General features: G+C 73.4%; 418 protein-coding genes, 2 tRNA genes, 3 rRNA genes, 1 pseudogene and 1 riboswitch. Of the genes and pseudogenes, 147 read left to right on the top strand and 277 right to left on the bottom strand.

What is annotated here, in order from left to right:
* Nucleotides 1-151: 151 nt before the first annotated feature.
* From BUE29_RS14645 to BUE29_RS23185, 3 genes are read right to left on the bottom strand one after another with little or no spacing between them, the layout of a single operon-like run.
* The gene (locus BUE29_RS14645; protein WP_084181055.1) at nt 152-1,510 is read right to left on the bottom strand and encodes an SPFH domain-containing protein; all 1,359 of its coding nucleotides are present in this window, start codon (nt 1,508-1,510) and stop codon (nt 152-154) included.
* Nucleotides 1,511-1,535: 25 nt separating this feature from the next.
* Entirely contained in the window at nt 1,536-2,000 is a 465-nt protein-coding gene (locus BUE29_RS14640; RefSeq protein WP_073391021.1) for an NfeD family protein, read from the bottom strand.
* 22 nt (nt 2,001-2,022) lie between these two features.
* A complete protein-coding gene (locus BUE29_RS23185; protein ID WP_073391018.1) occupies nt 2,023-2,859 on the bottom strand; it encodes a DUF3097 domain-containing protein in 837 nt (278 codons plus the stop codon).
* A 64-nt stretch (nt 2,860-2,923) separates the two neighbouring features.
* Between BUE29_RS23185 and BUE29_RS23180 the strand changes: the two genes are divergently transcribed.
* Together BUE29_RS23180 and BUE29_RS14625 are read left to right on the top strand one after the other, a co-directional pair.
* Complete coding sequence (locus BUE29_RS23180) at nt 2,924-3,679, top strand: hypothetical protein (protein WP_073391015.1); 756 nt, start codon at nt 2,924-2,926, stop codon at nt 3,677-3,679.
* A 69-nt stretch (nt 3,680-3,748) separates the two neighbouring features.
* Nucleotides 3,749-4,759, top strand: a complete 1,011-nt coding sequence (locus tag BUE29_RS14625) for an alpha/beta fold hydrolase (RefSeq protein ID WP_073391012.1) — start codon at nt 3,749-3,751, stop codon at nt 4,757-4,759.
* Nucleotides 4,760-4,775: 16 nt separating this feature from the next.
* On the opposite strand, the gene BUE29_RS14620 is transcribed toward BUE29_RS14625, so the two are convergent.
* Nucleotides 4,776-5,192: a hypothetical protein gene (locus BUE29_RS14620; RefSeq protein WP_073391009.1), complete on the bottom strand. Its 417-nt coding sequence runs from the start codon at nt 5,190-5,192 to the stop codon at nt 4,776-4,778.
* A 42-nt stretch (nt 5,193-5,234) separates the two neighbouring features.
* Nucleotides 5,235-5,699, bottom strand: a complete 465-nt coding sequence (locus BUE29_RS14615; RefSeq protein ID WP_234971468.1) for a ChaB family protein — start codon at nt 5,697-5,699, stop codon at nt 5,235-5,237.
* A gap of 160 nt (nt 5,700-5,859) precedes the next feature.
* On the opposite strand from BUE29_RS14615, the gene BUE29_RS14610 reads away from it, so the two are divergent.
* The gene (locus BUE29_RS14610) at nt 5,860-6,750 is read left to right on the top strand and encodes a methylenetetrahydrofolate reductase (RefSeq protein ID WP_073391006.1); all 891 of its coding nucleotides are present in this window, start codon (nt 5,860-5,862) and stop codon (nt 6,748-6,750) included.
* On the opposite strand, the gene BUE29_RS14605 is transcribed toward BUE29_RS14610, so the two are convergent.
* From BUE29_RS14605 to BUE29_RS14585, 5 genes are read right to left on the bottom strand one after another with little or no spacing between them, the layout of a single operon-like run.
* Nucleotides 6,743-7,321 (bottom strand): DUF1638 domain-containing protein, encoded by a 579-nt coding sequence (locus BUE29_RS14605; RefSeq protein WP_200800194.1) that lies wholly within the window; start codon nt 7,319-7,321, stop codon nt 6,743-6,745. The two genes, BUE29_RS14610 and BUE29_RS14605, sit on opposite strands and share 8 nt — an antisense overlap.
* A gap of 10 nt (nt 7,322-7,331) precedes the next feature.
* Nucleotides 7,332-9,260, bottom strand: a complete 1,929-nt coding sequence (locus BUE29_RS14600) for an ASKHA domain-containing protein (RefSeq protein ID WP_200800193.1) — start codon at nt 9,258-9,260, stop codon at nt 7,332-7,334.
* A complete protein-coding gene (locus BUE29_RS14595; protein ID WP_073391003.1) occupies nt 9,257-10,138 on the bottom strand; it encodes a dihydropteroate synthase in 882 nt (293 codons plus the stop codon). Before BUE29_RS14595 ends, BUE29_RS14600 begins: the two co-directional genes overlap by 4 nt.
* Before the next feature lie 5 nt (nt 10,139-10,143).
* On the bottom strand, nt 10,144-10,809 hold the full coding sequence (locus BUE29_RS14590; protein WP_073391000.1) for a corrinoid protein: 666 nt from the start codon (nt 10,807-10,809) through the stop codon (nt 10,144-10,146).
* Complete coding sequence (locus tag BUE29_RS14585) at nt 10,809-11,573, bottom strand: IclR family transcriptional regulator (RefSeq protein WP_073390997.1); 765 nt, start codon at nt 11,571-11,573, stop codon at nt 10,809-10,811. The genes BUE29_RS14590 and BUE29_RS14585 overlap by 1 nt, the downstream gene beginning before the upstream one ends.
* 58 nt (nt 11,574-11,631) lie before the next feature.
* On the opposite strand from BUE29_RS14585, the gene BUE29_RS14580 reads away from it, so the two are divergent.
* Complete coding sequence (locus BUE29_RS14580; protein WP_200800192.1) at nt 11,632-13,110, top strand: trimethylamine methyltransferase family protein; 1,479 nt, start codon at nt 11,632-11,634, stop codon at nt 13,108-13,110.
* A 53-nt stretch (nt 13,111-13,163) separates the two neighbouring features.
* Here the strand turns inward: BUE29_RS14580 and BUE29_RS14575 are convergent, their stop codons facing one another.
* Both BUE29_RS14575 and purU read right to left on the bottom strand, forming a co-directional pair.
* On the bottom strand, nt 13,164-13,412 hold the full coding sequence (locus BUE29_RS14575; protein ID WP_073390992.1) for a DUF3253 domain-containing protein: 249 nt from the start codon (nt 13,410-13,412) through the stop codon (nt 13,164-13,166).
* 75 nt (nt 13,413-13,487) lie between these two features.
* Nucleotides 13,488-14,363, bottom strand: a complete 876-nt coding sequence (gene purU / locus BUE29_RS14570; RefSeq protein ID WP_073390989.1) for a formyltetrahydrofolate deformylase — start codon at nt 14,361-14,363, stop codon at nt 13,488-13,490.
* A gap of 73 nt (nt 14,364-14,436) precedes the next feature.
* Here purU and BUE29_RS14565 point away from each other — a divergent pair, with 73 nt between their 5' ends.
* The 4 genes from BUE29_RS14565 to BUE29_RS14550 all read left to right on the top strand — a co-directional run bounded on the left by BUE29_RS14565 (nt 14,437) and on the right by BUE29_RS14550 (nt 19,552).
* Entirely contained in the window at nt 14,437-15,201 is a 765-nt protein-coding gene (locus tag BUE29_RS14565; protein WP_073390987.1) for an IclR family transcriptional regulator, read from the top strand.
* Nucleotides 15,202-15,285: 84 nt separating this feature from the next.
* Nucleotides 15,286-17,802 carry a GcvT family protein gene (locus tag BUE29_RS14560; protein WP_073391201.1) on the top strand — a complete coding sequence of 839 codons (2,517 nt, stop codon included), beginning with the start codon at nt 15,286-15,288 and terminating at the stop codon, nt 17,800-17,802.
* A gap of 2 nt (nt 17,803-17,804) precedes the next feature.
* On the top strand, nt 17,805-18,581 hold the full coding sequence (locus BUE29_RS14555) for an electron transfer flavoprotein subunit beta/FixA family protein (protein WP_073390984.1): 777 nt from the start codon (nt 17,805-17,807) through the stop codon (nt 18,579-18,581).
* Nucleotides 18,578-19,552 (top strand): electron transfer flavoprotein subunit alpha/FixB family protein, encoded by a 975-nt coding sequence (locus BUE29_RS14550; protein WP_073390983.1) that lies wholly within the window; start codon nt 18,578-18,580, stop codon nt 19,550-19,552. The genes BUE29_RS14555 and BUE29_RS14550 overlap by 4 nt, the downstream gene beginning before the upstream one ends.
* A 69-nt stretch (nt 19,553-19,621) precedes the next feature.
* Here BUE29_RS14550 and BUE29_RS14545 read toward each other — a convergent pair whose 3' ends face one another.
* The 4 genes from BUE29_RS14545 to fabG all read right to left on the bottom strand — a co-directional run bounded on the left by BUE29_RS14545 (nt 19,622) and on the right by fabG (nt 22,979).
* Nucleotides 19,622-20,449: an aminoglycoside phosphotransferase/kinase family protein gene (locus BUE29_RS14545; RefSeq protein ID WP_073390982.1), complete on the bottom strand. Its 828-nt coding sequence runs from the start codon at nt 20,447-20,449 to the stop codon at nt 19,622-19,624.
* Nucleotides 20,446-21,423: a ferrochelatase gene (locus BUE29_RS14540; RefSeq protein WP_407657332.1), complete on the bottom strand. Its 978-nt coding sequence runs from the start codon at nt 21,421-21,423 to the stop codon at nt 20,446-20,448. The genes BUE29_RS14545 and BUE29_RS14540 overlap by 4 nt, the downstream gene beginning before the upstream one ends.
* Nucleotides 21,424-21,493: 70 nt before the next feature.
* Nucleotides 21,494-22,261 carry an enoyl-ACP reductase FabI gene (gene fabI, locus BUE29_RS14535; RefSeq protein WP_073390980.1) on the bottom strand — a complete coding sequence of 256 codons (768 nt, stop codon included), beginning with the start codon at nt 22,259-22,261 and terminating at the stop codon, nt 21,494-21,496.
* 10 nt (nt 22,262-22,271) lie between these two features.
* Entirely contained in the window at nt 22,272-22,979 is a 708-nt protein-coding gene (gene fabG / locus BUE29_RS14530) for a 3-oxoacyl-ACP reductase FabG (RefSeq protein WP_073390979.1), read from the bottom strand.
* 85 nt (nt 22,980-23,064) lie between these two features.
* Between fabG and BUE29_RS14525 the strand changes: the two genes are divergently transcribed.
* Nucleotides 23,065-24,018, top strand: a complete 954-nt coding sequence (locus BUE29_RS14525) for a quinone oxidoreductase family protein (protein WP_073390978.1) — start codon at nt 23,065-23,067, stop codon at nt 24,016-24,018.
* Between the two features lie 40 nt (nt 24,019-24,058).
* Here the strand turns inward: BUE29_RS14525 and BUE29_RS14520 are convergent, their stop codons facing one another.
* The 3 genes from BUE29_RS14520 to BUE29_RS14510 are packed head-to-tail and all read right to left on the bottom strand — an operon-like array spanning nt 24,059 to nt 27,104.
* Nucleotides 24,059-25,012 carry a VWA domain-containing protein gene (locus tag BUE29_RS14520; RefSeq protein ID WP_073390977.1) on the bottom strand — a complete coding sequence of 318 codons (954 nt, stop codon included), beginning with the start codon at nt 25,010-25,012 and terminating at the stop codon, nt 24,059-24,061.
* Nucleotides 25,012-26,022, bottom strand: coding sequence for a DUF58 domain-containing protein (locus BUE29_RS14515; protein ID WP_073390976.1), 1,011 nt, complete (start codon nt 26,020-26,022; stop codon nt 25,012-25,014). The genes BUE29_RS14520 and BUE29_RS14515 overlap by 1 nt, the downstream gene beginning before the upstream one ends.
* A complete protein-coding gene (locus BUE29_RS14510; protein WP_084181051.1) occupies nt 26,019-27,104 on the bottom strand; it encodes an AAA family ATPase in 1,086 nt (361 codons plus the stop codon). Before BUE29_RS14510 ends, BUE29_RS14515 begins: the two co-directional genes overlap by 4 nt.
* Before the next feature lie 130 nt (nt 27,105-27,234).
* On the opposite strand from BUE29_RS14510, the gene BUE29_RS14505 reads away from it, so the two are divergent.
* Nucleotides 27,235-27,486, top strand: a complete 252-nt coding sequence (locus BUE29_RS14505; RefSeq protein ID WP_073391200.1) for a hypothetical protein — start codon at nt 27,235-27,237, stop codon at nt 27,484-27,486.
* A gap of 41 nt (nt 27,487-27,527) precedes the next feature.
* Here BUE29_RS14505 and BUE29_RS14500 read toward each other — a convergent pair whose 3' ends face one another.
* From BUE29_RS14500 to BUE29_RS14485, 4 genes are all read right to left on the bottom strand, one after another.
* Nucleotides 27,528-28,952, bottom strand: coding sequence for a hypothetical protein (locus BUE29_RS14500; protein ID WP_143168180.1), 1,425 nt, complete (start codon nt 28,950-28,952; stop codon nt 27,528-27,530).
* Between the two features lie 141 nt (nt 28,953-29,093).
* On the bottom strand, nt 29,094-30,134 hold the full coding sequence (gene moaA, locus BUE29_RS14495) for a GTP 3',8-cyclase MoaA (RefSeq protein ID WP_234971465.1): 1,041 nt from the start codon (nt 30,132-30,134) through the stop codon (nt 29,094-29,096).
* 57 nt (nt 30,135-30,191) lie between these two features.
* On the bottom strand, nt 30,192-31,613 hold the full coding sequence (locus BUE29_RS14490; RefSeq protein WP_073390974.1) for a C40 family peptidase: 1,422 nt from the start codon (nt 31,611-31,613) through the stop codon (nt 30,192-30,194).
* A 184-nt stretch (nt 31,614-31,797) separates the two neighbouring features.
* Nucleotides 31,798-32,682 carry a phosphatase PAP2 family protein gene (locus BUE29_RS14485; protein WP_159440877.1) on the bottom strand — a complete coding sequence of 295 codons (885 nt, stop codon included), beginning with the start codon at nt 32,680-32,682 and terminating at the stop codon, nt 31,798-31,800.
* 135 nt (nt 32,683-32,817) lie between these two features.
* On the opposite strand from BUE29_RS14485, the gene acnA reads away from it, so the two are divergent.
* The 7 genes from acnA (at nt 32,818) to BUE29_RS14450 (ending at nt 43,003) form a co-directional block, all read left to right on the top strand.
* Nucleotides 32,818-35,601, top strand: coding sequence for an aconitate hydratase AcnA (gene acnA / locus BUE29_RS14480; RefSeq protein ID WP_073390972.1), 2,784 nt, complete (start codon nt 32,818-32,820; stop codon nt 35,599-35,601).
* A 165-nt stretch (nt 35,602-35,766) separates the two neighbouring features.
* Entirely contained in the window at nt 35,767-36,687 is a 921-nt protein-coding gene (locus BUE29_RS22050; RefSeq protein WP_073390971.1) for a type IV toxin-antitoxin system AbiEi family antitoxin domain-containing protein, read from the top strand.
* 261 nt (nt 36,688-36,948) lie between these two features.
* Complete coding sequence (gene xylA, locus BUE29_RS14470; RefSeq protein ID WP_073390970.1) at nt 36,949-38,136, top strand: xylose isomerase; 1,188 nt, start codon at nt 36,949-36,951, stop codon at nt 38,134-38,136.
* Between the two features lie 158 nt (nt 38,137-38,294).
* Nucleotides 38,295-39,437, top strand: a complete 1,143-nt coding sequence (locus BUE29_RS14465; RefSeq protein ID WP_073390969.1) for a sugar ABC transporter substrate-binding protein — start codon at nt 38,295-38,297, stop codon at nt 39,435-39,437.
* Between the two features lie 110 nt (nt 39,438-39,547).
* Nucleotides 39,548-40,324, top strand: a complete 777-nt coding sequence (locus tag BUE29_RS14460; protein WP_073390968.1) for an ATP-binding cassette domain-containing protein — start codon at nt 39,548-39,550, stop codon at nt 40,322-40,324.
* Between the two features lie 11 nt (nt 40,325-40,335).
* Entirely contained in the window at nt 40,336-41,802 is a 1,467-nt protein-coding gene (locus BUE29_RS14455; protein ID WP_073390967.1) for a sugar ABC transporter permease, read from the top strand.
* A 7-nt stretch (nt 41,803-41,809) separates the two neighbouring features.
* Nucleotides 41,810-43,003 carry an ROK family transcriptional regulator gene (locus BUE29_RS14450; RefSeq protein WP_073390966.1) on the top strand — a complete coding sequence of 398 codons (1,194 nt, stop codon included), beginning with the start codon at nt 41,810-41,812 and terminating at the stop codon, nt 43,001-43,003.
* 49 nt (nt 43,004-43,052) lie between these two features.
* Here BUE29_RS14450 and BUE29_RS14445 read toward each other — a convergent pair whose 3' ends face one another.
* From BUE29_RS14445 to BUE29_RS14435, 3 genes are all read right to left on the bottom strand, one after another.
* Entirely contained in the window at nt 43,053-44,498 is a 1,446-nt protein-coding gene (locus BUE29_RS14445) for a CHAP domain-containing protein (protein ID WP_143168178.1), read from the bottom strand.
* A 5-nt stretch (nt 44,499-44,503) separates the two neighbouring features.
* On the bottom strand, nt 44,504-44,779 hold the full coding sequence (locus BUE29_RS14440) for a hypothetical protein (RefSeq protein ID WP_073390964.1): 276 nt from the start codon (nt 44,777-44,779) through the stop codon (nt 44,504-44,506).
* A 111-nt stretch (nt 44,780-44,890) separates the two neighbouring features.
* Complete coding sequence (locus BUE29_RS14435) at nt 44,891-47,650, bottom strand: PASTA domain-containing protein (RefSeq protein WP_143168177.1); 2,760 nt, start codon at nt 47,648-47,650, stop codon at nt 44,891-44,893.
* Nucleotides 47,651-47,837: 187 nt separating this feature from the next.
* Here BUE29_RS14435 and BUE29_RS14430 point away from each other — a divergent pair, with 187 nt between their 5' ends.
* The 7 genes from BUE29_RS14430 (at nt 47,838) to BUE29_RS14400 (ending at nt 60,320) form a co-directional block, all read left to right on the top strand.
* Complete coding sequence (locus BUE29_RS14430; protein WP_073390962.1) at nt 47,838-48,560, top strand: hypothetical protein; 723 nt, start codon at nt 47,838-47,840, stop codon at nt 48,558-48,560.
* A 108-nt stretch (nt 48,561-48,668) separates the two neighbouring features.
* Nucleotides 48,669-48,926, top strand: coding sequence for a WXG100 family type VII secretion target (locus tag BUE29_RS14425; protein WP_073390961.1), 258 nt, complete (start codon nt 48,669-48,671; stop codon nt 48,924-48,926).
* Between the two features lie 46 nt (nt 48,927-48,972).
* Nucleotides 48,973-53,424: a type VII secretion EssC family protein gene (locus BUE29_RS14420; protein ID WP_073390960.1), complete on the top strand. Its 4,452-nt coding sequence runs from the start codon at nt 48,973-48,975 to the stop codon at nt 53,422-53,424.
* Nucleotides 53,425-53,499: 75 nt separating this feature from the next.
* Complete coding sequence (locus BUE29_RS14415; RefSeq protein ID WP_073390959.1) at nt 53,500-55,980, top strand: protein kinase domain-containing protein; 2,481 nt, start codon at nt 53,500-53,502, stop codon at nt 55,978-55,980.
* Complete coding sequence (locus BUE29_RS14410; RefSeq protein ID WP_084181047.1) at nt 55,977-56,978, top strand: AAA family ATPase; 1,002 nt, start codon at nt 55,977-55,979, stop codon at nt 56,976-56,978. The genes BUE29_RS14415 and BUE29_RS14410 overlap by 4 nt, the downstream gene beginning before the upstream one ends.
* Before the next feature lie 10 nt (nt 56,979-56,988).
* Nucleotides 56,989-58,176, top strand: coding sequence for a DUF58 domain-containing protein (locus BUE29_RS14405; RefSeq protein WP_200800191.1), 1,188 nt, complete (start codon nt 56,989-56,991; stop codon nt 58,174-58,176).
* On the top strand, nt 58,173-60,320 hold the full coding sequence (locus BUE29_RS14400) for a transglutaminaseTgpA domain-containing protein (RefSeq protein WP_143168176.1): 2,148 nt from the start codon (nt 58,173-58,175) through the stop codon (nt 60,318-60,320). Before BUE29_RS14405 ends, BUE29_RS14400 begins: the two co-directional genes overlap by 4 nt.
* Nucleotides 60,321-60,465: 145 nt before the next feature.
* Here BUE29_RS14400 and BUE29_RS14395 read toward each other — a convergent pair whose 3' ends face one another.
* The 3 genes from BUE29_RS14395 to BUE29_RS14385 all read right to left on the bottom strand — a co-directional run bounded on the left by BUE29_RS14395 (nt 60,466) and on the right by BUE29_RS14385 (nt 63,448).
* Complete coding sequence (locus BUE29_RS14395) at nt 60,466-61,284, bottom strand: enoyl-CoA hydratase/isomerase family protein (protein ID WP_084181046.1); 819 nt, start codon at nt 61,282-61,284, stop codon at nt 60,466-60,468.
* Between the two features lie 54 nt (nt 61,285-61,338).
* Nucleotides 61,339-61,578, bottom strand: coding sequence for a helix-turn-helix domain-containing protein (locus tag BUE29_RS14390; protein ID WP_073390956.1), 240 nt, complete (start codon nt 61,576-61,578; stop codon nt 61,339-61,341).
* 250 nt (nt 61,579-61,828) lie between these two features.
* A complete protein-coding gene (locus BUE29_RS14385) occupies nt 61,829-63,448 on the bottom strand; it encodes an ABC-F family ATP-binding cassette domain-containing protein (protein WP_073390955.1) in 1,620 nt (539 codons plus the stop codon).
* Between the two features lie 95 nt (nt 63,449-63,543).
* Here BUE29_RS14385 and ypfJ point away from each other — a divergent pair, with 95 nt between their 5' ends.
* Nucleotides 63,544-64,464 (top strand): KPN_02809 family neutral zinc metallopeptidase, encoded by a 921-nt coding sequence (ypfJ, locus tag BUE29_RS14380; RefSeq protein ID WP_073390954.1) that lies wholly within the window; start codon nt 63,544-63,546, stop codon nt 64,462-64,464.
* On the opposite strand, the gene BUE29_RS14375 is transcribed toward ypfJ, so the two are convergent.
* Complete coding sequence (locus BUE29_RS14375) at nt 64,407-65,444, bottom strand: GlxA family transcriptional regulator (RefSeq protein ID WP_073390953.1); 1,038 nt, start codon at nt 65,442-65,444, stop codon at nt 64,407-64,409. The two genes, ypfJ and BUE29_RS14375, sit on opposite strands and share 58 nt — an antisense overlap.
* 71 nt (nt 65,445-65,515) lie before the next feature.
* Here BUE29_RS14375 and BUE29_RS14370 point away from each other — a divergent pair, with 71 nt between their 5' ends.
* Nucleotides 65,516-66,865, top strand: coding sequence for an MFS transporter (locus BUE29_RS14370; protein WP_084181045.1), 1,350 nt, complete (start codon nt 65,516-65,518; stop codon nt 66,863-66,865).
* On the opposite strand, the gene BUE29_RS14365 is transcribed toward BUE29_RS14370, so the two are convergent.
* The 9 genes from BUE29_RS14365 to BUE29_RS14325 form a co-directional block, all read right to left on the bottom strand.
* Entirely contained in the window at nt 66,813-67,199 is a 387-nt protein-coding gene (locus BUE29_RS14365) for a DUF3817 domain-containing protein (RefSeq protein WP_084181044.1), read from the bottom strand. The two genes, BUE29_RS14370 and BUE29_RS14365, sit on opposite strands and share 53 nt — an antisense overlap.
* The gene (locus tag BUE29_RS14360; protein ID WP_073390952.1) at nt 67,196-68,392 is read right to left on the bottom strand and encodes an acyl-CoA dehydrogenase family protein; all 1,197 of its coding nucleotides are present in this window, start codon (nt 68,390-68,392) and stop codon (nt 67,196-67,198) included. The genes BUE29_RS14365 and BUE29_RS14360 overlap by 4 nt, the downstream gene beginning before the upstream one ends.
* A gap of 10 nt (nt 68,393-68,402) precedes the next feature.
* Nucleotides 68,403-68,750 carry a metal-sulfur cluster assembly factor gene (locus BUE29_RS14355; protein WP_073390951.1) on the bottom strand — a complete coding sequence of 116 codons (348 nt, stop codon included), beginning with the start codon at nt 68,748-68,750 and terminating at the stop codon, nt 68,403-68,405.
* Complete coding sequence (gene sufU, locus BUE29_RS14350; RefSeq protein WP_073391194.1) at nt 68,747-69,211, bottom strand: Fe-S cluster assembly sulfur transfer protein SufU; 465 nt, start codon at nt 69,209-69,211, stop codon at nt 68,747-68,749. The genes BUE29_RS14355 and sufU overlap by 4 nt, the downstream gene beginning before the upstream one ends.
* A 17-nt stretch (nt 69,212-69,228) precedes the next feature.
* Nucleotides 69,229-70,479 (bottom strand): cysteine desulfurase, encoded by a 1,251-nt coding sequence (locus BUE29_RS14345; protein WP_073390950.1) that lies wholly within the window; start codon nt 70,477-70,479, stop codon nt 69,229-69,231.
* Between the two features lie 73 nt (nt 70,480-70,552).
* Nucleotides 70,553-71,311 carry a Fe-S cluster assembly ATPase SufC gene (gene sufC, locus BUE29_RS14340; protein ID WP_073390949.1) on the bottom strand — a complete coding sequence of 253 codons (759 nt, stop codon included), beginning with the start codon at nt 71,309-71,311 and terminating at the stop codon, nt 70,553-70,555.
* Nucleotides 71,304-72,461 (bottom strand): Fe-S cluster assembly protein SufD, encoded by a 1,158-nt coding sequence (sufD, locus tag BUE29_RS14335; protein ID WP_073390948.1) that lies wholly within the window; start codon nt 72,459-72,461, stop codon nt 71,304-71,306. Before sufD ends, sufC begins: the two co-directional genes overlap by 8 nt.
* 1 nt (nt 72,462) lies before the next feature.
* On the bottom strand, nt 72,463-73,902 hold the full coding sequence (sufB, locus tag BUE29_RS14330) for a Fe-S cluster assembly protein SufB (protein WP_073390947.1): 1,440 nt from the start codon (nt 73,900-73,902) through the stop codon (nt 72,463-72,465).
* Entirely contained in the window at nt 73,899-74,645 is a 747-nt protein-coding gene (locus BUE29_RS14325; protein WP_234971462.1) for a helix-turn-helix transcriptional regulator, read from the bottom strand. Before BUE29_RS14325 ends, sufB begins: the two co-directional genes overlap by 4 nt.
* Before the next feature lie 105 nt (nt 74,646-74,750).
* Between BUE29_RS14325 and BUE29_RS14320 the strand changes: the two genes are divergently transcribed.
* From BUE29_RS14320 to BUE29_RS14305, 4 genes are all read left to right on the top strand, one after another.
* Complete coding sequence (locus BUE29_RS14320; RefSeq protein ID WP_073390945.1) at nt 74,751-75,422, top strand: lysophospholipid acyltransferase family protein; 672 nt, start codon at nt 74,751-74,753, stop codon at nt 75,420-75,422.
* Nucleotides 75,423-75,554: 132 nt separating this feature from the next.
* Nucleotides 75,555-76,478 (top strand): ABC transporter ATP-binding protein, encoded by a 924-nt coding sequence (locus tag BUE29_RS14315; protein WP_073390944.1) that lies wholly within the window; start codon nt 75,555-75,557, stop codon nt 76,476-76,478.
* A gap of 53 nt (nt 76,479-76,531) precedes the next feature.
* Nucleotides 76,532-77,248, top strand: coding sequence for an ABC transporter permease (locus BUE29_RS14310; protein WP_084181147.1), 717 nt, complete (start codon nt 76,532-76,534; stop codon nt 77,246-77,248).
* Entirely contained in the window at nt 77,239-78,216 is a 978-nt protein-coding gene (locus BUE29_RS14305; protein WP_200800190.1) for a COX15/CtaA family protein, read from the top strand. Before BUE29_RS14310 ends, BUE29_RS14305 begins: the two co-directional genes overlap by 10 nt.
* On the opposite strand, the gene BUE29_RS14300 is transcribed toward BUE29_RS14305, so the two are convergent.
* Both BUE29_RS14300 and BUE29_RS14295 read right to left on the bottom strand, forming a co-directional pair.
* Entirely contained in the window at nt 78,200-79,507 is a 1,308-nt protein-coding gene (locus BUE29_RS14300; RefSeq protein ID WP_084181043.1) for a DUF445 domain-containing protein, read from the bottom strand. The two genes, BUE29_RS14305 and BUE29_RS14300, sit on opposite strands and share 17 nt — an antisense overlap.
* Nucleotides 79,504-80,364, bottom strand: a complete 861-nt coding sequence (locus BUE29_RS14295; protein ID WP_073390941.1) for an ATP-grasp domain-containing protein — start codon at nt 80,362-80,364, stop codon at nt 79,504-79,506. Before BUE29_RS14295 ends, BUE29_RS14300 begins: the two co-directional genes overlap by 4 nt.
* Before the next feature lie 100 nt (nt 80,365-80,464).
* Here BUE29_RS14295 and BUE29_RS14290 point away from each other — a divergent pair, with 100 nt between their 5' ends.
* A complete protein-coding gene (locus tag BUE29_RS14290) occupies nt 80,465-82,189 on the top strand; it encodes a DUF2510 domain-containing protein (RefSeq protein WP_073390940.1) in 1,725 nt (574 codons plus the stop codon).
* A gap of 62 nt (nt 82,190-82,251) precedes the next feature.
* Here the strand turns inward: BUE29_RS14290 and BUE29_RS14285 are convergent, their stop codons facing one another.
* Nucleotides 82,252-83,214 (bottom strand): heme o synthase, encoded by a 963-nt coding sequence (locus tag BUE29_RS14285; RefSeq protein WP_234971461.1) that lies wholly within the window; start codon nt 83,212-83,214, stop codon nt 82,252-82,254.
* 165 nt (nt 83,215-83,379) lie between these two features.
* Here BUE29_RS14285 and tkt point away from each other — a divergent pair, with 165 nt between their 5' ends.
* The 5 genes from tkt to pgl are packed head-to-tail and all read left to right on the top strand — an operon-like array spanning nt 83,380 to nt 90,181.
* Nucleotides 83,380-85,488, top strand: coding sequence for a transketolase (gene tkt, locus BUE29_RS14280; protein WP_143168175.1), 2,109 nt, complete (start codon nt 83,380-83,382; stop codon nt 85,486-85,488).
* Between the two features lie 20 nt (nt 85,489-85,508).
* Complete coding sequence (gene tal / locus BUE29_RS14275) at nt 85,509-86,618, top strand: transaldolase (protein WP_073390938.1); 1,110 nt, start codon at nt 85,509-85,511, stop codon at nt 86,616-86,618.
* Between the two features lie 28 nt (nt 86,619-86,646).
* Complete coding sequence (gene zwf, locus BUE29_RS14270) at nt 86,647-88,404, top strand: glucose-6-phosphate dehydrogenase (protein ID WP_084181041.1); 1,758 nt, start codon at nt 86,647-86,649, stop codon at nt 88,402-88,404.
* A 2-nt stretch (nt 88,405-88,406) separates the two neighbouring features.
* Nucleotides 88,407-89,414 (top strand): glucose-6-phosphate dehydrogenase assembly protein OpcA, encoded by a 1,008-nt coding sequence (locus BUE29_RS14265; protein ID WP_073390937.1) that lies wholly within the window; start codon nt 88,407-88,409, stop codon nt 89,412-89,414.
* On the top strand, nt 89,411-90,181 hold the full coding sequence (gene pgl / locus BUE29_RS14260; RefSeq protein ID WP_073390936.1) for a 6-phosphogluconolactonase: 771 nt from the start codon (nt 89,411-89,413) through the stop codon (nt 90,179-90,181). Before BUE29_RS14265 ends, pgl begins: the two co-directional genes overlap by 4 nt.
* A 162-nt stretch (nt 90,182-90,343) precedes the next feature.
* Here pgl and BUE29_RS14255 read toward each other — a convergent pair whose 3' ends face one another.
* From BUE29_RS14255 to uvrA, 20 genes are all read right to left on the bottom strand, one after another.
* Nucleotides 90,344-91,558: an MFS transporter gene (locus tag BUE29_RS14255; protein WP_268766584.1), complete on the bottom strand. Its 1,215-nt coding sequence runs from the start codon at nt 91,556-91,558 to the stop codon at nt 90,344-90,346.
* A gap of 81 nt (nt 91,559-91,639) precedes the next feature.
* Nucleotides 91,640-91,981: an RNA polymerase-binding protein RbpA gene (locus BUE29_RS14250; RefSeq protein ID WP_073390934.1), complete on the bottom strand. Its 342-nt coding sequence runs from the start codon at nt 91,979-91,981 to the stop codon at nt 91,640-91,642.
* Between the two features lie 15 nt (nt 91,982-91,996).
* On the bottom strand, nt 91,997-92,233 hold the full coding sequence (gene secG / locus BUE29_RS14245; RefSeq protein ID WP_073391190.1) for a preprotein translocase subunit SecG: 237 nt from the start codon (nt 92,231-92,233) through the stop codon (nt 91,997-91,999).
* 63 nt (nt 92,234-92,296) lie between these two features.
* On the bottom strand, nt 92,297-93,145 hold the full coding sequence (gene tpiA, locus BUE29_RS14240; protein ID WP_073390933.1) for a triose-phosphate isomerase: 849 nt from the start codon (nt 93,143-93,145) through the stop codon (nt 92,297-92,299).
* A gap of 4 nt (nt 93,146-93,149) precedes the next feature.
* A complete protein-coding gene (locus tag BUE29_RS14235) occupies nt 93,150-94,370 on the bottom strand; it encodes a phosphoglycerate kinase (protein ID WP_073390932.1) in 1,221 nt (406 codons plus the stop codon).
* A 5-nt stretch (nt 94,371-94,375) separates the two neighbouring features.
* The gene (gene gap / locus BUE29_RS14230; RefSeq protein WP_073390931.1) at nt 94,376-95,380 is read right to left on the bottom strand and encodes a type I glyceraldehyde-3-phosphate dehydrogenase; all 1,005 of its coding nucleotides are present in this window, start codon (nt 95,378-95,380) and stop codon (nt 94,376-94,378) included.
* Between the two features lie 113 nt (nt 95,381-95,493).
* Entirely contained in the window at nt 95,494-95,817 is a 324-nt protein-coding gene (locus tag BUE29_RS14225; protein WP_073390930.1) for a hypothetical protein, read from the bottom strand.
* Between the two features lie 193 nt (nt 95,818-96,010).
* Nucleotides 96,011-96,631: a response regulator gene (locus BUE29_RS14220; RefSeq protein WP_234971459.1), complete on the bottom strand. Its 621-nt coding sequence runs from the start codon at nt 96,629-96,631 to the stop codon at nt 96,011-96,013.
* Nucleotides 96,632-96,639: 8 nt separating this feature from the next.
* Entirely contained in the window at nt 96,640-98,115 is a 1,476-nt protein-coding gene (locus tag BUE29_RS14215) for a sensor histidine kinase (RefSeq protein WP_073390929.1), read from the bottom strand.
* A gap of 3 nt (nt 98,116-98,118) precedes the next feature.
* Nucleotides 98,119-98,625, bottom strand: coding sequence for a hypothetical protein (locus BUE29_RS14210; protein ID WP_073390928.1), 507 nt, complete (start codon nt 98,623-98,625; stop codon nt 98,119-98,121).
* A gap of 145 nt (nt 98,626-98,770) precedes the next feature.
* On the bottom strand, nt 98,771-99,751 hold the full coding sequence (gene whiA / locus BUE29_RS14205) for a DNA-binding protein WhiA (protein WP_073390927.1): 981 nt from the start codon (nt 99,749-99,751) through the stop codon (nt 98,771-98,773).
* Nucleotides 99,742-100,725 carry a gluconeogenesis factor YvcK family protein gene (locus BUE29_RS14200; RefSeq protein ID WP_073390926.1) on the bottom strand — a complete coding sequence of 328 codons (984 nt, stop codon included), beginning with the start codon at nt 100,723-100,725 and terminating at the stop codon, nt 99,742-99,744. Before BUE29_RS14200 ends, whiA begins: the two co-directional genes overlap by 10 nt.
* Before the next feature lie 49 nt (nt 100,726-100,774).
* On the bottom strand, nt 100,775-101,695 hold the full coding sequence (gene rapZ / locus BUE29_RS14195; RefSeq protein WP_073390925.1) for an RNase adapter RapZ: 921 nt from the start codon (nt 101,693-101,695) through the stop codon (nt 100,775-100,777).
* Nucleotides 101,692-103,716 carry an excinuclease ABC subunit UvrC gene (gene uvrC / locus BUE29_RS14190; RefSeq protein WP_073390924.1) on the bottom strand — a complete coding sequence of 675 codons (2,025 nt, stop codon included), beginning with the start codon at nt 103,714-103,716 and terminating at the stop codon, nt 101,692-101,694. Before uvrC ends, rapZ begins: the two co-directional genes overlap by 4 nt.
* A gap of 158 nt (nt 103,717-103,874) precedes the next feature.
* A complete protein-coding gene (locus BUE29_RS14180; RefSeq protein WP_073390923.1) occupies nt 103,875-105,554 on the bottom strand; it encodes an IPT/TIG domain-containing protein in 1,680 nt (559 codons plus the stop codon).
* A gap of 79 nt (nt 105,555-105,633) precedes the next feature.
* Nucleotides 105,634-106,686, bottom strand: a complete 1,053-nt coding sequence (locus BUE29_RS14175) for an adenosine deaminase (RefSeq protein WP_073390922.1) — start codon at nt 106,684-106,686, stop codon at nt 105,634-105,636.
* 38 nt (nt 106,687-106,724) lie between these two features.
* Nucleotides 106,725-107,957 carry an MFS transporter gene (locus BUE29_RS14170; protein ID WP_073390921.1) on the bottom strand — a complete coding sequence of 411 codons (1,233 nt, stop codon included), beginning with the start codon at nt 107,955-107,957 and terminating at the stop codon, nt 106,725-106,727.
* A gap of 146 nt (nt 107,958-108,103) precedes the next feature.
* Nucleotides 108,104-108,733 (bottom strand): TetR/AcrR family transcriptional regulator, encoded by a 630-nt coding sequence (locus BUE29_RS14165; RefSeq protein WP_073390920.1) that lies wholly within the window; start codon nt 108,731-108,733, stop codon nt 108,104-108,106.
* The gene (locus BUE29_RS22540) at nt 108,730-109,353 is read right to left on the bottom strand and encodes a hypothetical protein (RefSeq protein WP_073390919.1); all 624 of its coding nucleotides are present in this window, start codon (nt 109,351-109,353) and stop codon (nt 108,730-108,732) included. The genes BUE29_RS14165 and BUE29_RS22540 overlap by 4 nt, the downstream gene beginning before the upstream one ends.
* 101 nt (nt 109,354-109,454) lie before the next feature.
* Nucleotides 109,455-112,391 carry an excinuclease ABC subunit UvrA gene (uvrA, locus tag BUE29_RS14155; RefSeq protein WP_073390918.1) on the bottom strand — a complete coding sequence of 979 codons (2,937 nt, stop codon included), beginning with the start codon at nt 112,389-112,391 and terminating at the stop codon, nt 109,455-109,457.
* A gap of 146 nt (nt 112,392-112,537) precedes the next feature.
* Between uvrA and BUE29_RS14150 the strand changes: the two genes are divergently transcribed.
* Nucleotides 112,538-113,002 (top strand): PPOX class F420-dependent oxidoreductase, encoded by a 465-nt coding sequence (locus tag BUE29_RS14150; protein ID WP_073390917.1) that lies wholly within the window; start codon nt 112,538-112,540, stop codon nt 113,000-113,002.
* 79 nt (nt 113,003-113,081) lie between these two features.
* Here BUE29_RS14150 and BUE29_RS14145 read toward each other — a convergent pair whose 3' ends face one another.
* From BUE29_RS14145 to BUE29_RS14130, 4 genes are read right to left on the bottom strand one after another with little or no spacing between them, the layout of a single operon-like run.
* Nucleotides 113,082-113,759 (bottom strand): uracil-DNA glycosylase, encoded by a 678-nt coding sequence (locus BUE29_RS14145; protein ID WP_073390916.1) that lies wholly within the window; start codon nt 113,757-113,759, stop codon nt 113,082-113,084.
* A gap of 21 nt (nt 113,760-113,780) precedes the next feature.
* Nucleotides 113,781-114,605, bottom strand: a complete 825-nt coding sequence (locus BUE29_RS14140) for an alpha/beta fold hydrolase (RefSeq protein WP_234971458.1) — start codon at nt 114,603-114,605, stop codon at nt 113,781-113,783.
* A complete protein-coding gene (locus BUE29_RS14135; protein WP_073390915.1) occupies nt 114,602-116,572 on the bottom strand; it encodes a S9 family peptidase in 1,971 nt (656 codons plus the stop codon). Before BUE29_RS14135 ends, BUE29_RS14140 begins: the two co-directional genes overlap by 4 nt.
* Nucleotides 116,569-118,302, bottom strand: a complete 1,734-nt coding sequence (locus tag BUE29_RS14130) for a proline--tRNA ligase (protein ID WP_073390914.1) — start codon at nt 118,300-118,302, stop codon at nt 116,569-116,571. The genes BUE29_RS14135 and BUE29_RS14130 overlap by 4 nt, the downstream gene beginning before the upstream one ends.
* Nucleotides 118,303-118,584: 282 nt before the next feature.
* On the opposite strand from BUE29_RS14130, the gene BUE29_RS14125 reads away from it, so the two are divergent.
* The 4 genes from BUE29_RS14125 to BUE29_RS14110 are packed head-to-tail and all read left to right on the top strand — an operon-like array spanning nt 118,585 to nt 122,766.
* Nucleotides 118,585-119,409, top strand: coding sequence for a serine protein kinase RIO (locus BUE29_RS14125; protein ID WP_073390913.1), 825 nt, complete (start codon nt 118,585-118,587; stop codon nt 119,407-119,409).
* A 19-nt stretch (nt 119,410-119,428) separates the two neighbouring features.
* A complete protein-coding gene (locus tag BUE29_RS14120; protein WP_073390912.1) occupies nt 119,429-120,790 on the top strand; it encodes a mycothione reductase in 1,362 nt (453 codons plus the stop codon).
* A 42-nt stretch (nt 120,791-120,832) separates the two neighbouring features.
* Nucleotides 120,833-122,089, top strand: coding sequence for a DUF4032 domain-containing protein (locus tag BUE29_RS14115; protein ID WP_073390911.1), 1,257 nt, complete (start codon nt 120,833-120,835; stop codon nt 122,087-122,089).
* An 11-nt stretch (nt 122,090-122,100) separates the two neighbouring features.
* Nucleotides 122,101-122,766: an MBL fold metallo-hydrolase gene (locus tag BUE29_RS14110; protein WP_073390910.1), complete on the top strand. Its 666-nt coding sequence runs from the start codon at nt 122,101-122,103 to the stop codon at nt 122,764-122,766.
* A 46-nt stretch (nt 122,767-122,812) separates the two neighbouring features.
* Here the strand turns inward: BUE29_RS14110 and BUE29_RS14105 are convergent, their stop codons facing one another.
* Together BUE29_RS14105 and BUE29_RS14100 are read right to left on the bottom strand one after the other, a co-directional pair.
* Complete coding sequence (locus tag BUE29_RS14105; RefSeq protein WP_073390909.1) at nt 122,813-125,086, bottom strand: FUSC family protein; 2,274 nt, start codon at nt 125,084-125,086, stop codon at nt 122,813-122,815.
* A 53-nt stretch (nt 125,087-125,139) separates the two neighbouring features.
* Complete coding sequence (locus BUE29_RS14100; RefSeq protein ID WP_073391187.1) at nt 125,140-125,526, bottom strand: DUF2237 family protein; 387 nt, start codon at nt 125,524-125,526, stop codon at nt 125,140-125,142.
* Nucleotides 125,527-125,615: 89 nt separating this feature from the next.
* Between BUE29_RS14100 and BUE29_RS14095 the strand changes: the two genes are divergently transcribed.
* Both BUE29_RS14095 and BUE29_RS14090 read left to right on the top strand, forming a co-directional pair.
* The gene (locus BUE29_RS14095; RefSeq protein WP_073390908.1) at nt 125,616-126,362 is read left to right on the top strand and encodes a hypothetical protein; all 747 of its coding nucleotides are present in this window, start codon (nt 125,616-125,618) and stop codon (nt 126,360-126,362) included.
* Nucleotides 126,363-126,400: 38 nt separating this feature from the next.
* A complete protein-coding gene (locus tag BUE29_RS14090) occupies nt 126,401-127,207 on the top strand; it encodes a thymidine kinase (protein ID WP_200800189.1) in 807 nt (268 codons plus the stop codon).
* Here the strand turns inward: BUE29_RS14090 and BUE29_RS14085 are convergent.
* Nucleotides 127,183-127,536, bottom strand: a complete 354-nt coding sequence (locus BUE29_RS14085) for a hypothetical protein (RefSeq protein ID WP_073390907.1) — start codon at nt 127,534-127,536, stop codon at nt 127,183-127,185. The genes BUE29_RS14090 and BUE29_RS14085 overlap by 25 nt on opposite strands.
* A 344-nt stretch (nt 127,537-127,880) precedes the next feature.
* Here BUE29_RS14085 and BUE29_RS14080 point away from each other — a divergent pair, with 344 nt between their 5' ends.
* Nucleotides 127,881-128,228, top strand: coding sequence for an RNA polymerase-binding protein RbpA (locus tag BUE29_RS14080; protein WP_073390906.1), 348 nt, complete (start codon nt 127,881-127,883; stop codon nt 128,226-128,228).
* 66 nt (nt 128,229-128,294) lie between these two features.
* Here BUE29_RS14080 and BUE29_RS14075 read toward each other — a convergent pair whose 3' ends face one another.
* From BUE29_RS14075 to BUE29_RS14060, 4 genes are read right to left on the bottom strand one after another with little or no spacing between them, the layout of a single operon-like run.
* Nucleotides 128,295-129,326 carry a 5'-3' exonuclease gene (locus BUE29_RS14075; RefSeq protein ID WP_073390905.1) on the bottom strand — a complete coding sequence of 344 codons (1,032 nt, stop codon included), beginning with the start codon at nt 129,324-129,326 and terminating at the stop codon, nt 128,295-128,297.
* Nucleotides 129,323-130,078, bottom strand: a complete 756-nt coding sequence (locus tag BUE29_RS14070) for a polyprenol monophosphomannose synthase (RefSeq protein WP_073390904.1) — start codon at nt 130,076-130,078, stop codon at nt 129,323-129,325. The genes BUE29_RS14075 and BUE29_RS14070 overlap by 4 nt, the downstream gene beginning before the upstream one ends.
* A complete protein-coding gene (gene lnt, locus BUE29_RS14065) occupies nt 130,075-131,718 on the bottom strand; it encodes an apolipoprotein N-acyltransferase (protein WP_407657326.1) in 1,644 nt (547 codons plus the stop codon). Before lnt ends, BUE29_RS14070 begins: the two co-directional genes overlap by 4 nt.
* Entirely contained in the window at nt 131,715-133,271 is a 1,557-nt protein-coding gene (locus BUE29_RS14060) for an amidohydrolase (protein ID WP_234971456.1), read from the bottom strand. Before BUE29_RS14060 ends, lnt begins: the two co-directional genes overlap by 4 nt.
* 55 nt (nt 133,272-133,326) lie before the next feature.
* Between BUE29_RS14060 and BUE29_RS14055 the strand changes: the two genes are divergently transcribed.
* Both BUE29_RS14055 and BUE29_RS14050 read left to right on the top strand, forming a co-directional pair.
* Nucleotides 133,327-134,400, top strand: coding sequence for a LacI family DNA-binding transcriptional regulator (locus tag BUE29_RS14055; protein WP_200800188.1), 1,074 nt, complete (start codon nt 133,327-133,329; stop codon nt 134,398-134,400).
* Between the two features lie 5 nt (nt 134,401-134,405).
* Nucleotides 134,406-135,299 carry a 5'-3' exonuclease gene (locus tag BUE29_RS14050; protein ID WP_073391185.1) on the top strand — a complete coding sequence of 298 codons (894 nt, stop codon included), beginning with the start codon at nt 134,406-134,408 and terminating at the stop codon, nt 135,297-135,299.
* 11 nt (nt 135,300-135,310) lie between these two features.
* Here BUE29_RS14050 and BUE29_RS14045 read toward each other — a convergent pair whose 3' ends face one another.
* The 7 genes from BUE29_RS14045 to pafA form a co-directional block, all read right to left on the bottom strand.
* Nucleotides 135,311-136,327, bottom strand: coding sequence for a DUF4333 domain-containing protein (locus BUE29_RS14045; protein ID WP_143168173.1), 1,017 nt, complete (start codon nt 136,325-136,327; stop codon nt 135,311-135,313).
* A gap of 79 nt (nt 136,328-136,406) precedes the next feature.
* Nucleotides 136,407-139,139 (bottom strand): DEAD/DEAH box helicase, encoded by a 2,733-nt coding sequence (locus BUE29_RS14040; protein ID WP_073390900.1) that lies wholly within the window; start codon nt 139,137-139,139, stop codon nt 136,407-136,409.
* A 44-nt stretch (nt 139,140-139,183) separates the two neighbouring features.
* A complete protein-coding gene (gene tatC / locus BUE29_RS14035) occupies nt 139,184-140,053 on the bottom strand; it encodes a twin-arginine translocase subunit TatC (protein WP_073390899.1) in 870 nt (289 codons plus the stop codon).
* A 97-nt stretch (nt 140,054-140,150) separates the two neighbouring features.
* On the bottom strand, nt 140,151-140,369 hold the full coding sequence (locus BUE29_RS14030; RefSeq protein ID WP_073390898.1) for a hypothetical protein: 219 nt from the start codon (nt 140,367-140,369) through the stop codon (nt 140,151-140,153).
* Between the two features lie 9 nt (nt 140,370-140,378).
* A complete protein-coding gene (locus tag BUE29_RS14025; RefSeq protein ID WP_073390897.1) occupies nt 140,379-141,359 on the bottom strand; it encodes a helix-turn-helix transcriptional regulator in 981 nt (326 codons plus the stop codon).
* Nucleotides 141,359-142,312, bottom strand: coding sequence for a helix-turn-helix transcriptional regulator (locus BUE29_RS14020; protein WP_073390896.1), 954 nt, complete (start codon nt 142,310-142,312; stop codon nt 141,359-141,361). Before BUE29_RS14020 ends, BUE29_RS14025 begins: the two co-directional genes overlap by 1 nt.
* Before the next feature lie 116 nt (nt 142,313-142,428).
* The gene (pafA, locus tag BUE29_RS14015) at nt 142,429-143,796 is read right to left on the bottom strand and encodes a Pup--protein ligase (protein ID WP_073390895.1); all 1,368 of its coding nucleotides are present in this window, start codon (nt 143,794-143,796) and stop codon (nt 142,429-142,431) included.
* 165 nt (nt 143,797-143,961) lie between these two features.
* Here pafA and BUE29_RS14010 point away from each other — a divergent pair, with 165 nt between their 5' ends.
* The 4 genes from BUE29_RS14010 (at nt 143,962) to BUE29_RS14000 (ending at nt 148,345) form a co-directional block, all read left to right on the top strand.
* Entirely contained in the window at nt 143,962-146,298 is a 2,337-nt protein-coding gene (locus BUE29_RS14010; RefSeq protein ID WP_084181038.1) for a glycoside hydrolase family 3 N-terminal domain-containing protein, read from the top strand.
* A gap of 65 nt (nt 146,299-146,363) precedes the next feature.
* A complete protein-coding gene (locus tag BUE29_RS14005; RefSeq protein WP_234971455.1) occupies nt 146,364-147,575 on the top strand; it encodes an alkane 1-monooxygenase in 1,212 nt (403 codons plus the stop codon).
* 12 nt (nt 147,576-147,587) lie between these two features.
* Nucleotides 147,588-147,755, top strand: a complete 168-nt coding sequence (locus BUE29_RS23175; protein ID WP_234971454.1) for a rubredoxin — start codon at nt 147,588-147,590, stop codon at nt 147,753-147,755.
* On the top strand, nt 147,752-148,345 hold the full coding sequence (locus BUE29_RS14000) for a TetR/AcrR family transcriptional regulator (RefSeq protein ID WP_084181037.1): 594 nt from the start codon (nt 147,752-147,754) through the stop codon (nt 148,343-148,345). The genes BUE29_RS23175 and BUE29_RS14000 overlap by 4 nt, the downstream gene beginning before the upstream one ends.
* 21 nt (nt 148,346-148,366) lie before the next feature.
* On the opposite strand, the gene BUE29_RS13995 is transcribed toward BUE29_RS14000, so the two are convergent.
* Nucleotides 148,367-149,077: a zf-HC2 domain-containing protein gene (locus BUE29_RS13995; RefSeq protein ID WP_073390894.1), complete on the bottom strand. Its 711-nt coding sequence runs from the start codon at nt 149,075-149,077 to the stop codon at nt 148,367-148,369.
* Entirely contained in the window at nt 149,074-149,619 is a 546-nt protein-coding gene (locus BUE29_RS13990) for a sigma-70 family RNA polymerase sigma factor (protein ID WP_073390893.1), read from the bottom strand. Before BUE29_RS13990 ends, BUE29_RS13995 begins: the two co-directional genes overlap by 4 nt.
* A gap of 126 nt (nt 149,620-149,745) precedes the next feature.
* Here BUE29_RS13990 and BUE29_RS13985 point away from each other — a divergent pair, with 126 nt between their 5' ends.
* Entirely contained in the window at nt 149,746-150,258 is a 513-nt protein-coding gene (locus BUE29_RS13985; protein WP_234971452.1) for a QcrA and Rieske domain-containing protein, read from the top strand.
* A gap of 208 nt (nt 150,259-150,466) precedes the next feature.
* Here BUE29_RS13985 and prcA read toward each other — a convergent pair whose 3' ends face one another.
* The 3 genes from prcA to BUE29_RS13970 all read right to left on the bottom strand — a co-directional run bounded on the left by prcA (nt 150,467) and on the right by BUE29_RS13970 (nt 152,418).
* The gene (gene prcA / locus BUE29_RS13980; protein ID WP_073390891.1) at nt 150,467-151,249 is read right to left on the bottom strand and encodes a proteasome subunit alpha; all 783 of its coding nucleotides are present in this window, start codon (nt 151,247-151,249) and stop codon (nt 150,467-150,469) included.
* A 14-nt stretch (nt 151,250-151,263) separates the two neighbouring features.
* On the bottom strand, nt 151,264-152,058 hold the full coding sequence (gene prcB, locus BUE29_RS13975; RefSeq protein WP_073391181.1) for a proteasome subunit beta: 795 nt from the start codon (nt 152,056-152,058) through the stop codon (nt 151,264-151,266).
* 153 nt (nt 152,059-152,211) lie between these two features.
* On the bottom strand, nt 152,212-152,418 hold the full coding sequence (locus tag BUE29_RS13970) for a ubiquitin-like protein Pup (protein ID WP_073390890.1): 207 nt from the start codon (nt 152,416-152,418) through the stop codon (nt 152,212-152,214).
* 126 nt (nt 152,419-152,544) lie between these two features.
* Here BUE29_RS13970 and BUE29_RS13965 point away from each other — a divergent pair, with 126 nt between their 5' ends.
* On the top strand, nt 152,545-154,221 hold the full coding sequence (locus BUE29_RS13965) for an alkaline phosphatase D family protein (RefSeq protein WP_073390889.1): 1,677 nt from the start codon (nt 152,545-152,547) through the stop codon (nt 154,219-154,221).
* Nucleotides 154,222-154,234: 13 nt separating this feature from the next.
* Here the strand turns inward: BUE29_RS13965 and BUE29_RS13960 are convergent, their stop codons facing one another.
* The 32 genes from BUE29_RS13960 to BUE29_RS22535 all read right to left on the bottom strand — a co-directional run bounded on the left by BUE29_RS13960 (nt 154,235) and on the right by BUE29_RS22535 (nt 183,299).
* Nucleotides 154,235-155,698, bottom strand: coding sequence for a VWA domain-containing protein (locus tag BUE29_RS13960; RefSeq protein ID WP_234971450.1), 1,464 nt, complete (start codon nt 155,696-155,698; stop codon nt 154,235-154,237).
* The gene (locus tag BUE29_RS13955) at nt 155,695-156,564 is read right to left on the bottom strand and encodes an AAA family ATPase (RefSeq protein WP_073391179.1); all 870 of its coding nucleotides are present in this window, start codon (nt 156,562-156,564) and stop codon (nt 155,695-155,697) included. Before BUE29_RS13955 ends, BUE29_RS13960 begins: the two co-directional genes overlap by 4 nt.
* Nucleotides 156,565-156,605: 41 nt before the next feature.
* Complete coding sequence (locus BUE29_RS13950; protein ID WP_073390888.1) at nt 156,606-157,094, bottom strand: hypothetical protein; 489 nt, start codon at nt 157,092-157,094, stop codon at nt 156,606-156,608.
* Nucleotides 157,095-157,257: 163 nt separating this feature from the next.
* Nucleotides 157,258-157,605, bottom strand: coding sequence for a metallopeptidase family protein (locus tag BUE29_RS13945; RefSeq protein ID WP_073391178.1), 348 nt, complete (start codon nt 157,603-157,605; stop codon nt 157,258-157,260).
* A 15-nt stretch (nt 157,606-157,620) separates the two neighbouring features.
* Complete coding sequence (locus tag BUE29_RS13940; protein ID WP_073390887.1) at nt 157,621-158,028, bottom strand: Fur family transcriptional regulator; 408 nt, start codon at nt 158,026-158,028, stop codon at nt 157,621-157,623.
* A 45-nt stretch (nt 158,029-158,073) separates the two neighbouring features.
* Nucleotides 158,074-160,944: an aminomethyl-transferring glycine dehydrogenase gene (gene gcvP / locus BUE29_RS13935; protein ID WP_073390886.1), complete on the bottom strand. Its 2,871-nt coding sequence runs from the start codon at nt 160,942-160,944 to the stop codon at nt 158,074-158,076.
* A gap of 81 nt (nt 160,945-161,025) precedes the next feature.
* Nucleotides 161,026-161,121, bottom strand: a riboswitch (glycine riboswitch).
* A 61-nt stretch (nt 161,122-161,182) separates the two neighbouring features.
* The gene (locus BUE29_RS13930; RefSeq protein ID WP_073390885.1) at nt 161,183-161,758 is read right to left on the bottom strand and encodes a MerR family transcriptional regulator; all 576 of its coding nucleotides are present in this window, start codon (nt 161,756-161,758) and stop codon (nt 161,183-161,185) included.
* 196 nt (nt 161,759-161,954) lie between these two features.
* Nucleotides 161,955-162,425: a bifunctional nuclease family protein gene (locus BUE29_RS13925; protein WP_143168172.1), complete on the bottom strand. Its 471-nt coding sequence runs from the start codon at nt 162,423-162,425 to the stop codon at nt 161,955-161,957.
* Between the two features lie 129 nt (nt 162,426-162,554).
* Complete coding sequence (gene ftsR / locus BUE29_RS13920; protein ID WP_200800187.1) at nt 162,555-163,325, bottom strand: transcriptional regulator FtsR; 771 nt, start codon at nt 163,323-163,325, stop codon at nt 162,555-162,557.
* Nucleotides 163,322-163,843: an oxoglutarate dehydrogenase inhibitor Odhl gene (gene odhI / locus BUE29_RS13915; protein WP_073390883.1), complete on the bottom strand. Its 522-nt coding sequence runs from the start codon at nt 163,841-163,843 to the stop codon at nt 163,322-163,324. Before odhI ends, ftsR begins: the two co-directional genes overlap by 4 nt.
* A 253-nt stretch (nt 163,844-164,096) precedes the next feature.
* Nucleotides 164,097-164,483 (bottom strand): glycine cleavage system protein GcvH, encoded by a 387-nt coding sequence (gene gcvH, locus BUE29_RS13910; protein WP_073390882.1) that lies wholly within the window; start codon nt 164,481-164,483, stop codon nt 164,097-164,099.
* Between the two features lie 134 nt (nt 164,484-164,617).
* Complete coding sequence (locus tag BUE29_RS13905; RefSeq protein ID WP_073390881.1) at nt 164,618-165,418, bottom strand: DUF881 domain-containing protein; 801 nt, start codon at nt 165,416-165,418, stop codon at nt 164,618-164,620.
* Nucleotides 165,415-165,747 (bottom strand): small basic family protein, encoded by a 333-nt coding sequence (locus tag BUE29_RS13900; RefSeq protein ID WP_073390880.1) that lies wholly within the window; start codon nt 165,745-165,747, stop codon nt 165,415-165,417. The genes BUE29_RS13905 and BUE29_RS13900 overlap by 4 nt, the downstream gene beginning before the upstream one ends.
* Nucleotides 165,744-166,649, bottom strand: a complete 906-nt coding sequence (locus BUE29_RS13895) for a DUF881 domain-containing protein (RefSeq protein ID WP_073390879.1) — start codon at nt 166,647-166,649, stop codon at nt 165,744-165,746. The genes BUE29_RS13900 and BUE29_RS13895 overlap by 4 nt, the downstream gene beginning before the upstream one ends.
* Nucleotides 166,646-167,254 (bottom strand): cardiolipin synthase ClsA, encoded by a 609-nt coding sequence (locus tag BUE29_RS13890; RefSeq protein WP_073390878.1) that lies wholly within the window; start codon nt 167,252-167,254, stop codon nt 166,646-166,648. Before BUE29_RS13890 ends, BUE29_RS13895 begins: the two co-directional genes overlap by 4 nt.
* A 31-nt stretch (nt 167,255-167,285) precedes the next feature.
* Nucleotides 167,286-167,359, bottom strand: a tRNA-Pro gene (locus tag BUE29_RS13885).
* A gap of 36 nt (nt 167,360-167,395) precedes the next feature.
* Complete coding sequence (der, locus tag BUE29_RS13880) at nt 167,396-168,775, bottom strand: ribosome biogenesis GTPase Der (protein WP_073391176.1); 1,380 nt, start codon at nt 168,773-168,775, stop codon at nt 167,396-167,398.
* A 35-nt stretch (nt 168,776-168,810) separates the two neighbouring features.
* On the bottom strand, nt 168,811-169,491 hold the full coding sequence (gene cmk, locus BUE29_RS13875; RefSeq protein ID WP_073390877.1) for a (d)CMP kinase: 681 nt from the start codon (nt 169,489-169,491) through the stop codon (nt 168,811-168,813).
* Complete coding sequence (locus tag BUE29_RS13870; protein ID WP_073390876.1) at nt 169,484-170,287, bottom strand: pseudouridine synthase; 804 nt, start codon at nt 170,285-170,287, stop codon at nt 169,484-169,486. The genes cmk and BUE29_RS13870 overlap by 8 nt, the downstream gene beginning before the upstream one ends.
* A complete protein-coding gene (scpB, locus tag BUE29_RS13865; protein WP_073390875.1) occupies nt 170,277-171,170 on the bottom strand; it encodes an SMC-Scp complex subunit ScpB in 894 nt (297 codons plus the stop codon). The genes BUE29_RS13870 and scpB overlap by 11 nt, the downstream gene beginning before the upstream one ends.
* Nucleotides 171,167-172,135 (bottom strand): segregation and condensation protein A, encoded by a 969-nt coding sequence (locus BUE29_RS13860; RefSeq protein WP_073390874.1) that lies wholly within the window; start codon nt 172,133-172,135, stop codon nt 171,167-171,169. The genes scpB and BUE29_RS13860 overlap by 4 nt, the downstream gene beginning before the upstream one ends.
* Complete coding sequence (locus tag BUE29_RS13855; RefSeq protein ID WP_407657331.1) at nt 172,132-172,989, bottom strand: ParA family protein; 858 nt, start codon at nt 172,987-172,989, stop codon at nt 172,132-172,134. Before BUE29_RS13855 ends, BUE29_RS13860 begins: the two co-directional genes overlap by 4 nt.
* Before the next feature lie 126 nt (nt 172,990-173,115).
* Nucleotides 173,116-174,072, bottom strand: coding sequence for a site-specific tyrosine recombinase XerD (locus BUE29_RS13850; RefSeq protein WP_073391175.1), 957 nt, complete (start codon nt 174,070-174,072; stop codon nt 173,116-173,118).
* A complete protein-coding gene (locus BUE29_RS13845; RefSeq protein ID WP_073390873.1) occupies nt 174,072-174,686 on the bottom strand; it encodes an NUDIX domain-containing protein in 615 nt (204 codons plus the stop codon). The genes BUE29_RS13850 and BUE29_RS13845 overlap by 1 nt, the downstream gene beginning before the upstream one ends.
* Before the next feature lie 4 nt (nt 174,687-174,690).
* On the bottom strand, nt 174,691-176,400 hold the full coding sequence (locus BUE29_RS13840; RefSeq protein WP_073390872.1) for a CTP synthase: 1,710 nt from the start codon (nt 176,398-176,400) through the stop codon (nt 174,691-174,693).
* Between the two features lie 104 nt (nt 176,401-176,504).
* Complete coding sequence (locus BUE29_RS13835) at nt 176,505-176,900, bottom strand: hypothetical protein (RefSeq protein ID WP_073390871.1); 396 nt, start codon at nt 176,898-176,900, stop codon at nt 176,505-176,507.
* 17 nt (nt 176,901-176,917) lie between these two features.
* Nucleotides 176,918-177,835, bottom strand: coding sequence for a copper transporter (locus BUE29_RS13830; RefSeq protein ID WP_073390870.1), 918 nt, complete (start codon nt 177,833-177,835; stop codon nt 176,918-176,920).
* A gap of 19 nt (nt 177,836-177,854) precedes the next feature.
* Nucleotides 177,855-179,033, bottom strand: a complete 1,179-nt coding sequence (gene steA, locus BUE29_RS13825; protein ID WP_073390869.1) for a putative cytokinetic ring protein SteA — start codon at nt 179,031-179,033, stop codon at nt 177,855-177,857.
* Nucleotides 179,034-179,156: 123 nt separating this feature from the next.
* Entirely contained in the window at nt 179,157-181,091 is a 1,935-nt protein-coding gene (locus tag BUE29_RS13820) for a DNA repair protein RecN (protein WP_073391174.1), read from the bottom strand.
* Nucleotides 181,092-181,372: 281 nt separating this feature from the next.
* Nucleotides 181,373-182,275 carry an NAD kinase gene (locus tag BUE29_RS13815; protein ID WP_073390868.1) on the bottom strand — a complete coding sequence of 301 codons (903 nt, stop codon included), beginning with the start codon at nt 182,273-182,275 and terminating at the stop codon, nt 181,373-181,375.
* Nucleotides 182,272-183,084 carry a TlyA family RNA methyltransferase gene (locus BUE29_RS13810; RefSeq protein ID WP_073390867.1) on the bottom strand — a complete coding sequence of 271 codons (813 nt, stop codon included), beginning with the start codon at nt 183,082-183,084 and terminating at the stop codon, nt 182,272-182,274. The genes BUE29_RS13815 and BUE29_RS13810 overlap by 4 nt, the downstream gene beginning before the upstream one ends.
* A gap of 44 nt (nt 183,085-183,128) precedes the next feature.
* Nucleotides 183,129-183,299, bottom strand: coding sequence for a hypothetical protein (locus tag BUE29_RS22535; protein WP_159440876.1), 171 nt, complete (start codon nt 183,297-183,299; stop codon nt 183,129-183,131).
* A 266-nt stretch (nt 183,300-183,565) separates the two neighbouring features.
* Between BUE29_RS22535 and BUE29_RS13805 the strand changes: the two genes are divergently transcribed.
* Nucleotides 183,566-183,904 carry an SCP2 sterol-binding domain-containing protein gene (locus BUE29_RS13805; RefSeq protein ID WP_073390866.1) on the top strand — a complete coding sequence of 113 codons (339 nt, stop codon included), beginning with the start codon at nt 183,566-183,568 and terminating at the stop codon, nt 183,902-183,904.
* 43 nt (nt 183,905-183,947) lie between these two features.
* On the opposite strand, the gene BUE29_RS13800 is transcribed toward BUE29_RS13805, so the two are convergent.
* A complete protein-coding gene (locus BUE29_RS13800) occupies nt 183,948-185,069 on the bottom strand; it encodes an HAD-IIA family hydrolase (protein WP_073391173.1) in 1,122 nt (373 codons plus the stop codon).
* A 37-nt stretch (nt 185,070-185,106) separates the two neighbouring features.
* Here BUE29_RS13800 and BUE29_RS13795 point away from each other — a divergent pair, with 37 nt between their 5' ends.
* Nucleotides 185,107-186,384, top strand: coding sequence for a DUF1015 family protein (locus BUE29_RS13795; protein ID WP_073390865.1), 1,278 nt, complete (start codon nt 185,107-185,109; stop codon nt 186,382-186,384).
* On the opposite strand, the gene BUE29_RS13790 is transcribed toward BUE29_RS13795, so the two are convergent.
* From BUE29_RS13790 to argC, 15 genes are all read right to left on the bottom strand, one after another.
* A complete protein-coding gene (locus BUE29_RS13790) occupies nt 186,329-186,700 on the bottom strand; it encodes a single-stranded DNA-binding protein (protein WP_073390864.1) in 372 nt (123 codons plus the stop codon). The genes BUE29_RS13795 and BUE29_RS13790 overlap by 56 nt on opposite strands.
* A gap of 135 nt (nt 186,701-186,835) precedes the next feature.
* A complete protein-coding gene (locus BUE29_RS13785) occupies nt 186,836-187,459 on the bottom strand; it encodes a tetratricopeptide repeat protein (RefSeq protein ID WP_200800185.1) in 624 nt (207 codons plus the stop codon).
* 666 nt (nt 187,460-188,125) lie between these two features.
* Nucleotides 188,126-188,242: ribosomal RNA gene (gene rrf, locus BUE29_RS13780) — 5S ribosomal RNA — on the bottom strand.
* A 110-nt stretch (nt 188,243-188,352) separates the two neighbouring features.
* A 23S ribosomal RNA gene (locus tag BUE29_RS13775) occupies nt 188,353-191,473 on the bottom strand.
* 360 nt (nt 191,474-191,833) lie between these two features.
* A 16S ribosomal RNA gene (locus tag BUE29_RS13770) occupies nt 191,834-193,354 on the bottom strand.
* The 16S, 23S and 5S rRNA genes sit together here, the layout of an rRNA operon.
* A 609-nt stretch (nt 193,355-193,963) precedes the next feature.
* A complete protein-coding gene (tyrS, locus tag BUE29_RS13765) occupies nt 193,964-195,208 on the bottom strand; it encodes a tyrosine--tRNA ligase (protein WP_200800184.1) in 1,245 nt (414 codons plus the stop codon).
* Nucleotides 195,201-195,866 (bottom strand): DNA-3-methyladenine glycosylase, encoded by a 666-nt coding sequence (locus BUE29_RS13760; RefSeq protein WP_234971447.1) that lies wholly within the window; start codon nt 195,864-195,866, stop codon nt 195,201-195,203. Before BUE29_RS13760 ends, tyrS begins: the two co-directional genes overlap by 8 nt.
* Nucleotides 195,833-197,272, bottom strand: coding sequence for an argininosuccinate lyase (gene argH / locus BUE29_RS13755; RefSeq protein ID WP_073390863.1), 1,440 nt, complete (start codon nt 197,270-197,272; stop codon nt 195,833-195,835). Before argH ends, BUE29_RS13760 begins: the two co-directional genes overlap by 34 nt.
* Nucleotides 197,265-198,710 (bottom strand): argininosuccinate synthase, encoded by a 1,446-nt coding sequence (argG, locus tag BUE29_RS13750; RefSeq protein ID WP_073390862.1) that lies wholly within the window; start codon nt 198,708-198,710, stop codon nt 197,265-197,267. The genes argH and argG overlap by 8 nt, the downstream gene beginning before the upstream one ends.
* Before the next feature lie 14 nt (nt 198,711-198,724).
* Nucleotides 198,725-199,237: an arginine repressor gene (locus BUE29_RS13745; protein ID WP_073390861.1), complete on the bottom strand. Its 513-nt coding sequence runs from the start codon at nt 199,235-199,237 to the stop codon at nt 198,725-198,727.
* Complete coding sequence (gene argF / locus BUE29_RS13740; protein ID WP_073390860.1) at nt 199,237-200,160, bottom strand: ornithine carbamoyltransferase; 924 nt, start codon at nt 200,158-200,160, stop codon at nt 199,237-199,239. The genes BUE29_RS13745 and argF overlap by 1 nt, the downstream gene beginning before the upstream one ends.
* Nucleotides 200,153-201,379 (bottom strand): acetylornithine transaminase, encoded by a 1,227-nt coding sequence (locus BUE29_RS13735; protein WP_073390859.1) that lies wholly within the window; start codon nt 201,377-201,379, stop codon nt 200,153-200,155. The genes argF and BUE29_RS13735 overlap by 8 nt, the downstream gene beginning before the upstream one ends.
* On the bottom strand, nt 201,376-202,290 hold the full coding sequence (gene argB / locus BUE29_RS13730) for an acetylglutamate kinase (protein WP_073390858.1): 915 nt from the start codon (nt 202,288-202,290) through the stop codon (nt 201,376-201,378). Before argB ends, BUE29_RS13735 begins: the two co-directional genes overlap by 4 nt.
* On the bottom strand, nt 202,287-203,438 hold the full coding sequence (gene argJ / locus BUE29_RS13725; protein ID WP_073390857.1) for a bifunctional glutamate N-acetyltransferase/amino-acid acetyltransferase ArgJ: 1,152 nt from the start codon (nt 203,436-203,438) through the stop codon (nt 202,287-202,289). Before argJ ends, argB begins: the two co-directional genes overlap by 4 nt.
* A complete protein-coding gene (argC, locus tag BUE29_RS13720) occupies nt 203,435-204,448 on the bottom strand; it encodes an N-acetyl-gamma-glutamyl-phosphate reductase (RefSeq protein ID WP_073390856.1) in 1,014 nt (337 codons plus the stop codon). Before argC ends, argJ begins: the two co-directional genes overlap by 4 nt.
* Nucleotides 204,449-204,508: 60 nt before the next feature.
* On the opposite strand from argC, the gene BUE29_RS13715 reads away from it, so the two are divergent.
* From BUE29_RS13715 to BUE29_RS13705, 3 genes are all read left to right on the top strand, one after another.
* Entirely contained in the window at nt 204,509-205,510 is a 1,002-nt protein-coding gene (locus tag BUE29_RS13715; protein ID WP_200800183.1) for an alpha-hydroxy acid oxidase, read from the top strand.
* 79 nt (nt 205,511-205,589) lie between these two features.
* On the top strand, nt 205,590-206,714 hold the full coding sequence (locus BUE29_RS13710; protein ID WP_073390855.1) for an esterase-like activity of phytase family protein: 1,125 nt from the start codon (nt 205,590-205,592) through the stop codon (nt 206,712-206,714).
* 13 nt (nt 206,715-206,727) lie between these two features.
* Nucleotides 206,728-207,417 (top strand): DNA alkylation repair protein, encoded by a 690-nt coding sequence (locus BUE29_RS13705; RefSeq protein WP_073391169.1) that lies wholly within the window; start codon nt 206,728-206,730, stop codon nt 207,415-207,417.
* 7 nt (nt 207,418-207,424) lie between these two features.
* Here the strand turns inward: BUE29_RS13705 and pheT are convergent, their stop codons facing one another.
* From pheT to BUE29_RS13690, 3 genes are all read right to left on the bottom strand, one after another.
* On the bottom strand, nt 207,425-209,902 hold the full coding sequence (gene pheT / locus BUE29_RS13700; protein WP_073390854.1) for a phenylalanine--tRNA ligase subunit beta: 2,478 nt from the start codon (nt 209,900-209,902) through the stop codon (nt 207,425-207,427).
* Nucleotides 209,899-211,002 (bottom strand): phenylalanine--tRNA ligase subunit alpha, encoded by a 1,104-nt coding sequence (pheS, locus tag BUE29_RS13695; RefSeq protein WP_073390853.1) that lies wholly within the window; start codon nt 211,000-211,002, stop codon nt 209,899-209,901. The genes pheT and pheS overlap by 4 nt, the downstream gene beginning before the upstream one ends.
* Nucleotides 211,003-211,135: 133 nt before the next feature.
* A complete protein-coding gene (locus tag BUE29_RS13690; protein WP_073390852.1) occupies nt 211,136-212,962 on the bottom strand; it encodes an ABC transporter ATP-binding protein in 1,827 nt (608 codons plus the stop codon).
* An 89-nt stretch (nt 212,963-213,051) separates the two neighbouring features.
* On the opposite strand from BUE29_RS13690, the gene BUE29_RS23425 reads away from it, so the two are divergent.
* Nucleotides 213,052-213,474, top strand: a complete 423-nt coding sequence (locus tag BUE29_RS23425) for a MarR family winged helix-turn-helix transcriptional regulator (protein WP_073390851.1) — start codon at nt 213,052-213,054, stop codon at nt 213,472-213,474.
* Here BUE29_RS23425 and BUE29_RS13680 read toward each other — a convergent pair.
* The 5 genes from BUE29_RS13680 to infC form a co-directional block, all read right to left on the bottom strand.
* Nucleotides 213,419-214,108 (bottom strand): MOSC domain-containing protein, encoded by a 690-nt coding sequence (locus BUE29_RS13680; RefSeq protein WP_073390850.1) that lies wholly within the window; start codon nt 214,106-214,108, stop codon nt 213,419-213,421. The two genes, BUE29_RS23425 and BUE29_RS13680, sit on opposite strands and share 56 nt — an antisense overlap.
* Nucleotides 214,109-214,117: 9 nt before the next feature.
* Entirely contained in the window at nt 214,118-214,873 is a 756-nt protein-coding gene (locus BUE29_RS13675; RefSeq protein ID WP_073390849.1) for a TrmH family RNA methyltransferase, read from the bottom strand.
* A 7-nt stretch (nt 214,874-214,880) separates the two neighbouring features.
* Entirely contained in the window at nt 214,881-215,279 is a 399-nt protein-coding gene (rplT, locus tag BUE29_RS13670) for a 50S ribosomal protein L20 (RefSeq protein ID WP_073390848.1), read from the bottom strand.
* A 78-nt stretch (nt 215,280-215,357) separates the two neighbouring features.
* Nucleotides 215,358-215,552: a 50S ribosomal protein L35 gene (gene rpmI / locus BUE29_RS13665; protein ID WP_073390847.1), complete on the bottom strand. Its 195-nt coding sequence runs from the start codon at nt 215,550-215,552 to the stop codon at nt 215,358-215,360.
* A gap of 86 nt (nt 215,553-215,638) precedes the next feature.
* Complete coding sequence (gene infC, locus BUE29_RS13660; protein ID WP_073390846.1) at nt 215,639-216,220, bottom strand: translation initiation factor IF-3; 582 nt, start codon at nt 216,218-216,220, stop codon at nt 215,639-215,641.
* 407 nt (nt 216,221-216,627) lie between these two features.
* Here infC and BUE29_RS13655 point away from each other — a divergent pair, with 407 nt between their 5' ends.
* Together BUE29_RS13655 and BUE29_RS13650 are read left to right on the top strand one after the other, a co-directional pair.
* Complete coding sequence (locus BUE29_RS13655) at nt 216,628-221,184, top strand: ATP-dependent helicase (protein WP_073390845.1); 4,557 nt, start codon at nt 216,628-216,630, stop codon at nt 221,182-221,184.
* Nucleotides 221,185-221,187: 3 nt separating this feature from the next.
* Nucleotides 221,188-222,009: a DNA-formamidopyrimidine glycosylase family protein gene (locus BUE29_RS13650; RefSeq protein WP_073390844.1), complete on the top strand. Its 822-nt coding sequence runs from the start codon at nt 221,188-221,190 to the stop codon at nt 222,007-222,009.
* A 6-nt stretch (nt 222,010-222,015) separates the two neighbouring features.
* On the opposite strand, the gene BUE29_RS13645 is transcribed toward BUE29_RS13650, so the two are convergent.
* The 5 genes from BUE29_RS13645 to rimO form a co-directional block, all read right to left on the bottom strand.
* Entirely contained in the window at nt 222,016-222,525 is a 510-nt protein-coding gene (locus BUE29_RS13645; protein WP_073390843.1) for a hypothetical protein, read from the bottom strand.
* Nucleotides 222,526-222,528: 3 nt separating this feature from the next.
* On the bottom strand, nt 222,529-223,269 hold the full coding sequence (locus BUE29_RS22840; RefSeq protein WP_073390842.1) for a TetR/AcrR family transcriptional regulator: 741 nt from the start codon (nt 223,267-223,269) through the stop codon (nt 222,529-222,531).
* 204 nt (nt 223,270-223,473) lie between these two features.
* On the bottom strand, nt 223,474-223,890 hold the full coding sequence (locus BUE29_RS23510; RefSeq protein WP_084181027.1) for a helix-turn-helix domain-containing protein: 417 nt from the start codon (nt 223,888-223,890) through the stop codon (nt 223,474-223,476).
* Between the two features lie 133 nt (nt 223,891-224,023).
* Nucleotides 224,024-224,632 carry a CDP-diacylglycerol--glycerol-3-phosphate 3-phosphatidyltransferase gene (pgsA, locus tag BUE29_RS13630; RefSeq protein WP_073391168.1) on the bottom strand — a complete coding sequence of 203 codons (609 nt, stop codon included), beginning with the start codon at nt 224,630-224,632 and terminating at the stop codon, nt 224,024-224,026.
* 176 nt (nt 224,633-224,808) lie between these two features.
* Entirely contained in the window at nt 224,809-226,233 is a 1,425-nt protein-coding gene (gene rimO, locus BUE29_RS13625; RefSeq protein WP_073390841.1) for a 30S ribosomal protein S12 methylthiotransferase RimO, read from the bottom strand.
* Nucleotides 226,234-226,343: 110 nt separating this feature from the next.
* Here rimO and BUE29_RS13620 point away from each other — a divergent pair, with 110 nt between their 5' ends.
* Entirely contained in the window at nt 226,344-226,862 is a 519-nt protein-coding gene (locus tag BUE29_RS13620) for an amino-acid N-acetyltransferase (RefSeq protein ID WP_073391167.1), read from the top strand.
* 101 nt (nt 226,863-226,963) lie between these two features.
* Nucleotides 226,964-227,128 carry a hypothetical protein gene (locus BUE29_RS22530; RefSeq protein WP_159440875.1) on the top strand — a complete coding sequence of 55 codons (165 nt, stop codon included), beginning with the start codon at nt 226,964-226,966 and terminating at the stop codon, nt 227,126-227,128.
* A 58-nt stretch (nt 227,129-227,186) separates the two neighbouring features.
* On the opposite strand, the gene BUE29_RS13615 is transcribed toward BUE29_RS22530, so the two are convergent.
* The 4 genes from BUE29_RS13615 to BUE29_RS13600 all read right to left on the bottom strand — a co-directional run bounded on the left by BUE29_RS13615 (nt 227,187) and on the right by BUE29_RS13600 (nt 232,884).
* Nucleotides 227,187-229,784, bottom strand: coding sequence for a DNA translocase FtsK (locus tag BUE29_RS13615; protein ID WP_234971443.1), 2,598 nt, complete (start codon nt 229,782-229,784; stop codon nt 227,187-227,189).
* A gap of 124 nt (nt 229,785-229,908) precedes the next feature.
* Entirely contained in the window at nt 229,909-230,808 is a 900-nt protein-coding gene (gene dapA / locus BUE29_RS13610; RefSeq protein ID WP_073390839.1) for a 4-hydroxy-tetrahydrodipicolinate synthase, read from the bottom strand.
* A 31-nt stretch (nt 230,809-230,839) separates the two neighbouring features.
* Complete coding sequence (gene thyX / locus BUE29_RS13605; RefSeq protein ID WP_073390838.1) at nt 230,840-231,592, bottom strand: FAD-dependent thymidylate synthase; 753 nt, start codon at nt 231,590-231,592, stop codon at nt 230,840-230,842.
* A 44-nt stretch (nt 231,593-231,636) separates the two neighbouring features.
* On the bottom strand, nt 231,637-232,884 hold the full coding sequence (locus BUE29_RS13600) for a winged helix-turn-helix domain-containing protein (protein WP_073390837.1): 1,248 nt from the start codon (nt 232,882-232,884) through the stop codon (nt 231,637-231,639).
* A 77-nt stretch (nt 232,885-232,961) separates the two neighbouring features.
* Here BUE29_RS13600 and BUE29_RS13595 point away from each other — a divergent pair, with 77 nt between their 5' ends.
* Complete coding sequence (locus tag BUE29_RS13595; protein WP_073390836.1) at nt 232,962-233,525, top strand: GNAT family N-acetyltransferase; 564 nt, start codon at nt 232,962-232,964, stop codon at nt 233,523-233,525.
* Nucleotides 233,522-234,151, top strand: a complete 630-nt coding sequence (locus tag BUE29_RS13590) for a DUF2461 domain-containing protein (protein ID WP_200800182.1) — start codon at nt 233,522-233,524, stop codon at nt 234,149-234,151. The genes BUE29_RS13595 and BUE29_RS13590 overlap by 4 nt, the downstream gene beginning before the upstream one ends.
* Before the next feature lie 198 nt (nt 234,152-234,349).
* On the opposite strand, the gene BUE29_RS13585 is transcribed toward BUE29_RS13590, so the two are convergent.
* The 9 genes from BUE29_RS13585 to BUE29_RS13545 all read right to left on the bottom strand — a co-directional run bounded on the left by BUE29_RS13585 (nt 234,350) and on the right by BUE29_RS13545 (nt 242,761).
* Entirely contained in the window at nt 234,350-234,853 is a 504-nt protein-coding gene (locus BUE29_RS13585) for a mismatch-specific DNA-glycosylase (protein WP_073390834.1), read from the bottom strand.
* 3 nt (nt 234,854-234,856) lie between these two features.
* Nucleotides 234,857-235,591, bottom strand: coding sequence for a 4-hydroxy-tetrahydrodipicolinate reductase (dapB, locus tag BUE29_RS13580; RefSeq protein ID WP_073391165.1), 735 nt, complete (start codon nt 235,589-235,591; stop codon nt 234,857-234,859).
* Nucleotides 235,592-235,621: 30 nt separating this feature from the next.
* Nucleotides 235,622-236,971, bottom strand: a complete 1,350-nt coding sequence (locus BUE29_RS13575) for a M16 family metallopeptidase (RefSeq protein ID WP_084181026.1) — start codon at nt 236,969-236,971, stop codon at nt 235,622-235,624.
* A gap of 48 nt (nt 236,972-237,019) precedes the next feature.
* Nucleotides 237,020-237,475: an RrF2 family transcriptional regulator gene (locus BUE29_RS13570; protein ID WP_073390833.1), complete on the bottom strand. Its 456-nt coding sequence runs from the start codon at nt 237,473-237,475 to the stop codon at nt 237,020-237,022.
* A gap of 65 nt (nt 237,476-237,540) precedes the next feature.
* Entirely contained in the window at nt 237,541-238,509 is a 969-nt protein-coding gene (locus BUE29_RS13565) for a sulfate/molybdate ABC transporter ATP-binding protein (RefSeq protein WP_073390832.1), read from the bottom strand.
* A 19-nt stretch (nt 238,510-238,528) separates the two neighbouring features.
* Complete coding sequence (locus BUE29_RS13560; protein WP_200800181.1) at nt 238,529-239,398, bottom strand: sulfate ABC transporter permease subunit; 870 nt, start codon at nt 239,396-239,398, stop codon at nt 238,529-238,531.
* Entirely contained in the window at nt 239,391-240,284 is an 894-nt protein-coding gene (locus tag BUE29_RS13555) for an ABC transporter permease (protein ID WP_234971440.1), read from the bottom strand. The genes BUE29_RS13560 and BUE29_RS13555 overlap by 8 nt, the downstream gene beginning before the upstream one ends.
* Entirely contained in the window at nt 240,281-241,294 is a 1,014-nt protein-coding gene (locus BUE29_RS13550) for a sulfate ABC transporter substrate-binding protein (RefSeq protein ID WP_073390831.1), read from the bottom strand. Before BUE29_RS13550 ends, BUE29_RS13555 begins: the two co-directional genes overlap by 4 nt.
* Nucleotides 241,295-241,534: 240 nt before the next feature.
* The gene (locus tag BUE29_RS13545) at nt 241,535-242,761 is read right to left on the bottom strand and encodes an MFS transporter (protein ID WP_073390830.1); all 1,227 of its coding nucleotides are present in this window, start codon (nt 242,759-242,761) and stop codon (nt 241,535-241,537) included.
* 41 nt (nt 242,762-242,802) lie between these two features.
* Here BUE29_RS13545 and BUE29_RS13540 point away from each other — a divergent pair, with 41 nt between their 5' ends.
* Both BUE29_RS13540 and BUE29_RS22835 read left to right on the top strand, forming a co-directional pair.
* Nucleotides 242,803-243,963: an RtcB family protein gene (locus tag BUE29_RS13540; RefSeq protein ID WP_073390829.1), complete on the top strand. Its 1,161-nt coding sequence runs from the start codon at nt 242,803-242,805 to the stop codon at nt 243,961-243,963.
* Nucleotides 243,964-244,049: 86 nt separating this feature from the next.
* Complete coding sequence (locus BUE29_RS22835; protein WP_200800179.1) at nt 244,050-244,640, top strand: hypothetical protein; 591 nt, start codon at nt 244,050-244,052, stop codon at nt 244,638-244,640.
* A gap of 144 nt (nt 244,641-244,784) precedes the next feature.
* On the opposite strand, the gene BUE29_RS13530 is transcribed toward BUE29_RS22835, so the two are convergent.
* Entirely contained in the window at nt 244,785-247,013 is a 2,229-nt protein-coding gene (locus BUE29_RS13530) for a polyribonucleotide nucleotidyltransferase (RefSeq protein ID WP_073390828.1), read from the bottom strand.
* A 264-nt stretch (nt 247,014-247,277) separates the two neighbouring features.
* Nucleotides 247,278-247,547 carry a 30S ribosomal protein S15 gene (rpsO, locus tag BUE29_RS13525; RefSeq protein WP_073390827.1) on the bottom strand — a complete coding sequence of 90 codons (270 nt, stop codon included), beginning with the start codon at nt 247,545-247,547 and terminating at the stop codon, nt 247,278-247,280.
* A gap of 163 nt (nt 247,548-247,710) precedes the next feature.
* On the opposite strand from rpsO, the gene BUE29_RS13520 reads away from it, so the two are divergent.
* A complete protein-coding gene (locus BUE29_RS13520; RefSeq protein WP_073390826.1) occupies nt 247,711-248,151 on the top strand; it encodes an SRPBCC family protein in 441 nt (146 codons plus the stop codon).
* On the opposite strand, the gene BUE29_RS13515 is transcribed toward BUE29_RS13520, so the two are convergent.
* Nucleotides 248,129-248,500, bottom strand: coding sequence for a hypothetical protein (locus BUE29_RS13515; RefSeq protein WP_073390825.1), 372 nt, complete (start codon nt 248,498-248,500; stop codon nt 248,129-248,131). The two genes, BUE29_RS13520 and BUE29_RS13515, sit on opposite strands and share 23 nt — an antisense overlap.
* Between BUE29_RS13515 and BUE29_RS13510 the strand changes: the two genes are divergently transcribed.
* On the top strand, nt 248,499-249,032 hold the full coding sequence (locus BUE29_RS13510; protein ID WP_073390824.1) for a TetR/AcrR family transcriptional regulator: 534 nt from the start codon (nt 248,499-248,501) through the stop codon (nt 249,030-249,032). The two genes, BUE29_RS13515 and BUE29_RS13510, sit on opposite strands and share 2 nt — an antisense overlap.
* Here BUE29_RS13510 and BUE29_RS13505 read toward each other — a convergent pair.
* The gene (locus BUE29_RS13505) at nt 249,029-249,997 is read right to left on the bottom strand and encodes a bifunctional riboflavin kinase/FAD synthetase (RefSeq protein ID WP_073390823.1); all 969 of its coding nucleotides are present in this window, start codon (nt 249,995-249,997) and stop codon (nt 249,029-249,031) included. The genes BUE29_RS13510 and BUE29_RS13505 overlap by 4 nt on opposite strands.
* 61 nt (nt 249,998-250,058) lie before the next feature.
* On the opposite strand from BUE29_RS13505, the gene BUE29_RS13500 reads away from it, so the two are divergent.
* On the top strand, nt 250,059-250,820 hold the full coding sequence (locus BUE29_RS13500) for an MBL fold metallo-hydrolase (protein WP_073390822.1): 762 nt from the start codon (nt 250,059-250,061) through the stop codon (nt 250,818-250,820).
* Here BUE29_RS13500 and BUE29_RS13495 read toward each other — a convergent pair.
* The 10 genes from BUE29_RS13495 to rimP all read right to left on the bottom strand — a co-directional run bounded on the left by BUE29_RS13495 (nt 250,757) and on the right by rimP (nt 261,314).
* On the bottom strand, nt 250,757-251,851 hold the full coding sequence (locus tag BUE29_RS13495) for a hypothetical protein (protein ID WP_073390821.1): 1,095 nt from the start codon (nt 251,849-251,851) through the stop codon (nt 250,757-250,759). The genes BUE29_RS13500 and BUE29_RS13495 overlap by 64 nt on opposite strands.
* A 21-nt stretch (nt 251,852-251,872) precedes the next feature.
* Nucleotides 251,873-253,081, bottom strand: a complete 1,209-nt coding sequence (locus BUE29_RS22525; protein ID WP_073390820.1) for a hypothetical protein — start codon at nt 253,079-253,081, stop codon at nt 251,873-251,875.
* Nucleotides 253,082-253,111: 30 nt separating this feature from the next.
* Nucleotides 253,112-254,020 (bottom strand): tRNA pseudouridine(55) synthase TruB, encoded by a 909-nt coding sequence (truB, locus tag BUE29_RS13485; protein ID WP_073390819.1) that lies wholly within the window; start codon nt 254,018-254,020, stop codon nt 253,112-253,114.
* Between the two features lie 9 nt (nt 254,021-254,029).
* A complete protein-coding gene (locus BUE29_RS13480) occupies nt 254,030-255,361 on the bottom strand; it encodes an MATE family efflux transporter (RefSeq protein WP_073390818.1) in 1,332 nt (443 codons plus the stop codon).
* Nucleotides 255,358-255,807 carry a 30S ribosome-binding factor RbfA gene (rbfA, locus tag BUE29_RS13475; RefSeq protein ID WP_073390817.1) on the bottom strand — a complete coding sequence of 150 codons (450 nt, stop codon included), beginning with the start codon at nt 255,805-255,807 and terminating at the stop codon, nt 255,358-255,360. Before rbfA ends, BUE29_RS13480 begins: the two co-directional genes overlap by 4 nt.
* A 40-nt stretch (nt 255,808-255,847) precedes the next feature.
* The gene (locus BUE29_RS13470; protein WP_073390816.1) at nt 255,848-256,147 is read right to left on the bottom strand and encodes a DUF503 domain-containing protein; all 300 of its coding nucleotides are present in this window, start codon (nt 256,145-256,147) and stop codon (nt 255,848-255,850) included.
* 142 nt (nt 256,148-256,289) lie between these two features.
* Nucleotides 256,290-259,172 carry a translation initiation factor IF-2 gene (gene infB, locus BUE29_RS23415; RefSeq protein WP_073390815.1) on the bottom strand — a complete coding sequence of 961 codons (2,883 nt, stop codon included), beginning with the start codon at nt 259,170-259,172 and terminating at the stop codon, nt 256,290-256,292.
* Nucleotides 259,173-259,267: 95 nt separating this feature from the next.
* Nucleotides 259,268-259,618, bottom strand: a complete 351-nt coding sequence (locus tag BUE29_RS23675) for a YlxR family protein (RefSeq protein WP_073390814.1) — start codon at nt 259,616-259,618, stop codon at nt 259,268-259,270.
* Nucleotides 259,619-259,676: 58 nt separating this feature from the next.
* On the bottom strand, nt 259,677-260,711 hold the full coding sequence (nusA, locus tag BUE29_RS13455) for a transcription termination factor NusA (RefSeq protein ID WP_073390813.1): 1,035 nt from the start codon (nt 260,709-260,711) through the stop codon (nt 259,677-259,679).
* A 78-nt stretch (nt 260,712-260,789) separates the two neighbouring features.
* Entirely contained in the window at nt 260,790-261,314 is a 525-nt protein-coding gene (gene rimP, locus BUE29_RS13450) for a ribosome maturation factor RimP (RefSeq protein WP_073390812.1), read from the bottom strand.
* A gap of 119 nt (nt 261,315-261,433) precedes the next feature.
* On the opposite strand from rimP, the gene BUE29_RS13445 reads away from it, so the two are divergent.
* Together BUE29_RS13445 and BUE29_RS13440 are read left to right on the top strand one after the other, a co-directional pair.
* Complete coding sequence (locus BUE29_RS13445; RefSeq protein WP_073390811.1) at nt 261,434-262,078, top strand: hypothetical protein; 645 nt, start codon at nt 261,434-261,436, stop codon at nt 262,076-262,078.
* Nucleotides 262,075-262,542: a DUF4439 domain-containing protein gene (locus BUE29_RS13440; RefSeq protein ID WP_084181024.1), complete on the top strand. Its 468-nt coding sequence runs from the start codon at nt 262,075-262,077 to the stop codon at nt 262,540-262,542. Before BUE29_RS13445 ends, BUE29_RS13440 begins: the two co-directional genes overlap by 4 nt.
* Nucleotides 262,543-262,554: 12 nt before the next feature.
* Here BUE29_RS13440 and BUE29_RS13435 read toward each other — a convergent pair whose 3' ends face one another.
* The 10 genes from BUE29_RS13435 to efeU all read right to left on the bottom strand — a co-directional run bounded on the left by BUE29_RS13435 (nt 262,555) and on the right by efeU (nt 273,231).
* Nucleotides 262,555-263,244: an HAD family hydrolase gene (locus BUE29_RS13435; protein WP_073390810.1), complete on the bottom strand. Its 690-nt coding sequence runs from the start codon at nt 263,242-263,244 to the stop codon at nt 262,555-262,557.
* Between the two features lie 52 nt (nt 263,245-263,296).
* Nucleotides 263,297-264,253 carry a GNAT family N-acetyltransferase gene (locus BUE29_RS13430; RefSeq protein WP_200800177.1) on the bottom strand — a complete coding sequence of 319 codons (957 nt, stop codon included), beginning with the start codon at nt 264,251-264,253 and terminating at the stop codon, nt 263,297-263,299.
* Between the two features lie 33 nt (nt 264,254-264,286).
* Nucleotides 264,287-264,508 (bottom strand): DUF3072 domain-containing protein, encoded by a 222-nt coding sequence (locus BUE29_RS13425; RefSeq protein ID WP_073390809.1) that lies wholly within the window; start codon nt 264,506-264,508, stop codon nt 264,287-264,289.
* Nucleotides 264,509-264,572: 64 nt separating this feature from the next.
* A complete protein-coding gene (gene ispG, locus BUE29_RS13420) occupies nt 264,573-265,727 on the bottom strand; it encodes a flavodoxin-dependent (E)-4-hydroxy-3-methylbut-2-enyl-diphosphate synthase (RefSeq protein ID WP_073390808.1) in 1,155 nt (384 codons plus the stop codon).
* A 25-nt stretch (nt 265,728-265,752) separates the two neighbouring features.
* The gene (locus BUE29_RS13415) at nt 265,753-267,123 is read right to left on the bottom strand and encodes a M50 family metallopeptidase (RefSeq protein ID WP_073390807.1); all 1,371 of its coding nucleotides are present in this window, start codon (nt 267,121-267,123) and stop codon (nt 265,753-265,755) included.
* A gap of 34 nt (nt 267,124-267,157) precedes the next feature.
* Entirely contained in the window at nt 267,158-268,360 is a 1,203-nt protein-coding gene (dxr, locus tag BUE29_RS13410; RefSeq protein ID WP_073390806.1) for a 1-deoxy-D-xylulose-5-phosphate reductoisomerase, read from the bottom strand.
* Nucleotides 268,357-268,947, bottom strand: a complete 591-nt coding sequence (locus BUE29_RS13405; RefSeq protein WP_159440874.1) for a DUF998 domain-containing protein — start codon at nt 268,945-268,947, stop codon at nt 268,357-268,359. The genes dxr and BUE29_RS13405 overlap by 4 nt, the downstream gene beginning before the upstream one ends.
* 26 nt (nt 268,948-268,973) lie before the next feature.
* The gene (gene efeB, locus BUE29_RS13400) at nt 268,974-270,260 is read right to left on the bottom strand and encodes an iron uptake transporter deferrochelatase/peroxidase subunit (RefSeq protein WP_073390805.1); all 1,287 of its coding nucleotides are present in this window, start codon (nt 270,258-270,260) and stop codon (nt 268,974-268,976) included.
* Between the two features lie 58 nt (nt 270,261-270,318).
* Nucleotides 270,319-271,557 carry an iron uptake system protein EfeO gene (gene efeO / locus BUE29_RS13395; RefSeq protein ID WP_073390804.1) on the bottom strand — a complete coding sequence of 413 codons (1,239 nt, stop codon included), beginning with the start codon at nt 271,555-271,557 and terminating at the stop codon, nt 270,319-270,321.
* Nucleotides 271,558-271,629: 72 nt separating this feature from the next.
* The gene (gene efeU, locus BUE29_RS23150; protein ID WP_073390803.1) at nt 271,630-273,231 is read right to left on the bottom strand and encodes an iron uptake transporter permease EfeU; all 1,602 of its coding nucleotides are present in this window, start codon (nt 273,229-273,231) and stop codon (nt 271,630-271,632) included.
* Between the two features lie 97 nt (nt 273,232-273,328).
* On the opposite strand from efeU, the gene BUE29_RS13385 reads away from it, so the two are divergent.
* From BUE29_RS13385 to BUE29_RS13375, 3 genes are read left to right on the top strand one after another with little or no spacing between them, the layout of a single operon-like run.
* Nucleotides 273,329-274,102: a LamB/YcsF family protein gene (locus BUE29_RS13385; protein ID WP_073390802.1), complete on the top strand. Its 774-nt coding sequence runs from the start codon at nt 273,329-273,331 to the stop codon at nt 274,100-274,102.
* 16 nt (nt 274,103-274,118) lie between these two features.
* The gene (locus BUE29_RS13380; RefSeq protein WP_073390801.1) at nt 274,119-274,730 is read left to right on the top strand and encodes a 5-oxoprolinase subunit B family protein; all 612 of its coding nucleotides are present in this window, start codon (nt 274,119-274,121) and stop codon (nt 274,728-274,730) included.
* Nucleotides 274,727-275,584 carry a 5-oxoprolinase subunit C family protein gene (locus BUE29_RS13375; protein ID WP_073390800.1) on the top strand — a complete coding sequence of 286 codons (858 nt, stop codon included), beginning with the start codon at nt 274,727-274,729 and terminating at the stop codon, nt 275,582-275,584. Before BUE29_RS13380 ends, BUE29_RS13375 begins: the two co-directional genes overlap by 4 nt.
* Here the strand turns inward: BUE29_RS13375 and BUE29_RS13370 are convergent.
* From BUE29_RS13370 to BUE29_RS13355, 4 genes are all read right to left on the bottom strand, one after another.
* Complete coding sequence (locus tag BUE29_RS13370) at nt 275,577-276,575, bottom strand: inorganic phosphate transporter (protein WP_073390799.1); 999 nt, start codon at nt 276,573-276,575, stop codon at nt 275,577-275,579. The two genes, BUE29_RS13375 and BUE29_RS13370, sit on opposite strands and share 8 nt — an antisense overlap.
* Before the next feature lie 6 nt (nt 276,576-276,581).
* On the bottom strand, nt 276,582-277,199 hold the full coding sequence (locus BUE29_RS13365; protein ID WP_073390798.1) for a DUF47 domain-containing protein: 618 nt from the start codon (nt 277,197-277,199) through the stop codon (nt 276,582-276,584).
* A 104-nt stretch (nt 277,200-277,303) separates the two neighbouring features.
* On the bottom strand, nt 277,304-277,531 hold the full coding sequence (locus tag BUE29_RS13360) for a DUF3618 domain-containing protein (RefSeq protein WP_073390797.1): 228 nt from the start codon (nt 277,529-277,531) through the stop codon (nt 277,304-277,306).
* Nucleotides 277,532-277,593: 62 nt separating this feature from the next.
* The gene (locus tag BUE29_RS13355) at nt 277,594-277,998 is read right to left on the bottom strand and encodes a hypothetical protein (RefSeq protein WP_073390796.1); all 405 of its coding nucleotides are present in this window, start codon (nt 277,996-277,998) and stop codon (nt 277,594-277,596) included.
* A 104-nt stretch (nt 277,999-278,102) separates the two neighbouring features.
* Here BUE29_RS13355 and bcp point away from each other — a divergent pair, with 104 nt between their 5' ends.
* Complete coding sequence (gene bcp / locus BUE29_RS13350) at nt 278,103-278,576, top strand: thioredoxin-dependent thiol peroxidase (RefSeq protein ID WP_073390795.1); 474 nt, start codon at nt 278,103-278,105, stop codon at nt 278,574-278,576.
* The gene (locus BUE29_RS13345) at nt 278,557-278,892 is read left to right on the top strand and encodes a TraR/DksA family transcriptional regulator (protein ID WP_200800176.1); all 336 of its coding nucleotides are present in this window, start codon (nt 278,557-278,559) and stop codon (nt 278,890-278,892) included. Before bcp ends, BUE29_RS13345 begins: the two co-directional genes overlap by 20 nt.
* 19 nt (nt 278,893-278,911) lie before the next feature.
* On the opposite strand, the gene BUE29_RS13340 is transcribed toward BUE29_RS13345, so the two are convergent.
* The 3 genes from BUE29_RS13340 to BUE29_RS13330 all read right to left on the bottom strand — a co-directional run bounded on the left by BUE29_RS13340 (nt 278,912) and on the right by BUE29_RS13330 (nt 282,787).
* Nucleotides 278,912-280,117 carry a phosphodiester glycosidase family protein gene (locus tag BUE29_RS13340; protein WP_084181022.1) on the bottom strand — a complete coding sequence of 402 codons (1,206 nt, stop codon included), beginning with the start codon at nt 280,115-280,117 and terminating at the stop codon, nt 278,912-278,914.
* A gap of 113 nt (nt 280,118-280,230) precedes the next feature.
* Nucleotides 280,231-280,307: transfer RNA gene (locus BUE29_RS13335), tRNA-Leu, on the bottom strand.
* An 827-nt stretch (nt 280,308-281,134) separates the two neighbouring features.
* Nucleotides 281,135-282,787 (bottom strand): Rieske 2Fe-2S domain-containing protein, encoded by a 1,653-nt coding sequence (locus BUE29_RS13330; protein ID WP_073390793.1) that lies wholly within the window; start codon nt 282,785-282,787, stop codon nt 281,135-281,137.
* Nucleotides 282,788-282,887: 100 nt separating this feature from the next.
* On the opposite strand from BUE29_RS13330, the gene BUE29_RS13325 reads away from it, so the two are divergent.
* The gene (locus tag BUE29_RS13325; protein WP_084181021.1) at nt 282,888-283,166 is read left to right on the top strand and encodes a DUF2631 domain-containing protein; all 279 of its coding nucleotides are present in this window, start codon (nt 282,888-282,890) and stop codon (nt 283,164-283,166) included.
* On the opposite strand, the gene BUE29_RS13320 is transcribed toward BUE29_RS13325, so the two are convergent.
* Entirely contained in the window at nt 283,117-284,109 is a 993-nt protein-coding gene (locus BUE29_RS13320) for an acyl-ACP desaturase (protein ID WP_073391156.1), read from the bottom strand. The two genes, BUE29_RS13325 and BUE29_RS13320, sit on opposite strands and share 50 nt — an antisense overlap.
* 73 nt (nt 284,110-284,182) lie before the next feature.
* Nucleotides 284,183-285,397 (bottom strand): saccharopine dehydrogenase family protein, encoded by a 1,215-nt coding sequence (locus tag BUE29_RS13315; RefSeq protein WP_073390792.1) that lies wholly within the window; start codon nt 285,395-285,397, stop codon nt 284,183-284,185.
* Nucleotides 285,398-285,531: 134 nt separating this feature from the next.
* Between BUE29_RS13315 and BUE29_RS13310 the strand changes: the two genes are divergently transcribed.
* From BUE29_RS13310 to BUE29_RS13300, 3 genes are read left to right on the top strand one after another with little or no spacing between them, the layout of a single operon-like run.
* Nucleotides 285,532-287,133, top strand: coding sequence for an APC family permease (locus BUE29_RS13310; RefSeq protein WP_073390791.1), 1,602 nt, complete (start codon nt 285,532-285,534; stop codon nt 287,131-287,133).
* A 44-nt stretch (nt 287,134-287,177) separates the two neighbouring features.
* A complete protein-coding gene (locus tag BUE29_RS13305; protein ID WP_073390790.1) occupies nt 287,178-287,642 on the top strand; it encodes an Lrp/AsnC family transcriptional regulator in 465 nt (154 codons plus the stop codon).
* Complete coding sequence (locus BUE29_RS13300) at nt 287,642-289,042, top strand: aspartate aminotransferase family protein (RefSeq protein ID WP_073390789.1); 1,401 nt, start codon at nt 287,642-287,644, stop codon at nt 289,040-289,042. The genes BUE29_RS13305 and BUE29_RS13300 overlap by 1 nt, the downstream gene beginning before the upstream one ends.
* Here BUE29_RS13300 and BUE29_RS13295 read toward each other — a convergent pair.
* Together BUE29_RS13295 and BUE29_RS13290 are read right to left on the bottom strand one after the other, a co-directional pair.
* Nucleotides 289,017-289,571, bottom strand: coding sequence for an SRPBCC family protein (locus BUE29_RS13295; protein ID WP_073390788.1), 555 nt, complete (start codon nt 289,569-289,571; stop codon nt 289,017-289,019). The two genes, BUE29_RS13300 and BUE29_RS13295, sit on opposite strands and share 26 nt — an antisense overlap.
* Nucleotides 289,568-290,035 (bottom strand): DUF3592 domain-containing protein, encoded by a 468-nt coding sequence (locus tag BUE29_RS13290; RefSeq protein ID WP_073390787.1) that lies wholly within the window; start codon nt 290,033-290,035, stop codon nt 289,568-289,570. The genes BUE29_RS13295 and BUE29_RS13290 overlap by 4 nt, the downstream gene beginning before the upstream one ends.
* A gap of 70 nt (nt 290,036-290,105) precedes the next feature.
* Here BUE29_RS13290 and BUE29_RS13285 point away from each other — a divergent pair, with 70 nt between their 5' ends.
* Entirely contained in the window at nt 290,106-291,032 is a 927-nt protein-coding gene (locus BUE29_RS13285) for an NAD(P)/FAD-dependent oxidoreductase (RefSeq protein ID WP_234971435.1), read from the top strand.
* A gap of 14 nt (nt 291,033-291,046) precedes the next feature.
* Here the strand turns inward: BUE29_RS13285 and BUE29_RS13280 are convergent, their stop codons facing one another.
* Both BUE29_RS13280 and BUE29_RS13275 read right to left on the bottom strand, forming a co-directional pair.
* The gene (locus tag BUE29_RS13280) at nt 291,047-292,657 is read right to left on the bottom strand and encodes an esterase-like activity of phytase family protein (protein ID WP_073390786.1); all 1,611 of its coding nucleotides are present in this window, start codon (nt 292,655-292,657) and stop codon (nt 291,047-291,049) included.
* Nucleotides 292,658-292,820: 163 nt separating this feature from the next.
* Nucleotides 292,821-293,399, bottom strand: a complete 579-nt coding sequence (locus BUE29_RS13275) for a DUF2231 domain-containing protein (RefSeq protein WP_073390785.1) — start codon at nt 293,397-293,399, stop codon at nt 292,821-292,823.
* A gap of 56 nt (nt 293,400-293,455) precedes the next feature.
* On the opposite strand from BUE29_RS13275, the gene BUE29_RS13270 reads away from it, so the two are divergent.
* Complete coding sequence (locus BUE29_RS13270) at nt 293,456-294,325, top strand: SCO6745 family protein (protein ID WP_143168168.1); 870 nt, start codon at nt 293,456-293,458, stop codon at nt 294,323-294,325.
* Between the two features lie 20 nt (nt 294,326-294,345).
* On the opposite strand, the gene BUE29_RS13265 is transcribed toward BUE29_RS13270, so the two are convergent.
* The gene (locus BUE29_RS13265; RefSeq protein ID WP_407657330.1) at nt 294,346-294,834 is read right to left on the bottom strand and encodes an Lrp/AsnC family transcriptional regulator; all 489 of its coding nucleotides are present in this window, start codon (nt 294,832-294,834) and stop codon (nt 294,346-294,348) included.
* A 122-nt stretch (nt 294,835-294,956) separates the two neighbouring features.
* On the opposite strand from BUE29_RS13265, the gene ald reads away from it, so the two are divergent.
* Nucleotides 294,957-296,081: an alanine dehydrogenase gene (ald, locus tag BUE29_RS13260; RefSeq protein ID WP_073390782.1), complete on the top strand. Its 1,125-nt coding sequence runs from the start codon at nt 294,957-294,959 to the stop codon at nt 296,079-296,081.
* Nucleotides 296,082-296,163: 82 nt separating this feature from the next.
* Nucleotides 296,164-296,355 carry a hypothetical protein gene (locus tag BUE29_RS13255; protein WP_073390781.1) on the top strand — a complete coding sequence of 64 codons (192 nt, stop codon included), beginning with the start codon at nt 296,164-296,166 and terminating at the stop codon, nt 296,353-296,355.
* Nucleotides 296,356-296,419: 64 nt separating this feature from the next.
* On the opposite strand, the gene ligD is transcribed toward BUE29_RS13255, so the two are convergent.
* The 8 genes from ligD to hpnC all read right to left on the bottom strand — a co-directional run bounded on the left by ligD (nt 296,420) and on the right by hpnC (nt 306,253).
* A complete protein-coding gene (gene ligD / locus BUE29_RS13250; protein WP_084181018.1) occupies nt 296,420-297,439 on the bottom strand; it encodes a non-homologous end-joining DNA ligase in 1,020 nt (339 codons plus the stop codon).
* Between the two features lie 67 nt (nt 297,440-297,506).
* Nucleotides 297,507-298,523 carry an adenosyl-hopene transferase HpnH gene (gene hpnH, locus BUE29_RS13245; RefSeq protein ID WP_073390780.1) on the bottom strand — a complete coding sequence of 339 codons (1,017 nt, stop codon included), beginning with the start codon at nt 298,521-298,523 and terminating at the stop codon, nt 297,507-297,509.
* Nucleotides 298,523-300,070 (bottom strand): 4-hydroxy-3-methylbut-2-enyl diphosphate reductase, encoded by a 1,548-nt coding sequence (gene ispH / locus BUE29_RS13240; protein WP_073390779.1) that lies wholly within the window; start codon nt 300,068-300,070, stop codon nt 298,523-298,525. Before ispH ends, hpnH begins: the two co-directional genes overlap by 1 nt.
* The gene (gene shc, locus BUE29_RS13235) at nt 300,067-302,004 is read right to left on the bottom strand and encodes a squalene--hopene cyclase (RefSeq protein ID WP_234971434.1); all 1,938 of its coding nucleotides are present in this window, start codon (nt 302,002-302,004) and stop codon (nt 300,067-300,069) included. The genes ispH and shc overlap by 4 nt, the downstream gene beginning before the upstream one ends.
* Before the next feature lie 44 nt (nt 302,005-302,048).
* The gene (locus tag BUE29_RS13230) at nt 302,049-303,119 is read right to left on the bottom strand and encodes a polyprenyl synthetase family protein (protein ID WP_073390778.1); all 1,071 of its coding nucleotides are present in this window, start codon (nt 303,117-303,119) and stop codon (nt 302,049-302,051) included.
* Nucleotides 303,116-304,525 carry a hydroxysqualene dehydroxylase HpnE gene (gene hpnE, locus BUE29_RS13225; protein WP_073390777.1) on the bottom strand — a complete coding sequence of 470 codons (1,410 nt, stop codon included), beginning with the start codon at nt 304,523-304,525 and terminating at the stop codon, nt 303,116-303,118. The genes BUE29_RS13230 and hpnE overlap by 4 nt, the downstream gene beginning before the upstream one ends.
* Complete coding sequence (locus BUE29_RS13220; RefSeq protein WP_073390776.1) at nt 304,512-305,408, bottom strand: squalene/phytoene synthase family protein; 897 nt, start codon at nt 305,406-305,408, stop codon at nt 304,512-304,514. The genes hpnE and BUE29_RS13220 overlap by 14 nt, the downstream gene beginning before the upstream one ends.
* Nucleotides 305,405-306,253 carry a squalene synthase HpnC gene (gene hpnC / locus BUE29_RS13215; protein WP_073390775.1) on the bottom strand — a complete coding sequence of 283 codons (849 nt, stop codon included), beginning with the start codon at nt 306,251-306,253 and terminating at the stop codon, nt 305,405-305,407. Before hpnC ends, BUE29_RS13220 begins: the two co-directional genes overlap by 4 nt.
* A gap of 283 nt (nt 306,254-306,536) precedes the next feature.
* On the opposite strand from hpnC, the gene BUE29_RS13210 reads away from it, so the two are divergent.
* Genes BUE29_RS13210 through BUE29_RS13190 form a run of 5 tightly spaced genes read left to right on the top strand, consistent with a single transcriptional unit; the run spans nt 306,537 to nt 311,155 of the window.
* Nucleotides 306,537-307,934, top strand: a complete 1,398-nt coding sequence (locus BUE29_RS13210) for an aspartate aminotransferase family protein (protein WP_073391153.1) — start codon at nt 306,537-306,539, stop codon at nt 307,932-307,934.
* A complete protein-coding gene (locus BUE29_RS13205; protein WP_073390774.1) occupies nt 307,931-308,839 on the top strand; it encodes a DMT family transporter in 909 nt (302 codons plus the stop codon). The genes BUE29_RS13210 and BUE29_RS13205 overlap by 4 nt, the downstream gene beginning before the upstream one ends.
* A gap of 26 nt (nt 308,840-308,865) precedes the next feature.
* Nucleotides 308,866-309,120 carry a hypothetical protein gene (locus BUE29_RS13200; RefSeq protein WP_073390773.1) on the top strand — a complete coding sequence of 85 codons (255 nt, stop codon included), beginning with the start codon at nt 308,866-308,868 and terminating at the stop codon, nt 309,118-309,120.
* Between the two features lie 21 nt (nt 309,121-309,141).
* Nucleotides 309,142-309,585 (top strand): peptide-methionine (R)-S-oxide reductase MsrB, encoded by a 444-nt coding sequence (gene msrB / locus BUE29_RS13195; RefSeq protein ID WP_073390772.1) that lies wholly within the window; start codon nt 309,142-309,144, stop codon nt 309,583-309,585.
* A 55-nt stretch (nt 309,586-309,640) separates the two neighbouring features.
* On the top strand, nt 309,641-311,155 hold the full coding sequence (locus BUE29_RS13190) for a serine/threonine-protein kinase (RefSeq protein ID WP_073390771.1): 1,515 nt from the start codon (nt 309,641-309,643) through the stop codon (nt 311,153-311,155).
* A 15-nt stretch (nt 311,156-311,170) separates the two neighbouring features.
* Here BUE29_RS13190 and hemQ read toward each other — a convergent pair whose 3' ends face one another.
* The 3 genes from hemQ to hemE are packed head-to-tail and all read right to left on the bottom strand — an operon-like array spanning nt 311,171 to nt 314,486.
* Nucleotides 311,171-311,935: a hydrogen peroxide-dependent heme synthase gene (gene hemQ / locus BUE29_RS13185; RefSeq protein WP_073390770.1), complete on the bottom strand. Its 765-nt coding sequence runs from the start codon at nt 311,933-311,935 to the stop codon at nt 311,171-311,173.
* Nucleotides 311,932-313,371 (bottom strand): protoporphyrinogen oxidase, encoded by a 1,440-nt coding sequence (hemG, locus tag BUE29_RS13180; RefSeq protein WP_073390769.1) that lies wholly within the window; start codon nt 313,369-313,371, stop codon nt 311,932-311,934. Before hemG ends, hemQ begins: the two co-directional genes overlap by 4 nt.
* A complete protein-coding gene (gene hemE / locus BUE29_RS13175) occupies nt 313,368-314,486 on the bottom strand; it encodes a uroporphyrinogen decarboxylase (protein WP_084181016.1) in 1,119 nt (372 codons plus the stop codon). Before hemE ends, hemG begins: the two co-directional genes overlap by 4 nt.
* A gap of 152 nt (nt 314,487-314,638) precedes the next feature.
* On the opposite strand from hemE, the gene BUE29_RS13170 reads away from it, so the two are divergent.
* The 4 genes from BUE29_RS13170 (at nt 314,639) to BUE29_RS13155 (ending at nt 317,782) form a co-directional block, all read left to right on the top strand.
* Nucleotides 314,639-314,860, top strand: a complete 222-nt coding sequence (locus BUE29_RS13170; protein WP_073390768.1) for a hypothetical protein — start codon at nt 314,639-314,641, stop codon at nt 314,858-314,860.
* 54 nt (nt 314,861-314,914) lie between these two features.
* On the top strand, nt 314,915-315,496 hold the full coding sequence (locus BUE29_RS13165; RefSeq protein ID WP_073391151.1) for a DUF3000 domain-containing protein: 582 nt from the start codon (nt 314,915-314,917) through the stop codon (nt 315,494-315,496).
* 31 nt (nt 315,497-315,527) lie between these two features.
* Nucleotides 315,528-316,772 carry an HRDC domain-containing protein gene (locus tag BUE29_RS13160; protein ID WP_073390767.1) on the top strand — a complete coding sequence of 415 codons (1,245 nt, stop codon included), beginning with the start codon at nt 315,528-315,530 and terminating at the stop codon, nt 316,770-316,772.
* A 158-nt stretch (nt 316,773-316,930) separates the two neighbouring features.
* Nucleotides 316,931-317,782: an HAD family acid phosphatase gene (locus BUE29_RS13155; protein ID WP_073391150.1), complete on the top strand. Its 852-nt coding sequence runs from the start codon at nt 316,931-316,933 to the stop codon at nt 317,780-317,782.
* Nucleotides 317,783-317,837: 55 nt separating this feature from the next.
* Here BUE29_RS13155 and BUE29_RS13150 read toward each other — a convergent pair whose 3' ends face one another.
* From BUE29_RS13150 to BUE29_RS13130, 5 genes are read right to left on the bottom strand one after another with little or no spacing between them, the layout of a single operon-like run.
* Entirely contained in the window at nt 317,838-319,034 is a 1,197-nt protein-coding gene (locus BUE29_RS13150) for a sensor histidine kinase (RefSeq protein ID WP_200800171.1), read from the bottom strand.
* On the bottom strand, nt 319,031-319,732 hold the full coding sequence (locus tag BUE29_RS13145) for a response regulator transcription factor (RefSeq protein ID WP_073390765.1): 702 nt from the start codon (nt 319,730-319,732) through the stop codon (nt 319,031-319,033). Before BUE29_RS13145 ends, BUE29_RS13150 begins: the two co-directional genes overlap by 4 nt.
* Nucleotides 319,733-319,749: 17 nt before the next feature.
* The gene (gene dxs / locus BUE29_RS13140; protein WP_073390764.1) at nt 319,750-321,714 is read right to left on the bottom strand and encodes a 1-deoxy-D-xylulose-5-phosphate synthase; all 1,965 of its coding nucleotides are present in this window, start codon (nt 321,712-321,714) and stop codon (nt 319,750-319,752) included.
* A 27-nt stretch (nt 321,715-321,741) separates the two neighbouring features.
* Entirely contained in the window at nt 321,742-323,028 is a 1,287-nt protein-coding gene (locus tag BUE29_RS13135) for a class I SAM-dependent RNA methyltransferase (RefSeq protein ID WP_084181015.1), read from the bottom strand.
* Complete coding sequence (locus BUE29_RS13130; protein WP_143168195.1) at nt 323,021-325,066, bottom strand: APC family permease; 2,046 nt, start codon at nt 325,064-325,066, stop codon at nt 323,021-323,023. The genes BUE29_RS13135 and BUE29_RS13130 overlap by 8 nt, the downstream gene beginning before the upstream one ends.
* Nucleotides 325,067-325,211: 145 nt before the next feature.
* Between BUE29_RS13130 and BUE29_RS13125 the strand changes: the two genes are divergently transcribed.
* Both BUE29_RS13125 and BUE29_RS13120 read left to right on the top strand, forming a co-directional pair.
* On the top strand, nt 325,212-325,877 hold the full coding sequence (locus BUE29_RS13125; protein WP_073390762.1) for a potassium channel family protein: 666 nt from the start codon (nt 325,212-325,214) through the stop codon (nt 325,875-325,877).
* Nucleotides 325,877-326,536, top strand: coding sequence for a potassium channel family protein (locus BUE29_RS13120; RefSeq protein ID WP_073390761.1), 660 nt, complete (start codon nt 325,877-325,879; stop codon nt 326,534-326,536). Before BUE29_RS13125 ends, BUE29_RS13120 begins: the two co-directional genes overlap by 1 nt.
* A gap of 35 nt (nt 326,537-326,571) precedes the next feature.
* On the opposite strand, the gene BUE29_RS13115 is transcribed toward BUE29_RS13120, so the two are convergent.
* Genes BUE29_RS13115 through dut form a run of 4 tightly spaced genes read right to left on the bottom strand, consistent with a single transcriptional unit; the run spans nt 326,572 to nt 328,855 of the window.
* On the bottom strand, nt 326,572-327,279 hold the full coding sequence (locus BUE29_RS13115; protein ID WP_073390760.1) for a DUF3159 domain-containing protein: 708 nt from the start codon (nt 327,277-327,279) through the stop codon (nt 326,572-326,574).
* Nucleotides 327,276-327,659, bottom strand: coding sequence for an OB-fold nucleic acid binding domain-containing protein (locus BUE29_RS13110; protein ID WP_200800170.1), 384 nt, complete (start codon nt 327,657-327,659; stop codon nt 327,276-327,278). Before BUE29_RS13110 ends, BUE29_RS13115 begins: the two co-directional genes overlap by 4 nt.
* Nucleotides 327,660-327,707: 48 nt before the next feature.
* On the bottom strand, nt 327,708-328,343 hold the full coding sequence (locus BUE29_RS13105; RefSeq protein ID WP_073390758.1) for a DUF3710 domain-containing protein: 636 nt from the start codon (nt 328,341-328,343) through the stop codon (nt 327,708-327,710).
* Nucleotides 328,343-328,855 (bottom strand): dUTP diphosphatase, encoded by a 513-nt coding sequence (gene dut, locus BUE29_RS13100; protein ID WP_073390757.1) that lies wholly within the window; start codon nt 328,853-328,855, stop codon nt 328,343-328,345. The genes BUE29_RS13105 and dut overlap by 1 nt, the downstream gene beginning before the upstream one ends.
* Nucleotides 328,856-328,880: 25 nt before the next feature.
* Here dut and BUE29_RS13095 point away from each other — a divergent pair, with 25 nt between their 5' ends.
* Entirely contained in the window at nt 328,881-329,375 is a 495-nt protein-coding gene (locus tag BUE29_RS13095) for a DUF3093 domain-containing protein (protein WP_073390756.1), read from the top strand.
* Nucleotides 329,376-329,410: 35 nt separating this feature from the next.
* The gene (locus tag BUE29_RS13090; protein WP_073390755.1) at nt 329,411-330,202 is read left to right on the top strand and encodes an SDR family oxidoreductase; all 792 of its coding nucleotides are present in this window, start codon (nt 329,411-329,413) and stop codon (nt 330,200-330,202) included.
* 168 nt (nt 330,203-330,370) lie between these two features.
* Here the strand turns inward: BUE29_RS13090 and BUE29_RS13085 are convergent, their stop codons facing one another.
* The gene (locus BUE29_RS13085) at nt 330,371-330,679 is read right to left on the bottom strand and encodes a DUF4193 domain-containing protein (RefSeq protein WP_073390754.1); all 309 of its coding nucleotides are present in this window, start codon (nt 330,677-330,679) and stop codon (nt 330,371-330,373) included.
* 325 nt (nt 330,680-331,004) lie between these two features.
* Between BUE29_RS13085 and BUE29_RS13080 the strand changes: the two genes are divergently transcribed.
* Complete coding sequence (locus BUE29_RS13080; protein WP_073390753.1) at nt 331,005-331,664, top strand: LytR C-terminal domain-containing protein; 660 nt, start codon at nt 331,005-331,007, stop codon at nt 331,662-331,664.
* Here BUE29_RS13080 and BUE29_RS13075 read toward each other — a convergent pair.
* A complete protein-coding gene (locus tag BUE29_RS13075; protein WP_073390752.1) occupies nt 331,654-332,475 on the bottom strand; it encodes an inositol monophosphatase family protein in 822 nt (273 codons plus the stop codon). The genes BUE29_RS13080 and BUE29_RS13075 overlap by 11 nt on opposite strands.
* 115 nt (nt 332,476-332,590) lie before the next feature.
* Between BUE29_RS13075 and ppgK the strand changes: the two genes are divergently transcribed.
* Both ppgK and BUE29_RS13065 read left to right on the top strand, forming a co-directional pair.
* Nucleotides 332,591-333,406: a polyphosphate--glucose phosphotransferase gene (ppgK, locus tag BUE29_RS13070; RefSeq protein WP_073390751.1), complete on the top strand. Its 816-nt coding sequence runs from the start codon at nt 332,591-332,593 to the stop codon at nt 333,404-333,406.
* Nucleotides 333,407-333,687: 281 nt separating this feature from the next.
* On the top strand, nt 333,688-334,965 hold the full coding sequence (locus BUE29_RS13065) for an RNA polymerase sigma factor (protein WP_073390750.1): 1,278 nt from the start codon (nt 333,688-333,690) through the stop codon (nt 334,963-334,965).
* Between the two features lie 176 nt (nt 334,966-335,141).
* Here the strand turns inward: BUE29_RS13065 and BUE29_RS13060 are convergent, their stop codons facing one another.
* On the bottom strand, nt 335,142-335,369 hold the full coding sequence (locus BUE29_RS13060) for a DUF7455 domain-containing protein (protein WP_073390749.1): 228 nt from the start codon (nt 335,367-335,369) through the stop codon (nt 335,142-335,144).
* A gap of 292 nt (nt 335,370-335,661) precedes the next feature.
* Nucleotides 335,662-337,380, bottom strand: coding sequence for a DEAD/DEAH box helicase (locus BUE29_RS13055; protein WP_073390748.1), 1,719 nt, complete (start codon nt 337,378-337,380; stop codon nt 335,662-335,664).
* Between the two features lie 275 nt (nt 337,381-337,655).
* On the opposite strand from BUE29_RS13055, the gene BUE29_RS13050 reads away from it, so the two are divergent.
* Nucleotides 337,656-338,771 carry a YihY/virulence factor BrkB family protein gene (locus BUE29_RS13050; protein ID WP_073390747.1) on the top strand — a complete coding sequence of 372 codons (1,116 nt, stop codon included), beginning with the start codon at nt 337,656-337,658 and terminating at the stop codon, nt 338,769-338,771.
* Here BUE29_RS13050 and BUE29_RS13045 read toward each other — a convergent pair.
* Entirely contained in the window at nt 338,750-338,971 is a 222-nt protein-coding gene (locus tag BUE29_RS13045; RefSeq protein WP_073390746.1) for a DUF3039 domain-containing protein, read from the bottom strand. The genes BUE29_RS13050 and BUE29_RS13045 overlap by 22 nt on opposite strands.
* A gap of 90 nt (nt 338,972-339,061) precedes the next feature.
* The gene (locus BUE29_RS13040; protein WP_073390745.1) at nt 339,062-339,388 is read right to left on the bottom strand and encodes a DUF3099 domain-containing protein; all 327 of its coding nucleotides are present in this window, start codon (nt 339,386-339,388) and stop codon (nt 339,062-339,064) included.
* 154 nt (nt 339,389-339,542) lie between these two features.
* Between BUE29_RS13040 and BUE29_RS13035 the strand changes: the two genes are divergently transcribed.
* The 4 genes from BUE29_RS13035 to BUE29_RS13020 all read left to right on the top strand — a co-directional run bounded on the left by BUE29_RS13035 (nt 339,543) and on the right by BUE29_RS13020 (nt 343,916).
* Entirely contained in the window at nt 339,543-341,222 is a 1,680-nt protein-coding gene (locus BUE29_RS13035; protein WP_073390744.1) for a N5-glutamine methyltransferase family protein, read from the top strand.
* A gap of 10 nt (nt 341,223-341,232) precedes the next feature.
* Nucleotides 341,233-341,673: a D-aminoacyl-tRNA deacylase gene (dtd, locus tag BUE29_RS13030; RefSeq protein WP_073390743.1), complete on the top strand. Its 441-nt coding sequence runs from the start codon at nt 341,233-341,235 to the stop codon at nt 341,671-341,673.
* 155 nt (nt 341,674-341,828) lie between these two features.
* Nucleotides 341,829-343,133 carry an RNA polymerase sigma factor SigB gene (gene sigB / locus BUE29_RS13025; RefSeq protein ID WP_327077577.1) on the top strand — a complete coding sequence of 435 codons (1,305 nt, stop codon included), beginning with the start codon at nt 341,829-341,831 and terminating at the stop codon, nt 343,131-343,133.
* Nucleotides 343,134-343,223: 90 nt separating this feature from the next.
* Nucleotides 343,224-343,916 carry an iron-dependent transcriptional repressor DtxR gene (locus BUE29_RS13020; protein WP_073390742.1) on the top strand — a complete coding sequence of 231 codons (693 nt, stop codon included), beginning with the start codon at nt 343,224-343,226 and terminating at the stop codon, nt 343,914-343,916.
* A gap of 62 nt (nt 343,917-343,978) precedes the next feature.
* On the opposite strand, the gene BUE29_RS13015 is transcribed toward BUE29_RS13020, so the two are convergent.
* Together BUE29_RS13015 and BUE29_RS13010 are read right to left on the bottom strand one after the other, a co-directional pair.
* The gene (locus BUE29_RS13015) at nt 343,979-345,079 is read right to left on the bottom strand and encodes a DUF4192 domain-containing protein (protein ID WP_159440873.1); all 1,101 of its coding nucleotides are present in this window, start codon (nt 345,077-345,079) and stop codon (nt 343,979-343,981) included.
* A 187-nt stretch (nt 345,080-345,266) separates the two neighbouring features.
* Entirely contained in the window at nt 345,267-345,941 is a 675-nt protein-coding gene (locus tag BUE29_RS13010; protein ID WP_143168167.1) for a hypothetical protein, read from the bottom strand.
* Nucleotides 345,942-346,173: 232 nt separating this feature from the next.
* Here BUE29_RS13010 and BUE29_RS13005 point away from each other — a divergent pair, with 232 nt between their 5' ends.
* From BUE29_RS13005 to BUE29_RS12980, 6 genes are all read left to right on the top strand, one after another.
* On the top strand, nt 346,174-346,650 hold the full coding sequence (locus BUE29_RS13005) for an NUDIX hydrolase (RefSeq protein WP_073390740.1): 477 nt from the start codon (nt 346,174-346,176) through the stop codon (nt 346,648-346,650).
* A 21-nt stretch (nt 346,651-346,671) separates the two neighbouring features.
* The gene (yaaA, locus tag BUE29_RS13000) at nt 346,672-347,445 is read left to right on the top strand and encodes a peroxide stress protein YaaA (protein WP_073390739.1); all 774 of its coding nucleotides are present in this window, start codon (nt 346,672-346,674) and stop codon (nt 347,443-347,445) included.
* A gap of 99 nt (nt 347,446-347,544) precedes the next feature.
* Nucleotides 347,545-348,186: a VOC family protein gene (locus BUE29_RS12995; protein WP_073391146.1), complete on the top strand. Its 642-nt coding sequence runs from the start codon at nt 347,545-347,547 to the stop codon at nt 348,184-348,186.
* A 37-nt stretch (nt 348,187-348,223) separates the two neighbouring features.
* On the top strand, nt 348,224-349,075 hold the full coding sequence (locus BUE29_RS12990) for a phosphatase PAP2 family protein (RefSeq protein ID WP_073390738.1): 852 nt from the start codon (nt 348,224-348,226) through the stop codon (nt 349,073-349,075).
* A gap of 70 nt (nt 349,076-349,145) precedes the next feature.
* On the top strand, nt 349,146-349,910 hold the full coding sequence (locus BUE29_RS12985) for an SDR family NAD(P)-dependent oxidoreductase (RefSeq protein ID WP_073390737.1): 765 nt from the start codon (nt 349,146-349,148) through the stop codon (nt 349,908-349,910).
* Nucleotides 349,907-350,536 (top strand): flavin reductase family protein, encoded by a 630-nt coding sequence (locus tag BUE29_RS12980; protein WP_073390736.1) that lies wholly within the window; start codon nt 349,907-349,909, stop codon nt 350,534-350,536. Before BUE29_RS12985 ends, BUE29_RS12980 begins: the two co-directional genes overlap by 4 nt.
* Before the next feature lie 18 nt (nt 350,537-350,554).
* Here BUE29_RS12980 and BUE29_RS12975 read toward each other — a convergent pair whose 3' ends face one another.
* The 5 genes from BUE29_RS12975 to BUE29_RS12955 all read right to left on the bottom strand — a co-directional run bounded on the left by BUE29_RS12975 (nt 350,555) and on the right by BUE29_RS12955 (nt 355,390).
* The gene (locus tag BUE29_RS12975; RefSeq protein WP_143168166.1) at nt 350,555-351,748 is read right to left on the bottom strand and encodes an Abi-alpha family protein; all 1,194 of its coding nucleotides are present in this window, start codon (nt 351,746-351,748) and stop codon (nt 350,555-350,557) included.
* Nucleotides 351,749-351,775: 27 nt separating this feature from the next.
* Complete coding sequence (locus BUE29_RS12970) at nt 351,776-353,050, bottom strand: hypothetical protein (RefSeq protein ID WP_073390735.1); 1,275 nt, start codon at nt 353,048-353,050, stop codon at nt 351,776-351,778.
* 124 nt (nt 353,051-353,174) lie between these two features.
* Nucleotides 353,175-353,735 (bottom strand): TetR/AcrR family transcriptional regulator, encoded by a 561-nt coding sequence (locus tag BUE29_RS12965; RefSeq protein ID WP_073390734.1) that lies wholly within the window; start codon nt 353,733-353,735, stop codon nt 353,175-353,177.
* A gap of 32 nt (nt 353,736-353,767) precedes the next feature.
* Nucleotides 353,768-355,006, bottom strand: a complete 1,239-nt coding sequence (locus tag BUE29_RS12960) for an MFS transporter (protein ID WP_073390733.1) — start codon at nt 355,004-355,006, stop codon at nt 353,768-353,770.
* A gap of 33 nt (nt 355,007-355,039) precedes the next feature.
* Nucleotides 355,040-355,390, bottom strand: a complete 351-nt coding sequence (locus tag BUE29_RS12955; RefSeq protein ID WP_073390732.1) for a VOC family protein — start codon at nt 355,388-355,390, stop codon at nt 355,040-355,042.
* Between the two features lie 36 nt (nt 355,391-355,426).
* On the opposite strand from BUE29_RS12955, the gene BUE29_RS12950 reads away from it, so the two are divergent.
* The gene (locus tag BUE29_RS12950) at nt 355,427-356,803 is read left to right on the top strand and encodes an NAD(P)/FAD-dependent oxidoreductase (RefSeq protein WP_073390731.1); all 1,377 of its coding nucleotides are present in this window, start codon (nt 355,427-355,429) and stop codon (nt 356,801-356,803) included.
* Between the two features lie 3 nt (nt 356,804-356,806).
* Here the strand turns inward: BUE29_RS12950 and BUE29_RS12945 are convergent, their stop codons facing one another.
* Nucleotides 356,807-357,817 carry an ABC transporter permease gene (locus BUE29_RS12945; protein WP_073390730.1) on the bottom strand — a complete coding sequence of 337 codons (1,011 nt, stop codon included), beginning with the start codon at nt 357,815-357,817 and terminating at the stop codon, nt 356,807-356,809.
* Between the two features lie 87 nt (nt 357,818-357,904).
* Between BUE29_RS12945 and BUE29_RS12940 the strand changes: the two genes are divergently transcribed.
* The 4 genes and pseudogenes from BUE29_RS12940 to BUE29_RS12925 all read left to right on the top strand — a co-directional run bounded on the left by BUE29_RS12940 (nt 357,905) and on the right by BUE29_RS12925 (nt 361,179).
* On the top strand, nt 357,905-358,573 hold the full coding sequence (locus BUE29_RS12940; RefSeq protein ID WP_073390729.1) for a TetR/AcrR family transcriptional regulator: 669 nt from the start codon (nt 357,905-357,907) through the stop codon (nt 358,571-358,573).
* 66 nt (nt 358,574-358,639) lie between these two features.
* Nucleotides 358,640-359,740, top strand: a pseudogene (locus tag BUE29_RS12935) (LLM class flavin-dependent oxidoreductase).
* Nucleotides 359,737-360,378, top strand: coding sequence for an FMN reductase (locus BUE29_RS12930; protein WP_073390728.1), 642 nt, complete (start codon nt 359,737-359,739; stop codon nt 360,376-360,378). The pseudogene BUE29_RS12935 and the gene BUE29_RS12930 overlap by 4 nt, the downstream one beginning before the upstream one ends.
* A gap of 78 nt (nt 360,379-360,456) precedes the next feature.
* Nucleotides 360,457-361,179, top strand: a complete 723-nt coding sequence (locus tag BUE29_RS12925) for an ANTAR domain-containing protein (protein WP_143168164.1) — start codon at nt 360,457-360,459, stop codon at nt 361,177-361,179.
* Between the two features lie 43 nt (nt 361,180-361,222).
* Here BUE29_RS12925 and BUE29_RS12920 read toward each other — a convergent pair whose 3' ends face one another.
* Genes BUE29_RS12920 through BUE29_RS12900 form a run of 5 tightly spaced genes read right to left on the bottom strand, consistent with a single transcriptional unit; the run spans nt 361,223 to nt 366,354 of the window.
* Nucleotides 361,223-362,632, bottom strand: coding sequence for an MmgE/PrpD family protein (locus tag BUE29_RS12920; RefSeq protein ID WP_073390726.1), 1,410 nt, complete (start codon nt 362,630-362,632; stop codon nt 361,223-361,225).
* Nucleotides 362,629-363,438, bottom strand: coding sequence for a cyclase family protein (locus tag BUE29_RS12915; RefSeq protein ID WP_073390725.1), 810 nt, complete (start codon nt 363,436-363,438; stop codon nt 362,629-362,631). Before BUE29_RS12915 ends, BUE29_RS12920 begins: the two co-directional genes overlap by 4 nt.
* A complete protein-coding gene (locus BUE29_RS12910) occupies nt 363,435-364,331 on the bottom strand; it encodes an HpcH/HpaI aldolase/citrate lyase family protein (RefSeq protein WP_073390724.1) in 897 nt (298 codons plus the stop codon). Before BUE29_RS12910 ends, BUE29_RS12915 begins: the two co-directional genes overlap by 4 nt.
* Nucleotides 364,328-365,542, bottom strand: a complete 1,215-nt coding sequence (locus BUE29_RS12905) for a CaiB/BaiF CoA transferase family protein (protein WP_073390723.1) — start codon at nt 365,540-365,542, stop codon at nt 364,328-364,330. The genes BUE29_RS12910 and BUE29_RS12905 overlap by 4 nt, the downstream gene beginning before the upstream one ends.
* Nucleotides 365,539-366,354, bottom strand: coding sequence for an IclR family transcriptional regulator (locus BUE29_RS12900; RefSeq protein WP_073390722.1), 816 nt, complete (start codon nt 366,352-366,354; stop codon nt 365,539-365,541). The genes BUE29_RS12905 and BUE29_RS12900 overlap by 4 nt, the downstream gene beginning before the upstream one ends.
* Nucleotides 366,355-366,599: 245 nt before the next feature.
* Here BUE29_RS12900 and BUE29_RS12895 point away from each other — a divergent pair, with 245 nt between their 5' ends.
* Genes BUE29_RS12895 through BUE29_RS12825 form a run of 15 tightly spaced genes read left to right on the top strand, consistent with a single transcriptional unit; the run spans nt 366,600 to nt 381,446 of the window.
* Nucleotides 366,600-367,877: an ABC transporter substrate-binding protein gene (locus tag BUE29_RS12895; RefSeq protein ID WP_073390721.1), complete on the top strand. Its 1,278-nt coding sequence runs from the start codon at nt 366,600-366,602 to the stop codon at nt 367,875-367,877.
* Between the two features lie 8 nt (nt 367,878-367,885).
* Entirely contained in the window at nt 367,886-368,824 is a 939-nt protein-coding gene (locus tag BUE29_RS12890; protein WP_084181117.1) for a branched-chain amino acid ABC transporter permease, read from the top strand.
* On the top strand, nt 368,821-369,879 hold the full coding sequence (locus tag BUE29_RS12885; RefSeq protein WP_084181010.1) for a branched-chain amino acid ABC transporter permease: 1,059 nt from the start codon (nt 368,821-368,823) through the stop codon (nt 369,877-369,879). The genes BUE29_RS12890 and BUE29_RS12885 overlap by 4 nt, the downstream gene beginning before the upstream one ends.
* The gene (locus BUE29_RS12880; protein ID WP_073390720.1) at nt 369,876-370,610 is read left to right on the top strand and encodes an ABC transporter ATP-binding protein; all 735 of its coding nucleotides are present in this window, start codon (nt 369,876-369,878) and stop codon (nt 370,608-370,610) included. The genes BUE29_RS12885 and BUE29_RS12880 overlap by 4 nt, the downstream gene beginning before the upstream one ends.
* Nucleotides 370,597-371,298, top strand: coding sequence for an ABC transporter ATP-binding protein (locus BUE29_RS12875; RefSeq protein WP_073390719.1), 702 nt, complete (start codon nt 370,597-370,599; stop codon nt 371,296-371,298). The genes BUE29_RS12880 and BUE29_RS12875 overlap by 14 nt, the downstream gene beginning before the upstream one ends.
* Nucleotides 371,295-372,650 carry an MmgE/PrpD family protein gene (locus tag BUE29_RS12870; protein WP_073390718.1) on the top strand — a complete coding sequence of 452 codons (1,356 nt, stop codon included), beginning with the start codon at nt 371,295-371,297 and terminating at the stop codon, nt 372,648-372,650. Before BUE29_RS12875 ends, BUE29_RS12870 begins: the two co-directional genes overlap by 4 nt.
* Nucleotides 372,651-372,670: 20 nt before the next feature.
* Nucleotides 372,671-373,309 carry an aspartate/glutamate racemase family protein gene (locus BUE29_RS12865; RefSeq protein WP_073390717.1) on the top strand — a complete coding sequence of 213 codons (639 nt, stop codon included), beginning with the start codon at nt 372,671-372,673 and terminating at the stop codon, nt 373,307-373,309.
* Nucleotides 373,306-374,691 (top strand): FAD-dependent oxidoreductase, encoded by a 1,386-nt coding sequence (locus tag BUE29_RS12860; RefSeq protein WP_073390716.1) that lies wholly within the window; start codon nt 373,306-373,308, stop codon nt 374,689-374,691. Before BUE29_RS12865 ends, BUE29_RS12860 begins: the two co-directional genes overlap by 4 nt.
* On the top strand, nt 374,688-375,224 hold the full coding sequence (locus BUE29_RS12855; RefSeq protein WP_073390715.1) for a pyridoxamine 5'-phosphate oxidase family protein: 537 nt from the start codon (nt 374,688-374,690) through the stop codon (nt 375,222-375,224). The genes BUE29_RS12860 and BUE29_RS12855 overlap by 4 nt, the downstream gene beginning before the upstream one ends.
* Nucleotides 375,221-375,616 carry an EthD domain-containing protein gene (locus tag BUE29_RS12850; protein ID WP_073390714.1) on the top strand — a complete coding sequence of 132 codons (396 nt, stop codon included), beginning with the start codon at nt 375,221-375,223 and terminating at the stop codon, nt 375,614-375,616. The genes BUE29_RS12855 and BUE29_RS12850 overlap by 4 nt, the downstream gene beginning before the upstream one ends.
* Complete coding sequence (locus BUE29_RS12845; protein WP_073390713.1) at nt 375,613-377,085, top strand: dihydroorotase; 1,473 nt, start codon at nt 375,613-375,615, stop codon at nt 377,083-377,085. The genes BUE29_RS12850 and BUE29_RS12845 overlap by 4 nt, the downstream gene beginning before the upstream one ends.
* 29 nt (nt 377,086-377,114) lie before the next feature.
* A complete protein-coding gene (locus BUE29_RS12840; RefSeq protein WP_143168163.1) occupies nt 377,115-377,789 on the top strand; it encodes a hypothetical protein in 675 nt (224 codons plus the stop codon).
* Nucleotides 377,786-378,721: a hypothetical protein gene (locus BUE29_RS12835; RefSeq protein ID WP_073390711.1), complete on the top strand. Its 936-nt coding sequence runs from the start codon at nt 377,786-377,788 to the stop codon at nt 378,719-378,721. Before BUE29_RS12840 ends, BUE29_RS12835 begins: the two co-directional genes overlap by 4 nt.
* Nucleotides 378,718-380,061 carry an MmgE/PrpD family protein gene (locus tag BUE29_RS12830; protein WP_073390710.1) on the top strand — a complete coding sequence of 448 codons (1,344 nt, stop codon included), beginning with the start codon at nt 378,718-378,720 and terminating at the stop codon, nt 380,059-380,061. Before BUE29_RS12835 ends, BUE29_RS12830 begins: the two co-directional genes overlap by 4 nt.
* The gene (locus BUE29_RS12825; RefSeq protein ID WP_159440872.1) at nt 380,058-381,446 is read left to right on the top strand and encodes an MmgE/PrpD family protein; all 1,389 of its coding nucleotides are present in this window, start codon (nt 380,058-380,060) and stop codon (nt 381,444-381,446) included. Before BUE29_RS12830 ends, BUE29_RS12825 begins: the two co-directional genes overlap by 4 nt.
* Here BUE29_RS12825 and BUE29_RS12820 read toward each other — a convergent pair.
* From BUE29_RS12820 to BUE29_RS12795, 6 genes are all read right to left on the bottom strand, one after another.
* Nucleotides 381,413-383,287, bottom strand: a complete 1,875-nt coding sequence (locus BUE29_RS12820) for a family 43 glycosylhydrolase (RefSeq protein ID WP_073390708.1) — start codon at nt 383,285-383,287, stop codon at nt 381,413-381,415. The genes BUE29_RS12825 and BUE29_RS12820 overlap by 34 nt on opposite strands.
* 173 nt (nt 383,288-383,460) lie before the next feature.
* On the bottom strand, nt 383,461-383,889 hold the full coding sequence (locus tag BUE29_RS12815) for a PNPOx family protein (RefSeq protein ID WP_073390707.1): 429 nt from the start codon (nt 383,887-383,889) through the stop codon (nt 383,461-383,463).
* Between the two features lie 35 nt (nt 383,890-383,924).
* Nucleotides 383,925-385,316: a condensation domain-containing protein gene (locus BUE29_RS12810; RefSeq protein ID WP_073390706.1), complete on the bottom strand. Its 1,392-nt coding sequence runs from the start codon at nt 385,314-385,316 to the stop codon at nt 383,925-383,927.
* A gap of 282 nt (nt 385,317-385,598) precedes the next feature.
* Entirely contained in the window at nt 385,599-388,508 is a 2,910-nt protein-coding gene (locus tag BUE29_RS12805) for a vitamin B12-dependent ribonucleotide reductase (protein ID WP_084181007.1), read from the bottom strand.
* Between the two features lie 119 nt (nt 388,509-388,627).
* Nucleotides 388,628-389,113 carry a transcriptional regulator NrdR gene (nrdR, locus tag BUE29_RS12800; RefSeq protein ID WP_073391141.1) on the bottom strand — a complete coding sequence of 162 codons (486 nt, stop codon included), beginning with the start codon at nt 389,111-389,113 and terminating at the stop codon, nt 388,628-388,630.
* 322 nt (nt 389,114-389,435) lie between these two features.
* Nucleotides 389,436-389,939, bottom strand: a complete 504-nt coding sequence (locus BUE29_RS12795; protein WP_084181006.1) for a LysM peptidoglycan-binding domain-containing protein — start codon at nt 389,937-389,939, stop codon at nt 389,436-389,438.
* Nucleotides 389,940-390,211: 272 nt separating this feature from the next.
* Here BUE29_RS12795 and lexA point away from each other — a divergent pair, with 272 nt between their 5' ends.
* A complete protein-coding gene (lexA, locus tag BUE29_RS12790) occupies nt 390,212-391,066 on the top strand; it encodes a transcriptional repressor LexA (protein ID WP_084181005.1) in 855 nt (284 codons plus the stop codon).
* A gap of 43 nt (nt 391,067-391,109) precedes the next feature.
* Here lexA and eccCa read toward each other — a convergent pair whose 3' ends face one another.
* On the bottom strand, nt 391,110-395,168 hold the full coding sequence (eccCa, locus tag BUE29_RS12785; RefSeq protein WP_073390705.1) for a type VII secretion protein EccCa: 4,059 nt from the start codon (nt 395,166-395,168) through the stop codon (nt 391,110-391,112).
* Between the two features lie 132 nt (nt 395,169-395,300).
* Between eccCa and eccD the strand changes: the two genes are divergently transcribed.
* Nucleotides 395,301-396,695, top strand: coding sequence for a type VII secretion integral membrane protein EccD (gene eccD, locus BUE29_RS12780; protein ID WP_084181004.1), 1,395 nt, complete (start codon nt 395,301-395,303; stop codon nt 396,693-396,695).
* Nucleotides 396,696-396,725: 30 nt separating this feature from the next.
* Here the strand turns inward: eccD and BUE29_RS12775 are convergent, their stop codons facing one another.
* Both BUE29_RS12775 and BUE29_RS12770 read right to left on the bottom strand, forming a co-directional pair.
* Nucleotides 396,726-397,388: a hypothetical protein gene (locus tag BUE29_RS12775; protein WP_073390703.1), complete on the bottom strand. Its 663-nt coding sequence runs from the start codon at nt 397,386-397,388 to the stop codon at nt 396,726-396,728.
* Nucleotides 397,385-398,488 carry a type VII secretion protein EccE gene (locus tag BUE29_RS12770; protein ID WP_143168161.1) on the bottom strand — a complete coding sequence of 368 codons (1,104 nt, stop codon included), beginning with the start codon at nt 398,486-398,488 and terminating at the stop codon, nt 397,385-397,387. The genes BUE29_RS12775 and BUE29_RS12770 overlap by 4 nt, the downstream gene beginning before the upstream one ends.
* Before the next feature lie 135 nt (nt 398,489-398,623).
* Between BUE29_RS12770 and eccB the strand changes: the two genes are divergently transcribed.
* The 8 genes from eccB to BUE29_RS12730 all read left to right on the top strand — a co-directional run bounded on the left by eccB (nt 398,624) and on the right by BUE29_RS12730 (nt 405,680).
* On the top strand, nt 398,624-400,036 hold the full coding sequence (gene eccB, locus BUE29_RS12765) for a type VII secretion protein EccB (RefSeq protein ID WP_073390701.1): 1,413 nt from the start codon (nt 398,624-398,626) through the stop codon (nt 400,034-400,036).
* Nucleotides 400,037-400,210: 174 nt separating this feature from the next.
* On the top strand, nt 400,211-400,522 hold the full coding sequence (locus BUE29_RS12760) for a WXG100 family type VII secretion target (RefSeq protein WP_143168160.1): 312 nt from the start codon (nt 400,211-400,213) through the stop codon (nt 400,520-400,522).
* A gap of 32 nt (nt 400,523-400,554) precedes the next feature.
* Nucleotides 400,555-400,842, top strand: a complete 288-nt coding sequence (locus BUE29_RS12755; protein WP_073390699.1) for a WXG100 family type VII secretion target — start codon at nt 400,555-400,557, stop codon at nt 400,840-400,842.
* A 144-nt stretch (nt 400,843-400,986) separates the two neighbouring features.
* Nucleotides 400,987-401,460, top strand: coding sequence for a hypothetical protein (locus tag BUE29_RS12750; protein ID WP_073390698.1), 474 nt, complete (start codon nt 400,987-400,989; stop codon nt 401,458-401,460).
* Between the two features lie 9 nt (nt 401,461-401,469).
* Nucleotides 401,470-402,663: a hypothetical protein gene (locus BUE29_RS12745; RefSeq protein ID WP_073390697.1), complete on the top strand. Its 1,194-nt coding sequence runs from the start codon at nt 401,470-401,472 to the stop codon at nt 402,661-402,663.
* Nucleotides 402,664-402,746: 83 nt separating this feature from the next.
* Nucleotides 402,747-404,105, top strand: coding sequence for a S8 family serine peptidase (locus tag BUE29_RS12740; protein WP_073390696.1), 1,359 nt, complete (start codon nt 402,747-402,749; stop codon nt 404,103-404,105).
* On the top strand, nt 404,102-404,941 hold the full coding sequence (locus BUE29_RS12735) for a 2OG-Fe(II) oxygenase (protein ID WP_200800168.1): 840 nt from the start codon (nt 404,102-404,104) through the stop codon (nt 404,939-404,941). The genes BUE29_RS12740 and BUE29_RS12735 overlap by 4 nt, the downstream gene beginning before the upstream one ends.
* A complete protein-coding gene (locus tag BUE29_RS12730) occupies nt 404,928-405,680 on the top strand; it encodes an SDR family NAD(P)-dependent oxidoreductase (protein WP_200800167.1) in 753 nt (250 codons plus the stop codon). Before BUE29_RS12735 ends, BUE29_RS12730 begins: the two co-directional genes overlap by 14 nt.
* 20 nt (nt 405,681-405,700) lie before the next feature.
* On the opposite strand, the gene BUE29_RS12725 is transcribed toward BUE29_RS12730, so the two are convergent.
* The 6 genes from BUE29_RS12725 to BUE29_RS12700 form a co-directional block, all read right to left on the bottom strand.
* Nucleotides 405,701-406,888 carry a S8 family serine peptidase gene (locus tag BUE29_RS12725; RefSeq protein ID WP_073390695.1) on the bottom strand — a complete coding sequence of 396 codons (1,188 nt, stop codon included), beginning with the start codon at nt 406,886-406,888 and terminating at the stop codon, nt 405,701-405,703.
* A complete protein-coding gene (gene tatA / locus BUE29_RS12720; RefSeq protein WP_073390694.1) occupies nt 406,885-407,229 on the bottom strand; it encodes a Sec-independent protein translocase subunit TatA in 345 nt (114 codons plus the stop codon). Before tatA ends, BUE29_RS12725 begins: the two co-directional genes overlap by 4 nt.
* A gap of 115 nt (nt 407,230-407,344) precedes the next feature.
* Nucleotides 407,345-408,790 (bottom strand): GTPase HflX, encoded by a 1,446-nt coding sequence (gene hflX / locus BUE29_RS12715; RefSeq protein WP_084181002.1) that lies wholly within the window; start codon nt 408,788-408,790, stop codon nt 407,345-407,347.
* Nucleotides 408,787-409,683 (bottom strand): diaminopimelate epimerase, encoded by an 897-nt coding sequence (dapF, locus tag BUE29_RS12710; RefSeq protein ID WP_073390692.1) that lies wholly within the window; start codon nt 409,681-409,683, stop codon nt 408,787-408,789. The genes hflX and dapF overlap by 4 nt, the downstream gene beginning before the upstream one ends.
* A complete protein-coding gene (miaA, locus tag BUE29_RS12705) occupies nt 409,680-410,642 on the bottom strand; it encodes a tRNA (adenosine(37)-N6)-dimethylallyltransferase MiaA (protein WP_073390691.1) in 963 nt (320 codons plus the stop codon). Before miaA ends, dapF begins: the two co-directional genes overlap by 4 nt.
* Nucleotides 410,599-411,159, bottom strand: a complete 561-nt coding sequence (locus tag BUE29_RS12700; protein WP_073390690.1) for a class III extradiol ring-cleavage dioxygenase family protein — start codon at nt 411,157-411,159, stop codon at nt 410,599-410,601. The genes miaA and BUE29_RS12700 overlap by 44 nt, the downstream gene beginning before the upstream one ends.
* Before the next feature lie 57 nt (nt 411,160-411,216).
* Here BUE29_RS12700 and BUE29_RS12695 point away from each other — a divergent pair, with 57 nt between their 5' ends.
* Nucleotides 411,217-412,410: a DUF349 domain-containing protein gene (locus BUE29_RS12695; protein WP_073390689.1), complete on the top strand. Its 1,194-nt coding sequence runs from the start codon at nt 411,217-411,219 to the stop codon at nt 412,408-412,410.
* Nucleotides 412,411-412,452: 42 nt separating this feature from the next.
* Here BUE29_RS12695 and miaB read toward each other — a convergent pair whose 3' ends face one another.
* Nucleotides 412,453-413,862, bottom strand: coding sequence for a tRNA (N6-isopentenyl adenosine(37)-C2)-methylthiotransferase MiaB (gene miaB / locus BUE29_RS12690; protein ID WP_073390688.1), 1,410 nt, complete (start codon nt 413,860-413,862; stop codon nt 412,453-412,455).
* A 49-nt stretch (nt 413,863-413,911) separates the two neighbouring features.
* Here miaB and BUE29_RS12685 point away from each other — a divergent pair, with 49 nt between their 5' ends.
* Complete coding sequence (locus BUE29_RS12685) at nt 413,912-414,931, top strand: serine hydrolase domain-containing protein (RefSeq protein ID WP_200800166.1); 1,020 nt, start codon at nt 413,912-413,914, stop codon at nt 414,929-414,931.
* Here BUE29_RS12685 and BUE29_RS12680 read toward each other — a convergent pair.
* The 5 genes from BUE29_RS12680 to BUE29_RS12660 form a co-directional block, all read right to left on the bottom strand.
* Complete coding sequence (locus BUE29_RS12680; protein WP_073390687.1) at nt 414,900-415,682, bottom strand: metallophosphoesterase family protein; 783 nt, start codon at nt 415,680-415,682, stop codon at nt 414,900-414,902. The genes BUE29_RS12685 and BUE29_RS12680 overlap by 32 nt on opposite strands.
* Nucleotides 415,683-415,743: 61 nt before the next feature.
* Nucleotides 415,744-417,456, bottom strand: a complete 1,713-nt coding sequence (gene rny / locus BUE29_RS12675) for a ribonuclease Y (protein WP_073390686.1) — start codon at nt 417,454-417,456, stop codon at nt 415,744-415,746.
* A gap of 286 nt (nt 417,457-417,742) precedes the next feature.
* A complete protein-coding gene (locus BUE29_RS12670; RefSeq protein WP_073390685.1) occupies nt 417,743-418,351 on the bottom strand; it encodes a regulatory protein RecX in 609 nt (202 codons plus the stop codon).
* Nucleotides 418,352-418,353: 2 nt separating this feature from the next.
* Complete coding sequence (gene recA / locus BUE29_RS12665) at nt 418,354-419,403, bottom strand: recombinase RecA (protein ID WP_073390684.1); 1,050 nt, start codon at nt 419,401-419,403, stop codon at nt 418,354-418,356.
* Nucleotides 419,404-419,628: 225 nt separating this feature from the next.
* Entirely contained in the window at nt 419,629-419,820 is a 192-nt protein-coding gene (locus BUE29_RS12660; protein ID WP_073391135.1) for a DUF3046 domain-containing protein, read from the bottom strand.
* Nucleotides 419,821-419,843: 23 nt separating this feature from the next.
* On the opposite strand from BUE29_RS12660, the gene BUE29_RS12655 reads away from it, so the two are divergent.
* Entirely contained in the window at nt 419,844-420,467 is a 624-nt protein-coding gene (locus BUE29_RS12655; RefSeq protein ID WP_073390683.1) for a GNAT family N-acetyltransferase, read from the top strand.
* An 11-nt stretch (nt 420,468-420,478) separates the two neighbouring features.
* On the top strand, nt 420,479-421,132 hold the full coding sequence (locus BUE29_RS12650; protein ID WP_073390682.1) for a DUF429 domain-containing protein: 654 nt from the start codon (nt 420,479-420,481) through the stop codon (nt 421,130-421,132).
* A 173-nt stretch (nt 421,133-421,305) separates the two neighbouring features.
* Here the strand turns inward: BUE29_RS12650 and acs are convergent, their stop codons facing one another.
* From acs to def, 14 genes are all read right to left on the bottom strand, one after another.
* Entirely contained in the window at nt 421,306-423,273 is a 1,968-nt protein-coding gene (gene acs / locus BUE29_RS12645; RefSeq protein ID WP_073390681.1) for an acetate--CoA ligase, read from the bottom strand.
* A gap of 128 nt (nt 423,274-423,401) precedes the next feature.
* Complete coding sequence (locus tag BUE29_RS12640) at nt 423,402-423,857, bottom strand: PH domain-containing protein (RefSeq protein ID WP_159440871.1); 456 nt, start codon at nt 423,855-423,857, stop codon at nt 423,402-423,404.
* An 18-nt stretch (nt 423,858-423,875) separates the two neighbouring features.
* Entirely contained in the window at nt 423,876-424,724 is an 849-nt protein-coding gene (gene hisG, locus BUE29_RS12635) for an ATP phosphoribosyltransferase (RefSeq protein ID WP_073390679.1), read from the bottom strand.
* 64 nt (nt 424,725-424,788) lie between these two features.
* A complete protein-coding gene (locus tag BUE29_RS12630) occupies nt 424,789-425,052 on the bottom strand; it encodes a phosphoribosyl-ATP diphosphatase (RefSeq protein ID WP_073390678.1) in 264 nt (87 codons plus the stop codon).
* 22 nt (nt 425,053-425,074) lie between these two features.
* The gene (locus tag BUE29_RS12625; RefSeq protein ID WP_073390677.1) at nt 425,075-426,154 is read right to left on the bottom strand and encodes an adenylate/guanylate cyclase domain-containing protein; all 1,080 of its coding nucleotides are present in this window, start codon (nt 426,152-426,154) and stop codon (nt 425,075-425,077) included.
* Nucleotides 426,155-426,164: 10 nt separating this feature from the next.
* Nucleotides 426,165-426,608, bottom strand: a complete 444-nt coding sequence (locus BUE29_RS12620; protein WP_073390676.1) for a universal stress protein — start codon at nt 426,606-426,608, stop codon at nt 426,165-426,167.
* Between the two features lie 83 nt (nt 426,609-426,691).
* On the bottom strand, nt 426,692-427,186 hold the full coding sequence (gene ribH, locus BUE29_RS12615; protein WP_073390675.1) for a 6,7-dimethyl-8-ribityllumazine synthase: 495 nt from the start codon (nt 427,184-427,186) through the stop codon (nt 426,692-426,694).
* Nucleotides 427,183-428,421, bottom strand: coding sequence for a bifunctional 3,4-dihydroxy-2-butanone-4-phosphate synthase/GTP cyclohydrolase II (locus tag BUE29_RS12610; RefSeq protein WP_073390674.1), 1,239 nt, complete (start codon nt 428,419-428,421; stop codon nt 427,183-427,185). The genes ribH and BUE29_RS12610 overlap by 4 nt, the downstream gene beginning before the upstream one ends.
* Entirely contained in the window at nt 428,418-429,029 is a 612-nt protein-coding gene (locus BUE29_RS12605; RefSeq protein WP_073390673.1) for a riboflavin synthase, read from the bottom strand. The genes BUE29_RS12610 and BUE29_RS12605 overlap by 4 nt, the downstream gene beginning before the upstream one ends.
* Nucleotides 429,030-429,032: 3 nt before the next feature.
* Nucleotides 429,033-430,079 (bottom strand): bifunctional diaminohydroxyphosphoribosylaminopyrimidine deaminase/5-amino-6-(5-phosphoribosylamino)uracil reductase RibD, encoded by a 1,047-nt coding sequence (gene ribD, locus BUE29_RS12600; protein ID WP_200800165.1) that lies wholly within the window; start codon nt 430,077-430,079, stop codon nt 429,033-429,035.
* 7 nt (nt 430,080-430,086) lie between these two features.
* On the bottom strand, nt 430,087-430,773 hold the full coding sequence (gene rpe, locus BUE29_RS12595; protein ID WP_073390672.1) for a ribulose-phosphate 3-epimerase: 687 nt from the start codon (nt 430,771-430,773) through the stop codon (nt 430,087-430,089).
* Between the two features lie 9 nt (nt 430,774-430,782).
* Nucleotides 430,783-432,219 (bottom strand): RsmB/NOP family class I SAM-dependent RNA methyltransferase, encoded by a 1,437-nt coding sequence (locus BUE29_RS12590; RefSeq protein ID WP_073390671.1) that lies wholly within the window; start codon nt 432,217-432,219, stop codon nt 430,783-430,785.
* Nucleotides 432,212-433,138 (bottom strand): methionyl-tRNA formyltransferase, encoded by a 927-nt coding sequence (fmt, locus tag BUE29_RS12585; protein WP_073390670.1) that lies wholly within the window; start codon nt 433,136-433,138, stop codon nt 432,212-432,214. Before fmt ends, BUE29_RS12590 begins: the two co-directional genes overlap by 8 nt.
* 4 nt (nt 433,139-433,142) lie before the next feature.
* On the bottom strand, nt 433,143-433,697 hold the full coding sequence (gene def / locus BUE29_RS12580) for a peptide deformylase (RefSeq protein WP_073390669.1): 555 nt from the start codon (nt 433,695-433,697) through the stop codon (nt 433,143-433,145).
* 80 nt (nt 433,698-433,777) lie between these two features.
* Between def and BUE29_RS12575 the strand changes: the two genes are divergently transcribed.
* Entirely contained in the window at nt 433,778-435,628 is a 1,851-nt protein-coding gene (locus tag BUE29_RS12575; RefSeq protein ID WP_073390668.1) for an MFS transporter, read from the top strand.
* A gap of 6 nt (nt 435,629-435,634) precedes the next feature.
* On the opposite strand, the gene BUE29_RS12570 is transcribed toward BUE29_RS12575, so the two are convergent.
* Nucleotides 435,635-436,570, bottom strand: a complete 936-nt coding sequence (locus tag BUE29_RS12570) for a TIGR03564 family F420-dependent LLM class oxidoreductase (protein ID WP_073390667.1) — start codon at nt 436,568-436,570, stop codon at nt 435,635-435,637.
* Between the two features lie 72 nt (nt 436,571-436,642).
* Nucleotides 436,643-438,550 (bottom strand): primosomal protein N', encoded by a 1,908-nt coding sequence (locus BUE29_RS12565; RefSeq protein ID WP_234971431.1) that lies wholly within the window; start codon nt 438,548-438,550, stop codon nt 436,643-436,645.
* A 146-nt stretch (nt 438,551-438,696) separates the two neighbouring features.
* On the opposite strand from BUE29_RS12565, the gene BUE29_RS12560 reads away from it, so the two are divergent.
* Nucleotides 438,697-439,107, top strand: coding sequence for a hypothetical protein (locus tag BUE29_RS12560; RefSeq protein WP_143168159.1), 411 nt, complete (start codon nt 438,697-438,699; stop codon nt 439,105-439,107).
* Here BUE29_RS12560 and BUE29_RS22520 read toward each other — a convergent pair.
* The 4 genes from BUE29_RS22520 to coaBC all read right to left on the bottom strand — a co-directional run bounded on the left by BUE29_RS22520 (nt 439,068) and on the right by coaBC (nt 442,758).
* Nucleotides 439,068-439,241 carry a hypothetical protein gene (locus tag BUE29_RS22520; protein ID WP_159440870.1) on the bottom strand — a complete coding sequence of 58 codons (174 nt, stop codon included), beginning with the start codon at nt 439,239-439,241 and terminating at the stop codon, nt 439,068-439,070. The two genes, BUE29_RS12560 and BUE29_RS22520, sit on opposite strands and share 40 nt — an antisense overlap.
* A 33-nt stretch (nt 439,242-439,274) precedes the next feature.
* Complete coding sequence (locus tag BUE29_RS12555; RefSeq protein ID WP_073390665.1) at nt 439,275-440,078, bottom strand: GAF domain-containing protein; 804 nt, start codon at nt 440,076-440,078, stop codon at nt 439,275-439,277.
* 165 nt (nt 440,079-440,243) lie between these two features.
* Nucleotides 440,244-441,437, bottom strand: a complete 1,194-nt coding sequence (gene metK / locus BUE29_RS12550; RefSeq protein WP_073390664.1) for a methionine adenosyltransferase — start codon at nt 441,435-441,437, stop codon at nt 440,244-440,246.
* Between the two features lie 70 nt (nt 441,438-441,507).
* Nucleotides 441,508-442,758, bottom strand: coding sequence for a bifunctional phosphopantothenoylcysteine decarboxylase/phosphopantothenate--cysteine ligase CoaBC (coaBC, locus tag BUE29_RS12545; protein WP_073390663.1), 1,251 nt, complete (start codon nt 442,756-442,758; stop codon nt 441,508-441,510).
* Between the last annotated feature and the right edge of the window lie 25 nt (nt 442,759-442,783).

Genomic DNA, 442,783 nt, shown 5'->3' with positions numbered 1-442,783 from the left:
GACCCACTACAACACTCGACGCGGCCACTCCGCCCTCGGCGGCCGACCACCCATCAGCCGGCTCGCCGCCTGACACAACCTGTCAGGTCACGACAGCTAGCCGTCGCGCTGACGACGGCAAGCGGATGTGGATCACGGCAGCGGCGGGACCTCAGCCAGTGCCGGGACCGTACTGCGTGGGCGGCGGGTAGCCCTCGGCGGACTCGTCGGCGGCGTGCGACCCGGGCGCGCCGGCGGCAGGCGCGGCATGAGAGCCGAAGGCGGGCTCGGCCCCCAAGCCGGGCCCGGCCCCGGGCGGCGGCCCGCCGGCGGGCTCGGCCGGGAAGACGACGGTGGCGCCGGCGGCGAACGCGCCGTCGCTGCCCGGCTCGGGGGCGTCCTCGGGCTGGGTCGGCAGGCCGGCCCGCGCCGCGATGGACGCCGGATCGGCGTCGGACGCGCGCAGGTTCTGCGCCTCGGGCTGCTCGGCGGCCGGCGGCAGGTTCGAGTCGAACCAGCTCGCGGTGTCCAGCTCGTCGGAGCGCTCGACGGCGGCGCCGGAGCCCTCCTGTGCGAGCCACGACGGGGCGGACGCGTCATCGCCGCCGGTCATCTTCGCCAGTCCGTCCAAGGCCTTGCTGAACTCGCTCGGCACCACCCACATCTTGTTGGCGTCGCCCTGCGCGATCTTGGGCAGGGTCTGCAGGTACTGGTAGGCGAGCAGCGCGGGATCGGGCTTGGCGTGGTGGATGGCGCCGAAGGTCGTCTCGATGGCCTTGGCCTCGCCCTGGGCCGCGAGGTACTTCGCCGCGCGCTCGCCCTCGGCGGTGAGGATGCGCGACTGCCGGTCGGCCTCGGCGGCGAGGATGGCCGCCTGCTTGCGACCCTCGGCGTCGAGGATCGCGGCGGCCTTCTGCCCCTCGGCGGTCTTGATCGCCGACTCGCGCTGCCCCTCGGCGGTGAGGATGAGCGCGCGCTTGTTGCGGTCGGCGCGCATCTGCTGCTCCATGGCGTCCTGGATCGACGGCGGCGGGTCGATCGCCTTGATCTCGACGCGGGCGACGCGGATGCCCCACGGCCCGGTCGCCTCGTCCAGCACTCCGCGCAGCTGGCCGTTGATGGAGTCGCGGCTGGTCAGCGCCTGCTCCAGGTTGAGCGAGCCGATGACGTTGCGCAGCGTGGTGACGGTGAGCTGCTCGACGGCCTGGATGTAGTTGGCGATCTCGTACGTCGCCGCGCGCGGGTCGGTGACCTGGTAGTAGATGACGGTGTCGACGCCGACGGTCAGGTTGTCCGACGTGATGACCGGCTGCGGCGGGAAGCTCACGGTCTGCTCCCGCATGTCGATCAGCGGCCGCATCCGGTCGACGAACGGCACGAGCATGGTCAACCCGGCCTGCTGCGTGCGGGTGTAGCGACCCAGCCGTTCGATGACCCCCGCGCGCGCCTGCGGCACGATCCGCACCGAGCGGGTGACGACGAACAGCACCACCACGAGCGCGACGAGCAGTGCGATCACTCCACCGGACATCGTTGTCTCCCTCCGACCTGTCGGTTCACAGCGTGCCCGCAGCCGGCAGCTCGCCGGCCGCGGTGTCTTCCTCGGCGATCACCAGCGCCGTGGCGCCGCTGATCCGTACCACGCGCACCGCGGCGCCGGCCGGGATCGGCCGGTCGTCGAACGGCCGCGCCGTCCACTCCGCCCCGTTGAGCCGCACCCGGCCCGAGTGGGGGTCGACGGGGTCCAGCGTGAGGGCCGGCATGCCGACGAGCGCGTCGGTGCCGGTCGCGCTCTCCCCCGGCGTCAGGTGCCGCTTCGCCACCGGCCGCAGGGCCCCGACGCCGATGCCCGTGACGACGAGCGCCACGACGATCTGCAGGGCGAGCGGCCCGCCGAGCGCCGCGGTGATCGCGCCCGCGCCTGCCCCGGCCGCGAGCATGATCAGCACGAAGTCGACCGAGAGCGTCTCGGCGACGGCGAGGACGCCGGCTGCGATCAGCCAGACCAACCATGCGGGCACGCCCTCATCCTGACACCCGCGATCAAGCGGTGACGGTGACGAAGTCGATGAGCTCCTCGACGGCGCGCAGCAGCGGCACCTCGACGTCGGCGAAGGTGTCGACGCTCGCCAGCACCCGACGCCACATCTCGCGAGGCTCGGCCACCCCGAGGGCGGCGCAGATGCCGGTCTTCCAGTCCGTGCCGCGCGGCACCGTCGGCCACTCGCGGATGCCGAGCGCCGTCGGTTTCACCGCCTGCCACACGTCCACGTACGGGTGACCGGTGACGAGCACGTTCGGGTCGCGCACGGCGGACACGATGCGCGTCTCCTTGCTGCCGGCCACGAGGTGGTCGACCAGGACGCCGACGCGCCGCTGTGGGCCGGGGCCGAAGTCGCGCAGGTGAGCGGCCAGGTCGTCGATGCCGCCGAGCGGCTCGACCACGATGCCCTCGATGCGCAGGTCGTCGCCCCAGATGCGTTCCACCAGTGCCGCGTCGTGCACGCCCTCGACCCAGATGCGGCTGGCGCGGGCGGTCCGGGCGCTCGTCCCCGCCACGGCGTACGAGCCGGACGCGGTCCGCCTGCGCGCGGCGGGCGCGGCGGCACCCGGCGCCGGCCGTACGAGCGTCACGGGGGCACCGTCGAGCAGGAACGCGGCGGGCAGCATCGCGAACGTGCGGCGCGCACCGCGGCGGTCCTCCAGCGTGACGACGTCGCGCTTCTCGCCGGCGTCGACGGCACGCCCGACGCCCACCACGGCGCCGCAGAAGCGGCCGTCGGCGGTCTCGACGACGAGATCGGCCTCGGCCGCCACCTCGGGAACCTGGCGGCGGCGGGACGGCGGGGTGGCGAGGACGTCGCGGTAACGGTCGGGCACGAGGTGCGACGCTACGGCGGCCGCGGGTCGAGATGGCGCAAGCGCGGCCGTAGGCTGGGTACTCGTGCCCGAACTGCGATCCGGCCCGTTCGCGGCCTGGACCCGTGCCTGGCTCGCCGGGCAGGCCAGCCCCGACGACGTCCTCGCCGCCGTCACCGGCGACGACGCGCCCCACCGCGTCGAGAGCGCCGACGGCGATCCGCGCGTCACCGGGCTCGGGACCCTGCTCGACCTGCTCGCCGCGTGCCGGCGCGAGGACGCGCCGCCCCGACTCGTGCTCCCCGCCGCCGGCGACGTGCGTGGCGTGCCCGGGCCCGCGCCGTTCCGGGCGGCGGCGCTCGAGGCGGGCGAGGCGGTCGTGTGCGGCCGGTTGGGTGCCGTCCCCGACGTCGTCGAGTACCACCCGTCCAGCGCGCCGGCGACGGTCACCTGGCTCGTCCACGTCGTCGAGGCGCTGCCCCCCGACCACCAGTCCGTGCCCGACGCGCAGTACGAGCTGACCACCGCGATCCGGGAGTCGGCGAGCGTCCTCGCCGCGGCCGACGTCGGTCGCTGGCGCGACGAGATCGCCGACCTGCTCCACGACGCCCGTCGGGCCGGCGAACGTCTGGTGCTCCCCCGCGGGTACCCGGCGCGTGCCGTCGCGCTGCTCGCCCAGGCCGAGCGCATGCATGCGGTGCTGGAGCTGGCGGCCGGTGATCCGGTCGGCGGTGCGGTCGACCAGCACGGGATCGGCATCCGGGCCGGCGCGCTCCGGCCCCTCGCGACGGCCGTCCGGCGCGCCCGGGTCACCGCGTACAACGCCACCGCCGCCGACTGAGCACGCCGCGACCCCGGCCGGCAACGGCGTGGAAACGGCACCGTCGCACGCGTCCGGGAGCATGCCGCCATGACGCGGCTGCGACAGGTCGACGGCGTCGGGCGCACCCCCGTCGTCCGCATCGAGTCGCGCGTCGTGCACGGTTACCGGCGGGCGTTCCGCATCGCCGGGGACGGTCCGCCGCTGTTGCTCGTCCACGGCATCGGGGACAGCTCGGCGGCGTGGCGCACCGTGATCCCCGACCTCGCCCGCACCCACACCGTGATCGCGCCGGACCTGCTCGGGCACGGGCACTCGGCCCGGCCGCGCGCCGACTACTCGGTCGCGGCGTACGCGAACGGCATGCGCGATCTGCTCGGCGTGCTCGGTGTGGACGAGGTGACGCTCGTGGGGCACTCGCTCGGCGGCGGGGTCGCGATGCAGTTCGCCTACCAGTTCCCCGAGAAGACGCAGCGGCTCGTCCTCGTCGCCAGCGGCGGCGCCGGCACGGGCGTGTCACCCCTCCTGCGCGGCGCGACCCTCCCCGGCGCCCAGGCCCTGCTCGCGGCGCTGCGGCTGCCGATGGCCCGGCTGACGGTGAACGCCGTGATCGGCCTGCTCGCGCGGCTGGACACCGTCGTCGGGCTCGACGCCGTCGACCTGCGCCGCGTCGTCTCCGCGCTGCCCGACGCCACGGCCCGGGCCGCGTTCATCCGCACGCTGCGGGCCGTCGTCGACTGGCGGGGCCAGGTCGTCACGATGCTCGACCGGTGCTACCTGGCGCGGGCCGTCCCGACGCTGCTCGTCTGGGGGACGCGCGACAGCGTGCTGCCGATCGGGCACGCCTACCAGGCGCACGCCGCGATGCCGGGCAGCCGGCTCGAGATCTTCGAAGGCGCGGGTCACTTCCCGTTCCGCACCGATCCCCGGCGCTTCGTCGCCGTGCTCGAGGACTTCCTCGCCACGACGACACCCGGGCGCTTCGGCGTCGAGGACTGGCGGGTGCTGCTGCGCGAGGGGCGTCCCGCCGCGGTCCGGCGCACCGAGGCGCCCGGGTACCGCGACCAGCTGCGGCTGGCGAGCGAGCGTTCGGCCACCTGAACGTCCGCAGCGGTGGTCACCCGCTCGTGGCGTGCACGGCCGCCGCGGCCACGGCGAGGAGGGCGAGGACCAGGCGCGCGGTGTCGACGGCCAGCAGCCGGGCGTGGGCCGCCGGCACGAACCCGTCCCCGAGCCGGCGGTGCTGGGGGACGGCGGCGAGTCCGGTGACGAGCACGATGCCGGCCACGCAGACGGCCGCGACGCCGGTCGCCCAGCCCGGGCCGGCCACGAACGCCGCGACCGCGGCGCCGCCGGCGAACAGGAACAGCGGGCCGACGGCGACCGTCACGCGGCGCTGGTGCGCGGCCTCGTAGGCGTGGAACGCCTCGCGCGGCACAGCAGTGAACTGCGGGTAGACGACGACCCGGATCGTCCACTGGAACCCGGCGTACAGCGAGGTGGCGACGAGCAGGAGCACGGCGGTGATCGGCACGTGTGCGAGTGTCGCGCCCGGGCCGGGCGGCCACGGCGGCGCTCACCCCTCCTTGCGCTGCAGCGCCTTCGCCAGCTCGGCCTTGTTCATCGACGAGTAGCCGCGCACGCCGGCCTGCTTCGCGCGCTCCGTCAGGTCGGCCTTGGAGTTCTGCTCGACGTCGATGCCGCCGTATGTCTCGCCCCTGCCCTCGCGCTTGGCCTGCGCCGGCTGCTTCGAGCGCGGATCGGACGGCCCCGTCTCGTCCTTGAGCTCCCAGTGGTCGCCGCGCTTCTCGGCGAGGTTCTTGACCGCGCTCCACGCGGTGCGGTGGGCGCGCTCCTCGTCGCCGTCGTACTGGTCCTCCGCGCTGTCGAGCGTCTTCTCGTACGTTCGCCGGACCTTTTTCGGCGAGCGTTCGAGCGTGCTCGGCAGGTCTTCCTCGTCGCTGGGCACCATGTCCTCCCGGGATGGACAGCTGGGCAGCGGGCACGGGTCGGCCCCTGTCGTCGCCTCGCCGTCAGCCATACCCGCCCCTGTCGCGAGACTCCCACCGCCGGCCCCGCGGCCCGCCCTGCGCACCGACGGCGACACGCCACGACGACCGGCACGGCGCACCCTTGTCGACGCCGCGCGCCGGTCGTATCGTGACGCCACCGTCGATGCGTATACCGAGACGAGTTGCCTCATGCGCAACAAGACCGGGGTCGAGACCCTGCGCCGCCTGCTGACCCACGCCCGCTACGAGGTGCTGCCGACACCGGCCTGCGAGGAGGAGGTCCGCGAGCACGTCCCGCCGGACATCCCGATCACCGTCACCGCCTCGCCGTCCAAGGGCCTGTCGGCGACCCTGGAGCTCACCGAGCGGCTCGCCGGCGCGGGGTACCGCGTCGTGCCACACCTCGCCGCGCGCATGGTGTCGGGACGGTCCGAGCTCGCCGACATCGCCGCGCGGCTGCGGGAGCTCGGCGTCGACACCGTCTTCGTGCCCGCCGGCGACGCCGATCCGCCGGCCGGCGACTACCACGCCTCGCTCGACCTGCTGCGTGACCTGCCCGCGGTCGGGACCCCGTTCGCCCACGTCGGGATCACCGGTTACCCCGAGTCCCATCCGTCGATCGTCGACGACGTCGTCGTGCAGGCGATGTGGGACAAGCGCGCGCACGCCGACCACGTCGTCAGCAACCTGACGTTCGACCCCGCCCTGGTGCAGCGGTGGCTGCGCCGGGTGCGGCAGCGCGGCATCACGATGCCGCTCCTGGTCGGCGTGCCCGGACCGGTCGACCGGGCGAAGCTGCTGCTGATGGCGACGAAGATCGGGGTGGGTGAGTCGACCAAGTTCCTCGCCAAGCATCGCCGCACGCTGACCCGGTTGGCGGCGCCGGGCGGCTTCACCGGTCAGCAGTTCCTGGAACGCTCCGCCACCGCGTTCGGCGCGGTCGACGCGAACGTCGCCGGGCTGCATGTCTTCACCTTCAACCAGGTCGCGGCCACCGAGGCCTGGCGCCGCGAGTGGCTGGAGCGACTGGCCGCCGGAGCCGCATCCCGACGTGGGCCGCGGACGCGCGTGCTCAGCTGACCGTGGCCAGCAGTGCGTCGAGCTCGCGCTCCAGGCCTGCGTGACCGGTGGGCACGATCCGCAACGGCAACGCCAACCGCGCCGCCGCCGCATCGGCGAGCGCGCGCAGCTCGGCGTCCGGTCGCTGCGTCAACCAGACCACCTGTGTGTACGTGCCGAAGTAGTCGTCGCGCAGCTCCGGGTAGCGGTCGAGCCCCAGCTCGCGGACGACGGTGCGCTCGAAGGAGCGGACCAGGAAGTCGGTGAGCACGTACGTGCCCGGCGTCCGCTCGAACAGGTCACGCATCCGCTCCGGCCCGGCGAGGACGTCGTAGCAGTGCAGCCCGCCCAGCCGGCGCAGCCCCAGCCGGCTGCAGACGTCGTCCAGCGCGCCGTACGTCCCGCAGTCGGCATAGCCGACCGCGATTCGCGCGAATTCGCGTTTAAGCTGCTCCGCGAGGCGCTCGACCTCCCCCGCGATCAGCTGTGGTTGGTTGTGCAGCAGCGGCGGCAACGGGAACACCGCGACGGGCCAGCCCCGGCGGGCCGCGATCTCCTGGGCAGGCTGCGCCAGCGCACCGCACGCGATCAACGCCGTGCCGTCACTGCGGGAACGCGAGCTGGTCGACGAACTTGTCGTTGAAGTCGGCTCGGTCGGAGAGTTCGAGATAGCGCACCTCCTCCCGCAGCGCGAGCGCACCCTCGCGCTCGCGTCGGCTCAGCAGCGCCATCTTGGCGCCCTCCCCCGCGACGTTGCCGGCCGAGACGATCCGCAGCACCGGCAGCTTCGGCACCAGCCCGATGCGGATCGCGGCGGCGGGTGAGAGGTAGCTGCCGAACGACCCGGCGAGCAGCACCTGCGCGACGTCACCCGGCGCCGCCCCGAACTCCTCGAGCAGCAGCGACCACCCGGTCGCGATGGCGGCCTTGGCGAACTGCAGCTCGCGGACGTCACGCTGGGACAGGTAGACGGTCTCGGACAGCATGAACACGCGCTCGTCGCCGATCTTCGTCAGGCGCTCGGCCAGCCGGGGCGTCGCCGCCGCGGCGGCCTCGTCGGTGACGAAGCGGCCCGAGGCGTCCAGCAGACCCGCCTTGACCAGCTCCGCGACCGCGTCGACGAGACCGGAGCCGCACAGCCCGGCGGCCGCGACGTCGCCGATGACCCCGAGCGTCACGGCTCCCTCGGCGGGGTCGACGCGGACCGTCTCGATCGCGCCGTCGGCGGCGCGCATGCCACAGCGGATCGCACCGCCCTCGAAGGCGGGGCCGGCCGGCGCCGCGGTCGACACGATCCGCTCGCCGTCGCCGAGCACGATCTCGCAGTTGGTGCCGACGTCGACGAAGAGGCGCAGCCGCTTGTCGCGGTCCATGCCGGTCGCCAGGACCCCCGCCACGATGTCACCGCCCACGTAGGCACCGAGGGCCGGGAAGATGGTCACCCGCGCGCCCGGGTGCAGTGCCAGCCCGAGCTCCGCGGCCGGGACGACCGGCGGCACGGCGCACGACATGACGAAGGGCGCCACGCCGAGTGGCTCGGGGTCCACGCCCAGCGCGAGCGCGGTCATGGTCGCGTTGCCGGCGAGGGCGACCTCGTACACCTCCCGCGGGTCGACGCCGGCCTCGGCGCACACCTCGGCGGCCAGTTCGGCGAGCGTCTCGTGCGCGGCGCTCGTGAGCCGGCCGAGCGCGGCCGGGTCGAGCATGGTGGCGCTGATACGGGTGATGACGTCGCCGCCGAAGGGCTGCTGCTTGTTCAGCTGCGAGGCCACCGCGGCCGGTGTGCCGGTGCCGAGGTCGAGCAGCGTCGCGACCACGGTCGTGGTGCCCAGGTCGTAGGCGATGCCGAAGAGGCGTTCCCGGGTGTCCCCCGGTTCGACGTCGACGAGGGTCTCGTCCACGACGACGGCGGTGACGCGGTAGTCCGATTCGCGCAGCACCCTGGGCAGCCGCCGGATCGCGTACAGGTCCGCGGTCAGGTCGAGATCGTCGACGGCCGCGAGCACGCGGTCCAGATCGGTGCGCTGGTCGGCCAGCGTGGGCTCGTCCAGCTCCACGTAGCGCTTCTGGACCGCGGGACGCAGGATGACCTGCCGGCCGACGCCGACGGTCGCCGCCTTGGGACGCGTCAGCAGCGGCGGCACGTCGACGGTGAGGTCGCCGGTGGCCTGCGCGAGGCACGCCAGCCGCCAGCCGTCGCGCAGCTGCTCCGCGGTGAAGGCCCGGGCGTCCAGCCGGGAGACGGGCACCGAGCCGGACGTGATCCGCACCTTGCACTTCTTGCAGGTGCCGTGCCCTCCGCACGTCGAGTCGATCGCGACGCCGTTCCAGCTCGCGCCGTCGAAGACCGTGACGCCGGGCGGCACCCGAACCGTCCGCTCCGCGGGCAGCAGGGTCAGCGCGACCCGGCCGCTGCCGTCGTGCGCCGCGCCGGCGTCGCGCTCGGCACCGGCCGGCGGGACGAGCAGACCCTCGCGGCCGTAGCGCCCGAGCAGCCGGTCGGGGTCCGGCGCGGACGTCGGCTCGCTCACGCCTGCGCCGCGGCCTGCTTCGCGCGGTGGGCGGCGATCCAGCTCATTCCCCATTCGTCGTGGTCGAGGACGAGGTCGGCCGCCTTCACCGCCTCGACGATCTGCGGCGTGCGGACGTCCATAATCGCGCTGGTCAGCCCCGCCGACATCGCGATCGGCAGGAACGTCGCTGCGATGGTGTGCCGGCCCGGCATGCCGAACGAGACGTTCGACCCGCCGCACGTCATGTTCAGACCGTGGGTGTCGCGGATGCGCCGCATCGTCTCCAGCGTCGCCAACGCGGTGCTCGTGTCGGCGCCGATCGGCATGGCGAGCGGGTCGATGACGATGTCGTTCAGTGCGATTCCGTACTCGGTCGTCGCGACCTCGACGATCTTGCCGACGAGCTCCATGCGTTTGTCCGGCTCCATCGGGATCTCGTCGGAGTCGTTGGGCAGCGCGATGACCGCGGCGTCGTACTTCTTGACCAGCGGCAGGATCTCGGCCATCCGCTCGTCCTCGGCGGTGATCGAGTTGACCAGCGCGCGCCCCTCGTACGCCGCGAGCCCGGCCTCCAGGGCCTCGACGACCGACGAGTCGATGCAGATCGGCAGGTCGGTGAGGCTCTGCACCATGCGGATCGCCCGTGCGAGCAGCTCGGCCTCGTCGGTGAGGGGCACGCCCATGTTGATGTCGAGGACGTTCGCACCACCCGCCACCTGGGCGGCGACGTCGCGTTCGATCGCGGACATGTCGCCGTTGCGCAGCTGTTCCTGGAAGACCTTGCGGCCGGTGGGGTTGATGCGCTCGCCGATGAGGCAGAACGGCCGACGATGGCCGATCACGACCTCCTTGGTCGCGGACCGGAGGGTCGTCTCGAGCAGCTGCGTCGTCGTCATCGGCGTCAGGCCGTGACCAGGTCGCGGCGGCGCTGGATGAGCTCCTTCGCCTTCTTCACCGTGGCCGACGCGTCGGCGGCGTACCCGTCGGCGCCGACGGCGTCCGCGTACTCCTGCGTGACCGGCGCGCCACCCACCATGACGATCACCTCGTCGCGGATGCCCGCCTTCTGCAGCGCGTTCATGTTCGCCTTGAACATCGGCATCGTCGTGGTCAGGAACGCCGACATGCCGACGATGTCGGGCTGGTGCTCCTCGATGGCCGCGACGAACTTCTCCGGCGGCACCTGCACGCCCAGGTCGATCACCTCGAAGCCGGCACCCTCGAGCATGATGTTGACGAGGTTCTTGCCGATGTCGTGGACGTCGCCCTTCACCGTCCCCATGAGGAACTTGCCGATCGTCTGCACGCCGGTGTCGGCGAGCAGCGGGCGCAGCACCTCCATCGCCCCGGCCATCGCCCGGCCGGCGATCAGCATCTCGGGGACGAAGAAGTCACCGCGTTCGAAGCGTGCACCCACCTCCTCCAGCGAGGGGATCAGTGCGTCGAACAGCAGGGTCTGCGGCTCCATGCCCTGTTGCAGCGCGTCGTTGGTCAGGCCGAGCACGGCCGGACCGTTGCCGACGAGGGTCTCGTCGTAGAGGCCTCGCAGGATCTCGTCTGGGGTCATCACGCCACGCCTTTCCTTCGTTCCTTGGGACGGAGCAGTTCCGACACCGACGTCGCATGCTCGATCAGTTGTCGTCCAATGTCGTCCAGCCGCCCGTCGAGGCGCGCGCTCGGCCCCGACACGCCGAGAGCGGCGACGACGTCACCGCCCGGGCCGCGGACGGGTGCGGCGACCGCGTCCAGACCGATCTCGAGCTCGCCACGGGTGACGGCGTAGCCCTTGCGCCGCACGCTCGCGAGCTGCTTGTCGAGCTCGTCGGCGCTGGTGAGCGAGCGATCGGTCCACGCGTCGAGCGCGCCGGTCGGCAGCGGCAGCGCCTCGTGCGCGAAGAACACCTTGCCGAGCGCGGAGACGTGCGGCGGAACGTCGATCTGCGACCAGTCGCGCGCGCTCAGCACGTAGGCGGAGTCGGCCTGCGCGACCTGGACGACGGTGCCGCCGCGCGGGATCGCGAGGTTGACCGTCTCGCCGACCGCCGTGACGACGGCGTCGAGGATCGGGTCGGCGAGGCGCGCCACCTGTGACCACGGGTCGTGCCGCGCCGCGAACATCGCGAACAGCGCACCGGAGCGATAGCCGCCACCGCCGTTGCGTTCGAGCAGGTGGTTGGCCTCGAGCGCGGAGAGCAGTCGGGAGACCGTCGAGCGCGCGAGGCCGGACTCCTCGACCAGCTCGGTGAAGCTGATCGGGGCGTCCGCCTCGACGACGACCCGCAGCAGTTGCGCTGCCCGGTCGACGGCCTGCGTCCCGGTACTCGCGGTCATGGTCTCCGATCCGAAAGTTCCATGATGTGAAACTCAACTTCCACGATGCGGCCCTAGGATGCGTGACGTACCGCACCCGGTCAAGGAGGCAGGCCCCATGTTCCGCAACGTGATGCCGCGATACGAAGTGCTCTCGCAGGATGCGATGGCGACGCTGGATGCGGGATGGCGCCGGCTGCTGACCGAGGTCGGGGTGCAGTTCGCGTCCCCGCGGGCGCTCGAGCTCTTCCGCGCCGCGGGCCAGCGCGTCGAGGACGAGACGGTCTTCCTCGACCCCGACTTCGTGCTGGAGCAGGTGGCCAAGGCGCCGCGCGAGTTCGACGTCGCGGCGCGCAACCCGGCGAACTCGATCCACATCGGCGGCGACGCAATGGCCTTCGGCGCGGTCTACGGGCCGCCGTTCGTGCGCGAGGGCGACGTCCGCCGCGACGCCACCATGGCCGACTTCCGGGCGTTCGCGAAACTCGCGCAGAGCTTTCCCGTGCTCGACTCGGCCGGCGGGGTCGTCTGCGAGCCGAACGACACCCCGCTGGATTCCCGCCACCTCGACATGACGCTCGCGCTGCAGACGCTGACCGACAAGATCTACATGGGCAACGTGGTCTCGGGAGTGAACGCCCGCGACACCATCGAGATGAGCTCGATCCTCTTCGGCGGCCGTGACCTCATCGAGCGGGCGCCGGCCACCATCTCGCTCATCAACTGCAACTCCCCCCTGCGCTGGGACGACCGCATGCTGGAGTCGCTCATCGAGTACTGCGAGGCCGCACAGCCGGTCGTGCTCACCCCGTTCATCCTGATGGGCGCGATGTCGCCGGTGACGATCCCGGCCGCGCTCGTCCAGCAGATCACCGAGGCGCTGAGCGGCATCGCGCTCGCGCAGCTCGTCCGTCCCGGCTGTCCGGTGATCTTCGGGTCGTTCCTGTCCAACATCGACATGCAGTCCGGCTCGCCCACCTTCGGCACGCCCGAATCGGGCATCGGGCTGCTGTGCACCGGGCAGATCGCCCGTCACTTCGGCCTGCCGTTCCGCTCCGGCGGGGCCATGACGTCCTCGCAGGTCCCCGACGCGCAGGCCGGCTACGAGGCGTTGATGACGCTCATGCCGACCTTCCTGGCCGGCGCGAACTGGGTGATGCACTCGGCCGGCTGGCTGGAGGGCGGCCTGGTCGCGGGGTACGAGAAGTTCGTCGTGGACGTCGAGCTGGTGCAGATGCTGCGCGAGGAGTTCACGCCGCTGGAGATCGACGAGGCATCCCTGGCCTTCGACGCGCACGTCGAGGTCGGCCACGGCGGCCACTTCCTCGGTGCGATGCACACGATGGAACGGTTCCGAACCTGCTTCTACCGCCCGCTGCTGTCGTCCTCGGAGAACTACGAGCGCTGGATGCGCGGCGGCGGCGCCGACGCGGCGACCCGCGCCACCCGGATCTACCAGCAGAAGCTGGCCGACTACGAGGCCCCGCCCCTGGACGACGCGATCCGCGAGGAGCTCGAGGCGTTCGTGACCCGCCGCCGCGCCGAGCTCGGGGACTGAACCCCGCTTTTGGCGGCTGAGCGCAGCATGCTGCGCTCAGCCGCCAAAAGCGGTCAGGGGCGGTGCCTGCGGATCCGGATCGGGCCGTGCAGGTCGGACGGGTCGACGACCTCGCCGCCCTGCGTGATGTCGACCTCGCCCGCGGCGACGAGGCGCCGGGCGGCCGCGCGTGTCGGCTCCATGAGCTCGCGCCAGTCGTCCCCGCCGAGGTCCCGGGCGACGTCGGACGGGCAGATGGTGCCCGTCCGCGCGTCCAGCAACCGGCGGATGCCGTCCTCGAGCGCGCGGTCGTCGACGTCCACCCCCACTCCCTACCCGCTTTTGGCGGTTGAGCGCAGCATGCTGCGCTCAACCGCCAAAAGCGGGGGTGGGCGGGGTCAGCGGAAGACGACGGTGCGGTTGCCGTTGCGCAGGACACGGGTCTCGGCGTGCCAGCGGACGGCGCGCGAGAGCACCTGACACTCCACGTCGCGCCCCGCCGCGACGAGTTGGCGCGCGGTGAGCGAGTGATCGACGCGGGTCACGTCCTGCTCGATGATCGGCCCCTCGTCGAGGTCGGCGGTCACGTAGTGCGCGGTCGCGCCGACGAGCTTCACGCCGCGGTCGAAGGCCTGCTGGTAGGGCTTCGCGCCCTTGAAGCTCGGCAGGAACGAGTGGTGGATGTTGATCGCCCGCCCGCCGAGCGCGCGGCACAGGTCGTCCGAGAGCACCTGCATGTAGCGGGCGAGCACCACGAGGTCCACCCGCAGCGACTCGACCAGCGAGAGCAGCTCCGCCTCCGCGGCCGGCTTGGTGTCGGCGGTGACGGGCACGTGGTGGAACGGGATGTCGTAGGACGTCGCGAGATGCTCCAGCGCGGTGTGGTTCGACACCACCGCCGGGATCTCGATGGGGAGCGCGCCGATGCTCTGCCGGTACAGCAGGTCGTTGAGGCAGTGCCCTTCCTTGGACACCAGGATCAGCGTCCGGTAGCGCGCGTCAGCGGCCCACAGCTGCCACTCCATCGCCGAGGCCTGCGCGACCGGTGCGAACGCGGCGCGCAGCCGCTCGACGGTGACGGCCGGATCCAGCACCTGGAAGTGCACCCGCATGAAGAAGCGGTCCTCGAGGCGGTCGTCGAACTGCTGGCTCTCCAGGATGTTGCCGGAGTTGTGCACGAGGAAGCTCGCGACGGTGAACACGATGCCCGGCCGGTCCGGGCAGACGATGGTCAGGACGTACTCGGGCGGCCGGCCGCTCGTGGTCTCGGTCATCGCCGTCTCCCCTCGTTGCGTCCTGCAGCTCGAAGTGTGCAATACGCAACAGCCGGGCGCTACCATCTCGCGGGTGACGAAGAGCGAGTCGGCCGCCGGGGTCCAGTCGGTCGAGCGGGCGCTCGTCATCCTGGACATCCTCGCCCGCTCCGGCGAGGCCGGGGTGACGACGATCGCGCAGGAGCTCGGGGTGCACAAGAGCACCGCGCAGCGACTCGTGTCCACGCTGGAGCAGGGCGGGCTGGTCGAGCAGACCACCGACCGCGGCAAGTACCGCCTCGGTGTCGGCGTGCTGCGCCTCGCCGGGGCGACCGCGGCGCGGCTCGACGTCGTGGCAGAGGCGCGCCCCATCTGCCGCCGCCTCGCCGCCGATACCGGGGAGACGGTGAACGTCGCCGTGCTGTCCGAGGGGGCGGCGCTCTACGTGGACCAGATCGCCGGCTCCTCGACCCTGCAGCCGCACAACTGGGTCGGCCAGCGCATCCCGCTGCACGCGACGTCCAACGGCAAGATCCTGCTCAGCGAGCTCGCCGACGACGACGTCGAGCGCACCGTGCGCGACCTGCGCGCCTACACGCCGTTCACGCTGACCGACCGTGGCGCGCTGCGCGACGAGCTGGCCGCCGTCCGTCGCGACGGGTGGGCAAGTGCGGTCGACGAGCTCGAGGTCGGCCTGACCGCCGTCGGTGCGCCCGTCCGCAACGCACACGGCGACGTCGTGGCCTCGATGAGCGTGTCCGGACCGACCTTCCGCCTCGACGCAGCCCGGGTCGACGAGGTGCGCCCGCTCCTGCTCGCGGCGGCGGCGGAGGCGTCACACCGGCTCGGCTGGGGCTGACACGGCGGCACCCGCGAGCCGACTCTGTTGCATATTGCGCGTCGGATTGTAGTATCCGCAACACCGGAGAGAAGGGTGTCCGCCATGGCAACCGTCCCCAGCAGCGCTCGCGCCGTCGTGATCGGCGCCGGGATCGTCGGCAACAGCCTCGTCTACCACCTGGCCCGGCTGGGATGGCGCGACATCGTGCAGCTCGACAAGGGGCCGCTGCCGAACCCGGGCGGCTCGACCGGCCACGCGTCGAACTTCATCTTCCCGGTGGACCACAGCCGCGAGATCACCGATCTGACGCTGGACTCCATGGCGCAGTACAAGGAGATGGACGTCTTCACCGAGTCCGGCGGCATCGAGGTCGCGCGCAGCGAGGAGCGGATGCAGGAACTGCGCCGGCGCATCTCGAGCGCCAAGGCGTGGGGCATCCCGTCGGAGCTGCTGACGCCGGCCGAGGTCGCCGAGAAGGTGCCGTTCCTGGACCCCTCGGTCATCGTCGGCGGCTTCTTCACGCCGAGTGTCGGCGTGGTCGACTCCCTGCGGGCCGGGACGATCATGCGCGAGCGCGCGCAGGAGCTCGACGCGCTCACCATCGCCGCCAACGTCGAGGTCACCGACATCACGGTCGAGCACGGTCGGGTGACCAGCGTCCGCACCTCGGCCGGCGACATCACGACCGACACCGTGGTCATCGCCTGCGGCGTGTGGAGCCCGAAGCTCGCCCGGATGGCCGGCGCGCACATCCCGCTGACCCCGGCCGTCCACCAGATGATCAGCGTCGGGCCGATCCCGCAGCTGGCCGAGAAGCCGGGCGAGATCTCGTTCCCCATCGTCCGCGACATGGACACCTTCTGCTACGAGCGCCAGCACGGCAGCGACATGGAGGTCGGCTCCTATGCGCACCGCGCGATCCTCATGGACGCCGAGGAGATCCCGTCCATCGAGCAGGCCAAGCTCTCCCCCACCGAGATGCCCTTCACCGAGGAGGACTTCGACCCGCAACTGGAGCAGGCGCTCGAGCTCATGCCCGAGATCCTCGGCAACGAGGACGCCGAGATCCGCTACGCGATCAACGGCCTGCTCTCGCTGACGCCGGACGGCGCCCCGGTGCTCGGCGAGACCCCCGAGGTGAAGGGGCTGTGGTCCGCCGCGGCGGTGTGGATCAAGGAAGGGCCGGGGGTCGGCCGGGCGGTGGCCGAGTGGATGACCGACGGCAACCCCGAGATCGACCTGCACGGTGCCGACATCGCGCGCTTCTACCCGCACCAGCGCAGCAAGCACCACATCCGGTCGCGCACCAGCGAGTCGTTCATCAAGACCTACGGCATCGTGCACCCGAGCGAGCAGTGGGAGGGCGAGCGCAACGTCCGGCTGTCGCCGATGAACGCCTCGCAGCGCGAGCTCGGCGCCGTCTTCTACGAGACCGTCGGCTGGGAACGGCCGCACTGGTACGCGTCGAACGAGGGTCTGCTCGGCGAGTACGGCGACGCGGTCATGCGGCGCGAATCCGAGTGGGACGCCCGCTGGTGGTCGCCGATCGTCAACGCGGAGCACCTGGCGCTGCGCGAGCGGGCCGGCTACGTCGACCTGTCCGCCTTCGTCGTCTTCGACGTCGTCGGTCCGGGCGCGCTCGACGCCGTGCAGCGCATCGCCGTGGGACAACTCGACGTCGCGCCGGGCCGGGTCGTCTACACCCCGATCCTCGACTCGCGCGGCGGCTACCGAGCCGACCTGACGATCATGCGACTGCGCGACGACCACTTCCGCGTCGTCACCGGCGGGGCGCACGGCCAGGTCGATCGCAAGTGGTTCGCCGACCGCATGCCCGCGGACGGGTCGGCGCACGTGCACGACCGGACGTCCGCGTTCACCACCGTCGGCCTGTGGGGGCCGCGGGCGCGCGACATCCTCGGCGCGCTCACCGACGCCGACGTCTCGAACGAGGCGTTCCGGTTCAGCACGTGCCAGGAGATCGAGGTGGCGTCGCTGGACGTGCTGGCCTCGCGCATCTCCTACGTCGGCGAGCTCGGCTGGGAGCTCTACGTGCCGATGGAGCAGGGCGCCAAGCTGTGGGAGCTCGTGCAGGAGGCCGGTCGGCCGCACGGCGCCGTCCCGGTCGGCATCGGCGTGTACGGCACCACCGGTCGGCTCGAGAAGGGCTACCGGGCCTACGGCGCCGAGCTCGACAGCGAGCGGACGATCGTCGAGGCCGGGATGCAGCGGCCGAAGGTGAAGGACGCCGACTTCGTCGGCCGCGAGGCCTACCTCAAGCAGCGCGACAACGCGCCCGACACCGTGCTCTGCACGCTGACCGTCGACGACCACACCTCGGCCGACGGCACGAAGCGCTACATGCTCGGCGGCGAGCCGATCGTGACCCGTGACGGCGAGCAGCTCACCGACGGCCACGGCCACCACCCCTACGTGACGTCGGCGGGGTCCGCGCCGTCGTTGGGCAGGCACGTGCTGATGGCCTACCTGCCGCCGGACGTGGCCGCGGTGGGCACGGAGCTCGCGGTCGAGTACCTCGGCGAGCAGTACCCGGTGACGGTCGGCTCGGCCGACGCGACGTCGCTGTTCGATCCGGCCAACGAGCGGATCAAGGCCTAGTCATGGCAACGGACGTTCTCGTCTGCATCAAGCGTGTGCCGGACGTCTCCGGCGAGGTGCTGCTCGCCGACGACGAGCAGTCCCTCGACGCCCGGCACGTCGGCTTCACCGTCAGCCCCCACGAGGAGTGCGCGGTCGAGCTGGCCACGCAGCTCGCCGAGGCTGACGGCGGCAGCGTCACCGTCCTGACCGTCGGGTCGGCCGACGCCGTCGAGCAGCTGCGCGGCGCCCTCGCGGTCGGCTGCACCGACGGCGTCCTCGTCGAGGCCGACACGGCGACCTGGGGGCCGGTCGACGTCGCGGCCGCGATCGCCGACGTCGTGCGGTCCCGGGCCGAGGCGGGCCGTTCCTACGACCTCGTGCTGCTCGGCAACGACGCCGCCGACACCGGCGACTTCCAGGTGCCGATCCGGCTCGCCCACGCGCTCGACCGGCCCGTCGTCACCGGCATCTCGAAGGTCGAGATCGACGGCGGCACCGCGGTCGCGCACGGTGACGGACCCGACGGCACCGAGGTGTACGAGCTGCCGCTGCCCGCCGTCGTGGCGGTCATGGAGGGTGGGGTCAGTCCGCGCTACCCCTCGATCCCCGGGCGGATGAAGGCCAAGCGCGCACCGGTCGAGACCGTGACACCGCAGGACGAGCCGCGCGGTTCCGGGCGGGTGCGGCTCACCCTGCCGCCCCGGCGCGCCAGCACCGTGCAGGTGCTCGGTCGCGGCCCGGAGGCCGCGCCCGCCGTCGTCGACCTCCTCGTCGAGATCGGGGTGGTGGCGAGATGATCGTCGTGTTCGTGGAGACCGACGCGAAGGGCGTCGTCGGGGTCTCGCAGGAGGTCCTGACCTTCGCCCGCGACCTCGGCACCCGCTCGGCCGACGCCGTGCAGGCCGTCGTCGTCGGCGAGGTCACCGAACAGGTCCGCGGCCAGCTCGGCGAGCAGGGCGTGGCCGTGGCGCACCACCCCGACGACCCACGGCTCGACCGCTACGCCGGCGCGGCGTGGGCCGCGGCCGTCGTGCAGGCCGTCGAGACGGCGGGGGCGGACGTCCTGCTCGCCGCGGGCACGCCACGCGGGATGGAGGTGCTCGCACACGCCGCCACCCGTCTCGACGTCGCGCTGGCGGCCAACGTGGTGCAGGTCGACACGCCGGACCCGTTCGTGGTGACCCGGCAGGTGGTGGGCGGCGCGGCGCTCGAGCAGATGCGCCTGACCGACCGCGTCCGCGTCGTCGCGGTGGCGGGGCACGCCTGCGACCCGGTGCCGGCGGTCGCGCCGGCCGACACCGAGGTCGTGACGTTCGCCCCGGAGCTCACCGACCGCGACCTCGTCGCCCAGGTGCGCCGGGTCGAGGCCACCGAGGCCGACGACACCGGTGCCCTCACCAGCGCCCGCGTGGTGGTGGGCGCCGGCCGCGGCGCCGGCGGGGCGGAGGGCTTCACCGACCTGCTCGAGCTCACCGAGCTGCTCGGCGGCGCCCTCGGCGTCTCCCGGGTCGTCACCAGCCTGGGCTGGCGGCCGCACAGCGAGCAGGTCGGCCAGACCGGCTCGCGCATCGCGCCCGAGGTGTACATCCCGTGCGGCATCAGCGGCGCGATCCAGCACTGGGCCGGCTGCCAGTCGGCGAAGACCATCCTCGCCATCAACACCGACCCCGAGGCGCCGATGGTGACCAAGGCGCACTACGCGGTGATCGGCGACCTGCACGAGATCGTCCCCGCCATCAACGCCGAACTCCGCCAGCGGCGCGGCTGACCATCTTCCTCGGCGAGTTGGTCGTGCGAACCCCCTCCCGAGCAACCAACTCGCCGAGGAAGGCGGGGATCAGCGCAGGGCGCGGCGCAGGTCCTCGCGGACGGTCGCGAACCACGCGATGCGGCGCTCGATGACGCCGCCCAGGCCGGCGTCCCACATGCGCGCCCAGCCCCCGCCGAGATGCTCGGCGTTCCATCGCATCACCGCGGCCGAGCCGGCGAAGCGCAGCCGGGCCGCGTCGAGCAGCAGCTCGACGTCGACGACGTCACGGCCGTAGGCGTCGTACAACCCGCGGAGCCGACGGCCGGGGTCCGTCCCGGCGTACACCGGGGCACGGTCGGCCGGGTCGCTCAGCGGCACCCAGTGCATCGCGGTGTTCACCAGGTCCGTCGCCCGCGTCGTCCACCCCAGCAGATCGAAGTCGACGAGACCCCAGGCCGCGCCGGTACGGAACACGGTGTTCTGCGGGGTGACGTCGCGCTGCGACACGATGAGCGGTGCGCCGTCGGGGAAGCGCGGCGTCGGCCGGCCCGGCACGGGTTCGACGGCGGGCAGGACGAACCCCTCGCTCGCGTCGTGCAGCCGCCGCAGCAGGCGGCCGACACCGGGGAGCACGTCGTCGGCGGCGGCCCAGGGTTCGACCGGGTCGCCGGGGACGTCGCCGGCCAGGTAGGTGAGCACGTCGCGGCCGGCGTCGTCGCGGCCGAGGTAGCGCGGCACGCCGGACATGCCGGCCGCGGCGAGGTGTGCGAGGTAGGCGGCCACCGCGCCGCTCGTCGGCTGGTGCGGACGGCGCACGGTGTCCCCGATGCGCACGACGCCCTCGGTGACGTCACCGCGGGGCAGCTCGACCTCCGGACCGTCGGGGAAGCCGTCCCCCGGCCCGCTGGCGGTCACGCCGGCGCGCGCCGCCGCGGCGCCGGGCAGCAGCCGATCGGGCAGTCGACGCCGCAGACGCCCAGGTCACCGAGCACCGCCGGCTCCACGTCGCGCACCCGCTCCTCGACCAGGTCGACCACGGCGTTCACGAACGCCGGGTGGGTGCCGGCGGTGTACGCGCGGCCGAAGTGCACGCCGACCTCCGCCGCCGTCTCGGCCGCCTCGTTGTCGAGGTCCCACCGCACCTCGACGTGGTCGGACACGAAGCCGGTCGGCGCCACGACGACGGCCTGCACGCCGTCGGCGGCGAGCGCGCGCAGATGGTCGTTGACGTCGGGCTCGAGCCACGGCACCTGCGGCGGTCCGGAGCGTGACTGCCACACGAGGTCGAAGTCCGCGCCCGGTCCGCGCAGCTGCTCGGTCACCAGCCGGGCCGTCTCGCGGTGCTGCTTGACGTAGAGCCCGTCGGCCTCGGGGCCGGATGCGTCGTTCATCGACTCCGGGATCGAGTGCGCGGTGAAGACGAGCCGGGCCGTCGCCCGGTGCTCGGCGGGCAGCGTCTCCAGCGCCGCCCGGACGCCCGCGGCGTTGGCCGCCACGAAGCCCGGGTGGTCGAAGTAGTGACGCAGCTTGACGAGCACCGGCGCGCCCTCGCCGCTGACGCGCCGGGCCTGGTCCAGGTCGTCGCGGTACTGCCGGCAACCGGAGTAGGACGTCGTGGCGCTCGTGGCGAAGACGAGCGCGCGATGCACGCCGTCGTCGCGCATCTGGCGCACCGCGTCGGCGACGTAGGGCTTCCAGTTGCGGTTGCCCCAGTAGATCGGCATGTCGAGGCCGCGCTCGGCGAGCGCCGGGCCGAGCGCGTCGATCAGCGCACGGTTCTGGGCGTTGATGGGCGACACGCCGTGGAAGTGCTGGTAGTGCTCGGCGACCTCGGCGAGTCGCTCGTCGGGGATCCCCCGGCCACGCGTGACGTTGCGCAGGAACGGCATGACGTCGTCGGGGCCCTCGGGGCCACCGAAGGACAACAACAGCAGTGCGTCGTACTCGGGCACGGGGCCCTCACACCCCCATGGCGTGGAAGCCGCCGTCGACGTGGACGATCTCGCCGGTCGTCGCCGGGAACCAGTCCGACAGCAGGGCGAGCGAGCTGCGTGCGACCGGTTCGGTGTCGGTGTTGTCCCAGCCGAGCGGCGCTCGGCCGTTCCAGGCGTCCTCGAAGGTCGCGAAGCCCGGGATGCTCTTCGCGGCCATGGTGCGCAGGGGGCCCGCCGACACCAGGTTGACCCGGATGTTGCGCGGGCCGAGCTCGCGGGCGAGGTAACGCGATGCCGACTCCAGACCGGCCTTCGCCACCCCCATCCAGTTGTAGGCGGGCCAGGCCACGGTGGCGTCGAAGGTCATGCCGAGCACCGAGCCGCCCTGCTCGCCGAACAACGGCAGGCAGGCGACGGCCAGGGACTTGAGCGAGAACGTGGAGACCTGAATCGCCGTGGCGACGTCCTCCCACGGGGTGCCCAGGAAGTCCTCGCCCAGACAGGACGCCGGCGCGAACCCGACCGCATGCACGACGCCGTCCAGGCCGTCGACGTACTCGCCGACCCGCTCGGCCAGGCTGTCGAGCTGCCCGGCGTCGGCGACGTCGAGCTCCACGACCGGTGGCGGGTCCGGCAGCTTCTTGGCAACTCGCTGCACCAGCGACATCCGGCCGTAGCCGGTGAGGACGACCGTCGCGCCCTCCTGCTGTGCGAGCCGCGCCACCGCGAACGCGATGGACGCGTCGGTGATGACGCCGGTGACCAGCAGTCGCTTGCCCTCGAGCAGACCCATCGAGCTCCTCCTACAGACCCATGCCGACGCCGCCGTCGATCGGCAGCACCGCCCCGGTGACGTACCCCGCGGCGTCCGAGGCCAGGTACACCGCCGCGGCGGCCACCTCGTCCGCGGCGCCGTAACGCTGCAACGGGATGCCGGCCAGCACCTCGGCGCGGCGTGCGTCGGTCATCGCCGCCGTCATGTCCGTCTCGATGAAACCGGGCGCGATCACGTTGGCCGTGATGCCGCGGCTGCCGATCTCGCGGGCGATCGAGCGCGCCAGGCCGATCAGACCGGCCTTGCTCGCCGCGTAGTTGGCCTGCCCCGGCGAGCCGACGAGGGCGACCACCGACGACACGAAGATCAGCCGGCCGCGGCGGGCGCGCAGCATCTTCTGCGTGGCGCGCTTCGCGACGCGGTACGCGCCGGCAAGGTTCGCGTCCACGACCCGGTCGAAGGACTCCTCGCTCATGCGCAGCAGCAGCGAGTCGTCAGTGATGCCGGCGTTCGCCACGAGCACCTCGACCGGCCCGAGCTCGGCCTCCACGGTCGCGAAGGCGGCCTCGACCTGCTCGGCGGAGGTCACGTCGCACTCCACGCCGAACAGCCCGTCGGGCGCGCCGCTGCCGCGGTGCGTGACCGCGACGCGGTCGCCCTCGGCGGCGAAGGCGCGGGCGATCGCCAGGCCGATACCGCGGTTTCCCCCGGTGACGAGCACCGTCCGTCCAGTCACGATCCCCGACGCTAGCGGATGACCGCGGTCGCACCGACAACCCGGCGTCGTCCGGCGCCCGCTACCCCTCGGTACGGTCGCAGTCATGCGTGCCGTGCAGCTCACCGAGTTCGGTGGACCCGAGACCCTCGTCGTCCGCGACCTGCCCGACCCGGAGGCGGATCCGGGCCAGCGGGTGCTCGACGTCCTCGCGTCCGGCGTCAACTACGCCGACACCCACCAGACCGAGGACTCCTACCTCGCAAAGCAGACCCTGCCGCTGATCCCGGGCTCGGAGGTCGTGGTCCGCGACGACGCCGGGCGCCGCCTCGTCGGCATGGTGAGCGGTGGCGGCTATGCCCAGCGGATCGCGGTCGACACCGCGCAGCTGTTCCCGGTGCCCGACGGCGTGACCGACGCGCAGGCCCTCACGACACTCGTGCAGGGTGCGACGGCGTGGCACCTGCTGCGCACCAGCACCCACCTGCAGCAGGGCGAGTCGGTCGTCGTGCACGCCGGCGCCGGCGGGGTCGGCACGATCGCGATCCAGCTCGCGAAGCGCTGGGGTGCCGGCCGCGTCATCGCGACGGCGTCGAGCGAGGAGAAGCGGGCACTCACCCGCGAGCTCGGCGCCGACGTGGCCGTCGACTCGCGCGCCGAGGACCTCACCGCCGCCCTGCGCGAGGCCAACGACGGCAAGCGGGTGGACGTCGTGCTGGAGATGACCGGCGGTTCGGTGTTCGACCAGAGCCTCGCCGCCCTGGCGCCGCTCGGCCGGCTGGCCGTGTTCGGCATGGCGGGACGGACGTCGCCCGCTCCGGTCGACCCGGGGCGGTTGATGGGGCGCAGCGCCGCTGTCATCGGCTTCTGGCTCGTGCACGTCGTCCAGCGCCCCGAGCTGTTCGCCGCGGCCGTCACCGACCTGCTCGATCTCGTGGCCCAGGGCGCGATCACCCCGGTGGTGGGTGAGACCTACCCGTTGGCCGAGGCGGCCGTCGCGCACCGCTCGCTGCTGGACCGCTCGTCGGTGGGCAAGCTGGTGCTCGACCCGCAGGCCTGAGCGACGACGCGCCCGCGCGCCCCGGCACGCAGCGGTCGGATCAGACCAGCCGGCCGGACCACAGCATCGCCGTGCCCCCGGCCGCGAACAGGAAGAGCACGCCGGTGAGCAGGAAGCTCCAGCTGATGTCACGCTTCTCGGTGGTGTAACCGATCTGCGAGCCGATGTCGGAGTAGACGTCGCGCAGCTCCTGCTCCGACGCCGCGGTGTGGAACGAGCCGCCGGTCTCCCGCGCGATGCGTGCGAGCGTGGCGTTGTCGGCCGGGACGAGCACGGTCTGCCCGCGATCGGTGACCGTGCCGTTCGGGGTGCCGAAGGCGATCGTGGACACCTGCACGTTGTCCTTCTTCGCCGCGGCGATGGCATCGGTGACGCTGCGACCCACCGTGCTCGTGCCGTCGCTGAGCAGGACGATGCGGCGCGGCGGCGGCTTGGAACCCTTGGCCGTCGTCGTCTTGGTGTAGACGTCGATCGCCTGCAGCGAGCCGAAGATGGCCTCGCCGATGGCGGTGTAGTTCTGCAGCTGCAGCGAGTCGACGCCCTTCTTCACCTGCTCGCGGTTCACGGTGGGGGCGACGACGACGCTCGCCGAACGGGCGAAGCTCACGAGGCCGAGGTTGATCTTGGCCGGCAGCACGTCGGCGAACTGCTTGCCGGCGGTCTTGGCGACCTGGAAGCGGGACGGGAGCACGTCGGTCGCCTTCATCGACAGCGACACGTCGATGTCGAGCATGACGGTCGCGTTCTCGCGCGGGACCTTCACCGCCCGCGACGGCTTGGCGACCCCGACCGACAGCACCGCGAGCGACACGAGCAGCAGCCCGAAGGTGAGATGACGGCGCCAGCCGGGGCGGCGCGGGGCCACGCTGCCGAGCAGGTCGACGTTGCTGAACCGGGCGACGAAGCGCGTGCGGCGCAGTTGCAGCCCGGCGTAGACCACGGCGAGCGCGGCGACGAGCAGCAACAGCAGCAACCAGACAGGGTCGAGGAACATCAGCGGACTCCGGCTCCGACGGCACCGACGACGAAGTGGCGCTGGGCGACGACGAAGCGCACCACGTCGGCGATCCAGTCCCGGTCGGTGCGCAACTGCAGGTGGGCGGCGCCGGCATGACGCAGCCCGGCGGCGATGCGGGCGCGCTGGGCGGCAGCGGCCTCGGCGTACTGGGCGCGGACCTTCACATCCGACGTCTGCACCTCGAGCTCGCGGCCGGACTCGGTGTCGACGAAGGTGACAAGGCCCGCGGCGGGCAGCTCGAGCTCCCGCGGGTCGAGGATCTCGACGGCGAGCAGCTGATGATGCCCCGAGAGCGCGCGCAGCGCCCGTTCCCACGGCGGCGGCTCGCCGCTCGCGGCGCCCTGGTCGCGCAGGGCACCGTCCATGAAGTCCGACACGACGGCGACGAGGCCGCGGCGACGCTGCGGTCGGCGCAGCTGTTCGAGCATGCGGGTGAGGTCGTTGGCGCCCCCGGTGGCGGCACGAGGCGTCTGCGCGATGCGGCGCAGCAGGTGCCGGGCGTGCGCGCGGCCGCCCAGGGCCGGGATGACCTCGCTGCGCTCGCCGGTGCCGACCACGGCGCCGACGCGGTTGCCGCCGCGGACCGTCAGGTGGACGACCGCCGTCAGCGCGGCCAGCACGAGCTCACGCTTCTCGCTGCGGCCGGTGCCGAAGTCCATGCTCGGTGACAGGTCGACGACGAGCCACGTCTCGAGCTCCCGGTCGGCGACGGTCTGCCGGATGTGGGGCGTCGTCGTCCGCGCGGTGACCGGCCAGTCCATGCGCCGGACGTCGTCGCCGATGACGTAGGGCCGCGACTCCCCCGGCTCGCTGCCCGGCCCCGGCACGAGGCCCTGGTAGTTGCCCTGCAGCAGACCGTCGAGGCGGTTGCGGACCGCCAGCTCGAGACGGCGCAGCAGGGCGTCGGCCCCCTGCACGTCGAGCGTCGGGCCGTGGTCGGTCGCGACCGGTCCCGCGGCCGGCCCGTCGGGGTTGCGCGGATTCACGCCGAGCGCTCACCCCACGGCGACTGCTGCTGCGGCGCCGACTGGCCGTAGACCAGTTGCCCCTGCTGCTGTCCCTGCGGCGGCGGGCCGGCCTGACCGGCGCGCTGCCGCGACGCGACCTGCGGCAGCGGCACCGCCTGCAGGATCCGGCGCACCGCGTGCGCCGCCGGCACGCCGTCGGCGATGGCGTCGTAGCTGAGCACCAGGCGGTGGGCGAGCACGTCGACGGCGATGTCGAGGACGTCCTGCGGCAGGACGTAGTCCCGGCCGCGGGTGAGCGCGATCGCCCGGCCGGCGGCGATGAGACCGAGGCTCGCGCGGGGGCTCGCCCCGTAGGAGACCCATTGGTTGACGTCGCTCAGGCCGAGCTGCTGCGGCGCGCGGGTGGCGAGCACCAGCCGCACCACGTAGTCGACGATCGCGTGATGGACGAAGACGCGCTTGGCCGTGGCCTGCAGCCGCTGCAGGTCGGCGATGCCCAGCACCGGATTCGCCTCCGGCGGTTGCGAGCCCATCCGGTAGATGATCTCGCGCTCCTCGGCCGCGGTCGGGTAGTCGACGACGACCTTCATGAGGAAGCGGTCGCGCTGGGCCTCCGGCAGCGGGTACACGCCCTCGGACTCGATCGGGTTCTGCGTCGCGAGCACGAGGAACGGGCTCGGCACGTCGAAGCGCTGGCCGCCGATCGTCACGTGCCGTTCGGCCATGACCTCGAGCATCGCCGACTGCACCTTCGCCGGGGCGCGGTTGATCTCGTCGGCGAGCACGAAGTTGGCCATGATCGGGCCGAGCTCGGTGTCGAAGCGCTCGGCGCCGGGCCGGTAGATGCGGGTGCCCACGATGTCGGACGGCACGAGGTCGGGCGTGAACTGCAACCGGGAGAAGGTGCCGGTCACCGTCTTGGCCAGCGTCTCGACGGCGAGGGTCTTGGCCACCCCCGGCACACCCTCGAGCAGGCAGTGCCCCTGCGCCAGCAGGCTGACGACCAGCCGCTCGACGAGCCGCTCCTGACCCACGATCACCCGCTTGACCTCGAACATGACCCGTTCGAGTGCCTGGGCGTCGGCAGCGGGCGTGGCCATGCCGTGGGTCGGGTTGTCGGGCTCGCTCACGTGGTCTCCCAGCGACGTCGGTGGTGCGTCGTGCGGTCGCCCGATCGTCGACCGGACCTCGACCAACGGTACGGGAGCCGCGCTGTACCGTGCCCGAGTGATGCTGGGTAGTGGTCGTGAGTCCGACCCCGGCCCGGGCGACGATGCGGCCGGCGAGCGCCCGCGCTGCTCGGCGAAGGGCTGCCGTGCCGCGGCGACCACCGACCTGAGCTGGCGCAACCCGACGCTGCACGCCGCCGGTCGCGTCAAGCACTGGCTGGCGTGCGACGAGCACGACGAGCACCTCGCCGACTTCCTGGCCCGGCGCGGGTTCCTGCTCGACCGCGGCCCGCTGGCGGCCGGCGGCGACTGACGTCGCCGACCGGGTCGCCGGCGCGACCGCGGTCGAGGTGGTCACGGCGTGACCACGGCCGAGTTCGGCCCGTAGTTGTAGCGGCCGCTGCCGCGCAGGACGCCGCCCCGGAAACCGAGGTGCAGCTTCGCCCCGCAGCGCGCGCTCGTCGTCCATACGGCCTCGTGCCCGGTGGCCGCGTACACGCGTGCCGTGCGCGACCCCGAGACGTCGAGGACCATCCGATGCCGTGACGTGTTGACCAGCGGCGTCCAACTGCCGCCGGCGCCGGGCTGCGCCAGACCGATCGTCACCGTGGCGCGGGTGCAGTTCGCGGCCAGTGTGACCCCCACCGCGGGCGCCGGCGGGCAGTCGACGACGAAGGTGCCCCCGGCCGCCACCGCCCGCGACCAGTGCCGCCCGACGCGGTACTGCCACGTCGCGCCCACCCGGTCCCCGTCGGCGCTCGTCACCGTCGTGGACACGCACCGCCGGCGACCGGACGCCGCGAACGGCACCACGACCCGGCGGCCGCCCACCCGGTAGACGAGCCGGCTGGCGACGCGCGCGGCCGGGGCACAGGCACGCAGCACCGTCACCGGCCGGCCGTCGCACTCGGAGGTGCAGCCGTAGCGGTGGGAGAAGCCCGACGCCGCGGCCCGGAACGACGAGGACGCGCGCGCAGCCGTCGTCGGTGCCCAGCTCACCATGCGCTGCTGGCCGGCGTGCGGGTGGCTCACCCGCACCGCGGTCGGCGGCAACGCGCTGGCCCGCGCACCGAACCGGACCTCGCCGACGTCGGTCACCGCGTACCGGAATCGCGCGCTGCCACCACGTCCGGTGCGCACGACGCCGCGCACGGCCGCGTTGCGCGACGCCGTGAGGCGCACCCGCACCCCGCTCACGGGACGCCCCGCGGCGGATCGGACGAGTACCGAGCCGGTGGCACGGCCGCCGGGCAGGACGGCGCGCGGCGTGCTGAGGCGGACGGTGTACGGGCCGCGCTGCGCGCGCGCCCGGCTCACGTGCGCCGCGACGTCCCGCCGCAGCGACGCCGGGAGGTGGCGGTTGCGGCGTCGCACGTCGGTGCCGTTGCCGGCGAGCGTGTTGAGCACCTGGCTCTCGACCGCCGCGGCGCGCGGTGATCGCGCGTCGCCCCAGATGCGCACGGCGTAGGCGAGGGCGGCACTGCTCGCCCGACCCAGGCCGGGGTAGCGGGAGACGGTGTGCAGCGACACCGAGGACGGCGCGGCCCGCCGAGGGCTCAGGCAGTAGACCTTGGTGCCGTCGCGGGTCAGGTAGTAGCCGACGAACTCGCCGGCGGGGCGGTAGCCGAGCCCCGGCCGCAGCGAATTGGCGACGGCCGACGCGGCGCCCCCGGACGTGACGACGGCGAGGCCGGCGAGCAGTGCGGCGGCGGTACAGAGGAGCGCGAGGGACCGGCGGGGCCAGCGACGGCGCCACCGTGTCGGATGCAGGGAGATCATGCGCAGACCGTGCCGCGCGCCGGTTCGGCGTGGGCGCCGATCGACCGGCCTGTGGACGGCCACGCGCCCTGTGGACGACGGCGCGACCGCCGTGCGGCGGCACCGCTACTCTCGTCGGCCCCACGCCCTCGCTGGGGCCGGTCAGCCGCCGATGGCCGACATCGTGCGCCGCGGTTGCACGAAGTCGACGGCGCCGATCCCGTGGCCCGCCTGCTTGCCGGCGACCGCGGCGCGGATCAGCTCGGCGAGCTCGTCGTCGGACGCCCCGGCCCGGAGCGGCGCCCGCAGATCGGTCTCGTCCTGGGCGAACAGGCAGCTGCGCAGCTGGCCGTCGGCAGTGAGTCGCAGCCGGTCGCAGTCGCGGCAGAACGGCCGGGTCACCGACGCGATGACGCCGAGCGAGCCCACCGGCGTCGCCCACTCGTCGTGCCGGGGTCCCGCCGTCACCGCGAACTCCTCCGCGGGGGCGTTGCCCCGCGTCGGCGCGGGGGTCAGTGCGAAGCCCGCGTGCCGCAGCAGGTCGAGGATCTCCTCGGCCGTCACCATGTCCTCGCGCGACCAGGTGTGATCGGCATCCAGCGGCATGTGCTCGATGAAGCGCAACCGGTGCCCGTGCCGCAGCGCCCACGTCAGCAGCTGCGGCGCCTCGTGCAGGTTGCTGCCGCGCATCAGCACCGAGTTGACCTTGAGCGGGAACAGGCCGGCGTCGGCCGCCGCGGCGATGCCGCCGAGCACGTCGTCGAAGCGGTCGCGTCGCGTCAGCTGGGCGAAGCGTTCGCGGTCCAGGGTGTCCAGCGAGACGTTGACCCGTTCCAGGCCTGCGTCGGCGAGCTTGCGCGCGTGCCGGTCGAGGGCGACGCCGTTCGTCGTGAGCGACAGCTCCGGACGTGGCTCGAGCGCGGCGAGGCGGTACACGAGATCGGACAGCGTCGGATGGACGAGCGGCTCGCCGCCGGTGAGCCGGATGCTGGTCACGCCGAGATCGACGAAGACCGCGGCCAGTCGGACGAACTCGTCGTCGGTGAGCCGCTGCGCTTTGGTCAGCCAGTCCAGCCCCGCCGCGGGCATGCAGTACGTGCAGCGCAGCGAGCAGAGGTCGGTGAGCGAGATCCGCAGATCGGACGCGGTCCGGCCGAACGTGTCACGCAGCGCGCCGCGTGCCGGTTCGTCCGTGATGGTCACCGCGTCCACGCTACGCGTCGCACCGCCGCGCCACGCCCGGCGGCGGAGCGCTCCCCGTCACGTCAGCGGGCGCGTCGCACCGTAGTAGTCGGAGTAGTTGTCCAGCCGGTTGTACTGCACCACACCGCCGGAGTACGGCGCCTCGATGATCCGGCCGCCGCCCAGGTACATCGCCACGTGATGCAGGTCCGACCCGCCGCCGCGGTAGCCGAAGAACACGAGGTCGCCCGGCCGGAGCCGGTCCCGGCTGGGGTGGTAGCTGCCGGCCTGGTTGTACTGGGTGTCGGCGTAGTGCGCCCAGTTCTTGCCCCAGGCGTACATCACCAGACCCGAGCAGTCGTAGCCGCGGATGTAGCAGTCGTTCGGCGCGCCGGCGCTCGGGACGCACGCGCCGTAGCTCGGTCCGCCGACACCGCCACCGGCCCAGGCGTAGGGCGTGCCCAGGGTCGACTCCGCCCGGGCGATCGCCGCGCGGGCCTTCGACCTCGACCAGCTTCCCCCGGAGGGCGCGGGCGGGCTGTACGTCTGCACATCGGCCGACCGGCCGCTGTGGTGGCCGCCGTGCTTGCGATTCTTGCGGGCCTGCTCCTTGAGCCGCTCGGCCTCCTCGCGCAACCGCTGCTGTCGCAGCCGCTCCTGGCGCCTGGCCTCGGCGATGCGCTTCTGCTCGGCGACGTACGCCCGGTACTCGCGCAGTTCGCGGACGTACTCGGTGAACGTCGCGCGGTTGTTGAGCAGCTGCACCTGCTTCTGCTTGGCCACGGTCAGCTGCTGCTGCTTCTGCGCCTGCGTGGCCTCGAGACCGGCCTGCTCGCTGCGCTGGTCGGCGACCGCCTCGGCGGCCGCCTGCTGGGCCTTCTCCGCCGCGACCTTGGCCTTGGCCGCCTTCAGGCGGGCGCGCTCGGCCTTGGCCCGCGCGTTGGAGCTGGCGACCGAGAGCCGCTGCATCTCGCCGATCACGCCGGCGTTCTGGTCGACCTCGAACTGCTGGTAGTTCGTCTGCTGCAGCAGGGAGGACGGGTCGTTCGCCGTGAGCAACGTGCCGGTCATCCCGTTGGGGCGGCCGTCCACGTAGATCGTCTGCATGTACTGCGCGAACCGGACCTGCGCCTGCTTGACCCGGTTGGCCGCGGTCACCGACGCCGTCTGCGCTCGCTGCGACTCGGTCTGGGCCGTGCGGTACTGCGTGATGGCGTACGCCACCCGCTGCTCGGCGAGCTCGGCCTGCTGCTGCAGTCGGCGCAGCCGGTCCTGGGCCGCCGCGATCTGGCCGCTCAGCTGGCCCACGGTCGTGGCCAGGACGTCGCGCTGCGCCGCGGCGTCACGCAGCTGCTGGTCCGTCGGGTTCGTCGTCGGCGGCTTGGGCGGTGCGGTCGGGGCGGCCGACGCGTCGTGGACGCCGAGGAACATCCCGGCGGCGATCGTCGTGGCGGCGACCCAGGCGGTGACCCGACGGCCTCCGATACGGCAAACCTGCACAGCGTCTCTCTTCGTCGCAGTTCGTCGGACGTGCCCCCGCACACGAAAGCTCAGCGGCCTCAGAGTGCCATCTACGCCTCATCAGCGCCAGTGGCAACACTGGGAACGTAACGTATCAGCGGCAACATCAGTCACATCGGTAACACGACGGCGGGCTTGAGCCCGACGCCGCACCGGCGAGGGACTACGCGGCGGCGAGGACCCGGCCGCGACGCTGCTCCCACCGGCACAGCGCGGCATGCACCGCGAGCGCGTAGGCCGCTCCGGCGAGCAGGTCGAGGACGTAGTGCTCGCCGGTGTAGACGAGCGTGAAACCCATCGCGAGCGGATAGAGCAGTGCGAGCCACCGCCACCGCGAGCGGAGCCGGGTGACGGCCATGACGGCGACGAGCACCGCGAACGCGGTGTGCAACGAGGGCATCGCCGCGACCGGGTTGGCGCCCTCGCGCTGCGCGTGCTCCAGGGTCTGCGACACGTCGCCCAGGTGCAGTGGGATCCAGCCACGGGCCGACAGCCGCGCGATCGGCTCGGTGAGCCCGCTGCGGGCGGCGTACCAGGGTGGCGCCTGCGGGAAGAGGCAGTAGGTGACGAGCCCCGCGGCCGACAGCGCGACCACCCGGGAGATGTAGCGCAGCCAGGTGGCGCGCTCGCGGAGCCACAGCGCAGCCGCGAGCACCGGCGTCACCAGGAAGTGCGACGAGTAGACGAGCGTGCACCCCACGTCGTACCAGTGCACGACCGCGGGATCGTAGAGGTGCTGCTGCAGCCACAGGGTCGGCTCCGTGCCGCCGAACAGCGCCCGCTCGACGTCGAGCACGTCCTGCTCGTGCAGCGGCAGGCCCAGGGCGTCGGCGAGGGCACGGGTGCGGTCGTAGAGCACCAGCACGGCGGTGAAGGGCAGCCAGTCGACGACGACGCGGCCGAGTTCCCGCCACCCCGCCCCGATGCGGGTGAGCAGCAGACCGCCGACGATGAGGCCCGCGATGACGAGCCGGTCGGTGGGTACTCCGTCGGTGATGAGGAACCAGGCCAGCCCGGCCGCGTACAGCGCGTACGCGAGCAGGCGCACGCGCGCCCACCCTGCCGTCACGGTCGGTGAGCCTACGGGCCCGGTCCCCCTCCCCCCGACGTCCGCGCGTCGCGCGTCGCCGTCGTCCGCAGTGGTATCTTGACGTCAAGATATCTCGACGAACAGGAGTCAGCCGTGGCCGCAGCCGCCCCAGAGAGCAAGAACAGCTTCGGATCCCGCGCGTCGCTGTCGGTGGGCGACAGCTCGCTGGACTACTTCCGCATCGACGCCGTCGACGGGTACGAGAAGCTTCCGTTCAGCCTCAAGGTGCTGCTCGAGAACCTGCTGCGCACCGAGGACGGCAAGAACGTCACCGCGGAGCAGATCCGGGCGCTCGGCGGCTGGCGACCCGACGCCGAGCCCGACACCGAGATCCAGTTCACGCCCGCGCGGGTGGTGATGCAGGACTTCACCGGCGTCCCCGCGGTGGTCGACCTCGCCACCATGCGCGAGGCCGTGGTCGAGCTCGGCGGCGACGCGACGAGGATCAACCCGCTGGCGCCGGCCGAGCTCGTCATCGACCACTCGGTCATCGCGGATCTCTTCGGGACGCCGGACAGCTTCCAGCGCAACGTCGAGCTCGAGTACGAGCGCAACATCGAGCGCTACCAGTTCCTGCGCTGGGGGCAGGGCGCGTTCAACGAGTTCAAGGTGGTGCCCCCGGGCACCGGCATCGTGCACCAGGTCAACATCGAGTACCTCGCCCGCGTCGTCTTCGCCCGCAACGGTCTCGCCTACCCCGACACGCTGGTCGGCACCGATTCGCACACCACCATGGTCAACGGCCTCGGCGTGCTCGGCTGGGGCGTCGGCGGCATCGAGGCCGAGGCCGCGATGCTGGGCCAGCCGGTGAGCATGCTCATCCCGCGCGTCGTCGGCTTCAAGCTGACCGGCGAGCTGCCCGAGGGATCGACCGCGACCGACCTCGTCCTGACGATCACCGAGATGCTCCGCAAGCAGGGTGTCGTCGGCAAGTTCGTCGAGTTCTACGGCAGCGGCGTCTCCGCGGTCCCGCTCGCGAACCGCGCCACGATCGGCAACATGAGCCCCGAGTACGGCTCGACCTGCGCGATCTTCCCGATCGACGACGAGACGCTGCGCTACCTGCGTTTCACCGGTCGCAAGGACGACCAGATCCAGCTCGTCGAGAGCTACGCCAAGACCAACGGCCTCTGGCACGACCCGTCGGTCGAGCCGTCGTTCTCCGAGACGCTCGAGCTGGACCTGTCGACCGTCGAGCCGTCCCTGGCCGGACCGAAGCGCCCGCAGGACCGCGTCCCGCTCGCGTCGGCCAAGCCGATGTTCCGCGAGGCGCTGACCTCCTACGTCGACGGCGACTCCGTGCAGGACGCGCAGGACGAGGCGGTGGCCGAGACGTTCCCGGCCTCCGACCCCGCCAGCCCGAGCGAGCAGGCGGCCCCGGCGCGGACCTCCGCGGTCGGCAACCCGCAGGGCCGCGCCTCGAAGCCGACGACGGTAACCCTGGCCGACGGCGCCGAGTGCGAGCTCGACCACGGCGCGGTCGCGATCGCGGCCATCACCTCGTGCACCAACACGTCCAACCCGTCGGTGATGATCGGCGCGGCGCTGCTGGCGAAGAAGGCGGTGGAGAAGGGCCTGTCGCGCAAGCCGTGGGTCAAGACCACGCTCGCTCCCGGCTCCAAGGTCGTCACCGACTACTACGAGCGCGCCGGCCTCACGCCTTACCTCGACAAGCTCGGCTTCAACCTCGTCGGCTACGGCTGCACCACCTGCATCGGGAACTCCGGCCCCCTGCCCGAGGAGATCTCGGCCGCGGTCAACGACTCCGACCTCGCGGTGGTGAGCGTGCTGTCGGGCAACCGCAACTTCGAGGGCCGCATCAACCCCGATGTGAAGATGAACTACCTGGCGTCGCCGCCGCTGGTCGTGGCCTACGCCCTCGCCGGCTCGATGGACGTCGACATCACGACCGAGGCGCTGGGCCAGGACGAGCAGGGCGAGGACGTCTTCCTCCACGACATCTGGCCCTCGCCGGCCGAGGTGCAGCAGGTGATCGACGAGGCGATCGCGTCCGAGATGTACACGACGGACTACGCCGACGTCTTCGCCGGCGACGAGAAGTGGCAGGGTCTGCCCACCCCCGAGGGCGACACCTTCGAGTGGGACGGCGAGTCGACCTACGTCCGCAAGCCGCCGTACTTCGAGGGCATGCAGACCGAGCCGCAACCGGTCACCGACATCGACGGCGCCCGGGTGCTCGCCAAGCTCGGCGACTCGGTGACGACCGACCACATCAGCCCGGCCGGCGCGATCAAGGCCGACTCCCCCGCCGGGACGTACCTCGCCGAGCACGGCGTCGAGCGGCGCGACTTCAACTCCTACGGTTCGCGCCGCGGCAACCACGAGGTGATGATCCGCGGCACGTTCGCCAACATCCGGCTGCGCAACCAGCTCGCGCCGGGCACCGAGGGCGGCTTCACGCGCGACTTCACGCAGGGCGACGGCCCGGTGTCGACGATCTACGACGCCTCGGTGAACTACGCCGAGGCCGGGACGCCGCTGGTGATCCTCGCCGGCAAGGAGTACGGCTCGGGCTCGTCGCGCGACTGGGCGGCCAAGGGCACGGCCCTGCTCGGCGTGCGGGCCGTGGTCGCCGAGTCCTACGAGCGCATCCACCGCTCGAACCTGATCGGCATGGGCGTGCTGCCGCTGCAGTTCCCCGACGGCGAGACGGCCGAGTCGCTCGGGCTCACCGGCGAGGAGACGTTCACGATCACCGGCGTCACCGCGCTCAACGAGGGCTCGGTGCCGCGCACCGTGAAGGTCGTGGCGGGCGACACCGAGTTCGACGCCCGCGTGCGCATCGACACCCCCGGCGAGGCGGACTACTACCGCCACGGCGGCATCATGCAGTACGTCCTGCGCTCGCTGCTCTGACCGCCTTTCCCCGCTGGTGGTCGGTCCGGCCCGTCCGAGCCGAGCACCAGCGGGGAGAAACCCTCGAGTCATCGCTGAAGGGCCGGCCGTCCACAGGCGCGTCGGGTCGTCCACAGGGCATGCGACGGCGCCCCACGCGCGCTGTGTGGGAGCTCGAATGGCCTGGTGCGAGCGCTGCCGACCGCGACCGTCTTCTCCCGCGCCGACGCCCGTGCCGCCGGGTGGTCCGACCCGGCCCTGACCCGCGCCGTCCGCAGTGGACGCGTGCTGCGGCTACGGCGTGACCAGTTCACGGTGGCAGCCGGTCCGGTCGTCGCGGCGGTCGCGGCGGCACGGGGCTGTTCGGGCTCGGTGGTCAGCCATCGTTCCGCCGCCCTCGTCCACGGTCTGCCCCTGGTCGGGCCGCCGCCGCCGGTGCCCGAGGTGACCGTCGCCCCGAACGGCACGGGCGACCTGCACAGGGCCCACCTGTACCGCGCCACGCTGCGCGATGTGGACGTCGTCGAGGTCGACGGTCTGGCCGTGACGTCCGTCGCGCGCACGCTCGCCGATCTGGGCCGGCACCATCCGACGACGACGGCGGTTGCCGCGGCCGACCACGCACTGCATCACGAGCTGACGACGCCGGCTGCGATCGCCGATGCCGTGCAGTTCTGCACGCGCTGGCCGGGTGGCGCGCGCGCCGTCCGGTCGCTCGCGTCGACCGACGCGAGGTCGGAGTCGCCCCTCGAGTCGATCAGCCGCATCGTGATCCGCCGGCTCGGCCTGCCGTCACCCGTGTTGCAACAGCGCATCCGCGACCCGCGCGGGATCGTGATCGCCCGGCTCGACTTCTACTGGGACGAGTTCGGCGTCGCGGGCGAGGCCGACGGGCGTGCGAAGTTCGCTCGGGACGCCGACGTCGGCCGCGCGTGGGATCGGCACGTCGACCTCGACGACCTCGGGCTGCAGCTCGTGCGGTGGGGCTGGGCCACGGTCACGCGAACACCCCGGTTGCTCGAGACCAGGATCCGAGAGGCCTTCCGGCGCGGGCTGCGTCGCGATGCCCTCGGTCTCCCTCGCCGGTGGGGGCTGGCGGACTCGTGATCCCGACGGGCGCCTGACGCCGCGACCGCCGTCTCCCCGCCGGTGCTCGCTTGTCGACCTCGCGAGCGAGCTCCAGCGGGGAGACGACAGCGGCGCTCGTGGGAGTCTCCCCGCCGGTGCTCGCTTGTCGACCTCGCGAGCGAGCACCAGCGGGGAAAGGGCGGCGGGACGAGGTTCGGGGGTCGTGCGTGGCCCGCCTCGCCGCGCCGTGGTTAGGGTGCAGCTATTGGTTCGCACAGAGAACAAATCGGAGGTACGCCGGTGGCAGCGCAGCCGACCCGCGAGGACAAGTTCAGCTTCGGCCTGTGGACGGTGGGCTGGCGCGCCAACGACCAGTTCGGCGAGCCCACCCGGCCGTGGCTCGACCCGGTCGAGTCGGTGCACCGGCTCAGCGAGCGCGGCGCCTACGGCGTGACGTTCCACGACGACGACGTCGTCCCCTTCGGGGCCACGGCCGGTGAGCGGGACACGATCCTCGCCCGGTTCCGCGACGCGCTCGCCGAGACCGGCATGCAGGTGCCGATGATGACGACGAACCTGTTCAGCCACCCCGTCTTCAAGGACGGCGGCTTCACCAGCAACGACCGCGCGGTGCGCCGGTTCGCACTGCGCAAGGTCGTGCGCAACATCGACCTCGCCGCCGAGCTCGGTGCGCGCACCTACGTGTTCTGGGGCGGCCGCGAGGGGTCGGAGTACGACGGTGTGAAGGACGTCCGCGCCGCGCTCGACCGCTACCGCGAGGCGATCGACCTGCTGGCGGCCTACGTGAAGGAGCAGGGGTACGACCTCCGCTTCGCCATCGAGCCCAAGCCGAACGAGCCGCGCGGCGACATCCTGCTGCCGACCGTCGGCCACGCACTCGCCTTCATCGCCGGTCTCGAGCACGGCGACATCGTCGGCGTGAACCCCGAGGTAGGTCACGAGCAGATGGCGGGGCTGAACTTCGCGGCCGGCATCGCGCAGGCCCTGTGGGCCGGCAAGCTCTTCCACATCGACCTCAACGGCCAGCGCAGCATCAAGTTCGACCAGGACCTCGTCTTCGGCCACGGCGACCTGCTCAACGCCTTCCACACCGTCGACCTGCTCGAGCACGGCTCGCCGTCGGGCGGCCCGGCCTACGACGGGCCCCGGCACTTCGACTACAAGCCGTCGCGTACCGAGGACATCGCCGGCGTCTGGGCGAGCGCCGAGGCCAACATGCGTATGTACCTGCTGCTGCGCGAGCGGGCCCGGGCGTACCGCGCCGACCCCGAGGTGCAGGAGGCGCTCGCGCAGGCCGGGGTCGCCGACCTGCGCAACCCCACGCTGGCCGACGGTGAGACGCTGCGCGAGCTGCGCGAGGACCGCTCGGCGTTCGAGGATTTCGACGCCGACGTCGCCGGCGCGCGCGGCTACGGTTTCGTCCGCCTGAACCAGCTGGCGATCGAGCACGTCCTCGGCGCCCGCTGAGCCGACGCCGGGCACGAGCAGGACCTTTTACCTTCCTTTGATCTGCAGGTAACAGGGTGGTCACTTTCCCTCGTGATCTGCTTCACCCTGATATATGTTCGCGCACACAACATTCGACCCGACCGATGACGGCGGCCCGACGAAAGGCGCTTCGACGTATGCGCAAGTCCATCCTCACGATTGCGGCGATCGGCACCGCCGCCGCTTTCGCCCTGACGGCCTGTGGCTCCGACTCCGACAGCAGCGGTAGCAGCGGCGGCAAGACGGGCGCGACCACCGGGGGCAAGTCCGCCAGCAGCGGCAAGACCCAGGTCGGCGTGATCCTGCCGGACACGACGTCGTCCACCCGGTACACCGAGTTCGACACCCCGCTGCTCACGAAGGCCTTCAAGGCAGCCGGCATCAAGGTCGACATCCAGAACGCGGGCGGTGACAAGACCAAGTTCGCCTCGCTCGCCCAGAACATGATCAGCGAGGGCGTCAGCGTCCTGATCATCGACTCGATCGACGCCCCGTCGGGTGCCGCCGTCGAGGCGCAGGCCAAGACCGCCGGCGTCAAGGTCATCGACTACGACCGCGTCAACCTCGGTGGCAGCGCCGACTACTACGTCTCGTTCGACAACGAGAAGATCGGCCAGCTGCAGGGCCAGAGCCTGGTGCAGTGCCTCAAGACCGCCAAGGCGCCGAACCCCGCCCAGGTCATCCAGATGGACGGCGGCACCGACGTCGACAACAACGCCGTGCTGTTCAAGTCCGGTGCCGAGAAGGTGCTCAAGGCCGACAGCTCGGTCAAGGTCGTCGCCGACTCCGTCGTCAAGGGCTGGACCGTCAGCAACGCGGCCCCGGCGTTCACCCAGGCGCTCGCTGCGAACAGCAACAAGGTCGACGGCGTCTACGCGGCCAACGACGACATCGCCAACGCCGTCATCGGCGTGCTGAAGAGCAAGGGCCTCAACGGCAAGGTCCCGGTCACCGGCCAGGACGCCGGCGTCGAGGGTCTGCAGAACATCCTGCGCGGCGACCAGTGCGCGACGATCTACAAGTCGTACGCCAAGGAGGCCGACGCGGCCTCGAAGCTCGCGATCGCGCTGGTCAAGGGCCAGGACGTCGCCTCGGCGGGTGTCACGCTGACCAAGTTCAACGACCCGAAGGGCAAGCGCGACCTGCAGGCGTTCCTGCTGCCCGCGCAGATCGTCACGAAGTCGAACGTGAAGGTCGTCGTCGACTCGGGTCAGGTCAAGGCCGCGGACCTCTGCAAGGGCCTCACCAGCCAGTGCAAGACCGCCGGTATCAGCTCCTGACGTAGGTTTGCCGCGGCGGTGGTCGGGTTGCGGCCCGGCCACCGCCGCTCCATGTCCGCCGGAGCCCTGCCCCGACGCGCCCGCCGGCGCCCGTAGAGAAGAAGGATTCAGTGCCCGACCCGATCCTGTCGATCCAAGGTCTGAACAAGAGCTTCGGCCCGGTTCACGTCCTGCACGACGTCGACTTCAACGTCTACCCCGGTGAGGTCACCGCCCTCGTCGGTGACAACGGCGCCGGCAAGTCCACGCTGGTGAAGTGCATCGCCGGCATCAACTCCATCGACACCGGAACCGTGCTGTGGCAGGGCGAGCCGGTCACGATCAACGACCCGCGCGTCGCCGCCGGCCTCGGCATCGAGTTCGTCTACCAGGACCTCGCGCTGGCCGACAACCTCGACATCACCCAGAACATGTTCCTGGGCCGCGAGATCCACCGCTTCGGCTTCCTCAACGACGGCGAGATGGAGCGCAAGGCCCGCGAGGTGCTCGCGAGCCTGTCGGTGCGCACCGTGTCCTCGGTACGGCAGGTCGTCGCCAGCCTCTCCGGCGGACAGCGACAGACCGTCGCGATCGCCAAGGCCGTGCTCTGGAACAGCAAGGTCGTGTTCCTCGACGAACCCACCGCCGCCCTCGGTGTCGCGCAGACCCGCCAGGTCCTCGACCTCGTGCGCCGGCTCGCCGACCAGGGCCTCGGCGTCGTGCTCATCTCGCACAACATGAACGACGTCATGGAGGTCGCGGACCGCGTGGCCGCCCTCTACCTCGGCCGGATCGCCGCCGAGGTCTTCACCAAGGACAGCAGCACCACGCAGATCGTGGAGCTCATCACCGCCGGTCGCAGCGGCAGCCTCGGGCTCGCGTCGCAGACCGCTGACCAGAACATCTGAGGCCGCCTGCGATGACAACGCCCGATCCCGGTTCCCGCCCCAGCCTGGCCAAGACGAGCAGCGCCGCCACCGACGACGACAGCTCGCGCCTCGGTCGCGCCGGCAGCTTCTCCCTCGATGTCGAGCGCCGCAACATCGGCCTCGGCCTGCGCGGCTACGTCAACAAGATCCGCGGCGGCGACCCCGGCGCGCTGCCGTCGGTCCTGGGCCTGATCGTCCTCGGCCTGATCTTCAGCCAGGTCAGTGACCGCTTCCTGAGCAAGGGCAACATCGGCGCGCTGCCGGGCCAGGGCGCCTACATCGCGCTCATCGCCCTCGGCCTGGTCTTCGTCCTGCTGCTCGGCGAGATCGACCTGTCCGCCGGCACCCTCGGCGGCATCTGCGCCTCGTTCGCGGCGCAGGCCATCGTGTCGGACGGCCTGCGCGGCGGCATCCCGGGCCAGACGCTGCTCTTCCCGATCATGCTGATCCTGATGCTGGTGGCACTGGCCCTCGGCGTCTGGCAGCGGACGTGGATCGGCGTCGGCATGGTCGTGCTCGGGCTGCTGCTCGTGCTGGTCGGGCTGGACAAGCACGTCGTGCTCGCACTGCTCTTCTCGATCTGCGTCGGCGCCGCGGTCGGCATCATCACCGGCTTCCTCGTCGCCAAGGTCGGCATCCCGAGCTTCATCGTCACCCTCGCGCTGTTCCTTGCCTGGCAGGGCGTCGTGCTCTTCGCGCTCAACGGCAATCCGATCGGCACCAACAACTACCCGTTCTGGTACGGCCTGACGCACAACAACATGTCGGTGTTCTGGAGCTGGGTCTTCGCCGTCGTCGTGGGCGGCGGCTACCTGGTGTACACGGTCTTCCGCTCCTTCCGGGCGCAGCAGCGGGGTCTCGCCGCCGACACCTACGGGCTCGTGTTCCTGCGAGGCGGGCTGATCCTGCTGGCGGCCCTGGTGCTGACGTTCCTCGCGGTGCAGAACCGCAACCCGAACCCCAACTTCGTCATCCAGGGCATCCCGTGGGCGGCGTCCATCCCGATCGCGTTGATGATCGTCTGCTCCATCGCGCTCACCAAGACGACGTGGGGCCGCCACCTGTTCGCCACCGGTGGCAACACCGAGGCGGCGCGCCGGGCGGGCATCGACGTGACGCGCATCAAGATCAGCGCGTTCATCGCGTCGTCCTCGTTCGCCGCCGTGGGCGGTGCGTTCCTGGCCTCGTACCAGGGCAGCGCGTCGCTGGACCTCGGCGCCGGCAACATCCTGCTGTTCTCGGTCGCCGCGGCGGTCATCGGCGGCACGTCGCTGTTCGGTGGCCGCGGCAAGGCGCGCGACGCCGTCATCGGCGCGCTCGTGATCGTGATCATCCCCAACGGCATCCTGCTGCGGCCGAGCCTGCCGGCGCAGTACCAGAACGTCATCACCGGCGTGGTCCTGCTCATCGCTGCCGCGGTCGACGCCCTGTCGCGGCGCCGCGCCCGCACCCGGTGAGTCGGGTGTGGTCGCGTCGCCCGCGGCACGTCCGGATGCGATCCGGCGTCACAACCTCGCTCTCGTCCTCGGCCACATCCATCGCGACGGTGCGCTGACCCGGGCCGAGCTGACCCAGCGGCTGCGGGTGAGCCGGTCCACGATGGGAGCGCTGGTCGCCGACCTGCTCGAGCTCGGCCTGGTCGGCGAGGTCGTGCCGAACGGCGGGTCGAGCGTGGGCCGGCCGTCGCACGTCGTCGGTCCGCACGACCGCGGTCCGTACGTGGTGGCCGTCGACATCGACGTCACCCACGTCGTCACGGCGGCGATCGGGCTCGGCGGTGACGTGCTGGCCCGCCAGCTCGTCCCGACCGGGCCGGCGGCGAGCGAGCCGGAGACCGCCGCGCGCATCGTGGTCGAGTCCGTGGAGCGCGTCTCGCGGGCGACCGGGCGGTCGGCTCCCCCGCTCACGGTGGGCGTCAGCGTGCCCGGGACGGTCGACCTCGAGAGCGGTCACATCGCGGTCGCCCCGAACCTGGAGTGGCACGACATCGCGTTCGGCGCGCTGCTCACCGACGCGCTGCCCGAGCACACGCGGGTGCGGATCGGCAACGACGCCGACCTCGCGGTCTTCGCCGAACACCTGCGTGGTGCCGCCCGCGGCTTCGACGACGTCGTCTACCTGCTCGGCCGCACCGGCGTCGGCGCCGGCATCGTGGTCGACGGTCGGCCGCTACGCGGGTACGACGGCTACGCCGGGGAGATCGGGCACAACGTCATCGACTCGTCCGGCCCACCGTGCCACTGCGGCAAGCACGGCTGCACCGAGACCTACATCGGCGAGGGGGCACTGCTCGCGCGCGCCGGCCGCCCGCTGCCGCCGACGGACGAGGCGGTGTCCCGGTTCTTCACCGACGCGCGCAGTGGTGACGCCAGCGCGGTCGGCGCCGTCCGCGACGTCGCCGAGCCGCTCGGCCGCACCATCGGGACGCTGGTGAACACGCTCAACCCGCAGCGCGTGCTGCTCGGTGGCACGCTCTCGCACATGCTCGACCTCGCGCGGCCGGAGATCGAGGCGGCGGTCAGCCACTACGCCGTCGAGACGCCGGGCCGCAGCGTGGAGCTGATCCAGCCCGCCTTCGGGACGGACTCGCCGCTGCTCGGGGCCGCCGAGCTCGCCTTCGCCGACCTGCTCAGCGACCCGCTCATCGCCGGCGGCTGAGCTGGGGAGCCACGCGACGCGGGCGGCGCGGGCGGCGCGGGCGGCGCGGTCACCGGATCGCGGTCCAGAACCAGTACAGCCCGTCGTGGGTGTTGCGGGTGCCGTGGTAGACGCGGTCGGTCTGCGGGCCGGCGTTGCCCTCGATGGTGTCGAAGGTCCCGTCGGCGTGGACCTTGCTCACGATGCCGGTGTGCTGGCCGTCGCGGCGCAGGAAGACGTCGCCGACCTTCGGCGTGCTGTGCAGCTGATGGCGTGCCTGCAGGTACGTGATCGCCCGCGGGCAGGACTGGAAGCCCTTCGGGCTGTCGATCGCCGGCAGCCGGTTCCCGGAGTGCGCGAAGACGTAGGACACGAACTGGGCACACCACGCGTCACCGTTGTTGCCGTACCACGCGCCGTACTTCGTCCTGTTGTCGTGGTTGTGCTCGACCGCGTGCTGCGCGCGGGCGACGGCGAGCATCGAGTCGACCTGCTGCTGGCGACCGCTCCCCCCGTCGCCCGAACCGCCACCCTTGCTCGCGCCACCCTTGCTCGCGCCGCCCCTGCTCGTGCCGCCGTTCGTGCCGCGGGCGGCGTCGGCCGAGCCGGCTCCCTTGGGCGAGCGACGGACGATGGTGCCGCCGGCGAGCGCCGCCATCACGGCGTCGAGGGCGGCGCCCTGCTCGCCCTGGTGCTTCGCGGCGAACGCCATCGCCTCGCCCCGTCCCCAGCTGCCGTTGTGGTTGCCGTCGGCCTCGGTCGCGAGCCGGTGGATCTCGCCGGTGAGCTGGGACAGCGCGTCGTGCTGGCGGGCGTCGTCCTCGAAGCCGCCGCCGGGCTCCAGCAGCCAGTCGAAGGTCGCCTTGATGACGGTCGCCAGCCCCTGGTCGGGCAGGGCCACGCGCGCGGGTTCGATCGCGGCGGCGATGTCGGCCACCACGCGGCGGTGCCGCAGGATCTCGTCGCTCGCGCCGCAGTAGGTGCGGCTGAGCCGGTCGAGCTCGTGCAGGTCGAGGACGATCTTCGTGCCGGCGCCCTTCCCGTGCGCGGGTCCGTGGCCCTGCCCGCCGTGCTTGCCGTCGTGCTTGCCGTCGTGCTTGCCGCCCTTCGCCAGGCCGTCGTGCGTGCCGACCGTGGCCCGGGCGCGGGTCAGGGCGGGGCCGCTCGCGACGCCGTGCCAGGTGCCCCAGGGCGACGCGGCGACCGCCGCGGCGGTGGTCGCCGGCGCGGCGCTCGTCGCGAGGCTGTGGCGCACCTTGGCGTAGCTGTCGAGCCGCAGGGTCGCGACGGTCTCACGCATGCCGACCTCGTAGCTCGGGTAGGTCGCGACGCCGGCCGAGTTCATCGAGCCGTAGCGGCCGTGCGCCATGGTCGTGTTGAGCGGGTTGAACCGGGCGCCGTTGTGGAAGTGACCGCCCTCGGCGTACTCCCACGCGACGATCGCGGTGACGTTGTTCTGGTTGACCTCGTAGCCCATGCGGGTGAGGAGGTCCTTGGCCCACGAGTACTCGCTCATGCCGGTCATGACCGGGCCGCCGGCTTCGACGCGGGGACCTTGACCTCGGCGGCCTGCTGGATCAGCGTCAGCAGGTGCCGGAGGACGTCGTTGTGCTGGTGCAGCGCGTCGTGGTGGGCACGGGCCTGCGCGCGGAACCGGTCCGCGGCGGGCCCCTGCCAGGTGAGGTGGTCGCGCGCCTGGTCGACGGCGACACCGGTGTCGTGCACGGCGGCGATGCGGTATCGCAGGCTGTGCTCGGCGTGCTCCCATACCGCGGCGTACGGATTCTTGGCGACCATCGTCGTCCTCCCGCCCTGTCGCGCGACCGGGGTGGTCGCTGCCCTCTCCGAACGAGTCTCGTCATCGCGCCGCCGGCGCGGAATCGGAAGGGCTACCCAAGGCCGGACGCCTCATTGCGGCGGGTAGACGCACCCCAGCGGTTCGTCGTAGGAGGTGCCGGGGACGTCGCTCTTCTTCGTGGTGCCCCGCACGATGTCGAACTGGATCGTGTCGTTGTCGATCTTGTTGCTGATGCGGAACAGCCAGACCGTGCCCCAGCTGCAGGTGTCGCCGTCGGGCGGCAGCACGTCGCCGGCGTTGCGCGTGTTGGCCTGGGACATGCAGCCGGCGGGTGCGCCGTGGGAGTACAGGATGTTGTTCTGGTAACCCGAGCAGGTGCCGGTGTTGGTGAACTCCTTCAGCGGCCAGTCGGGGCTGTAGCTGCCGGCCCGGTACACCGAGCCGACCGGCCCGTCCAGGGCGTAGTTCGGCGGCACCGGATCGCCCTCGGCGACCAGGATGCGCACGACGCCCGTCCCGGAACCCGTGGTGCGGTGGTACTTGTTCAGCACGACCGTCGGCTTGTCGGACTGGTAGAGCGTCACCGTCGTGTTGATGCCGGCGGTCGCGCCGCCCTGCGGGCTCTGCCCGTTGACCTGCGCCACGCGGTTGGGCTGGTACTCGAGCCTGCACTCGAAGCCCGCGCTCTGCACCGCCTGGCAACCCTGGCTCGGCTGCTGACCCACCACGTTCGGCACCTGGGCCTGGTCGCCGTAGGCCACGATCACGACGGTCGTGGCGTCGCCCACCTGGTAGCGGCCGGGCTGGCGGTCGTTGCCGTTGCCGTCCTGCATCGCGGCCACCTTGCCGACCCAGTCCGGGTGCGCGCCACCGTCGACCGCCGGGACCCGCTGGTCGGACAGGACGCAGCGGAAGCGCTGGGCGCACTCCTCGACGGCGGTCTGGGCGTCGTTCGGGTAACCGCCGCGCCGGAGCGTGTAGTCCGCGAGGTCGGCGTCGGCGGTGTGGACGGTCAGCGAGACGCGGTGCCCCGAGCCCGGGGTGAACGTCGCGTTCCCGGCCGGCTTCTGCTCGTACACCTCGTTCGCCGCGTCGGGCTCGGACTTCGGCGCCGGGTCCCCGTCCTTCGTGGTGCACTCGACGGTGACCGGCTGCCGGTCGGGCAGCTGCAGCGAGAGTTCGCGCAACCGGTCGCACGCCTTCGTGCCCTTGGTGCCCGAGAAGTCCGGCATGCGGAAGGAGCCGCGGTAGCGGACGGCGACGGTCGAGTTCGTGGCCACCTGCTGCCCGCTCGGCGGGTCGGTGCCGGTCACGGCACCGAAGTCCTCGATCTGCTCGGCAGGCGTATCGGCCGTGGTGCGGCACCGCAGGCCGGCCAGCTCGATCGCGTGGCAGGCGTCGGCAGGGGTGTCGTTCGCGACGTCGGGCACCGCGGGCTTGCCGACGTAGATGACGGTGACCGTCGAGCCCTCGGCGACCTTGGCGCCGGCCCGCGGTGAGGTCTCGACGACGGTGTCGCTGTCCTTAACGGTGACCTCGCGGCTCACCGCGGAGCAACGCAGGCCGAGGTCCGCCAGCTGCGAGCAGGCGACGTCGCGGTAGACGCCGTCGGGGAAGTGCGGCACCTGCACGTATCGGGGAGCCGTGCTGCCACCGCCCCGCGACGGCGGGTTCGTCCGGTCCTTGCCCCGGCGCCCCTCCCCGCCGCGGTCCCGGGTCGGGCTGCTCGAGCCGCCGGAGCGGCTCGGCGGCGTGCCGGCCGGCGGCGTCGTGCTGGTGGGCGACTGCGGCGATCTGGTCGGCGGCGGCTTGCGGGTGTCGTCCTGGACGCCGTTGCCGGGTCCCTTGTCGACGCGGTGCTGACCGGTGTCGTCGAGTTGGACGAGCCGCTGCGCGTACTGGTCGTTCGCCCAGAGCTTGCCGCCGGCCACGAACAGGTCGAACGTCGGCTGCGTCCCGGGCACCGTGAGCTGCGTGCGCTCGACCCGCTTGGTCGCGACGTCGACGACGACGAGCTTGTGGGCGGCGTAGTCGGGGACGTAGACCTTGCCGCGGTACTCGACCGGTCGGCCGAGGCGGTGGTCGGCGGTGGGGAGGGTGACGAGGTCGCCGACGCCACCGGTGCGCGGGTCGACGATGGCGAGCAGCCGCGAGGAGACGACGAGGACGTGCTCCCCGGAGCCCTGCGAGGAGCCCACCAGGACGTGACCGTCGCTCCCGGGCGCCGCGCCCTGCACCGCCGCCACCCGGCGTCCGGACGTCCCGTCCAGCGCGACGACGTCACCGACGGTCGTCACGAGGTAGGCCTGCGAGCCCGCGACGGTGAGCGATCCGTTGCGCGCGTTGTCGACGTCGACGCGGTGCACGCTGCGGTCGCGGTCGACGCGCACCAGCGTGCCCTCGCGGGTGAGGACGAACAGCGAGCCGGCCGGGCCGGGCGCGGCGTCGTCGGGCCGGCCCGCCACGGCGACCGGAGCGCGGGCGACGCCCTGCTCGAGCGGTCGGACGGCCGAGCCGTCGTAGTCGACGAGCCACGCGCCCTTGCCCGACGAGACGACGTCGGACGGTTCGGTGACGGTGGCGCGCTTCGGCCGGACCGTCGCGGTCGGGGTCATGGTGCCGCCGTCGACGGTGGTCACGACCCCGGTCTTCTGGTTCACCGCGACGACCTTGTCGCCGGGCACCGCGCGGACGCGCAGGGCCTCGCCCGACGTGGCGAGCGCGGCGCGCGAGGTGGCGTCGAGCGTGCGCGACTCGCCGTTGACGTGGGAGACGGTGGAGCCCTTGGTGACGTAGGCCGAGCCGTCCTGCAGCGCCGCGTGGGCCACGGTGTAACCCGCGCCCAGGGAGGCCGCGAGACCCGCACTCACGGCCGCGACGGTCACCAGGACACCGGCTGCCCGTCCTGATCGGCGGGTCCGCACGCGAGCCAGTCGCACCGGCCTCGACCTCCCACCCACCTGTACCCGACCGCGGGGAACCGCGATCCTGCGGTTAAACGACCGCCACAGTAGACAGTGACCCACAGACCGCACGGAATAGGGAACCCTCCCCACCATGACCGACGAGCTCCCCGGCCAGGCCGAGCCCGACGAGGCCGAACCGATCACCGTCCGTATCGACTCGACTACGCACCGTGTGCAACCCGGTGTGGAGTTCACCTTCGGCCGCGCCGCCGGCTGCACGGTGTGCCTCGACGAGACCGATCTGGCGGTCTCCCGCCTGGCCGGGCGCGTCGAGCGCGACAGCGGGCTGTGGTGGGTCGTCAACGCCAGCGCGTCCCGCTCGCTCGGGATCGTGGACGAGTACGGACTGCGCAGCGTCCTGCCGCCCGGCCGGCGGCGCGCGGCGGAGGGACCGATCCGGGTCCTCGTCGACGGGCAGGAACGCAGCTACGAGCTGTTCGTGGAGGTGTCACCGCCCGCCGACGTCCCCGGGGTCGACGACGGGACGCCCGCCGCGGGACAGCCGACGACGATCGGCGAGGAGGTCGTCGTGAACCCGGCCGACCGCGCCGCCCTCATCGCGCTGTTCGCCGGCTACCTGGAGGAGGGCACCCGCTACGACCCCAACCCCAAGTCCTACGCCGCCGCGGCCGCCCGGCTGGGGTGGCCCCGCACGACGTTGGTCAAGCGCATCGAATACCTGCGGGCGCGGCTGTCCAACGCCGGCGTGCCCAACCTGACCGGGCCCTTCGCGTTGAACAACCTCGCCGAGTACGCGCTCACCACCGGCCTCGTGACGCGAGAGGACCTCCCGCTGCTGCGCGGGCAGGGTTGACGGCCACGCTCGCCGCTGGGGAGGGTTTCCGATTCCGGGCCGGCCGCGGCCTCCCTAGCGTCGGAGCGGCACGGCGGGAACGGCCCGCCCGCAGTCGAGGAGCACCTCATGATCAAGGCAGACCTTCCCCAGCTCGAGAGCCTCTCCCGCCGTCTCGGCGTCTGCAGCGGCGACGTCAGCGACCTCAAGGCCAACCTCTCGGCGCTCATCAACGGCACCGACTGGGAGGGCGGCGCCGCCTCCCGCTTCCGCGAGGCGTGGGAGTCGCAGTTCCGCCCGGCGCTCGACCAGATGTCCGCGGCGCTCACCGACGCGGGCCAGGAGGTCAACGCCCGCAAGCTGGCCCTGGACCGCGCCGGCAACTGAGTCCGACCGTCCGGCCGGGCCGGAGCGACGTGGGGAGCGCAGAACCGTGGAGCTGGAGTTGACCGTCGTCGCGGCCGACGAGCGCCGCGACGTCACCGTGCGGCTGGGCGACGCCACCACCGTCGCCCAGCTGCGGGCCGCACTCGCCCCGGCCGCCCCACCCGGCGGGTCGGGCGGCCTGTGGCTCGGCCACCACCTCGTCCCGGACGCCGAACCGGTCTCGACGGCGGTCGCGGCGGGCCTGCGCAGCGGCGCCGTCGTCGGGCTGGACGGGCCGGTGGGCGCACCCCCCGCCGCCGAGGGTCCCGTCGTCGTCGCGGCCGTCGGCGGGCTCGCCGCCGGGACGAGCAGCGCGCTCGGCCCCGACCGGGTGCTCGAGGCCGGCCGCTCCCCCGCCTGCGGCCTGCGGCTGCGCGACCCCGAGGTCAGTCGCCGGCACGCCGCGTTCCGCCTGGGTCACGGCGTGCCCCGCCTGGAGCTGCGCGACCTCGGCTCGCGCAACGGGGTCGGGCACCACGGCAGCCGGCTGCCTGAGTTCGCCGACGTCGACCTCGGCGAGCCGCTGCGGCTCGGCGAGACCGTGGTCGAGGCCCGCCCGGTTCGCGCCGTGGCCGCGGATCTCACCGACGACCCGGTGTCGGCCACCCGGGCGTTCAACCGACCGCCGCACCTGGAGACGCCCCGCCGGCCCGTCACCCTGGTCGAGCCCGCCGAGCCGAAGAAGCCCGGCGGGTTCCGCATGCCCTGGATCGCTGCCCTGGCCCCGCTCGTGCTGGGCGGCGTGATCTTCGCGATCTTCCCCCAGTACGGGGCGTACCTGGTCATCATGATGCTGCTCTCGCCGATCATGCTCGTCGCCAACGCCGTGTCCGAACGTCGTGGCGGCAAGAAGAGCTACGCGGCGCAGCTGCGCGACTTCCGGACCGACACCGCGCGCTATCGCGAGGAGCTCGCGGCCGCCGTGCGCGGCGACGAGCGCGAGAGCCGGGCGGCCGCCCCCGATCCGGCCGAGCTGATCCGCCGCGGCGTCACGCCGGACGCCGCGCTGTGGCAGCGCCGCCGTCGCGGCGAGCGCTTCCTCTCGCTGCGGGTGGGACTGACGGACCGGGCCGCCGCCGTGACGTTGCAGCGGGCCGGGAGCGACGCCCCGGAACCGGTCGTGCCCGTCGTCCACGACGTCCCCGTCGAGATCGGCCTGCGGGAGGCCGGCGTGCTCGGCGTCGCCGGCCCGCGCGACGCACTGCTCGCCGCCGCCCGCGCGCTGGTGACGCAGACCGCGGTCCTGCACTCCCCCGGGGACGTGGGGCTGGTCGTGGTCACCGGCTCGGACACTCGCACCGACTGGGAGTGGACCGGCTGGCTGCCGCACACGCGCCCGACGTCGGACGCCTTCGCGTGTCGTCGGCTGGTGGCCGTCGACGGCGACCAGGCCGCCGCGCGGATGGCCGAGCTGCTCCGCCTCGTCGACGAGCGCACCGCCGAGCAGCGCGCGCGGCTGTCCGGCGGCCCACCGCCGCGGCGGGCGGTGGTGGTCGTGCTCGACGGCGCGCGCCGCATGCGCGCGGTACCCGGCATCGCCCGGCTGCTCGCCCACGGCCCGGCCGTCGGGGTCTACGCGATCTGCCTGGACGCCGACGAGACGGCGTTGCCCGACGAGTGCGGGGCGACCGTCGTCGCCGCGACGCCGACGGGCAGCCGCGCGACCGTGCGGGTCAGCGGCCGGGCGCCGGTCGAGGACGTCCTCGTCGACGGCTGCGGACACGCCGACGCCGAGCGCGTGGCCCGCTCGCTCACCCCGATCCACGCCCTCGGCGACGGTGACGCCGAACGCGAGCTGCCCGACCGGGTCCGCTTCACCGAGCTCGCCGGACTCGACGTGGTGGGCACGAGCGACGCGGGCGGCACGGGCGGCGCGGTCGCGGCCGACGCGGTGGCGCGGCGGTGGGCCACCGCACCCGGCGGCCGCTCGTCGCGCGCGCTGCTGGGCATGGCGGCGGGTGAGCCGGTCGTCGTCGACCTCGTCAAGGACGGCCCGCACGGACTGGTGGCCGGTACCTCCGGCTCGGGCAAGTCCGAGCTGCTGCAGACGTTCGTCGCCTCGCTCGCGCTCGCCAACCGGCCGGACGCGCTCAACTTCGTGCTCGTCGACTACAAGGGTGGGTCGGCGTTCGCCGCGTGCTCGGAGCTGCCGCACTGTGCCGGCCTCATCACCGACCTCGACGGCCATCTCGTGACGCGCGCGCTCGACTCCCTGTCCGCCGAGCTCAAGCGGCGCGAGACGCTGCTCGCGGAGGCCGGCGCCAAGGACATCGCCGACTACTGGGCCCGCACCGGCGCCCGGCTGCCGCGGCTGGTGATCGTGGTGGACGAGTTCGCCTCGCTGGTCGAGGAGGTGCCCGACTTCGTGCCCGGTGTCGTCGGCATCGGCATGCGGGGCCGATCGCTCGGCGTGCACGTCGTGCTGGCCACCCAGCGGCCGGGCGGGGTCGTGTCGGCCGACATGCGGGCGAACCTGAACCTGCGCATCTCGCTGCGGGTCACCTCCGACGCCGAGTCGACCGACGTCATCGAGACCCCCGCCGCGGCGCGCATCCTGGCCAAGCAGCCCGGCCGCGGGTACGTCCGCACCGGGCACGGCGAGCTGACCGCGTTCCAGGCCGCGCGGGTCGGCTGGCCACTGCCGGCCGACGACGCTCCACCCGACGACGCCGTCGACACGACCCCGACCGTCACGCCCCGCCCCTTCGACCTGCTCGGGCAGGCGCCCGAGCAGATCGTGACGACGGACGTCGACACCCACGGCCGGACCGACCTGACCGAGATCGTGCGCGCGATCCGGCGGGCCTCCGCGGCCGCCGACGTCGAGCTGCCCCGCCGCCCCTGGCTGCCGCCGCTGCCGGCCGAGGTGCCGGTCGACCTGCTGCCCGCCGTGCCGCGGGTGACGACGAGCGCCGTCCTGGGCCTCGTCGACCGGCCGGCCGCCCAGGCGCAGGACCCGTTCGCCCTCGACCTCGACCGCACCGGCCCGGTCGTCGTCGGCGGCGCGGTCCGCTCGGGGCGTTCCACCGCGCTGCGCACGCTCGCGGGCTCGCTGGCCGACGCGGCCTCGCCCGCCGACGTGCACCTCTACGTCCTCGACTGCGGCAACCACGCCCTCGCCGCCGTCGCCGGCTTCCCGCACACCGGCGCGGTCGTCGACGGGGCGGACGAGGCGCGCACCGAACGGCTGTTCGCGATGCTGGCCGAGGAGGTCGCCCGGCGGCAGCGCATCTTCGCCGGCGGCGGCCACGGCTCGCTCACCGAGCAGCGCGCGGCGGTGGCGGTCGAGGACCGGCTGCCGCATGTCGTGCTGCTGCTCGACCGGCTCGAGTCGTTCGTCAACCGCTACGAGGAGCTGAACAACGGGGTGCTGCTGGACCGGCTGGAGACCCTGCTGCGCACCGGACCCGCCGTCGGCGTCACCTGCGTGCTCGCGTCCGACCGCACCGGTCTGACCCACCGGCTCGGCTCGGCCGTCGCCGCCCGCCTCGTCCTCGCGCAGGCGACGCCCGAGGACCTCGTCTACTTCGGCGTCGACGCGCGCGCCGTGCCGAGCAGCATGCCGCCCGGCCGGGCGATCTGGACGCCGACGGGCGAGGAGGTGCAGGTCGCCGTCCTCGGTGCCGACCCGTCCGGCACGGCGCAGCTCGCCCGGCTGCGCGAGCTCGGCGCGGAGCTGACGCGTCGGTGGGACGGGTTGCCCGCCGCCACGCGGCCGCAGCGCCTGGACCCCCTGCCCGTGGAGATCGGCACCACCGAGCTCGAGTCGCTGCGAAGCGTCGCGCGTCCCGGCGGTCCCGCCGTCGTCACCGTCGGCGTCGGCGGCGACCACCTCGGCCCCGTCGACGTCGACGTGGCCGAGCTCGGCGGCAGCTTCGTGGTGTGTGGACCGGCCCGGTCGGGCCGCTCGACCGCGCTGCTGGCGATGGTGCGCTCGCTCGACGGCACCGTGCCGGTGCTGGTCGCCGCCCCCCGGCCGTCACCGCTGCGGGAGCTGGCCGGGCCGCACGTCACCGTCCTCGTCACCGACGTCGCCGCCCGGCTCGCGGCGGCCCTCGACGGGGGCGACGGGGCCGACGGGGCCGACGGGGCCGACGGCGGACCACGCGTCGTCGTGGTCGACGACGCGGAGCTGCTCGACGACCACGCCCTGCAGCCCGTCCTGGAACGCTTCGTCCGCGGCAGCCGGGACACCGGCTCGGTGCTGCTGGCGGCCGGCACGACCGACGACATCCTGCTCAACCGCTACCGGGGATGGCTCGCGACCGCCCGGCGTGAGCGGTGCGGGCTCATCCTCAACCCGGCCAGCCACGTCGACGGCGAGGTGTTCGAGGTCAAGCTCCCCCGCTCGACGGCGGGAGGCTGGCCCACCGGGCGGGCGCTGCTCGTCCGGTCCGGCGCCACCAGCATCGTCCAGGTGGCGGTACCGGACGCCGCCGCCCGCGAGGCGCGGAGCTGAGCGGACATGCCGCGGATCCTGGGTACTCTGACGCGCAATCCGACCGGGTCGGCCCCGGACGGCGACGGGAGGGTCGTGGACGCAGCCACCGGAGAGCAGGCCCAGGTGCCGCTCCCGATCGGCTGGGCCGCAGTCGGCCCCGCGCCGGACGACTCGCCGCGAACCGGCGTCGTGACGGTGCGTGTCGTCGGCGTCGACGGGGCGTCCGGCTGGCTCGTCACCACCACCGGCGACGTCGGCAACGCCGTCCGGCGCCGGCTGCGCGGCGAGCAGCCCGCCCTGGACGACGTGGTGCGGGTGGCCGCGGGACGCCCCGGCGGGGCGGCGCTGCTGCCGTGGCTCGAGTACGGCGACCCGAGGGCGGTGCGGCCGTACCTGGTGTCGGGCCGGCCGGGCGCCACGCTCGCCGACGAGCTGGGTCGCGGTCCGCTGCCGGCGGCGCAGGTCGTCACCGACGCCCTCACCTGCATCGACGCGCTGCGCGTCCTGCACGAGCTGGGTCGTCCGCACGGCGGGATCGCGCCGCAGACCCTCCACCGCGACGGGACGACGGTGCGGGTGTCGAGCCCGCTGCCGCCGGCGCTGGCCGAGATCCGGGCGCTCGCGGGCGGCACCGGCCACGAGCCCCCCGAGGTGTTGCGCGGCGGCGTGCCCGATGTCGCGGCCGACGTCTTCGCCCTCGCCTCCACCTGTTGGACGTTGCTGGCCGGCCGCCCTCCGTTCGGCCCGGCGAACGACCAGCTCGCCCGGCTCACCGCGGCCGAGCCACCGCCGCTCGCGCGCCCCGACGTGCCCGCGGCCGTGCAGGACGCGCTGCGCACCGCCCTGTCGCCCGAGCCCGCCCGCCGCCCCGACCTCGCGACGCTCGCGCAGGCGCTGCGGATCGCCGCTGCGCCCGCTGCGCCCGCTGCGCCCGCGGCGCCCGCGGCGACGTCGACGGCCGTGCCGGCCGCCGGGTCCGCTCGGACCGACAGCGCGAGCACCCACAGCGCGAGCACCCACAGCGGGAGCAGCCACAGCGCGAAGATCGACGGCGTCGGACGCGACGAGCGGCAGGACACCCTGGCCCCGACCCGGCCCGTCGCCGACACCGGCCGCCCGCTCGGCAGCCGCTACCTGCTCGACGCGCTGATCGGGCGCGGCGCCACCGGGCACGTGTGGCGCGGTCACGTCCGCGACGGCGGCGGCGCGGTCGCGGTCAAGCTGCTGCGTTCCGAGCTCGCCGAGGACCCCGAGGTCGTGACCCGGTTCATGCGCGAACGGTCGGCGCTGATGCAGATCTCGCATCCGTTCCTCGTCGCGGTGCACGACCTGGTCGCCGAGGGCGGCGCCCTCGCGATCGTCATGGACCTCGTCGACGGCCGCGACCTGCGCTCCGTGCTCGCCGGCGGAGCGCTGCCGCAACCGCAGGCGGCGCGGCTGCTCGCCCAGACGGCGGCGGCGCTGGCCGCGGTACACGCCGCGGGGTTCGTCCACCGCGACCTCAAGCCGGAGAACGTGATCGTCGAGGGCAGCGGCGCCGGGTCCCGCGCCCGACTCACCGACTTCGGCCTGGCGCGCGCGGTCGAGCCGTCGGTGCTGACGCGGGCGACGCAGCTCGTGGGAACCCCCGCCTACGTCGCGCCCGAGGTCGTCGCCGGCCGCGACCCGTCCCCGGCCGTGGACGTCTACGCGCTGGGCATCACCGCCTACGAGCTGCTGGCCGGCCGGCGCCCGTTCGCCGGATCGTCCACCGCCGCGCTGCTGCGCGCGCACCTCGACGAGGACCCGACCCGCCCGGACGGCCTGACCGACGAGATCTGGCAGCTGGTGGCGAGCTGCCTGGGCAAGGAGCCGGCGAGCCGGCCGGCCGCCGCCGCGCTCGCCGCGGCGTGGGAGCGCGTCGCGCGTGGCGAGGCGCCCGGCGTCGTCGCGCCGGCGACCGGTGCTCCCCCCACTCCCGTCACTCCCGCGGTGCCCGGGGTGATCGAGACGCCGCTGCGCACGACGTCGCCCGCCACCGGGGCCGGACACGTGGAGCCGGACCCCGCGCCGGCGGCGCTGTGGAGCTCGACCGGGGTGCAGCAGACGAGCACCGCGGCCCGCCCGTTGGGCGCGCGCCACGTCGACCCCGAGCCCGACCGTCGCCGCCGCACCACGCTGTGGTGGGCCCTGGCGGCGGTGGTCGTCCTGGGCTTCGGCGGCGGTTTCGCCCTGTTCGCCCTCCAGCGCGACGACCCGGCCGTTACCCCGGAGTACGAGCCGTACCCCCTCGCCGCGTCCGTGCGCTACGAGAACGCGGTGCCGAGCGTGCACTGGACGCTGCCGGCCCGCGTGGCCGGCGACCGTTCCGAGGTGATCATCACCGTCTTCGGCAAGGCCGGCGCGCGGCAGCTCACCCCGCGGGGCCTGCCCCCCGGGCAAGGGGTCTTCCGCAGCGCCAACCTCGGGAGAGGCGACTGCGTCGTCGCCTACGTCTACCGGCCGGTCACGGCACCGCCGAAGGGCGCGACGGCCACCCGAGCGTGCCTGCGCGCCGCCGCCACGTCCACCCCCTCCGGAAGCGAGAGCCCGTGAGCACACCGTCGTCCCCGTCGTCGCCGCCCTCCCTCGGCAGCGAGAACGTCGACTACATCGCGGAGTTCGCCGCGCGCGTCGGCGCCGGTGTCGAGACCGTCCTGCAGGGCAAGCGCGAGACGGTGCGGTTGGCCCTGGTGTGTCTGCTGGCCGGCGGCCACCTGCTCGTCGAGGACGTCCCGGGGACGGGCAAGACCTCGCTGGCCCGCGCGCTGGCGCAGAGCGTGAGCGGTACGAGCCACCGCATCCAGTTCACGCCCGACCTGCTGCCCACCGACATCACCGGCACGTCGGTGTGGGACCAGCGCACGGCGACCTTCGAGTTCCACGAGGGCCCGATCTTCGCCAACGTCGTCGTCGCCGACGAGATCAACCGGGCCTCACCCAAGACGCAGTCCGCGTTGCTGGAGGTCATGGAGGAGTCGCGCGTGACCGTGGACGGGACCGGATATCCGGTGCCGTCGCCGTTCCTGGTCGTCGCCACCCAGAACCCGATCGACCTCGAGGGCACCTACCGGTTGCCTGAGGCGCAGCTCGACCGCTTCCTCATGCGCATCTCGGTCGGCTACCCCGCGCAGGACGTCGAGGAGCAGCTGCTGCTGCAGCGCGCGGCGGGCCCGACCAAGCCGGTGCCGGCGATCGCGTCCCTCGACCAGGTCCGGTGGATCCAGGAGGCCGTGGCCCGGGTGCACGTCGCCGCGCCCATCGCCGGGTACATCACCCGGCTCGCCGCCGCGACGCGGCAGGCGCCGGGCCTGCGACTCGGCGTCAGCACACGCGGCTCCCTCGCCCTGCTGCGCGCGGCCCAGGCCTACGCGGCGTGCGAGGGCCGGCACTACGTCGTGCCGGACGACGTCCGGATCGTCCTGCCGCACGTGGTCACGCACCGGCTGGTGCTGACGGCGCAGGCCGAGGTGCGGGGCACGACCGCCGACGGCGTGCTGGCCGAGACCATGGCCGCCGTGCCCGTCCCGGACGCCCCCGCGGCGAGCCGGTGAGCACGCTCCGGTGAGCGGCGCGACCCGGGGGGCCGGTCGACGCGGCGGCCGCCGTCGGGCGCCGCTGACCGGTGCCGGGTGGACGGTGCTGGCGACCGCCCTCGCACTCTACGCACTCGCGGCGGTCTTCGGCTACCGCCTGCTCGCCGTCTGCGCGGTCGGTCTCGCGGTCGTGCTCGTGCTGGCGGTGGCGTGGATCGTGGTGGGGCCCCGGGTCGACCTCACCCGCGGTGTCGACCCCGACCGGGTCTCGGTGGGCGAGCCGGCGCTCGGCCGGATCGACGTGCGGAACCGGTCGCGGCTGCCGTCGGTCCCGTTCGTCGCCGTCGACCGGGTGGGGCCGGACACCGTCGAGCTGCCGGTCGGGGTCCTGCCCGGCGGCGCGGCGCGGCCGGTCTACTACCCGATCCCGACGGTGCGTCGCGGCCGCGTCGAGCTCGGACCGCTCACCGTCGAGCGGCGGGACCCCCTCGGCCTGCTGCGCGCCGCGCGGCGCGTCGCCGCGCCGGCGCTGCTGTGGGTGCACCCGCGGGTGCACCCGGCCGCGACGCTGCCGGTGGGGGTCGTCCTCGACTTCGAGGCCCGTACGACCGCGAACGCCCGGCTCGGGACGCTCACCTTCTCCTCCCTGCGCGACTACGTCCCCGGCGACGACCCGCGCCGCATCCACTGGCGCACCACGGCCCGGGTCGGGCACCTCGTGGTCAAGGAGCACATCGACACCACCGAGCCCACCACGACGGTGCTGCTGGACAACGTGTCGCTCGCCGACGGCGTCACCTTCGAGCACGCCGTCGAGGTCGCCGCGTCGGTGTACCGCGCCGTCGAGCTCGAGGGGCGGCCCGTGCGGGTGCACCTCGTGCACGAGGAGAGCGTCCCCGACGCCGTGGACTCGCTCGACCTGCTCGCCGCCGTCGGCGTGCACCGGGACTCGCGCAGCGGGGTGCTCGAGCGCATCCAGCGGCTGCCCGGCGGCGGCGTCCTCGTCGTGGTGACCTCCGGTGACCCCGCGCTGCTCCCGCGGCTGGCCGACCAGCGGCGTCGGTTCAACCCTGTCGTCGTCGTCCAGCTCACCGGCGACCGCGACGCCACCCCCGAGGGCATGCACCGGCGGCCGGGCATGACGGTGATCTCCGCCCGGCACGCGCAGGACGCGGTCACCCGGTGGAACCACCTGGCCGGCGGGCAGTCCGAATGAGGGGCGCGGGGCCGTCCGGGGTGGTCCGTGGGTCGGTCCGGCTCGCCGTGCTCGGCCTGCTCGCGGCGGCGGCGGGGCTCGCGTTCGCGCCGGCCTTCGGCGGGCGCCTCGACCTCGGCGGCGGCGGCGGCGACATGGCCCCGGGGCTGCTCGTCGCGGCCGTGCTGGCCGGTGCGCTCGCCCCGGCCCTGGTCGTCGGCGCCGCCCGGGGGGTGGGGGCGAGCGCCGTCCTCGCCGCCGCGGCCGGGCTGCTCGTGGCGATCGGCGCGGTTGTGGCCGTGGCACGACCGGGCACGGCGGTGCTCGCCGGGCCCTTCCGGCTGCTCACGTCCGCGCTGCCCGCCGACCCCACCGGCCCCACGACGGCCGGGGTGGGGTTGCTCGTCGGCTTCGCCTCGTTGACCGCGTCGCTGCTCGCCGCGTACTCCCGGCACCGCGCGCTCGCCGTCCTGCCGGCCCTCGGCTGCCTGCTCGCCGCGCTGGCGGTGGACGCCGGGGTCGGCGCGCCCCCGACGTGGTACGCGGCGCCCGTGATCGTGCTCGTCGGCGCGACCCTCGCCGCGAGCCGCGGGCCGCTGCGGCCGGGGCGCGTCCTCGCCGCCGCCGTGGTGGTGGCCGCCGGCGCCCTCGTCGCGAGCGCGTTCGCCCCACACCTTCCCGCCGTGGACGCCCGCTCGGCCGACGCCCGCAACCTCGTCGCCCCGCCGCTGCGCCCGCGCAACGCGACCGACCCGATGCAGCAGTACCCGGCGTTCGCCCGCGGCGTCGAGACGGTGCGGCTGCAGGGGACGTCGTCGCGGCGGGTGCCGCGGTTGACGCTGGTCACGCTTCCCGACTTCACCGGACGCACCTGGACCGGCGACGCCCGTTTCCGGCGGGCCGGCCGGGTGCTGCAGGCGACGCCGCCACGGCATCCGGTGACCGTCGACGTCACCGCGACGAACCCGCGGGCGCTGAGCTGGCTGGTGCGTCCGGACCGGCCGACCGCACTCGACCGCGGCGACCTCGGCGTCGACGAGACGACGGGCGACATCGTGGTGCCGGGGGGCGTGGCCTATCCGACGCGCTACCGGATCAGCGGTGGCACCGAGACCACACCCACGCCGGTCCTGGCCGCCGATCATGCGGTACGACGCAGCGGACCGGTGTCGAGCGCGAGCGGCGTCGCGGTGCCGGCCGCGGTCACCGCCTTCGCGCGCCGCAGCGGGCGCGGCCCCGACTCGGTGCGGCTGCAGGGACTGCAGAACCTGTTGCGCACGGACGACTTCTTCGTGGACGACACCGACCGGGCCCCGAGCGGGAGCGGCTACTTCCAGATCCAGACGCTGCTGCAGGCCAAGGGCAGGCACCTCGGTACGAGCGAGCAGTACGCGAGCGCCTTCGCGGTGATGGCGCGTGCTCTCGGTTACGAGTCACGCCTCGTCCTCGGATTTGCGCCGCGTTACGCAAAATCAGGCCGGCAGTTCACCATCTCCGGCGCCGACGTGCAGGCATGGCCCCAGGTCCGCTTCGCCCGCGCGGGCTGGGTCTCCTTCGATCCCACCCCCACCCGCCCCGCGAGCGCCGCGAACCGCCGCCCCGCGCCCGCCGGTGCGAACCCGTCGGCGAGCCCGTCGACCACCCCGACCCCGAGCGTGCCGCCGACCACCCCGGCACCGCCGACACCCCGGCCGGACGCCGACCGCACGCGACCCGGCTCGGGCAGCACGCTCACCGTCGCCGGCGGCGCGGCGCTCGTGCTGGTGCTGCTGCTGGCCACGCCGCCCGGGGTCAAGGCCGGTCGCCGACGGCGACGTCGGCGCGCACCCGTGCCCGCCCACGCGATCCACGGCGCGTGGCGCGAGGCGGTGGACCGGCTCACCGAGGCGGGCCGGCACCCGCCGCGCGGCCGCACCACGAGCGAGGTCGCCGCGAGCGCGCCCCGGCCGGTGCGCGACGACGTGCGCGCCCTCGGCCGGCTCCTCGACCACGCGGGGTACGCCCCGGAGGCAGCGGGTCCGCAGGAAGCGGCGTCGGCCTGGCGTCTCGCCGACACGGTCGGCCGGCGGGTGCGTGCGGACCTCCCCGCGTGGCGGCGCGTGCGGGCTGCCCTCGACCCGCGACCGCTGCGCCGGCACGGTGGCCGACGCGGTCGCCGAACCTAGCCCAGGCGACGATCCGACGGTGTCACACGGCCCGTGTGCGGGCTGCACACGGCCCGTATACGGCCCGTACACGGCCTGCATACGGCCCGTCGGACAAATCCCGCGGAGCCGCCGCCGCGCTCGACGCCCGGGACGTCCGGACGCGCTAGGCGCCGCCGGGGCCGTCCTCGCCGAGCAGCCCGGCGAGGGCCCGCAACCGGCGGTACTGGGCCTCGCGCTCGGCTGCCTGCTGCTCGTCCTGCGTGCGGGAGGCGGCGGCACGGAGCAGCGCCTTCGTCTCGGCCGAGGCGTCGCGGCCGATGGCGAGCAGCGCCGTGACCGTCTGCTCGACCGCGGCGTCGAGCTCCGCGACCGGCACGCTGGCCGAAGCGAGGCCGACGCGCAGCGCCTCCTCGGCACCGACGCGCCGCCCGGTCAGGCACAGCTCCGCGGCGCGCGAGTAGCCGATCAGGTCGACCAGGCGCTTGGTGCCACCGAGGTCGGGCACGATGCCGAGCATCGGCTCGGCCATGCAGAACTGCACGTCGTCGGCCACGATGCGGATGTCGGCGCCGAGGGCGAGCTGGAAGCCGCCGCCGATGGCATGCCCCTGCACCGCGGCGACGCTGACGAGATCGGGCCGGGAGGTCCAGTCGAAGGCACGCTGCCAACCCTCGATGAGGCCGGTGGCCTCCTCGCGCGGCAGGCGCGGGATGCGCAGCAACCCCTGCGGGTGATCCGGCGAGACCAGCTCGCGGTCGAGCCCGGCCGAGAACGCGCGCCCCTCCCCGCGGAGGACGACGACTCGGACGGTCGCCGGCAGCTGGGTGCGCACGCGCGTCAGCTCGTCCCACATGACCGGTGACTGGCAGTTGAGCCGGTCGGGTCGCGCGAGGGTGATCGTCGCGCGGTCGGTGGTGTGCTCGACCCGCAGCCCGGCGGCGGGGTCGACCTCGAACGTCGTGGTGGTGTCGGTGGTGTCGATGCCCGAGAGCCTAGCGGGACACCACGGCCGCGGCCGGGACCGGCCGCCGGCACCTCATGAGGACTTGGTGACGCGCGCCTTGCCGTTCTTGCTCTTGCTGCGGGTGGCGCCGCCCCGGCCGCGCAGCGTCGTGCCCGACTCGGAGAGCACCCGGTGGACGAAGCCATACGAGCGACCATGGGTGTCCGCGAGCTCGCGGATGCTCTTGCCCTTGTCGTAGGCCTTGCGCAGGTCACTCGCGAGCTTGGTCCGCTCGGAGCCGGTGATGCGAGCGCCCTTCTTCAGCGCGGTCATGGCGTCCCCTTCGTGCGTGTCGTGAGAGCGCCAGTACTACTACCCCGCGCGCGGGGGCGACAAGATCATGCGGACGCGATCAGCACGGGTCGACGACGACGCCGGACCCAATGTCCCGATTGCCCCACGGGCCGATCGGGCAACCGGCTATTTCGTGCCAGTGGCGGGTGTCATCGATCAGCGCTTCGATCACACCGACCGACGGTAGCGGCTCACGGCGGGCGGGCGGACGGGCGAGCGCCGGGAGCGATCAGGCGAGCGTGATGAGATCGGTGAGCTCGGCGCTCCACTGGTCCTCGACGCCGTCGGGCAGCATGATCACCTTCTCGGGGGCCAGTGCCTCGACCGCGCCCTCGTCGTGCGTGACGAGCACGATCGCGCCGGCGAACGTGTGCAACGCGTCGAGCACCTGCTCCCGGCTGACCGGGTCGAGGTTGTTCGTCGGCTCGTCGAGCAGCAGCACGTTGGCCGCGCCGGTGACGAGCATCGCCAGTGCGAGCCGGGTCTTCTCGCCGCCCGAGAGCACCCCGGCCGGCTTGTCGACGTCGTCACCGCTGAACAGGAAGGCGCCCAGGATCTTGCGCAGCTCGGTGTCGTTGAGGTCGGCGCGCCCCACGCTGGACGCCGACGTGCGCATGTTCTCCAGGATGGTGCGGTCGTGGTCCAGCGTCTCGTGCTCCTGGGCGTAGTAGCCGAGCCGCAGCCCGTGCCCGGGCACGACCGCGCCGGTGTCGGGCGGTTCCAGGCCCGACAGCAGCCGCAGCAGCGTGGTCTTGCCGGCGCCGTTGAGACCCAGCACGACGACGCGGGCGCCGCGGTCGATGGCGAGGTCGACGCCGGCGAACACCTCCAGCGAGCCGTAGGACTTGGACAGCCCCTCGGCGGTGAGCGGCGTCTTCCCGCACGCCGCGGGCGCCGGGAAGCGCAGCCGGGCGACCTTGTCGTGCTGGCGCACCTCGGCGAGCCCGGCGGACAGCGCGGCGGCGCGGCGGTCCATCTGGTGCGCAGCGCGGGCCTTCGTCGCCTTCGCCCGCATCTTGTCCGCCTGCCGGGTGAGCGTCTCGATCTTGCGCTCGGCGTTGGCCCGCTCCCGCACCCGACGCTTCTCGTCGGCCTCGCGCTGTTTGAGATAGGTCTTCCAGTCGACGTTGTAGGCGTCGACCGCCGAGCGGTTGGCGTCGAGGTACCAGACCTTGTTGACGACGGCGTCGAGCAGCTCGACGTCGTGGCTGATGAGGATCAGCCCGCCGGTGTGCTGCTTGAGGAAGTCGCGCAGCCAGGTGATGGAGTCGGCGTCCAGGTGGTTCGTCGGCTCGTCCAGCAGGAGGGTGGTCGGCTCGGCCCCGGAGTCGGCGAACAGGATCCGGGCGAGCTCGACGCGGCGGCGCTGGCCGCCCGAGAGCGTCGACAGCGGCTGCGCGAGCACCCGGTCGGGCAGGCCGAGGTTCGCGCAGATGCGCGCCGCCTCGCTCTCGGCCGCGTACCCACCCAGCGCGGTGAAGCGCTCCTCCAACGACCCGTAGCGGCGCAGCAGCGCGTCGTCGTCCGGACGTTCGGCCAGGGCGACCTGTGCCTTGGCGATGTCGGTGACGAGCGTGTCGAGGCCGCGGGCGGACAGCACGCGGTCGCGGGCCAGCACGGCGAGATCGCCGTCGCGGGGGTCCTGCGGCAGGTAGCCGACCGGACTCGTCACCTCGAGCCGGCCACCGTGGGGCAGCGTCTCGCCGGCGAGCACCCGCAGGCTCGTCGTCTTGCCGGCCCCGTTACGACCGACGAGGCCGATGCGGTCACCGGCCTGGACGCGCAGCGTCGTCGGCTCGAGCAGGATGCGGGCGCCGGCACGCAGTTCGAGGTCGTGGGCAGTGATCATGGTGGGGCTCCAGGCACGAGGGGGCGGCGGGCGATACGGACGGCGCGCGCGTCACCTCTCGGTCAGGATCACGGCATCGAGGATACCGTCACCGGGTGAAGTACAACGACTCCGCAGACCTCGACACGTCCGAGGTGTCCGACACCCGAGGCGGCGGCATACCCGGCGGCCGCGGCACCATCGCCGGCGGCGGCCTCGGTGTCGTGGGCGTGGTGGTCTACCTGCTCGTCTCGCTCCTCGGCGGGGGCGGCGACGCGTCGCAGGCGACGAGCGTCCTCGGCGGCCTCGGCAGCGACGGGCAGCCGGCGACGGCCGACAACCGAGACGTCCAGCGCGAGTGCCGCACCGGCGCCGACGCCAACCGCACGCTCGAATGCGCCGTCGTCGCCGACATCAACTCGATCCAGGACTACTGGACCGCGGCGTTGCCGGCCCTGGGCGCGCGCTACCAGGAGGCCGACACGGTGTGGTTCACCGGCGGCGTGTCGACCGGCTGCGGCACCGCCGACAGCGGCGCCGGCCCGTTCTACTGCCCCTCGGACGATCTGGTGTACATCGACCTGGACTTCTACGACCAGCTCAGGACGGACTTCGGCGCTGCGGGCGGGCCGTTCGTCAACGCCTACGTGCTCGCCCACGAGTACGGCCACCACGTGCAGGACCTGCTCGGCACCGAGGCCAAGGTGCGCACCCGCTCGGGCCCGAAGTCGGACTCGGTCCGCCTCGAGCTGCAGGCCGACTGCTACGCCGGCGTGTGGGCGAAGCACGCCACCGAGCCGACCGCGTCGGGGCCCGCGCTCATCACCGACATCAGCGACGAGGATCTCGCCAACGCGCTCGACGCCGCGAAGCGGATCGGCGACGACTTCATCCAGCGCAACCTCGGCGGCGGGAAGGTCGACACCTCCAGCTTCACCCACGGCACCTCGGCGCAGCGCGAGAAGTGGTTGCTGACCGGCTACCGCACCGGCGCGCCGTCGCGCTGCGACACCTTCGGCAGCGACGACCTCGGCTGACCGGATCCGTCGCCGGTGGGCGTGCCGCGGAACCGCCGGCGGTAGGCCGTCGGCGACAGCCCGACCGCGTCGCGCATACGCAGTCGCAACGCTGCCCCGGTGCCGAGGCCGGCGCGGCGGGCCACGTCGTCCACGGCCAGGTCGGTGCCCTCGAGCAGCCGGCGGGCGTGCTCCAGACGCTGCTCGGCGAGCCAGGTTCCCGGCGGCCGTCCCGTCTCGGCGCGGAACCGGCGGTTGAACGTCCGCACGCTCATGCGCGCCTCGGCGGCGAGCCGCGCGACGTCGATCGCCTCGCCGAGGTGGCCGAGCGCCCAGTCCCGGGCCGCTGCGGTGGAGTCCTGCGCGGGCCCGGGCAGCGGTCGTTCGATGAACTGCGCCTGTCCCCCGTCGCGCCAGGGCGGCACCACGCACTGCCGCGCGGCCCGGTTCGCGACCACGGTGCCGTGGTCGCGACGGATGAGGTGCAGGCACAGGTCGACGCCCGCCGCCACGCCGGCGGAGGTGAGCACGTCGCCGTCGTCCACGAACAGCAGGTCGGCGTCGAGGCGCACCTCGGGGTAGAGCGTGCGCAGTGCGTCGCCGTAGGCCCAGTGCGTGGTGGCGGGGCGGCCGTCGAGCAGACCCGCCGCGGCGAGGACGAACGCACCGGTGCAGATCGAGACGAGCCGGGTTCCGGGGCGGACGAGACGCAGCGCCGCGGCCAGCTCGGCCGGCACGATGCCCTCGTAGCGCGGCCCGTGGTAGCGGGTGCCGGGCACGAGCACGGTGTCGGCGGTGGCGAGTGCGCCGGCGTCGGCCGACGGCACGATGGCGTACCCCGACTCGGTGACGACCGGGTCGGTGGTGAGCCCGGCGGTGACCACGTCGTAGAGCGGCGCGCCCTCGTCGGTGACCGCGGCCCCGAACAGCTGCGGCGGGATGGTCGCGTCGAAGCCCACCACGGGCGGCAGCAGGAGCACGACGACCCGGTGCACGGACATGGCATGATTCTTTCACATAACGGCATTCCTGCCACTAGTTCGGGTCGGCCTGCGGCGGTGAGACTGACGCCATGAGCGCCCCCGGCCCCGCCGTGCAGCCGCCCGGCCTGCACGACCTCGACGTCCCCACGCCCGCCGCGGGTGACGGTGCCCGACGCGGCGTGCACCGGGGTTTCGTCGTCGCCGCGGTCACCTTCGTGACCCTGCTCGGGGCGGCGGGGTTCCGCTCCGTCCCGGGCGTCATGCTCGACCCGTTGCACCAGGAGTTCGGCTGGTCGCACGGCACCATCGGCGCCGCGATGTCGATCAACATGACGCTCTACGGCCTGATGTCGCCCTTCGCGGCGGCGCTGATGGAGCGGTTCGGCATCCGTCCGGTGGCGTGCGCGGCGCTCGTCCTCGTCGCGGCGGGGGCCGGCTCGACGGTGTGGATGACCGCGGCCTGGCAGCTGCTGCTGCTCTGGGGGCTGTGCGTCGGGGTCGGCACCGGGTCGATGTCGATGGCGCTCGTCGCGATCGTCACGGGCCGCTGGTTCGTGGCCCGCCGCGGCCTGGTCAGCGGGGTGCTGACCGCCGCGGGCGCGACCGGCCAGTTGATCTTCCTGCCGTTGGTCGCGGCGCTCACCGAGCACCACGGCTGGCGGCCGGCGTCGGTGACGGTCGCGCTCGCGGCGCTGGCCGTCGTCCCCCTCGTCGCGGTGCTGCTGCGCGACCACCCGCACGACCTCGGGCTGCGCGCCTACGGGGCGACCAACGCCGAGCCGGGCCCGCCGCCGCCCACCCGTTCGGGCAACAGCGCGGTGCTCGCGCTGACCGCACTGCGCGACGCGGCGCGCGTCCCGGCCTTCTGGCTGCTCGCCGGCTCCTTCGCGATCTGCGGAGCCACCACCAACGGGCTGATCGGCACCCACTTCATCCCGGCCGCCCACGACCACGGCATGCCGGCGACGGTTGCGGCCTCGCTGCTCGCGCTCATCGGCGTCTTCGACGTCGCCGGGACCATCGCGTCCGGCTGGCTGACCGACCGCGTCGACCCGCGGCTGCTGCTCGTCGGCTACTACGCCGGCCGTGGGGTGTCGTTGCTGCTGCTGCCGTCGCTGCTCGGACCCGACACCGCGCCCGGCACCTGGGTCTTCATCCTCTTCTACGGCCTGGACTGGGTGGCGACGGTGCCGCCGACGGTGGCGCTGTGCCGGGAGTTCTTCGGCGCGCGGGCGCCGATCGTGTTCGGCTGGGTCTTCGCGTCGCACCAGCTCGGCGCCGCCCTCGCCGCCTCGGGTGCGGGGCTGATCCGCGACCTGCGCGGCAGCTACGACCTCGCGTTCTACGTCGCCGCCGGCCTCTGCGCCGCCGCGGTGCTGCTGTGCCTCAGCGCGGTGCGCCCCGCTCGACCGGCGCTGCCGGCTCGCGGGCCGGCGTGACCCGCAGGTCGGCGCGTCGCGCGACGACGAACCCGCCGAACGGGATCACCGAGTCGGCGAGCACGACCAGCGTGGTGCGCGCGTCCCAGGGAACACGGCGGCGCACCTCGAACAGCGCCAGCGCGACATAGCAGAGGAACAGCACGCCGTGGACGGGGCCCATCACCTTCACGCCACCGGCCTGCTGCGGGTCGGTGCTGTACTTGACGATCGTCGCGACGATGAGCACGAGCCACGACAACGCCTCGACGGCGGCCACGATCCGGAAGGCCGTGAGGATCGTGCGGCCGGTGTTGCCGGTGGTTCCGGCACCGACGCGCTCGCTGCTGGTCATGTGAAGGCACTCTCCCCCGTGATCGACCGGCCCACGATCAGCGTGTTGATCTCGCGGGTGCCCTCGTAGGAGTAGAGAGCCTCGGCGTCCATGAAGGGCCGGGCGACGCCGTAGTCGAGGATGATGCCGTTGCCACCCATGAGCTCCCGGGCCCACCCCACGTTCTCGCGCAGCCGGGTGGTGCAGAACGACTTCGCGAGCGCGCCCTGCTCGTCGCGGAAGATGCCGTCGTCCTGCAGCTGCGCGCCGCGCGCGGCCATCCCCAGCGAGGCGGTGAGGTTGCCCAGCTGACGCGCCAGCAGATCCTGGATGAGCTGGAACCCGCCGATCGGACGTCCGAACTGCACGCGGTCGCGGGCGTACTGGGCGCTCACCTCGTACACGCCGGTCATCACGCCCACGGCGCTCCACGCGACCGACCCGCGGGTGTTGCGCAGCACCTTGTTGGTGTCGGCGAACGAGTTCGCCTCCTGCAGCCGGTTCGCCTCGGGCACGCGGACGCCGGAGAAGGTCAGGTCGGCGTTCTGCGTGATGCGCAGCGCCAACTTGTTCTCCATCTTGGCCGCCGCGAAGCCGGGCATGTCCTTCTCGACGACGAAGCCCTTCACCTGCTCGTCCGCGACGTCCTTGGCCCACACGACGATCAGGTCGGCGAAGGTGCCGTTGCCGATCCAGCGCTTCGCGCCGTCGATCACCCATTCGTCGCCCTCACGGCGCGCGGTGGTCTCCAACCCGCCGGCGACGTCGGACCCGCCGTGCGGCTCGGTGAGCCCGAAGGCCCCGATCTTCTCGAGCCGGCGCATCGGCGGCAGCCAGCGTTCCTGCTGCTCGGGCGAGCCGCAGGCGGCGATGCTGCCCATGGCCAGGCCGGAGTGCACGCCGTGGAAGGACGCGAAGGACGAGTCGATGCGCGACAGCTCGAGGCTGACGAAGCCCGACAGCAACCGGCGTCGCGCCGGCCGGTCGGTCATGTCGATGGACAGCCCCATGAGATCGAGCTCGGCCAGCAGCGGGATCAGCTCGTGCGGGAACTCGGCGCGCGCCCAGTGGTCGTTGACGACGGGCTCGAGGTTCTTCTCCAGCCAGTCCCGCAATCGCGCGAGCAGTTCGCGCTCGTCGTCGTCGAGCAGGCTGCGGTAGTCGAACAGGTCGGTGTCGACGTCGGCGCGGGCGCCGGGCACGGGTTCGGCCATCGGGCGTGCGTCAGACGTTGAAGCCGAGGGCGCGCAGCTGCTCGCGACCGTCGTCGGTGATCTTGTCCGGGCCCCACGGCGGCATCCAGACCCAGTTGATCTTCACCTCGGACGCGAGCGGCCGCGGGCCGCCGGTCAGCGCCGAGTGCGCCTGATCCTCGATGACGTCGGTCAGCGGGCACGCCGCCGAGGTGAGCGTCATGTCGATGGTGATCGTCGTGCCGCCCTCGGCGGTCGCGACGTCGACGTCGTAGACCAGGCCGAGGTCCACGACGTTGATGCCGAGCTCGGGGTCCACGACGTCGCGCATGGCCTCGTCGACCTCGTCACGGGACGGAACCGCGGGTGCCTGGGTCATGACGTCTCCTTGTCCGGTGTCGCGGTCGTGCCGGCCCAGCCGGCCTCGGCCACGGCGCTCTTCATCGCCATCCAGCCCAGCAGCGCGCACTTGACGCGCGCCGGGTACTTCGACACGCCCTCGAACGCCACGGCGTCCTCGAGCTCGTCCTCGTCGGCGTCGTCCAGCTCGGCGGCGCCGCGCGACTGCATCAGCTGCAGGAAGCGCTCCTCGAGCGCGAGCGCGTCCGGCACCTGCTTGCCGGCGACGAGCCCGCTCATCACCGACGTCGACGCCTGGCTGATCGAGCAGCCCTCGCCCTCCCAGCCGAGGTCGGCGATGCGGCCGTCGGCGACCTTGACGCGCAGGGTGACCTCGTCGCCGCAGGTCGGGTTGACGTGGTGCACCTCGGCGTCGAAGTCCGCCGGCAGCCCGCGGTGCTGCGGATTCTTGTAGTGATCGAGGATGATCTCGCGGTACATCGACTCGAGCGGGACGCTCACGGTCCGAACATCTCCTTGACCTTCTCGATGCCGGCGACCAGCGCGTCGACCTCGTCGGTGGTGCTGTACACGCCGAACGAGGCGCGGGTGGTCGCGGGGATGCCGTAGCGCACGCACACCGGACGCGCGCAGTGGTGCCCGGCTCGGACCGCGATGCCGTCCTCGTCGAGCAGCTGCGCGACATCGTGCGGGTGGACGCCGGCGACGGTGAACGCGATCGTCGCGCCGCGGGACTCCGGGGTGTTCGGCCCGACGACCGTGACGCCCTCGACGGTGGCCAGCCGCTCCAGCGCGTACGTGACGAGCTCGTGCTCGTGCGCGGCGATGTCGGCCATGCCGATGTCGGTGACCCAGTCGATCGCCGCACCCAGCCCGATCGCCTCGGCGATCATCGGCGTGCCCGCCTCGAAGCGGTGCGGCGGGGCGGCGTAGGTCGTGCCGGTCATGTCGACGGTCTCGATCATCTCGCCCCCGCCCAGGAACGGCGGCAGTTCGGCGAGCAGCTCGTACCGGCCCCAGAGCACCCCGACGCCCGTCGGCCCGTAGAGCTTGTGACCGGTGAAGGCGAGGAAGTCGACGTCCAGCGCCTGCACGTCGACGGGCAGGTGCGGCACGGACTGCGAGGCGTCCAGCACGGTGAGCGCGCCGACCTCGCGGGCCCGGGCCACCACGCGCTCGACGTCGTTGATCGTGCCCAGCGCGTTGGACTGGTGCACGAACGCGACGACGCGGGCACGTTCGGTGATCGCCGACTCGATGTCGGCGAGCCGTCCCTCGTCGTCGATGCGGATCCACCGGAAGGTGGCGCCGGTGCGCTGCGCGAGCAGCTGCCACGGCACGAGGTTGCTGTGGTGCTCCATCTCGGTCACGACGATCTCGTCGCCCGGGCCGAGGCGGAAGCGGTCGGCACCGGGGAACGTCGTCGCGTTCGAGAAGGAGTACGCGAGCAGGTTCAATGCCTCGGAGGAGTTCTTCGTGAACACGACCTCGTCGCGGTTCGGCGCGTTCAGGAAGCGGGCGACCTTGTCCCGGGCGTCCTCGAAGGCGGTCGTGGCCTCCGAGCCCAGGGTGTGCACCGCACGCGCCACGTTGGCGTTGTGGCGGGCGTAGTGCTCGGTCATCGCGTCCAGCACCTGCTGCGGCTTCTGCGCGGTGTTGGCGCTGTCGAGGTACACCAGCGGCTTGCCGTGCACCTCGCGCGCGAGGATCGGGAAGTCCTTGCGGACCGCCTCGACGTCCAGACTCATCGTTGTCCTTCCACTTTTGGCGGCTCAGCGCAGCATGCTGCGTCAGGCCGCCAAAACCGGCGGGGTGGGGGTGTCAGGCGCTCGCCGTCTCGTTGACGCCGAAGCGGTGGTAGCCCTCGTTCTCCAGGCGGTCGGCGAGCTCCGGGCCGCCGGACTCGACGATCCGGCCGTCGAAGAACACGTGGACGAAGTCGGGCGCGATGTAGCGCAGGATGCGCGTGTAGTGCGTGATGAGCAGCGTGCCGATCCCCGTGTCGCGGACCCGGTTGACGCCCTCGCTGACGACCCGCAGCGCGTCGACGTCGAGGCCGGAGTCGGTCTCGTCGAGGATCGCGACCTTGGGCTTGAGGAGCTCCATCTGCAGGATCTCGTGACGCTTCTTCTCGCCGCCGGAGAAGCCCTCGTTCACGCTGCGGTCGGCGAAGGCCTTGTCCATCTCCAGCGCACCCATGGTGGCCGAGACCTCCTTGACCCACGTACGCAGCTTCGGGGCCTCGCCGCGGGTGGCGGTGGCCGCGGTGCGCAGGAAGTTCGACACCGAGACGCCGGGGACCTCGACCGGGTACTGCATGGCGAGGAAGAGGCCGGCCCGGGCCCGCTCGTCGACGGTCATGGCGAGCACGTCGTCGCCGTCGAGAGTCACCGAACCACCGGTGACGGTGTACTTCGGGTGCCCGGCGATCGAGTAGGCGAGCGTGGACTTGCCCGACCCGTTCGGGCCCATGATGGCGTGGGTCTCCCCCGACCGGACGGTCAGGTCGACGCCCTTGAGGATCTCGGTGCCGTCGGCCGACACGGCCACGGTGAGGTCCTTGATGACGAGTTCACTCATTGTCGTTGCTCTCGCTCTCCAGCTCTGGGGTGAATCCGAGGCGCGCCTCGATCGAGGTCATCAGCTGCCGCTGCAGGTCGGGCACGCCGATGCGGTCGATCACGTCGGCGAAGAACCCGCGCACGACGAGCCGGCGTGCCTCGTCCTCGGGGATGCCGCGAGACTGCAGGTAGAACAGCTGCAGGTCGTCGAAGCGTCCCGTCGCGCTCGCGTGACCGGCGCCGGCGATGTCGCCGGTCTCGATCTCGAGGTTGGGGACGGAGTCGGCCCGCGCGCCGTCGGACAGCAGCAGGTTGCGGTTCATCTCGTAGGTGTCGGTGCCGGTCGCGCTCGGCCGGATGCGGACGTCGCCGATCCACACCGTGCGCGCGGACTCGCCGAGCAGCGCGTTCTTGTACAGCACGTCGGAGGTGCAGTTGGGCTGCGCGTGGTCGACGAACAGCCGGGTCTCGAAGTGCTGGCCGTCGCCGGCGAAGGAGACGCCGAGCAGCTCCGCGTGACCGCCCGGGCCGGCGTAGCGCACCGTCGGCACGACGCGGACGACGGAGCCGCCGAGCGTCACGTTGACCATGCGGTACGTGGCGTCGCGGCCGACCAGCGCGGCGTAGGCCGACAGCTGGATCGAGCCCTCGTCGGCGTCGTTGACGCTGACGACGTCGAGCTGCGCGCCGTCGCCGACGATGAACTCGATGTTCGCCGCCACCTGGATCAGGCCGCGGTGGTCGAGCACGACGGTGGCCTTGGCGTGGGCGCCGATCTCGACGACGTGGTGCGTGTAGGACTTGCCGCGCACGCCCGTCCGCGTCAGGACGATGGGGGCGGCGAGCTCGGCCTCCTTGTCGACCGTGACGTGCAGGCCGCGGGAGGCGTGCGCCATCGCCAGCGCGCTCGGCCGGTCGACCGGCTCGAGGGCCGTTCCGAACGCCGTGAGCGTGCGCGGGTCGACGACCTCGACGTGGGCGCCCTCGGGCACCCGCTCGTCACCGACGATCTCGCCGTCGGGCTCGAAGGGCTCGAAGAACTCCCGCAGCTTCGCCAGCGGCGAGAAGCGCCAGTCCTCCTGCGCCGTGCTCGGGTCCGGGAAGTCCTGCGGGTCGCGCGAGGTGAACCGCTCCGCCGGGGACCCGGTGGGCTTCAGCAGTGCGGTCAACTCAGCCCACCGCTCCTTCCATCTGCAGCTCGATGAGCCGGTTGAGCTCGAGCGCGTACTCCATCGGCAGCTCCCGGGCGATGGGCTCGACGAAGCCACGCACCACCATCGCCATGGCCTCGTCCTCGGACAGCCCGCGGCTCATCAGGTAGAACAGCTGGTCCTCGCTCACCTTCGAGACGGTGGCCTCGTGGCCCATCGACACGTCGTCCTCGCGGACGTCGACGTAGGGGTAGGTGTCGGAGCGGCTGATGTCGTCGACGAGCAGCGCGTCGCACTTGACGGTCGACGCGCTGTGGTGCGCGCCCTTGTTGACCTGCACGAGGCCGCGGTAGCTGGTGCGACCACCGCCGCGCGCCACCGACTTGGAGATGATCGTCGAGGACGTGTGCGGCGCGAGGTGCAGCATCTTGGCGCCGGCGTCCTGGTGCTGGCCCTCGCCGGCGAAGGCGATCGAGAGCACCTCGCCCTTGGCGTGCTCGCCGGTCATCCACACGGCCGGGTACTTCATCGTGACCTTGGAGCCGATGTTGCCGTCGACCCACTCCATGGTGGCGCCGGCCTCGGCCTTGGCCCGCTTGGTGACCAGGTTGTAGACGTTGTTCGACCAGTTCTGGATCGTCGTGTAGCGGCAGCGGCCGCCCTTCTTCACCACGATCTCGACGACGGCCGAGTGCAGCGAGTCGGACTTGTAGATCGGCGCGGTGCAGCCCTCGACGTAGTGCACGTAGGCGTCCTCGTCGACGATGATCAGCGTCCGCTCGAACTGGCCCATGTTCTCGGTGTTGATGCGGAAGTAGGCCTGCAGCGGGATCTCGACGTGCACGCCCTTCGGCACGTAGATGAACGAGCCGCCCGACCACACCGCGGTGTTGAGCGCCGCGAACTTGTTGTCACCGGACGGGATGACGGTGCCGAAGTACTCCTCGAACAGCTCCGGGTGCTCCTTGAGCGCGGTGTCGGTGTCCATGAAGACGACACCCTGCTTCTCGAGCTCCTCGTTGATCTGGTGGTAGACCACCTCGGACTCGTACTGCGCCGCGACACCGGCCACCAGCCGCTGCTTCTCGGCCTCGGGGATGCCGAGCTTGTCGTAGGTGTTCTTGATGTCGGCCGGCAGGTCGTCCCAGGTCGCCGCCTGCTTCTCGGTCGACCGCACGAAGTACTTGATGTTGTCGAAGTCGATGTCGGAGAGGTCCGAACCCCAGTTGGGCATGGGCTTCTTGTCGAAGACCGACAGCGCCTTCACCCGGCGCTGCAGCATCCACTCGGGCTCGCTCTTCTTGGCCGAGATGTCGCGGACGACCGCCTCGGACAGCCCTCGCTGCGCGCTCGCTCCGGCGACGTCGCTGTCGGCCCAGCCGTAGCCGTAGCGGCCGAGCGCGTCGATCTGCTCGTCCTGGGTGAGCGGGATGCTCGCGGCCGTAGGGGTCGTGGTCATATGTCGAACCTCTCGGATCGGGTGGTGGAGCCGTCACCCACGCGGCCGGCAGGGCTCTCGCTCACCGGTACGTGGGTCGTGCAGACGCCGTCGCCGTGGGCGATGGTCGCCAATCTCTGGACGTAGGTGCCGAGCACCTGTTCGAACGCGCGGGTCTCGGCCTCGCACAGCTGCGGGAACTCGGCGGCCACGTGGGCCACCGGGCAGTGGTGCTGGCACAGCTGCACGCCGGTGACGGCGGCCCCCGACGCGGGGTCGGTGGTGCCGACGGCCTGCGTGGTCGAAGCGTAACCGTGGGCGGTGAGCGCCTTGGCCAGGGCGTGCGCCCGGTCGTCGACCGGCGCGTGGGTGTCGACCTCGCCGGCGATGCGCTCGGCCAGCGTGCGGGCCCGGTGCTCGGCGAAGGCGTTGAGCGCCTGCTCGCCGCCGGTCTCGCTCAGGTAGCGCAGCGCGGTGTTGGCGAGATCGTCGTAGCCGTGCGGGCACGCTGCGCGGCCGGCGTCGGTCAGGGCGTAGGAGCGGGCCGGGCGGCCGCGGCCGCGGCGTGCGGACGGCCGGGGCTCGCGCTCGACCAGCAGGCCGTCGGCGACGAGGGCGTCGAGATGCCGGCGGATCGCGGCGGGCGACAGGCCGAGCTGCTCGGCGAGGTCGGCCGCGGTCTGCGGGCCCTGCTCGCGGATAGCCCGGGTGACGGCGTCGCGGGTGCCGTCGACCCGCAGCTGTCCGTCCACCCCGATTTTCACAACACAAGTATGTCGTATTTGCTCGACCGCTGCACACGAGGTCGCCGGCCGTGGCCGGGGTCACGCCGACGGACCCCGTCGCCACGGCGAGTAGTTTCTGCCACCGTGCTCTACCGGACCCTCGAACTCACCGTCGCGCCGGCCCTGCGCGCCGTGTACCGGCCGCGGGTGACCGGCCTGGAGCACGTGCCGCGCACCGGTGGCGTCATCGTCGCGGGGAACCACATCTCCTTCGCCGACGAGATCTTCACGCCGCTCGCCGCCCGCCGGCAGGTGGCCTACCTCGCCAAGGCCGAGTACTTCACCTCGCCCGGACTGCGCGGCTGGGCGATGAAGCAGTTCTTCGGCGGACTCGGGCTGGTGCCGGTCGACCGCACGGCGACGCGGGCCGCGGCGGCGTCGGTGGACGTGTGCGTCGACGTGCTGCGGCAGGGCCGGGCATTCGGCATCTACCCCGAGGGCACCCGCTCCCCCGACGGCCGGCTGTACCGCTTCCGCACCGGCATCGCCCGCATCGCGCTGCGCAGCGGCGCACCGGTGGTGCCGGTCGGCATCGTCGGGACGCGCGAGGTGCAGCCCCCCGGGGACCGGCGCTGGCACCGCGCCCCGGTCGAGATCCACTTCGGGCCACCCCTGCACTTCGGCCACCTCGCCGAGCGCGAACGCAGCGCCCGGGTGCTGCGCGAGGTCGCCGACGAGGTGCGGGTGGCCGTCCAGAAGCTGTCCGGACAGGACTACGTCGACCTCTACGGCTCGAACGTCAAGACCGCGGAATAGGCAGCACCGCTCCCCCGCTTCCTCGGCGAGTTGGTTGATCAACAGGCCTGTTGATCAACCAACTCGCCGAGGAAGCGGGGGATGGAGCGGTCCGCGGCACGGGGCCCCCGCCGCCCTTCCTAGACTGACCAGGTGACTGCCGCCGTCGAGATCACCGATCTCGTCAAGAGCTACGGCGGCACGCGCGCGGTCGACGGCCTGACACTGGCCGTCCCGCCCGGCGAGGTCCTCGCGCTGCTCGGCCCCAACGGCGCCGGCAAGACGACGACCATCGAGATCTGCGAGGGCTTCCGGCGCGCCGACAGCGGCAGCGTGCGGGTGCTCGGGCTCGATCCGGTCACGGACGCCGGGCGCCTGCGGCCTCGCGTCGGGGTGATGCTGCAGGACGGCGTCGGTGGATACACCGGCGCCACCGCCCTGGAGCTCGTGCGGCTCTTCGCCTCCTACGCCGCCCACCCGCACGACGCCGGCGAGCTGCTGCGCGTCGTCGGGCTGACCGACGCCGCCGGCACGGCCGTGAAGCGGCTCTCCGGCGGCCAGCAGCAGCGGTTGTCGCTCGCCCTCGCGCTGGTCGCCCGCCCCGAGCTCGTCTTCCTCGACGAGCCCACCGCCGGCATGGACCCGCAGTCGCGGCGCGGCACGTGGGACCTCGTCCGCACGCTGCGGGGCGACGGGGTCAGCGTGGTGCTGACGACGCACTTCCTCGACGAGGCGGAGCAGCTGGCCGACACCGTCGTGGTCATGGACGCCGGGCGCATCGTCGCGCAGGGCACGCCGGCCGAGCTCACCCGCTCCGGTGCCGAGGGCCAGATCCGCTTCCGCGCCGTCCCCGCCCTGGCCCTCGACTCGCTCGTCGCGGCGCTGCCGCCCGGCTGCGCCGCGACCGAGGACGCGCCCGGCCACTACCTCGTCACCGGCGAGGTCACCCCGCAGCTGCTCGCCACCCTCACCGCCTGGTGCGCGTCGCAGCAGGTCATGGCCGACGACCTGCACGTCGAGAAACGGACCCTCGAGGACGTCTTCCTCGACCTGACCGGACGCGAGCTGCGCACGTGAACCCCGCCATCACCACCTACGCCCCCGCGCCGGGCGCCGCGTCGCGCGGCCGCATGCTGGCTGCCCAGACGGCGATGGAGTTCAAGCTCCTGCTCCGCAACGGCGAGCAGGTGGGGCTCACGCTGCTCATCCCAGTGCTGCTGCTGTTCTTCTTCAACCTGCCGCTGCTGTACTCGCTCGGCGTCTCGCGTCGCATCGACTTTGTCGTGCCCAGCATCATCGCCCTCGCCGTCATGTCGGCCGCGTTCACCGGCCTGGCGATCGGCACCGGCTTCGAGCGCAAGTACGCCGTCCTCAAGCGCCTCGGCGCGACCGCGCTGCCGCGCTCGGTGCTGCTCGGCGGCAAGACGCTGTCGGTGCTGCTCCTCGAGTTCGTCCAGGTGGTGCTGATCTGCGGCATCGGCTTCGCGCTGGCGTGGCACCCGCACGGCGACCCGCTGTTCGCGGCCGCACTGGTCGTCATGGGGACGCTGGCCTTCGGCGGGCTCGGCCTGCTCGTCGCCGGCACGGTGAAGGCCGAGGTCACGCTGGCCGCCGCCAACCTCGTCTGGCTGATCCTGCTCTTCGCCGGCGGCATCGCGATCCCGCTCGACCGCTTCGGCAGCGTGGCCCAGGACGTGCTGCAGTTCCTGCCGTCCGCGGCGCTGTCCAACGGCCTGCACCAGGTCTTCGAGGGCGGCCACGGCTACCCGCTGCGCGACGTGGTGACGCTGACCGTGTGGGCCGCGGCCACGCTGCCTGCCGCGGCCCGGTGGTTCCGGTGGGAGTGACGACCGGGCCGGCGTTCGCCGCGGCCGACCGACGTGCCGGCAGGCAGGTGCGGTGGCTGCCCGCCTGGCTGCAGACCGCCGTGGCGCTGCGTGGCCTCGCCGTGGCGTCGGTCGTCGCCAACACCGTCATCGTGGTCACCGGCGGCGCCGTCCGTCTCACCGACTCCGGGCTGGGCTGCCCCACGTGGCCGCGCTGCACCGAGAACTCGCTGACCCCGACGTCGCAGTCGGCCGCCCACGGCATCATCGAGTTCGCGAACCGGCAGCTCACCTTCGTACTCGTGGTCGTCGCCGTCGCCACCTGGGTGGTGGCGATGGTGCGCCGCACCGAGCGGCCGCTCGCCACCGTCGCCGCGCTGGGTATCCCGGCCCAGGCCGTCCTCGGCGGGTTCACCGTCCTCACGCACCTCAACCCGTGGCTCGTCGCGCTGCACTTCCTGCTCTCCGCGGCCATGCTCGCGGTCACGATGCTGCTGTGGTGGCGGGTGCGCGATCCCCTCGCCGTCGCCCCCGTCGAGCCACGGGCGCGCCTGCTCGCGCGGTTGACCGCGCTCGCGGCGGCCGCGACGCTCGTGATCGGCACCGTCGTCACCGGCAGCGGCCCGCACGCCGGCGACCTGACCGACGGGCGGGTCCGGCGTACCGGCCTGAACCCGGCGTCGATGTCGCAGCTGCACGCCGACGCCGTCATGATCCTGGTGGGCCTCACCGTCGGCCTCGTCATCCTCGCGCACGTGCTGGCGACGTCGCCGGCGTTCCGTCGCGCCGCGTGGGTGCTGCTCGCCGTCGAGCTCGCCCAGGGCGTCGTCGGGTACACCCAGTACTTCCTGCACCTGCCCGAGCTGCTCGTCGGCGTGCACATGCTCGGCGCCTGCCTCGTCTGGCTCGCCGCGCTGCAGGCGCAGCTGCTCACCGAACCGGCGGCCCGTCGCGCGAGGGCCGTCCGCGGCCTCAGAACAGCTGGGTGAGCGTGTAGATCGCCAGGCCCGCGAGCGCGCCCACCACGGTGCCGTTGATCCGGATGAACTGCAGGTCGCGGCCGACCTGCAGCTCCAGCCGCCGGCTGGTCTCCTCGGTGTCCCACCGGGCGATGGTCGAGGAGATGACGTCGGTGAGGTCGTCGGCGTAGTGGGTGGCCACGTGGCCGCTCAACCGGCGCAGGGCGTCGTTCACGCGGTCGCGTACCTGCGGGTCGTCGCGCAGCACCTCGCCGGCCCGCACGGTGAGCGACTCCGCCGAGCGGCGCAGGTCGGAGTCCGGGTCCCCGGTCTCGTTGAGCAGCAGCGTCTTCATCGAGTCCCAGAGATCGTTGAGGTACTCGTGGATGCGCGGGTGGTCGAGCAGCTGGTCCCGCGCCGCCTCGACCTTCGCGATGCGCGTCGGGTCGGTCCGCAGCTGCTCGGCGAGCTCGCGCAGCTGGGTGTCGAAGCCCTTGCGCAGGCCGTGCGTGTCGTCGTCGATGACGTCGGTCAGGAACGACTGCAGCAGGCTGAAGCCCTTGTTGAAGACCCGCTCGTCGAGCCAGTCGGGCACCCATTCCGGCGACTCCATCGCCACCCGCTGGCGGAATTCCGACCGGTTCGAGTCGAGGAACTTGCGGGCGCCGCGCAGGAACGTCGACAGCGCGGCCTGGTGCTGCCCCGCGTCGCACACGGCGTCGACGAGACGGGCGAGCAGCGGCGCGATGTCGAGCTGCCGCAGCCGCTTGTCGGCGAAGGCCGCCACGGACGTGCGGATCTGCTCGTCGCGCATGACGTTGGCCATGCCGCTGATCGCGCTGCTGAGCTCCTCGGACAGTCGCTGCGCGTGGACGGGGTCGGCGAGCCACTCGCCGACCCGTTCGGGCACCCGGGCCGCCACCACCCGCTCGCCCAGCACCTCGGTCGTCAGGAAGTACTCGCGGACGAAGGTGGCCAGGCCCTCGCCGATCTGGTCCTTCTTGTTCGGGATGATCGCGGTGTGCGGGATGGGCAGCCGCAGCGGGTGCCGGAACAGCGCGGTGACGGCGAACCAGTCGGCGAGGCCGCCCACCATCGACGCCTCGGCGGTGGCCTGCACGTACCCCCACGCGCCCTCGCCGTCACCGACGACGCGACACAGGACGTAGACGGCGGCGGCGAACAGCAGCAGCCCGACGGCCAGCCGCTTCATCCGTCGCAGCGCGTCGACGCGCTCCTGCTTGACCTCCGGCATGCGGACGGTGCCGGGCGGCGCCTCGGCCGTCGGGCCGACCGCGCGCGGGGTCGGTCCGCTCGTCACGCGCGGGCCGCGACGGCGGCCGCGAACCGCGCGGGCGCGGCGTCGTCGTGGCCGAGGAAGGCGGAGGGCTCGGTGAGCTCGAGCTCGGTGACGAGCGGGCCGTCCGGGGTGGGGAGAAGGTCGACCCGCGCGTACAGCGGCCGGCCGCCGAAGCGGTCCTGCATCGCGGCCAGCGCGGCCTCGCCGACGGCGAGCTCGGCCGGCTCGGGCGTCCGTGCGGTGATGTTCTCCTCGACGTAGAGCGAGGGTCCGTCGACCGGATGGACGAAGTCGGGCCGCAGCATCGGGCCCTTGCGGATGGCGTGGCTGAACGCGCCGTCGAAGTAGAGCAGCGCGGTCTCCCCCGTGGTGTCGACCCCGGCCAGGAAGGGCTGCACCACCACGGTGCGCCCGGCCGCCTGCAGCTCGGCGGCGTGGGCCAGCGCCTGCTCGCCCGCGGCCCGGGCGAAGCGTCCGGCGCCACGCGACCCCGCGCCCACCGACGGTTTGACGACGATCTCGTCGGCGTCGGGCAGGGCCGGCTCGTCCCCCGGCGCGGCGAAGCTCGACGGGACGGTCGGGACGCCGGCGGCGGCCAGATCGCGCAGGTAGGTCTTGTCGGTGTTCCAGCGCACCACGTCCGCGGCGTTGTGCAGGCGTGGCACCGAGTCCACCCAGCGCAGGAAGTCGTCGCGCTTCGCGTGGTAGTCCCACGTCGAGCGGAGCACGACGAGCGCGGCGTCCCAGGTCACCTCGGGGTCGCTCCACACCGCCCACCGCGCGTCGAGGCCGGCGTCGGCGAGGGCCGCGGTGAGCGCCGGTGCGTCCTCATCGCCGGCGGGCAGGTCGGCGCAGGTGGCGAGGAGCACGGGGAGCATCCCTCGATCCTAGGGAAGCACTCCCCGGACGCCGTGCGCGCATTTCGTCGCGCGACGTGTGACCATCTCTAACCGAGCACACGCACCTGGGAGGTACGCGATGGCCGAGGCGGGCTGGTATCCGGACGCGCACGACGCGAACATGCAGCACTACTTCGACGGCAACGACTGGACGGGGCAGCGCCGGCCCAACCCCGCCGCGCCGGCCGACCAGACCGTCCGGCGCGGCGACCTCCCCCGCGCGGCCGAGCAGCCGCCGTCCGGGTACGACCAGCCGTCCGGACCGGGTCAGGCCCAGGGGCGGTACCAATCTCCCGGTCAGCAGCAGCCCTGGGAGCACGGGCAGCAGCAGGGCCAGCAGCACAACCAGCAGTACGGCCCGCAGCAGGGGCAGCAGTACGGCCAGCAGCAGCCCTACGGCCAGCAGCAGCCCTACGGTCCGCAGTACGGGACACCGCAGGGTGAGCCCGCCCCGCGCCGGCGGCGCCGCGCGCCGCTGGTGATCGCAGGTGTCGCGGTCCTCGCGGTGGTGGCCGGCCTCGTCACCTGGATCGCGTGGCCCGGCGACGACGCGCCCGCGATCACCTATCAGGGCAAGGAGGTCGCCGCGGCGGCCGACACCCTGACCAAGGCCGAGCGCAGCGTCGCGACCGCGGTGCGCGAGCGGCACGGCGCCAAGAACGCCGACACCCGGTGCTACTTCAGCCGGCCGAAGAAGCCGGCGGCCGGCGCCAAGGGCAGCGACGTCGAGAACGTCCTGCAGTGCGGGCCGGTCCTGTTCGTGGACGGCCAGGCCGGCGCCACCTACCTGCGCGTCCCGCTGACCGACGCCGCCGAGGGCGGCAAGGTCACCCTGTCGCCGGCCGACGACGTCCGCGAGCAGCAGCCGGCGGCGCGCGACAGCGGCGTCGATCTCGTCCGGCCCGACGGCGAGGAGGCTCCGACGGGCAGCGGCGGGCTGAAGGTGCCCGCGCCGCCCGCCGCCGCGAAGGACGTCCTCACCACGGCCGCGCTCGGCACCGCCGGCGGGTCGCCGAAGACCGTCGACACCACCATCGCCGGGAAGACGCAGCGCGTGACGTTGACCAAGCTGGGCAGCATCGAGCGCTACGGCGTGGGGGACGACGCGCGCTCCGCGCCGGCCGGGCAGCGGCTGGTCGCCTTCTCCCTCGAGTACGGGACCGGCGACGTGGACTCCTCCCGGCGCGACCCGGCGCAGCTCGTCGTCGCCGGCGGCACGCCCCGCGACATCCCCCAACCCACCGGCGACAACTACGTGATCGCCGCCGTCCCGGCGAGCGGCACGGCCGCCATCGTGCTCGACGAGAGCGGGTACAAGCAGTCGATCTCGCTGCCCGCGGGCAAGGCCGGCAGCAACAGCATCGCCGTGCTGCAGCGCACTCACCGCACGGGGTACGTCGGCAAGACCGCCAACGTGCCGATCCGGCTCAGCCGCGGCAGCGTCAAGGTGCCGGCGACCTTCCGCGCGACCGCGGGCCTCGTCGCCCTCGACTTCTGGGCGCCCGGGAACACCGCCGTCCACCCGAGCAGCCCGAAGAAGGCGATCCTGTCGGTGCGGCTGAACTACCGCTACAAGGGCGGCACCTACGGCTTCTCGCCGGCCCTCGTCCGGCTCAAGGTGGGCAGCGGCTACGTGAAGGCGCGCAACATCGCCACGAGCAAGAACAAGATCCTCAACGTGTTCGAGGTCCCCGGCACCTTCACCTCCGGCCGGCTGCAGATCACCGGCTCGACCAAGGACGACGGCGTCACCGTCTCGGTCCGCAAGACGGTGTCGTTCGTGGTCCGGGTCGCGAAGGGCTGAGTTCGCGGGACGCGGGAGCCGCGGGAGGATCCGCCCGCCGCCGCGGGCCGAGCGGCCCCGCGTCAGCGCACGAAGGTGTCGACCGCGACAGCGACGAAGACGAAGGCCAGGTAGCTGTTGGACAGGTGGAACAGCTGCATCGCGGCCTTGGCGTTGGCGCCGCGCCGGGTGCCGGCCTGCAGCCGGTGCGCCCCGGCCAGGAGGGCGAGGCCGGCCCCGCCGGCCAGGACGCCGTAGACCCAGCCGGTCGCGAGCGGCCACAGCAGCAGCGAGACCGCGACGGTGACGTAGGAGTAGACGACGATCTCCCGCGCCACCCGCTGCGGCGCGGCCACGACGGGCAGCATCGGCACGCCGGCCCGCGCGTAGTCCTCGCGGTAACGGATCGCGAGGGCCCAGAAGTGCGGGGGCGTCCAGAAGAACACCACGCCGAACAGCACGACGGGCGCCCAGGCGAGCGAGCCGGTCACCGCCGACCAACCGATGAGCACGGGCATGCACCCGGCCGCGCCGCCCCAGACGATGTTCTGGGCGGTGCGGCGCTTGAGGACCATCGTGTAGACGACGACGTAGAAGGCGATCGCCGCAGCGGTGAGGCCGGCGGCGAGCCAGTTCGTCACGACGCCCATGACCCCGACGGCGAGGACGCCGAGCACGATGCCGAACACGAGTGCGCCCCGCGGCGACACCTCGTGGCGGGCCAGCGGCCGGTGGCCCGTGCGGCGCATCAGGGCGTCGATGTCGCGGTCGACGTAGCAGTTCAGCGCGTTCGCGCTGCCGGCGGCGGCGGTGCCGCCGAGCATGGTGGCCACGACGACCCACCACTCCGGGAGCCCGCCGGCGGCCAGCACCATGGCGGGCAGCGTCGTGACGAGCAGCAGCTCGATGATCCGCGGCTTGGTGAGCGCGACGTACGCGGCGACCGTGCTGCGGCGCGGCGCGACGCGGCGAATTCGCCCGCCGGACAGGGATTCCGACGCCTCCTCGTCACCCGGACGTGCCGGTGCCACGGGAGTCTGCGTCACGGGCTTCAGGGTAACCGCCGCGATCGTCGTGGCCGCACCCAGCCTCAGCGTGCCGCGAGCCCGGGGGCACCTCCCGATGTGGCTACGCTGACAGGTGGGTAGGACGAGATCAGGAACCGGCCTGAACCGCGACCGGAAACGCATTCGAAGGGACAACGATCCGCCGTGACCGACACCGACGAGGCCGTCGTCAACGCCGTGCACCCCGACTGGTGGAGCGACCTCGACACCAAGGCGGTCGACACCGCCCGGCTGCTGGCCGCCGACGCCGTGCAGAAGGCCGGCGACGGCCATCCCGGTACCGCCATGAGCCTGGCGCCGCTGGCCTACCTGCTCTACCAGCGGGTGATGCGCCTCGACCCCAACGATCCGCAGTGGGTGGGCCGAGACCGCTTCATCCTGTCGAACGGACACGCCTCGCTGACCCAGTACTGCCAGCTCTTCCTCTCCGGCTACGGCCTCGAGCTGAGCGATCTCAAGGCGCTGCGTATGTGGGAGTCCCGCACCCCGGGTCACCCCGAGTACCACCACACCGCCGGCGTCGAGATCACCACCGGCCCGCTCGGCCAGGGCCTGGCCAACGGTGTCGGCATGGCCATGGCCGCCCGCCGCGAGCGCGGCCTCTTCGATCCGGACGCGGCGCCGGGCGAGTCGCCGTTCGACCACCACATCTACGTGATCGCCGGCGACGGCTGCATGGAGGAGGGCGTCACCGCCGAGGCCTCCTCGCTCGCCGGGCACCAGCAGCTCGGCAACCTGACCGTCTTCTACGACGACAACCACATCTCCATCGAGGACGACACCGCGGTCGCGTTCAGCGAGGACGTCGCGAAGCGCTACGAGGCCTACGGCTGGCACGTGCAGTACGTCGAGTCCGGCGAGGACGTCGTCGCCCTGGAGAACGCGATCGAGGCGGCCAACGCCGTCACCGACAAGCCGTCGCTGATCGTCGTGCGCACCATCATCGGCTGGCCGGCCCCGACACTGCAGAACACCGGCAAGGCCCACGGCTCCGCGTTGGGCACCGACGAGATCGCCAAGACCAAGGAGATCCTCGGCTTCCCGACCGACGTGACCTTCCACGTCCCCGACGACGTGCTCGACCACGCCCGCAAGGTGATCGAGCGCGGCCGCGACACGCACGAGCGGTGGCAGCAGGCCTACGACGAGTGGGCGGCCGGCAACCCGGCGGGCGCGGAGCTGCACGACCGCCTGCAGACGCACACGCTCCCCAGCGGCTGGACCGACTCGCTCGTCTCGTTCCCGGTGGAGAAGGACGGCAAGCCCAACTCGATCTCGACCCGCAAGGCGTCCGGCGACGTCCTCACCGGTCTGGCCGACGTGCTGCCCGAGCTCTGGGGCGGTTCGGCCGACCTCGCCGGCAGCAACAACACGACGATGGAGGGCGAGCCCAGCTTCGTCCCGGCCCAGCACCAGACCAAGATGTGGCCCGGCGGACCGTACGGCCGCACGCTGCACTTCGGCATCCGCGAACACGCGATGGGCGCGATCATCAACGGCATCGCGGTGCATGGGGGCACCCGCCCGTACGGCGGCACCTTCCTCGTCTTCAGCGACTACATGCGCCCGCCGGTTCGCCTCGCGGCGCTGATGAAGCTGCCCTCCACCTTCGTCTGGACACACGACTCCATCGGGGTGGGCGGCGACGGCCCGACCCACCAGCCGATCGAGCACCTGGCGTCCCTGCGCGCGATCCCGGGGCTGGACGTCGTCCGGCCGGCCGACGCCAACGAGACGGCCGTCTGCTGGCGCCAGGTCCTGGAGAACTACGACCGGCCGGCGGCGTTCGCGTTGTCCCGGCAGAACCTCCCGGTGCTGGACCCGGCCAAGACCGGCGACGCGAGCCGGGGTGCCTACGTGCTCGCGGACGCCACCGTGGGGCGCGCCGAGGTCATCCTCATCGCCACCGGCTCCGAGGTGGCGCTGGCGCTGGCGGCCAGGGAGGCGCTCGAGGACGGCGGCACCCCCACCCGGGTCGTGTCCATGCCGTGCGTCGAGTGGTTCGAGGCCGAGCCGTCGTCCTACCGGCAGCAGGTCCTGCCCCCCGAGATCAAGGCGCGGGTCAGCATCGAGGCTGCGGTCAAGCTGGGCTGGCGGGAGTGGATCGGTGACGCCGGCGTGGCGCTCTCGGTCGAGCACTTCGGCGCGAGCGCGCCCGGCGACGTCGTGTACGAGCAGCTCGGTTTCACGCCCGACCGCGTCGTCGCGGCGGCGCACACGGCCATTCAGAACGCCAGCGACCTCGCCGGCTGAACGAGCAAAGGAGAACTGTCATGAGCGATGCGCTCAAGGACCTTTCCGACCAGGACGTCTCGATCTGGTTGGACGACATCAGCCGCGAGCGGCTGCGCAGTGGCAACCTGCAGCAGCTCGTCGACACGAAGAACGTCGTCGGCGTGACCAGCAACCCGACCATCTTCCAGAAGGCCCTCGAGAAGGGCGACGCCTACGACGAGCAGGCGCGTGACCTCGCGCTGCGCAAGACCGACGTCGACGAGGCCGTTCGCTACCTGATGGCCTTCGACATCCGCTGGGCGTGCGACGTCCTCAAGCCGGTGTTCGACAAGACCGGCGGCAAGGACGGCCGGGTGTCGATCGAGGTCGACCCCCGTCTCGCCCACGACACCGAGCGCACGACGGCCGAGGCCAAGGCGCTGTGGTGGCTCGTCGACCGGCCGAACGTGATGATCAAGATCCCCGCCACCGAGGAGGGGCTGCCCTCGATCACGGCCGCCACCGCCGCGGGCATCAGCGTCAACGTCACGCTCATCTTCGGCCTCGACCGCTACGACGCGGTCATGGCCGCCTACCTCGACGGCCTCGAGCAGGCCCGCGGCAACGGCGTCGACCTGCAGACGATCCGCTCGGTCGCCTCGTTCTTCGTCTCCCGCGTGGACACCGAGATCGACAAGCAGCTGGACAAGATCGGGTCGGACGAGGCGAAGGCCCTGCGTGGCAAGGCGGCGCTCGCCAACGCGCGACTGGCCTACGAGCGCTACGAGAAGGTGTTCACCTCCGAGCGCTGGAAAGACCTCGAGAGCGCCGGCGCGAACGTGCAGCGGCCGCTGTGGGCCTCGACCGGCGTCAAGGACCCGGCCTACGACGACACGATGTACGTCGTCGACCTCGTGGCCCAGAACACCGTGAACACGATGCCCGAGGCCACGCTCGACGCCGTCGCCGACCACGGCAAGATCGGCGGCGACACCATCACCGGTACCTATGACGAGGCCCGCACGGTCATCGACGACCTCAACGCGCTGGGCGTGAGCTACGACGAGGTCATTCACACCCTCGAGGACGAGGGCGTGCAGAAGTTCGAGGATTCCTACGCGCAGCTGGCCGACAGCGTCAAGGGCCAGCTGGAGGCCGCGGCCAAGTGAGTGCGGCGTCGGCGACGGAGGGGCGGCGATGAGCGACGCGACGCAGTCGCAGGAGCGGGCCGAGGAGCACACCGAGGACGAGTCGCCGCCGGCCGCGGCGGCGCCCGACGAGAACCCGACGCCGGACGCCGACGTGGCCGACGCGCCCACCACCCGGTCGAAGAGCAACCCAGGCCCCGGCGACGGCCCGACGGCCAACGAGGACGCCGACGGGCAGCCCGCCGTGCCGGCCGCGGTGGGCGAGGACGACGCCGAGTCCGGCGACGGCGGCAACCCGCTGCGCGACCCCGCCGACCGGCGGCTGCCGCGGGTGCCGGCGCCGTGCGCCCTGGTCGTGTTCGGCATCGGCGGGGACCTCTCGCGCAAGAAGCTCATCCCGGCGGTCTACGACCTGGCGAACCGCGGGCTGCTGCCCACCGACTTCGTCCTCGTCGGCTTCTCCAAGACCGACTGGCCCGGCGGCGGCAGCTTCGAGTCGCTCGCGCGCAAGAGCGCCAAGGACGGTGCCCGCACCGCGTGGAACGAGGAGGTCTGGCGCCGGCTCGCCAGCAACACCGTCTTCGTCGAGGGCTCCTTCGACGACGACGCGGCGTTCGACACCCTGGCCGAGACGCTGGCCGACTCGCAGCGATCGCACGGCATCCAGGGCAACGCGGCGTTCTACCTCTCCATCCCGCCCAAGCTCTTCCCCACCGTCCTGCAGCAGATGGAGCGCACCGGCCTCGCCGACTCCGACGCCGCGGACGGCTGGCGACGGGTCGTCGTCGAGAAGCCGTTCGGTCACGACCTGCCGAGCGCCCTGGATCTCAACCACCTCGTCGACCGCGTGTTCTCGGCGCGCGACGTCTACCGGATCGATCACTACCTGGGCAAGGAGACGGTGCAGAACCTGCTGGCGCTGCGCTTCGCCAACCAGCTGTTCGAACCGGTCTGGAACGGCAACTTCGTCGACTCGGTGCAGATCACGATGGCCGAGGACGTCGGCATCGGTGGTCGGGCCGCGTTCTACCAGGCCACCGGCGCCGCCCGCGACGTGCTGCAGAACCACCTGCTGCAGCTCCTCGCGCTGACCGCGATGGAGGAGCCGGTCGAGTTCTCGCCCGAGGCCGTGCGCATCGAGAAGATCAAGGCGCTGCGCGCGATCTCGCTGCCCACCGATCTCGGCCCCTACGCCGTGCGCGGGCAGTACGACCAGGGCTGGCTCGCCGGCACCCGCGCCTGCGCGTTCACCGCCGAGGACGGCATCCCCGAAGACTCCACCACCGAGACCTACGCCGCGGTCCGGCTCGGCGTGGAGACCCGGCGCTGGGCCGGCGTGCCGTTCTACCTGCGCACCGGCAAGCGGTTGCCGAAGCGGGTCACCGAGATCTCGGTGCTGTTCAAGAAGGCGCCGCACCTGCCCTTCAGCCGCACCGACACCCAGGAGCTCGGCCACAACCAGCTCGTCATCCGGGTGCAGCCCGACGAGGGCGTCACGCTCAAGTTCGGCTCCAAGGTGCCGGGCAGCGCGATGGAGGTCCGCGACGTCGCCATGGACTTCCTCTACGGCGAGGCGTTCACCGAGTCCTCGCCGGAGGCGTACGAGCGGCTGATCCTCGACGTCCTCGTCGGCGACGCGACGCTGTTCCCGCGCAGCGAGGAGGTCGAGGCGTCCTGGCGCGTCATCGACCCGCTGGAGAACTTCTGGGCGGGTCAGGAGCCGCAGCTCTACCGGGCCGGCGAATGGGGCCCGAAGGCCGCGGACGAGATGCTGGCCCGTGACGGCCGGCAGTGGCGGAGGCCGTAGTCATGACCACTCTCTGGGACACCACCGGCACCCACGTCGTCCGCGCGCTCGCGGCCGAGCGACGCACCGGCGGCGCCGTGACCTCCGGCCTCGCGCTGACCCTCGTCGTCGTCACCGACCACCAGGACATCGAGGAGGCCGAGGAGGCCGCCGCGCTCGCCGCCAGCATGCATCCGATGCGGATGCTCATGGTCGTCCGGCAGCAGATCGACGCGCCCGTGCCGCGGCTGGACGCCGAGGTGACCATCGGCGGCCGGCTCGGGCCGGGCGAGTCGGTGGTGCTGCGCATGTACGGCCGGCTGGCGCTGCACGCCGAGTCGGTGACGCTGCCGCTGCTCGCGCCGGACGCGCCCGTCGTCACGTGGTGGTTCGGCCAGCCGCCGGACAAGATCGCCTACGACCCGCTCGGCGTGTTCGCCGAGCGGCGCATCACCGACGTGCTGCGCTCGGAGGACCCGAGCGCGGCGCTGCAGCAGCGGGCGGTCGACTTCGCCCCGGGCGACACCGATCTCGCCTGGACGCGGCTCACCCCGTGGCGCGCGGCGCTCGCGTCCGCGTTCGACGGCCGGCGGCGGCACGCCCCGACCGGGGCCACGGTGCGCGGCGGCAGCAACGAGCCCTCGGCCCGGTTGCTGGCCGGGTGGCTGGCCTCGCGCCTCGATCTGGACGTGTCGGTCGACGGCACCGACGACGAGCCGATCAGCGGCGTCGAGATCGAGTTCGCCAACGGCAAGACGACGCGGGCCACGCTCGAGGGCAGCAGCCTGGTGCTGCGCCGCGAGGGACAGCAGGACTCCTACCAGCCCTTCGGCGAGCGCCCGCTCGGCGAGCTGCTGGCCGAGGAGCTGCGCCGCCTCGACGCCGACCACATCTACGCGGCCGCGCTGTCGGAGGTCACCGGCGTCGAGGGTCTCGAGGAGCGCTCGTCGACGCGCCAGCACATCTGGTGGGATCCCGCCACCGGCAAGGAGGGACCGCAGCAGCCCGAGCCCGAGGAGGCCGCATCGTGAGCGACGACGCAACGACGGGCGCCGCCGGCGCGGCGCCCGAGGTCGTCGTGCAGCCGTCGGCCGACGAGCTGGCGCAGAGCACCGCCGACCGCACCACCGCCGCGCTCGCCGCGGCGATCACCGCGCGCGGGGTCGCGCACCTGGTCGTCACCGGCGGCGGCATCCTCGAGCAGGTGCTCGCGGCGCTGGCGCCCCGCGCCGAGGCCCTCGACTGGAGTGCCGTCCACGTCTGGTGGGGCGACGAGCGCTGGGTGCCGGCCGACTCGGAGGATCGCAACGATCGCCCCGCCCGGGCGAAGCTCTTCGACCGCGTGCCCGTCGACCCGGCCAAGCTGCACCCGATGCCGGCCGCCGACGCCGGCTTCGACGACGCCGAGGCCGCCGCCCAGGCGTACGCCGCAGCATTGGCCGAGGCCGCCGACGGAGCCGACACCCCGGCCTTCGACGTGGTGCTGCTCGGCATCGGGCCGGACGGCCACTGCGCCTCACTCTTCCCCGGACACCCCGGTACGGCCGTCCTCGACCGGTCCGTCATCGCGGTCCACGACTCCCCCAAGCCGCCGCCGGACCGGCTCTCGTTGACCTTCCCGGCGCTGGACGCCGCCCGCGAGATCTGGTTCGTGGCGTCCGGGAGCGGCAAGGCCGAGGCGGTGGCGAGGGCCGTCGCCGGGGCCGATCGCACCGAGGTGCCGTCGGCGGGACCGCGGGGCCGCGAGCGGACCCTGTGGCTGGTCGACGAGGACGCCGCGGCCGGACTCGAGAGCTGACCCGGCCGCGCCGCTGCGCGGCCGACGCCTCACCCGCACCGGTGTGCCGCGCGTTGTCCCACGGCCCGTGTGCAGCCCGTATACGCGCTGCACACGGGCTGTAGGACAACCCGGCGGGAAGCAGGGGGCGGCGACGCCCGTCGCGCGCCGCTGGTTCCCGGCTCAACCCGAGCCGACGCGCCCCGTCAGCAGGCTCGCCACCGCGGCGGCCGCCGCCGCGCCGAGCACGACGGCGGCGACGGCGACGTCCGCGGTGAACCGGTCGGTGACGACGCCGGCCACCGACGCGGCGCCGGCCGCCCCGAGCCCGAAGGCAGTGGCGACCCAGGCGTTGGCCTCGGTCAGCAGGGCGGGCGGACAGAGCCGCTGCACGGTGCTGAAGACGGCGGTGAGCACGACCGGCAGCGCGAGCCCGGACAACGCGGCCAGCGGCAACCAGGCGACGGGCGGCAGCGGCAGCGCGAGCGGGACGTACCCGCCGGCGAGCGCGGCCGCGGCCAGGGCGAGACGCGGCGGCTCGGCCTCGCTGTGCGCCGCGCCGTAGAGCCCCGCGACCAGCGCACCGGCCGCATTGGCGGCCAGCGCCCACCCCGTGAGCACCGTGCTGTGCCGCCCCCCGGCGTAGGCCGCGGCCACCACGGCCAGCGCACCGACCGGGACGCCGCACGCGAGCGTGGCGACGAACAGCCGGACGAGCACGGGATGACGCAGCGGCGTGCCGCGGCGTCCCTCGTGCGGCGTCGGGCGCCAGTCGCGCGGCGCGCGCAGCGCCACGAAGGCGAGCGTGCCCGCCGCGCCGAAGAGCACGCAGGCGAGCACGCCGCCGGCGTCGCCGAGCAGCGCGACGCCGGCCGTCGCGAGCAGCGGACCGACCACGTAGACGACCTCTTGGGCGCCCACGTCGAGGCTGAACGCGGCCTGCAAGCGCGGGCCGGTGCCGACGACGTCGGGCCAGAGGGCCCGCAGGCAGGGCTCGAGCGGCGGCGTTCCGAGCCCGGCGACGGCGGCCGCGACGGCGGAGACGCCGACGTGGCCGACCCCGGCGAGCGCGAGCACGACGAAGGCGACGGAGCTGACCAGCGCGGCGAGGACGAGCACCGCCGGTTGGCCACGACGGTCGACGACCCGCGCGAGCAACGGCTGGCCGACCGCCGTCCCGGCGGTCAGCAGGGCCGCGAGACCGCCGGCGAGGGTGTAGGTGCCGCCCTGCCCGCGGACGAGCAGCAGCACGGCCAACGCCGACATCGCCGTCGGCAGCCGACCGACGAGCGCGAAGGCGAGCAGGTGCGGGACCTGCGGGGTGGACAGGACGGCGCGCAACTGCGCCATGGTTGCTCCCGGGGATCGGACGGACGCGGACGGCGGTCCGGTCCGGATCTAGGGAGCGAGGTCGCCGCGCTCCGGATCGCTGCCGTACAACGGCAGGACCACGGTGGGCGGCAGGGTCACCTCGGCGCGCTACTCGCCGCGCCGGGCACGGAGGCGGGCCAGCGCCTCCTCGAGGATGGCCTCGCCGTCCTCGTCGGAGCGACGCTCCTTCACGTACGCGAGATGCGTCTTGTACGGCTCGTTGCGCGGCGCGCTCGGCGGCGCGTCCGCGGCCCGGCCGGCCGGGAACCCGCACCGCGGGCAGTCCCACGTATCGGGCAGGGGCGCATCGGTCGAGAACGCGGGCCGGACCTCGTGGCCGTTCGCGCAGAAGAAGGAGACGACCTGGCGCGGCGCGGACTCACCGCGCTCGTTCTCGCCCATCGGCCCCGCCCCGACCCGGCTGCCCCGAATCGCACTGCCACCAGCCACGTACGTTGTCCCTTCTCAGCCCTGGTTCTTGTACAGCAGGCACAACCCGACGATGGAGATCGTCCAGACGGCACCGGCGACGACGGTGAGCCGGTCGAGGTTGCGTTCGACCACCGACGAGCCGGAGAGGCTCGAGTTGAACGATCCGCCCAGCATCGAGGACAGGCCGCCACCCTTGCCGCGGTGCAGCAGCACCAGCACGATCAGCAGCAGGCTGGCCACGACCATCACGATCGACAGCGCCAGAATCATGGACATACCTCGGTCGGCTCGGTGCGCGGGCGCACGTCGTGCGCGCGCGAGATCGTCACGACATTACCCAACGCCGGTCGCGGCCGCGCCGGCCGGTGTGCCCGCCGCGATGCAGATCTTGGCGAACTCCTCGGCATCCAGGCTCGCGCCACCGACGAGGGCGCCGTCGACGTCGGGCCGGCCGACGATCTCGGCGGCGTTGGCCGCCTTGACCGAACCGCCGTAGAGGATGCGCACGGTGCCGGCCAGCTCGGTCGAGTAGAGCTGCGCGAGCGTGGCCCGCAGCGCGGCGCAGACCTCCTGCGCGTCGTCGGGTGTGGCGACCTTGCCGGTGCCGATCGCCCACACCGGTTCGTAGGCCACGACGAGCGTCTCGGCCTGCTCGGCGGTGACGCCGCGCAGCGCGGCGGTCAGTTGCGCGGTCGTGTGCTCGATGTGCCCGCCGGCCTCGCGGACGTCCAGCGTCTCCCCCACGCACAGGATCGGGGTGACCCCGTTGCGGTAGGCGGCGACCACCTTGGTGTTCACGACGTCGTCGCCCTCGGCGTGGTACTCGCGGCGCTCGGAGTGCCCGACGACCACGAAGCGGCAGCCGAGCTTGGCGAGCATCGGGCCGCTGACGTCACCGGTGTAGGCGCCCGAGTCGTGCGGCGAGAGATCCTGCGCGCCGAACGCGATCGGCACCTGGTCGCCGTCGATCACCGTCTGCACGCTGCGCAGGTCGACGAACGGCGGGAGCACCGCGACCTCGACCCGGTGCGTCTGCTCCTCGTCGAGGCTGAAGATCAGCTTCTGCAGCAGCCCGATGGCCTCGAGGTGGTTGTAGTTCATCTTCCAGTTGCCGGCGATCAGCGGGCGGCGGCCCTCGATCGGCGGCAGCGGCTTCGTCGTGCCCTTGCTGGCCGGTGCCATCCCGCTAGCTCGCCTCAAGAACCGAAACACCGGGCAGCTCCTTGCCCTCGAGGAACTCCAACGAGGCGCCGCCGCCGGTGGAGATGTGGCCGAACGAGGACTCGTCGAGGCCGAGCGCCCGCACGGCGGCGGCGGAGTCGCCACCCCCGACGACCGACAGCCCGGGCGTGCCGGCGACGGCCTCGGCGACCCCCTTCGTGCCGGCCGCGAACGGCGCGAGCTCGAAGACGCCCATCGGGCCGTTCCAGAACACCGTCCGCGCGCCGTCGAGGCGGGCGGCGAACTCGCGGACGGAGTCCGGACCGATGTCGAGCCCCTTCTGTCCCGCCGGGATCGCGTCGGCGGGGACGGTGCGTGTCCCGGCGTCGGCGGCGACCTCGGCGGCCACCACGACGTCGGTCGGCAGCACGATCTTGTCGCCGGCCTCGTCGAGGAAGCGGCGGCAGTTGTCGATCTGGTCCTGCTCCAGCAACGAGTCACCGACCTCGTGGCCTCGTGCCGCGAGGAACGTGAAGCACATGCCACCGCCGACGAGCAGCGTGTCGACCTTGGGCAGCAGCGATTCGATGACGGCGAGCTTGTCGCTGACCTTGGAGCCGCCGAGCACCACCGCGTAGGGCCGTTCTGGCTCGCCGGTCAGCCGCCGCAGGACCGTCAGCTCGTCGCGCACGAGGTCGCCGCAGTAGTGCGGCAGCAGCCCGGCGACGTCGTAGACCGACGCGTGCTTGCGGTGCACGGCGCCGAACGCGTCGTCGACGTAGGCGCCGGCGGGCTCGGTGTCGGTGCCCTCACCGCCGGTCAGCCCGGCGAGCTCGCGGGCGAACGCCGCGCGTTCGGCGTCGTCCTTGCTCGTCTCGCCCGCGTTGAAGCGGACGTTCTCGAGCAGCAGCAGCTCGCCGTCGGCCAGGCCCTCGGCCAGCAGCCGCGCGCTCTCGCCCACGGTGTCGGTGGCGAACTCGACCGGCCGGCCGAGCAGCTGGGCGAGCCGATCGGCCACCGGCCGCAGCGAGTACTTCTCGTCCGGCGCGCCCTTGGGCCGACCGAGGTGCGCGGTGACGATGACCCGCGCGCCGTGGTCGAGCAGCTTGGTGAGCACCGGCAGCGACGCGCGGATGCGACCGTCGTCGCCGACCGCCCCGTCCTGCAGCGGCACGTTGAGGTCGGAGCGGACGAGCACGCGGCGGCCCGTCACCCCGACCCCGAGCAGGTCGTCGAGCGTGCGCATGCGACTCAGAGCGAGGAGCCGACGAGCGCGGCCAGGTCGACCAGGCGGTTGGAGTAGCCCCACTCGTTGTCGTACCAGCCGACGACCTTCACCTGGTTGCCGGTGACGAGCGTCAGCGGCGCGTCGACGATGCACGACGAGGGGTCGGTGACGATGTCGCTGCTGACGATCGGGTCCTCGGTGTAGGTGAGGTAGCCCTTGAGCGGGCCCTCGGCCGCGGCCTTGTAGGCGGCCTTGATCTCCTCGACCGAGGCCTCCTTGGCGAGGTTGACGGTGAGGTCGGTGGCCGAGCCGGTCGGGATCGGCACGCGCATCGCGTAGCCGGTCAGCTTGCCGTTGAGCTCGGGCAGCACGAGCCCGATCGCCTTCGCGGCGCCGCTGGAGGCCGGGACGATGTTGAGGGCGGCGGCGCGGGCGCGTCGCAGGTCCTTGTGCGGGCCGTCCTGCAGGTTCTGGTCCTGCGTGTAGGCGTGGATCGTGGTCATCAGCCCACGCTCGATGCCCCAGTTGTCGTGCAGCACCTTGGCCAGCGGGGCCAGGCAGTTCGTGGTGCACGAGGCGTTGGAGATGACGGTGTGCTCGGCCGGGTCGTAGTCGCCGTCGTTGACGCCCATGACGACGGTGACGTCCTCGTTCTTGGCCGGCGCCGAGATGATGACCTTCTTGGCCCCGCCGTCGACGTGCACCTTGGCCTTGGTGGCGTCGGTGAAGATGCCGGTCGACTCGATCACGACGTCGGCGCCGAGGTCGCCCCACGGCAGCGCGGCCGGGTCACGCTCGGCGAACGCCTTGAACGCCTTGCCGTCGACGGCGATCTCGTCCTCGGTCGAGGTGACCTCGCCGGGGAAGCGGCCCAGGATCGAGTCGTACTTGAGCAGGTGCGCCAGGGCGGCGTTGTCGGTCAGGTCGTTGACGCCGACGACCTCGATGTCGGCGCCGGCCGCCACCGCGGCGCGGAAGAAGTTGCGGCCGATCCGGCCGAAGCCGTTGATGCCCACACGTACGGTCACTGCGTTGCTCCTCGAGACGGTCGACGGACGGGTTCGTCACACGATGCGCGAACCCCGACCCTATCGGGTGGGCCGGGGCGGCCTCGCGCGCCGAGGTGACCGGGCGGTACGGGTCAGCGGGGGCCGGGCGAGGGACGCGTGGACGGCCCGTCGGGCCCCGCCTCGCCGGGCTGCTGGGGGTTCGCGTCGCCGCCGCCCTTGTGGCCGTACCCCTCCCCGAAGCCCTTCGCGGTGTCCTTCGCCTTGTCGCGCAGCTGACCGAACAGGCTGCCCGCCTTCGCCGCGGCCTTCTCCGCGCGGGGGGCGGCCTGCGCCTGGGCCTTGGCGATCTTCGGGGCGGCGGCGGCCTTGGCGCGGGCAAAGGCGTCGCGGGCCTTGGCCGCGGCGCCGTCGGAGGCGCCGGCGCCGCCGGGCGTAGTGTCCTCGGGGTTGGTCATGATGGGCTCCTCGCTGTCGGCGTCCCGTGGCCGGCCGGCGCGCGGTCGTGCTCCGCGCCGGGCCCGGTCCCCCACCGTAACGCGGCCGGGGCGGTGGTCAGCCGGCCAGGAACGGACCCGCCCAGTCCGGCCAGACGGGCCGGCCGGCCGACGCGGCCACCGCGCCGAGACCGGCGAGCGCGGTCGCGGGACCTCACTCGGCGGGCAGGTGCTCGCGGGCCCACAGCGCGGCCGAGGTGCGGTCGGTGACGCCGATGCGCCGGAAGACGTTGCCGAGATGCACCTTGACGGTGCGTTCGGAGATGCCGAGCGACCGGCCGATCTGCTTGTTGGCGAGACCCTGGGCGGCGAGACGCAGCACCTCGGTCTCGCGCTCGCTGAGGGTGTCGGCGGGGTCGGGTCCGCCGCGCGCGGGCAGCAGGGCGCCCGCCACCCGCGGGTCGAGCGGGGTGTGCCCGGCGGCGGCGGCACGGATCGCGGTGAGCAGCTCCTCGGGCGTGCAGTCCTTGAGCACGTAGCCGACCGCGCCGGCGGCCACCGCGTCGCGGACCTGCTTGCGGTCGGCGAACGACGAGAGCACCACCACGCGGACGTCCGGGCGCGCGGCCTGCAGCGCCCGCGTCGCGCCGACGCCGTCGAGCACCGGCATGGAGAGGTCCATGAGCACGACGTCGGCGGCCAGCGGGTCGCCGCCGGTGAGCAGCTCGACCGCGTGGGCACCGTTCTCGGCCTCCCCCACGACCGCGACGTCGGCCGCGGAACCCAGCACGGACGCCAGGCCCACCCGCACCAGCCGGTGGTCGTCGACGACCACGACCCGGATCATGCGGACCCCGCCGGCACGACCGCCCGCCGCTGCGCGGGCAGCCGCAGCCGCCACGCCGTCCCCGCGCCCGGTGCGGTACGCAGCGCCAGCTCGCCGCCCTGCTCGCGGGCGACGTCGTCCATGAGCGACAGCCCGAAGTGCCCCGCCGGCCGGGTCGCCGGGTCGAAGCCCGTCCCGTCGTCGGCAACCTCGAGGACGACGAACCCGGCGCCGTCCGCGCCGTCCCCGTCGCCCGAGCCCTCCTGCTCGCGGTGCACGCTCACGTCGACGCGTGTCGCGCGGGCGTGGGTGGCGACGTTGCGCAACGCCTCCTGGGCGGTGCGGAAGACCGCCTCGGTGCCGGCGGGGTCGAGGCGGTCGCAGGCCGCCTCGTCGATGGCGACGTCGACGACCAGCTCGGCGTCCAACCGCAGGCCGGTGACGAGGTCGCGGAGCGCAGCCGGCAGTCCCGCGTCGTGCAGGTTCGGCGGGTAGATGTCGACGAGCAGCGAGCGCATGCCGCCGATGCTGGAGCGGACGGTGTCGCGGGCGTCGCGCAGCTGCCCGCCGAGGGTGTCGTTGCCGCGGGCGTCGGCGTCCTGCGCGCCGGCGGCGATGGCGAAGGAGGCGGCGACGAGGTCCTGCACGACACCGTCGTGCAGGGTCGCGGCGATGCGGCGCCGCTCGTCGAGCGAGGCGTCCATGGCGCGGCGCAGCATGTCCTCGCGCTGCTGCTGCGCGCGGCGGGCACGGGACAGCAGCGTCCAGCCGAGCGGGACGAGCAGCAGCACGAGCGCACCGATGCTGCCGAGCGTGATGCCGGCGAAGCCACGCCAGATCGAGTGGGCGCGGTCGGCGACCTGGTCGTAGCGGAAGTAGGTCTCGAGCAGCAGCGGGTGACCGGCGGGCGTCCAGACCGCGCGGTGGACCTCGAGCAGCGTGCCCCGGCCGCGCTCGTAGCGGTTCTCGGGCTCGTCGAGATCGCTGATGTCGGCGCTCACCTGCTGGTCGGTGAGCGCCTCGCGGGCGTCGCCCTCGAGCTCGAAGCGTTGCCCGACGAGACGCGGCTCGTCCGACCACAGGATGCGGCCCTGCGGGCTCCACAGCTTGACCCGCACGATGGCCGCGCGCGACAGCAGCTGGGCGCGCACCACCGGAGCGATCCCGGCCGCCGCGGTGGTGCTGGTGGCCATCGGATCGGTCAGCGCGGGTTGCACCGCGGTGTCGGCGAGGACGTTGGTGAGCTCGGCCGCGTCACGCACCGACTCGCTCTCGGCGGCGCGCCGGCTGACGAGCAGGCCCACCACCGCCACCGCGGCGATCACGACGACGGCCGCCGCGCCGACCTGGAGCAGGACGGTGCGCAGCCGCGGCAACCGGCCGGGACGGCGTGCGCCCGCGGGCCGGACCACGACCCAGTCGGCGACGGCAGCGGCACGACCCGCGTCCGTGTCGGGACGCGGGTCGGTGTCGGTGGGGGCGGGTCGGCTCATCGGCTACCGGTCTCGATCGTCGCCGCCGCCGTGGCGGCCGTGGTCGTCGCCGGCCTCGCTGCTGCGGCGACCGCGATCGTCCCCGGGCTCGCTGCTGCGGCGACCGCGATCGTCCCCGGGCTCGCTGCTGTGGCGGCCGCGATCGTCGCCGGGCTCGCTGCGGCGACCGTGGTCGTCCCCGGGCTCGCGACTGCGGCCGTGGTCGTCGCCGGCCTCGCTGCCGCGGCCGTGGTGCCGCCCGTGCGTCGAGGCGGCGCTCGACGCGGCGGCGGCCGAGGCGGTGGGCCGGGCGCTCGTCGCGCCGGTGGTCGGGGTGGCCGTCGGCGAGGCGCTGCCGCGTGACTCGACGGCGCGGCCGTGGTCGTCGAAAAAGACAACGGCGGCCTGCGACGGCGTGCGCACCGGCACCCGCTCGTTGAACGAGGGGGCGCCGGCGAGCGCGAAGGCGGTGGGGACGGCGATGGCGAGGGCGCCGACGGCGGTGGCGCCGGCGATGACGAGTCGATTCACGGTCTACTCCCGGTCAGGCTTCGGTGTGCACCGTCGAATCTGCTGCAGCTCGGGTTCACCGCACCATCGGACGATGGCACTAGTACTTGACCGACAGGGGAAACGCAGCGGCGGCCGGAAGGGTTCGATCCGCGCGGCGGGTCGGTCAGGGAGCGAGCATCTCGGGGGTGACGGCCGACTCGGTGTCGGGGATGCCGAGGTCGCTGGCCCGCTTGTCGGCCATCGCCAGCAGCCGGCGGATGCGGCCGGCGACCGCGTCCTTGGTCATGACCGGTTCCGAGAGCGCGCCCAGCTCCTCGAGCGAGGCCTGCTTGTGCTCCAGGCGCAGCCGACCCGCCTGCAGCAGGTGGTCGGGGGCGTCGTCGCCGAGGATCTCCAGCGCCCGCGCGACCCGCGCGCCCGCGGCGACGGCGGCCCGCGCCGACCGGCGCAGGTTCGCGTCGTCGAAGTTCGCGAGCCTGTTGGCGGTCGCGCGCACCTCGCGGCGCATGCGCCGCTCCTCCCACGCCATCACCGAGTCGTGGGCGCCGATGCGCGTGAGCAGCGCGCCGATGGCGTCGCCGTCGCGGACGAGGACGCGGTCGCCGCCGCGCACCTCGCGCGCCTTGGCCGAGACGCCGAGGCGCCGGCCGACGCCGACCAGGGCGAGAGCCGCCTCGGCCGACGGGCAGGAGATCTCCAACGAGCACGCGCGGCCGGGCTCGGTGAGCGAGCCGTGGGCGAGGAACGCGCCACGCCAGGCCGCTTCGGCGTCGGCGACGCCGCCGGCCACGACGAGGTGCGGCAGCCCCTTGACCGGCCGGCCCCGCAGGTCGACGAGTCCCGCCTGCCGGGCGAGCCGCTCGCCGTCCTTGGTGACCCGCACGAGGTAGCGACTGGTCCGACGCAGGCCGGCGGCGGCGACGATCTGGACCTCCGAGCCGTGCCCGAAGATCTCGGCGATCTCCTTGCGCAGCCGCCGCGCCACCGAGCCCGTGTCGAGCTCGGCCTCGATGACGATGTGGCCGCCGACCAGGTGCAGCGCACCGGCGAAGCGGAGCATCGTGGCGAGCTCGCTCTTGCGCGCCGACATACGGCTGACCGGCACTCGGCTGAGCTCGTCCTTCACCGCGGCGGTCATTGCCATGCGCTGGCTCCTCCCCCGGCGAGTCCGTGTGCGGCCCCGTCCAGTACGTCCTGCAGAGCTCGACTCAGCCGGAGCGGGTCGTGGCGCTCCGCGCTGTCGTCGGCAGCGAGTCTAGACACACGCAGTTGCGCACCGATCCGGGAGACGTAACCGGCGAGATCGGTGAGGTCGAGAACGGAATCCTCGTCGGCCAGCACGGTGTCGATGGGCAGCCCCCCGAACGGCTCGGCGTGCGTCTGCAGCAGGGCGAGCAGCTCGTGAGGTTCGTAGGCGTCGGTCTCGCCGAGCTGGGGCACCAGGTTGAGGACGACGACGAGTCGAGCGGTGGTGTTGGCGAGGGTCTTGCCGAGCTCGCGCAGCAGCAGGTGCGGGATGACGCTGGTGAACCAGGACCCGGGGCCGAGCAGCACGAGATCGGCCTCGCGCACGGCGTCGACCGCGTCGGCGCAGGCCGGCGCGCCGGGGGGCAGCAACGAGATCGAGCGCACCCGGCCCGGCGTGGTGGCGATGGAGACCTGACCGCGGATCTTGCGGGTGCGCGACGGGTCGTCGGGGTCGAAGTGGTCGGCCTCGCCGACGAGATCGAGCGGGACCGGGCTCATCGGCAGCACCCGGCCCACCGCGCCGACCAGCGCGCCGAGACGCGCGAGCGCGGCCACCGGGTCGGGCTCGCGTTCCAGCAGCCCGGTGAGCACGAGGTTGCCGACGGGGTGGCCGGCGAGCACGCCGTGACCGCCCAGCCGGTGCTGCAGCAGCTCGGCCCACGCCGTCGCCTCCGGGTCGGCGCCGGCGAGGGCGGCGAGCGCCATGCGCAGGTCACCGGGCGGCAGCACCTTGAGCTCGCGCCGGATGCGCCCGGACGAGCCGCCGTCGTCGGCCACCGTGACGATCGCGGTGAGGTCGTCGGTGAGCAGGCGCAGCGCCGACAGCGACGCGTGCAGACCGTGCCCGCCGCCCAGCGCCACCGCCTTCACCGGCCGGCCCGTCGCGCGTGGCGCTCCCGATGCTCCCGACGCCGCCGCGTCACTCACGACCGAGGTCCCGGTGCACGACGTGGGTCCGCACCCCCATGGCATCGAGCCGGGCCGCGAGCTGCCGGCTCATCGCCACCGAGCGGTGCTTGCCGCCGGTGCAGCCGACGGCGAGGGTGAGGAATCGCTTGCTCTCGCGCCGGTAGCCCGCCCCGACGATGCGCAGCAGGTCGGTGTAGCTGTCCAGGAACTCGGTGGCGCCCTCCTGGCCCAGCACGTAGTCGCTGACCTCCTCGTCCTGGCCGGTGAGGTCGCGCAGCTCCGGGATCCAGTGCGGGTTGGGCAGGAACCGGACGTCGACGACCATGTCGGCATCGACCGGCAGGCCGTACTTGAACCCGAAGGACAGCACGGTGGCGCGCAGCGCGAGGGCGTCGTCGGAGGCCGGGCCGGTGAACGCCGACTCGATGGCGCGGCGCAGGTCGTGCACCGACCGGTTACTGGTGTCGATGACGAGGTCGGCGTCGTCGCGCAGGCCGGCGAGCAGTTCCCGCTCGGCGTTGATGCCGTCGACGAGGCGGCCGCCGCCCTGCAACGGGTGGGCGCGGCGCACGCTCTCGAAGCGGCGCACGAGGACGTCCGAGCCGGCCTCCAGGAACAGCACCCGCGGCCGCAACGTCCGCGGCATGCCGCGGATGGTGCCGCGCAGGTCCTTCGAGAACGCCCGACCGCGGACGTCCATGACGACGGCGAGCCGGGTGACCGCGCCCTGGCTGCGGCTGCCGAGGTCGACGAGGGTGCCGATGAGCTCGGGCGGGAGGTTGTCGACGACGAAGAAGCCGAGGTCCTCGAAGCATTTGGCCGCCGTGCTGCGCCCCGCTCCGGACAGCCCGGTGATGATCACCGTCTCCAGCGCGCCGGCGGGAGCGGCGTCGGCGGGGACGGCGCCGGTCGTGGTGTCGCGTTCGTTCACAGCACTTCCCCGGTGGTGACGTTGACGGCGGGCGCGGCCGCGCCCTCAGCGGCGAGGGCGGCGACGATGGCCGCCGCGGTCCGCCGGCCGATGCCGGGCACCTCGACGATCTCGGTGACGTCGGCGGCCCGCAACCGCTTGAGCGAGCCGAACCGCTTCATCAGCGCCTTGCGGCGGGTCTCGCCGAGGCCGGGGATGCCGTCGAGGGCGGAGGTCGTCATGGCCTTGGACCGCTTCTGCCGGTGGTAGGTGATGGCGAAGCGGTGTGCCTCGTCCCGGACCCGCTGCAGCAGGTAGAGCCCCTCGGAGGTCCGCGGCAGGATCGCCGGGTACGGCTGGCCCGGCAGCCAGACCTCCTCCAGTCGCTTGGCGAGGCCGACGAGCGCCACGTCGTCGATGCCGAGGTCGGCCAGCACCGCCGCGGCCGCCGCCACCTGCGGCGCGCCCCCGTCGACGACGAGCAGGTTGGGCGGGTACGCGAACTTCTTGGGACGTCCGGTCGCCGGGTCGATCCCCGACGGCACGGCCGGGGGTGCGTCGCCCACCCCGGGTTCGCCGGCGGACTCCACCGCCTCGGCGCCGGGATCGCTGTCGGCGTCGGCGCCCTCGTCGAGCTGGTCGTTCAGGTAGCGCGCGAAGCGGCGGCGGGTGACCTCGGCGATCCACTGGACGTCGCCGGTGCCCTCGGAGGTGTCGCGCAGCGCGAAGCGTCGGTACTCGCTCTTGCGGGGCAGGCCGTCCTCGAACACCACCATGCTCGCCACGACGTTCGTGCCCTGCACGTGGCTGATGTCGAAGCACTCGATGCGCAGCGGCGCCGACGGCAGCTCCAGGCTCTCCTGCAGCTCGTCCAGGGCGCGCGAGCGGGCGGTGAGGTCCGAGGCGCGCTTGAGCTTGTGCTGGTTCAGCGACTGGGCCGCGTTCCGTGCGACCGTCTCGGCCAGCGCCCGCTTGTCGCCGCGCTGCGGCACCCGCACCGAGACCCGGCGCCCCCGCCGCTCGCCCAGCCATTCCTCGAGCACGGTGGCGTCGTCGGGCAGCACCGGCACCAGCACCTCGCGCGGGATGTCCTCGCCGCCGTCGGTGAACAGGCCGTAGAACTGGGTGAGGAACTGCTCGACGAGGTCGCCGGTCGACATCTCGTCCAACCGGTCGACGACCCACCCGCGCTGCCCGCGCACGCGACCGCCCCGGACGTGGAACACCTGCACCGCCGCCTCGAGCTCGTCCTCGGCGAAGGCGACGACGTCGGCGTCGGTGCCGTCACCGAACACGACGGCCTGCTTCTCCAGCGCCCGGTTCAGCGCACCGAGGTCGTCGCGCAGCCGGGCGGCCCGCTCGAACTCGAGGTTCCCGCTCGCCTCGACCATCTCGCGTTCGAGGCGACGCGCCATGGTGTCGGTCTTGCCGGCCATGAAGTCGCAGAACTCGTCGACGATGTCGCGGTGCTCGTCGGCGCTCACCCGGCCCACGCACGGCGCGCTGCACTTGCCGATGTAGCCGAGCAGGCACGGCCGGCCGACCTGGCCGGCGCGCTTGAAGACGCCGGCCGAGCAGGTGCGGGCCGGAAACACCCGGGTGAGCAGGTCGAGCGTCTCGCGGATCGCCCACGCGTGCGAGTAGGGGCCGAAGTAGCGCACGCCCTTGCGCTTGGGGCCGCGCATCACCTGCAGCCGCGGGTACTCCTCGTACAGTGTCACGGCCAGCGACGGGTAGGACTTGTCGTCGCGGTAGCGGACGTTGAAGCGCGGGTCGAACTCCTTGATCCAGTTGTACTCGAGCTGCAGCGCCTCGACCTCGGTGCGCACGACGGTCCACTCGACGCTCGCGGCCGTGGTGACCATCTGCCGGGTGCGCTGGTGCAGTCCGGCGATGTCGGCGAAGTAGGAGTTCAGCCGCTGCCGCAGGCTTTTTGCCTTGCCGACGTAGATGACGCGGCCGCGCTCGTCGCGGAACTTGTAGACGCCCGGCTCCAGCGGGATCGTCCCGGGAGCGGGGCGATACGTGGACGGGTCGGGCACGTCCTCCAGGTTAGTAGCCGGGGGCGACGCTTCCGGGCGCTGGGCTTACGGGCGCTGGGCTTACGGGCGCTGGGCTTCCGGGCGCTGGGCTTACGGGCGCTGGGCTTCCGGGCGCTGGCTCCCCCTCGCCGCACGGTGCAGCCCCGGCGCCGATCGGGTCAGCGAGGGGTGATGTCCAGGATCACCGGCCTCGACTTCTCGAGGGGTTCACCCTCCCCCGCGTCGGGGTCGTGGTCGTAGTTGTAGTCCCCGACCGCGGTGCACCGCCCGACCGCGGCGCAGTCGACGGCGGTGAACTCGTAGCCCGAGTACCTCGGACGTCCCTTCGGGCTCGGCGCGGCCACCGGCGTCCACACGCCGTCGGCGTAGGTCTCGACGATCGCGTCGCCGCGGACGTCGTTCGCGTCGCCGTCGCCGCGTGATCCCACGGCGACGCACGCACTCGGGTTCGCGCAGGCCAGGTCGGACAGTGCGAACCACCCCGTCCTCGACGTCGCAGGACGGGGCATGGGGAAGACGCGTGCCGTCGTGCCGTCGTGCAGGCGCAGCGCGACCGGTTGGAGTCCCCGCCGGCCGGACAGCCCGCGGACCGAGTAGGCGGCCAGCGCCCAGCAGGTGCCGGTCGTCGGGCAGCGCAGCGACGCGTCGCCCTCGACGGCCACGGCCCACGCGGTGGCCGACCTCGCGTCGGCCGGCACCGGCACCGCGGTCCAGTGCACGGCGCCGCCGTGCAGCGTCGCGAACGACAGCGGCGCGGCGCCGCCACCGGCGAGCCCGCCGGCCAGCAGGGTGCACCGGTCCCGGTGCGCGCAGTCGAGACCGTCGACGTCGGGGTTGAACTTCTGTTTCCAGTGCGGCGGATTCGGCAGGAACCGCGACGTCCAGGTGGTCCCCGCCCGGACCGCGACGATGTTCCGGCTCGTCGTCGCGGTGTCGGCGGAGCCGGTGACCGTGCACCACCCGGCGACCGGGCAGGAGACGTGGTCGAGGACGACGTGACGCGAGCCGGCGGGCACGGGCGCCGCGGTGACCTGCCACGTGCCGCCGTCCAGGGTGTAGACGTGCTGCTGGTCGAACGCGACGCAGTGCCCCGGGCCGCCGCACGCCACGTGGAGCAGGGCGCCCACGGCCCCGTTGTCGCCCTCGGGCGGGACGGGCGCCGTCACCGAGGTCCAGGCGCGGCCGTCCCAGGTGCTGATCAGGCTCGCGCTGTCGGCGTTGTAGCCGCCGACGGCCACGCAGTAGGTCGCGGTGGGGCACGCGAGGTCGGCGAGATCGGCGGTGCCGTCACCGTCGGAGTCGGCCGGGACCGGGACCCGCTGCGTGATCGTCCGGCCGTTCGTCGTGACCCGGGCGACGGGGCCGGCACCGCTGAAGTCGGAGCCGAGGCTGATGCAGGTGCCGACGGCGGGACACCGGGTCGCCGAGTACTCGAGGTCGGCGGCCTTCCCGCCGGGTGCGGCCTCGGCGGCGACGGCGCGCAGGGTGCCGGGCTGGCGGGCGTGCCGGAACTCGTAGCGCGCCGTGTTCGACGTCCCGGCCTTCGTCCGGACGACGACCGGGAAGCGGGTGCCGTGGCGGTGGCCGGCCGGAAAGGCGGTGATGACCTCGGCGTCGATCACCGTGGCGTCCGTGCGGCGGCCGGCGACGGTCACCGTGCCGCCGGTGAGGTGACGGCCGTGGATGATCAGGTGGGCGTAGCCGACGCTCGAGCCGTAGGCGGCCTCGACCGACGTGATGACCGGCCGCGGGGCGCGCGCCTCGGCCGACACCCCGGCCGCGGCGAGCACTCCGCCACCGACGAGCACGACGACGAACAGGAACCGGACGAACCGCACGAGCTGCCCCCTCCACTCAGGTGGGGTAAACCTGCCCTGCCCGCGGGCGTGAGGTCAACGCGTGCTCGCTGCCGATCTCTCAGCCGGCCGTGTCGCGGTAGTCGTCGATCTCGGCGAGCAGCAACGCCTTCCCGGGCTCGTCCAGGAACGAGGCGCGGACGGCTGCGCGGGCCAGCTCGGCGACACCGTGCTCGGTGAGGCCGAGCAGCTGCGCGGCGACCGCGTACTCCTGGTTGAGGGTCGTCGAGAACATCGGCGGGTCGTCGGAGTTGATCGTCACCGGCACCCCTGCGGCGACCAGCGCCGGCAGCGGGTGCTCGGCCAGGCTCGGCACCGAGCGGGTACGGACGTTCGAGGTCGGGCACACCTCGAGCGGGATGCCCTGCTCCGCGAGATGCGCGAGCAGCCTGGGATCGGCCGCCGCGGCGATGCCGTGCCCGATGCGTTCGGCGCCCAGGTGGTCGAGCGCGTCCCAGACGGTCTCCGGTCCGGTGGACTCCCCCGCGTGCGGGACGCTGTGCAGCCCCTCGGCGATCGCGGCCCGGAAGTGGGGCGCGAACTGCGCACGCGGGACGCCGATCTCGGGACCGCCCAGCCCGAAGCTGACCAGGCCGTCGGGGCGGTAGCGGGTGGCGATCTCCAGGGTCGTGTCCGCGGCCGGGAGCCCGGCCTCACCCGGGATGTCGAAGCACCACGACAGCGCCACGCCGAAGTCCTCGCGGGCGCGCCGGCGGGCGTCCTCGACCGCCTCGCAGTACGCCGCGGCCGGCACCCCGCGCACCACCGACGAGTACGGCGTGAGCGTCAGCTCGGCGTAGCGCACGTTCTGGTCGGCGAGGTCGCGGGCGATGCCGTGGGTCAGCGTCCACACGTCCTCCGCGTCGCGGATCAGGTCGACCACCGAGAGGTAGACGGTGATGAAGTGCGCGAAGTCCGTGAAGCGGAAGTAGTCGGCCAGCAGCGCCGGGTCGGCGGGCACCGGCGACGCACCCTCGTGACGGGCGGCGAGCTCGGCCACGACCTGCGGGGACGCCGACCCGACATGATGGACGTGCAGCTCGGCCTTGGGCAGCCCGGCGACGAAGCGTCGGAGCGTCGGGTCGATCGCGGGCAGGTCGGCAGCGGGGTCCATGGCGTCCGATTCTGCTGCACCGACCGGCGCCGGCCCGCTCAGGTCTCCACGAGCGGACGCCGGGCGGTGGTCGTCGCCGTCCGCTCCACCCCACGGCGCGACGCCGCCCACCCGAACGCCGCGGCCAGCAGACCGAGCAGCGCGGGCAGCACGAATCCGCCGCGCCACCCCACGTGGTCGATCGCGATCCCCGCGAGCGGCGCGCCCACGCCCGAGCCCAGCGTCAGCGCCGAGCCGTGCCACCCGAGCGCCTCGCCCCGGACGCGCTCGGGCACGAAGCGCGTCAGCTCGTCGACCGACGCGGTGACGGTCGGGGCGCACCAGAACCCCGTGACGAACAGCAGCGCCGCGAGCAGCAGCGGCTCCCCGCCGAGGGCCACCGGCAGCGCCGTCGCCGCCAGCAGCGCCAGCAGCGCCGCGACCGGGATCGTGCGCCGCAGCGCGCCGTACACGAGACCGCCCACCGCCGACCCAGCGCCCCAGACCGCGAGCTCCCAGCCGATCCAGGTCTGGTGGTCCATGTCGCGCAACGCGGCGACCACGCCCACGTCGGTGCCGGTGAGCACCATGGTGGCCGCGGCGCTCATGACGAGCAGTGCGCCGACGCGCAGGTCGAGCCAGTCGCGCACCGCGGGCGGACGGTGACCGGTGGGCGCGGCCGGCGCCGGGTCGGCGGGCGCGGCCGGCGCCGGGGTGCCCCGCAGCGGCGGGTCGGCGAGCCAGATCGCGACGCCGCCGGCGACCGACGCGAACTGGCACGCGAACAGCGCCCACGAGGTCGGCAGGTAGGTGGCGAGCACGACGCCCAGCGCGGGGCCGATCATGAACGACACCTCGACGGCCACCGAGTCGATCGACAGCGCCGTGGTGCGCTGCCCCTCGGGGACGGCGCGCAGCAGCACCTGCCGCACGATGGAGAACGACGGCACCTCGAACAGGCCCGCCACGGCGGCCAAGACGAGCAGCGGCCAGTATCCGACGAACGGGGCGACCGACCAGCAGCCGGCGAGGACCACCAGCGACGGTGCGACGGCCGCGCGCAGCCCGTCGCGGTCGAGCCGCCGCCCACGCCACGGCGCGCTCACGCTCAGCGCCACCGTGGCGACCGCCGCGAGCAGGCCGGCGGCGGCATAGGACCGGTCGAGCGTGGTGACGACGTGCAGGGTGAGGATCACGTTCGCCGCCCACAGCGGGACCCGCACGATCGTGCCGAGCAGCAGGACCCGTCGTACGTCGCCGTGGCGCAGCACGGCGCGGTACGACTCGATCACCGCCTCAGCGTCGCACGGGGTAGCGACAGGTTTCGGGCGCGATGCGATGCGCGCCCCGATCAGGTGATCCACACCCGGTTACCGCCGCCAGGACGACGGGAACCGGATGTGGATCACCGGCCTCGGTCGGCTCCGCGCTCGCGCCGTCAGGGCCGGCCGAGGCGACGCACCTTCGCCCGGAGCGCCCGGCGCGCCACCGGCCCGAGGTCGTCGACGACCTCCACGAGGGCGCCCAGCCGCTCCAACGCGTCGAGCGCGGCGGTGGCCCCGGCGGCGTCCACCCCCTCGTAGAGCTCCAGGCCGAGGAAGCCCGCGCTGATCGCCGCCGCCGTGCCCGCCGGGTCCGCGATCTCGGCCAGCGGGCTGCCGGCGAGCACGCGACGCACGACCGCCTCGATCTCGGCGTTCCACCGGGTCATCGCGTGGCGTGCCGCCCCGGCGAGCACGGGATCACGCTGGGCCCCGGCCAGCAGCTGCGCCATCATCGCCACGTTCCCGAGCGAGCGCTCCCGCTCGTGCAGCTCGCGGCCGACCCGCAGCAGCTCGACGAGCGAGCCGACCGCCGCGAACCGCGCGCGGTAGGACGCCACACTGTCCTCGACCGACGTCCGCACCGCGGCGTCGACCAGCCCCGGCAGGGTCTTGTAGTGGTAGAAGATCAACGCCTGGTTGACCTCGGCCCGCGCGGCGACCGTGCGGGCCGACAGCCCCGCGATGCCCTCGTCGCGCAGTGTCGCGGCCGCCGCGGCCAACAGCCGCGCCCGGGTGTCGCTCACCGTCGCGGCGCCGTGGTCGCGCGGCCGGACCGCGGCGCGCGGTGCCGTCGCTCCCGGCCGAGCATGACGAGGGTGACGACCGCTGCGCCGTGCAGACCCACCACCGCGCCGGCGAGCAGGCCCTCGACGGCCGCGAACCACGCCGCCGACCGGTCCACCCGCATGCCGATCAGGGCGCCGGTCACCGTGCCGATCACCGTCGCCACCGTGACGACGACGGCCGCGACGCGCGCGATCGGGGAGGTGAACGGCACATTCGCCGCCTGCGGTCGGACGGCTCGCCGGGTGAGGGCGGCGCCGACGCCGGCGGCCAGCACGAGCAGACCCACGAGCGACCGACCCGTGACGTCGGCGACCCCGTGGGCGAACGCCGCCATCCCGGCCGCGGCCGTCGCCGCCCCCGCGGCCCGCAGCACCCCCAGACCCGCGCCCGCGGCCGCCAGCGGGACGAGCACCGCGGACTCCACGAGGCCGAGGACGAGGCCGACGACCACGCCGTAACCCGCCCCACACACCGTCCCGAACAGCGGGAAGACCATCGTCCCGACGGCGGCGCCGCTCACCAAGCCGGCGACCGCACCGATCCCGCAGCACCGCGCCACCGCGTCCGCCGTCGTCATGGTCCCCCTCCGTTGAGCGATCGCTCAAACAGGAGCCTAGCAGCGAATTGAGCAACCGCTCAAGACCGCGACGCCGACCTCCGGGGTCGCCGGCCGACGGGCTACGCGGACTTGGCTGCGGCGCGCTTGGCGCCGGGGCGCTTGGCCGCCGCGGCGGCGCGCCTGCGCGGCCGGGCGGGGGCGGCGGGGATGTCGGCGGCGTCGAGCATGGGCCGCAGGAACGCACCGGTGTGCGACTCGGCGACGGCGGCGATGTGCTCCGGGGTTCCCTCGGCCACGACCGTGCCGCCGCCCGAGCCGCCCTCCGGACCCATGTCGACGAGCCAGTCGGCCGTCTTGATGACGTCGAGGTTGTGCTCGATGACGATGACGGAGTTGCCCTTGTCGACCAGCGAGTGCAGCACCCCCAGCAGCTTGTGGACGTCCTCGAAGTGCAGGCCGGTCGTCGGCTCGTCGAGGACGTAGACGGTGCGCCCGGTCGAGCGCTTCTGCAGCTCGGAGGCAAGCTTCACGCGCTGCGCCTCACCGCCGGAGAGCGTCGGTGCGGGCTGGCCCAGCCGCACGTAACCCAGCCCGACGTCCACCAACGTCCGCAGGTGCCGGGCGATGCGCTCGATGGGCGCGAAGAACTCCGCGGCCTCCTCGATCGGCATCTCAAGGACCTCGCTGATCGTCTTGCCCTTGTAGTGCACGTCGAGCGTCTCGCGGTTGTAGCGCGCGCCCTTGCACACCTCGCACGGCACGTAGACGTCGGGCAGGAAGTTCATCTCGATCTTGATCGTGCCGTCGCCCGCGCAGTTCTCGCAGCGACCGCCCTTGACGTTGAAGGAGAACCGCCCCTGCTGGTAGCCGCGGACCTTGGCCTCGGTCGTCTCGCTGAACAGCTTGCGGATGTGGTCGAACACCCCGGTGTAGGTGGCGGGGTTCGACCGCGGGGTGCGGCCGATGGGCGACTGGTCGACGCCGACCACCTTGTCGAGCTGGTCGATGCCGCGCACCCGCTTGTGCCGCCCCGGCGGCAACTTCGCGCCGTTGATCTTGTTGGCCAGCGAGGCGTAGAGGATGTCGTTGACGAGGCTGGACTTGCCCGAGCCGCTCACCCCGGTGACGGCGACGAAGCAGCCCAACGGGAAGGCGACGTCGACGTTCTTCAGGTTGTGCTCCCGGGCGCCCTCGACGACGAGCTCCCGGCCCTTCTGCCGCGGTCGGCGGATGGCCGGCACGTCGATGGTGCGCCGGCCGGACAGATAGGCGCCGGTGATCGACTCCTCGGACGTGCGCAGGTCGTCGACGGTCCCGCTGACGACGATGCGACCACCGTGCTCGCCGGCGAGGGGGCCGATGTCGACCACCCAGTCGGCGGTGCGGATGGTGTCCTCGTCGTGCTCGACGACGATGAGCGTGTTGCCGAGGTCGCGCAACCGGACCAGCGTCTCGATCAGCCGGTGGTTGTCGCGCTGGTGCAGCCCGATGGACGGTTCGTCGAGGACGTACAGGACGCCGACGAGACCGGAGCCGATCTGGGTCGCCAGCCGGATGCGCTGGGCCTCCCCGCCGGCGAGCGTGGCGGCCGCGCGATCGAGCGACAGGTAGTGCAGGCCGACGTCGACGAGGAAGCCGAGCCGGGCGTTGATCTCCTTGAGGACGCGCTCGCCGATCAGCTTCTCGCGCTGCGTGAGGTCGAGCTCGACCAGCCACCGGGCCGCGTCGCCGATCGAGAGCGCGGCGACGTCGGCGATGGACCGGCCGTGCACGGTGACGTTGAGGATCTCGGGCTTGAGCCGCGACCCGCCGCACGCCGGGCACGGGACCTCGCGCATGAAGCCCTCGTACTTCTCGCGGGACCAGTCGCTCTCGGTCTCGGTGTAGCGCCGCTCGATCCACGGCACCACGCCCTCGTAGCTGGCGTAGTACGAGCGGTTGCGGCCGTAGCGGTTGCGGTAGCTGACGTGCACCTGGTCGTCGGTGCCGTGCAGCACCGCCTTCTGCGCGCGGGCCGGCAGTCGCTCCCACGCGGTGTCGAGGTCGAAGCCGTTCGCGTCGGCGAGTCCTTGCAGCAACCGCAGGAAGTACTCGCCGGACTGGCCGCCGGACCACGGCGCGACCGCACCCTCGTTGAGGGTCGCCTCGGGGTCGGGCACGACCAGCTCGGGGTCGACCTCCTTGCGGGTGCCGAGCCCGGTGCACTCGCCACAGGCGCCGAAGGGCGAGTTGAACGAGAACGAGCGCGGCTCGAGCTCGTCGATCGCGAGCGGGTGGTCGTTCGGGCAGGCGAGCCGCTCGGAGTAGCGGCGTTCCCGGTGCGGGTCGTCGTCGTCGAGGTCGACGAAGTCGAGGATCACGACCCCGCCGGCGAGGCCGAGACCGGTCTCGACGGAGTCGGTGATGCGCTGCTTGCTCGACGGTTTGGCCGACAGCCGGTCGACCACCGCCTCGATGGTGTGCTTCTCCTGCTTCTTCAGCTTGGGCGGGTCGGTGAGCGAGTGGACGGTGCCGTCGATGCGGACGCGCGCGTAGCCCTTGACCTGCAGGTCGGCCAGCAGGTCGACGTACTCGCCCTTGCGCTCGCGCACGACCGGGGCGAGCACCTGAAACCGGGTGCCCTCGGGCATCTCGAGGATGCGGTCGACGATCTGTTGCGGCGTCTGCTTGGAGATCGGCTCGCCGCACACCGGGCAGTGCGGCTTGCCGATGCGCGCCCAGAGCAGCCGCAGGTAGTCATAGACCTCGGTGATCGTGCCGACCGTCGAGCGCGGGTTCTTCGACGTGGACTTCTGGTCGATCGAGACCGCCGGCGACAGCCCCTCGATGAAGTCGACGTCGGGCTTGTCCATCTGCCCCAGGAACTGCCGCGCGTAGGCCGAGAGCGACTCGACGTAGCGGCGCTGACCCTCGGCGAAGATGGTGTCGAAGGCCAGGCTGGACTTGCCGGACCCGGACAGCCCGGTGAAGACGATCATGGCGTCACGGGGCAGGTCGAGGCTGACGTCCTTGAGATTGTGCTCGCGGGCGCCACGGACGATCAGACGGTCGTTCACGCGGATCTCTCTTGTCGAGTGCGCAGGTCGGTCCCGAGAGTAATGACGTCGACCGACAACGGGATTCCGCGGGGCGGCGCCGGTGGCCCACCGCCACCCCGCGACGCCGGCGGTTGAGTCGTGGACGGGGCGGGCATGACTCCTGCGTGCCCCGTTCCGTCGCCACCAACACCCGCGTCGACCTCGCCGGACTGCTCGACTTCGTCCGTCCGCGGCACCGGATGATCCTCGTCACCCGGCGCCGCGACGGCAGCCCGCAGCTCTCGCCCGTCACCGGCGGGGTGGACGGCGAGGGCCGCATCGTGATCTCCACCTACCCGGAGCGCGCGAAGGTCGCGAACCTGCGCCGCAGCCCCGAGTGCGCCGTCATGGTGATCTCCGACGAATGGAACGACCCGTGGGTCCAGGTCGACGGGACGGCCGAGGTGCTCGACCTGCCCGACTCGATCGAGCCGCTGGTCGACTACTTCCGCAGCATCAGCGGCGAGCACCCCGACTGGGACGAGTACCGCCAGGCCATGAGCGACCAGGGCAAGTCGCTGATCCGCGTGACGCCCACCCGGTGGGGCCCGGTCGCCACCGGCGGATTCCCCGCCCGCCTCGCCGACTAGCCACGGACAGCCGCGACCTTCCTGCACCGCGAGCGTCCGCACGCACCCCGTGCAGGAAGATCCACGAGCCGACGGGGTGCTACGTCAGCGACCAGTCGACCGGCTGGCCGCCCTGGGCGACGAGGGCGGCGTTGGCCCTGCCGAAGGGCCGCGAACCGAAGAAGCCGCCGGAGGCCGACAGCGGGCTCGGGTGCGCGGACTCGATGACCGGGACGTCGCCGAGCAGCGGCTTCAGGTTGCGCGCGTCGCGGCCCCAGAGGATGGCGACGAGCGGGCCGCCGCGGGCGGCGAGTGCACGGATCGCCTGCTCGGTGATCGGCTCCCACCCCTTGTCGCGATGCGAGGCGGGCTTCCCGGGCGCGACGGTCAGCGCGCGGTTGAGCAGCAGCACCCCGTGGTCGGCCCAGGCGGTGAGGTCGCCGTGCTCGGGTGGCGTGACACCGAGATCGGCCTGCAGCTCCTTGTAGATGTTGCGCAGCGACGGCGGCAGCGGCCGGACGTCCCGGTCGACGGCGAACGACAGCCCGATCGGATGGCCGGGGGTCGGGTACGGGTCCTGCCCCACGATCAGCACCCGGACGTCGGCGAACGGGCGGGTGAACGCGCGCAGGATGTGCTCGGCGGCGGGGAGATACGTCCGGCCCGCCGCGACCTCGGCCCGCAGGAACTCCCCCATCGCCGTCACCTGCTCCGCCACCGGGGCGAGCGCGTCGGCCCAGCCCGTCTCGACGACGTCGGTCAGCGGTGGCGCGGGCACCGGCCGACCGTAGCGAACGACTCAGCCGCTCCGCGCGGCCAGCCAGGACAGCACGTCGGGCAGGGCCGTCAGCACCGACACGTGACCGTCGTCGGGACGCGCCCACAGCTCGGCCTGGGGCAGCGCGGCCGCGAGCCAGTCGCCGTGCGTCGCGGGCACCACCCGGTCGCGGCCGCCCCGCACGACCAGCGCCGGCGCCCGCACCGCGTCGAGCGCGAACCCCCACGGCGACACGAACTCGACGTCGTCGTCGACCAGCCCGTCGGGGCCGGCGGCGCCGGCGGCGCCGGCGTCGGCACCGAGCGCCCGCCACTCGCCGGCGAGCGCCGCCCAGTCCGCGTCGACGAAGCTGGCCTCGTCGAACTCCTCGGTCTCGACGAAGCGGGCCCGGGCGTCGCGGCCGGCCTCGGCGGCGCGGAGTCCGTCGGGGGCGACCATGCCGGCGTACCAGTCGATCGCGGCGTCGCGGGGCGCGATGCCGGCCAGGGAGGCCACCGCGGTCACCCGTTCCGGGGTGAGCGCGGCGCAGGCCAGCGCGTGCGGGCCGCCGCCGGACGCGCCGACCACCGCGTAGCGCTCGATCCCGAGCGCGTCCGCCACCGCCGCGACGTCGGCCGCGGCCGACGCGACGGCCCGGCCGGGCCGGGGGGACGACCCGCCGTAGGACGGCCGTGCGTACGACACCACCCGCAGGCCGCGGGCCCGGGCAGCCTCGACCACGGGCGCGAGCAGCGCGCCGGTCTGCGGCGAGCCGTGATGCCAGACCGCGACGGGGCCGTCCCCGCCACCGTCGTGGGCGACCAGCGTCCGGCCGTCCACCTCGATCGCGTGCCGCCGGCCGATCACGGCCGCGTCAGCTCCAGAGCCGGCACGTCCGGGGGCTCGAAGCCGAAGACCTGGCCGTAGAACGACAGCGCGGACTCGCGAGCGTCGACGATCGTCTCGCGACGACGGAAGCCGTGGGACTCGCCCTCGTACGCGCGGTACGCGTGCGGCAGGCCCTTGGCGATCATCGCGTCCCGGAAGCGCTCCGCCTGCGACGGCGGGACGATGGGGTCGTCGAGTCCCTGCAGCAGCAGCACCGGGCACGACAGGCCCTCGACGTTGTTCACCGGGGCCCGCTGGTCGTAGAGCTCGCGGGCCTCGGGCAGCGGGCCGACGAGGCCGTCCAGGTAGCGCGACTCGAAGTCGTGGGTCTCCTGCGCGAACCGCACCAGCTCGGCCACACCGAAGTGGGAGACGCCGCAGGCGAACACGTCGGTCGTGGTCAGCGCGCTCAGCACCGTCCAGCCGCCGGCCGAGCCGCCCTCGATGCCCAGCCGCGCGCCGTCGGCGATGCCCGCGTCGGCGAGCCCCCGCACCGCGCTGACGGTGTCCTCGACGTCGACGACGCCCCACTGCCCGCGCAGCTGCTCGCGGTAGGCCCGGCCGTACCCGGTGGATCCGCCGTAGTTGACGTCGACGACGCCGATGCCGCGGCTGGTGTAGTACGCGACGGACGGCGACAGCATCGGCGTGACGTGGGCGGTGGGGCCGCCGTGCACGAACGCGACGAACGGCGGCCGCTCCCCCGCCGGCGCCTCGTACCCGGCGTTGCGCGGCCGGTAGACGACGGCGTGCACCTCGCGTCCCGCCTCGCCCGCGAACGTGTGCTGCTCGGCGAGCGGCAGGTACGCGTCGTCGGGCACCTCGTCGACGGCGAGCCGGACGTCGGTCGTCACGCCGTCGGTGAGGTCGGTGAGGTCGGTGAGGTCGAAGCGACGGATGCCCGACGGCGTGCGGGCACCGTGGGTGGTCAGCAGCACCGTCCCATCGCGGTACGGGCCGAGCTGCACGGTGGTGTGGTCGCCGAGGTCGACGTCGGCGTAGGTGCCCGCGCCGGGATCGAGCACGGCCAGCGTGTCGGTGCCGACGGTGCGCACGACCAGCAGGCGGTCGTCGGGGAGCACCGCGTACCACCGCGCCCCCAGTTGCCACAGCGGCCCGCCGATGTCGGCCGCGACGGGCGCGACCGGGACCGGCGCGGCGTCGCCGTCCACCCCGACGACGTGGAGGTTCCAGAAGCCGGTGCGGTCGGTGAGCGCGTACAGCGACGACGTGTCGCGCCACTCCGGCTGCAGCACCGACTCGGTCGTCGAGCCCAGCAGCGTCCGGGCTTCGCCGGCGACGCCGTCGGCGCCGAGCTCGGCGACGCGGAGCTCCGTGCCGTCCCACGGGAGCTGCGGGTGCTCCCAGGCGATCCAGGCGAGCCGGCGGCCGTCCGGCGAGATGCGCGGGGCGGCCAGGAAGCGCGACCCGGCGACGACGCTGCGGACGCGGCTGTCGTCCGCAGCCGCCGAACCGTCGACGGGCACGGCGGCGATGTCGCGGGTGATCGTGCCGTCGGCGGCGTGCCGCTCGCGCACGCACCACACCTCGCCGACGCGCAGGAACGCGAGCTCGCCGTAGCGCCAGGCGCCCGGTTCGGGCGGCTCGGGGGTGAGCGGGACCGGGGTGCCGCCGGGCTCGTCCAGACGGTAGAGCCGCTGGTCGCCGAACTCGGCGAACACGACGATGCCGTCGGGCGTCGCCGTCCACGCGCCGCCGCCGTACTCGTGGACGCGGGTGCGGGCGTTCCACGGCGCCGGCAGGACGTCCTCGACGCCGTGCTGCCCGTGCCGCCTGATCGCGTAGCGACCCGACTCCTCGGGACGCGCCTCGAGCCACCACACGTCCTCGCCGACGAAACGCGCGCCGCCGACCGCGTGACCGCCCGTCGCCAGCGACGTCGCGCTGATCGGCGAGCGCCAACTGCCGTACGGCGCGACGGTCACCGGCCGACCGCCCGTCGCACCTCGGCGGCCGCGTCGGCCACCGGCACGTCGCGTCGCTCGTCGGTGCGACGATCGCGGAGCTCGACGGTGCCGTCGACGAGGCCCTTGCCCACGATCAGCACGGTCGGGACGCCCAGCAGCTCGGCGTCCTTGAACTTCACGCCGGGCGAGACCTGGCGCCGGTCGTCGTAGAGCACCTCGACGCCCGCCGTCCCGAGGTCGCGGGCGATCTCCTCGGCGGCGGAGAAGACCGTGTCGTCCTTGCCGGTCGCGACCACGTGGACGTCCGCGGGCGCGACGGAGCGCGGCCAGCACAGCCCCTTGTCGTCGTAGGTCTGCTCGGCGATGGCCGCCACGGCGCGCGTCACGCCGACGCCGTAGGAGCCCATGGTGATGGTCTGCGGCTTGCCGTTCTGGTCGAGCGCCTGCAGCCCGAAGGTCTCGGCGTACTTGCGGCCGAGCGCGAAGACGTGCCCCATCTCGATGCCGCGGGCGATCTCCAGCGTGGAACCGCAGCGGGCGCAGCGGTCGCCGTCACGGATCTCGACGGCGCCGATCTCGCCGTCGGGCACGAAGTCGCGGCCGCGCACCACGTGGGCGGCGTGCTCGTTCGCCACGTTGGCGCCGGTGATCCACTCGCTGCCCTCGACCACGAGCGGGTCGACGAGGTAGCGGATCTCGAGGTCGGCGAGCACCTGCGGGCCGATGTAGCCCTTGACCAGGCCGGGGTGCTTGGCGAGGTCCTCGGGCCCGGCCTGCTCCACCAGCGTCGGCTCGAGCTGACCGCCGAGCCGTTTGAGGTCGACCTCGCGGTCGCCCGGCACGCCGACGACGAGCAGCTCCCACTCGTCGGCTCCCGGCGCGAGCGTGCGCAGCACGACGTTCTTCAGCGTGTCGGCGGCCGTGGCGACGATGCCCAGCTCGTTGACCTTCGTCACCAGCGTGTCGATCGTCGGGGTGTCCGGGGTGTCGAGCACCTGCAGCGGCGCGTGCGCCGACGGGTCGACCGGCTCCGGCGCGGCGATGACGACGGCCTCGGTGTTGGCCGCGTAGTCGCAGTTCGTGCACTGGACGAAGGTGTCCTCGCCGGACGCCGCGGGGACGAGGAACTCTTCCGACGCCGAGCCGCCCATAGCGCCCGAGACCGCGAAGACGATCTTGTAGGTCATGCCCATGCGGGTGAAGATCCGCTCGTAGGCGTCGCGGTGCGCGCGGTACGACGTCTCCAGCCCCTCGTCGGTGAGGTCGAAGGAGTACGAGTCCTTCATGACGAACTCGCGGCCGCGCAGGATGCCGGCGCGGGGCCGCGCCTCGTCGCGGTACTTGGTCTGGATCTGGTACAGCGCGAGCGGGAAGTCCTTGTAGGACGAGTACTCGCCCTTGACGAGCAGCGTGAAGAGCTCCTCGTGGGTCGGCGCGAGCAGGTAGTCGGCGTCCTTGCGGTCCTGCAGCCGGAACAGCGTGTCGCCGTAGTCGTTCCAGCGGCCGCTCTGCTCGAAGATCTCGCGGGGCACGAGCGCCGGGAAGTGCACCTCCTGCGACCCGATCGCCGCCATCTCCTCGCGGATGATGGCCTCGACCCTGCGCAGCACGGCCATGCCCAGCGGCAGCCACGAGTAGATGCCGGGCGCCACCCGGCGCACGTACCCGGCGCGGACGAGCAGCTTGTGGCTCGGCACCTCGGCGTCGGCCGGGTCGTCGCGCAGGGTCCGCAGGAACAGGGTCGACATTCGCAGCACGGGACAAGGCTAGTGGCGCCACCCGCGGGTTTCCCCGCCAGTGCTCGCCTCGGACGCCGCCACCCGAGCACCAGCGGGGAAACCGGGTTGCGGCACGCGGGAGGATCGAGCAGTCGACGTCCCCACCGCGCGGGCGTCCGCGAGGGAGATCGGAGGTGCCGCGTGTCCACCGCCGCCCGGGCGACCGCCGTCGCCCCCCTCCCGCCCACGCACTGACCCGGTCACCTGCCGATCCGGCCCCGGGCAGCGCGTCCTGCCCTCCCGGAGCCCGCAGTGCCCTACGACCCGTCCCTCTACGACCGCGATCGCGGCAGTTCCGACGACGCGTACGTCCAGCTTCCGTACTCCACCTACGCGCAGGCCACCCACGGCCCCGACCCGGTCCCGGACTGGGTGATCACCGACCACAACGCGCTCGACACCGAGCTCGGCGTCCTGAAGACCGGCAAGGAGGCCGACGTCCACCTCGTGCGCCGCGCGCTGGGCGACGTCGAGTCGCTGCTCGCGGCCAAGCGCTACCGCAGCACCGACCACCGCCTCTTCCACCGCGACGCCGGCTACCAGGAGGGCCGCCGCAGCCGCCGCTCGCGCGACCAGCGCGCCGTGGCCCGCGGCACCGGGTACGGCCGTGAGGTCGCCGCCGGCACGTGGGCGGCCGCCGAGTTCCGCGCCCTCGCCGAACTGTGGGGCGACGGCGTACCCGTCCCCTACCCGGTCCAGCTGCTCGGCACCGAGCTCCTGCTCGAGTTCGTCGGCGAGGACGACGGCACCGCCGCGCCGCGGCTGGCGCAGTGCCGCCCCGAGCCCACCGAGCTCGCCGACCTCTTCGACCAGTGCGTGCAGGCGATGCACGGGCTGGCCCGTGCCGGTTACGCGCACGGCGACCTCTCGGCGTACAACCTGCTCGTCCACCGCGGCCGGCTCGTGCTGATCGACCTGCCCCAGGTCGTCGACCTGGTGATCAACCCGCAGGGGGCGAGCTATCTGGAGCGCGACTGCCGCAACGTCTGCACGTGGTTCGCCGCCCGTGGGCTCGACGGTCCCGACCTCGACCACCTCTTCGGCGACCTCATGGCGACGGCGGTGGCGCGCTGGTAGCGCGGGTACCGTCTGGCACGTGACGCACTACGACCTGGTGATCGTCGGCTCCGGATCGGGCAACTCGCTCGTCACCCCGGATTTCGACGACCTGAGCATCGCGATCGTCGAGGAGGGCGTCTTCGGCGGCACCTGCCTGAACGTGGGCTGCATCCCGACGAAGATGTACGTCTACCCGGCCGACACCGCGGCCAAGGCCGCGCACGCCGGCCGGCTCGGGCTGCAGCCCGCGTCGCTGCGCGCCGACTGGACGGCGATCCGCGACCGCGTCTTCGGTCGCATCGACCCGATCTCGGCCGGCGGCCGCGAGTACCGGGCCAGCGGGTCGCCGAACGTCACCCTGTACGAGGCGCACGCCGAGTTCACCGAGCCCCGCACGCTGCGGCTGTCCACCGGCGAGACGATCACCGGCGACCGGATCGTGCTCGCGACCGGGTCCCGGCCGCTGATCCCGCCGCCGATCGCGGACGCCGACGTCCCGTTCCACACGTCCGACACCGTCATGCGGATCCCGGACCTGCCGGAGCGGCTCGTGATCGTGGGGGCCGGCTACATAGCCGCCGAGTTCGCGCACGTCTTCACCGCGTTCGGCACGAAGGTCACGGTGGTGTCCCGTTCGCGACTGCTGCGAGCCATGGACGAGGACATCACCACCCGGCTCACCGACCTCGTGCGCGACGACTGGGACCTCCGCCTCGGCGTCGACGTCACCGGCATCTCGGGCACCACCGGCGACCTCACCGTCGAGCTCTCCGACGGCTCGCAGGTGCGCGCCGACGACATCCTCGTCGCGGCGGGGCGCGTCCCGAACTCCGACCGGCTCGGGCTCGACAAGGCCGGCGTCGACGTCCACGACGACGGGCGCATCGTCGTCGACGAGTACCAGCGCACCACCGCCGACGGCGTCTGGGCACTCGGCGACGTGTCGACCGAGCACCAGCTCAAGCACGTCGCCAACCAGGAGGCCCGGGTCGTCGCGCACAACCTCGCACACCCGGACGACCTGCAGCGCTCGCGCCACGACGTCGTGCCGGCGGCCGTCTTCACGTACCCGCAGCTGGCGTCGGTCGGTCTCACCGAGGAGCAGGCGCAGGCGTCGGGCCGCCGCTACGTCACGGTCGTGCAGGACTACGCGTCGGTGGCCTACGGCTGGGCGATGGTCGACGAGACCTCCGTCTGCAAGCTCATCGCCGACCCCTCCACCGGTCAGCTGCTGGGGGCGCACATCATGGGCGAGCAGGCGTCCACGCTCGTGCAGCCGATCGTGCAGGCGATGAGCTTCGGCCTCGGCGTGCGCGAGATGGCCCGGGACCAGTACTGGATCCATCCGGCGCTCACCGAGGTCGTCGAGAACGCGCTGCTGGCCCTGGAACTCGACTGAGAACGCTGCCCCGGTAGAGCGCGACGCCCTACGCTCGTCCTCGTGGGCAACTACCGCCTGACCACGCTCGGGACGAACACCGCCCTGCTCGACCTGCCCTTCGAGCTGCCGCTGGCGCAGTGGCCGCGCGAGCGGCTGGTGTTCGTGCCACGCGGCATCTCCCGCCACGTCGTCCGGTTCGTGGAGCTCTCCGGCGAGGTCTTCGCCATCAAGGAGGCCACCGACCGATACGTGCTGCGCGAGCACCGGCTGCTGCGCTCGCTGGCCGAGGCCTCCGTCCCGGTCGTGGAGGCCTACGGCACGGTCACCGAACGGGTCGACCACGCCGGCGAGGAGCTCGGCGCGCTGCTCGTCACCCGCCACCTGCAGTTCTCGCAGCCGTATCGGGCATTGTTCACCGGACGCAGCCTGCCGCACCTGCGCACCCGGCTGCTCGACGGTCTCGCCGCGCTGTTCGTCCAGCTGCATCTCGCCGGCTTCTACTGGGGTGACTGCTCGCTATCGAACACGCTGTTCCGTCGCGACGCGGGCGCCCTGGCCGCCTACCTCGTCGACGCCGAGACCGGCGAGATGCACGAGACGCTCTCCCCCGGCCAGCGTGACTCGGATCTGCAGATCGCCACCATGAACATCGCCGGCGAGCTGTTCGACCTGCAGGCCGCCGGCTTGATGAGCACCGACGTGGACGCGGCCGAGACCGCGCTGAGCCTGCGCCCGCGCTACGACTCGCTGTGGGAGGAGCTCACCAGCGACCTCATCGTGCCGTCGGGCGAGAACTTCCGGATCAACGCGCAGCTGCGCCGGCTCAACGAGCTGGGTTTCGACGTCAGCGAGCTGGCGATCAAGACGGTGCCGGACGGCCTGCGGGTGCGCTTCGGCACGCACGTCGTCGAGGCCGGCCACCACCAGCGCCGGCTCTTCGAACTCACCGGGCTGCGGGTGCAGGAGAACCAGGCCCGCGCGCTGCTCGGCGACCTCAGCCGGTTCCGGGCCAAGTGGGAGTCGGGCACCAACCAGACCATCCCCGAGGACCTCGCAGCCCGGCGCTGGCTGGACGAGAAGTTCTACGGGACGGTCGGGCTGGTCCCGCCGCAGCTGCGGGTCAAGCTGCCCGACGCCGAGCTGTTCCACGAGATCAGCGAGCACCGCTGGCTGCTGTCGGAGAAGAACGGCCAGGACGTCGGTCGCGCCGCGGCCGTGGCGTCGTACGTCGGCACGGTGCTGGCCGACCTGCCCGACACCCGCGTCGACCTCTCCCAGGGGCCACCGACCGAGGAGTTCGCGCCGATCTTCGACTAGCGTCCTGCGGTGTGAGCGATACCTACACCGGCCACGTCGAGGTCGGCGGCACCAAGGACGTCCGACGGCTGCCCGGGCTGACGATCGCCAAGCTCGCGGTCGGGCCGATGAACAACAACGCCTACCTGCTGCGCTGCACGCAGACCGACGAGGGCCTGCTCGTCGACGCGGCCAACGAGGCGGACCGGCTGCGCGAGCTGGTGGAGTTCGAGGGCCCCCCGGTGTCGGCCGTCCTCACCACCCACCGCCACCAGGACCACTGGGAGGCGCTGGCCGAGACCGCCGACTTCGCGGGGGCCGCGGTGTACGCGGGCGCCGACGACGCCGACGAGCTCCCCGTCGCCGTCGACGAGCGGCTGCAGCACGGCGACACCGTCACCGTGGGCGACGCGACGCTCGAGGTGATCCACCTGCGCGGGCACACCCCCGGCTCGGTCGCGCTCGTCTACCGCGATCCCGAGGGCGTCGCCCACCTGTTCACCGGTGACTCGCTCTTCCCCGGCGGCGTCGGCAAGACGTGGTCACCCACCGACTTCACCTCGCTGCTCGACGACGTCGAGCAGCGGGTGTTCGCGACGCTCCCGGACGACACCTGGTTCTACCCGGGCCACGGCGACGACTCGACCCTCGGCGCGGAGCGCCCCCACCTCGCGGAGTGGCGCGAGCGCGGCTGGTGATCCACATCCGCTTCCCGTCGCCGGGACGGCGGTAAGCGGATGTCGATCACGGGGAGGGGGCGCCGTGGCCGCCGCCGCCTCCGCCGCCGAGCAGGTCGGACGTGTCGTGGTCGCGCACCTGCATATCGAGCGCGGCGGCGAACCGCGCCAGCGCGCCGTCGAGCAGCGTGAGGTCGCGCAGGGCCAGGTGCGCGAGCTCGGCGTCCGCGGGCAGCTCGCGGGCCGCGCGCTCGACCAGCGCCGCGGCCCGCACGTACGTACCGTGCGTGCCGCTCTCCAGCCGGGTGTCGATCGCCGCCACCGAGCCGCGCAGGTCGCGCGCCGCCGGGCGCAGCGCCGGAAGGTGGGGGTCGGCGAGCTCGGCCACGGCGTCGCCGAGCGAGCGGGCGTAGAACCGCGCGGCCGAGCTGACGGCGCGGATCTCGGCGAGCTGGGTCGAGTTGCGCCCGAAGGTCGCGCGCCGCAGCGGTTCGGCCGCCGCCTCGAGCGCCGCCCAGGACGCGTCGAGGGCGCGGATGTCCGAGCGCAGCGGCCGCGTTTCGCCGCCGAGCAGCCGGTCCAGCGAGTGGTCCAGCAGCGTCGCCAGCGCACGGAACCACAGCAGCACACCCGCGGCGATCACCCGCTGTGGCCGCAGCGGGAACACCACCAGCACGGTCAGCACGACGGCCCCGACGCCGACGGCCGTCTCGGCGAGCCGCAGCACGAGCAGGTCCCAGCTGAACTCGCCCAGCTGGTAGTAGAGCAAGGACAGCATCATCGTCACGCCGACGACCATGAACGTGTAGTTGGTGCGGATGAGGTAGATGCCGAGGAACAGCACCACCAGCACGACCGGCAAGGCGGCCGCCACGTTCCCACCGGTCGCGTGCACGAGCACGTCGCCGACGACGATCCCGATCGCCGTCCCCGCGACACGGAACAGCGCCTTGCGCACCTGCTCACCGGTGTTCGTCGTCGCCATGAACGCGAGGAACGCGGCCAGCACCGCCCAGTAGAGCCGGAAGCCGTCCACGAGGTCACCGACGACCACCGCGACGGTCGCAGCCACCGCGATCTGCAGCGACGAGCGCACGTAGGGCGGCATCACCGTCCGCTCGAACCGCCCCCGCCCCGGCGTGGTCGACGCCTGGGCACTGACCGGCACCGACCCGGGCAGGAAGCCGCTGGCCAGCTCGACGGCCGGCTGGAAGGTCGCGACGGTGACGCCCCGGCGACGCTCCTCGATCGCGTGGTGCAGCCGCTCGCGCGAGGCCGCGTACTGCTCCAGGGAGAGCGCGAGCCGCCGGACGAGCGTCGTCGCCCGCTCGGTCGAGCCGGGGTGTTCGCGCAGCCCTGCCGCCCGGTCCCGCACCAGCGGCCACTGCTCGTCGCGGGCCGCGCGGACCGCCGCGTCCGCGCCGGCCCGCAGGGCCGCGTCCGCCGGCGTGAGCACGTGCGGCAGCGCCGCGCAGAACCGCGCGCAGTTGGTCAGCGACAGCTCCGCGCCGAACAGCTCCTGGGCCTCCACCCTGGCCGACGTCGGCGACGTCAGCACGAGCTGCGCCTCGATGATCAGCGTCGACTCGTTGAGCCGGACGACCTGACGGCGCAGCTGCCCGTCGTGCGGGTGCCGGTGCAGCGCGTCCACGCCGTCGCGGCTGCGGTGGCGGGGCCCGGACGCCGCCACGGTCTCGGCGCCGAGGTCGAGCAGGCGACGGGCCCGCTGCTGCCAGGAACGCCGCATCCGCTCCAGCGCGCGCTCCGGGTCGTCGCGCAGGACCACGAAGCGCACGAACGACGCGGCGACGACGCCCAGCCCGACGTCCGCGGCCAGCCACCCGAGGTCGCCGAGGGAGAGCTGCCGGTGCAGGAAGAAGCCGAGGAAGCCGCCGTTGAACGCGACCAGCCCCGCCGCGAAGCCGCGCGGGCCCCAGCGGCGCACGTAAACCGCCAGGGTCATCAGCACGACCAGCCACGCCAGCGAGGCCACCCGGTACGGCCCGAGCAGCAGCCCGACGGCGATCGCGGCGAGCATGGGTGCGGGCAGCAACAGCGTCGACACCAACTGCTGGCGCGGCGACGGGTCGTTGACCACGAAGCCGGCCATCATCGCGAGGATGCCGCCGACGAGCATCGAGACGATCAGCAGGGCGTGGTTCGTGGCCGTGACGACGGCGGGCGGCCCGGCGGCGGCGGGCAGCTGCAGCGCCCCGGTGAGTCGCACGAACCCGTAGACCAGGCCCACCGCGACGACGATGCCGAGGATCGCCTGGGTGGCGGTGCGCAGCTGCGTCAGCCCCGGGTCGGCGCCGGCCAGCCGGTCGACGCCGTCGCGCACCCACCGGCGCAGGGAGCGCTCGGGCCGTCCCTGCGTCAGCGCGTCGTCGGTGATCAGCCCAGCACCCCGGGATCGTCGGGTACGTCGACGGCGTACTGCCGCAGGACGGCGAGGTCCACGACCGCGAGCGCCCGCCGGTTGGTGGCCGCGAGCACGACCGGCGGGGCCACGCCGTCCTCGTGCGCCTGCAGCCACCGCAGCGCGACGACGCACCACCGGTCGCCGGGCTGCAGCCCCGGGAAGCGGAACTGCGGACGCGGCGTCGACAGGTCGTTGCCGACTGACTGCTGGTGGGCCAGGAACTCGGCGGTCACCACGGCACAGACGGTGTGGTTGCCGACGTCCTCGACCCCGCTCGTGCAGTGGCCGTCGCGGTGGAAGCCGGTCACGGGCGCCGTTCCGCACTCCGCGAGCACGCCGCCCAGGACGTTGCGACTCATGCTCGACCGTGCGGCTGTGGCGGGATCCTCGGTCACGTCCGCGAGTGTGGCAGAGCGACGGACCGCGGGGCACGGCACAATGGCCGACCATGAGCGAGCAGGGCCACGGCGGCGACCCGTACGGCAACCAGCACCCCGGGCCGTACGGCGAGCCGCGCTACCCCTACGGGGGCCAGTACGACGGGGGCCAGTACGACGGTCAGTACGGCGGGGGGCAGTACGGCGGCCAGTACGGGGGGCAGTACGGCGGCGGGTACGGCGCGCCGCAGCAGCCGCCCTACGGCGGTGGCGGCCACGGCGGTGACGGCACCCGGCGCTGGCTGTTCGTCGCGCTGGGCGCGGTCATCGTCGCGGGGCTGGTGGTCATCGTGCTGGCGGCCACCGGCGTGTTCTCCGGCGGTTCGGGCGATCCCGTCGCCTCGTCCACCGGCGCCACCGCCACCGGCTCCGGCGGACCCGACTTCCCCACCGGCTCACCGACGCCGAGCACGTCGGACGACTCGAGCACGGCGGGCGAGACGTCCGGCAGCACGGCCAGCACCTTCAGCATCTGCGCCAGCACGAAGGACGCCGAGAGCACGGCCCGGCTCTTCGTCAGCTTCATCACGCTCAGCTCCGCCGACCAGGCGCAGGGCTGCGTGTACGAGGACCGCGTCAGCTCCTCGGAGGTCGCTGGGCTCATCGGCCCGGACAAGATCTACTCACCGACCCAGGCGTCGGGGCAGTCCGGGCCGACCTACACGTTCAAATCCTCCGACGGCGAGACCACGCTGAAGGTCACGGTCGAGAAGGAGTCCGACGGCAAGTACTACGTCGTGGACGTGGACGAGAGCTGAGCCCATCGCTCGGGGGCGCCCTCGGTAGCGTGTGCCGCGTGCTCGAACCGGTGCCCGTGATCCGCGAGGCCCGCGATCCCCGCGAGGACCGTGGCGCGCTCTCCTCCGTTCCCGCCGCCGGCAACCGCCGCGCCACGCCGATGCCGGCGCAGCTGAAGTTCTTCCACGGCCCGATGGACTGCGGGAAGTCCACCCTCGCCCTGCAGATCGACCACAACCACGCCCGGCAGGGTCGGCACGGCATGCTGCTGGTGCGCTACGACCGCTCCGGGGGCGCCGCGATCACCACCCGGGTCGGGCTCGCGCGGGCCGCGATCGAGCTCGGCGACGACACCGACATCCGGCTGCTGGTGCGCGAGCACTGGGCGGCCGGGCGCGCCGTCGACTACCTGATCGTGGACGAGGCCGGGTTCCTCACCGCCGCTCACGTCGACCAGCTCGCCGAGCTCGCCGACGACTCGCACGTCGACGTGTACTGCTTCGGGCTCGCGACCGACTTCCGGACCGAGCTGCTGCCGGGCGCCAAGCGGTTGTTCGAGCTGGCCGACGAGACCGTCCCCGTCCACGTCGAGGTGCTGTGCTGGTGCGGGCGGCCCGGGCGGCTCAACGCACGCGTCGTGGACGGTCGCGTCGTCCGTGAGGGCGACACCGTCGTCGTCGCCGACACGCTCGCCGCCGACCACGGCACCGCCGGCGGCACCGGCGCTGGCGGTGGTGACGATGCCGCGTCGGCGACCGGCGTCGAACCCGAGGTGCACTACCAGGTCCTCTGCCGCACGCACCACCGCCGCGGCGACCTCGGCACCGCCGCGGGACGAGGTCAGCTGGCCCTCGAGCTGCCCTGAGCGAGGGCGGCGACGACGTGGGCCACGGCGGAGCCTGCCCCCGCGACGGCCACGAGTCCCGGCACCGACCCGCCCAACCGGCCGACCGACGCCGCGCGGGCGATCACGACCGCGTCCACGGCGTCGGCGGCCCCGGCGGCGAGCAGCCAGCCGCGGGCGTCGCCGCCGCGCCGGACCGTGCCGGTGACGCCGACCGCGAGCGCCAGGTCCCGCACCCCGAGCATCCGGGTCAACCAGGTGACGCGCCGCGCGGTGCCCGCGTCGGCACCGAGCGCGCGGACGAAGGCGGCGGGCGCGACGAGGCGGCCGGCGGCGAGGCCGAGCCGCACCGGTCCCAACGCCGATCCCAGCGCCGACCCCGACGCCGGCGGCGGTGTCGCCCGTCCGGCCCGAGCTCTCCACGGGCTTCGCATCGTGACCCTCCGCGGGTGGTGTGTCGGGGAATGCGCCGGATTCGCGCTGGCACGGCACTGAGCTCGACGCGGCCGTCCCGGGGTTACCACCCCGACCATAGGGGAATCATCGAGCCATCCTGTTCGTTGGTCAGATGACGGTCCCGCTGCGTGCATCCGATCGGGTGCCGCGCCGCGAACGACACAGTAGGAAGCAACATCCGCAGGGCAGCGCCCACCGCGCCGTCCCATCGACGAAGACACGATCGAGGAGGTGCCCGATGGCAGACCGCACCCTGCGCGGCAGCCGGCTCGGCGCTATCAGCTACGAGACGGAGTACGGCGCGGAGCCCGCGCCTCGCAACGTCGCCGCCTACCGCTGCGAGCGCGGCCACGAGTTCACGGTGCCGTTCTCCGAAGAGGCCGAGATCCCGCCGACCTGGGACTGCAAGTTCGACGGCAGCACGGCGAAGCTGATCGACGGCCCCGAGCCCGAGGCGAAGAAGACCAAGGCGCCGCGCACCCACTGGGACATGCTGATGGAGCGCCGCACCATCGCCGACCTCGAAGAGGTCCTGGCCGAGCGGCTGGACGTCCTGCGCGCCCGGCGCGGCCAGAAGTCCGCCTGACCCCAGCGCTACGACGCCGACACGGCCGTCCGGAGGATCTCTCCGGGCGGCCGTCTCGCGTCCCGGTCAGAACAGCGACAGCTGCTCCGAGCTCGGCGTGCGGGGTGTGGCACGGGGCAGCCGCGGGACGCGGCGGGGCGCCGTGGTGCCCGTCGGGAACCAGTCGTCACCGCCGGCGTCGGCGTAGGTCGGCACCGGCACGTCCGCGTCGACCTCGGCGAGCACGCGCACGGCCTGCCCCGCCGACCAGGTGAGGCGGTGCGAACGGTAGACCCGGTCGACGACCTCGGCCGGCAGCGGCAGCACGCCCGGCCCGGCGTCGAGCGCCAGTCCGATCTCGACGTCGTCACGCATCGTCATGACCTGGCAGTTGAGCTCCCACGCGGCGCGGGCCCCGGGGGCCGCCAACCGCGCCGTGACCCCCGCCCCGAGGTGGGTGCGCACGGCGGCCAGGTCGTCGAACGCGGCCCGGGCGGTGCCGAACGCGGCGAGCAGACGCGCCGCGGTGCGCGGCCCCACACCGCGTACGCCCGGCAGGTTGTCCGACGGGTCGCCACGGAGCGCGGCGAAGTCCCGGTACTGCTCGGGGCGCACGCCGAGGAGGGTCACCAGCCGGTCGGGCGTCATCAGCGGGGACGCCTCGACCCCGCCGTTGATGATGCGCAGCACGCACGTGGTGTCGTCGATCAGCGCGAACGCGTCGCGGTCGGAGGTCACCACGACCGTCCTGGCCCCGGCGCGCGCGGCGACCGCGGCGGTCGAGCACAGCACGTCGTCGGCCTCCAGACCGGGCGGGACGACGACGGCCAGGCCGAGCTCACGCAGCGTCGCCACCGCGTCGGCGAGCTGCTCGACCAGGGTGTCCAGCTTCTCGCCGCGGTTCGCCTTGTACTGCGGCCACCGTTCGCGGCGCAGCGACCGCTCGGGGTCGTCGAACCCCACCACGACGCCGACCGGCCGGATGCGATCCACGGCGGCGACCAGCTGGGTCAGCAGGCCACGCACCGCCCACGCCGGCTCCCCGGTGTGGGCCTGCGCGTGGAAGCTGCGGTGGACGAGGGAGTTGCCGTCGACCACCAGCACGGTCGCATCGGTCATCGCCGGCGCCCCCAGCGCGCGCGCAGCTGGTCGCGACGGTGCGCGAGCCCCCACTGAGACACCCGTATCAGTGCTTCGCGGACGATGTCGCCGCTCATCTTCGACTCGCCCCGTTCCCGTTCGACGAACGTGATGGGGACCTCGACCACGCGGTACCCGGCCCGGAGTGCGCGGGTCGCGAGGTCGATCTGGAAGCAGTAGCCCTGCGAGGCGACGCCGGCGTAGTCGATGCCCTCGAGCACGTCGCGCCGGAACGCACGGTAGCCGCCGGTGACGTCGCGCAGCGCGACACCGAGGGCGAGGCGCGAGTAGAGGCTGCCACCCTGGGAGATCAGCTGGCGCGACCGCGGCCAGTTCACCACCGAGCCTCCGGGGACCCAGCGCGAGCCGAGCACGAGGTCGGCGTCGGCCAGCGCCGTGAGCAGGCGTGGCAGCTGCTCGGGCGAGTGGGAGCCGTCGGCGTCCATCTCGACCAGGACGTCGTACCCCGCGTCGAGGCCCCACCGGAAGCCGGCCACGTAGGCCGCGCCGAGCCCGCGTTTCTCGGTGCGCTGCAGGAGGTGGACGTGGTCGTCGTCATCGGCCAGCGACTCGACGAGCTTGCCGGTGCCGTCCGGGCTGCCGTCGTCGACCACGAGCACGTGCGCGGTCGGCACGGCCGACCGCAGTCGGGCCAGGATGATCTCGATGTTGTCGCGCTCGTCGTAGGTCGGGATCACGACGAGGACGCGGCCGACGGTCTGCGGGCTCATGTCGTCACCATGGCCTGGTCGCGGGCCGGCGCTGCGGGCGGGGGTGGCTCCGGGGTCGCGCTGCGACGTCGCCGCAGCGTGATCACCGCGAGCACGCCGGCGGCGGCGAGGAAGGTCAGCACGTACTCGGGCCACGCCCCGACCACGGTGGCCGGCGTCTGCGCGCTGCGCACCGGCACCGTCTCGAGCAGGGTCGCCGGCGTGAACAGCGCGCCCGACCGCGCGCGGATCCCGCCGTCCGGGCCGATGACGGCCGACTCGCCCGTCGTCGACGCCTGCACGACGGTGCGGCCGCTCTCGACGGCCCGGAGCTGACTCATCGCCAGCTGCTGGTACGTCTCGGCGGTGTGCCCGAACGTCGCGTTGTTCGTCTGCACGACGAGCAGCTGCGCCCCGGCCGACACCGAGGAGCGGACGAGGTCGTCGTAGGCCACCTCGAAGCAGATGACGTCGCCGAGCGGGACCGGTCCGCCGCGCAGCAGGCCGTCGCCCGTCCCCGCCACCATGTCCTGCGTGACCGACTTCGCGTCCGAGCTGACCGCCTCGGCGATGCCGCGCAGCGGGATGTACTCCGCGAAGGGCACCGGGTGCCGCTTCTCGTAGCGGGCGCCGGGGCCGGTCGTCGGCGACCACAGGATCCCGGCGTTGCGCCGGTGGTCGGCCCCCGGCCCCTGCAGGATCGCGCCGACCAGCACCGGCGCGCCCACCGCCTTCACCGCGCGGTCGATCTCGGCGTAGGCGGCCGCGTCGCGGTACGGGTCGATGTCCGAGGAGTTCTCCGGCCACAGCACGAGATCCGGGCGGGCGACCTCCCCCGCGTCGATGCGTCGCGCGAGGGCGAGCGTCTGCCGCACGTGGTTGTCGAGCACCTGGCGGGCACGGTCCTGGAACTGCAGGCCGCGATCGGGCAGGCCGCCCTGGATGACCGCGATCCGCTCGGTGCGCCCGTCGCGGTCGGGGGCCGGGCCGAGCGGCCACGCCACCAGCGCGCCGAGGGCGGGGACGGCGAGTGCGAGGGCGGCGCCCGCGATCACGCCTCGGCTGCGCCACGGCCACGCGGCACGCAGCGCCGAGGCCAGCCCGGCGCCGGCCACGGCGACGGCGAACGTCACGAGCGGCGCACCGCCCAGTGCGGCGAACCAGCGCAGCGGCGACGTGGCCTGGCTGAAGGCCAGCCGCCCCCACGGGAAGCCGCCGAACGGCAGCCGATCGCGCAGGAACTCCTGCAGCACCCACGCCGCGCCCACCCAGAACGCCCCACCCGGCACGCGGGCGAGGACGGGGAGGACGGCGCCGAGCACCGCGAAGAAGGCGGCACACGCGGCGCACAGCAGCAGCCAGGGCACCGGACCGACGTACACCCCGGTCCAGTGCACGAGGGGCAGCAGGAAGGCGAGCCCGTAGGCGTAGCCCAGCCACGCCCCGGTGCGGGCGCGGCGGCCGTCCACCGCCAGCGAGAGCATGGCCACCGACAGCAGCGCGGCGGGCCACCAGCCGACGGTCGGGAACGCGAGCACCCCGATCACGCCGCCGCCGACGGCGACCAGCGCCGCCCACCGGCGCGGGAACGCGGCCGGGCGGACGGCGGCGAGGGCGGTCATCGGACCAGTATCGCTGCCGGCGGCTGAGGCGACGGTCATGCCCGTGGCGTCGCGTCGTCGGCGGCGTGCAGCGTCCGACCGCGCAGTACCGTCGTCACGCACCGCGGGCCCGGGTCGTCGGCCGGCGTCGCGGCGACGTCGGGCAGCCCGGACGCGTGTCGCGGCCGGCCCGACACGTCCCACACCGCGAAGGTGGCGGCGGCCCCGACGGCGAGCGTGCCCTCGTCGCGGCGGCCGGCCGCGAGCCACCCGCCGCGGGTGTGCGCGGCGAAGGCGGCCTCGAGCGGGATCGCCGCGGCGGGGTCGTGATGCCCGACGGCGGCGCGCACCGCCGCCCACGGGCCGATGCCGGTGACCGGCGAGTCGGACCCGAACGCCAGCGGCACGCCGGCCGCCGCGAGGTCGGCGAACCGGTTCAGGGCGAGCGCGCGATCGGGCCCCAGCCGTTCGGCGTACATCCCGCTCCGGCCGCCCCACAGCGCGTCGAAGCACGGCTGCACCGACGCCGTCAGCCCGCTGGCCGCCAGCCGGGCGGGGTCGCGCACGTACTCGGCGTGCTCGAGGCGGTGTCCGGGGCACAGCGGGTGGCCCAGTCGCGCCGTCACGAGCTCGGCCGCGGCCAGGACCTGGTCCACGGCGGCGTCGCCGATGGCGTGGAAGCCCGACTGCAGGCCCGCCGCGACGCAGGCCGCGATGTGCGCGGCGACGTCCTCGGTGTCGAAACGCAGCCAGCCCCGGTCGTCCCCGGCCCGGTCGGCGTACGGCTCCCCCAGCGCCGCCGTCGCCGATCCGAACGAGCCGTCGCAGAACAGGTCACCACCGGCCCCGGTGGCGCCCAGCTCGCGGGCGGTGTCGATCCCGTGCAGCTCGCCCCAGTAGCCCACGACCTCGGGCAGCGGCTCCACGGCGGCGAGCGCGAGCAGGTCGGCGAGGTCGGCCTCGCCGGAGATCGTCGGGCCGGCCATCTCGTGCACGCTCGCCACGCCGAGCCCGGCCGCGTGGCGCAGCGCGGCGCGCTGCGCGTCGCGTCGCTGGCCGCGGGTGACGGCGGCGAGCGCGGCGCGCCGCACGGCGTCGTGGGCGTCCGGCTCGCCGACCCAGCCGTCCCCGCGGTCGCCCGCGAGCCCCGCGAGCCCCGGCACGGCCGCGCGCAGCGACGACGACGCCACGGCCGAGTGGATGTCGACGCGGGCCAGGTAGACCAGCCCGCCGTAGGAGGCGCGGTCGAGCTCCGCCGACGTCGGGGGACGCTGCTCCGGCCAGGTCGTCTCGTCCCACCCGCCCCCGAGCACCGGCCGTCCCCGCGACGCGCGGGCGGCCCGCTCGACGAGGTCGAGCGCCTCGCGCAGGGAGCGCGCCGTCCGCAGGTCCAGGCCGGTGATCGCGAGCCCGGTGTCGGTCGTGTGGACGTGCGCGTCGACGAACGCCGGTGCGACGAGGCCCCCGGCGAGGTCGACGACGTCGCGGTCGGGGAGATCGGGCGCGGCGGCCGCCGTGCCGATCCAGGCGATCCGCCCGCCGTCGACGAGCAGTGCGGTCGCCGCGGCCGGCGTGGGCGTCAGGACGGATCCGTTGCGGTACAGCGTCGGCACGATCCGAGTGTGCCAGCGTGTGCCGTCCCCGCCGGGACATCGGGGCGGAGGTAGCGTGCACGCAACAGTCGTGCGCTACCGGGGGGTCGAGGCGATGGTCGCGAGCATCGAGGACGTCGCGCGTCGTGCCGGCGTCTCGATCGCCACGGTGTCGCGTGCACTGCGCGGGCTGCCCGACGTCGCCACCGCGACCCGCGACCGCGTACTGGCCGCGGCGGCCGAGCTGGACTACGTCGCCTCGCCGTTCGCGGCCCGGCTGGCGAGCGGACGCACCACGACGGTCGGGCTGGTCGTGCCCTTCGTCAACCGCTGGTTCTTCTCCGAGGTCATCGCGACCGTCGAGAACGCGCTCCGGCGCGAGAACTTCGACCTGCTGCTGTACAACCTCGGCGACCCCAGCGGACGCGACCGGTTCTTCGACGTCATGCCCATGCGCAAGCGCGTGGACGGAGTCATCGTCGCGAGCCTCGTCCTCGACGACGCCGAGTTCGCGGCGCTCGAGGACCTCGACCTGCCCGTGGGGCTGCTGGGCATCGAGCGGCGGGGCACGCTGTCGGCCGGCATCGACGACATCGCCGCGGCCTGCGACGCCGTCACCTACCTGACCTCCCTCGGCCATCGGCGCGTCGGCCTCATCGGCGGCGACACCGACGACCCCATGCGCTTCACCCCGCCCCTGCACCGCCGCACCGGCTACCACCGGGCCCTCGCCGCCGTCGGCGTCGAGCCGGACCCGGCTCTCGAGCAGCTGGGCTTCTTCACCGTCGAGGGCGGCATCGAGGCGGCACAGCGGCTGCTCGCCGTGCCCGAGCCGCCGACGGCGCTATTCGCGGAGAGCGACGAGATGGCCTACGGCGCGCTGCGGGCCATCCACGACCGTGGGCTGCGGGTGCCCGAGGACATCTCGGTCGTCGGCTTCGACGACCAGCCCTTCTCCGACCTGATGGACCTCACCACCGTCCGGCAGCCGGTGGCCGAGCAGGCCCTCGACATCACGACGCGGCTGCTCAACCTGATCGCCGACTCCGACGGCGGGGTCGCGCGGGACCCGTCGGTGACGCTGCCGACCGAGCTGGTCGTGCGCAACTCCACCCGCGCCCCCGGGGACGGGCCGGGCGGCTCGGCGTGAGCCTCATGCTGGTGGACGCGGCCGGGCTCTACTTCCGCGCGTTCTACGCGGTGCCGGAGTCGATCACGGCGCCCGACGGCCGGCCCGTCAACGCCGTCCGCGGCTTCCTCGACATGGCGGCCTCGCTGATCGAGCGTCGTCGACCGGCGCGCTGGGTCGCGTGCCTCGACCTCGACTGGCGTCCCGCGTTCCGGGTCGAGCTCGTCCCCACCTACAAGGCGCACCGGGTCGCGAAGGACGGTGGCGAGGAGGTCCCGCACGCGCTGTCGCCGCAGGTGCCGCTGCTGCTCGAGGTGCTCACCGCGTTCGGGTTGGCCTGCGCCGGCGCCGAGGGTTTCGAGGCCGACGACGTGATCGCCACGCTCGCCGAGCGCGACGAGGACCCGGTCGAGGTCGTCACCGGCGACCGCGACCTGATCGCGCTCGCGACCGAGCGGGTGACCGTGCTCTACACGGGGCGCGGGCTGGCGAGGCTGGAGACGCTCGGGCCGGCCGAGGTGCTCGCCAAGTACGGCGTCCCGGCCGCGCACTACGCCGACTTCGCGGTGCTGCGGGGCGATCCGAGCGACGGGCTGCCCGGCGTCCCCGGTGTCGGGGAGAAGACCGCGGCCGCGCTCGTCGGCCGCTTCGGCGCGATCGAGGACATCGTCGCCGCCGCCGACGCGGGCGACGACGGATTCCCCGCCGGCGCCGCCGCGAAGGTCCGCAAGGCCCGCGACTACCTCGCCGTCGCGCCGGCCGCCGTGCGGGGCCGGACCGACGCCGCGGTGGCGGAGGTCGCCGACCACCTGCCCGCGTCCCCACGCGACCCGGACCGGCTCGCCGCGCTGGCCGACGAGCTCGGCGTGGCGAGCTCGGTCGCACGGATGCACAAGGCCATCGCCGCCGCCGTCGGCTGACGGCGCCGGGGTCAGCCGCCGCTGACGCTGTAGCGGCCGTCGTCCTTGTCGGTGATGGTGACGGTGAACGTGGTGCCGCCACCGGCGCGGCAGGTGAACGTGTCACCGTCCTTGGCCATCGTGAAGTCCTGGCCGCCGTTGCAGTCCACGTCGTCGGCGTCGAGCTTGCTGGCGATGTAGTTCTCGACGGCCGTATGGCTGAGCTTCTTGTCCGAGATGCCGAGCTGGGTCGGGAACACCACGAACACGAGGACGGCAGCCGCGGCCAGCGCGACGACAATCGCGCCGAGGGTGATCCAGAGCCCCTTGCGGCTCGTGCGCGGCCCGGCACCCGGCTGGCCGGAGTACTGGCCGTACCCGGGCTGGCCGTACTGCTGGCTCCCGTACTGCTGCGTGCCGTACTGCTGGCCGTAATCGGCCGGCTGACCGTACTGCTGGGTGCCGTACTGGTGGCCGTAGTCGGCCGGCTGCGCGGGATACGCCTGGGTGCCGTACGCGCCCGGTTGCGCGCCGTACTGCTGGGTGCCGGCGTCCGACCCGCCGTGATCCTGCTGCCCGTAGCCCTGCTGCCCGTAGCCCTGCTGGCCGTAGCCCTGCTGGCCGTAGCCCTGCTGCCCGTAGCCCTGCTGCCCGTAGCCCTGCTGCCCGTAGCCCTGCTGCCCGTAAGCCTGCTGCCCGTAAGCCTGCTGCCCGTAGCCCTGCTGGCCGTAATCCTGCTGGCCGTAATCCTGCTGGCCGTAATCCTGCTGGCCGTAATCCTGCTGGCCGTAATCCTGCTGGCCGTAATCCTGCTGCCCGTAATCCTGCTGCCCGTAGCCCTGTTCGCCGTGCTGTTGCTCGCCGTAGCCCGGCTGGCGGTACGCCTGCGAGTCGCCGTGCCCCGCCGCGGACGAGCCGGCGCCGGACCCGGCGGCGTCGCCGGGACGATTGATGTCCGCCGACCCCGGGCTGCGCTGGCTGTGCACGGGGTCGCCCCACTGGTTGCCCGTACCCCGGTCGGAGCCCGAATCGCCGCCCTGCTCGGTCATGACCACACCTCGTCCGCTCGTCGTCGCGCGCTCACGCTACTGCCTCGCCCGAACGCCGTCATGAGAAGGACACGCGGTCTCAGGGCTGCATGCTCTGCGCCACCACGCCGTGTCGGACGGCGTGGGCCGCGGCGCGCGCCGTCGCCGCCACCGTCGAACCGCCCCCGCGCGGGGCGCCGACGCCGCGCGGGGCGACCGCGAGCTGGTCGAGCAGGTCCAGCAGCTGCTTGCACCACCGGATGAAGTCACCGGCCGACAGCTCGGTGCCGCGGTGCGAGGCGACGTCGAGGACGCGGTCCAGCCGTTCCTGCCGCGCCCACCGGTAGCTGGCCCAGACGAAACCGAGCTGCGGTTCGCGACTGGGGCGCAGCTGGCGCGCGCGTTCGTCGTCGGCGAGCTCGCCCCAGATCCGCTCGGTGCGGGCCAGGGCGTCGCGCAGCGCGGGCGTCGGCAGCGTGTCGACCAGCAGCTCGTCACGACGCGGCTCGTACACGAGCGTCGACACGACGGCGGCGAGCTCGGCCGCGTCCAGACCGTCCCAGGCGCCGGCGCGCAGGCACTCCGCGGCGAGCAGGTCGGCCTCGGACCAGATGCGTCCCAGCTGCCGGCCGGCCGGGGTGGCCGCGTCGTCGAGCAGGTAGCCGCGGTCGGTGAGCAGGTCGGTGATGCGATCGAACGTCCGACCGAGCGAACCGGTACGCCCCTCGATGCGCGAGCGCAGTCCGTCGTTCTCCCGCGTCAGCCGGCTGTACCGCTCGCCCCAGCGGGCGTGCTGCTCGCGGTCGGCGCACTGGTGGCACGGATGGGCGCGCAGCGCCGCGCGCAGCCGCAGCACCTCGTGGTCGTCGTCGGTGTGGGCGCCGCGCGCACGACGCTTGCGCTCCGGCGGCGGCACGTCCAGCGCCCGGATGCTGGACGCGAGGTCGCGCCGCTCCTGCGGCGAGCGGTGGTTGACGTGCTTGGGCACCCGCACCGTCCCGAGGACGTCGACCGTCTCGGGGAAGTCGACGAGCGAGAGCCGGCCGGACCACCGCCCCTCGGTGACGACCAGCGGTCGCGGGTCGTCCTGCGCCTGCACCCCGGGATCGAGGACGACCGCGAGCCCGGAACGCTTGCCGCGCGGCACGCGGATCACGTCCCCGCGCCGCAGCGCCTCCAGTGACGACGCGATCGCGCCCCGCCGCTGGGCGGCCCCCTCGCGGGCCAGCAGCGTCTCGCGGTCGCCCAGGCGGCGGCGCAGGTCGGCGTACTCGGCGAAGTCGCCGAGGTGGCACGTCATCTGCTGCTCGAACTGGCGCCGCGTCTCGTCGTTGCGGCGGATCTGCGCGAGCAGGCCGGCGACACCGCGGTCGGCCTGGAACTGCGCGAACGACGCCTCGAGCAGCCCTCGCGCCGCCGGCCGTCCCAGCTGGTCGACCAGGTTCACGGACATGTTGTAGGACGGTCGGAACGACGAGCGCAGCGGGTACGTGCGGTTGGACGCCAGCCCGGCCACCCGCTGCGGATCGACGTCCGGCGACCACAGCACGACGGCGTGCCCCTCGACGTCGATCCCGCGGCGCCCGGCACGACCGGTGAGCTGCGTGAACTCCCCCGGGGTGATGTCGGCGTGCGCCTCGCCGTTGTACTTCGTCAGCCGTTCCAGGACGACGGTGCGCGCGGGCATGTTGATGCCGAGCGCCAACGTCTCGGTCGCGAACACCGCGCGCACGAGCCCGCGCACGAACAGCTCCTCGACCGTCTGCTTGAACGCGGGGACGAGCCCGGCGTGATGGGCGGCGACGCCGCGGCGCAGCGCGTCACGCCATTCCCAGAAGCCGAGCACGTCGAGGTCCTCGGGCGGCACCGAGCCGGTCAGCTCGTCCACGACCTCGTCGATCTCGTCCCGCTCGGCCTGGTCGGTGAGCCACATCCCGGCGTCGACGCACTGCTTGGCCGCGGCGTCGCAGCCGGCACGGCTGAAGATGAAGGTGATCGCCGGCAGCAGCCCCTCGCGGTCGAGCCGCGAGATCACCGCGGGACGGTCGGGCGGGCGCCATCCCCGCGGCGGGCGGCCGCCGCGGCGCCCCGGGACGGGGTCGAGGTAGCGGGTGCGGTCCGCGACGTGGCGCAGCAGCCCGGCCTCGACCGTCGCCGCGTCCGCGCCGAACAGGTCGAACATCCGCGTCCCGACCAGCACGTGCTGCCACAGCGGCACCGGCCGCTCCTCGTGCACGACCACGCGCGTCTCGCCGCGGACGGTCACCAGCCACTCGCCGAACTCCTCGGCGTTGGAGACGGTCGCCGACAGCGACACGAGCCGGACGGCCGCGGGCAGGTGGATGATCACCTCCTCCCAGACCGCGCCACGGAACCGGTCGCCCAGGTAGTGCACCTCGTCCATGACGACGTAGCCGAGGCCGGCGAGCGCCTCGCTGCCGACGTAGAGCATGTTGCGCAGCACCTCGGTGGTCATCACGACCACCGGCGCGCCGGAGTTGATGGCGTTGTCCCCGGTCAGCAGCCCGACCTGCGCCGCGCCGTAGCGGTCGACGAGATCGTGGTACTTCTGGTTCGACAACGCCTTGATCGGCGTCGTGTAGAAGCACTTCTGACCCGCCGCCAGCGCGAGGTGGACCGCGAACTCCCCCACCACCGTCTTGCCCGCGCCGGTCGGGGCGCAGACGAGCACCGAGTACCCGTCCTCGAGGTGCTCGCACGACTCGAGCTGGAACGGGTCGAGGGCGAAGGAGTAGCCGGCCCGGAAGTCGGTGAGGACGGGACGGCCACTGCGCCGCCGCGCCGCGGCGTACCGCTCACTCGGCGACGACATACCGTCCAGGGTAGGAGGCGGTGTCCGGTGGCGCCGTCAACGGCTCACGTGATGTCCGACCACACGTCCGTGCGGCGCGGCTCGACCTGTCGTGTCGAGTCCAACGGCTGCGGGATCGGGTCGATCGAGGACGGCACGTGGTCCTCGAGGTGCGGTTCGGCCCGCTCCGCGGCGCGGCGCGCGGCCTTGCGCTTGTCGTGGACGTGGGCGACGAGCACGGCGACCTCGAACAGGATCACCATCGGGATCGCCATCGCGCACATCGTGAACGGGTCGGCCGTCGGCGTGGCCACCCCCGCGAACAGGAAGATCAGGAAGATCGCGACCCGCTGCGACTTCTTGAGCCACTTCGCCGGCAACGCTCCCGCGAAGTTGGCGAGCACCAGGATCAGCGGCAGCTCGAACGCCGCGCCGAAGGTGACCAGCAGCAGCGTCACGAACGAGATGTAGTCGCTGACCGTCAGCTGCGCGGCCGTCCCGCTGCCGGAGCCCTCGATGATGATCTTCAGGCCCTTGCCGAGGACGACGTAGGCCAGCGACATGCCCGCGGCGAACAGGATCGTCGACATCGCGACGAACAGCAGCGTGTACCGGCGTTCGTTGCGGCGCAGCCCGGGCGTGATGAACGCCCAGATCTGGTAGAGCCAGAACGGGCCGGTGAGCACCGCCCCGGCGATGGCCGACACCTTCAGGCGCGTCGTGAAGCCGTCCAGCGCACCGTGGTAGACGAGCACGCATTCGCCGGACGCCGTGGGCGCCGCCCGGTACTCGCTCGGGATGGCGCAATACGGGTCCTTGAGGAAGTCCAGGATCGAGATGTAGAAGAACCAGCCGACGATGCCGCCGACAGCCACGATGACGACGATGGCCACGATGCGACGGCGCAGCTCGCGCAGGTGGTCCATGACCGGCATGCGGCCGTCGTCGGTCTTGGGCGGCCGGGATTTCCTGCCCCGACGACCCCGCCGGGTCGCGGCGTCGGACGCGTCGTCCGCTCGGGCCACGGCCGGCTCAGCCCAGCCCGCTCGCGGCCAGTCGGCGCTGCGTCTCGGTGAGTGTCTCGGTGAGCTCGCCCCGCAGCTGGGTCAGCTGGGCGTTGACCTTCGTCAGCTCGTCCATGTCCCGGCGCAGCCGCTTGGTCTTCCAACTGATCTCGTAGGCGCAGTACCCGAGGACGACGAGCGCCACCACGGCGGCGACGCCCCACGCCGCGATCGGGATCCAGGCCATGGCGCAACTCTACTTCGGCCCGGTCGACGGCTCGTCGGCGTAGCGCGCGAGCGCGCGGGCGGCGTCGTCACGCACCCCCTCGGCGAGCCAGTCGGGCGCCAGGACCTCGACCTGCCCGGCCGAGCCGAGCACGAGGGAGCGCACCCACGCCGGGTCGGCCACACGCAGGCTGATCACCAGCAGCGCGCCGTCCTCGACGGTCCGCTCGGTCGGGTAGTAGTCCGCGACCCAGGCGTAGGCCGGCCCCACCCGCAGGTCGACGAGCAGGTGCTCGGCCGCCGGTTGGAAGACCCCCTCGGCGAGGTCACGCAGCTCGACGTTGTCGGGCACCGCGGCCGGCTCGTCGAGCAGCCGCAGGTCGTCGATGCGGTCGGCCCGGAACATCCGCATGCCCTCCACGCGACGGCACCACGCCTCGACGTAGGTCTCGCCGTCGGCCTCGAAGAGCCGGACCGGGTCGATCGTGCGCTCGGTGGTCTCGTCGCGGGTCGCGCTGTAATAGCGCAGCCACAGCGCGCGGTGGCCGTCGAGGGCGCGGCGCAGCAGCGGGACGAACCGCTCGCGCGCGTCGAGCTCGACGGCGACGGTCTCGTCGGGGACGGCGCCACCGGCCGCCGACTCGACCTTCGCGAGCGCCCGGGCGACCGCGTCGGTGTCGGCGAGCCCGGGGGTCTCGGCGAGGGTGCGCAGGGCGACCACGAGGGCCAGCGCCTCCTCGGCCGTCAGGCGCAGCGGCCGCGACATCCCCGCGTCGAACACGACCGAGACGCCCTCGCCCTCGAAGGAGAGGTCGATGAGGTCGCCGGGACCGTGACCGGGCAGCCCGCACATCCACAGCAGGGTGAGGTCCTTGCGCAGCTGCGCGCCGCTGACACCGAAGTCGGCCGCCGCCTGCTCGACGCCGATGCCGGGCCGGGCCTGCAGGTAAGGCACGAGGGCCAGCAGCCGGGGCAGCCGCTCCTCGTTGGCCGAGCGTGTCTTGCCCGCCATCAGCGCACCCCCGTCACGGCGCGCAACCGGCCGACGACCGCCGCGGCGAGGTCGTCCGGTTCGAGGACGTGCGCACCCGCGCCGGCCGCCGCGATGAGCCGCGCCAGCCATTCGGTGTCGGTGTAGCCGATCGACAGCACGTCGCCGGCCTCCCGCTGGGCGAGTCGTCGCAGCTGACCCGCGCCGTGCCCGGACACGCGGACCCGCGCCGTCCGGCCGTCCTCGGGGTTGCGGCCGGCGACGAGGCCGAGCAGGTCCACGTGCTCGGGACGCGTGAAGGCGTCCGGCGCACCGACCGTGCGCACGGCGCCGGCGATCCGGGAGAGGCGGAAGCTGCGCGGCTCGCCGCGGTCGCGGTCGAACCCGGCGACGTACCAGCGTCGGCGCCAGGACAGCACCCCCCACGGTTCGAGCGTGCGTTCCAGCGCGGCGTCGGCGCCGGCCTTGACGTAGTCGAAGCGGACGACGGTGGCGGTGCGGGCGGCGTCGAGCAGCGAGGGCAGGCTGGGGTCGCTGGCGTCGAGCTGCGGCATCGCGCCGGGGGCGTCGGCGGTGCGGACCTCGGTGCCGGCGGCGCGCAGCTTGATCAGCGCCTGCCGGGCGGGCTCGCCGAGGGTGGCCGACTGCCACAGGCGGGCGGCGAGCCCGACGGCCGCGGCCTCGTCGGCGTCGAACTCGATGGTCGGCAGCTCGTAGTCGCCACGCCGGATGCGGTAGCCGTCCTCGCTGTCGAAGTGACTGTTGCGGCCGGTCTCGAGCGGGATGCCGAGATCGCGCAGCTCGGCCTTGTCGCGCTCGAACATGCGCTTGAACGCGTCGTCGGTCGCCCGCGCGCCGTCGGCCGCCTCGTACCCGGGCACGGCGTCGCGGATGCGTTCGGCGCCGAGGAACTGGCGGGTCGAGAGCAGGCAGATGACGAGGTTCACCAGTCGTTCCGCCCGCCGTGCCGCCATGTCCTCGAACGTAAGCCCTGTCCTGGCACGACGCGGTGACGACACCCCCGGCTGCCCCGTCCCCATGTCACGCGATTCTTCCGGACGCGACCAACCCACCGGTACCTGCCGGTGCGCTACATGGACGCGATGAGCTTCTCGACCCGCTCGTCGACGCTGCGGAAGGGATCCTTGCACAGGACGGTGCGCTGGGCCTGGTCGTTCAGCTTGAGGTGCACCCAGTCCACGGTGAAGTCGCGCCGCCGCTCCTGCGCGCGCTTGATGAAGTCGCCGCGCAGCTTGGCCCGGGTCGTCTGCGGCGGCACGGATTTGGCCTCGAACACGGCGAGGTCGCCGACGACCCGCTCGACCGCTCCCTTGCGCTGCAGCAGGTAGTAGAGCCCGCGGGTGCGCGAGATGTCGTGGTAGGCGAGGTCGAGCTGGGCGACGCGGGGCGAGCTCAGCGGCAGGTCGTGCTTGGCGCGGTACCGCTCGATCAGCTGGTACTTGGTGGCCCAGTCGATCTCCCGGTCGATGAGCGAGAGATCCTGCGACTCGACGGCGTCCAGCGCCCGGCCCCAGAGCTCGAGGACGCGCTTGTCCGACCCGTCGCCGGCGGGGTCGCCGCTGCGCCCGACGAAGTCGACCGCGCGCGAGTAGTACTCGCGCTGGATCTGCAGCGCCGACGCGCCCCGGCCGGCCGCGAGGCGCACCGGACGCGTGCCGGTGAGGTCGTGGCTGATCTCGCGGATCGCGCGGATCGGGTTCTCCAGCATGAGGTCGGGGAACTGCACGCCCTGCTCGATCATGCGCAGCACGAGGTCGGCCGAGCCCACCTTGAGCAGCGTGGTCGACTCGTTCATGTTCGAGTCGCCGACGATGACGTGCAGCCGCCGGTAGCGCTCGGCGTCGGCGTGCGGCTCGTCGCGCGTGTTGATGATGGGACGGCTGCGGGTGGTCGCCGACGACACGCCCTCCCAGATGTGCTCGGCGCGTTGGCTGACGCAGAACACCGCGCCCCGCGGCGTCTGCAGCACCTTGCCGGCGCCGCAGATCAGCTGGCGGGTGACGAGGAACGGGATGAGCACGTCGGCGAGCCGGCTGAACTCGCCGTGGCGGCCCACGAGGTAGTTCTCGTGGCAGCCGTAGGAGTTGCCGGCCGAGTCGGTGTTGTTCTTGAACAGGTAGATGTCGCCGGCGATGCCCTCGTCGTGCAGCCGTTTCTCGGCGTCGACGACGAGACCCTCGAGCACGCGCTCGCCGGCCTTGTCGTGCGCGACGAGGCCGGTCAGCGAATCGCACTCGGGGGTCGCGTACTCGGGGTGGCTGCCGACGTCGAGGTAGAGCCGGGCGCCGTTCTTGAGGAACACGTTGGACGAACGGCCCCACGACACCACCCGCCGGAACAGGTAGCGCGCCACCTCGTCGGGCGAGAGGCGGCGCTGGCCGTGGAACGTGCAGGTGACCCCGTACTCGTTCTCGATGCCCATGATCCGCTTCTGCACGCCCTCCAGCCTATCCGCGCGAGGCGGTCGCCGCCCGTCGCTCGGGACGGACGACACCACACAGGTGAAGCGCGAGTGTGAGCGGGTTTGTTCGGTCTGGACACTTTTGCCGCTGGAGGGCGAGAGTGACCGCAGGTCCCGATCCACGACCGCGAAGGAGCGGACATGTCCGACACCCTCGATCCCCGTCCGGCGACCGGCCCGAGCCGCCGTCGGCTGCTCGGCGCCGCCGCGGGGGCGACCGCCCTCGGCGCAGCGTCCGCCACCGGCCTGCTCGGGGCCACGCGGGCCGATGCCGACCCGGCCGCGGACCGCGGCCACGGGGGCTCGCGCGGATCCGCCGACCCCGCCCTGCCCGCCGACCGGCGCCGTCCCGGTCACGGCCGTCCGGACCGCGCGACGGAGCGCCGCATCGACGCGCTGCTGCGGCGCATGACGCTCGCCGAGAAGCTCGGTCAGCTGCAGCTGGTGAACACCGCCGATCTCGCGAAGGCCGGGCTGGGCACCGCCGGCGGGGTCGGCGGACTGTTCAGCGTCACCGACTCCGCCGTGCTCGACGCGGTGCAGCACCAGGCCGTCGAGAAGACCCGTCTGGGCATCCCGCTCATCTTCGGCCTCGACGTCATCCACGGGTACGTCACGAACTTCCCGATCCCGCTGGGCACGGCGAGCAGCTGGGACCCCGAGGTCGCGCGCACCGACGGGCGCATCTCCGCCGCGGAGGCACGGGCCAGTGGCCAGCACTGGACCTACGCGCCGATGATGGACGTCACCCACGAGCCCCGCTGGGGCCGGATCGCCGAGGGCAACGGCGAGGACCCGTTCCTCACCGCCGCCTTCGCCGCGGCCAAGGTCGACGGCTACCAGGGCTCGGACTACTCCGCGCGCGACCGGCTGGCCGCCTGCATGAAGCACTACGTCGCCTACGGCGGCGCGGAGGGCGGGCGCGACTACAACACCGTCGACGTGTCGCTGCAGCGACTGCACAACCTGTACCTGCCGCCGTTCCTCGCCGCGGTGCGGGCCGGGGTGGCCACGGCGATGGCGTCGTTCAACACCATCGCGGGCGTTCCGGCGCACGGCAGCGAGTACGCGATCCGCGAGGTCCTCAAGGAGCGCTACGACTTCGACGGCTTCGTCGTCAGCGACTACACCGGCATCCAGGAGCTCATCAACCACGGGCTCGCCGGCGGCGGGGCCGATGCCGCCGCGGCCGGCCTCAACGCCGGCGTCGACATGGAGATGGTGAGCACCAACTACGTCGACTTCGGCGTGGCCCTGCTCGCGGCCGGGCGCGTCACCCGGCGCGAGATCGACGACGCCGTGCGGCGGCTGTTGCGCATCAAGTTCCGCCTCGGCCTGTTCGAGAACCCCTACACCGACCCGAAGCGAGCGGTGACCACGATCAGCGCCGCGAACGCCAAGGCGGCGCGCGCCGCGGCCGCGCGCTCGATGGTGCTGTTGCGCAACGAGGACGACGTGCTGCCCTTCGGCTCCGGGGTGAAGACGGTCGCCCTCGTCGGTCCGCTCGGTCGAGCGACGACCGACCTGAACGGCACCTGGGCCGGGCTCGGACCGGTCACGCCTCCGGTCACCATCGAGGCCGGTCTGCAGGCAGCGGGCAAGGCCGTCGTGTACGTGAAGGGGTGCGACGTCAACGGCACCGACACCTCCGGCTTCGCCGCCGCGGTGGCCGCTGCCCGCAAGGCCGACGCGGTCGTGCTGGCCGTCGGCGAGACCGCCGACATGAGCGGCGAGGCGGCTGCCCGCAGCGACATCGGTCTGCCCGGCGTCCAGAGCCGGCTGGTGGAGGCGGTGGCGGCCGCCGCGAAGCGCACCGCGGTGGTGCTGATCAACGGCCGGCCGCTCACCATCGCCGACGTGCTCGCCGCCGCACCCGCCGTCCTGGAGGCGTGGGCGCCCGGCTCGCAGGGCGGCAACGCGATCGCCGACGTGCTCACCGGTGCCGTGAACCCCGGCGGCAAGCTGCCGGTCAGCTTCCCCCGCAGCGTCGGTCAGGTGCCGATCTACTACAACCACGAGAACACCGGACGGCCCGCCGACCCGGACAACAAGTACACGTCGAAATACCTCGACCTGCCCAGCGGCCCGCAGCTCGAGTTCGGCTTCGGGCTGTCGTACACGACCTTCGCGGTCGCCGACCTGCGGCTGAGCTCGCACACCCTGCACCGCTCCGGCGGCTCGGTGTCGGTGACGGTGACGGTGCGCAACACCGGCGAGGTCGCCGGTGACGAGGTCGTCCAGCTCTACATCCACGACCCGGTGGCCTCGGTGGTGCAGCCGGTGCGACGGCTGCGCGGGTTCCAGCGGGTGACACTCGCGGCGGGCGCCTCGCGCACCGTCCGCTTCACGCTGACGCCGAGCGACGTCGGCTTCTACGACGGCGACGCCCGGTTCGTGGTCGAGCGCGGCACCATCCACGTCTACGCCGGCACCAGCTCGGACGACACCCCCCTCACCGACGAGCTCCGGGTGGTCTGACCCGCGGCGGGCGACCCAGCGGGCCGCCGTTTACAAATCCAGGGTTCGTGTCTACGGTCTGGACCATGCGCCTGTCGATGTCCAGCCGCCAGCTCGCCGCCGCCGCGACCGACCGCCCCCGCTGGCGCGACCGCAAGCGCTACCTCTGGCTGCTGGGGACGGTGGTGCCGCTGTTCCTGTTCGCCGGCTGGGGGCTGGTCGAGCTGACCGGGCTCGGCCTCTTCTGGTGGATCGGGCCGATGGTCGTGCACGCGCTCATCCCGCTGCTCGACGTCGTGATCGGCGACGACCGCAACAACGCGCCCGAGGAGGCGCTGGCCTGGCTGGAGCAGGACCGCTACTACCGGTGGGTCACCTACCTGTTCCTGCCGTGCCAGTTCGTCGCGTTCTTCACCGGGTTCTGGCTGATGACCCGGGGCGACGGAATGACGGTGATCGACCGCCTCGGCGTCATGACGACGCTCGGCCTGCTCAACGGCATCGCGATCAACACCGCCCACGAGCTCGGCCACAAGAAGGAGCATCTGGAGCGCTGGTTCGCCCGCATCGCGCTCGCCCCGAGCGGCTACGGCCACTTCTTCATCGAGCACAACCGCGGCCACCACGTCCGGGTCGCGACCGCCGACGACCCGGCCTCCAGTCGGCTCGGCGAGTCCTTCTGGCGCTTCTGGCCGCGGACGGTCCGGGGCAGCGTGGTCAACGGCTGGCGGCTCGAACGCACCCGGCTGCGGCGGTTGGACACGGGCGTGTGGACGCTGCGCAACGACGTCCTCAACGCCTGGGCCATGACGCTCGTGCTCTGGGCGGTGACGATCGCGCTCTTCGGCGTCGGCGTCCTGCCCTACCTGCTCGGCCAGGCCGTCCTCGCCTTCAGCCTGCTCGAAGCCGTGAACTACCTCGAGCACTACGGCCTGCTGCGGGAGACGACCGAGCGCGGCCGGCCCGAGCGGGTGACGCCGCGGCACAGCTGGAACTCCAACCACCTGACGACGAACCTGTTCCTCTACCACCTGCAGCGCCACAGCGACCACCACGCCAATCCCACCCGGCGCTACCAGTCGCTGCGCCACTTCGACGAGTCACCGCAGCTGCCGGCGGGCTACGCGGCGATGATCCTCTTGGCCTACGTCCCGCCGCTCTGGCGTCGGGTGATGGACCCGCGGGTGCTCGCGCACTACGACGGCGACGTCACCCGGGCCAACATCGACCCCGCCCGCCGGGAGGTCGTGCTCGCCCGCTACGGCCGTCCCGGGACGCGGACGTCCGCCGCGGCGTGACACGCTGGACCCATGGCCGGCTACCGCTGCGAGGTCTGCGACTACGTCTACGACGAGGCGGCCGGCGAGCCGCGTGAGGGCTTCCCGCCGGGCACCGCGTGGACGGACGTCCCCGACGACTGGACGTGCCCGGACTGCGGGGTGCGCGAGAAGGTCGACTTCGTGCCGGTGCCGGCATGACGGTGCCCTACCCGACGGCGGCGCGCGCGCTGCTGCGCGACACCGTGCTCGCCGCCGTCGACGATCTCGCCCGGCGGCGGGGCTGGGCGGCGACCACGATGGCCGACGTCGCCAAGGCGGCGGGGGTCAGCCGGCAGACGCTCTACAACGAGTTCGGGTCGCGTCCGGCGCTCGTCGAGGCGTACGTGGCCCGGGAGATCGAGACGCTGGTCGACGCGGTGGGCACGGCGGTGCGCGCGCACGCCGACGACGCCCACGTGGCCCTGCGCAACGCGTTCGCCCTGTTCCTGGAGCTCGCCTCGGACGAGCCGGTGGTGCGCATCATCGTCGCCGAGAGCGGATCGGCCGAGGACGGCGAGCTCACCCGGTTGCTGACCGGCCTGGGCCAGCGGCTCGCCGGCGAGCGCATCGCCGTCCTCATCCCCGAGGTCTGGCCCCAGGTCGGCCCGGTCGACGCCCGGCTGGTGGCCGACTCGCTCGTCCGTATGGCGATCAGCCACGCGCTCGTCCCCGTCGACGACCCGGCCGTGGTCGCGTCCGGCGTCGGGCGGATGCTCGCCCCGTTCGTCGACCAGGTCCTCGACGGCTGACCCGCGCGGGGCCGCCGGCACTCAGGGCGTGAGCTGCAGGATCGGCCGGCCGTCGGCCAGGGTGACCTGCACGGCCGCGATGCGGTCGCGCGGCACCTCGGTCCCGCCGACGAAATCGGTGGTGCCCTCGCCGAGGGTCCAGCCGCCCGCGTCGAAGCGGCGCCGGTCGACGTCGACGACGACCAGTCGGTAGGTCGTCCCCGGCTGCAGGTCGCGCTTGTACCGGCACCGCAGATCGATCTGCGTGCCCCAGCGACGCCCGACGAGTTGGGCCGACGCCTCGACCGGGTTGGGCCGGACGGCGACGAACGCCCGCGGCGGGTCGGGCCGGTCCTGCTGCCGGTCACCCGACGGCCAGAACACGATCGCCAGCACGGCGAGACAGGCCGCGGCGAGGCCGGCGAGCACCCCGGTGCCGGCGGCGACCACGCGGCGGCGGCGGCGTTCGTGCTCGGCGCGGCGCAGCAGACCCGGCAGCAGCGTGTCCGGCAGCAGCGTGTCCGGCAGCAGCGTGTCCGGCAGAGCGTCGGGCGAGTCCCCCACCGCGCCGGCGGCCTCGCCGCGGGGGCCGGCCGCGGCGAGCAGCAGCATCGCCGCCCGGGCCTCGGCGACGCGGCCGCGGCACTCGGCACAACCGGGCAGGTGCGCCTCGAACGCGTCCCGGTCGGCGTCGTCCAGCGCCCCGAGCACGTACGCGCCGTCGTGGTGGTGGAACTCGTCGGCCCCTGTCACGATGCCCCTCCCAGCTCGTCGATCGCGAGCCGCAGCGCGCGCAGCGCGTAGTGGGTCCGCGACTTCACCGTTCCCGGCGGGACGCCCAGCGTCGCCGCCGCCTGGCCGACCGACGAGCCGCGGAAGTAGCACTCGTGCAGCACGGCGCGGTGCTCGGCCGACAACGTCCGCATGGCGGCGAGGACGAGGTGCCGGTCGACGGTCTGGTCCGTGGTGTCGGCCACCGGCCGTTCGGGGACGTCGTCGGTGACCCGCTCCCGTCGCGAGCGCGCGGTGCGCCACTCGTCGATGACGATGCGCTTGGCGACGGTGAACAGCCAGCCGCGCGGAGACCTCGCGGTCTGCGCCAGGACGGCCGGCGTGCGCCACGCCCGCAGCATCGTCTCCTGGACGACGTCCTGCGCCTGGCCGCGGTCGCCGTTGGTCAGGCCCAGCACGTAGGACCACAGCGCGGCGCCGTGCTCGTCGTGCAGCGTCCGCAGCATGGCGGCACCGGTGTCGGTGTCCCTCGGCACGGGCGCCAGTGTGCCGCGTTCGGCCATGACCGTCGACGCCCCCGTCCCCACGTCCTTACTTACGTGTCGGATGTGCAAACGGTTCGATCCAGTTGAACGCTGAACCGACGACGACCTTGATCCGTTTCCCCCGACATGCCTACCGACACCACCGTGACCCGCCGCACCCTCCTCGTCGCCGGCGCCGCCACCGCCGGCGCGGCCGCTCTCGCCGCCTGCTCGGGCGGCTCCGACGGCGCCGCGACCGACGACACGGCCGAGGCGCAGACCCCCACCGCCGGCGCCTCGACCGCGAGCACCCCGGCGCGGCGGAGCGAGAGCAGCGACGCCACCACCTCCAGCTCGGCGCCCTCGACGTCGAGCGCGGCGGCCGCCGCTTCGCTGGCCACGCTCGCCGACATCACGGTCGGTGAGTCCGTGGCGGTGAAGCTGCCCAACGGCAAGCCGGGGGTGGTCACGCGTACCTCGCAGACCGCGGCGGTGTGCTTCAGCGCCGTCTGCACGCACCAGGGCTGCACCGTGAAGCCGGACGGGAAGCAGTTCACCTGCCCGTGCCACAACTCCACCTTCGACGCCGCGACCGGCAAGGTGCTCGGCGGACCGGCCCCGTCGGCGCTGCCGAAGGTGACGGTCAAGGTCGTCGGCGGCGAGGTCGTCCCGGGCTGACCGGGGGCTGGTCGGGTTGTCGCACGGCCCGTATACGCGCTGTCGCACGGCCCGTATACGCGCTGTCGCACGGCCCGTATACGCGCTGTCGCACGGCCCGTATACGCGCTGTCACACGGCCCGTATACGCGCTGTCCTACGACCCGACCGGACCAGTGCGGCTGGGGGGGCATCGGGCGACGACTCGGCCCGGGCCGCGACCGTCAGGTCACTCGGAGGCGGAGCCCTCGCCCGGGTCGTCCACCGGCGTGGCGGCGGCGCCCGCCTCGTCGGCCGAGGCGGTGTCGCCGCCGGTGGGCGCCGGCAGCAGCGCGGTGAGCGCCGCGCCGGAGTAGCGGCGGAACTTGCGCTTGCCGCGGTTGCGGTCGAGCACCGCGACCTCGAGCTGGGCCGCCGTCAGCGAGCGGCGCTCGCCGCCGTCGCCGGCCGTGGCCAGCGCGTCGACGGTCGCGGCGAGGGCGTCGCGCAGCGGCTGGCCTGCGACGAAGACGCGGCGCATCTCGCCGGTCAACGCCTCGGCGTTGCCGCCCATGACGAGGAACTCCGGCTCGTCGGCGATCGTCCCGTCGTAGGTGAGCCGGTAGATCTGGTCGTCCTCGGCGACGTCGCCCACCTCGGCCACGCAGATCTCGACCTCGTAGGGCTTCTGCTGCTCGGTGAAGATGGCCCCGAGCGTCTGCGCGTACGCGTTGGCCAGCCCGCGGGCGGTCACGTCCCGCCGGTCGTAGGAGTAGCCGCGCAGGTCGGCGAGCCGGATGCCGGCCACCCGCAGGTTCTCGTACTCGTTGTACTTGCCGACCCCGGCGAAGCCGATTCGGTCGTAGATCTCGCTCACCTTGTGCAGCGCCGAGCTGGGGTTCTCGGTGACGAACAGGATGCCGTCGGCGTACGTGCGGACGACGGCACCGCGGCCCCGGGCGATGCCCTTGCGCGCGAACTCGGAGCGGTCGCGCATGATCTGCTCGGCCGAGGCGTAGAACGGCATGCTCATGGTCTGGTGCTCCCTCAGGCGCCCGGGCGGGCTTCACGGTCGGTCAGCAGCGCACGGACGACCGCGCCGAGCTCGTCGTCGGGCACGCGCGTCGTGCCGTCGGCGGTGGCGGTCATGACGACCGGGTAGATGCCCCGAGTCACGTCCGGGCCACCGGTGGCGGAGTCGTCGTCGGCGGCGTCGTAGAGCGCTTCCACGACGACGCGCACGACCTCGTCGCGGCTCAGGTTCTCGCGCCAGAGCTTCTTCAGCGCCCCGCGGGCGAACAGCGATCCGGACCCGACGGAGTGGAAGTACCGCTCGGCCGAGCAGGAGCCGGTGACGTCGTAGCTGAAGATGCGCCCCGCCCGCGCCGGGTCGTCGATCTCGAGGTCGTAGCCGGCGAACAGCGGGACGACCGCGAGCCCCTGCAGCGCCATGCCCAGGTTGCCGCGGATCATCGTCGCGAGCCGATTGGCCTTGCCGGCGAGGGTGAGCTCGGTGCCCTCGATCTTCTCGAAGTGCTCCAACTCGACCTGGAAGAGCCGCACCGTCTCGATGCCCAGCCCGGCCACGCCGGCGATCGCGATCAGCGTGTAGTCGTCGGCGGCGTACACCTTCTCGATGTCACGCTGGGAGATGAGGTTGCCCATGGTGGCACGGCGGTCGCCGGCCATCACCACGCCGTCGGCGTACTGCGCGGCGACGATGGTGGTCGCGTGCGGCACGGTGACCCCGTTCGTGGGCGCGGCCGGCAGCAGGTCCGGCGCGGCGACGGTCAGGAAGTCGGTGAACGACGACGAGCCGGGCGATGTGGCGTACTGCAGGATCCCGTGGTTGCCGGGACCGGCGTTGCGGCCCGTCCGTTCAGTGCTCACGCGTCGCTCCTCGCTCCTGCCGGGCAGTCCCGGAAACGACCCTACCCACGCGCGACGACCGCGCGGCGGGGTGTCAGCCGACGGTGCTCGCGCGGCGGGCGGCGATCACTGACCGCCCTTCTGCACGAACGCGCGCACGAAGTCCTCGGCGTTGGTCTCCAGGACGTCGTCGATCTCGTCGAGGATCGCGTCGACGTCCTCGGTCAGCTTCTCGTGGCGCTCGGCGACGTCGGAGCCGTTCTCGACGGCCTCCTCGGCCTCGGTCTCCTGCTGCCGCTGTGGCTTGGACTGGCCGCTCTCGTGGGTGGGCATGCGCGGCCCCCTCTCTGCCTCTCGCCCACACCCTAGCTCGCGGTCGCGCCCGCAGCGCGCCCGGCGAACGGCCCGCCGCCGGCCGGTGCTGCGTGAGCGCGGAGAGGGCGTGGGTAGACCGGCGCAATGGACGGAAACCCTCGCCTGCTCATCGGCCCCGTGCTGCGCTTCGTGGGACGGACCGACGCGACCGTCTGGGTCGAGACCGACGAGCCGTGCGAGGTGGAGATCCTCGGGGTGCGCGAGCGCACGTGGAGCGTCGAGGGGCACCACTACGCGATCGTGGTCGTCGACGGCCTGCAACCGGGCAGCGCGACCGAGTACGACGTCCGCCTCGACGGGGAGGCGGCGTGGCCCGACCCCCGCTCCGACCGGCCCGCCAGTCGCATCCGCACGCTCGCCGACGACCGGCCGCTGCGGCTCGTGTACGGCTCGTGCCGGTACGGCCGGGGCGCGGTGAAGCTCGCCGACAAGCACTTCGACCCGGACTCGCTGGCCGCCTACGCGCGGCTGCTCACCACCGCGGCGGACGAGCAGTGGCCCGACGCGATGCTGATGCTCGGCGACCAGGTGTACGCCGACGAGACGTCCGAGGCGACGCAGCGGCGCATCCGGGCGCGACGCGACGTCTCGCAGGGCGCCGGCCTCGAGCTCGCGGACTTCGAGGAGTACACCTGGATCTACCTCGAGTCCTGGACCGACCCGGACGTGCGCTGGCTGATGTCGACGGTGCCGTCGTCGATGATCTTCGACGACCACGACGTGCGCGACGACTGGAACACCTCGCACGAGTGGCGCACCGACATGCAGGGCACGGACTGGTGGCAGGAGCGCGTCGTCGGCGGGCTCTCGTCGTACTGGGTGTACCAGCACCTGGGCAACCTCTCCCCCGCCGAGCTGCGCGAGAACGACCTCTACCGCCAGGTGCGCACGAGCGACGGCGCCGCGAGCACCGCGGCGCTGCGCGAGTTCGCGGCCCGCGCCGACAGCGAGGCCGACGGCCACAAGGGCGCTCGGTGGTCGTTCCGACGCGACTTCGGCCGCACCCGGCTGCTGATGATCGACTCCCGCTGCGGACGCATCCTGGCCGACGGCCGGCGCTCCATGGTCGACGAGGACGAGTTCGCCTGGATCGAGCAGCAGCTCGGCGACACCCCGGACGCCGACGGCGGCGACGGCGACAGCGGGTACGACCACCTGCTGATCGGCACCTCGCTGCCGTGGCTGCTCGCGCGGGCGCTGCACGACATCGAGGCGTGGAACGAGGCCTTGTGCGACGGCGGTCGGGGAGGCCGCGTCGCTCGCTGGTCGGAGAAGCTGCGCCGCGGCGCCGACCTCGAGCACTGGGCGTCCTTCCACGACTCGTTCGAGCGGCTCGGCACCATGATCGAGTCGGTCGCGGCCGGCCGGCGCGGGTCGGCCCCGGCCACGGTGTGCGTGCTCTCCGGCGACGTCCACCACGCCTACATCGCCGAGGCGACCTTCTCCACCTCGGTCACCTCGCGCATCTACCAGCTGACCTGCTCGCCGCTGCACAACTACGTCCCGGCCTACATGAAGGTGACGTTCCGCGTGGCGTGGAGCCGCTTCGCCGAGCGCTTCACCCGGGTCCTGCTCGGCCTGGTGCTCCGCGTGCCCAGGACGTCGGTCCGGTGGCGTCGGCTCGCCGGGCCCTACTTCGGCAGCGAGATCGCCGAGCTGGTCATCTCCGGGCGCCGTGCGGAGACGGTGTTGCGCCGCTCGGCCGCCCCCGGCGACGAGGGTGAGCTCGTCGAGGTCGACCGCCGCACCCTCGCCGCCTGAGCCGACCGCGGCGTCAACGCGCGAGGTCGCGGACGAACTCCCCGAGCTGGGCGAGGTTGCGGCACTCGACCATGGGGACGACCTGGCCGAACTCGGCGGCCCGGGAGTCGCCGGTGTCCCACGCCGCGCGCCGCTCGGGGTTCAACCAGTGGCTGTGGCGGGCGCGCTCGGCGAGGGCCTGCAGGGTCGGCAGGGCGAGCGACCCGTAGTTGCTGCGCGCGTCGCCGAGCACGAGCAGCGACGTCCGCGGACCCACGGCGTCCGGGAAGCGCTCGGCGAACAGCTCGACGGCCCGACCGTAGTCGGTGCGGCCCACGAGCCCGGCGACGTCGGCCTCTGCGGTGAGGGCGGTGACGGCGTCGAGGACGTCGCCGCCCGGGCGGAAGAACCGGGTCAGCTCGTCGACCTCGTCGACGAAGCCGAACGCCCGCACCCGGGTGAACTGCTCGCGCAGCGCGTAGACCAGCAGCAGGGTGAAGTGGGCGAACAGCGACACCGACTCGCTCAGGTCGCAGAGCACCACGAGGTCGGTCTTGAGCGGGCGGCGGGGGCGGTGCCGCGTCGTCATGTGCACGCCGCCGGTCGACAGCGCCGAGCGGATGGTCGCCCGGAAGTCGAACGCCCCCCGGCTGCCGCGCCGCTGGTCCTGGGCGAGGCGGGCCGCCAGCCGCCGGGCCAGGGGCTGGATCTCGCGTCGCAGCGCGACCAGGTCGCCGCGTGTCGCACCAAGGAAGTTCACCTGGTCCAGTGCGGGACGGACCGCGGTCCGCGCCACCGTGGCGGCGTCGGACTGCTCGGCGAGCCGACGGGCGACCTCGGCGCCGACCTGCCGCTCGAAGCGGGCGATGCGGGTCTCGACGGTGGCGCGCGCCCGGCGCTCGGCGATGCCGCCGCGTCCGCCGCCGGGTTCGCCGCCGGCGAGGAAGGAGTCGAGCAACCCGGCCAGCAACGTGCGCGCCGACACCGCGTTCAGCACCGCCAGCTGCGACCAGGATCGCTGACCGGCGCGGCGACCGGGCACGCCGCCGAATGCGGTGACCGCGTCGCGCACGGCCTCGTCGAGCTGCCGCTCGTCGCCGTCGCGCAAGTAGTCCGCGAGCTGCTCGCGCACGCGATCGCGCACCGGGTTCTCGAGCGGGCCGCGGTGCGCGGCCCCGGCCGGCCGCGGGGCGGGCTGCCGGTCGGTCGGCGGGACGGTCGACTCACCGGTGACCCGCGGCCAGAACAGGTCGAACACGGTGTCGAACACCGGACGATGGGGCTGCCGTTTCACCAGCGTCGCCGCGAGGACCGCCCGCAGCTGCTCGCGCTCGAGCAGGTCGACGGCACCGCAGGCGCGGACCGCGTCGATGCTCTCGGCCACGGACACGACGAGGCCCGCGTCGCGCAGCGCCGCGACGAAGCCGAGCTGCCGGTCGAGCAGCGTCGCCCGCGTCGCGGGCCCCGCACCGGGCGCCGCGGGGCCGTCCCCGCTCACGAGGTCAGCCCCAGCTCCTTCGCAGCCCGTGCGTGGTCCGACCGGTGCTTGAGCACGACGCCGAGCGTGCTCGCGATCGCCGCCTCGTCCAGGTCGTCGACCCCGAGCGCCACCAGGGTGCGCGCCCAGTCGATCGTCTCGGCCACCGAGGGCAGCTTGCGCAGCTCGAGCGCCCGCAGCGTCGCGGCGGTCTGGACGACCTGCTCGGCGAGGGCCTCCTGCACGCCGGGCACCTGGCCGACGATGATCTCCCGCTCCCGTTCGGCCGCCGGGTAGTCGAGGTAGAGGTAGAGGCAGCGCCGCTTCAACGCCTCCGACAGCTCGCGGGTCGCGTTCGAGGTGACGACCACGAACGGGCGCCGGGTGGCGGTCACCGTGCCGAGCTCGGGGATGGTGACCTGGTACTCCGAGAGCACCTCCAGCAGCAGCGCCTCGACCTCGACGTCGGTCTTGTCGGCCTCGTCGATCAGCAGCACGGTCGGCGCGTCGCGCCGGATCGCGCGCAGCAGCGGGCGGGCGAGCAGGAACTCGTCGGTGAAGATGTCGTCGTGCGTCCGTTCCCAGGTCGCGGCGTCGCCGCCCCGCGCCGCCTCGACCTGGATGCGCAGCAACTGCTTGCGGTAGTTCCACTCGTACAGCGCGCGCGCCTCGTCGAGACCCTCGTAGCACTGCAGCCGGATCAGTTCGGCCGACGCCGCCCGCGACACCGCCGTGGCGAGCTGGGTCTTGCCCACCCCGGCCGGCCCCTCGACCAGCAGCGGCCGCTCCAGCCGGGCAGCGAGGAAGACCGTGGTGGCCGTGGCGGTGTCGGCGAGGTAGCCGACGCCGGCGAGAGCGGCCCGGACGGCGGCGGGAGAGTCGAACACCCTGCCATCCTGCCCCGCCTCGTGCACCGCCCGCACCACGGTCAGCTCGACACGTCGTTCACCGCCCGGGCGACGCGCAGCAGCTCGCGGTGCGGCCAGCGGGCGGTGTCGAGGCGGACGAGCACCGCCAGCCCCGGTCGCACCAGCCAGAAGACCTCGTCGCCCGACACCCACCCGGGACGGCCGTGCACGTGCGTCGGGACGTAGCGGGCCTCCCCCGCCGGGCGGTCCTGGTAGTCGACGAGCCAGTCGTGCAGGCGCCGCGGTGTCGACAGCCGGTCGCCGCGCAGCACGTCGACGGTCAGGTCGAACCGCCAACCGGTGGTCGTGCGCGACTCCCAGACCCGGGAGACGAACCCCACGTCGTCGTAGTCGTAGGCGAAGTCGGTGCTGGCACCGACGCCGGCGGGCAGGTAGCCGATGCGCAGGCCGTCGAGCGCCGGGCGGGGCGGACCGGCCGAGGCCACCGCCGTGACGGCCGTCAGCGGCAGCAGCGCGCAGGTGAGCAGGAGCAGCAGGAGACGTCGCACGATCGTCCTCTCGTCGAGGGCCGCCTCACGGCCCGGGAGGACGAGCCTGGCCCGCCGCGCCGCGCGGCGGAGCCCCCCGGCGTCGGCTGTGGACGACGGGCCGGGCTGTGGACACGCCGGCCGCGAAGCGTCGGCACCCCGTGCTGCTGCACGGGCGCGGCGCTCAGTAGCCCAGCTCGTGCAGCCGGTCGTCGTCGATGCCGAAGTGGTGACCCACCTCGTGGACCACGGTGGTGCGTACCTCGGCCACGACCTCGGCCTCGGAGTCACACGCCGCGAGGGTCGCGAGCCGGAAGATCGTGATCCGGTCCGGCAGCACGGCGGAGTAGTCCGACATCCGCTCCGTCAGCGGAACGCCCTCGTACAGCCCGAACAGACCGTCACCGGGGCCGTCGGGCGGCGCGTCCTCGACCTGCACGACGACGTTGCGCATGAGCCGGGTGAACTCGGCCGGCAGCGTGTCCAGCGCCTCGCCCACCATGTCCTCGAAGCGGTGCCGGTCGACCTCGATCACGCGGACCGCGTCTCAGGCCGCCCGGGCACAGACCGGGCAGAGGCCGAACAGCTCGACGGTGTGGTCGACCTCGGCGAAGCCGTGCTCGCGGGCGATCTCGCTGGCCCATCGCTCCACGGCACGTCCCTCGATCTCGACGGTGTGCCCGCAGCGGCGACAGACGAGGTGGTGGTGGTGCCCCGCGCCCGGGTCGCCGCAGTAGCGATACGTCGCCTCGCCCTCGGGCGTGTGGATGACGTCCACCACGCCGTCGTCGACGAGGGACTGCAGGTGTCGGTAGACGGTCGACAGCCCGACGGCGTCGCCGTTCGTGCGCAACACCGCGTACACGTCCTGCGCGCTCCGGAACCCGCCGGCGTTGTGCAGGGCGTCGCGGACCGCGCCGCCCTGCCGGGTCGCCCGCTGCCTCGTCGCCGCCACGACCCCAGCCTAGCTGGTAACCGTTACGAACACCGTAGGAACGTCCTAGGCGAACTCGCTCACCGGCGGGCACGCACAGACCAGGTTGCGGTCCCCGAACGCGCCGTCGATGCGGCGCACCGGCGGCCAGTACTTCGCCCGCTTGTCGACACCGGGCGGGAAGGCGGCGAGCTCGCGCGGGTACGGGCTCGTCCACTCGCCCGTGACGCTCTCGGCGGTGTGCGGGGCGTTGCGCAACGGGTTGTCCTCGACCGGCCACTCCCCCGCCGCGACGCGGTCGATCTCGCCCTTGATGGCGATCATGGCGGCCACGAAGCGGTCCAGCTCGGCGAGGTCCTCGGACTCGGTGGGCTCGACCATCAACGTGCCCGCCACGGGGAAGGACATCGTCGGGGCGTGGAAGCCGTAGTCGATCAACCGCTTCGCGACGTCGTCGACGGTGACGCCGGTGGCCTTGGTGATGCCGCGCAGATCGAGGATGCACTCGTGCGCCACCAGCCCGTGGGTGCCGCTGTAGAGCACCGGGTAGTGCTCGGCGAGCCGCTTAGCGACGTAGTTGGCGGACAGGATCGCCGCGCCCGTCGCGGCCGTGAGCCCGGCCGCGCCCATCAGTCGGATGTAGGCCCAGGTGATGGGCAGGATCGCCGCCGAGCCCCAGGGCGCGGCCGAGATCGCGCCGGACCCGGCCTCGGGACCGGCGGTGCGCTGCAACGGGTGGTTGGGCAGGTAGCCCGCGAGGTGGGCACGCACCGCCACCGGGCCGACGCCGGGACCGCCGCCGCCGTGCGGGATGCAGAACGTCTTGTGCAGGTTCAGGTGCGAGACGTCGGCGCCGAACCGGCCGGGACGCGCCAGGCCCACCATCGCGTTGAGGTTTGCACCGTCGACGTAGACCTGCCCGCCCGCGTCGTGGACCAGGGCGCAGACCTCGCCGATGTGCTCCTCGAAGACCCCGTGCGTGGACGGGTAGGTGACCATGATCGCGGCCAGCCGGTCGGCGTGCTGCGCGATCTTCGCCCGGAGGTCGTCGAGGTCGATCTCGCCCTGGTCGCCACCGGTCTTGACGACGACGACGCGCAGCCCCGCCATGACCGCCGAGGCGGCGTTGGTGCCGTGCGCGGACGCGGGGATCAGGCAGACGTCGCGCTCGTGGTCGCCGCGCCCCTGGTGGTACTGGTGGATCGCGAGCAGCCCGGCGAACTCGCCCTGGGCCCCGGCGTTCGGCTGCAGCGACACCGCGTCGTACCCGGTGATCTCGCACAGCCACGACTGCAGGTCGGCGATCACCTGGGCGTAGCCGTCGAACTGCCCCTCCGGCGCGAACGGGTGCACGTTCGCGAAACCGGGATTGGTGACCGGCTCCATCTCGGTGGTGGCGTTCAGCTTCATGGTGCAGGAGCCGAGCGGGATCATGCCGCGGTCGAGGGCGTAGTCGCGGTCGGCGAGACGGCGCAGGTAGCGCAGCATCGAGGTCTCGGAGTGGTGCGTGTTGAACACCGGATGCGTGAGGAAGTCGGTCGTGCGCGTCTCGGTCGAGCCGCCCGCGGCGATCTCGCGGTCGAGGCGTTCGACGTCGGCGAGGCCGTGGTCGACGCCGAAGGCCCGCCACACCGCGACCACGTGCTCGCGCGTCGTGGTCTCGTCGCAGCTGACCGACACGGTGCGCTCGTCGACGCGGCGCAGGTTGATGCCCGCCGCCAGCGCCGCCGCGACGACCTCGTCGGCGCGCCCGTCGCCGACCGTTACCGTCACCGTGTCGAAGAAGGCGCCGGCGAGGACGTCGCACCCGCCCCCGGCCAGGCCCTCGGCCAGCACCCGGGCGAGCCGGTGCACGCGGCGCGCGATCGCCCGCAGGCCGTCCGGGCCGTGGTACACGGCGTACATGGACGCCATGACGGCCAGCAGCACCTGCGCGGTGCAGATGTTGGACGTGGCCTTCTCGCGCCGGATGTGCTGCTCGCGCGTCTGCAGCGCGAGCCGGTAGGCCGGTGCGCCGTCGGCGTCGACCGACACCCCGACGAGCCGACCGGGCAGCTGCCGCTCCAGACCCGAACGCACCGCGAGGTAGCCGGCGTGGGGCCCGCCGAAGCCGAGCGGGACGCCGAAGCGCTGCGTCGTCCCCACCGCGATGTCGGCACCGGCCGCGCCGGGCGACGCCAGCACGGTGAGCGCGAGCAGGTCCGCGGCGACGACGGCCTGCGCACCACGCTCGTGGGCCGCCGCGACGATCGGGCCGAGGTCGCGCACCCGCCCCGACGCCGCGGGGTACTGCACGAGCACGCCGAACACGTCGCCCTCGGGCAGCGGGTCGTCGAGCTCCTGCGTCACGACCTTCAGCCCGAGCGGGACGGCGCGGGTACGCACGACGTCGAGCGTCTGCGGCAGCACGTCGGCGTCCACCACGAAGGTGTTGCCGTTCTTCGCGGCACGGTGCGCGAGCGCCATCGCCTCGGCGGCGGCGGTCCCCTCGTCCAGCACGGACGCACCGGCGACGGCGAGCCCGGTGAGGTCCTCGACCATGGTCTGGAAGTTGATGAGCGCCTCGAGGCGGCCCTGACTGATCTCGGGCTGGTAGGGCGTGTACGCCGTGTACCAGGACGGGTTCTCCAGCACGGTGCGCCGGATGACCGGCGGGGTGATCGTGCCGAAGTAGCCGAGCCCGATCATCGAGGTCAGCACCTGGTTGCGCCCGGCCAGGGCGCGCAGTTCCGCGGCCACCTGCGCCTCGGACGCCGCGTCGGGCAGGGCCAGGGCCAGCTGCTCGCGGATCCCGGCCGGGACGGCGTCGCCGAGCAGGTCGTCGAGCGAGGCGTAGCCGAGGGTCTCGAGCATCCGCTGCTGATCGGTGACGGTGGGGCCGATGTGGCGGGCGGCGAAGACGTCGTCGTGCTCGAGGTCGGACAGGGACTGGCTCATCAGTGCTCCGGGGCTGGGCCTGACACGGCCACCGTCGGTGACAGCGTCCCCCTCTGTCGGGCGGACGCCCTCCAGAGTGGCCTGCGCCGTGCGGTCCTGGTGCCTGAGAGGTTCCGGGGAGGTTGCCCCTTCGGCGCTGGTCGTCGTCGACGACGCCAGCTCTCCCGCGCGGGTTCGATCAGCCGTGCTCGACGGTACCAGCGATCGCCGACACGACTCGACGCGACGCGGGAACGCGTCAGGCGGTGGCGGAGCGGCGCTGCCGGCGCTGCGACAGCTCGTCGCCGGCGCCGGTGACCGCCGGCTCGGCGCTGCCCTCGTCGAGGTCGGCCCGCTCGCTGGGCAGGTGCTCGAGGGAACCGCGCAGCTCGCGCAGCGCGCCGCTGACCGCGATCCCGAAAACGCCCTGACCGCCCTGCAGCAGGTCGACGACCTCCTCTGACGACGTGCACTCGTAGACCGTCGTGCCGTCGGAGAGCAGCGTCACCTGGGCGAGGTCGGCCACGCCGCGTGCCCGCAGCGTGTCGACGGCGACCCGGATGTTCTGCAGCGAGACGCCTGCGTCCAGCAGTCGCTTGACCACCTTGAGGACCAGGATGTCCTTGAACGAGTAGAGCCGTTGGCTGCCCGAGCCCGACGCGGTGCGCACGGTGGGGACGACCAGCGAGGTACGCGCCCAGTAGTCGAGCTGGCGGTACGTGATGCCGGCGGCGGCGCAGGCGGTCGGGCCGCGATAGCCGACGCCCGCGGTGTCGTCGGCACCCGACTCGGCCGGATCGGCGAACAGCGATCCCTGCATCGGCAGCTCGTCCATGTACGCATCCTTCTCCGACGGGCTGGTGCCCGCCTGCCGTGGTCCCCCGCGGCGATCCGGCCGGCTCGTCCTCGACCGCTCGCGCGCCGAGAATCCCACCGGGGTGATTCGCCGACCTGACGGTAGGTCGGGCGGGGTGTCGCGGTCAATGCGACGCGCCGTGCCAACTAACCCTCATGTCGAGGTTGATGCCCGGTCATCCGCCCGAGGCGAAGTCCTCCGGTGTGATGGTGTCGAGGAACTCGCGGAACTTCTCCACCTCGTCCTCCTGCTCGTCGGGGATCTCGATGCCCGCGGCGTCGAGGACGGCATCGGAGCCGAGGATGGCCACGTCGCTGCGCAGCGCGAGGGCGATCGCGTCCGACGGGCGGGCGCTCACGGTGACGCCGCCGCTGAAGCGCAGCTCGGCGTAGTAGACGTCGTCGCGCATCTCGGTGATGTGGACGGCCTCCAGCCGTACGCCGAGGGCCTTGATGACGTCGCGCAGCAGGTCGTGGGTGAGCGGTCGCAGCGTCTGCACACCCTGCTGCTGGAAGGCGATGGCCGAGGCCTCGACGGCGCCGATCCAGATCGGCAGGTAGCGCACGCCGTCCTCCTCGCGGAGCAGGACGACCGGTTGGTTCGCGGGGAGCTCGACGCGGACGCCGACCACTCGCATCGGATGCACGATTCGACCTCCTGCCTCGGGCAACGCGACCACCGTCGACGCTACACGCTCGTCCGGTCGAGGGGTTCCCGGCGACACCGGTCGAGCGGGTCGACGACGTCGGCTCGACGCCGGCGGGACGCGCGGCGGCTAGCTGCCGCCGGTCACCTCACGCAGGCCGATCTGCACGAGCGCGGCGTGCAGGCGGACCGAGAGCGCGGCGAGCTCGCGCACGGTCTCCTCGGCGCGAGCCTTGGCCTCTCCCCCGCGCTGGCGACCCGTCGGGCCCACCACCTGGGCGAACAGCCCCACCTCGCGCTCGGCCGCGGTGCGGAACGCGCGCAGGTGACGGCCCTCGAGCCCGAAGTGGGCGAGATCGGCGACGATCTTGGCGACGGCGAGGGCGTCGTCGTCGTAGTGACCGCCGGGCTGACTCTTGATCAGACCGAATTGCTCGAGTTCGCGCAATTGCTCGGAACGCAGCCCGGCGGCGTTGAGCAGCTCCTCGCGCGACATCCGGATCGCGGCCGGGGCGGCGCGGAAGTGGTCGGCCGTGGGCGCGTTGTCGGCGATGGTGGCCAGCGCCACGTGCGCCGGGCGCGGGCTGTCGGTGGACGTCCCGGGCGGCACCAGCCCGCGGTCGATCGCGTCCAGCTGCTCCTTGATCACCCGCAGCGGCAGGTAGTGGTCACGCTGCTGGGACAGCACGTACCGCAGCCGCGCGACGTCACCGGCCGCGAACTTGCGGTAGCCCGAGGGCGTGCGCTGCGGCTGGACCAACCCCTCGGACTCGAGGAAGCGGATCTTGCTGATGGTGAGGTCGGGGAAGTCGACCTTGAGGCTCGCGAGGACGTCACCGATAGTGAGGGTCGCCGACTGGTTCGGGGACGTCCCCCCCGCGGCCGCACTCAGGGACGTCACGCGTTCGACGCCCCGACACCGGTGCGTACCGCCGCGGTCAGGTAGACGAGGCGGAACTTGCCGATCTGCACCTCGTCGCCGCCGGACAGCGGGGCGGCGTCGATGCGCTCGCGGTTCACGTAGCTGCCGTTCAGCGACCCGACGTCGTGGACGGTGTAGCCGCTGCCCTCCCGGCGGAACTCTGCGTGACGGCGGCTCACGGTGACATCGTCCAGGAAGATGTCGCTGTCGGGGTGGCGACCCGCCGAGGTGACGTCCTGGTCGAGCAGGAAACGGCTGCCCGCGTTGGGGCCGCGCTTCACGACCAGCAGCGCGGAACCCGGCGTCAACGCGTCGACGGCGCCCTGGTGCGGCTCGACGGAGAACTCCGAGTCGGTGTCGGGCAGGGACCCGGTCGTCGGGTTGATCGTCGAGGTGACGTCGGCGCCGCCGGAGGCAGCCGCAGGCAGCGCCGCGCCGCACTGGGCGCAGAAATGGCTACCGGGCTGGTTCTCGGTGCCGCAGGCGGTACAGAACACGCGTCCACCCTTCGTGTCTCGTGACGGTCGATCGCGGGGAACGCCGTTGCAGTGTCGGTGCGGAATACGGTGCGAAAGCGGTTGTGGGTCGGTTGTGGCTCGTGATGCGGGTCCGGACGTGGCCCGAGCCTAGGACTGCTCGCGCCGGAGGGTCAATCGAGGTGCGGGACGCCCGGGCGGGGTCGGCCACGACCACGACACCGGGTCGCGCCCGGCCGTCCGACCCGGCCGACGACCCGGCCGACGACCCGGCTCAGCCGGCCAGCGTGCCGTAGGCGGCGGCATCCAGCAGGTCGGCGAGCTCGGCGTCCTCGGAGACCTCGATCTCGAGGATCCACCCGTCGCCGTACGGGCTCGAGTTGATCAGCTCGGGCTGGTCGTCGAGCGCGTCGTTGCGCGCGGTGACCGAGCCCGACAGCGGTGCGTAGATGTCCGACACGCTCTTGGTCGACTCGATCTCGCCGACCGCCGCGCCCTTCTCGACGCTGGCGCCGATGTCGGGGAGGTTCACGTAGACGACGTCGCCCAGCGACTCCTGGGCGTAGTCGGTGACGCCGACGCGCACCGTCCGGGACCCGTCGGTGACCCGCACCCACTCGTGCTCGGCGGTGTACTTCAGGTCGTCGGGGACGTCGGACATGCGCGGCCTTTCCTCGGACGGTGCGGCGGACGGAGCACCACCGCGGGGGTGCGGCGGGCGGTCGTGCGACCAGCGGGACCGACCCTAACCGACGACGGTCGGGGCCGGTGACGGGACCGTCGACCCCGGCACCGCTACCGCGGTTTGGCGTGCGTCGGGACGGGCAGCGCCCGCGTCACCGTGATCGTCACCCGGGCGCGCTCGGCCACCGTCAGCTCGCCGCCGGCGGCGCGGACGGTGGCCGCGATGCCACCGGGGATGTTGAGCGCGGTGTCCAGGGTGGTCGCGTCGCCGATCGCGACCACGCGGTAGGGCGCGCGCAGCGTGATGCCGTCGACGGTCACGGGCTGCCCGCCGTCCCCACCGCCGAAGGCGGTCGTGGTGCTCACCCGGACGGTGCCGCCGGCCGCGCCGAACTCGATCGCCTCGGCGCCGGCGCCGCGGAGCTCCTGCACGACGTCGAGCAGGTCCTCGCCCGTCAACGTGGCCCGCGGGTCGGTGACGGCGACGACGACACCCGGCCCGGTCGCCGGCAGCGTGCCGAGCAGGACGCCCAGCGCCTGCGCCTCCTGTCGCGCCTGCTGCCGGGCCGCGGCCGAGCGGTCACCGCTGTCCTTGAGCCGGTTCAGCGTCTCCTGCAGCTCGGCGATCTGCCGACGCAACCGGTCGGCGCGGGCGTTCTGGTTGTCGAGGATGCCGATGAGGTCGTCCTCGCGCAGGCCGCTCAGGCTGTCCTCGCCGGAGTTCGCCTGCACCTGCACCGCGATGGCGAACCCGAGCACCAGCGTCAACACGCCGATGACCGCCGCCGACGCGTGCCGGTTGTGCCGCCAGCCCCGCCGCGGCCGCGGCCGGTCGCGCTCGACGGACTCGACGGACTCGACGGGCTCGGCCGGCTCGTCGGCGGGCTCGCCGGCCGTGGGGTCGTCGCTCATGCGCGGAACACGTGCCTGCGGATCGCGGCGGCGTTGCCGAAGATGCGGATGCCCAGGACGACCACCACGGCGGTCGACAGCTGCCCGCCGACGCCGAGCTTGTCGCCCAGGAAGACGATCAGCGCGGCGACCAGCACGTTGGAGATGAAGGACACCACGAAGACCTTGGCGTCGAAGATGCCGTCCAGGCGGGCCCGCACACCGCCGAACACGGCGTCGAGCGCGGCGACCACGGCGATCGGCAGGTAGGGCTCGAGCCACGATGGCACGGTGGGTCGGAAGATCAGCCCCAGCACGATGCCGACGACGAGCGCGAATGCAGCGATCATCGGCCACCCCGCCGCGACCCCGACGCCGATGCCGACGCCGAAGGGGACGGCGCGGGCGATGCGTAACGCGGCGTCACCGACGCGCTCCCCGGCAGGGAGATGTCGGACTCGTTGCGGAAGCGGAAGCCGATGCCCGACGCGCCGGCCAGGGTCTGGTACTTGCTCGCCGACGCGCTCTGCGCGAAGTCGGTCGCGAGCGTGTCGGCGTCGCCGATGGCCGAGATGCGGTACGGCGAGGTCAGCGGTTGGAAGTCGACCAGGACGGCCTCGCCGGCGAAGCGGATGGCGCTCGTCGGGGTCAGCCGGACGCCGTTCACCGCGATCGCCTCGGCACCGTCGCCCCAGAGCTCGTTGACCACGGCACGGATGTCACGGTCGGTGAGGATATGGGTGGCGGCGACGGGGACCGACCCGGCACGCCCGGGCGCGGACGACGCGCTCGGCGCGGGTGGCTCGGCGAGCGTCACGACCAGGCCGGGCCCGTGCACCGCCACCTGGCCGGCCTCGAGCTGCGCGCGCGACAGCGACCGGGCCAGGGCCCCGGTCGTCGGCAACGCGGCGGCCTGTTGCCGGTCCAGGTCGTCCTCGGTACGGGCGAGGTCCCCGGCGAGGGCGTCCGCGCCGTCCTGCGCGGCCCGGACCCGCTCGACGAGGCTGTCGTGCACGCGCTGGGCCGCCGGCGCCCCGCGATTGGTGTGCACGTAGGCGACGACGAGCAGGAACCCGACGAGCAGCGCGCCGACGGCCACGATCGGCACGTCCCACCGGCGCGTGGCGCCCGGTGGCCGGCGCCGGGCCGCCGCGGCGTAGCCGGGGTCGAGGGTGTTGTTCACCAGCTCGGCCAGCAGCCGGGTCGAGGCGAGGCGCCGGTCCGCGGGCGCATCCCCGGGATCGGCGGTCACGACGTCACCGTCCCGACGGGGACGGGGTGACGCAGCAACCCGGTGACCTGGCGCAGGTAGACCGCGCCCGCCCAGAGATACAGCGCCGTCCCCCACACCGTGAAGGCCCAGGCGGCGGCGCGGGCGACGTCGGCGACCCACCCGTCGTAGGTCCCGAGCAGCAGCAGCGGGAACGCGTACAGCAGGCAGAACGTCGCCGCCTTGCCGAGGTAGTGCACCTCCGGCGGCGCGTAACCCGCGCGTCGCAGCAGCGGCAGCGCGGCGCCGAGCACGACGTCGCGCCCGACGATCACGACCGCCAGCCACAGCGGGATGACGTCGCGCAGCACGAGCCCGGCCAGCGTCGCCAGGATGTAGAGCCGGTCGGCGGCGGGGTCGAGCAGGGCGCCGACGCGGCTCTGCTGGTGCAGCGCGCGGGCGAGGACGCCGTCGAGCCAGTCGGTGAAGCCGGACACCGCGAGGACGACCAGCGCCCACACGTCGGCGTGCGGGCCGAGCAGCAGGTAGAGGAACAGCGGGACGCCCAGCAGCCGCAGCACCGACAGCGCGTTGGGGATCGTCCAGACACGTTCGGTGGCGGCCGGGCCGGGGTCCGTCTCGCTCACCGGACCCCCTGCCCCGCGTTCGTGCCCGTTGTCGGGACGACAGGATTTGAACCTGCGACCCCTTGACCCCCAGTCAAGTGCGCTACCAAGCTGCGCCACGTCCCGCGACAGGTACACGATACCGGGACGGTTCGAACGCGATCAGCGGCCCCGCTTCTCGCGCACCCGCACCGAGATCTCGATCGGCGTGCCGGTGAAGTCGAAGTCCTCGCGCAGGCGGCGTTCGACGAAGCGTCGGTAGCCGGCCTCGAGGAAGCCGGTGGTGAACAGCACGAACCGCGGCGGGCGGGTGTCGGCCTGCGTCGCGAACAGCACCCGTGGCGACCGGCCGCCCCGCGCGGGCGGCGGCGTCTGCGCGACGACCTCGGTCAGCCAGCTGTTGAGCCGGCCGGTCGGGATCCGGCGGTCCCAGGACTCGAGGGAGGTGTGCAGCGCGCCCGCGAGCTTCTCGACCGCGCGGCCGGTCCGCGCCGACACGTTCACCCGCGGCGCCCAGCCGACCCGGGCGAGGTCGCGCTCGGCCTCCCGGCCGAGCTGCTCGCGCCGGTCGTCGTCCACGAGGTCCCACTTGTTGAACGCGAGGACGAGCGCGCGACCGGCGTCGACGACCTCGGCGATCACGCGCTGGTCCTGCTCGGTGAGCCGCTCGGCGGCGTCGAGCAGCACCACCGCGACCTCGGCCGCCTCGATGGCCGCGGCGGTGCGCAGGCTGGCGTAGTACTCCATGCCGCTGGCCTGGTTGACCCGGCGACGCAGCCCGGCGGTGTCGACGAAGCGCCAGGTGTCGCCACCCAGGTCGACGAGGCTGTCGACCGGGTCGACGGTCGTCCCGGCGACGGAGTCGACCACCGAGCGGTCCTCGCCGGTGAGCTTGTTGAGCAGGCTGGACTTGCCGACGTTGGGGCGCCCCACGAGCGCGACGCGCCGCGGGCCGCCGTGCCGTTCGGTCTCCCGCGGCGCCTCGGGCAGGACGTCGAGCAGCACGTCGAGCAGGTCGCCGCTGCCACGACCGTGCAGGCCGCTGACCGGGTGCGGCTCCCCCAGCCCCAGCGACCACAACTCGGCGGTGTCGGGCTCGAAGCGCTCGTCGTCGATCTTGGTGGCGACGAGGACGACGGGCCGCGAGCCCCGGCGCAGCGTCCGGGCGACGGTCAGGTCGGTCTCGGTGGCCCCGGTGCGGCCGTCCACCACGAACAGCACGGCGTCGGCGGTCGTCACCGCCCGTTCGGCCTGCGCGGACACCATGGCCTGCAACCCGCTCGCGTCGGGTTCCCATCCGCCGGTGTCGACCAGGGTGAAGCGACGTCCGTTCCACAGCGCGTCGTAGGCGATGCGGTCGCGCGTGACGCCGGGCACGTCCTGCACGACCGCCTCGCGCCGGCCCAGGATGCGGTTCACGAGCGTCGACTTGCCGACGTTGGGACGGCCGACCACGGCGACCACCGGGGCGGCGAGCACGTCCTCCTCCTCGGCGGCAGCGCCGGGGGTCTCGCGGTCGACGACGTCCTCGGGCTCGCTCATGCCCTCCATTGTGCTGCGCCCCGTGGCGCGGGAGGTCAGCGGTCGGCGGCCACGGTGAGCTCGTGCAGCCGGTCGACGACCTGGTCGACGTCGAGCTCGGTGGTGTCGAGCTCGACGGCGTCGGCGGCCTGCGCCAGCGGTGAGGCCGCCCGGGTGCTGTCGAGCCCGTCGCGTCGCGCGATGTCGCCGGCGACCGACTGCACGTCGGCGCCCAGCTCGCCGGCCCGGCGCCGCGCCCGCGCCTCCGGGCTGGCGGTCAGGTACACCTTCGGCGCGGCGGTCGGCCACACCACCGAGCCGATGTCGCGTCCCTCGACCACGATGCCGCCGTCGCCGATCAGCTCGCGCTGCGCGTCGACGAGCAGCGCCCGGACCGCCGGGACGGCCGACACGGCCGACACGGCGGCGGTCGTCTCGGCGCTGCGGATCTCGGCGTCGACGGGGTCGCCGTCGAGGCGGACCGAGGCCTGCTCGGGATCGGTGGAGATCCGGATCTCGGCGTCCTCGACGACCTTGGTGACGGCCACCCCGTCGTCGAGGGCGACGCCGGCTCGCAACGCGGCCACGGTCGCGGCGCGGTACATGGCCCCGGTGTCGAGGTACCGCGCGCCGAGGCGCGTGGCGAGCCGGCGCGCGACCGTCGACTTGCCCGTCCCCGAGGGGCCGTCGAGGGCGACGACGCCGGTGAACGCTTCGGGCTGGGCTTCGCTACTCACGGCGGTCAGGATACGGACCCGGACCGGCCGGCTCCTCCACCAGGCGGTGCAGGCCGGCGAGCTCGTCACGGCCCAGTGCGCGGAACGTCCCCGGTCGCTGGCCGCCGAGACGCACCGGGCCGATCGCCGTCCGCACGAGCCGCTGGACGGGGTGCCCGACGTGGTCGAGCATCCGCCGCACGATCCGGTTGCGCCCCTCGTGCAGGACGATCTCGACGATGGCGCGCCCGCCCTCGCTCTGCACCACCCGGAACGTGTCGGCGACGGCGCGGCCGTCGTCCAGCTCCACGCCGGCGAGCAGCGCCCGGCCCACCCCCTTGCCGACCGGGCCGGGGACGGTCGCCAGGTAGGTCTTGCGCACCCCGAACGACGGGTGCATCAGCCGGTGCCCGAGGTCGCCGTCGTTGGTGAGCAGCAGCAGCCCCTCGGTGTCGGCGTCCAACCGCCCGACGTGGAAGAGCCCTTCCCGCTCGATGTCGGGATGGTCGGCCAGCAGATCGCCGACACTGGGACGGCCCCGCTCGTCGCTCATCGTGCTCACCACGCCGCGTGGCTTGTTCAGCGCGAGGTGGACGAGGTCCGCACGCACGACCACCCGGTCACCGTCGACGTGGATCACCGCCGTGCCCGGGTGGACGCGCGCCCCCAGCTCGGCGACCTCGCCGTCGACGGTCACGCGACCGGCCGCGATCAGCTCCTCGCTGCGACGGCGCGAGCCGATGCCGGCGGCGGCCAGCACCTTCTGCAGCCGCACACCCTCCGGCTCCGCCGGACCACCCGGCTGCTCAGCCGTCATCGTCGCCGTCGCTGTCGGTGTCGGTGTCGCTGTCGGTGACGGCGTCCAGACCCGGCCCGGCGATCCCGTCCGCGCCGTCGAGCCCACCCGAGACGTCGATCCCGTCGATCCCGTCGATCCCGTCGAGGGCAGCGAGGTCGGGCAGCAGCGGCGCCAGCGAGGGCAGTTCGGCCAGCGAGCGCAGCCCCATCCGCTCCAGGAAGAGCTCGGTGGTGCGGAACAGCCCGCCGCCGGTCTCGGGATCGGTGCCGACCTCCACGACGAGGCCGCGCGCGAGCAGGGTGCGCACGACGCCGTCGACGTTCACACCGCGGATCGCCGACACCCGCGCGCGGGTCACCGGCTGGCGGTAGGCGATGACGGCGAGGGTCTCCAGCGCGGCCTGGCTGAGCCGGCTGCGTTGCCCGTCGCGCAGGAAGTGCTCGACGACGTCGGCGTGCTCGGCGCGGGTGAACAGCCGCACGCCGCCGGCGACGTCACGCAGCTCCATGCCCGCGTTGCGCTCGTCGTAGCCGGCGCGCAGCTCGGCGAGCACCCCCTGCACGGCGTCGGTCGTCTGCTCCAGGGTCGCCGCGAGCGACGCCACGCTCACCGGTGCCTCCACGACGAACAGCACCGCCTCGACGGCGGCGCGCAGCTCCCCGGGTTCGGCGAGCCGGGCGGCCAGCACGCCCGGGAGCCGGCCGCCGTCGGTGCCGGTGTCCTCGGCAGCGGCACCGACGGCGACGCCGACGGGGCCATCGACGGGCACCTCGATCTCGGCCGCCACGACGTCGGCCTCGGCGGCGACGCTGATCGCGTCGAGCGGGTCGCCGAGGGGGCGCTCCTCGCGGTCGCCGGCGGCGGCCGGGTCGGCCGCGGTGCTCGGATGGGGGTCGGTCACGAATACTCCTCGTCCGCGGACGTGTTCTCGGGCGCGTCGGCCTCCGTCGCGCCGCCCGTCCACCGCACCCGCAGCTCGGTCAGCGCCTCCACCTGGTCGAAGGCGACCGAGCCCTCGCGGTAGAGCTCGAGCAGCCCCAGGAAGCGGGCCACGACCTCGAGGGTGATGCTGCAGTCGGCGACGAGCGAGCGGAAGGTCGCCGAGCCCTGTCGGCGCAGCCGGTCGCGCAGGATGCCCATGTGCTCGGCGACGCTGACGGGCGGCGCGTGGACGTGGTCGGTGCCCACCATCGGCACCGGTTTGGGCGCCAGCGCCCCGGCGGCGATGATGGCGAACCGCTGCGGGCTCACCCCGATCAGGACCTCGGGCAGCAGCTCGGCGAAGCGCGGCTCCAGTTCGACGGCCCGGCCGTGCCGCCGCGACTGCCGCTGCTCGAGCTCCTGCAGGTGGGCGGCGGCGAGCTTGTACGCGCGGTACTGCAGCAGCCGGGCGAAGAGGAGGTCGCGCGCCTCGAGCAGTGCGAGGTCCTCCTCGTCCTCCACCTCGGCCGCCGGCAGCAGCCGGGCGGCCTTGAGGTCGAGCAGGGTGGCCGCGACGACGAGGAACTCGGTCGCCTTGCCGAGGTCCCAGGTGTCCATCCCGGCCAGGTAGCTGATGAACTCGTCGGTCACCTGCGACAGCGCGACCTCGGTGACGTCGAGCTGGCGACGGCTGATCAGGCTGAGCAGCAGGTCGAACGGCCCCTCGAAGTTCTCCAGCCGCACCCGGAACGCGCCGTCGTCGGGCGCGCCCGTCGCCTCCGCGCCCAGGTCGGCGAGATCGACGTCCTCGGCGTCCAGCGGCAGGATCGTGGGATCGGCCGCGACGTCGGCGAGGGTCGTCGCCTCCCCCGGGCCGCCGGACGCCGTCCCGGTCTCGTTCGGGGTGCCGGCGGCGTTCGGGGTGTCGGTCCTGGTGTCGCTCATGAGCGAGCGATGACCTCGCGGGCGAGATGCCGGTAGGCCTTGGCCCCGGCCGACGACGGCGCCCAGGACGTGATGGGCTCGCCGGCGACCGTCGTCTCGGGGAAGCGCACCGTGCGGGTGATGACGGTGTCGTAGACCTTGTCACCGAAGGCGTCGAGCACCCGCTGGAAGACCTCGCGACCGTGCAGCGTCCGCCCGTCGTACATCGTGGCGAGGATGCCGTCGAGCTGCAGCTGCGGGTTGAGCCGGTCCTGCACCTTGCCGATGGTGTCGATCAGCAGCGCGACGCCGCGCAGGCTGAAGAACTCGCACTCGAGCGGGATGATCACGCCCTGCGACGCGGTGAGGGCGTTGACGGTGAGCAGCCCGAGCGACGGCTGGCAGTCGATGAGCACGAAGTCGTACTCGGGCAGGACCGGGGCGAGCGCGCGGGCCAGCGTCTGCTCGCGCCCCACCTCGGTGACGAGCTGGATCTCGGCCGCCGAGAGGTCGATGTTGCTGGGCAGCAGGTCGATGCCGGGCACCGCGGTCTTGCGGCGCACCTCGTCGATGGACACGCCCCGCTCCATGAGCAGGTTGTAGCTGGTGCGCTCGAGCTGGTGCGGTTGGACGCCCAGCCCCACCGAGAGCGCGCCCTGCGGGTCGAAGTCCACGAGCAGCACCCGGCGGCCGAGCTCGGCGAGCGCGGCGCCGAGGTTGATGGCCGACGTCGTCTTGCCGACGCCGCCCTTCTGATTGCACAGCGCGATGACGCGGGCGGGGCCGTGCTTGTCGAGCGGCGGCGGCTCGGGGACGTCGCGCTTCGCGCGGGCGACGGCGGGGTCGACGGCCTTGACGCGCTCCACGGCGAACAGGGCGTCCGACGCAGCGGTGGGCTCGGCCGCACCCGGCGTCGAATCGGTCACTGCCGCGTGCCCCCTGTTCCGGCTCGTCCGAGGTCGGACGCCGACGCTACACCGGCCGGCACCGCGCCCTGCAGGTCAGCTGGTCGCCGCGCGTCCCGCCCGCGGATGCGCGCTCGCATACACCTCGCGCAGCGTGTCCACGGTGACCAGGGTGTAGATCTGCGTCGTCGTCACCGAGGCGTGGCCGAGCAGTTCCTGCACCACGCGGACGTCGGCCCCGCCCTCCATCAGGTGCGTCGCGAACGAGTGCCGCAGCGTGTGCGGCGAGATCTCCACGGTGAGGCCCGCACGCTCGGCGGCGGTCCGCAGGACGACCCAGGCCGACTGCCGCGACAGCGGGCCGCCGCGCGAGTTGAGGAAGACCTTGGGAGTGCCGCGACCGGCCTCGGCGAGGACGGGACGCGCCTGCACGAGGTAGGTCGACAGCGCCTTGGCCGCGTAGGACCCGACGGGGACGCGACGGTGCTTGCCGCCCTTGCCGCGCAGCAGCACGGTGTCGTCCACGAGATCGAGGTCGTCGACGTCGAGGCCGACGGCCTCGGAGATGCGGGCGCCGGTGCCGTACAGCAGCTCCAGCAGCGCGCGGTCGCGGTAGGCGAGGGTGGTGCGGGCGTAGCCGGCGGCCTCGAGCACCCGCTCGACGTCGTCCAGCGCGATCGCCTTCGGCAGCCGGCGAGGCGGCGCGGCGGGACGCACCTCGCGGGCGACGTCCACCTCGACGAGACCGTCGCGCAGCGCGAAACGGTGCAGGCCCCGCACCGCCACGACCGCCCGGGCCGCCGACGAGGCCGACAGCGGCGGGTGGTCGTCGTCGCCCTCGCGCAGGTGGGGCAGGAAACCGCCGACCAGCGCCGCGTCGACGTCACCGATCGCGGTCACCCCACGGCCGGTCAGGTAGTCGACGTAGCGGGCGAGGTCGCGCCGGTACGAGCTCAACGTGTTCGCGGCCACGCCGCGCTCCACCGCGAGGTGGTCGAGGTAGCTGCGCACCAGCGTCGCCGGCGCCGAACGCGACGCCGTCCCCAGCACCATCAGCGCTGCCCGACCCGGCCCGGCCACGGCGCGTCGGCCGGGCGCAGGTCGCGCCATTCCGTCGCGCGACCGTGCACCGCGGCGAGCAGTCCCGCGACCGCGATGGCGTTGGTGATGCCGCCCGAGAGCACCCGGTGGATCGCCTCGGCCAGCGGCTCGCGCGAGACCGTCATCGCGGCCTCCTCGTGCTCGGGCCGGAACCCGCCGGTGTCGGCGGCGGACAGCCCGCGGGCCAGGAACACCCGAACCGCCTCGTTCGTCATGCCCGGCGAGGTCTGCAGGTCCAGCAGCACGTGCCAGTCCCGGGCGGCGAGCCCGGCCTCCTCGACCAGTTCGCGCTGCGCGGCGGCGAGCGCCGGCTCGCCTGCGACGTCGAGCAGCCCGGCGGGCAGTTCGTCCAGCCGCGCCCGCACCGGGTGGCGGTACTGATTTACGAGTACCACCCGGTTCTCCTCGTCCAGCGCGACGACGGCGACCGCGCCCGGGTGCTCGACCAGCTCACGCCGGGCGGTCGTGCCGTCGCTCATCCGCACGTCGTCCAGCCGGACGGTCAGCACCCGGCCGCGGAACAGCACCTCGGACGACAGCAGCTCGTAGTCGTCGAGCTCCCCCATGCGCTCAGGCCCCCCCGTCGGCGGCGGCCGGGATCTCGACCGGCAGCCGCTCGGCGGCGTTGTAGTCCAGGGCTGCCTTCACGAAGCCGCGGAACAGCGGGTGCGCGCGCGTGGGGCGGGACTTGAGCTCGGGGTGCGCCTGCGTCGCCACGTAGTACGGGTGCACCTCGGCCGGCAGCTCGACGAACTCGACGAGCCGGCCGTCGGGGGACTCGCCGGACACCACCAACCCGGCCTTCTCCAGGTCGGTCCGGTAGTCGTTGTTGACCTCGTAGCGGTGCCGGTGCCGCTCGGACACGGCGGTGGTGCCGTAGGCACCGGCCACGACCGAGCCGGCGACGAGCGTCGCGGGGTAGGCGCCGAGGCGCATCGTGCCGCCGAGGTCGGCCTCGCCGGCGACCGCCGCGACCTGGCTGGCCATCGTCGCGATGACCGGGTTCGGCGTCTCCGGCTCGAACTCGGCGGAGTTCGCGTCCTCGATGCCCGCCAGGTGCCGTGCGGCCTCGATGACCATGCACTGCAGGCCGAGACAGAGCCCGAGCGCGGGCAGTCGACGTTCCCGGGCGTGACGCAAGGCGCCGACCTTGCCCTCGATGCCGCGGATGCCGAAGCCGCCGGGGATCACGATGCCGTCGAGACCGGCCAGCGCGCTCGCCGCGCCCGCCGGCGTGTCGCAGGAGTCCGACGGCACCCAGCGGATGTGCACCTTGGTGCGATGCGCGAACCCGCCGGCGCGCAGCGCCTCGACCACCGACAGGTAGGCGTCGGGCAGGTCGACGTACTTGCCGACCAGGCCGACGGTGACCTCGGCGCGGGGGCTGTGCACGCGATCGAGCAGGTCGCCCCACACCGTCCAGTCGACGTCGCGGAACGGCAGCCCGAGCCGGCGCACGACGTAGGCGTCGAGGCCCTCGCCGTGCAGCACCCTGGGGATCTCGTAGATGCTCGGCGCGTCGACGGCGGCGACGACGGCCTCGGCGTCCACGTCGCACATGAGCGCGATCTTGCGCCGGACGCCCTCGGGCAGGTCCCGGTCGGCGCGGCACACGACGGCGTCGGGCGCGATGCCGATGCTGCGCAGGGCGGCGACCGAGTGCTGCGTCGGCTTGGTCTTCAGCTCGCCCGACGGCGCGAGGTAGGGCACCAGCGAGACGTGCAGGTAGAAGCAGTTGTCGCGGCCGACCTCGTGGCGGACCTGCCGGGCGGCCTCGAGGAACGGCAACGACTCGATGTCGCCGACGGTGCCGCCGATCTCGGTGATGACGATGTGCGGTGCGAGACCGTCCGGACCGGGCTCGGCCATGGCCCGGATGCGGTCCTTGATCTCGTTGGTGATGTGCGGGATGACCTGCACGGTGTCACCGAGGTACTCGCCGCGCCGCTCCTTGGCGATGACGTCGGAGTACACCTGCCCGGTCGTGACGTTGGCCGAGCCCACGAGGTCGGTGTCGAGGAAGCGCTCGTAGTGCCCGATGTCGAGATCGGTCTCCGCGCCGTCCTCGGTCACGAAGACCTCGCCGTGCTGGAACGGGTTCATCGTCCCGGGGTCGACGTTGAGGTACGGGTCCAGTTTCTGCATCGTCACCCGCAGGCCGCGTGCCTTGAGCAGCGTGCCGAGGCTGGAGGCGGTCAGCCCCTTGCCGAGTGAGGACGCCACCCCACCGGTGACGAAGAGATGCCGTGTCGTTTGCGTGCCCTGAGGCGTTCGATCCACGGACGTTCACGCTAACACGACCACCCGGCCGGTGGCCGCGCCGTGCCCGGTGCCGACCCGCGTGTCGGGAACCGGCGGTGTCGGCCGGTCCGGCGTGGACGCCGTCAGCCGGTGCGGCGCTCGCCCACCACGTCGGCGTCGACGATCCGAGGCTGCGCGGCCGGCCCGTCGAGCGTCGCCGTCGCCACGGTCACCCGGTACACCTCGTCGGCGGTGAGCAGGCCGGTGGCGTGCAGCTGGCGGATCAGCCGTGCCCGCGCGTAGGGGTTGGGCGCGAACGGGGCGGTCGCGCCGACGACGACGGCGGCGAACTGCCGGGCCGTCGCGAGCGCCTTGGAGTCGGGGTCGACGGAGGTGACGACATCGGCCCGGTCACGACCGCCGAGGACGCCCTGACCCACCTGCCACAGCGGGGCGATAGTGTCCGAGACGTCGGCCAGCCGCTCGCGCACGAAGGTGGCGAGGGCGGCGACGGCCCGCGGCGGGCCGGGGAGCTCCATCGGTGGCGGTCCCGCGGTCAGCGCGCCGGGGTCGGGAACAGCGCGTCGGCGCCGTCCTGCGTGCCGTAGTGCCCGGCCTGGCCCTTCACCGCGGCGGCCAGCGCGAGGGTCGTCGACACCTGCCCGAGCGAGGAGTTGGCGTCGTCGACCGTGGACACCGAGTCGCGGTCGGTGGACTGCTTGCGCACCGTGCCGATCACCCCGCCGTCGGCGGCCGACGTGTCGTCGCCGGCCACCACGACCTTGCCGCCGCCCGCGACGAGGGCGTCGACCAGCGCGAGCTGGCTGCGTGCCGCGTAGCTGTCGCTCTTGAGCTTGCCGCGACCCAGCACGACGACGGTGGTGCTGGGCGCGATGTCGCTGCCCGCGACCGACACCAGGTGCCGTTCGGCGAAGGCGCTCACGACCTGCTTGACGTCGGTCGGCTGCCCCTTGCCGAGCAGCACGTAGGCCAGCAGCGACGCGCCGAGCTTGCCGGTGTCGTCGGTCTCCGGCGCCGTCCAGGCGATCGGGTGGGCGGGGCCGGTGGCCAGCGTGTTGATCTCACTGCCGCGGCTGGCGTCCAGGTAGGCCTTGGTGACGGTCAACTGCCCGCTGACCTTGCCGCCGGCGGCGCCGATCTGCTCGGTGACGCCGTCCTGCATCCCGGGAGTGGTCCCCGGCAGGCTGACGACGAGGACGGAGCGGCCGGTCAGCGTCTTGGCGACGAGCTGCGAGCCGTAGGTGGTGGCGAACTCGCCGGCGTCGTCGACCTGCCCCTGCAGCTTCTTGACCTGGTCGGCCAGGTCGTCGCGCTGGGACTTCACGTCGTCGACCTGGTTGCGCAGGTCCTTCGTGATGGGGCCGTTGAGCGCGGTCGCGCCGACGACGATCCCCAGCGCGAGCGCGAGGAAGACGGCGACGATCGAGACGATGTGGTAGCGGAAGGAAATCACGAACAGCTCCCGGACGGACTCACGAGAAGGAGTCCTGCAGCCAGTCGAAGAACCGGCCGACGTCGTCGGACAGGGTGGTGAGGTAGGTGCGCCCGGCGTCGGACACGGCGAGGGCCGCCGCGACCGCCACGAGGGCACCGATCACGAGCAGCAGCAACGCCGCCGCCGAGATCCGATTGCGGTACAGCCGGGTGACGGTCGCGGCGTCGACAAGCTTCGCGCCGATCTTGAGCCGGACGAGGAACGACGACGCCATGCCGGCGCGGCCCCGGTCGAGGAACTCGGTGAGGTCGGCGTGGCTGCCGACGGCCACGATGAGCTCGGCCTCGCCCTCGTCGGCGAGCAGCAGCGCGACGTCCTCGCTGGTGCCCGCGGTCGGGAAGGTCACGGCCGGCACGCCGAGGTCCTGGACGCGCAGCAGGCCCGGCGCGCGGCCGTCGGGGTAGGCGTGCACGACGACCTCCGCCCCGGTGGCCAGCGCGGTGTCGGAGACCGCGTCCATGTCTCCGACGATGAGGTCCGGCGTGTGCCCGGCCTCGATCAGCGCGTCGGCGCCGCCGTCGACGCCGACCAGCACCGGCCGGTACTCGCGGATGTAGCTCTTCAGCGCCTTGAGGTCGGACGCGTACTCGTGGCTGCGCATGACGACCAGGACGTGCTTGCCCCGCATGCGGGTGGTCAGCGCGGGGATGCCCTCACCCTCGAGCAGCAACCGGCGCTCGCCGGTCATGAACTCGCCGGTGTTGACCGCGAACGCCTCCAGTTGCGAGGCCAGTCCCGCCTTGGCCTCGGCCATGAGCGTCTCGACGGTGTCGGCGTCCTGCACGGTGCCGCTGGCGATCGGGGTCTCCCCCACGTACACGGTGTCGCCGTCGACGCGGACCTTCGCGCCCTCCTTGACCGCCGCGAAGACCTCGCCGCCGACGTTGTCGAGCAGCGGCACGCCGTGGGCGACGACCAGCTCGGGGCCGAGGTTGGGGTACCGGCCCGAGATGCAGGGCTGGGCGTTGACGATCGCCGCGGGCCTGGCGGCCAGCAGCGTCTCGGCGGTGGCGCGGTCGAGGTCGACGTGGTCGATGATCGCGACGTCGCCCGGGTTGAGGCGGCCCGCGAGCCGGGTCGTCGCCCGGTCGAGCCGGGCGACACCGCTGACGCCGGGCAGCGTCTCGGCGCGGCGGCGCAGCGTTGCGAGCTTCATGGTGGCCAATGGTGCCACCGGGACGGCGCTCGACCCGGTTACGCCACGCGGGCCGGTGCCGGTTGTGAAACGCACATGAACACGGTTGCCGGGAGGATCACCGGCGCGTGCCCGACGCCGCGGTCAGCGCAGCCGTGCCGCGTCGGCGAGCAGTTCGGCGGCGTGCTCGCGGGCGGTCGCGGTGTCCGACCCGGCGAGCATCCGGGCCAGCTCGGCCACCCGGTCGTCGCCCGCGACGACGTGCACGTCGCTGGCGGTCACGGCGCCTGCGTTCGTCGCTCCCCCCTGCGGCTTGTCGACCACGACCTGACGATCGGCGAAGGCGGCGACCTGTGCGAGGTGGGTGACGACGAGGACCTGCCGGTCGCGGGCGAGCCGGGCCAGCCGCCGGCCGACCTCCACCGCGGCGCGGCCGCCCACCCCGGCGTCGACCTCGTCGAAGACGAGCGTGGGCACCGACGTCCCCGCGGCCTCCGGCGGCACCCGGCCGGGGGCGCCCGCGCTGCCCGTGCCGTCCGTGCCCTCGATGAGGCACACCTCGAGGGCGAGCATCACCCGGGAGAGCTCGCCGCCGGACGCCCCCCGGGCGATCGGCAGCTCCGGCGCCCCGGGATGCGGCTGCAGCAGCAGCTCGACGTCGTCGACGCCGTCCGCGCTCGCCCCGGCCTCGACCTCGCCGTCGGCGGTGAGGACGGTGAGCACCGCCGTCCCGGCGCCCGCCGGCCGGGTCCGGACGTCGACGCGGACCCGGGCGTCGGCCATCGCGAGGCCATCCAGCTCGGCGGTCACGGCTTCGCCCAGCCGGGAGGCCGCGGCCCGCCGCCGGGCCGAGACGGCCGCCGCGTGCTCGGCCGCCTCGCGCGCGGTGTCGGCGACCCGCTGCCGCAGCGCGTCGACGGCCTCGTCGGACACGTCGATCTCGGCGAGCCGCTCCCGCGCCGCGGCCGCCCAGCGCAGCACGCCGTCGATGCTCGGTTCCGGCTCGTCGCAGTACTTGCGCACGAGTCCCGCGAGCGCCGCCCGACGGGTCTCGATCTGGTCGAGGCGGGCCGGGTCGGTGTCGAGCGAGTCGGCGTAGGCGCCCAGCTCGGCGCCGAGGTCGGCGGCGAGCGCGCTCAGGTCGGTCAGTCGCATGGCGAGCGCGTCGAGCTCGGCGTCGTCGCCCTGCTGCTGGGTGAGCGCGCGGGCGGCCGCGGCGAGGAGCTGCGCGACGTCGCCGCCCCCGGAGTCGTCCAGATCGCCGAGCAGCGCGTCGTGTGCGGTGCGGGCCGCGGTCGTGAGCGCGTCGGCGTGACCGAGCCGGGCGGCCAGCCGGGTCAGCTCCTCCCCCTCACCGGGTTCGGGGGCGATCGCGTCGATCTCGGCAACCCCGTGGGCGAGCAGGTCGGCCTCGCGCCGCAGCTCAGCCGCGCGGCCGGTGCGCTCACGCAGGCGCGCGTCGGCCTCGCGCCAGGCGGCGAACGCCCTGGCGTACGGCTCCACGTCCACGCCGGCGTAGCGGTCCAGCGCGGCCCGCTGCGCCGCGGGCCGGACCAAGCGCAGCTGGTCGGACTGACCGTGCACGGCCACCAGCCGCTCGGCGAGCTCGCCGAGGACCGCGACCGGGGCGCCGGCGCCGCCGACGAAGGCCCGTGACCGGCCACCGGCGTTCACGACGCGGCGCAGCGACAGGGCCGCCGTGCGGCCGCCCGGCCGGCTCGCTCCCGTCCCCCGGTCGTCCCGGTCGTCGCGGTCGCCGCCGCCGCCCGTGGAGTGGTCGGCGTCGCGGTCGTCGCCGTCGAGTTCGTCGCCGTCGAGTTCGCCGCCGTCGAGTTCGCCGCCGGCGGAACGTACGCGGGCGGCCACGGCCGAGTCGTCCCCGACGACGACCCTGCCGTCCACACTGGCCTGCGCGGCCCCGGTGCGCACACGCGCGGCGTCGGCGCGACCGCCGAAGAGCAGCAGCAGGCCGGTGACGACCATGGTCTTGCCGGCGCCGGTCTCGCCGGTCACGGCGGTCAGCCCGGGACCGAGCGGCAGCACGGCGTCCTCGATGACGCCGAGACCCCGGATGTGCAGCTCCTCCAGGCCCGACCATGCGCCGGCACCCGGCTGCGCGGCCGCCCCGCTCGTGGGGTCGGGGCCGCTCGGCTCGGCCCGGCCGACGCGGCGGGTGGACCCGGCGGCACGCCCGGCCTTGCGCCCGCCGCCGGCCGCGGCCCGGCGGCTCGGCGCGGCGGCCGCGCGTCCTGACCGGCCGTCACCGCCCGCCGACCTCGCCGCCACTCCGGCAGGCTATCGGGCTGCGGTGACGGCGGCGGCTCGCGGTCCACAACCGCCGCGGTGTCGATCGGTCGGGTTCACTCGTCGAGGTCGGGGATCGGTGGGGACGCCTCCCGCAGGCTGCGCACCGGGAGTTGGAACTTCGAGACGAGCCGGTCGGTGAACGGCACGTCGTCCAGGCGCACCACCCTGACCGGCAGCTCGCCCTTGCGCACCCGCACCCGTGCGCCGGCCGGCACGGCGAAGGACCGCCGACCGTCGGCGCTCAGCATGGCCGCGTGTTCGGCGCTGACCAGGTCGATGTCGACGACCGACGTCGGTGCCACCACCACCGGCCGGGCGAAGAGCGCGTGGGCGGCGTTGGGCACGATCAGCATCGCGTCGACGTCGGGCCAGATGATCGGACCGCCGGCCGAGAACGCGTACGCCGTCGACCCCGTCGGCGTGGCGCACAGCAGCCCGTCACACCCGAAGCGGAGCATCGGCCGCTCGTCGACGGCCACGGCGATCTCGAGCATGCGTTCCCGGTTGGTCCGCTCGAGCGAGACCTCGTTCAGCGCCCACGCCCGGTGCCGGACCGCGCCGTCCAGCACGATCTCGGCGTCGACGGTGACCCGCTCCTCGACGGTGTAGCGGCCCGCGACCAGCGCGTCGACCCGGGCCGCGAGCTCCTGCGGCTCGGCCTCGGCCAGGAACCCCACGTGACCGAGGTTCACCCCGAGCATGGCGACGCCCGCCGGTCGCGCCAGTTCGGCGGCACGCAGGAAGGTGCCGTCGCCGCCGAACGCGAGCGCGAACTCGCAGCCGCGCGCGGCGTCGGGTGCGTCGGCGGGCGTGACGCCCTCGCCGCCGCACGCGTCGGCCTCCTCGAGCAGCATGCGGACGTCGAAGCCGGCGCCGCGGAGCTGACGCGCTGCCTGCGTGGCCAGCGACACGATGCGTCGGCGCTGGGTGTGCACGACGAGCAGGACCGCTCTCATCCGACCCCTCCGTCCGCCGTCACGATCTCGACGATGTCGTCGGCGCCGAGCCGCGCCGCGACATCACGTCGCAGCCACAGAAAGAATTCCACGTTGCCCGACGGCCCGGGCAGCGGGCTGCGGACGACGCCCTGGACGTGCCAGCCGAGCTCGGCGGCCACCGCGGCCACCGCGACGACGGCCTCGGCCCGGTGCGCCGGATCGCGGACGACACCCTTCGCGCCGAGACGCTCCCGGCCCACCTCGAACTGCGGCTTGACCATCGGCAGCAGGTCCCCGGTCGCCGACGTGCACGCCGTCAGCGCCGGCAGCACGATCGGCAACGAGATGAACGACAGGTCGGCCACGGTGAGGTCGGCAGGACCCCCGAGGTCCTCCGGCCGCAGCGTGCGGACATTCCTGCGATCGTGGACCTCGACCCGCTCGTCCGTGCGCAACGACCACGCGAGCTGGCCGTATCCGACGTCGACGGCCAGCACCTGCGCGGCTCCCGCCCGGAGCAGGACATCGGTGAACCCGCCGGTCGACGCCCCGGCGTCGAGGCAGCGGCGTCCCGCGACCACGATCTCGGGGAAGGCCGCCAGCGCGCCGGCCAGCTTGTGCCCACCCCGCGACGCGTATCCGGGGTCGTCGTCGTCGGCGGTCACCCGCAGCGACGCGTCCGACCCCACCGAGGTCGCCGCCTTCCGCGCCACCACACCGTGCGCCTCGACCCGACCGGCCGCGATCAACGCCGCGGCGTGCTCGCGCGAGCGGGCCAGGCCGCGCCGGACCAGCTCGGCGTCCAGGCGCGACAACCGTCTGGGCATGCGGACTCGTCTCGTTCCGTCGTCGTCGCCGTGGTCCTCGGACCTCAGGCGTCGTCGATCTCGGCCAGCGCCCGTTGCAGGCCGGCGTGCACGCGGGCGTACCCGTCGGGATGCTCGGCCAACGGCTTCTCCGCGAGGCCGTCCAGTTCGCGCAGCGCCTCGGCTACGGGTGCGCTCGTCGCCGAGGCGGCACCTGCCGGCGTGGCGGGAACCACGCGCTCGCCGACACGGGAACCCGGGCCGTGATCCTCCCGTGGTTCCACAGTCGTGCTCCGATCCGTCGATGTCCGGCCTCGGGCGTCGTCGGCCGCCGCCCTGGCGTCGCGCGGGTACAGCGGTCGCGCTCGTCGCCTCCGACCGTACCCCGCAGCCGGCTGCGGTAGCGTCGCCGTTCGGCGGGTGCGACCTATCGGACTCCGGTTCGGCCCGCCCCGAAATCAGCCGGGCCGGCGCTGTCGACCCGCCGACCGCAAGGGACGCCGTGGCCACCGTCGAGGAGTGCGAGGACGCGCTGCACCGGCTCGCCACTCGCCTGTCCGACAACGGTGAGGCAGCTCCCCGGCAGGCGCGCGTCCGGCGGACGCTGAGCTGCACGGTGCGCGATCTCGGTGTCGTCTTCACCGGGCTGCTGGACGACGGCAAGCTGACCGGGATCGCCCGGGCGTCCGATCCCCAGGCGCAGGTACGTCTCGAACTCGGCAGCGACGATCTGCTCGAGCTGGTCGACGGCTCACTGCGGATCGGACCGGCGCTCGCCACCGGGCGAGTGAAGGTCGGTGCCGGCGTCCGCGACCTGCTGTTGCTGCGATCGCTGCTCTGAGCCGGCCGCTCGGCCACTCCCCGGCGCCCGCCCCCGGCCCGGGTTATGCGCCCTGGCGACCGGCCAGACCGAGCCGGCGGATCATCTCGGCTGCGGCGTGGTCCCCGTCGGGCGCCACGACGATCGCCGGTCGCGCGCTGTCGGCGACGAACTCCCACCGGGCCGCACACAGCGCCCTCGTCGCGTCCAGCGACGCGTCGTCGAACACCGCCACTGCCCCCGGGCCGCCGTCGGCGGCCCCCGGAGCGGCGCCGAGCTGACGCAGTTCGAGCGCGTTCTCGCTCACCGACACCGCCCAGGTCCCGCAGCGTGCTTCTCGCGCGGACAGCTGCGGCTCGGGGTGCGGCGAGAGCAGGGCGGAGACGTCGGGCCCGAGATACGTCGGGCGCAGCTGCTCGGGGGCGGCGAGCAGGTCGGGCACGTCGGTGACGCCGGAGAGCACCAGCAGGCTCGGACACCCGACGGCGTTCGCGCCCTCGATGTCGGTGTCGAGCCGGTCGCCCACGACCAGCGGTCGCTCGGCGCCGGTGCGGATGAGGGTCTCGCGGTGCATCGTCGGGTCGGGCTTGCCGGTGATCACCGGGCGCCGCCGCGTGGCCAGTTGCAGGGCCGCCACCAGCGACCCGTTGCCGGGCAGGGGGCCGCGGGGCGAGGGCACGGTGGGATCGACGTTCGTCGCCACCCACAGCGCGCCGGAGTTGAGGGCGACCGCCCCCTCGGCGAGGAGCGCCCAGTTCATGTCCGGCGAGTAGCCCTGCACCACCGCGGCGACCGTCTCTCCGGCGGTGGTCGTCGTCGCGAGCCCCTGCTCGGCGAGTGCCTCGTACAAGCCAGTGGTACCGAGGACCAATACCGTCGCGCCGGCCGGCAGGTGCTCGGCCAGGTACCGGGCCGCCGCCTGCGAGGACGTGATCACCTCGCCGCTGCGCGCCGCGATACCGAGCTCTGTCAGGTGCTCGGCCACCGTCTGCGGCGGCCGGGCCGCGTTGTTGGTCACGAAGGCGAGCTGCATCCCGCGCTCGCGCGCGCGGGCCAATGCCGCCGGCGCGCCGGGCACCGCATCGCGCCCGACGTAGACCACCCCGTCGAGGTCGAGCAGCGCCACGTCGTACCTGTCCGCCGGCGCACGGTCCGTTCCGCGAAGGGTCGAGCTCACGGGTCGCATGATCGCACGACCGCCGATCTGCGTACGATCGCCAGACATGAGCGATGCAGCGGAGCACTCCTCGCAGCGAAGCACGACCGGCCTGTCGTTGGCTCCGATGCGCGGGCTGCGTCCCACCGTCGGCGTCGATCGACTGGGGCGGCTGCTCTGCCCGCCCTACGACGTCATCGACCACGCCCGGCGCGCCGAACTGCTCGCGACCGACGCCGACAACGCCGTCTCGGTGGTCCTGCCCGACCCGACGTCGAGCGGGTACGAGGCGGCGGCGCGGCGACTCGACGGCTGGGTCGAGCAGGGCCTGCTCCGCGTGGACGACGACCCGGCTCTCTACGTCTACGAGATGCGTGAGGCCGACGGCCATGTGACTCGGGGACTGCTCGGCGCGGTCGAGCTGCGCGATCCGGCCGACGGCGTCATCCTGCCGCACGAGAACACCATGGCCGGCCCGGTCGCCGACCGGCTCGCGGTGATGACGTCGACCGAGACCGACCTCGAGCCCATCTACCTGGTGTACGACGGTGGCGGTCGCGCGTCGGAGCTGGTGGCTGCGGTCGACGCCGAGGAACCGGTGGCCACCGCCGTCACCCCCGACGGCATCACCCACCGCCTCTGGTCGGTCACCGATCCGGCGGCACATCGGCGGGTCGCCGACGACTTGGGTACGCGACGCGCGCTGATCGCCGACGGCCATCACCGGTACGCGACCTATCGGGAGCGGCAGCGGCTGCGGCGGGCGACGGACGGAGCCGGGGTCTGGGACCGCGGTCTGGCCCTGCTCGTGGACACCACCGAGCACGGGCCGCAGGTGCACCCGATTCACCGCACGCTCGCCGGCGTGTCGCTCGAGCAGTTCACCGCCCAGCTCGCCGGCTGGGGCGACATGACGCCGGTCGACGACCCGGTGACGGCGCTCTCCGGACTCGCCGACCGGACCGGCTTCGCCGCGGTGATCACCGACGGCGTTCGCGGCATCCTGCTGACCGACCCGACCGGCCGCCTCGCCGAGGCGGCCGCGCGCGACGGCGACGACCCGGGGCTGACCGCCCTGGACGTCACCGTGCTCCACCGCGGCGTGGTCGAGCAGGCGTTGGGTCTCGTCGACGACGTGCACACCGTCGGTTACGCCCATGACGTGGCCGAAGCCGTGACCCACGCGACGGCGAACGCCGGCGTTGCCGTGCTGTTGCGACCCACACCCGTCGCCGCGGTCGCTGCGGTTGCCGCGGCGGGCGCTCGCATGCCGCGCAAGTCGACGCTGTTCACGCCGAAGCCGGCGTCCGGGCTCGTGATGCGCCGCCTGCGCGATCAGACCTGATCACCCGCGCCGTCGCGACGTCGACGGTGTACCGACTGGCCGGACCGGCGGGGCCGCGCCAGAAACGACGGCGCAGGCTGCCCGACACTTCGACGACCGCGCCCACCGCCGCTCGCTCGAGCGCACGTCTGGGCCTCGCGCGCGTCGTGGCGCACTCGATGCTGTCGACCCGGACTCGATCGCCCGGGGGCCGGGACACCGTCAACCGGAAGACGGTGAGCTCGTCACCGCTCGGCAGCTCCTTGGTCGTCGGCTCGTCGGCCAGTCGGCCGCGCAGGAAGACGTGGTTGTCGTCGTCATCGGGTGCGGTGGTCATGACCCCCACCCTGCGCGATCCGGGTGCGTTCAGGGGCCACCCGCGCCCGGCTGTGGACAGCGGCACGGGCTGTGGACGGTGTCGACCCATCTTGTCGGCACGCTGTGCGTCGGGCGCGACGCCGCCGAACCGCCGTCAGAGCAGATCGGCCGCCCGCTCCGCTGCGTCCAGTTCACCGGTCGGGTCGAGCGCGGCCGACGCGGCGAACCACGACGCCGCGTCCTCACTACGGCCTGCCGCGGCCAGGGCATCGGCGTAGGCGTACCAGAGCCGAGCCGCGCCCGGGCGCGGCCGGTTGCGATCGAGCCCACCCCGAGCCAGGACGGCCAGAGCGGCGTCGAGCTGGCCGAGATCACGTCGGGCGCCGGCCACCACGATGAACAGCTCGACACGCGCCTCCGGGTCGAGCGCTCCGACACCGGGGTCACTCAACAGCCGCAGAGCCTGCGCCGGGCGCCCGAGTGCCCGCTCGCAGTCGGCCATCACCGCGAGGTTGCGAGGATCGCCGGAGATACGTCGTGCAGTGCGCAGCTCGGTGAGCGCTTCGTTCCACTCGCCCGCGTGGTACGCCGCCGTGCCGACCGCCTCGCGCACCGCTGCGACCCGCGCGGCGCGGTTGCGGGCCGCTCGTGCGTATTCGAGCGCGCGGGCCGGGTTGTCGTCGACGAGCTGACCGGCGGCAACCAGGTAGCGGGCGACCGCATCCGCATTCAACTTGCTCAGCGAACGCAGCTCCGCCTTCACGCTGCGTTCGAGCAACGTCGGATCGACATCCTCCGGGATCCCCGGACCGCTCTGCGCGCCAGTGACGCGAACGTCGCGGCCGCCGCCGGACGGCCGGCGATCGCCAGCCCGCGGGACCTGCGCGTCCGCACCCCGACCGCCTCGACCCGAGTCCGGGCGGCCTCCGGCGAACCCGCGGTTCGACCTACTGTCCGTGCCACGCGGCACGGCAGTGCGCCCCGCACCGTCGCGCCGATCCCCCCGCTCGGAGGAGCGCGGCGAGTTGCCACCCGACCGTGCCCCACCACGCGGGTTCGAGGCTCCCGCGCCCGCGCCGCGGCCCGCACGATCGCGACCGGCGCCGCGTTCGCTCGTCGTAGGGCGTTCGCCGTTCCGGCGCCCGCGATCGCCGGCGCCGTCGCGACCGGCAGATCTCGGGTCGTCGAAGCGCCGACGGGCGTCACGACCGGCAACCGGGCGGCCCGCGGTCGACCCACGACCCGCGCCAGCGGCCCGACTGCGCTGGCCGGACCCGCGCGCTTCGGACGGCGCCGGGCGATCCTCCCTCCGACGTGCGCCGGTACCCGTGCGCGCATCAGACCGTCGTGGAGTTGACATAATTTGATCCATCCCGTGCGAAGACAACGCTTAAATGCGACGAGGGCCGTTCGGCGAACCGAACGACCCTCGTCGTCAAAGTGTGTCCGGCGACGTCCTACTCTCCCACGCAGTGGCCCGCGCAGTACCATCGGCGCTGAGAGGCTTAGCTTCCGGGTTCGGGATGGGACCGGGCGTTTCCCTCTCGCTATGGTCGCCGAAACTCTATGGAGATATGGTCCGCACCGCTGCGCAGGGCAGCGGGGACCGTACCTCGGGAACCGCACAGTGGACGCGTAGCATGCCGGCCGAAACCGGCAAAGATTGGGTATGTGGCAAGTCCTCGGCCTATTAGTACCAGTCAGCTGCACGTGTTACCACGCTTCCACTTCTGGCCTATCAACCCGGTGGTCTAGCCGGGGGCCTTACTCCATAAAGGATGGGAGATCTCATCTTGAAGCGAGCTTCCCGCTTAGATGCTTTCAGCGGTTATCCCTTCCGAACGTAGCCAACCAGCAGTGCTCCTGGTGGAACAACTGGCACACCAGAGGTTCGTCCGTCCCGGTCCTCTCGTACTAAGGACAGCCCTTCTCAAATCTCCTGCGCGCGCGGCGGATAGGGACCGAACTGTCTCACGACGTTCTAAACCCAGCTCGCGTACCGCTTTAATGGGCGAACAGCCCAACCCTTGGGAGCGACTCCACCCCCAGGATGCGACGAGCCGACATCGAGGTGCCAAACCATCCCGTCGATATGGACTCTTGGGGAAGATCAGCCTGTTATCCCCGGGGTACCTTTTATCCGTTGAGCGACACCGCTTCCACTTGCCAGTGCCGGGTCACTAGTCCCAGCTTTCGCTCCTGCTCGACATGTCTGTCTCGCAGTCAAGCTCCCTTGTGCACTTGCACTCGATACCTGATTGCCAACCAGGCTGAGGGAACCTTTGGGCGCCTCCGTTACATTTTGGGAGGCGACCGCCCCAGTCAAACTACCCATCTGACACTGTCCCTGATCCGGATTACGGACCTAGGTTAGACACCCAATTCGACCAGAGTGGTATTTCAACGTTGACTCCACCGACACTAGCGTACCAGCTTCACAGTCTCCCACCTATCCTACACAAGCCGAACCGAGCACCAATATCAAACTATAGTAAAGGTCCCGGGGTCTTTCCGTCCTGCCGCGCGTAACGAGCATCTTTACTCGTAGTGCAATTTCGCCGAGTCCATGGTTGAGACAGTCGAGAAGTCGTTACGCCATTCGTGCAGGTCGGAACTTACCCGACAAGGAATTTCGCTACCTTAGGATGGTTATAGTTACCACCGCCGTTTACTGGCGCTTAAGTTCTGAGCTTCGCACCGAAGTGCTAACCCGTCCCCTTAACGTTCCAGCACCGGGCAGGCGTCAGTCCGTATACATCGTATTGCTACTTCGCACGGACCTGTGTTTTTAGTAAACAGTCGCTTCTCGCTGGTCTCTGCGGCCGGCCAACGCTCGGGAAGCAAGTTCCGTCACGTCAACTGGCCCTCCTTCTCCCGAAGTTACGGAGGTATTTTGCCGAGTTCCTTAACCATGGTTCACTCGATCGCCTTGGTATTCTCTACCTGACCACCTGTGTCGGTTTGGGGTACGGGCCGCTCAGAGCTCGCTAGAGGCTTTTCTCGGCAGCATAGGATCATCGAATTCGCCGCAATCGGCTATGCATCACGTCTCAGGCTGGTGCCGTGCGGATTTACCTACACGACGCCCTACACGCTTACCCCGGTGTATCCACTTACCGGTACGACTACCTTCCTGCGTCACCCCATCGCTTGTCTACTACTAGTTAGGGTCGCGCGATCCACCGTGTTGGACTCGAAAGTCCTCTCGGCTTCTGGCGCTTAGCATCGCTAGGTTCGACATGGGCGCTCTTCTGCGGGTACGGGAATATCAACCCGTTGTCCATCGACTACGCCTGTCGGCCTCGCCTTAGGTCCCGACTTACCCTGGGCGGATTAGCCTGGCCCAGGAACCCTTGGTCATTCGGCGGAGGAGGTTCTCACTCCTCATTCGCTACTCATGCCTGCATTCTCACTCGTGTGCCGTCCACGGCTGGGTTCCCCCGCCGCTTCCTCCGGCACACGACGCTCCCCTACCCATCCACGCACCTGGCCGACCGTCCGTAGACGATCGGCGGGCTATAGCGTGAATGACACAGCTTCGGTGGTGTGCTTGAGCCCCGTTACATTGTCGGCGCAGAATCACTTGACCAGTGAGCTATTACGCACTCTTTAAAGGGTGGCTGCTTCTAAGCCAACCTCCTGGTTGTCTGTGCGACTCCACATCCTTTCCCACTTAGCACACGCTTGGGGACCTTAGCTGGTGTTCTGGGTTGTTTCCCTCTCGACTACGAACCTTATCGCCCGCAGTCTCACTGCCGCGCTCTCACTTACCGGCATTCGGAGTTTGGCTGATTTCGGTAAGCTTGTGGGCCCCCTAGACCATCCAGTAGCTCTACCTCCGGCAAGAAACACGCGACGCTGCACCTAAATGCATTTCGGGGAGAACCAGCTATCACGAAGTTTGATTGGCCTTTCACCCCTACCCACAGCTCATCCCCTCAGTTTTCAACCTAAGTGGGTTCGGTCCTCCACGCGGTCTTACCCGCGCTTCAACCTGGCCATGGGTAGATCACTTCGCTTCGGGTCTAGATCACGCGACTCGACGCCCTATTCAGACTCGCTTTCGCTACGGCTCCCCCTCACGGGTTAACCTTGCCACGTAACACTAACTCGCAGGCTCATTCTTCAAAAGGCACGCTGTCACGACTTCGCTCAAGGCGAAGCGACGCTCCAACGGCTTGTAGGCGCGCGGTTTCAGGTACTATTTCACTCCCCTCCCGGGGTACTTTTCACCTTTCCCTCACGGTACTTGTCCGCTATCGGTCACCAGGGAATATTTAGGCTTAGCGGGTGGTCCCGCCGGATTCACAGCGAATTTCACGGGCTCGCTGCTACTTGGGGTAACGCAAAGGAGGCGTCGAGTTTTCGTCTACGGGGGTATCACCCTCTGTGCCGGACCTTCCCAAGTCCCTCGACTAACTACAACGCTTTCTGACTCCTCGTCGATTCGGCAGAATCGACAATGCGGCCCCACAACCCCGCATACGCAACGCCTGCCGGCTATCACGCGTATGTGGTTTGGCCTGTTCCGCTTTCGCTCGCCACTACTAACGGAATCGCGGTTGCTTTCTCTTCCTGTGGGTACTGAGATGTTTCACTTCCCCACGTTCCCTCCGCATGCCCTATGTGTTCAGGCATGGGTGACAGGACATGACTCCTGCCGGGTTTCCCCATTCGGAAATCCTCGGATCAAAGCTCAGTCGGCAGCTCCCCGAGGCTTATCGCAGCCCCTTACGTCCTTCTTCGGTTCCTGGTGCCAAGGCATCCACCGTGCGCCCTTATTAACTTGGCCACAAAGATGCTCGCGTCCACTGTGCAGTTCTCAAGGTACGGGCGACCGAATCGACGACTCACCGCGTACACCCCAGTGGGTGCCGTTCGATGACCGACACGGTCGGACGTGGACATCGCCGCGTTCAACGCGACGATGTCCTGAAGGGCGGATGACTCCGCTCCCTCAGGACTCAACAGCGTGCCTACGCCTCGACGACGACGATCCAGATGTTCCGGCGACCGAGATCGCTGTACTGACTGGCCGCGCGTCACCGACGCGAACTGGTTAGTGTTCCACCCTTGAGCAGCCCCCGTGAGACGTTCGCTCACGACGGGGCTTTGGACCGAACTCCGTAGACTTCGGCCGTGTGCTCCTTAGAAAGGAGGTGATCCAGCCGCACCTTCCGGTACGGCTACCTTGTTACGACTTCGTCCCAATCGCCAATCCCACCTTCGACGGCTCCCTCCACGAGGGTTGGGCCACCGGCTTCGGGTGTTACCGACTTTCGTGACGTGACGGGCGGTGTGTACAAGGCCCGGGAACGTATTCACCGCAGCGTTGCTGATCTGCGATTACTAGCGACTCCGACTTCATGGGGTCGAGTTGCAGACCCCAATCCGAACTGAGACCGGCTTTATGGGATTCGCTCCACCTCGCGGTATCGCAGCCCTTTGTACCGGCCATTGTAGCATGTGTGCAGCCCTGGACATAAGGGGCATGATGACTTGACGTCATCCCCACCTTCCTCCGAGTTGACCCCGGCAGTCTCCTATGAGTCCCCGACATTACTCGCTGGCAACATAGGACGAGGGTTGCGCTCGTTGCGGGACTTAACCCAACATCTCACGACACGAGCTGACGACAGCCATGCACCACCTGTGCAAGGCCCTTACGGACCCCGTATCTCTACGAGATTTCCCTGCATGTCAAGCCCAGGTAAGGTTCTTCGCGTTGCATCGAATTAAGCCACATGCTCCGCCGCTTGTGCGGGCCCCCGTCAATTCCTTTGAGTTTTAGCCTTGCGGCCGTACTCCCCAGGCGGGGCGCTTAATGCGTTAGCTGCGGCACAGACCACGTGGAATGTGGCCCACACCTAGCGCCCAACGTTTACGGCGTGGACTACCAGGGTATCTAATCCTGTTCGCTCCCCACGCTTTCGCTCCTCAGCGTCAATATCGGCCCAGAGACCCGCCTTCGCCACCGGTGTTCCTCCTGATATCTGCGCATTTCACCGCTACACCAGGAATTCCAGTCTCCCCTACCGAATTCTAGCTTGCCCGTATCGGCTGCAGGCCCGGGGTTGAGCCCCAGGTTTTCACAGCCGACGCGACAAGCCGCCTACGAGCTCTTTACGCCCAATAATTCCGGACAACGCTTGCACCCTACGTATTACCGCGGCTGCTGGCACGTAGTTGGCCGGTGCTTCTTCTGCTCCTACCGTCACTTTCGCTTCGTCGGAGCTGAAAGAGGTTTACAACCCGAAGGCCGTCATCCCTCACGCGGCGTCGCTGCATCAGGCTTTCGCCCATTGTGCAATATTCCCCACTGCTGCCTCCCGTAGGAGTCTGGGCCGTGTCTCAGTCCCAGTGTGGCCGGTCGCCCTCTCAGGCCGGCTACCCGTCGTCGCCTTGGTAGGCCGTTACCCCACCAACAAGCTGATAGGCCGCGGGCCCATCCCTAGCCAGTAAACCCTTTCCACTCCGGCAGATGCCTATCGGAGTCGTATCCGGTATTAGCCCCGGTTTCCCGGGGTTATCCCAGAGCTAGGGGCAGGTTGCCCACGTGTTACTCACCCGTTCGCCGCTAGGACATCCTCCCGAAGGAGGAGCCTCGCTCGACTTGCATGTGTTAAGCACGCCGCCAGCGTTCGTCCTGAGCCAGGATCAAACTCTCCGTGAATGTTTATTGACACCAGCTCGAGAGCTGGGATGTCGACACAGAAAGTCACCGTCTGACCGACGGTTTCAATCACTGGTCATACGAGCTGACTGTCCCCTGCCCGAGGGCAGGTGAACGGAATTATTTGCTCGATGTACCAAAGGAATCTCTTCCGCGGCCGGTCGAGACCGACCGCGAGACGAGAGTAAATAAATGGCACTAACTTTCGGCACGCTGTTGAGTTCTCAAGGAGCGGATGCGCACCGTCCGGCCTCTTCCGAAGCCTTCGGGGGCAACCCGAAAAACGCTACCCGGTTGGTTCCGCACAGTCAAACACGACCTGCACCACCCAGACTCCCACTTGGTCGGGGCGCAGATGAACTATCCTGCCTCGTGCTTGGGGGAACTCCGCCAGCCCGGCTCCACTCGCGGCCCTCGGCCTCTCGGCCCCGGCCCGCTCCGGTGTCTCCGTCGCGCTGACAAGAAGAACATTAGCCAGCGGCCCCGCCAACGTCAAATTCGCGGGTCAGACGCGTGTCGGCCTTGTTTTCCGGGGGTTTCCGGCGCGCTGCACCCCGATCCGATCGGCGTCACGGCGGTGCACACTTCTGTGACCTGGCGCACGACGGCTCAGATCAGCCGCGCCGCCCGCCGTTTGCCATTGGTCAGGACCCGCCCGACGAGCTCGGCGCGGGCGAGGTCGTAGCCCCGCTTAGGGACCGGCGTGCCGTCGATCTTCACCGCACCCGCGTCCACCGCGCGCCTGGCCTCGCTGCTGCTCGCCGCCAGACCCGCCGCGACGAGCACCGCCGGCAGGTGCGCCGGGTCGTCCGCGCCGAGCGCGTGCTCGGGCACGTCGCGCGGCACCTCGTGACGCCGGAAGACGGCATCGAAGCGCTGCTCGGCCGCCGCTGCCTCCTCGACGCCGTGGTAGAGCGCAACCACCTCGCGGGCCATCCGGCGCTTCGCGCGGTTGGCGCCCGCCCCACCCGCGGCGACCTCGGCCGCCAGCTCGTCCACATCGCGGGGATGCAGGTCGGTGCAGAGGCGGGCGTAGGTGCCGACGACTTCGTCGGGCACGCTCATCAGCTTGCCGAACTGCTCGGCGGCCGGCTCGGCGATGGCGACGTAGTTGCCGAGGGACTTGCCCATCTTCTCGACACCGTCGGTACCGACCAGCAACGGGACGGTCAGCACCGCCTGGGGCGCCTGGCCCCGGGAGCGTTGCAGTTCGCGTCCGACGAGGTTGTTGAAGGTCTGGTCGGTTCCGCCCAGCTCGATGTCGGCGCGGATCTCGACGGAGTCGATCCCCTGCAGCAGCGGGTACACGAACTCCGAGAGGCTGATCGGCTGGTTCGCCCCGAACCGGCGAGCGAAGTCGTCGCGTTCGAGCAACTGCGCCACCGTGACCTGCCGGGTGTAGCCCAGGATGTCGGCCAGGCTCATGACACCCAGCCAGTCGGCATTGTTGACGACCTCGGTGCGATCACGGTCCAGGATGCGCATCACCTGGTCGAAGTAGCCGCGGGCGTTGGCGACGACGTCGTCGGCCGACTGCGCCGCGCGGGTGGCCGTCCGCCCGGACGGGTCGCCCACCTGACCGGTGAATCCGCCGACGACGAGCACCGCTGTGTGCCCGAGGTCCTGGAACTGCCGCAGCTTGCGCAACACGACCGCGTGCCCCAGCGTGAGGTCCGTTCCGGACGGGTCGATCCCCAGCTTCACACGCAGTGGCCGGTCCTCGCGCCGCGCGGCCGACAGCCGTTCGGCCAGGCCGTCGGCCGGCAGGATCTGCGCGGCCCCCGACGCGAGGATGTCGTGCGCGTCGCGCAGGTCGGCGGGCAGCGCCGCGAGGGCCGTCGAGGTGTCACTCACGTCCGTCAGTCTGCCGCGTCGATGGCAGCGGTTTCCGGCCGCCCGCCTTGTACGCCGACACCGACGGCGCCCCCTCGAGCCAGAACCGCCACGGCCGCTCCACCGCTCGCGAGATCCCCACCCGCGGCCCGGCGCGCACCCCTGGGCGGCGCCGAACGGGCAGCGTCTCGAGCCGCACCGGCGAGCCCGGATCGCACAGGTCGACCCCGTTCACCGCCGCGGCGAGGCCGAGGCAGCTCGCCAGCCGGGCGGGGCCCCGGGCGAGATCGGTGTCGCGGCGGGACGCAGGACGCCGCGACCGCGCCGCGTCGACCCCCTCGACGACCTCTCCCGCGCGCACCAGGACGGCCGCCGCGACCCCGTCCGGCCCGCAGACGACGTTCGCACACCAGTGCATCCCGTAGCTGAAGTAGCAGTACAGATGGCCGGCGGGCCCGAACATGACCCGCGTACGGGGGGTCGGCCCACGGAAGGCGTGCGAGGCCGGGTCGTCGGCGCCCTCGTAGGCCTCGACCTCGGTCAGCCGCACCGCCACGCGCGCGCCGCCGATCTCGGAGGCGAGCAGCGCGCCCACCAGGCGGGGTGCCAGCACGCGCGCCGGGACGGCCAGCCGCGCGCGGTCGATCACCGCAGCGGACCCGCCGCGGACGTCGCCCACGACCGCTGCCGGTCGACGGTGACCGCGAGCGCGTCGAGCTGCTCGGCCACACGCTCGGGTGACGTGCCCCCCACGGCGGAGCGCGACGCGATGGACCCGGCCACCGTCAGCACCGACCGGACCTCGGGTCCCAGCTCGTCCGATATCGCCGCGAGGTCGTCGTCGGACAGCTCGGCGAGCTCGATGCCGCGGCCCTCGCACTCGCGCACGCAGGCCCCGGCCACCTCGTGCGCCACCCGGAACGGCACGCGCTGCCGGACGAGCCACTCCGCGACGTCGGTGGCGAGCGAGAACCCTTGCGGTGCCAGCGACTCGAGCCGCTCGGTGTCGAAGACCATCGTCGCGAGCATCCCGCTGACCGCGGGCAGGAGCAGCAGCAGGGTGTCGACGGCGTCGAAGACGGGTTCCTTGTCCTCCTGCAGGTCGCGGTTGTACGCGAGCGGAAGCGCCTTCAGGGTCGCCAGCAGGCCGGTGTGGTCGCCGATGAGCCGACCCGCCTTGCCGCGCGTCAACTCCGCGACGTCCGGGTTCTTCTTCTGCGGCATGATCGAGCTACCGGTCGAGTACGCGTCGTCGAGCGTGACGAAGGAGAACTCCTTCGTCGCCCAGAGGACGACCTCCTCGGCGATGCGGGAGAGGTCGACGGCGAGCATCGTCGTCGCGAACGAGAACTCCGCGACGACGTCACGCGACGCCGTGGCGTCTATCGAGTTCTCGCTCGGGCCGTCGAACCCGAGCTCGGCCGCCACCGCCGCGGGATCGAGGCCCAGCGACGAACCGGCGAGTGCGCCCGCGCCGTACGGACTGCGCGCGGCGCGAGCGTCCCAGTCACGCAGCCGGTCGACGTCACGGCTGAGGGCCCAGCAGTGCGCGAGCAGGTGATGCGACAGCAACACCGGCTGCGCGTGCTGCAGGTGGGTGCGGCCGGGCATCGCGACACCGAGGTGCGTCGTGGCCTGCGAGACGAGGGCGTCCACCACCTCGAGGATGCCGGCGGCGATGATTCGCGCTTGTTCGCGCAAATACATGCGGATGAGGGTGGCGATCTGGTCGTTGCGCGAACGTCCCGCTCGCAGCCGACCGCCCAGATCGGCGCCGACGCGCTCGACGAGACCCCGTTCGAGTGCGGTGTGGACGTCCTCGTCCGCGGCCACCGGCGTGAACTCCCCCGCCACGACGTCCTGTTCGAGCCGGTCGAGGCCGGCGAGCATCGCGGCGAGCTCGTCGGCGGTCAACAGGCCGGCCGCGTGCAGCACGCGCGCGTGCGCCCGCGAGCCCGCGATGTCGTGACGGGCGAGCCGCCAGTCGAAGTGGGTCGACAACGACAGCGCGGCCAGCGCGTCGGACGGGCCGCCGGCGAACCGCCCGCCCCACAGGCTCAGCGCTCCGCCGCCGGCGTCAGTCAACGCCGGACTCCAGGGCGGCGTGGTCCAGCGCGGTCTCGTCGACCGCACCGCCGTCCGCTCCCCCGCGCTCCGGGTACTCGGTGACGTGATGCGCCTCGCCGGCCGGGAGCGCGCCGAACAGCGTCCCGTGCTCCACCAGCACCTGCCCCTCGTCGAGGGGCTGGCTCGCGTACTGCTCGAGCTTCGCGCGGGAGTCGGCGATGTCGAGGTTGCGCATGGTCAGCTGCCCGATCCGGTCGCCCGGACCGAACGCGGCGTTCTCCGTCCGCTCCATCGACAGCTTGTCCGGGTGGTAGGACAGGCTCGGGCCACGGGTGTCGAGGACGGTGTAGTCCTCGCCGCGCCGCAGCCGCAAGCGCACCTCGCCGGTGACGAGGGAGGCGATCCACCGGTTGATCGACTCGCGCAGCATGAGCGACTGCGGGTCGAGCCAGCGGCCCTCGTACAGCAGCCGGCCGAGACGCCGACCCTCGCCGTGGTAGTTCGCCAGCGTGTCCTCGTTGTGGATGGCGTTGAGCAGCCGCTCGTAGGCGATCCAGAGCAGCGCCATGCCGGGGGCCTCGTAGATGCCCCGGGACTTCGCCTCGATGATCCGGTTCTCGATCTGGTCGGACATGCCCAGCCCGTGGCGGCCGCCGATCACGTTGGCCTCGTGCACCAGCTCGACCGGATCGGCGAAGTCGACACCGTTGAGCGCGACGGGGCGCCCGGCGGCGTAGCGGATCGTGACGTCCTCGGCGTCGATGGCGACGGCCGGGTCCCAGAACCGCACGCCCATGATCGGCTGGACCGTCTCCAGCGAGACGTCCAGGTGCTCCAGCGTCTTCGCCTCGTGCGTGGCGCCCCAGATGTTGGCGTCGGTGGAGTACGCCTTCTCCGAGCTGTCGCGGTAGGGCAGACCGTGCTCGGTGAGCCACTGGCTCATCTCGGCGCGGCCGCCCAGCTCGGTGACGAACTGCGCGTCCAACCACGGCTTGTAGACGCGCAGGTCGGGGTTGGCGAGCAGGCCGTAGCGGTAGAAGCGCTCGATGTCGTTGCCCTTGAACGTGGACCCGTCGCCCCAGATGTTGACCCCGTCGCTCTGCATGGCCCGGACGAGCAACGTGCCGGTGACGGCCCGGCCGAGCGGCGTGGTGTTGAAGTAGGCGCGTCCGCCGGACCGGATGTGGAAGGCACCGCACGTGAGCGCGGCGATGCCCTCCTCGACCAGCTCGCGGCGGCAGTCGACCGCTCGGGCGAGCTCGGCGCCGTAGTCGAGCGCGCGGGCCGGGACGCCGGAGATGTCGGGCTCGTCGTACTGGCCGATGTCGGCGGTGTAGGTGCACGGGACGGCACCCTTCGCGCGCATCCAGGCGACCGCCACGGACGTGTCGAGACCACCCGAGAAGGCGATGCCGACACGCTCGCCGACGGGCAGGGAACTCAGAACCTTGCTCACTTCGGGAACGTCCTTCAGATCGTGTGCGGGAGGGTCAGCAGATGGTCGGCCAGCGCGCGACCGCCGACCGGGTCGCGGGCGACCACCAGAATGGTGTCGTCCCCCGCGATCGTGCCGAGCACCTGGGGCAGCCCGGCGCGGTCGAGCGCCGACGCGAGGTACTGCGCCGCCCCGGGGAGGGTGCGCAGGACCACCAGGTTCGCGCTCGCCTCGACGCTGGTCAACATCTCGCCCACGAGGCGCGCGAGCCGCTGCGGTGGCGCGTCGCCGACACCGCGCGCCGTCAGCGGCGAGCCGTCCTCCGGGACCCGGTAGACCGGCAGGCCACCGTCGGGGGTCCGCAGCTTGACGGCACCCAGCTCGTCGAGGTCGCGCGACAGCGTGGCCTGGGTGACGTGCACGCCGGCGGCGTCCAGCAGCGCGGCGAGCTCGGCCTGCGAGCGGACCGGGTGCTCGCCGAGCACCTCGACTATCCGGGCGTGCCGCGCCGCCTTGGTGGTGACGGGCCGGTCGTTCACCGTCGACATCAGTGGCCCTCGAGCAGGAAGGCGAGCAGCGCCTTCTGGGCGTGCAACCGGTTCTCGGCCTCGTCCCACACGACGCTGCGCGGCCCGTCGATCACCTCGGCGGCGATCTCGCTGCCGCGGTAGGCGGGCAGGCAGTGCATGACGATCGCGTTCGCGTCGGCGCGGTCCAGGGCGGCCGCGTCGAGCGCGTACGGCACGAACGGCGCCTGCCGGTCGTCCTTCTCGTCCTCCTGCCCCATGGACACCCAGGTGTCCGTGGCGACGACGTCCGCGCCGTCCAGCGCCGCGTGCGGGTCGTCGGTGACCAGGACGCTGCCGCCCGTGGCGGCGGCGGTGCGCTCCGCGGCCGACACCACCGCCGGGTCGGGCAGGTACCCCGGCGGCCCGGCGACGCGGACGTGCAGTCCCGCCGTCGCTCCCCCGAGCAGGTAGGAGTTCGCCATGTTGTTCGCGGCGTCGCCGAGATACGCGAACGTCAGCCCGGCGAGCTGCTTCTTGTGCTCCCGGATCGTCTGCAGGTCGGCCAGGATCTGGCAGGGGTGGAACGAGTCGGTGAGCGCGTTGACGACCGGCACCGGGCTCAGCCCGGCCATCAACTCGATGCGGTCCTGGCCGTGCGTGCGCCACACGATCGCCGCCACCTGACGCGAGATCACGCGGGTGACGTCGGCGACCGACTCGCGCTCACCGATGCCGGCGAGCCGGCCGTCCACCGTGATCGGCTGGCCACCGAGCTCGCTGACGCCGACGGAGAAGGACAGCTGCGTGCGTAGCGTCGGCTTGTCGAAGATCAGCGCGACGCCGCGGGGGCCGGCCAGCGGCCGGCGGGCGAAGCGGTCGGCCTTGAGCTCGTCGGCGAGGTCCAGCACGGTCACCAGCTCGTCGGGCGTGAGGTCGTCGTCACGCAGGAAATGCCTAGGCACCGGTCGACACCCTCCCGGCCACGTCGGCCAGCGCCGCGGACAGCGTCGGCACGGCCTCGTCCACGTCGGCCTCGGTGAGGACGAGCGGCGGCGCGAGCCGCAACGCGTCCGGGCGGACGGCGTTGACGAGCAGACCGCGTTCGCGCGCGGCGACCTCGACCGCGGCGGCGTGCGCGCCCGTGAGTGCGACCGCCCGCCAGAGCCCGGTGCCCCGGACGTGGTCGACGAGCGGACTGTCGAGACCCGCGAGCCGGTCGGCCAGGTGCTCGCCGACCCGTTTCACGTCGTCGAGCAGGTGCTCGTCGGCGATCGTCGTCAGCACGGCCAGCGCCGCGGCGCACGACACCGGATTGCCCCCGAACGTGCTGCCGTGGTCACCCGGCCCGAACAGCTCGCCGGCGGTACCGACGGCGAGACAGGCCCCGATGGGCATACCGCCGCCCAGGCCCTTGGCGAGGGTGACGACGTCAGGCCGGACGCCCTCGGCCTGGCTCGCGAACCAGTGGCCGGTCCGGCCGATCCCGCTCTGCACCTCGTCCACGATCAGCAGCGCGCCACTCGCGTCGCAGCTCTCGCGTGCCGCGGCCAGGAAGCCGGCCGGCGGTGGCACCACGCCACCCTCGCCCAGCGTCGGCTCGACGATCACGGCGGCGGTGTCGGGCCCCACGGCGGCGCGGAGGGCGGCGACGTCGCCGTAGTCGACGAACGTGACGGGGCCGGGCAACGGCGCGAAGGGGTCGCGTTTGGCCGCGTTCCCGGTGACCGACAGCGCGCCCATCGTGCGGCCGTGGAAGCTCGCGTGGCAGGACACGATCGCGCCGCCCGGACGGTGCCGGCGGGCGAGCTTCAGCGCGCACTCGTTGGCCTCGGCCCCGCTGTTGGCGAAGAACACCCGCGCGGGCAGGCCCAGCAGGCCGACCAGCCGTTCGGCGAGCCGGATGCCCGGCTCGTGCATCGCGAGGTTGGACGTGTGGACGAGGCGGCCGACCTGCTCGGTGACGGCGGCGACCACGGCGGGGTGAGCGTGCCCCAGCGACGAGACCGCGATGCCGCCGACGAGGTCGAGGTAGCGGTTTCCGTCGACGTCCCACACCCGGACGCCCTCACCGCGGTCCAACGCGATCGGCGGCGTGCCGTAGTTGTCCATCATGACGGCCTGCCAGCGCGCGGCCGCGGCCGCGGTGTGCTCGCCGGGCGACGTCGGCTCGGTGGTGCTCATGCCGGTCCTTCCTTGCTCGGTACGACCATGGTTCCGACCCCGCTGCTGGTGAAGATCTCGAGCAGCAGCGCGTGCTCGACACGCCCGTCCAGGACGTGGGCGCGGGGCACGCCCCCCTCGACCGCCCGCAGGCAGGCCTCCATCTTCGGGACCATCCCGCTGGCCAGCCCGGGGAGCAGCTCCGCGAGCGCCTCGGTGTCGATCTCGCTCACGACCTCGGTGCTCGCCGGCCAGTCCGCGTAGAGGCCTTCGACGTCGGTCAGGACGATGAGCTTCTCCGCGTCTAGGCCCACCGCGACGGCCGCCGCGGCGGTATCGGCGTTCACGTTGTAGGTCAAGCCGTCCGCGCCGCGTGCCACGGTGGCGATGACGGGGATGCGGCCGGCGTCGATGAGCGCATGGACGGCCGAGGCGTCGACCGCGACCACGTCGCCGACCTGACCGATGTCGACCTCGACGCCGTCGACCACGGCGTGCCGTCGTTCGGCCGTCAGCAGGCTGGCGTCCTCGCCGGACAGGCCGATGGCGAAGCTGCCGTGGTCGTTGAGCAGGTTGACGATGTCGGCGTTGACGTCGCCGGTGAGGACCATGCGCACGATGCGCACCATCTCCGGCGTCGTCACCCGCAGGCCGCCGCGGAACTCCGACTCGATGCCCAGTCGCGCGAGGTGGGCGGTGATCTGCGGGCCGCCGCCGTGCACGATCACCGGTTTCAGGCCGGCGAAGCGCAGGAACATGACGTCCTCGGCGAAGGCCTGCTGGAGCTCGGGGCTCGTCATCGCGTTGCCGCCGTACTTCACCACGATGATCTTGTCGTGGAACCGGGACAGCCATGGCAGTGCGTCGACGAGCGTGGCTGCCTGCTCCTTGGCGCGTTCGGTGTCGCGGTTCGTGCCGCTCGGGTGGGTCATGTGGAGTAGGCCGAGTTCTCTTCGACGTAGGCGTGGGAGAGGTCGTTGGTCCAGATCGTCGCGGTCTGCTCGCCGGCGTGCAGGTCGACCAGGATGTGCACGTCGCGACCGCCCAGGTCGACGCCAGAGCGATCGTCGCCCGCGGCGCCGCCGCGACACACCTGGACGCCGTTGATCGCGACATCGAGGCGGTCCGGTTCGAACGCCGCGTCGGTGGTGCCCACCGCGGCCAGCACCCGGCCCCAGTTCGGGTCGTTGCCGAACAGCGCGCACTTGAGCAGATTGTTCCTGGCGATGGAACGACCCACCTCGACGGCGTCGTCCTCGTCGGCGGCACCGACGACCTCGACCCGGACCTCCTTCGTCGCGCCCTCGGCGTCGGCGATGAGCTGGGCACACAGACCGGCACAGACGTCGCGGACGGCAGCTGCGAGCTCGCCCGGGCCTGCCTCGACGCCCGACGCACCACTGGCCATAGCGACCACGGTGTCGTTGGTGGACATGCAGCCGTCGGCGTCGACACGGTCGAAGGTGACGCGCGTCGCGGCGGCCAGCGCCGCCTGCAGGCTGCCGGCGTCGGTGACCGCGTCGGTCGTGATCACGCAGAGCATGGTCGCGAGCCCGGGCGCGAGCATGCCCGCGCCCTTCGCCATGCCGCCGACGGTGAAGCCGTTGCTGGTCGTGACGACCTGCTTCGCGCGGGTGTCCGTGGTGCGGATGGCCTCGGCCGCCTCGCTGCCACCGACGGCGGACAGCGACTGCGCCGCGTCGTCGACGCCCGCGAGCAGCAGCGGCATGGGGAGCCGGTCCCCGATGAGACCGGTCGAGCAGACCGCGACGTCGACCGCGCTGATCCCGAGAACCTGCGCGACGTGCTCGGCCGTGCGATGCGTGTCGGCGAAGCCCTCGGGACCGGTGCACGCGTTGGCACCGCCCGAGTTCAGCACCACGGCCTGCAACCGGCCGTCGCGCACCGCCTGCCGCGACCACAGCACGGGCGCGGCCTGCACCCGGTTGCGCGTGAAGACGGCGGCGGCGTCGGTCCGCGGGCCGTCGTTCACCACCAGGGCGACGTCGGGCGCCCCCGACGCCTTGAGGCCGGCGGTGACGCCCGCGGCCCGGAACCCCTTGGGCGAGGTCACGCTCACGGGGCGATCCCGTCGACGGGCAGGCCCGCGGTCTCGTCCAGGTGCAGCATGAGGTTGGCGAGCTGCACGGCCTGGCCGGCGGCGCCCTTGCCGAGGTTGTCCAGCGCGCTCGTGACGAGGATGCGTCCCGAGTCCTCGTCGACCGCGGCCTGCAGCTGCACGCTGTTCGAGCCGGTCGTGGCCGAGGTGCGCGGCTGGCGGCCCTCGGGGAGCACACGCACGAACGGCTCCCCCGCGTAGGCGTCGGCGAGCACGGCCCGGACGTCGGCGGCGCCGGTCGCGGACACCGGCCGCAGCGCGACGGTCGCGAGGATGCCGCGGGGCATCGGGGCGAGGACGGGAACGAACGTCAGCGTCCGCACCCCCGTGGCCTGCTTGATCTCGGGAGCGTGACGGTGGGCGCCGACCTTGTACGCGGTGAGGTCGCCCATGACCTCGCTCCCCAGCAACCGCACGGCGGGCGAGCGCCCGGCGCCGGAGGTTCCGCTCGTCGACGTGACGACCACGTCGTCCGGGGAGGCCACGCCCGCGGCGAGCAACGGCGCGATCGCGAGGATGGACGCCGCGGCGTGGCAGCCGGTGTTCGCGACCCGTTCGGCCGCGGCGATCGCCGCACGCTGACCGGGGAGCTCGGGCAGACCGTACGTCCACGCCGGCGCGAAATCGCCGTCGTAGTAGCGCGCGTACGCCGCCGGGTCGGTGAGCCGGTGGTCGGAGCCGAGGTCGACGACCTTGACGCCAGGGGGCAGCTGCGCGGCGAGGCCCGCGGACGCCCCGTGCGGCAGCGCGAGGAAGAGCAGGTCGACGTCGGCGAGGGCCTCGGGGGTGGTCTCGACGAAGACCCGGTCGGCCAGCGAGCGCAGGTGGGGATGGACGTCCCCGACCCGCTGGCCGGCGTTCGCGTGCGCGCTGACGGCGACGACGTCGAGGTCCGGGTGAGCGGCCAGCAGGCGCAGCAACTCGCCCCCGGCGTAGCCGCTGGCACCCGCGACGGCGATGCGATGTCCCATGCGCAGAATTATGCACTAGTCAGCAATTCTATACACAGCGGGGTGGGACAGGATGGTCAGGTGAGTCCCGGAGCCGACCCCCGCAGCGTCGTCGCGCGCATCGGCGAGCTCGAGGCCGCGGCGCGGACGGCGCTGTCGCGCCGGGTCGTCGACTACGTCGCCGGCGGCGCGGGTGAGGAGATCGCGCTCGGCGAGGCGGTCGACGCCTGGCGCCGCTACCGGTTCGCGCCGCACGCCCTGCGCGACGTGACGGGCGTCGACGCCGGCGTCGACCTGTTCGGCCGGCACTTCCCGTCGCCGGTCGGCGTGGCGCCGGTCGGGTACGCGCGACTGCTGCATCCGGACGGGGAGTCCGCGCTCGCCGCGGGCGCCGGCGACCACCTGTTCGTGCTGTCGGCGCGCTCGGACGCCGCCGTGGCGGACGTCGCGGCCGCCCGCGGCACGGCACCGTGGTGGTACCAGGTGTACGTCACCGCCGACCGCGCCGTCGGCGAAGGCGAGGCGGCGCGCGCGGTGGCGGCCGGAGCGACCGCGCTGGTGCTCACCGCGGACACCCCCTACGTGGCGGCCAAGGCCAGGCAGGGGCGGCTGCGCACCGTCGCCCCCGGCGCCGACCAGGCCCCCGCGACGCTCGCCGACCTTCGGCGGCTCACCGGCCACGGCCTGCCCGTGCTCGTCAAAGGCGTGCTGCGCGGCGACGACGCGCGCCGGTTCCTCGACGCCGGCGCGGCCGGGCTCGTGGTGAGCAACCACGGTGGCCGGCAGCTCGATCGCACCGTCGCCACCGCCGACGCGCTGCCCGAGGTCGTCGCAGCGGCCGGTCGGGCGCCGGTGCTGGTGGACGGCGGCCTGCGCTCCGGGCACGACGTGCTGGTGGCGCTGGCGCTCGGCGCGGCCGCGGTGCTGACCGGGCGCCCGCCGGCGTGGGCGCTCGCGGCCGGAGGCGGTCCCGGGGTCGACGCGCTGCTGACGGCGTGGAGCGCCGAGGTCGCCCACGTGCTCGGGCTCGCCGGATGCCGGACACCGGCCGACGTCACGCCCGATCTCGTGCGCCGCGGTTGACCCGATGGACCGGGCGCGCACACGCATCGTTCACACGACCGATGGCCCGGGAGAACGCGGATGCGGTAGGACGGAGGCCATGCGCATCCGTCCGCGTCCCACCCGACCCCTCGCCGTCGCCATCACCGCCGCGCTGACCGTCGCCGGGCTGCTGCCGGCCGTCCCCGCCACCGCGGCCACGGACCGGCACCACGACCATCGCAGCTGCCCACCCGCGGCCCGCGCGCTCGGGTACAGCGACGCGCTCGACAAGCTCGACGTCGACGGCGCCCGAGTCGGCGGCCTCTCGTCGCTGGCCTACGACCGCCGCCGGCACGCGTGGGCGGCCACCGTCGACAACCACGCCGACGATCCCGCGCGTATCTGGTTCTTCCGCGATCTCGCCCACCCCCGCATCGTCGGCGCGCCGCTCGTCCTGCGGTCGGCGGACGGCACGCCGTACACCGGCGTCACCGCCGACGACGAGGGCCTCGCCGTCCTGCCCGACGGCGACTACCTCGTGAGCTCCGAGACCGAGCCGTCGATCCGGGTGTTCGGCCGCGACGGCGGGCAGCGCGCGACGCTGCCCGTGCCGGCCCGTTTCCGCGTCGCCCCGGCCGGCGAGGCGACGGCCAACGCGACGCTCGAGGCGCTGACGATCAGCCCGTCCGGCCGGCGGGTCGTGGCGGCCATGGAGGGGGCGCTCTCGGGCGACCTCGGCGCGGACGGCGACGCCACCGCGCACCGCTTCCTGGTCTACGACGCCGACCGGCACGGCCGCTGGTCGCTCACCCGCCAGGTCGCCTACCGGACCGAACCGGGTCAGCGGATACCCGAGGTCGCGGCCGTGGACGACGACCGGCTCGTCGTCGAGGAGGCGTCCTACGACCCCGCCACCGGCAACGCGGTGAGCCTGTTCGCGGTGAGCGGGCTGCGGTCCGCCCGCGACGTGTCGCGGGTCGCGAACCTGTCGACGGTGCCGCGGGCCGCGCTGCGCAAGACCCTGGTCGCCGACGTCGTCCGGTGCCCGCCCCTCGGCGCGACGGCGAAGCAACCGCAGACGAACCCGTTGCTCGACAACTACGAGGGCATGGCCGTCACCACGCCGCCGCGGCGCGGCAGGACCGGCGTGAGCCTCGTCAGTGACGACAACTTCGGCGCGACGCAGGTGACCCGCGTGCTGAACCTCGTGGTCGACCTGCCGCGCCGCGGGTCGCGTCACTGACGCCGGACCCGTGGTGACGGTCGAGGCCGACGCCGCCTTCGTCACGACGGTGCGCCGTCGGCTGCACGAGCTCGCAGAACCGGCGCGTGCCCCGCAGATGCGGGCGTACATGAAGTCGTCGATGCCCTTCCTCGGGGTACGCGTGCCGCAGGTCCGCGCGGTCGTCCGGGCCGAGGCCCGCGAGCAGCCGCCGGGCTCGCCGACGCAGCTCGTCGCGACGGTGCTCGCGCTGTGGCGGTCGGCCGAGTTCCGCGAGGAGCGATACGCGGCCACCGCGCTGCTCGGCGCGCCGTCGACCAGGTCGTTGCGCCGGCCCGAGCACGTCACCGTGCTCGAGGAGCTGATCGTCGCCGGCGCGTGGTGGGACCACGTGGACGAGCTGTCGCATCGCGTCGGCGACCTGCTGCGCGAGTTCCCCGACGCCGTGCGGCCGGCGGTGGTGCGCTGGCAGACCGAGCCCGACCGCTGGCTACGCCGGTCGTCGATCATCTGCCAGCTCGGCTGCCGCGACCGCACCGACCTCGACCTGCTGGTCGCCGCCGTCGACGCGAACGCCGCGGACCCCGACTTCTTCCTCCGCAAGGCGATCGGCTGGGCGCTGCGCGAGTACGCGCGGACCGATCCGGACTGGGTCCGGGCGTTCGTCGCGTCCCGATCGCTCAGCGCGCTGTCGCGGCGCGAGGCGTTGAAACACCTCGGCTGACGCCGGGTCAGCGCAGCCGCGCGCCGTGCCGTTCGACGGCGGCGGTCACCGCGGCGTCGCGGGCGGCCGTGGCCTCCTCCACCGTGAGCGTCCGGTCGGGCGCGCGGAAGCGCAGCGCGAACGTCACCGACCGCAGGCCGGCGCCGAGCCGCTCGGCGTCGGTGTAGACGGCGAACGGCCGGACCGATTCGAGCAGCGGCCCCGCGGCCTCCCGGATGGTGTCGCGGAGCGCCGCCGCGGCCACGTCGTCGCCGACGACGAGGGCGACGTCCAGCAGCACCGGCGGGTAGCCCGAGATCTCCGGCGCGGCCGGCGGTCCCGGCTCCGCCAACGCGTCGAGGTCGAGCTCGACGGCGCACGTGCGCTCGGGCAGGCCGAGCGCGGCCACCACCCGCGGGTGCAGCTCGCCGGCGTGGCCGATCGTGACGTCGTCGAGGACGAGCTCGGCGCAGCGGCCGGGGTGCCAGGGCGCGTGCTCGGTGGCGCGCACCCCGAGCTCGACGCGGGCCGCCCGCGCGACCACGCGGGCGAACTCCACGGCATCGGCCCAGTCGGCCGCACGCTCCGGGCCCCACCAGCCGCGCGGCTGCGCGTTGCCGGTGAGCACGGCGGCGACGTGCCGCGGCTGATCGGGCAGCACGGCGTCGAGCGCGGCGATCTCGGCGTCGCTCGGACGCGCCGCGATGCCCGGCAGCGTCGGCGGTTCCCCCGCCGGTCGCGGCAGGAAGACGAGTCCCGTCTCGAAGACGGCGAGGTCGCGCGTCCCGCGGCCGAGGTTGCGCGCGACGACGCCCAGCAGGCCGGGCAGCAGCGACGTCCGCAGCTCCGGCTCGTCGTCCGAGAGCGGGTTGGCGAGACGCACGGCCGAGCGCCGCGGGTCGTCGCCGGCGAGCCCGAACGCGTCGTGCACCGACGGCGCCACGAACGGGTACGCGAGCACCTCGGTGTACCCGGCCGCGGCCGCGGCACGCGACACGGCGCGGTGCAGGCGCTGCCGGCCGGTGAGGCCACGCCCGGCGGGCGCGGCCGGCAGCACCGAGGGCAGCCGGTCGTAACCGGCGAGGCGGACGACCTCCTCGACCAGGTCGGCGGGCACGAGCAGGTCGGGTCGCCAGGACGGCGGCTGCACCTGCAGAACGTCACCGTCATCGGTGACCGTGCACCCGACCGCGTCGAGATGTGACACGACCGCGTCGCGCGGGATGGGCATGCCGGCGGTCCGCTCCGGACGGTGCGCGTCCATCGCGATCCGCGCCGGCGGGGCGACCTCGCCGACGACGGTGTAGCCGTCGACCGGCGTCGCGCCGCCGTGCGCCACCAGCAGCCGGACGCACCGCTCCAGCGCGGTGCCCGCGATCTCGGGGTCGACGCCGCGTTCGAAGCGGCGGGCGGCCTCGCTGGGCAGCCGGTGGCGGCGCACCGTGCGCGCGACGACCTCCGGGATCCAGGTCGCGGCCTCGAGCACCACCGCCGACGACGTGGCGCCGATCTCGGTGGACGCGCCGCCCATGACGCCGGCGAGCGCGATCGGGCCCGACTCGTCGGTGACCACGACGTCCTCCGCGGCGAGCGTGCGGACGACGTCGTCGAGCGTCGTGAGCCTCTCCCCCGCCTCGGCCCGGCGGACCCCGACGGGTCCGCTGAGCCGGTCCCGGTCGAAGGCGTGCAGCGGCTGCCCGGTCTCGAGCATGACGTAGTTGGTGACGTCGACGGCGAGCGAGATCGAGCGGATGCCGCACTGGCGCAGCCGGGTGACCATCCAGTCCGGCGACGGGGCGGCCGGATCGAGACCGGTGACGGCGCGCGCCGAGAACCGCCGGCACACGTCCGTCTCGTCGACGTGGACGTCGTACGCACCACCGTCGGGCGCGGGCAGCGGCAGCGTCACGTCGCGGAACGGCACGCCGAGCGCGGCCGCCGCCTCGCGCGCCAGACCGCGGATCGACATCGTGTAGCCGCGATCGGTCGTCACCGCGACGTCGAGGACGGCGTCGGTCAGCCCGAGCAGCGGCAGCGGGTCGTCACCGGGCTGCGCGCTGGCCGCCGGCAGCACGAGGATGCCGTCGTGGTCCTCGCCGATACCGAGCTCGCGGACGGAGCAGATCATGCCGTCGGAGACGTGGCCGTACGTCTTGCGCGCGGAGATGGCGAAGCCGCCGGGCAGCACCGCACCCGGCAGCGAGACCACGACGAGGTCGTCCGGGGCGAAGTTGTGCGCACCGCAGACGATGCCGCGTGGCTCGCCGTCGGCGTTGTGCACGCCGACGTCGACCTGGCACCAGCGGATCGTCTTGCCGTTCTTCTGCGACTCGTCGACGAAGGACAGCACGCGGCCGACGACGATCGGTCCGGACAGGGCGTCCGCGCCCGACTCGACGCCCTCGACCTCCATGCCGATGCGCACCAGCGCGTCCGCGAGGCCCCGGGGAGTGATCTCCGCGGGAAGATCGACGTATTCGGCGAGCCAGCTGACAGGGGCCTTCACGACTCGACTCCGAACGCCTGGGTGAAGCGGACGTCGCCCTCGACGATGTCGCGCATGTCCGCGACCCCGCTGCGGAACATCAGCGTGCGCTCGATGCCCATGCCGAACGCGAATCCGCTGTAGCGCTCGGGGTCGATGCCGCACGCCGTCAGCACACGGGGGTCGACCATGCCGCACCCACCCCATTCGATCCAGCCCTCGCTGCTGCACGTCCGGCACGGCCGGTCGGGGTTGCCGACGGACTCGCCACGACACACGAAGCAGACGAGGTCCATCTCGGCGCTCGGCTCGGTGAACGGGAAGTAGTGCGGTCGCAGCCGGGTGACGATGCCCGGGCCGAACATCGCCTCGGCCATGTGGTCGAGCGTGCCCTTGAGGTGGGCCATGGTGAGGCCCTCGTCGACGGCGAGCCCTTCGACCTGGTGGAAGACGGGCGTGTGCGTCGCGTCCAGCTCGTCGGTGCGGAACACCTTTCCGGGGCACACGACGTAGATCGGCGGCCGCTGTTCGAGCATCGTGCGGATCTGCACCGGGGACGTCTGCGTGCGCAGCACGACGCCGGAGCCCGCCGACCCCACCCAGAACGTGTCGCTGAGGTCGCGCGACGGGTGCTCGGGCGGCGTGTTCAGGGCGTCGAAGTTGAACCACGCCCCCTCGGCCTCTGGCCCTTCGGCGATCTCCCACCCCATCGCGACGAAGACGTCGCCCACGAGCTCCTGCACCGTGGTGAGCGGGTGCCGGGCGCCGCTGCGCTGCCGGTCGGTGGGCAGCGTGACGTCGACGGCCTCGTCGACGAGCACGCGCGCGTCGCGTTCGGCCTCGAGCTCGACCTGGCGCGCGGCCAGCGCCTTGCGCACCGCGCCGCGGGCGGGGCCGAGCCGCTTTCCGGCGGCCGAGCGGGCGGCCGGGGGCAGGGCGCCGATCTCGCGGTTGGCGAGGGCGAGGGGCGAGCGGTCACCGTCGTGGGCGAGACCGGCGGTCTTGAGCTCGTCGAGCGACCGTGCGGCGGCGAATGCCGCGACGGCGTCGGCGACGTTGGCGTCGACCGTCTCCTGCTGCAGGGCGGCGACCTCGACCGGGTCGAAGTTCTGGCTGGTCATCGTTCGATCTCTCGTCGTCGGGCGTGAACGGCGCGCCGACGAGGCGTCGTCAGGCGCGCGGACGGAGAGCGGCCGCCAGCCGCGCGGCAAACATCGCGGGACGCGACGATCCGGTGGCGGGCACGGACTCACCCTAGCGCGCCGCCGAGTGGCCGGCCCCGGCGGCGAGGGCGGCGTACCGGCCGGCGTCGGCGAGCAGCGTCTCGTGGGTTCCCCGCTCGACGATGCGGCCGTGGTCGACGACCGCGATCTGGTCGGCGTCGTGCACGGTCGAGAGCCGGTGCGCGATGGTGATCGTCGTCCGTCCCTCGGCCAGCGCGTCGAAGGCCTGTTGCACGGCCCGTTCGGTCTCGTTGTCGAGCGCGCTCGTCGCCTCGTCCAGTACCAGCACACGCGGGTTGCGCAGCAGCGTGCGGGCGATGGCGAGGCGCTGCTTCTCGCCGCCGGAGAAGCGGTGCCCACGCGAGCCGACCATCGTGTCGTAGCCGTCGGGCAGGCCGGCGAGCAGCTCGTGGATCTGCGCGGCACCGGCGGCGGCCTCGATCTCGGCGTCGGTCGCGTCCGGCTTGGCGTAGCGCAGGTTCTCGCGCACGGTCGCGTGCAGCAGGTACGTCTCCTGGCTCACCACGCCGACGAGGGCGGCGACGTCGGCGAGGCGCAGGACGCGCAGGTCGACACCGTCGATCGTCACCCGGCCGCCGGTGGGGTCCTGCAGCCGGGCGACGAGGCCGGCCAGGGTGCTCTTGCCCGAGCCGGTCTCGCCGACGAGGGCGAGCGTGCTGCCGGCCGGGACGTCGAGGTCGACGCCGGCGACGGCGGCGACGTCGCTACCCGGGTAGTGAAAGGTCACCGACTCGAAGCGCACGTGCCCGGGCGCGTGCGCGGTGTCGACCGTGACCGGCGCGGCCGGGTCGGCGACGTCGACGGGCAGGTCGAGGTACTCGAAGATGCGGGCGAACAGGGCGAGCGAGCTGGTGATGGTGACGCCGACGTCCAGCAGCCCCATGAGCGGCATGAACAGCCCGCTCTGCAGCGTGGTGAAGGCGATGATCGTCCCGATGCTCATCGAGCCGGCCGTCACGGGCAGGCCGGCGCCGAGGTAGATCAGGGCGGGGATGGCCGCGAACAGCACGCGCATGACGGCCATGCGCCAGCGGCCGGCGAGCTCCGAGCGCAGCTCGAGGTCGATGAGGCGGGCGGACGACGCGGTGAAGCGCTCGATCAGTGCGGGGCCGGTGCCCATGGTCTTGGCGAGCTGCACGCCGCTGATGGACAGCCCCTCGTCGATGGTGACGTTGAGGTCGGCGAGCTCGGCCTGCCGGCGGGCGGTGACCTCGCGGCGCATGCGCGCGACGCGGCGGGTCAGCAGTATTGCCGGCGGCATGACGACCAGCGTGATCAGCGACAGCCGCCACGACAGCGCCACCATCGCGACGGCGGTGGCGACCACGGTCGTGAGGTTGGCCGCGACGGACGTCGCGGTCGAGGTGACGACCGACTGCATGCCGCCGATGTCGTTGGTGATGCGCGACTGCACCTCGCCGGTGCGCGTACGCGTGAAGAAGGCCATGGACTGACGCTGGAGGTGGGCGAAGACGCCGGTGCGCAGGGCGTGCATCACCTGCTGGCCGACCCGGGTGCTGATCCAGGTCTGCACGACGCCCAGCACGGCGGTGACGGCGGGGACGGCGACCATGCCGGCGGCGAGCCAGCAGAGCAGGGTGACGTCCTGGTGCGGCAGGGCGACGTCGATGACCTCGCGCAGCAGGAACGGCGAGGCCATGCCGAGGACGGCGGCGACGACGATGATCGTGGTGACGACAGCGAGCTGCGGTCGGTAGGGGACGAAGAGACGGCCGATCCGGCGCAGCGACACGTCGCGGGCCTGGGCCTTCTCGAGGGCGGAGGACTTGCGGGCGGGACCACCGGGGCGGCCACCGCCGAACTGGGGGCTGGTCATACGCAGCCGACCTTTCGTCGAGTTCGTCGGGACATTACTGAGGTTACCTCACAATGAGGCGCAACAACAACCGCGCTTAGACTGTTCCCGTGGCCGATCGCGACGCCGAGCTCGAGGCGCTGACGAATGCGTTCTGGACGGTCGCGCGCCGGCTGCGGCACGGCTCGCGGCAGACGCTGGCCCCGTTCGACCTCGCGCCGTCGCACTCGCGGGCGCTCGGCACGCTCCTGCGTCGCGGCGCGATGCGGCTGGGCGCGCTGGCCGACCTGCTGGGCATCGCGGCCCGATCGGCGACCGAGGTCGTCGACGCGCTGGAGGAGCGCGGCCTGGTCGAGCGCACCCCGGACCCGTCCGACCGGCGGGCGACGCTCGTCGTCCCGACCGACGAGGGCCGGGAGCTGATGTTGCGCATCCGCGAGGCGCGGCTGGCCGAGACCGACGAGCTGTTCGCCCGGCTCAGCGCGCAGGACCGCGCGGAGCTGACCCGGATGCTGCTCGCGCTGGACGAGTGACCCGCCGGCGCAACTCGGCGGGCAGGTCGTCACCCGCGGCGCGCAGGCGCGGCAGGAGCTCCCGTTCGCCCATGACCGCCCGGAACGCGAGCCCCACGGTGACGTCGTGGTCGGGTCGGTGGAGCACGGTGACGGCGTCGCCCGAGCGGACGACTCCCCCGGTCACGACGCGCAGGTACGCGCCGCTGCGACCGTCCTCGGTGAACCTGCGGGTCCAGCCTCGGACGTCCATCCGGCCGCGGAAGGTGGCGCACGGGATGCGTGGGTTCGTCACCTGCAGCACCACGGTGTCGCCGATGCGCCACCGCTCGCCGACGAGCGCGCCGTCGACGTCGACGCCGACGGTGGTCAGGTTCTCGCCGAACGCGCCGTCGGGCAGCATGCGGCCGAGCCGCTGCTCCCACGCGTCGAGCACCTCGCGCGCGAACGCGTAGACGGCCTGGTCGGTACCGCCGTGGTGGCGCTGGTTGCCGATGCGGTCACCGACGAGTCCGCTGCCGAGGCCGCCGCGCTTGGGTCCGGGCTCGCGGACCTCGACGGGGCCGGAGACCGGCACCTTGCCGAAGCCGGTCGGCCGACGCCCGGCCGGTTGCGCGGCGAGATCGCGCGCGACGTTGACGGACCGGACGAGCACGACCGAACGCTACCGCCGTTGTGCCCGGGCGCTCGCGTACAGGCACACCGCGGCGGCCGCGGCGAGGTTGAGGCTCTCGGCGCGGCCGTGGATCGGGACGCGGACGGTCTCGTCGGCGGCGGCGAGCACGTCCTCGGGCAGCCCGTGCGCCTCGGTGCCGAACAGCCAGGCGGTCGGCCCGGCCAGCGTCCCGTCGTCGCTCAGGTCGTCGAGGTCGCGGGCGGCGCCGCCGCTCGTCGCCAGGGTTCGCAGGCCGCCGGCGAGCACCGCCTGGACGGGTGCGGTGAGGACGGGCAGGTGGAACAGGCTGCCGGCGCTCGCCCGCACGGCCTTGCCGTTGCCGGCGTCGACGCCGCCGGTGAGCACGACGGCGTCCGCCCCGGCCGCGTCGGCGGTGCGCACCACCGCGCCCACGTTGCCGGGCTCGTTGGGCTCGACGAGCACGGCCAGCAACCGCGGCGAGCGGGCCAGCACGTCCGCGAGCGAGGGCTGCGCCAGCTCGCACACGGCGACGAGGCCCTGGGGCGTCACCGTCTCCGACAGCGCGAGGGCGTCCTTCGGTGCGATCTCGGTCGCCCCGCCGGTGAGGTCCGGGTGCCGCGCCATCGCGTCGGCCGTCGCGAACAGCTCGATGACGGCGTCCGCCGCCAGCGCCTCGCGCACCGCCTGCGCGCCCTCGGCGAGGAAACGCCCGGTCTCGCGCCGCGCGGACCGTCTCGTGAGACGGCGCGCGGCCGCGAGCCGGGCGTTGGAACTGCTGAGCAGGACGGGCTCAGGCGGCCGGGGACTGGGCGGCGGCGCCGCCGATGCCCTCGGCCTTGACCGCCGCCCGCGAGACCTCGACGAGCGCGGTGAACGCGGCCGGGTCGTTGACGGCCAGCTCGGCGAGCACCTTGCGGTCGACCTCGACGCCGGCGAGCCGCAGGCCCTGCACGAAGCGGTTGTAGGTCATGTCGTTCGCGCGGGCCGCCGCGTTGATGCGGGTGATCCACAGCTGGCGGAAGTCGCCCTTGCGCGCCTTGCGGTCGCGGTACTGGTAGGTCGAGGAGTGGAGCAGCTGCTCCTTGGCCTTGCGGTAGAGCCGCGACCGCTGGCCGCGGTAGCCGCTGGCCGCTTCGAGGGTGCTCCGGCGCTTCTTCTGGGCGTTCACTGCCCGCTTGACGCGTGCCACGTTGAGTTCCTTGCTTCAGGGAGCGCCGGGCGGTCGTCGCCGCGGTGCTCAGGGTGGGATCGGGGTGGGGCCGCAGGCTCAGATGCCGAGCATCTTCTTGATGCGGGGGACGTCGGGGCTCGCGACCTCGCTCGTCCCGGAGAGCCGACGCTTGTGCCGCGACGACTTGTGCTCGAACTTGTGCTGCATGTTGGCCCGCTCGGTGCGCAGCTTGCCGCGACCGGTGACGCGCACCCGCTTCTTGATCCCGCTGTGGGTCTTGTTCTTGGGCATCGGTGTCGGTGTCCTTCTCGGTGGTGCTGATGGGTTGGTGCCGCTCGGGCGCGGCGGCCGCCACGTCGGGGGTCGGCCTGGTCCGCCTACTCGGCCGCCTCGGCGGCCTCGACCGGCTCGGTGGCCGCGGCGGGGCGCGGCAGCCTGACCGGCTTCGCCGAGCGGTGCGGCGCGACGACCATGACCATGTTGCGGCCGTCCTGCTTCGGCGAGGACTCGACGAAGCCGAGCTCGGTGATGTCCTCGGCGAGACGCTGCAGCAGCCGGAAGCCGAGCTCGGGACGGGACTGCTCGCGGCCACGGAACATGATCGTGACCTTGACCTTGTCACCGGCCTTGAGGAATCGCTCGACGTGACCCTTCTTGGTCTCGTAGTCGTGCGAGTCGATCTTCGGGCGGAGCTTCATCTCCTTGATGACGGTGAGGGCCTGGTTGCGCCGGGCCTCTCGCGCCTTCTGCGCGCTCTCGTACTTGAACTTGCCGTAGTCCATGAGCTTGCAGACGGGCGGACGCGCCATCGGGGCGACCTCGACGAGATCCAGGTCCGACTCGGCGGCGAGCTCGAGGGCCTTGCCGAGCGGCACGATGCCGACCTGCTCGCCCTCGGGGCCGACGAGCCGTACTTCTGGGACGCGGATCCTGTCGTTGATCCTGGGTTCGGAGCTGATGGGACCTCCTACGGTGGTGTCGCGGTGCCGTGTTCATCGCCGTGTTCATTGCCGTGTGTGGTGCGGTGCGGAGTCCGCTGCACAAGACACAGGCCCCGCTGCGCGGTGCGCACGGGGCCTGGGCATCTCACGACCGGTCCGCGGCGTCGACGGACGACGCCCGGCGTACCGACGGATCGGCACGCCGTGGACCGGACCCGGCTCGCCGCGGGCGGCGGCACGGGTGGGAGGCTGCTGGGCTTCCGCTTGCACGTCCCCACCGGAGCGGGGACTGGTCGCAGTACGAGAGTAACAGCGGCACCGGGACCGACCCAAACCTGCGACCGTGCGTCAACGTCCGGCGCCGACGCGGCATTCCCCCGGCCGGGTCCGCCGGTGTTGTCGGACCCCGCGGGCAGACTGGTGCCGTGCACCGCTTCTCCCCCGCCACGCAGGCCTGGCTCGACGGCGCCTTCGCCGCGCCGACGGCCGCGCAGCAGGGGGCGTGGGACGCGGTCGCGGCCGGCGACCACACGCTGGTGGTGGCCCCGACGGGCTCGGGCAAGACCCTCGCCGCGTTCCTGTCCGCCCTCGACCGGCTCGCCGCCGAGCCGGTTCCCGACGACCCCAAACGACGCTGCCGGGTGCTCTACGTCAGCCCGCTCAAGGCGCTCGCGGTCGACGTCGAGCGCAACCTGCGGGCGCCGCTCACCGGCATCCGGCAGGCGGCGGCGCGGCTGGGCCTGCCCGAGCCCGACGTCACCGTGGCGATGCGCTCGGGCGACACCCCCGCCGACGAGCGGCGGCTGTTCGCCCGGCGACCGGCCGACATCCTCATCACCACCCCCGAGTCGCTGTTCCTGCTGCTGACCTCCGCGGCCCGCGAGTCGTTGCGCGGCGTCGACACCGTCATCGTCGACGAGGTCCACGCCGTCTGCTCGGCCAAGCGGGGCGCCCACCTCGCGGTCTCGCTCGAGCGGCTCGACACCCTGCTCGAGCGACCGGCCCAGCGGATCGGGCTGTCGGCCACGGTCCGCCCGGTCGACGAGGTGGCGACGTTCCTCGCCGGGGGACGCAACGTCGCGATCGTGCAGCCGCCGTCGCAGAAGTCGGTCGAGCTGCAGGTGGTGGTTCCGGTCGAGGACATGTCGGCGATCGGCGAGCCCAACGACGACCTGAGCGGCGCCGCGGCCGGCGCGCAACGCCGCACGTCCATCTGGCCGCACGTCGAGGAACGCGTCCTCGACCTCGTCACCGACCACCGCTCCACGATCGTGTTCGCAAACTCCCGTCGCCTCGCCGAACGGCTCACCGCGCGGCTCAACGAGCTGGCCGGCGAGCGCGCCGGGGCGGCTCCCCCGCCCGGCGGCGCGCCCGCCGAGCTGATGGCGCAGGCCGGGTCGGGGCAGCCGGCGGGCGAGGTCGTGGTCGCCCGGGCGCACCACGGGTCGGTGTCGCGCGAGCAGCGCTCGGTGGTCGAGGAGGATCTCAAGGCCGGTCGACTCCCCGCGGTGGTGGCCACCTCGTCGCTGGAGCTCGGCATCGACATGGGGGCCGTCGACCTCGTCGTCCAGGTGGAGTCACCGCCGTCGGTGGCCGCCGGCCTGCAGCGGGTCGGGCGAGCCGGGCACCAGGTCGGCGCGGTCTCGCGCGGGGTGATCTTCCCCAAGTTCCGCGGCGACCTGCTCGAGTGCGCGGTCGTCGCGGAGCGGATGCGCGCCGGTGCCATCGAGTCGATGCGCTACCCGCGCAACCCGCTCGACGTGCTCGCGCAGCAGATCGTGGCGATGCTCGCCCTCGACACCCTCACCGTCGACGACGTCGAGGAGCTCGTCCGTCGCGCGGCACCCTTCGCCGGGCTGCCGCGCTCGGCGCTCGAGGGCGTCCTCGACATGCTCGCCGGCCGCTACCCCTCCGACGCGTTCGCCGAGCTGCGCCCGCGCATCGTGTGGGACCGCGTCACCGGCGAGCTGAGTGCCCGGCGCGGCGCGCAGCACCTGGCCGTCACCAGCGGCGGGACGATCCCCGACCGCGGGCTGTTCGGCGTCTTCCTGGCCAGCGGCGAGGGTCCCGGACGCCGTGTCGGCGAGCTCGACGAGGAGATGGTCTACGAGTCGCGGGTCGGCGACGTGTTCCTGCTCGGCTCGTCGTCCTGGCGCATCGAGGACATCACGCACGACCGCGTCCTGGTCACCCCCGCGCCGGGCGAGGTCGGCAAGATGCCCTTCTGGAAGGGCGACCAGCCCGGTCGCCCCGTCGAGCTCGGGCGCGCGCTGGGGGCGTTCCTGCGCGAGCTCGCCTCGTCCTCGACCGAGGACGCCACCGCGCGGGCGCGGGCGGCGGGGCTCGACGAGTGGGGCACGGCCAACCTGCTCGCCTACCTCGCCGAGCAGCGCGAGGCCACCCACCACCTGCCCGACGACCGCACGATCCTCGTCGAACGCTTCCGCGACGAGCTCGGCGACTGGCGGCTGGTGATCCACTCCCCCTTCGGGGCGCCGGTCAACGCACCGTGGGCGCTCGCGATCTCGGCCCGGCTGCGCGAGCGCTACGGCCTCGAGGTCTCGGCCATGCACTCCGACGACGGCATCGTGCTGCGGCTGCCCGAGACCGACGCCGAACCACCCGCCGGCGACATCGCGCTGTTCGAGCCCGACGAGATCGAGGCCATGATCACCGGCGAGGTCGGTGGCTCGGCGCTGTTCGCGTCACGCTTCCGGGAGTGCGCGGCCCGCTCGCTGCTGCTGCCGCGGCGCGACCCGCGGCGGCGTACCCCGCTGTGGCAGCAGCGCCAGCGGGCCAACCAGCTGTTGCAGGTCGCGAGCGAGTACGGCGACTTCCCGGTGGTGCTGGAGGCCATGCGCGAGTGTCTGCAGGACGTCTTCGACGTCCCCGGTCTCGTCGGCATCATGCGTGATCTCGCCAGCCGCACCGTGAAGTTGGTCGAGGTCGAGACGCCGGCGGCGTCGCCGTTCGCGCGCTCGCTGCTGTTCGGGTACGTGGGCGTGTTCCTGTACGAGGGCGACGCGCCGCTGGCCGAGCGGCGGGCGCAGGCGCTGTCGCTCGACTCCGCGCTGCTCGCCGAGCTGCTCGGTGCCACCGACCTGCGCGAGCTGCTCGATCCCGACGCGATCACGCAGGTCGAGCAGGAGATCACCCGACTCGCCGAGGACCGCCGTGCGCGCGGGCCCGACGGCGTGCACGACCTGCTGCGCGCGGTCGGCGACCTCGCGACCGCCGAGGCGATCGCCCGCGGCGCGACCGCGCAGGACCTCGCCGCCCTCGAGGAGGGCCGCCGCGCCATCCGGGTCCGCATCGCCGGCGACGAACGCTGGCTCGCGATCGAGGACTCCGGGCGCGTGCGCGACGCCCTCGGCTGCGTGCTGCCCGTCGGCGTGCCCGAGGCGTTCACCGAGCCGGTCCGCGACCCGCTCGGCGACCTGGTGTCGCGCTACGCCCGCACGCACGGCCCGTTCGTGGCCCAGGACGTCGCGGCCCGGCTGGGGCTGGGGGTCGCGGTGGTCGGTTCGGCGCTGGCGCGCCTCGCCGCCTCGGGGCGGCTCGTGCAGGGTGAGTTCCGCCCCGGCGGCATCGCCACCGAGTGGTGCGACGCCGAGGTCCTGCGGGCCGTCCGGCGCCGGTCTCTGGCGGCTCTGCGCAAGGAGGTCGAGCCGGTGCCGCCCGAGGCACTGGCCCGGTTCATCCCGGCGTGGCAGGGGCTCGGCACCCGCTCGAGCCGGGGCGCCGACGGCGTGCTGCGCGCGGTCGAGCAGCTGGCCGGGGTCGCCCTGCCGGCCAGCGCGCTCGAGACCCTCGTGCTGCCGAGCCGGGTAGCGGGCTACTCCCCCGCGCTGCTGGACGAGCTGACGCTCGCGGGCGACGTCGTGTGGGCCGGCGCCGGCTCGCTCGCCGGCAGCGACGGCTGGGTGATGCTCGCGCCGGCCGAGATCGCACCGCTGGTCCTGCCCCCGCCCGACGACGTCGACGATCCGCTCGCACGCACCCTGCGCGACGCGCTCGCCGGCGACGAGGCGCTCTTCTTCAAGTCCCTGGTCGACCGCGCGATGGCGGCGGCCGAGTCCTTCGAGACCGACGAGGCGGTGGTGCGCGCGGTCTGGGAGCTCGTGTGGTCCGGGGTGCTGACCAACGACACCCTCGCGCCGGTGCGTTCGCTGCTGGGTTCTCGGGGGCGCACCGCGCACAGCCGCAAGGCCGCCGCCCCGCGACGCGGACGGTACGGGCGCTACAGCGGGCTCGCACCGGCCGGCGGGGCCCCGTCCCGGGTCCGACCGACGCCCTACGGCATGGGCGGGCGCTGGTCGGCCCTGCCGTCGCGCGAGGGCGACGCCACCCGGCGCGCGCTCGCCGCGGCCGACGTCCTGCTCGACCGCTACGGCCTGGTCACGCGGGGTTCGGTGGCCGGCGAGCGGGTGGCCGGCGGTTTCGCCGCCGTCTACCCGGTGCTCAAGGCCGCCGAGGAGTCCGGCCGCGCGCGGCGCGGCTACTTCGTCGAGGGGCTCGGCGCGGCCCAGTTCGCGTTGCCCGGGGCAGTGGACCGGTTACGCGCCGAGGCCCGGCCGCTCGACACCCGTGCGGCCGAGGGCGTCGCGGCGCTGGTGCTCGCCGCCACCGATCCCGCCAATCCCTACGGCGCCGCGCTGCCGTTCCCGCAGGCGCCCGCCGGCGAGGACGGCAAGCGCGGGCACCAGGCCGCGCGCAAGGCCGGGGCGCTCGTCGTGCTCGTCGACGGCAGCTGCGTGCTCTACGTCGAGCGGGGCGGCCGCACCCTGCTGTCCTTCAGCGAGGATCCCGCCGTGCTGCAGCCCGCCGCCGACGCGCTCGCGCTGGCCGTCCGCGACGGCGCGTTGGGGCGGCTGCAGGTCGAGCGGGCCGACGGCGCGCCGGTCACCGCGTCCGCGCTCGGCGACGCGCTGACCTCGGCCGGCTTCCGGCCCACCCCGCGCGGCCTGCGGCTGCGGAGCTGAGCGGTGCCCGAAGGCGACACGGTGTGGCTCACCGCCCACCGGCTGCACCGCGCGCTGGCCGGCCGTGAGCTGACCACGTGGGACCTCCGCGTGCCGGCGCTGGCCACCACCGACCTGCGGGGGCGTTCGGTCACCGAGGTCCTGGCCCGAGGCAAGCACATCCTCGTCCGGGTCGGCGGACCCGGGGACGCGCTGACCCTGCACAGCCACCTGCGCATGGACGGCTCGTACTACCTGTCCGCCGCGGGCGCCGCCCGGCCGCGACGTCACCCCGACCACATGATCCGGGCGCTGCTCGGCAACGCCGAGTGGCTCGCCACCGGCTACCGGGTGCACGACCTGCGCCTCGTCCCGCGCGCCGGCGAGGGCGAGTTCGTCGACCACCTCGGCCCCGACCTGCTCGGCCCGGACTGGGACACCGAGCGCGCGGTGGCCAACCTGCTGCGCATCCCCGACCTCACCGTCGGCGAGGCGCTGCTCGACCAGCGCAACCTCGCCGGCGTCGGCAACATGTACAAGTGCGAGGTGCTGTTCATGCAGCACGTGCACCCATGGACGCGGGTCGACGACGTCCCCGACCTCGCCGGCCTGGTGGCGACGTCGCAGCGCGTGCTGCGGATGAACCGTGACCATCCGGAGCAGTCGACGACCGGCTACACGCAGCGCGGTCGCGAGCACTGGGTGTACGAGCGCGGTGGCCAGCCGTGCCTGCGCTGCCGCACCCGCATCGAGCGCCGTGACCAGGGGGTCGCACCCCGGGCCCGTGGCACGTACTGGTGCCCGAGCTGCCAACCCGAACCGTCCCGGTCGGGCCGCTCGGCCTGAGACCGGTCAGCGGTCGCCGTGCTCGTCGCGCTGCATCGCGAGCAGCACCCGCTGCCGCTCCGCGCGTTCGAAGGCCACCAGCAGCCGCACCTGCTCGCGCAGCTGGTCGTCCAACACGGCCCGCGCGCGCACGAGCACCTCCCTGGCGCGTTCGGTGTTGCCGCGCGCCGCGGCCAGCAGGTCGTGGATGGGCTGCGTCGCCAGGCCCAGCGCGTCCTGCACCGACGCCAGCCCGGCCGCGGTCCGCTCGTAGTCCTCGACCGCGGCGTCCCCGTCCCGGCGCGCGGTACGGGCGGCGCGCAGCGCCAGCGTCTGCGCGTCCTCGGCCTCGGCGAACGCGGCGCGCAGTGCCTCGAGCTGCTGGGCGCACGCCCGCTGCACCTCGGCCTGACCGACCAGCGCTCGGCCGGCCGTCCGCGCCGCGAGCCGGCGCTGGTCGTCGAGCCGGGCGATCGTGCGCCGGATGTCGTCGGCGACCGCCGCCGGGTCCCGCCGCCGACCGCGCCGGCCGAACACCGGTTACGCCGTGCGGGGGGCGTCCGCCGCGGGCGGCGTCGCGGGCGCGCCCAGCGGGTTCGTCGTCCGCGGGGCGTCGTCGGCGGCGTCGTCGGCGGCGTCGTCGTCGGCCACCGGCAACCCGGCGACGAGGACGTCGACATCGGCGGCGATCTGCGCGGCCGCGGCGGGCGTGAGCAGGAAGGACGCGAGCCACCGCAGGACGGTGTCGGCGCCACCGCGACCGGCGTCGGCGAGCTTGTCGCTGACGGCCTGCCGGGCGAGTTGCCAGGCCGGCGCCGTCTCGTCGATCCGGGCGACGGCGGCGAGGGCGGCCGGCTCGACGGCGGCCAGCCCGCGGGCGACCTCGTTGCGCGAGATCGCGACGCCGGCGTCGACCAGGGCGTCGGCCAGCGGCTTGTCGGCCTGGGCGTCGACGAGCTGGCGCACCTGGTCCAGGACGAGGGCCGCGAGCACGGCGTCGCGGGTGCGGAAGTGGTTGTACAGCGTCGCCTTCGCCACCCCGGCCGAGGTCGCGACCTGGGCCATGGCGATACGGGTGCCGGTGCCGGCCACCGCGCGGGCGGCGCCGCCGAGCAGGGCGGCCCGGGTGCGGTTCATCGCGTTCCCGGCGCGGGTGCGGGTGCCCGTCACCCGGACGGGCGCCGCGGAGGCGTCTGCGACCGGCGGGGGCGTCGGGGCGGGCGGCTGTTCGACCGTCGGGCGGAACAGGGTGTCGAAGAGCGGATTCGCCGAACCGTCCATGCGTGGCCTCCTGCCGAGCAAGCCCGAGATCCGACCCGGTGCGGCGGAAATTACCCGCGTGCACCGCGGCGGCCGGGAGGCGTCGCGGCGGGTCGGCGCATCTGGTGCCCGTGTGACTGATGTGACGGACGTGAGCCTAGCGAGGACCGCCGACACCATGCACCGAGCCGTCGGGAGCGACCCGCGAGGGGCCGCGGCCGCGCGTCAGGCGGCGACGGTGGGCAGGGCGCGGACCCGTGCCCCGGTGCCGCCGGAGGCCGACGCCGATGCGGGGCCGGCCGTGCTCCCCGCGACGGCGGGCGTGCCGGTCGCGTCGGTGCCGCGGGCCGGCTCGATGCGCGCGGCACCGCCGCCGACGAGCGCCACGCGACGCGCGGCGAGCAGCTTCTCCTCGCGGCGCAGGCTGTCGCTGACCTCGGCGAACAGCTCGGACAGCTCGACCTCGAGGGCGCCGCAGATGGCGGCCAGGAGTTCCGAGGAGGGCTCCTTCTGACCGCGCTCCACCTCGGACAGGTACCCCAGGCTGACGCGGGCGCTCGCCGAGACCTCGCGCAGCGTGCGGCGTTGGCGCATTCGCAGCCCCCGCAGGGTGTCCCCCACGACCTCGCGCAGTACTGCCATGTGCGGACTACCCCCTCGCCGGGTCGGCTCACGTCGGCGGCTCCCGACGACGTCAAATTCTCACCGTACCCGCGACGGTCGGCGCGCGGGCCAGGCGTGGCGGCCGTCCGCTCCTGGCGAACAGCCCGCCTCGTCAACGCCCGGCGGAGAGCCGGGATTCCCGTCGCAGCCGCACCGCACGGGCCACGTAGTCCACCCCGGTGACGACGGCGACGACGATCGCGGCGGCCATGACGACCCAGGCGACGTCGTGCAGCCAGCTCCACGACGGCAGCACGAACAACCCGATCGCGACGTTCTGCAGCAGCGTCTTGAGCTTCCCGCCGCGGCTGGCCGGGATCACCCCGTGGCGGATCACCCAGAACCGCAGCAGGGTGACCCCGACCTCGCGGACCAGCACGACGACGGTCACCCACCAGGGCAGCTCGGCCAGCGCCGAGAGCCCGATCAGCGCCGCCCCGACCAGCGCCTTGTCGGCGATCGGGTCGGCCAGCTTGCCGAACTCCGTGACGAGTCCGCGCTTGCGCGCGATGTCACCGTCGACGGTGTCGGTCACGCACGCGAGTGCGAAGACGGCCCAGGCGATCACCCGCCACGTCGTGTCGTGCCCACCGTCGGCGAACAGCGTCCAGACGAAGACGGGGACGAGCGCGAGGCGGAACATCGTCAACGCGTTCGCGACGTTCCAGGTCGAGACGCGGTCGGGCGGGTCGCCGATCGGGTCGTCGGTGAGCCGGGGCAACGAGTTCGCCGCGGCGGCACGCGCCGCGGCCGCGCGGGCGGCCGGGGTCGAGCTGCCCGGCGCGCCGTGGCCCACCGGCGGGCCCAGCCCGGCCGACGGCGTGGCCAGCTGCGGCGGCGGCACCGGCGCGGCGGGCGTGCGCACGATCGGCGTGCCGGCGGACGGCTCGTCGGGCGTCACCACGGTTCGCCCACGGGCTCGGCGACGAGATCGACCCCCTCGCTGGCGAGCACGAAGACCGGGACGATCGCGCCGCGCGCGACACCCTCGGCACCGACGAGGCGCACCACGCCGTCGACATCGGGCCCCTGGTGGGCGGCGCGGCCGACGATCTCGCCGGAGCCGTCGTCGTCGACGTCCTCGACCAGGACCTCGACGCGTGTGCCGACGCGCTCCTCGGCGCGCTGGGTGACCAGCTCGTCGGCGAGCGACTGGATGCGTTCCTTGCGCTCGGCGACGAGGTCCGGGTCGACCTTGTCGGCGAAGCCGGCGGCCTCCGTGCCGTCCTCGTCGGAGTACCCGAACACGCCGATCGCGTCGAGGCGCGCCTCGGACAGGAAGCGTTCGAGCTCGACGACGTCGGCCTCGGTCTCACCGGGGAAGCCGAGGATGAAGTTGCTGCGCGCCCCGAGGTCGGGCGCGAGGTCGCGGGCGCGGCGGAGCAGGTCGAGGAAGGAGTCGGTGCCGCCGAAGCGCTTCATGCGCCGCAGGACGGGCGTGCTCGCGTGCTGGAAGGACAGGTCGAAGTACGGCGCGACCCCCGGGGTGGTCGCGAGCCGTCGGACGAGCTCGGGGCGCGTCTCGGCGGGCTGCAGGTAGGACACCCGGACGCGCTCGATGCCGGTGACGTCGGCGAGGTCGGGCAGCAGCGCCTCGAGTGCGCGCAGGTCGCCGAGGTCCTTGCCGTAGGACGTCGAGTTCTCGCTGACGAGCACGATCTCGCGCACGCCGGTGCCGGCGAGCCAGCCGGCCTCGGCGACGACGTCGGCGGGCTTGCGCGACACGAACGCGCCGCGGAAGGACGGGATGGCGCAGAAGGTGCAGCGCCGGTCGCAGCCGGAGGCGAGCTTGAGGTAGGCGACGGGCGCGTCGTCGAGTCGGTTGCGGACCGCGGTCGCGGGCAGCGACGCCGACGGGTGCCAGGCGTGACCGGGCAGCGCGACCTCGGCCGCGGCGGGCTGGCGCTGCGTCGGCGTGACCGGCAGCAGGGTCCGGCGGTCGCGCGGCCGGTGGGTCTGCACCGCGCGGCCGGCGGCGACGTCGTCGAGTCGCGCGGCGATGTCGGCGTAGGAGTCGAAGCCCAGGACGGCGTCGGCCTCGGTCAGCGCCGTGGCGAGCTCGTCGCCGTAGCGTTCGGCGAGGCACCCGACGGCGACGACCTTGCGCTGCTCGCCCGCGGCCTCGAGGACCGTGTTGATGGAGTCCTGCTTCGCCGACTCGATGAAGCCGCAGGTGTTGACCACGACGACGTCGGCGGCCTCGGCGTCGTCGGTGAGCGCCCACCCGCCCGCCCCGAGCCGACCCGCGAGCTCCTCGGAGTCGACCTCGTTGCGCGCGCACCCGAGGGTGACGAGCGCGACGCTGCGACCGGCCGTTGACACGACTTGCAGGTTACCCGCGCCACGGCGCCCCGGTTACCCGCGCCACGGCGCCCGAGCCGCCGAGCCGGTCGCCTCCCTCGCGCCGGCACGACGTCGTTACCGTCGTGACCGTGTCCGCACCGTCCTCGCCCGTGGTCCGCCGGGCCCGCACGGCCGACGTCCCGGCCATCAAGGCCCTCGTCGACGTCTACGCCGGCTCGGGGCGCAAGCTGTTGGCCAAGGAACTCGTGGCGTTGTACGAGGACGTGCAGGACTTCCTCGTCGCCGAGCTCGACGGCGTGGTCGTCGGCTGCGGTGCGCTGCACGTGCTGTGGGCCGACCTCGGCGAGATCCGCACGCTGGCCGTGCATCCCGACCACCGCCACCGCGAGCTCGGCCGGCTGCTGCTGGACGCGCTCGTCGCCACGGCCCGGGAGCTCGGGTTGTCGCGGCTGTTCGCCCTGACCTTCCACACCCGCTTCTTCGGCCACGCGGGCTTCCGCGAGATCGACGGCACGCCGGTCGACCACGACACCTACGACGCGCTGCGCCGCTCCTACGACCCCGGCGTGGCCGAGTTCCTGGGGCTCGAGTACGTCAAGCCCAACACGCTCGGCAACACCCGCATGCTGCTGCACCTGGACGGCTGAGCGGTCCGGCCGGACCCGCGATCCGGCGTGGGTTCGGGCGTGTCTCACCTGTCCCACGAGCACCAGCAGATAGCGTCCGTGCGGACAAGGAGGTGAGCGTGATGGCCACACTCGACCGCATCGACCCGGCGTTCACGGCGTGGACGCCGTCGGCCGCCGGTATCGCGACCGAGGACGAGGAGTACGTCGGTCGCCACCGCAAGCCTGGCGCGCGCCGGCTGTCGCTCGTCGCGATGTTCTACACGCCGAGGCACCGCGCTCGCTGAGCCCGAACCCGCGTCGACCGAGCGGTCACCTGCAGTTGCGGGTGACCGCTCGGTCGCGTCAGGCGCCTTCCGGGCTGATGCGAACGGGCTCGTCCTCGGCCGCGGGGTCGTCCTCGGGGGTGACGAGGTCGGCGGCGCTGCCGCCGTTGCGCAGCGTGTACATCAGCCCCGCCAGCTCGTCCGGGGTCACCAGCACGTCGCGGGCCTTGGATCCCTCGGAGGGCCCGACGATCTCGCGGGACTCCATGAGGTCCATCAGCCGGCCGGCCTTGGCGAAGCCGACCCGCAGCTTGCGCTGCAGCATCGACGTCGAGCCGAACTGCGTCGACACGACGAGCTCGACCGCCGACAGGAACAGGTCCATGTCGTCGCCGATGTCCTCGTCGATGTCCTTCTTCGGCGCCTGCTGCGGGGCCGTGACGTCCTCGCGGTACGTCGGCTGCAGCTGCTCCTTGCAGTGGTCGACGATCGAGCTGATCTCGGCGTCGGTCACGAACGCGCCCTGCATGCGGGCGGGCTTGGACGCTCCCATGGGCAGGAACAGCGCGTCGCCCTTGCCCAGCAGCTTCTCGGCACCGGGCTGGTCGAGGATGACCCGCGAATCGGCGAGTGAGGAGGTCTTGAAGCCGAGCCGCGACGGCACGTTGGCCTTGATGAGGCCGGTGACGACGTCGACCGACGGTCGCTGGGTCGCGATGACCAGGTGGATGCCGGCGGCACGGGCCAGCTGCGTGATGCGGACGACGGACTCCTCGACGTCGCGCGGGGCGACCATCATGAGGTCGGCGAGCTCGTCGACGATCACGAGCAGGTAGGGGTAGGCCTGGTAGACCCGCTCGGACCCGGGTGGCGCCTTGAGCTCGCCGGAGTGCACCTTCTTGTTGAAGTCGTCGATGTGGCGGACGCCGGAGCTCTCCATGTCCTCGTAGCGCATGTCCATCTCGCGCACGACCCACTGCAGCGCGTCCGCCGCCTTCTTGGCGTTGGTGATGACCGGCGTGACGAGGTGCGGGATGCCCTGGTAGGCGGCGAACTCCACCCGCTTGGGGTCGATGAGCACCATGCGCACCTGGTCGGGCGTGGCCCGCGTGAGCACCGACAGGATGAGCGTGTTGATGCAGCTCGACTTGCCCGCGCCGGTCGCGCCGGCGACGAGCAGGTGCGGCATGCGGGTGAGGTTGGCGACGACGAAGCCGCCCTCGACGTCCTTGCCCAGCGCGACCAGCATCGGGTGGTTGTCGCGCTGCGCGACCTTCGAGCGCAGCACGTCGCCGAGCATGACGACCTCGGGGTCGGTGTTGGGGATCTCGACCCCGACCGCGCTCTTGCCCGGGATGGGACTGAGAATGCGCACTTCTGCGCTTTTGACGGCGTAGGCGATGTTGCGGGTCAGGTTGGTGATGCGTTCGACCTTCACGCCCGGGCCGAGCTCGACCTCGTAGCGGGTGACGGTCGGGCCGCGGTTGAAGCCGGTGACCGAGCAGTCGACGTCGAACTCGGTGAAGACCTGTTGCAGGGCGGCGATCACCTCGTCGTTGGCCTGGGTGTGCTCCATGTGGGGAGTGCCCTGGGCGAGGTCCTTGATCGGCGGCAGCGTGTACATCCCGGCGCCGCCGGCGAGCTCGAGCTGCACCGGCCGGTCGATCGGCGGCAGCTCCGGTTCTACCGGGGCCGCCTTCGGCGTCCGCGGTCGCCGGGGCTTGACCGGCTCCGCCGGCGGCTCGGTGACGGCGACCGGGGCGAGCTCCGGGATCTCGGAGGTGTCCACGACCATCGGGGCGGCCGTGTCGTCGTCCACGGCGGTCCGCGGCGTGCGGCGTCGCCGGGGCCGGGGGGCCGGCTCCGGCTCGGCGTCGACATGCTCGCCCTCCCCCGCCCGCAGGCCGAGCAGGGTGGCCGCGTAGTCGACCAGCACGCCGATGGGCGTCGCGGTGACGACGAGGATCCCGAACGCACCGGCGAGCGCGAGCACGGGTACGGCGATCACGTCGCCGAGACCCCGCGCGAGCGGCAGGCCGATGCCGGTGCCGAGCAGGCCGCCGGCCTCCTCCCGCCCGGCCGCGTCGGTCGGGCTGCCCGCCCACACGTCGAAGAGGCCGACGACGGCCACCGTGACGGCCACCGAGCCGACGACGACGCGTCCGCGTGCTTGGGGTTCCGGCGCCTGGCGCAGCATGTGCGCGGCGGCGACGACGAGGACGACGGGCAGCAGCAGTGCGGCGTTGCCGACGGCGTAGCGGCAGACGCGTTCGAGGAAGGCGCCGACCGGGCCGGCCGCGCCGAACCACACCGCGACGGCGAGCACGAGGCCGAGGGCGAGCACACCGAGCGCGGCGCCGTCGCGACGGTGCTCGGCGGGGAGCTCGCGGGCGGTGGCTGCATTGCGACCGGCGGCCCGGAACACGCTGCCGATCGCGACCGCGAGGGCGCGCCAGATCGCCGTGATCGCACGGCCGACCCCGGCGAGTGGGCCACCACCGGGGCGGCGCGCTGCCGTGGCCGTCCGCCCGCCGGCGCGGCCGGCGCTCTTGCGCGCGGGCGGCTTGCGGTTCGCGGGTCGGTTCGCGGGGCGGCGTCCCGGCGCCGCGGCGGGCATCCGGGTGGTGCTCGAACGGGTTCCCGTGCGCCGCGGGCGCGTCTCGGTCTGACCTTCCACCCAGCGACCTTAACCCTGCGGTTGAGGGTTGGGGCGGAGGCGCGCGCGCCCGCGCCGCGTCCCGATCCTCCTGCGCCTCCGGCGTCCCACGTCGTCCCCCACAGGAAGATCCGCGCGGCGCGGGTCAGCTGCCGCGCAGGCCGGCGGCGGCGAGGTCCTCGCGCAGGTGGCTGAGCTCGTGCTCGGTGGCGTCGACGAGCGGCAGCCGGACCGGGCCCGCGTCGAACCCGCGCAGTCGCAGCCCCGCCTTGACCAGGATCGTGCCCGCCGTGCGGAAGATCCCGGTGTAGATGGGCAGCAGCTGCCGGTGCAGCCGCAGCGCCTCGGCCGTGTCGCCGCGCTCGTGGGCGGCGATCAGCGCCTGGGTCTCGACGCCGCAGAAGTGGGTCGACGTGCCGACGACGCCGACCCCGCCGATCGACAGCAGCGGCAGCGTCATCGCGTCCTCACCGCTGTAGCAGGCCAGGTCGGTCTCGGCCAGCACGCGCGCGGACGCCGCGAGGTCGCCCTTGGCGTCCTTGACCCCGACGATGCGCTCGTGCGCGGCGAGCTCGAGCAGGGTCTCGGTGTGGATGGGCGTGCCGGTTCGCGACGGGATGTCGTAGAGCAGCGTCGGCAGGTCGGTGGCGTCGGCGACGGCGCGGAAGTGCGCGAGCACCCCCGCCTGGGGCGGCCGCGAGTAGTACGGGGTGACGCTCAGCAGGCCGTGCGCGCCCGCCTTCGCCGCGGCCTGCGCGAGGTGGATCGAGTGGACGGTGTCGAACGTCCCCACGCCCGCGATCACGTGGGCGCGATCGCCGACGGCCTCGACGACGGCGGCGAGCAGGTCGGCCTTCTCCGCGTCCGTGGTGGTGGGCGCCTCGCCGCCGGTGCCGCTGATCACCAGACCGTCGTTGCCGCCCTCGTCGACGAGGTGCCGGGCGAGCTGCTGCGCGGCGTCGAGGTCGAGCGCGCCGGACACGTCGAACGGCGTGACCATGGCCGTGAGGACCCGGCCGAAGGGCTGACGGACGTCGGTTGGCACGGTCCCGAGTCTATCGGTGGACGCGAACCGCTCAGCCCTCGCTGACCATCGGGCTCGACGCGACCTCGGTGCCGTCGGGCAGCGCCGAGATCTCGAAGTCGGCGAACGCGTTCGGGGCGACGCGCTGGAGTTCCCGCAGGCACGCGATCGCCAGCTCGCGGATCTCCACGTCGGCGTGCTCGGAGGCACGCATGGCCACGAAGTGCCGCCAGGCGCGGTAGTTGCCGGTGACGACGATGCGGGTCTCGGTGGCGTTCGGCAGCAGCGCGCGGGCCGCCTGCCGGGCCTGCTTGCGACGCAGGGTGGCGTGCTCGACGTCGGCGAACCGCTTCTCGAGCCCCTCGAGCAGCTCGGTGTACGCCGCCACCGCGGCGTCGGAGGCCGCGAGGAACTTGGCGTGCAGCTCGGGGTCGTCGGCGATGACGTCCGGCTCGACCATCGCGGCGTCCTTCTCGGGGACGTAGCGCTGCGAGAGCTGCGAGTAGCTGAAGTGCCGGTGCCGGATCAGCTCGTGGGTGAGTGAACGCGAGATGCCGGTCAGGTAGAAGCTGACCGAGCCGTGCTCGAGCACCGAGAGGTGACCGACCTCGAGGATGTGGTGCAGGTAGCCGGCGTTGGTGGCCGTCACCGGGTTCGGCTTGGCCCAGGACTGGTAGCAGGCGCGGCCGGCGAACTCGGCGAGCGCCTCGCCGCCGTCGGCGTCGGTGGTCCACGGCACGTCCGCCGGCGGTTCGAAGTGGGTCCAGGCGATGGCGTGGACCTGCAGCGGGACGATGGCGGGCACGGCGGACTCCGGGATCGACGGGCGCGGACGGGGCGGGCCCGAGCCTAACCCGCGGCGGGTGTGGGGCCGGTGCGCGCCACGGCTTCGGCGAGCGTGGTGGACAGATCGCCGCGCGGCATGACCTCGACCCCGTCCAGCCCGAGCCAGCCCGCCGTGACGTCGAGCTCGGCGGCGAGCTCGATCGCGACGTGGCCGGGATCCTGCCCCGGTTCGACCCACGCGCTCTGCACGCGCAGCACGCCCTGCTGCCGATCGGCCTTGAGATCGACGCGCCCGACGAGGGTGTCGCCGAGCAGGAAGGGCAGCACGTAGTAGCCGTAGCGACGCTCCTCCTCGCGGGTGTAGATCTCGATGCGGTAGTGGAAGTCGAACAGCCGCAGCGTGCGTTCCCGATACCAGACCAGCGAGTCGAAGGGCGAGAGCAGCGCGCGGGCCTGGACGGTGCGCGGGCGTCGCGCCTCGTGCCACAGGTACGCCGGTGCGTCCCAGCCCGCGACGTGCACGGCGGCGAGCTCGCCGGTGTCGACCAGCTCGGCGACCGCGGCCTTGGTGTCGGCGTGGGAGAGCCGGAAGTAGTCGCGCAGGTCGGGCTCGGTGGCGACCCCGTGGGCGCGGGCCGAGATGCGCACCAGCTCGCGCTTCGCGTCGACCGGATCGGGGGTCGGGGCGGCGAGGACGTCGGCGGGGATGACCCGCTCGGCGAGGTCGTACCAGCGCTCGAAGTTCACCCGCTTGGCCGTGGTGATCTCACCGGCGAAGAACAGCCATTCCAGCGCGGTCTTGCCGTCGTGCCAGTTCCACATGTGCCCGGGCCGGGGCGCGGGACGTGGGATGCCGGTGTCGCCGGCGACGATCGGCCCCTGCTCGGCCACGAGCCGGCGGACGTCGTCGAGCAGGCCCGGGCGCTCCCGCGCGATGCGGCGGATGTTGGCCCACGGCTCGACGTGCGCGCGGGCCATGCGCCAGCGCAGCAGGGGCTGGTAACGCACCGGGACGAGTGACGCCGCATGCGCCCAGTACTCGAACAGCTCCGGGTGACGGGGGCGCGGCACGTAGGCCGTCATCCGGTCGAGGACCTCGCGCGGGTACGGGCCGAGGCGGGCGAACACCGGCAGGTAATGGCTGCGCGAGAACACGTTGACCGAGTCGATCTGCAGCAGCGCGACGCGGTCGAGGACCCGGCGCACGTGCCGCGCGTCGACACGGCCGGTGGGGCGCGGATCGGCGAAGCCCTGCGCGGCGAGGGCGATACGACGCGCGTGCGCGGCGCTCAGCGTACGGACCCCTGCCACGCTTGCCGACACTACGGCGAGCCACCGACACGCGGGCCCGTGGCCGACGCCGCGGCAGCGTGGCTAGGGTCGCTGACGTGGCAGACGTCAGCGTCCGTGCGGCCCGACCCGACGACGCCGCGGAGATCGGCCGGATCCAGGTCGACACGTGGCGGACGGCGTACGCGGCGTTCGTGCCCGCCGCCGTGCTCGACTCGATCGACGCCGCCGGCGCCGCCGAGGCGTGGTCGGCCGCCGTCACCGCCCCACCGTCGCCGCGCCACCACGTCCTCGTCGCGCTGGAGCAGCAGTGGCGGGTCGGCTTCGCCGCCCTCGGCCCCGCCGAGGAACTGCAGCCCGACGATCCGGAGCCGGCCACGACCGGCACGGTCGCGGCGATGCTGGTCGAGCCCCGGTGGGGACGCCGCGGGCACGGCTCGCGGCTGCTCGCCGCCGTCGTCGACCACGCCCGCGCCGACGGCCTGACCCGGCTGGTCACCTGGATCCCCGAGGGCGACGAGGCCACCCGGACGTTCCTCGAGTCCGCGGGCTGGGCGGCCGACGGCCTCGTCCGCGCGCTGGATACCGGGGCCGGCGAGCTGCGCGAGCTGCGGCTGCACACCGAGATCGCCGAGGCGACCGAACACATCGACGGCCGATGATGGCGTTCACGGGCATCCCTGCCGCCGCGCTGGACTTCTACGAGGATCTCGAGAACGACAACTCCAAGGCGTTCTGGGCGGCGCACAAGCACGTCTACGACGAGGCGGTGAAGGCGCCGATCGAGGCGTTGGCGACCGAGCTCGCCACGCGCTGGGGCGAGTTCACGATGTTCCGCCCGTACCGCGACGTCCGCTTCAGCAAGGACAAGACGCCGTACAAGACGCACCAGGGCGTGTGGTTCGGGGAGACGTCGGTGTACTTCCACGTGTCGGCGGCCGGGCTGTGGCTGGCCGGCGGGTACTGGCAGTCGAGCACGCCGCAGGTGCAGCGGCTGCGCCGTGCCGTCGACGACGACGTCGCCGGCCCGCTGCTGGCCAAGGCGGTGGCCGGCGTGCGGCGCAAGGGCTGGCAGGTGCGGGGCGAGCAGCTGGTGCGCGTCCCGGCCGGCTACGACAAGGAGCATCCGCGCGCCGAGCTGCTGCGGCACAAGACGCTGACGGCGGGCAAGGAGGTCGGCTTCCCCGACTGGCTGCACGCCGCGGCGGCCCGGACCGAGATCGCCAAGCAGTGGCGCGCGCTGGCCCCGCTGACGAGCTGGCTCGACACCCACGTCGGGCACGACTGACCGACACCGGTGATCGACATCCGGTTGTCGTCGCCCCGCTGCGGTGATCGACATCCACAAACCGTTGCCATGACGACGGGAACCGCATGTCGATCACCGGACCACCGACGCTGATCGACATCCACAAACCGTTGCCATGACGACGGGAACCGGATGTGGATCACCGGAAGGACGGCGGCCCGGACCCCGGCGCCTCGCTCAGAGCGTGCCGAGGAAATCGACGAGGTCGCGCCAGAGCGCGACGCGCAGCGGCACCGGCATCCCGTTGTTGGCTCCGGACGGCCCCGGCAGGACGAAGGCGGGGATGCCCGCCACCGTCCAGGAGAGCTCCCCGTAGCCGCGGGGCAGCCGACGCCCCGCGGCCCGCGCGTAGGACGACGCGGCGGTCTTGGAGACGAACGCGACGGCCGGCGGATCCACGGCGGCCAGCCGGGCGTGGAAGCCGGCCAGGTCGAAGACGGGCGGCTCCCCCCGCACGGCGTGCTCGGTGCGGACGAGGTCGGTGAGGCCGACGCCGTGCTCGACCACCTCGGCGTCGCGTTCGGCCGACAGCTCCACAGGGGTGAACCCGCACTCGTGCAGCAACAACCAGAACTTGGTGCCCGCGCCGCCGTAGTAGTGATCGCGCTCGGCGCGGTGCCAGGCGGCGATCGTCCCGGCGATCACCACGCGCAGCCCCGGACGGAGCAGGTCGGGCAGCACCCGTTAGAGGTCCAGCAGGGCCTCGAGCCCCACCGTCAGGCCGGGCCGTCGCGCGATCTCGCGCACGCCCAGCAGCACGCCGGGCATGAACGACACCCGGTCGAGCGAGTCGTGCCGGATGGTCAGCGTCTCGCCCTCGGCCCCGAGCACGACCTCCTGGTGCGCGACCATCCCGGCGACGCGCAGCGCGTGCACGTGCACGCCGTCGACATCGGCGCCGCGGGCGCCGTCACGGGCCTGCGTGGTCGCGTCCGGGACAGCCCCCATCCCCGCCTCGCGGCGGGCGGCGGCGATGAGCTCGGCGGTCCGCACCGCGGTGCCGCTCGGAGCGTCGGCCTTGTGGGGGTGATGCAGCTCGATGACCTCGGCGGTGTCGTAGAAGCGGGCGGCGAGCTGGGCGAACCTCATCGACAGCACCGCGCCGATGCCGAAGTTCGGCGCGACGAGGACGCCGACCTGCGGGGCGTCGGCCAGCCACGTCCGCACCGTGTCGAGACGCTCGGCGGTGAACCCAGTCGTGCCCACCACGGCGTGGATGCCCTGGTCGATCGCGAAGCGGATGTTGTCCATCACGACATCCGGGTGGGTGAAGTCGACCAGCACCTGGGAACCGGCGTCGGCGACGCTGAACAGCCAGTCGCCGGCGTCGACCATGGCGACGAGCTCCAGGTCGTCCGCGGCGTCGACCGCCCGGCAGGCCTGCTGTCCCATGCGTCCGCGGGCGCCGAGGACACCCACGCGGATCGGCTCGCTCACTGCTGCTCCCTCTCAGACCGCGCTGTCGAAGTCGTGCTCACCGAACGGTCCTACCACGGTGAGGCATCGGGGCCGGTGCAGCACGTCCGTGGCGACGGCGGCGACGTCGTCCGGTGTCACCGCGTCGATCTCGGCCAGCACGTCGTCCAGCCCGAGGATGTCGCCGTAGGCGGTCTCGCTCTTGCCGATGCGGGTCATGCGCGACCCGGTGTCCTCGAGACCGAGCACGAGGGCACCGCGCATCTGCCCCTTGCCACGCTCGACCTCCGCGGCGTCGAGCGCGCCACCGGCGACGGCGTCCAGCTCGGCCAGCATGATCGACAGCACCTCGTCGGCCTTGCCCGGCTGGCACCCCGCGTAGACCCCGAACTGTCCGGCGTCGGCGAAGGCGCTCGTGTACGAGTACACCGAGTACGCCAGACCGCGCTCCTCGCGCACCCGCTGGAACAGCCGGGAGCTCATGCCCCCGCCCAGCGCGGACGACAGCACGCCCAACGCGTAACGGCGCGGGTCGTGGCGCGACAGCCCGTGGCAGCCGAGCAGCAGGTTGGCCTGCTCGGTGTCGTCGGCGACCACCCGGATCGCCTCGGCCGGGCGCGCCGTGCTGCCGGCCGTGTCGCCGTCCGCCGGACGCGCCGACTGCGCGGCCGCTCCCGGGTCGAGCCGCTCGCCGAACACCCGCCGGACGTGGCGGACGACGTCGCCGTGCTCGATGTTGCCCGCGACCGCGACCACCATCGAGTCGGTGGTGTAGCGACGCCGGTAGTAGCCGGCGACCTGGCGGCGCGTGAGGGCGTGGATGGACTCCTCGGTGCCGAGGATCGGCCGGCCGAGGGGCGTGTCGCCGAAGAGCGCCGCGGCGAACTCGTCGTGGACGAGGTCGCTCGGGTCGTCGTCACGCATCGAGATCTCCTCGAGCACGACACCGCGCTCGACGTCGACGTCCCGGGCGGCCACCGTCGCGTTGAGCACCACGTCCCCGACGATCTCGAGCGCGACGTCGACGTCGCGGTCGAGCACCGTGGCGTAGTAGCAGGTGTGCTCCTTCTCGGTGAACGCGTTGAACTCGCCGCCGACGTCGTCCATCACGCCGGCGATGTCGAGCGCGCTGCGGGTGGCCGTGCCCTTGAAGAGCAGGTGCTCGAGGAAGTGGCTCGTGCCCGCGAGCGCGACCGTCTCGTCGCGCGACCCGACCGGCACCCAGACGCCGACGCTCGCGCTCCGCACCCCGGGCATGGTCTCGGTGACGACCCGCAGGCCGCCGGGCAGGACGGTGCGGGTGATGGCACCGCCGCCGGTGGCCGTGGCGAGGCGCCGGGTGGTGGCACGGGTCAGCGGCCGGGCGGCGCGCGGGCTGGGCATCACCCGATCCTACGGACGGGCCCCATCACGACCTCGCGGCCGCATCGCTCACCGCGGCAGCCAGGCGTCCGGCGCCTCGTTGAGCCGCTTCACGTGCGCGGGCAGCGAGCCGGTCAGCACCTGCGCGAGCGTCGTCTCGTCCAGCACACGGCGCAGGCTCGAGCGCACCGCGACCCACACCTCGGGCAGGTGCTCGGCGACCCCCGCGTAATTCGTCTCGTGCGGGCGCAGGCCACGCACCTCGGCCAGGGGCCCGTCGACCGCACGCAGCACCGAGCCGAGGGTGACCTCCTTGGCGGGGCGGGCGAGCGCGTAGCCGCCCTCGGCCCCGCGCTGGCTGCGCACGATGCCCGCCCGGCGCAGCTCGCCCAGGATGGCCTCGACGAACTTGCGCGGCATGCCCTGCTCGGTGACGATCGTGTCGATCTTGACGAGCTCGGGCTCCCGCGCGGCGAGGCTGAGCAGGGCACGCACTGCGTAGTCTGTCTTCGCCGAGATCTGCACACCGCATTGTCTCAATACCGGTAGGCAATGAGGCAAGTAGGCACGCCGTCAGCGGCGCGGCGAGTTCAGGCGCCGGCCGGGATCGACGTGCTGTTCGGTGCGGTCGTCAGCCACACCTTGCTGCCCTCCTGCAGCCGCAGCGCCTCGCTCTGGCCGCGGTTGAGCTGCACCCAGGTGCCCTCCCCCGTGCCCGGCGTGTCCATCTCGGCCCGGATCTCGAATCCGACCCGCTGCACCCGGCTCACCGTCGCCGCGACCGCGTCCGCGCTCGGCTCGCCGCGGACGTCGATGTCGTGCGGGCGGACGAGCCGGCCGTCCAGCGTGGTGACGGGGCCTAGGAAGGACATCACGAAGTCGTTCGCGGGCTTGTCGTACAGGTCGTCCGGGCTGCCGACCTGCTCGATGTGGCCGTTGTTGATGACGACGATCTCGTCGGAGACCTCCAGGGCCTCCTCCTGGTCGTGGGTGACGAACACGGTCGTCACGTGCACCTCGTCGTGCAGCCGGCGCAGCCAGTCGCGCAGCTCCTTGCGCACCTTGGCGTCCAGCGCGCCGAACGGCTCATCGAGCAGCAACACCTTCGGCTCGACCGCGAGCGCGCGGGCGAGCGCCATGCGCTGCCGCTGACCGCCGGACAGCTGCGCCGGCAGCCGGTCGGCGAACTGCTCGAGGTGCACGAGCTCCAGCAGCTCGCGTACCCGCTTGTCGATGTCGGCCTTGGGCCGCTTGCGGATCTCCAGACCGAAGGCGACGTTGCGGTACACGGACAGATGCGTGAACGCCGCGTAGTGCTGGAAGACGAAGCCGACGTCGCGGTGGCGCGGCGCTTTGCGCGTGGCGTCCTCGCCGGCGATCAACACCGTCCCGGTGTCGGGCTTCTCGAGGCCGGCGACGATGCGCAGCAGCGTCGACTTGCCGCCACCGCTCGGCCCCAGCAGCGCCGTCAGCGCCCCGGACTCGACGGACAGGTCGACGTCGTCCAGCGCGACGAAGTCGCCGAACCGCTTGCCGACGCCACGGACCTCGATACTCATGTCTTCTCCTCGCGAGCGGTCACCGGGACCGTCCCCACCGACGGATCAGGGCGGACAGCGCGATCGCGGCCAGCGCGATCAGCACGAGCACGGAGGCCACGGCATAGGCCGAGTCGTAGTCCTGCTCGTTGTCGATCAGGTTGCCGATGAGCAGCGGCGCCGTCTCCGAGACCCCGGCGACGTTGCCGGACACGATGAGCACCGCGCCGTACTCGCCGAGGCAGCGGGCGATGGCCAGCACCGTGCCGTAGAGCAGAGCGATGCGGATGGTGGGCAGCGTGATCCGCACGAACCGCTGGGCGGCGTTGGCGCCGAGCGACGAGGCGGCCTGTTCCTGCTCGGTGCCGGCCTGCGTGAGCACTGGCTCGACCGCGCGCACCACCATCGGCAGCGACACGAAGACGGTGGCGAGCACCATGCCGGGCTTGGCGTTGATGATCTGCAGCGGCGTGTCGGTGAGCGCGTCGCCGAACCAGCCCTGCGGGCCGTAGACGAGCACCAGCGCGAGACCGACGATGATCGGCGACACCGCCACCGGCAGGTCGATGAAGGCGCTGAGCAGCCGCCGCCCCGGGAAGCGGTAGCGGGCGAGCAGCACGGCCGCGGCGACGCCGAACACGACGTCGATGACGACCGCACTGCCGGCCACCACGGCCGTGACCTGGAAGGCGTGCTGCGCGTCGGGGTCGGCGAGCGCGTCGAAGAAGGTGCTCAGGCCGGGCTGGAAGGCCCGCTTGAGGATGATGACCAGCGGGACGAGGACGAGGACGGCGACCCACAGCACCGCCAGCACCCGCAGCACCCAGCCGACCGGCGAGGTCGCACGATCGGCCGCCGGCCGGCGCGGGCGGGTGTCGGTCGCGCCGGGGACCGTCACGACGTCAGCCACGGCGGGCCGCCCGCCGCTGGACGAGGTCGAGCAGCACCAGCACGATCGCGCTGGCCAGCAGCAGCACGGTGGAGATCGCGGCGCCCTGCTGCAGCGCGAGCGGGTTCTCGGCGTCCTGGTACTTGCCGTAGATGAGCGCCGACGCCACCTTCGTGTTGGCGAGGTTGCTCGAGATGAACACCAGCGAGCCGTATTCGCCGAGCGCCCGGGCGAACGCGAGCGCGGCTCCCGAGGCGAGCGCGGGGCGCAGCTGGGGCAGGACGATGCGCCGAAACACGACCGCGGGCGAGGCGCCGAGCGACGCGGCGGCCTGCTCGGCGTCGCGGTCGAGGTCGAGCAGGACGGGTTGCACGGTGCGCACCGTGAAGGGCAGCGTCACGAACAGCAACGTGACGAACAGGCCGAGGCGGGTGCCGAAGAGGTCGGGGCCGACACCTCCGCTGCCGTACACGGCGAGCATGACGATGCCGGCGACGATGGTCGGCAAGGCGAACGGGATGTCGATCACGAGGTCGAGCAGCCGCGACCCGCGGAACGGTTCGCGGACCAGCACCCAGGCGACGACGGTGCCCATGACGGCACCGACGATCGCGACAATGAGCGACAGCCCCACGGTCAACCGGAGCGCGGTCGCCGCGGACGGGTTCGTGATCGCCGACCAAAAGCCCGACCAGCCGTCGTCGAAGGCCTTGCCGACGACGGCGATCAACGGCAGCAGCACCAGGAGGGTGAGCCACAGCGTCACCAGCCCGAGCGTCACCCCCGCCCCGCGCCGGATCGGCATCCCCGCCCGGGGGCCGCGTGCGCTACGGCGCCGACGGGTCGTCCCCGCCGGCGCCGTCGCGTCGCCCTCGCCGGTCGTGCCGGCGTCGAGCTGTGCCGTCACCCGGCCCCGCCGATCTTGGTCACGATGCCGGTCTTCTCGTCGAAGAACTTCTTGTTCACCGCGCTCCACCCGCCGAGCTGCGCGATCGTCGTCAGCTTCGACACCGTCGGGAACGGGTTGCTCGGGTCGTTGGCGCCGGCGACCGTCGGGATCTTGGTGCTCTTCACGACGGGGCGGAAGCCGTGCGCGGCGAAGATCTCCTGCCCCGCCTCGCTCTCGACGTAGGAGAGGAACTTCTTGGCACCGTCGGACGCGCCCTTCGTCACCGCGGCCGGGTTCTCGATGAGGATCGACTGCTCCGGGACGATGTAGTCGAGCTTGGCGCCCTTGGCCCGCGCGCTGATGGCCTCGTTCTCGTAGGAGATGAGGACGTTGCCGGTGCCCGAGGTGAACTGCGTGGTGGCCGTCGCGCCGCTCTGGGCACGGCTGACGATGTTCTTGTAGAACTTCTTCAGATACGCCTGCGCGGCGACGTCCGTGCCGCCCTCTGACAGGATGTGCGTGTAGGCGGCGAGGATGTTCCACTTCGCCGAGCCGGACGTCGCGGGGTCGGGCGTCACGATCTTGACACCGGGCTTGACCAGGTCGTCCCAGCCCTTGATGCCGAGCGGATTGCCCTGGCGGACGACGATGACGACCACCGAGTCCGAGACCAGGCCCTTCGTCGGCCCCGAGTTCCAGTTCTTCTCGACCTTGCCGGCGTCGACGAGCTTGGTCAGGTCGGGCTCGACGGAGAACCCGACGTAGTCGGCCTTCTGCCCGCCGATGACCGCCTTGCTCTGCGAGCCGCTGGGGCCGTAGGAGCCCTTGACCTCGACGTCCTTGCCGTCCTTGGTCTTGGCGAACGCCTTGCCCAGCGCGTCGTAGGCCGGCTTGGGCACGGAGTACGCGACGAGGCGCACGGTCGACGCGCTCGACCCGCTCGAACACGCGGCGACCCCGACGACGGCCGCGGTCACGGCGGCGAGCACTGCGGTCAGCCTGCGCGGGCGGACGAGCGTCGTTGACATGCAGTCACCAATCTGGTCGAGGTGCGTACGTCCATCGTGTTCGGTTTTCCGATGGATCCGCTAGAGAATATCAAGCACGCCCGTATGACGCCGGTACCGAGCGGGTGACGTCGCCCAGGTCACGGGACGAATCGGACATGCGTGGGGGTGGCGCCCGTCCCCCCCGCCTTCCTCGGCGAGTTGGTTGATCAAAACCGCTGTTGATCAACCAACTCGCCGAGGAACCGGGACCGCGCGGGCTCAGGTCGCGGTATCGGCCGGGGACGCCGCGGCGGCGGTCACACCGGCCGCCGCGCGACCGTCGCGCAGCGTCTCGGGAGCGATCGCGACGAGCAGTAACGGGAGCGCGCAGACCACGGCGTTCAGCGCGAAGGTCGAGCCGTACCCCCCACCGTCGGCGACCCAGCCGGCGATCACGGGCCCCAGCACCGCGCCGAGGTCGCCGGACATCTGGAACAGGGCGACGACCGTCCCGCCCCGGCCGCCGACGACGTCGCCCATCATCGCGCCAGGCCCCACCGAGTCCGCCGCACCGGCGACGCCGAGCAGCACCGCGGCCACGACCAGCCCGCCGACGGCCGGCGCGGTCGGCAGCACCACGAACCCCGCCACCGCGACGAGCAGCCCGACCGCCACGACCGGGCGGCGGCCGCGGGTGTCGGCGAGGCGGCCGAGCGGCAGCAGCAACGCGCCGCTGACGAGGCTGGTCACCAGGAACGCGGCGTAGGCCCAGCCGTGGTCGAGGCCCAGCTCGTCGGTGACGTACTGGGGCACGATCGAGGTCCGGGCGCCGATGATGGCGAAGCCGCCGGCGAACGCCGCGGCGAGCGCGGCGCGGTAGGACCGGTTGCGCAGCGCGGGACCGAGCGTGAGCGGCGCGCTACGTTGCGTGCGCCGCTCGGCGAGTTCACTGCCGCGCAGCGCCGTCAGCCCAATGGTCCCGGCGACCAGCAGCGTCCCCGCGTAGAGGAAGAACGGCGCCCGCAGCGAGAACGTGGCGACGGTGCCGACGGCCGGGCCGGCGATCATGCCGAGCAGGAACGACCCGGCCCAGACGCCCTGCGCCCGGCCACGGAGGTGGTCCGGCGTCACGCGGACGAGCAGGCTCGCCGCGGCGACGCTGAACATGATCGAGCCCGCGCCGCCCGCGCCGCGCAGCACCAGCAGCTGCCAATAGGTCTGCGAGAAGCCGGCGAGCAGGCTGGAGACGGCGACGATGCCGATGCCGCTCGCCAGCAGCACCCGCTCGCCGAGCGCGTCGACCAGACGGCCGACGACCGGCGCCATGAGCAGGCGCGTCAACGCGAACGCGCTGACCACCAGGCCGGCGAGCGTGCGTCCGACGCCGAACTCGCGCGCGAACAGCGGCAGCGCCGGGGCCACCAGCCCGAAGCCCAGCGCGACCATGAAGCCGACGCCGGTGAGGGCGCGCACCTCGACGGGCAGTTCGCGCAGCGGTGAGCGCACGCAGCCACCCTAGGCGAACCCGGTTGACGCCCTCGCCGACGATGGAACGCATGTCCAGCAAGCTCGCCGTGTTCGCCTCGATCCTCGACGACGCGGCTCTCGCCCAGGCCCAGCGCACGGCGTCCATGCCGTTCGTCCGGCCCCATCTCGCCCTGATGCCCGACGCCCACCTGGGCAAGGGCGCCACGGTCGGCAGCGTCATCCCGACCGACGGCGCGATCATCCCGGCCGCGGTCGGCGTCGACATCGGCTGCGGCATGATGGCCGTCCGCACGCAGTTCGGCCGCACCGACCTCGCCGACGACCTGCCGCGGCTGCACGCCGCGATCGCCGCGGCGGTGCCGCTGTCGGCCGGCGGCCGCAACCAGCAGCTCCTGCCGGGCGCGCAGGCCCGCGTCGCCGAGCTCGAGACGCTGCCCGGCGTCGCGCAGGCCGACGAGGTCTCGCACACCTGGCGTGCACAGTTGGGCAGCCTGGGCTCGGGAAACCACTTCATCGAGGTCAGCCTCGACGAGCAGGAGCGGGTGTGGCTGTTCCTGCACTCGGGTTCGCGCGGGGTCGGCAACCGGCTGGCGCAGCGCCACATCGCAGTGGCGCAGGAGCAGTGCCGGCGGCGCTTCATCACCCTGCCCGACCGCGACCTCGCCTACCTGGTTGAGGGCGAGCCCGAGTTCGAGCGCTACGTCGAGGCGCTCGGCTGGGCGCAGCGGTACGCGTTGCTCAACCGCGAGGAGATGATGGACCGCGTCGTCGACTGCCTCGCCGCATTCCAGGAGGCGGCGGTCGAGCGCGTCGAGCAGGTGAACTGCCATCACAACTACACCGCGCGCGAGACCCACTTCGGGCGCGAGGTATGGCTCTCCCGCAAGGGTGCGATCGACGCGCACGAGGGCGTCCTCGGGCTGATCCCCGGGTCGATGGGTGACCTCTCCTACGTCGTCCGCGGCAAGGGCCACGTCGGCTCGCTATGCTCGTCGCCGCACGGCGCGGGACGCAACCACTCGCGCACGGCCGCGCGCAAGCGGTTCACCCGCGCCGACCTCGACGAGCGCATGACCGGCATCGCCTGGGGGCACTCCGATGCGTTCCTCGATGAGCACCCGGAGGCCTACAAGCCCATCGACGTGGTGATGCAGGACGCGAAGGACCTGGTGACGATCGAGCACACGCTGCGCCAGATCGTCAACGTGAAGGGCAACTGAAGTCCCGCCTTCCTCGGCGAGTTGGTTGATCAAACCGCCTGTTGATCAACCAACTCGCCGAGGAAGGTGGGGACGGGAGGACGACGATGGGCGAGAGCGTGGAACGCGACGGCCGGCGCTGGCCGCTCGGCGACTCCGGCACCGTCGCGTGGATCGACGGGGCCACGCCGGCCGGCGTGAGCATCTCGGCCGCCGTCCCGCTGCGCTACGAGGCCTACGCGACGTCGTCGACGCCGGCCGTCGACGACGGGTCCGAGCCCACCGGCGACCCGGACGCCGTGCTGGTCCGGTACGCCGAGACGCTGATCGCGATCCTGGCCCGCGGCAGCGCACCCCAGCCGTGGTGGCTCGGGTACCTCGACACCGGCGCGCACGACGTCGTCTTCCCGGATGCGCCGCGCACGACGCTCTACAACGGCTGGCCGTACGTACTGGTCCAGGCGGGGCCGCGGGAGGCCCTGACGTGGCGCGCGCCCGACCACTGGAAGGGACCGCTGCCCGACCTCCTCTTCCCGGCCGACCGCAGCTGGCTGGTCAGTCAGCTGTGGGACGACGACTGGCGCTGTGTCGGCGCCAGCCGTGCCCTCGTCGCCGCCCTGCTCGCCGCGCCGCTGCTGGCGGCGCGGGAGGTGCAACCGGACGAGGACGCGACCCCGCCGGGCTTCACCGCGTCCTGATCGGCCTGCGCACGGTCCCGCTTCCTCGGCGAGTTGGTTGATCAAACCGCCTGTTGATCAACCAACTCGCCGAGGAAGGCAGTAGGACGCGGCAGGGGCCGGGTCACCTCGCGGTGACCCGGCCCCTGTCGTCCGTGCGGTGGCTCAGGCTTCGGCGGACGCCTCGGCCGGTGTCTCGTCGGCCGGCTTGTCGTCGACCAGCCCGAGGCTGATCTTGCCGCGCTGGTCGATCTCGAGGATCTCGACCTGGATCTTGTCGCCGACGTTGACGACGTCCTCGACCTTGCCGATGCGCTTGCCGCGCCCCAGCTTCGAGATGTGCACCAGGCCGTCCTTGCCCGGGAGCAGCGAGACGAACGCGCCGAAGGCGGCCGTCTTGACGACGGTGCCGAGGAAGCGCTCGCCCACCTTGGGCATCTGCGGGTTGGCGATCGCGTTGATGCGGTCGACCGCCGCGGCGGCGGACGGGCCGTCGGCGGCACCGACGTAGATCGTGCCGTCGTCCTCGATGGTGATGTCGGCGCCGGTCTCGTCCTGGATCGCGTTGATCATCTGGCCCTTGGGGCCGATGACCGCGCCGATCTTGTCGACCGGGATCTTCACGACCGTGACGCGGGGCGCGTACGGGCTCATCTCGTCCGGGCCGTCGATGGCCTCGGCCATGACGTCGAGGATGTGCAGCCGAGCGTCGCGGGCCTGCGTGAGCGCAGCCGCGAGCACCTCGGACGGGATGCCGTCGAGCTTGGTGTCGAGCTGCAGCGCCGTCACGAACTCCTTGGTGCCGGCGACCTTGAAGTCCATGTCGCCGAAGGCGTCCTCGGCCCCGAGGATGTCGGTGAGCGCGACGTACTCGGTCTTGCCGTCGACCTCGTCGGAGACGAGACCCATGGCGATGCCGGCGACCGGCGCCTTGAGCGGCACGCCGGCGTTGAGCAGGCCGAGGGTGGACGCGCAGACCGAGCCCATGGACGTCGAGCCGTTGGAGCCGAGGGCCTCGGAGACCTGCCGGATCGCGTACGGGAACTCGTCGCGGCCGGGCAGCACCGGCAGCAGCGCCCGCTCGGCGAGCGCGCCGTGGCCGATCTCGCGGCGCTTCGGCGAGCCGACGCGGCCGGTCTCACCGGTCGAGTACGGCGGGAAGTTGTAGTTGTGCATGTAGCGCTTGGTGCGGTTCGGCGAGAGCGTGTCGAGCTTCTGCTCGAGCCCCAGCATGTTCAGCGTCGTGACGCCGAGAATCTGCGTCTCGCCGCGCTGGAACAGCGCCGAGCCGTGCACCCGCGGGATGACCTCGACCTCGGCCGAGAGCGTGCGGATGTCGGCGAGCCCACGGCCGTCGATGCGCACCTTCTCGCGCAGGATGCGCTGCCGCACGAGCTTCTTGTTGAGCGCACGGAACGCGGGGCTGATCTCGCCGAAGCGGTCCTCGAAGCGCTGCCCCAGGGCGTCCTTGACGGACTCCTTGATGTCGTCGAGCTTGAGCTCGCGCTCCTGCTTGTCGGCGATGGTCAGCGCGGCGGCGACCTCGGCCTCGACCTCGTCGCGAACGGCGTCGTAGACCTCGTCGGTGTAGTCGAGGAAGACGGGGAACTCCTGCACCGGCTTCGCAGCGTTGGTGGCGAGCTCCTGTTGCGCGCGGCACAGCTCGGCGATGAACGGCTTGGCCGCCTCGAGCCCCTGGGCGACGACCTCCTCGGTCGGCTGGGTGGCGCCGCCGGCGATCAGCTCGATGACGCCCTCGGTGGCCTCGGCCTCGACCATCATGATCGCGACGTCGCCGTTGTCCAGCGCGCGACCGGCGACGACCATGTCGAACGACGCGCGCTCGAGCTCGGAGTGCGTCGGGAAACCGACCCACTGACCGTCGACGAGGGCGACGCGGGTGCCGCCGACGGGGCCGTTGAACGGCAGTCCGGAGATCTGCGTCGACGCCGACGCCGCGTTGATCGCGAGCACGTCGTAGGCGTGGTCGGGGTTGAGCGCCATGACGGTGATGACGACCTGGACCTCGTTGCGCAGGCCCTTGATGAACGTGGGCCGCAGCGGCCGGTCGATGAGCCGGCAGGTGAGGATTGCATCCTCGGACGGACGGCCCTCGCGACGGAAGAACGAGCCGGGGATGCGCCCCGCGGCGTACATGCGCTCCTCGACGTCGACCGTCAGCGGGAAGAAGTCGAAGCCCTCACGAGGCTTCTTGCCGGCCGTGGTGGCCGACAGCAGCATGGTGTCGTCGTCGAGGTAGGCGACGACGGAACCGGCGGCCTGCTTGGCCAGCCTGCCGGTCTCGAAGCGGATGCTGCGCTTGCCGAATTTGCCGTTGTCGATCACGGCCTCGGTCTCGAAGACACCGGCTTCTTGGTCTTGAACCTCTGTCACAGAGGTCTCCTCTCGTACGTGCCGACGCGCACGGGCGACGTACGAGCGGGTCACCGTCGGACCTTGGGGGTCTCGCGGTGCCGGTCTTCGATCGAAGCGGTCGGGCCCGGATCGATCGCAGGGCCCCGCCCGCCACTACCGAGGACCGGCGTCGGTGCTCGGGTGTCGCAGGGACGCGCGCGTGCGTCCGGCGATGGGGTGTTGAGTTGTTCCTCGGATGGAACGAAGAAGGGGAGCGACCCGGACGGGTCACTCCCCTCACGACTAGCGGCGCAGACCGAGCCGCTCGACGATCGAGCGGTAGCGGTTGATGTCGGTCTTGGCGAGGTAGTTGAGCAGTCGGCGACGCTGGCCGACCAGCAGCAGCAGGCCGCGCCGGCTGTGGTGGTCGTGCTTATGGGCCTTCAAGTGCTCGGTGAGGTCGCGGATGCGCCGCGACAGCAGCGCCACCTGCACCTCGGCCGACCCGGTGTCGCCGTCGGCGGAGCCGTACTCGGCGATGATCTGCTTCTTGACATCCTGGGCCAGCGCCACGGACGACTCCTTCGTGTCGGTTGCAGGCGCGCTCCACCGGTCTGGTTCACGATGGATGGTTGGACGCGCATGCGTCGGGTGCCGATGAGGGCACCGGCATTTACGTTACCAGCCCGTGACGAGAGGCTGCGGCACGGCCGCACCGACGGGGTATGCCCGCCCTGTGCGCACCTTCGTCCTGACCCAGGACTCCCCCCACGCCCCCGCCGAGGCCTGGCGCCGGATCACCGACTGGCCCGCCCACGGTCGCTGGGTGCCGCTGACGACCATCGCCGTGACCACGCCCGCGCCCGACGGCGAGGGCGTGGGGACGGTCTTCACGGCGCGGACCGCCGTCGGCCCGCTCGGCTTCGACGACCCGATGGAGGTCGTGGCGTGGCGACCGCCGAGCGGCACCACCCCGGGTCGCTGCCGCCTGGAGAAGCGCGGCCGGGTGATGCTCGGATGGGCCGAGATCACCGTCGAGCCGCACCGCGACGGCTCACGCACGACCTGGACCGAGGCGGCCCGACCCCGTGGCCTGCCCCGCGTCGCCGACCGCCTCGCCGCCGTGACCGGCCGGCTGCTGTTCGGCCGCGTGCTCAGGAGGCTGCTCGCGGCCTGACGCCGGCCGGGCCGAGCCGACGCGGTGCCGACGGCCGCCGCAGCAGGGCGAGACCCGTGGCGAGGATCCAGGCGAAGAGCAGGCCGGGCACGACGGTGACGACCTGCCCCTCCAGCGACAGGAACCCGGTCCCGACGACGAACGAGGCGAGCAGCAGGACGTGTGCACCGTCCGCCACCACGGCCAGCACGACGGTCACCGGCGGCAGCTCCCCGCTGCGACGGGCGATTACCGCGAAGGCGCCGAGCGCGCACGCCGTGGGCAGCCCCGACATCGCCAGCATCCCGAAGGTGAGGTCGTAGGGCAGCGAGGCAGCGGTCGAGGCGGTCGGGGCGGCTGCGGTGAGCATGCGCGAGATCGCACGACGCGCCGGGGTCTCCCATGCAGCGCCGGCGCACCACTTCGTCGACAAGGCAGGTATCTTCACAGCCATCGCGACCGAGGGTTTCCGGCTGGCGGTCGAGGAGATCGGGCCGGTCGCATCGGGAGCGGACGGGTTCCTGCGCGGCGGTGAGGCCTACGTCGCCTTCGCCCTGACGCACCCGGGCCACTTCGAGGTCATGTTCCGTCCGGGCCTCTACCACGGCGACGACCCCGACCTCGTCGCTGCACGCGACGCCGCGTTCGCCGTGCTCCACGGCAGCGCACTCGCGCAGCAACCCGGCGTCGCCGCCGACTCCGCCGAGGCGCTCGGACTGGTCCTGGCCGGCTGGTCGCTCAGCCACGGCTTCGCGACGCTGTGGCTCACCGCGAACCTCGCCGACCGCCTCGGTCCGGCATCGGACGACGTCGCGACGACACTGCTGCGCGGCATGGCCGAGCTGGGTCGCCTCGCCGAGCGGCGGCTCGCGGCCGGCCCGGACGGCGGCGCGCCGCGCTAACCGCGGCCCGGGCCGCCGGCCATGACGGCACGCGTCTGCTCGACGTCGGCGGCCATCTGCTCGATCAGCGCGTCGACCGATTCGAACTTCACCATGCCGCGCAGCCGCTCGACGAACTCGACGCCCACGTTCTCGCCGTAGAGGTCGCCCTCGAAGTCCAGGACGTAGGCCTCCACCCGCCGCTGACGCACCTCGAAGGTCGGGTTGGTGCCGACCGAGATGGCCGCGATCCCCAGCGGCGGCGCGTCGAGCGTGCGGCCCCACTCGTCGAGGCGGACGACGCGCCCGGCGTACACGCCGTCGGCGGGCACGCAGGCCCACTGTTCGGTGCGCAGGTTGGCGGTGGGGTAGCCGAGCTCGCGGCCGCGTTGATCACCGCGCTCGACGACGCCGTCGACCCGGTGCGGCCGGCCGAGCACCTCGGCCGCGGCGCGCAGGTCGCCGGCCCGCACACTGGAGCGGACGAAGGTCGCGCTGAGCGGGGTGTCGCCGTGCGCCACCAGGGGGACGCCGTGGGCGGTGAAGCCGAAGGTGCGCCCGAGCCGGCCCAGGGTCTCGACGTCGCCGGCCGCCTTGTGGCCGAAGCGGAAGTTCTGCCCGACGACCACCGCCGACGCGTGCAACCGCTCGACCAGGGCGCGGTGCACGAACTCGTCCGGCGGCAGCTGCGAGAACTCGAGCGTGAACGGCAGCGCGAGGAACACGTCGACGCCGAGCGCCTCGACCAGCTCGGCGCGGCGCACGATGCTCGTCAGCACCGGCGGGTGCGAGCCGGGGCGGACCACCTCCGACGGGTGCGGCACGAAGGTGATGAGCGCGCTCGGGACGCCGCGCTCCGCGGCGAGGTCGACGGCCTGGCCGATGATGGCGGCGTGGCCCCGGTGCACGCCGTCGAACACGCCTATCGTCACCACGCAGTGACCCCAGTCGGTGGGCACCGCCTCGAGTCCATGCCAACGCTGCACGACTGCACCCTATCGGCGCACCGCGTCGCGCCGCCGCGACCGCGGCGGGCACCATGCGGTGATGAGCCCCGCACGTGGCGACGCGGTGACCTGGCTGGGACACGCCGGGGCGTCCCTGGACCTCGACGGCACCAGGCTGGTCACCGACCCCGTCCTGCGCTTCCGCGTCGGCCCGCTGCGCCGCCACGGACCGGCACCGGACCCGAGGGCGTGGCGCGAACCGGCCGCGGTGCTCGTCTCGCACCTGCATCACGACCACCTCGACCTGCCGTCGCTGCGCAGGATCGGCACCGGCGTGCCCGTCGTGGTCCCCGCCGGCGCGGCGGCCCTGCTCGACGGCTTCGCCGACGTCCGAGAGGTGGTCGCGGGCGACGAGCTGCGCCTGGGGACGCTGCACGTCACCGCCGTCCCGGCACGGCATCCCGGCGACCGGCCGGGCCGCCGGCTGCGGGCCGCGGCCGTCGGCTACGTGATCCGCGGTCGCACCGGCAGCGTGTGGTTCGCCGGCGACACCGGCGCCTTCCCGGCGCTGCGGGAGCTGCGCGGCGCGGTCGACCTGGCGTTGCTGCCCGTCGGCGGCTGGGGGCCGACCCTCGGTCCCGACCACCTGGACCCGCGCCAGGCCGCCGGGGTCGCGGCGCTCGTCGCACCCCGCCGCGCCGTCCCGATCCACTGGGGGACGCTGCTGCTGCCCGGGTTGCGCACGCTGCGTCCCGACCTCGCCCGGGCGCCGGGCGCTCGGTTCGCGTGGTGGACGGCTCAGCAGGCCGTCGACACCGAGGTCGTGGTGCTCGCGCCGGGAGGGTCCACGGCGATGCCGTAGCTGACGGCGCGGAAGTGGTCGTAGAGCGTGATCACGAGGGAGAGCAGGACGAGCAGGAACAGCGCGGTGAGCCGATCGACCACCACGGCACCGCGCAGCAGCACCAGCGCCTCGAAGATCATCGCGTTGATGACGACCTCGAGCGCGAACCGGGCCACCACCGACAGCGGCACCAGCCGTCGCCACTCCAGCAGCTCGGTGACGCCCGCGTTCAGCGCCACGACCACGCAGACGCCGAGCGCGAGCGCCCCGGCCCCGGCCGTCGAGGGCAGGATGTGACCGAAGATCACCACGACCATCGACGTCAGCGCGGCCTTCTCGGCGGTCGTCCGCAGCAGTGTGCCGCCGCCCTCGGGACGGTTGTCGGGCCGCTTGCGGGCCTGGTGCGCGTCCACGTCGACCGCGAAGCGCCAGTCGGGCGGTGGCACGCGGCGGCGCGCCACCCCGACGACGGCGACCACCACCGCGACGAGCGTGGCCAGCACGAGCACGGCGAGCACCGGATGCGCGGCGGACTCGTCGGTGACGTCCAGGTGCAGCACGTGGATCCATGTCTCCTGCGGCAGCTTGACGATCACCCAGATCGCCGCGGCGAGCGCTATCAGCTGCCGGTCGGACAACCGGGTCGGCCGCCAGCGCGTGCGGATCGCCTCGTAGGCGATGACGAAGTACTCGAACGTGTTCGGGAAGATCAGCAGCAGCGGACCCCACCCGCTGAACTCGAACGCCACCGTGCCCACCAGCCGCCAGTACCAAAGCAGCCGGCCGATGCGGAACGCGACGTCGTCGTGCCAGTTGCGCATCGTCGCGGTGTAGGCGATGACGAGGTAGTAGACGTCCAGGGCCTTGTCGTAGTTCTGGTACTCGCCGAGCACCGAGGTGACGTCGAACCACTGGAAGATCGTCTGGTCGATGCCGTCCACGACCAGCGACGCGAGCAGCGCCGGCAACGGGAACCGCGGGATGAACAGCGGCACGCCGAGGCGGAGCACGACGACGAGCGCGAAGACGAGGTCCTGCTGCACGGCCACGACGTCACCGCGTCCGGGGCGTCACCGGGGACGGAACGCCGGCGCGACGTCGAGCGGGACGTCGCCCCACCGCTGCTGGAGCGCCGCCCACAGACCGTCGGCCAGCTCGGCCAGCGCGGGCAGCTCGGGCGATCCGGCCGCCCGGCGCAGCCGGCTCATGATGAGGGCGCGGCGCGTCGGCATCGCCTGGTGCGGATCGAGCTGCTGGTCGATCTCGACCTCGCTGCCCAGCGCGTGGTCCAGCGTCCAGGACGCCGCGACCAGCGACCAGCCCACGACGGCGGCCTCGACGTCGTGGCCGAACGCGTCGTCGGTGTCGGCCGTCGGGGCGATGCCGAACGCGTCCGCCGCCACCGTCCGGTACCGCTCGTAGCCGCGCCGGGCGACGTCGTCGGGCAGCCGCCACGCCGCGGGGCAGGTCGGCCACGGGACGAGCAGGTAGGCGACGTCCCAGGCCACGTGACGCCACTGGGCGCCCTCGAAGTCGACGAGCACGCACCGCGATCCGACCGCCACGTTGTTCGACGGGCAGGCGTCGGCCGGTGTGAGCGCGGCGAGCGCGTCCCCGCCGAGGCGCTCGGTCAGGCCGGTGAGCTCGCCGAGCGCACCGGACGGGATGGTCACGCCGAGCGCGCCGCAGTCGCGGTCGAGCACCCGCTCCGCCTCGCGGATGCGGGCCGGCAGCCAGCTCTCGACGGCGTCGACGCCCGCGTCGTCGGCGCGCTCACGTAGCGCCGCGCGGAAGTCGTCGCGGCTGCCGCGCGTGGCCACGTGCAGCTCGGCGAGCGCCTCGGCCCAGCCGAGCACGGCCTCGCTCGCCGCGTCGGGATCGTCGCCGAGCAGCGCGTCGGCGACGCTCGGACCCTCGCCGAGGTCCTCCATGACCAGCAGCCGCGGGTCGGTGCTCGCCGCGATGACCTCGGGGACGCGCACCGCGCCCGGCACGCAGGCGAGCGCAGCCGACTCGCGCAGCCAGCCCTCGCTCTCGCCGTGGTACTCCTTGACGACCAGCGTGCGCCGGGAGCGGTCGCCGGCGACGGCTTCGATGCGACGCACCGTGCTGCGCTCCCCCGCCTTGACGACGGCGAGCTCGCGCAGGTCGTCGTCGGGCAGCAGGCCGCGCACGACACCGAGCCGGTCGCGGTCGTCGGCGCGGTCGGCGTTGGCGTCGTGGTCAGCCGTGTCGTCGTGGTCAGCCGTGTCGTCGTGGTCAGCCGTGTCGTCGTGCATCGTGCAGTCGTACCCGATCGGGGGCGTTCGTCAGCCCGCGGGCGTGAAAACGAGCACCGGCCGAGCCCGGCCCTCGGTCTCGCGCAGCAGGGCGACGGCGGTGCCGTCGGCGGTCAGGGCGCCGTGCACGCCCGTGAACCCGGCCGCGGGCAGCGCCCGGCCGAAGGACACCTCCCGCGCCTGGTCGGCGTCGATCTCGCGCACCGGCAGCGCGGTGCGGATCGCGTCGGGCAGCGGCAGGGTGACCGGGTCGTCGAGCTCGGCGAGGGCGTCGAGGGTACGGGCGCCGGTCAGCGCGAAGGGGCCGACCCGGGTGCGCCGCAGCGTGGTCAGGTGACCCCCGACCCCGAGGGCGGCACCGAGGTCGCGCGCCAGGGCGCGCACGTACGTCCCCGAGCTGCACTCGACCTCGACGGCGACGTCGAGCAGGTCCGGCGCGGGTCGGCCGAACCCGGTCGCCTCGAGGCGTGAGACGGTCACCGGCCGCGCGGCGAGCTCGACCTGCTCGCCGTCGCGCACCCGCCGGTAGGACCGTATGCCGTCGACCTTGATCGCCGACACCGCGCTCGGGACCTGCGCGATGTCACCCGTCAGCGGGGCGAGTGCGACCCGGACGCCGTCCTCGGTGAGTGCCGCCGCGGACGACGTCGTCGTCACCTCGCCCTCCGCGTCGTCGGTGACGGTGGCCTGCCCGAGCCGGACCGTCGCGGTGTACGCCTTGTCGGCGAGCACGAGATGGTGCAGCAGCCGCGTCGCGGCGCCGACCCCCACGACGAGTACGCCGGTGGCCATGGGGTCGAGCGTGCCCGCGTGCCCGACCTTGCGGGTGCGGGCCAGCCGGCGCAGCCGGCCGACGACGTCGTGCGACGTCCAGCCGGCCGGCTTGTCGACGACCACGATGCCGTCACGACCCGGCGGCCCCTGCTGCCCCTTCGCCACGCCCCGACCCTAACCAGCGGGATCGTGCGCGCCGACGACGAGCCACCGCTCGCCGCGCACGCGCCACAGCATCCCGACGAGCCGGACGACGATGAACGACGAGAGCCCGGCCCAGACGCCGCCCAGCCCCCAGTCGAGGCGCAGCGCGAGCAGGTTGAGCGGGGCGAACGCGAACACGGCCGCCACGATGGTCACCGTGCGCAGGTAGCCGACGTCGCCCGCGCCGATCAGCACCCCGTCGAGGGCGAACACCACGCCGGCGAGCGGGAGCATGGCGACGAGCCACGGCCAGAGCACGTGGGCCTGGTCGACCACGGCGTCGGAGGAGGTGAAGAGTCCGGGGATCACCAGGGTGCCCGCACCGAAGACGACGGCGAGCGCTCCCCCTGCGTAGAGCCCCCAGCGCGACACCTGCCACGACATCGCCCGCGCCGTGGCCGGGTCGGCGGCACCCAGGGCGGCCCCGACGAGCGACTGGGCGGCGATGGCGAACGAGTCCAGCAGCAGCGCGGTGAAGTCCCACAGCTGCAGCCCGATCTGGTGTGCGCCGATCTGGGCCGTCCCCATCCGGGACGCGACGCCCGCCGCGGTCAGGAACGCGACCTGGAAGGCGGCGGCGCGGATGACGAGATCGCGACCCACCACCGCCTGCGCCCACATGACCGTCGTGTCGGGACGCAGGCTCGTCCCGGTGCGGCGCAGGGCGAGCACGAAGAGCACGCCCCCGACCGCCTGCGCGACCACGTTCGCCACCGCCGAACCGGTCAGTCCCCAGCCCAGCGGGTACACGAACAGCGGGCACAGCACCGCCGACAGCCCGTTGGCGGCGACCACGATGACGACGGGTTCCCGGGTCCGCTGGACGCCGCGCATCCAGCCGTTGCCGGCCAGCACGAGCAACACGCCGGGCAGCCCCAGCACCGCGACGCGGAACCACTGCTCGGCGGTGTGATGGACCGGTCCGCCGCCGGCGAGGAGCCCGGTGAGCGGGCCGGCGAACACCTCGCCCGCCGCCACCAGCACGACCCCGATCCCTGCTGCCAGCCACGAGGCCTGGACGCCCTCGCGTACCGCGGCGTCGGTGCGCCCCGCGCCGTAGGCCCGCGCCGCCCGCGACGTCGTGCCGTACTCGACGAAGGTGCCGACGATCGTCAGCAGCGTCATCAACGCCGCACCGACACCGAGCCCCGCGAGGTCGCGGGCCCCGAGGTGACCGACGACCGCGGTGTCGACGAGCAGGTACAGCGGCTCGGCCGCGAGCACGGCGAAGGCGGACGCGGACAGCGCGAGCAGCCGCCGGGTCGGGGCGAGCTGACCGTCGCCGGCCGTGGGGACGGTCATTCGTCGCCGGGTGCGTCGTCCTCCACGATGCGCGGCTTGCGGTACGGGTCGGCCTCGCCGGCCGGTGTCGCACCGCGGCGCGCGGCCTCGAGCTTGGCGTCCTCGGCCGCGGCCTGCGCGAGCAGGTCCTCCAGCTGGCGGGCACTGTCGGGCAGCGCGTCCGGCGCGAAGGTGAGCGTCGGCGTGAACCGGACGCCGGTCTGCCGGCCGACCTCGCTGCGCAGCACGCCCTTGGCCGATTCGAGGGCGGCGGCCGACACCGCACGGTCCTCGTCGTCGCCGAGCACGGTGTAGAAGACCGTCGCATCGTGCAGATCACCGGTAACGCGGACGTCGGTGATGGTCACCATCCCCAGCCGCGGATCCTTGATCTGCCGCTCGATGACGGTGGCCACGATCTGCTTGATGCGCCCGGACAGACGGCGGGCGCGTGCCACGTCAGCCATGTGGTGCTCCTTCGTGCGCTCGTTTTCGCGCGATTGTGCTCTAATTCAGATCCTCGCCGTCGAGCACGCGGGTGCGTGTCGACAACAGCTCGGCCTCGGGATGCCCGGCGACCAGCCGTTCGCACTGTGCGAGCACGTCCACCGCATGGGCCCGCTCCCCCGTCACCAGCGCGACCGAGATCTCGCAGCGTCGGTGGAGGTCCTGCTCGCCGGTCTCGGCGACCGAGACCGCGAACCGCCGCCCGAGCTCCGCCACGATCGGCCGCACCACCGACCGCTTCTGCTTCAGCGACCGGACGTCCCCGAGCAGCAGGTCACAGACGAGCACGCCCACCACCACCTGTGATCCCCTCCTCAGCGGGCAGGAGCCGCGCACCGGGCGCGGACCAGCGACAGTGACGGGCCGGGTGGGGGCGGCGCGCGAGCGTCGAAGGGCGAAGCCCAGCTCGCGTACCGCCCCCACCCGGAGCGGACCCGGGTGACTACACCCGCGCCTTCTCCCGCAGCTCGAACGTCTCGATGACGTCCTCGACCTTGATGTCGTTGAACGATCCGAGCCCGATACCGCACTCGTACCCGTCGCGGACCTCGGTCGCGTCGTCCTTGAACCGGCGCAGCGACTCGACGGTGAGGTTGTCGGCCACCACGACGCCGTCGCGGACGAGACGCGCCTTGCTGTTGCGCCGGACGATGCCGGTACGCACCAGGGAACCCGCGATGTTGCCGATGCGCGGCACCCGGAACACCTCGCGGACCTCGGCCGTGCCGAGCTGCACCTCTTCGTACTCGGGCTTGAGCATGCCCTTGAGCGCAGCCTCGATCTCGTCGATGGCCTGGTAGATGACGGTGTAGTACCGGACGTCGACGCCCTCGCGCTCGGCCGCCTCACGCGCCTTGCCCTCGGGCCGCACGTTGAAGCCGATGACCACCGCGTCGGACGCCACCGCGAGGTTGATGTCGTTCTCGGTGATGGCACCCACGCCGCGGCCGATGACGCGCAGCGACACCTCGTCCTTGGCGTCGCCGAGGTCGATGTTGACCAGCGACTCCTCGAGCGCCTCGACCGAACCGGCGACGTCGCCCTTGATGATGAGGTTGAGCTGCTCGACCTTGCCCGCGGCGAGCGCCTCGGTCCAGTCGGCCAGCGAGACCCGACGGCTGCCGGCGGCCAGCTGGGCGTTGCGCTCACGGGCCTGGCGACGGTCGGCGATCTGCCGGGCGACGCGGTCCTCGTCGACGACGAGGAAGGTGTCGCCGGCACCGGGCACCGAGCTGAGGCCCAGGACCTGCACCGGACGCGACGGCGTCGCCACGTCGACGTTGTCGCCGTTCTCGTCCAGCATGGCGCGGACCTTGCCGTACGCGTCGGACGCGACGACCGAGTCACCGACGCGCAGCGTGCCGCGCTGCACGAGCAGCGTGGCCACGGGGCCGCGGCCGCGGTCGAGGCGGGCCTCGACGACGACGCCCTGCGCGTCCTGCTCGGGGTTGGCCCGCAGGTCGAGCGCGGCGTCGGCGGTGAGCAGCACGCCCTCGAGCAGCCCGTCGATGTTGGTGCCGGCGCGGGCCGACACCTCGACGAAGAGCGTGTCGCCGCCGTACGACTCGGCCACCAGCCCGTACTCGGCCAGCTGTCCGCGCACGCGCTCGGGATTCGCGCCTTCCTTGTCGATCTTGTTCACCGCGACGACGATCGGGACGTCGGCCGCCTGGGCGTGGTTCAACGCCTCGATGGTCTGCGGCATGACGCCGTCGTCGGCGGCGACGACCAGCACGACGATGTCGGTCGTCGCGGCACCGCGGGCACGCATGGCGGTGAACGCCTCGTGACCGGGGGTGTCGATGAAGGTGATCGGACGTTCCTCGCCCTCGTGCTCGACGCTGACCTGGTAGGCACCGATGTGCTGGGTGATGCCGCCGGCCTCGTCCTTGAGCACGTTGGTCTTGCGGATCGCGTCGAGCAGGCGCGTCTTGCCGTGGTCGACGTGGCCCATGACGGTGACCACCGGCGGCCGCGGCTGCAGGTTCTCCTCGCCGCCCTCGTCGCCGAGGGTCTGGCCGAAGGACTCCAGCAGCTCTCGGTCCTCGTCCTCGGGGCTGACGAGCTGCACCTGGTAGTTCAGCTCCGCACCGAGCAGCTGCAGCGTCTCCTCGTTGACCGACTGGGTCGCGGTGACCATCTCGCCGAGATGGAACATCACCTGCACCAGCGAGGCCGGGCTGGCACCGATCTTGTCGGCGAAGTCCGACAGCGAGGCGCCACGCAGCAGCCGCAGCACGTCGCCGCTACCGCGCGGGACCTGCACACCGCCGATCGACGGAGCCGACATGCTGTCGAACTCCTGCCTGCGCTGGCGCTTGCTCTTGCGCGCCCGCGTCGGGCCGCCGCCCTTGCGGCCGAAGGCGCCGGCCGTGCTGGCGCCCCGGCCACCGCGGCCACGCCCGCCGCCGCCACCGCGGAACGGCGCGCCGCCACCGGGACCCCCGGGACCGCCCGGGCCACCGCCACCGGGGCCGCCGCGGAACCCGCCGCCGCCACCGGGACGACCGGGGCCGCCGGGACGGCCGGGACCGCCGGCGCGGCCACCGGGACCGCCGGGACCACCGCGGCCCGGCGCACGGCCGGGCATCATGCCGGGGTTCGGCCGGGGCGGCATCATGCCGGGGTTGGGCCGGGGGCCACCCGGCCCACCGCCGGGGCCGCTGCCGGCACCGGGACGCGGTGTCGACCCGGGCTGCTGCGGCGGCCGGGGCGCCGCCGGGCGCTGCGGCGCGCCGGCGCCGACGCCGAAGGGGTTGTTGCCGACGCGGGGGCCGGGGCGCGGGCCCGGCGCGGCCGGGCGGGGCTGCGCCGGTGCCGACGGCGCGGCGGGCGTCGTGGGTGCCGAGGCGGCCGGGGCCACCGGCTGCGTCGGCGTCGCCGACGGCTGGGCCGGCGCGGCGGGCGTCGCGGGCCGGGCCGGCGGAGCCGACGGGCCGGGCTGGGCGGGCCGAGCCGGGGTCGGTGCCCCCGGGATCGGCGCACCCGAGGCGGGAGCGCCGGCAGCCGGCACGGCCGGCGTCGGCGCGGCCGGCGTCGCCGCGGGCTGGGCCGGTGCGGCGGGTGCGGCCGGTGCCGCCGGGGCGGCGGCGGCCGGCGACTGGGCCGGCGCCGTCTGCGCCGGTGCGGTCTTCTTGGCGGCCTTCTTCGCCGGGGCGGCGGGGGCGTCCGGGAACGCCTCGCGCAGCTTGCGCGCGACCGGCGCCTCGACCGTGGATGAGGCGCTCTTGACGTACTCGCCGATCTCGTTCAGCTTGGCGAGCGCGTCCTTGCTCGTGATTCCGAGCTCTTTCGCAAGAGCTGATACGCGGGTCTTGCCTGGCACGTGTCTCCTTCGACAGACCGTGCGGCATCCCCGCGCGGCCTGATTAGTGGGTGGGCCTGCTCATCGCTGGCGCTTCATCGAACGCTCATCGCTCGTCATCTCCTGCGGTGTGCCACCGGCGGAGTGCCGGTGTCGCTGCCGTCTTCCGTCCCCGCAACGTACTCGCCCACGGGCGCCGGGTCGATCGGGACGGGCACCCGAAGGGCCCGTTCGAACGCTCGGCGACGCTGCGCGAGTTCCACGCACGCCGGCACGGGGTGCACCCAGGCACCTCGCCCCGGCATCCGCCGACGCGGGTCGGGGACGACGCACCGAACGGCGTGAGCATGCGGCTCAGCCCCTCGGCCGGTCGCCTCCGGCGCCACGACGACACGGAGCAACTCGGCGGCCCCCGCCCGCGTTCGGCACCCGATGCACGTGCGTTCCGGGTTCACGTCTGCTCGCACAGCGACCCCGTCACGTCCCGTTCGGCTGCCGTCGACCTGGCGACGACCACCGCCGACTCTACTCCCCGGGCTCGGGCGTGTCGGTCGCCGGTGCCGCACCCGCCGTGGCGGTGCCGACCTCGGAGTCGCTGTGGATGTCGATCCGGGCACCGGTCAGCCGCGCGGCGAGCCGGGCGTTCTGACCCTCGCGCCCGATCGCCAGCGACAGCTGGAAGTCCGGGACGACGACGCGCACGGCCATGACCGCCGGGTCGACCACGACGCTCGAGAGCGCGTGTGCCGGCGAGAGCGCGTTGCCGACGAACGTGGCGGGGTCGGCGTGCCAGTCGATGATGTCGATCTTCTCGCCGTGCAGCTCGGCGACGACGTTGCGCACCCGCTGCCCCATCGGCCCGATACAGGCGCCCTTGGCGTTCAGGCCCTCGACCGACGTCCGGACGGCGATCTTGCTGCGGTGCCCGGCCTCGCGGGCGACGCTGACGATCTCGACGCTGGCGTCGGCGATCTCGGGGACCTCGAGGGCGAACAGCTTCTTCACCAGGTTGGGATGGGTGCGGCTCAGCGTCACCTGCGGGCCGCGCATCCCGCGCGACACCCCGACCACGTAGGCACGGAGCCGCGACCCGTGGCTGTAGTCCTCGCCGGGCACCTGCTCGGACTGCGGCAGGACCGCCTCGACCTTGCCGATGTCGACGAGTACGAGACCCCGCTGCGACGCCTGGGCGTCGGCCTGGACGACGCCGGTCACGATGTCGCCCTCGCGCCCGGAGTACTCGCCGAAGGTCTGGTCGTGCTCGGCGTCGCGCAGCCGCTGCAGGATCACCTGGCGCGCGGTCATCGCCGCCACCCGACCGAAGTCGGTCGGCGTGTCGTCGTACTCCTCCTCGATGTCGCCCTCGGGCGTGAGCTCCTGCGCCCACACGACGACCTCGCCGGACTTGCGGTCGATGGCCACGCGGGCGTGCGGCATGGAGTGCGCGGTGTGCTTGTAGGCGCTCAGCAGCGCGGTCTCGAGCGCGTCGATGAGGGTCTCGAAGGAGATCTCCTTCTCGCGTTCGATGCTGCGCAGCGCGGCGAGGTCGACGCTAACCACGGTCGGCCGCCTGCCCGACGCCGACCGGCGCGCTCGACTCCGCCGGCGCCGTCACCGGGACCACCACTGTCACCATCGTCACTCCTTCTCGGCCGGCCGGTTGAACTCGACCTGCACCTTGCCGCGGCCGAGCGCGGCCCACGGGACGCTCTGCTGCCGCCCCTTGACGTCGAGGGTCGCACCCGCGTCGTCCGTGGTCACCACGCGGCCGGTGACCTGCTTGCCGTGCGCCTCGGTCGCCACCAGCCGGCCGACGGCGCGGCGCCAGTGCCGCGGCTCGGTGAGGGGCCGGTCGACGCCGGGCGAGGTCACCTCCAGGGTGTAGGAGCCGGCGAGCGCCCGCGCGACCTCGGGGTCGCCGTCGGGGCCGGCCTGCAGCGCCGCGTCCAGCGCGTCGGAGACGACGCGGCTCACCTCGGCCACCGCATCGAGATCGATCCCGCCGTCGGCGTCGACGACCACCCGGACGATGCTGCGGCGCCCGGCGCGTGCCACCGAGACGTCCTCGAGGTCGTGACCGGTCTCGCGGACCAGCGGGTCGAGCAGGTCGAGCAGGCTCTGGCGAACCTGCGCCCCGGACGCTCCGGCGGACGCGGGCGGCATGGGAACTCCTCTGTGCGGTGTCGGTGGATCGACCATCGCGATCCTGCCCCGCCGGACGTGGCCGGCGCGCAGATCGCGGTGACCAGCGAGCCTATCGGCTCTGCCAGGATTGGGACGACATGACCGAGCCCGCAGCACCGGACAGCGACCCCGGCTCCGGCCCGACCGCCGGTCGCGACGCCGGCACGCCCGCGACCGACCCCGCAACCGACCCCTCGACCGACCCCTCGACCGAGCCCCCAGCGGACCCAGCGGACGCGACGGCGGCGGGGCCGCGACACGCCGCGACGGCGCCGCACCGTTCGCGGCGCTGGTTCCTCGCCGGGGCGGGCACGGTGGTGCTGGCCGGCGGCGGCGGGGTCGGCGCCGCGTTCCTGCGCCGCGAGTCAGGCACGCACGCCGAGCGGCCACCGGCACCGTTGCGCGCCGCAGTCGCCGCCGAACGCCGGCTCATCGCCGATCTCGACGCCACCACCGGGGGTACGGCGTCGGTGCGTGGCGTCCTGGTCCAGGCCCGCGCCGACCACGCCGCGCACCTGCGGGCCCTCGAGGCGGTGGTCGCCGGCTACGGCGCGCCCGCCGCCGCGGCGACGGCGTCCCGCAGCCCGGCCGGGACACCCCGCAGCGCCGCCGAGCTGCGGGCGGCCGAACACCGCGCGTCGCAGCAGGCCGCCGCCCGCGCGGGCACCCTGCACGGCCGGAGCGCGGCTCTGCTCGCGAGCATCGCCGCGTGCGAGGCGACCCACGCGGAGCTGCTGGCATGAGCGCCCGCGGCACGCGCGCCGACGCGCTGACCGATGCGCTGCAGGCCGCGCTCGCGACCGAGCACCGCGCCGTCTTCGGCTACGCCCTGCTCGGGCCGCGCTGCAGCGCCGACGACCGCGAGCTCGCGGTCACCTGTACCGCCGCGCACGAGCAGGCCCGCGACGCGACGATGACGACGCTGGCCGCGGCCGGCGCCGACCCCGTCGGCCCCGACCCGGACTACCCCGCCCTCTATCCCGTGCGCGACGCCGCCGCGGCCCGTGCGCTGGCCGTCCGGCTCGAGGACGGTGTGGCCGCGGGGTGGCGGTACGCCTACGCCGTGGCCGCGTCCGTCGGCGGCACCCGGGCGACGCGGCTGCGGGCGACCGCGCAGCGACAGCTCACCGCCGCAGCGATCCGCGCCACCCGGTGGCGCAGCAGGGTCGACCCGGCGCGGGCGACGACGCCCTTCCCCGGCATCTGAGGACCGGCCCGCTCAGTCGCGCGGGCGATGCAGCGCGTCGACGACGGCGAGCACGTCACCCAGGCGCTGCACGACTGCGTCGGCCTCCCCTTCGACCGGCCCCTTCTGCACGTCGGGGATCTCGCTGTGCGGCACCAGCACGGCGTGCATGCCGACCGACTTCGCGCCGTGGATGTCGTCGAACGGGCGGTCGCCGACGAACACGGCGCGGGACGGGTCGACGACCGCGACGGCGTCGAGCGCGGCCCGGAAGGCCTCGGCGTGCGGCTTGCTCCAGGGGATCTCCGAGGAGTACACGGCGCCGTCGATCGCGTCGAGGACGCCGTCGCGGCGAAAGATGCGCTCGTGCTCCTCGCGTGTCCACAACGTGTTCGACAGCACCCCGACCCGGATGCCGCGCTCGTGCAGGCCGGCGAACAGGGCCGGCACGTCGGGGTCGAGGAACGTGTGCGGCTCCCACCACTCGCGCAGGGACGCGAGCATGACGTCGGTCGCGGTGACCCCGACCGTGTCGAACACCTCGGCCACCGTGCCGCTGCGGTGCTCGTCGCGCGACCGGCGCCAGATCTCGACCTCGGCCTGCCACAGCCGATCGGCGAGGTCCGCGTCGGCGACCGCCGCGATCCACGCCTCCCGCGGCTCCAGCGTGTGCCACGGGGTGAGGGTGCCGCCCCAGTCGAAGATGACCGCCTCGATCGTCACGCGCCGAGGTTAGCGGCCGCCACCGACGCAGGGACGGCGCGAGCCGGGGTGCTCAGAAGAGCACGGTCGACAGGGTGGCGGCCGGCACCATGCCCAGGCGGGCGTACATCCGCCGCGCCGCGACGTTGAAGTCGTTGACGTAGAGGCTCACCGTGGGGGCGGTCGTCAGCGCGTGCGCGAGCACGCCGGCGAGCGCACGCGTGCCGAGCCCCCGACCCCGCAGCTCCGGGCGCACCCAGACCCCCTGCACCTGGCAGGTCTGCCGCGAGACGGCACCGAGGTCAGCCTTGAACGCCACCCGCCCGTCCCGGTCGAACACCGCGAACGCGCGGCCCTCGCGCACGAGCGACGCGACGCGGCGCCGGTAGTCACCGGCCGCGGCGCACTGGTAGGGCGAGACGCCGAGCTCCTCGGTGAACATCTCCGCGGCCGCGGGCACGTAGGCGTCCAACTGCGCGGGCTGCACGCGGCGCACCGTCTCGTCGCCCGGCGGCAGGGTCGCGGCGTCGTGCAGCGCGAGCAAGGGCTGCCGGTCGCGGATCGCCCGCGGGCGGCCCCAGGACGGCGCGAGCTCGTCCCAGAGAGCACTGACCGCGCTCGCGCGGCCGACGATCGAGCTGCAGACGCGGGTCTCGCGGGCCAGATACCGACCGAGCACCGCCCACGCCTCGGCGCAGGAGTCCCGGGCGTCGGGGACGCCGGCCGTTCCGAACTCGTCGGTGCAGTCCGAATCGCCCGCGACCGGGAGCAGGTTGCCGCCGTGGAAGGCGGCAGCGACGAGCCGGCCACCGGGATCGCGGACGCCCAACAGGGTGCCCCCGAAGCGGCGCGGCGACAGGGACGAGAGCGCGTCGAGGCGAGCGGCCAGGACCGCGTTGACGAAGGGATCCTGGCCGACGAGGCGGGTCAGGGCGGGCCGGTCGGCGTCACCCAGGACCGTCACGGTCAGGTCCTCGGAGCCGGAGCTCGCGCCGCCCGTCCCGGCGGACCGGCGCAGCAGCGAGCTCACCGCATCACGCTAGCCCACCGGGAACGGCGCGCGTCACGCGCCGCGGCCGGTCTCGTTCTGCAGTCGGTCGATCTCCTCGCTGGCCTGCGCCTTGGTGAGGTCCTGCTTGACCTCCTCGCCGGCCTCCTGCGCGAGTGTGGACAGGTAGGACTGCTGCGGGCCGGTCATCGGCTCGTCGCCGGTCACCCACTCGTCGGTGGGCTTCTCGGCCTGCGGTTGCACGTCGTCCGGTGTGCTCACCAGCTGCTCCCTCATTCGATTGTACGTTCGACCAGGATGCTGCCCGGGGTGGCGCACCGACTAACGGCCGGGCGCCGGGTCAGGTGATGGAGACCGACGGCTCGCCCGACGGCACGCCGGCGTCGCCCATCTCCTCGGCCATCCGCAGGGCCTCCTCGATGAGGGTCTCCACGATCTGCGACTCGGGCACGGTCTTGATGACCTCGCCGCGGACGAAGATCTGCCCCTTGCCGTTGCCCGACGCCACGCCGAGATCGGCCTCGCGAGCCTCGCCCGGGCCGTTCACGACGCACCCCATCACCGCGACGCGGAGCGGGACCTCGATGCCCTCGAGGCCGGCGGTGACCTTGTCGGCGAGGGTATAGACGTCGACCTGGGCCCGCCCGCACGAGGGGCAGGAGACGATCTCCAGCCGACGCTGGCGCAGGTTCAGCGACTCGAGGATCGACAGGCCGACCTTCACCTCCTCGACCGGCGGGGCCGAGAGCGAGACGCGGATCGTGTCGCCGATGCCGCGGCTGAGCAGCGCCCCGAACGCGACCGAGGACTTGATGGTGCCCTGGAAGGCCGGGCCCGCCTCGGTGACGCCGAGGTGCAGCGGGTAGTCGCAGGCCTCGGCGAGCAGCTCGTACGCGCGCACCATCACGACCGGGTCGTTGTGCTTGACCGAGATCTTGAAGTCGCGGAAGTCGTGCTCCTCGAACAGGGCGGCCTCGTTCAGCGCCGACTCGACCAGCGCCTCGGGCGTGGCCTTGCCGTACTTGGCGAGCAGCCGCTTGTCCAGCGAGCCGGCGTTGACGCCGATGCGCAGCGAGACGCCCGCGTCGGACGCGGCCTTCGCGATCTCACCGACCTTGTCGTCGAAGGCCTTGATGTTGCCCGGGTTCACCCGGACGGCCGCGCAGCCGGCGTCGATCGCGGCGAAGACGTACTTGGGCTGGAAGTGGATGTCGGCGATGACCGGCAGCTGCGACTTGGCCGCGATCGCCGGCAGCGCCTCGGCGTCGTCGGCCGACGGGCACGCCACTCGGACGATGTCGCAACCGGCCGCGGTGAGCGCCGCGATCTGCTGCAGGGTGGCATTGACGTCGGCGGTGAGCGTGGTCGTCATCGACTGCACCGACACCGGCGCGTCGCCGCCCACCGGCACCGATCCGACGTTGATGCGGCGCGACCTGCGTCGCGGTGCCAGCACGGGCGGTGGCGACGTCGGCATTCCCAGGTTGGTAGTCACGCTTCCCCATTATCCCCTTGTTCGGTCAGCCGCCGAGGAGACGGATCGGGCTGACGATGTCGGCGTACAGCGTGAGCAGGGTGAGCACGACGAGCACCGACGCGACGCCGTACATCACCGGCAGCATCTGCGCGGTGTCCACGAAGATCTGTGGCCGCGCGGGCCGCACCGCTCCCCCGTCGGGCCCGACCAGCGGCGGCTGGCTGCGGGCCCGCAGCCGGGCGCGGCCGCGCTTGACCGCCTCGACGATCGCCCCCGCCACGTGACCGCCGTCGAGCGGCAGCAGCGGCAGCAGGTTGAAGAAGAACAGCAGCAGGTTGACGCTCGCGAGCAGGCCGAGCAGCGAGGCCACCTTGTCCTTGGTGGTGATGGCCTTGCTCTCGGCGAGATCGCCGGAGATGCGACCGATGCCGACCACGCCCACGGCGCCCTCGGGATCGCGCTTCTCGCCCTGGAAGACGGTGCCGAACAGGTTGCCGATCTTCTCCGGGTAGCGGGCCAGCGCGCTGACGCCGAGGTGGAGCTGGCGGCCGATCTCGCCGGGGATCTCGGTGAGCGACAGGGTGTCGTAGTAGCGCGGGATGACCGGCGACACGCCGAGGTACCCGGTCGTCGCGAGCTTCGTGCCGCCCTTGCCGTCGACGACGCGCTTGAGGTTGCGCACCGGCGTGACCGTGACCGTCCGTGTGATGCCGTCACGGCGGATCGTCATACGCAACGGCGCGCCGGCCGACGTCTCGACCCGCGACACCAGCCCGTCCCAACTGGTGACCGGCGTGCCGTCGACCGCGAGGACCGTGTCGCCCGGCTGCAGCTTCCTGTAGGCGGGCGCCTCGGAGCCGACCGGGCACTCGTTCGGGTCGACATCGGTTCGGTTCGCCGCCACCACGCACTTCTCGATCGAGGTGATCGTCAGCGTCGGCGGCCGTTCCTTGGCCACCCCGAGCGTGGTGAGCACGATGATAGTCAGGACGAGGTAGATGAGCAGGTTCATGGTCGGGCCCCCGACCATGACGATCATCTTCTTGCCCGGCGTCAGCCGGTAGAACTGGCGCTCCTCGTCGCCGGGCTGCACCTCGGCCCGGCTGACCTGGCGGAAGTCCTCGACCGCGGTGGCCATGCGCCGGGGCCAGCGGGAGCGCCGACCGTCGGCGCGAGGCGGCACCATCCCGATCATGCGGATGTAGCCGCCGAGCGGAACCGCCTTCAGGCCGTACTCGGTGTCGCCGCGCTTGCGCGACCACATCGTCGGACCGAAGCCGACCATGTACTGCGTCACCTTCACGCCGAACTTCTTCGCCGGCACCATGTGGCCGACCTCGTGCAGCGCGATCGACAGCAGCAGGCCGAAGGCGAAGATGACGACACCGAGGGTGTAGAGCAACCACGAGGGCATTCCCGGCTCGGCTCCTTCTCGTCCCCGCGAGTGGTCAGGTCTCGGACGCGGTCGCGACCAGCGAACGTGCTCGCCGGCGGGCCCACTCCTCTGCCTGTTCGACGTCCGCCACGGTACCGGGGTTCCCGACCTCGTCGTGGCGTTCCCTCAGCCAGGCGTCCAGCACGTCGGCCACGGTGTCGACGATCTGCAGGAAGCGCACCGAGCCGTCGTGGAAGGCGGCGACGAGCAGCTCGTTGGCGGCGTTGAAGACCGCGGGCGCACAGCCGCCGGCGGTGCCCGCCCGCTTGGCGAGCTCGACGGCCGGGAAGGCCTCGGCGTCGAGCGGCTCGAACGTCCAGCTCTGCGCGGTCGTCCAGTCGACGGGCCGCGCGGCGTCGGGGACGCGGTCGGGCCAGCCGAGCGCCAGCGCGATCGGCAGCCGCATGTCCGGCGGCGAGGCCTGGGCGATCGTCGAGCCGTCCTGGAACTCGACCATGGAGTGGATCATCGACTGCGGGTGCACCACCGCCTCGATGCGCTCGTACGGGACGTCGAAGAGCAGGTGCGCCTCGATGATCTCCAGGCCCTTGTTGACCAGGGTGGCGGAGTTCGTCGTGACGAGCCGTCCCATGTCCCAGGTGGGGTGGGCCAGCGCCTGCGCGGGCGTGACGTCGAGGAGCTGCTCGCGGCGGCGACCGCGGAACGGGCCGCCGCTGGCGGTGACCAGCAGCCGTCGCACCTCGCCGGCGGATCCGGCGCGCAGGCACTGGGCCAGCGCCGAGTGCTCGGAGTCGACCGGGACGAGCTGGCCGTCGCCCGCGAGTCGGGTGACCAGCGGCCCCCCGGCGATCAGCGACTCCTTGTTGGCCAGCGCGACGACGCGGCCGGCCGCCAGCGCGGCCAGCGTGGCCCGCAACCCCTGCGCCCCGGTGACGGCGTTCAGCACCGTGTCGCACGGCAGGGCGGCGAGCTCGGCCGCCGCCTGGGCGCCGGCGTGCACCTCGGGCCGGCGCACGTCCCCGGGCCACACCGCGTCGAGCCGGTCACGCAGCGCGTCGACCACGTCCTCGCGGGCGACGCCGACCGCGCGCACGGCGAGCCGGGCCGCCTGGTCGGCGAGCGCCGCCACGTCGCTGCCGCCCGCGGCGACCGCGACGATGCGCACCCGGTCGGTCGCCTGCCGCGCGACGTCCTCGGTCTGCGTCCCGATCGAGCCGGTGGACCCCAGCAGGACGACGTCGCGAGCCGCAGTCATGCCCCGATGGTGTCATCCCCCTCCCCGACACGGCGGCGACCGGTCGCGGTCGCGCGGAGCGCGAGGACGACGACGAGCGGCCACAACGCCTGCTGCGCGGCGAGCACGCGCTCCCACAGCCCGACGGTGGCGCCGTCGAGGTGGACGGCGAACCAGCCGAGCAACCCGACCGACACTGCGGCGACGCCGATCGCCACGGCGGGTCGGCGCACCGTCGGTCCCCGACGCGACGCCGTCGTCGCCGGCCACAGGGCGAGCAGCACGAACCCTGTGGCGGCGAGGCCGCCGTGCACGGCCGACGACCCCGCGACCGGCTGCGGGAAGACGGCCACCAGGAACGTCACCGCCCCGGCCAGGGCGAGCACGACCCGGCTCACCGGCCGGAGGGCGGCCGACCCGATGGCGGTGACGACGTGCGAGACGCCGAGCCCGGCGAGGCCGAGGGTCATGATCCAGCGGTGCTCCACGCCGCGGCGGGCGAGGTCGCTGATCGTGTCGGCCACGGCGTCGAACCCCGGCGGGCCCACCGCCTGCGCGAGCGTCCACCCGCCGACGAGGAACACCGGCGCCGCGACCGCCGACGCCACCGCCCACTCCGGCGGTCGCGCCGCGGTCAGCCGAACAACGACTTGCCCCACCAGTCGCCCGCCGCCGACACCCCCGGCGGGCACGCCCACACGCCGCTGCCGGTGTGGCGGATGTACTCGTTGAGCAGGTCCGAGCCGCCCAGCCGGCGCTGGATCGGCACGAACTGGGTGCGCGGGTCCTGCTGGAAGGCGATGAAGAACAGCCCGGCGTCGAGCAGGCCGGTGTCGGGGTCGATGCCGTCGGTGTAGGAGTAGCCGCGACGCAGCAGCTTCTTCCCGCCGTTGGACTCCGGCGCGGCGAGGCGGATGTGCGCGTTGGCGTCGATGACCGGCTTGCCGGCCCTCGCCGCGGCGAGGCGGACGGTGTCGAACTCGTGCTTGCCGGTGAGCGGGGCGCCGCTGTCCTTGTAGCGGCCGAACACCTTCTCCTGGTCACTGAGGAAGTCGGTGTCCCACGACTCGATGAGCATGCGGATGCGGCGGGCGACGACGTAGCTGCCCCCGCGCATCCACGGCTGGTCGGTCTCGCGGCCCACCCAGACGAAGCGGTCGAGCTCGTCGGTGTCCTCGTCCTTGATGTTGTTGGTGCCGTCCTTGAACCCCATGAGGTTGCGCGGGGTGTCCTGCGACCGGGACGTGGACGAGGTCCGGCCGAAGCCGAGCTGCGACCAGCGCATGACCGCCGTGCCGCGCGCGAGCCGGGCGAAGTTGCGGATCGCGTGGAAGGCCACCTGCGGGTCGTCGGCGCACGCCTGCACGCAGAGATCGCCGCCGCTGCGCTGCGGGTCGAGGGTGTCGCCGGGGAGCGCCGGGATGGGGGCGAGCGCGGCCGGGCGCTTGGCCGCCAGCCCGAAGCGGTCGTCGAACAGCGACGGCCCGAAGCCCACCGTGATCGTCAGGTTGGCCGGCGACAGCCCGAGCGCCTCGCCGGTGTCGATCGGCGGCCGATCCGGGCTCACCTCGACCGCACCGACCTGCAGCCCCTTCGTCAGCTGCGACGCCGCGGCGGCCCACGTGCCGAGCATCACCTGGACGTCCTGGACGTCGACCGCGGTGATGTCGAACGCGGCGAAGGCGAGCCGGTCCTGGGCCGGCGTGGCGATGCCCGCCTGGTGGCGACCGTAGAACGGAACGCGGTGCGTGGCGGCCGGAGCGGCGGCCGCCTCGGACTCGGTGGCCCGGGCGACCCCGAAACCGACCCCACCGGCGGCCAGCGCCCCGGCGGCGCCGGCGGCACCACCGAGGAAGCGGCGCCGGCTGGGGTTCCTCGGACCGTCGCGGCCTGGGCCGGCGTCGTGAGCGTCGTCGTTCATCGCGTCCCCGAGATTACCCGCGGGCGGCGCAACCGCCGGGCCGCGGCTGCGCGCCCGCTCAGGCGTTGGCGACCTTGCTGGACACCTTGGCCAGCGGCTCCTGGACCGCCTTCACCGCGGCCGCGAAGCCGCGCTTGTCGGCGGCGGTGAGGTCGTTGTACAGCTTGTAGCCCGAGGGGTTCGCATCGGTCTTGTACTTGTCCAGCAGCGTCGAGAGCGCGGTGAAGCGCTGGGTGATGGTCTTGCCGAGCGTCGCGTCGATCTTGTCGAGCGCGGGCTGGAGCTGCGCGAACGCCTGCTCGGCGCCCTCGACGTTGCCGGCGAAGTCGAGCAGGTCGACGCGCGAGTAGCGCTCCTCCTCGCCGGTGATCTTGCTGGCCGCGACCTCGTCGAGCAGTCCCTGCGCGCCGTTGGCGAGCTCGGTCGGCTTGTAGGTCAGGTTCTTCGTCAGGCCCTGCAGCCGCTTGACGTCGGCCACCAGCTTGTCGCCGTAGTCACCCATGCCCTTGAGCGTCTTCTGCTGGAACAGCGACTTCTCGATGCGGTGGAAGCCGCGCCACTGCGAGGCCGGCACGTCGCCCGCGCGGATGTCGATGTCGGCGTCGACGGAGTCCTTGCCGATGACGAAGGACTCGGCGACGGGCTCGATGCGCTCGTAGAACGGCCGGGCGGCGATGTAGGCCTTCTGCGCGGCGGTGAGGTCGGTGCCGTGCAGCGCGGTGTCGAATTTGGCCACGGCGGCGACGAGCGCCGTCACCTGGGTGTTGATGTAGTTGCCGTAGCCCTTCGTGCCCTGCGCGAGCAGCGCCGCGACGGTGGTGTCGCCGGTGCCGGCGGCCTTGCCGGTCACGGTGAGCGGACGCTTCTCGGGCGTCGCGCCCGGGCAGTACAGCTGGTACGTGCCGGCGGTGACGTTGACGCTGAACTCGCCACTGAAGCCCGGGGGCAGGTTCTCCTTCTCGCCGAGGATGCGCTGGCCCGCCAGCAGCTCGACCTCGGTCACGCCCGCCGCGTCCTTGTTCGTCACCTTGAAGGTGATCGCGCCCGCGGCCAGGGTCTGCCGGTCCGACGTGCAGCCGTTCGCCTGGGTGACGGTGACGGTGGCGACGCGCGAGTTGCCGGCGGCCTTGGTGGCCGTGCCGCCGCTCGTCGTCGAGCTCGGGTTGCCGCTGGCGTCGCCGCCGGAGGACGAGCACGCGGCGAGCGTGACCGCAGCGAGCGCGGTCCCCGCGAGGACGACGGCGAGACGGCCGCGCGCGCGGGACGGAACCGGGGCGGACGGCGAGGGCGTGGACATGACACGGTCTCCAGGTGCGACGTTCGGCGCCCGGCGGCGGCCTGGGCCAGGGCAGCCTAACCTAACCAACGGCTAGGAGGCGACGAGGTCCCGATCCCCTGCGGCCGCGGTCACGTCCGCGGTCCGGCGGCGCCGCCGGGCGGCCACCAGGAAGCCGAGCGCCACGACGAGCCCGGCGAGCGCGATCGCGCCGCTCCACCCGGCCGCCGCCCGCAGCACCGAACGCCGGTCGAGGTCCTCGTGGTCGGCGCGGGCCGCCGCGGCGGCCCGCGCGACGGTGGTCGCCGGCAGGGTGCGGGTCGCGCTGTGCAGCGGCCGGGCGAGGGTGGCGTTGTTGGTCGGGGTCCCGGCGACGACGGTGACGCGCTCGCTCCACGCGACGTCCAGCACGCGGGAGGTGCGCGGGTCGAGCCAGCTGGTCGCGGTGACGGTGTCGCGGTAGGTGACCGGCATCCGGCCGTCGCGGTAGCGGACGCCGACGGGGATGCGGGCGCCGTTGAGCGCCGCGATCCGGTCCAGGCTCAGCGTGCGGGGCTCGCCGGCGGCGGCCGTGCCCGGCATCGCGGCGGTGGTGAATCGGTCGGCCGGCACGCCGCGGTGCTCCTGCGTGCCGTCGCTGCGCATCCGCAGGTCCACCGCGGCACCGACCCGCCCGGTGACGGGTGCCTGCCGCTGCGTCCGGACGACGGCACCCTGCGCGGTGCGTGACCGCACCTGCGCGGTGACCGCTCCCCCGCCGTCGCCGGCGGTGGTGAGCGGCCTCGTCGCGGGGCGGTCGGGGGCGACGAACACGAGCACGGTGGCGGCGAGCGCGCCCACCACGGCGACGGCGAGGCCGGCCCGCACGGCGCTGCGCACCGGCACCGGACGTCCCGGCGGCCAGACGACGTAGACGCCGACGGGCACGAGGTAGACCAGCCACGCGACGACCTCGACGACGACCGGCCGCGGCTGCAGGCCGAGCATGCCGGTCAGCAGCGACGACTGCACCGAGCCGGGCTGGACCAGCCAGCTGAGGTCGACGGTGCGGCCCTGCCCGAAGTCGACCCAGCCGGCCTCGTGAGCGGTGCGGAAGGCGTTGACGACCAGGCCCGCGGCCACGAGGACGAGCACGAAGCCGGTGATCCGGAAGAACTTCGACAGGTTCAGTCGGACGCCGCCGCGGTAGATGCCGTAGCCGAGCGCCACGGCGATGGCGATCCCCAGCACCGCACCGACCCCGGCCCGCGAGCCGGTGGCCGTCTCGTTGAAGGCGGCGAGGAGGAAGACGACCGTCTCGAGGCCCTCGCGGATCACCGCGAGGAACGCCATGAGCACCATCGCGCGGCCGGCGTTGCCGGCGCCGCTCATCGCGTCGGAGGCGAGGCCCTCAAGCTGGCCCTTGAGGTTGCGCGAGTTCCTGCGCATCCACACGACCATGTAGGTGACCATCGCGATCGCGAGCACCGCGATGACGGTCTCGAGCCCTTCCTGCTGGCGCTGCGGCAGGTTCTGCGAGTACGCGCGGAGCGTGATGCCGGCGGCGAGACAGAGGCCGACCGCGACGCCGACCCCGACGAGCACCCACCGCAGCAGGTCCCGGCGGCCCTGTTTACGGAGGAAGGCGGCGATGATGCCGACGATGAGCGCGGCCTCGAGGCCCTCGCGGAGGCCGATCACGAAGCTCGGCAGCATGCGCCTCGACCCCTTCGCTCGACCTAGGTAAGGCTCGCCTCAGCAGGGTAACCGAGGACGCGGCGCGCACCGCACGCACCGGCGCTACCGTGGCCCGATGAGCGGGGCCGTCGCGCGGATCGACCTCAACGCCGACCTCGGCGAGGGCTTCGGCGTCTGGCGCCTCGGCGACGACGACGCCCTGCTCGACCTGGTGACCAGCGCCAACGTCGCGTGTGGCTTCCACGCCGGTGACCCGGTCACCATGCGTCGCGTCTGCGCCGCCGCGGCGGCGCGGGACGTCGCGATCGGTGCCCAGGTGAGCTACCGCGACCTCGCCGGGTTCGGCCGTCGGCGCATGGACGTCGCCCCCGACGAGCTGGCCGCCGACGTCCTCTACCAGCTGGGCGCGCTCGACGGCTTCGCCCGGGCCGCCGGCACGCGGGTGCGCTACGTCAAGCCGCACGGCGCGCTCTACAACACGGCGGTGGACGACCCCGGGCAGGCCCGCGCCGTCGCCGAGGCGGTCGCGGCCTACGACACGCGACTGCCGCTGCTGGCGTTACCCGGCTCGGCCCTCGCCGAGGCGGCCGACGCGGCCGGGCTGCCGTTCGTCGCGGAGGCCTTCGCCGACCGCGCCTACACCGCGCAGGGCCGGCTGGTCCCTCGCGACGAGGCCGGCGCGGTCGTGACCGACACCGCCGCGGTGGTCGCTCGGGCCGTCCGCTTCGCCGTCGCGAACGAGGTCGAGAGCACGGACGGCACCGTCGTGCCGGTCGCCGCCCGGTCGCTGTGCCTGCACGGCGACACCGCCGGCGCGGTCCGGCTCGCGCACGCGGTGCGCGCCGCCCTGCTCGGCGCGGGTCTCGCCCTCACCCCGTTCGCCGACTGAGGCCGGCGAGCTCGGCATGCGGCTGCGACGCTACGGCGAGAGCGCCGTCCTGGCCGAGGTGACCGGCGACGAGGACGTCCTCGCCCTCGCGGCCGCCGCCCGACGGCTCGCCGGGGTCGTGGAGGTCGTCCCGGCCGCCCGGACGGCGCTGGTCGTCGCCACGGACGGGTCGGTCCTGCCCGACCTCACCGCCGCGCTCCGGACGCTCGACGTCGGCCCGACGGCGCCGGGGCCGTCCGACGCGGCCGTCGTCACCCTGGACGTCGCGTACGACGGCGCGGACCTCGGCGGCACCGCCGCCGAGCTCGGCCTCGACACCGACGCGCTCGTCCGCGCGCATGCCGGCGGCGACTACGTGGTCGGGTTCTGCGGGTTCGTCCCGGGGTTCGGCTACCTGTCCGGACTCGATCCCGCTCTGCACGCCGGCCGGCTGGCCGAGCCCCGCACCCGGGTCCCGGCCGGTGCCGTCGGCATCGCCGGCGAGTTCACCGGGGTCTACCCCCGCCCGTCCCCCGGTGGCTGGCGGCTGCTCGGGCACACCGACGCGCCGCTCTGGGACGCCGACCGGGACCCGCCGGCGCTGCTGGTGCCGGGCACGCGGGTGCGGTTCCGGGCGGTCCGCAGATGATCGAGGTGCTCGCGACCGGCCCGGCGGCGAGCGTGCAGGACGGTGGCCGGCCGGGCTGGGCGGCACTGGGCGTGCCGCACTCGGGCGCGTTCGACGCCGCGGCGCTGCGGCTGGCGAACCGACTCGTGGGCAACGACCCCGGCGCGGCGGGCATCGAGATCGTCCTCGGGGGCCTCGCGGTGCGCACCGACCGGGCGGTGACGCTCGCGCTGACCGGGGCGCCGTGCCCGGGCGCGGCCTGGGGCGTCGCCGTCACGCTCCCCGCCGGCGGATGGCTGCGGCTGGGGACGCCGGCGACCGGGCTGCGCAGCTACCTCGCGCTCCGCGGGGGCGTGGCCGTCGACCCGGTACTCGGGTCGGCCTCGACCGACACGCTCAGCGGGCTCGGGCCGCCGGTGCTGCGTGCCGGTGACCGGATCGCCACCGGCCGCGAGCTCGGCCCGGTGAGCGGCGCGGAGTCCGCACCGGGACGGCTCGCCCCGGCCACGCTCGCGGTCCGCCCCGGCCCCCGCGACGACTGGTTCACGCCGGCGGGCCGCCGCGCGCTCGTGACGACCACCTGGCGGGTGCGGGCCGAGTCCGACCGCGTCGGCGTGCGTCTCGACGGCCCGCCGCTGGAACGGGCGCGCGACGACGAGCTGCCCAGCGAGGCGGTGCTGCCCGGGGCGGTGCAGGTGCCCGGTGACGGCCGGCCGCTGGTGTTCGGTCCGGACGCGCCCGTGACCGGTGGCTACCCGGTGATCGGCGTGATCGCCGACCTCGGCGCCGTCGCGCAGCTGCGCCCGGGCGACCCGGTCCGGTTGCGGTGGTGCCGTGATTCCGCCGGTCGTCGGGACGGTCGCCGGGCTACTTGAGCAGCGGGTGCAGCACGTAGAACACGACCGCGGCGACCGCCGCGGCGGCCGGGATGGTCAGCACCCACGCGACGACGATGTTGCCCGCCACTCCCCAGCGCACCGCGGAGAAGCGCCGCGTCGAACCGACACCCATGATCGAGGACGAGATGACGTGGGTCGTCGACACCGGCAGCCCGTAGTGGGCGGTCGCGAGCATCACGCCACTGGCGACCGTCTGCGCGGCGAAACCGCTGACCGGCGTGAGCGAGATGATCCGGCGGCCCAGCGTGCGCATGATGCGCCAGCCGCCGGAGTACGTGCCCAACGAGATGGCCAGGGCCGAGGAGATGATCACCCAGAACGGGATGTCGTCGCCCTTGGCGAGGTCGCCGTTGATCGTCAGGGCCAGGAAGATGACGCCCATCGTCTTCTGCGCGTCCTGCGTGCCGTGGCCGAAGGACATCGTCGCGGCGGAGGCGATCTGCGCCCAGCGGAAGTTGCGGTTGGCGCGGACGGCGTTGGCCTTGCGGAACACCCAGAGCAGCAACACCATGAACAGGTAGCTGACCGCGAACCCGATCAGCGGCGAGGCGACCATCGGGATGACGACCTTGTCGACGAGGACGTCCCAGTGGACGCTCTCCGAGCCGGCGAGCCCGGCGCCGAGCAGCGCGCCGATGAGCGCGTGCGAGGACGACGACGGCAACCCGAAGTACCAGGTGCCGAGGTTCCACACGATCGCCCCGAACAGCGCGGCGAGCACGATGACCAGGCCCGAGCGGCCGACGGCGGGCACGACGATGCCGCCGCCGATGGTCTTGGCGACCTCGACGGAGATGAGGGCGCCGACGACGTTGGCGACCGCGGCCATGGCGAGCGCGACCCGCGGGGTCAGCGCCTTGGTCGAGATCGAGGTGGCGATGGCGTTGGCGCTGTCGTGGAACCCGTTGGTGTAGTCGAAGCCGAGCGCGACCACGACGATCACCACCACGAGGGCGGTACTGCTCACGGCGGCCTACGACTCCTTGACCGCGATGGTCTCGACCGCGTGCGCGACGTGTTCGAGCGCGTCGGCGGCTTCCTCGAAGCCGTCGGCGACCTCGCGCAGCTTGACCATCGTCAACGCGTCGTAGTCGCCGCTGAGCAGCTTGGACAGCAGCTTGCGGTACACCCGGTCGGCTTCGTTCTCGAGCCGGTTCACCTCGATCCAGTACGGCTCGAGGTCACGCAGGGTCTTCAGCCGTGCCATCGCCTCTGCCGTCTCGTCCGCCGAGCGCTGCAACAGCTGGATCTGCTCGGTCATGAGCGGCGGCAGCTTGCCGACGTCGGCGAGCACGATGAAGTCCGCGGCGCCCTCGACGGCGTCGACGACGTCGTCGAGCGCGGAGGCGAGGCGGTAGATGTCCTCGCGGTCGAACGGCGTCACGAAGCTGGTGTTGAGCTGCCGCATGATGCGGTGGGTGACGGCGTCGCCGGCGTGCTCGCGATCGCGCAGGTCCTTGGCGATGCTCGCGCGGTTGGCGTTCGGATCGGTCAACCCGCCGAGCACCGTGACGGCGTCGGCGACGTTGCGCCCGGCCTCGGTGAACATCGAGTAGAACGCGTTGTCGCGCGGGGTCATGCGGAAGGCCACGGTGCTCCTCGGCTCACGGGCACGGTCACCGGAGCCTAACGCCCGGAGTTCGCCCGCCGTTCACCGTATGGACCCCGGCGCGCCGTCGGCGGCCGAGGGGCCGATCAGCGCTTGCGGACGCGGCGGACGACGAGCACGAGCACCAGCGCGCCGACGGCGGCGACGACCGCCTGCCCCTGCGGGGTCGCGAGCCGGTCCTTCGCACTCTGCTTCGCGTTCTCGGCGATCCGCTTGGGGTTGCCGCGGTAGGCGAGCTTGTCGACGGCGGTCGCGAGGTCGGCGCGGGAACGCTCGATGTCGCGCTTGATGTCCTCGGCGCTGCGCTCGGGCACAGGGGGTCCTCTCGTCGGCTCCGGACCAGCCTAGTGGGGACGGCGCCACGGGGTGACGCGCATCAGGGCATCGGATGCGAGTCGCACGGGCTCATGATCGTCCCGTTGCCGCGCAGCGCGTGCACCACGGCCAGCGCCAGCGCCACGACGGTGAAGACGGCCATGAACGGCACCGGGATGCGCCACGCGGCCGCCCGGGCCGACCACGAACGCCACGCCGCGACCGTGCAGCCGACCAGCGCCACGGCGAAGCCGAAACCGGCGATGTCGGTGTAGGTGCACGAGTAGCCGACCCCGGTGCCCACCACGATCTCCTGGAAGCTGACGCGCAGGACGAAGCCGACGGCACCCAGCGCGAGCGCCACCCACACCGGGACGGGGACGTCGCGCACGCCCAGCACCGGTCGTTGCGGCTCGGGACGGGACGGGAGGGAGTGCGGCTGGCGCGGTGCGGTGTCGGGGTGCATGGGATCTCCCTGGTCGCTGCGGGTCGGGCGTTCGTCTCGTGCTCGACGCTAGGAACGCGCGGGGGCCGCGACCATGGGAAAGGGTTCCCAGCTACCTTGCTGGCATGCAGACGCCGCGCCTGGCCCCGGGCGACACCGCACCGGACTTCACCCTGCCCGACGCCGAGGGCACCACGGTCTCGCTGCACGACCAGCGCGGTCGCAAGGTGATCGTCTACTTCTACCCGGCGGCCATGACGCCGGGCTGCACCAAGCAGGCGTGCGACTTCCGCGACAGCCTGGACTCGTTGGGCGCGGCCGGTTACACCGTGCTCGGCATCTCGCCCGACAAGCCGGAGAAGCTCGCGAAGTTCCGCGACCGCGACGGCGTCACCTTCCCGCTGCTCTCCGACCCGGACCGCACGACGCTCGGCGCCTACGGCGCGTTCGGCGAGAAGACGATGTACGGCAAGACCGTCACCGGCGTCATCCGCTCGACGTTCGTCATCGACGAGGACGGCGTGGTCGAGCAGGCCCGGTACAACGTCAAGGCCACCGGGCACGTGGCCAAGCTGCGCCGTGACCTCGGGCTCGACTGAGCTCGCCACCGCCCGGGCCGCGGCGGCCGAGCGGGTGGCCGACCTGCGTCGCGAGCTCGACGACGTGATCGCCTCGGCGTCGTCGACGACCGGCGACGACGAGCACGACCCCGAGGGCGCGACGATCGGCTTCGAACGGGCGCAGGCGCAGTCCCTGCTCGACCGGGCCGTCGCCCGAGTCGGCGAGCTGGACGCCGCGCTCGCCCGGGCCGAACGGGGTGACTACGGCCGCTGCGCCGGCTGTGGTGGGCCGATCGGTGCCGAGCGGCTCGCGGCGCGGCCGGGCACCGACCGCTGCATCGACTGCGCGCGCTGAGCGCCCGCCGCCGTCGGTGTCAGCGGCGGACGAGGAACAGCCCGTTCACGACCTTGCGCAATCGCTTCCCCTTGTCCGTCGGATCGGACGCGGTGGTGAGGTTCTGCACGGCCAGGTGCTTCGCCGGGCGCTGGGCGACCAGGGTGCTGGACCCGCTGCCGTCGAACACGAGCGCCGAGCGGCACTTGCGAGCGAGCAGGTACGTCGTCAGCTGTGCGTAGGTCATGCCGGCCCGCCCGGACCGGTCGCCCTCGACGACGCCGAGCAGCACCGTCCGCGCGTCGCGCAGCACGCAGCCGAACGTCTCGGGCTTCATCGAGTTGCCGTAGACGTTGAGCCCGGTGCGGTCGGTGAACCGCTTGCCACCGCGGATCAGCTGCCGCACGCCGCTCAGCAGCGTGGTGATGCCGCGGACGCGATAACCGGCCGTCAGCGTGAGGTCCTGGCCGGTGCGCAGCGCGCTGCGGATCCAGCCGGCCGTCGAGGACGCGCACGAGACGAGGGCGTGCGTGCCGGCGGCGGCCCGGGTGTACTTCGTCGCCTTCGCCGCGATCGAGGTGACCCGGTAGCTGTCGCCGCCCCGCTCGGCGAGCCGGACCACCGCACAGGACGTGCGCCGCTGCGGTGCCTTGCGCAGCGAGGACGTGAGCACCGCACGGTCGACGAACGCCATGCCGCCGTTGGCCGCGTTCTCGATCGAGTTGCGCGAGGTGATGCCGAAGCTGCGGGCCTTGCCGGTGCGGTCGGTCGTGCTGATCCGGCCCCGGAAACCCGGGTCGCCGATCGCGACCCGCCCCGAGCTCGTGGCGTACAGCACCGCGTTCTTGCCGACCAGGGCGGACTTGAGGACGCGGCCGCCGTGCGTGATGCCGGCCCGGGGCACGGCGGCGGCGTCGGGGAAGTAGAACGTGTCGCCGTTGATGCCGGCGACCGCCCGTTCCTGTCGGCCGAGGGTCAGCGTGGTCTGCCGGGCAGCTCCGATCACGTTCCTCGGGCTCGCGGCGTCGAGCTGCAGGTGAGCCGACAGCCGGGCCCGCAGGGTCCACACCCGTTCGGGGTAGGAGTGACCGCCGGACTTCAGCCGGAACACCGAGTGCGTGAGGGTCACGCCGGGTGCCAGCCGCACCGTCGACGACGACGCGGCCGACGCGGCGGGCGCGGCGTCGAGCCCCACGGCGGGCAGGCACAGGGCAGCGGCGGCAGCCGCGAGGACGGATCGGCGCATCGGGGGCTCCGCGGATCGACTTCACGTGGGACTCACAGTATGCGCCGCCTGGGCGTCGCCACCCAAGACCCTCAGGAGGCGTCCGGGTGAACTCTGGACGCCTACGTCGACGGTGGTGCCGGCGGCGGGATTCGAACCCGCACTGCACAGGACCTAAACCTGCCCTCTCTACCTGTTGGAGTACGCCGGCCGCGATTACGCCCGCACCACGTGTCGGTGAGCGCGTGACAGTTCGGGCAAAGGATACGGAGGTTCTCGAGCCGGTTGTCGGTGCTGTCACCGTTCACGTGGTCGAGCGCCAGCGGCAACAGCTCCCCCTGCCACTCGACCAGACGACATCGCTCACAGTGCGGGTGCTTCAGGCCGGCCGCGATGAGCCGCCGTCGCAACCGGGCACTGTCGTAGACGGATCCAGCGACCAGGATCTCGTCCAGCGGCCGGGCGACGAACGCGGAGGCAGGGGGCTGACCACGGGACCACCCCTGGCCGGTGAAGTGGCTCGTATCGATGCCGAGCATACGGATGCGGGAAGAAAGCGCGCGGTGCATTCCGCCGCTGGGTCGGTACCCCAGCGCGCGCTGCACCTCAGCGAGCGATGTGCTCCGCGCGACCGTCGCACGCAGCTCGTCGTCGGACCATCGCCGGCGTGTGCGCAACCGACCGTCCACCCGTTTCGGCAGATGGTCGTCGTTCACGGCCAGCCGCGCCATGTGCCGCCGAAGGGTCGCGTACGTGCCGCCGCCAGGTCGTAGGGCCAGTCTCGAACACACCTCGGCCAGCGACGTGCTCGCCGCCACCGCGGCTGCGAGGTCGTCGTCGGACCAGCGTGGCGAGCGAGACACCAGCAGAGCGTATCGACAGATGCGTTCTCATCAGCGGTTGTCCACAGGCCCGAGTCGTGCCCCGGGACAGTGCTGACACGGGTTGTCTCGGGACATCGGTCCGTGAGCGAAGTCCCGAGACTCGACAGTCCGCCGACGCCCGCCGGCCGATCTCCCGACCCAGGACGCCTGCCCGTCAGGCCGACTCGGCCTCGGCGTCGTGATGACCGCGGTGCGCGTCGTGCGGCACCGGCTCGGCACCGGGGACCGACTCGCCTTCGGGGGCGCAGCGCAGGTCGTGGCCGACCGAGCTCAGGCACTTGCCGTCCGAGAGCCGCCACTTCCAGCCGTGCATCTGACAGGTCATCACGCCGTCGGCGACCGTGCCGAAGCGGGAGAGGTCGGCCTTGAGGTGCGGGCAGCGGCGCTGCATCTCCCAGCGGGTGCCGTCGTCGTCGGCGAGCACGATGGTCTCGGCGGCCTGGGCGGAGTTCTGCTCGAGGAACCAGCCCTCGGCGTAGTTGAGCCGCTCCTCGGACAGGCACTTGAAGAACACGTAGACGAACTCGTTGTACGGGCCGATGCGCTGGGCCGAGAACCGGCACGACAGGAACAGCGAGTTCACCCAGTCGATCTCGTGCTCGGCGATGAGCTGCTCGACGTACGCGCGCCGCGTGCGGAACCGGTACCGCACCTTCTCCCCGTCGTAGGGGCGGACGTTGCGCTCGACGAAGTCGATCAGGATGTCGACGTCGCCGCGTCCACCCTCCTCGACAGGTGCGTCCTCGAAGGTGAAGCGGACGCCGCCGTCGATGCCGTCGGCGATGTGCACCGACGCCTCGAGCAGCGGGGTGAACCACTCCTGCAGCGAGGCCAGGATGTCGATCTCGGGGTGCGGCCAGGTCGCCTTCGCGGCCTCGACCTCGGGCTGCCGCCGCTCCTTCATGTCGCGCAGGTAGGCGGTCTTGGTCTCGTTCGAGGCGTAGATGGTCTGGGGCTCGTACGGGTGCACGACCGAGCAGGCCGGGTCGGTGACGTCGGCCCGCGTGCCGGGCAGCAGCAGCCGTCCCTCGTCGTGCCCCTTCTCGCGCAGCCAGTCGAGGAAGACGAGTTGGTCGGGGAAGATGTTCGACTCGTCACCGAAGATGTCGTTGAAGCCCCACAGCTCGTCGTCGAGGAAGCAGGGCGGCCCCGCGGTCGGGAAGACGAAGCGGGCGTCCATCTCCTCGATGTAGCGCAGCGTGCGGTCGAACTGCCGCTCCCGCTTGGTCAGCCCCATCGCCGCCTTCGCCCGCTGCGGCAGCTCGTACACCATCGGGAACCAGATCGCGCCGGAGAACTGGATGAGGTACGCGTCGACGGGCCCGAGCTCGCGGAACTCCGAGAGCTCCGACGGACGCGCGTCGTTCTGGTTGAGGACGCGGTAGTGGCCGTCGGACAGCCACAGCGAGGAGTCGCCGATCGGCCCGTCGGTCGGCGACGTCAGCGCCTGGATCATGATCTCGAGCCCGTCGAGGTCGACCACCTCACCCGAGCGCGGCTTGACGAACGAGGTGAAGCCACAGTCGCGCAGCGAGTCCTCGAGCTCGGAGGTCGGGTACTCCGGCAGCAGCACCGTCGTCTTCTTCGAGATGTGCTTGCGCAGGGTCTCGGGATCGAAGTGGTCGCGGTGCAGGTGCGAGACGAACAGGTAGTCGGCCTTGCCCAGCGTGTCCCAGTCCAGCCCGGAGTTGTCGGGGAACGGGAACCAGGAACCGAAGTACGCGGGGTTCACCCACGGGTCGGTGAGGACGGTGCCATGGGCGGTCTCGAGGAACACGCTCGCGTGGCCGCAACCGGTGATACGCATGCGATCACGGTAGCGACCGGACGGGGTGCCAGAATGAGGGCGTCCCGCGTGTCGGCACGCGCGACGACCCGGTGGACGACCGCCCGACAGGAGCACGAACGTGGCCCTCAAGCCCGGCAGCGAGCAGCCCGATCTGACCCTGCCCGACGACTACAAGCACCACCCCCCGGACGAGCACCCCGAGGACTGGGGCTGGCACGGCGAGTGGGGCCGCGGCGCCCGCATCGGCGGCTGGGTGTCGATCGTCATCCTGCTGCTGATGATGACCTCGACGCACTACAACCTGCAGGGCGCGCTCTTCCTCGGCATCTCCGCCGGCATCCTGTTCGTCATGTTGCTGGTCGACCGGCAGCGCCGGAAGCACTCCTGGCGCCAGTAGCGCGGTCCGCGTCGCGTTCGCGCTGCCGCTCGCGCTTCTCGACGAAGCGGCTCGCCTGGGCGTCGAGCCCGGCCATGAACGCGGCGAGCTCCTCGCGCGCCTGCTCGCCGGCCGGGCCGAAGTCGGTGCGCGAGAACACCTGCCAGAACCGCAGCACCGGCGCCACGACGTCGTCGTGGTGCAGTCGCAGGTCGTAGATCCCGGCCTTGGCGATCGTCGCCGAGTTGCGCAGGAAGTTCGGCATCCCCTGCCCGGGCATCGCGAACCCGACGACCTCGTCGCGGATCGCGGCCATCGTCGCGTCGGGCGCGCGGTCCAGCGCCGCGGCGACCAGGTTGCGGTAGAAGACCATGTGCAGGTTCTCGTCGGCGGCGACGCGGGCGAGCAGCTGCTCGGCCAACGGACAACCCGTCGCGGCGGCCGTGTTGCGGTGCGAGACCCGGGTCGCGAGCTCCTGGAACGACACGTAGGCGACGGCCTGCAGCGCCGTCTTGTCCCCGGAGTCGTAGCCGGCCTGCATGTGGGTCATCCGCAGGTTCTCGAGCTCCACCGGGTCGACGCCGCGGGTCACGACGAGGTAGTCGCGGAGCGCGATGCCGTGCCGCCCCTCCTCGGCCGTCCACCGGCCGACCCATTCGCCCCACGCGCCGTCGCGCCCGAAGCGGGTCGCGATCTCGCGGTGGTAGGAGGGCAGGTTGTCCTCGGTGAGCAGGTTGACCGTCATCGACACCTGCGCGACCGGGTCCAGCGGCGAGTCCTCGGGGCGCCAGTCCTCCCCGCCCAGGAACGCGAAGTCCCGTCCCCGGCTCCACGGCACGTAGTCGTGCGGGTGCCACGGCTTGGCGGTGCGCAGGTGCCGGTCGAGGTTCTCGGCCACCACGGGCTCGAGGTCGTGCAGCAACCGGGCCTGGACGCCGGCGTCGGTGTCCGCGGGTTCGAGCATCGTCACGTCGCGCACCTCGGGGTCGGAAGAAACCTACGCTGCCGTAGGTTACTGCCGACCCCGGCGACCGGATTCAGCCGCTCAGCTCCTGCTGACCCCACGGCGAGCCGTACTCCCCCGCCAGCAGCTCGAGGAACGGCACTGCGTCGAGGGCCTCGGGGCCGAGCACGCCGGCGCCGGACCACACGCCGGTGGCGATCAGCTCGAGGGCCACCACCGGGTTCACCGCCGTCTGCCACACGACCGCCTGCGCGCCGTACTCGCGCATCGACCACTCGTTGTCGACCACGTGGTACAGGTAGGTCGAGCGCGGCGCGCCGTCCTTTCCGGTGCCGGTGACCCACAGCCCGGCGCAGGTCTTGCCGGTCATCCGGTCGCCAAGCGTCGCGGGGTTGGGCAGGCAGGCCGCGACGACGTCGCGCGGCGACACCTGCGCCCCGCCGACGTTCACCTTCTCCGTCGAGTCCAGACCCAGCTTGTGCAGGGTCTTCAGCACCCCGATGAACTCGTCGCCGAGGCCGTACTTGAACGTCACCCGCTTGGCGTCCACCCAGCGCGGCATCAACAGCACCTCCTCGTGCTCGACGTTCACGCACTCGACCGGGCCGATGCCGTCGGGGAAGTCGAAGACCTCCGGCTCGCTGAACGGCTCGGTGGTGTACCAGCCGCGGTCCTTCTCGAAGACGACCGGCGGATTGAGGCACTCCTCGATCGTGGTCCAGATGGAGAACGACGGCGCGAACTCGTACCCGGCGACCTCGAGGTTGGCGCCGTCGCGCACCCCGAGCTCGTCGATCTCGGCGAACAGATGATCGGCGGCGTAGCGGGCGAAGACGTCGGACAGCCCCGGCTCGACCCCGATGCCGACGAGCGCCAGCTTCCCCGACGCCTCCCACTCGGCGGCGAGCTCGAACTGCTCGTCGCCGAGCTTCACCCCGGTCCGGGCGTAGGGCTCGTCCGGGTGCGGGCGCGACAGCGACATCGCCATGTCGAGGTAGTGGACCCCGGCGGCCAGCGCCGCCCGGAAGATCGGCATCGTGAAGCGCGGGTCGGTCGCGCCCAGCACGGCGTCGATCCGCTCGTCGCGCAGCAGCGCCTCGACGGCCCGCTGGTCGGACGCGTCGAGCTGCGCGGCGACGAAGCGGTCGTCGGCCAACGCGGTGACGGTGGTTGCGGCGCGGGCGCGGTCGTAGTCGGCCACGACCACGTGATCGGCGAAGGGTCTGCGGGCGAGGATGCCGGCCGCGGCGGAACCCACGCCGCCGGCACCGAGGATGAGGATGCGCATGCGACGGACCCTAACCGCCCGGGTGCTGCGGAATCCATGGTCGACATGTTGTTACACGCGCGAAACCCTTGCCGACGACACTGCAAGCTGCGATAAACGCACTGACCGCTGAACGCCGCGACCTGGGGGACGATGTGACGCTGTTGACGAGGCAGGATCCCGAGGGACCCGTCGGCAAGGGCCTGAAGTCCGGCGCGCTGGGACTGGCGTCCACCGTCGTGATCGGCGTCGCGTCGACCGCGCCGGCCTACAGCCTCGCCGCCACGCTCGGCTTCATCGTCGCGTTCGTCGGCGTGCAGTCGCCGATCATCGTCTTCCTCGCCTTCATCCCCATGCTCTTCACCGCGATCGGCTACCAGGAGCTGAACAAGGCCGACCCGGACTGCGGCACGACCTTCACCTGGGCCACCCGTGCCTTCGGACCGAAGACCGGGTGGCTCGGCGGCTGGGGCATCATCGCCGCCGACATCCTGGTCATGGCCAGCCTCGCGCAGGTGGCCGCGCAGTACCTGTTCCTGCTCTTCAACGCCGACGGCATCGGCAGCAACGCCGTCGACGGCCGGGTCCTGCTCGTCGGCATCGCGTGGATCGCCGTGATGACGCTGATCTGCTACGTCGGCGTCGAGCTGTCGGCGTGGCTGCAGAAGGTGTTCCTCGTCCTGGAGATCATCGTGCTGCTGATCTTCGCGATCACCGCACTCATGAAGGTCGGCGCAGGCACGGCCGGACCACAGGCGATCGGCATGTCGTGGGACTGGTTCAACCCCTTCGCCGTCTCGGACTTCTCGTCCTTCGTGCGCGGCCTCGTGCTCATGCTGTTCATCTACTGGGGTTGGGACTCCGCCGTCGCGGTGAACGAGGAGACCGCCGACCCGGGCAAGACCCCGGGGCGCGCCGCGGTGCTCTCGACCGTGCTGCTGCTCGTCACCTACGTCCTGCTGACCCTGTCGAGCCAGTCCTTCGCCGGCGTGGGCGACAAGGGCATCGGGCTCAACAACTCCCACAACGCCAGCGACATCTTCAGCCCGCTCGGGCACGCCGTCTTCGGTGGCGGCACCTACGGCTCGGTCATGACGCACCTGCTGCTGTTCCTGGTGCTGACCTCGGCCGCGGCGTCCACGCAGACGACGATCCTGCCGACGGCGCGCACCTCGCTGTCGATGGCGGTCTACAAGGCGCTGCCCGACTCGTTCGCCCGGACGCATCCGCGCTTCCTCACGCCGACGGTCTCGACGCTCACGTTCGGCGGCGTCTCGATCGCGCTCTACGCGGCGATCAACTTCCTCGGCAGCGACGGCTCGATCATCGCCGACTGCGTCACCGCGTTGGGCATGATGATCGCGTTCTACTACGGCATGACCGGCTTCACCTGCGCCTGGTACTACCGGCGCAACCTCACCAGCAGCCCCCGCAACTTCGTCTTCCAGGGCCTGCTGCCCTTCCTGGGCGGCGTGATCCTGCTCTTCGCGATGATCTGGAGCATCAAGGACTCCTGGCTGGCGCCGAGCGACGTGAGTTCGAGCTACACCGGCTGGCTGCTGCCCTTCCCCCCGCACTGGCACATCGGCGGCGTCTTCTTCATCGGCATCGGCACCTTCGTGATCGGTCTCGTGCTGATGGCCCTCTGGCGGGCCAAGGCACCGGCCTTCTTCCGCGGCGAGACGTTGAACGCGAACACCCCCACCCTCGTGCCGGACACCGAATCGGCAGCCCCTGGATCGAAATCCGTTGTCTGATACCGTCGCCGCAACGGATCGCGTAGCTACGAAGGGTTGATGCGATGACATCCGCGCCACGCGGCGGTCTCGACGACATCTCCCGCGCGATCATCGAGCAGCTGCAGGAGGACGGCCGGCGCCCGTACGCGACCATCGGCAAGGCGGTCGGGCTGAGCGAGGCCGCGGTCCGGCAGCGGGTGCAGAAGCTGGTCGACACCGGCGTGATGCAGATCGTCGCCGTCACCGACCCGCTGCGCACCGGGCTGGCCCGGCAGGCCATGCTCGCGATCACGACCTCGGGCAACATCGAGGCCGTCGCCGACCGGCTGCGCGAGCTCGACGAGGTCGACTACATCGTCGTCACCGCCGGGTCGGTCGACCTGCTGGCCGAGGTCGTCGTCGAGGACGACGCCCACCTGCTCGACCTCGTCAACGGCCGCATCCGCACCATCGAGGGCGTGGTGCGCACCGAGTCCTTCGTCTACCTCAAGCTCGTCAAGCAGACCTACAACTGGGGAGCTCGCTGATGACCACCACCCCGATCGAGACCAGCGGTGCCACGCACGACGTCGGCGACCTGTCGGCCAAGGCCCGCGAACACCTGTGGATGCACTTCACCCGCATGTCGTCCTACGCCTCGGCACCGGTGCCCACGATCGTGCGCGGCGACGGCGCGCGCGTGTACGACGCCGACGGCCGGGCCTATCTCGACGGCCTCGCCGGGCTGTTCGTGGTGCAGGCCGGGCACGGCCGCGAGGAGCTCGCCCGCGCCGCCTACGACCAGGCGCGCGAGCTGGCGTTCTTCCCGCTGTGGTCCTACGCGCACCCACCGGCCGTCGAGCTGGCCGACCGGCTCGCCGCCTACGCACCGGGCGACCTGAACAAGGTCTTCTTCACCACCGGCGGCGGTGAGGCCGTCGAGACCGCGTGGAAGCTCGCCAAGCAGTTCTTCAAGCTCACCGGCAAGCCGATGAAGCACAAGGTGATCAGCCGGTCGATCGCCTACCACGGCACGCCGCAGGGCGCGCTGTCCATCACCGGCATCCCCGACGCCAAGAAGTTCTTCGAGCCCCTCGTCCCCGGCGCCCACAAGGCCGCGAACACCAACTTCTACCGGGCGCCGGAGCACGGCGACGATCTCGAGGCCTTCGGCCGGTGGGCCGCCGACCAGATCGACATCGCCATCGAGATGGAGGGCCCCGACACCGTCGCGGCGGTCTTCGTCGAGCCGGTGCAGAACTCCGGCGGCTGCTTCCCCCCGCCGCCCGGCTATTTCGAGCGACTTCGCGCAATCTGCGACAAGCACGACGTGCTGCTGGTGTCCGACGAGGTCATCTGCGCCTTCGGTCGGCTCGGGACGATGTTCGGCTGCGACAAGTTCGGCTACGTGCCCGACATCATCACCTGTGCCAAGGGCCTCACCAGCGGCTACTCCCCCATCGGCGCCACCGTCGTGAGCGACCGCGTGGCCGAGCCGTTCTTCACCGGCGACGCCACCTTCGCGCACGGTTACACCTTCGGTGGCCATCCGGTCTCGGCCGCGGTCGCCATGAAGAACCTCGACATCTTCGAACGCGAGGGCCTCACCCAACACGTGCTGCAGCACGAGGGTGCGTTCCGCTCGACGCTGGAGAAGCTGCTCGACCTGCCCATCGTCGGCGACGTCCGCGGCGACGGGTTCTTCTACGGCATCGAGATGGTCAAGGACAAGGCGACCAAGGAGACCTTCGACGCCGACGAGTCCGAGCGGCTGCTGCGCGGGTTCCTCTCCCGCGCGCTGTTCGAGGCGGGGCTGTACTGCCGCGCGGACGACCGCGGCGAGCCCGTCATCCAGCTCTCGCCGCCGCTCGTCGTGGGGCAGGCCGAGTTCGACGAGATGGAGCAGATCCTGCGCTCGGTGCTCACCGAGGCCTGGGAGCGGCTCTAGTCCCCCTCGGACCGGGGTCTGCGCCGCCCGCAGCACCGGCCTCGCGCTCCGCGATCGCCTTGATGGCCGCGAGCGTGGCCGGGATGCCGCGCAGCGCGTGCTGCGTGCGGTCGGCGATCTGGGCGTCGGCCCGCTCGCCGTACAGCTCGTGGAAGCGTGCGATGCCGGCGGATGGGAACTCCCACGACTCGGTCAGCCGGGTGCCGCCGGCGACCGGTTCGAGCGCGTAGCGCCACACGACCCAGCCCTCGCCCACGGCCCAGCCGAACGCGCGGCCTGGCTCGGCGGCGACGACCTGCGAGCGGGTGCTCCACTCGCGCTCCGGGGTGCGGTTGTGGCCGGTGAACCAGTCCCCCACGCGCCCGGTGGCGCCGTCGTCCCACTCGCAGCCGACGCACACCGGGCTCCACTCGCCGGTGCGGGTGACGTCGGAGACGAGCGCGTAGACGGCGTCCGGCGCCGCCGCGACGACGATCGAGTCCTCGTGGGTGCGCGGCAGCTCGCCGCTCGGTCCGGAAGGGGTGCTCATCTCGTCAGCATGTACCACCCGACGAATCCGCACACCGCCGCGATGGGCGCGAACAACACGAGCAGCACGATCCACACGACCCCGGCCGCGACGTCGTTGGCCCGGGGCAGCGACTGCGCGGCGATCCGGGCACGCTCCGGGTCGACCGGGTCGTGGCGGACCGCGACGTCCTGCCCCGGGCGCGGCATGAAGGAGGCGTGGACGTCGGAGCGGAAGGTGACGTCCCGGCCGTCGGCGGTGCGGTACCGCACGATCGGGCGCCGGACGAAGACCGTGTTGCCCAGACCCCCCGTCGGCACGTAGCCGCTCTCCTCGGCCACGACTGTCCCCTGCGCCGTCGCCCAGTGGGCCGGCACCGTCACGGCGGCGCGGGCCCGGCGCCGTTGACTGCGGAAGACGAGCCCGAGGATGGACCCCACGAGCACCGGGAAGGCGAGCAGGCCGGCTCCGATCAGCGACGTCATGACGTCGAGCCTGCCTGCCCGTGCGCCGTACCGCACCGGGGAACGTTCCCCACCCGGATACGGTGGACGCGTGACAGCGCGGGTGGCGGTCGTCGGAGCCGGGATGGCGGGTGCGGCCTGCGCGCGCGTCCTCGCCGACCGCGGGATCGACGTCACCGTCGTCGAGCGCGGCCGCGCGCCCGGCGGGCGCATGGCGGCGCCGGTGCTGCACGGCCGCCGGGTCGACCTCGGCGCCGCGTACCTCACCGCCAAGGACGACGGCTTCGCCGCGCTGGTCGCCGACTGGGTCGCCCGCGGTCTCGCCCGCGAGTGGACCGACACCTTCACCGTCCTCGGCGACGACGGCCGGTCGACGACGTCCGGACCCATGCGGTACGCGGCGCCCGACGGGCTGCGATCGCTGGTGCGCGACGTCCTGCCGGTCCCGGCCGAGCTCGGGACCGAGCTCGTCTCCGCGGCCGAGCTCGACCACGACGCGGTCGTCCTCGCGATGCCCGACCCGCAGGCCCGCCGCCTCGTCCCCGACGCCTCGGACTGGGTCGAGTTCGACCCGGTCGTGAGCGTCGCCGCCGGCTGGTCACGCCGCGAGTGGGAGCCGTTCGACGCCGCCTTCGTCAACGACCACCCCGCCGTATCGCTGATCGCCGACGACGGCGCGCGCCGCGGCGACGGGGCCGCCGTGCTGGTCGCGCACGCGGTGCCCGACCTGGCCCGCTGCCACCTCGACGCGCCCGACGCGGTGGTGCCGTTGCTGCTCGACGCGATGGGCAGCCTGCTGGGCGCGACCGCCGCCCCCGAGTGGACGCACGCCCAGCGGTGGACCTTCGCCAAACCCGTCGGCACGCACGGGGACGAACCGTTCGGGCTCACCGAGTACGCCGGCCGGCCGCTCGGGCTGTGCACCGACACCTGGTGCCCGCAGGGCGCGCCGCGGGTGGAGTCGGCATGGCTGTCCGGGCACCACCTCGGCCAGGCGCTGGCCGACCGGCTCGCCTGAGCGCACGGCCGGGCTCACCGCACGACGATCGTCACCGTCGCCGACGTCGTCGGGTGGTCGAGGCGGTCGGTGTCGACGGTCAGGTACTCGCCGTCGTCCTGCGTGCCGTCGGGCAGGGTCTTGGCGTGCAGCCGGAACGGCGGGGCGTCGTTCGCGAGCCCGTCGACGCCGAAGTCGTTGTCGTTGGCGACGACCAGGGTGCGGCCGCGATCGGTCGTCGCGACGCCCTCGACCTTGTCGTGGCCGAAGAAGCCACCGTTCGGGTCGAGGCCGGTGACGAGCGCGCCGAGGTCGACGTCGAGCGTCTTGGTCGCGACGGTCACCCCGGCGCCGGCGAGCAGCGAGCGCGCGGTCGCGGTGTCGCTCTTGCCCACGAGTCCCTCCACGGTCTGCGCGGACGCGCCGAGCAGCAGGCCGCCCTTCGTCGCCGTGTAGGTGGCACCCGGCACCCGCGCCGCGGGGCCGACGTCGGTCGCGCGGGAGACGTCGACCCGGTAGAGCTTCTTGGTCGCGCCCGGCTCGAGGTCGCCGTCGCGCTCGTCGACCAGGAACTCGTGGGCCGAGAGCGCCGTGATCTCGCTGGCGGCGGTGCCGGTGGAGTCGGGATCGTCGAGCAGGTAGAGGTACTCGTGGGTGCGCAGCGTGGTGAGGTCGACGGTCACGATGCGGATCGGCGCGACGTTCTTCGGGTTCTTGGTCAGGTCCGGCTGCTGCAGCGCCGACTGCATGATGCCGACGAGGGTGTTGCCGTCCGGCGTCACGGTCAGGCCCTCCATGCCGCGGTTGGGGACGCGGTTGGCGAGCTCGCGCGGCAGCGAATGGTCGAAGGGGGCGAGCCGACCGAGCTGCCGCCCGGTGCGGTCGAAGTGCGTGAGCAGCGGGCCGTACTCGTCGGAGACCCAGAATGTGCCGTCCCGCAGCGCGACGAGGCCCTCCGGGTCGTAGCCGGTGTCGCGACACGGCAGTGTCCGGCCCTGCAGGTCGAGGATCGTCTCGCCGGTGCTCGCCGCGCAGTTCACCTGTCCGTCGTAGGGGGTGTCGTCCCCTGCCCGCAGCGGGATGCGCTGCAGCAGCGTGGCCGTGCCGTGCGCGAGGCGGAACCGGCCGATGGCCGGGACGAAGTCCGGCAGCGCCTCGACCTTGCTGCCGTTCGGGCCGTCGACGTTGGGGCCACGGTCGGTGAGCCCGTAGAACTGGTCGCGGTAGCCGGGCACGGGGGTGAGCGCCGAGCCGTACGCGCCGCCGGTGATGCGGACGCCGTCGATCGTGGCCAGCGGCGGCAGGTCGGTGCGGTACAGGTGCACCGCGTCGGTGGTGGTGTAGCGGAAGGTGTCGGTGCCGGTGAAACCGGCCGCGGGGGCGTAGCGCAGCGAGCCGTCGGGCTGCAGCGCCAGCGTGCCGTGGGCGGGCGCGGTGTGGGCGACGACGGTGGTGAGGTCACCGCGGTCGTTGCGCAGCACGCCGGCTCCGCCCACCTGCAACGGCTGGCCGGCGCGGACGGTGAAGGTGTCGGCACGTGCCTGGGCCACGGCGTGGGCGGCCGCGTCGGGGCCGACCGCGGCCACCCCGGCGACGGCCGCCGCGGCCAGCGTGACGATCGCGACGACGGGACGGACTCGGGGCACGGCACGCTCCTGGGACGGGACGACGGACGTCCTCGACCCTGGGGCGCGCGGATGGCCCGACAGCCACGGCGGGGTGGCCACCCGGTGAACGCCGCGGTGACATCGACCGGCGGCCACCACCCGGGTCCGGGCCGGCGGTGCCGAACCCGGTCGGGCGGCGCGGCTACTTCAGCTTCTGGACGAAGTCCCACGTGGCGTCGGCCCCGGTGTCGCCGATGCGGTACAGCTGCCACACCGTCACGAGCGACACCGCGATCGCGACCACCGCCACCGCGACGCGCACGGCGACGGGCACCGCGGTGCGGGCCGTCGGACGCACCGCCGTCGCCGTCGCACCCGGGCCGCCCGGGCCGCCCGTGCCGTCGGCCTCGGGGCGGGTGGCCTCGGGGCGGGTGGCCGCGGCCCGGTCGTCGACCCGCCCGACCCACCACACCGCGGCGGAGACGACGAACAGCCCGATCGCGAACCACAGGAACGTGTCGCCGAGGTCGGCGTGCTTCTCGATCGCCGCGTTCGGCCCGTTCTCGGTGAGCCTGTCCTCGAGCCACTCGCCCGCGTTCGTGGTGACCGGGACGAGGGCCAGCACGACCAGACACGTCAGGGGCGAGATGACGCCGAGCTTGTGCCGGGCCGCCGGCCACACGGCCGACAGGATGGTGAACAGGGCGCCCAGCGGAGCGAGCACCACGATCGCGTGGATGAGCAGGACGTGGGCGGGCAGGCCGCCGATCTCGGTGGGCATATCTGGTTCAACGGTCAACGACCTGGGGCGGTTCAGTCGGCGGCTAGGGTCGGTGGGTGACCGACGCTCCCGGACCGTCCCCCGCCCGTGTGCATCGCGCCCTGGAGCCGCTGCACGCGCTCGTCTACTTCGCGCCGGAGGGCGGCGAGGAGTACCGGGCCGTCGGCCTCGACCGGACCCGCTACCACTACTTCGCGAGCCGCGCGGCGGCGATGGGCCCGGTGCCCGCCGACGTCGTCGTCGCGACCTTCTTCAACTTCAGCCCCGCCCTGGTGACGCGGGCGATCCCGCGGGCGTGGGAGCTCGCGTCCTGCGAGACGATCCTGGCCGCCCGCTACCGGGTGGTCGACCGGGCGCTGCGCCGCCTGCTCGGCGAGGACGTCGTGACCGGGGCGCCGCTGGCCGAGGCGGCCGAGCTCGCCCGCGCGGCGACGGTCGAGCTGCGCCCCGAGGCCCGTCCGCTCTACGCCGCGCACGCGTCGCTGCCCTGGCCCGACGCACCCCACCTCGTGTTCTGGCACGCGATCACGCTGCTGCGCGAGCACCGCGGCGACGGACACCTGGCGGCGCTGTTGGCCACCGGCCTGACCGGCCTCGAGGCGCTGGTCACCCACACCGCCACGGGACGCGGCTTCACCGAGCCGGCGGCGAAGCTCAGCCGGGGCTGGTCGGACGAGCAGTGGTCCGCCGCCGTCGCGGGGCTGCGCGAGCGCGGGCTGCTCGACGGCGACGGCGGGCCGACCGCGGCCGGCGCGGCCCTGCGGGCCGACCTGGAGGACGCCACCGACCGGATGGACACCGCCCCCTGGCTCGCGCTCGGCGCCGAGCGCACGGCGCGGCTGCACGAGCTCGGCCGCGACCTCAGCCGCCGCGCCGTCGCCGCCGGCGCCTTCCCCGACGGCGTCTTCGCCTCGCCCCGCGCCTGACCCGCGGCGGACCCGCCGGGTCAGTGGGTGAGGCCGGCGCGGACGTGCTCGAAGATCAGGTTGGTCTCGGTCAGCGCGACATCGGGGTTGGCGCTGAGGTTGACGACGACGAAGTCGCGCAGGTTCTCGCTGCTCGTCGCCGCGATGTGGACGTGGAAGTCGTCGGCCCCGCCGAGGAAGAAGACGTTGAGCACCTCGGGCAGCTCGGCGATGCGCGCCATGAACTCCGAGATGTGCCCACGCGCCGTCGACTGCAGCCGGACGGCGATCATCGCCTGGATGGGACGGCCGAGGGCGGCGGGGTCGACGTCGGCGTGGTAGCCGCGGATGACGCCGCGCTCGCGCAGCGCCCGCACCCGGCCCAGACAGGTGGACGGCGCGATGCCCACCCGGGCGGCGAGCGCGTTGTTGGGCAGCCGGGCGTCCGCGGCGAGCTCGCGCAGCAGGCGCAGGTCGACGTCGTCCACTTCGTCCCGAAGATTGTTCGAGCGGGCCGGCGGCCTCGACAGGCGGTTCGCGGCTTCCGACGACACGAGGGCAATCTACAGAATCTTGTTCACCCTGGTGGAGCATCGCACGCGTTTCCTTCATCCTGAGCCGAGATTCCGCTCCCCCGAGTCAGGAGAACGCGATGCTCGTCGGCGTCCCGCGCGAGGTCAAGAACAACGAGTTCCGGGTGGCCATCACGCCGGCCGGCGTGCACGAGCTCACCCGCAACGGCCACGAGGTCGTCATCGAGCACGAGGCCGGGGTGGGCTCCGCGATCCCCGACGACGCCTTCGTCGCCGCCGGTGCGCGGATCGTCCCCACCGCCGAGGACGTCTGGGGCAGCGCCGACCTGGTCCTCAAGGTCAAGGAGCCGATCGCCGAGGAGTACCCGCGCATGCAGCTGCGCGGCAAGGACCAGGTGCTGTTCACCTACCTGCACCTCGCCGCCGACAAGGCATGCACCGACGCGCTGCTGACCGCCGGGACGACGGGGATCGCGTACGAGACGGTGCAGCTGCCCGACGGGTCGCTGCCGCTGCTCGCGCCGATGTCCGAGGTCGCGGGCCGGCTCGCCCCGCAGGTCGGCTCGTACCACCTGATGCGCCAGGGCGGCGGCCGCGGCACGCTGATGGGCGGCGTCCCCGGCGTCTACGCCGCGAAGGTCGTGGTGATCGGGGCCGGCGTCTCCGGCCAGAACGCCGCCGCGATCGCACTCGGCATGCAGGCCGAGGTGCTGCTGCTCGACAAGAACGTGGCGCGGCTGCGGCAGATGGACGCCATCTACCAGGGGCACTGCCAGACGGTCGCGTCGAACGCCTACGAGGTCGAGAAGGCGGTGCTCGACGCCGACCTCGTCATCGGCGCGGTGCTCGTCCCCGGCGCCAAGGCGCCGACCATCGTCAGCAACGAGCTGGTGTCGCGGATGAAGCCCGGTTCGGTGCTCGTCGACATCTCCATCGACCAGGGCGGCTGCTTCGAGGCCTCGCGTCCCACCACGCACGCCGAGCCCACCTACCCCGTGCACGACTCGGTCTTCTACTGCGTCGCCAACATGCCCGGCGCCGTCCCCCACACCTCGACGTACGCGCTGACCAACGTCACGCTGCCCTACGCCGTCGAGCTCGCGAACCGCGGCTGGCGCGACGCACTGCGCAGCGACCGGCCGCTCGCGCTGGGTCTCAACACCCACGAGGGCCGGCTCACCAACGCGCCGGTAGCCGAGGCCCACGGGTACGACGCGGTCGAGGTCGCCGACGTCCTCGCGTGACGGCCGCGGCACGGCGCGCCGTCGCGCCGCCGGTCACCACTGTCCCGCGACCGACATCGTCGCGGATGGGTAGAGGTGAGGGATGACGAGCAACGAGACGCCCGACGCACCCGACGACGACCGCGGCACCGCGCGTCCGGAACACGACAGCACCGCCCCGGCCGTCGAGGACGAGCCCACGGCCGACGAGCCGGCCGCGGCCGGGGACCCGAACGCCTTCGGCGGCGACGACGAGATCCGCGCCGGCCAGATCGGGGTCGACCCCACACCCTGACGCCGTCCGCGCGCGGGGTCAGCGCTTGCGCGCCCTGCCCGTCAGCGCTTGCGCGCCCGGCTCGTCAGCGCTTGCGCGCCCTGCTCGGCTGCACGCGCATCGGCTCGCCCGGCATCTTCGGGTAGTTCGGCGGGTAGGGCGCGTCGCCGAGGCCGCGGTCGGTCTCGTCGCGCTCGGCCCACTCCAGCAACGGCTCGATCGACCACACCGCGTCGTCCATGCCGGCGTGCAGATCGCCGAGCTCGGCGAAGCGGGCCGGCATGGTCGCGATGGTGAAGTCGTCCAGCTCGACGTCGGGCAGCTCGTCCCACGTCACCGGCGCCGACACCCGGCCCACGGCCGAGCCCCGCACCGAGTACGCCGCGGCGATGGTGCGGTCGCGGGCGTTCTGGTTGTAGTCGAGGAAGACGGCGCCGTCGGGCCGCTCCTCCTTCCACCAGTTCGTGGTGACCTGCTCGGGGACGCGGCGCTCGACCTCGCGGGCGAACGCGAGCGCCGCGCGGCGTACCTCGCGGAAGCCGAAGCGCGGTTCGATGCGCACGTAGACGTGCACGCCCTTGGACCCGGACGTCTTGGGCCACCCGACCGCGCCCAGCTCGTCGAGCACCTCGTGCACCACCGCCCCGACGCGCTGGCAGTCGGTGAAGTCCGCCGCCGGGCCGGGATCGAGGTCGATGCGCCACTCGTCGGGCTTCTCGGTGTCGGCGCGCCGGGAGTGCCACGGGTGGAACTCCACGGTCGACATCTGCACCGCCCACACGACGTCGGCCGCCCTGGTCACGCACAGCTCGTCGGCCGTCCGCCCCGACGGGAAGGTGACCTCGACGGTCTCGACCCAGTCGGGAGCGCCCTTGGGCAACCGCTTCTGGTAGATCTTCTCGCCGTCGGTGCCCGTCGGGTAGCGGTGCAGCATGCACGGCCGCTCACGCAGCGCGCGCACGATGCCGTCGCTCACCGACAGGTAGTAGGAGACGAGGTCCAGCTTGGTCTCGCCGCGCGCGGCGAAGTAGACCCGGTCGGGGTTGGTGATGCGCACCGCGTGCGGCCCGACCTGGACCTCCTCCGCGGGCGTGGACGACGCCATGCCCCGCACGCTAACGCTTTTGGCGGCACAGCGCGGTATTAAGCGCTGTGCCGCCAAAAGCGGAGGGTCAGCCCTGTTCGCGCAACGCGCGCAGGCCCTCCTTGAGCGAGCCCATGGTGGCGAGGACGGCCGTGGGCTCGTACCCGCAGTGCGCCATGCAGTTGTTGCACCGCTCGTCGCGGCCGCGGCCGTAGGACTCCCAGTCGGTCGTCTCGACGAGCTCCTTGTAGGTCTTCACGTAGCCGTCCGACATCAGGTAGCAGGGCTTCTGCCACCCCAGCAGCGAATAGGACGGGATGCCCCACGCGGTGCAGCCGAAGTCGCGCTTGCCCTCGAGGAAGTCCAGGAACAGCGGCGAGTGGTTGAGCCGCCAGCGCTTGCGGTTGCCGTCGCCGAAGGCCTTCGCGAACAGCTCGCGCGTCTCGGTGACGCCGAGGAAGTGGTCCTGGTCGGGCGCCTTCTCGTACGCGTACGCCGGCGAGATCATCATGCTGTCGACCTCGACGTCGTCGTTGAGGAAGTTCAGCACGTCGATGATCGTCTGCGGCGTGTCGGTGTTGAAGAACGTCGAGTTGGTCGTGACGGTGAAGCCCTTGGCCTTGAGGAACCTGATGGCCTCGATCGCCTCGTCGAAGACCCCCTCCTTCGACACCGACTCGTCGTGCCGCTCGCGCAGGCCGTCGATGTGGATCGCGAACGACAGGTACTCCGACGGCTTGATGTCGAAGCGGTCCCACCGCTTGCGGACGAGCTCGGCGTTCGTGCACAGCACGACGTACTTCTTGCGCTTGACCAGCTCGTCGATCAGCTCGTCGATCTGCGGGTGCATGAGCGGCTCGCCGCCGGCGATCGAGACGACGGGCGCTCCGCACTCCTCGACGGCGGCGACCGCCTTCCCGACGGGCATGCGCTGGCGCAGGACGTCGTGCGGGTGCTGGATCTTGCCGCAGCCGTTGCACGCCAGGTTGCACGCGAACAGCGGTTCCAGCTCGACGACGAACGGGAACTTGTCGCGGCGTCTGAGGTAGCGCTGGTTGATCCCGTACCAACCGATGCGCAGGGCCTGCTTCAACGGAACCGGCATTAGCCGACAACTCCCTTCGGGAGGGTGAACGTGATGTCTTCCCGGGTATGCACCCGCTCGGTGACCTCGGCCGGGCCGAGGGCCTGCAGCGTTCCGACGACCTCGTCGACGAGGTGCGGTGGTGCGGACGCGCCCGCGGTGACGCCGACGCGACGGGCGCCGGTGAGCCACTCGGGTGCGAGTTCGGTGGCGTCGTCGACCAGGTGGGCGGCGGTGCCGGCGCGCTGCGCGACCTCGACCAGGCGCAGCGAGTTGGACGAGTTGCGCGACCCCACGACGATGACGACGTCGGCGTCGACCGCGACCTCGCGCACCGCCTGCTGCCGGTTGGTCGTCGCGTAGCAGATGTCGTCGGTCGCCGAGGACTCGACGGCCGGGAAGCGGCGGCGCAGGACGTCGACGGTATCGGCGGCCTCGTCGACGGCGAGCGTGGTCTGCATGAGGAACGAGACCTTGCCCGGGTCGGCGACGGCGACCTGCTCGGCCTCGGCCGGGGACTGCACCAGCGTGATGCGGCCGGGGACCTCCCCGAGCGTCCCCTCGGTCTCGTCGTGGCCGTCGTGCCCGATCAGCAGCACGGTGTCGCCACGGGCGGCGAAGCGGCGCGCCTCGGCGTGGACCTTGGCCACCAGCGGGCAGGTGGCGTCGATGACGAACAGGTCGCGCCGGGCGGCCTCGTCGCGGACGGCCGGGGCGACGCCGTGGGCGGAGAAGACGACGGTCGTGCCGTCGGGCACCTCGCCCAGCTCGTCGACGAAGACCGCGCCGCGGCGTTCGAGGTCGCGCACGACGTGGGCGTTGTGCACGATCTGGCGGCGCACGTACACCGGGTGCTGGTAGCGCTGCAGCGCGAGGTCGACGATGTCGATCGCGCGCTCGACGCCGGCGCAGAACGAACGCGGCTCGGCGAGCACCACGCTGCGCGGGCCGGCGAGCCGGGCCCAGGCGTCGAGCGCCGGGCCGAGGCGGCGCAGCGTGCGCAGGGCCCGCACCCCGTTGCCGACGGTCGCGGCGCGGAACACCGGGACCGTCGCGGTGTCGACGACGACGCGCACGACCGCGACCGGCACGCCGGGAGCGCGCTCGGCGAAGGCGCGCGCCAGCGGTGCGGACTCCATGTCGACGGCGAGCGCGCCGGTCGCGGCGAGCCGCTCGCGCTCGTCGGGTCCGCCGACGAGCGTGTCGGTGGTGAGGACCGGCCCGTAGCGGACGCGCAGGCCGAGGCGGCGGAGCTCCGCCACGAGCGGCGCGGCGGCCCGGAGCGCGACGCGCCCCGCGGTGCCGCGGACCTCGCTCGCCACCACGACGTCCCCGGGGCGCAGGGACGGGTCGAGCCCGCCGGCGACACCCGCGACGGCGACGGCCCCGGGGGGTGGGGCGTCGGGGCGCGCGGCGAGCCAGGCCGCCACCCGTGCCGGCCCCATGCCGCACCGCTCGAGGCGCGCGCCGGCCACCCGGCCGGCGAGCGCGGCGTACTCGCTGCGCAGCGCGGCCACGACCAGGAGCGGCCCGCGGGCCGCATCGACGGTGGGCTCGGCCGGGGTCACCAGTCGCGCACCTCCGCTCCCGCGGTCGCGGTGGCGCCCCCCGTGTCCTCGCCCAGGTAGCGGCCCAGGGCGCTGATCGGGAACACGAGGCGGTACATCTCGTAGCTGATGTAGAAGTCGCCCGGGAAGCCGGTGCCGGTGTAGGACTCCTCGTCCCAGCCGCCGTCGGGCCGCTGGTCGCCGACCAGCCAGGCGACGCCGGCGTCGACGACCGGTCCGGACTCGCCCGCGGCGAGCAGCGCGAGCAGCGCCCACGCCGTCTGCGAGGGAGTGGACTCGCCGCGCCCGCGCCACGCGTCGTCGACGTAGGAGCGCAGGTCCTCACCCCAGCCGCCGTCGGCGTTCTGGTGCGCGACCAGCCAGTCGACCGCGCGCCGCACGGCCGGGTCGGCGGTCGGCACCCCCGCCGCCACGAGGGCGGGCACGACGGCGCCGGTGCCGTAGACGTAGTTGTTGCCCCAGCGCCCGAACCAGGAGCCGTCGTCCTCCTGCGCGGCGAGCAGCCACCGCACGCCGCGGCGGGCCGCGAGACCGGCCGGGTCGTCGCAGCGGGCCAGCATCTCGACGGCGTGGGCGGTGACGTCGGCCGAGGGCGGGTCGATGACCGCCCCGAAGTCGCAGAATGGCAGCTTCTCGACCAGCCGACGGGTGTTGTCGGCGTCGAACGCGCCCCAGCCGCCGTCGCTGGACTGCATGCCCTTGACCCACGCGATGCCGCGTTCCACGGCGGCCTTCACCGCGGGGAGGTCGTCCTTGACGCGGTCCAGCGCCAGCACGACCTCGGCGGTGTCGTCGACGTCGGGGTAGCCGTCGTTGGCGAACTCGAAGGCCCAGCCGCCGGGGTCGACACCGGGCCGCCGCACCGCCCAGTCGCCGCGACGCTGGATCTCCTCGCCGAGGATCCACTCGACCGACTGCGCGAGCTCCGGGTCGTCGATCGTCGCCCCCGCGTCGAGCAGGGCGTTCGCGGCGAGGCAGGTGTCCCACACCGGCGACTGGCAGGCCTCGAGCCGCCGTTCGATGCCGTCGGCGGTCGCCTCGTGCACGAGGAAGGTGTCCAGCCCGGCGACCGCGGCCGAGAGCACCGGGTGGTCGAGGGAGTACCCGAGCAGGTGGAGCGCGAGGATCGAGTACACCCACGGCGGTTGGATGCCGCCCCACCCGCCGTCGTCCTCCTGGCGGGCGATGATCCACTCGGCCGCCTGCTTCATCGCGAAGCCGCGGCCGGGCTGGATCGGGGCCTTCTCGTAGAGCTTGAGGACGCGGTCGAGCAGCGTGAACCCGGTGCCGACGAGACCACCGCGCACCGGGTGCGGCGCACGGTCGCCGTGCAGCTCGCCCAACGTGAACGGCAGCGGCCGGACCGGCCGCAGCGTGGCGACCACGGTGATCGGCACGACCGTCTGGCGCGCCCAGCAGCCCCAGTCGTAGACGTTCAGCGGCGCCCAGGACGGCAGCAGCACGACCTCGGGCGGCATCGCGGGCAGGTCGTCCCACGACCACTCGCCGAACAGGGCCAGCCAGATGCGGGTGAAGACGCGGCTGGCCTCGATGCCCCCTTCGGCACGGACGAAGGCGGCGGCCCGCTGCATGTGGGGGGCGGCCGGCTCGTCGCCGGCGAGACGCAGGGCGGCGTAGGCCTCGATCGTGGTGGAGAGGTCACCGGGACCGCCGACGAACGTGGCCCACGTGCCGTCGGCACGCTGCTCGCGGCGGATCCAGCGCGCCGACTGCGCGAGCTCCTCGGGACGCAGGATGCCGAGGAAGCGGCGCAGCAGGAGGTCCTCGGCGTCCATCGTCACGTTGGTGCGCAGCTCCCCCTTCCACCACCCGGCCGGGGCCTGGCGTGACACCAAATGCGCGCGCGCCGCGCGCAGGGCCGCCGTCGCGTCGGACCGGATGTCGGTACCGCCGTGCGTCTCGCTCGCTGTCACCGCGGAGTGCTCCCCTCTGTCGTGCTCGTCGTCGTGGTGTGGGCTCACCAATCGCGTCGGACCAGGAAGTCCAGGACCTCGGCGAGATCCTGGGCTGCGTCGTGGGTCGCGGTGTCGGCACCCAGGCCGGCGGCCGCGAGCTCCTGGTGCGCGGCAGCGAGCAGCCGTTCGGCCTCGCGCCGCGCCCAGTCCAGGCCGCCGGCGGTGACGACGAGGCGCACCGCCCGCTCGACCTCGACGTCGGTCTCGGGCGGCGCGGCGCGGAGCAGGTCGGCGAGCTCGTCGCCCTCGGGCGTCCCCGACCGCAGCGCCGCCACGACCGGAACGCTGCGCTTGCCGGCGCGGATGTCCGACGAGGACGACTTGCCGGTGACCGACGCGTCGCCGACGACCCCGAGGACGTCGTCGACGAGCTGGAAGGCCAGCCCGGCGAGCCGGCCGGCCTCGGCGAGCCGCGCCACGACGGCGGTGTCGGCGCCGGCGGCGAGCGCGCCGAGTTCGAGCGAGTTCGCGATGAGGGCCGCGGTCTTGCCGTCCTCCATGGCCAGCACGTCCTCGATCGCCGCGGTGTCGTCGCGTTCGAGGGCGAGGTCGGCGGACTGGCCGCTGATGAGCCGCTGCACGCAGGCGAGCAGGGCGGGGACGGTCCGGTCGTGGTGCGGGTCGTCGCGCAGCAGGGTCTCGAGCGCGGCGGCGAGCATGGCGTTGCCGGCCAGGATCGCCTGCCCCTCGCCGTAGACGACCCAGCCGGTCGGCCGGTGCCGGCGCTCGACGTCGCGATCCATGATGTCGTCGTGCAGCAGCGAGAAGTTGTGCACCAGCTCGACCGCCACCGCGCCGGGGACGCCCGCCTCGGCGCGCCCGCCGACGGCGCGGGCGGCCAGCAGCACGAGGGCGGGACGCACCGCCTTGCCGCGGCCGCCGGGCGCGCGCTCGCCGGCGGCGTCCCACAGCCCGAGCTGGTAGCCGGCGATCAGCCGCATGCGCGAGTCGGTCAACAGGTCGACGGCCGCGTGCAGCGCGGGCTCCACCAGCTCGCGGGCGCGGTCGATCGCCACAGGTGTCGCGGGACGCGCCGTCTCGTCGCGGCGGGTCGGGTCGAGTCGGGTGATCATGCGAGATTCCCCATCGTCTCGGCGGCCGTGGGCTCTGACACCGCCCGCGCGGCGGTTATTCCGCTGCGCACCGCACCCTCCATCGTGTCGGGCCAGCCGGTGTCGGTCCATGCCCCTGCGAGCCACACCCCGGGCAACCCGGAATCGGCGGTCGGCCGGAGGGCGCCGCTGCCGCGCGACTGCCGGAACGTCGCGTGCCGTTCCCGCGTGACGAACACATCGAGGACGTCGGCCTGTTCGGCACCGGGCAACAGCCGCGCGAGCTCGGCGACGAAGCGCTGCTGCAGCACCGGGCTCGTGGTGTCGATGATGTCGTCCGCCGCAGAGACCGTGACGGCGAGGTACTGCGCGCCCGGTCGGCGCGCGGCGAGCCCGGAGCTCTCGGTGCGATCGAAGAACCACTGCACGGGCGAGTCGACCGCGGCGGCGAACGGCAGGTCGGTGACCCGCCGGTCGTAGTGCACGTGCACGTTGACGATCGGGCTGGTGCCCAGCCGCGCGCACCGTCCGGCCGGCACGGCGGCGAGCTCGGGTGCGGTGCGACAGGCGACCCGGGGTGGGACGGCCAGCACCACCGACGCGGGGTGCACGGTCGTCTCGGTGCCGCGGACGCGGACGGTGACGGCGAGCGGGCCGGCGCCGGCGCGCACGGCGGTGACGTGGTGCGCGAGCCGGACGTCGACCCCGGCGGCGGTCAGCGCGCGGCGGGCGGCAATGGAGTGCAGGTCACCCAGCGGCGCGACGGCGTGGCCGACGTCCCCGGCGGCCGCACGGTCGAGCACGCCGGTGCGGAACACCTTCGCCGCCAGCGCGAGCGACGCGTCGTCCGGTGGCAGGTTCAGCGTGGCGGTGGCCAGCACCCCCCAGAGCGCGTCGACGGTCGCGCGGTTCTGGCCGTGGTGTCGCAGGAAGTCGCCGAGGGTGCGGGCGTCCAGGCGCGGGTCGGCCGCGTCGAGCAGCCGCAGCGCCACCGCGGCCCGCGCGGCCCGGGCCCGGTCGACCGGCGAGAGCAGGCCGTAGCGCAGCAGCGCGGGCGTCAGGTGCGCGGGCGCGGGCACGCCGGCGGTGCGTCGCAGCCGGGCCGATCGGCCGTCGGGGCGCAGCACCGCGATGTCGAGGCGGCGCTGCAGCGTGGTGCGCTCGGTGACACCGAGCCGGTCGAGCAGCCCGCGGTAGGCGTCGCAGCAGCGCAGGAACACGTGCTGGCCGTTGTCGACCGAGAGCCCGTCGCGGGTGAAGGAGAACGCCATACCGCCGAGTCGCGGCCGGCTCTCGTACAGCGTCACCGGCCGGCCGGCGTCGGCGCAGTGCAGCGCCGCGGCGATGCCCGCCAGCCCGCCCCCGACGACGACGACCCTGCCGTCGGTGTCGGTCTCGGTGTCGGTCTCGGTGTCAGTGCCGGTCACGGCCCACCCCCGCGAGGGATCGGGCCGCGACCCGCACCTTGACCGGCGTGGGCAGTGAGAGCCGGGCGGTGAAGACACGGCGCGGGTCGGCGGCGATGCGCTCGAGCAGCTCGCGGTAGATCCCGGCCATCGCCGCGCAGCAGGCGGCGCTGCGGCGGTCGAGGACGTCGAGCAGTTCGAGCCCGCGGTCGTACCACCCCCACGCCCGCGCGGCCTCGAAGCGGACCAGTTCGGCCAGCCCGCCGTCGCACGGGTCGAGCGCACCGTCGGCGGTGAGCGCGAGCCGTACCCCGAACAGCTCGAGGTCCTTGGCCGGCAAATACACGCGGCCGGTGGTGAGGTCCTCGCGGACGTCGCGCAGGATGTTCGTGAGCTGCAGCGCGACGCCGAGCGCGTCGGCGAGCTCGGCCGCCCGGGCGGCGTCGGCGCCGGACAGCCGCGGGTCGAACACGCCGAGCGAGAGCCGGCCGATCGACCCGGCCACGCAGCGGCAGTACCGCACGAGGTCGTCGAGGTCGGTGTAGGTGTGCCCGGTGACGTCCAGCTCGCAGCCGTCGACGAGCTCGCCGAACGCGGCGAGCGGGATCGACAGCCGGGCCGCGGCGTCGGCCAGCGCGACGAGCACCGGGTCGTCGGGGTGACGCTCCGGAGCGGTCGCGGCGGCGCGGGCCTCGGCCAGCAGCGCCCGCTTGCGCTCGACGGGCAGCGTGCCGTCGCCGATGTCGTCGACCCGGCGGGCGAACGCGTAGACCGCCGACAGCGCGGTGCGTTTGGGCGCGGGCAGCAGCCGGATGCCCCACGCGAAGTTGCGGGCCTGCTCGCGGGTGATGCGCTCGCACTCGGCGTAGGCGGCGCGCACCGCGTCGGGGCTCGCGGCCGTCATGCCGACCGTCCGTCACGCCCGGGGCGGCCCGCGAGCAGCCGCAGGGCGTGCCGCAGCGTCCGCGCCGTCGAGGGGCGCACCGCGACCGCGAGCACGTCGTGGTCGGCCGCGTCGAGCGCGTCGGCGGTGGCCAGGCCGCCGGCGACGTACCCGGCCACGGCGAGGCGGGCCCAGCCGTGCAGCCCGCGCACCAGCGGCGGCCCGGAACGCAGCAGCTCCCGCGAGCGCGCCACCTGCTCGGCCACCACCCGACGCAGGCCCGGGGGCGTGATGCCGCCGCGGAGTCGTTCCGGTGCCACCCGTTCGGCGGCGAGCGAGTCCTGCGGCAGGTAGACGCGACCGGCCCGGGCGTCCTCGCCGACGTCCTGACAGTGCTCGAGGATCTGCAGCGCCGCGCAGACGTCGTCCGAGCGAGCGATCGAGCGATCGTCGGCCGCCCCGGCGCGGTACAGCACGATGCGACCGACGGGCGCCGCGGCGAGGCGGCAGTAGCCGAGCAGCTCGGCGAGGTCGGCGTAGGACGAGCGGCGCTGGTCGAGACGGTTGGCCTCGACGAGCTCCCGGAACGGATCGAGCGGCACGTCGTGCTCGGTCACCATGCGGGCGAGGCCGGCCACCGGCGGCAGCGTCGCCCGCTCGGGCAGCGCGTCCAGGTCGGCCGTGACGAGATCGAGCAGCGCGAGCCGGGCGTCCGGACCCCCCGGCGCGGAGTCGCCGATCTCGTCGACGAAGCGCGCGAACACGTAGGTCGCGGCGAGGTCGTCACGGACGGCGCGGGGCAGCGCCCGCAGCGCGACGGGAAAGTTCTCGCCGTTCATCCGCCGTGCCGCGCCCGCGGCGATCATGCCCAGCACGTCGGACGGGTCGGCGGGGCGCGCGTCTCCTGCGCGTGCGTCTCCTGCACGCGCGCGGTCACCCGCTCCGTCCGGCATCCTCGTCCTCACGTCCGTACGACCCGCTCCCCCCGGAACGTCGAAGCCTTTAGGCAAGCTAACTACTTTGAACTTACCCCCGTATCAGGATTGCATCCGGAGGCGACCCCGTACGCGGTATTAGTGGGATGTCGCGACGATGCTCCCGCAGCCGTCCGACACCGAGCGGGACGACGAGACGACGGAGAGGCACGCGATGGGTGACGGCGAACCCTTCCGGCTCGCGGACGTCGCGCGCGAGCGCGAGCCCGAGCGCTACGACCTGCACCGCGCGGTGCTGAACCCGCAGCTGCCGCGCATGCTGCACGCCATCGGCTTCGACCGGCATTACGTGCGCGCGGAGGGCGCGTACCTGTTCGACGAGGACGGCCGCGACTACCTGGACATGCTCGCGGGGTTCGGCGTGTTCGCGCTGGGCCGACACCACCCCGTCGTGCGGCAGGCGCTGCACGACGTCGTCGACCTCGGGCTGGCCGACCTCACCCAGTTCGACGCGCCCGTGCTCGCCGGTCCGTTGGCCGAGGCGTTGCTGGCCCGCGTGCCGCACCTCGACCGCGTCTACTTCGGCAACAGCGGCGCGGAGGCCGTCGAGACCGCGCTGAAGTTCGCCCGCTACGCCACCCGGCGGCGCCGGATCGTGTACTGCCGCGGCGCCTTCCACGGCCTGACGACCGGCGCGCTGTCGGTGAACGGCGGCGCCGACTTCCGCAAGGGGTTCGGCCCGCTGCTGCCCGACACCGCGATCCCGTTCGGCGACATTCGCGCACTGGAGCGCGAACTCGCGAAGGGCGACGTCGCGGCGTTCCTCGTCGAGCCGGTGCAGGGCAAGGGCGTCGCGGTGAGCCCCCCCGGTTTCCTCGCCGACGCCCAGCGCGTGGTGCACGACGCCGGCGCCCTGCTCGTCGCCGACGAGGTGCAGTGCGGGCTGGGGCGCACCGGCGACTTCTTCGCCTTCCAGCACGACGGGGTCGAGCCCGATCTCGTGGCCACCGCCAAGGCGCTGTCGGGCGGGTACGTCCCGGTCGGTGCCACCCTGGGCCGCGAGGAGATCTTCGCCAAGGTGTATTCCTCGATGGACCGCGTGCTCGTGCACGACTCGACCTTCGGCTCGAACGCGCAGGCGATGGCGGTCGGGCTGGCGACGCTGCACGTGCTGGAGCACGAGGACGTCGTCGCGAACGCACGCGCCGTCGGCACGCAGCTGCAGGACGGCCTGGTCGAGCTCGCGCAGCGCTACGAGCTGATCGCCGACGTCCGCGGCCGGGGCCTGATGATCGGCATCGAGTTCGGCCGGCCCGAGTCGCGGCGGCTGCGCGCGCACTGGCACGCGCTCCGCGTCGCCCGCAAGGGGCTCTTCGCGCAGACGGTGGTCCACGCCCTGTTCCACGACCACCGCATCCTCACGCAGGTCTCGGGGGACCACATCGAGGTCATCAAGCTGATCCCGCCGTTGACGATCGGCGAGCGGGAGGTGGAGCGGTTCCTGGCCGCCTTCGCCGACGTGATGGCCGAGGCGCACCGGGGCAGCCGGCTGACCCGCGACTTCGCCCGGACGCTCACCACCAACACCCTCGGCGAACGCCGGCAGCGATGACGCTCGCCGACGTCGTCAGCTACGTCGCCGCGGCGCTGTCCGCGATGGGCGTGGCGATGGCGAACGTCATGCAGCGCAAGGCGGGGCTGGCGAACGGTCCGGACCGTGCGTTCGGGCCGAGGTTCCTGCTCGACCTCGTCCGCTCCCCCACGTGGCTGCTCGGCTTCGGCGGCCTGGTGGGCTCGTTCGTCCTGCAGGCGGTCGCACTCGGCTACGGCCAGCTGTCGGCCGTCGAGCCGATCATCACGCTCGAGGTGCCGCTGACGCTGTTGGTGGCGTCCAGGGTGTTCGGCAGCCGCCTCGGCCGCCCCGAGTGGGGCGGCATCCTGGCGATGACCGCCGGCATGATCGTCTTCATCGCGGCGCTCGCGCCGCAGCCCGGCGACGCGACCGATGTCTCGCACCGCGTCTACCTCGTGGCCGGCGGTGCCACCGCAGCGACGATCGCGCTGCTCGTCGGAGCGGGCCAGCGCGGCCGCCCCGTCTGGCGTACCGCGTGCCTCGGTGCCGCGGCCGGCACCAGCTTCGGCCTCACCGCGACGATGATCAAGGAGACGATCGAGCAGGGCGAGCGACACGGCCTCGCCGGCGTGCTGACGACGTGGCAGACCTACACCGCGGTCGGCTTCGGCGTCGCCGGGCTGGTGCTGGTGCAGTGGGCGCTGCACCTCGGCCCGCTGCTGGCGGCCCAGCCCGGCTTCACGCTCATGGATCCGCTCGTCTCCATCTTCTGGGGCGTCTTGGTCTTCGACGAGGCGACGCGCTCCGGCTGGTGGCTGGCCCCGGCCACCGCGGGCGCACTCGGCGTCGGCGCCGGCGTGGTCGTCCTGGCGCGCTCGCCGCTGCTGGCCCGGGTGAACGCGTCCGACGAGCCGATGCCGACCCCCGCCACCGCCCCGACCTGACCCCGCGGCGCGCCTACCCTGGGGCGATGCGCACCGACGAGGACGACGACGGGACGTGGGACGACCCCGCCCGCGCCCCCTACGTCGACGGCGCGTGGGGCCGGACGGCGAACCCCAACACCGCCGACGGCGAGCTGCAGAACATGGCAGCGTTCGGCGCGGGGCTGGCCCGGTTGTCCGGCCCGAAGCGCACCGCGGCCAAGGTGGTCGTCTGGCTGATCCTGCTGGGGGTCGCCCTGACGATCGTCTACGGCGTCGTCGGCATCGTCCGCATGTGGTGAGCACTCGGTACCGTCGAGGGCATGAGCATCTTCAGCAGCCGCAGCGAGCAGCTCCCCGCAGCGCCCGTGACGAAGAGCGACGAGCAGTGGCGCGAGCAGCTGACCCCCGAGGAGTACGAGGTGCTGCGCGAGGCCGGCACCGAGCGCGCCTTCACCGGTGAGTACACCGACAACCACCGCATCGGCGTGTACCGCTGTCGCGCCTGCGGCGCGGAGCTGTTCCGCAGCGAGCAGAAGTTCGACTCGCACTGCGGCTGGCCGAGCTTCTTCAGCCCGCTCGCCGGCGATCAGGTGATCGAGCGGACCGACCGCAGCTGGGGCATGAGCCGCACGGAGGTGCTCTGTGCCACCTGTCACAGCCATCTCGGCCACGTCTTCTCCGGCGAGGGTTACGACACCCCGACCGACCTGCGCTACTGCATCAACTCGATCTCGATGACGTTCGAGGACGAGCCCGCGGGCTGACGACCGGCACAGCCGGGTTTGACGCCTGCTCCGGCATGGACATGAATCGAGGACTATGCCGGACACCGACGACCCGACGCAGCACTTCCCCGCGCCCGGTCCGGCCGGGGACGGCTGGCGCATCGCCGACCGCTACCACGTCACCGGCCGCATCGGCTCGGGCGGCATGGCCGACGTCTTCCGGGCGCACGACCAGCTGCTCGACCGCGACGTGGCGGTCAAGGTGTTCCGCAGTCCGTCGGCCGCCGCCGACACCGCGGCCGGCGCGGAGCGGCAGCGTGCCGAGCTGCACGCCCTCGCCCGGCTGAACCACCCCAACCTGATCACGCTGTTCGACGGCTCGGTCGCCGGGCCCGACGACCCCGCCGCGCGCGCGTACCTGGTGATGGAGCTCGTCGAGGGCCCCAACCTCGGCGACCGCATCGAGCGCGGACCGCTCCCCAGCGAGCCCGAGATCCGCCTGATCGGCGCGCAGGTCGCCGACGCGCTCGCCTACGTCCACCAGCAGGGCATGGTGCACCGCGACGTCAAGCCGGCGAACATCCTGCTCGGCGCGGGCACCGGCACCGAACACGTCCGGGCCCGGCTGTCGGACTTCGGCATCGTTCGGCTGATCGGCGCCGAGCGGCTGACCCAGGCCGACTCGACGCTGGGCACCGCCTCTTACCTCGCCCCCGAGCAGGCCCGCGGCTCGGGCGTCGGCCCGGCGGCCGACGTGTACGCGCTCGGCTTGACCCTGCTCGAGGGGCTCACCGGCATCCGGTCCTTCGACGGCCCCACCCCGATCGAGGCGGTCGTCGCGCGCCTGGACCGCGACCCGGAGATCCCGCCGACCCTGCCGCAGCCGTGGCCGGGGCTGCTCACCGCGATGACCGCGCGTGACCCGGCCGCGCGTCCCACCGCGGCGCAGGTCGCGAGCGCGCTCCGCGGCAACCCGACCGCGACCACCCAGTTCATCCCCGCCGCGGGACAGACCGGCGGCACGACGGTCCTGCCCGCCGCCGTCCCGCCGCCGCCCGTCCGGCGGCCCGCGCCGACCACCGGAGCGCCGGCGGTGGGGGCGGCGTCGGGAGCGGCGTCGGCGACGCACGGCGCGCCGAAACGGCGCAACACGGGGCTGCTCGTCGGTCTCGGGCTCGCGGCGGTGCTGCTCGCCCTCGGCGTGGCCATCGCCGTGGCGACCACCGGCGGCGGCTCCGGCGACACCGGGACCAGCACGACCCCGTCCACCAGCACGTCGCGCACCCCGACGTCGAGCAGCGCGTCGTCGTCGTCGCAGGATCAGCAGTCGCAGCAGCCCGAGGAGACCGAGGCCTCCACCGAGGCGAGCCGGACGCGCACCCGCACCCGCACCTCGTCGAGCGAGGAGGCGCCGAGCACGCCCGACGAGCCGACCACGTCGGCGTCGAGCTCGACGACGTCGACCTCGCGCAGCGCCACCAGCTCCTCGTCCGCGGAGGGCGTCGACCGGCCGGTCACGCCGAGCAGCAGCGCCGGGGCGAGCAGCAGCGCCGGCGCCGCCGACGGTGCCGACGACGGTGCCGCGGCCGGTGCCGACGGCAGCCGGTAGGGCGCCGGCCGCCGGTTACGGCAGCGCGTCGACCAGCTCGGTCACCGGCCGGCGGCGGCCGGTGTAGAACGGCACCTCCTCGCGCACGTGCCGGCGCGCGCCGGCACCGCGCAGGTGGCGCATGAGGTCGACGATGCGGTGCAGCTCGTCGGCCTCGAAGGCCAGCAGCCATTCGTAGTCGCCGAGCGCGAACGAGGACACCGTGTTGGCGCGGACGTCCTTGTAGTCGCGCGCCATCTGACCGTGCTCGACCAGGAGCGCCCGGCGCTCCTCGTCGGGCAGCAGGTACCACTCGTAGGAGCGCACGAAGGGGTAGACGCAGACGTAGGCGCGGGCCTGCTCGTCGGCCAGGAAGGCCGGGACGTGGCTCTTGTTGAACTCGGCCGGCCGGTGCAGCGCCATGTTCGACCAGACCGGCTCCAGGTGCGTGCCGAGCCGGGTGCGACGGAAGCGGGAGTACGCGTCCTGCAGCTCGTCGGCGCTGGCCGCGTGCCACCACACCATGATGTCGGCGTCGGCGCGCAGCGCGGAGAGATCGTAGGCACCGCGCACGACGACGTCCTTGGCCGCGAGCTGGTCGAACAGGGTGGCGACCTCCTCGGCCAGCGGCGCACGCTCGGCCTCGCCGAGGGGGCGGGCGACGCGGAACACCGACCAGGCGGTGTAGCGGATGACGTCGTTGAGGTCGCGGGCCTTCCTCGGCGCGGTGCTCGTCCCGCTGGTCGTCTCGCTGGTCGCGCTGGTCGTCTCGGTGCTGGGAACAGGCGTGCCGTCGGTCATGGCCTCATTGTCCTCGCCTGCGACAGCGAGCCGGCGACGAGGTCGACCGCGCTGCGCGCACTGGCGATGCAGGCCGGCACCCCGACACCGTCGAAGGCCGCGCCGCAGGCCGCGAGACCGGGCACACCGGCGATCGCGGCCCGCACGCGGGCGATGCGCTCCACGTGACCGACCGCGTACTGCGGCAGGCCGCCGCCCCAGCGCGTGACCACGGCGTCGACCGGGCGCAGCTCCCGCGGGGTGTCGGCGTCCCCGAGCAGCACGCCGAGGTCGCGCCGGACGATCTCGACCAGGTCGGCGTCGCCGAGCTGCAGCGCGTGCGGCTCGCCGTGCCGGCCGACCGACGCGCGCAGCACTGTCCGGCCGTCGGCGTCGACCGGCCACTTGCGGCTGGTCAGCGTGACGGCCTTGGTCGCGAACCGCTCCCCCGCACCGATCAGCAGCCCGCTGCCCGCGGGGATCCCGGCCTCGTCGGCGTCGCCGTCGAGGGCGAAGGACACGATCGCCATGCTGGCCGACTCGATCGCGCCCAGCTCGTCGCCGGCGGCGGGCGCGACGCCGGCGAGCAGGCGCGCCGCCTTGGCCGCGGGCACCGCGACGATCACCGCGTCGGCCTCGATCCGCTCGGCCTGCGGCACCGCGCCGCAGTCGAGCGTGAAACCGGCCGCCGACCGGTTGATCGTGCGGACGGTGACGCCGGTGCGCACCGCGAAGCGGCCGGTGGCCACGAGCGTGGCCGGCAGCCGGCCGAGGCCCCCGCGCAGCGAGGCGAACACCGGCACGACGGGACGCCCGGGGTCGGCGCCGGGGGCCCGGGTGCCGCCGGCCCCGGTGACGGCGCGGGCGATCTCGAGCAGCGAGCCCCCCTGCGCCAGCCGGTCGGCCAGCGTGGGCATCGTCGCCCGCAGCGACAGCACGTCCGCGCTGCCGGCGTACACGCCGCCCAGCAGCGGCTCGACGAGCCGGTCGGCGACCTCGTCCCCCATGCGGTAGCGCACCAGTGAGCCGACCGGCACGTCGCGTCGCAGCGGCGGCAGCGGCGGCAGCGACGGCTCCTCGGCGACGGTCTGCAGCGCGGTGTCGGACAGCGCGCCGGACTCGCGCAACGCCTCGACGTCGCCGGGGATGCCCATCATCGTGCGGGCCGGCAGCGGATGGGTCGTCCCGCCCGCCCAGACACGGGCCGAGGTCGTCAGCGGTGAGATGCGCTCGTCGGCGAGCCCGGCGGCGGCGAGCAGGTCGAGGCCCTCGGGGCGGGCGGTGAGCAGCGCCTCGGCGCCGACGTCGACCGGCACGCCGCCGACCTCCTCGACGCGTAGCTTGCCGCCCACACGCGGCGCGGCCTCGAGCACGGTGACGTCCAGACCGGCCTCGGCGGCGAACCAGGCCGCGGCGAGCCCGGCGATGCCGCCGCCGACGACGACGAGGCGGGTCACGCGCCCGCCCCGTCCGCGTCGAGGGAGTGCACCAGCTCGACGATGCGGGTCAGGACGTCGGGATCCGCGGTGGGGGGCACGCCGTGGCCGAGGTTGAACACGTGCCCGGCCGCGGCGCGTCCCTCGGCGACCACGCGGCGCACCGCCCGCTCGACCACCGGCCAGTCGGCGCCGAGCAGCGCGGGGTCGAGATTGCCCTGGACGACCGCGCCCGGCCCGAGCCGGCGCGCCGCCTCGTCCAGCGGCACCCGCCAGTCGACACCGACGACGTCCGCACCGGCCGTGCGCATCGCGGCCAGCAGCTCACCGGTGCCGACGCCGAAGTGGATGCGCGGCACGGTGCCGGCCAGCGGCGCGAGGACCTCGCGGCTGTGCGGCAGCACGAACTGCTCGTAGTCGACGAGCGAGAGCGAGCCGGCCCACGAGTCGAACAGCTGCACGGCGGCGGCGCCGGCGTCGATCTGCACCCGCAGGAACGCGGCGGCGATCGCCCCGAGGCGCGAGCAGAGCGCGTGCCACAGCTGCGGGTCGCCGTGCATCAGCGCCTTGGTCCGGGCGTGGTCCTTGGACGGCCCACCCTCGATCAGGTAGCTCGCCAGCGTGAACGGCGCGCCGGCGAAGCCGATCACCGGCGTGGCGCCGAGCTCGCCGGTCAGCGCGCGCACCGCGTCGGTGACGTACGGGACGTCCCCCGGTTCCAACGGGCGGAGCGCGTCGAGGTCGGCCACGCTGCGGATCGGCTTGTCGACCACCGGGCCGACGCCGGCGACGATGTCGATGCCGACACCGATCGCCGCGAGCGGCACCACGATGTCGGAGAAGAAGATCGCCGCGTCGACCCCGTGCCGGCGCACCGGCTGCAACGTGACCTCGGTGATCGTCGCGGCGTCGCGGCACGCGTCGAGCATCGCCGTCCCGGCGCGGAGCGCCCGGTACTCCGGCAACGAGCGGCCGGCCTGGCGCATGAACCAGACGGGCGGGTGCGGGCCGGGGGCGCCGTGGGCCGCGCGCACGAGCAGCGAGCTGGCCGGGTCGGCGGCCGGGGGCGCGGCCGGGGGCGCGGCCGGGGGCGCGGACGGGGGCACGGACGGGGCTGTGGCGGGCGAGCGTTCCATCACCGCCATCGTCCCACGTGGCCGGGCGACCCCCGCTCGGCGCGCCTGCGGGCGATCGTCGTCACCCTGTGCGAGGTTGAGGCCCTTCGCCCGACCGCGAACCGGTCGCTCTCGACCGGGCGATCGCGACGACGCGCCGAGAGGAGTCTGCCGTGACGGCCGAACCGCCCTACCTGTACTGCCCGCACTGCGAACGCGAGTGCCTCACCGAGACGCCGCCGTGCGTGGACGGCCACGGCGAGCTGTGCCCGGACCGCGCCTGCGTCGAGTGCGGCACCGCGCTGCTGCTCGACGCCCCGTTGATCCAGCTCGCGCTGCCCGGCCGCCGGCCGATCGCACGCCGTGCGGTCCGTTCCCCGCGCCATGCGGCCTGAGCCATGCTCTCTCCCGTCGAGCCCCTCCCCGAATCCCTCGTCGAGCAGGTGACGATGCCCGAGCCCGACGCCACCGAGGCCAAGCCGACCCCCGAGGTCTTCCGCAGCGCCGTCGCGAGCCTCACCGGCACGCGGGTGCGCCCGGAGGTCCGGGTCGAGGCGCTGCGCCCGCCGCAGCGCCTCGCGCCCTACAGCTACGCGCTCAGCGCCGAGATCGCCGGCACCGGCGAGGCCGCCGGCGTCGACCTGGCGACCGGCCGGCTCGTCCTGCTGCACGACCCGAGCGGCCACGACGCCTGGGACGGCGTCCTGCGGCTCGTCGCCTACGCCTCGGCCGAGCTGGACGAGGCCATGGGCATCGACCCGATGCTGCCGACGGTGGGCTGGAGTTGGCTCACCGGCGCGCTGGACGAGCACGGCGCCGCGTACCGGGCCGCCGGCGGCACCGTCACGCAGACCACGTCCACCCGCTTCGGCGACGTCGCCGGCCCCGCAACCTCGGTGACGATGGAGCTTCGCGCGTCCTGGACGGCCGACAGCGCCGACCTCGCCCCGCACCTGCTCGGCTTCGTCGACCTGCTCTGCACCGCCGCCGGCCTCCCGCCCGAGGGTGTGACCATCCTGTCCCCGGCCTGACGTGGCGCCGGAACCGCCGCCGGAACCCCCGGTGGAGCAGCCCGACACGACGGACGACGCGGAAGCCTCGGCCGCTGCCCCGGTCCCCGTCCTGCGCGAGCCGCGCGACGGTGTGCCCGAGCCGTTGACCGACGCGGCCAAGCTCGCCGACGTGGTGGCCGCGATGCGCGGTGGCCGCGGCCCGATGCCCATCGACGCCGAGCGGGCGTCGGGCTACCGCTACAGCCAGCGGGCCTACCTGGTGCAGCTGCGCCGTGCCGGCGTGGGCACCGTCCTCATCGACCCCATCGCGCTACCGGACCTGAGCGGGCTGAACGAGGCCGTGGGCGACGCCGAGTGGATCCTGCACGCGGCCAACCAGGACCTCGCCTGCCTGGCCGAGCTCGGGCTGCGTCCGGCGTCGCTGTTCGACACCGAGCTCGCCGGCCGGCTGCTCGGCGACGAACGCGTCGCGCTCGGCACCATGGCCGAGAAGCACCTCGGCGTCGGGCTGGAGAAGGGGCACTCGGCCGCCGACTGGTCGACGCGGCCGCTGCCCTACGACTGGCTGGTCTACGCCGCGCTCGACGTCGAGCTGCTCGTCCCGTTGCGCGACGTGCTCGCCGAGGCGCTCGAGGCGGCCGGCAAGCTGGAGTGGGCGCAGCAGGAGTTCGAGGCCGTCCGGCTGGCCCCGCCGCCGCCGCCGCGGGTCGACCCGTGGCGGCGCACCTCGGGCATCCACAAGCTGCGCAGCCGCCCGCAGCTGGCCGCGGTCCGCGCCCTGTGGCACGCCCGCGACGAGTACGCCGCCGAGCGGGACGTCGCCCCCGGACGCGTGCTGCCCGACGCCGCCATCGTCGAGGCCGCCCGCCGCAACCCGGCGCGGCCGGCCGACCTGACCGCGCTGCCCGTCTTCGGTGGCCCGCGCCAGCGGCGCCGGCTCGATCGCTGGTTCGGCGCGCTCGAGGCGGCCCGTGCCCTGCCCGACGACGAACTGCCGCCGATCACCGGTGGCGGTGGTGACGGCATTCCCGCCCCGGCGCGGTGGCGCGATCGCGACCCGGCCGCGGCGGCCCGGCTGGCCGCCGCCCGCGACGCGGTGTCCCGGCTCGCCCAGCAGCACCAGGTGCTGGCCCAGAACCTGCTCGCCTCCGACGTCGTGCGGCGGCTGTGCTGGCAGCCGCCGGCCCCGGCCGACGGCGACGCCGTCCGGGCACGGCTCGTCGAGCTCGGCGCCCGGCCGTGGCAGGTCGAGCTCACCGCCGACCCGCTGGCCGCCGCGCTCGCCGACTCCTGACGCCCTCGCCCCGTCCGGTCCCGCCGCTGCCGCTCGTAGCCGGGCCGCCGGCGTCCGAACCCGGACGTGGTGGCAGCAATCCCCCGTCACGCCCCCTTGGCTCACACCCGGTTCTGAGCCAGGGTGGGGGCACTCCACGACGAAAGGTGCACTTCACCATGACCAGGCTCTCCGCCACGCCGCGCTGGGCGCGTGCCGCCGCCGTGACCGTCACGACCGCCGCGCTCGGCGCCGCCGCCCTGACCGCGTCGAACTCGGCGACGGCCGATCGCGCCGCCCGCCCCGTGCCGCCCCCGCCGACGACACCCGCCCGCGCCGACCAGATCCAGAACATCGACCAGGTCAAGACGGCGATCAAGGGCTACTACGGCGACACCGTCGACCCCGACCGCACGAACCCGATCGACGGCACCGCGCTGCACACGTTCTCGCCCACCGGCAACTACGCCCACGAGGTCGGCGGCATCGTCCGCGGCGCGAAGCAGTACCTCGGCAAGCACCGCCACGCCCCGGCGCGGGCCAAGAAGGCGATCCTGTTCGACGTCGACGACACGACGCTGAACACGTACAGCTACGAGATCTACTCCAACTTCGTCTACAACCCGACGACGAACGCCGCGTTCGTCAACGGCAACGTCTTCCGCGCCGTCCCGCACGTCGTCGACCTGGAGAAGTACGCCGAGGCCCGCGGGTACACGGTCTTCTTCCTCACCGGCCGCCCGGAGGCCCAGCGCAGCGGGACGATCCAGAACCTGACGTCCGAGGGTTACGACGTGAGCAGCGCGAACCTCTACCTCAAGGACCTCACGAAGCCGATCTACGGCTCGTGCTACCAGCCGTCGGCGAACCGCACCTGCACGACGATCCAGTACAAGTCGCTGACCCGTAAGTACATCGAGTCGCAGGGCTACGACATCGTCGCCAACTTCGGCGACCAGTACAGCGATCTGTCCGGTGGGTACGCGAACCGCACCTACAAGCTGCCCAACCCGATGTACTACCTGCCCTGATCACGGTTTTGGCGGGAGAGCGCAGCATGCTGCGCTCTCCCGCCAAAAGTGGAGGTCAGGCGACGGCGTCGGCGCCGGCGCGCTCGGTCCGCGCGACGGGGACGTCGTGCTCGCGCGGCAGCTCGACGCGGATCGCGAGACCGCCGAACGGCGGGGCGGCGGCCTGCAGCTTGCCCCGGTGCGCCTCGACGATGAGCCGGACGATGGCCAGCCCCAGGCCGGCGCCGCGGGTGGCGGTACGCATGCGGCCACCGCGCCGGAACGGCTCGAAGAGCCGGTCGACGTCGCCGTTGGGGATGACCGTCCCGCCGTTGGCGACGTGCAGCCACACCTTGTCCGCGCTCTGCCCGGTCGTCACCCGCAGCCAACCGTCGGGCACGTTGTGCCGGATCGCGTTCTCCACCAGGTTGCCGATGAGTCGCTCCAGCAGCCGCGGGTCGCCGCTGGTCTGCGCGGAGTCGACCTCGGTCTCGATGCGGATGCCCTTCTCGTCGGCCTCCGCGGTCACGGCGTGCAGGGCGGCCGGGACGAGCCACGCGAGGTCGACGGTCTCGCTGACCTCGAGCTCGCTGCCGCTCACCGCCTGCAGCCGGGCCAGGCTGAGCAGCGACGTGACCAGCCGCTGGGCGCGGTCGGTCGCGCTCGCGACCACCGACCCCATGCGCCGCAGCTCCTCGTCGTCGGCGTCCGGATCGCCCAGGGTGACCTCGAGCTCGGTCCTGATGACCGACAGCGGGGTGCGCAGCTCGTGACTCGCGTTCGCCACGAACAGCCGCTGGCTGTCGAAGGCGGCGTCGAGCCGGGCGAGCATCGCGTCGAAGGTGTCGGCGAGCTCGCGCAGCTCGTCGTCCGGGCCGCCGAGGTTGATGCGCTGGTCGAGCGTCTCGGTCGACAGCGCGCGGGCCGTCTGCGTCAACCGGGCGATCGGACGCAATGCCTGCTTGGCCAGCAGGTAGCCGCCGGTGGTGCCGATGACCACGATGATCGCGAAGTAGAGCAGGCCCGAATGCAGCAAATAGGTGAGCGCCCTGTCCTGCGCGACCTGCCCCGCCTGCTGGATCGGGATCTGCCGATAGGCGCCGTCCGGATCGCGGGTGTAGACGGGCTGGTTGCTGTTGTAGACCGGCAGGTCGCTGATCGCGTTGTTGATCAGGATCGCGCAGGTGAACAGCAGCGAGATCCCCACCAGGAAGATGAGACCGCCGTACAGCAACGCCATTCGCAGGCGCAGCGTCGGGCGGAAGAACCTCACTGGCGAGTCCCGGCTCCCTCAGCCTCGGCACCGAGGACGTTGGGGTCGATGCGGTAGCCGGAGCCGACCACCGTGTCGATGATCGCGGGCTCGCCGAGCTTGCGGCGCAACGTCATCATCGTCACCCGCACGGTGGTGGTGAACGGGTCGGCGTTCTCGTCCCACACGCGGTCGAGCAGCTCCTCGCTGCTGACGACGGCCCCGTCGGCCATCATCAGCGTCTCGAGGACGCCGAACTCCTTGCGGGTGAGGTCGATGAGCTCCCCGCTGCGCGTCACGGTGCGCTTGGACGAGTCGAGCTCGATGTTGCCCGCGCTGAGCACCGGCGGCGCCGCCGGCGTCGTGCGCCGACCGAGCGCCCGCACTCGGGCCACGAGCTCGGCGAAGGCGAACGGCTTGGCGAGGTAGTCGTCGGCACCGAGCGCGAGACCCGACACCTTGTCCTCGACCGTCCCGCTGGCCGTCAGCATCATGACGCGGGTGAGCACACCCTCGTCGGTGAGCCGGCGGCAGATCTCGTCGCCGTTCATCCCGGGCAGGTCCCTGTCGAGCACCACGACGTCATAACGAGTGAGGGCGGCCTTGCGATACCCCTCGTCGCCGTCGGTCGCGACATCGACCGCCATTCCCTCACGCCGCAGGCCACGCGCGACGGCCTCCGCAAGCTGTACTTCGTCTTCCACGACGAGGATCCGCATCCCCGGCCTCCCGCTCTTTACTGTCCCCCGTTGTCGCCGCTGCGCCGCACCGTTGCGACGTCGGCGTCCTGACCTGATCCGTCCAGCGCGACGCGGCCGGGCCGCGCCACCGACGCGGCCCACTCGACGACCCGCCGCCCGATGTCCTGAACGGTCAGCCCGACGGACGCCTTGACGTCCGCCACGCTGCCGTGTTCGAGGAACCGTACCGGTACGCCGATCTCCCGGGTAGGAACGTCGGACCCCGCGTTGCGCACGGCCTGCGCCAGCCGCGCGCCGACTCCGCCGGTCTCGACGCCGTCCTCGACGGTCACGACGAGCCCCGCGTCGGCGGCGAGGGCCACCAGGGCAGGGTCGACGGGCGTCACCCAGCGCGGCGAGACGACCCGGACCGAGTAGCCGGCACGACCGGCCGCCGCCGCGGCGCCGAGCGCCTCGCCGGCGGTCGAGCCGACCGCGACCAGCAGCACGTCGGCCGCGGCGTCGGCGGCCGGTTCGGCCAGCACGTCGACGTCGCCGACGCGCCGCAGCGCCGGGAGGTCGTCGCCGAGGGGGGTCTTGGGGAACCGGACGACGGTCGGACCGTCGGTGACGTCGACGGCCTCGCGCAGCAGCTCGCGCAACGACGGCTCGTCGCGCGGCGCCGCGAGCCGCAGCCCCGGCACCATGCCCAGCAGCGCGAGGTCCCAGATGCCGTTGTGGCTCGGCCCGTCCTGGCCGGTGACGCCGGCGCGGTCGAGCACGACGGTCACCGGCAGCCGGTGCAGCGCGACGTCCATGAGCAGCTGGTCGAACGCCCGGTTGAGGAAGGTCGCGTACACGGCGACGACCGGGTGCAGGCCGCCCGAGGCGAGCCCGGCCGCCGACGTGACCGCGTGCTGCTCGGCGATGCCGACGTCGTAGGTGCGCTCAGGGAAGCGGCGCAGGAACGCGCCCAGGCCGGTGGGCTCGCACATCGCCGCGGTAATGGCGACGACGTCGTCGCGGCGCTCGCCGATGGCGACGAGCTCCTCGCCGAACGCGCTCGTCCAGGTCCGGCCGGAGGCCTTGCGCGCGAGTCCGGTGACCGGGTCGAAACCGCCGGACTGGTGCATCTGGTCGGCCTCGTCGTTCTCGGCCGGCCCGTAGCCGTACCCCTTGCGGGTGGCGGCGTGCACGATGACGGGGCCGTCGAAGCCGCGGGCCATCCGGAACGCCGCCTCGAGCGCGGCGACGTCGTGGCCGTCGACGGGGCCGAAGTACTTCAGGCCGAGGTCCTCGAACATGCCCTGCGGCTGCAGCAGGTCCTTCAACCCGCGCTTGACGCCGTGCAGGGCGTCGTAGAGCGGCGCCCCGACGACCGGGGTCCGCCCGAGCGCGCCCTTGACCTGGCGCAGCGTCCGCTCGTAGTTCGGCGACAGCCGCAACCCCGCCAGGTGCTGCGCGAACCCGCCCGCCGTGGGCGAGTAGGACCGGCCGTTGTCGTTCACGACCACGATGACGGGACGGTCGGACGCGGCGATGTTGTTGAGCGCCTCCCAGCACATGCCGCCGGTGAGCGCGCCGTCGCCGACGACGGCCACGACGGGGCGACGCTCGCCGCGCACCTGGTAGGCCTTGGCGAGGCCGTCGGCGTAGGACAGCGCCGTGGAGGCGTGCGAGTTCTCGATCCAGTCGTGCGGGCTCTCGGCCCGGCTCGGGTAGCCCGACAGGCCACCCCCCTGGCGCAGCGTCGGCATCTGCCCGGCCCGGCCGGTGAGGATCTTGTGGACGTAGGCCTGGTGGCCGACGTCGAAGAGGATCGGCTCGGTCGGCGAGTCGAACACCCGGTGCAGCGCGATCGTCAGCTCGACGGCGCCGAGGTTGGGGCCGAGGTGCCCCCCGGTGCGTGCCACCGTCTCGACCAGCAGGTCGCGGATCTCGGTGGCGAGAGTGGCGAGATCGTCGTCGGCCAGGGCCCGCAGGTCGGCCGGGCCGGTGAGGCCGTCCAGTACCCGTGTCACCCGGCGATCCTACGTCCGGACGGCCGGTCACCCCGCCGACACCGCGCCGGGCGGGACGAGACCGGCCACGCATTCGACGTGGTGGGTCATCGGGAAGGCGTCGAACGCGCGCAGGCTCGCGAGCCGCCAGCCGTGCTCGGCGGCCACCGCGACGTCGCGGGCGAGGGCCGCCGGGTCGCACGCCACGTAGCCGATGGCCCGGGGGCCGAGGCCGATCAGGGCGGTCATGACGTCGCGGCCGGCACCGGTCCGCGGCGGGTCCAGGACGACGACGTCCGGCCCCACCGCGAGGTCGGTGAGGGCGTCGGCGGTCACCCGGCCGTGCCGCACCCGGGCCTGCGGCAGATCGGCGAGGTTCGCGGCGGCGTCGGCCACCGCGGTCCGCGACGACTCGACGCCGATGACCGCGCCGGACTCCCCGACCGCCGCGGCCAGCGCCGCGGTCAGCGCGCCGGCCCCGGCGTAGAGGTCGAGCACCCGCTCCCCCGCCGCCGGCCGGACGGCCGCGAGCAGCGCGGCGGCGAAGGCCTCGACCGCGGCGGGGTGCACCTGCCAGAACCCGCCGGCGGCCACCCGGAAGTCCCGGCCCAGGGCGTGGTGGTGCAGCCGCCGCGGGCCGGTGACCACCTCGACCCGGTCGGGTGGGCGCCGGCCCCGCCGCTGCCGGTTGCCGCCGGCGCGGTGGGCGAGCACGGCGACGTCGGGCAGGGTGCCGCGCGCCGCCTCGATCCCGGTCACCCCACGCGGCGGCACGGGCGGCTCCGGCGGGTCAGCGACCCCGGGCACGCCGAGCGGGCAGTGCTCGACGGTCACGATCTCGTGGGACGCGTGCTTGCGCAGCCCGACGCGACCGTCGCGGCCCACCGCGTAGAGGTTGCGGGTGCGCCAGCCGAGCGGACCTCCGGGCAGCTCCTCCACGCCGTGCAGCAGCGTCGACACGTCCTGCCGGGCGATCCGGGCGAACTGGTCGCGGATCACCGCCGCCTTGAGCTCACGCTGCGCGGCGGGCGTCGCGTGCTGCCAGTCGCAGCCGCCGCAGCGCCCCGGGCCGGCGTACGGGCAGGGCGGCTCGACGCGGTCCGGCGAGGCCTCGAGCACCTCGACGGCGTCGGCGAAGCAGTACGCGCCGCCGCGGTCGGACGTCACCACCGCCCGCACCCGTTCGCCGGGCAGCGCGTGTCGGACGAACACCGCCCGCCCGTCCGGTTCCGGATAGCGCGCGACGCACGACCCGCCGTGGGCGGGACCGCCCACGGTGACCTCGAGGGTGCGACCCGACAACCCCGCTGCGTCGGCGCTGCTCGACTCAGCCACTCGTGATCGGGACGTCGTCGCTGGGCTTCCCGCCCGGGCCGGTGGGGACGGCACCCGGGATCGCCTCGGGGGTGCGCACCGGCGCTCCGGTGCGCGGCGCCGCCGGCCCGTCCGGCGGGATGGGCCGTTTCGCCTTGGTGGCCGAGGACTCCAGCTGCCACGGCACGCTCGTCACCATCACGCCGGGCTGGAACAGCAGCCGGCCCTTGAGCCGCAACGCCGACTGGTTGTGCAGCAGCTGCTCCCACCACTTGCCGACGACGTACTCGGGGATGAACACGCTGACGACGTCGCGTGGCCGGTCTGCCCGCAGCTTCTTGATGTAGTCGAGCACCGGCCGGGTGATCTCGCGGAACGGCGACTCGACGACGGTGAGCGCCACCGGCAGGTCGTGGCGTTCCCACTCCGCCTGCAGGGCACGGGTCGTCTCGTCGTCGATGTTCACGGTGAGCGCGGTCAGCGTGTCCGGACGCGTCGCCTTCGCGAACGCGAGGGCCCGCAGCGTCGGCTTGTGCACCTTGGACACCAGCACGATCACGTGGTTGCGCGACGGCATGAGCAGCCCGGTGTCCTCCGTGGCCAGCTCGTCGGCGACGCGGGCGTAGTGCTTGTTGATGGCGCGCATGATCACGTAGAGGATCGGCATCGCGATCAGGACCAGGTACGCGCCCTTCGTGAACTTCGTCAGCACGACGATCACCAGCACGATCGCGCACAGCGTCGCCCCGAAGCCGTTGATGAGCCGCGAGCGCTTCACCCGCGCCCGCTCCCGCGGGTCGCGTTCGGTGCGCAGCAGCCGGTTCCAGTGCCGCACCATCCCGCTCTGCCCCAGCGTGAACGAGGTGAAGACGCCGATGATGTAGAGCTGGATGAGCCGGGTGACGTTCGCGTCGTAGATCCAGATGAGGAAGCCGGCCACGACGGCGAGGGCCAGGATGCCGTTGCTGTAGGCGAGGCGGTCGCCGCGGTTGTTGAGCTGGGCCGGCAGGTTCTTGTCGCGCGCCAGGATCGAGCCGAGCAGCGGGAAGCCGTTGAAGGCGGTGTTGGCGGCCAGCACCAGGATCAGCGCCGTGGTGGCCTGGATGTAGAAGAAGCCCACCGAGTGCGGTCCGCCGAAGATGGCACCGGCCACCTGCGCGATCACGGTCCGCTGCGGCCGGTCGTCGCAGACGCTGTCGGCGACGTCGGAGAACGCGCAGCTGGTCGTGGTGTCCTCGGTGATCCGGACGTCGGAGATCAGCGCCATCGCGGTGAGCCCGACGAACATCGACACCGCGATCGCACCCATCGCCGCGAGGGTGATCTGCGCGTTGCGGGCCTTGGGCGGCCGGAATGCCGGGACGCCGTTGGCGATCGCCTCGACACCGGTGAGGGCCGTGCAGCCGGACGAGAACGCCCGCAGCGTGAAGAACATCAGCGCCAGCAGGCCCAGCGACCCGTACCCCGAGTGCGGCTCGATCTGGTGGTGGGCGCTCTCGGCGACCGGGGCGTCGCCGAGGACGGTGCGCAGCAGCCCCGTCCCGATCATGATGAAGACGCCGCCGGCGAACAGGTAGGTGGGCGCGGCGAAGGTCAGCCCGGCCTCTTTGAGCCCGCGCAGGTTCACCGCTGCGAGCAGCATGACGAACAGCAGGGCCATGAGGACGCGGTGCTGGCCGAGGGCGGGGACGGCCGAGATGACGTTGTCGACGCCGGACGAGACCGACACCGCGACCGTCATGACGTAGTCGACGAGGAGCGCGCTCGCCACCACCACCCCGGCCGCGCGGCCGATGTTCTTCGACGCGACCTCGTAGTCGCCGCCGCCGGTCGGGTAGGCCCGCACCAGCTGCCGGTAGGACAGCACGACGGCGGTCATCAGCACGACGACGGCCGCCGCGATCCACGGCGCGAGGTAGAGGAACGCGGTGCCGCCGATCGTCAGGACGATCAGGATCTCCTGCGTCGCGTACGCCACGCTCGACAGCGCGTCACTGGCGAAGATGGGCAGCGCCAGGCGCTTCTTGAGCAGGGTGTGACCCGCCTGCTCGGACGACATCGGGCTGCCGATGACGATCCGCTTCAGCACGCGGGGTAACAAGGCCACGAGTCCGCCTGCCCGGCCCTTCACTGTTGTCGTCGGCTACCAGCTAGCCTCGTGTTCCGCTGTTGCCAGTCGTTCCAGCGGGACGTTGAGAGGTGTCGTGCACATCGTAATCATGGGGTGCGGACGGGTAGGGGCCGCGCTGTCGCTGCAGCTCGCGCCGCTCGACCACACGCTGGCCGTCATCGACCAGGACCCGCTCGCCTTCCGGCGGCTCGGCGAGAACTTCCCCGGCCGCATGGTCCGCGGGGTCGGCTTCGACCGGGAGACCCTGGTCGAGGCGGGGATCGAGGAGGCCGGCGCGTTCGCCGCGGTGAGCAGCGGCGACAACTCCAACATCATCGCCGCCCGCGTCGCCCGCGAGACCTTCGGCGTCACCCGCGTCGTGGCGCGGATCTACGACCCCCGGCGGGCCGAGGTGTACGAGCGGCTCGGCATCCCGACCGTCGCCACGGTGCCGTGGACCTCGACGCGGTTGATGAAGGCCGTGCTCGGCGAGACCTCCGCCGAGGCGTGGCGCGACCCGTCCGGTCACGTCGCGATCGTGGCCGTGGCGCCGCACGAGGGGTGGGTCGGCCGACCGGTCACGGACTTCGAGGTCGCCACCGGCGCGCGGGCCGCGCTGTACAACCGTTTCGGCAGCGGCGCGCTGCCCGTCCCGTCCACGCTCATCCAGTCCGGCGACAAGCTCTACATGGCCGTCGCCGACGAGCACGCCGCCACCCTGCGCGAGATCGCCGGCCGCGCGCCGGAAGGGAACGAGTGATGAGGGTCGCCATCGCCGGCGCGGGCGCGGTCGGGCGTTCGATCGCCCGGGAGCTGATCTCGAAGCGGCACCAGGTGCTGCTCATCGACAAGGACGTCCGCAAGATCGACCCGGAGCGGGTGGTCGGGGCGGACTGGCTGCACGGCGACGCCTGCGAGGTCGACAACCTCGAGGAGGCGCGGCTCGAGGACTGCGACGTCGTCGTCGGCGCCACCGGTGACGACAAGGCCAATCTCGTCGTGTCGCTGCTGGCCAAGACCGAGTTCGCCGTGCGACGGGTCGTCGCCCGCATCAACCACCCCGCGAACGAGTGGCTGTTCACCGAGGCGTGGGGCGTCGACGTCGCGGTGTCGACGCCGCGGGTGCTCGCGTCGCTGGTCGAGGAGGCCGTCGAGGTCGGCGACGTCGTGCGGCTGTTCGGGCTGCGCGAGGGCCAGGCCAACCTGGTCGAGCTCACGCTGCCCGAGGACGCGCCGGTGTCCGGGCAGCCGGTGCGCGATCTCGCCCTCCCGCCGGACGTGACCCTCGTCGGCATCGTGCGCGGCCCGCGCGTCATCGCGCCGAACCCCGACGAGCCGCTCGAACCCGGCGACGAGCTGCTCTTCGTCGCCTCGCCCGGTGCCGAGCCCGCCCTGCGCGGCGCCGTCCTGCCGACCTGAGTCCGGGCGCCCGTGCCGTCGGCCGGACGCTGCCGTCAGGCGGCGGCCAGCCGCCGGCGGGCGCGGGTGACGACGAGGAAGCTGAAGCCGGCGGCGAGGATGAACAGCGGGTAGCCCATGGCGATCCGCGCGAAGGCGAGCCACCCGGTCGCGTTGTCGCCGTAGAGGTGCCACTGCACGAGGCCGCGGGCGAGGAACACCAGCGTCGCCGCCGCCGTCGCCCAGGTGTAGGCCACGAGCAGCGGCCGGTGCCGGTGCCACGGCGCGTCCGACGCGGTCGGGGTGGGATCCAGGAACTCCCACGCCAGCCCGATCAGCGGCCGCCGCACCACCAGCGAGATCGCGAAGGGCACGGCGTAGGCGAAGCTGGTCCAGATGCCGAGCAGGAAGAAGCCGCGCGCCTCGCCGGTGCGCGCGGCGATGAGCGCGGCGACGACCACGCCGAAGAGCCCGGACAGCGCCTGCTGCGTCGGCTGCTTGCGCACGAGGCGGTAGGCGGTCAGCACCAGCGCCGTCGCCACCGCCGCGACGACGGCCGGGCGCAGCGTCGTGACCACATTGACGATCACGAAGACCGTGGTCGGGATCGCCGTGATCAGCGCGCCCTGCCAGCCGCCGATGCTGGCGAGCATCTGCGTGCGGTACGTCTCGCGCAGGTCGCGTCGAGCCGTCGCGCCGGACGGGGACGGCTCCACGCCGTCCCCCGGGCCGTCCGCGACGCCGTCCCCGGGACGGTCGGTCATGCCTGCTCGCCCGCCGGCGAACCGGCGGGCAGCAGCTCGTACCAGGGGTTGTAGATGGCGTGGCGGCCGTTGTGGATGCCGACGCGCCCGCGCGCCATCACCCGCCGGCCCGGCTCGACCCCGGCGATGCGCCGCCGCCCGAGCCACACGAGATCGAGGGAGGCCGACCCGTCGAAGAGCTCGGCCTCGAGGGTCGGGACGGTCTCACTCGGCGTGTAGACCACGGACTTCAGGCGTCCGACGACGCGCACGGACCCGCCGCGACGCAGGTCGCACACCGAGGTGCACGAACGCTCCTCGACCGCTTCCTGCAGGTCGACGGCGTCCAACGACTCCGCGCTCGCGGTGAGGCGGCGCAGCAACGAGTTTCGGCGTCCCACGCCGCCCAGCGTAAACCGCCGCCCCGGCCGGCGCTCCCCGCCGCTGGCCTAACCCTGCTCGGGCAGCTCGACGCCCTCGGGCAGCTGCAGCGGGACCGGCTCGCGCACCGGCAACGGCTCGCTGCCGCGGACCACGACGACGTCGCGCAGCGCCTGCTCGAAGCGCTGCGCCGACGCCGCGTCCTGCGCGACGGGCCCGGCCAGCATCGCGCGGAGGAACCAGCGCGGGCCGTCCACGCCGACGAAGCGCACCGGCACCGTCCCGCGGCCCGACTCGTCGGGCACCGTGCCGTGCAGCTCGGTGCCGAACGGGCCGTCCTGCTCGGTGGCCGAGCCCTTGCGCTGCGCGTTCAGCGATGCCGCGATCTCGGTGCGCACGTCGTCCCAGATGCCCTCGTTGCGCGGGGCGGCGAACACGCCGAGCTGCATCGTCCCGTCGGGGCCGGCGAGCGTCGCCGAGACGACCTGCCGCGTCTCGTCGAGGTCGACGCGGATGTCGAAGCCTTCGCCGACCGGGATGCGCAGCGCCCCGAGGTCGACGCGCGCGACCTCGTCCTCGGGGGCGTCCCGCTCGTCGAACGGACCCGTGGTCGCGGCCGCGTCCTCGCGGATGCGCTGCTCCCACGGCGGCGTGGCGTCGAGCTTGGACGCCTCGGTCCGTTTCTGCCTGCGTCGTCCTGGCACTACTGGTTTCCTTCCTGGGACTGCGACGGGCCCGGTCCGCCGGCCGCGGTCGGGGACAGGGCGGCCGCGCCGCCGGTGGAGCCGTGACCACCCGCGCCGCGCTCGGACTCGGGCAGCTCGGGGACCTCGACGAAGCGGGCCCGTTCGACGCGCTGGATCACGAGCTGCGCGATGCGCTCGCCACGGTTCAGCCGCAACGGTGTCGCGGTGTCATGGTTGATGACGATGACCTTGACCTCGCCGCGGTAGCCCGCGTCGATGGTGCCGGGGGCGTTGACCAGACCGAGGCCGGCCCGCGCCGCCAGGCCGGAACGGGGGTGCACGAAGGCGGCGTACCCGGTCGGCACCGCCAGCGCGAGCCCGGTGGGCAGCACGGCGCGCTCACCGGGGGCGAGGACGACGTCCCGGGCCGCCACGATGTCGGCCCCGGCGTCACCGGGCAGCGCGTAGAGCGGCAACGGGACCCCGTCGTCCAGCTTGCGCACGAGCACCCGCGGGCCGTCGGCAGTCACAGCGCGTGAGGCTACCCTCGACCACGTGAGCGCCGGCAGCGACAGTCCCGCCGACCGCGCCCCCGCCGCGGCCCGGGCCGAGGAGTACCGCGAGGTGCTGCGCACCCCGTGGTGGTGGTACCTCGTGGCGGTCGGTGTGGCCGCCCTGCTCGCGGCCGAGTTCCGGGTCGCGGGGCTGCACCTCACGGTCTGGCTGCCGTTCGGGATCATGCTGCCGCTCGCCGCCGGCGTCGTCTGGTGGATCGGCCGCAGCCGGGTGGAGGTCGTGGCCGGCGAGCTGCGGGTCCGCGGCGCCCACCTTCCGCTGACCTACGTCACGGGCGCCGTCGCCCTGGACGCGCGCACGCTGCGCCTGGTGGTCGGTCGCGAGGGCGACCCGGCGGCGTACGTGTCGATCCGGCCCTGGATCGGTCCCGGCGTGCAGGTGTGGCTCGACGACGAGGACGACCCCACGCCGTACTGGGTGGTGAGCACCCGCCACCCCGAGCGGTTGGTGTCGGTGCTGCGCGCCCGCGCCTGATCGCGCGTCCCAGCGGCCCGGCTAGGGTCCGCATCATGACAACCGTGGACACCGCCGCCGGACCGCTCACGCTCGGACGCCGCTACGAGGGGCGGGTCGCCCTCGTCACCGGCGCCAGCCGCGGCATCGGCCTCGCCGTCGCGCAGCGCATCGTGGCCGAGGGCGGCCGGGTCGTCGTCACCGCCCGCAAGCCCGAGGGGCTCACCGCGGCATTGGAGCTGCTCGGCTCCGAACACGCCCGCACCGTCGCCGGTCGCGCCGACGACGAGGAGCATTGCGCCGAGGCCGTCGACACGGCCCTGCGCGAGTTCGGCCGGCTCGACGTCCTCGTCAACAACACCGGCATCAACCCCGCCTACGGGACGCTGCTCGACATCGAGGCCTCCGCAGCGCGCAAGATCATGGACGTCAACGTGCTCGCTGCCCTGGCCTGGACCCGCCGCGCGGTCGGCGCCGGGCTCGGGGCCGACGGCACGGGGGCCATCGTCAACATGGCGTCGGTGGCGGGCATCACCCCCGCGCCGGGCATCGCCTACTACGGGGTGAGCAAGTCGGCGTTGATCGGGCTGACCGTGCAGCTGGCCGCCGAGCTCGCCCCGCGCATCCGCGTCAACGCCATCGCCCCCGCGGTCGTGAAGACCAGGTTCGCCGAGGCGCTGTACGGGCAGGACGAGGCCGGCGCCGCCGCCGGGTACCCGCTGCAGCGCCTCGGCGTTCCCGAGGACATCGCGGCCGCCGCCTGCTTCCTCGGCAGCGCCGACGCGGGGTGGATCACCGGCCAGACCCTCGTCGTCGACGGCGGGGCCGGGCTGAGCCCCTCCATCTGAGCCCGCGATCTTCCTGCACCACACGACGCCGGACGCCGACACCGCAGGAAGATCCCGCGGTTAAACGGCGGAGCCGCCGGTGGTTCCCGGCGGCTCGTCGTTCGTTCGGGGGTAGTCGCTGCGTTCTCGAGCGGTGGAGCGGTCGGCCGCACCGACCGCGACGGCGCGTCAGGCGCAGTCGCGGCAGATGAGCTGGCCCTTGCGCTCCCGGGCGAGCCGGCTGCGGTGGTGGACCAGGAAGCAGGACGAGCAGGTGAACTCGTCGTTCTGCTTCGGCAGCACGCGGACGGTGAGCTCCTCACCGGACATGCTGGACAGGTCGGCACCGGGCAGCTCGAGCGACTCGGCCAGCTCGGTCTCGTCCACGTCGATCGAACCCGACTGGGCCTCGGCGCGACGCGCCTTCAGCTCCTCGATCGAGTCCTCGTTCAGTTCGTCGACATCTCCCCGACGCGGCGCGTCGTAGTCGGTCGCCATACGTCAACTCCTCAGTGGGGTCACCACGATCGTGCGAGCGGAGCCCTCGGTCTGGAGCTCACACCTCAGCTGTGTGTAAACGGTTCCGGTCCGTCTCGCGCTGGAACGTCCGGGAACCAGATTTTGTGCCCGCTCCCCGCAACGGATCACACCGCCGAGCAACGGGGCTGGCCGCGGAACGGTACCGCGTCAGCGTCCTCGCCAAACGCACGGCCCGCCGAACGCATTCCCGGCGTCCACGCCGTTACGATTTGCCCCTCGCGCGACCCACGCCGCCACCCCCGCGACGCCCGGTCCCGCCGCAGACTCGAGGAGGACATCGCCGATGGCGAGCAGGTCGAGCGACGAGCCGACGACGCGGGCCGCCGCTTCGGGCGCACGCGGCGGTGCCGGCGGGAACGGCGGCGGCGTCGTCCGGCGGCCGTTGCCGGCCCTCGTCGCGCTCGCCGCGCTGCTGCTGCTGACCGGCATCGTCTGGTGGCGGGTCGTGAACCGCGACGACTCCGCGGGGGCCGACGCGTCCTCGTGCCCGTCGCCGACGGCCACGGCGTCGGCGTCCTCGTCGGGCCGGGTCACGCTGCCCGCGCCGGACACGATCACGCTGCAGGTCCTCAACTCGACGACGCGCTCCGGGCTGGCGGCCAAGGTGCGCCGCACGCTCCAGGGCGTCGGGTTCCAGGTTCCCGACAAGGCCGGCAACGACCGCAACGGCACGAAGAACAAGGCCACGGCACAGATCCGGTTCGGTCCGAGCGGCAAGCGCGCGGCGACGCTCGTGCGCTACTACTTCCCCGGCGCCACGCTGGTCGGCACCAGCAGCAAGTCCGCGACGGTGGTCGTGGCGGTGGGACCGAAGTACCGCAAGGTGGCGAGCAGCAGGGCGGTGGCCGCCGCCCTGCGCAGCGACGACGTCGCCGTGGCCCCCCGCTCGACGCCGCCGGCCACCACGTCGCCGTCGGCGACGAGTTCCTCGGTCAGCTGCTGAGCTCGATGACGCGGTCGGCACCGGCCGCCGCGACGGCCGCGCGCAGCGCCCCGGCCAGCTCCGGGCCTGCCGCGACCACCAGTTCCGGTGACGGCGCGCCACCGTCTCGCCCCGTCACCTCGCAGCCCGCCTCGCGTGCGACGAGCGCGCCGGCGGCATGGTCCCAGGCGTTGAGACCGGCCTCGAAGTAGCCGTCGAGGCGCCCGGCGGCGAGGAAGCACAGGTCCAGCGCCGCCGAGCCGAGCCGACGGATGTTGCCGATGCGCGGCAGCAGCGTGCCGAGCGCGGCCGCCTGCCGACTGCGCAGGTGCGCGTCGTAGCCGAAGCCGGTGCCCACGACCGCCTGGGCGAGCGGGACGGCTCGCGGGCCGCGCAGGCGCTCGGCGCCACGCCCGGTGACGAGGAAGGCGCCCGCCCCGCGCTGGGCGCGGAAGGTCTCGCCGTTCTCGGGGTTGCAGACGGCGCCTGCGACCACCTCGCCGGCGAGCTCGGCGGCGACGGAGACGGCGTAGTGCGGGATGCCGAGCACGAAGTTCACCGTGCCGTCGATCGGGTCGAGCACCCAGCGGACGCCGGACGTCCCTTCGCGACCGCCGCCCTCCTCACCGAGCACGCCGTCGCCGGGGCGCGCCGCCGCGATGCGCTCGACCAGCCACTGCTCGACGCGCCGGTCGACCTCGGTGACGAGGTCGGTCGCCGTGGTCTTCGCGTCGACGGCGAAGCTCCCGGCCCGACCGGCGCGCGCGATGGCGGCCGCGCCCTCGGCCAGCTCGACGGCGAGGGCCGCCAGTGCCGCCGTCTCCTCGCTCATGCCCCCATCGCACCACGTCGCACCACCGGTGTCGCCGCCGGTTTCGCCTCCCGGTGTCGCCCCCGGTGTCCCTGCGCGGCAGGTCCGATCACGACCGGTACTAATGCCTGCAGCCATGACCGTAGCCGGAGCCGCCTCAGGTGCGACGTCAGGTGAAGCCTTCGGCGTCGACATCGGCGGCACCGGCATCAAGGGTGCCGTCGTCGACACCGCCGCCGGGACGCTCGTCACCGAGCGCAAGCGCATCCCGACACCGCAGCCGGCGACCCCCGACGCCGTGGCCGACGTCGTCGCCCAGCTCGTCTCCGACGCGGGGTGGACCGGCCCGGTCGGCGCGACGTTCCCCGCGGTCATCAAGCACGGCGTCGCCCGCTCGGCCGCCAACGTCGACCCGACCTGGATCGGGACCGACGCGGACAAGGTGTTCACCGAGGCCATCGACCGGCTGACGAGCGCCGGCCCGGGCGCCGCCCGCCGTAGCGACGTCACCGTGCTCAACGACGCCGACGCGGCGGGGATCGCCGAGGACCGCTTCGGCGCGGCGAAGGGTGTCTCGGGCGTCGTGCTCATGCTGACGTTCGGCACGGGCATCGGCAGCGCGCTACTCATCGACGGCGTGCTCGTTCCCAACACCGAGCTCGGCCACCTCGAGCTCAACGGGTACGACGCAGAGACCCGCGCCGCGGCGTCGGTGCGCGACGAGCACGGCATGTCCTACCGGCACTGGGCCAAGCGCGTGAACGCCTACATGCAGCACGTGGAGCGGTTGTTCACGCCCGATCTGTTCGTGGTCGGCGGCGGGGTCAGCAAGAAGGCGGAGAAGTGGGTGCCGCTGCTCGAGCTGAACACGCCCGTCGAGCCGGCGCAGCTGCTCAACGACGCCGGCATCGTCGGCGCGGCGATCGCCGCGGTGGAGTGGCTCGGCGAGTGATCTCGCGGTCGGGCATCGTGACGACGAGTGACGGTCCGGCCCGTTGTCGTCGCGCTGTGTGACCGACGGCGGCGTGCGGGCCGCGCACGACGCCGTGGCGCGCTCGCATCGCCCGGCGCCGTCAGTACAATGAATGTCCAGGGAACTGCGCACGTACTGGACTCGATCTCTGAGCCGACCAACAGACGGCCTGCGACCCCGACACGTTCACCCGCGTCCTGCGGCTCCATCCCGCGCACGGACCACTGGTTCGATGCGTGCCCCGTGGTGAAAGGTCATCAGTGGCATCCAGCAAGCGGCCGTCGGCCGACGAAGACACCGTCAGCACCAGCACCGCACGTGGCACGGTGGCCGCGGCGAGCACCACCAAGCGCACCGCGACGGCCACCGTCGAGGCGCCGGCCAAGAAGGTGACGAAGGCGGCGGCCAGGCCGGCTGCCAAGGCACCGGCGAAGAAGGCGACGAAGCAGGCCGGCGCCGACGGCACGGCTGCCGAGGGCGCCGACGCCGCTGCCCCCGCCGAGGGTGCCGAGGGCGCCGAGGGCGCCGCCGCGGAGGGCGGCGACTTCAGCTGGGACGAGGAGGCCGAGGAGGAGTCCGAGGCGCTGCGCCAGGCGCGCAAGGACGCCGAGATGACGGCGTCGGCGGACTCGGTCCGCGCCTACCTCAAGCAGATCGGCAAGGTGGCGCTGCTCAACGCCGAGGAGGAGGTCGACCTCGCGAAGCGCATCGAGGCCGGGCTCTACGCGGCGGAGCGCGTCCGGCAGGCCGAGGAGGCCAACGAGAAGCTCGCCACCCAGATGCGGCGCGACCTGCGCTGGATCGTGCGCGACGGCGAGCGGGCCAAGAACCACCTGCTCGAGGCCAACCTGCGCCTCGTGGTGTCGCTGGCCAAGCGCTACACGGGACGCGGCATGGCGTTCCTGGACCTCATCCAGGAGGGCAACCTGGGCCTGATCCGTGCGGTCGAGAAGTTCGACTACACCAAGGGCTACAAGTTCTCGACGTACGCGACGTGGTGGATCCGGCAGGCGATCACCCGCGCGATGGCCGACCAGGCCCGCACCATCCGCATCCCGGTGCACATGGTCGAGGTCATCAACAAGCTCGGCCGCATCCAACGCGAGCTGCTGCAGGACCTCGGCCGCGAGCCCACTCCGGAGGAGCTCGCCAAGGAGATGGACATCACGCCGGACAAGGTGCTGGAGATCCAGCAGTACGCGCGTGAGCCCATCAGCCTCGACCAGACCATCGGCGACGAGGGCGACAGCCAGCTCGGCGACTTCATCGAGGACTCCGAGGCGGTCGTCGCGGTCGACGCGGTGTCCTTCACGCTGCTGCAGGACCAGCTGCAGTCGGTGCTGCAGACGCTGTCCGAGCGCGAGGCCGGCGTGGTGAAGCTGCGCTTCGGCCTCACCGACGGTCAGCCGCGCACGCTGGACGAGATCGGCCAGGTCTACGGCGTCACGCGCGAGCGGATCCGTCAGATCGAGTCCAAGACGATGTCCAAGCTGCGTCACCCCTCCCGCTCGCAGGTCCTGCGCGACTATCTCGACTAGAAGCGAGCGAAGACCGAGCTTGCTCGAGTCTTCCGAGCGACGACGTCGAGATCGCAGGGGCGAAGCCCCGAACATCTCGACTAGGAGCGAGCGAGGACCGAGCTTGCTCGAGTCTTCCGAGCGACGAGAACGGCCCCGTCCCTGATGGGACGGGGCCGTGGTCGTACTGCGGGGTATTACCGCTCGTCGGCCGCCGCGGTGGTGGGGACCTCGACGAGACGCTCGGTCTCGTCGTGGATCGCCACCGCGATCTCGCGGAGCCGGTCCTCGTTCTCGTGGAAGTGGTGCGCGCACATGAGGAGGTCGAAGCCGGACTCCATGGTGGCGCGGACGTAGGCCTGGGCCCCGCACCGGTCACACCGGTCCTGTGCGGACAGCGGGCTGGCTGTGATCGTCGTCGTCACGGGGACACCTCGTTTCTGCTGGTGGATCGCCGCACTGACGATCCATCGTCACCTTCTCGCGTCCAGGTAACCATCGTTGTGCCGACCTCGACGGCGACACCCTGGAAGCGAAACCTGCTCGCAACAACCATCGGCCGCGTTCGCAGGAACTTTCGTTGTTCGACACTGCTCCAACGACTGATACCCCGGTCCGGATTCCCGAAACCCGCCGAGCGTGCGGTGCCGGTGATTTCTCCCACCGCGAACACGGGACGATGCGGACATCGTCTTCGCGCGACGGTGCGGACGCCGTTCATCCGCGGCCGCCGAGCAGGGCCATGAGGTGGTCGCGGCGGCGTTCGAGGACGTCGGCGCTGGCGGCCGCCGAGGCGGGCCCGGGCACCGCGCGGCGCACCTCGGCGTGCACCTGGCGGTGCGGCGTGCCGGTGCGGGCGGAGTACACGGCCACGAGCCGGTTGACCTCGCGCCGCAGCTCGGCGCCCGCGCGCCACGCCGTGGCCTCGGCGGACGGTTCGGGGGCCGTCGTCCCGGCCGCCCGCTGCCGGGCGTGCGAGTCGCGGCGCATGAGCAGCTCGGCGGTCTGTTCCGGCGTGAGGATGCCGGGCAGGCCGAGGAAATCCTCGTCGTCGTCGGTCAACGGCGCAGCGACGACCGCGCGCCCGCCGTGCAGGACGTGGGCGAACGACGCGTCGACGTCGACGAGCTCGGTCCGCTCGCGCTCCCCCGGCTCGGGTTCGACCCGTTCGACGTCGAGGATCGTCTCGTCCTGCTGGGCCGGCGGCGGGATCACGTGGTTGCGGTCCTGCTCGAGCTCGGCGGCGAGCGTCAGCAGCGGCCGGACGGCGGGCAGGAAGACCGTCGCCGTCTCGCCCGGGGCCCGGGCACGGACGACGCGTCCGACGCCCTGCGCGAAGAACAGCGGCGTCCGGTAGGAGGTCATCCACGCCAGGCAGGCCGCCCGCGGGACGTCCACCCCCTCGGACACCATGCGGACGCACACCGCGATGCGCTGGGTGCCGTGGGTGAAGGCGGTGATCTTGTCGCTGGCCTTCGGGTCGTCGGACAGGATCACCACCGGGGCCTCGCCGGTGACCTGCTCGACGATGCCGGCGTAGGCGCGGGCGTCGTCCTGGTCACTGGCCAGCACCAGGCCCGCGGCGTCGGGAACGCCGGTGGCCCGCAGATGGGTGATCCGCTCGTCCATCGCGGCGATGACGTGGGGCACCCATTTGCCCCGAGGGTCGAGCGCGGTCTTCCACGCCGTCGCCTCGACGCTGCGGGTGTTGGGTTGGGACAGCGATGCCGCGACGACCTCGCCGGCGCTGTTGCGCCACCGCGACGTACCGGTGTACGCGGCGAACACGACGGGTCGGACGACCCCGTCGGCGAGCGCCTCGCGGTAGCCGTAGGTGTAGTCGGCGCTGCTGCGCCAGCCACCGTCGACGTCCTCGTCGTAGCGCACGAACGGGATCCGCTCGTCGGGACGGGTGCGAAACGGCGTGCCGGTGAGGCAGACCCGCCGCGCCGCGAGCTCGAACGCGGTGGCGACCGCGTCGCCCCACGACAGCCCGTCACCGGCGTGGTGGACCTCGTCCAGCACGACGAGCGTGCGCTTGGCGCCCGTACGCGCGGCGTGCAGGGCGGGCTTCGCGGCGACCTGGGCGTAGGTGGTGACGTAGCCGCGCAGGTCCGGGCGGACCGGGCCGACGGCGTTGCTCAGCGTGGGGTCCAGCGGGAGGCCGAGCCGGTCGGCCGCCTCGGCCCACTGGGTGCGCAGGTGGTCGGTCGGGCAGACCACCACGACGCGGTCGATCACGCGCTCGTCGACCAGTCCGCGGGCCAGGGCCAGGGCGAAGGTCGTCTTGCCGGCCCCCGGGGTGGCGGTGACCAGGAAGTCGCGACGACGCGGCACCTCGCGGTAGGCGGCGAGGGCCGTCCGCTGCCAGGCGCGCAGCCGAGGGCCGACGGTGCGCCCCGCGTCGTGCGGGGGGTTCTGGTGCGGCGCTGCCACCCGGTCCGGTCCTCCTGCTTCCCGTCGTGCTGCTTTTCGTCGTGGGCCCGACGGGCACGACGGGCCCACGGCCGTCGTGACGGCCCGGGCGCGACGCGCTGCGTGGGACGTGCCCGGCCCGTGCGTGCGCACGTCGGGCGTTGCTCCAACTCGGCCTCCCAACCTAACGGGCGCCGTCGCCGGCGTCGGGCCCGGCACGCCGAACGGGGATCGACGGGGACGGTCCCGCGTGCCGCGGCGTCACCGGCGGCGGCGATGGACGACACTGGTATCTCGTGAGGTCGCTCCGCCGCGCACTGCGCGCCGCACGCGTGACCCCGGTGCTGCTCAAGCGCGCCGTGGTCAAGGCGTGGCAGGACCGCGTGCTCGGCCTGTCGGCGGAGGCGGCGTTCTGGCAGATGCTCAGCCTGCCGTCGCTGTTCCTGGCGCTGGTCGCCTCGCTGGGCTACGTGTCGGGGTGGTTCGGCGACGGCACCGTCGACCGCACCGAGCTGCAGATCGAGAACACGCTCTCGCGCGCCTTCAGCCCGGAGGTCGTGGACAAGGTCATCGCGCCGATCCTGCGCGAGGTGCTGCGCGGCGACCGGGTCGACATCATCAGCATCGGTTTCGCGCTCGCGTTGTGGGCCGGTTCGTCGGCGACGGCGACGTTCGTCAACACCATCACGATCGCCTACGACATGCGCGACCTGCGCGGACCGGTGCGCAGCCGGTTGCTCGCGCTCTGGCTGTTCCTGGGCACGGTCCTGCTGGGCGTGTTCCTGCTGCCGATGCTGGTGCTCGGCCCGGAGCTGCTGCGCCGTCCCTTCCCCGAAAGCAGCCGGCAGACGGTGAGCCGGGTCATCGACGTCGGGTACTACCCGGTCCTGGTCCTGGTGCTGATGCTCGGCCTGACCACCTTCTACAAGCTGGCGCCCCCGCGGCGGCTGCCCTGGCACCGGGGGCTGCCCGGCGCCACCCTGGCGCTGCTGGTCTTCCTCGCGGGGTCGGCCGGGCTGCGGGCCTACATCTCGTTCATCCTCGATCAGAACCATGCCTACGGCACGCTGGCCGCCCCGATCGCGGCCCTGCTCTTCTTCTTCATCCTGGCCCTCGGGGTGCTGCTCGGGGCGGAGTTCAACGCCGCCGTGGAGCAGCAGAAGCCGTCACGCGCGCGCCAGCATCGGGTGCTGGACCCCCGTAACTGGCAGGTGTTCTCCGGCCCCACCCCGGTGGTGGACCCCGACGGGGGGCGGCCGGCGGGTGAGACCACCGGCGGCGACCGGGGCGCGAACGAGGGCGGCGAGCCGCCGACGTCCGCGGCCCGGTCGTGGCGGGCGCCGGCACCGCCCTCGTGGCGTCGGCGCAGCGCCGGTGCCGGCAGCGACCGTCAGGCCCGCAGGCTCTCGTAGATCTCCTTGCACGCGGGGCACACCGGCGAGCCGGGCTTGGGGCTCTTGGTGACGGGGAAGACCTCGCCGCACAGCGCCTCGACCATCGTGCCCATGACCGCGCTCTCGGCGATCTTGTTCTTGCGCACGTAATGGAACATGTCCGGGCCGGTGTCGGTGTCGGACGTGGTCGGCGACTCCAGTACCTGCGTGTCGGTCATGCCGACCAGTGTGCCGCAGCAGCCCGCGCGAGGGGACGGTCGCAGCGACCGGCTCGAGACGGTGCGCCACGCACCGCGGGGCGCACCGGCCTAACCGTCGATGGTGCGGCCGTCGTCGCCGGCGGTCAGCGCCCGTTCCGACCCGTAGGCCGGACGCATCCCGGGCGCCGGCGACCGCTTCTTCGCCGGGCGGTCGTTGGCGATGAGGACCGCGCACCACGGCAGCACCATGCCGCCGACGACGAAGACCAGCGCCAGCAGGACCGACAGCCGGTAGGTGACGGCGGCGAGGATCACGCACGCCCCGCGGATCGACATCATGATCGCGTACTTCTTGCGCCGCCGGTCGTACTCGTCGTCGCTGCTCTCGGGGGCGGAGGTGATGAGCTGCGGGCCGTCCGCGTGGCTGCGACGCATTCGTCCATGGTTGCACCGCGGCACGGGAAATGCTCGCGCCGAATGCGGTCGCCGGATCAGCCGGCACGCGATGGTCACCGGCACGGCCGGCCGCCGTCGCCGCCCGTCGCCGCCCGTCGCCGCCCGTCGCCGCCGGCGATGACACGATGGCCACGTGGACCGTCGCGCCGAGCCGTCGCACCGCGCCCGCCCCCCGGCCCCGCTGCTCGCACCCGCGGACCTCGACCGCCTGCGCACGGCGCTCGCGGGCTACACCGTGGAGACGGTGCCGGAACTGCTCGGCCCGATCGGCCGCGGCGCGCACTCGCGCGGCGACCTGGCCGGGGTGGCCCGAGCCGTGACCGCGGTCGCGGCCGACGAGCCGCGGCTCGCCACCCTCGTCCGGCTCTTCCTGCTCGGGCTGCCCGTCCCGTCGGCGCAGGCGCGCGCCGCGCTCGCACCGCTGCCCGTCGAGCTCGCCGAGGTCGCCGGACTCGTGACCACGAGCGGCGGCGAGACACGCGCCCTGCTCGACGTGCGCCCCTACGCCGAGAGCGAGGGCGGTGGGGCGGCGTGGTGGGTGGTCTCGGACCTCGGCTCGGACGTGCGACCGGGGCCGCTCCCGGGTGACCACGTCCTGGGCGTCGGCAACGCCGCGGTGACCCTCGCGCAGGCGACACCCCGGGCACCGGTCGGCACCGCCCTCGACATCGGCACCGGCTGCGGCGTCCAGGCCCTGCACCTGGGCCGGCACGCCGGCACGGTGACCGCCACCGACATCAGCGCCCGCGCGCTGCGCTTCGCCGCCACCACCGCCGCCCTGAGCGGGCAGCGGTGGCGCCTGGAACAGGGCTCGTTGCTGGAACCGGTCGCCGGGGCCCGCTACGACCTCGTCGTCGCGAACCCCCCGTTCGTCGTCTCCCCCGGCGCGACGGAGCACGAGTACCGCGACAGCGGGCTCGCCGGCGACGCCGTGTGCCGCACCCTGGTCCGCGGCATTCCCGCGGTGCTCGCTCCCGCGGGCACCGCCCAGCTGCTGGCCAACTGGATCGTGCCGCGTGACGGCTCGTGGCAGGACCGACTCGCCGGCTGGTTCGACGGGACCGGCTGCGACGCCTGGGTCTGGCGGCGGGAGACGGCCGATCCCGGCGAGTACGTCGCCCTCTGGCTGCGCGACGCCGGCCACCGACCCGGAGCTCCCGAGTGGGCGGCGCGCTATGACGCGTGGCTGGACTGGTTCGCCGCGCACGACGTCGCCGCCGTCGGCATGGGTCTGGTGACGATGCGGGCTCGCGCGGCCGACCAGCGCTCCGATGCGACGGACGTCGTGATCGAGGACGTGCCACAGGCGGTCGACCAGCCCGTGGCCGCGGAGATCGAGGCGTGGTTCGCCCGCCGCCGGGTCCTCGCCGACTGCCCCGACGCCGACCTGCTCGCCCGGCAGTGGCGAGCCGCGCCGGACCTGGTGCGCACCCGCGACGACCTGCTGGCACCGGACGGCGGCTGGGCGACCCGCCGGGCCGTGCTGCGCCAGCCGACGGGCATGCGGTGGGAGGTCGAGGTCGACGACGCGGTGGCACGTATCGTCGCGGCGTGCGACGCCGGCGCCACCCCGGCCGTCGCCCTCGACCTGCTCGCCGCCGGGACCGCCGGGACCGCCGGGCCCGCCGACGACCCGGCCGCATGGGCAGCCGCCTTCGCGCCGGTGCTGCGTGACCTCGTCACGCGCGGTTTCCTCCTCCCGACCACGCCGGCGGAGCCGCCGCGCACCCGCCCCGCCCCACGGGCCGCCGTGCCACCCCGGCCTGCGCCGCCGGTCGGCCCACCACCCACCGACGGGGACGACCCCGCATGAGGGGGCGGCGATGAGAGCGGTGATCCAGCGCGTCACCCGAGCCGAGGTGCGGGTCGTCGACCCCGCCGGCGGCGAGCAGGTCGTGGGCCGGATCGGCACCGGCCTCCTCGTGCTGGTGGGGGTCACCCACGGCGACACGGCTGCCCAGGCCCGCACGCTCGCGCACAAGGTGTACGGCCTGCGAATCCTGCGCGGGGAACGCAGCGTGGCCGGGACCGACGGCGCGGCGATCCTCGCCGTCAGCCAGTTCACGCTGTACGGCGACGCGCGCAAGGGAAGACGGCCCACCTGGGCGGCGGCCGCGCCCGGCGGCGTCGCCGAACCCCTGGTCGACGCCTTCGTCGGCGCCCTCCGCGACGAGGGAGCCCACGTCGAGACCGGTGTATTCGGCGCCGACATGCGGGTAGACCTCAGCAACGACGGCCCGACCACCCTCGTCCTCGAAGTCTGAGCCGGGCCTGAGCGGGTCGGCCGCCGCCACGGCGTCCGGGAACATCCGACCCCCACCCGACCGTTCGAACACATGACAGCGGGCACGTCGCCGGAACCGTCCGGTGATGCATCTGGTGCCCGCCACTCACTAGCTCCTTGAGGTGGTCCGAGAACGTGACAACGTCCCCCAGCGCACGCACCGCGAACCGCCGCGCGGCCACGGGCGAGTCGCGCGTCGCGACGCGCGGGCATCGCAGCACTCGCAAGTCCACGCAGCCCACGAACTCCACGCAGCCCGCGACCGCCGCCGGCGCGACGAACGACACCGACATCGCCGGCGACACCACGAACGAGACTGCCCACGACGCCGTGACCGGCGACGCGACCGGCTCGGGACGCTCCACCGGCCGCCCGGCCCGTCGCGGCCGGGCTGCGGCCGCCGGTTCGTCGGCCGCCGCGACGGCGAAGGTGACAGCCGCGACCACTCCCCCGTCGGCGAACGACGCGGGGGCCGGCGAGACCCCGACCCCGGCGCCGGCCCGCGGCCTCGACCTCGACGAGGTCGCCGCATCGGCCGACCTCGTGCGGGTCTACCTCAACGAGATCGGCAAGGTCGCCCTGCTCACCGCCGCCGACGAGGTCGAGCTGGCCAAGCGCATCGAGGCCGGCCTCTACGCGCAGCACCTGCTCGGTGGAGACGACCTGACGCCGGCCCGTCGCCGCGACCTGCGCGCGGTCATGATCGACGGCGAGCGCGCCAAGGATCACCTGCTGCGGGCGAACCTGCGCCTCGTGGTCTCGCTGGCCAAGCGCTACACCGGCCACGGCATGCCGTTCCTCGACCTCATCCAGGAAGGCAACCTGGGGCTGATCCGCGCGGTCGAGAAGTTCGACTACGCCAAGGGCTTCAAGTTCTCGACCTACGCGACGTGGTGGATCCGGCAGGCGATCAGCCGTGCGATGGCCGACCAGTCCCGCACGATCCGGCTGCCGGTGCACCTGGTGGAGCAGGTGAACAAGCTGCAGCGGATTCGGCGCGAGATGAGCCAGGAGCTCGGCCGCGAGGCGCACCACGCCGAGCTCGCCCACGAGCTGGACATCACCGAGGAGCGCGTGCGCGAGCTCATCGATCTCTCGCGCGACCTCGTGAGCCTGGACCAGACGGTCGGCGCCGACGACGACGCCTCGCTCGGCGACTTCATCGCCGACGAGCGATCGAGCTCGGCGGCCGAGACCGTCGTCGAGGGCGGGCTGATGCGCGCGCACCTGCAGGACGTGCTGGGCACGCTCGACGCCCGCGAGGCCGCGGTCGTGCGCATGCGCTACGGCCTGGACGGCAGCCAGCCCAAGACCCTCGACGAGATCGGCCGCGCGTTCAAGCTCTCCCGCGAGCGGATCCGCCAGATCGAGCGCGAGACGATGGCCAAGCTGCGCCACCCGTCGCGCTCGCAGGTGCTGCGCGACTACCTCGACGACTAGGGTTGTCAGGACACCCTCCGGCGCCAGCGGGTTCGGAATCCTCCGCTGCACCAGGCCGACGGCAGTGATTTCCGCAGGAGGCGGCCAGCCATGAGCCACCACAGCGAGCTCATCGACACCACCGAGATGTACCTGCGCACGGTGTTCGAGCTGGAGGAGGAGGGCGTCGTCCCACTGCGCGCGCGCATCGCCGAGCGGCTCGGGCAGAGCGGCCCGACGGTGAGCCAGACCGTCGCGCGCATGGAACGCGACGGCCTGCTGCACGTGGCCGACGACCGCCACCTGCAGCTCACCGAGCTGGGTCGGCGCGAGGCCACGGCCGTGATGCGCAAGCACCGGCTCGCCGAGCGTCTGCTCGTCGACGTGATCGGCCTCGACTGGGAGGACGTCCACATCGAGGCATGCCGGTGGGAGCACGTGATGAGCGAGGCGGTCGAGAAGCGCATCGTCGCGCTGCTGGAACGCCCGCTCGTGTGCCCGCACGGCAGCCCCATCCCCGGCCTGGACGAGCTGGGGATCGCCACCATCGAGGCCGAAGCCGACCAGCTGGTGACGCTGTCGGAGGCCGCGTCGGCCGAGCGCGTCGTCGAGGTCGACCGCATCAGCGAGATGCTGCAGCCCGACGCCGAGCTGTTGCACCGGCTCAGCGACGCGGGCATGCGTCCGGGGCACAAGGTCGCCGTCGCACCGGCCGGCGCCGGTGTCGAGGTGTGGGTGGACGACGGCCCGCGCTCGACCTTCGCACGCGTGGTCACCGACCACGTGTTCGTGCGCGTCTCCTGACCTCCCGGCCGCACCCCCGACGCTCCCCCCGCCGCCCGGCCTCGACGATCGCACCGACGGCGTCAGGCCGACCGGCGTAGCCGCGGGAACCGGCGCGGGTCGACGCCGCGCGACACCGCCGCCAGCAGCAGGTCCGCAGCGCCATAGGCGGGATCGGCGGCGAGCGCGCGCTCGGCGGCCATCCCCGCGAGCGCGCCGTTGCCGGCACGCCACGACGCCCAGCCGAACAGGAACAGCGGGGCTGCGTCGTACGGGCTCGGCAGCCGCCGGGCGAGGTCCCGCCACAGGCCGCGGCCGTCGAGCCGCCGGTCGTCGACGGCGAGCCACACGGCGTCGCGGACGCCCGGCTCCAGCAGGGCGACCGCGAAACGCGCGACCGTCGCCGCGGGAGGCGGCGCCGACGTCCGGTCGCCCGCGCGTGCGGCGGCGAACAGCGCGCGCTTGACCGAGCGCACGTGGCGCTCCGCGTGCGCGTCGAGCGTGGCGGCGACCAGGTCGTTCTCGGCGGCGGCGAGGGCGGGGTGCAGCGCCTCGCGGTCGGGATCGGGCAGCGGGGCCAGCAGCGCGGCCAGCGACTCACGGCCGGGCAGCGGCACGACGCCGTCGACCGTGGCCGCCGCGGCGAACGCCGACGGCGCGCTCGGCAGCGGACGCCCGGCGGGTGGGCAGCAGTCCGACCCGGCGCAGGCATAGGTCCACCACCGGCCGCGAGCCACCAGCAGGGCGTCGAGGAGCACGCACGGCAGCTCGGCCACCGTCTGCTCGGTGCGCTCGACGAGCACCGTCCACGGCAACGGCGACCTGCCCCGCGCCGCGCCCGGCATGACGACCCTCGCATCGTCGTCGAAGACGACAGGCGCGTCGTCGTCGAAGACGACGGCGACGAGCTCGACCGCGCCACCGTCGGCCATGCTCCCGATCGTCTGCGCGACCAGCGTCGCGCCGCGCCCGGCGTCGCCGCCCGCGGCGACGTCGTCGAGGTCGAGGCGGGCCGTGACGACGAGCTCGCCCGTGCGCAGCCCCACCAGGACCAGGCTGCGCCGGGGGTGGAAACCGAGCAGGTAGGGCACGGCCTGCGCGAGCTCACCCGGCCCGGCGATGCGCTGCATCACCCGGCTGGGACCGGACGCGTGACCGGAGCTGTCGCTGGATCGTCTCGTCATGGCGGCAGCGTGCCGCGATCGTCGGGCGGACTCGACGGTGACCGGGTCGCTGTGGACGGCGGACGAGGCTGTGGAGCGCGCGCCCGGATTCGTCGGCGGCATGTGCTAGCCGCCCTCGTCCCGGCGGCCGCCGGGTGCCCGTCGCCAGCGGCCGGTCGGGTGCAGCGCCGGTCGGGTGCAGCGCCGGTCAGTGCAGCGCGCCGGCCCGCCACAGCCGCGCGGCGGCGCCCAGCGAGGCCGCGGCGCGTTCGTTGCGATCGGCGAGCGCCGCGGGCTCCCCCGTGCGTTCCGGGGCGCCGGCGGCGACCGAGTCGCCCACGTTGCCCGTGCCACCCGAGTCGCCCGCGGCCCGGCGGCCGGTGGCGACGACGCGGAAGAAGGCGGCCGCGCGCTCCAGCGCGACGGCGAGGTCGCGCCGGTAGAGCCCGCCCAGGACCGCGTCGGCGAAGCGGCGCACGGCCTCCTCGTCGGCGTAGTCGGGGAGACCGGCCACCGCGGCGTCCGCCGGCGCGAGCGGCTCCCCGGTCCGCCACAGCCGGGTGACGCCGGCGCTGTCCCCGTGGCACCACTGCCGCAGCACGTACAGCGTCCACAGCGCCCCCGGCAGGCTCACCGGGTCGCTGTCGCGCCACAGCGCGGCGAGGGTGTCGAGCCCGACGTGGTCGGCGAGTGCGACGAAAAGGTCGTCGTCACCCGGCCCGCGGCCGGCGGTCACCACGGCCGCGGCCGTGGCCGCGGCGACCTCGGCGCGGGTGCTGGGCGAGGCGTCACCACCGGCGGCGTCGATCATCTCGGTGAGGTCGGCGAAGAGGGCCGGCCGATGGTGTCGGGGCGCGCCCCCGCGGGACTCCCCGCTCGTCATCGCACCGCCCTCGAACGGTTCGGGCCTCGCAGCACGTCGTCCACGATACGGCCCGATCGGTGTCGGCGCCGGGTGTGGCAGGTACCGTGGACAACGGCGTCGGCCCGATCCATGGCCCCCGGTCCCACAACTGCCGCCACGAGCGGCCTTCCGCCGAGAGGCGACCTGGCGGGTCGGCGTCACCACAACGTTCCACGCGGACGACAGCGCTGCGACGAGGGAAGAGCGACCGGTGGGTGACGGCAACGGCTGGGTGCGCTGCGCGTGCGGCAACACCCACTGGGGGCTGCACGGCGCGGCCGGCCTGCTCGTCACCAGCGGCGAGCGTGTCCTGTTGCAGCTGCGCGCGGGATGGACGCACAACGGCGGCACCTGGGCCCTGCCCGGCGGGGCACGCGACTCGCACGAGGACGCGCTGACCGCGGCGTTGCGCGAGGTACGGGAGGAGACCTCGCTCGACGTCGACACCGTCACCGTCTACGACGAGGTCGTCGACGAGCACGGCCCGTGGTCCTACACGACGATCCTGGCGCGCGCCGCCGCCCCCACCGAGGTCGCGGGGACGAACGACGAGAGCGAGGCCGTGCGCTGGTTCGCCGTCGACGACGTCGCCACGCTGCCGTTGCACTACGGCTTCGCGGCGACGTGGCCGGTGTTGCGCGAACGGCTGCCGGCGAGCGGGACGGACGCCGCCGGGTCCGAGCGGTGACGCTGCCGTAGCGTCCCGCGCGTGCATCTGCTGTTGCCGCCGAGCGAGGCTAAGACATCCGGCGGACGCGGCCGTCCGCTGCGGGCCCGGCCGGGCGACGGGCCGCTGGCCGACGCCCGCGCCGCGAGCCTGACCGCCCTGGCCGAGCTGGTCGCCGGTGCGCGCGAGGACGCCGCCCGCGCGCTGGTGCTGCCCGACGGGGTCGCCGCGGACGCGCTCGCCGCGAACGCCGCCGTCCGGGACTCCCCCACGACGCCGGCGCTGCGCCGCTACGCCGGCGTCGTCTACGACGGGCTGGCCTACTCGGCCTCGTCCGCGGCCGAGCAGCGCGTCGCCGGCCGCGCCGCCTGGGTGTTCTCCGGCCTGTTCGGCGTCGTGCGCGGCGACGAGGCGGTGCCCGACTACCGCGTCCCGGCCAAGGCGGTGCTGCCCGGCCTCGGCGTCGCCGGCACCTACTGGCGGCCGGTGCTGGACGTGGTCGTGCCCGGCCTGCTGCGGCGCGGGCTGGTCGTCGACCTCCGCTCCTCGGACTACGCGGCGATGTGGCGCCCGCGCGGTGAGCTCGCCGCCCGGACGGTGGCCGTGCGCGTGGTCTCGCCGACGCCCCGCGGGCCGGCCGTCGTCAGCTACACCAGCAAGTTCGGCAAGGGACGGCTCGCCGCCGAGCTGGTCCGCCGCGTCGCGGCCGGCGAGCGCGTGACGACCGGCGCGGACGTCGTCGCCGCATGGCTCGCCACCGGCGGGGTGGACGGCGTGGAGCGCCCGGACGGCGGGCTCGACCTGCACACCGCCTGACCGTCACCCGGGCGCGCCGCGGTGTTACCACCGGACGTCCGGACTGTCCCGTCCGCCCCGGGTGAAGCCGGCGTCGTGCCGTCGGTCACCATGTTCGGCATGCGACTGGACCACCTCTCCTACGTCGCCGGTCCGGAGGGGCTCGCGTCGTGCATGCAGCGCCTGGGCTCCACCCTGGGCGCGGCCTTCACCGACGGCGGCCTCCACCCGTCGTTCGGCACGCGCAACGTCGTCCTCCCCCTCGCCGACATGTGCTACCTGGAGATCGTCGCGGCGCTCGACCACCCGGCCGTCGACCGGGCCCCGTTCGGGCGTGCGGTGCGCGACCGCGCCGCCGCCGGCGGCGGCTGGCTGGCGTGGGCCATCCGCGTCGAGGACATCGCGCCGTTCGAGCAGCGGCTCGGTCGCCCGGCGGCACGGGGGCACCGCCGCCGTCCCGACGGCTTCGACCTGCGCTGGCACCAGATCGGCATCAACGACGTGACCGAGGACCCGCAGCTGCCGTTCTTCGCCGAGTGGGACATCCCCGACACCGAGCACCCCGCGTTCGGCGGCTCGGCGATCCGGCTCACCGGCCTCGAGATCGCCGGGGTCGAGTCCGTGGTCGACGGCTACATCGGGGTCTCGTCGCGCCAGCCGCTCGACGGCATCGGTGTCGAGTGGCTCTCGCCGTTCGACGGCGACCACGGCGTCGTGGCCGCGACGTTCGCGACGCCGCGCGGCGAGGTCCGCATCGACTGAACCAGGGCCGCATCGGCCGGCACGGCATAGTGAGGCCGTGCAGACGCTAGCCCTCGACTGGCAGCAGGCCGCGGTCCTCACCGGCGGCCTGGCCGCGGTGTCGGCCGGGCTCACCGTCGGCCGGCGCCGTGGCGCCGGCATCGGCCGGATCGCGCCGTTCGCCCGCGAGGCCACCCTCATCGGCGCGCTCTACACGCTCTGGCAGCTGGCGGGCACGCTCTCGCTGCTGGGGACGTCGGGGGCCTTCGCCCGTGCGAACTGGATCGAACGCACCGAGCGGGCGTGGCACCTGCCCGCCGAGGCGAGCGTGCAACGCGTCGTGACCGGCAACGACGTGGTCGCGCAGGCGGCCAACCTGTACTACGCGACGATGCACTTCAGCGTGCTGTTCGTGTTCCTGCTCTGGCTGTTCGTGCGGCACCGGGAGCACTACCGACCGGTGCGGCGGGTGCTTGCCCTGACGACCTTCGTCTGTCTCGCGATCCAGCTGCTGCCGGTGGCGCCACCCCGGCTGCTGCCCGGGTACGTCGACACCGCCGCGCAGTACGGCCAGTCGGTGTACGGCCTCGGCTTCGGCGCCGACCAGCTCTCGGCGATGCCGTCGGTGCACGTCGCGTGGGCCGCGCTCGTCGGCTGGTCGGTGTGGCGGCTCGGCCGCGGCCGCTGGCGCGCGCTCGGCCCCGTCCACACCGTCGTCACGGTCGTCGTCGTGGTGGCGACCGCCAACCACTTCTGGGCCGACGGCATCGTCGCGGTCGCGGTCCTGGCCGGCTGTGCCGCGCTCGAGCGTGGCGGGGTCGCGGCCCTCGAGCGGTGGCACCGCGCCCGTCGCGCCGAGCCGACGCCCGCGCTCCCCGGGAACGCCGCGACCACCACCCGCGCCTGCTGAGACACCGCTCTCGACCGTGGCCGCTCCCCCACGCGTGCGCCACGCACCGGGCCGGAGTTAGCTGGAGGTCATGGCAGACACCTTGAACGGCACGGTCGCCCTGGTGACCGGCGCCAGCAGCGGCATCGGCGAGGCGACCGCGGTCGACCTCGCGCGGCACGGGGCCGCGGTGGCGCTCGTCGCCCGGCGGCGCGACCGGCTCGACGCCCTCGCCGGCCGCATCGGCGACGCCGGCGGCACGGCCCTCGTGATCGAGGCCGACGTCGCGGACGAGAGCGCGGTCGGCGCCGCCGTCGCCCGCACGGTCGCCGAGCTGGGCCGGCTCGACACCGTCGTCGCCAACGCCGGCGTCATGCTGCTCGGCCCGGTCGCCGACGCGCCGACCGAGGAGTGGCGGCGCATGGTGAACCTCAACGTCCTCGGCCTGATGTACACCGCGCACGCGGCGCTGCCGCACCTGCTCGCCGCGGCCGAGGACGGCCCGCGCGGCGTCGGCGACCTCGTCCTCGTGAGCAGCGTCGCGGGCCGCGTCGCGCGCAACGGCAGCGGGGTCTACAACGCCACCAAGCACGCCGTGGGCGCCTTCGGCGAGGCGCTGCGCCAGGAGGTCACCCAGCGCCACGTCCGGGTCGCACTGGTGGAGCCCGGTGCCGTCGACACCGAGCTGGCCGGCCACAACCGGCCCGAGATCATGCCCTCGCTCGAGGCGCGGTTCGCCGACATGGAGCGGCTGGAGGCGATCGACATCGCCGAGGCGGTCTCGTTCGTCGTCACCCGCCCACGCCGCACCGCGATCAACGAGGTGCTCGTCCGCCCCACCGAGCAGCAGGGATGACCGACCGGCTCGAGACGACACCCGCCCAGCTGGGGCGGCAGATGTACCCCTGGCTCACCGCGTCGCTCATCCCCCGCGCGATCGCGTGGGTGTCGAGCGTGTCGGCCGACGGGGTCGACAACGTCGCGCCGCACTCGTTCACGACGGTCGTGGGCGTCGACCCGCCCACCCTGTGCTTCGTCTCGGTCGGCGAGAAGGACACGCTGCGCAACGTGCGGGCCACCGGCGAGTTCGTCCTCAACGTCGGCACCGAGAGCCTGCTGCACGCGATGAACGACTCGGCGACGAACTTCCCCGACGCGCTCAGCGAGTTCGACGAGGCCGGGTTGCAGCGCGAGCCGAGCGCGGTCGTCCGACCGCCGCGGGTGCGGGCCGCACCCGTCGCGTTCGAGTGTCGGGTCACCGGCGAGTACCCCGTGGGCAACTGCACGACCGTCTTCGGTGAGGTCGTCCACGTCGCCGCGCACCACGACGTCCTCGCCGCCGACGGCCTGCCGGACGCGGCGGCGCTCGCTCCGCTCGCACGCCTGGGTCGCAGCGAGTGGTCGCGGCTCGGCGACGTCACCTCGCTGGAGCGGATCCGCTTCGAGGACTGGACGGCGGGACGACGCAGCCGCCGCGACTGACCACCCGCACGGTCGCCGTCACCGCGGTCGTGGCCGGATGTCGCGGTGGGGCACGACCCGGCCGTTGAGCGGCAGGCAGGTGCGGACGAACTCCTCGCCGAAGGAGTTCAACCTGATGCTGCGTTGCACCAGCTTCGGCGCACGGCCCGCCTGCTTCATCGCGGCGGCGACCTTGGGCTGCGCCTCGATGACCTGGTATCGGTTGGGGTTGCGCACCTGCTCCTTGGAGAAGTCGATCAGCCCGAGGCGGCGCAGGTTGGTGAGGTACTGGTCGATGCGTTCGAGATTTCGCAGCCCGGCGTGCTCGGCGATCATGTTCATGCCGGCCGCGACGAGCTCGGAGCCGATGCCGAACGGCCGGTTGGTGCGGATGTCGAGCGACGGCTGCGGCCCCTCCAGGTAGACGAAGCGCAGGATGCGCGCCTCGTCCGGGGTGATCTCGGCGAGGATGCGCGCGAACGCGGGATGGGTGTCCTCGACGACGTGCACGTCGTTGCTGCGGCGCAGCAGGTCGCTGCCGCGACGCTGCAGATCGGCCGAGGTCGCATCCTGCGCGGCGCCGGCCGGTTCGGGCGCGGACGTGCCGGACAGCAGCGACGGTTGCAGACCCAGCGCCCGGAGCGCGACGCTGCGCAGGTCGGTCGCGGCCTCCTGCAGGATGGCGGTGGCCGGCTCGCCGGCCACCGCGCGACGCGCGACGTAGTTGGCGCTCGCGACGGTGGCGCCGATCGTCCAGCCGGCGACGTGCGCCGCGGAGATCGCGGCGACCCGCGCGATGCCCGGTGCGGCCCGGACCACGGTGGGGGTCTTGCGCACGAGGCGCGAGCCGCCCGGCAGCGGTCGCAGGTAGGGCCGCGGCCGGCGGGCGACGGTCCGGGCCCGGCCGGCACCGGCCACCTGACCGCCCGCCGTGGCACCCGGCGCCTGCTCGGACGACGGCTCGGCCGACGGCTCCGAGGTCGGCTCCGGGGACAGCTCGGGCGGCGGTGGCGGCCCGATCGGGACGCGGTCGGGCGAACCGGACGTGACGGGCCCCGCCGACGCGGGGGCGAGCCGCTCGGGCGCGTGGTCGGCGTGGTCCGGCCCGGGCACGCCGTCGCGGCCGGCCATCCCTCCCGCCGCGTCCGTCGGGCCGGACGACTTGTCGACCGGTGACGCGGCCGCCGGTGCCCCGGCGCCGGCGAACTCCCGGCGACTGCCGTCGTCGCTCACGCGCACTCCCCCTTCGCCGCCCGGCGCTCAGAGCCCGAAGATGCCCAGGTGCAGCAGCCCCGCGAACAGACCCAGCGCGCCGCCGTGAAAGAACAGTAGCCATTCGTCCTGCCGGATGGCCGAGCGGAGCATCTCGACGAAGTCGTCGGGGCCCATCTCACGCATCTGCTCGGAGATGAAGCGGTAGATCTTGACCGATTGCCGCTGGCTGAACTCGGCGTCGTTGAACGCGATCGGCGCGAACGCGGTGGCCTCGGTCGCGACCGAGGAGCGGATGTGGTCGTACTCGCGCGGCCCGATCGCGACCCGCACGGCGGCGCGCGCCGGCCCCACGGCCTTGTCGACCGCGGGACGCAGGGACTCTTCGAGCATCTGCAGGGTACGGTCGCTCCGCGGCCCGGTGAGCAGCTCGTTGCCGATGTTCTGCAAGGTGATGACACGGTTGGCCACCATCTCGGAGTACTTCTCGGTGACCTCGCCCTGCCGCTTGAGCATCAACCCCTGCTTCCAGGGCACCCACCAGCGCGGGAACGTCGGCTCGAAGATCATCGTGACGCCGATCCAGTTGACCACCCAGCCGATGACGATGCCGCCGAGCGGCAGCACCCACCACTGGTGCACGAGCTGGAGCACGCCGACGAGGACGAACCCCATGGGCAGCCCGAAGTAGAAGCCGAAGTTCTGCATGAACCGCAGTTCCTTGCGTCCCATGATCAGGAACAGCTCGTTGAGCAGCTCCGGATTCTGCACGAAGTAGCGGATCACCATGAGCTTGGCGTCGATCAGCTGGTCGACGTTCTCGCCGATCTCGTCGGTGATCGTGCGGATGATGCCCGGCAGCTGCGCCCGCACCCGCGCGAACACGGCCTCCTTGATGATCGGCGGGAGGTCGTGCCACAGCTGCGGGTTCTCCTGCTGCATGATCTGCTCGACGACGTCGCGGATCTCGGCCTGCGCGACCGCGGCCAGATGCTCGGCGATCTTGTCCGGCTCCAGCTCGCGGTAGAAGTCGGTGATGCTGCCGAGCTTGGCCAGCCCCTTGTCGACGCTGATGCTGGCCATCTTGTCCGCCCGCGACGGCACGATCCCCTGCCAGCCGAGCCGGCCGTCGAAGCGGATGAGCGGCAGGATCCGTACCCGTCGGGGCAGGTAGGGGAACAGCAGCCGCAGCCCCGGCACCCGCACGCCGTGGAAGGCGATCGGACGGAACAGCATGAGGACGCCGGTCCAGTTGGTGATGTAGCCGATGACGCCGGTGAACAGCGGGATGCTGATCAGGTCGATCAGCAACGTGTGATCCATCGACCATCCCCTCGCCGCTCCCCGTGGCGGTCGCCGCCATCTTCTCCCGGGACAGCGCGTCGCACCTAATCGGCGCCCGGTGACGGCCGTCCCACGCTCACCCGGACATCACGCCGCGCCCGCGTCACGTCCTCGCGGTCGCGAGAGCGGTCAGGCCGTCGCGGACGGCCCGGCTGGTGCGCGGAAGGTCGCCGGTGCCGAGCAGGTCGAGCAGGCAGCCGCGCAGCAGCGCCAGCGCGGCGGTGCGCTCGGCCCGCCCGGCCGCGGAGTCGCGCCGGCCGGGCGGCTGCGCCCGGGCGAGCGCGGCGAGCCAGTCGGCGGCGCTGCCGCGGGCGTAGTCGGCGAAGGCGCCCTCGGGCCGGCGCAGCGAGGTCGCGTAGCACTCGGCCCACAGCACGAGACGCTGCCGGTGCTGCGGCGCGGCGAGCCACAGCCACAGCTGGGCGGCGGCGTTCCCGAGACCCGGCTGCGGATCGAGCCGGGCGAGCACGGCGGCGTCGTCGGCCCGGGCCCGGTCGAGCAGGGCACGGACGAGTCCGTCGCGCGACCCGAACAGGAAGCGCAGGACGCCGGTGCTCGAGCCGATCGCCTCGGCCACCGGCCGCAGCGACAGGTCGGCGAGCCCGGCCCGGAGCACGTGGACGTAGGCGGCCTCGACGAGCTCGGCGCGACGCGGGGAGGACATGAGTCCATCCTGCCCCGGGTGACACGCCCGTGTCAGTCGGCGTGCCGGCGCTGCGCGCCGAGCGGCCGGACCGAGTCGGCCAGCAGCACCGCGACCGCGAGCAGCACCGACACCGAGACCAGCGCGCGCAGGACGGTGGCGTGATCGCCGAGGAAGCCCACGACCGGCGGGCCGGCCAGGAACGCGCAGTAGCCGATCGAGGCGACGACGCTGACCCGAGCGGCCGCGGCGCGGGGCTCGTCGGCGCCGGCGCTCATCCCCACCGGGAACCCCAGCGAGATGCCGCCGCCCCAGAGAACCGCACCGACGAACGCGGTGGCGAGCCCGGGACCGAGGACGAACAGCAGCGAGCCGAGCCCGCCGAGCGCGGCCAGCAGGCGGACGACGACGACGCGGCCGTACCGGTCGAGCAGCGCGGGGCCGAACCAGCGGCCGACCGTCATCGCGGCGAGGAACGTCGCGAATGCGAGGACCGCCACGGTGGGCGACGCCCCGTAGCCGTCGATGACCGCGACGTTGATCCAGTCGTTGCCGGTTCCCTCGGCGAAGGCGAAGGCCAGCACGAAGACCCCGACGAGCACCGTCCGCGGCTCCCGCCAGGCGGTCCGTACGCCCGTCCCGACAGCTCCGCCCGGCTCGCCGGGAGCCGCGCTCGCGCCGCCGGTCCCGTCGCCCGTGTCGGCTGTGTCGTCATCGGTCCCGTGATCGGGCAGGAAGCCGCGCACCTCGGCGGTGACGACGAGCGCGACGAGCAGACCGATGGTCGCGAGATGCGCGGTGGCAGGCACGTGCAGGGCGACGAGGCCGGCGCTGAGGAGGGCACCCGCCACCGTGCCCATGCTGAAACCGGCGTGGAAGCGCGACATGACCGAACGGCCGAGGCGGCGCTCGACCAACGCGCCCTGCACGTTCATGGCGACGTCCCAGAGGCCGTTGGCGACACCCAGGAAGTACAGCGCGGTCACCACCAGCCACACGCCGGCGACCCAGGCGAGCGCGACCAGGACGAGGGCGGCGCCGAAGAGCACGGCGGTGGCCTGCACGCAGCGGCGGGAACCGATGCGGGCCACCACCACGCCGGAGAGCGGCAGCGCGGTCACCGACCCGGCCGCGACGAAGAGCAGCACCAGCCCCAGCTCGGCGGGTGAGAGCGCCAGGTGATCGCGCAGCTGCGGGATCCGTGACGCCCAGCTGGCGAACGCGAAGCCGGAGCCGGCGAACGCGGCGTAGGTGGCGCGGGTGGCCCGCCCCACCGTGACGGTGTCGGTCACCGGCCGGCGGGGCCCGGTCCTGCGGGCCGGCGGCTAGGCATGGCCGAGCACGTTGACGACGGTGCCGGTGGCGTCGCGGAAGAAGAACCGGCGGACACCCCACTCCTCGTCGCGCAGCGGGTGCACGATCTCGAGGCCGGCGCTCACGGCCGCCGCGTGGGCGGCATCGACGTCGTCGACCTCGACGGAGACGTCCGGGTTCACCGGCGCGGTGGCGTCGCGGGTCATCAGGCTGAGCTGGGCGCGGCCCGAGTCGTCGGCGTAGGTGGCGATCCAGCCGTGGTTCATGACCTCGCGCAGGCCGAGCACGGTGACGAAGTGGTCGCGCGCGGTGCCGATGTCGGCGACCGTGACGATCGGGACGATGCGGATGGTGCGGGGCATGGCGCCACTCTCGCAGGCACCCGGGACAATGCCGGGGTGCGCAACGGTGACGTGTCGTTCTGGCAGCACGACCTCGGCAGCCCGGCCCGGCGCGCCCCGCTGGCGGGTGACGACCGGTGCGACGTCGCGATCGTCGGCGGCGGGCTGACCGGGCTGTGGAGCGCGTATTACCTCGCCGCCGCCCGTCCCGACCTCGACGTGCGGATCGTCGAGCGCCGCTTCGCCGGGTACGGGGCGTCCGGGCGCAACGGCGGTTGGCTGTCGGCGGAGCTGTCCGGTTCGCGCGAGCGCTACGCGGCGGCGCACGGTCGCGCGGCCGTCGTGTCGCTGCTCGCGGCCATGCGCGAGGCGGTGGACGAGGTGATCGACGTGGCGGCGAGCGAGGGCATCGACGCCGACATCGTCAAGGCGGGCACCTACGTCGTCGCCCGCAACCGGGCTCAGCTGGCGCGGCTGCACGCCGACGTCGCGTGGCAGCGCGACTGGGGCGCGACCGACGCCGACGTCCGCGTGCTCGATGCCGCCGAGCTCGACGGCGAGCTGCGGGTGGCCGGCGCCCGGGCCGCCACCTTCACGCCGCACTGCGCGCGGGTGCACCCGGCGAAGCTGGTGCGCGGCGTGGCGGCGGCCGTCGAACGCCGGGGCGTGACGATCCACGAGGGGACGACGGCGCTCGCCGTCGAGGCGGGCGCGGTCCGCACCGACCGCGGGACGCTGCGCGCCCGTCACGTGCTGCGCTGTCTGGAAGGGTTCACCGCGGGCCTGCCCGGCGCCCGGCGCGAGTGGCTGCCCATGAACAGCTCGATGATCGTCACCGCTGCACTGCCCGCGGACGTCCGCGCCGCCATCGGCTGGCGCGACCCGGCCACGCTCGGCGACTTCGCGCACGCCTACGTCTACGCCCAGCTCACCGCCGACGGCCGGATAGCCCTCGGCGGCCGCGGCAACCCGTACCGGTTCGGCTCCCGCACCGACGTCGACGGCCGTACGCAGCCCGGCACCGTCGCGGCGCTGACGGCGATGCTGCACGACCTCTTCCCGGCGACGGCGGGCGTCGCGGTCGAGCATGCGTGGTGCGGCGTCCTCGGCGTCCCCCGGGACTGGTGCACGACGGTCGCCTACGACGCGGGCACCGGGCTCGGGACCGCGGGCGGTTACGTCGGCAACGGACTGACGACGACCAACCTCGCCGGCCGCACGCTCGCCGACCTGGTGCTCGGCCGCGAGACCGCGCTGACCGGGCTGGCGTGGGTCGGTCGCGACGTCCGTCGGTGGGAACCGGAGCCCCTGCGGTGGCAGGGCGTGCAGGGCATGTACGCGCTGTACCGCACCGCCGACCGGCGCGAGCGCCGACCCGGCTCGCGCGAGACGAGCCGCTGGGCACGGGTCGCCGACCGCCTCTCGGGCCGCTGATCGTCAGGCCGCGTGCCGGTCACGGGTCCGCGCGCCGAGCAGCGCCACCACCACGCCGAGGACGGCCCAGGCGACCAGCACCGCGAGGTGACCGCCGATGCCGGCGCCGTCGAAGTACGCGATCCGGCGCACGGCGTCGGTGCCGGCCCCGTTGGGCAACGCGGTGCCGATGACCCGCCAGAACGCCGGGAGCAGGTCGGGCTGGAACGCGCCGCCGGCGCTCGGGTTGCCCAGCACCACGAACAGCGCGACGGCCGCACCGATGCCCAGCACGCCGAAGAGCGCCTGGAGGGCGATCGTCGCGGTGCCGGCGGCCAGGACCACGAGCGTGCCCAGCCCCCACAGCGCCAGCAGGTGACCGTCCAGGGCACCGAGGACCGGCCCCACGATGATTGCGCCGCCGAGGCCGGACAGGATCGCGTACGGCACGAGCGCGCCGAGCCGGATCGCGGCGCGGCGGCGCGTGGCGGGTCGTGACCCGTTCGCCACCCCCAGCAGCGAGGCCACGAGGTAGCCGCCCACCATCCACCCGACGACGAGGTAGAAGCCGGTGAGGCCGCGCGCGTCACCCGCCTGCAGCGGCACGATGTCGGCGGTGGTGACGGAGCGCTGCTGCGCCTGTTCGACCCGGGCCACGACGTCCTCGACCGCGGTCACCACGCCCGAGCCGCCGCCCGAGGCCACCAGCAGCCGGTCGGTGGTCGAGTCGGGCGAGACGACGAGCGCCGCACTGGCGTCACCGTCGCGGACCTGCTCGCGGGCGGCCGCCTCACCGGCGACGACGTGCACGGCCAGCGGCTGCCCGGCCAGACCGTCCAGCGCTCGGGCGAGGGCGGGCGCCTGCTGGGCCGGCGCGACGAGCGCGACCTGCACCCGGTGCGGCGTGGGGTGGTGGAAGGCGCCGACGTAGGACAGCACGAAGCCCAGCTGCAGCAGCAGGACGCCGACCACCAGGGCGAACGCGCGCGGCGTGACGGCGTCGCGGAGCTCCGTGCGGACGGTCCGAACGGCCATGACGACCTCCGTAAGAGAATGACTGTGTTCATTTTTGATCGTACTCCGGTTTGCCCAGGGGACCGCGACTCGGGAACGGTGACAGCCATGACAGCCCGCTCCGCGTCACCCCCGCCCCGGCCCGCCCCCGGACAGGGGCGTCGCGAGCGGAACAAGGCCGACAAGCGCCAGCGCATCTTCGCCGCCGCCGACCGGCTTTTCGCCGAGCTGGGGTACACCGCCGTCACGACCGCACAGATCGCCGACGAGGCCGACGTGGGCACCGGCACGGTCTTCCGGTACTTCGCCAGCAAGGCCGACCTGCTCGTCGAGGTCATGAGCGACAAGCTGCGCGTCGGTCGCGAGCACGCCCTCGAGCTCGCCGACGCGGGCGCGGACCCGGTCGAGGCGATCCTCGCGCTGGTGGAGCCGCTCGTGCTCGCCGGCGCGACCCATCCCGAGAACACCGCGGTCTACCACCGCGAGGCCCTGTTCGCGCCGGCGCCGGAGGTGCGCCGCCGCACCCGCGAGGTCGCCGAGCTCGAGGACGCGATCGACGCGATCCTCTCCCGGGGCACGGCCGCGCCCGAGGCCGCGCGCCGGATGACCGCTCACGCCGTCTACGCCACCCTGTTCGTCGACGTCGTGCGCGTGACGGTCGACGCCACCGCGCCCGATGCGGCCGCGCTGACCGACACCCTCCGCCGCCACGTGACCTTCCTGCTGTCACGGCTGCTGCCGGCGAGCGCCGACGACGCCGTGGCCGGGCGGAAATAGGACGGCCCCGGCGTGCGTTCCGTCGCATGTCCGATGTAATTGCACGAGCAACTATTGGCGGTCACGATGCAGTTCGGCGTCTTCTCGGTCAGCGACATCACCACCGACCCCACGACCGGTCGCACCCCCGGCGAGGGCGAACGGCTGCAGGCCGTGCTGGCCATCGCGAGGAAGGCCGAGGAGGTCGGGCTGGACGTCTTCGCCCTCGGTGAGCACCACAACCCGCCGTTCTTCTCCTCCTCCCCCACCACCACGCTCGCGTTCCTCGCCGCGCAGACCGACCGGCTGCTGCTCTCGACCGCCACGACGCTCATCACGACGAACGATCCGGTCAAGATCGCCGAGGACTACGCAATGCTGTAGCACCTGGCCGGCGGGCGCGTCGACCTGATGCTCGGCCGCGGCAACACCGGCCCGGTGTACCCGTGGTTCGGGCAGGACATCCGCGACGGCATCGAGCTCGCCGTCGAGAACTACGCGCTGCTGCGCCGGTTGTGGCACGAGGACGTCGTCGACTGGGAGGGGCGCTTCCGTACCCCGCTGCAGGGCTTCACCTCGACACCGCGGCCGCTCGACGGCGTCGCGCCCTTCGTCTGGCACGGCTCGATCCGCAGCCCACAGATCGCCGAGCAGGCGGCGTACTACGGCGACGGGTTCTTCCACAACCACATCTTCTGGCCGAAGAGCCACACGCAGCGGATGGTCGAGTTCTACCGGCAACGCTTCGAGCACTACGGGCACGGCACGGCCGACCAGGCGATCGTCGGCCTGGGTGGGCACATCTTCGTGCGGCGCAACAGTCAGGACGCGGTACGCGAGTTCCGTCCGTACTTCGACAACGCGCCGGTCTACGGCCACGGCCCGTCGCTGGAGGAGTTCGCGCGCGAGACCCCGCTGACCGTCGGCAGCCCGCAGCAGGTCATCGACCGCACCCTGGGCTTCCGCGACTACGTGGGCGACTACCAGCGTCAGCTCTTCCTGGTCGACCACGCCGGCCTGCCGCTCAAGACCGTCCTGGAACAGCTGGACATCCTGGGCGAGGAGGTCGTGCCCGTCCTGCGCCGGGAGTTCGCGGCGCGCAAGCCCGCTCACGTCCCCGACGCCCCGACCCACTCGTCGCTGGTGACGACGGCACGGGCGGTCGAACCGGAAGCGGCCACACGATGACCGCGCGCACGCTCGCCGTCGTCAGCGCCGGACTGTCCACGCCGAGCTCCACCCGGCTGCTGGCCGACCGACTGTCCGCGGCGTCGGTAGCGGCGCTGCGGTCGGCGGGCGACGACCCCACGGTCCAGGTCGTCGAATTGCGCGATCACGCGCGAAATCTCGCCGACAACCTGGTCACCGGCTTCGCCGACGGGACGCTGCAGCCGGTCATCGACTCGGTCACGTCGGCCGACGGCCTCATCGTCGTCACGCCGGTGTTCTCCGGGTCCTACAGCGGGCTGTTCAAGACGTTCTTCGACGTGCTGCCCCGCGACGCGCTGGCGGGCAAGCCCGTCCTCGCCGCCGCGACCGGCGGCACCGCCCGTCACTCTCTCGCGCTCGACTACGCGGTGCGACCGCTGCTGACCCACCTGCGCGCGGCGACCGTCCCCACCGCGGTCTTCGCCGCCCCGGAGGACTGGGCGGGCGCCGAGGCGCTGCGTCCACGAGTCGAGCGGGCGGCCGCCGAACTCGCCGGACTCGTGGCGGGCACGCGGCACGCGCCGGACGGATCACCGGACGGATCGCCGGTCGACCCGCCGCTCGACGGGCCGTTCGGTGGCACGCCGCCGTTCGCGCAGTTGCTCGGCCAGGGCTGACCACGCCGATCGGTCGACGGACGCCGCGCGGGCGGCTCGGCGTGGACGGGCCGCCGCGCGACGGGAAGAGTGGAGGACGTGACCGACCGCGACACCGGGTTCGCCGAGCAGTTCGCACGCTGCCTGCAGGAGGCGGAGCGCGAGTTCGGCGACGACGCGGCGCTGCGGCCCAGCTGTCTCGCCCGCGCCGCGCGCGATGTGCTCCCGGTCGCCGGCGTGGGCCTCGGGCTGGCCCGCGACGGCGAGCAGATCCCGCTCGGAGCGAGTGACGGCGTCGCCGCGCTCGCCGAGCGACTGCAGTACACGCTCGGCGACGGGCCGGGCTGGGAGTCCACCCGCAACGGTCAGCCACTGGCCGCCGACCACGAGGCGATCCACCGCCGCTGGTCGGTCTTCGCCGACCAGCTCTTCGCCCGCACGCCCTACCGCGCGGTGCTCAGCCTGCCGCTGCCGGCCTTCCCCGACCGGCTCTTCGGCGCCGATCTCTACCTCACCGACGAGACCGCGCTCGCGACCGTCCCGTTCGCCGACGTCGCGACCACGATGGAGCTGCTGGTCGCCGGGCTGCGGCCGGCGAGCGACACCGACCTCCTGGCCAGCCCCGCCGCCGCGGCGCGGCACACGGTGTGGGTCGCCGCCGGGATGACGATGGGACGGCACGCCCTCGACGGCCGCGACGCACTCGACCTGCTCCGCGCGCACAGCATCGCCCACGACCTCGTGCTGGACGAGCTGGCCCGCCGCATCGTGGCCCGCGAGATCGACGTCCCCGCCCTCGAGGAGGCGGTCGACGGCGACTGAGCCGCCCTGGCGCAGCGAGCCGGCCCCGCGACGGCGCGGCGACTCACCCCCGCAGCAGGGCCACCAACGCCGCGAGCGACGGTGCCGAACCGAGCCCGAGCACGGCCGTCGCGAGATCGTCGGCGCGGTCGGCCACGAACGACCGCCGCGCGTTGCCGGCGAACTTCGTCGCCAGCTCGTCGTCGCTCAGCGGGTGCTGCGGGCCGCCGCGATTGACGTCGGTGCGCTCCTCCAGCACCCGGCCGTCGGTCGTGGTGACCCGGACGACCGCGGGGAGCTGGTCGGGGAAGATCTCGTCGCACCGCGCGTCGGGCACGCAGGTCACCGTGGCCGCGAGCGCGAGCCGGCGCGGGTCGCGCGCGGCCTCGTCGGTGAAGTCGTCGTGCGACAGACCGAGCCCACCGCCGCCGACGAGCGCGCTCGCCACGGTGAACGGCCCGCTGAACGCGGCGTGGTAGCCGGACTCCGGCCGGGCCTTCGCCGCGGCCGGCTCGCCGATGGTGCGCAGCACCGAGCTCGGCGCACCGAGCTCGATCGAGCGCACGTCCTCCGGACGCAATCCCGCGTCGCGCAGCCGCAGCGCGGCGTCGATGCCGGCGTGCGTGAAGTGGTTGCAGGGATAGGGCTTGAAGAAGATGCCGGGGAGTTCCCACCGCTCCCCCAGCCCGTCGGTGACCGCGGCGGCGTCGGCGTGCTCGCCGAGCCACGCCTGCAGGAAGCCGAAACGACCCTCGATGACGGTCGGCGGACCGGTGATGCCGGCCGCGGCCATCTCGGCGGCGACGACGCCGCTGTGCGCGGCCCACCCGCAGTGGACCCGCTTCACCGTGCCGCCGGTGCGATTGGCCTCGATGACGCCGGCACCCATGCTCGCGGCGATGCCGATCGCGGACGCGATGCCGTCCTCGTCCAGCCCGAGCAGCATGGCGGCGGCGCACGCGGCGCCGAGCGTGCCGCAGATCGACGTCGCGTGCTGACCACGGTCGAAGAACACCGACGCCCGGGCGTCCCGGTCGTAGCCGGCCATACCCAGCCGGCAGGTGATCTCGACCCCGACGGCCGCGGCGTCGAGCATCGCCGTGGGCGCGGCACCGGTGGCCTCGGCCACCGCGAGCGCCGCGGGCAGCACGGCCGCCGACGGGTGCAGCACCGACGGCAGGTGCGTGTCGTCGAAGTCGAGCGAGTGGGCGAGCGTGCCGTTGACCAGCGCGGCGGACGCGGCGGGGGCCCGCAGCCCGGCACCGATGACGGTCGCCGCCTCGCGCCCGCCCCACGCCGTCACGAGGCGGGTGACCGCACGCCCCGGCACGAGCTCCGTGGCCGCGACGCTGTTGCCGAGCAGATCCAGGTAGCGGCGGACGACGTCGTGGCGCAGGCGCTCGTCCAGGCCGTCGCGCACCGTCCGCGCCGCCAGCGCGGCGATCGCCTGGACGACCGTCGGGGCGGCCGTCACGACTGCACCGCGGCGAACGGGCGCACCGGGGACCCGGTGCCGCCCACGATGCGCAGCGGCGCCATCACGAACGCGAACTCGGTCAGCCCCTCGGCCGCCGCCTGCTCGAGGTTCAGGTGCTCGATGATGTAGACGCCGGCCTCGACGAGCAGGATGCGGTGCACCGGCAGCACGCGGTGCCCGGCCCCGGCGGGGATCTGCTCGTAGGCCGTGGTGTCGGCACCGGTCGCCCGCACGCCGCGGGCCACCAGCCACTCCGCGGCGTCGGGGGTCGGGCCGGGCACACCGTCGGTCTGGCCGAGGTAGGTCGTCGCGTCGTCGAAATGGCGCGCCCAGCCGGTGCGCACGAGCGCGACGTCACCGGCGGCCAGTGACACCCCGGCCCGCGCCTCGGCGGCGGCGAGGTCGTCGGCCGTCACCCCGTAGCCGGCGGGCAGCGTGTCGACCCCGTGCGCCCCGGCGACGTCGAGGAGCACACCGCGGCACAGCAGCGCGGGCGTCGCGTCCGCGCCGTGGGTGCGGAACGCCCCGCCGGCCTGCGCCTCGGCCGCGTCGACACCACCGTGCAGCAGGCCGTCGTGACTGACGTGCGACAGCGCGTCGACGTGGGTGCCGACGTGCCCACCGGTCACGATGATCTCGTTCGCCGCCGAGCCGCCGTCCGGACGGACCATGTCGCCGTGACGCCGGATGAGCGTCATGCGGAAGCCGGGGTGGTTCGGCGAGCACGGCATGTTGGTGAAGTGGGGGTGGCCGAGCTCGACGACGCGCACGCCCTGCGCGATCGCCGACAGCAGTGCACTCATCGGTTCTCCTGGTCTGGTGACGGGGGTGTGGTGGCCGCGCCGTCGCCACGCCGGGCCAGCCCGAGGACGACCTTGGCGCGGTTGACGACCGCGGCGTCGACGAAGCGCCCGGCGTCGTCGACGACGACCGCGCTCCCCCGCCGCGTGGCGGCGTCGAGCGCCGCGACGACGCGGTGGGCCGCGGCCACCTCGTCCGGGCGCGGGGTGAACGCCTCGTGGACGACCGGGACCTGGCGCGGGTGGACGACCGAGCGACCGACGAAGCCGAGTGCCCGCGCTCGCTCGGTGTCGGCACGCAGCCCGTCGAGGTCGGCGAGATCGGTCCACACGCTCATGACGGGCGCGCCGAGGCCGGCGGCCCGGGCCGTCGCGACGACGTGCCCCCGCGCGTAGGCCAGCGCGGAGCTGTCGAGACCGCCCAGGTCGGCCAGCAGGTCGGCCTCGCCCAGCGCGATGCCGGTGACCTGCGGGTGCGCGCGGGCGAGCACGTCGGCATTGCGCAGCCCGAGCGCGGTCTCGACGAGCAGGTGCAGCGGGCGCCCGAGCCGACCGGCGACGTCGGCGACCAGATCGGCGTCCTCGGCCTTGGGCAGCCGCACGCCGTCGACCGCGGTGCCGGCGACGTCGTGAAGCGCCGCGAGGTCGGCGGCCCCCCACGCCGTCGCGGGGTGGTTCGTCCTGACCCACAACGGCTTCGTACGCCACACGCAGGCGTCCTGCGCGAGGGCTGCGACCAGGGCGTCGCGGGCGGCGTCCTTCGCGTCGGCCGGCACGGCGTCCTCGAGGTCGACCACCACCGCGTCGGCAGGGCCGGCCAGCGCCTTGGCCACCAGCTCGGGCCGGGTGGCCGGGACGTAGAGCCAGGAACGGGGCGCGACGGCGGAGCCGGTCACACGACGCCGTCCGCGCGCAGCCGCTCGAGCTGCGTGGCGTCCACGCCGTAGTCGGCGAGCACCGCCTCGGTGTCTCGTCCGATGCGCGGCCCGGACGACCGGATGTGGCCCGGCGTCTCGGACAGCCGGAAGAGCACGTTCTGCATCTTGAGCGGTCCCAGCTCCTCGTCGTCGACGGTCACGATCGAGTCGAGCGCCGCGAACTGCGGGTCGGTCATCACGTCGCGCACGTCGTAGATCGGGGCGATCGCGGCCTGGGCCTTCTCGAAGGCGGCGACGACGTCGTCGCGGTCGTGCCGTGCGATCCAGGAGCCGACGGCGTCGTCGAGCTCGTCGGCGTGCTCGGCGCGCTGCGTCCCGGTCGCGAACCACGGCTCGTCGATGAGCTCGGGCCGGCCCACGAGGTGCATCACCCGCTCGGCGATCGACTGGGCGCTCGTCGACACGGCGACCCACTTCCCGTCGCGCGTGCGGTAGGTGTTGCGCGGCGCGTTGTTGTGCGAGCGGTTGCCGGTGCGCTCCTGCACCTGCTGCAGCTGGTCCCACGCCGTCGGCTGCGCGCCGAGGACGGTCAGGATGGGTTCGACGATGGCGAGGTCGACGACCTGCCCGCGTCCCGAACGCTCCCGCGCATGGAGCGCGGTCATCGTCGCGTAGGCGGTGGTCAGCGCCGCGATGCCGTCGGCGAGCCCGAACGGTGGGAGCGTCGGCGGGCCGTCCGGCTGCCCGGTGATGGCCGCGAAACCGCTCATCGCCTCGGCCAGCGTGCCGAAGCCGGGACGCGCACTGTACGGGCCGAACTGGCCGAAACCGGTGACCCGGACGAGCACCAGACGCGGGTTGATCCCGCTGAGGACGTCCCAGCCCAACCCCCATCGCTCGAGGGTGCCGGGGCGGAAGTTCTCGATGACGACGTCGGCGTCGGCGACCATCCGCTTGAAGATGGCCTGCCCCTCGGGCGAGCCGAGGTAGAGCGTGACGGCGCGCTTGTTGCGCCCGATCACCTTGCCCCACAAGCCGATGCCGTCCTTCGCCGCGCCGTGGTGGCGGACCGGATCGCCCTTCGGGTGCTCGATCTTGACGACGTCGGCACCGAAGTCGCCGAGCAGCGTGGCCGCGAGCGGGCCGGCGAACAGCGTCGCGACCTCGAGCACCTTGACACCGGCGAGCGCGTCGCCGGCAGTGGGTGCGGTGGTCTGGGTCGTGGTCATCGTGCCTCCGGGAGTCCGCCGGCCCAGCCGAGCGAGCGGGAGATGGTGTCGGCCGCCGCCTGCAGGGCGGGGACGGCCCGGGCGCGCGCCGCGTCGTCGAGCCGGGATCGCGGGCCGCAGACCGAGACCGAGCCGATGACGACGCCGTCGACGTCGAAGACCGCCGCGGCCACCGAGCCGGCGTCGGCCTGGCGTTCGCCGTCGGACGCCGCGACCCCGGACGTGCGGATCTCGTCGAGTTGGGCGCGCAGCGCGTCAGCGTCGACCACGGTGCGGGTCGTGAGTCGGGCGAGGTCGTCGGCGAGCACCTCGTCGCGACGCTCGGGCGGGAGGAAGGCGAGGATGACCTTGCCCGAACTACCGGCGTGCAGCGGGAACCGCGTACCGAGCTCGACGGTCATCTTGATCTCCTGCTCGCTCTCGAACTGGTCGAGATAGACCCGGCCGCCGGGGACGAGCGCCGACAGCGTGGTCGTCTCGCCGGTGCGCCGGCGCAGGTCGGCGATGACGGGGACGCCCGCCGCGCGCAGCCCCGAGTCGCGCAGCGCTCGCGCGCCCAGGGCGGCCGTGGCCGGCCCGAGGCGGTACTCGCGGGTGGGCCCGTCGACGCTGATCAGCTGCTTGTCGGCGAGGGTGCGCAGGATGCGGTGGACCACCGCCTTGGACAACCCGAGCTCGCGGGCGATGGCGCTGACGCCGAGGGTCTGCGGGCCCGAGGCGAACAGCATCAGCACGTTGGCGACGCGCGCCGCGGCCTCGGTTCCGGGTCCGGCGTCGGTGCCCGCGCTGTCTGTCGTGGCGATCGCGGCCACGGCGCCCTCCTAGGTCGGGTGTCCGGGGGAACGTAGCAGGTACCGGAACGCTCCGACCAGTATGTTCCGCTCAGCGATACGGACTTTCCTGGTCTATCGTGCCCTGTCGCAGGGCCGAATCGCTCGCGAAACATCGATGTAGCCGGATATTTTCGTCGACCCGTTGACCCATCCGGGACACCGATGCAAGAGTGGCGCGAAGCACCGTTCCGCTAAGAGATACGGTCCCGACTGACGGAGAACTCATGCGCATGGCGAAGTCGAACGCCGTCCTCGGTGTCGCGGCGGGATGTGCGGCGACCCTCGTCCTCGCCGCCTGCGGCAGCGGGACCACCAGTGGTGGCGGCGGAGGCGGCGGCGGTGGCGCGACCGGTGGCAGCGACGGCGGCAGCGGCAAGACCATCAAGATCGGCACCCTGCACCCGCTGACCGGAACCTTCGCCGGCGACGGCGCTCAGCTGGAGAACGGCGTCAAGCTCGGGATCAAGGCGGTCAACGACGCCGGCGGCATCAAGTCCCTCGGCGGGGCCAAGCTGGCGCTCGACCCGGGCGACACCAAGGGCACGCCCGAGACCGGGCAGAGCGAGGCGCAGCGCCTCGTGCAGGACGGCGCCGTCGCACTCGTCGGCACCTACCAGAGCGCGGTCGCGCAGAACATCGCCGCGGTGGCCGAACGGAACAAGACGCCGTTCCTGATGGACGTGGCCAGTGACAACGAGATCCTGCAGCACGGCTACAAGTACTCGTTCCGCGTGCAGCCCAAGGCGTCGCTGTTCGCCGAGCAGGCGGCCAAGTACCTGCAGACGCTCAACGCGTCGGCCAGCCCCAAGATCACGAAGATCGCCTACCTGCACGAGAGCAGCAACTTCGGCACCGGCAACTACAAGATCTTCAAGCAGGCCGTCGAGCGCGCCGGCGTGAGCGTCAGCCCCGAGATCGGCTACGACGCCGCCAGCGTGTCGGACCTGACCACGCAGGTCACGCAGATCAAGGCCAGCGGCGCGCAGGCGGTCGCGGTGTCCGGCTACTACAACGACGGCGTCCTCGCCGCCAAGGCCATCGCCGCGGTGCAGCCGAAGCTGCAGGCCGTGCTCGGCGTCGCCGACGGCGCGTTCGACCAGGCGCAGTTCGTCGCCGACGTCGGCAGCCGGGCGGAGAACTACTTCGACGTCAACTACGCGCTCGGCAAGTCGGCCGAGGCCACCAAGCTGGCCACGGACTACCGCAGCACCTACGGCGCGGCCATGCGCACCGAGGCCGCCATCGCCTACGACGCCGTCAAGGTGATCGCCGCCGGCCTGGAGGGCGCCAAGAGCACCGACCGCACCAAGCTGCGCGACGCCATCGCCGCGAGCAAGGTGACGCCGGTCGTCAGCGGCTCCACCATCAGCTTCGACGCCGCCGGCGAGAACACGGGCGCCCTGCCGGTGCTGGAGCAGGTGCAGAAGGGCAAGGTCGTCACGGTCCTGCCCGCGAAGGACGCCACGGCCGAGCCGATCTTCCCGGCGGTTCCCGGCAAGTGACCACGCTCATGAGGGGCCGCACCGCCGGCCTGCTGGCCGTCCTGGCCGTCGCCGTCGTCGCCGGCGGCTACGCCAAGGCGGGCAGCGGCCAGGTCGTCATGCAGGCGATCGTCACCGGCATCCTGTCCGGCGGCATCTACGGCCTCGTGGCGATGGGGCTGACTCTGATCTTCGGGGTGCTCGACATCGTCAACTTCGCCCACGGCGCGTTCCTCATGGTCGCGATGTTCGTCACCTACGCCTTCGTGAGCGGCACCGGCACCAACCCCTATCTCGCCCTCGTCGTCGCCGTCCTCGCCCTGCTCGTGCTCGGCGGCCTCGTCCAGGGCGGACTGCTCAACCGCACGATGGGACGACCGCTGGAGAACCAGCTGCTCATCACCCTCGGGGTGTCGCTGCTGCTCACGAACGTGGCACTGCTCGTCTACGGCGGCGACCCACACAGCGTGGGGCTGGCCGACGACCGGCGCATCCGCGTCCTCGGTGCCGTCACCAACCTGTCGCGGGTCCTCGCCTTCGCCGGCTCCATCGTGCTGGCGCTCGTGCTCTTCGTCGTCCTGAACCGCACCCGCCTCGGCGCGGCCATCCGCGCCGTCGCGTCGAACAGCGAGGGCGCGGCGCTCGTCGGCATCGACGTCCGCAAGGTCTACATCGCCACGTTCGCCATCGGCACCGCCTGCGCGGGCGCCGCGGGGATGCTCGTCGCCCCGTTCACCACCATCACGCCGAGCAGCGGGAACCAGTACACGATCATCGCCTTCGTCGTGGTGGTCATGGGCTCGAAGGGCAACGCGGTGGGCGCGCTCGTCAGCGGTCTGATCATCGGGCTCGTCGAGCAGTTCGGCGGCGTCCTGCTGCCGGGGCAGAGCCCGCTGCTCGCCGTCTTCGTCGTCTTCGTCCTCGTGCTGTTCCTCCGGCCGCAGGGGCTGTTCGGGAGGCCCGCATGAGCACCGTGTTCGACACCGCGCCGGAGTCCGACGCGTCGGCCCCCGCCACCGCGGCCCGGCACCCCGACGTCCTGTGGGCCCGCCACGGCGTCGCACTGCTCGTGGTGGTGGTGCTCGCCGCGTTCGCGCCCGTGGTGCTGCCGGCCTCGCAGCAGGCCGTCGCCGTCCAGGTGCTGATCTTCGCCATCATGGCCGTCGGCTGGAACCTGATGAGCGGGTTCGGCGGCATGTTCAACTTCGGCAACGCCGCCTACTTCGGTGTGGGCGCCTACGCCGACGCCTACCTGCTCGTCGAGCACGGCGTGTCACCGTGGTTCGGCATGCTCGCCGGCGCCGCCCTCGCGGCGGCGCTCGCCGCCCTCATCGGCTTCCTGACCTTCCGCTACCGGGTCAGCGGGGCGTACTTCGCGCTCGCCACCTTCGCCTTCGCCGAGATCCTCCGGCTCGTCGCCACGAACACCGACCTCGTGAACCGGTCGATCGGGTACAACGTGCCGCTGCTGCAGGACGCGTCCTGGACGCAGCTGCAGTTCCCCGCCGGCGACCACCGCTACTACTGGACCGGCCTGGCGCTGCTCGCGCTCGCGATGCTGGTGACCATCGGCTACCTGCGCTCCCGCTCGGGCCAGTACACCGTCGCCATCCGCGACGACGAGGCCGCGGCCTCCTCGCTGGGAGTGAACGTGCTGCGCTACCGGTTGCAGACGATGGCCCTCTCCGGCGCGATCACCGCCGTGGCCGGGGCCTTCTACACGCAGTACTTCCTGTTCGTGAACCCCGACCTCGCCTTCAGCCAGAACCAGTCGATCCAGTCGATCCTGCCCGCCGTCATCGGCGGCGTGGGCACGATCTGGGGCCCGCTCATCGGCGCGTGCATCGTCGGGCCGCTGTCCAACGGCACGTCGACCCTGCTGCGACATCCACCGGACTGGCTGATGTTCCTGCAGGGACGCAGCGGCCTGGACGTCGTGATCTACGCGGTGCTGCTCATCCTCATCGTGCTGCTGCTGCCCAAGGGCATCTACGGCACCGTGCGCGATCGGCTGCGCCGATGACGCTGCTCGAGGTCCACGGGGTCAGCAAGTCCTTCCGCGGCGTGCGCGCCGTCGACGCGGTCGACCTGTCGGTCGAGGAGGGGCGCATCCAGGGCATCATCGGCCCCAACGGCGCCGGCAAGACCACCTTCTTCAACCTCGTCGCCGGTGCGTTCGCGCCGGACGCCGGACGGATCGTGGTGAACGGCCGCGACGTCACCGGGCTGTCGGCCCACCGGGTCGCCCGGGCCGGCGTGCTGCGCACCTTCCAGCTCATGCGCCCGTTCGCGACGATGACCGTCCTGGACAACGTGACGGTCGCAGCCATGTCACGCACGCGGTCGCGGCGCCGCGCCCAGGACGAGGCCAGCGAGGTCATCGACCGCATCGGGCTCACCCGCTGGCGGGACTCGGTCTCGGGCGCGCTGCCCACCGCCGCGCTCAAGCGCCTCGAGCTCGGTCGCGCCCTCGCGTGCCGCCCGCGCCTGCTGCTGCTCGACGAGGTGCTCGCCGGCCTCGTCCCGTCCGAACGGCAACCGGTCATCGAGCTCATCGCCGGACTGCGACGGGAGGAGGGCATGACCCTCGTCTTCGTCGAGCACATCATGGCCGCGGTCATGCAGCTGTCGGACTCGGTGCTCGTCCTCGACCAGGGACGGACGATCGCCAGCGGCACCCCGGCCGAGGTCACGAGCGACCCGCGGGTGATCGAGGCGTACCTCGGAGAGGAGCCCACCGTTGCTGGAGCTTGACGCCGTCTCGGCCGGGTACGGCCGGCTGCAGGTCGTCCACGAGATCGAGCTGACCGTCGGCGAAGGCGAGCTGGTCGCGCTCGTCGGCGCCAACGGCGCCGGGAAGTCCACGACGCTGCGCGCGATCAGCGCGCTGCTGCGGCCGACGGCGGGCTCGGTGCGGTTCCGCGGGGAGCGCATCGATCGGCTCCGGCCGCACCAGGTGACCCGACGCGGGCTCGTGCACGTCCCCGAGGATCGTGGCCTGTTCGGTGGCATGACCGTCGAGGAGAACCTGCGCATGGGGGCGTGGACGACGAAGGGTGCGACGGTCAAGCAGGACCTCGCCCGGGTCCACGAGCTGTTCCCGATCCTCGCCGAACGGGCGGGGCAGGCCGCGGAGACGCTGTCCGGCGGCCAGCAGCAGATGGTGGCGATCGGCCGCGCCCTCATGGCCCGGCCCGCGCTGCTGATGCTCGACGAACCGTCGACAGGCCTCTCCCCCAAGCTCACCTGGGAGGTCTTCGACGCCGTGAAGGCCGTGCGCGACAGCGGCGTGGCGGTGCTGCTCGTCGAGCAGAACGCGCACCAGACGCTGACCATCGCCGACCGCGCCTACGTCCTGGAGAGCGGGACGACGGTGCTGCACGGCAACGGGCCCGAGCTCGCCGGCGACCCCCGCGTGCGAAAGGCCTACCTCGGACTGTGACCACGAACGCCACCGACCCGTCCCCCGCGGACGTCACCGCCCGCGCCGTCGCCGACCTCGCCCGCTGGGCGGCCGCGCTGCGGTGGGACGACGTCCCCGAGCCCGTGCGCGAGCGGCTCGCCCTCGTGCTGTTCGACACCCTGGCCGTCACCGCACTGGGTGCCGAGCTGCCCGAACACGCGGCACTCGTCGCGGCGTGGCGGCCGGGCCCGGGGCCGGCGCCGCTCGCCGGCACCACGACGACCACCACCACCGACACCGCGGCGCACCTGAACGCGGTGGCGCTGGTCAGCCTCGAACTCGACGAGGGCAACAAGTTCGCCCGCGGCCATCCCGCGGCGCACGGCTTCCCGGCCGTCCTGGCCCTGGCCTGCGAGCTCGACGCCAGCGGGCAGGACACGGCCACCGCCCTGCTCGTCGCCTACGAGGTCGCGGCGCGCTTCGGCCGCGCGACGTCCCTGCGCGCCGGCGCCCACCCGCACGGCAACTGGGGTGTGGCAGGGGCGGCGGCCGGCTGCGCCCGACTGCTCGGCCTCGACGCCGACGCCACGGCCGCCGCGATCGACGCCGGGTCGGCCCTGCCGGTCGCCGGTCACTTCGCGAGCGCGCTGGACGGCAACCCGGTGCGCAACACCTGGGTGGGCGTGAGCAACACGTCCGGCCTCGCGGCGGCGCGGCTCGCCGCCGCCGGCCTGGCCCGCAACACCGGCTCGGCCGCGACGTCGCTCGGCGACCTGCTGGGCCGCTTCGATCCCACCGCCCTCACCGCCGAGCTCGGGCGGCGCCACGACATCACCCGCGGGTACTTCAAGCGGCACGCGTCCTGCTCGTTCACCCATCCCGCCGCCGACGCCGTCCTCGCGCTGCGCCGCCACGTCGGCCCGGCGAACGTCGACGACGTACTCGTCGAGACGCACTCGCTGGGCGCCGGCCTCGACCGGACCTCGTGGGACTCCCGCCTCGGCGCCATGTTCTCCACCCCGTTCGTCGTCGCCGCGGCCCTGCAGCACGGCCGGGTGGGGCCGCGGCAGTCCGGCCCGCAGCGCGACGACCCCGAGCTGGCGCAGCTCGCAGCCCGCGTCCGGGTGCGGACCGCCGCCGACCTCGACGCCCGGCTGCCGGTCGAGCGCGCCGCCCGCGTCACCATCCACACCGACGACGGCCGCACGCTGGTGCACGAGGTGCCCAATCCCGTCGGCGATGCCGACCACCACCCGCTCGACGCCGACGACGTGGCTGCCCTGTTCGCACAGCTGCTGGCCGACCCGGCCACGCTGCCCCGGCTGCGCGAGCAGGCGTACGGGCTCGCGACCGCGCCGTCGGTCCGCCCGCTGCTCGCCCCGTCCGCCTGACCACCTTCGAAAGGTCGCCGATGCGCCTGTTCGCCGTCACGCCGATCCACGTCACCGACACCGAGCTCGCCCGCAGGCAGGCAAGGTACCGGCGGCTGTGCCCGCCCGGTGTGACGCTCGACCTCGTCGACATCGGTGCCGACGCGCCCACCGCGATGGACACCGCGGCGCAGATCGAGGCGGCCGAGGAGCTCATGGTCGCGGCGCTGCGCGACGCGCCGTCGGGCTACGACGGCCTGCTGCCCGACTGCGTGCTCGACCCCGCCGTCACGGCGCTGGGCGACGACCGGCCGGTGCCGGTCTTCGGCATCCTGCGGCTGTCGATCGGGTACGCGCTGGCCACCGGGCGGCGCGTGGGTGCGGTCACCCGCAACCGCGCGATCGCCGACGCCCTGGTCGCCCAGGTCGGGGCGTACGGCTGGGCCGACCACTTCGTCGGGGTGCGCGTGCTGGACCTCGACTTCGACGCCATCGCCGACGACGAGCGGTGGAACGCCGCACTCGGGGGTGCCGTCGACGAGCTCGCCGAGCGCGGCGCCGACTGGATCGTCAACGGCTGCTCGGCCGTCGAGGTCGTCGCCGCGGCCGGTCGGGCCCGGGTCGTCGATCCCGTCGAGACCGCGCTGCGGCTCGTCGGCGCGGCCGAGGTGACCGGGTGAGCGCCGGCGGACCCGACCTCGTCGTCGCCGGTGCCGGCGGCGGGTTGGTCGCCGCGTTGCGCGCCGCCGAGCTCGGCCTCGACGTCCTCGTGGTCGAGGCGAGCACGCACTACCGCCGCGGCAACAACACCTCGATGTCGACGGCGATGATCCCCGGGTGCGGGTCACGCTTCCAGCGCGACGCCGGCATCGAGGACTCCGTCGAGCTGTTCGTCGCCGACGTCGAGCGCAAGACCAAGGGCGCCGGCGACCTGGAGCTCGCGGGCGTGCTGGGCCGCGTCAGCGCCGAGCTGGTCGAGTGGCTGGCCGACCACGTCGGCCTGCCGATCTCGGTCATGACCGACATGCACTACCCGGGGCACTCGGTCGACCGGTGCCACACGATCCCGAGCCGGCACGGGTCGGACCTCGTCGACGCGCTGGCCCGCGCCGTCGCCGACCATCCCCGCGTCGACCTGCTGGCGCCGGCCCGGCTCACCGACGTCCACGTCGAGGACGGCCGGGTCGTCGGCTGCACCGTCGCCCAACCGGACGGCACGAGCGAGCGGATCGCGACCGACGCGGTGCTGCTCGCCACCAACGGCTACGGCGCCGACCGCGACCTCGTCGCCGAGCACCTGCCCGACATCGCCGCCGCGCACTACCACGGCAGCGAGACCTCCCGCGGGGACGCGCTGCGCATCGGCCGGGCCCTCGGCGCCGCCACCGGTTACCTGGACGCCTACCAGGGGCACGGCGCGCTGTCCTCGGTCGCGACGACGCTCGTCGGCTGGGCGACGATCATGCACGGCGGGGTGATGCTCGACCTCGCCGGCCACCGCTTCGCCGACGAGTCGACCGGGTACTCGGAGTTCGGTCCCACGCTGGCGGCGCAGCCGGGAGCGGCCGGCTGGATCGTGATCGACCGCCGCATCCACGAGCTGTGCCAACCGTTCACCGACTACCGGCAGACGGCGGAGTCCGGTGCGGTGCGCTGGGCCGGGGACGGCGACGCGCTGGCCGCCGTGCTCGACGTGCCCGCGGCATCGCTCGCGGTCGAGCTGCGCGACGTCGAGGCCGTCGCGCGCGGCGAGCGAGCCGACCCGTTCGGCCGTACCGACTTCGAGGCGCCGCTCGCCCCGCCGTACGCCGCGGTCCGCGTCGTCCCGGCGCTGTTCCACACCCAGGGCGGGCTACGCGTGGACGAGCACGCCGCCGTCCGGCGCGAGGACGGCACGGTGATCCCCGGGCTGTACGCGAGCGGCGGCGCGGCGGCCGGCATCTCCGGTCACGGCGCGGCCGGCTACCTCGCCGGCAACGGTCTGCTGCCGGCGCTCGGCCTCGCCTACCTCGCGGCGGGCGACGTCGCCGCCCGGCGGGACGCGCCCGCGGCGGCACGATGACCGCACCCACCCGCGCCGCCGTCCGCGCCTTCCTCGACGAACCGCCCCGGTTCGCGCAGCTCGTCACCGTGGACGCGCACGGCCGGCCGGTGACCCGGACCGTCGGCGCTGCGGTGGCGGCCGACTGGACGCTCGAGCTGCTGGCCCGCCGCGGCCACGCCCGGCTGCGTCAGCTGGCCGCGAACCCGCGGCTGCAGGTCCTCTTCGTCGCGCCCCCGCGCGGCGACGAGCCGCCGGCCCACCCCGCGGTGATCGACTACGGCCGGCCGGTCCCGCGACTGGTCGCCCTCGGCGGACGCGCCGAGCCCATGGCCGCCGACGCCACCCGCGACGCATACCGCCGGCAGCTCGAGGCCGCGATGCGTCGCGGCCACACCCGTGCGCCGCTGCGCTCGCCGGAGCAGGTCGACGCCGACCTCGTCGGGCTGCGCGTGGTCGTCGACCGCGTGCGCGCCGAGGGTTTCGGCGACGACGCGCTGGCCGAGACCTGGGACCCCCGCTCCCCCGACCCCACGACAGGAGGCACGACATGATCAAGGCGATCCTGGGCTACGACCTCGAGCCCGGCGTGACGGCCGAGGAGTACGAGCGGTGGCTGTTCGAGGTCCACGCCCCCGACCTGCTGGCGAACCCGCATCTCGACCGGATCGTCTTCAACCGGGTGCTGCGCCCCGTCACGTCCGCCTCCGGCGGCACCGCCGACATCCCACCGGGGCCGACCTTCTACCGCATCGCCGAGATGCACTTCGCCGGCGAGGACGCCTACCGCGCCTACCGCGCCTGGTTCGACGACCACCCGCTTCCGGTCGAGCGTGGGCCGGCCGGCCGGACGGCGTTCCGGTTCTACCTCGTCACCGAGCCCACGGTCGTCGGACGAGACACCGACGGCAGAGTGCGCATCATCGAGAACAAGGAGCAGTCATGACGACCCTGGACCTGCTGGTCACCGACGTGCAGGTGGTCCGCCCGGACCGCGCGGAGGTCGAGCGCGTCGACCTCGGTGTGAAGGACGGTGTCTTCACCCGCATCGAGACCGGCATCGACCCCGCCGAGGCGACGACCGTCGTCGACGGCCGCGGGCTGCTCGCCTTCCCCGGTGCCGTCGACGCCCATCAGCACTGGGGCATCTACAACCCGCTGCCCGACGACACCGGGACCGAGTCGCGCGCGTGCGCCCAGGGTGGCGTCACGACGTCGCTGACCTACATGCGCACCGGGCAGTACTACATGAACCGCGGCGGCAGCTATCACGACGTGTTCCCGGCCGTGCTCGCCGCGAGCGAGGGCCGCTCGTACGTCGACTACGCCTTCCATCTCGCGCCGATGATGAAGGAGCACATCGACGAGATCCCGTGGCTGGTGGCCGAGCAGGGCGTCACGTCGTTCAAGATCTTCATGTTCTACGGCAGCCACGGCCTGCACGGCCGGTCGGCGAACCAGAGCGACTTCCTGATGATCCCCGAGGGCGAGCGGTACGACATCGCGCACTTCGAGTTCGTCATGCGCGGCATCCAGGCCGCCCGGGAGAAGCTGCCCGAGCACGCCGACTCGATCTCGCTGTCGCTGCACTGCGAGACCGCCGAGATCATGACCGCCTATACCAAGCTGGTCGAGCAGACCGGGCGCCACGACCTCGAGGCCTACAGCGACTCGCGGCCGCCGCACTCCGAGGGGCTCGCCGTCACCATCGCGAGCTACCTGGCCCACGAGACCGGCCTGCCCACCATCAACCTGCTGCACCTGTCGTCGGCCAAGGCGATGGAGGCGGCCATGCTGATGGCCCGGACCTTCCCGCACGTCGACTTCCGCCGCGAGGTGACGATCGGCCACCTGCTGGCCGACATCACGACCGCGTCGGGGCTCGGCGCGAAGGTGAACCCGCCCATCCGGCCGCGCGCGGACGTCGAGGCGCTCTGGGAGCACCTGCTCGCCGGTGACGTCAGCTGGGTCGTGAGCGACCACGCCTGCTGCAAGGACGAGCACAAGTTCGGCGAGCCGCGCGACGACGTGTTCGCGGGCAAGTCCGGCTTCGGCGGCACCGAGTACCTGCTGCCCGGGCTCGTCGGCGAGGGTCGCAAGCGGGGGCTGTCCTACCAGCAGGTGGCGCAGCTCGTGTCGTGGAACCCGGCGCAGCGCTTCGGGCTGCACAGCAAGGGCACCATCGAGCTCGGCTACGACGCCGACTTCGCGCTCGTCGACCCCGACCGCGCCTGGACGGTGCGGGCGGCCGACTCGCTGTCGACGCAGGAGTACACGCCCTTCGAGGGGATGGAGATCGGGGCGACCGTCACCGACACCTTCGTCCGGGGCGCGCACGTGCTCGCCGACGGCGCGATCAACGGCGAGCCCACCGGCCGGTACCTGCACCGCCCCACCGCGCGGGACGCGGGCTGACGGTGCTCGCCGGCATCCGGGACGCCGGCGTGCTCCCGGAGACGGCGGCGCGGGCGTTGCTCGCCGCGGCGTACGACCGGCTGCGCGCCACGGTGCGGACGCCGCTGCCGCCGGTGCTGGCGCGATGGGCCGACGAGCTGGGGGCGCCGGACGGCGACACCCCGCTCGTCGGCACCGGTCGCCACGCCGACCGGTACGAGGCGCTGCTGTGGAGCGGGGCGCGGCACCCCGCCGACCCGTTCGTCGTGACGGCACTGCTCACGGCCGCGCCGGGCACCGACGCGGTGACGGCCGGCCGGGCGCTGGCCGCGGGCGAAGCGGTGGCCACCGCGGTGGCCGCGACCGTCCCGGCCGGCCCCGCCCGGCCCGATCCCGCCGTGCTCGGCTGCGCGGTCGTCGCGGCGTGGGTCGGCGGCGCCCCCCGCCCGGGGCCCGGCGACGATCGGTTCGCCGGTCTCCTCGACGTCGCCGCGAGCCTGATGCTGCTCGACACGGGCGTGCCCGGTCGGCCGGCGCCGCGCGTCGCCGCCCTGCGAGCCGGACACCCCGCCGCGGCCGGGTGGCTGGCGACACGCTGCGTCCGGGCGGGCGTCACCGGCATGCCCGACGCCGTGCGGCGCACGGTCGCCGTCGTCACCGGGGCGCCGCCGCGCGACCCGCGGCCCGTCGCCGACGTCGACGAGCTGGTGGCGGGCATCGCGTGACGCGCCCCCGTCTCGTCGTCAACGCCGCCTGGCCGGACGTCACCGGCGCCGAGATCGCGCTCGCCCGCGACGCCGGCGCCGACGGCGTCGGCCTGCCCGACAGCCCGAGGCTGTTCCCCGATCCGCTGCTCGCGACCGAGCGGCTGCTCGTCGACACCGACGTCGCCCTCGCCGGCCCCTGCGTGCTCGGCACCGGGCTACGGCACCCCGCGACCGTCGGGGTCGCCCTGCGCACGCTCGCCGACCGGCACGGCGGCCGCGTGTTCGCCGTACTGGCCCGGGGCGAGAGCGCCGTGCGCAACGAGGGATTGGCGCCGCCGCGACTCGCTGCCCACCTCGCCGCGCTCGCCGCCGTCGCCGAACGCACCGCGGAGCTGCCGATCACGCTGCTCGGAGCGGCGTCCGGACCGCGGACGATCGCGGGCACCGCGCGCGGTGCCCGCGGCGTCCTCCTCGACGTCGGGGCCGACCCCGAGGTCGTGGCCGCGGCCGCGGCGACGGCCCGGACCGCGACCCCGGCGGTGCCGTGCTGGCTGTTCCTGCGGGCCGCCGTCACGGCCGACGCACCGGTAGCGGCGGCGCCCCTGCTCGGCTCCTGCGCGCACCGGCTGGCGGCCGCCCCGGACTGGTACCGCGTGCCCGATCCGCTCCGTGACGACGTGGCGGCACTCGCCGCCGCCCACGACTACGCGACCCACGGGCGGGGGGACGCGACACCGGCCGAGGGCCCGGCCGCCGGCTTCGTCCGCGACCGCTTCTTCGCGCTCGGCCCGGCCGAGGACGTGGCCGCCCGCGTCCGGGAGCTGTGCCGGGCCGGCGGGGTCGACGGCATCGTCCTCGCCGGGGCGACCGGCGGCCTGCGCGGGCGGCTCGCCGACACCGTCGCCGCGGTCCGTGCCGGCACGACCGGCGTCACGGCCGGATCCCGATGACCGCCGTCGACCTGCCCGCACTCGGTCGGGTGGCCCACGACGTCGCCACGCACGGCTGGGTCGACGAGTCCGTCGGGCGCGACGTCCGGCGACTGTTCGTCGACACGGTGGGAGCGGCGCTCGGCGGCCTGCACTACCCGGCGGTGCACGCACTCGGCCGCGACCTGGGCCCAGGGCGCTTCGGCGAGACCGTCACGCTGGGCACGGCCGCGACCTGGCTCGACGCCGACTCCGGCGGCTCGTTCCATCCGCGCGGTGACCGGCTGCCCCCGGTCCCGACGGCCCATCCCGCGCCCCACGTGCTGCCGGTGCTGCTCCGTCACGCCGGCCGGCACGACGACGTCACCCTGCTACGGGCGTTCGCCGCGGGCACCGAGCTCGGGCTGCGGCTCGGCGCGGGCAGCAGCCTGCGCCCCGGGATCCACCCGCACGGCATCCACGGCCCGGCCGGGGCCGCCGTCGCCGAGGCGGCCCTGCGCGGGGGCGACGCCGCCACCCTCGCCCGCGCGTTCGCCCGTGGCGCGGCGCTCCCGCTCGCCGCGCTCCTCGAGGTGCCGATGGCGGGCGGGACCGTCCGTAACCTGTGGACCGGCCTCGGTGCCTACCACGGCGCGTCGGTCGGCGCCGATGCTGCGATGGACGGCGACGACCAAACAGATTGCGCAGTTCTGCTCGAACTCTTCGACGGCGCGGTCTGCGACGAGCTGGACGCCGACGTGCTGATGGGAACCACCCAACCATGGCGGCTGCGCGACAGCTACCTCAAGCCCTATGCGTGTGCGCGCTGGATCCATCCCGCGCTCGATGCGCTGCGCCTGGCCCTGGCCGAGCGGCGGGGCGCCGTCGACTCGATCGACGTCCGGACCTTTGCCTTCGCGGCGTCGTTGAGCGGCGTCCGACCGGCCAGTGACATGGCCGCCCGGTTCTCGCTGCCGTTCAGCCTGGCGACGTACGTGACGGACGGTCGGCTCGCCGCCCCGGAGTTTCTGCCCGACCGACTCGTCCGCGACGACGTCGCCGCGCTCGCCGCCCGGACGACGGTGACCGAGGAACCCGCCTTTACCGCTGCACTCCCCCACGAGCGGCCGACCTCGGTCCGCGTCCGGTTCGCCGACGGGACCACCGCCACGGCCGCGGTGCGCAACGCCCGCGGCAACCCGGCGGATCCGCTGCCCGACGACGAGGTCGCCGCCAAGCTCCGCGCCAACGTCGGCGACGTGCTGCCGGGCCGGGTGACCGAGGAGCTCGCGGAGTGGCTGCATGCCGACCCGGCGCCCGGCGACCTGCTCGCCCGCATCGGTCGGCATGTGCGGGAACGGCTGTGGACGGCGTCGGCGTGACCCTCACCGACCTCGCGCACGCCGCGGCCTCGGTCGATCTCGACGATGTTCCCGGCGAGGTCGCCGACCGCACCGTCGACGTGCTGGTGGACACCATCGGCGCGGCCGCCCTCGGCAGCGGCCGTCCGGAGGTGCGGGCGCTGCAGCGCACGTTCGCCGTCACCGCGGGGGCGCCCGCCCGTGACGGCGGCGCGACCGCCGTCGGCGCCGCGCGGGGCTGGCCCGCGGCCGCCGCCGCCTTCCTCAACGGCTGCGCCGTCGTCGCCGACCAGCTGCAGGACGGCCACCGCCTCGCCCGCGGGCATCCCGGCGCCCACACCGTCCCCGCCGCGCTGGCCCTCGGCGAGACCCTGGACGTCCCGCTGGCCGAGGTCGCGGCCGCCGCGCTCGCCGGCTACGAGGTGGGCGTGCGGGTGGGGCGCGCCATGGGCGGCACGCCGACCGGCGTCCACGACATCGGCACGTGGGGGCAGGTGGCGGTGTCGGCCACCGTCGCCCGGCTGCTCGCGCCGGGTGACGGCGCGGCGATGCGGCGCGCGATCGAGCTCAGCGCGTCGGCGGTGCTGCTCACCGACGCCGGCACCGTCTTCGCCGGCCGGACCGGCTCGCACGCGTTCCTCGGCGCGTCGATCCAGCACGGGCTCACGCTCGGCCAGGCTGCCGTCGCCGGGCTCGTCGCCGAACCCGGCACGATCGAGCGGCACCTGCTCGCGGTCGCGTCGCCGCGTGCCGCCGCGGCGACGCCGGCAGGGGCCGACTGGGGTACGTGGGAGATCCTCGCCGGCTACCTCAAACGGCATCCGACCTGCGCCCACCTGCACGGTGTGAACGACGCGGTGGCCGTGCTGCTCGCCGACGGCGGCGTTCCGCACGATCGGGTGGTCGCGGTCGAGGTGGCCGTCTTCGCCGGCGCCGCGGGGTTCGACGCGATCGCCGACACCGAGCTCGCCGCCCGCTTCAGCATCCCGACGAGCGTGGCGATCGCCCTCGTCACCGGCCGCCTGGACGAGACCGTCACGACCGACGCCACGGTGCGTTCGGCCACGGTGCGCGCGCTGGCGGCGCGGGTGCGGGTCCGGCACGACCCGGCGCTCGACGACGGCTACCCGGCCGGGCGGCCGGCCCGGGTGACCGTCACGCTGGCCGACGGCTCCGCACGCACCGCCGTCGTCGGCCGGCCCGCGTGGGACGGCGACCGGCTCCCGCCACCGGGTGCCGTCGACGCCAAGGCACGCCGGCTGCTCACCGCCCGGTTCGGCCCCGCCGGTGGACAGCTCGTCGACCTCGTCCGCGGCGGGGCCGATCCCACCGCCGTCGGCCGCGCCCTGCGCGGGCTCGCCGACGACGCGGGTCAGTACACGTCGACGGCGTCGAGCTCGGTGTAGAACGTCGACTTCGTGAACGTGATCGTGTTGCTGCCCCGGTGGAGCCGGACGCGGTACGGCGTCACCTGCCAGTTGTCCCACGTGGTGTTGCGGAAGGTGATCGTGCCCGCTCGGCGGCCGTTCACCGTCACGGCGTCGGTGGCGGCGACCGGGTAGCCGCTGTTGTCGAGCGAGCCGTTGCCATACCGGATCCCGAGGACGTGCGAGCCCGCCCTCGCGACCGACACGGTCAGCGTCACCGAGCTGTCGGCGAGGTCGAGGCCACCCACCTTCGCCCCGCCGGAGGCGAGCGCGTCGTCGACGACGCGGGCGTGCGTCACGACGCCGCTCTCGGCCTCGTACCGGGTGGCCGGGCCGGTCGGCACCGGCGCCGGGGTGGCGAGCGGACGCCCCTGCTGGACGTCCACCGCGTCGATCTCGGCGTACCAGGTCCGCTTGGCGAGCGTGACGGTGTTCCAGCCGCGGGCGAGGCGCACCGGATAGGAGACCGTCTGCCAGTTCCCCCACGCGGTGTTGGGCAGCGTCAGCACGCCGGCCCGGCGGCCGTTCACCGTCACCGTGTCGGTGGCGGGCACGCCGGTGCCGGCGTCGTCGCGAGACCCGTTGTCGTAGCGGATGCCGAGGTTCGTCCGGCCGCTGCGCTCGGCGTACACGCGCAGACTCACCGCGCTGCCGACGTCGTCGAGCCCACCGACCTTGGCCTCGCCGGACGCGGTGTCGTCGGCGACGACGCGGCCGCCGCCGACCGTGCCGTCCTCGGCCTGGTAGCGGCGGTCGGCCGCGACCACGTGCGGCTGCCCCGCCGGCAGCCCCGGCGCGGACCAGTCCAGCGCGCTGACGTACAGCGCCCGGTAGCTGTAGGTCGGGTCCCAGCCGTGGAACAGCACCGCGGTACCGCCGCTCGGCGTCGTGACGACGTCCTCGCCGCCGGGGCCGACGACGCCGCCGTGGAACTGGTCGGTGGTCATCAGCTCGGTGCGCGACGTGGTGTACGGCCCGGTAAGGCTGTTCGCGGTGGCGTACCCGGTGCGGTAGTTGCCGCCGCCGAAGTCGTTGGCCGAGTAGAAGAGGTAGTAGGTGCCGTGGTGCTTCACCAGGTCGGGTGCCTCGACGACGGCGCCCTCGAAGCGCCGGTCGTTGTGGATCAGCTCGGTCGCCGTGCCGGTGAGCGTGCGACCGTCGGCGGTCAGCGGCTGCACGAAGATGCGTGCGGGCTGCGAGCAGCAGTTGCCGTCGGTCTTCCACAGCAGGTAGAGCTGGCCGTGCTCGCGATAGGTCGACGCGTCGATCGCGCCGCCGAGATCGGTGGTGCCGCGCTGGCCGTCGGGGCAGACCAGCGGCTGGCTGCCGATCGGTGCGAAGGGGCCGTTCGGCGAGGTCGAGAACGCCGCGCCGATGCACTGGCGGGGCGCGAGCTCGTCACGGGCCGTGTAGTACATGACGTAGCCACCGCGCACCGCCGACACCTCCGGCGCCCACACGCAGTGGTCGGTGGCTCCGCCCGGCGTGAAGGTGCAGTCGCCCACCCAGTCGCCGAGCGTCGGCAGCGCGTCGGCGCGCTTCGTCCAGTGCACGAGGTCGGTGGACGTCCGGTGCTGGATGTTCTGGCCGCCGGAGTTGGTCGCGTACGCGTGGTAGGTGCGGCCGACCTGCAGGACGTCGGGGTCGGGGAAGTTCGCGTCCACGACCGGGTGGATCGCGGCGGTCGCGCGGCCGCCGGGGACGTGCCCGCGCCCGGCGTGCGCCGACGCCGGAGCGGCCGGCGGGAGCAGGCCCGCGAGCAGGACGAGGGCCGCAACGGCGGCCAGCACGCACCGGCGGTACGCGGAGGGGGCGGTCATGGGTGCTCCTGTCGCGGCGGGTCACCGACATCCGGGTTCGACGCGGTGCAGCGTCCACATTCAGGCGCAACTGAACGAAACTGTCAACGAAATGACCGGAACTGATCGAAACTCGTGCGCGACAGGGCTTGCCGGTCGCGCGGTCGGACCACCGACCGGTCGGCACCTGTCCGTCACGTGGAGGCGGCGGACCATCCCGTCACGGCCTCGACGCGGCACACCAGGATCCGGTGGAACGGCTTCTGCGCGTACTGCGCGAACCGGTCGGCGAGCCGGTCGGCGAGCTCGTCGGTCAGCGGCGACGGCGGGTCGGGCACGTGCCGCAGGTCTGCCCGTACCCACCACAGCCGCGACCAGTCCGCGAGCTCCCAGTGCTCGATCAGCAGGGTGCCGCGCGGGTCGGCGGCCAGGTTGGCCTCGCGTTGCAGGCGCGACGAGGTCTTGGGCTTGACGCGGTCGACGGGGACGCCGACGTGGCCGTCGCTGCTCACCGCGTAGACGACCGGCTGCGGGTCGGGACCGCGTTGCGGGTGCAGCGTGCACAGCACGCCGTGCGCGTGCGCGGCGAGCCGGGCTCGGGCTTGCGCGGCGGCCAGTCTCATCGCGCCATCATCGCGCCGCTGCCGTCACCGCCGGGTCAGGCGGGCACCGGCAGCGGTGACCGGTTGCCGGTCGCGGCGACCGTGGTCAGGACCTCGCCGATCCGCGCGGCGATGCGCGGGATGATCTCGTTGCCGGCCACGGTGTCGGGGAAGACCGCGGTGAGCGAGGTGCCGTGCCGGGTGCGGATGAACCAGAGGAAGACGTGGTCGCCCGGCGGCGGCTTGCCGAGGCCGGAGACGTTCCACTCCGCCCAGTGCTCGCTACCGGGCGTGTTCCGCAGGTCCATGAACGAGATCATGGTGCGCAGCAGCGGGAACGTGCCCGTCAGCTCCCATGCCCGCGAGCAGGGCACCTTCAGCGCCGGCAGCGCGGTGCGCAGCGCACCGTGGGTCGCCGTGGCGACCGTGCGGAAGTCGACGGCGTCGGCGGTGCGGACGCTGATCGGCAGCGAGTTGACGTACCAGCCGAGCGACCCCTCCGCGCCGCGTGCGGAGCGGGTGTGGACCGGCACGGTCGTGTGGAACTCGCGGCTGCCCCCGATCTCGCGGGCGGCGGTCGCGGTCGCGGCGACGAGCCCGCTCAGGAACTGGACACCCGCCTCCTTGCACGCGACGCCGAACGCCTCGGCGTCGTCCTCGCTCAGCACGGTCTCGTGCAGACCCGCCCACTCCGGAACCTCACCGTCGGCGACGCCGCGGTCGACCGGGAACTCCGGCAGCGCTCCCCCGCACGCGTCGAGGAACCGCTTCCACACCAGCACGCCGCGATGATCGGCGTCGATGGCAGCGGCCCGGCTGCGCTCGGCGTGGCTGTGGTCGACATGACTGTCGACGTCGGCGAGCTCGTACAGGCGGCCATCCTGTTGAGCTGCGCGGAGTTGCGCAAATTCGTGCGGGACGAGGAAGAGCGAGTACCCGTCGGTCCGGCTGTGGTCGGAGGCGAGCAGCGCCGTCGTGCTCTCGGGGCGGACGATCGCGGCGAAGACGGTGGGCAGCGGGTTGTCGAGGGGGTTGGTGGCCTCGTCGAAGCGGCCCTCGAGGTAGGACGCGATCCGCGCGCCGGAGTCGAACTCGCCGACGACGTGCATGCGCAGTCGCACGTGAGAGCTGGGGTGGGTGTGTCGCGCGAGCCGCACGCCGTCGAAGCGGAACTCGCTGCGCAGGCTCTCGTGACGCGCGAGGACGGTGCACAGCAGCGAGTGCATCGCCTCCAGCTCGACGCGACCGGGGAGGTCGAACGCCGTCGCCAGCCACGAGCTCGCGCGCACGCCCTGCTCGCGGAACAGCACCTCGGCCCGGATGTGCTCCTCCTGCAGGTACGACGGTGCGCGGACGTCCTCGACGCAGTACGCCGCCCCGACGGGCTCGGGGATCCACTCGACCAGCAGCCCGGGACGCAACGGGTAACGGTCGAGGGTCGTGATCATCGGGCCCTCGCGACGGCGAGGGCCCTGCGCGGGCGGCGGCCGGCGCGGGCCGCCTCGTGAGACCGGTTCTTGATCAACACCAGCGAAACGTAACGAACCGCGCGATCTTCGCATAGTGGACATCGCCGTGATGATCAACACTGTCGACGGCCAACGTGTTCACGTCGGCGGGGTTGACCAACGGCCGAGTTCCGCCTGGCGTCCGTCGGACGCGGCAGGGCCCGGCAGGCGTGGTGCCTGCCGGGCCCGGTCACTGCTGCGGACGGCGACCGTCCGCGCGGCTCAGCTGCAGCCGCTGGTGCTGCCGCAGCCCTCGCAGACGAAGCAGCTGCCGGCGGGACGCATCTTGGTGCCGCAGTTCATGCACAGCGGGGCGTCGGCCGAGCTGCCCATGAGCGTCTCGAGCAGCTCGGTCGAGCTGTGCACCCGGGCCGGGGCACTGACGGCGGTCTCGTCGACCACGGCGTCGCCGGAGTCGAGCTCGTCGGCGAGGTCGTTGCCGGCGGGGGCCTCGACCGGCACCGACTGCGAGTACGTCTCGAGCTGGGCGTCGTCGCCGTCCTCGACCGGCGCGTACGAGCCGGTCTCGAGCTGGCGGGTCCGCTCGCTCGCGCTGTAGATGCCCAGCGCCGCCCGGTCGTCGAAGGGCAGGTAGTCCAGCGCCAGCCGGCGGAAGATGTAGTCGAGCATCGACTGCGCCATCCGCACGTCCGGGTCGTCGGTCAGGCCGGCGGGCTCGAAGCGCATGTTGGTGAACTTCTGGACGTAGGTCTCCAGCGGCACGCCGTACTGCAGCGCGATGGAGATCGCGATCGAGAAGGCGTCCATCACGCCGGCCAGCGTCGAGCCCTGCTTGCCGAGCTTGAGGAAGACCTCGCCGAGCTCGTTGTCGTCGTAGGTGCCGGCGGTCATGTACCCCTCGGCCCCGCCGACGGTGAACGAGGTGGTGCGCGAGTTGCGCGACTTCGGCAGCCGGGTGCGGGTCGGGCGGAACTCGACGACCTTCTCCGGCTCCGCGGCCGCGGTGGCCGGCTCGCTCTTCTTGGCCTCCTTGCCCGCCGACAGCGGCTGACCCACCTTGCAGTTGTCGCGGTAGACCGCGAGCGCCTTCAGACCGAGCTTCCAGCCCTGGAAGTAGACGTCCTCGATGTCCTCGACGGTCGCGGACTCGGGCAGGTTGACGGTCTTGGAGATCGCACCGGACAGGAACGGCTGCACCGCCGCCATCATCCGGACGTGCCCCATCGCGCGGATCGCCCGCGCACCCATCGCGCAGTCGAACACCTCGTAGTGCTCGGTGCGCAGGCCGGGGGCGTCGATGACGTGACCGTGCTCGGCGATGAACTCGACGATCGCCTCGACCTGCTCCTCCTGGTAACCCAGCACGCGCAGCGCGCGCGGCACGGTCTGGTTGACGATCTGCATCGAACCGCCGCCGACGAGCTTCTTGAACTTGACCAGCGCGAGGTCGGGCTCGACCCCGGTCGTGTCGCAGTCCATCATCAGCCCGATCGTGCCGGTGGGCGCCAGCACCGAGGCCTGCGCGTTGCGCCAGCCGTTCTTCTCGCCGATCTTGTTGCCGCGCTGCCACTCCTTCGTGGCCACGGCGAGCACCGCCCGATCGTTGTCGTGCAGCGTGCGGACACCGTCGGTGGCGGCGGCGTGCTTGCGCATGACGCGGGCGTGCGCGGCGGCGTTGCGGGCGAAGCCCTGGTACGGGCCGACGACACCGGCCAGCTCGGCCGAGCGGCGGTAGGCGACACCGGTCATCAGCGAGGTGATGGCGCCGGCCAGCGCGCGGCCGCCCTCGGAGTCGTAGGCGAGACCGAGCGCCATGAGCAGCGCGCCCAGGTTCGCGTAGCCGATGCCGAGCTGGCGGTAGTCGCGGGTGTTCGCGCCGATCGACTCGGTCGGGAAGTCGGCGAAGCAGATCGAGATGTCCATCGCGGTGATGATCAGCTCGACGGCCTTGACGAACTTCTCGGCCGAGAAGGAGTTGTCGGCCTCGAGGAACTTGAGCAGGTTGAGCGAGGCGAGGTTGCACGACGTGTTGTCGAGGCTCATGTACTCCGAGCACGGGTTGGACGCGGTGATGCGTCCGGTCTCGGGGTTGGTGTGCCAGTCGTTGATCGTGTCGTCGTACTGGATGCCGGGGTCGGCGCACTCCCACGCCGCCTGCGCGACCTGGCGGAACAGCCCCTTGGCGTCGACGGACTCGATGACCTCGTGGGTGCTGCGCGAGCGCAGGCCGAACTCGCCGGCCTCGTCGACGGCACGCATGAACTCGTCGCTGACGCGCACGGAGTTGTTGGCGTTCTGGTACTGCACGGAGGTGATGTCGGCACCGCCGAGGTCCATGTCGAAGCCGGCGTCGCGCAGGACGCGGACCTTGTCCTCCTCCCGCGCCTTCGTCGAGACGAACTCGGCGATGTCGGGGTGGTCGATGTCGAGGACGACCATCTTGGCCGCGCGCCGCGTCGCGCCGCCGGACTTGATCGTGCCGGCCGAGGCGTCGGCGCCGCGCATGAAGCTGACCGGACCGGACGCGGTGCCGCCGGAGGAGAGCAGCTCCTTGGAGCTGCGGATGCGCGAGAGGTTGAGGCCGGCGCCGGAGCCGCCCTTGAAGATCAGCCCCTCCTCGCGGTACCAGTTCAGAATCGAGTCCATCGTGTCGTCGACGGACAGGATGAAGCAGGCGCTGACCTGCTGCGGCGAGGTCGTGCCGACGTTGAACCACACCGGCGAGTTGAAGCTGAACACCTGGTGCAGCAGCATCCAGGTCAGCTCGTGCTCGAAGATCTCGGCGTCGGCGGCCGAGGCGAAGTAGGCGTGCTGCTCCCCCGCCTCGCGGTACTTGTGCACGACCCGGTCGATCAGCTGGCGCAGCGACCACTCGCGGGCGTCGGTGCCGACCGCACCGCGGAAGTACTTGGTGGTGACGATGTTGGCGGCGTTGACCGACCAGAAGTCGGGGAACTCGACGCCGCGCTGCTCGAAGTTGACCGACCCGTCGCGCCAGTTCGTCATGACGACGTCGCGCCGCTCCCAGCTCACCTCCGCGTAGGGGTGGACGCCCTCGGAGGTGTAGATCCGCTCGACGCGCAGGCCGCCGGCGGGGAACACCGCCTCGGCCGGGGACGCGGTGGTCGTGTCGTCCGACTCACCGGTGCGGGAGATGTCGGCCTCGGTCATGGGCGTGTCCTTCCTGAGAACTGCGTGTCGGGGGATGGCGACGGTGGGTGGTGCTGACGGCTGGTCGTGCGGTGTGTCGGTGGTGCTGCGGGCGTGGCGCGGCGGTGGCTGACCGCGGCTCATCGCTCGGGCGCCGGCGGATCGGCGCGCCCTTCCGCGCGGTGCTCGCGACGGAAGTCGAGGATCGCCTTCTCGAAGTCCTCGACGGAGGTGAAGGCCTGGTAGACGCTGGCGAAGCGCAGATAGGCGACCTCGTCGAGCTGGCGCAGCGGGCCGAGGATGGCCAGCCCCACGTCGTCACTGGCGATCTCGGCCGCGCCCGTGGCGCGGATCGCCTCCTCGACGGTCTGCGCGAGCTGGGCGAGAGCGTCCTCGTCGACGGGCCGGCCCTGGCACGCGCGCCGCACGCCGCTGATGACCTTCGTCCGGCTGAACGGCTCGGTGACCCCACTGCGCTTGATGACGGCGAGCGTGGCCTCCTCGACCGTGGTGAAACGCCGGCCGCACTCGGGGCAGGCGCGGCGGCGCCGGATGACCTGGCCCTCGTCGTGCTCGCGCGAGTCGACGACCCGGGAGTCGGGATGACGGCAGTACGGGCACCGCATCGTGAAGACCCCCTTTGGTTCGACCCGTGACATGCCCTTCGGGCAGGCTCGTCGGGCGGCCGCCAGGACGACCGCTGTGGACGAACCTGTCGACAAGTTGGGGACGACCGTGTGGACGACCTCGACGATCTGTGGATCGTCGACCCCAACTTGTGGACGAAGCACATCGTTGTAACTACTAGATGTTGGGGTGAACGCTAAGCCTGATCGCAACGTTCCGCAAGGCCCGAGCGCCGCGTGTCGGATTCACCCGCTCGTCGCGACGTCGGAAACCGGGACCACGGCGGCGCGGTCCGCCCCGCGCGGCGGCGGCGGACGTCGATCAGCGAACGTGCAGCGTCTGACCGGGCACGAGCGCGACACCGTCGAGGTGATTGAGCGAGCGCAGCTGGGCGACCTCGGCGCGCGGATCGCGATCGGGGGCGACCCGGGTCGCGATCGACCACAGCGTGTCGCCCGACTCGACGGTGACCGTGGCCGGAACGTCGGCGCCGGCGCCGGCGCCGGCGGGTTCGGCCGCGGCGGAGAGCGAGGCGACCCACACCAGGACGGCCCCCACCAGCGCGGTGAACACGGCGAGCACGACGACGCCGCGATGCGTGAGCCGCACCGGCGCCCGCTCGGGCACCGGGGGCAGCAGGACGGCGACCGAGGACGCACCGTGCACTGCGGCGTGCTGCGGCGCGGCCACGCGGCGGCGACGCCCCGCAGCCGCTGCGTCGGAACCCGGCACGGCCGTGAGGTGACGGCGCCGCGGTGCGGGCTCGGTGGCGGGCTCGGTGGCCGGGTCGTACTGCGGCGCGAACAGTTCAGTGGCGACCGACATCGGATGCTCCTCGAGGACACGACGTCCGGACCCGATCGGGTTCGAACAGGCATTCGATAGAACGCCTATTCGAATGTCTACCAGCGGGGTCCGACAATTTCCACGTCGAATCCATCGCATCGACGAAACGGGCGCCCCGGTCCGTGTCGCCGCCGATCGACCGGCGTGTCGTTCGAACACGTGTTTGAGTTCGGGAGGCGATCGGGCTAGCGTCCGCAGCACCGGTCCGACGGATCGGGCACACGAGGCGACACCACGAGTGAGGGGCGGCAATGGCGCAGCGGGCAGCAGGCCGGACGGGGACCGGCGCGACGGGAGCGGGCGGCCGAGGACGCACCGCGGGCAGCGCCGACACCGCGGCCGAGGCTTCCACCACCGCGCTGCCAGCGGGCGACGAGCCCGCGCGACGCGGTCCGGGCCGACCCAAGGTCACCGAGCTGCCCGACCCGGTCACCGGGCTGACGCGCCGCCAGCAGGCCATCCTCGACGTCATCCGCAGCTCGGTCGAGCAGCGCGGCTACCCGCCCTCGATCCGCGAGATCTGCGAGTCGGCCGGGCTGGCCTCGACCTCCAGCGTCGCCCACCAGCTCGCGATGCTCGAGCGCAAGGGTTTCCTGCGGCGCGACCCCAACCGTCCCCGCGCGGTCGACGTCCGCGAGCCCGGCCGTGCCGTCGGTCGCGGCACCGGTACCGGCCGCGGCAAGGCGGCCCGCCGGGCCGTGGCCGTCACCGAGGACGCACCGCGCGGCGAGTCCCCGGTGTTCGTGCCGGTCGTGGGTCGCATCGCCGCCGGTGGCCCGATCCTGGCCGAGCAGCTGATCGAGGACGTCTTCCCGCTGCCCAAGTCGCTCGTCGGCGACGGCACCCTGTTCCTGCTCAAGGTGGTCGGCGACTCGATGGTCGACGCCGCCATCGCCGACGGCGACTGGGTCGTCGTCCGGCAGCAGGAGGACGCCGAGAACGGCGAGATCGTGGCGGCGATGATCGACGGCGAGGCGACGGTCAAGACGCTGCAGCGTCGCGACGGGCACGCCTGGCTGCTGCCGCACAACCCGGCCTACTCCCCCATCCCCGCCGACGAAGCCACCGTCCTCGGCCGCGTCGTCTCGGTGCTGCGCAAGGTCTGAGCGCGCACCGCACCGCTGTGCCGCCGCGTCGCCGTGCCGGCAGTCACCGGCGCGGCGCCGCCTCCGCGGTGGCGCCGAGGCGCGCGGTCTGCACGAGCACCGGCGCGTGCCGGCGGTGCACGAGCCGGCCCCGCCCCGGCGGCAGCGGCTCCATCTTCTGCGACCCGAGGACGGCGCCCTCGTCCTTGCTGCCCGACAGCAGCAGGCCCGGGGTGCCCATGTCGCGCAGGTTGCGCATGAACGGCTCGAACATGCCCTGCCCGACGCCCCCCGCGGCCCGGGCGAGCACCACGTGCAGGCCGATGTCGCGGGCCTGCGGCAGGAACTCGATCAGCCCGTGCATCGGGTTGCCCTGCGTGGAGCCCGCGATGAGGTCGTAGTCGTCGAGCAGCAGGAACAGCTTGGGCCCCGACCACGTCGGCACCTCGCCGGCCGACGGGTCGACCTGGATGCCCGAGAGCCGATCGCGCAGCGCCGCGACGATGTTGCCGACGGTCTCGGGGGCGGCCACCGAGTTCATCACGTAGCCGATCTGGTGCGGCGTGGTGACGGCGCCGAGCATGCCGCGGCGGTAGTCGAAGGTGATGACCTTCGCCTCCTGCGGCGTCCAGCGCTCGGTGATGCCCTTGGCGACGAGGCGCAACAGGTTGGACTTGCCCGACTCGACGTCACCGATGATCGCGAAGTGCGGCTCGGCGTCGAAGTCGACGAACACCGGGGCCAGCACGTCCTCGTCGACCCCGATCGGCACCGCCGCGCGATCCGGCGTCACCGGCGGCAACCGGTCGGCGGCCAGGACCTCGGGCAGCAGCCGGACCGACGGCGCGACGGGGCCGGCCCACGCGTCCTGCACCCGCGTGACGGTGTCGGCGACGCCGTCGACGAGGTCGTCGGCCGACGCGGTGTAGTCGATGCGCGGGAGCGCCGAGAGGAAGTGCAGCTTGTGCGGGCTGATCCCGCGACCGGGCGCGTTCTCGGGGACGTCCTTCGCGACGCGACGGTCGAGCTCGGACTCGCTCGGGTCGCCGAGGCGCAGCTCGAGCCGGTTGCCGACGAGGTCCTTGAGCGCCGGCCGCAGCTCCATCCAGCGCTGGATCGACAGCACCACGTGGACCCCGTAGCCGAGACCGCGGCCGGCGATCTGCGTGATCGCGGCCTCCATGGCCTCGTAGTCCGAGCGGATGGTGCCCCAGCCGTCGATCACGAGGAACAGGTCGCCGAACCCGTCGCGCGGCACGCGGCCCTGCGCCGCCGCCCGACGGTAGGACGCCATCGAGTCGATGCGGTGCTCGGTGAACAGCTCCTCGCGCGTATTGAGCAAGGTGTTGACCTCTGCGATGGTGCGGCGCAACCGATCCGGTTCGAGCCGGGTCGCCACCGAGCCGACGTGGGGCAGGTCGGCGAGCCCCGTCAGCGTGCCGCCGCCGAAGTCGAGGCAGAAGAACTGCACCTGCTCCGGGGTGTGCGTCAACGACAAGCCGGTGATCAACGAGCGCAGCACCGTGCTCTTGCCGCTCTGCGGCCGGCCCACCACGACGAAGTGCGAGCTGGCGAGATTCACCCAGTGCGGGTCGCGCCGCTGGTCGAAGGGGCGGTCGATCAGCCCGATCGGTGCCGCGAGCGTCGGTTCGGGATCCCAGTCGACCGGGCGCAGCCCGAGCTCGGTCTCGCCCAGCGGCGGCAGCAGCTCGGCGAGCGTCGGCGGGACGTCCAGCGGCGGCAGCCACACCTTGCGCGCAGGCACGCCGGCGCCCTGCATCCGGCCGACGAGGATGTCGAGCATGGTCTCGCCCGGCCCCGCCGGCTCGTCGGGGTGGACGCCCGGGTCGGCCGGCTCGTCGGGCCGGCCGTCGCGGATCTCGTCGCGCGCCGCGACGTAGTCGACCTGGTAGGGCAGCACCTGGCGCCGGCCACCGACCACGACGTCCGGCCCGGCGCTCGACGTCTTGCTGTAGGTGCCTGACACGTAGGCCGCCTTGAAGCGGACCAGGCCCTCGGTCGCCTCCTTGAGGTAGCCGTTGCCCGGTGCGCTGGGCAGCTCGTAGGCGTCCGGCACCCCCAGCACGACCCGGCTCTCCATCCCCGAGAAGGTCCGCAGTCCGACGCGGTAGCTGAGGTGGGTGTCGAGCCCGCGCAGCTTGCCCTCCTCGAGACGCTGCGAGGCGAGCAGCAGGTGCACGCCGAGCGAGCGGCCGAGACGGCCGATCATGACGAAGAGGTCGATGAAGTCGGGCTTGGCCGAGAGCAGCTCGCTGAACTCGTCGACCACGATGAACAGCGACGGCATCGGCTCCAGCGGCGCGCCCTGCTCGCGCGCCCGCTCGTAGTCGCGCAGCGAGGCGTAGTTGCCGGCCGCGCGCAGCGCCTCCTGCCGACGCACCATCTCGCCCTGGATGGCGTCCTTCATGCGGTCGACGAGGATGAGCTCGTCCTCGAGGTTGGTGATGATCGCCGACGTGTGCGGGAGGACGTCGAGGCTCGCGAACGTCGCGCCGCCCTTGAAGTCGACGAGGACGAAGTTCAACGTCTCGGACGAGTGGGTCAGCGCCAGCCCGAGCACGAGCGTGCGCAGCAGCTCGGACTTGCCCGAACCGGTGGCGCCGATGACCAGGCCGTGCGGCCCCATGCCGCCCTGCGCCGACTCCTTGATGTCGAGATCGACCGGTTGCCCGCCGGGGCCGATGCCGATGGGGACCCGCAGCCGGTCCCGGGGCGCCCGCGGCCGCCACGTCACCGCCGGATCGACGGTGCGCGGGTCGCCGATGCGCAGCAGCTCGGGCAGCGTGAGGTCGGCGGCCAACGCGTCGACCGGTTCGGCGCTCTGCGTCGACACCCGCGACGGGCTCATCCGGCGCGCCAGCGTCTCGGCCTCGACGACCGAGAGCGTGTCCGGGACGCCGACGTAGGTGCGTTGCTCGTCGTTCGTGCGGTCGCGCCGGACGATGTCGAGCACGCGCCGCTCGCCGGCCCCGGCGGCCCCGCCGCCGATGCTGCCGGGGCTGCCGGCGCTCGCGGCCCGGCCGGCGTCGAGGCGCAGGATGCCGGGCCCGGTGTCGGGACCGGTGCTCGCGCTCAGGTCGAGGACGGTGACACCCTGCAGCAGGTTGCCGAGAAGCTGCGCCTCCCCCGGCACCCGGCCGCCGTCGACGACGAGCAGCACGTGCGGCCCGTCGGCCGCGCCGCCGGTGCCGAAGCGGGGACGGCCGGTGAGCAGGTCACCGAGCAGACCCTCGACCTCGACGAGGTCGTCGCCGGCGAGCCGCACCTGCCCGACGGCGTCGTAGGTGTCCGGGCTCAGCGCGTGGGGCAGCCACTTGAGCCACTCCCACTGCGCCGCGGTGTCCGCGCCCGCGCACACCGCGACCAGCAGGTCGTCGGGGGTGTGGAACGTGGCGAGCTGGGCGATCATCGCCCGGGCGAGGCCGCGCGTCGCGGCCGGCGGGCCGGTCAGCGCCAGCCGGCCGAAGGAGGGCAGGGCCAGCGCGGCGGGCAGGTCGGCGACCGTGCCGTGGGTGCGCACGAAGCGGCGCAGCGCCGAGGCCGAGATGGGCTCGAGGTCCTCGATCGGCTTGGTCTCCGGCGGGACCAGCGCGACGGCGAGGCGCTGCGGACCGCGCGCGGTGCGCACGACGAGGAAGTCCTCGTCGCCGGGGCGGCGCTCCCACATGCGGCTGCCGACGACGATCGACCACAGCGTGTCCGGGTCGGGGTGGTGCCACAGCGACGCCGCCCGCTGCTGCTCGGCCGCCCGGCGCACGCGGCGACGCACCTGCTCGAGGTAGCGCTGGTAGTCGCGCCGGTCGCCGTCGAGACGACGGCGCTTCTCCCCCGACGTGCGTCCCATGCCCCCGAAGGCCATGCCGACCATCGACAGCGCCATCATGCCGCTGGCGAGGTAGGTGATCGGCGAGCCGCCCGAGCCGGTGACGAGCAGCCCGGTCGCGCCGGCCCCGGCCACCATCGGCAGGTAGGTGAGCAGCTGGCCCGCGCCGCCCCCGCTGACCGACTCCGGCAGCTCGGGCGGCGACTCGAGGACGATCTCGCCCCGGGGCTCGACCGGCCCGGCACGACGGGCCGGTCGGCGGAAGAGCTCAGTGCCCACCGGCTGCCTCCGTTACGGTGTTCGGATCGGGCGACCGTACGCGATCCTCACGACCGGCGCCGACGCGGGCGGCATGATCGCCGTGTCGCGCCGCCGGACGGATCGACACGACACGAGGACGAAGAGGGGCCGATGTCTGCGAGCGTGGTCGCCAACAGCACCCGACTGACCATCATCTCCTCCACCCTGCGCGTCGACCTCGCCGTGCCGATGCAGCTCTCGGTGGCCGAACTGCTGACGATCGTGGTGTCGAGCCTCGGCCGCGAGACCGCCGATCTCGGCGCCACCGAGGGCGGCTGGATCCTGCAGCGCGCCGGCGAGGCCCCGCTCGACCCGGCGACGAGCCTCGCTGCCTGCGGCGTCCGCGACGGCGACGTCCTGCACCTGCGCACCCGCGCCACCCACCTGCCCGAGGTGGCGTTCGACGACGTGCTCGACGCCGTCGCGACGGGCGTGCTGACCCGGACCGCGCGTTGGGCGCCGGAGTACACCCTGCGCGCCGCGGCGACGCTGGCCGGCGCCCTGCTGGTCTTCGCCCTCGTCGTGCTGCTGGCGATCGGCCCCGACTGGGTGCCCTCCCTCGCCGGCGCCGCGGCGACGTCGGTGCTGCTGCTGCTGACCGCGGTGGCGATCGCGCGGGTCTACCGGCGGCGGGTCCCCGCGCTCGCCGCCGGCGGTTTCGCGGTCGCCTTCGCCGCGGTGGCCGGCGCCACCGGGGTGGGCGACGATCACGCGCTGGCCGACTTCGGCGCGCCGCAGGTGCTCGTGGGCGTGAGCGCGGCGGCGCTCGCCGCGACCGTGCTGCTCGCGGTGATCGGCGCGGGCGTCGCCGGGCTCGTCGCGGTGATCACCGTCGCCCTGCTGACCGCAATCGGGACGACGATCGCGACCGTCACGACGCTGAGCGGCGCGGCGACCGCGGCCGTCGTCGCGACCGCGGCGCTGGCGATCTCGCCGTTCCTGCCGATGCTGTCCTTCCGGCTGTCCCGGCTGCCGCTGCCGTCCATCCCGCAGGACGCCGGCGACCTGCGCCGCGACACCGGGACGGTCGACTCCGGGCAGATCCTCTCGCAGGCCGTGCGGGCCGACCAGTTCCTCACCGGCCTGGTCGCCGGCACTGCGGTCGCGATCGCCGGGGCGGCCGTGCTGGTCGCGGACGAGGGAGTCAGCGAGCGGGTCCTCGCCGTCGTCCTCGGCCTCGTGCTGCTGCTGCGGGCGCGGCTGTTCAGCGGCCGGGCGCAGCGAGTCGCGCTGCTGGCGACGGGTGCGATCGCGCTGCTCGCCGTGCTGGTCACCGCGACGGCGGACGCGCACGGCACCGTGCGGGTGCTCGCGTTCGTGGCGCCGGCGGTGGTGGTCGCGCTGGCACTGTTCGGGTGCGCGGTGACGCTGCCCGGCCGCCGGTACAGCCCGCCCCTGTCGCGCACGGCCGACATCGTCGAGTCGCTGCTCGTGCTGTCGGTGATCCCGCTGGCCCTGGCCGTCATGGGCGTGTACGGCGCCGCCCGCGGGCTACCCACCCCCTGACCGTTCGACGCCCGCGGGACGCCGGCCGGATCAGCGCAGCAGCCGCGCCGACGCCGCTCCGGCGCCCCGGGCCTGATCGAGCAGCTGCCCCTCCGCCGCGGTCGGGTCGAGCGAGACGTAGTCGACGTGGCCGTGCCGCAGGACCGCGAACGATCCCGCGTCCAGCCGGCTCAGCGGATCGGCGGCGCCGCGCGGCAGGGCGAAGGCGCGCGACACCAGGACGGCGATCTCGGGCGGGACGGCGCCGAACACGGCGATGTCGTAGCGGCCGAAGCCGGGCAGCTCGGCCGGTGTCCACTGCGTCCGGACGTCGATACGACACTGCCAGGGCCGGATCTCCACGGCGGTGCGTCCCACCGCGGGCCGGTCGTCCACGAGCAGGCTCGGCCCGCCCGTCGCCTGCAGGCCGCCGGGGTCGGGGACGACGCGGCCGTGTGCGGCGCCGCGCAGCAGCGGCTCCCACAGCGGGGGCCGGCTCGTCACCACCTGTACCGGCGTGCCCGCCGCGGTCGTGCGGACGACGAGCAGTTGGACGGGCAGCACCCGTGCCGCCAGGGCGACCCGCGTGCCGGCGGAACGGAACAGCCGCAGCGACAGCGGGCCCGTCTGGCCCCCGCCCAGCCGCACGCCGGACGCCGGCGCGTCGACCTGCGCCCCCGGTGCCAGCTCGAGGCCGACGATGCCGTTCCTCATGCCGGCTCCCCCACGCCGATCGGGGTGGTGGCCCGCAGCAGCGCGGCCTGCTCGCCGTCGGCGCGCTGCAGCTCGAGGTCGTAGGCCTGCGCGAGGAGCGCCAGCGAGGCGTACGCGTCGCGGGTCGGGGCGGTGTCGGGTGCGCTGATGCGGACCAGCATGGTCGCCGCGACCGCGTCACGAGGGGCCGGCTGCAGCAGCAGGCAGGTCGCGGCGACCGGCGTGGGAGCGGCGGCGGCCAGCCGGGTCGCGCGGCTGACGACGTCCGGGCCGCGGCCGGTGACGGCGAAGACCGTCGACCACGTGCCCGCCACCTGGACGTCCGACCACGCCTCCACGGTGCGCTGCCCGCGCCGTCCGGGCGACCCGCTGGTCGGTCCCAGCCAGGTGGCGAAGAGCGCGGCCACCGCGTTCTCGTCCAGCCGGCGCACCCGCAGCCCGGCCGTCGCCAACACCTGCTCGGCGTGGACGGCGCAGCGTCGCATCACCTGCGCGGTGGCGGCGGCGGTGCCACCGCGCGCGGCGACGGCGTCGGCGGCCCGGCGGGTGTCGAGGGTGAGCAGGCAGTACCGGGCGGCGAGCTGGGTCATGGGCGCCGCCGGGCCAGCCGGGGCGTGCGCGGCGCGGCCGGCCGGTGTCGTGAGGGTGAACAGCCGCACGCTCGACAGCGGCACGTCCTCCACGTGCAGCAGGCCGACCAGCAGGTCGACGGGGACGGCCGCGTCGTCGTTGACCACGTCGTCGAGGTCGAGCACGAGCGGCAGGCTCCAGGTCGTCCCGGCACGGACGACGCCGAGGGTGCCGCCGCGCCGGCCGCCGTCGACGGCCTCGACCCGGTAGTCGCCGAGCAGCCCGGCGAGCCCGGGGGCGCCGGCCGCCGCGGCCGAGCGGATCACCCGGCGGCGCCGCGCGAGCCCCCAACGCGACGCGGCGAGCTGGTAGAGCCAGCGCCGCCGCCGGGGCACGAGCGCGAGCGGCAGCAGCACCACCGCGACCCCGATGCCGACGGCGTAGCAGACCGCGCCGATCGCGTACCCGCCGAGGACGGCGGCCGCGGCGAGCTCCACCAGGACGAGCTGGGCCTTCGTCGGTGGGGGCACGGGGCACCTCCTTGCGATCGGTCGGGCCGAGCGGGCCGGGCGGCGAGCGGTGCGTGGCACCGTATCCTCTCCACACACGAGCCGGCACCGTCACCCCGCCGTCGGCCGTCCGCCCGTCCGCCCTCGCGCGAGAGGATGCCCGTGCAGACCCGCCGCGATCAGCTGCACGCCTACCGGTTCCAGAACCGGCGGGCGCTCGCGGCGCTCGTGTCGGGCGAGCCCAACGTGGTGGAGCCGCCCATGCGGCGCCTGACCGTCACCACGATCTCGGGGATCATGATCGCGATCCTGGTGACCGTCGGGTTCACGCTCTACGGCTTCATCCGACCCGAGGCCGGTGACTCCTGGAAGGAGGCCGGCGCGATCGTCGTCGAGCAGGACACCGGGGCGACCTACGTCTACCTCGGCGGGGTGCTGCACCCCGTCGTGAACTACACCTCCGGCGTGCTGGCGGTGGGCGAGCAGAAGCCCCACACCGTCGAGGTCGGCCGCGACGACATCGCCGACGCTCCCCGCGGGGCGCAGATCGGGGTGCCGGGGCTGCCCAGCAGCCTGCCCGGCGCCGGCGCCCTGGTGTCGGCGCCGATCTCGGCGTGCTCGCGGCTGCGCCCGGCGGCCGGTGACGACGTGTCGGTGCGGGTGACGGTCCGGATCGGGCGTGGCCTCGGCGCCGGGGCGCGGCCGGTGGGCGCGGGCACCGGGGTGCTCGTCGACACCGGCGCGGGCTCGCAGGGCTACCTGTTGCTCGACGGCCGTCGGCTCGCCGTGGGCGGCGGCCGTACCGAGACCTCGCTCGGGCTGTCCGACCGGCAGCCGCTGCAGGTCGGGCACGCCTTCCTCGACGCCGTGCCGCCCGGCCCGGCGCTGCGCGCGCCCGCACTGCCCGGGCAGGGCCGACCGGCGGGTCTGCGGGGGGTCGACGCCGTCGTCGGCCAGCTGCTCAAGACCTCCGACACCGACTACTACGTGGTGATGTCCGACGGCGTGGCCCGGGTCAACGGCGTGCAGCGCGCGCTGCTGCAGACGCTGCCGCTGGGTCCGGGCGGCGCACCGCTCGATCCGGTGAGCACGTCCCCGGGCACCGCGCTCGGCCTGCCGACGTCGGCCGACTGGTCGACGATCGTCACCACCCAGCTCGCCGGCCTGCCGGCCGACATCCCGTCGGTGGAGCCCGCGGCGAGCGGCCACGGCGGCGTCTGCGCCGTCTTCCGCGCGGGCAGCGAGCAGCCGACGTTCGTGGTCCCGCCGAGCTCGCTGCCGTCCTACCAGCCGCGGTCGGTGGTCGAGTCCGACGGCTCGCGGCAGGGGCGGGCGGACGCGGTGGAGCTCCCCCCGGGACGCGCCGCGATGGTGCGCTCCACCGACGGCGCCACCGTCTACCTGGTGGGCGACATCGGCACCAAGTTCGCGGCGACGACCTCCGACGTCCTCGGCCGCTTCGGCTACGACCCGAAGCGGGCGACCGCGCTGCCGGCCGCGCTGCTCTCGCTCGTCCCGTCCGGCCCGGCCCTCGACCCCGGTGCCGCCCGGCGCGCCGTCGTCCGGTGACGCGCTAGAACGGTGTTAGTTCCGGGTAGACCGTGGCCCACGGGGAGCGGTCCCCACTCGCGACGGCGCCGGGGGAAGTACTCCCCATTCGTTGCGATGGCGTCGTCCGTGAGCCGTTTGTAGGGTCGGTCCACACCGAGAGATCGCCACGAACTCACCCGAAGGAGGCTCATCGTGGGTCAGTACACGACCAGCCAGGAAGCCATGCAGCAGGGCGCCGTGAAGGTCGACGACGCCAGCAACCAGATCCAGGGCCACATCTCGAACCTGCGCACCGAGGTCGAGACCATGATGGGCGGCTGGCGCGGCGAGGCGTCGAACGCCTTCACCGGCGTCCACCAGGCCTTCGAGCAGCAGGCCACCAAGATCAACAACGCGCTCCGTCAGATGCACGAGGCGCTCGTCTCCACGCACCGCACGTACGGCACGCAGGAGTCCACCCAGACCGAGACGCTGTCGGGCCTCGCCGGCCAGATCAACAGCTGACGACGACACGACACGAAAGGGATTGAGCAACGATGGGTGAAATCAAGGTCCAGTTCGAGTCCCTCGCCGCCGGCGAGCAGGGCATCCGCAACAACTACGCGAAGCTGACCGCGACGCTCGACCAGCTCGAGAGCGATCTGCAGCCGATGATCTCGACCTGGAGCGGCCAGGCGCAGGAGTCCTACCTGCAGTGCAAGAAGCAGTGGGACGACGCCGCGCTGGCGCTGTCGCAGGTGCTGAACAACATCGGCCAGGCCGTCGGCCAGGCCAACCAGAACTACCAGTCCGCCGAGAACGCCGCGAAGAGCAACTGGGCGTGACGGCCGGTCCCCGGGACGCGAGTCGACCCCCGGGGACCCCGGCGACGGCAGCACCGGCGGCGTCGCCAGCGCGCTGCGCGAGCAGCGGTCGCGACGCCGCCGGTCGTCCGCACCGGCACCACGCACCGTGACGGAGGAGCAACGATGACCGACTACGACTACGGCCAGCACCGCGTCGAGCTCGGCGGCGACACGAGCGACAACAACGCGTCCGGCATGTCCGGCTACACGCTCGACGTCCGGCCGGACCCGAGCTGGCCGGGCACCTCGGCCAACACGTCACAGCTGCGCGCCGACCCGGACAAGATGAACCAGGTCGCCGACACGATCGACCACATCGTGCAGACGCTACAGGGCAACGGCCTGCCCTCCGACGTCAAGACGACGTCGGCGAACGCCATGTACGGGCCCGACACCTGGCTCGCCGCCAAGTTCCTCAAGCAGTCCACCAGCGACGTCGCGGACGTCGTCGGCGAGTACATGACGAAGCTGATCACGAACCTGCAGTCCGCCTCGGGGTCGATCCGCGGTGCGACGGGGTCGCTCGCCGGCAGCGAGCAGGCGAACACGCAGTCGGCGAACACGCAGCACAGCCAGATCGACACGTCGGGGATGTGAGGTTCCGCCATGGTTGACGTCAGCAACGACTCGCGCCAGATCTACAAGCAGCAGGACACCAGCAGCTACCGCGTCGACGACCTCGACGCGGCCGAGGCCGAGTTCAACCAGATCCAGCCCGACTCGATCAACAACGCGTGCACCGCGTGGTCCCGGCTGGCCAGCCACCTCGGCGACCTCGCCAACAGCCTGCGCGGCGACGCCGGCACACCGCTGCACGACGCGTGGGAGGGCAAGGGCTCGCCCGAGGCGCAGCAGCAGCTGCAGACGGCGCAGGCCACCGCCCAGGCACTCGCCAACCAGGCGATCGAGATGGCCCGCGCCACCGACTGGGCCTACCAGTACGCGAGTTGGTACAAGGAGCACATGCCCACCCGCGGCATGATCAACGGCCCCACCAACCACGACGAGAACCAGCTCAACGAGCACCGCGTCAAGCTGCTCGGCCGCTACAACGAGGTCATCGCCAACTGCGTCCCGAACGAGGTGCAGGCCTCGTACATGCAGAGCACCACGACGCACCAGGACGACTTCAAGACCGACCCGCCCGGCACCACGCCCAGCCCCGGCCACGGGCCCGGCGCCCACCCGACCGGCCCCGGCCCCGGGCCCGGCCCCGGTGGGGCGGGCATCCCGAACCGCACGCACTTCGGCCCGAAACACCCGCCGAAGAAACCGCCCACGTCCCCGGGCCCGCCCCCGCCGGACGGCCCCGGCCCGGGCAGTACGACCGATCCGTGGTCACCGGGCGAGACCGACCCGTGGAGCCCGGGCGGGTCCGCCGGCCCTGGCGGCGCCGGCCCCGGCGGCGGCCCCGGCGGCGGCCCGACCCTGGACACCGGCTCCTCGTTGGCCGGTGTCGACGGCAGCGGGTTCGGCGCGGGTCCCGGCGGCGGCCTGTCCGCGGCGGGTCCCGGTGGCGGTTTCGGCAGCGCCGGTGGCGCCGGTGACCTCGCCGGCGGCGCGTCCGGTGCGGCCGGGGCCGGTGGCGGCGTGCCCGGCGGCGGCGCCGGAGCTGGTGGCGGTCTGGCCGGCGGCGGCGCCGCGGGTGCGGGCACCGGAGCCGGCGGCGGCCGCGGCATGATGATGCCGATGCACGGCTCCCAGAACGGCGGCGACGAGGAGCGCGAGCGCTCGACGTGGCTCGAGGAGGACGACGACATCTGGGGCGGTGACGACGCCCCTCCCGGCGTCATCCGCTGACCCGACGCCGGGTGCGCGACGGCGACCCGCTGCCTCGGCGGCGGGTCGCCGTCGCTCGCTCGGACCCGCGACGAAAGGCATCCGTGGCACGCACAGCCGCCCGCACCGCACGATCGGTCCGCCTGCTCGCCGTCCCGGCGGTGCTGGCCGTCCTGGTGTCGGTCACCGGACTGGCCGGGCCGGGGGTGGCGACCGCCCGGGCGCTGCCGCCGGTGCCCTCGCTGAGCGGCGACCGGCCGCAGTACTGGTTCGGCAACCTGCGGATCGCGCCGACGTGGAAGCTGGGCGCGACCGGCAAGGGCATCACCGTCGCCGTCGTGGACTCCGGCGTGCAGGCCGACACCCCGGAGCTGCGCGGCGTCGTCGAGGCCGGCACCGATCTCGTCGGCGGCGACGGCCGTACCGACACCGACCGGCCCCGCGGGCACGGCACGTCGATGGCCCGGATGATCGCCGGGCAGGGTGGCGGCAGCAACGATCTCACCGGCATCGCGCCCGACGCCCGCATCGTGCCCGTCGTCGCGGACGGCAACGGCACCGCGGTGCCGTTCGACACCGCCGTGCCCCGCGGCATCCGCTACGCCGCCGACCACGGCGCGCAGATCATCAACATCTCGCTCGGCCAGAGCGGCACGGCGATCCCGGGTCACTGCCCGAGCGCGGTGGCCGCGGCGGTGCGGTACGCGCTCGGCAAGAACCGGATCGTCGTCGCCTCGGCCGGCAACGAGGGCAACACCTCGAACGCGCCGCTCTACCCCGCCGCCTGCCCGGGCGTGCTCGCCGTCGGCACCGTCGACGGCAGCAAGCACGCCTGGGTCCGCTCGCAGCGGCAGTCCTACGTCGACGTCGCGAGCCCGGGCGTGCAGTTCGTGGACCAGACGCTCGCCGGCAAGCGCGGCACGTCCGAGGGCACCAGCAACTCCACGGCGCTCGTGTCCGCGTCGCTCGCGCTGATCTGGTCGAAGCTGCCCTCGCTCACCGCGCGGCAGGTGGTGGCGCGCGCGCTCGCGACCACGACCGACGACGTCACCCGCAAGGGGCACGACGACGTCACCGGCTACGGGATCGTGCGGCCCTACTTCGCGATCACCGAGCACGTGCCGGCCGACGCCCCGAACCCCGTGTTCGACGAGGTGAAGGGCAGCGGGTCGACGACCACCCCCGCCCCGAGCGGGCCGTCGTCGCGCGGCACCGACGCGAGCCCCTCGTCCCCGTCGACCGGGGCGGCGACCGGTCCGTCCGCCGCTGCGGTGGCCGACGACGACGGCACGCCGATCGGGCTGGTCGCGGGAATCGCGGCGGCGGTGCTGCTCGCGCTGGCCGTGCTCGTGGTGCTGCTCGCCCGCCGCCGCCGGCCGCACGGACCGACCGGACCGACCGGACCGACCGGACCGAACGGCGGGTGGCCCCCCGGACCGCCGCCGCCGGGGTACCGGCCGTGACCGGCGCCGCGGCGCCGACACCTGCACGGCCGGAGCCCGGTTCCCCGCCGCGCCGGGCGACCACCGCCACCCCACTGCCCGAGCTCGCGGACGCACTGGCCCATCGGCGCTGGGTCCGGCGCGAGCGTCCCTTCCCGCACGTCGTGGCGAGCAACGTCTTCACCCCGCAGTGCTACGCCGTCCTGGACGCCGAGTTCCGCCGCATCGAGGCCGAGCATCCCGAGACGTTCCACCGCAACATGGCCGGCTACGACGCCGCCGGCGCGCTGCTCGACCGCTACCGGGACGGCCCGCTCGGACTGTTCGTGTCGCGGCCGTGGCACGACCTGCTGGCCGGCCTGTTCGGCGTCCCGGCGACCGGCGACATGACCGCGAGCCTGCACCACCACGACCCCGGCGGGGCGAGCGGCTGGCCCCACAACGACCTCAACCCCGGCTGGTTCGCCGATCCACCCGCCGGCCGGCACGACGTGCGGCTGCCGACCGACGCGCCGGCGAGTGCCCGGGTCGGCTACCACCACGGTGACCGTCCGCCCGATGTCGGCGCCCGGGAGACGGTGCGCGCGGTGTCGGCGCTGTTCTACCTCGCCAACCCCGAGTGGGAGGCCGGCGACGGCGGTGAGACCGCGCTCTACGCGCATCCGGGCGACCGCGTGCCCCGGGCGACGGTCCCGCCGCTCCCCAACTCACTGGTCGCCTTCGAGTGCACGCCCTACAGCTGGCACGGTTTCGTCGGCAACCGCGCCAAGCCGCGCAACTGCGTCGTCATGTGGGTGCACCGCGACCGTGCCGACGTGGAGCGCCGGTGGGGGGCGCAGAGCATTGTCCCCTGGTGACATCGGTGACGCCGGTGACGCCGCCGCGCGCCGCGTCTGCCTGGTCACCGGGGCGGGCGGCCTGCTCGGCTCCGCGCTGTGCCGCGCGCTCGCTCCCGACCACGACGTCGTCGCCGTCTGCCGGCGCCGCACGCCCGCGACCCCGTCGCAGTACGAGTCGCTCGTCGACCCGCTCGACCCGGGTGGCGAGCTCGCCGAGAACGCCGCCGCGGTGCACGTCGTCCACGCCGACCTCGAGGCCGACGGGCAGGTGCAGCGCGTCGTCGAGGTCGCCCTGGCGCGCTTCGGGCGGGTGGACCTGCTCGTCAACAACGCCGCCCACCTGCGGCTGCACCCCGCCGGACTGCTCGACACGGCGGGATCGTTTGCCGACTTCGATCGCTACTTCCGGATGAACGTCGCCGTGCCGGCGCAGCTCGCGACGGAGCTCGCCCGCGTCCACTGGCAGCACCGCGCGCCGGAGAACCGGGCCGCCAACCGCAACGTCGTCAACGTCTCGAGCCTGTCGGCGTCCCGGGTGTACGGCGGCGGCCAGGCGGTGTACGCGGCCTCCAAGGCGGCGCTCAACCAGCTGACCCGGCACCTGGCCGCCGAGTTCGTCCCGTTCGGCGTGCGGGTGAACGCCGTGGCCCCGAACTCGTTCCCGGCCGTCGTCGCGACCGAACGTGTCGTCGCCGCGATCGGGCGCCTCGACCGGGACACCGTCACCGGGCGCGTGCTCGCCGTCGACGCCGACTGACCCGGGCGTGCGGCGGCCGGTCAGCCGCGGGCGGGTCGTCCGGGCCGGCGCCGCAGCACGACCGCCCCGACCACGGCGAGCACGGCGAGCCCCAGCAGCGCGAACGCGCTCGCGAGCGCGACGTCGCGCAGGTGGTGGTCCGGGGCCGTCGCCTGCGGGGGGGCCGGGAACGACTGCGCCGCGCCCGACGACACCGCCGGCGCGGCGGCCTCGCGCACCGAGGTCACCGCGAGGTAGGGGTTGACGATGCCGTACCCGTAGGTCCGGCTCGGCACCGTCGCCGGCGGGGCGTCCGCGGTCGCGGTGAGCCGGTCGCGCACCTGGCGGGCGGTGAGCCCGGGGTGGGCGGCTCGCACGAGCGCGGCCGTGCCGGCCACGTAGGGCGTGGCGAAGCTGGTGCCGTCGACGGTGAGGAAGCCGGTGAGCGGGCCGAGCACCGGCACCTTGACGCCCGGGGCCGCGATCGTCACGTAGCTGCCCGACTCGGAGAACTCGCCCACCGTGTCGCCGGCGTCGACCGCGGAGACCGCGACGACGTTCGGAAACGACGTCGAGTACGCCGCCGGGTAGGCGGGCAGGTTGGCCCCCTGGGCGTCGTTGCCGGCCGCCGCGACGACGACGACGTCCCGCTTCGCGGCGCGGGCGACCGCGGCCCGTAGCTCGGGAGTCGGGGTGGGCGTGGCGATCGAGACGTTGACGACCGTGGCGCCCGCGTCGAGCGCCGCGTCGATGCCGCGGCCGATGCCCTGCGAGGTGCCGGTCTTGTCGCCCTGCGTGTTCGTCTGCTTGATCGGGACGACGGTGACGTCGGGCGCGATGCCCGCGAAGTCGGTTCGGTCGGACGGCTGCGCGGCGAGCAGCGAGGTCACGGCGGTGCCGTGGCCGTAGCAGTCGGTGGTGTCGTCGGGGTCGAAGCCGACCTTGTCGATGACGCCCTTGCCCCGCTTCACCGACAGCGAGCGCAACTGCGGCTGTCGCTGGTTCAGGCCGCTGTCGACGACCCCGACGACGACGCCCTTGCCGCGGGTGACCGGCCAGACGCGGGTGAAGTCGAGCCGGTCCTGGGGCCAGAACCGGGTGACCGTGCCGCCGGGCGAGACCTTGCAGTCGGCGGGCGGGCGCGCCTGGGCCGGGGCGACGATCGCGCCCGGGACGCCGAGCGCGCCGGCGGCGAGCAGGAGGGTCGCCGCGGTGGCCCGCAGCCTCACCGGCCGGTGTGGCCGTTCGGGTTCGGGGTGGGGCGCGGCCGGGCGCGTTCGGGCTGCGGCGCCGGGGCGGCGGGCGGCACCGGGGCGGCCGGGCGGACGATCTCGGCCTGCGGGGCGGGACGCTGGGTCGGGCGCGGCTCGAGCTGCCGGGGCTCGGCCTCGGCGTCGCGGGCGGAGTCGCGAGCCCGGTCGTCGTCGCCCATGCCCTTGATCTCGGTCTTGAACACCCGTAGCGACCGGCCGACCGACCGGGCCATGTCGGGGAGCTGCTTCCAGCCGAAGAACAGCACGGCGGCCACGATCGCGACCACCAGCAGGTGCCAGGGCGAGAACCCACCCATGGACGTGCCTCCTCGAACTCGACGGTGCCGACGTCTGCCGACGGTCACGTGCGCCCTCAGGTTACGCCGTCGTGAGCGACGCGCCGATGACCGGCGGGTGGAGCACAGGCCGACGTCAGGGAACGCCGGCGGAGGTGAAGGGTCGCAGGGCCTCGGCGAGCGCCGCGCCGACCCGGGCGTGCAGCAGCGTCCCGCCCGCGGTGTGCTCGGTGTGCAGGACCTCGCCGCGTTCGTGCAGCCGGGCCACGAGGTCGCCGCGCGTGTAAGGCACTAGGACGGTGACCTCGATGTCGGGCCGGGGCAGCCGGGTGTCGATCACCTCGCGCAGCTCGGCGAGGTTCGCACCCGTGCGCGCGGACACGAAGACGGCGTCGGGCACCAGCGAGCGCAGCCGCAGCAGCATCTCCGGCGTCGCGGCATCGGACTTGTTGAACACGATCTGCTCGGGCACCGTCGCGGCGCCGGGGATGTCGGCGACGACCTCGCGGACCGCGCGGATCTGCGCCTCGGGGTCGGCGTCGGCGGCGTCCACGACGTGCAGGATGAGGTCGGCGTCGCCGACCTCCTCGAGCGTCGAGCGGAACGCCTCGACCAGCTGCGTGGGGAGGTGCCGGACGAAGCCGACGGTGTCGGCGAGCGTGTACTCGCGGCCGTCGCCGGTCTCGGCCCGACGGACGGTGGGGTCGAGGGTGGCGAACAGCGCGTTCTCGACGAGCACGCCGGCGTCGGTGAGCCGGTTGAGCAGCGAGGACTTGCCGGCGTTCGTGTAGCCGGCGAGCACGACGCTCGGCACGTGGCGGGTCGCACGCTGCGATCGCTTGACGTCGCGCGCCGTCTTCATCTCCGCGATGTCGCGGTTCAACCGGGAGATGCGGGAGTTGATGCGGCGGCGGTCCATCTCGATCTTGGTCTCGCCGGGGCCACGGCCGCCGATGCCGACACCGTTCGCCGCCCGACCGCCGACCTGCCGCGAGAGTGACTCGCCCCAGCCGCGCAGCCGCGGCAGCATGTACTGCATCTGGGCGAGCTCGACCTGCGCCTTGCCCTCCTTGGAGCGGGCGTGCTGGGCGAAGATGTCGAGGATGAGCGCGGTGCGATCGACGACCTTGACCTTGACGACACCCTCCAACTGGCGCAACTGACCCGGTGCGAGCTCGCCGTCGCAGATGACGGTGTCGGCGCCCTCGGCCACCACGATGTCGCGCAGCTCCTTGGCCTTGCCCGAGCCGAGATAGGTGGCGGCGTCGGGCTTGTCGCGGCGCTGGATCACGCCGTCGAGCACGACCGAGCCGGCGGTCTCGGCCAGCCGGGCGAGCTCGTTCAACGAGTTCTCGGCCTCGACCAGGGTGCCCGTGGTCCACACGCCGCACAGCACCACGCGCTCCAGGCGCAGCTGCCGGTACTCGACCTCGGTGACGTCCTCGAGCTCGGTCGACAGGCCGGCCACCCGGCGCAGCGCGGCACGCTCGTCGAGGTGGTAGTCGCCCTCGTCCCACGCGCCACGGCCGGCGGGCGGTGCTGCGGCGGAGGTCGGGTCCGGGTCCACGGGTCGTCCAGTCATCGTCGTTCCATCGTGGCACGCGCGGGCGCGGCCGTCCCCCCGATTTCGGCGGCACCCGCGGCCGCGGCGAGCCAGGCGTCGTCCACCTCGACGTCGCCGACCAGCACCGCCGGACCGGTCAGCTCGACCCCGGCGTCGTCCCAGCGGACGGTGCAGGTGCCCCCGGGGACGTCCACCCGCCACGGGACGCCGTCGGCGCCCACGCCGTCCGCGGTCGCCGCCGCGACGGCGGCGGCGCAGATGCCGGTGCCGCACGAGCGGGTCTCCCCCACGCCGCGCTCGTGCACCCGCAGCCGCAGGTGGCGCGACGCGACGCGCACGACGAACTCCACGTTCTGCCCGTGCGGCAGGGCGGGCTCGACGACCGGCGCTCGGGTGAGATCCAGCGCGGCCAGCTCGTCGAGCGAGTCGAGCGCGACGACGACGTGCGGATTGGGGATCTCGAGGGCGGTGCCGACGAGCGGGGTGTGAGGAGCGGCGGTGGCGATCGGCCGGTCGGCCAGGAACCGGGGCGAGCCCATCTGCACGGCGACGTGTCCGTCGGTGCCGGCTCGCGCGCATCGAATCCCGCCGCGAGTCGCCACCGCCGCTTCCTGTTCAACGAGCGACCCCCGCTGGAGGTATCGCACGAAAACGCGAACGCCGTTGCCGCACATCTCGGCCACGCTGCCGTCGGCGTTGCGGTAGTCCATGAAGAACGGTGCGTCGGGCGCGTAACGGGCCGAATCCGGGTCGTTCTCGCTGCGGACGACCCGCAGCACGCCGTCGGCCCCGACGCCGGCGCGCCGGTCGCACAGGGCCCGCACCATGGCCGGGGTCAGCTCGACCTCGCCGTCGAGGTCGGGCAGCACGAGGAAGTCGTTCTGCGTCCCGTGCCCCTTGACCAGCCTCACGCGTCGAGTCTACGGAGCGCGTCGCCCACGAGGTGGGGTGCGGCCCCGTCGAGCCAGCGCACGCGCGGGTCGCGGCGGAACCAGCGCCGCTGCCGGCGCACGAAGCGCAGCGTGCCGCGCACCGTCTGCGCGACGGCGTCGTCGAGATCGCCGATCACGTCGCCCGCGTCGTCCACGACCGCGAGCAGCTGCTGGTACCCGAGGGCCTTGCCCGCGGTGGGGCCGGCGCGCAGGCCGCGCGGCAGCAGCGCCCGGATCTCGGCGACGAGACCCTGCTCGACCATGCGGTGCACCCGCAGCTCGACCCGCTCGTCGAGATCGGCGCGGTCGAGGCCGAGCTGCACGGTGTCGTAGATCGACTCGAAGCCGGGCATGCGCGCGACGAACGGTCCCCCGGTGAGCTCGATCACCTCGAGCGCGCGGGCGATGCGACGGCCGTTGGACGGCAGGATCGCGGCCGCCGCCTCGGGGTCCACCCCGGCCAGCCGGGCGTGCAGCGTCGCGGCGCCGAGCTCGTCCAGCTCGGCGTAGAGCCGGGCGCGGATCGCCGCGTCCTCGCCGGGGAAGTCGAGGTCGTCCAGGGCGCCGCGCAGGTACAGCCCCGACCCCCCGACCAGGATCGGCAGCCGGCCCCGGCCGTGGATCTCGGCGATCGCGTCCCGCGCCATCGTCTGGTACTGCGCGACCGCGGCCGACTTCGCGAGCGGCCACACGTCGAGCAGGTGGTGCGGCACCCCGCCGCGCTCGGCCGGGGGCACCTTGGCGGTGCCGACGTCCATGCCCTCGTAGAGCTGCATCGAGTCGGCGTTGACGATCTCGCCGTCGAGGCGCTGCGCGAGGGCGATCGCGAGCTCGGACTTGCCCGTCGCCGTCGGTCCGACCACGGCGAGGACACGGGGTGACGTGCCGGGCACGTCAGCTCCAGACCGCGACGACGTAACCGACACCGAAGGGGGCATCGTCGTAGAGCACGTCGGCGGTGAAGCGACGGGCGCCCAACGCGGCCGCCACGGCGTGCCACGCCGGGACGCCGGCGGCGAGCAGGTCGCACCCCAGGTCGCCGTCGAGCGCCGCGAGCCGTGCCGGGTCGCCGCCGGCGAGCGCGGCGGTGACGCCCTCGTCGAAGCCGGCGCTGCGGGCGTCCAGGTGACCGGGGGCCTGCTCGCTGCGGCGGGCCGAGCCGTCCCCGAGCACCACCACGGCGACGGGGTGCGCCCCGTCCAGCCGTCCGGCCAGACCGTCGTCGGCGGCCGCCGCCGTCCACGACTCGTGCCCCACGGCGTCGGTCATCACCCACGTGGCGACGTCGTGGCCCGGCGTGCCGCCGACGACGACGAGGGACGTCCCCGACGTCGCCACCCGCGCGACGGCGGCCCGGCACGCGCGGCGGACCGGACCGAGCTCGGCGTCGAGGCCACGGCCGACCGCGGGGTCCAGGGCGGGCGCCTGCGGGCAGAACGCCACTCCCGTGATCACGCGTGCGAGGTTAGCGTCCGTGGAAGAGCACGGCGGGGATCGTGTTCAATGCTTCGCATGACCTCGGACTGGGGACGGATCGACGCGGACGGCACCGTCTACGTGCGGACGGCCGACGGTGAACGCGTCGTCGGCTCCTGGCAGGCGGGCGACGCCGAGGCCGGGCTCGCCTTCTACACGCTGCGCTACGACGACCTCGTCACCGAGGTCGTGCTGCTCGAGAAGCGGCTGGCGTCCGGGGCGGGTGACCCCAAGGCGACGCGTGGACAGGCGTCGGCGCTGCGCGAGCAGCTGGCGAGCGCCGCGGCGATCGGCGATCTCGCGTCGCTGGAGCAGCGCCTCGACGGGCTGCTCGCCCAGGCCGACGAGAAGGCGGGCGAGGCCGCCGCCGCCCGGGCGCAGCAGCGCACCGACGCGATCACCGCGAAGGAGGCCCTCGTCGCCGAGGCCGAGCGGCTCGCCGAGGCCGGCACGTCGTGGAAGGCCTCCGGTGACCGGCTGCGCGCCATCGTCGAGGAGTGGCGGCAGATCAAGGGCATCGACCGCAAGACCGACGACGCACTGTGGAAGCGCTTCGCCGCCGCGCGCGACGCCTTCGGCCGTCGGCGGGGCCAGCACTTCGCGCAGCTGGACGCCGAGCGCGGCCAGGTCAAACACGTCAAGGAACGCCTCATCGCCCGGGCCGAGGAGCTCTCCACGTCCTCGGACTGGAAGGACACGACGGCGGCGATGCGCGACCTCATGACCGAGTGGAAGGCCGCGGGTCGCGCCGGCCGCGACCTCGAGGACGCGCTCTGGACGCGCTTCCGCGCCGCGCAGGACGCGTTCTTCGCCCGCCGCTCCGAGGTCTTCGCCGAGCGCGACGCCGAGCAGCTGGCCAACCAGCGGGCGAAGGAGGAGCTCATCGGCAAGGCCGAGGCCATCGACGTCGCCGACCCCAAGTCCGCCCAGTCGACGCTGCGGGACCTGCAGTCCCAGTACGACGACATCGGCCACGTGCCCCGCGACGCGATGCGGCGGCTCGACGACCGGATGCGCGCGGCCGAGCAGCGCGTCCGCGACGCCGTGGACGCCGAGTGGCGGCAGGGCTCGGCGGAGTCCAACCCCTTCCTCACCGCGATGCGCGAGCGCCTCGCCGAGGCCGAGGCCAAGCTCGAACGCGCCCGCAAGGCCGGCGACGAGGCCCGCATCCGCAAGTGGCAGGACGAGGTCACCCAGCGGCGCGCGCTGCTGCCCGAGTCGACCGGCTGACCTCGACGGCCGCGCGCCGTCCGGTCGACGTGCGAGCGCGGCTCAGGCGGGGCGGCTGCCGATGGTGAGCAGCGGCCGGGGCGCGGTCGGCGCCGCGGCCGGCTCGGCCCCGCGCCAGCGGCGGTGGGTACGGATGCCGCCGTCGGCGACCAGGTGGTGCGGGGCGGCGTAGGTGACCTCGGCGGTCACGAGATCGCCCGCCGCGGCCGTCCCCGCCACGTGCACGAGCCGCCCGTCGCGGGCGCGGCCGCTGACCCGGCCGGTGGCGCCGTCCTTGCGTCCCTCGGTGTGGTTGACGAGCACCTCGACCTCGCGGCCGAGGAAGTCCTGCGCGCCGGCCGCGCCGAGGGTCTCCTGCAGCGCGACGAGCCGGTCGTAGCGCTCGCTGACCACGGCCTGCGGCACCTGGCCGGGCATGTCGGCCGCCGGCGTCCCCGGGCGCTTGGAGTACTGGAAGGTGAACGCGCTCGCGAACCGGGCGGCGCGCACGACGTCCAGGGTCTGCGCGAAGTCGGCCTCGGTCTCGCCGGGGAAGCCGACGATGATGTCGGTGCTGATGGCGGCGTCGGGCATCGCCGCGCGCACGCGCTCGATGATGCCGAGGTAGCGATCGCGTCGGTAGCTGCGTCGCATGGCCTTGAGCACGACGTCCGAGCCCGACTGCAGCGGCATGTGCAGCTGCGGCATGACGTTCGCCGTCTCGGCCATCGCGGCGATCACGTCGTCGGTGAAGTCGCGCGGGTGCGGGCTGGTGAAGCGGACGCGGTCCAGGCCGTCGATCTCGCCGCACGCGCGCAGCAGCTTGCCGAACGCGAGCCGGTCGCCGAAGGAACGGCCGTAGGAGTTCACGTTCTGCCCGAGCAGCGTCACCTCGACGACGCCGGAGTCGACCAGCGCGCGGACTTCGGCGAGCACGTCCCCGGGGCGGCGGTCGGTCTCGCGCCCACGCAGCGACGGGACGATGCAGAACGTGCAGGTGTTGTCGCAGCCGACGCTGACCGACACCCACGCGCTGTGCGCCGAGTCGCGGCGGCTCGGCAGGTCGGACGGGAAGTTCTGCAGCGCGTCGACGATCTCGACCTCGGCCTGACGGTTGTGCCGTGCCCGCTCGAGCAGGACGGGCAGGCTCGCCAGGTTGTGGGTGCCGAACACGACGTCGACCCACGGTGCCCGCTCGACGATGCGGCTGCGGTCCTTCTGCGCGAGGCAGCCGCCCACCGCGATCTGCATCTCGGGGTTGGCGGCCTTGGCCGGGTAGAGGTGACCGAGGTTGCCGTAGAGCCGGTTGTCGGCGTTCTCGCGCACGGCGCAGGTGTTGAAGACGACGAGGTCGGCCGCTCCCCCGCCGCTGCGCTCGTACCCGGCGTCCTCGAGCAGGCCGGCGAGGCGTTCGGAGTCGTGGACGTTCATCTGGCACCCGTAGGTGCGGATCTCATAGGTACGCGCAGCCATGACGGGTCGAGGATACGGGCCGCTGGACGCGGGATGGTGCAATGTCACCGTGAGCTCGATCCGGGACGGACGCACCGACCTCGCGAGCGCGCTGGGCGACGTGACCCGCGACTTCGCCGGGGTGGTCTCGGTGAGCCGCGGGAACGTGGTGGAGTTCGAGGCCGCGTTCGGCCCGGCCGAGCGAACACACGGGGTGGCGAACCGGGTCGAGACGCAGTTCGGCATCGCCAGCGGCACCAAGGGCTTCACCGCGGTGGCGGTCGCCGGGCTCGTCGGTGCCGGGGTGCTCGCGCTCGACACCACCGCGCGCTCGCTGCTCGGGCGTGACCTGCCGCTCGTGCACCCCGAGGTCACGGTCGCGCAGCTGCTGGCCCACACGTCGGGGGTCGGGGACTACCTGCACCCGGACGCGACCGGTCCGGCCGCCGACCCCGACGACTACGTGCTGCCGGTGCCGCCGCACGCCCTCGCCGACACCGAGGGGTACGTGGCGGCACTCGCCGGCCGGGCGCAGCAGTTCCGGCCCGGCGCCCGCTTCGCGTACTCCGACAGCGGTTACGTGCTGCTCGCGCTGCTCGCCGAACGGGCCGCCGCGACGCCCTTCCCGGCGCTGGTCGGCACGCACGTCTTCGCGCCCGCCGAGATGTGGTCGTCGGCGTTCCTGCGCTCGGACCGGTTGCCCGCCCGTGCCGCGGTCGGCTACGTGGGCGACGGCCGCAGCAACGTCCTGCACCTGCCGGTCCGTGGCTGCGGCGACGGAGGCGCCTACAGCACCGCCGGGGACCTGCGCCGGTTCTGGACGTCGCTGTTCGCCGAGCGGATCCTGCCGCGCCACCGCGTCGCCGAGCTGGTCCGTCCCCGTCACCGCGAGCCGGGCACCGGCCGGCGGTACGGCCGCGGGTTCTGGCTGCCCGCCACCGGACCGGCCGTGGTGCTGGAGGGGTGCGACGCCGGCGTCTCCTTCCGCTCCGTGCACGACCCGACCTCCGGGCTCACCCACACCGTGCTGTCCAACACGACCCGCGGCGCGTGGCCGGTCACCCGCCGGCTGGACGACCTGCTGCGCTGACCCGTCCGTCGCGGGGTCCGAACACCCGCAGGGCCTCGAGGTCGGACGCCCGCGAGTGCAGGTAGTAGTCGGTCCACTCCGCGACGTCGGGGTAGTCGCAGCCCGCGGCGATCCGGTCCCGGGCGGCCGCGACGTCGAACGCGCTGCGGCACAGCGTCACCGCGCCGTCGTGCAGCAGCGCCCAATGCGCGCCGGACCCGCCGTAGGGCATGCCGACGCTGCCGGGGTTCACGACGGTCCGGCGATCGACGAGGCGCAGGAACGGCATGTGGGTGTGACCGCACACCACGGTGCGGACGTCGTCGGCGACGTCGGCGAACGCCTCCGCCCAACGCTCCGGGCGGGTGTCGACGAGGACGACCTCGTCGTCGTCGCGGGGCGAGCCGTGGCAGAACAGCACCGCCCCGAACCCGGGCACGTCGCGCACCAGCGGGTGCGGCAGTCCGCGCAGCAGCGTGACGAGGTCGGGGCGGGCCGCGAGCCGGGCGGCCGCCCACGGCGCGATGGGATCGGGAATGCGGGTCTCGCCGCCGTCGACGAGCGCGACGAGCTCGCGGTCGGCGTTGCCGCGGACGAGCACCACCCGCTCCCCCTCGGCGAGCAACCGGTCGAGCACCTCGACCGGCTGCGGCCCGGCGCTGATGTCGCCGGTGACGACGATCAGCTCGGCGGCGCGGACCGCGGCCTCGGCGAGCACCGCCTCGAGAGCGGGCAGCACGCCGTGGACGTCGGAGAGCACCGCGACCGTCATGCCCGCCAGCGTCGTCCGGGGGCCGTGCCCGCGTCCAGGGCGTTCGCGCGCGGCGGACGGGTCAGTGGGCGATCTCGGTCGCGCGCGACTCGCGGACGACGGTGACCCGGATCTGGCCCGGGTAGGTCAGCTCGTCCTCGATCTGCTTGGCGATCTCGCGCGCCATCACCGACGACTCGAGGTCGTCGACCTCGCCGGGCTGGACCATCACCCGCACCTCGCGACCGGCCTGCATCGCGAAGACCTTGTCGACGCCCTCGCGATCGCGGGCGATCTCCTCGATGCGGGCGAGCCGCTTGACGTAGGACTCGAGCGATTCGCGTCGGGCGCCGGGACGCGAGGCCGAGCAGGTGTCGGCGGCCTGCGTCAGCACCGCCTCGATCGTCTGCGGCCGCACCTCGTTGTGGTGCGCCTCGACGGCGTGGGCGACGGCCTCGTCCTCGCCCATGCGTCGCAGCAGCTCGGCGCCGACGACGGCGTGGCTGCCCTCGACCTCGTGGGTGAGCGCCTTGCCGATGTCGTGCAGGAAGGCGCAGCGGCGGACGAGGGTGGGTTCGATGCCGAGCTCGGCGGCCATCACTCCGGCGACGTGCGCGGTCTCGACGAGGTGGGCCAGCACGTTCTGGCCGTAGCTGGTGCGGTACTTCAACCGGCCGATGGTCGGCAGCAACCGCTCGTCGACCGGGCCCACCGCGACCTCGGCGACGGCGTCGCGGGCCGCGCGCAGGCACAGCTCGTCGACCTCGACCAGGCTCTGCTCGTAGGCGTCCTCGATGCGTTGCGGATGGATGCGGCCGTCACTGACCAGCGTGGCCAGCGTCAGCCGGCCGACCTCGCGGCGCACCGGGTCGAAGCAGGACAGCAGGACCGCCTCGGGGGTGTCGTCGATGATGACGTTGACGCCGGTGACGGCCTCGAAGGAGCGGATGTTGCGCCCCTCGCGGCCGATGATGCGGCCCTTCATGTCGTCACCGGGCAGGTGCAGGACGCTGACGACGGCCTCGCTCGTCTGCGCGCCGGCCACCCGTTGCACCGCCTCGACGACGATGGCCCGGGCTCGTTCGGTGCCCTCGGCGCGGGCCTCGTTCTCGATGGTGCGCACGAGCAGCGCCGCGTCGCGCTTCGCGACGTTCTCGACGCCGGCCAGCAGCTCGGCCCGCGCGTCCTCGCTCGTGAGCCCGGCGACCCGTTCGAGCTCGCGGCGCTGCTCGGCCTCGACCAGGCGCAGGTTGGCCCGCGCGTCGTCGAGCTCGCGCTCGCGGCGGTCCAGCGCCTCGCGGGTCGTGGCGAGGTCGGCGGCGTGGCGCTGCAGGTCGGCCGACCGCTGCGCGAGGCGGGTCTCGCGGTCGTCGAGGCGGGTCTCGGCGTCGTCCAGTCGCGCGGCGCGCGCCGCGTACCCGGCCTGCTGGCGCTGCAGGTCGGCGGTGAGCTCCTCGACCTGACCGGCCGCCTCGCGGCGGGCCTCGGCCGCGACGGTGGCGGCGTGCTCGCGGGCCTGGCTCAGGGCCGCGTCGGCCTGGGCACGCGCGGCCTCGAGCTCGTCGCGGGCGCTGCGCCGCGCCGCGTCGGCGTCGGCGGTGGCGGCGGCACGGGTGCGCTCGGCGTCGGCCCGGGCCGACTCCCGCAGCGCGGCGAGCTCGGCGTCCTCGGGCCGCGGCGCGTCGGCACCGTGACGGGCGCGCTGCCGCGGCGCGGCCCGCCGGGTGCGGACGAGCACGAGCAGCACGCCGAGCGCGAACGCCGCGCCGATCGCCGCGTACCAGACCCCGGTCATCGACGCGCCTCCTGTTCGTGACCCGCCCGACGTGCGGGGTAGACCGTCCTGGCAGGAGAACACGGCCGACCCGTGCGCGTCGACGCGACGTGCGGGCCCCTAGGCCCGGCCGGTGTGGGCGCCGACCCCGACCGGCTCCTTCCCCGCCCTCGGGAACGGACGTACCGGGGCGAACACGACCTCGTCCGTCGTCTCGCACCGGCGTTCTCCTGGTCTGCAACGACAGTATGAACGCAGCACGACCGACGCAAGTACGGCGGCGCACCGGCAGCCGACGGCGTCGCGATCAGCTCGAGGCGTCGAACAATCGCTCGACACCGTCGTCGAGGTCGCCGTCGACACCGGCGGCCGCGGCCCGCACGGCCTCGCGCACGACGTCGTAGGCCACGCCGCTGGAGTAGCCCTTGCGGGCCAACAACCCGACCAGTCGCCGGGTCTGCACCTCGACGGGCAGGCCGTGCAGCGTGCGCAGCCGGCGGGCGACCAGCGCCTCGGCCCGTTCGCGCTCCTGCCCGGCGTCAATGGTGGCGGTCGCGTCGGCCACCACGTCGTCGCCGAACCCGCGCTCTCGCAGCTTCGCCGCGACCGCCCGCCGGGCCAGGCCACGTTCCCGGTGCTGGGCGCCGGCCATGGACTCGGCGAGCGCGGCGTCGTCGATCAGCCCGACCTCGGTGAAGCGGTCGAGGACGACACGGGCGACCTCCCCGGGCACCCCGCGCTTGGCGATCGCCTGCTCGAGCTCGGTTCGACTGCGCGCCCGTCGCTCCAGCAACCGCAGGCAGACGATCCGCGCCACGGCCTCGGGATCGCCCGGCGGCTGCTGCTCGTCCTCGGGCGGCGGCTCGGTCGTCGCGCCCGTGGGGGCGCGGCGACCCGGGTCGACGGGACGCGGCACGATCAGAAGTCGACCGGGGCGGGCAGCGGCTCGACCGCCCCGTCGGCGACGGTGGCGCCGATGCCGAGCTTCTCCTTGATCTTCTTCTCGATCTCGTCGGCGAGGTCGGGGTTGTCGCGCAGGAAGTTGCGGACGTTCTCCTTGCCCTGGCCGAGCTGGTCGGACTCGTAGGTGTACCAGGCCCCGGACTTGCGGATGAGCCCCTGCTCGACGCCGACGTCGATGAGCGAGCCCTCACGGCTGATGCCCTCGCCGTAGACGATGTCGAACTCGGCCTGCTTGAACGGCGGCGCGACCTTGTTCTTCACCACCTTGCAGCGGGTGCGGTTGCCGACGGCCTCGGTGCCGTCCTTGAGCGTCTCGATGCGGCGGACGTCCAGGCGCACGGACGCGTAGAACTTCAGCGCCTTGCCGCCGGTGGTCGTCTCGGGCGAGCCGAACATGACGCCGATCTTCTCGCGCAGCTGGTTGATGAAGATGGCGGTGGTGCCGGAGTTGTTGAGCGCACCGGTGACCTTGCGCAGCGCCTGGCTCATCAGCCGGGCCTGCAGGCCGACGTGGCTGTCGCCCATCTCGCCCTCGATCTCGGCCCGCGGCACGAGCGCGGCCACCGAGTCGACGACGATGATGTCGAGCGCGCCGGAGCGGATCAGCATGTCCATGATCTCGAGCGCCTGCTCACCGGTGTCGGGCTGGCTGACCAGCAGCGAGTCGGTGTCGACGCCGAGGGCGCGGGCGTACTCGGGGTCGAGCGCGTGCTCGGCGTCGATGAACGCGGCCACACCGCCGGCGGCCTGGGCGTTGGCCACGGCGTGCAGCGCGACGGTCGTCTTGCCCGAGCTCTCCGGCCCGTAGATCTCGATGATGCGCCCGCGCGGCAGGCCGCCGATGCCGAGCGCGACGTCGAGCGAGATCGAGCCGGTGGGGATGACCTCGATCGGCGCGGCCACGCGGTCGCCGAGGCGCATGACCGCACCCTTGCCGTGCTGCTTGTCGATCTGCGCCAGGGCGACGTCGAGCGCCTTCTCGCGGTCGAAGCTCGTTGCTGCCATCGGATGAACCCCTCTGCTGCCGGTGCGCGGTGTCGCGAAACGTTGTCGACGCCTGACGGTAGGACGGGGCACCGACAGTTCCGACCCGCGACGCGCAGCTGTGGACAACTCGCGATCGTGATCTCGTGCTGTGGATACCGCCCGTGGGCGCTTCGACGAGCGTAGCCGAACACCTGTTCGATGCCGGTGTGCGACACGCCGCCCACGCGACGAGCCGGGACGGCCTCAGCGCAGCTGGGAGGGCATGTCGAACTCGGCGCACACGGCGCGCCAGACCTCCTTGGCGTCGACCCCGGCGGCCAGCGCCTCGTCGATCGTCGCCCCGACGCCGGGCAGGCGGTAGTCGGCGGCCAGGCTGGCGGCGTAGCCGGCGCCGAAGCGCTCGTCCATCCGCCGCCAGAACTCGGTAAGCCGCACGACACCCACCCTACGATCCGGGAGTGACACGCACCGACGAGTGGTACTCGCTCCCCGTCCTCACCGGCTCGCTGATCCGCCTCGAGCCCCTCGCCGTGGAGCACGTCGACGGCTACCTGGCCGCCGCCCGCGACGACGAGGAGGTGCTGCGCTGGGTCAACACCCCGGGCTCCTCGTCCGGCGCGATCCGTACCCGCGACGACGCGCGGGCCGACGTCCTCGCTGCGCTCGCGGCCCGGGCGCGCGGCCAGCGGCTCGCGTACGCGCAGCTCGACGCGGGCACCGGCGAGTTCGCCGGGACCACCTCGCTCTACGAGCTCGACCCGGCGGCGCGCGCGCTCGCCATCGGGTCCACCTGGCTCGCCCGCCGTCACTGGCGGCGCGGCCACAACACCGAGTCCAAGCTGCTGCTCCTCACCCACGCCTTCGAGGGCCTCGGCGCCGCGCGTGTCGTCTGGCACACCGACATCCGCAACGAGCGCTCGCAGGCGGCGATCGCGCGGCTCGGCGCGACCCGCGAGGGCGAGCTGCGCAAGCACCGCATCCGGCGCGACGGGTCGTGGCGCACCACCGTGCAGTACTCGATGACCGACGACGACTGGCCCGCGGCCCGCGACCGGCTCTCCGCGCGACTGGCCCGCGGATGAGGGTCGTCGGGGTGGACGGCTGGAAGCGCGGTTGGGTGGCCGCGGTCGCCGACGGGCGCTCGCTCGCGTGGACCGCCCACGCCACGTTCGCCGACCTCCTCGACGTCCACGGCACATCGACGGTCGCCGTCGACATGCCGATCGCCACCACCGACGGTCCGCGCGAGGTCGACGTCGCGGGACAGCGCTGGCTGCGCGAGCACGGCGGGTCGTGGTCGTCGATCTTCCTCGCGCCGACGACCGCGACCGTCGCGGCGTGGGAGGGCGACCCGAACCACAGTCACGCGGCGGCGATGGCCGCGAAGGGCGACGCTCCCGGCACGTCGATCCAGGCGTGGTACCTGATACCCAAGATGGTCGAGGTGCGCGACGCGCTGGCGACGCGACCCGACGCCCGCGTCGTCGAGGCCCACCCCGAGTGCTCGTTCCGTATGATGGACGACCGCATCGGTCGCACGTCGAAGAAGACCGGCCGCGGCGCCGGGTTGCGAATAAGAGCATTGGCGCGCGAATTCGACCTCGACCTCGCCGACGCGCCGGCCGACGTGCCTGTCGACGACGTGCTCGACGCCGCGGCCGTCGCCTGGACGGCCGCCCGCGTCGAGCGCGGCGAGCACGTCACGCTGCCCGAGGGGGCCACCCGGGCGCCGCGGATCGTCATCTGAACGGAACCGACCTGCATCACCGTCGCCGGGACGACGAGGGTGCAGGTCGTCGGCGCGCCTGCGACGATCGACCGGTGGCGGAGGTGCGCATCGGTGCTCGGTGTGGGTCCGTGACCGGCTACGACCGACCTGCATCCCCGCGGTCGGGACCGCGCTGCTGCAGGTCGAACCGCTCACTCCTCGGCGGGTGCCGAGGACGCCTTGTCCTGGATGAGGTCCATGACCGAGGAGTCGGTGAGCGTGGTGACGTCGCCGAGCTCGCGGTGGTCGGCGACGTCGCGCAGCAGCCGACGCATGATCTTGCCGGAGCGGGTCTTGGGCAGCTCCTTGACCACCATGATCTGCCGCGGCTTGGCGATCTTGCCGATCTCGGTGGCGACGTGGTTGCGCAGTTCCTGCACGAACTCGTCGCCCTCGGTGCCCTCGCCCGTGCCGCGCGGGATGACGAAGGCGACGATGCCCTGACCGGTGGTGGGGTCGGTGGCGCCGACCACGGCGGCCTCGGCCACCTTCGGGTGCGACACCAGCGCCGACTCCACCTCGGTGGTCGAGATGCGGTGCCCCGACACGTTCATGACGTCGTCGACGCGCCCGAGCAGCCAGTAGTCGCCGTCGTCGTCGAGCTTGGCGCCGTCGCCGGCGAAGTAGTAGCCCTGCTCGGCGAACCGCTCCCAGTACGTCTCCCGGAACCGGTCGGGGTCGCCCCAGATGCCGCGCGTCATGGCCGGCCACGGCTCGGTGAGGACGAGCAGGCCGCCGTTGCCGGCACCGACGGGCGCGCCGTCGTTGTCGACGACGTCGGCGCCGATGCCGGGCAGCGGGCCGATGGCGGAGCCGGGCTTGAGGGTGGACACGCCCGGCAGCGGGCTGATCATCATGGCGCCGGTCTCGGTCTGCCACCAGGTGTCCACGATCGGGGTGCGCCCGCCGCCGAGGTTCTCGCGGTACCAGACCCACGCCTCGGGGTTGATGGGCTCGCCGACCGAGCCGAGCAGGCGCAGCGAGGTGAGATCGTGCCCGGCGGGGACGTCCTCGCCCCACTTCATGAACGTGCGGATCAGCGTCGGCGCGATGTAGAGGATCGTCACCCGGTGGCGTTCGATCATGTCGAAGAACCGGTGCTCGTCGGGGTAGTTGGGCGTGCCCTCGTAGACCAGCGACGTGGTGCGGTTCGCCAGCGGGCCGTAGACGAGGTAGCTGTGACCGGTGATCCAGCCGATGTCGGCGCCGCACCAGTACAGGTCGTCGTCGGGCTTCAGGTCGAACACCGACCAGTGCGTGTACGCCGCCTGGGCCAGGTAGCCGCCCGAGGTGTGCAGGATGCCCTTCGGCTTGCCGGTGGTGCCGGAGGTGTACATGACGAACAGCGGGTGCTCGGAGTCGAAGAACTCGCACTCGTGCTCGGTGGCGGCCTGCTCGACGGTGTCGTGCCACCACACGTCGCGGCCCTCGGTCCAGGCGACGTCCTGACCGGTGCGCTTCACGACCAGCACGGAGCGCACGTCGGGACACTTCGCCAGCGCCTCGTCCACCGCCGGCTTGAGGGCGGACGGCTCACCGCGCCGATACCCGCCGTCGGCGGTGATGACGACGCGGGCGTCGCAGTCGATGATCCGGTCGCTGAGCGCGGACGAGGAGAACCCGCCGAAGACGACGGTGTGGGGCGCGCCCAGACGCGCGCACGCCAGCATCGACACGATCGTCTCGGGGATCATCGGCATGTAGATGGCGACGCGGTCCCCGGTCTGCACGCCCAGCTCGACCAGCGTGTTCGCGGCGCGGCAGACGTCGTCCTTGAGCTGGGCGTAGGTGATCGCGCGGGCGTGCCCCTCCGGCTCGCCCTCCCACTGGATCGCGACCTGGTCGCCGTGGCCGTCGGCCACGTGCCGGTCGACGCAGTTGTACGCGACGTTCAGCCGGCCGCCGACGAACCACTTCGCGAACGGCTTGTCCGACCAGTCCAGGACCTCGTCCCAGGGCCGGTCCCACGACAGCCGCTCCGCCGCCTTCGCCCAGAACGCGAGCCGGTCGGCCGAGGCGTCGGCGAACACGTCCTCGCCCACGTTCGCGTGCGCCGCGAACGGTGCCGGCGGCTCGAAGCGCCGATCCTCGTGGGACAGGTTCGACAGCGTGTCACTCATGCGCGTCCTCGCGTTCGGCAGGTCCGGGGGGCACACCGAACCTAAACCGTGCCGCGTCGCGGCGTAAACGCTGCATTGCCGCTGCGACACGACACCGCGACGAGCACGGCCGCACCGGCCGCGCTCGGTCAGTCCTCGTCGGGATGCGTGGCGGCGAAGAGCGCGCGCAGCTGCTGCATGGTGGCGACGGCGTACGGACCGTCCATGCGCTGCACGGCGTAGATCGCCAGCCGCTCCTCGGCGGGCAGGCGCAGCTGCGCGAAGCGCACCGACTTGGGGAACTCGACCGCGACGACGGCCTCCCACGGGATCGTGCGCCAGTTGCCGAGGTAGCCCCTGGTGCGGACGGCGGTGGTGTCGGCGTGCAGCCGCGGCCGCGCCGGCAGCCGCAGCCCACCGGCCACGATCAGGCCGAGGACGACGGTGAAGATCTGGTCCTGCTGACCGAAGTACGCGCCGGCGTTCTCGCGCTTCATCAGCAGCGCCACCACGACGAAGACGAGGAACGCGACGAGCGCGCTGGCGTTGGCGATGCGCGCGGTCTTGACGGGGCGCGCGTCCACGACGAGTTCGGTGTCGGCCACGGCGTCCATTGTCACCCTCTAGAGCCGGCAGGCGTTGATGGCGGTCACCAGGATGCCGCGGGCGCCGAGGTCCCACAGCTGGTCCATGATCGCGTTGGTCTCGCGGCGCCGCACCATCGAGCGGACGGCGCACCAGCCCCGCTCGTGCAGCGGCGAGACGGTCGGCGACTCGATGCCCGGCGTGATGGCGACCGCCTGCGGCACCAGTCCCTCGGGGATGTCGTAGTCCATGAGCACGTACTGCCGCGCGATGATGACGCCGTGCAGCCGCCGCACGAGTTGGTCGACGGCCGCGCCGGAGGTCTCGACGTCCTGCCGTCGGATCAGCACCGCCTCGCTCGTCAGCAACGGCTCGCCGAACACCTCGAGGCCGGCGTTGCGCAGCGTCGTCCCGGTGGAGACGACGTCGGCGATCGCGTCGGCGACGCCGAGCTTGACCGATGTCTCGACCGCGCCGTCGAGGCGGATGACCTCGGCGGCGATGCCCCGGCCGGTGAGGTAGGACGTCACCACGCCCTCGTAGGCGGTGGCGATGCGCTTGCCGGCGAGGTCGTCGACCGACGCCACGGCACCGGGCATGGCGGCCCAGCGGAACGTCGACCCGCCGAAGCCGAGCGGCAGGATCGGATCGGCCTTCGCGCCGGAGTCGAGGAGCAGGTCCTCGCCGGTGATGCCGACGTCGAGCTGGCCGGCGCCGACGTAGACGGCGATGTCGCGCGGGCGGAGGAAGAAGAACTCGGTGTCGTTCTCGGGGTCGTGGACGACGAGCTCGCGGCTGTCGCTGCGCTGCCGGTAGCCGGCCTCGGTGAGCATCTGGCTGGCCGGCTCGGCGAGCGAGCCCTTGTTCGGTACGGCGATTCGGAGCACGGTTGCACCTGTCTGTGGGTGGCGGGACGAGAGCGACGGCACGGCGTCCGGCGGTCCGGACGGCCTACAGATGTCGGTAGACGTCCTCGAGCCCCAGGCCGCGACCCAGCATGATCACCTGGATGCGGTACAGCAGCTGGCTGATCTCCTCGGCCGTGCGCTCGGCCGACTCGTGCTCGGCGGCCATCCACACCTCGGCGGCCTCCTCGACGACCTTCTTGCCCTGGGCGTGGACGCCGGCGTCGAGCGCGGCGACCGTCGCCGAACCCGCCGGGCGCTGCCGCTGCCGGTCGGTGAGCTCGCCGAAGAGCTGGTCGAAGGTCTTCATCTCGTCGCTCAGGGTACCGAGGTCAGCGATCGGCCCGTCGCAGCCGCCACGGGTGCAGGTGGTGGAAGCCACGAACCGACTCCGGACGCGCCGACTTGAGGTAGAAGCGCGGGTCGCCGCGCAGCGCGTCGTGCATCGCGCGGTCGACCAGCACCGCGCCGGGCCGACTGATGGACGTCAGCCGGCTCGCGATGTTGACCGTCGAGCCGTACACGTCACCCAGTCGGCTCACCACCGGCCCCACCGCGAGCCCGCCCCGCAGCTGCGGCATCCGCTCGTCGCCGGCGGCGGTCTCGACCAGCTCGAGCGCGATCTCGGCGGCGGCCGCGGCGTCCTCGGCCTGGAAGAGGACCTCGTCGCCGATCGTCTTGACCACCCGGCCGCCGTGGGTCCCCACCACGGTGGTGGCGAGCGACTCGAACGTGTCGAGCAGCTCGCGCAGCTCCGCCTCGGTGGCGCGACGGGTGAGTGCGGTGAAGCCGGACATGTCGACGAAGCCGATCGCGAGCTCGGTGGCGAGCGAGGACGAGACGTCCTCGTGCGCGCGGGCGGCGGCGCGGGCGAAGAACGCCACCAGCTGGCGGCGCCACACATAGGACTGCAGCTGCTCCATCAGCGGCCCCAGCTGGTCGATGAGGTCGACGAGCGCGTCCTCCGAGCGCAGGATCTCCGGGCGGTCGGCGAGCAGCTCGAGCATCAGCTGCCCCTGCCACGAGGCGAGCCGCGAGAACGTCTGCCCGAACAGCCGGGTCATCGCGCCGATGAGCGCGTCGTCCTCGAAGCCCGCCCGGCGCAGCTGCTCGACGAGGACCACGGCCTCCACGTCGCCGTCGGTGTAGACCGCGTCGCCCTCGTCGCCGGTCGCGAATCCGAGGGCGCGCCACAGTGCCCGCGTCTCGTCCCGGTCCACGCCCGCCCGCTCGGCGACCTCGTCGGGCGTCCAACGGCGCGGTCCGCCGAGGACGGCCTCCTCGACGCGCGCGAAGAGCCGGGTGACGTCGATGCCGTGCTGCTCGACGACCTCGACCACCTCGGCGGCGTCGGCCACCGCTCGCTGCGGGTCGACCGGCTCGTCGGGCGGCGTGGCAGCGGGGTCGGTCATCGCGGGGGGCTCAGGTGGTGTGCACGACCAGGACGTCGACGGGCATGTGCCGCACGATGTCCTGGGGGACGGAGCCGATGATCCGCCCGGCCAGCGTGTTCAGCCCCCGGTTGCCGACGACGCACAGGTCGGCGCCGCGGTCCTTCACCACGCGCTGCAGCGTCGCCGACGGCTTGCCCTGCACGGCCACGGTCTCGATGCGGGTGGCGCCCACCGCGACGGCACGGTCGCGGGCACGGCTGACGCTGTCCTCCGCCGGGGCCGAGCCGACGACCTGGTAGGCCTCGTCGCCCAGGGCGTCCTGCGCGGCGGTGTCGACCTTGCCCGGCTCGTACGCGCACGCGATCAGCAGCAGCGCGCCGGCGTCGCGGGCCAGCTCGGCCGCGCGCTCGACCGCGCGGAACGACGTCTCGGAGCCGTCGGTGCCGACGACGACGGTCTGGTACCCGCCCATGTGCGCCCTCTCCTCCTCGCACGGGCCGGCCGCGCCGGCCTTCCGACCCCCGACCCTAGCGGCCGGGCGCGGCGTCCGCCCGCTCAGCCGCGTGGGTACGCGGCGAGCGTCACCGCGGTCGCCAGCGCGGCGGTGGTGGCCTCGTGGCCCTTGTCCTCGTGGGAACCGGCGAGCCCGGCGCGATCGAGCGCCTGCTCGTCGTCGTCGCAGGTGAGCACGCCGAAGCCGACCGGGACGCCGGTGCGCTCGGCCACCGCCGTGAGCCCCGACGTGGCGGCCTGGCAGACGTAGTCGAAGTGCGGCGTGCCACCTCGGATGACGACGCCCAGCGCGACGATCGCGTCGACGGCGCGGCCGTCGATCCCTGCGGCGGCCACCCGGGACGCGGCCACCGGCAGCTCGAAGGTCCCCGGCACACGGAGCTCCACGGCATCGGCCACGCCCGCCTCGGCGAGCGCCCGGCGGGCACCGTCGAGCAGGCCGGCCATGACCTCGTCGTGCCACTGGCTGGCGATCACGACGACGGTGAGGCCCTCGGCCCCCTCCACCGCCAGCTCCGGCGACCCGTGGCCGCTCACGAGACCGCCCCGTCCGGGTCGTCGAAGAAGTCGGCGTCGTGACCCATGCGGTCTCGCTTGGTCTGCAGGTAACGCAGGTTCTCGGGGTTGGCGTGGACGGGCAGGGCGACGCGGCCGTGCACGCGCAGGCCGTACCCCTCGAGCCCCGCCCGCTTCGCCGGGTTGTTCGTGAGCAACCGCATCGAGTGGATGCCGAGGTCGACGAGAATTTGCGCACCCGTGCCGTAATCCCGCGCGTCGGCCGGTAGCCCGAGCTCCAGGTTGGCGTCGAGCGTGTCGGCGCCGGAGTCCTGCAGCTGGTAGGCCTGCAGCTTGTGCAGCAGGCCGATGCCGCGCCCTTCGTGGCCGCGGATGTAGAGCACGACACCGCGCCCCTCCTTGGCCACGGCGGCCAGCGCCGCGTCCAGCTGGGGGCCGCAGTCGCAGCGCAGCGAGCCGAAGACGTCGCCGGTGAGGCACTCGGAGTGCACCCGCACGAGGACGTCCTCGCCGTCGCCGATGTCGCCGTAGACGAAAGCGATGTGCTCGCGCTCGTCGTAGCTGGACGAGTACCCCAGCGCGGTGAACTGGCCGTAGCGCAGCGGCACCCGCGCCGACGCCACCCGGGTGACCAGCTTCTCGAAACGACGGCGGTAGGCGATGAGGTCGGCGATGGAGATCAGCGCGAGGTCGTGCTCGTCGGCGAAGACGCGCAGCTCGTCGGCGCGGGCCATGCCGGCAGGGTCCTTCTCGCTGACGATCTCGCAGAGCACGCCGGCCGGGTGCAGCCCGGCGAGCGTGGCGAGGTCGACCGCGGCCTCGGTGTGACCGGGACGGCGCAGCACGCCGCCGTCCTTCGCCCGCAGCGGCACGACGTGGCCGGGCCGCGAGAAGTCCGCGGCGGTCGACTCGGGGTCGGCGAGCAGCCGGATCGTGTGCGCGCGGTCGGCGGCCGAGATGCCCGTGCTCACGCCCTCGCGGGCGTCGACGGTGACGGTGTAGGCGGTGCCGCGGCGGTCCTGGTTGGTGTGGAACATCGGCGGCAGATCGAGCCGGTCGGCGTCGGTCTCCTCGACCGGCACGCAGATGTAGCCCGACGTGTAGCGCACCATGAAGGCGACGAGCTCGGGCGTGGCGAGCTCGGCGGCGAAGATGAGGTCGCCCTCGTTCTCGCGGTCCTCGTCGTCGACGACCACGACGGCCTTGCCCGACTTGATGTCGGTGATGGCGCGCTCGATGGAGTCCAACCGGGTCATCGGGCCGCCTCGGTCGCCAGCAGCCGTGCGACGTACTTCGCCAGCACGTCCACCTCCAGGTTCACCGGGTCGCCCGCAGCCTTGCCGCCGAGCGTGGTGGCCCGCAAGGTCTCTGGGATCAAGCCCACCTCGAACCAGTCCGGGCCGACCGCGCTGACCGTCAGCGAGACGCCGTCGACCGCGATCGAGCCCTTCTCGGCGACGAAGCGGGCGAGCTCGGCCGGCACCTCGACGCGGACGGTGTCCCAGTTGTCGCCGCTCGTGCGCGAGACCACGGCGCCGGTGCCGTCGACGTGCCCCTGCACGACGTGGCCGTCCAGCCGCTGGTCGGCTCGGACCGAGCGCTCCAGGTTGACCCGCGTCCCCTCGCCGAGGCCGCCGATCACCGAACGGCGCAGGGTCTCGCCCATCACGTCGAAGTCGACGGCGGTGAGCTCCCCCTCGGCCGTCCAGCCCACGACGGTCAGGCAGACGCCGTTGACCGCGATGGACGCGCCGTGGACGAGGTCGGAGGTGACCTTCGTCGCACGGATGGTCAGGACGGCGGAGTCGCCGCGGTGCTCGAGCGCGGCGACCTGGCCGACCTCCTCGACGATCCCGGTGAACACGCCTCAGTCCTCCATCGCCTGTTCGGCCCAGCGCGGCCGGGCCACCACCTTGATGTCGTCGCCGATCCGGCTCACCGACTCGATGTCCAACGCCGCGGCCTCGGCCAGTGTTCCGATGCCCGCGTCACCCAGCGCCGCGGGTCCCGCGCCCAGCAGCGTGGGGGCCAGGTACACGATCACCTCGTCGACGCAGCGGGCCTCGACGAACGCCCCTGCCAGGGTAGGACCGCCCTCGAGCAGGACCTGCCGCACTCCCCTGTCGTGCAGCGCCTTGAGCGCGAATCGCGGGACGGCGGTGTCGAGCACGAGCGTCTCGGCGGCGTCGTCGAGCACGCGCGCGTCGTCGGGGATGCGGTGCCGGCGGTCGAGGACGACGCGCAGCGGCTGACGCAGGGCGGGGATCTGGTCCCCGCCGCGGACGGTCAGCTGCGGATCGTCGGTCAGCACCGTGCCGCTGCCGACCACGATCGCGTCGACGACGGCGCGGAGCGCGTGGGCGTCCTCGCGCGAGGCGGCCGAGGAGATCCAGCGGGCCGACCAGTCGGCCGCGGCGACCCGACCGTCGAGGGTCGCCGCGTACTTCCACGTGACGAACGGCCGGCCGGTGCGGGTCGCGTGCAGCCAAGGGCGCAGCGCCCCGCTGGCCGCGGCGTGCTCCTCGACCCCGGCGACGACGTCGATGCCGCGCTCGCGCAGCACGGTGGCACCGCCGGCGGCCTCGGGGTTCGGGTCGTCGACGGCGTAGACCACCCGGGTGATCCCGGCGGCGACCAGGGCCTCGGTGCACGGGCCGGTGCGGCCGGTGTGCGCGCAGGGCTCGAGGGTGACGACGGCGGTCCCGCCCCGCGCGGCGTCCCCGGCGGCAGCGAGGGCGGCGACCTCGGCGTGGGCGCCACCGGCGGGGGCCGTCGCGCCCTCGCCGGCCAGCGTTCCGTCCGGGGCGAGCACGACCGCGCCGACGGCCGGGTTCGGGCTGGTGTGCCCCCGCACGGTGTCGGCGAGCGCTAGGGCGCGGTGCATGGCGGCCTGCTCGGCCTCGGTGGCGGTCACGGGTGCCTCACTGCACGGTCATCGCGGCGCGCGCCTGCGTCCGCAGCGCCTCGACCGCCCGCCCCGGGTCGTCGGCACCGAAGACCGCCGACCCCGCGACGAACACGTCGGCACCGGCCTCGGCGGCGGCCTCGATGGTGTCGGGCGCGATGCCGCCGTCGACCTCGACGAACAGCCGCAGGTGCCCGGCGCGCACGTGCTCGCGGGCGAGCCGGACCTTGGGCAGGACGTCGGGCAGGAACGCCTGGCCGCCGAAACCCGGCTCGACGGTCATCACGAGCAGGGTGTCGAACTCGCGCAGCACCTCGAGGTAGGGGTCGAGCGGGGTGCCGGGCTTGACCGACAGGCCGGCCAGCGCGCCGGCGGCCCGGATCGCCCGCGCCGTCTGCACGGCGTCGGCCGCCGCCTCGACGTGGAAGGTCACGTTGCTGGCCCCCGCCTCGGCGTAGCCCGGCGCCCAGCGGTCCGGGTCGTCGATCATCAGGTGGCAGTCCAGCGGGATCCCCGTGGCGCGGTGCAGGCTCGTCACCACCGGCAGGCCGAGGGTCAGGTTCGGCACGAAGTGGTTGTCCATGACGTCGACGTGCAGCCAGTCGGCCGTGCCGACGGACTCGGCGGCGTCGGCGAGGCGTGCGAAGTCCGCCGACAGGATGCTCGGCGCGATCATGGGCTCGGCGCCACCTGCTGCGGGCATGAGCCGATCCTAGGAGGCGCGCAGCAGGGCACAGAACATCGCGTCGGTGCCGTGCCGGTGCGGCCACAGCTGCACGGTCGGGCCGGCACCCAGGTCGGGCACGTCGGGGAAGAAGGGTCGCGCGTCGAGCAGCTCGTGCTCGGCGGCGAACGCGGCGACGACCGCGCTGGTCTCGGCCGGGTGGGGCGAGCAGGTCACGTACGCCACCACCCCGCCGGGTCTGGTGACACGCAGCGCCGCCGCCAGCAGCGCGCGCTGCAGCGCGGCGAGCTCGGCGACGTCGTCGCCGCGGCGCCGCCAGCGGGCCTCGGGACGCCGGCGCAGCGCGCCGAGACCGGTGCACGGCGCGTCGACGAGCACCCGGTCGTACCCGGGGACGCCGTCGGGCGGGGCGAGCTCGCGGGCGTCGCCCACCGTGACGGTCACGCCCCACGGCTCGGTGACGCGACGGACGAGCTGCGCGCGGTGCTCGCGCCGCTCGTTGGCGTGCAGCTGCGCTCCCCGGCCGGCGGCCACCGCCGCGAGCAGCGCCGCCTTGCCTCCCGGCCCGGCGCAGGCGTCGAGCCACCGCTCGTCCGGGCCGTCGACGGGCGCGGCGGCGAGGGCCAGCGCGCACAGCTGGCTGCCCTCGTCCTGCACCCCGGCGCGCCGTTCCCGGACCGCCGGCAGCCGGCCGGGGTCGCCGGCGGCGAGCCGGACCGCGTACGGCGAGTACGGCCCGACGCTGCCGTGCACGGCGCCGTCGTCGGCGACGAGCAGCTCGGTCCGCTCGCTGCGCCCGGGCCAGGCGACCAGGTGGGTGACGGGGCGCTCGTCGTCGGCCGCGAGGGCGGCGGCGGTCTCGGTGAGCGGTCCCCCGGCGTCCTCGCCGAGCGCGGCGGCGAACGCGCCCGCGATCCACTCGGGGTGGGCGGTGCGGACGGCGAGCGCCGCCAGCGGCTCGACACCGGCGGCGAGCTCGTCGGTCCAGCCCGGCCAGTCCCGGTCGGTCACCCGGCGCAGGACCGCGTTGACGAAGCCGCCGGCGCGCCCGGACCCCGCGGCGTGCGCGAGGTCGACGGTGGTGGCGACCGCGGCGTGGGGCGGGATGCGGGTGCGCAGCGCCTGGTAGGCGCCGAGGCGCAGGATGTCGAGCACCACCGGCTCGACGTCGGCGAGGTCGCGGTCGATGCAGCGGGCGAGCACGCCGTCGACGGTGCCGAGGCTGCGCAGCGTCCCGTAGCCGAGCTCGGTGGCGAGGGCGGCGTCCCGCCCGGTCAGCCCGCGCTCGGTGATGAGCCGCGGCAGGACGAGGTTGGCGTAGGCGTCCTGCTCGGCGACGGCCCGCAGCAGGTCGAGCGCGACGAGCCGGGCCGGGTCGACGGGCGCCCGCCGCCGCTCGGGTCGGGTGGGTCGCGCGGGTCGGCCCGCCGCACGGCGGCCGGGGCGGGAGGTGCGCTCAGCCAAGCCGTTCGCCGTCCTCGATCCGTGCGCCCCGGGCCCAGTCGGCGGCCGGCATCGGCCGCTTGCCCGGCGGCTGGACCGTGCCGAGCGCGACGTCCAGGCTGCCGGTCCCGGCGAGGACGGTGTCGCGGGCGACCCGCAGCTCCCCGGGGGCGAGGTCGTGCCCGGCCCGCACGCCGACCGCGCCGAGCTTGAGCCGCTCGCCGCGGAACGTCGTCCACGCGCCCGGGGCCGGCCAGCAGGCCCGGGTCAGCCGCTCGACGTGGCGGCCGGGCTGCGTCCAGTCGAGCTCGGCGTCCGCGACGGTGATCTTCGGGGCGAACGAGACGCCCTCGCCGGGCTGCGGGACGGGGACGAGGCTGCCGTCGGCCAGCCCGTCCATCGTGGCGAGCATCAGCCCGGCGCCGCCGGCGGCGAGGCGGTCGAGCAGGTCACCGGCCGTGTCGCCGGGGCGCACGGTCTCGGTCAGCACGCCGAAGACCGGGCCGGTGTCGAGCCCCGCCTCGATCAGGAACGTCGACGCGCCGGTGACGTCGTCCCCGTGCAGCAGCGCGTGCTGGACGGGCGCGGCGCCGCGCCAGGCCGGCAGCAGCGAGAAGTGCAGGTTCACCCATCCCAACCGGGGCACGGTCAGCGCCGGCGGCGGCAGCAGCGCGCCGTAGGCGACGACCGGGCAGCAGTCGGGCTCGAGCTCGGCGAGCCGCGCGAGGAAGTCGGGGTCGCCGGCGCGGGCCGGCGCGAGCACGGGCAGACCCGCCTCGGCGGCGAGCCGGGCGACCGGTGACTCGGCCGTGCGCCGGCCCCGGCCGGCACGGGCAGGCGGCCGCGTGACGACGGCGACGACCTCGTGCCGCGGCGAGTCGACCAGGGCACGCAGCGTCGGCACGGCCGGCGCGGGAGTGCCGGCGAAGACGAGCCGCATCCGGCTACCGGGCCCGGCCGAGCGTGGGGTGCGGGCTGACCTTGACCGTCGGGGCCGCCTCGCCGTTCCACTCGGCCTCGCGGATCGCCCGCATGGCCGCCTTGCGCGTCTCGCCGTCGAGCCGGTCGACGAACAGCACGCCGTCGAGGTGGTCGGTCTCGTGCTGGATGGCCCGCGAGAGCATGGCGCTGCCCTCGACGGTGATCGGGTCGCCGTACATGTTCTGGCCGTGCGCGATCACGTGCTCGCGCCGGACGCAGTCGAACTGCAGCCCGGGGATCGACAGGCAGCCCTCGGGACCGTCCTGCTCCTCGTCGTTCGGGAAGTGCAGGACCGGGTTCACGAGATGACCGGTGCCGCCGCCGTCGCGGATGTGGTACGTGAACACCCGCAGCCCGACGCCGATCTGCGGCGCCGCGAGGCCCTGCCCCGGCGCGTCCATCATCGTCTCGGTGAGGTCGGCGACGAGCGTGCGCAGCTCCTTGTCGAAGTCGGTGACGACGTCGGCCGGGGTGCGCAGGACCGGGTCCCCGAACAGGCGGATGGGTTGCACGGTCACGTGACCGATAGTACCGAGCGGGCCGGTGGCCCCGGCCGTCCCCAGATAGTTAGGATGGCTAACGAACGAAAGGGAGGCCCGTGCCCCGATCCATCGCCACCGCCGCGTCGAGCGCCACCGCCGACGACCCCACCGCCCGCCGCGCGTCCCACGACCGCCGGGTCGCGCTCTCGGTCACCACCGTCGGCATCCTCGCCGCGACGCTGAACTCGTCGATCCTGCTGATCTCGCTCCCGGCGATCTTCCGCGGCCTCGGCCTCGATCCCCTCGCCCCGCAGAACATCTCCTACCTGCTGTGGATGCTGATGGGCTTCCTGCTCGTCACCGCCGTCCTCGTGGTGACGTTCGGCCGGCTCGGCGACCAGTACGGCCGCGCCAAGCTGTTCAACCTCGGCTTCCTGATCTTCACCGTCGGCTCGATCGGCTGCGCGCTCGTGCCCAACAGCGGTGGCGCCGGGGCACTGGAGATCATCGTGTGGCGCGTCGTCCAGGGCGTCGGCGGCGCCATGCTGATGGCGAACTCGACGGCGATCATCACCGACGCCTTCCCGCCCGCCCGGCGCGGCTTCGCCCTCGGCGTCAACCAGGTCGCCGCCCTCGCCGGGTCCTTCCTCGGCCTCGTCATCGGCGGCGTGCTCTCGGAGTGGGACTGGCGCGCGGTGTTCTGGGTGTCGGTCCCCGTCGGCGTCTGGGGCACCTGGATGGGGTACCGCACGCTGCACGACAAGCCGCGTGACACGTCGCGCCGGGTCGTCATCGACTGGTGGGGCAACCTGGCTTTCGGTATCGGGTTGATCGCACTGCTCGTCGGCGTCACCTACGGGCTGCAGCCCTACGGCGGTCACACGATGGGCTGGACGTCGCCCTTCGTGCTGACGTGCGTCGGCGCGGGTGTCGTCCTGCTCGTCGCGTTCGTGATGATCGAGAACCGCGTCGCCGACCCGATGATCAACATGCGGTTGTTCCGGGTGCGGGCGTTCGCGGCCGGGCAGGCGGTGAACCTGCTCGCGTCCATGTCGCGCGGCGGGCTGCAGTTCATGCTCATCATCTGGCTGCAGGGCATCTGGCTGCCGCTGCACGGCTACGCCTTCGAGGACACGCCGCTGTGGGCGGGCATCTACATGGTCCCGCTGACGCTCGGCTTCCTCGTCGCCGGGCCGGCGTCCGGCGCGCTCAGCGACCGCTTCGGCGCGCGGGCGTTCGCGACCGGCGGGCTGCTGCTGACCGCGGCCACCTTCCTGGGACTGATCCTGCTGCCGGCGAACTTCAACTACGTGCTCTTCGCCGGGCTGATCGCGCTCAACGGCATCGGCATGGGGCTGATGGCGGCCCCGAACTCGGCCGCGATCATGAACGCCGTCCCCGCGGCACAGCGGGGCGCGGCCTCCGGCATCCGGGCCACCGGCATGAACGCCGGCATGGTGCTCTCGATGGGCGGGTTCTTCACGCTCATGGCCGTCGGGCTGGCGAGCCGGCTGCCGCAGGCCATGCACAGCGGGCTGGTGCAGGCCGGCGTCGACCCGGCGCAGGCAACGGCGGCGTCGCACGCCTCCCCGGTCGGCATCCTGTTCGCCGCTTTCCTCGGCGGCAACCCGATCCAGGAACTCGTGCCGCACGCGAGCCCGGCTGTCGCCGGCCGCATCGACAGCGGGTCCTTCTTCCCGAACCTGATCGCCGACCCGTTCCGGCACGGCCTCACCATCGCCTTCACCGCGTCGATCGTGATGCTGCTGATCGCCGCGGGCGCGTCGCTGCTGCGGGGCAAGAAATTCGTCCACGAGGACGCGGACGGCGCCGACGCGGTCGACGCACTCGCCGGCGAGTCGGTCGGCGAGGCGGTGGCACGCGAGGGCGCGGCCCTCGCCGTCCCGGCCGCACCGGGCGAGGACGTCGCCTACGAGGCCGCCGTCGCGGGCCGCGCCCGGGACTGACCCGGCTCAGCCCAGCGCGCCGGCGGCCCGCCAGGTCGCGACGCGAGCGGCGTCGCCGGCCAGCCCGGTCTGCGTCAGCACGATCTCGGTGGCACCGGCGTCGAGGTAGGAGCGGACGGCGCGGGCCAGCGTCCGCTCGTCCCCGATCACCGCGAGCTCGGCGGCGTGCGCGACGCCCTCGCGGTCGAGCACGGCGCGGTAGGACGGGATCGTGTCGTAGAACGACAGCTGCTCGCGGGCCAGCGCCCGGGCGGCGTCGACATCGGCGGTCACCACGGCCGCCAGCGCGACCACCACGCGGGGCGCGCCGCGGCCCGCCGACTGCGCGGCGGCCGCGATGCGCGGCACCAGGTAGCTCTCCAGCGTGCGCGGCCCGGCCAGGAACGGCAGCGTGCCGTCGGCCCGCTCCCCCGCGGCCTGCAGCGCCTGCGGCCCCATCGCCGCCACGAGGACCGGCACCGGATCGGCGCCGACCACCCGCGCCGACCGTGGCGGTCGGGCGGTGACGGTCTCGCCGACGTGGTCGACGGTCCCGGTGGCGAAGACGTCGTGCAGGACGTCGAGGTACTCGCGCAGGTGCGCGATCGGCCGCTGCGGTGCCGATCCGTACGCCGCCGTGACCAGGGCCGGCGCACCCAACCCGATCCCGAGGACGAAGCGCCCGGCCGAGGCCGCCTGCGCGGTCTGCGCCTGCCCGGCCACCACGAGCGGATGCCGGTGCGGCACCGGCACCACCGACGTCCCCACCTGCAGGCCGGGAACGGCGTGGCCGACGACGGCGGCCAGCGTCAGCGCGTCGGTGTCGAAGCGCTGCGAGAGCCACACGGCGGCCAGGCCGGCGTCGCGGGCCTCCCGGGCCAGCGCGACGGTCTCGGTGACGATGTTGTCGGCGCTCTCGGCGCCGGCGGGCAGCGCGACACCGATGCGGGCGTTCTCGGTCATGGCGCGGACAACGTGGCCCGCTTCCCGACTATTCCGCTGGGCAAGATGTCAACGTAGCGGACGCGGGTGCGATCAGCCGAGCTCGGCGGGATCCAGGGCGATGCGGACGGGGTCGGCGCCGCGGCGGGCGGACCGACCGGCGGCGGCGGTCTTCAACGCCCGCGCCAGCTCGGCGCCCTCGCCCCGACGCACCCGGACGAGCACCCGCTCGGTGTCGGCGTCGACGGGGACGGGCCCCACCACCTGCGCCGAGGCCGGCAGCTCGGCGGCCGCGACGAGCTCGGCCACCGCGGCGGGGGTGCCGCTGAGCGCGGCCATCCGCGCGGCGGGCGGGAAGCCCAGCTCGGCCCGCTCGGCGAGCTCGCGGGCGGCGAAGCCCCGGGGATCCCACCTGACCAGGGCCTGTACGGCCGGGATGCCGGCGTCGGCGCCGACGACGACCGGCCCGCCTGGCCGCACGAGCGAGGCGGCGTTGACCCAGCGGCGCAGCGCCTCCTCGGCGGCGCGCAGGTCCGGGCGCGAGAGCAGCGCCCACCCGTCGAGCAGCAGGACCGCGCCGTACCCGCCCTCGCAGCGCGGCTCGGCCCCGGGCGTGGCGACGACGACGGCGGCCTCGGAGTCGACCTCGGCGAGCACCCGGTCGCCGCCGGACGTCCGCACGGGGACGCCGGGGAACGCGCGGCCGAGCTCCTCGGCGGTGCGCGCCGACCCCACGACCGATGCCCGCAGCGCCCGGCCGCCACAGGTCGGGCACGACCAGTCCGCCGCCGGCCGGCCGCACCAGCGGCACGCCGGCACCTCGGCCTGGGAGCGCGCGGCGAGCGGCCCGGCGCAGACCGCACACCGGGCCGGGGTGCGGTCGCGGGCGCACGCCAGCGAGGGGACGTAGCCGCCACGCGGGACCTGCACCAGGACGGGTCGTCCCGCCGCCAGCGCTTCGCGCGTGGTGCGCCACGCCAGGCTGGGCAGCCGCGCGGCGGCCGCGGCGGGGTCGCGGGCGACCTCGACGTCGTCGCCGGTCGGGCGCACCCGCGGGGCCGCCGCCCGCAGCACGGTCCGTTCGGCGACGACCTCGTGCGCCCAGCCGCTCTCGACGAGCAGCTGCGCCTCGGCGGTGCGCGCCTGGCCGCCGACCAGCAGGGCGGCTCCGGTGAGCGACGAGCGCAACGCCAGGACGTCGCGCGCGTGCGGGTAGGGGGCACGCGGCTCGGCGTGCAGGTCGTCGCCGTCGTCCCAGATCGCGAGCAGGCCGGGCTCGGTGACCGGCGCGTACGCGGCGGCGCGGGTGCCGACGGCGACACGGACCACGCCACGGCGTACCGCCAGCCAGCGGCGGTACCGCTCGGCCGGCCCGAGGTCGGCGGCCAGCGCGACGTGCCGACCGGTGCCGAGCGCGGCGGTGAGCGCGGCGTCGAGGCGGGCGAGGTCGCGGGCGTCGGGGACGACGACGACCGCGCCGCGACCCGCGTCGTGGGCGACCCGGACGGCCTCGGCGAGGCGCTGCGCCCAGTCGTCGTCGGGCAACGCCGTCCAGACCGCCCGCGCCGCGCGGCCGTCGGCCACGGCGGTGAGGAAGGCCGGCCCCGCCCGGTACCGGTCGAACCCCGTCGGGGGCGCCTCGGGCAGCTCGCCCGGGTCCTTCGGGGCCGACGTCTCGGCCCGGGCGTGGCGCGAGGGCACCCCGAGGCGCACCACGTCCACGAAGTCACCGGCCCACCGGTCGGCGACGGCGCGGAACAGCGCCGTCGTCTCGGCGGTGAGGACCGGCTCCTCGCCCACCGCGCGCTCGACGTAGGCCAGGTCGCCGACGTGCTCGCTGCGCTCGTCGCGGGCCAGCACGTAGGCGTCGACCAGGCGACCGGCGAAGCGCACGCGCACGCGGGAGCCGGCGGCGACCACGCCGTCCAGTTCCGTGGGGACGAGGTAGTCGAAGGGGCGGTCGAGGTGCGGCAGCGCGACGTCGACCAGCAGGTGCGCCACGGGCCGCGACGGTGCCGGTTGCCGCCCCGCCCTGGGCGGTGCGGGTCGGCGGCTGGTCACGCGAACGTTCCTATCAGCACGAGACGACGGATTCACCGCGAGCGGAGTGCGGTCGGGCGTCGGGGGCGGCGGTCACCGTGCGCGGCGTGGACGACGAGCGAGCGGTCGGTGTCGTGACCCGCTTCTGGGAGGCGCTCGACGCGATGGCGTGGGACGCCGCCGGCGCCGAGCTGCGGGCGGACATCGTGGTCGGGCTCCCCGATTCGGGCCGGGTGCTGACCACGCGTGAGCAGGTGGTGGCGTTCAACGCGGGATATCCCGGGCGGTCCCGGTGCGCCGTGCGCCGGACGCTCGGGCGGGCCGGCCCGGTGGCGGCCGAGACCGAGGTCGTCAACGACCGGCTCGGTCGGTTCCGGTGTGCCGGGTTCTCCGAGGTGGACGACGGCGTGATCGTCGCGGCCGACGAGTGCTGGGTCGGGCCGTCGGACGCGACCTGGCGGCGTCCGCCGCGGCGCCGTCAGGCAGGGCGGGCGTATCGCAGCCGCTGCGCCACGTAGCGGCGGGCCTCGCGCTTGGCCTCCTGGCGCGAACGGATGAAGTACGTGGCCGGGTCGGCGACCATGTCGTCGACCTGCCGGTCGGCGGGCGACGGCGTCACGGCCACGCTGACCCAGCTCGGTTCGGTGCTCATCGCGTTGCTCCTTCGGCGTCGTCGTGGAGAAGTCTACCGGCGGGGGGTGCGCGACGGCGGGTCGTCGGCGTCGGCGTCGGCCGACGCGCGGCTGACCGCGAGGATGTGGGCCAGCACGACCAGGATCGGCCGGTCGCGCCCCGGGTCGAGGTCCCCCGCGGTCAGCGAGTCGACGGTGAGCATGCCCCACGCCCGCCCGGCCGCGCGGACCGGCACGGCCAGGAACGTGCGATAGGTGTGGGGATGCCCCTCGGCCCAGCCCGGCGGCGGGGCGGCCTCGGTGTCGGCGCAGAAGGCGACGCCGTCGTCGGCGATCATCGCCAGGGCGAGGTCGCCGCGCACGGTGCCCGCGGTGAACACCGAGTGCGGTTCGTCCGGCCGGCCGGCGTGCACCCCGCTCCAGCGCAGCTCCCGACCGCCGTCGGCGAGCAGGAACACGCACGAGCGCACGCCGAGGTCGGGACCTATCGCGTAGGACGCGGCGTAGGCGACCGATCGGGTCACCTGGGCGCGGATGAGTCGCCGGGCGGTCTCGGTGCGGGCCTCGGCCAGCTTGACCAGCAGCCCGAGCAGGGGCGCGAACGCGTTCGACGCCGCGTTGACGGTGACCGTGCGGGTCTCGTCGGCGATGCTCTTGGCCGCCCGCTCCCGGCGTTGCTGCGCGACGAGTTGGACGACCGCGAGCACCGCGGCCGCGCCGACGAGCAGTGCCTGCCCGATGCCGTGGCTCGCCCCGCCGAGCGCGCCGAGGACGACGATGGCCGCCGCGCTCGCGTAGTTGACCGCCGTCCAGCCGCGCGGGCCCAGCCGGAGCCGGGAGCGCGGCGGGCTGGTCATGCCGTGTTCCTACCAGCGTCCGCCGACAGTTCCGCCGCCCTGCCCGGTGATCACGGGAGAGGGACCGCGGGACACCGGGACGCCGGGACGCAGGCGCCGGGCGCCGGAACGCACGAACGCCGGGCGACCCTACGGGCCACCCGGCGTTCCGGCGTGCGCTGAGTACTACCCGTTGGCGAGCTTGGCGAGCTGCTCGGCGCGGTCGGTGCGCTCCCAGGTGAAGTCGGCGTCCTCACGGCCGAAGTGGCCGTAGGCGGCGGTCTTGGCGTAGATCGGCCGCTTGAGGTCGAGGTCGCGGATGATCGCGGCCGGGCGCAGGTCGAACGTCTGCGTGATGGCCTCGGCGATCTTCTCCGGCGCGACGGTCTCGGTGCCGAAGGTCTCGATGAACAGGCCCACCGGCTCGGCCTTGCCGATCGCGTACGCGACCTGCACCTCGCAGCGCGACGCGAGCTTGGCCGCGACGACGTTCTTGGCGACCCAGCGCATGGCGTAGGCGGCCGAACGGTCGACCTTCGACGGGTCCTTGCCGGAGAAGGCGCCGCCACCGTGGCGGGCCATGCCGCCGTAGGTGTCGACGATGATCTTGCGACCGGTCAGGCCGGCGTCGCCCATCGGGCCGCCGATGACGAAGCGGCCGGTGGGGTTGACCAAGAGCCGGTAGTTCTCGGTGTCGATGTCGAGCGCCGACACGATGGGGCGGATGACGTGCTCCTCGATGTCGGGCTTGAGGAGGGTGTCGAGGTCGATGTCGTCGGCGTGCTGCGTCGAGAGGACGACGGTGTCCAGGCGGGCCGGCTTCCCGTCGATGTACTCGATGGTGACCTGGGTCTTGCCGTCGGGGCGCAGGTAGGGCACGGTCCCGTTCTTGCGGACCTCGGTGAGCCGCTCGGACAGGCGGTGCGCCAGCCAGATCGGCAGCGGCATGAGCTCGGGGGTCTCGTCGCTGGCGTAGCCGAACATCAGGCCCTGGTCACCGGCGCCTTGCGAGGCGATCTCGTCCTCCGAGGCCTCGACGCGCTTCTCGTAGGCCGTGTCGACGCCCTGCGCGATGTCGGCCGACTGCGCGCCGATCGAGATGCTGACACCGCACGACTCGCCGTCGAAGCCCTTGCGCGAGGAGTCGTAGCCGATCTCGATGATGCGGTCACGGACCAGCTTGGGGATGTCGGCCCAGGCCGAGGTGGTGACCTCGCCGGCGACGTGGACCTGACCGGTCATGATCAGCGTCTCGACGGCCACGCGGCTGGCCGGGTCCTCGGCGAGCAGGGCATCGAGGATGGAGTCGCTGATCTGGTCGGCGATCTTGTCCGGGTGTCCTTCGGTGACGGACTCGGAGGTGAAAAGGCGACGAGACACTGAAGCTCCGCGGTGTAGGGACGAATGGATTCCGCGGAAGTCTAACGAACTAGGCGGGAAGCGCTCCGCATCACTCGCCCCGCTGTGGCGCCGGTGACCCGTGCGACGGGTGCGACTTGGCGAGCAGGGCGCCCGCCGCGTCCCACACCGCCGCGGCCAGGACGTGCTTCGGCGCGCGCTCGAGGACCCGCTCGCTGCCGTCCCGACCGAGGATCACCCCGGCGTTGTCGGGCTGGCCGAAGGCCATCCCGGGGCCCACCGCGTTGACCACGAGCAGGTCGCAGCCCTTGCGGGCGAGCTTGGCGCGGCCGTGGTCGAGGACGGTCGCGGTGTCGTCGCCGGTCTCGGCGGCGAATCCGACAAGGACGGCCCCCGGGCGGCGCGCGGCGACGAGCTCGGCGAGGACGTCGGGGTTCTCGGTCAGCGGGACGGGCGCCGGCGCCGTCCCGTCCTTCTTGATCTTGTGCGCGGCGGTGTCGGCGGGCCGGAAGTCGGCGACGGCGGCGGCCATGACGACGACGTCGGCGTCGGCCGCGGCGCGGTGGACGGCGTCGCGCAGCTCGACGGCGCTGACGACCCGCACGACGTCGACACCCGCGGGGTCGGGGAGCTCGGCGTTCGCGGCGACCAGGGTCACCCGCGCGCCGCGGGCGGCGGCCACGGCGGCGAGGGCGAAGCCCTGGCGGCCCGACGAGGCGTTGCCGAGGAAGCGGACCGGGTCGAGGGCCTCGCGGGTGCCGCCCGCGCTCACCACGACGTGCCGGTCGGCGAGATCGCGCTCGAGCGCGTCACCGCGGTGCAGCAGCAGCTGCGCGAGCTGGGCGATCCCTGCCGGCTCGGGCAGCCGACCCTTGCCGGTGTCGGCCCCGGTGAGGCGTCCGGTCGCGGGGTCGAGCACGATCGCGCCGCGTCGGCGCAGCGTGGCGACGTTGTCGACCGTCGCGGGGTGCTCCCACATCTCGGTGTGCATCGCCGGGACGAACAGCACCGGACATCGCGCGGTCAGCAGGGTGTTGGTGAGCAGGTCGTCGGCCAGGCCGTGCGCGGCCCGCGCGAGCAGGTCGGCGGTGGCGGGCGCCACGACCACGAGGTCGGCCTCCCGGCCGAGCCGGACGTGCGGCACCTCGTCGGCGTCGGTCCAGACGTCGGCCGCGACGGGGTGGTGCGACAGGGCGGCCCACGTCGGGGCGCCGACGAACTGCAGCGCGGCCGCGGTGGGGACCACGCGGACGTCGTGGCCGGCCTCCACCAGCTTGCGCAGCAGGTCGGCGACCTTGTACGCGGCGATCCCGCCCCCGACGCCCAGCACCACGTGGCTCACGAGGCCATTGTGACCGATCGCCGTC

The organism is Jatrophihabitans endophyticus (genome assembly GCF_900129455.1).
In the GTDB taxonomy this organism is placed as follows: domain Bacteria; phylum Actinomycetota; class Actinomycetes; order Mycobacteriales; family Jatrophihabitantaceae; genus Jatrophihabitans; species Jatrophihabitans endophyticus.
Note: the sequence above shows the minus strand (reverse complement) of the source record. Positions and strands in the feature narration are given on the sequence as shown.

What these genes read in the sequence shown, in the direction of transcription:
- BUE29_RS14645 (WP_084181055.1), bottom strand. Translation starts at nt 1,510, where the DNA reads ATGTCCGGTGGAGTGATCGCACTGCTCGTCGCGCTCGTGGTGGTGCTG.
- BUE29_RS14625 (WP_073391012.1), top strand. Translation starts at nt 3,749, where the DNA reads ATGACGCGGCTGCGACAGGTCGACGGCGTCGGGCGCACCCCCGTCGTC.
- BUE29_RS14615 (WP_234971468.1), bottom strand. Translation starts at nt 5,699, where the DNA reads ATGGCTGACGGCGAGGCGACGACAGGGGCCGACCCGTGCCCGCTGCCC.
- BUE29_RS14610 (WP_073391006.1), top strand. Translation starts at nt 5,860, where the DNA reads ATGCGCAACAAGACCGGGGTCGAGACCCTGCGCCGCCTGCTGACCCAC.
- BUE29_RS14595 (WP_073391003.1), bottom strand. Translation starts at nt 10,138, where the DNA reads ATGACGACGACGCAGCTGCTCGAGACGACCCTCCGGTCCGCGACCAAG.
- BUE29_RS14590 (WP_073391000.1), bottom strand. Translation starts at nt 10,809, where the DNA reads ATGACCCCAGACGAGATCCTGCGAGGCCTCTACGACGAGACCCTCGTC.
- BUE29_RS14585 (WP_073390997.1), bottom strand. Translation starts at nt 11,573, where the DNA reads ATGACCGCGAGTACCGGGACGCAGGCCGTCGACCGGGCAGCGCAACTG.
- BUE29_RS14580 (WP_200800192.1), top strand. Translation starts at nt 11,632, where the DNA reads ATGCGTGACGTACCGCACCCGGTCAAGGAGGCAGGCCCCATGTTCCGC.
- purU (WP_073390989.1), bottom strand. Translation starts at nt 14,363, where the DNA reads ATGACCGAGACCACGAGCGGCCGGCCGCCCGAGTACGTCCTGACCATC.
- BUE29_RS14560 (WP_073391201.1), top strand. Translation starts at nt 15,286, where the DNA reads ATGGCAACCGTCCCCAGCAGCGCTCGCGCCGTCGTGATCGGCGCCGGG.
- BUE29_RS14555 (WP_073390984.1), top strand. Translation starts at nt 17,805, where the DNA reads ATGGCAACGGACGTTCTCGTCTGCATCAAGCGTGTGCCGGACGTCTCC.
- BUE29_RS14550 (WP_073390983.1), top strand. Translation starts at nt 18,578, where the DNA reads ATGATCGTCGTGTTCGTGGAGACCGACGCGAAGGGCGTCGTCGGGGTC.
- BUE29_RS14540 (WP_407657332.1), bottom strand. Translation starts at nt 21,423, where the DNA reads ATGCCGTTCCTGCGCAACGTCACGCGTGGCCGGGGGATCCCCGACGAG.
- fabI (WP_073390980.1), bottom strand. Translation starts at nt 22,261, where the DNA reads ATGGGTCTGCTCGAGGGCAAGCGACTGCTGGTCACCGGCGTCATCACC.
- BUE29_RS14525 (WP_073390978.1), top strand. Translation starts at nt 23,065, where the DNA reads ATGCGTGCCGTGCAGCTCACCGAGTTCGGTGGACCCGAGACCCTCGTC.
- BUE29_RS14520 (WP_073390977.1), bottom strand. Translation starts at nt 25,012, where the DNA reads ATGTTCCTCGACCCTGTCTGGTTGCTGCTGTTGCTGCTCGTCGCCGCG.
- BUE29_RS14510 (WP_084181051.1), bottom strand. Translation starts at nt 27,104, where the DNA reads ATGGCCACGCCCGCTGCCGACGCCCAGGCACTCGAACGGGTCATGTTC.
- BUE29_RS14505 (WP_073391200.1), top strand. Translation starts at nt 27,235, where the DNA reads ATGCTGGGTAGTGGTCGTGAGTCCGACCCCGGCCCGGGCGACGATGCG.
- BUE29_RS14500 (WP_143168180.1), bottom strand. Translation starts at nt 28,952, where the DNA reads ATGATCTCCCTGCATCCGACACGGTGGCGCCGTCGCTGGCCCCGCCGG.
- BUE29_RS14465 (WP_073390969.1), top strand. Translation starts at nt 38,295, where the DNA reads ATGCGCAAGTCCATCCTCACGATTGCGGCGATCGGCACCGCCGCCGCT.
- BUE29_RS14455 (WP_073390967.1), top strand. Translation starts at nt 40,336, where the DNA reads ATGACAACGCCCGATCCCGGTTCCCGCCCCAGCCTGGCCAAGACGAGC.
- BUE29_RS14445 (WP_143168178.1), bottom strand. Translation starts at nt 44,498, where the DNA reads ATGAGCGAGTACTCGTGGGCCAAGGACCTCCTCACCCGCATGGGCTAC.
- BUE29_RS14440 (WP_073390964.1), bottom strand. Translation starts at nt 44,779, where the DNA reads ATGGTCGCCAAGAATCCGTACGCCGCGGTATGGGAGCACGCCGAGCAC.
- BUE29_RS14430 (WP_073390962.1), top strand. Translation starts at nt 47,838, where the DNA reads ATGACCGACGAGCTCCCCGGCCAGGCCGAGCCCGACGAGGCCGAACCG.
- BUE29_RS14425 (WP_073390961.1), top strand. Translation starts at nt 48,669, where the DNA reads ATGATCAAGGCAGACCTTCCCCAGCTCGAGAGCCTCTCCCGCCGTCTC.
- BUE29_RS14400 (WP_143168176.1), top strand. Translation starts at nt 58,173, where the DNA reads ATGAGGGGCGCGGGGCCGTCCGGGGTGGTCCGTGGGTCGGTCCGGCTC.
- BUE29_RS14390 (WP_073390956.1), bottom strand. Translation starts at nt 61,578, where the DNA reads ATGACCGCGCTGAAGAAGGGCGCTCGCATCACCGGCTCCGAGCGGACC.
- BUE29_RS14385 (WP_073390955.1), bottom strand. Translation starts at nt 63,448, where the DNA reads ATGATCACTGCCCACGACCTCGAACTGCGTGCCGGCGCCCGCATCCTG.
- BUE29_RS14375 (WP_073390953.1), bottom strand. Translation starts at nt 65,444, where the DNA reads ATGTCCGTGCACCGGGTCGTCGTGCTCCTGCTGCCGCCCGTGGTGGGC.
- BUE29_RS14370 (WP_084181045.1), top strand. Translation starts at nt 65,516, where the DNA reads ATGAGCGCCCCCGGCCCCGCCGTGCAGCCGCCCGGCCTGCACGACCTC.
- BUE29_RS14365 (WP_084181044.1), bottom strand. Translation starts at nt 67,199, where the DNA reads ATGACCAGCAGCGAGCGCGTCGGTGCCGGAACCACCGGCAACACCGGC.
- BUE29_RS14360 (WP_073390952.1), bottom strand. Translation starts at nt 68,392, where the DNA reads ATGGCCGAACCCGTGCCCGGCGCCCGCGCCGACGTCGACACCGACCTG.
- BUE29_RS14355 (WP_073390951.1), bottom strand. Translation starts at nt 68,750, where the DNA reads ATGACCCAGGCACCCGCGGTTCCGTCCCGTGACGAGGTCGACGAGGCC.
- sufU (WP_073391194.1), bottom strand. Translation starts at nt 69,211, where the DNA reads ATGTACCGCGAGATCATCCTCGATCACTACAAGAATCCGCAGCACCGC.
- BUE29_RS14345 (WP_073390950.1), bottom strand. Translation starts at nt 70,479, where the DNA reads ATGAGTCTGGACGTCGAGGCGGTCCGCAAGGACTTCCCGATCCTCGCG.
- sufC (WP_073390949.1), bottom strand. Translation starts at nt 71,311, where the DNA reads ATGAGTGAACTCGTCATCAAGGACCTCACCGTGGCCGTGTCGGCCGAC.
- sufB (WP_073390947.1), bottom strand. Translation starts at nt 73,902, where the DNA reads ATGACCACGACCCCTACGGCCGCGAGCATCCCGCTCACCCAGGACGAG.
- BUE29_RS14310 (WP_084181147.1), top strand. Translation starts at nt 76,532, where the DNA reads ATGCTGGCTGCCCAGACGGCGATGGAGTTCAAGCTCCTGCTCCGCAAC.
- BUE29_RS14295 (WP_073390941.1), bottom strand. Translation starts at nt 80,364, where the DNA reads ATGCTCCCCGTGCTCCTCGCCACCTGCGCCGACCTGCCCGCCGGCGAT.
- BUE29_RS14290 (WP_073390940.1), top strand. Translation starts at nt 80,465, where the DNA reads ATGGCCGAGGCGGGCTGGTATCCGGACGCGCACGACGCGAACATGCAG.
- tal (WP_073390938.1), top strand. Translation starts at nt 85,509, where the DNA reads ATGAGCGATGCGCTCAAGGACCTTTCCGACCAGGACGTCTCGATCTGG.
- zwf (WP_084181041.1), top strand. Translation starts at nt 86,647, where the DNA reads ATGAGCGACGCGACGCAGTCGCAGGAGCGGGCCGAGGAGCACACCGAG.
- BUE29_RS14265 (WP_073390937.1), top strand. Translation starts at nt 88,407, where the DNA reads ATGACCACTCTCTGGGACACCACCGGCACCCACGTCGTCCGCGCGCTC.
- secG (WP_073391190.1), bottom strand. Translation starts at nt 92,233, where the DNA reads ATGATTCTGGCGCTGTCGATCGTGATGGTCGTGGCCAGCCTGCTGCTG.
- tpiA (WP_073390933.1), bottom strand. Translation starts at nt 93,145, where the DNA reads ATGGCACCGGCCAGCAAGGGCACGACGAAGCCGCTGCCGCCGATCGAG.
- BUE29_RS14235 (WP_073390932.1), bottom strand. Translation starts at nt 94,370, where the DNA reads ATGCGCACGCTCGACGACCTGCTCGGGGTCGGGGTGACGGGCCGCCGC.
- BUE29_RS14225 (WP_073390930.1), bottom strand. Translation starts at nt 95,817, where the DNA reads ATGACCAACCCCGAGGACACTACGCCCGGCGGCGCCGGCGCCTCCGAC.
- BUE29_RS14215 (WP_073390929.1), bottom strand. Translation starts at nt 98,115, where the DNA reads ATGAGCCGACCCGCCCCCACCGACACCGACCCGCGTCCCGACACGGAC.
- whiA (WP_073390927.1), bottom strand. Translation starts at nt 99,751, where the DNA reads ATGGCAATGACCGCCGCGGTGAAGGACGAGCTCAGCCGAGTGCCGGTC.
- BUE29_RS14175 (WP_073390922.1), bottom strand. Translation starts at nt 106,686, where the DNA reads ATGGACCCCGCTGCCGACCTGCCCGCGATCGACCCGACGCTCCGACGC.
- BUE29_RS22540 (WP_073390919.1), bottom strand. Translation starts at nt 109,353, where the DNA reads ATGACGACGGCGGACGCGGTGGCGCGGTGCTGCGGGATCGGTGCGGTC.
- BUE29_RS14130 (WP_073390914.1), bottom strand. Translation starts at nt 118,302, where the DNA reads ATGTCGACCCTGTTCCTGCGGACCCTGCGCGACGACCCGGCCGACGCC.
- BUE29_RS14100 (WP_073391187.1), bottom strand. Translation starts at nt 125,526, where the DNA reads ATGAGTCGCAACGTCCTGGGCGGCGTGCTCGCGGAGTGCGGAACGGCG.
- BUE29_RS14095 (WP_073390908.1), top strand. Translation starts at nt 125,616, where the DNA reads ATGAGCGAGCAGGGCCACGGCGGCGACCCGTACGGCAACCAGCACCCC.
- BUE29_RS14080 (WP_073390906.1), top strand. Translation starts at nt 127,881, where the DNA reads ATGGCAGACCGCACCCTGCGCGGCAGCCGGCTCGGCGCTATCAGCTAC.
- BUE29_RS14075 (WP_073390905.1), bottom strand. Translation starts at nt 129,326, where the DNA reads ATGACCGATGCGACCGTGCTGGTGGTCGACGGCAACTCCCTCGTCCAC.
- BUE29_RS14070 (WP_073390904.1), bottom strand. Translation starts at nt 130,078, where the DNA reads ATGAGCCCGCAGACCGTCGGCCGCGTCCTCGTCGTGATCCCGACCTAC.
- lnt (WP_407657326.1), bottom strand. Translation starts at nt 131,718, where the DNA reads ATGACCGTCGCCTCAGCCGCCGGCAGCGATACTGGTCCGATGACCGCC.
- BUE29_RS14050 (WP_073391185.1), top strand. Translation starts at nt 134,406, where the DNA reads ATGCTGGTGGACGCGGCCGGGCTCTACTTCCGCGCGTTCTACGCGGTG.
- BUE29_RS14045 (WP_143168173.1), bottom strand. Translation starts at nt 136,327, where the DNA reads ATGACCGAGCAGGGCGGCGATTCGGGCTCCGACCGGGGTACGGGCAAC.
- BUE29_RS14040 (WP_073390900.1), bottom strand. Translation starts at nt 139,139, where the DNA reads ATGTCGTCGCCGAGTGAGCGGTACGCCGCGGCGCGGCGGCGCAGTGGC.
- tatC (WP_073390899.1), bottom strand. Translation starts at nt 140,053, where the DNA reads ATGCCGGTCATGGACCACCTGCGCGAGCTGCGCCGTCGCATCGTGGCC.
- BUE29_RS14030 (WP_073390898.1), bottom strand. Translation starts at nt 140,369, where the DNA reads ATGGCCTGGATCCCGATCGCGGCGTGGGGCGTCGCCGCCGTGGTGGCG.
- BUE29_RS14025 (WP_073390897.1), bottom strand. Translation starts at nt 141,359, where the DNA reads ATGGCGGGCAAGACACGCTCGGCCAACGAGGAGCGGCTGCCCCGGCTG.
- BUE29_RS14020 (WP_073390896.1), bottom strand. Translation starts at nt 142,312, where the DNA reads ATGGCGGCACGGCGGGCGGAACGACTGGTGAACCTCGTCATCTGCCTG.
- BUE29_RS14010 (WP_084181038.1), top strand. Translation starts at nt 143,962, where the DNA reads ATGTCCGACACCCTCGATCCCCGTCCGGCGACCGGCCCGAGCCGCCGT.
- BUE29_RS14005 (WP_234971455.1), top strand. Translation starts at nt 146,364, where the DNA reads ATGCGCCTGTCGATGTCCAGCCGCCAGCTCGCCGCCGCCGCGACCGAC.
- BUE29_RS23175 (WP_234971454.1), top strand. Translation starts at nt 147,588, where the DNA reads ATGGCCGGCTACCGCTGCGAGGTCTGCGACTACGTCTACGACGAGGCG.
- BUE29_RS14000 (WP_084181037.1), top strand. Translation starts at nt 147,752, where the DNA reads ATGACGGTGCCCTACCCGACGGCGGCGCGCGCGCTGCTGCGCGACACC.
- BUE29_RS13990 (WP_073390893.1), bottom strand. Translation starts at nt 149,619, where the DNA reads ATGGCCGAACGCGGCACACTGGCGCCCGTGCCGAGGGACACCGACACC.
- prcA (WP_073390891.1), bottom strand. Translation starts at nt 151,249, where the DNA reads ATGAGCATGCCGTTCTACGCCTCGGCCGAGCAGATCATGCGCGACCGC.
- BUE29_RS13970 (WP_073390890.1), bottom strand. Translation starts at nt 152,418, where the DNA reads ATGCCCACCCACGAGAGCGGCCAGTCCAAGCCACAGCGGCAGCAGGAG.
- BUE29_RS13965 (WP_073390889.1), top strand. Translation starts at nt 152,545, where the DNA reads ATGGACGGAAACCCTCGCCTGCTCATCGGCCCCGTGCTGCGCTTCGTG.
- gcvP (WP_073390886.1), bottom strand. Translation starts at nt 160,944, where the DNA reads ATGAGCCAGTCCCTGTCCGACCTCGAGCACGACGACGTCTTCGCCGCC.
- BUE29_RS13930 (WP_073390885.1), bottom strand. Translation starts at nt 161,758, where the DNA reads ATGGACGAGCTGCCGATGCAGGGATCGCTGTTCGCCGATCCGGCCGAG.
- gcvH (WP_073390882.1), bottom strand. Translation starts at nt 164,483, where the DNA reads ATGTCCGACGTCCCCGACGACCTGAAGTACACCGCCGAGCACGAGTGG.
- BUE29_RS13905 (WP_073390881.1), bottom strand. Translation starts at nt 165,418, where the DNA reads ATGAGCGACGACCCCACGGCCGGCGAGCCCGCCGACGAGCCGGCCGAG.
- BUE29_RS13900 (WP_073390880.1), bottom strand. Translation starts at nt 165,747, where the DNA reads ATGATCGCTGCATTCGCGCTCGTCGTCGGCATCGTGCTGGGGCTGATC.
- der (WP_073391176.1), bottom strand. Translation starts at nt 168,775, where the DNA reads ATGAGCGAGCCCGAGGACGTCGTCGACCGCGAGACCCCCGGCGCTGCC.
- BUE29_RS13870 (WP_073390876.1), bottom strand. Translation starts at nt 170,287, where the DNA reads ATGACGGCTGAGCAGCCGGGTGGTCCGGCGGAGCCGGAGGGTGTGCGG.
- BUE29_RS13860 (WP_073390874.1), bottom strand. Translation starts at nt 172,135, where the DNA reads ATGAGCGACACCAGGACCGACACCCCGAACGCCGCCGGCACCCCGAAC.
- BUE29_RS13850 (WP_073391175.1), bottom strand. Translation starts at nt 174,072, where the DNA reads ATGGTGCTGGGGACGGCGTCGCGTTCGGCGCCGGCGACGCTGGTGCGC.
- BUE29_RS13845 (WP_073390873.1), bottom strand. Translation starts at nt 174,686, where the DNA reads ATGGGGGAGCTCGACGACTACGAGCTGCTGTCGTCCGAGGTGCTGTTC.
- BUE29_RS13835 (WP_073390871.1), bottom strand. Translation starts at nt 176,900, where the DNA reads ATGGAGCTCCCCGGCCCGCCGCGGGCCGTCGCCGCCCTCGCCACCTTC.
- steA (WP_073390869.1), bottom strand. Translation starts at nt 179,033, where the DNA reads ATGAAGCTCGCAACGCTGCGCCGCCGCGCCGAGACGCTGCCCGGCGTC.
- BUE29_RS13815 (WP_073390868.1), bottom strand. Translation starts at nt 182,275, where the DNA reads ATGAGAGCGGTCCTGCTCGTCGTGCACACCCAGCGCCGACGCATCGTG.
- BUE29_RS13810 (WP_073390867.1), bottom strand. Translation starts at nt 183,084, where the DNA reads ATGCCCAGACGGTTGTCGCGCCTGGACGCCGAGCTGGTCCGGCGCGGC.
- BUE29_RS13800 (WP_073391173.1), bottom strand. Translation starts at nt 185,069, where the DNA reads ATGCGACCCGTGAGCTCGACCCTTCGCGGAACGGACCGTGCGCCGGCG.
- BUE29_RS13795 (WP_073390865.1), top strand. Translation starts at nt 185,107, where the DNA reads ATGAGCGATGCAGCGGAGCACTCCTCGCAGCGAAGCACGACCGGCCTG.
- BUE29_RS13790 (WP_073390864.1), bottom strand. Translation starts at nt 186,700, where the DNA reads ATGACCACCGCACCCGATGACGACGACAACCACGTCTTCCTGCGCGGC.
- BUE29_RS13745 (WP_073390861.1), bottom strand. Translation starts at nt 199,237, where the DNA reads ATGTCGACGGTGAACGACCGGCCCGTCACCACCAAGGCGGCGCGGCAC.
- BUE29_RS13735 (WP_073390859.1), bottom strand. Translation starts at nt 201,379, where the DNA reads ATGAGCACCACCGAGCCGACGTCGCCCGGCGAGCACACCGCGGCCGCG.
- argB (WP_073390858.1), bottom strand. Translation starts at nt 202,290, where the DNA reads ATGACCCACCCGAGCGGCACGAACCGCGACACCGAACGCGCCAAGGAG.
- argC (WP_073390856.1), bottom strand. Translation starts at nt 204,448, where the DNA reads ATGGGACATCGCATCGCCGTCGCGGGTGCCAGCGGCTACGCCGGGGGC.
- BUE29_RS13710 (WP_073390855.1), top strand. Translation starts at nt 205,590, where the DNA reads ATGCGCATCCGTCCGCGTCCCACCCGACCCCTCGCCGTCGCCATCACC.
- pheS (WP_073390853.1), bottom strand. Translation starts at nt 211,002, where the DNA reads ATGACCAGCCAGAACTTCGACCCGGTCGAGGTCGCCGCCCTGCAGCAG.
- BUE29_RS13690 (WP_073390852.1), bottom strand. Translation starts at nt 212,962, where the DNA reads ATGACCAGCCCCCAGTTCGGCGGTGGCCGCCCCGGTGGTCCCGCCCGC.
- rpmI (WP_073390847.1), bottom strand. Translation starts at nt 215,552, where the DNA reads ATGCCCAAGAACAAGACCCACAGCGGGATCAAGAAGCGGGTGCGCGTC.
- BUE29_RS22840 (WP_073390842.1), bottom strand. Translation starts at nt 223,269, where the DNA reads ATGGACGGTTCGGCGAATCCGCTCTTCGACACCCTGTTCCGCCCGACG.
- BUE29_RS23510 (WP_084181027.1), bottom strand. Translation starts at nt 223,890, where the DNA reads ATGGCAGTACTGCGCGAGGTCGTGGGGGACACCCTGCGGGGGCTGCGA.
- BUE29_RS22530 (WP_159440875.1), top strand. Translation starts at nt 226,964, where the DNA reads ATGGCCACACTCGACCGCATCGACCCGGCGTTCACGGCGTGGACGCCG.
- BUE29_RS13590 (WP_200800182.1), top strand. Translation starts at nt 233,522, where the DNA reads ATGATGGCGTTCACGGGCATCCCTGCCGCCGCGCTGGACTTCTACGAG.
- BUE29_RS13575 (WP_084181026.1), bottom strand. Translation starts at nt 236,971, where the DNA reads ATGCCCAGCCCGCGCGCCGCCCGGCCGCTGACCCGTGCCACCACCCGG.
- BUE29_RS13565 (WP_073390832.1), bottom strand. Translation starts at nt 238,509, where the DNA reads ATGAGTATCGAGGTCCGTGGCGTCGGCAAGCGGTTCGGCGACTTCGTC.
- BUE29_RS13550 (WP_073390831.1), bottom strand. Translation starts at nt 241,294, where the DNA reads ATGTCAACGACGCTCGTCCGCCCGCGCAGGCTGACCGCAGTGCTCGCC.
- BUE29_RS13540 (WP_073390829.1), top strand. Translation starts at nt 242,803, where the DNA reads ATGGAACGCATGTCCAGCAAGCTCGCCGTGTTCGCCTCGATCCTCGAC.
- BUE29_RS22835 (WP_200800179.1), top strand. Translation starts at nt 244,050, where the DNA reads ATGGGCGAGAGCGTGGAACGCGACGGCCGGCGCTGGCCGCTCGGCGAC.
- BUE29_RS13510 (WP_073390824.1), top strand. Translation starts at nt 248,499, where the DNA reads ATGCGCGAGATCGCACGACGCGCCGGGGTCTCCCATGCAGCGCCGGCG.
- BUE29_RS13515 (WP_073390825.1), bottom strand. Translation starts at nt 248,500, where the DNA reads ATGCTCACCGCAGCCGCCCCGACCGCCTCGACCGCTGCCTCGCTGCCC.
- BUE29_RS13500 (WP_073390822.1), top strand. Translation starts at nt 250,059, where the DNA reads ATGAGCCCCGCACGTGGCGACGCGGTGACCTGGCTGGGACACGCCGGG.
- BUE29_RS22525 (WP_073390820.1), bottom strand. Translation starts at nt 253,081, where the DNA reads ATGCACGACGACACGGCTGACCACGACGACACGGCTGACCACGACGAC.
- BUE29_RS13480 (WP_073390818.1), bottom strand. Translation starts at nt 255,361, where the DNA reads ATGACCGTCCCCACGGCCGGCGACGGTCAGCTCGCCCCGACCCGGCGG.
- rbfA (WP_073390817.1), bottom strand. Translation starts at nt 255,807, where the DNA reads ATGGCTGACGTGGCACGCGCCCGCCGTCTGTCCGGGCGCATCAAGCAG.
- rimP (WP_073390812.1), bottom strand. Translation starts at nt 261,314, where the DNA reads ATGCCGCCCGCGTCCGCCGGAGCGTCCGGGGCGCAGGTTCGCCAGAGC.
- BUE29_RS13445 (WP_073390811.1), top strand. Translation starts at nt 261,434, where the DNA reads ATGACCGAGCCCGCAGCACCGGACAGCGACCCCGGCTCCGGCCCGACC.
- BUE29_RS13440 (WP_084181024.1), top strand. Translation starts at nt 262,075, where the DNA reads ATGAGCGCCCGCGGCACGCGCGCCGACGCGCTGACCGATGCGCTGCAG.
- BUE29_RS13425 (WP_073390809.1), bottom strand. Translation starts at nt 264,508, where the DNA reads ATGAGGGAGCAGCTGGTGAGCACACCGGACGACGTGCAACCGCAGGCC.
- BUE29_RS13415 (WP_073390807.1), bottom strand. Translation starts at nt 267,123, where the DNA reads ATGCCCTCGTGGTTGCTCTACACCCTCGGTGTCGTCATCTTCGCCTTC.
- dxr (WP_073390806.1), bottom strand. Translation starts at nt 268,360, where the DNA reads ATGACTGCGGCTCGCGACGTCGTCCTGCTGGGGTCCACCGGCTCGATC.
- efeB (WP_073390805.1), bottom strand. Translation starts at nt 270,260, where the DNA reads ATGAACGACGACGCTCACGACGCCGGCCCAGGCCGCGACGGTCCGAGG.
- efeO (WP_073390804.1), bottom strand. Translation starts at nt 271,557, where the DNA reads ATGTCCACGCCCTCGCCGTCCGCCCCGGTTCCGTCCCGCGCGCGCGGC.
- efeU (WP_073390803.1), bottom strand. Translation starts at nt 273,231, where the DNA reads ATGCTGCCGAGCTTCGTGATCGGCCTCCGCGAGGGCCTCGAGGCCGCG.
- BUE29_RS13385 (WP_073390802.1), top strand. Translation starts at nt 273,329, where the DNA reads ATGAGCGGGGCCGTCGCGCGGATCGACCTCAACGCCGACCTCGGCGAG.
- BUE29_RS13380 (WP_073390801.1), top strand. Translation starts at nt 274,119, where the DNA reads ATGCGGCTGCGACGCTACGGCGAGAGCGCCGTCCTGGCCGAGGTGACC.
- BUE29_RS13375 (WP_073390800.1), top strand. Translation starts at nt 274,727, where the DNA reads ATGATCGAGGTGCTCGCGACCGGCCCGGCGGCGAGCGTGCAGGACGGT.
- BUE29_RS13355 (WP_073390796.1), bottom strand. Translation starts at nt 277,998, where the DNA reads ATGCACCCCGACACCGCACCGCGCCAGCCGCACTCCCTCCCGTCCCGT.
- bcp (WP_073390795.1), top strand. Translation starts at nt 278,103, where the DNA reads ATGCAGACGCCGCGCCTGGCCCCGGGCGACACCGCACCGGACTTCACC.
- BUE29_RS13340 (WP_084181022.1), bottom strand. Translation starts at nt 280,117, where the DNA reads ATGCGCCGATCCGTCCTCGCGGCTGCCGCCGCTGCCCTGTGCCTGCCC.
- BUE29_RS13330 (WP_073390793.1), bottom strand. Translation starts at nt 282,787, where the DNA reads ATGCGTATCACCGGTTGCGGCCACGCGAGCGTGTTCCTCGAGACCGCC.
- BUE29_RS13320 (WP_073391156.1), bottom strand. Translation starts at nt 284,109, where the DNA reads ATGCTCGAACCCGCGGACACCGACGCCGGCGTCCAGGCCCGGTTGCTG.
- BUE29_RS13315 (WP_073390792.1), bottom strand. Translation starts at nt 285,397, where the DNA reads ATGCGCATCCTCATCCTCGGTGCCGGCGGCGTGGGTTCCGCCGCGGCC.
- BUE29_RS13305 (WP_073390790.1), top strand. Translation starts at nt 287,178, where the DNA reads ATGACATCCGCGCCACGCGGCGGTCTCGACGACATCTCCCGCGCGATC.
- BUE29_RS13300 (WP_073390789.1), top strand. Translation starts at nt 287,642, where the DNA reads ATGACCACCACCCCGATCGAGACCAGCGGTGCCACGCACGACGTCGGC.
- BUE29_RS13295 (WP_073390788.1), bottom strand. Translation starts at nt 289,571, where the DNA reads ATGAGCACCCCTTCCGGACCGAGCGGCGAGCTGCCGCGCACCCACGAG.
- BUE29_RS13290 (WP_073390787.1), bottom strand. Translation starts at nt 290,035, where the DNA reads ATGACGTCGCTGATCGGAGCCGGCCTGCTCGCCTTCCCGGTGCTCGTG.
- BUE29_RS13275 (WP_073390785.1), bottom strand. Translation starts at nt 293,399, where the DNA reads ATGCCCACCGAGATCGGCGGCCTGCCCGCCCACGTCCTGCTCATCCAC.
- ald (WP_073390782.1), top strand. Translation starts at nt 294,957, where the DNA reads ATGCTCGTCGGCGTCCCGCGCGAGGTCAAGAACAACGAGTTCCGGGTG.
- BUE29_RS13255 (WP_073390781.1), top strand. Translation starts at nt 296,164, where the DNA reads ATGACGAGCAACGAGACGCCCGACGCACCCGACGACGACCGCGGCACC.
- ligD (WP_084181018.1), bottom strand. Translation starts at nt 297,439, where the DNA reads ATGGCGTCGTCCACGCCCGCGGAGGAGGTCCAGGTCGGGCCGCACGCG.
- hpnH (WP_073390780.1), bottom strand. Translation starts at nt 298,523, where the DNA reads ATGCCGGTTCCGTTGAAGCAGGCCCTGCGCATCGGTTGGTACGGGATC.
- BUE29_RS13230 (WP_073390778.1), bottom strand. Translation starts at nt 303,119, where the DNA reads ATGATCACCCGACTCGACCCGACCCGCCGCGACGAGACGGCGCGTCCC.
- BUE29_RS13220 (WP_073390776.1), bottom strand. Translation starts at nt 305,408, where the DNA reads ATGACGGCCGCGAGCCCCGACGCGGTGCGCGCCGCCTACGCCGAGTGC.
- hpnC (WP_073390775.1), bottom strand. Translation starts at nt 306,253, where the DNA reads ATGATCGCCGCGGGCGCGGCACGGCGGATGAACGGCGAGAACTTTCCC.
- BUE29_RS13210 (WP_073391153.1), top strand. Translation starts at nt 306,537, where the DNA reads ATGGGTGACGGCGAACCCTTCCGGCTCGCGGACGTCGCGCGCGAGCGC.
- BUE29_RS13205 (WP_073390774.1), top strand. Translation starts at nt 307,931, where the DNA reads ATGACGCTCGCCGACGTCGTCAGCTACGTCGCCGCGGCGCTGTCCGCG.
- BUE29_RS13200 (WP_073390773.1), top strand. Translation starts at nt 308,866, where the DNA reads ATGCGCACCGACGAGGACGACGACGGGACGTGGGACGACCCCGCCCGC.
- msrB (WP_073390772.1), top strand. Translation starts at nt 309,142, where the DNA reads ATGAGCATCTTCAGCAGCCGCAGCGAGCAGCTCCCCGCAGCGCCCGTG.
- BUE29_RS13190 (WP_073390771.1), top strand. Translation starts at nt 309,641, where the DNA reads ATGCCGGACACCGACGACCCGACGCAGCACTTCCCCGCGCCCGGTCCG.
- hemQ (WP_073390770.1), bottom strand. Translation starts at nt 311,935, where the DNA reads ATGACCGACGGCACGCCTGTTCCCAGCACCGAGACGACCAGCGCGACC.
- hemE (WP_084181016.1), bottom strand. Translation starts at nt 314,486, where the DNA reads ATGGAACGCTCGCCCGCCACAGCCCCGTCCGTGCCCCCGTCCGCGCCC.
- BUE29_RS13165 (WP_073391151.1), top strand. Translation starts at nt 314,915, where the DNA reads ATGCCCGAGCCCGACGCCACCGAGGCCAAGCCGACCCCCGAGGTCTTC.
- BUE29_RS13155 (WP_073391150.1), top strand. Translation starts at nt 316,931, where the DNA reads ATGACCAGGCTCTCCGCCACGCCGCGCTGGGCGCGTGCCGCCGCCGTG.
- BUE29_RS13145 (WP_073390765.1), bottom strand. Translation starts at nt 319,732, where the DNA reads ATGCGGATCCTCGTCGTGGAAGACGAAGTACAGCTTGCGGAGGCCGTC.
- BUE29_RS13130 (WP_143168195.1), bottom strand. Translation starts at nt 325,066, where the DNA reads ATGTCGTCCGAGCAGGCGGGTCACACCCTGCTCAAGAAGCGCCTGGCG.
- BUE29_RS13120 (WP_073390761.1), top strand. Translation starts at nt 325,877, where the DNA reads ATGAGGGTCGCCATCGCCGGCGCGGGCGCGGTCGGGCGTTCGATCGCC.
- BUE29_RS13115 (WP_073390760.1), bottom strand. Translation starts at nt 327,279, where the DNA reads ATGACCGACCGTCCCGGGGACGGCGTCGCGGACGGCCCGGGGGACGGC.
- BUE29_RS13090 (WP_073390755.1), top strand. Translation starts at nt 329,411, where the DNA reads ATGACAACCGTGGACACCGCCGCCGGACCGCTCACGCTCGGACGCCGC.
- BUE29_RS13085 (WP_073390754.1), bottom strand. Translation starts at nt 330,679, where the DNA reads ATGGCGACCGACTACGACGCGCCGCGTCGGGGAGATGTCGACGAACTG.
- BUE29_RS13080 (WP_073390753.1), top strand. Translation starts at nt 331,005, where the DNA reads ATGGCGAGCAGGTCGAGCGACGAGCCGACGACGCGGGCCGCCGCTTCG.
- BUE29_RS13075 (WP_073390752.1), bottom strand. Translation starts at nt 332,475, where the DNA reads ATGAGCGAGGAGACGGCGGCACTGGCGGCCCTCGCCGTCGAGCTGGCC.
- ppgK (WP_073390751.1), top strand. Translation starts at nt 332,591, where the DNA reads ATGACCGTAGCCGGAGCCGCCTCAGGTGCGACGTCAGGTGAAGCCTTC.
- BUE29_RS13045 (WP_073390746.1), bottom strand. Translation starts at nt 338,971, where the DNA reads ATGACCGACACGCAGGTACTGGAGTCGCCGACCACGTCCGACACCGAC.
- BUE29_RS13040 (WP_073390745.1), bottom strand. Translation starts at nt 339,388, where the DNA reads ATGCGTCGCAGCCACGCGGACGGCCCGCAGCTCATCACCTCCGCCCCC.
- dtd (WP_073390743.1), top strand. Translation starts at nt 341,233, where the DNA reads ATGAGAGCGGTGATCCAGCGCGTCACCCGAGCCGAGGTGCGGGTCGTC.
- BUE29_RS13020 (WP_073390742.1), top strand. Translation starts at nt 343,224, where the DNA reads ATGAGCCACCACAGCGAGCTCATCGACACCACCGAGATGTACCTGCGC.
- BUE29_RS13015 (WP_159440873.1), bottom strand. Translation starts at nt 345,079, where the DNA reads ATGACGAGACGATCCAGCGACAGCTCCGGTCACGCGTCCGGTCCCAGC.
- BUE29_RS13010 (WP_143168167.1), bottom strand. Translation starts at nt 345,941, where the DNA reads ATGACGAGCGGGGAGTCCCGCGGGGGCGCGCCCCGACACCATCGGCCG.
- BUE29_RS12995 (WP_073391146.1), top strand. Translation starts at nt 347,545, where the DNA reads ATGCGACTGGACCACCTCTCCTACGTCGCCGGTCCGGAGGGGCTCGCG.
- BUE29_RS12985 (WP_073390737.1), top strand. Translation starts at nt 349,146, where the DNA reads ATGGCAGACACCTTGAACGGCACGGTCGCCCTGGTGACCGGCGCCAGC.
- BUE29_RS12980 (WP_073390736.1), top strand. Translation starts at nt 349,907, where the DNA reads ATGACCGACCGGCTCGAGACGACACCCGCCCAGCTGGGGCGGCAGATG.
- BUE29_RS12970 (WP_073390735.1), bottom strand. Translation starts at nt 353,050, where the DNA reads ATGGATCACACGTTGCTGATCGACCTGATCAGCATCCCGCTGTTCACC.
- BUE29_RS12965 (WP_073390734.1), bottom strand. Translation starts at nt 353,735, where the DNA reads ATGTCCTCCCCGCGTCGCGCCGAGCTCGTCGAGGCCGCCTACGTCCAC.
- BUE29_RS12955 (WP_073390732.1), bottom strand. Translation starts at nt 355,390, where the DNA reads ATGCCCCGCACCATCCGCATCGTCCCGATCGTCACGGTCGCCGACATC.
- BUE29_RS12945 (WP_073390730.1), bottom strand. Translation starts at nt 357,817, where the DNA reads ATGGCCGTTCGGACCGTCCGCACGGAGCTCCGCGACGCCGTCACGCCG.
- BUE29_RS12940 (WP_073390729.1), top strand. Translation starts at nt 357,905, where the DNA reads ATGACAGCCCGCTCCGCGTCACCCCCGCCCCGGCCCGCCCCCGGACAG.
- BUE29_RS12930 (WP_073390728.1), top strand. Translation starts at nt 359,737, where the DNA reads ATGACCGCGCGCACGCTCGCCGTCGTCAGCGCCGGACTGTCCACGCCG.
- BUE29_RS12915 (WP_073390725.1), bottom strand. Translation starts at nt 363,438, where the DNA reads ATGAGTGCACTGCTGTCGGCGATCGCGCAGGGCGTGCGCGTCGTCGAG.
- BUE29_RS12905 (WP_073390723.1), bottom strand. Translation starts at nt 365,542, where the DNA reads ATGACCACGACCCAGACCACCGCACCCACTGCCGGCGACGCGCTCGCC.
- BUE29_RS12895 (WP_073390721.1), top strand. Translation starts at nt 366,600, where the DNA reads ATGCGCATGGCGAAGTCGAACGCCGTCCTCGGTGTCGCGGCGGGATGT.
- BUE29_RS12890 (WP_084181117.1), top strand. Translation starts at nt 367,886, where the DNA reads ATGAGGGGCCGCACCGCCGGCCTGCTGGCCGTCCTGGCCGTCGCCGTC.
- BUE29_RS12885 (WP_084181010.1), top strand. Translation starts at nt 368,821, where the DNA reads ATGAGCACCGTGTTCGACACCGCGCCGGAGTCCGACGCGTCGGCCCCC.
- BUE29_RS12880 (WP_073390720.1), top strand. Translation starts at nt 369,876, where the DNA reads ATGACGCTGCTCGAGGTCCACGGGGTCAGCAAGTCCTTCCGCGGCGTG.
- BUE29_RS12865 (WP_073390717.1), top strand. Translation starts at nt 372,671, where the DNA reads ATGCGCCTGTTCGCCGTCACGCCGATCCACGTCACCGACACCGAGCTC.
- BUE29_RS12855 (WP_073390715.1), top strand. Translation starts at nt 374,688, where the DNA reads ATGACCGCACCCACCCGCGCCGCCGTCCGCGCCTTCCTCGACGAACCG.
- BUE29_RS12850 (WP_073390714.1), top strand. Translation starts at nt 375,221, where the DNA reads ATGATCAAGGCGATCCTGGGCTACGACCTCGAGCCCGGCGTGACGGCC.
- BUE29_RS12845 (WP_073390713.1), top strand. Translation starts at nt 375,613, where the DNA reads ATGACGACCCTGGACCTGCTGGTCACCGACGTGCAGGTGGTCCGCCCG.
- BUE29_RS12830 (WP_073390710.1), top strand. Translation starts at nt 378,718, where the DNA reads ATGACCGCCGTCGACCTGCCCGCACTCGGTCGGGTGGCCCACGACGTC.
- BUE29_RS12820 (WP_073390708.1), bottom strand. Translation starts at nt 383,287, where the DNA reads ATGACCGCCCCCTCCGCGTACCGCCGGTGCGTGCTGGCCGCCGTTGCG.
- BUE29_RS12815 (WP_073390707.1), bottom strand. Translation starts at nt 383,889, where the DNA reads ATGAGACTGGCCGCCGCGCAAGCCCGAGCCCGGCTCGCCGCGCACGCG.
- BUE29_RS12810 (WP_073390706.1), bottom strand. Translation starts at nt 385,316, where the DNA reads ATGATCACGACCCTCGACCGTTACCCGTTGCGTCCCGGGCTGCTGGTC.
- BUE29_RS12805 (WP_084181007.1), bottom strand. Translation starts at nt 388,508, where the DNA reads ATGACCGAGGCCGACATCTCCCGCACCGGTGAGTCGGACGACACGACC.
- nrdR (WP_073391141.1), bottom strand. Translation starts at nt 389,113, where the DNA reads ATGCGGTGCCCGTACTGCCGTCATCCCGACTCCCGGGTCGTCGACTCG.
- BUE29_RS12795 (WP_084181006.1), bottom strand. Translation starts at nt 389,939, where the DNA reads ATGTCGGTCGCCACTGAACTGTTCGCGCCGCAGTACGACCCGGCCACC.
- lexA (WP_084181005.1), top strand. Translation starts at nt 390,212, where the DNA reads ATGGCGCAGCGGGCAGCAGGCCGGACGGGGACCGGCGCGACGGGAGCG.
- eccD (WP_084181004.1), top strand. Translation starts at nt 395,301, where the DNA reads ATGTCTGCGAGCGTGGTCGCCAACAGCACCCGACTGACCATCATCTCC.
- BUE29_RS12775 (WP_073390703.1), bottom strand. Translation starts at nt 397,388, where the DNA reads ATGAGGAACGGCATCGTCGGCCTCGAGCTGGCACCGGGGGCGCAGGTC.
- eccB (WP_073390701.1), top strand. Translation starts at nt 398,624, where the DNA reads ATGCCCGTGCAGACCCGCCGCGATCAGCTGCACGCCTACCGGTTCCAG.
- BUE29_RS12755 (WP_073390699.1), top strand. Translation starts at nt 400,555, where the DNA reads ATGGGTGAAATCAAGGTCCAGTTCGAGTCCCTCGCCGCCGGCGAGCAG.
- BUE29_RS12750 (WP_073390698.1), top strand. Translation starts at nt 400,987, where the DNA reads ATGACCGACTACGACTACGGCCAGCACCGCGTCGAGCTCGGCGGCGAC.
- BUE29_RS12745 (WP_073390697.1), top strand. Translation starts at nt 401,470, where the DNA reads ATGGTTGACGTCAGCAACGACTCGCGCCAGATCTACAAGCAGCAGGAC.
- tatA (WP_073390694.1), bottom strand. Translation starts at nt 407,229, where the DNA reads ATGGGTGGGTTCTCGCCCTGGCACCTGCTGGTGGTCGCGATCGTGGCC.
- hflX (WP_084181002.1), bottom strand. Translation starts at nt 408,790, where the DNA reads ATGACTGGACGACCCGTGGACCCGGACCCGACCTCCGCCGCAGCACCG.
- miaA (WP_073390691.1), bottom strand. Translation starts at nt 410,642, where the DNA reads ATGCCCCCTTCGGTGTCGGTTACGTCGTCGCGGTCTGGAGCTGACGTG.
- BUE29_RS12695 (WP_073390689.1), top strand. Translation starts at nt 411,217, where the DNA reads ATGACCTCGGACTGGGGACGGATCGACGCGGACGGCACCGTCTACGTG.
- miaB (WP_073390688.1), bottom strand. Translation starts at nt 413,862, where the DNA reads ATGGCTGCGCGTACCTATGAGATCCGCACCTACGGGTGCCAGATGAAC.
- BUE29_RS12680 (WP_073390687.1), bottom strand. Translation starts at nt 415,682, where the DNA reads ATGACGGTCGCGGTGCTCTCCGACGTCCACGGCGTGCTGCCCGCTCTC.
- rny (WP_073390686.1), bottom strand. Translation starts at nt 417,456, where the DNA reads ATGACCGGGGTCTGGTACGCGGCGATCGGCGCGGCGTTCGCGCTCGGC.
- recA (WP_073390684.1), bottom strand. Translation starts at nt 419,403, where the DNA reads ATGGCAGCAACGAGCTTCGACCGCGAGAAGGCGCTCGACGTCGCCCTG.
- acs (WP_073390681.1), bottom strand. Translation starts at nt 423,273, where the DNA reads ATGAGTGACACGCTGTCGAACCTGTCCCACGAGGATCGGCGCTTCGAG.
- BUE29_RS12630 (WP_073390678.1), bottom strand. Translation starts at nt 425,052, where the DNA reads ATGAAGACCTTCGACCAGCTCTTCGGCGAGCTCACCGACCGGCAGCGG.
- BUE29_RS12625 (WP_073390677.1), bottom strand. Translation starts at nt 426,154, where the DNA reads ATGACCGACCCCGCTGCCACGCCGCCCGACGAGCCGGTCGACCCGCAG.
- BUE29_RS12620 (WP_073390676.1), bottom strand. Translation starts at nt 426,608, where the DNA reads ATGGGCGGGTACCAGACCGTCGTCGTCGGCACCGACGGCTCCGAGACG.
- BUE29_RS12610 (WP_073390674.1), bottom strand. Translation starts at nt 428,421, where the DNA reads ATGACCCGGTTGGACTCCATCGAGCGCGCCATCACCGACATCAAGTCG.
- rpe (WP_073390672.1), bottom strand. Translation starts at nt 430,773, where the DNA reads ATGCCCGCAGCAGGTGGCGCCGAGCCCATGATCGCGCCGAGCATCCTG.
- fmt (WP_073390670.1), bottom strand. Translation starts at nt 433,138, where the DNA reads ATGCGGCTCGTCTTCGCCGGCACTCCCGCGCCGGCCGTGCCGACGCTG.
- BUE29_RS12570 (WP_073390667.1), bottom strand. Translation starts at nt 436,570, where the DNA reads ATGACCGAGAACGCCCGCATCGGTGTCGCGCTGCCCGCCGGCGCCGAG.
- BUE29_RS22520 (WP_159440870.1), bottom strand. Translation starts at nt 439,241, where the DNA reads ATGAGCACCGAACCGAGCTGGGTCAGCGTGGCCGTGACGCCGTCGCCC.
- BUE29_RS12555 (WP_073390665.1), bottom strand. Translation starts at nt 440,078, where the DNA reads ATGACCAGCCCGCCGCGCTCCCGGCTCCGGCTGGGCCCGCGCGGCTGG.